This window comes from Actinotalea subterranea (assembly GCF_008364845.1).
In the GTDB taxonomy this organism is placed as follows: domain Bacteria; phylum Actinomycetota; class Actinomycetes; order Actinomycetales; family Cellulomonadaceae; genus Actinotalea; species Actinotalea subterranea.
In genome coordinates, this window is the sequence record NZ_VTTP01000002.1 from 115,077 (window position 1) to 576,449 (window position 461,373).

General features: G+C 73.5%; 402 protein-coding genes, 6 tRNA genes, 1 other RNA gene, 2 pseudogenes and 1 riboswitch (2 of these 412 running past the window's edge). Of the genes and pseudogenes, 255 read left to right on the top strand and 156 right to left on the bottom strand.

What is annotated here, in order from left to right; translation table 11 throughout:
* The 18 genes from FZ988_RS03575 to yicI form a co-directional block, all read left to right on the top strand.
* Positions 1-422: the 3' portion of a Cg1360 family ATP-synthase-associated protein gene (locus FZ988_RS03575; protein ID WP_246169180.1), read on the top strand. It extends 55 nt beyond the left edge of the window; only the last 422 of its 477 coding nucleotides appear in the window; its start codon lies off the left edge, out of view; the stop codon is at positions 420-422.
* A 192-nt stretch (positions 423-614) separates the two neighbouring features.
* On the top strand, positions 615-1,403 hold the full coding sequence (atpB, locus tag FZ988_RS03580) for a F0F1 ATP synthase subunit A (protein ID WP_149202647.1): 789 nt from the start codon (positions 615-617) through the stop codon (positions 1,401-1,403).
* 87 nt (positions 1,404-1,490) lie between these two features.
* Positions 1,491-1,721 (top strand): F0F1 ATP synthase subunit C, encoded by a 231-nt coding sequence (gene atpE, locus FZ988_RS03585; protein WP_149202648.1) that lies wholly within the window; start codon positions 1,491-1,493, stop codon positions 1,719-1,721.
* Between the two features lie 2 nt (positions 1,722-1,723).
* Positions 1,724-2,317 (top strand): F0F1 ATP synthase subunit B, encoded by a 594-nt coding sequence (locus FZ988_RS03590; protein WP_149202649.1) that lies wholly within the window; start codon positions 1,724-1,726, stop codon positions 2,315-2,317.
* The gene (locus FZ988_RS03595) at positions 2,317-3,132 is read left to right on the top strand and encodes a F0F1 ATP synthase subunit delta (protein ID WP_149202650.1); all 816 of its coding nucleotides are present in this window, start codon (positions 2,317-2,319) and stop codon (positions 3,130-3,132) included. The genes FZ988_RS03590 and FZ988_RS03595 overlap by 1 nt, the downstream gene beginning before the upstream one ends.
* Before the next feature lie 97 nt (positions 3,133-3,229).
* On the top strand, positions 3,230-4,861 hold the full coding sequence (atpA, locus tag FZ988_RS03600; RefSeq protein ID WP_149202651.1) for a F0F1 ATP synthase subunit alpha: 1,632 nt from the start codon (positions 3,230-3,232) through the stop codon (positions 4,859-4,861).
* Positions 4,862-4,863: 2 nt separating this feature from the next.
* Positions 4,864-5,757, top strand: coding sequence for a F0F1 ATP synthase subunit gamma (locus tag FZ988_RS03605; RefSeq protein WP_149202652.1), 894 nt, complete (start codon positions 4,864-4,866; stop codon positions 5,755-5,757).
* Positions 5,758-5,825: 68 nt separating this feature from the next.
* Entirely contained in the window at positions 5,826-7,307 is a 1,482-nt protein-coding gene (gene atpD, locus FZ988_RS03610; protein ID WP_149202653.1) for a F0F1 ATP synthase subunit beta, read from the top strand.
* A gap of 11 nt (positions 7,308-7,318) precedes the next feature.
* Entirely contained in the window at positions 7,319-7,603 is a 285-nt protein-coding gene (locus FZ988_RS03615; RefSeq protein WP_149202654.1) for a F0F1 ATP synthase subunit epsilon, read from the top strand.
* Between the two features lie 12 nt (positions 7,604-7,615).
* On the top strand, positions 7,616-8,047 hold the full coding sequence (locus FZ988_RS03620; protein ID WP_149202655.1) for a DUF2550 domain-containing protein: 432 nt from the start codon (positions 7,616-7,618) through the stop codon (positions 8,045-8,047).
* Entirely contained in the window at positions 8,047-8,742 is a 696-nt protein-coding gene (nucS, locus tag FZ988_RS03625) for an endonuclease NucS (RefSeq protein ID WP_149202656.1), read from the top strand. Before FZ988_RS03620 ends, nucS begins: the two co-directional genes overlap by 1 nt.
* 47 nt (positions 8,743-8,789) lie before the next feature.
* Positions 8,790-9,476, top strand: coding sequence for a pyridoxamine 5'-phosphate oxidase (pdxH, locus tag FZ988_RS03630; RefSeq protein ID WP_246169182.1), 687 nt, complete (start codon positions 8,790-8,792; stop codon positions 9,474-9,476).
* Between the two features lie 110 nt (positions 9,477-9,586).
* A complete protein-coding gene (locus FZ988_RS03635; protein WP_149202657.1) occupies positions 9,587-10,816 on the top strand; it encodes an N-acetylglucosamine-6-phosphate deacetylase in 1,230 nt (409 codons plus the stop codon).
* A 332-nt stretch (positions 10,817-11,148) separates the two neighbouring features.
* Positions 11,149-12,165: a LacI family DNA-binding transcriptional regulator gene (locus FZ988_RS03640; protein ID WP_149202658.1), complete on the top strand. Its 1,017-nt coding sequence runs from the start codon at positions 11,149-11,151 to the stop codon at positions 12,163-12,165.
* Between the two features lie 191 nt (positions 12,166-12,356).
* On the top strand, positions 12,357-13,667 hold the full coding sequence (locus FZ988_RS03645; RefSeq protein ID WP_149202659.1) for an ABC transporter substrate-binding protein: 1,311 nt from the start codon (positions 12,357-12,359) through the stop codon (positions 13,665-13,667).
* Between the two features lie 166 nt (positions 13,668-13,833).
* Positions 13,834-14,835 (top strand): carbohydrate ABC transporter permease, encoded by a 1,002-nt coding sequence (locus FZ988_RS03650; protein WP_149202660.1) that lies wholly within the window; start codon positions 13,834-13,836, stop codon positions 14,833-14,835.
* Positions 14,832-15,758 carry a carbohydrate ABC transporter permease gene (locus tag FZ988_RS03655; RefSeq protein WP_149202661.1) on the top strand — a complete coding sequence of 309 codons (927 nt, stop codon included), beginning with the start codon at positions 14,832-14,834 and terminating at the stop codon, positions 15,756-15,758. The genes FZ988_RS03650 and FZ988_RS03655 overlap by 4 nt, the downstream gene beginning before the upstream one ends.
* A gap of 42 nt (positions 15,759-15,800) precedes the next feature.
* Positions 15,801-18,101 (top strand): alpha-xylosidase, encoded by a 2,301-nt coding sequence (gene yicI, locus FZ988_RS03660; RefSeq protein ID WP_149202662.1) that lies wholly within the window; start codon positions 15,801-15,803, stop codon positions 18,099-18,101.
* 38 nt (positions 18,102-18,139) lie between these two features.
* Here yicI and FZ988_RS03665 read toward each other — a convergent pair whose 3' ends face one another.
* Positions 18,140-19,258, bottom strand: a complete 1,119-nt coding sequence (locus FZ988_RS03665) for a LacI family DNA-binding transcriptional regulator (protein ID WP_149202663.1) — start codon at positions 19,256-19,258, stop codon at positions 18,140-18,142.
* Positions 19,259-19,463: 205 nt separating this feature from the next.
* Here FZ988_RS03665 and FZ988_RS03670 point away from each other — a divergent pair, with 205 nt between their 5' ends.
* From FZ988_RS03670 to FZ988_RS03690, 5 genes are all read left to right on the top strand, one after another.
* Positions 19,464-20,906, top strand: a complete 1,443-nt coding sequence (locus FZ988_RS03670) for a GH1 family beta-glucosidase (protein ID WP_149202664.1) — start codon at positions 19,464-19,466, stop codon at positions 20,904-20,906.
* Between the two features lie 93 nt (positions 20,907-20,999).
* Positions 21,000-21,299 carry a hypothetical protein gene (locus FZ988_RS03675; RefSeq protein ID WP_149202665.1) on the top strand — a complete coding sequence of 100 codons (300 nt, stop codon included), beginning with the start codon at positions 21,000-21,002 and terminating at the stop codon, positions 21,297-21,299.
* 2 nt (positions 21,300-21,301) lie between these two features.
* Positions 21,302-22,114: an HAD family hydrolase gene (locus FZ988_RS03680; protein ID WP_246169183.1), complete on the top strand. Its 813-nt coding sequence runs from the start codon at positions 21,302-21,304 to the stop codon at positions 22,112-22,114.
* Positions 22,115-22,125: 11 nt separating this feature from the next.
* Positions 22,126-22,950, top strand: coding sequence for an alpha/beta hydrolase (locus FZ988_RS03685; protein ID WP_246169185.1), 825 nt, complete (start codon positions 22,126-22,128; stop codon positions 22,948-22,950).
* 73 nt (positions 22,951-23,023) lie between these two features.
* Positions 23,024-23,851 (top strand): alpha/beta fold hydrolase, encoded by an 828-nt coding sequence (locus FZ988_RS03690; protein WP_149202666.1) that lies wholly within the window; start codon positions 23,024-23,026, stop codon positions 23,849-23,851.
* Between the two features lie 53 nt (positions 23,852-23,904).
* Here FZ988_RS03690 and FZ988_RS03695 read toward each other — a convergent pair whose 3' ends face one another.
* On the bottom strand, positions 23,905-24,333 hold the full coding sequence (locus FZ988_RS03695; protein ID WP_149202667.1) for a hypothetical protein: 429 nt from the start codon (positions 24,331-24,333) through the stop codon (positions 23,905-23,907).
* Complete coding sequence (locus tag FZ988_RS03700; protein ID WP_188078961.1) at positions 24,326-26,725, bottom strand: coiled-coil domain-containing protein; 2,400 nt, start codon at positions 26,723-26,725, stop codon at positions 24,326-24,328. The genes FZ988_RS03695 and FZ988_RS03700 overlap by 8 nt, the downstream gene beginning before the upstream one ends.
* 289 nt (positions 26,726-27,014) lie before the next feature.
* Between FZ988_RS03700 and FZ988_RS03705 the strand changes: the two genes are divergently transcribed.
* From FZ988_RS03705 to FZ988_RS03715, 3 genes are read left to right on the top strand one after another with little or no spacing between them, the layout of a single operon-like run.
* Positions 27,015-28,667 carry a hypothetical protein gene (locus tag FZ988_RS03705; RefSeq protein WP_149202668.1) on the top strand — a complete coding sequence of 551 codons (1,653 nt, stop codon included), beginning with the start codon at positions 27,015-27,017 and terminating at the stop codon, positions 28,665-28,667.
* A complete protein-coding gene (locus tag FZ988_RS03710) occupies positions 28,664-29,647 on the top strand; it encodes a DUF8094 domain-containing protein (protein ID WP_149202669.1) in 984 nt (327 codons plus the stop codon). The genes FZ988_RS03705 and FZ988_RS03710 overlap by 4 nt, the downstream gene beginning before the upstream one ends.
* Positions 29,648-29,704: 57 nt before the next feature.
* Entirely contained in the window at positions 29,705-30,655 is a 951-nt protein-coding gene (locus tag FZ988_RS03715; protein ID WP_149202670.1) for a tetratricopeptide repeat protein, read from the top strand.
* Positions 30,656-30,724: 69 nt separating this feature from the next.
* Here the strand turns inward: FZ988_RS03715 and glgB are convergent, their stop codons facing one another.
* From glgB to FZ988_RS03735, 4 genes are all read right to left on the bottom strand, one after another.
* On the bottom strand, positions 30,725-32,941 hold the full coding sequence (gene glgB / locus FZ988_RS03720) for a 1,4-alpha-glucan branching protein GlgB (protein ID WP_149202671.1): 2,217 nt from the start codon (positions 32,939-32,941) through the stop codon (positions 30,725-30,727).
* Between the two features lie 53 nt (positions 32,942-32,994).
* Entirely contained in the window at positions 32,995-34,512 is a 1,518-nt protein-coding gene (locus tag FZ988_RS03725) for a maltokinase N-terminal cap-like domain-containing protein (protein WP_149202672.1), read from the bottom strand.
* A 74-nt stretch (positions 34,513-34,586) separates the two neighbouring features.
* A complete protein-coding gene (treS, locus tag FZ988_RS03730; RefSeq protein WP_246169248.1) occupies positions 34,587-36,269 on the bottom strand; it encodes a maltose alpha-D-glucosyltransferase in 1,683 nt (560 codons plus the stop codon).
* A gap of 101 nt (positions 36,270-36,370) precedes the next feature.
* Positions 36,371-38,368, bottom strand: a complete 1,998-nt coding sequence (locus FZ988_RS03735; protein WP_223145037.1) for an alpha-1,4-glucan--maltose-1-phosphate maltosyltransferase — start codon at positions 38,366-38,368, stop codon at positions 36,371-36,373.
* 395 nt (positions 38,369-38,763) lie between these two features.
* Between FZ988_RS03735 and glgP the strand changes: the two genes are divergently transcribed.
* Positions 38,764-41,349: an alpha-glucan family phosphorylase gene (gene glgP / locus FZ988_RS03740; protein ID WP_149202675.1), complete on the top strand. Its 2,586-nt coding sequence runs from the start codon at positions 38,764-38,766 to the stop codon at positions 41,347-41,349.
* Positions 41,350-41,359: 10 nt separating this feature from the next.
* Here the strand turns inward: glgP and FZ988_RS03745 are convergent, their stop codons facing one another.
* Both FZ988_RS03745 and glgX (FZ988_RS03750) read right to left on the bottom strand, forming a co-directional pair.
* Positions 41,360-43,141, bottom strand: a complete 1,782-nt coding sequence (locus FZ988_RS03745; RefSeq protein ID WP_149202676.1) for an FAD-binding dehydrogenase — start codon at positions 43,139-43,141, stop codon at positions 41,360-41,362.
* Between the two features lie 108 nt (positions 43,142-43,249).
* Positions 43,250-45,451 (bottom strand): glycogen debranching protein GlgX, encoded by a 2,202-nt coding sequence (gene glgX / locus FZ988_RS03750; RefSeq protein WP_149202677.1) that lies wholly within the window; start codon positions 45,449-45,451, stop codon positions 43,250-43,252.
* A gap of 230 nt (positions 45,452-45,681) precedes the next feature.
* Here glgX (FZ988_RS03750) and FZ988_RS03755 point away from each other — a divergent pair, with 230 nt between their 5' ends.
* Both FZ988_RS03755 and FZ988_RS03760 read left to right on the top strand, forming a co-directional pair.
* Positions 45,682-46,476: an electron transfer flavoprotein subunit beta/FixA family protein gene (locus FZ988_RS03755; protein WP_149202678.1), complete on the top strand. Its 795-nt coding sequence runs from the start codon at positions 45,682-45,684 to the stop codon at positions 46,474-46,476.
* Positions 46,477-46,516: 40 nt separating this feature from the next.
* Positions 46,517-47,521: an electron transfer flavoprotein subunit alpha/FixB family protein gene (locus tag FZ988_RS03760; protein ID WP_149202679.1), complete on the top strand. Its 1,005-nt coding sequence runs from the start codon at positions 46,517-46,519 to the stop codon at positions 47,519-47,521.
* Positions 47,522-47,619: 98 nt separating this feature from the next.
* Here the strand turns inward: FZ988_RS03760 and FZ988_RS03765 are convergent, their stop codons facing one another.
* Positions 47,620-48,597, bottom strand: coding sequence for a phosphotransferase family protein (locus FZ988_RS03765; RefSeq protein ID WP_149202680.1), 978 nt, complete (start codon positions 48,595-48,597; stop codon positions 47,620-47,622).
* A 107-nt stretch (positions 48,598-48,704) separates the two neighbouring features.
* Between FZ988_RS03765 and FZ988_RS03770 the strand changes: the two genes are divergently transcribed.
* From FZ988_RS03770 to FZ988_RS03795, 6 genes are all read left to right on the top strand, one after another.
* A complete protein-coding gene (locus FZ988_RS03770) occupies positions 48,705-49,877 on the top strand; it encodes a cysteine desulfurase family protein (RefSeq protein ID WP_246169249.1) in 1,173 nt (390 codons plus the stop codon).
* 42 nt (positions 49,878-49,919) lie between these two features.
* A complete protein-coding gene (mnmA, locus tag FZ988_RS03775) occupies positions 49,920-51,053 on the top strand; it encodes a tRNA 2-thiouridine(34) synthase MnmA (RefSeq protein ID WP_149202682.1) in 1,134 nt (377 codons plus the stop codon).
* Positions 51,054-51,126: 73 nt separating this feature from the next.
* Entirely contained in the window at positions 51,127-52,170 is a 1,044-nt protein-coding gene (locus FZ988_RS03780) for a uroporphyrinogen decarboxylase/cobalamine-independent methonine synthase family protein (protein WP_149202683.1), read from the top strand.
* Between the two features lie 117 nt (positions 52,171-52,287).
* A complete protein-coding gene (gene ligA / locus FZ988_RS03785) occupies positions 52,288-54,744 on the top strand; it encodes an NAD-dependent DNA ligase LigA (RefSeq protein WP_246169186.1) in 2,457 nt (818 codons plus the stop codon).
* Positions 54,741-55,523: a GNAT family N-acetyltransferase gene (locus tag FZ988_RS03790; RefSeq protein ID WP_149202684.1), complete on the top strand. Its 783-nt coding sequence runs from the start codon at positions 54,741-54,743 to the stop codon at positions 55,521-55,523. Before ligA ends, FZ988_RS03790 begins: the two co-directional genes overlap by 4 nt.
* Before the next feature lie 57 nt (positions 55,524-55,580).
* A complete protein-coding gene (locus FZ988_RS03795; RefSeq protein ID WP_149202685.1) occupies positions 55,581-56,084 on the top strand; it encodes a pilus assembly protein CpaE in 504 nt (167 codons plus the stop codon).
* Positions 56,085-56,108: 24 nt separating this feature from the next.
* Here FZ988_RS03795 and FZ988_RS03800 read toward each other — a convergent pair whose 3' ends face one another.
* A complete protein-coding gene (locus tag FZ988_RS03800) occupies positions 56,109-56,762 on the bottom strand; it encodes a response regulator (RefSeq protein ID WP_149202686.1) in 654 nt (217 codons plus the stop codon).
* Between the two features lie 147 nt (positions 56,763-56,909).
* A complete protein-coding gene (locus tag FZ988_RS03805; RefSeq protein WP_149202687.1) occupies positions 56,910-58,346 on the bottom strand; it encodes a sensor histidine kinase in 1,437 nt (478 codons plus the stop codon).
* Between the two features lie 123 nt (positions 58,347-58,469).
* On the opposite strand from FZ988_RS03805, the gene gatC reads away from it, so the two are divergent.
* The 6 genes from gatC to FZ988_RS03835 all read left to right on the top strand — a co-directional run bounded on the left by gatC (position 58,470) and on the right by FZ988_RS03835 (position 65,162).
* Complete coding sequence (gatC, locus tag FZ988_RS03810) at positions 58,470-58,766, top strand: Asp-tRNA(Asn)/Glu-tRNA(Gln) amidotransferase subunit GatC (RefSeq protein ID WP_149202688.1); 297 nt, start codon at positions 58,470-58,472, stop codon at positions 58,764-58,766.
* A gap of 95 nt (positions 58,767-58,861) precedes the next feature.
* Positions 58,862-60,379, top strand: a complete 1,518-nt coding sequence (gene gatA / locus FZ988_RS03815; protein WP_149203066.1) for an Asp-tRNA(Asn)/Glu-tRNA(Gln) amidotransferase subunit GatA — start codon at positions 58,862-58,864, stop codon at positions 60,377-60,379.
* On the top strand, positions 60,376-61,881 hold the full coding sequence (gene gatB, locus FZ988_RS03820; protein ID WP_149202689.1) for an Asp-tRNA(Asn)/Glu-tRNA(Gln) amidotransferase subunit GatB: 1,506 nt from the start codon (positions 60,376-60,378) through the stop codon (positions 61,879-61,881). The genes gatA and gatB overlap by 4 nt, the downstream gene beginning before the upstream one ends.
* Before the next feature lie 54 nt (positions 61,882-61,935).
* Positions 61,936-62,505 carry a GNAT family N-acetyltransferase gene (locus FZ988_RS03825; protein ID WP_149202690.1) on the top strand — a complete coding sequence of 190 codons (570 nt, stop codon included), beginning with the start codon at positions 61,936-61,938 and terminating at the stop codon, positions 62,503-62,505.
* 107 nt (positions 62,506-62,612) lie between these two features.
* Positions 62,613-63,560 (top strand): 2-hydroxyacid dehydrogenase, encoded by a 948-nt coding sequence (locus FZ988_RS03830; RefSeq protein ID WP_149202691.1) that lies wholly within the window; start codon positions 62,613-62,615, stop codon positions 63,558-63,560.
* An 84-nt stretch (positions 63,561-63,644) separates the two neighbouring features.
* A complete protein-coding gene (locus FZ988_RS03835; protein WP_149202692.1) occupies positions 63,645-65,162 on the top strand; it encodes a peptide MFS transporter in 1,518 nt (505 codons plus the stop codon).
* Positions 65,163-65,234: 72 nt separating this feature from the next.
* Here the strand turns inward: FZ988_RS03835 and FZ988_RS03840 are convergent, their stop codons facing one another.
* Positions 65,235-66,242: a LacI family DNA-binding transcriptional regulator gene (locus tag FZ988_RS03840; RefSeq protein WP_149202693.1), complete on the bottom strand. Its 1,008-nt coding sequence runs from the start codon at positions 66,240-66,242 to the stop codon at positions 65,235-65,237.
* 266 nt (positions 66,243-66,508) lie between these two features.
* On the opposite strand from FZ988_RS03840, the gene FZ988_RS03845 reads away from it, so the two are divergent.
* The 21 genes from FZ988_RS03845 to FZ988_RS03945 all read left to right on the top strand — a co-directional run bounded on the left by FZ988_RS03845 (position 66,509) and on the right by FZ988_RS03945 (position 94,669).
* On the top strand, positions 66,509-67,807 hold the full coding sequence (locus FZ988_RS03845; protein ID WP_149202694.1) for an extracellular solute-binding protein: 1,299 nt from the start codon (positions 66,509-66,511) through the stop codon (positions 67,805-67,807).
* A gap of 5 nt (positions 67,808-67,812) precedes the next feature.
* Entirely contained in the window at positions 67,813-68,835 is a 1,023-nt protein-coding gene (locus tag FZ988_RS03850; RefSeq protein ID WP_149202695.1) for a carbohydrate ABC transporter permease, read from the top strand.
* Positions 68,832-69,722, top strand: a complete 891-nt coding sequence (locus FZ988_RS03855) for a carbohydrate ABC transporter permease (protein WP_246169188.1) — start codon at positions 68,832-68,834, stop codon at positions 69,720-69,722. The genes FZ988_RS03850 and FZ988_RS03855 overlap by 4 nt, the downstream gene beginning before the upstream one ends.
* A 56-nt stretch (positions 69,723-69,778) precedes the next feature.
* Entirely contained in the window at positions 69,779-72,202 is a 2,424-nt protein-coding gene (locus FZ988_RS03860; protein WP_149203067.1) for a beta-xylosidase/alpha-l-arabinosidase, read from the top strand.
* The gene (locus FZ988_RS03865) at positions 72,199-73,767 is read left to right on the top strand and encodes a glycoside hydrolase family 43 protein (RefSeq protein ID WP_149202697.1); all 1,569 of its coding nucleotides are present in this window, start codon (positions 72,199-72,201) and stop codon (positions 73,765-73,767) included. Before FZ988_RS03860 ends, FZ988_RS03865 begins: the two co-directional genes overlap by 4 nt.
* A gap of 136 nt (positions 73,768-73,903) precedes the next feature.
* A complete protein-coding gene (locus tag FZ988_RS03870; protein WP_149202698.1) occupies positions 73,904-74,572 on the top strand; it encodes a VOC family protein in 669 nt (222 codons plus the stop codon).
* Between the two features lie 90 nt (positions 74,573-74,662).
* On the top strand, positions 74,663-76,381 hold the full coding sequence (gene ilvD / locus FZ988_RS03875) for a dihydroxy-acid dehydratase (protein WP_149202699.1): 1,719 nt from the start codon (positions 74,663-74,665) through the stop codon (positions 76,379-76,381).
* A gap of 31 nt (positions 76,382-76,412) precedes the next feature.
* Entirely contained in the window at positions 76,413-76,961 is a 549-nt protein-coding gene (locus tag FZ988_RS03880) for a pyridoxamine 5'-phosphate oxidase family protein (RefSeq protein ID WP_149202700.1), read from the top strand.
* 178 nt (positions 76,962-77,139) lie between these two features.
* Positions 77,140-78,399, top strand: coding sequence for an ABC transporter substrate-binding protein (locus tag FZ988_RS03885; RefSeq protein ID WP_149202701.1), 1,260 nt, complete (start codon positions 77,140-77,142; stop codon positions 78,397-78,399).
* Complete coding sequence (locus tag FZ988_RS03890) at positions 78,396-79,322, top strand: carbohydrate ABC transporter permease (protein WP_246169190.1); 927 nt, start codon at positions 78,396-78,398, stop codon at positions 79,320-79,322. The genes FZ988_RS03885 and FZ988_RS03890 overlap by 4 nt, the downstream gene beginning before the upstream one ends.
* A gap of 62 nt (positions 79,323-79,384) precedes the next feature.
* Positions 79,385-80,245 carry a carbohydrate ABC transporter permease gene (locus FZ988_RS03895; RefSeq protein ID WP_149203069.1) on the top strand — a complete coding sequence of 287 codons (861 nt, stop codon included), beginning with the start codon at positions 79,385-79,387 and terminating at the stop codon, positions 80,243-80,245.
* 135 nt (positions 80,246-80,380) lie between these two features.
* Positions 80,381-82,630: a carbon starvation CstA family protein gene (locus FZ988_RS03900; RefSeq protein WP_149203070.1), complete on the top strand. Its 2,250-nt coding sequence runs from the start codon at positions 80,381-80,383 to the stop codon at positions 82,628-82,630.
* Positions 82,627-82,872 (top strand): CstA-like transporter-associated (seleno)protein, encoded by a 246-nt coding sequence (locus FZ988_RS03905; protein WP_246169191.1) that lies wholly within the window; start codon positions 82,627-82,629, stop codon positions 82,870-82,872. The genes FZ988_RS03900 and FZ988_RS03905 overlap by 4 nt, the downstream gene beginning before the upstream one ends.
* A 306-nt stretch (positions 82,873-83,178) precedes the next feature.
* Positions 83,179-85,056, top strand: coding sequence for an acetolactate synthase large subunit (locus FZ988_RS03910; protein ID WP_149202702.1), 1,878 nt, complete (start codon positions 83,179-83,181; stop codon positions 85,054-85,056).
* An 85-nt stretch (positions 85,057-85,141) separates the two neighbouring features.
* On the top strand, positions 85,142-85,666 hold the full coding sequence (ilvN, locus tag FZ988_RS03915) for an acetolactate synthase small subunit (RefSeq protein ID WP_149202703.1): 525 nt from the start codon (positions 85,142-85,144) through the stop codon (positions 85,664-85,666).
* A gap of 46 nt (positions 85,667-85,712) precedes the next feature.
* Positions 85,713-86,741 carry a ketol-acid reductoisomerase gene (gene ilvC, locus FZ988_RS03920; protein ID WP_149202704.1) on the top strand — a complete coding sequence of 343 codons (1,029 nt, stop codon included), beginning with the start codon at positions 85,713-85,715 and terminating at the stop codon, positions 86,739-86,741.
* Positions 86,742-86,882: 141 nt separating this feature from the next.
* Positions 86,883-87,926: a 3-isopropylmalate dehydrogenase gene (locus FZ988_RS03925; protein ID WP_149202705.1), complete on the top strand. Its 1,044-nt coding sequence runs from the start codon at positions 86,883-86,885 to the stop codon at positions 87,924-87,926.
* Between the two features lie 81 nt (positions 87,927-88,007).
* Entirely contained in the window at positions 88,008-89,123 is a 1,116-nt protein-coding gene (locus FZ988_RS03930) for a branched-chain amino acid aminotransferase (protein WP_149202706.1), read from the top strand.
* Positions 89,124-89,543: 420 nt separating this feature from the next.
* On the top strand, positions 89,544-91,178 hold the full coding sequence (gene cimA / locus FZ988_RS03935; RefSeq protein WP_149202707.1) for a citramalate synthase: 1,635 nt from the start codon (positions 89,544-89,546) through the stop codon (positions 91,176-91,178).
* A 43-nt stretch (positions 91,179-91,221) separates the two neighbouring features.
* On the top strand, positions 91,222-93,072 hold the full coding sequence (gene ilvD, locus FZ988_RS03940; protein ID WP_149202708.1) for a dihydroxy-acid dehydratase: 1,851 nt from the start codon (positions 91,222-91,224) through the stop codon (positions 93,070-93,072).
* Between the two features lie 79 nt (positions 93,073-93,151).
* Entirely contained in the window at positions 93,152-94,669 is a 1,518-nt protein-coding gene (locus FZ988_RS03945; protein ID WP_149202709.1) for a hypothetical protein, read from the top strand.
* 28 nt (positions 94,670-94,697) lie between these two features.
* Here FZ988_RS03945 and FZ988_RS03950 read toward each other — a convergent pair whose 3' ends face one another.
* Together FZ988_RS03950 and FZ988_RS03955 are read right to left on the bottom strand one after the other, a co-directional pair.
* Positions 94,698-95,327 (bottom strand): class I SAM-dependent methyltransferase, encoded by a 630-nt coding sequence (locus FZ988_RS03950; RefSeq protein ID WP_149202710.1) that lies wholly within the window; start codon positions 95,325-95,327, stop codon positions 94,698-94,700.
* A 66-nt stretch (positions 95,328-95,393) separates the two neighbouring features.
* A complete protein-coding gene (locus FZ988_RS03955) occupies positions 95,394-96,452 on the bottom strand; it encodes a glutathione S-transferase family protein (protein WP_246169192.1) in 1,059 nt (352 codons plus the stop codon).
* A 108-nt stretch (positions 96,453-96,560) separates the two neighbouring features.
* Between FZ988_RS03955 and lplAB the strand changes: the two genes are divergently transcribed.
* Both lplAB and FZ988_RS03965 read left to right on the top strand, forming a co-directional pair.
* A complete protein-coding gene (lplAB, locus tag FZ988_RS03960; RefSeq protein ID WP_149202712.1) occupies positions 96,561-97,610 on the top strand; it encodes a lipoate-protein ligase LplAB in 1,050 nt (349 codons plus the stop codon).
* Between the two features lie 132 nt (positions 97,611-97,742).
* On the top strand, positions 97,743-99,062 hold the full coding sequence (locus FZ988_RS03965; RefSeq protein ID WP_149202713.1) for an LCP family protein: 1,320 nt from the start codon (positions 97,743-97,745) through the stop codon (positions 99,060-99,062).
* 48 nt (positions 99,063-99,110) lie between these two features.
* On the opposite strand, the gene FZ988_RS03970 is transcribed toward FZ988_RS03965, so the two are convergent.
* On the bottom strand, positions 99,111-99,854 hold the full coding sequence (locus tag FZ988_RS03970) for a YggS family pyridoxal phosphate-dependent enzyme (RefSeq protein WP_149202714.1): 744 nt from the start codon (positions 99,852-99,854) through the stop codon (positions 99,111-99,113).
* A gap of 84 nt (positions 99,855-99,938) precedes the next feature.
* Here FZ988_RS03970 and FZ988_RS03975 point away from each other — a divergent pair, with 84 nt between their 5' ends.
* Complete coding sequence (locus tag FZ988_RS03975) at positions 99,939-100,337, top strand: YccF domain-containing protein (protein WP_149202715.1); 399 nt, start codon at positions 99,939-99,941, stop codon at positions 100,335-100,337.
* Between the two features lie 38 nt (positions 100,338-100,375).
* On the opposite strand, the gene FZ988_RS03980 is transcribed toward FZ988_RS03975, so the two are convergent.
* The gene (locus tag FZ988_RS03980; protein WP_223145026.1) at positions 100,376-101,044 is read right to left on the bottom strand and encodes a type 1 periplasmic-binding domain-containing protein; all 669 of its coding nucleotides are present in this window, start codon (positions 101,042-101,044) and stop codon (positions 100,376-100,378) included.
* Positions 101,045-101,239: 195 nt separating this feature from the next.
* Between FZ988_RS03980 and FZ988_RS03985 the strand changes: the two genes are divergently transcribed.
* The 3 genes from FZ988_RS03985 (at position 101,240) to FZ988_RS03995 (ending at position 105,798) form a co-directional block, all read left to right on the top strand.
* Positions 101,240-102,463 carry a HupE/UreJ family protein gene (locus tag FZ988_RS03985; RefSeq protein ID WP_149202716.1) on the top strand — a complete coding sequence of 408 codons (1,224 nt, stop codon included), beginning with the start codon at positions 101,240-101,242 and terminating at the stop codon, positions 102,461-102,463.
* 148 nt (positions 102,464-102,611) lie between these two features.
* Positions 102,612-104,612: a purple acid phosphatase family protein gene (locus FZ988_RS03990; protein WP_149202717.1), complete on the top strand. Its 2,001-nt coding sequence runs from the start codon at positions 102,612-102,614 to the stop codon at positions 104,610-104,612.
* 85 nt (positions 104,613-104,697) lie between these two features.
* Complete coding sequence (locus FZ988_RS03995) at positions 104,698-105,798, top strand: WxL protein peptidoglycan domain-containing protein (protein WP_149202718.1); 1,101 nt, start codon at positions 104,698-104,700, stop codon at positions 105,796-105,798.
* 58 nt (positions 105,799-105,856) lie between these two features.
* On the opposite strand, the gene FZ988_RS04000 is transcribed toward FZ988_RS03995, so the two are convergent.
* The 8 genes from FZ988_RS04000 to FZ988_RS04035 all read right to left on the bottom strand — a co-directional run bounded on the left by FZ988_RS04000 (position 105,857) and on the right by FZ988_RS04035 (position 116,092).
* Positions 105,857-107,044 (bottom strand): Fic family protein, encoded by a 1,188-nt coding sequence (locus FZ988_RS04000; RefSeq protein ID WP_149202719.1) that lies wholly within the window; start codon positions 107,042-107,044, stop codon positions 105,857-105,859.
* Between the two features lie 80 nt (positions 107,045-107,124).
* Positions 107,125-107,619, bottom strand: a complete 495-nt coding sequence (gene ybaK, locus FZ988_RS04005; RefSeq protein WP_149202720.1) for a Cys-tRNA(Pro) deacylase — start codon at positions 107,617-107,619, stop codon at positions 107,125-107,127.
* Between the two features lie 92 nt (positions 107,620-107,711).
* Complete coding sequence (locus FZ988_RS04010) at positions 107,712-108,263, bottom strand: hypothetical protein (protein ID WP_149202721.1); 552 nt, start codon at positions 108,261-108,263, stop codon at positions 107,712-107,714.
* Between the two features lie 549 nt (positions 108,264-108,812).
* Entirely contained in the window at positions 108,813-110,291 is a 1,479-nt protein-coding gene (locus FZ988_RS04015) for a hypothetical protein (protein ID WP_149202722.1), read from the bottom strand.
* 190 nt (positions 110,292-110,481) lie between these two features.
* Complete coding sequence (gene lgt, locus FZ988_RS04020; RefSeq protein WP_149202723.1) at positions 110,482-111,372, bottom strand: prolipoprotein diacylglyceryl transferase; 891 nt, start codon at positions 111,370-111,372, stop codon at positions 110,482-110,484.
* Positions 111,373-111,465: 93 nt separating this feature from the next.
* Positions 111,466-114,111 carry a DEAD/DEAH box helicase gene (locus tag FZ988_RS04025; RefSeq protein WP_149202724.1) on the bottom strand — a complete coding sequence of 882 codons (2,646 nt, stop codon included), beginning with the start codon at positions 114,109-114,111 and terminating at the stop codon, positions 111,466-111,468.
* Positions 114,112-114,135: 24 nt separating this feature from the next.
* Positions 114,136-115,164 carry a S66 family peptidase gene (locus tag FZ988_RS04030; RefSeq protein WP_149202725.1) on the bottom strand — a complete coding sequence of 343 codons (1,029 nt, stop codon included), beginning with the start codon at positions 115,162-115,164 and terminating at the stop codon, positions 114,136-114,138.
* A gap of 25 nt (positions 115,165-115,189) precedes the next feature.
* Positions 115,190-116,092 carry a 3-methyladenine DNA glycosylase gene (locus FZ988_RS04035; RefSeq protein ID WP_149202726.1) on the bottom strand — a complete coding sequence of 301 codons (903 nt, stop codon included), beginning with the start codon at positions 116,090-116,092 and terminating at the stop codon, positions 115,190-115,192.
* Between the two features lie 65 nt (positions 116,093-116,157).
* On the opposite strand from FZ988_RS04035, the gene FZ988_RS04040 reads away from it, so the two are divergent.
* The 3 genes from FZ988_RS04040 to FZ988_RS04050 all read left to right on the top strand — a co-directional run bounded on the left by FZ988_RS04040 (position 116,158) and on the right by FZ988_RS04050 (position 118,437).
* Positions 116,158-116,922: a maleylpyruvate isomerase family mycothiol-dependent enzyme gene (locus tag FZ988_RS04040; RefSeq protein WP_149202727.1), complete on the top strand. Its 765-nt coding sequence runs from the start codon at positions 116,158-116,160 to the stop codon at positions 116,920-116,922.
* Between the two features lie 186 nt (positions 116,923-117,108).
* On the top strand, positions 117,109-117,528 hold the full coding sequence (gene rnhA, locus FZ988_RS04045) for a ribonuclease HI (RefSeq protein WP_223145038.1): 420 nt from the start codon (positions 117,109-117,111) through the stop codon (positions 117,526-117,528).
* Positions 117,529-117,624: 96 nt separating this feature from the next.
* Positions 117,625-118,437 (top strand): class I SAM-dependent methyltransferase, encoded by an 813-nt coding sequence (locus tag FZ988_RS04050; RefSeq protein ID WP_149202728.1) that lies wholly within the window; start codon positions 117,625-117,627, stop codon positions 118,435-118,437.
* Positions 118,438-118,471: 34 nt separating this feature from the next.
* Here the strand turns inward: FZ988_RS04050 and FZ988_RS04055 are convergent, their stop codons facing one another.
* Positions 118,472-119,608: a DUF418 domain-containing protein gene (locus FZ988_RS04055; RefSeq protein WP_149202729.1), complete on the bottom strand. Its 1,137-nt coding sequence runs from the start codon at positions 119,606-119,608 to the stop codon at positions 118,472-118,474.
* A gap of 33 nt (positions 119,609-119,641) precedes the next feature.
* On the opposite strand from FZ988_RS04055, the gene FZ988_RS04060 reads away from it, so the two are divergent.
* From FZ988_RS04060 to FZ988_RS04070, 3 genes are read left to right on the top strand one after another with little or no spacing between them, the layout of a single operon-like run.
* On the top strand, positions 119,642-120,427 hold the full coding sequence (locus FZ988_RS04060; protein WP_149202730.1) for a fumarylacetoacetate hydrolase family protein: 786 nt from the start codon (positions 119,642-119,644) through the stop codon (positions 120,425-120,427).
* 37 nt (positions 120,428-120,464) lie between these two features.
* On the top strand, positions 120,465-122,000 hold the full coding sequence (gltX, locus tag FZ988_RS04065) for a glutamate--tRNA ligase (RefSeq protein WP_149202731.1): 1,536 nt from the start codon (positions 120,465-120,467) through the stop codon (positions 121,998-122,000).
* Positions 121,997-122,767: an HAD family hydrolase gene (locus tag FZ988_RS04070; protein WP_149202732.1), complete on the top strand. Its 771-nt coding sequence runs from the start codon at positions 121,997-121,999 to the stop codon at positions 122,765-122,767. The genes gltX and FZ988_RS04070 overlap by 4 nt, the downstream gene beginning before the upstream one ends.
* Before the next feature lie 259 nt (positions 122,768-123,026).
* Here FZ988_RS04070 and FZ988_RS04075 read toward each other — a convergent pair whose 3' ends face one another.
* Both FZ988_RS04075 and FZ988_RS04080 read right to left on the bottom strand, forming a co-directional pair.
* The gene (locus FZ988_RS04075) at positions 123,027-123,824 is read right to left on the bottom strand and encodes a sulfite exporter TauE/SafE family protein (protein ID WP_149202733.1); all 798 of its coding nucleotides are present in this window, start codon (positions 123,822-123,824) and stop codon (positions 123,027-123,029) included.
* Positions 123,824-125,692, bottom strand: a complete 1,869-nt coding sequence (locus FZ988_RS04080) for a gamma-glutamyltransferase family protein (protein ID WP_149202734.1) — start codon at positions 125,690-125,692, stop codon at positions 123,824-123,826. The genes FZ988_RS04075 and FZ988_RS04080 overlap by 1 nt, the downstream gene beginning before the upstream one ends.
* A gap of 148 nt (positions 125,693-125,840) precedes the next feature.
* Between FZ988_RS04080 and FZ988_RS04085 the strand changes: the two genes are divergently transcribed.
* Positions 125,841-125,912: transfer RNA gene (locus FZ988_RS04085), tRNA-Gln, on the top strand.
* A 94-nt stretch (positions 125,913-126,006) separates the two neighbouring features.
* Positions 126,007-126,079 (top strand) — tRNA-Glu (locus FZ988_RS04090).
* A gap of 49 nt (positions 126,080-126,128) precedes the next feature.
* On the opposite strand, the gene FZ988_RS04095 is transcribed toward FZ988_RS04090, so the two are convergent.
* Positions 126,129-126,848, bottom strand: a complete 720-nt coding sequence (locus FZ988_RS04095) for an IclR family transcriptional regulator (RefSeq protein WP_149202735.1) — start codon at positions 126,846-126,848, stop codon at positions 126,129-126,131.
* 93 nt (positions 126,849-126,941) lie between these two features.
* Here FZ988_RS04095 and leuC point away from each other — a divergent pair, with 93 nt between their 5' ends.
* Positions 126,942-128,408, top strand: coding sequence for a 3-isopropylmalate dehydratase large subunit (leuC, locus tag FZ988_RS04100; RefSeq protein WP_149202736.1), 1,467 nt, complete (start codon positions 126,942-126,944; stop codon positions 128,406-128,408).
* A gap of 27 nt (positions 128,409-128,435) precedes the next feature.
* Positions 128,436-129,107 carry a 3-isopropylmalate dehydratase small subunit gene (gene leuD / locus FZ988_RS04105; protein ID WP_149202737.1) on the top strand — a complete coding sequence of 224 codons (672 nt, stop codon included), beginning with the start codon at positions 128,436-128,438 and terminating at the stop codon, positions 129,105-129,107.
* Positions 129,108-129,149: 42 nt separating this feature from the next.
* Here leuD and FZ988_RS04110 read toward each other — a convergent pair whose 3' ends face one another.
* The gene (locus tag FZ988_RS04110) at positions 129,150-129,992 is read right to left on the bottom strand and encodes an LLM class flavin-dependent oxidoreductase (RefSeq protein WP_149202738.1); all 843 of its coding nucleotides are present in this window, start codon (positions 129,990-129,992) and stop codon (positions 129,150-129,152) included.
* Positions 129,993-130,141: 149 nt separating this feature from the next.
* On the opposite strand from FZ988_RS04110, the gene murA reads away from it, so the two are divergent.
* The 3 genes from murA to FZ988_RS04125 all read left to right on the top strand — a co-directional run bounded on the left by murA (position 130,142) and on the right by FZ988_RS04125 (position 133,279).
* Positions 130,142-131,458 carry a UDP-N-acetylglucosamine 1-carboxyvinyltransferase gene (gene murA, locus FZ988_RS04115; RefSeq protein ID WP_149202739.1) on the top strand — a complete coding sequence of 439 codons (1,317 nt, stop codon included), beginning with the start codon at positions 130,142-130,144 and terminating at the stop codon, positions 131,456-131,458.
* 88 nt (positions 131,459-131,546) lie between these two features.
* Positions 131,547-132,269, top strand: coding sequence for a lysophospholipid acyltransferase family protein (locus tag FZ988_RS04120; protein ID WP_149202740.1), 723 nt, complete (start codon positions 131,547-131,549; stop codon positions 132,267-132,269).
* Complete coding sequence (locus FZ988_RS04125) at positions 132,266-133,279, top strand: NAD(P)H-dependent glycerol-3-phosphate dehydrogenase (protein WP_149202741.1); 1,014 nt, start codon at positions 132,266-132,268, stop codon at positions 133,277-133,279. Before FZ988_RS04120 ends, FZ988_RS04125 begins: the two co-directional genes overlap by 4 nt.
* 7 nt (positions 133,280-133,286) lie before the next feature.
* Here FZ988_RS04125 and FZ988_RS04130 read toward each other — a convergent pair whose 3' ends face one another.
* Positions 133,287-134,486, bottom strand: coding sequence for a trans-sulfuration enzyme family protein (locus FZ988_RS04130; RefSeq protein WP_246169195.1), 1,200 nt, complete (start codon positions 134,484-134,486; stop codon positions 133,287-133,289).
* A gap of 60 nt (positions 134,487-134,546) precedes the next feature.
* Between FZ988_RS04130 and FZ988_RS04135 the strand changes: the two genes are divergently transcribed.
* Genes FZ988_RS04135 through FZ988_RS04145 form a run of 3 tightly spaced genes read left to right on the top strand, consistent with a single transcriptional unit; the run spans position 134,547 to position 138,064 of the window.
* Positions 134,547-135,296, top strand: a complete 750-nt coding sequence (locus tag FZ988_RS04135) for an alpha/beta fold hydrolase (protein ID WP_149202742.1) — start codon at positions 134,547-134,549, stop codon at positions 135,294-135,296.
* Positions 135,293-136,873, top strand: a complete 1,581-nt coding sequence (locus FZ988_RS04140) for a Mur ligase family protein (RefSeq protein WP_149202743.1) — start codon at positions 135,293-135,295, stop codon at positions 136,871-136,873. Before FZ988_RS04135 ends, FZ988_RS04140 begins: the two co-directional genes overlap by 4 nt.
* A gap of 45 nt (positions 136,874-136,918) precedes the next feature.
* A complete protein-coding gene (locus FZ988_RS04145; RefSeq protein ID WP_149202744.1) occupies positions 136,919-138,064 on the top strand; it encodes a D-alanine--D-alanine ligase family protein in 1,146 nt (381 codons plus the stop codon).
* A gap of 116 nt (positions 138,065-138,180) precedes the next feature.
* Here FZ988_RS04145 and FZ988_RS04150 read toward each other — a convergent pair whose 3' ends face one another.
* On the bottom strand, positions 138,181-139,140 hold the full coding sequence (locus FZ988_RS04150; RefSeq protein ID WP_149202745.1) for a D-alanine--D-alanine ligase family protein: 960 nt from the start codon (positions 139,138-139,140) through the stop codon (positions 138,181-138,183).
* A gap of 66 nt (positions 139,141-139,206) precedes the next feature.
* Complete coding sequence (locus FZ988_RS04155) at positions 139,207-139,686, bottom strand: DUF3515 domain-containing protein (RefSeq protein WP_149202746.1); 480 nt, start codon at positions 139,684-139,686, stop codon at positions 139,207-139,209.
* A gap of 110 nt (positions 139,687-139,796) precedes the next feature.
* Between FZ988_RS04155 and FZ988_RS04160 the strand changes: the two genes are divergently transcribed.
* Positions 139,797-140,834, top strand: coding sequence for a thiamine-phosphate kinase (locus FZ988_RS04160; protein ID WP_149202747.1), 1,038 nt, complete (start codon positions 139,797-139,799; stop codon positions 140,832-140,834).
* A gap of 21 nt (positions 140,835-140,855) precedes the next feature.
* Here FZ988_RS04160 and FZ988_RS04165 read toward each other — a convergent pair whose 3' ends face one another.
* Complete coding sequence (locus FZ988_RS04165; RefSeq protein WP_149202748.1) at positions 140,856-141,380, bottom strand: GNAT family N-acetyltransferase; 525 nt, start codon at positions 141,378-141,380, stop codon at positions 140,856-140,858.
* Between the two features lie 139 nt (positions 141,381-141,519).
* Positions 141,520-141,711: a 50S ribosomal protein L28 gene (rpmB, locus tag FZ988_RS04170; protein ID WP_149202749.1), complete on the bottom strand. Its 192-nt coding sequence runs from the start codon at positions 141,709-141,711 to the stop codon at positions 141,520-141,522.
* A gap of 282 nt (positions 141,712-141,993) precedes the next feature.
* Between rpmB and FZ988_RS04175 the strand changes: the two genes are divergently transcribed.
* The 10 genes from FZ988_RS04175 (at position 141,994) to FZ988_RS04220 (ending at position 151,583) form a co-directional block, all read left to right on the top strand.
* Positions 141,994-143,892 (top strand): DAK2 domain-containing protein, encoded by a 1,899-nt coding sequence (locus FZ988_RS04175; RefSeq protein ID WP_149202750.1) that lies wholly within the window; start codon positions 141,994-141,996, stop codon positions 143,890-143,892.
* Between the two features lie 54 nt (positions 143,893-143,946).
* A complete protein-coding gene (locus FZ988_RS04180) occupies positions 143,947-146,361 on the top strand; it encodes an ATP-dependent DNA helicase RecG (protein ID WP_246169197.1) in 2,415 nt (804 codons plus the stop codon).
* Between the two features lie 126 nt (positions 146,362-146,487).
* Complete coding sequence (gene rsmD / locus FZ988_RS04185; RefSeq protein WP_149202751.1) at positions 146,488-147,147, top strand: 16S rRNA (guanine(966)-N(2))-methyltransferase RsmD; 660 nt, start codon at positions 146,488-146,490, stop codon at positions 147,145-147,147.
* A complete protein-coding gene (gene coaD, locus FZ988_RS04190; protein WP_149202752.1) occupies positions 147,144-147,650 on the top strand; it encodes a pantetheine-phosphate adenylyltransferase in 507 nt (168 codons plus the stop codon). The genes rsmD and coaD overlap by 4 nt, the downstream gene beginning before the upstream one ends.
* Positions 147,647-148,150, top strand: coding sequence for an ATP synthase subunit B family protein (locus FZ988_RS04195; protein ID WP_149202753.1), 504 nt, complete (start codon positions 147,647-147,649; stop codon positions 148,148-148,150). Before coaD ends, FZ988_RS04195 begins: the two co-directional genes overlap by 4 nt.
* A 175-nt stretch (positions 148,151-148,325) precedes the next feature.
* A complete protein-coding gene (locus FZ988_RS04200) occupies positions 148,326-148,910 on the top strand; it encodes a YceD family protein (protein ID WP_149202754.1) in 585 nt (194 codons plus the stop codon).
* A 2-nt stretch (positions 148,911-148,912) separates the two neighbouring features.
* Positions 148,913-149,110, top strand: a complete 198-nt coding sequence (gene rpmF, locus FZ988_RS04205; RefSeq protein ID WP_149202755.1) for a 50S ribosomal protein L32 — start codon at positions 148,913-148,915, stop codon at positions 149,108-149,110.
* A gap of 36 nt (positions 149,111-149,146) precedes the next feature.
* Complete coding sequence (rnc, locus tag FZ988_RS04210) at positions 149,147-149,869, top strand: ribonuclease III (RefSeq protein ID WP_149202756.1); 723 nt, start codon at positions 149,147-149,149, stop codon at positions 149,867-149,869.
* A 48-nt stretch (positions 149,870-149,917) separates the two neighbouring features.
* Entirely contained in the window at positions 149,918-150,895 is a 978-nt protein-coding gene (mutM, locus tag FZ988_RS04215) for a bifunctional DNA-formamidopyrimidine glycosylase/DNA-(apurinic or apyrimidinic site) lyase (RefSeq protein WP_149202757.1), read from the top strand.
* Between the two features lie 61 nt (positions 150,896-150,956).
* The gene (locus FZ988_RS04220; protein ID WP_149202758.1) at positions 150,957-151,583 is read left to right on the top strand and encodes a response regulator; all 627 of its coding nucleotides are present in this window, start codon (positions 150,957-150,959) and stop codon (positions 151,581-151,583) included.
* 92 nt (positions 151,584-151,675) lie between these two features.
* On the opposite strand, the gene FZ988_RS04225 is transcribed toward FZ988_RS04220, so the two are convergent.
* Genes FZ988_RS04225 through FZ988_RS04245 form a run of 5 tightly spaced genes read right to left on the bottom strand, consistent with a single transcriptional unit; the run spans position 151,676 to position 159,554 of the window.
* A complete protein-coding gene (locus FZ988_RS04225) occupies positions 151,676-153,382 on the bottom strand; it encodes a GAF domain-containing sensor histidine kinase (protein WP_149202759.1) in 1,707 nt (568 codons plus the stop codon).
* A complete protein-coding gene (gene cydC / locus FZ988_RS04230) occupies positions 153,382-155,280 on the bottom strand; it encodes a thiol reductant ABC exporter subunit CydC (RefSeq protein ID WP_149202760.1) in 1,899 nt (632 codons plus the stop codon). The genes FZ988_RS04225 and cydC overlap by 1 nt, the downstream gene beginning before the upstream one ends.
* On the bottom strand, positions 155,277-157,058 hold the full coding sequence (gene cydD, locus FZ988_RS04235) for a thiol reductant ABC exporter subunit CydD (RefSeq protein ID WP_149202761.1): 1,782 nt from the start codon (positions 157,056-157,058) through the stop codon (positions 155,277-155,279). Before cydD ends, cydC begins: the two co-directional genes overlap by 4 nt.
* Positions 157,055-158,074, bottom strand: a complete 1,020-nt coding sequence (gene cydB, locus FZ988_RS04240; protein ID WP_149202762.1) for a cytochrome d ubiquinol oxidase subunit II — start codon at positions 158,072-158,074, stop codon at positions 157,055-157,057. Before cydB ends, cydD begins: the two co-directional genes overlap by 4 nt.
* Before the next feature lie 13 nt (positions 158,075-158,087).
* Positions 158,088-159,554 carry a cytochrome ubiquinol oxidase subunit I gene (locus tag FZ988_RS04245; RefSeq protein ID WP_149202763.1) on the bottom strand — a complete coding sequence of 489 codons (1,467 nt, stop codon included), beginning with the start codon at positions 159,552-159,554 and terminating at the stop codon, positions 158,088-158,090.
* A 541-nt stretch (positions 159,555-160,095) separates the two neighbouring features.
* Here FZ988_RS04245 and FZ988_RS04250 point away from each other — a divergent pair.
* The 15 genes from FZ988_RS04250 to FZ988_RS04315 all read left to right on the top strand — a co-directional run bounded on the left by FZ988_RS04250 (position 160,096) and on the right by FZ988_RS04315 (position 177,636).
* Positions 160,096-163,443: an Rne/Rng family ribonuclease gene (locus FZ988_RS04250; RefSeq protein WP_246169199.1), complete on the top strand. Its 3,348-nt coding sequence runs from the start codon at positions 160,096-160,098 to the stop codon at positions 163,441-163,443.
* Between the two features lie 366 nt (positions 163,444-163,809).
* Complete coding sequence (rplU, locus tag FZ988_RS04255; protein ID WP_188078988.1) at positions 163,810-164,118, top strand: 50S ribosomal protein L21; 309 nt, start codon at positions 163,810-163,812, stop codon at positions 164,116-164,118.
* Positions 164,119-164,193: 75 nt separating this feature from the next.
* A complete protein-coding gene (gene rpmA, locus FZ988_RS04260) occupies positions 164,194-164,451 on the top strand; it encodes a 50S ribosomal protein L27 (protein ID WP_149202766.1) in 258 nt (85 codons plus the stop codon).
* A 104-nt stretch (positions 164,452-164,555) separates the two neighbouring features.
* Entirely contained in the window at positions 164,556-166,079 is a 1,524-nt protein-coding gene (gene obgE / locus FZ988_RS04265) for a GTPase ObgE (protein WP_149202767.1), read from the top strand.
* On the top strand, positions 166,076-167,194 hold the full coding sequence (gene proB / locus FZ988_RS04270; RefSeq protein ID WP_149202768.1) for a glutamate 5-kinase: 1,119 nt from the start codon (positions 166,076-166,078) through the stop codon (positions 167,192-167,194). The genes obgE and proB overlap by 4 nt, the downstream gene beginning before the upstream one ends.
* 62 nt (positions 167,195-167,256) lie before the next feature.
* Positions 167,257-168,594 carry a glutamate-5-semialdehyde dehydrogenase gene (locus FZ988_RS04275; protein WP_149202769.1) on the top strand — a complete coding sequence of 446 codons (1,338 nt, stop codon included), beginning with the start codon at positions 167,257-167,259 and terminating at the stop codon, positions 168,592-168,594.
* 175 nt (positions 168,595-168,769) lie between these two features.
* Positions 168,770-168,919, top strand: coding sequence for a hypothetical protein (locus FZ988_RS18425; RefSeq protein WP_188078962.1), 150 nt, complete (start codon positions 168,770-168,772; stop codon positions 168,917-168,919).
* A gap of 52 nt (positions 168,920-168,971) precedes the next feature.
* Positions 168,972-169,577, top strand: coding sequence for a nicotinate-nucleotide adenylyltransferase (nadD, locus tag FZ988_RS04280; RefSeq protein ID WP_149202770.1), 606 nt, complete (start codon positions 168,972-168,974; stop codon positions 169,575-169,577).
* Between the two features lie 886 nt (positions 169,578-170,463).
* Positions 170,464-171,999: a hypothetical protein gene (locus FZ988_RS04285; RefSeq protein ID WP_149202771.1), complete on the top strand. Its 1,536-nt coding sequence runs from the start codon at positions 170,464-170,466 to the stop codon at positions 171,997-171,999.
* Positions 172,000-172,116: 117 nt separating this feature from the next.
* Positions 172,117-172,506 carry a ribosome silencing factor gene (gene rsfS, locus FZ988_RS04290; RefSeq protein ID WP_149202772.1) on the top strand — a complete coding sequence of 130 codons (390 nt, stop codon included), beginning with the start codon at positions 172,117-172,119 and terminating at the stop codon, positions 172,504-172,506.
* On the top strand, positions 172,503-173,201 hold the full coding sequence (locus tag FZ988_RS04295) for a histidine phosphatase family protein (protein ID WP_149202773.1): 699 nt from the start codon (positions 172,503-172,505) through the stop codon (positions 173,199-173,201). Before rsfS ends, FZ988_RS04295 begins: the two co-directional genes overlap by 4 nt.
* 103 nt (positions 173,202-173,304) lie before the next feature.
* Positions 173,305-173,377: transfer RNA gene (locus tag FZ988_RS04300), tRNA-Ala, on the top strand.
* Between the two features lie 256 nt (positions 173,378-173,633).
* Complete coding sequence (locus tag FZ988_RS04305; RefSeq protein WP_149202774.1) at positions 173,634-174,515, top strand: ABC transporter ATP-binding protein; 882 nt, start codon at positions 173,634-173,636, stop codon at positions 174,513-174,515.
* Positions 174,512-175,513: an iron-siderophore ABC transporter substrate-binding protein gene (locus FZ988_RS04310; protein ID WP_149202775.1), complete on the top strand. Its 1,002-nt coding sequence runs from the start codon at positions 174,512-174,514 to the stop codon at positions 175,511-175,513. The genes FZ988_RS04305 and FZ988_RS04310 overlap by 4 nt, the downstream gene beginning before the upstream one ends.
* 5 nt (positions 175,514-175,518) lie before the next feature.
* A complete protein-coding gene (locus FZ988_RS04315; RefSeq protein ID WP_246169200.1) occupies positions 175,519-177,636 on the top strand; it encodes an iron ABC transporter permease in 2,118 nt (705 codons plus the stop codon).
* A 48-nt stretch (positions 177,637-177,684) separates the two neighbouring features.
* On the opposite strand, the gene FZ988_RS04320 is transcribed toward FZ988_RS04315, so the two are convergent.
* Entirely contained in the window at positions 177,685-177,978 is a 294-nt protein-coding gene (locus FZ988_RS04320) for a DUF4287 domain-containing protein (protein ID WP_149202776.1), read from the bottom strand.
* A 195-nt stretch (positions 177,979-178,173) separates the two neighbouring features.
* On the opposite strand from FZ988_RS04320, the gene FZ988_RS04325 reads away from it, so the two are divergent.
* The 14 genes from FZ988_RS04325 (at position 178,174) to holA (ending at position 195,874) form a co-directional block, all read left to right on the top strand.
* Positions 178,174-179,847, top strand: coding sequence for a cation:proton antiporter family protein (locus FZ988_RS04325; RefSeq protein ID WP_149202777.1), 1,674 nt, complete (start codon positions 178,174-178,176; stop codon positions 179,845-179,847).
* Positions 179,848-180,009: 162 nt separating this feature from the next.
* Positions 180,010-181,965: a metallophosphoesterase gene (locus FZ988_RS18430; protein WP_246169201.1), complete on the top strand. Its 1,956-nt coding sequence runs from the start codon at positions 180,010-180,012 to the stop codon at positions 181,963-181,965.
* 128 nt (positions 181,966-182,093) lie between these two features.
* Positions 182,094-182,783 carry a copper resistance CopC family protein gene (locus FZ988_RS04335; RefSeq protein ID WP_188078963.1) on the top strand — a complete coding sequence of 230 codons (690 nt, stop codon included), beginning with the start codon at positions 182,094-182,096 and terminating at the stop codon, positions 182,781-182,783.
* Positions 182,780-183,520 carry a YceI family protein gene (locus FZ988_RS04340; RefSeq protein ID WP_149202779.1) on the top strand — a complete coding sequence of 247 codons (741 nt, stop codon included), beginning with the start codon at positions 182,780-182,782 and terminating at the stop codon, positions 183,518-183,520. Before FZ988_RS04335 ends, FZ988_RS04340 begins: the two co-directional genes overlap by 4 nt.
* Positions 183,521-183,562: 42 nt before the next feature.
* Positions 183,563-184,561, top strand: a complete 999-nt coding sequence (locus FZ988_RS04345) for a metal ABC transporter solute-binding protein, Zn/Mn family (protein ID WP_149202780.1) — start codon at positions 183,563-183,565, stop codon at positions 184,559-184,561.
* Entirely contained in the window at positions 184,558-185,292 is a 735-nt protein-coding gene (locus tag FZ988_RS04350) for a metal ABC transporter ATP-binding protein (protein ID WP_149202781.1), read from the top strand. The genes FZ988_RS04345 and FZ988_RS04350 overlap by 4 nt, the downstream gene beginning before the upstream one ends.
* A 13-nt stretch (positions 185,293-185,305) precedes the next feature.
* Positions 185,306-186,133, top strand: a complete 828-nt coding sequence (locus tag FZ988_RS04355) for a metal ABC transporter permease (protein WP_149202782.1) — start codon at positions 185,306-185,308, stop codon at positions 186,131-186,133.
* A complete protein-coding gene (locus FZ988_RS04360) occupies positions 186,130-186,795 on the top strand; it encodes a metal-dependent transcriptional regulator (protein ID WP_149202783.1) in 666 nt (221 codons plus the stop codon). Before FZ988_RS04355 ends, FZ988_RS04360 begins: the two co-directional genes overlap by 4 nt.
* A 104-nt stretch (positions 186,796-186,899) precedes the next feature.
* Positions 186,900-188,018 (top strand): fatty acid desaturase family protein, encoded by a 1,119-nt coding sequence (locus FZ988_RS04365; protein ID WP_149202784.1) that lies wholly within the window; start codon positions 186,900-186,902, stop codon positions 188,016-188,018.
* A 71-nt stretch (positions 188,019-188,089) separates the two neighbouring features.
* The gene (gene leuS, locus FZ988_RS04370) at positions 188,090-191,002 is read left to right on the top strand and encodes a leucine--tRNA ligase (protein WP_149202785.1); all 2,913 of its coding nucleotides are present in this window, start codon (positions 188,090-188,092) and stop codon (positions 191,000-191,002) included.
* Between the two features lie 35 nt (positions 191,003-191,037).
* Complete coding sequence (locus FZ988_RS04375; RefSeq protein ID WP_246169203.1) at positions 191,038-191,880, top strand: DegV family protein; 843 nt, start codon at positions 191,038-191,040, stop codon at positions 191,878-191,880.
* Between the two features lie 94 nt (positions 191,881-191,974).
* Positions 191,975-193,237: a ComEA family DNA-binding protein gene (locus FZ988_RS18910; protein ID WP_246169204.1), complete on the top strand. Its 1,263-nt coding sequence runs from the start codon at positions 191,975-191,977 to the stop codon at positions 193,235-193,237.
* Positions 193,238-193,403: 166 nt separating this feature from the next.
* Positions 193,404-194,846: a ComEC/Rec2 family competence protein gene (locus FZ988_RS04385; RefSeq protein ID WP_149202787.1), complete on the top strand. Its 1,443-nt coding sequence runs from the start codon at positions 193,404-193,406 to the stop codon at positions 194,844-194,846.
* A 26-nt stretch (positions 194,847-194,872) separates the two neighbouring features.
* The gene (gene holA / locus FZ988_RS04390; protein WP_149202788.1) at positions 194,873-195,874 is read left to right on the top strand and encodes a DNA polymerase III subunit delta; all 1,002 of its coding nucleotides are present in this window, start codon (positions 194,873-194,875) and stop codon (positions 195,872-195,874) included.
* On the opposite strand, the gene FZ988_RS04395 is transcribed toward holA, so the two are convergent.
* Positions 195,857-196,615 (bottom strand): EAL domain-containing protein, encoded by a 759-nt coding sequence (locus tag FZ988_RS04395; protein WP_188078964.1) that lies wholly within the window; start codon positions 196,613-196,615, stop codon positions 195,857-195,859. The two genes, holA and FZ988_RS04395, sit on opposite strands and share 18 nt — an antisense overlap.
* A 240-nt stretch (positions 196,616-196,855) precedes the next feature.
* Here FZ988_RS04395 and FZ988_RS19120 point away from each other — a divergent pair, with 240 nt between their 5' ends.
* On the top strand, positions 196,856-196,987 hold the full coding sequence (locus tag FZ988_RS19120) for a hypothetical protein (RefSeq protein ID WP_281287154.1): 132 nt from the start codon (positions 196,856-196,858) through the stop codon (positions 196,985-196,987).
* 305 nt (positions 196,988-197,292) lie between these two features.
* Positions 197,293-198,639, top strand: a complete 1,347-nt coding sequence (locus FZ988_RS04400) for a helix-turn-helix domain-containing protein (protein WP_149202790.1) — start codon at positions 197,293-197,295, stop codon at positions 198,637-198,639.
* A gap of 66 nt (positions 198,640-198,705) precedes the next feature.
* On the opposite strand, the gene FZ988_RS04405 is transcribed toward FZ988_RS04400, so the two are convergent.
* Together FZ988_RS04405 and rpsT are read right to left on the bottom strand one after the other, a co-directional pair.
* A complete protein-coding gene (locus FZ988_RS04405) occupies positions 198,706-199,551 on the bottom strand; it encodes an EAL and HDOD domain-containing protein (RefSeq protein WP_246169206.1) in 846 nt (281 codons plus the stop codon).
* A 25-nt stretch (positions 199,552-199,576) separates the two neighbouring features.
* Positions 199,577-199,837 (bottom strand): 30S ribosomal protein S20, encoded by a 261-nt coding sequence (gene rpsT / locus FZ988_RS04410; protein ID WP_149202791.1) that lies wholly within the window; start codon positions 199,835-199,837, stop codon positions 199,577-199,579.
* Between the two features lie 286 nt (positions 199,838-200,123).
* Between rpsT and lepA the strand changes: the two genes are divergently transcribed.
* Positions 200,124-202,013, top strand: a complete 1,890-nt coding sequence (gene lepA / locus FZ988_RS04415) for a translation elongation factor 4 (protein WP_188078965.1) — start codon at positions 200,124-200,126, stop codon at positions 202,011-202,013.
* Positions 202,014-202,026: 13 nt separating this feature from the next.
* Positions 202,027-203,283 carry a radical SAM family heme chaperone HemW gene (gene hemW, locus FZ988_RS04420; protein WP_149202793.1) on the top strand — a complete coding sequence of 419 codons (1,257 nt, stop codon included), beginning with the start codon at positions 202,027-202,029 and terminating at the stop codon, positions 203,281-203,283.
* 113 nt (positions 203,284-203,396) lie between these two features.
* On the opposite strand, the gene FZ988_RS04425 is transcribed toward hemW, so the two are convergent.
* Together FZ988_RS04425 and FZ988_RS04430 are read right to left on the bottom strand one after the other, a co-directional pair.
* A complete protein-coding gene (locus FZ988_RS04425) occupies positions 203,397-204,011 on the bottom strand; it encodes a magnetosome magnetite crystal formation protein family (protein WP_149202794.1) in 615 nt (204 codons plus the stop codon).
* Positions 204,012-204,121: 110 nt separating this feature from the next.
* The gene (locus FZ988_RS04430) at positions 204,122-205,024 is read right to left on the bottom strand and encodes a DUF3097 domain-containing protein (protein WP_149202795.1); all 903 of its coding nucleotides are present in this window, start codon (positions 205,022-205,024) and stop codon (positions 204,122-204,124) included.
* A 304-nt stretch (positions 205,025-205,328) separates the two neighbouring features.
* Here FZ988_RS04430 and hrcA point away from each other — a divergent pair, with 304 nt between their 5' ends.
* From hrcA to FZ988_RS04445, 3 genes are all read left to right on the top strand, one after another.
* Positions 205,329-206,348 (top strand): heat-inducible transcriptional repressor HrcA, encoded by a 1,020-nt coding sequence (gene hrcA, locus FZ988_RS04435; protein ID WP_149202796.1) that lies wholly within the window; start codon positions 205,329-205,331, stop codon positions 206,346-206,348.
* A gap of 113 nt (positions 206,349-206,461) precedes the next feature.
* Positions 206,462-207,598 carry a molecular chaperone DnaJ gene (gene dnaJ, locus FZ988_RS04440; RefSeq protein WP_149202797.1) on the top strand — a complete coding sequence of 379 codons (1,137 nt, stop codon included), beginning with the start codon at positions 206,462-206,464 and terminating at the stop codon, positions 207,596-207,598.
* A gap of 6 nt (positions 207,599-207,604) precedes the next feature.
* Positions 207,605-208,378: a 16S rRNA (uracil(1498)-N(3))-methyltransferase gene (locus FZ988_RS04445; RefSeq protein WP_149202798.1), complete on the top strand. Its 774-nt coding sequence runs from the start codon at positions 207,605-207,607 to the stop codon at positions 208,376-208,378.
* A 19-nt stretch (positions 208,379-208,397) separates the two neighbouring features.
* Here FZ988_RS04445 and FZ988_RS04450 read toward each other — a convergent pair whose 3' ends face one another.
* Positions 208,398-208,970 carry a Gmad2 immunoglobulin-like domain-containing protein gene (locus FZ988_RS04450; protein ID WP_149202799.1) on the bottom strand — a complete coding sequence of 191 codons (573 nt, stop codon included), beginning with the start codon at positions 208,968-208,970 and terminating at the stop codon, positions 208,398-208,400.
* A gap of 78 nt (positions 208,971-209,048) precedes the next feature.
* On the opposite strand from FZ988_RS04450, the gene FZ988_RS04455 reads away from it, so the two are divergent.
* The 8 genes from FZ988_RS04455 (at position 209,049) to leuA (ending at position 217,914) form a co-directional block, all read left to right on the top strand.
* Positions 209,049-209,417, top strand: coding sequence for an HIT domain-containing protein (locus FZ988_RS04455; RefSeq protein ID WP_188078966.1), 369 nt, complete (start codon positions 209,049-209,051; stop codon positions 209,415-209,417).
* Between the two features lie 91 nt (positions 209,418-209,508).
* Positions 209,509-210,537: a PhoH family protein gene (locus FZ988_RS04460; protein ID WP_149202800.1), complete on the top strand. Its 1,029-nt coding sequence runs from the start codon at positions 209,509-209,511 to the stop codon at positions 210,535-210,537.
* Positions 210,534-210,986, top strand: a complete 453-nt coding sequence (ybeY, locus tag FZ988_RS04465) for an rRNA maturation RNase YbeY (RefSeq protein WP_149202801.1) — start codon at positions 210,534-210,536, stop codon at positions 210,984-210,986. The genes FZ988_RS04460 and ybeY overlap by 4 nt, the downstream gene beginning before the upstream one ends.
* Positions 210,983-212,269 carry a hemolysin family protein gene (locus FZ988_RS04470; protein WP_149202802.1) on the top strand — a complete coding sequence of 429 codons (1,287 nt, stop codon included), beginning with the start codon at positions 210,983-210,985 and terminating at the stop codon, positions 212,267-212,269. The genes ybeY and FZ988_RS04470 overlap by 4 nt, the downstream gene beginning before the upstream one ends.
* Positions 212,266-213,198: a GTPase Era gene (gene era / locus FZ988_RS04475; RefSeq protein WP_149202803.1), complete on the top strand. Its 933-nt coding sequence runs from the start codon at positions 212,266-212,268 to the stop codon at positions 213,196-213,198. The genes FZ988_RS04470 and era overlap by 4 nt, the downstream gene beginning before the upstream one ends.
* 32 nt (positions 213,199-213,230) lie before the next feature.
* A complete protein-coding gene (locus FZ988_RS04480; protein ID WP_246169207.1) occupies positions 213,231-214,721 on the top strand; it encodes an alpha/beta hydrolase family protein in 1,491 nt (496 codons plus the stop codon).
* A gap of 91 nt (positions 214,722-214,812) precedes the next feature.
* On the top strand, positions 214,813-215,907 hold the full coding sequence (locus FZ988_RS04485; RefSeq protein ID WP_149202804.1) for a variant leucine-rich repeat-containing protein: 1,095 nt from the start codon (positions 214,813-214,815) through the stop codon (positions 215,905-215,907).
* A 300-nt stretch (positions 215,908-216,207) separates the two neighbouring features.
* Complete coding sequence (gene leuA, locus FZ988_RS04490; RefSeq protein WP_246169252.1) at positions 216,208-217,914, top strand: 2-isopropylmalate synthase; 1,707 nt, start codon at positions 216,208-216,210, stop codon at positions 217,912-217,914.
* 154 nt (positions 217,915-218,068) lie between these two features.
* Here leuA and rsgA read toward each other — a convergent pair whose 3' ends face one another.
* A complete protein-coding gene (gene rsgA, locus FZ988_RS04495) occupies positions 218,069-219,364 on the bottom strand; it encodes a ribosome small subunit-dependent GTPase A (protein ID WP_188078967.1) in 1,296 nt (431 codons plus the stop codon).
* 313 nt (positions 219,365-219,677) lie between these two features.
* Between rsgA and recO the strand changes: the two genes are divergently transcribed.
* The 3 genes from recO to FZ988_RS04510 all read left to right on the top strand — a co-directional run bounded on the left by recO (position 219,678) and on the right by FZ988_RS04510 (position 221,646).
* Positions 219,678-220,409: a DNA repair protein RecO gene (gene recO, locus FZ988_RS04500; RefSeq protein ID WP_149202807.1), complete on the top strand. Its 732-nt coding sequence runs from the start codon at positions 219,678-219,680 to the stop codon at positions 220,407-220,409.
* Entirely contained in the window at positions 220,406-221,230 is an 825-nt protein-coding gene (locus tag FZ988_RS04505; protein ID WP_149202808.1) for an isoprenyl transferase, read from the top strand. Before recO ends, FZ988_RS04505 begins: the two co-directional genes overlap by 4 nt.
* Positions 221,231-221,295: 65 nt before the next feature.
* Positions 221,296-221,646 (top strand): VOC family protein, encoded by a 351-nt coding sequence (locus FZ988_RS04510; RefSeq protein ID WP_149202809.1) that lies wholly within the window; start codon positions 221,296-221,298, stop codon positions 221,644-221,646.
* A gap of 15 nt (positions 221,647-221,661) precedes the next feature.
* Here the strand turns inward: FZ988_RS04510 and FZ988_RS04515 are convergent, their stop codons facing one another.
* Genes FZ988_RS04515 through FZ988_RS04535 form a run of 5 tightly spaced genes read right to left on the bottom strand, consistent with a single transcriptional unit; the run spans position 221,662 to position 225,331 of the window.
* Complete coding sequence (locus tag FZ988_RS04515) at positions 221,662-222,180, bottom strand: DedA family protein (RefSeq protein ID WP_149202810.1); 519 nt, start codon at positions 222,178-222,180, stop codon at positions 221,662-221,664.
* Positions 222,181-222,199: 19 nt separating this feature from the next.
* Entirely contained in the window at positions 222,200-222,631 is a 432-nt protein-coding gene (locus FZ988_RS04520; RefSeq protein ID WP_223145042.1) for a Fur family transcriptional regulator, read from the bottom strand.
* Positions 222,631-223,563 carry a metal ABC transporter permease gene (locus FZ988_RS04525; RefSeq protein ID WP_149202812.1) on the bottom strand — a complete coding sequence of 311 codons (933 nt, stop codon included), beginning with the start codon at positions 223,561-223,563 and terminating at the stop codon, positions 222,631-222,633. Before FZ988_RS04525 ends, FZ988_RS04520 begins: the two co-directional genes overlap by 1 nt.
* A complete protein-coding gene (locus FZ988_RS04530) occupies positions 223,560-224,345 on the bottom strand; it encodes a metal ABC transporter ATP-binding protein (protein WP_149202813.1) in 786 nt (261 codons plus the stop codon). Before FZ988_RS04530 ends, FZ988_RS04525 begins: the two co-directional genes overlap by 4 nt.
* On the bottom strand, positions 224,342-225,331 hold the full coding sequence (locus FZ988_RS04535) for a metal ABC transporter substrate-binding protein (protein ID WP_223145027.1): 990 nt from the start codon (positions 225,329-225,331) through the stop codon (positions 224,342-224,344). Before FZ988_RS04535 ends, FZ988_RS04530 begins: the two co-directional genes overlap by 4 nt.
* 172 nt (positions 225,332-225,503) lie before the next feature.
* Here FZ988_RS04535 and FZ988_RS04540 point away from each other — a divergent pair, with 172 nt between their 5' ends.
* Complete coding sequence (locus FZ988_RS04540; RefSeq protein WP_149202815.1) at positions 225,504-226,892, top strand: glycine--tRNA ligase; 1,389 nt, start codon at positions 225,504-225,506, stop codon at positions 226,890-226,892.
* A gap of 70 nt (positions 226,893-226,962) precedes the next feature.
* Here FZ988_RS04540 and FZ988_RS04545 read toward each other — a convergent pair whose 3' ends face one another.
* The gene (locus FZ988_RS04545; RefSeq protein ID WP_246169208.1) at positions 226,963-228,306 is read right to left on the bottom strand and encodes a YibE/F family protein; all 1,344 of its coding nucleotides are present in this window, start codon (positions 228,304-228,306) and stop codon (positions 226,963-226,965) included.
* A 90-nt stretch (positions 228,307-228,396) separates the two neighbouring features.
* Here FZ988_RS04545 and dusB point away from each other — a divergent pair, with 90 nt between their 5' ends.
* Both dusB and FZ988_RS04555 read left to right on the top strand, forming a co-directional pair.
* Positions 228,397-229,548, top strand: a complete 1,152-nt coding sequence (gene dusB, locus FZ988_RS04550; RefSeq protein WP_149202816.1) for a tRNA dihydrouridine synthase DusB — start codon at positions 228,397-228,399, stop codon at positions 229,546-229,548.
* 124 nt (positions 229,549-229,672) lie between these two features.
* A complete protein-coding gene (locus tag FZ988_RS04555) occupies positions 229,673-231,283 on the top strand; it encodes an outer membrane protein assembly factor BamB family protein (RefSeq protein ID WP_149202817.1) in 1,611 nt (536 codons plus the stop codon).
* 12 nt (positions 231,284-231,295) lie between these two features.
* Here FZ988_RS04555 and FZ988_RS04560 read toward each other — a convergent pair whose 3' ends face one another.
* Both FZ988_RS04560 and FZ988_RS04565 read right to left on the bottom strand, forming a co-directional pair.
* Positions 231,296-233,074 carry a glycoside hydrolase family 13 protein gene (locus tag FZ988_RS04560; RefSeq protein ID WP_149202818.1) on the bottom strand — a complete coding sequence of 593 codons (1,779 nt, stop codon included), beginning with the start codon at positions 233,072-233,074 and terminating at the stop codon, positions 231,296-231,298.
* Between the two features lie 35 nt (positions 233,075-233,109).
* Positions 233,110-234,147 carry a LacI family DNA-binding transcriptional regulator gene (locus FZ988_RS04565; protein WP_149202819.1) on the bottom strand — a complete coding sequence of 346 codons (1,038 nt, stop codon included), beginning with the start codon at positions 234,145-234,147 and terminating at the stop codon, positions 233,110-233,112.
* Between the two features lie 185 nt (positions 234,148-234,332).
* Between FZ988_RS04565 and FZ988_RS04570 the strand changes: the two genes are divergently transcribed.
* The 7 genes from FZ988_RS04570 (at position 234,333) to dnaG (ending at position 244,403) form a co-directional block, all read left to right on the top strand.
* Entirely contained in the window at positions 234,333-235,568 is a 1,236-nt protein-coding gene (locus FZ988_RS04570; RefSeq protein ID WP_149202820.1) for a sugar ABC transporter substrate-binding protein, read from the top strand.
* A 271-nt stretch (positions 235,569-235,839) separates the two neighbouring features.
* Positions 235,840-237,483, top strand: a complete 1,644-nt coding sequence (locus tag FZ988_RS04575; protein ID WP_149202821.1) for an ABC transporter permease subunit — start codon at positions 235,840-235,842, stop codon at positions 237,481-237,483.
* Between the two features lies 1 nt (position 237,484).
* Complete coding sequence (locus FZ988_RS04580) at positions 237,485-238,402, top strand: sugar ABC transporter permease (RefSeq protein WP_149202822.1); 918 nt, start codon at positions 237,485-237,487, stop codon at positions 238,400-238,402.
* Complete coding sequence (locus FZ988_RS04585; protein WP_188078968.1) at positions 238,399-240,213, top strand: glycoside hydrolase family 13 protein; 1,815 nt, start codon at positions 238,399-238,401, stop codon at positions 240,211-240,213. The genes FZ988_RS04580 and FZ988_RS04585 overlap by 4 nt, the downstream gene beginning before the upstream one ends.
* Complete coding sequence (locus FZ988_RS04590; RefSeq protein ID WP_223145028.1) at positions 240,210-240,980, top strand: AAC(3) family N-acetyltransferase; 771 nt, start codon at positions 240,210-240,212, stop codon at positions 240,978-240,980. The genes FZ988_RS04585 and FZ988_RS04590 overlap by 4 nt, the downstream gene beginning before the upstream one ends.
* 34 nt (positions 240,981-241,014) lie before the next feature.
* Positions 241,015-242,298: a deoxyguanosinetriphosphate triphosphohydrolase gene (locus FZ988_RS04595; RefSeq protein ID WP_149202824.1), complete on the top strand. Its 1,284-nt coding sequence runs from the start codon at positions 241,015-241,017 to the stop codon at positions 242,296-242,298.
* Between the two features lie 77 nt (positions 242,299-242,375).
* The gene (gene dnaG / locus FZ988_RS04600; RefSeq protein WP_149202825.1) at positions 242,376-244,403 is read left to right on the top strand and encodes a DNA primase; all 2,028 of its coding nucleotides are present in this window, start codon (positions 242,376-242,378) and stop codon (positions 244,401-244,403) included.
* Between the two features lie 13 nt (positions 244,404-244,416).
* Here dnaG and FZ988_RS04605 read toward each other — a convergent pair whose 3' ends face one another.
* The gene (locus tag FZ988_RS04605) at positions 244,417-244,833 is read right to left on the bottom strand and encodes a hypothetical protein (protein ID WP_149202826.1); all 417 of its coding nucleotides are present in this window, start codon (positions 244,831-244,833) and stop codon (positions 244,417-244,419) included.
* A gap of 203 nt (positions 244,834-245,036) precedes the next feature.
* Between FZ988_RS04605 and FZ988_RS18435 the strand changes: the two genes are divergently transcribed.
* Positions 245,037-245,351, top strand: a complete 315-nt coding sequence (locus FZ988_RS18435) for a hypothetical protein (RefSeq protein WP_188078969.1) — start codon at positions 245,037-245,039, stop codon at positions 245,349-245,351.
* A gap of 43 nt (positions 245,352-245,394) precedes the next feature.
* On the opposite strand, the gene helR is transcribed toward FZ988_RS18435, so the two are convergent.
* The 7 genes from helR to FZ988_RS04645 form a co-directional block, all read right to left on the bottom strand.
* Entirely contained in the window at positions 245,395-247,617 is a 2,223-nt protein-coding gene (gene helR, locus FZ988_RS04615; protein WP_149202828.1) for an RNA polymerase recycling motor ATPase HelR, read from the bottom strand.
* Between the two features lie 218 nt (positions 247,618-247,835).
* Positions 247,836-248,738 (bottom strand): glycine betaine ABC transporter substrate-binding protein, encoded by a 903-nt coding sequence (locus tag FZ988_RS04620; protein WP_246169209.1) that lies wholly within the window; start codon positions 248,736-248,738, stop codon positions 247,836-247,838.
* 146 nt (positions 248,739-248,884) lie between these two features.
* A complete protein-coding gene (locus tag FZ988_RS04625) occupies positions 248,885-249,757 on the bottom strand; it encodes an ABC transporter permease (protein WP_149202830.1) in 873 nt (290 codons plus the stop codon).
* Positions 249,754-250,986 (bottom strand): quaternary amine ABC transporter ATP-binding protein, encoded by a 1,233-nt coding sequence (locus FZ988_RS04630; protein ID WP_246169210.1) that lies wholly within the window; start codon positions 250,984-250,986, stop codon positions 249,754-249,756. Before FZ988_RS04630 ends, FZ988_RS04625 begins: the two co-directional genes overlap by 4 nt.
* 527 nt (positions 250,987-251,513) lie before the next feature.
* A tRNA-Asn gene (locus tag FZ988_RS04635) sits at positions 251,514-251,586 on the bottom strand.
* Between the two features lie 101 nt (positions 251,587-251,687).
* Positions 251,688-252,197: a hypothetical protein gene (locus FZ988_RS04640; RefSeq protein WP_149202832.1), complete on the bottom strand. Its 510-nt coding sequence runs from the start codon at positions 252,195-252,197 to the stop codon at positions 251,688-251,690.
* A gap of 20 nt (positions 252,198-252,217) precedes the next feature.
* On the bottom strand, positions 252,218-253,096 hold the full coding sequence (locus FZ988_RS04645; protein ID WP_149202833.1) for a carbohydrate kinase family protein: 879 nt from the start codon (positions 253,094-253,096) through the stop codon (positions 252,218-252,220).
* 32 nt (positions 253,097-253,128) lie between these two features.
* On the opposite strand from FZ988_RS04645, the gene FZ988_RS04650 reads away from it, so the two are divergent.
* Together FZ988_RS04650 and FZ988_RS04655 are read left to right on the top strand one after the other, a co-directional pair.
* Positions 253,129-253,205 (top strand) — tRNA-Ile (locus FZ988_RS04650).
* Between the two features lie 495 nt (positions 253,206-253,700).
* Positions 253,701-254,423 (top strand): hypothetical protein, encoded by a 723-nt coding sequence (locus tag FZ988_RS04655; protein WP_149202834.1) that lies wholly within the window; start codon positions 253,701-253,703, stop codon positions 254,421-254,423.
* Between the two features lie 184 nt (positions 254,424-254,607).
* On the opposite strand, the gene FZ988_RS04660 is transcribed toward FZ988_RS04655, so the two are convergent.
* From FZ988_RS04660 to FZ988_RS04670, 3 genes are read right to left on the bottom strand one after another with little or no spacing between them, the layout of a single operon-like run.
* Complete coding sequence (locus FZ988_RS04660; protein WP_149202835.1) at positions 254,608-255,126, bottom strand: hypothetical protein; 519 nt, start codon at positions 255,124-255,126, stop codon at positions 254,608-254,610.
* A 14-nt stretch (positions 255,127-255,140) separates the two neighbouring features.
* Entirely contained in the window at positions 255,141-255,407 is a 267-nt protein-coding gene (locus FZ988_RS04665; protein WP_149202836.1) for a hypothetical protein, read from the bottom strand.
* Positions 255,397-255,933, bottom strand: a complete 537-nt coding sequence (locus FZ988_RS04670; RefSeq protein WP_149202837.1) for a hypothetical protein — start codon at positions 255,931-255,933, stop codon at positions 255,397-255,399. Before FZ988_RS04670 ends, FZ988_RS04665 begins: the two co-directional genes overlap by 11 nt.
* A gap of 223 nt (positions 255,934-256,156) precedes the next feature.
* Between FZ988_RS04670 and FZ988_RS04675 the strand changes: the two genes are divergently transcribed.
* The 3 genes from FZ988_RS04675 to FZ988_RS04685 are packed head-to-tail and all read left to right on the top strand — an operon-like array spanning position 256,157 to position 259,478.
* On the top strand, positions 256,157-256,741 hold the full coding sequence (locus FZ988_RS04675) for a PadR family transcriptional regulator (RefSeq protein WP_149202838.1): 585 nt from the start codon (positions 256,157-256,159) through the stop codon (positions 256,739-256,741).
* The gene (locus FZ988_RS04680; RefSeq protein WP_425457943.1) at positions 256,738-257,499 is read left to right on the top strand and encodes an ABC transporter ATP-binding protein; all 762 of its coding nucleotides are present in this window, start codon (positions 256,738-256,740) and stop codon (positions 257,497-257,499) included. The genes FZ988_RS04675 and FZ988_RS04680 overlap by 4 nt, the downstream gene beginning before the upstream one ends.
* Entirely contained in the window at positions 257,493-259,478 is a 1,986-nt protein-coding gene (locus FZ988_RS04685; protein ID WP_188078970.1) for an ABC transporter permease, read from the top strand. The genes FZ988_RS04680 and FZ988_RS04685 overlap by 7 nt, the downstream gene beginning before the upstream one ends.
* A gap of 315 nt (positions 259,479-259,793) precedes the next feature.
* Here FZ988_RS04685 and FZ988_RS04690 read toward each other — a convergent pair.
* Positions 259,794-259,931 (bottom strand): annotated as a pseudogene (locus tag FZ988_RS04690) (RtcB family protein); the annotation flags it as partial.
* A gap of 197 nt (positions 259,932-260,128) precedes the next feature.
* Here FZ988_RS04690 and FZ988_RS04695 point away from each other — a divergent pair.
* Positions 260,129-261,289, top strand: a complete 1,161-nt coding sequence (locus FZ988_RS04695) for a hypothetical protein (RefSeq protein ID WP_149202840.1) — start codon at positions 260,129-260,131, stop codon at positions 261,287-261,289.
* A 102-nt stretch (positions 261,290-261,391) separates the two neighbouring features.
* Here FZ988_RS04695 and FZ988_RS04700 read toward each other — a convergent pair whose 3' ends face one another.
* The gene (locus tag FZ988_RS04700; protein ID WP_149202841.1) at positions 261,392-262,906 is read right to left on the bottom strand and encodes a helix-turn-helix transcriptional regulator; all 1,515 of its coding nucleotides are present in this window, start codon (positions 262,904-262,906) and stop codon (positions 261,392-261,394) included.
* 149 nt (positions 262,907-263,055) lie between these two features.
* Between FZ988_RS04700 and aceA the strand changes: the two genes are divergently transcribed.
* A complete protein-coding gene (gene aceA, locus FZ988_RS04705; protein ID WP_149202842.1) occupies positions 263,056-264,411 on the top strand; it encodes an isocitrate lyase in 1,356 nt (451 codons plus the stop codon).
* Positions 264,412-264,642: 231 nt separating this feature from the next.
* On the top strand, positions 264,643-266,274 hold the full coding sequence (aceB, locus tag FZ988_RS04710; protein ID WP_149203085.1) for a malate synthase A: 1,632 nt from the start codon (positions 264,643-264,645) through the stop codon (positions 266,272-266,274).
* Positions 266,275-266,395: 121 nt separating this feature from the next.
* Here the strand turns inward: aceB and FZ988_RS04715 are convergent, their stop codons facing one another.
* Entirely contained in the window at positions 266,396-266,584 is a 189-nt protein-coding gene (locus FZ988_RS04715; RefSeq protein ID WP_149202843.1) for a hypothetical protein, read from the bottom strand.
* Positions 266,585-266,644: 60 nt separating this feature from the next.
* The gene (locus FZ988_RS04720; RefSeq protein WP_149202844.1) at positions 266,645-266,941 is read right to left on the bottom strand and encodes a YtxH domain-containing protein; all 297 of its coding nucleotides are present in this window, start codon (positions 266,939-266,941) and stop codon (positions 266,645-266,647) included.
* Between the two features lie 144 nt (positions 266,942-267,085).
* Between FZ988_RS04720 and def the strand changes: the two genes are divergently transcribed.
* Positions 267,086-267,577, top strand: a complete 492-nt coding sequence (gene def, locus FZ988_RS04725; RefSeq protein WP_149202845.1) for a peptide deformylase — start codon at positions 267,086-267,088, stop codon at positions 267,575-267,577.
* Between the two features lie 237 nt (positions 267,578-267,814).
* Positions 267,815-268,315, top strand: coding sequence for a DUF3145 domain-containing protein (locus FZ988_RS04730; protein WP_149202846.1), 501 nt, complete (start codon positions 267,815-267,817; stop codon positions 268,313-268,315).
* Positions 268,316-268,399: 84 nt separating this feature from the next.
* Here FZ988_RS04730 and FZ988_RS04735 read toward each other — a convergent pair whose 3' ends face one another.
* The 5 genes from FZ988_RS04735 to FZ988_RS04755 form a co-directional block, all read right to left on the bottom strand.
* A complete protein-coding gene (locus FZ988_RS04735) occupies positions 268,400-269,644 on the bottom strand; it encodes a beta-ketoacyl-[acyl-carrier-protein] synthase family protein (protein WP_149202847.1) in 1,245 nt (414 codons plus the stop codon).
* A 118-nt stretch (positions 269,645-269,762) separates the two neighbouring features.
* Positions 269,763-270,011: an acyl carrier protein gene (locus tag FZ988_RS04740; protein ID WP_149202848.1), complete on the bottom strand. Its 249-nt coding sequence runs from the start codon at positions 270,009-270,011 to the stop codon at positions 269,763-269,765.
* A gap of 136 nt (positions 270,012-270,147) precedes the next feature.
* Positions 270,148-271,152, bottom strand: coding sequence for a beta-ketoacyl-ACP synthase III (locus FZ988_RS04745; protein ID WP_149202849.1), 1,005 nt, complete (start codon positions 271,150-271,152; stop codon positions 270,148-270,150).
* The gene (locus FZ988_RS04750; protein ID WP_149202850.1) at positions 271,149-272,141 is read right to left on the bottom strand and encodes an ACP S-malonyltransferase; all 993 of its coding nucleotides are present in this window, start codon (positions 272,139-272,141) and stop codon (positions 271,149-271,151) included. Before FZ988_RS04750 ends, FZ988_RS04745 begins: the two co-directional genes overlap by 4 nt.
* A 101-nt stretch (positions 272,142-272,242) precedes the next feature.
* On the bottom strand, positions 272,243-273,421 hold the full coding sequence (locus tag FZ988_RS04755) for a PucR family transcriptional regulator (RefSeq protein WP_149202851.1): 1,179 nt from the start codon (positions 273,419-273,421) through the stop codon (positions 272,243-272,245).
* Positions 273,422-273,725: 304 nt separating this feature from the next.
* On the opposite strand from FZ988_RS04755, the gene FZ988_RS04760 reads away from it, so the two are divergent.
* The gene (locus tag FZ988_RS04760) at positions 273,726-274,283 is read left to right on the top strand and encodes a hypothetical protein (RefSeq protein WP_246169211.1); all 558 of its coding nucleotides are present in this window, start codon (positions 273,726-273,728) and stop codon (positions 274,281-274,283) included.
* A gap of 153 nt (positions 274,284-274,436) precedes the next feature.
* Here FZ988_RS04760 and aceE read toward each other — a convergent pair whose 3' ends face one another.
* Positions 274,437-277,181: a pyruvate dehydrogenase (acetyl-transferring), homodimeric type gene (aceE, locus tag FZ988_RS04765; protein ID WP_149202853.1), complete on the bottom strand. Its 2,745-nt coding sequence runs from the start codon at positions 277,179-277,181 to the stop codon at positions 274,437-274,439.
* A gap of 324 nt (positions 277,182-277,505) precedes the next feature.
* On the opposite strand from aceE, the gene FZ988_RS04770 reads away from it, so the two are divergent.
* From FZ988_RS04770 to FZ988_RS04805, 8 genes are all read left to right on the top strand, one after another.
* The gene (locus FZ988_RS04770) at positions 277,506-277,937 is read left to right on the top strand and encodes a DUF3052 domain-containing protein (protein ID WP_149202854.1); all 432 of its coding nucleotides are present in this window, start codon (positions 277,506-277,508) and stop codon (positions 277,935-277,937) included.
* Between the two features lie 5 nt (positions 277,938-277,942).
* Entirely contained in the window at positions 277,943-278,422 is a 480-nt protein-coding gene (locus FZ988_RS04775; RefSeq protein ID WP_246169212.1) for a peroxiredoxin, read from the top strand.
* A gap of 107 nt (positions 278,423-278,529) precedes the next feature.
* Positions 278,530-278,603 (top strand) — tRNA-Val (locus FZ988_RS04780).
* A gap of 63 nt (positions 278,604-278,666) precedes the next feature.
* A complete protein-coding gene (locus FZ988_RS04785) occupies positions 278,667-279,080 on the top strand; it encodes a hypothetical protein (protein WP_149202855.1) in 414 nt (137 codons plus the stop codon).
* 29 nt (positions 279,081-279,109) lie between these two features.
* Positions 279,110-280,000: an MOSC domain-containing protein gene (locus FZ988_RS04790; protein ID WP_149202856.1), complete on the top strand. Its 891-nt coding sequence runs from the start codon at positions 279,110-279,112 to the stop codon at positions 279,998-280,000.
* Positions 280,001-280,058: 58 nt separating this feature from the next.
* Complete coding sequence (locus FZ988_RS04795) at positions 280,059-281,297, top strand: Nif3-like dinuclear metal center hexameric protein (RefSeq protein WP_149202857.1); 1,239 nt, start codon at positions 280,059-280,061, stop codon at positions 281,295-281,297.
* Complete coding sequence (locus FZ988_RS04800) at positions 281,294-282,055, top strand: zinc ribbon domain-containing protein (protein WP_149202858.1); 762 nt, start codon at positions 281,294-281,296, stop codon at positions 282,053-282,055. Before FZ988_RS04795 ends, FZ988_RS04800 begins: the two co-directional genes overlap by 4 nt.
* Complete coding sequence (locus FZ988_RS04805) at positions 282,052-283,242, top strand: bifunctional RNase H/acid phosphatase (RefSeq protein ID WP_149202859.1); 1,191 nt, start codon at positions 282,052-282,054, stop codon at positions 283,240-283,242. Before FZ988_RS04800 ends, FZ988_RS04805 begins: the two co-directional genes overlap by 4 nt.
* Before the next feature lie 87 nt (positions 283,243-283,329).
* Here the strand turns inward: FZ988_RS04805 and FZ988_RS04810 are convergent, their stop codons facing one another.
* A complete protein-coding gene (locus FZ988_RS04810; RefSeq protein WP_149202860.1) occupies positions 283,330-284,112 on the bottom strand; it encodes a YaaA family protein in 783 nt (260 codons plus the stop codon).
* A gap of 101 nt (positions 284,113-284,213) precedes the next feature.
* On the opposite strand from FZ988_RS04810, the gene rnpB reads away from it, so the two are divergent.
* Positions 284,214-284,604, top strand: an RNA gene (rnpB, locus tag FZ988_RS04815) — RNase P RNA component class A.
* Between the two features lie 240 nt (positions 284,605-284,844).
* Positions 284,845-285,231, top strand: a complete 387-nt coding sequence (locus FZ988_RS04820) for an STAS domain-containing protein (RefSeq protein ID WP_149202861.1) — start codon at positions 284,845-284,847, stop codon at positions 285,229-285,231.
* Positions 285,232-285,329: 98 nt separating this feature from the next.
* Here FZ988_RS04820 and FZ988_RS04825 read toward each other — a convergent pair whose 3' ends face one another.
* From FZ988_RS04825 to map (FZ988_RS04835), 3 genes are read right to left on the bottom strand one after another with little or no spacing between them, the layout of a single operon-like run.
* On the bottom strand, positions 285,330-286,466 hold the full coding sequence (locus FZ988_RS04825; protein ID WP_149202862.1) for an MBL fold metallo-hydrolase: 1,137 nt from the start codon (positions 286,464-286,466) through the stop codon (positions 285,330-285,332).
* An 11-nt stretch (positions 286,467-286,477) separates the two neighbouring features.
* Positions 286,478-287,263: a polyphosphate--glucose phosphotransferase gene (gene ppgK, locus FZ988_RS04830; protein ID WP_149202863.1), complete on the bottom strand. Its 786-nt coding sequence runs from the start codon at positions 287,261-287,263 to the stop codon at positions 286,478-286,480.
* Complete coding sequence (gene map / locus FZ988_RS04835; RefSeq protein WP_149202864.1) at positions 287,260-288,150, bottom strand: type I methionyl aminopeptidase; 891 nt, start codon at positions 288,148-288,150, stop codon at positions 287,260-287,262. The genes ppgK and map (FZ988_RS04835) overlap by 4 nt, the downstream gene beginning before the upstream one ends.
* A gap of 164 nt (positions 288,151-288,314) precedes the next feature.
* Here map (FZ988_RS04835) and FZ988_RS04840 point away from each other — a divergent pair, with 164 nt between their 5' ends.
* On the top strand, positions 288,315-288,533 hold the full coding sequence (locus FZ988_RS04840) for an SPOR domain-containing protein (protein WP_149202865.1): 219 nt from the start codon (positions 288,315-288,317) through the stop codon (positions 288,531-288,533).
* Positions 288,534-288,670: 137 nt separating this feature from the next.
* Here the strand turns inward: FZ988_RS04840 and panB are convergent, their stop codons facing one another.
* Both panB and FZ988_RS04850 read right to left on the bottom strand, forming a co-directional pair.
* On the bottom strand, positions 288,671-289,543 hold the full coding sequence (panB, locus tag FZ988_RS04845; RefSeq protein WP_149203087.1) for a 3-methyl-2-oxobutanoate hydroxymethyltransferase: 873 nt from the start codon (positions 289,541-289,543) through the stop codon (positions 288,671-288,673).
* 13 nt (positions 289,544-289,556) lie between these two features.
* Positions 289,557-291,212 (bottom strand): NAD+ synthase, encoded by a 1,656-nt coding sequence (locus FZ988_RS04850; protein WP_149202866.1) that lies wholly within the window; start codon positions 291,210-291,212, stop codon positions 289,557-289,559.
* 114 nt (positions 291,213-291,326) lie between these two features.
* Here FZ988_RS04850 and glnA (FZ988_RS04855) point away from each other — a divergent pair, with 114 nt between their 5' ends.
* Both glnA (FZ988_RS04855) and FZ988_RS04860 read left to right on the top strand, forming a co-directional pair.
* Positions 291,327-292,664: a type I glutamate--ammonia ligase gene (glnA, locus tag FZ988_RS04855; RefSeq protein ID WP_149202867.1), complete on the top strand. Its 1,338-nt coding sequence runs from the start codon at positions 291,327-291,329 to the stop codon at positions 292,662-292,664.
* Positions 292,661-295,717: a bifunctional [glutamine synthetase] adenylyltransferase/[glutamine synthetase]-adenylyl-L-tyrosine phosphorylase gene (locus FZ988_RS04860; RefSeq protein ID WP_246169214.1), complete on the top strand. Its 3,057-nt coding sequence runs from the start codon at positions 292,661-292,663 to the stop codon at positions 295,715-295,717. The genes glnA (FZ988_RS04855) and FZ988_RS04860 overlap by 4 nt, the downstream gene beginning before the upstream one ends.
* An 18-nt stretch (positions 295,718-295,735) precedes the next feature.
* On the opposite strand, the gene FZ988_RS04865 is transcribed toward FZ988_RS04860, so the two are convergent.
* A complete protein-coding gene (locus tag FZ988_RS04865; protein ID WP_149202868.1) occupies positions 295,736-296,146 on the bottom strand; it encodes a CoA-binding protein in 411 nt (136 codons plus the stop codon).
* 88 nt (positions 296,147-296,234) lie between these two features.
* Positions 296,235-296,450, bottom strand: coding sequence for a non-homologous end-joining DNA ligase LigD (gene ligD / locus FZ988_RS04870; RefSeq protein WP_342781153.1), 216 nt, complete (start codon positions 296,448-296,450; stop codon positions 296,235-296,237).
* 102 nt (positions 296,451-296,552) lie between these two features.
* Here ligD and FZ988_RS04875 point away from each other — a divergent pair, with 102 nt between their 5' ends.
* Positions 296,553-298,166 carry an RNA-directed DNA polymerase gene (locus FZ988_RS04875; RefSeq protein WP_188078971.1) on the top strand — a complete coding sequence of 538 codons (1,614 nt, stop codon included), beginning with the start codon at positions 296,553-296,555 and terminating at the stop codon, positions 298,164-298,166.
* 89 nt (positions 298,167-298,255) lie between these two features.
* Positions 298,256-298,840, top strand: coding sequence for a hypothetical protein (locus tag FZ988_RS04880; RefSeq protein WP_149202870.1), 585 nt, complete (start codon positions 298,256-298,258; stop codon positions 298,838-298,840).
* Between the two features lie 31 nt (positions 298,841-298,871).
* Here FZ988_RS04880 and FZ988_RS04885 read toward each other — a convergent pair whose 3' ends face one another.
* From FZ988_RS04885 to FZ988_RS04895, 3 genes are read right to left on the bottom strand one after another with little or no spacing between them, the layout of a single operon-like run.
* Positions 298,872-299,798, bottom strand: coding sequence for a DNA polymerase domain-containing protein (locus FZ988_RS04885; protein WP_188078972.1), 927 nt, complete (start codon positions 299,796-299,798; stop codon positions 298,872-298,874).
* Positions 299,799-299,856: 58 nt separating this feature from the next.
* A complete protein-coding gene (locus FZ988_RS04890; RefSeq protein ID WP_149202871.1) occupies positions 299,857-300,615 on the bottom strand; it encodes a DNA polymerase domain-containing protein in 759 nt (252 codons plus the stop codon).
* A 21-nt stretch (positions 300,616-300,636) separates the two neighbouring features.
* Positions 300,637-301,596 carry an ATP-dependent DNA ligase gene (locus FZ988_RS04895; protein WP_149202872.1) on the bottom strand — a complete coding sequence of 320 codons (960 nt, stop codon included), beginning with the start codon at positions 301,594-301,596 and terminating at the stop codon, positions 300,637-300,639.
* 134 nt (positions 301,597-301,730) lie between these two features.
* On the opposite strand from FZ988_RS04895, the gene ku reads away from it, so the two are divergent.
* The 14 genes from ku to FZ988_RS04965 all read left to right on the top strand — a co-directional run bounded on the left by ku (position 301,731) and on the right by FZ988_RS04965 (position 319,396).
* The gene (gene ku, locus FZ988_RS04900; protein WP_149202873.1) at positions 301,731-303,050 is read left to right on the top strand and encodes a non-homologous end joining protein Ku; all 1,320 of its coding nucleotides are present in this window, start codon (positions 301,731-301,733) and stop codon (positions 303,048-303,050) included.
* A 3-nt stretch (positions 303,051-303,053) separates the two neighbouring features.
* Positions 303,054-304,112 (top strand): PHP domain-containing protein, encoded by a 1,059-nt coding sequence (locus FZ988_RS04905; RefSeq protein WP_149202874.1) that lies wholly within the window; start codon positions 303,054-303,056, stop codon positions 304,110-304,112.
* Positions 304,113-304,235: 123 nt separating this feature from the next.
* Complete coding sequence (locus FZ988_RS04910; protein ID WP_149202875.1) at positions 304,236-305,270, top strand: LacI family DNA-binding transcriptional regulator; 1,035 nt, start codon at positions 304,236-304,238, stop codon at positions 305,268-305,270.
* Entirely contained in the window at positions 305,267-306,235 is a 969-nt protein-coding gene (locus FZ988_RS04915) for a carbohydrate ABC transporter permease (RefSeq protein ID WP_149202876.1), read from the top strand. The genes FZ988_RS04910 and FZ988_RS04915 overlap by 4 nt, the downstream gene beginning before the upstream one ends.
* Position 306,236: 1 nt before the next feature.
* Entirely contained in the window at positions 306,237-307,064 is an 828-nt protein-coding gene (locus FZ988_RS04920) for a carbohydrate ABC transporter permease (protein ID WP_149202877.1), read from the top strand.
* A 28-nt stretch (positions 307,065-307,092) separates the two neighbouring features.
* Complete coding sequence (locus FZ988_RS04925; RefSeq protein WP_149202878.1) at positions 307,093-308,391, top strand: ABC transporter substrate-binding protein; 1,299 nt, start codon at positions 307,093-307,095, stop codon at positions 308,389-308,391.
* 95 nt (positions 308,392-308,486) lie between these two features.
* On the top strand, positions 308,487-309,653 hold the full coding sequence (locus FZ988_RS04930) for an ADP-ribosylglycohydrolase family protein (RefSeq protein WP_246169217.1): 1,167 nt from the start codon (positions 308,487-308,489) through the stop codon (positions 309,651-309,653).
* On the top strand, positions 309,650-311,140 hold the full coding sequence (locus FZ988_RS04935) for an ADP-ribosylglycohydrolase family protein (RefSeq protein WP_149202880.1): 1,491 nt from the start codon (positions 309,650-309,652) through the stop codon (positions 311,138-311,140). The genes FZ988_RS04930 and FZ988_RS04935 overlap by 4 nt, the downstream gene beginning before the upstream one ends.
* Complete coding sequence (locus tag FZ988_RS04940) at positions 311,137-312,084, top strand: ribokinase (RefSeq protein WP_149202881.1); 948 nt, start codon at positions 311,137-311,139, stop codon at positions 312,082-312,084. Before FZ988_RS04935 ends, FZ988_RS04940 begins: the two co-directional genes overlap by 4 nt.
* The gene (locus tag FZ988_RS04945; protein WP_149202882.1) at positions 312,081-314,111 is read left to right on the top strand and encodes an SUMF1/EgtB/PvdO family nonheme iron enzyme; all 2,031 of its coding nucleotides are present in this window, start codon (positions 312,081-312,083) and stop codon (positions 314,109-314,111) included. The genes FZ988_RS04940 and FZ988_RS04945 overlap by 4 nt, the downstream gene beginning before the upstream one ends.
* Positions 314,108-315,316, top strand: a complete 1,209-nt coding sequence (locus tag FZ988_RS04950; RefSeq protein ID WP_149202883.1) for a CaiB/BaiF CoA transferase family protein — start codon at positions 314,108-314,110, stop codon at positions 315,314-315,316. The genes FZ988_RS04945 and FZ988_RS04950 overlap by 4 nt, the downstream gene beginning before the upstream one ends.
* A complete protein-coding gene (locus FZ988_RS04955; protein ID WP_246169219.1) occupies positions 315,313-316,179 on the top strand; it encodes an HpcH/HpaI aldolase/citrate lyase family protein in 867 nt (288 codons plus the stop codon). Before FZ988_RS04950 ends, FZ988_RS04955 begins: the two co-directional genes overlap by 4 nt.
* 76 nt (positions 316,180-316,255) lie before the next feature.
* A complete protein-coding gene (locus FZ988_RS04960; protein WP_149202884.1) occupies positions 316,256-318,406 on the top strand; it encodes an alpha/beta hydrolase-fold protein in 2,151 nt (716 codons plus the stop codon).
* 150 nt (positions 318,407-318,556) lie between these two features.
* On the top strand, positions 318,557-319,396 hold the full coding sequence (locus FZ988_RS04965; RefSeq protein ID WP_149202885.1) for a hypothetical protein: 840 nt from the start codon (positions 318,557-318,559) through the stop codon (positions 319,394-319,396).
* Between the two features lie 121 nt (positions 319,397-319,517).
* On the opposite strand, the gene glnA (FZ988_RS04970) is transcribed toward FZ988_RS04965, so the two are convergent.
* Positions 319,518-320,942 carry a type I glutamate--ammonia ligase gene (gene glnA, locus FZ988_RS04970; protein ID WP_149202886.1) on the bottom strand — a complete coding sequence of 475 codons (1,425 nt, stop codon included), beginning with the start codon at positions 320,940-320,942 and terminating at the stop codon, positions 319,518-319,520.
* A 149-nt stretch (positions 320,943-321,091) separates the two neighbouring features.
* Here glnA (FZ988_RS04970) and FZ988_RS04975 point away from each other — a divergent pair, with 149 nt between their 5' ends.
* Positions 321,092-321,622 (top strand): RDD family protein, encoded by a 531-nt coding sequence (locus FZ988_RS04975; RefSeq protein WP_149202887.1) that lies wholly within the window; start codon positions 321,092-321,094, stop codon positions 321,620-321,622.
* Positions 321,623-321,637: 15 nt separating this feature from the next.
* On the opposite strand, the gene FZ988_RS04980 is transcribed toward FZ988_RS04975, so the two are convergent.
* From FZ988_RS04980 to FZ988_RS04995, 4 genes are all read right to left on the bottom strand, one after another.
* Positions 321,638-322,378: a DUF4191 domain-containing protein gene (locus FZ988_RS04980; protein WP_149202888.1), complete on the bottom strand. Its 741-nt coding sequence runs from the start codon at positions 322,376-322,378 to the stop codon at positions 321,638-321,640.
* Between the two features lie 106 nt (positions 322,379-322,484).
* Positions 322,485-323,486 (bottom strand): lipoyl synthase, encoded by a 1,002-nt coding sequence (gene lipA, locus FZ988_RS04985; RefSeq protein WP_149202889.1) that lies wholly within the window; start codon positions 323,484-323,486, stop codon positions 322,485-322,487.
* A 9-nt stretch (positions 323,487-323,495) separates the two neighbouring features.
* Positions 323,496-324,224: a lipoyl(octanoyl) transferase LipB gene (lipB, locus tag FZ988_RS04990; RefSeq protein WP_149202890.1), complete on the bottom strand. Its 729-nt coding sequence runs from the start codon at positions 324,222-324,224 to the stop codon at positions 323,496-323,498.
* Between the two features lie 10 nt (positions 324,225-324,234).
* The gene (locus FZ988_RS04995) at positions 324,235-324,825 is read right to left on the bottom strand and encodes a MarR family winged helix-turn-helix transcriptional regulator (protein ID WP_223145031.1); all 591 of its coding nucleotides are present in this window, start codon (positions 324,823-324,825) and stop codon (positions 324,235-324,237) included.
* A gap of 48 nt (positions 324,826-324,873) precedes the next feature.
* Here FZ988_RS04995 and FZ988_RS05000 point away from each other — a divergent pair, with 48 nt between their 5' ends.
* The 3 genes from FZ988_RS05000 (at position 324,874) to FZ988_RS05010 (ending at position 329,767) form a co-directional block, all read left to right on the top strand.
* Positions 324,874-327,093, top strand: coding sequence for an MMPL family transporter (locus FZ988_RS05000; RefSeq protein WP_149202891.1), 2,220 nt, complete (start codon positions 324,874-324,876; stop codon positions 327,091-327,093).
* A complete protein-coding gene (locus FZ988_RS05005) occupies positions 327,069-328,094 on the top strand; it encodes a Gfo/Idh/MocA family protein (protein ID WP_149202892.1) in 1,026 nt (341 codons plus the stop codon). Before FZ988_RS05000 ends, FZ988_RS05005 begins: the two co-directional genes overlap by 25 nt.
* 128 nt (positions 328,095-328,222) lie before the next feature.
* Entirely contained in the window at positions 328,223-329,767 is a 1,545-nt protein-coding gene (locus tag FZ988_RS05010) for a protein kinase family protein (RefSeq protein WP_149202893.1), read from the top strand.
* Here FZ988_RS05010 and FZ988_RS05015 read toward each other — a convergent pair.
* From FZ988_RS05015 to lpdA, 3 genes are all read right to left on the bottom strand, one after another.
* The gene (locus FZ988_RS05015; protein WP_149202894.1) at positions 329,739-330,644 is read right to left on the bottom strand and encodes a TIGR01777 family oxidoreductase; all 906 of its coding nucleotides are present in this window, start codon (positions 330,642-330,644) and stop codon (positions 329,739-329,741) included. The two genes, FZ988_RS05010 and FZ988_RS05015, sit on opposite strands and share 29 nt — an antisense overlap.
* Before the next feature lie 82 nt (positions 330,645-330,726).
* Positions 330,727-332,613, bottom strand: coding sequence for a 2-oxoglutarate dehydrogenase, E2 component, dihydrolipoamide succinyltransferase (sucB, locus tag FZ988_RS05020; protein ID WP_149202895.1), 1,887 nt, complete (start codon positions 332,611-332,613; stop codon positions 330,727-330,729).
* A 25-nt stretch (positions 332,614-332,638) separates the two neighbouring features.
* On the bottom strand, positions 332,639-334,021 hold the full coding sequence (gene lpdA, locus FZ988_RS05025; RefSeq protein WP_149202896.1) for a dihydrolipoyl dehydrogenase: 1,383 nt from the start codon (positions 334,019-334,021) through the stop codon (positions 332,639-332,641).
* A 162-nt stretch (positions 334,022-334,183) separates the two neighbouring features.
* Between lpdA and FZ988_RS05030 the strand changes: the two genes are divergently transcribed.
* Complete coding sequence (locus FZ988_RS05030) at positions 334,184-334,513, top strand: oxidoreductase (RefSeq protein ID WP_149202897.1); 330 nt, start codon at positions 334,184-334,186, stop codon at positions 334,511-334,513.
* A 75-nt stretch (positions 334,514-334,588) separates the two neighbouring features.
* On the opposite strand, the gene FZ988_RS05035 is transcribed toward FZ988_RS05030, so the two are convergent.
* Positions 334,589-336,070 carry a leucyl aminopeptidase gene (locus tag FZ988_RS05035; RefSeq protein ID WP_149202898.1) on the bottom strand — a complete coding sequence of 494 codons (1,482 nt, stop codon included), beginning with the start codon at positions 336,068-336,070 and terminating at the stop codon, positions 334,589-334,591.
* A gap of 71 nt (positions 336,071-336,141) precedes the next feature.
* Between FZ988_RS05035 and FZ988_RS05040 the strand changes: the two genes are divergently transcribed.
* Genes FZ988_RS05040 through FZ988_RS05055 form a run of 4 tightly spaced genes read left to right on the top strand, consistent with a single transcriptional unit; the run spans position 336,142 to position 338,243 of the window.
* Positions 336,142-336,501 carry a hypothetical protein gene (locus FZ988_RS05040; protein WP_149202899.1) on the top strand — a complete coding sequence of 120 codons (360 nt, stop codon included), beginning with the start codon at positions 336,142-336,144 and terminating at the stop codon, positions 336,499-336,501.
* Positions 336,498-336,938: a hypothetical protein gene (locus tag FZ988_RS05045; protein WP_149202900.1), complete on the top strand. Its 441-nt coding sequence runs from the start codon at positions 336,498-336,500 to the stop codon at positions 336,936-336,938. Before FZ988_RS05040 ends, FZ988_RS05045 begins: the two co-directional genes overlap by 4 nt.
* 10 nt (positions 336,939-336,948) lie before the next feature.
* Positions 336,949-338,037 (top strand): quinone-dependent dihydroorotate dehydrogenase, encoded by a 1,089-nt coding sequence (locus FZ988_RS05050; protein ID WP_149202901.1) that lies wholly within the window; start codon positions 336,949-336,951, stop codon positions 338,035-338,037.
* Positions 338,034-338,243: a hypothetical protein gene (locus FZ988_RS05055; protein ID WP_149202902.1), complete on the top strand. Its 210-nt coding sequence runs from the start codon at positions 338,034-338,036 to the stop codon at positions 338,241-338,243. The genes FZ988_RS05050 and FZ988_RS05055 overlap by 4 nt, the downstream gene beginning before the upstream one ends.
* A gap of 5 nt (positions 338,244-338,248) precedes the next feature.
* Here the strand turns inward: FZ988_RS05055 and yczR are convergent, their stop codons facing one another.
* Positions 338,249-339,823: a MocR-like transcription factor YczR gene (gene yczR, locus FZ988_RS05060; RefSeq protein WP_149202903.1), complete on the bottom strand. Its 1,575-nt coding sequence runs from the start codon at positions 339,821-339,823 to the stop codon at positions 338,249-338,251.
* Between the two features lie 61 nt (positions 339,824-339,884).
* Between yczR and FZ988_RS05065 the strand changes: the two genes are divergently transcribed.
* The gene (locus FZ988_RS05065) at positions 339,885-340,064 is read left to right on the top strand and encodes a hypothetical protein (RefSeq protein WP_149202904.1); all 180 of its coding nucleotides are present in this window, start codon (positions 339,885-339,887) and stop codon (positions 340,062-340,064) included.
* 5 nt (positions 340,065-340,069) lie between these two features.
* The gene (gene yczE / locus FZ988_RS05070; RefSeq protein ID WP_188078974.1) at positions 340,070-340,801 is read left to right on the top strand and encodes a membrane protein YczE; all 732 of its coding nucleotides are present in this window, start codon (positions 340,070-340,072) and stop codon (positions 340,799-340,801) included.
* A 75-nt stretch (positions 340,802-340,876) separates the two neighbouring features.
* On the opposite strand, the gene FZ988_RS05075 is transcribed toward yczE, so the two are convergent.
* On the bottom strand, positions 340,877-341,887 hold the full coding sequence (locus FZ988_RS05075) for an aldo/keto reductase family protein (RefSeq protein WP_149202905.1): 1,011 nt from the start codon (positions 341,885-341,887) through the stop codon (positions 340,877-340,879).
* A gap of 89 nt (positions 341,888-341,976) precedes the next feature.
* Positions 341,977-342,570, bottom strand: coding sequence for a DUF3043 domain-containing protein (locus FZ988_RS05080; protein WP_246169220.1), 594 nt, complete (start codon positions 342,568-342,570; stop codon positions 341,977-341,979).
* Positions 342,571-342,610: 40 nt separating this feature from the next.
* Between FZ988_RS05080 and FZ988_RS05085 the strand changes: the two genes are divergently transcribed.
* Complete coding sequence (locus tag FZ988_RS05085) at positions 342,611-344,008, top strand: dipeptidase (RefSeq protein WP_425457945.1); 1,398 nt, start codon at positions 342,611-342,613, stop codon at positions 344,006-344,008.
* A 70-nt stretch (positions 344,009-344,078) separates the two neighbouring features.
* Here the strand turns inward: FZ988_RS05085 and FZ988_RS05090 are convergent, their stop codons facing one another.
* The 3 genes from FZ988_RS05090 to nadA form a co-directional block, all read right to left on the bottom strand.
* Positions 344,079-344,612: an acyl-CoA thioesterase gene (locus FZ988_RS05090; protein WP_149202907.1), complete on the bottom strand. Its 534-nt coding sequence runs from the start codon at positions 344,610-344,612 to the stop codon at positions 344,079-344,081.
* Positions 344,613-344,677: 65 nt separating this feature from the next.
* Positions 344,678-345,277, bottom strand: coding sequence for a DJ-1/PfpI family protein (locus FZ988_RS05095; RefSeq protein WP_149202908.1), 600 nt, complete (start codon positions 345,275-345,277; stop codon positions 344,678-344,680).
* 31 nt (positions 345,278-345,308) lie between these two features.
* Complete coding sequence (gene nadA / locus FZ988_RS05100; RefSeq protein WP_149203092.1) at positions 345,309-346,496, bottom strand: quinolinate synthase NadA; 1,188 nt, start codon at positions 346,494-346,496, stop codon at positions 345,309-345,311.
* Positions 346,497-346,570: 74 nt separating this feature from the next.
* Here nadA and FZ988_RS05105 point away from each other — a divergent pair, with 74 nt between their 5' ends.
* Positions 346,571-347,758 (top strand): glycerate kinase family protein, encoded by a 1,188-nt coding sequence (locus FZ988_RS05105; RefSeq protein ID WP_149202909.1) that lies wholly within the window; start codon positions 346,571-346,573, stop codon positions 347,756-347,758.
* Between the two features lie 91 nt (positions 347,759-347,849).
* A complete protein-coding gene (erpA, locus tag FZ988_RS05110) occupies positions 347,850-348,200 on the top strand; it encodes an iron-sulfur cluster insertion protein ErpA (RefSeq protein WP_149202910.1) in 351 nt (116 codons plus the stop codon).
* Positions 348,201-348,305: 105 nt separating this feature from the next.
* On the opposite strand, the gene FZ988_RS05115 is transcribed toward erpA, so the two are convergent.
* Together FZ988_RS05115 and FZ988_RS05120 are read right to left on the bottom strand one after the other, a co-directional pair.
* Positions 348,306-348,563: a sulfurtransferase TusA family protein gene (locus FZ988_RS05115; protein ID WP_425457946.1), complete on the bottom strand. Its 258-nt coding sequence runs from the start codon at positions 348,561-348,563 to the stop codon at positions 348,306-348,308.
* Positions 348,560-349,708, bottom strand: a complete 1,149-nt coding sequence (locus tag FZ988_RS05120; RefSeq protein WP_149202911.1) for a cysteine desulfurase family protein — start codon at positions 349,706-349,708, stop codon at positions 348,560-348,562. Before FZ988_RS05120 ends, FZ988_RS05115 begins: the two co-directional genes overlap by 4 nt.
* Positions 349,709-349,946: 238 nt before the next feature.
* Here FZ988_RS05120 and ctaC point away from each other — a divergent pair, with 238 nt between their 5' ends.
* From ctaC to FZ988_RS05135, 3 genes are read left to right on the top strand one after another with little or no spacing between them, the layout of a single operon-like run.
* On the top strand, positions 349,947-350,795 hold the full coding sequence (ctaC, locus tag FZ988_RS05125) for an aa3-type cytochrome oxidase subunit II (protein ID WP_149202912.1): 849 nt from the start codon (positions 349,947-349,949) through the stop codon (positions 350,793-350,795).
* Complete coding sequence (ctaD, locus tag FZ988_RS05130; protein ID WP_149202913.1) at positions 350,795-352,642, top strand: aa3-type cytochrome oxidase subunit I; 1,848 nt, start codon at positions 350,795-350,797, stop codon at positions 352,640-352,642. Before ctaC ends, ctaD begins: the two co-directional genes overlap by 1 nt.
* Complete coding sequence (locus tag FZ988_RS05135; RefSeq protein ID WP_149202914.1) at positions 352,639-353,037, top strand: cytochrome c oxidase subunit 4; 399 nt, start codon at positions 352,639-352,641, stop codon at positions 353,035-353,037. Before ctaD ends, FZ988_RS05135 begins: the two co-directional genes overlap by 4 nt.
* 294 nt (positions 353,038-353,331) lie before the next feature.
* On the opposite strand, the gene FZ988_RS05140 is transcribed toward FZ988_RS05135, so the two are convergent.
* The 5 genes from FZ988_RS05140 to ctaE form a co-directional block, all read right to left on the bottom strand.
* A complete protein-coding gene (locus tag FZ988_RS05140) occupies positions 353,332-353,958 on the bottom strand; it encodes a superoxide dismutase (RefSeq protein ID WP_149202915.1) in 627 nt (208 codons plus the stop codon).
* Between the two features lie 112 nt (positions 353,959-354,070).
* Positions 354,071-355,807 (bottom strand): cytochrome bc1 complex cytochrome b subunit, encoded by a 1,737-nt coding sequence (gene qcrB / locus FZ988_RS05145; protein WP_149202916.1) that lies wholly within the window; start codon positions 355,805-355,807, stop codon positions 354,071-354,073.
* Positions 355,804-356,832 (bottom strand): cytochrome bc1 complex Rieske iron-sulfur subunit, encoded by a 1,029-nt coding sequence (qcrA, locus tag FZ988_RS05150; RefSeq protein WP_149202917.1) that lies wholly within the window; start codon positions 356,830-356,832, stop codon positions 355,804-355,806. Before qcrA ends, qcrB begins: the two co-directional genes overlap by 4 nt.
* Entirely contained in the window at positions 356,829-357,608 is a 780-nt protein-coding gene (gene qcrC / locus FZ988_RS05155; protein WP_149202918.1) for a cytochrome bc1 complex diheme cytochrome c subunit, read from the bottom strand. Before qcrC ends, qcrA begins: the two co-directional genes overlap by 4 nt.
* Positions 357,609-357,762: 154 nt before the next feature.
* Positions 357,763-358,401: an aa3-type cytochrome oxidase subunit III gene (ctaE, locus tag FZ988_RS05160; RefSeq protein ID WP_149202919.1), complete on the bottom strand. Its 639-nt coding sequence runs from the start codon at positions 358,399-358,401 to the stop codon at positions 357,763-357,765.
* A 234-nt stretch (positions 358,402-358,635) separates the two neighbouring features.
* On the opposite strand from ctaE, the gene FZ988_RS05165 reads away from it, so the two are divergent.
* Together FZ988_RS05165 and trpD are read left to right on the top strand one after the other, a co-directional pair.
* The gene (locus FZ988_RS05165) at positions 358,636-359,082 is read left to right on the top strand and encodes a hypothetical protein (RefSeq protein WP_246169223.1); all 447 of its coding nucleotides are present in this window, start codon (positions 358,636-358,638) and stop codon (positions 359,080-359,082) included.
* Positions 359,082-360,137, top strand: coding sequence for an anthranilate phosphoribosyltransferase (gene trpD, locus FZ988_RS05170; RefSeq protein ID WP_149202920.1), 1,056 nt, complete (start codon positions 359,082-359,084; stop codon positions 360,135-360,137). Before FZ988_RS05165 ends, trpD begins: the two co-directional genes overlap by 1 nt.
* A gap of 104 nt (positions 360,138-360,241) precedes the next feature.
* Here the strand turns inward: trpD and FZ988_RS05175 are convergent, their stop codons facing one another.
* Positions 360,242-360,523, bottom strand: coding sequence for an Lrp/AsnC family transcriptional regulator (locus FZ988_RS05175; protein ID WP_149202921.1), 282 nt, complete (start codon positions 360,521-360,523; stop codon positions 360,242-360,244).
* 31 nt (positions 360,524-360,554) lie between these two features.
* Complete coding sequence (locus tag FZ988_RS05180) at positions 360,555-362,612, bottom strand: DEDD exonuclease domain-containing protein (RefSeq protein WP_149202922.1); 2,058 nt, start codon at positions 362,610-362,612, stop codon at positions 360,555-360,557.
* Between the two features lie 110 nt (positions 362,613-362,722).
* Between FZ988_RS05180 and FZ988_RS05185 the strand changes: the two genes are divergently transcribed.
* Positions 362,723-363,097, top strand: coding sequence for a hypothetical protein (locus FZ988_RS05185; protein ID WP_149202923.1), 375 nt, complete (start codon positions 362,723-362,725; stop codon positions 363,095-363,097).
* A 181-nt stretch (positions 363,098-363,278) separates the two neighbouring features.
* On the opposite strand, the pseudogene FZ988_RS05190 reads toward FZ988_RS05185, so the two are convergent.
* Positions 363,279-365,102: pseudogene (locus FZ988_RS05190) on the bottom strand (AMP-dependent synthetase/ligase).
* Positions 365,103-365,240: 138 nt separating this feature from the next.
* Here FZ988_RS05190 and FZ988_RS05195 point away from each other — a divergent pair.
* Entirely contained in the window at positions 365,241-366,188 is a 948-nt protein-coding gene (locus FZ988_RS05195) for an ROK family glucokinase (RefSeq protein WP_149202924.1), read from the top strand.
* 22 nt (positions 366,189-366,210) lie between these two features.
* Here FZ988_RS05195 and FZ988_RS05200 read toward each other — a convergent pair whose 3' ends face one another.
* Positions 366,211-367,065: a hypothetical protein gene (locus FZ988_RS05200; RefSeq protein ID WP_149202925.1), complete on the bottom strand. Its 855-nt coding sequence runs from the start codon at positions 367,063-367,065 to the stop codon at positions 366,211-366,213.
* A 68-nt stretch (positions 367,066-367,133) separates the two neighbouring features.
* Between FZ988_RS05200 and FZ988_RS05205 the strand changes: the two genes are divergently transcribed.
* The 3 genes from FZ988_RS05205 to FZ988_RS05215 all read left to right on the top strand — a co-directional run bounded on the left by FZ988_RS05205 (position 367,134) and on the right by FZ988_RS05215 (position 370,612).
* On the top strand, positions 367,134-367,934 hold the full coding sequence (locus tag FZ988_RS05205; RefSeq protein WP_149202926.1) for a lysophospholipid acyltransferase family protein: 801 nt from the start codon (positions 367,134-367,136) through the stop codon (positions 367,932-367,934).
* 108 nt (positions 367,935-368,042) lie between these two features.
* Positions 368,043-369,263, top strand: a complete 1,221-nt coding sequence (locus tag FZ988_RS05210; RefSeq protein WP_149202927.1) for a pyrophosphate--fructose-6-phosphate 1-phosphotransferase — start codon at positions 368,043-368,045, stop codon at positions 369,261-369,263.
* Positions 369,260-370,612 (top strand): class II 3-deoxy-7-phosphoheptulonate synthase, encoded by a 1,353-nt coding sequence (locus FZ988_RS05215; protein WP_149202928.1) that lies wholly within the window; start codon positions 369,260-369,262, stop codon positions 370,610-370,612. The genes FZ988_RS05210 and FZ988_RS05215 overlap by 4 nt, the downstream gene beginning before the upstream one ends.
* A 155-nt stretch (positions 370,613-370,767) precedes the next feature.
* Here FZ988_RS05215 and FZ988_RS05220 read toward each other — a convergent pair whose 3' ends face one another.
* Complete coding sequence (locus FZ988_RS05220; protein ID WP_149203095.1) at positions 370,768-371,067, bottom strand: helix-turn-helix transcriptional regulator; 300 nt, start codon at positions 371,065-371,067, stop codon at positions 370,768-370,770.
* A 67-nt stretch (positions 371,068-371,134) separates the two neighbouring features.
* Here FZ988_RS05220 and map (FZ988_RS05225) point away from each other — a divergent pair, with 67 nt between their 5' ends.
* On the top strand, positions 371,135-371,911 hold the full coding sequence (map, locus tag FZ988_RS05225) for a type I methionyl aminopeptidase (RefSeq protein ID WP_149202929.1): 777 nt from the start codon (positions 371,135-371,137) through the stop codon (positions 371,909-371,911).
* Between the two features lie 65 nt (positions 371,912-371,976).
* On the opposite strand, the gene FZ988_RS05230 is transcribed toward map (FZ988_RS05225), so the two are convergent.
* Positions 371,977-374,124: a Stk1 family PASTA domain-containing Ser/Thr kinase gene (locus FZ988_RS05230; protein WP_149202930.1), complete on the bottom strand. Its 2,148-nt coding sequence runs from the start codon at positions 374,122-374,124 to the stop codon at positions 371,977-371,979.
* Positions 374,125-374,159: 35 nt separating this feature from the next.
* The gene (locus FZ988_RS05235; RefSeq protein WP_149202931.1) at positions 374,160-375,374 is read right to left on the bottom strand and encodes a LysM peptidoglycan-binding domain-containing protein; all 1,215 of its coding nucleotides are present in this window, start codon (positions 375,372-375,374) and stop codon (positions 374,160-374,162) included.
* A gap of 131 nt (positions 375,375-375,505) precedes the next feature.
* On the opposite strand from FZ988_RS05235, the gene FZ988_RS05240 reads away from it, so the two are divergent.
* Positions 375,506-375,919, top strand: coding sequence for an Rv2175c family DNA-binding protein (locus FZ988_RS05240; protein ID WP_149202932.1), 414 nt, complete (start codon positions 375,506-375,508; stop codon positions 375,917-375,919).
* Positions 375,920-375,949: 30 nt separating this feature from the next.
* Here FZ988_RS05240 and FZ988_RS05245 read toward each other — a convergent pair whose 3' ends face one another.
* The gene (locus FZ988_RS05245) at positions 375,950-377,062 is read right to left on the bottom strand and encodes a polyprenyl synthetase family protein (RefSeq protein WP_149202933.1); all 1,113 of its coding nucleotides are present in this window, start codon (positions 377,060-377,062) and stop codon (positions 375,950-375,952) included.
* 19 nt (positions 377,063-377,081) lie between these two features.
* Positions 377,082-377,684, bottom strand: coding sequence for a hypothetical protein (locus FZ988_RS05250; RefSeq protein ID WP_149202934.1), 603 nt, complete (start codon positions 377,682-377,684; stop codon positions 377,082-377,084).
* A 113-nt stretch (positions 377,685-377,797) separates the two neighbouring features.
* On the opposite strand from FZ988_RS05250, the gene FZ988_RS05255 reads away from it, so the two are divergent.
* The 4 genes from FZ988_RS05255 (at position 377,798) to FZ988_RS05270 (ending at position 381,584) form a co-directional block, all read left to right on the top strand.
* On the top strand, positions 377,798-379,000 hold the full coding sequence (locus FZ988_RS05255) for a DUF4192 domain-containing protein (protein WP_149202935.1): 1,203 nt from the start codon (positions 377,798-377,800) through the stop codon (positions 378,998-379,000).
* A gap of 116 nt (positions 379,001-379,116) precedes the next feature.
* Positions 379,117-379,515 carry a universal stress protein gene (locus FZ988_RS05260; RefSeq protein WP_149202936.1) on the top strand — a complete coding sequence of 133 codons (399 nt, stop codon included), beginning with the start codon at positions 379,117-379,119 and terminating at the stop codon, positions 379,513-379,515.
* Between the two features lie 217 nt (positions 379,516-379,732).
* A complete protein-coding gene (locus FZ988_RS18915) occupies positions 379,733-381,307 on the top strand; it encodes an RNA polymerase sigma factor (RefSeq protein ID WP_149202937.1) in 1,575 nt (524 codons plus the stop codon).
* Positions 381,308-381,320: 13 nt separating this feature from the next.
* Complete coding sequence (locus FZ988_RS05270; protein ID WP_149202938.1) at positions 381,321-381,584, top strand: hypothetical protein; 264 nt, start codon at positions 381,321-381,323, stop codon at positions 381,582-381,584.
* A 78-nt stretch (positions 381,585-381,662) separates the two neighbouring features.
* On the opposite strand, the gene FZ988_RS05275 is transcribed toward FZ988_RS05270, so the two are convergent.
* Both FZ988_RS05275 and FZ988_RS05280 read right to left on the bottom strand, forming a co-directional pair.
* Positions 381,663-382,151, bottom strand: a complete 489-nt coding sequence (locus tag FZ988_RS05275; protein ID WP_149202939.1) for a DUF456 domain-containing protein — start codon at positions 382,149-382,151, stop codon at positions 381,663-381,665.
* A 118-nt stretch (positions 382,152-382,269) separates the two neighbouring features.
* The gene (locus FZ988_RS05280; RefSeq protein ID WP_149202940.1) at positions 382,270-382,482 is read right to left on the bottom strand and encodes a DUF7455 domain-containing protein; all 213 of its coding nucleotides are present in this window, start codon (positions 382,480-382,482) and stop codon (positions 382,270-382,272) included.
* Between the two features lie 131 nt (positions 382,483-382,613).
* On the opposite strand from FZ988_RS05280, the gene FZ988_RS05285 reads away from it, so the two are divergent.
* Positions 382,614-384,740 carry a DNA gyrase/topoisomerase IV subunit B gene (locus tag FZ988_RS05285; RefSeq protein ID WP_149202941.1) on the top strand — a complete coding sequence of 709 codons (2,127 nt, stop codon included), beginning with the start codon at positions 382,614-382,616 and terminating at the stop codon, positions 384,738-384,740.
* A gap of 93 nt (positions 384,741-384,833) precedes the next feature.
* Positions 384,834-385,856, top strand: a complete 1,023-nt coding sequence (locus FZ988_RS05290; RefSeq protein WP_149203096.1) for a GNAT family N-acetyltransferase — start codon at positions 384,834-384,836, stop codon at positions 385,854-385,856.
* A 66-nt stretch (positions 385,857-385,922) separates the two neighbouring features.
* Here the strand turns inward: FZ988_RS05290 and FZ988_RS05295 are convergent, their stop codons facing one another.
* On the bottom strand, positions 385,923-388,406 hold the full coding sequence (locus FZ988_RS05295) for a DNA gyrase/topoisomerase IV subunit A (protein ID WP_149202942.1): 2,484 nt from the start codon (positions 388,404-388,406) through the stop codon (positions 385,923-385,925).
* Positions 388,407-388,727: 321 nt separating this feature from the next.
* Here FZ988_RS05295 and FZ988_RS05300 point away from each other — a divergent pair, with 321 nt between their 5' ends.
* The 4 genes from FZ988_RS05300 to FZ988_RS05315 are packed head-to-tail and all read left to right on the top strand — an operon-like array spanning position 388,728 to position 394,147.
* Entirely contained in the window at positions 388,728-391,664 is a 2,937-nt protein-coding gene (locus tag FZ988_RS05300) for a bifunctional acetate--CoA ligase family protein/GNAT family N-acetyltransferase (protein WP_246169256.1), read from the top strand.
* Between the two features lie 45 nt (positions 391,665-391,709).
* On the top strand, positions 391,710-392,285 hold the full coding sequence (locus FZ988_RS05305; RefSeq protein WP_149202943.1) for a DUF5998 family protein: 576 nt from the start codon (positions 391,710-391,712) through the stop codon (positions 392,283-392,285).
* Positions 392,282-393,472 (top strand): alkaline phosphatase family protein, encoded by a 1,191-nt coding sequence (locus FZ988_RS05310; RefSeq protein WP_149202944.1) that lies wholly within the window; start codon positions 392,282-392,284, stop codon positions 393,470-393,472. The genes FZ988_RS05305 and FZ988_RS05310 overlap by 4 nt, the downstream gene beginning before the upstream one ends.
* 9 nt (positions 393,473-393,481) lie before the next feature.
* Positions 393,482-394,147 carry a thymidine kinase gene (locus tag FZ988_RS05315; RefSeq protein WP_149202945.1) on the top strand — a complete coding sequence of 222 codons (666 nt, stop codon included), beginning with the start codon at positions 393,482-393,484 and terminating at the stop codon, positions 394,145-394,147.
* A gap of 76 nt (positions 394,148-394,223) precedes the next feature.
* On the opposite strand, the gene sepH is transcribed toward FZ988_RS05315, so the two are convergent.
* Entirely contained in the window at positions 394,224-395,465 is a 1,242-nt protein-coding gene (sepH, locus tag FZ988_RS05320) for a septation protein SepH (RefSeq protein WP_149202946.1), read from the bottom strand.
* 234 nt (positions 395,466-395,699) lie between these two features.
* Here sepH and FZ988_RS05325 point away from each other — a divergent pair, with 234 nt between their 5' ends.
* A complete protein-coding gene (locus FZ988_RS05325; RefSeq protein ID WP_149203098.1) occupies positions 395,700-396,518 on the top strand; it encodes an inositol monophosphatase family protein in 819 nt (272 codons plus the stop codon).
* 214 nt (positions 396,519-396,732) lie between these two features.
* The gene (locus FZ988_RS05330) at positions 396,733-397,032 is read left to right on the top strand and encodes a DUF4193 domain-containing protein (RefSeq protein ID WP_149202947.1); all 300 of its coding nucleotides are present in this window, start codon (positions 396,733-396,735) and stop codon (positions 397,030-397,032) included.
* On the opposite strand, the gene FZ988_RS05335 is transcribed toward FZ988_RS05330, so the two are convergent.
* A complete protein-coding gene (locus tag FZ988_RS05335) occupies positions 397,002-397,562 on the bottom strand; it encodes a DUF3093 domain-containing protein (protein WP_246169226.1) in 561 nt (186 codons plus the stop codon). The two genes, FZ988_RS05330 and FZ988_RS05335, sit on opposite strands and share 31 nt — an antisense overlap.
* A 132-nt stretch (positions 397,563-397,694) precedes the next feature.
* Between FZ988_RS05335 and dut the strand changes: the two genes are divergently transcribed.
* The 4 genes from dut (at position 397,695) to FZ988_RS05360 (ending at position 400,147) form a co-directional block, all read left to right on the top strand.
* A complete protein-coding gene (dut, locus tag FZ988_RS05340) occupies positions 397,695-398,180 on the top strand; it encodes a dUTP diphosphatase (protein WP_281287157.1) in 486 nt (161 codons plus the stop codon).
* A gap of 77 nt (positions 398,181-398,257) precedes the next feature.
* On the top strand, positions 398,258-398,977 hold the full coding sequence (locus FZ988_RS05345; protein WP_149202950.1) for a DUF3710 domain-containing protein: 720 nt from the start codon (positions 398,258-398,260) through the stop codon (positions 398,975-398,977).
* Positions 398,977-399,378, top strand: a complete 402-nt coding sequence (locus tag FZ988_RS05350; protein WP_188078975.1) for an OB-fold nucleic acid binding domain-containing protein — start codon at positions 398,977-398,979, stop codon at positions 399,376-399,378. The genes FZ988_RS05345 and FZ988_RS05350 overlap by 1 nt, the downstream gene beginning before the upstream one ends.
* Positions 399,371-400,147, top strand: a complete 777-nt coding sequence (locus tag FZ988_RS05360; RefSeq protein WP_246169228.1) for a DUF3159 domain-containing protein — start codon at positions 399,371-399,373, stop codon at positions 400,145-400,147. Before FZ988_RS05350 ends, FZ988_RS05360 begins: the two co-directional genes overlap by 8 nt.
* On the opposite strand, the gene FZ988_RS05365 is transcribed toward FZ988_RS05360, so the two are convergent.
* Positions 400,074-400,748 (bottom strand): potassium channel family protein, encoded by a 675-nt coding sequence (locus FZ988_RS05365; protein WP_149202951.1) that lies wholly within the window; start codon positions 400,746-400,748, stop codon positions 400,074-400,076. The two genes, FZ988_RS05360 and FZ988_RS05365, sit on opposite strands and share 74 nt — an antisense overlap.
* Positions 400,748-401,398 carry a potassium channel family protein gene (locus FZ988_RS05370; protein ID WP_149203101.1) on the bottom strand — a complete coding sequence of 217 codons (651 nt, stop codon included), beginning with the start codon at positions 401,396-401,398 and terminating at the stop codon, positions 400,748-400,750. The genes FZ988_RS05365 and FZ988_RS05370 overlap by 1 nt, the downstream gene beginning before the upstream one ends.
* Before the next feature lie 177 nt (positions 401,399-401,575).
* Here FZ988_RS05370 and FZ988_RS05375 point away from each other — a divergent pair, with 177 nt between their 5' ends.
* The 4 genes from FZ988_RS05375 (at position 401,576) to FZ988_RS05390 (ending at position 408,344) form a co-directional block, all read left to right on the top strand.
* Positions 401,576-403,561 carry an APC family permease gene (locus tag FZ988_RS05375; protein WP_149202952.1) on the top strand — a complete coding sequence of 662 codons (1,986 nt, stop codon included), beginning with the start codon at positions 401,576-401,578 and terminating at the stop codon, positions 403,559-403,561.
* On the top strand, positions 403,558-404,805 hold the full coding sequence (locus tag FZ988_RS05380; protein ID WP_149202953.1) for a class I SAM-dependent RNA methyltransferase: 1,248 nt from the start codon (positions 403,558-403,560) through the stop codon (positions 404,803-404,805). The genes FZ988_RS05375 and FZ988_RS05380 overlap by 4 nt, the downstream gene beginning before the upstream one ends.
* A 198-nt stretch (positions 404,806-405,003) precedes the next feature.
* Positions 405,004-407,826, top strand: coding sequence for an aconitate hydratase (locus FZ988_RS05385; RefSeq protein WP_149202954.1), 2,823 nt, complete (start codon positions 405,004-405,006; stop codon positions 407,824-407,826).
* A 56-nt stretch (positions 407,827-407,882) separates the two neighbouring features.
* Positions 407,883-408,344, top strand: coding sequence for a DUF1801 domain-containing protein (locus FZ988_RS05390; RefSeq protein WP_149202955.1), 462 nt, complete (start codon positions 407,883-407,885; stop codon positions 408,342-408,344).
* 27 nt (positions 408,345-408,371) lie between these two features.
* Here the strand turns inward: FZ988_RS05390 and FZ988_RS05395 are convergent, their stop codons facing one another.
* The 3 genes from FZ988_RS05395 to FZ988_RS05405 form a co-directional block, all read right to left on the bottom strand.
* Positions 408,372-409,121 carry a type 1 glutamine amidotransferase gene (locus tag FZ988_RS05395; RefSeq protein WP_149202956.1) on the bottom strand — a complete coding sequence of 250 codons (750 nt, stop codon included), beginning with the start codon at positions 409,119-409,121 and terminating at the stop codon, positions 408,372-408,374.
* A gap of 100 nt (positions 409,122-409,221) precedes the next feature.
* The gene (locus FZ988_RS05400) at positions 409,222-409,839 is read right to left on the bottom strand and encodes an NUDIX hydrolase (RefSeq protein WP_149203102.1); all 618 of its coding nucleotides are present in this window, start codon (positions 409,837-409,839) and stop codon (positions 409,222-409,224) included.
* A 58-nt stretch (positions 409,840-409,897) separates the two neighbouring features.
* Entirely contained in the window at positions 409,898-411,349 is a 1,452-nt protein-coding gene (locus tag FZ988_RS05405; protein ID WP_149202957.1) for a GuaB1 family IMP dehydrogenase-related protein, read from the bottom strand.
* Between the two features lie 78 nt (positions 411,350-411,427).
* Between FZ988_RS05405 and dxs the strand changes: the two genes are divergently transcribed.
* From dxs to pflA, 3 genes are all read left to right on the top strand, one after another.
* Positions 411,428-413,317, top strand: a complete 1,890-nt coding sequence (gene dxs, locus FZ988_RS05410) for a 1-deoxy-D-xylulose-5-phosphate synthase (RefSeq protein ID WP_149202958.1) — start codon at positions 411,428-411,430, stop codon at positions 413,315-413,317.
* A gap of 201 nt (positions 413,318-413,518) precedes the next feature.
* Positions 413,519-415,780, top strand: coding sequence for a formate C-acetyltransferase (gene pflB / locus FZ988_RS05415; RefSeq protein ID WP_149203103.1), 2,262 nt, complete (start codon positions 413,519-413,521; stop codon positions 415,778-415,780).
* A 204-nt stretch (positions 415,781-415,984) separates the two neighbouring features.
* The gene (gene pflA, locus FZ988_RS05420; RefSeq protein WP_149202959.1) at positions 415,985-416,884 is read left to right on the top strand and encodes a pyruvate formate-lyase-activating protein; all 900 of its coding nucleotides are present in this window, start codon (positions 415,985-415,987) and stop codon (positions 416,882-416,884) included.
* A 106-nt stretch (positions 416,885-416,990) separates the two neighbouring features.
* Here the strand turns inward: pflA and FZ988_RS05425 are convergent, their stop codons facing one another.
* From FZ988_RS05425 to FZ988_RS05445, 5 genes are all read right to left on the bottom strand, one after another.
* Positions 416,991-419,159 carry a 3-hydroxyacyl-CoA dehydrogenase NAD-binding domain-containing protein gene (locus tag FZ988_RS05425; RefSeq protein WP_149202960.1) on the bottom strand — a complete coding sequence of 723 codons (2,169 nt, stop codon included), beginning with the start codon at positions 419,157-419,159 and terminating at the stop codon, positions 416,991-416,993.
* Positions 419,156-420,421, bottom strand: coding sequence for a thiolase family protein (locus FZ988_RS05430; protein ID WP_149202961.1), 1,266 nt, complete (start codon positions 420,419-420,421; stop codon positions 419,156-419,158). The genes FZ988_RS05425 and FZ988_RS05430 overlap by 4 nt, the downstream gene beginning before the upstream one ends.
* Before the next feature lie 39 nt (positions 420,422-420,460).
* On the bottom strand, positions 420,461-421,771 hold the full coding sequence (locus tag FZ988_RS05435; RefSeq protein ID WP_425457949.1) for an HRDC domain-containing protein: 1,311 nt from the start codon (positions 421,769-421,771) through the stop codon (positions 420,461-420,463).
* Positions 421,772-421,942: 171 nt separating this feature from the next.
* Positions 421,943-422,482 carry a helix-turn-helix transcriptional regulator gene (locus FZ988_RS19125; RefSeq protein WP_281287155.1) on the bottom strand — a complete coding sequence of 180 codons (540 nt, stop codon included), beginning with the start codon at positions 422,480-422,482 and terminating at the stop codon, positions 421,943-421,945.
* A 124-nt stretch (positions 422,483-422,606) separates the two neighbouring features.
* A complete protein-coding gene (locus tag FZ988_RS05445; RefSeq protein WP_425457950.1) occupies positions 422,607-423,188 on the bottom strand; it encodes a DUF3000 domain-containing protein in 582 nt (193 codons plus the stop codon).
* 120 nt (positions 423,189-423,308) lie between these two features.
* On the opposite strand from FZ988_RS05445, the gene gndA reads away from it, so the two are divergent.
* Both gndA and FZ988_RS05455 read left to right on the top strand, forming a co-directional pair.
* On the top strand, positions 423,309-424,745 hold the full coding sequence (gene gndA, locus FZ988_RS05450) for an NADP-dependent phosphogluconate dehydrogenase (protein WP_149202964.1): 1,437 nt from the start codon (positions 423,309-423,311) through the stop codon (positions 424,743-424,745).
* Positions 424,742-426,040 carry a carboxylate--amine ligase gene (locus tag FZ988_RS05455; RefSeq protein ID WP_246169229.1) on the top strand — a complete coding sequence of 433 codons (1,299 nt, stop codon included), beginning with the start codon at positions 424,742-424,744 and terminating at the stop codon, positions 426,038-426,040. Before gndA ends, FZ988_RS05455 begins: the two co-directional genes overlap by 4 nt.
* Before the next feature lie 80 nt (positions 426,041-426,120).
* Here the strand turns inward: FZ988_RS05455 and FZ988_RS05460 are convergent, their stop codons facing one another.
* Positions 426,121-426,606 carry a hypothetical protein gene (locus FZ988_RS05460; protein WP_149202965.1) on the bottom strand — a complete coding sequence of 162 codons (486 nt, stop codon included), beginning with the start codon at positions 426,604-426,606 and terminating at the stop codon, positions 426,121-426,123.
* 110 nt (positions 426,607-426,716) lie between these two features.
* Between FZ988_RS05460 and FZ988_RS05465 the strand changes: the two genes are divergently transcribed.
* Positions 426,717-427,526, top strand: coding sequence for an SDR family NAD(P)-dependent oxidoreductase (locus FZ988_RS05465; RefSeq protein ID WP_149202966.1), 810 nt, complete (start codon positions 426,717-426,719; stop codon positions 427,524-427,526).
* 6 nt (positions 427,527-427,532) lie between these two features.
* Positions 427,533-428,639 (top strand): cell division protein ZapE, encoded by a 1,107-nt coding sequence (gene zapE, locus FZ988_RS05470; RefSeq protein WP_149202967.1) that lies wholly within the window; start codon positions 427,533-427,535, stop codon positions 428,637-428,639.
* Between the two features lie 20 nt (positions 428,640-428,659).
* On the opposite strand, the gene treZ is transcribed toward zapE, so the two are convergent.
* The 6 genes from treZ to sqr all read right to left on the bottom strand — a co-directional run bounded on the left by treZ (position 428,660) and on the right by sqr (position 437,554).
* Positions 428,660-430,468 (bottom strand): malto-oligosyltrehalose trehalohydrolase, encoded by a 1,809-nt coding sequence (treZ, locus tag FZ988_RS05475; protein WP_149202968.1) that lies wholly within the window; start codon positions 430,466-430,468, stop codon positions 428,660-428,662.
* Positions 430,469-430,567: 99 nt separating this feature from the next.
* Positions 430,568-433,135, bottom strand: a complete 2,568-nt coding sequence (treY, locus tag FZ988_RS05480) for a malto-oligosyltrehalose synthase (RefSeq protein ID WP_425457951.1) — start codon at positions 433,133-433,135, stop codon at positions 430,568-430,570.
* The gene (gene glgX / locus FZ988_RS05485) at positions 433,132-435,249 is read right to left on the bottom strand and encodes a glycogen debranching protein GlgX (RefSeq protein ID WP_149202969.1); all 2,118 of its coding nucleotides are present in this window, start codon (positions 435,247-435,249) and stop codon (positions 433,132-433,134) included. The genes treY and glgX (FZ988_RS05485) overlap by 4 nt, the downstream gene beginning before the upstream one ends.
* A gap of 139 nt (positions 435,250-435,388) precedes the next feature.
* Positions 435,389-435,895: a DsrE/DsrF/DrsH-like family protein gene (locus tag FZ988_RS05490; protein ID WP_149202970.1), complete on the bottom strand. Its 507-nt coding sequence runs from the start codon at positions 435,893-435,895 to the stop codon at positions 435,389-435,391.
* A 30-nt stretch (positions 435,896-435,925) separates the two neighbouring features.
* Positions 435,926-436,240: a TusE/DsrC/DsvC family sulfur relay protein gene (locus FZ988_RS05495; RefSeq protein WP_149202971.1), complete on the bottom strand. Its 315-nt coding sequence runs from the start codon at positions 436,238-436,240 to the stop codon at positions 435,926-435,928.
* Positions 436,241-436,270: 30 nt separating this feature from the next.
* Positions 436,271-437,554, bottom strand: a complete 1,284-nt coding sequence (gene sqr / locus FZ988_RS05500) for a type III sulfide quinone reductase, selenoprotein subtype (RefSeq protein ID WP_149202972.1) — start codon at positions 437,552-437,554, stop codon at positions 436,271-436,273.
* A 266-nt stretch (positions 437,555-437,820) separates the two neighbouring features.
* On the opposite strand from sqr, the gene FZ988_RS05505 reads away from it, so the two are divergent.
* Together FZ988_RS05505 and FZ988_RS05510 are read left to right on the top strand one after the other, a co-directional pair.
* Complete coding sequence (locus tag FZ988_RS05505; RefSeq protein WP_149202973.1) at positions 437,821-438,006, top strand: hypothetical protein; 186 nt, start codon at positions 437,821-437,823, stop codon at positions 438,004-438,006.
* Positions 438,007-438,020: 14 nt separating this feature from the next.
* Positions 438,021-439,094: an NAD-dependent epimerase/dehydratase family protein gene (locus FZ988_RS05510; RefSeq protein WP_149202974.1), complete on the top strand. Its 1,074-nt coding sequence runs from the start codon at positions 438,021-438,023 to the stop codon at positions 439,092-439,094.
* A gap of 94 nt (positions 439,095-439,188) precedes the next feature.
* Here the strand turns inward: FZ988_RS05510 and FZ988_RS05515 are convergent, their stop codons facing one another.
* Genes FZ988_RS05515 through FZ988_RS05530 form a run of 4 tightly spaced genes read right to left on the bottom strand, consistent with a single transcriptional unit; the run spans position 439,189 to position 443,389 of the window.
* Entirely contained in the window at positions 439,189-440,565 is a 1,377-nt protein-coding gene (locus tag FZ988_RS05515; protein ID WP_149202975.1) for an APC family permease, read from the bottom strand.
* A 46-nt stretch (positions 440,566-440,611) separates the two neighbouring features.
* Entirely contained in the window at positions 440,612-441,673 is a 1,062-nt protein-coding gene (locus FZ988_RS05520; protein WP_188078976.1) for an NAD(P)/FAD-dependent oxidoreductase, read from the bottom strand.
* A 7-nt stretch (positions 441,674-441,680) separates the two neighbouring features.
* Positions 441,681-442,259, bottom strand: a complete 579-nt coding sequence (locus FZ988_RS05525) for an isoprenylcysteine carboxyl methyltransferase family protein (RefSeq protein ID WP_246169260.1) — start codon at positions 442,257-442,259, stop codon at positions 441,681-441,683.
* Positions 442,260-442,261: 2 nt separating this feature from the next.
* Positions 442,262-443,389 (bottom strand): type III polyketide synthase, encoded by a 1,128-nt coding sequence (locus FZ988_RS05530; protein WP_149202976.1) that lies wholly within the window; start codon positions 443,387-443,389, stop codon positions 442,262-442,264.
* 76 nt (positions 443,390-443,465) lie between these two features.
* Here FZ988_RS05530 and FZ988_RS05535 point away from each other — a divergent pair, with 76 nt between their 5' ends.
* Entirely contained in the window at positions 443,466-444,368 is a 903-nt protein-coding gene (locus tag FZ988_RS05535; RefSeq protein WP_149202977.1) for a UbiA family prenyltransferase, read from the top strand.
* Here the strand turns inward: FZ988_RS05535 and FZ988_RS05540 are convergent.
* From FZ988_RS05540 to FZ988_RS05550, 3 genes are all read right to left on the bottom strand, one after another.
* The gene (locus FZ988_RS05540; RefSeq protein ID WP_149202978.1) at positions 444,355-445,374 is read right to left on the bottom strand and encodes an alpha/beta hydrolase; all 1,020 of its coding nucleotides are present in this window, start codon (positions 445,372-445,374) and stop codon (positions 444,355-444,357) included. The two genes, FZ988_RS05535 and FZ988_RS05540, sit on opposite strands and share 14 nt — an antisense overlap.
* Entirely contained in the window at positions 445,371-446,783 is a 1,413-nt protein-coding gene (locus tag FZ988_RS05545; protein WP_149202979.1) for an MFS transporter, read from the bottom strand. The genes FZ988_RS05540 and FZ988_RS05545 overlap by 4 nt, the downstream gene beginning before the upstream one ends.
* Before the next feature lie 112 nt (positions 446,784-446,895).
* Entirely contained in the window at positions 446,896-448,584 is a 1,689-nt protein-coding gene (locus FZ988_RS05550) for a molybdopterin-dependent oxidoreductase (RefSeq protein WP_149202980.1), read from the bottom strand.
* A 92-nt stretch (positions 448,585-448,676) separates the two neighbouring features.
* Here FZ988_RS05550 and FZ988_RS05555 point away from each other — a divergent pair, with 92 nt between their 5' ends.
* The gene (locus tag FZ988_RS05555; protein WP_149202981.1) at positions 448,677-449,141 is read left to right on the top strand and encodes a hypothetical protein; all 465 of its coding nucleotides are present in this window, start codon (positions 448,677-448,679) and stop codon (positions 449,139-449,141) included.
* Positions 449,142-449,154: 13 nt separating this feature from the next.
* On the opposite strand, the gene FZ988_RS05560 is transcribed toward FZ988_RS05555, so the two are convergent.
* Positions 449,155-450,063: a D-hexose-6-phosphate mutarotase gene (locus FZ988_RS05560; protein ID WP_149202982.1), complete on the bottom strand. Its 909-nt coding sequence runs from the start codon at positions 450,061-450,063 to the stop codon at positions 449,155-449,157.
* Between the two features lie 195 nt (positions 450,064-450,258).
* On the opposite strand from FZ988_RS05560, the gene FZ988_RS05565 reads away from it, so the two are divergent.
* Positions 450,259-450,432 (top strand): CsbD family protein, encoded by a 174-nt coding sequence (locus tag FZ988_RS05565; RefSeq protein WP_149202983.1) that lies wholly within the window; start codon positions 450,259-450,261, stop codon positions 450,430-450,432.
* Between the two features lie 64 nt (positions 450,433-450,496).
* Here the strand turns inward: FZ988_RS05565 and FZ988_RS05570 are convergent, their stop codons facing one another.
* Positions 450,497-450,769, bottom strand: coding sequence for a KTSC domain-containing protein (locus tag FZ988_RS05570; protein WP_149202984.1), 273 nt, complete (start codon positions 450,767-450,769; stop codon positions 450,497-450,499).
* Between the two features lie 157 nt (positions 450,770-450,926).
* Here FZ988_RS05570 and FZ988_RS05575 point away from each other — a divergent pair, with 157 nt between their 5' ends.
* The 4 genes from FZ988_RS05575 (at position 450,927) to FZ988_RS05590 (ending at position 455,571) form a co-directional block, all read left to right on the top strand.
* Entirely contained in the window at positions 450,927-451,592 is a 666-nt protein-coding gene (locus tag FZ988_RS05575) for a LiaF transmembrane domain-containing protein (RefSeq protein WP_149202985.1), read from the top strand.
* 151 nt (positions 451,593-451,743) lie between these two features.
* On the top strand, positions 451,744-453,063 hold the full coding sequence (nhaA, locus tag FZ988_RS05580; protein ID WP_149202986.1) for a Na+/H+ antiporter NhaA: 1,320 nt from the start codon (positions 451,744-451,746) through the stop codon (positions 453,061-453,063).
* A 198-nt stretch (positions 453,064-453,261) separates the two neighbouring features.
* Complete coding sequence (locus FZ988_RS05585; RefSeq protein WP_149202987.1) at positions 453,262-453,669, top strand: ATP-binding protein; 408 nt, start codon at positions 453,262-453,264, stop codon at positions 453,667-453,669.
* Between the two features lie 213 nt (positions 453,670-453,882).
* Complete coding sequence (locus FZ988_RS05590) at positions 453,883-455,571, top strand: ribonuclease J (RefSeq protein ID WP_149202988.1); 1,689 nt, start codon at positions 453,883-453,885, stop codon at positions 455,569-455,571.
* 85 nt (positions 455,572-455,656) lie between these two features.
* Here FZ988_RS05590 and FZ988_RS05595 read toward each other — a convergent pair whose 3' ends face one another.
* The 6 genes from FZ988_RS05595 to FZ988_RS05620 form a co-directional block, all read right to left on the bottom strand.
* A complete protein-coding gene (locus FZ988_RS05595; protein WP_149202989.1) occupies positions 455,657-455,887 on the bottom strand; it encodes a BldC family transcriptional regulator in 231 nt (76 codons plus the stop codon).
* Between the two features lie 13 nt (positions 455,888-455,900).
* A riboswitch (cyclic di-GMP riboswitch) is annotated at positions 455,901-455,980 on the bottom strand.
* 79 nt (positions 455,981-456,059) lie between these two features.
* Positions 456,060-457,175: an ABC transporter permease gene (locus FZ988_RS05600; RefSeq protein ID WP_149202990.1), complete on the bottom strand. Its 1,116-nt coding sequence runs from the start codon at positions 457,173-457,175 to the stop codon at positions 456,060-456,062.
* Entirely contained in the window at positions 457,172-458,128 is a 957-nt protein-coding gene (locus FZ988_RS05605; RefSeq protein ID WP_149203109.1) for an ABC transporter ATP-binding protein, read from the bottom strand. Before FZ988_RS05605 ends, FZ988_RS05600 begins: the two co-directional genes overlap by 4 nt.
* Before the next feature lie 253 nt (positions 458,129-458,381).
* Positions 458,382-459,131 carry a response regulator gene (locus FZ988_RS05610; RefSeq protein WP_246169231.1) on the bottom strand — a complete coding sequence of 250 codons (750 nt, stop codon included), beginning with the start codon at positions 459,129-459,131 and terminating at the stop codon, positions 458,382-458,384.
* On the bottom strand, positions 459,128-460,594 hold the full coding sequence (locus tag FZ988_RS05615; protein ID WP_246169232.1) for a sensor histidine kinase: 1,467 nt from the start codon (positions 460,592-460,594) through the stop codon (positions 459,128-459,130). The genes FZ988_RS05610 and FZ988_RS05615 overlap by 4 nt, the downstream gene beginning before the upstream one ends.
* Before the next feature lie 103 nt (positions 460,595-460,697).
* A protein-coding gene (locus FZ988_RS05620; RefSeq protein WP_149202991.1) for an FAD-binding and (Fe-S)-binding domain-containing protein crosses the window boundary here: on the bottom strand, positions 460,698-461,373 show its 3' portion. 2,195 nt of this gene lie beyond the right edge of the window; only the last 676 of its 2,871 coding nucleotides appear in the window; its start codon lies beyond the right edge, outside the window — the gene reads right to left on this strand; its stop codon occupies positions 460,698-460,700.

The window sequence follows — 461,373 nt, forward strand, 5'->3', positions numbered from 1 at the left end:
AGGGCGCCCCTGCCGCGGACCCCGTGCGCGACGTCCTCCAGCAGGCCCTGCGGGGGATGCTGGTCCTCGTCGCGGTCGTGACGGTCGTCGGCGTGGTCGTGGGTGGCATCGTCGCCGGGCTCCCCGGTGTCTGGGGCGCCCTCATCGGCGCTGCCGTGGCGCTCCTGTTCAGCGGGACGACGGTGGTCTCGATGATGCGGACGACGACGGCGTCCGTCACCACGACCGGGGCAGTGATCCTCGGCGCCTGGCTCGTCAAGATGATGGTGCTCGTGGCGCTCTTCGCCGTGCTCGACGGCATGGACTTCTACGACCGACGAGTGCTGGTGGGGGTCGTCCTGGTCGGCGTCGTGGGCTCGGCCTACCTCGACTACCGGGCCGTGAGCCGGGGCCGCGTGCCCTACACCGAGCCGTCGGCCTGAGGAAGGACGAAGGTCCGTGGCGAGGGTTGTGAGCGGATGCACAAGTGCGGACACGCGGTCGGACGAAGGTCCCCGATGGGTTAGGATTTCGGCGATCCAACATGACCTGGTCCGACGGCGCGCCTGCACGGCGGTTCCCGTTGCACCAACGACCCGGGGGAGTGCGCTCTGTCCACCGTCGCGACGAACCTCATGATCGCCGCCTCCGGTGAGGGCGGCGGGTTCCACCCGCCGTCGATCGCCGAGTTCTTCCCCGCGGCCTTCGCCTTCGAGGGCACCCCGTTCGAGATGAACCGGATCATCCTGGTCCGGCTCGTCGCCACCGCGGTCCTCGTCGCGCTCTTCGTGGTCGCCGCGCGCCGTGCCCAGCTCGTGCCGGGCCGCGGCCAGAACGTCGCCGAGATGGCGCTCGACTTCGTCCGGGTCAACATCGCCCAGGAGACGATGGGCCACAACGCCAAGCGGTTCCTGCCGATGCTCACCACGATCTTCTTCGCGGTGCTCGCCATGAACCTCACCGGCGTGGTGCCGCTGCTCAACATCGCGAGCACCTCGCTCATCGGCATGCCGCTCGTGCTGGCCGCCTGGGTGTACGTCATGTACCTCGCCGTGGGCATCAAGAAGTTCGGGCTCGGCGGCTACCTCAAGAACAACCTGCTGCCGCCCGGCCTCCCGCCGGTGCTGTACGTCCTCGTGACGCCGATCGAGGCGCTCCAGGTGTTCGTCTTCCGGCCCGCGACCCTCGCCCTGCGACTCACGGCCAACATGATCGCCGGCCACCTCATCCTCGTCCTGTGCTTCGGCGCGACCCACTTCTTCCTCTTCGAGGCGGGAGGCGCCCTCAAGGCCGCGGCGGCGCTGTCGCTCACGGCCGGCGTGGCCTTCACACTCTTCGAGGTGCTGGTCGCCGGGCTGCAGGCGTACATCTTCACCCTCCTGGCCGCCGTGTACCTGAACATGGCGGTCGAGGAGGAGCACTGATCCTCGTCCGACCTGCTCGCGCCACCAGCGCGTCGAGCGCCGACACGACGTCCGGGTCCCCGGACGCCTCATGAAGGGAAACCCCTAGTGGACAGCACCACGCTCGCCGCGGTCAGCGGGAACATCGCGACCATCGGCTACGGCCTCGGCACGCTCGGCCCGGGCATCGGCCTCGGCATCCTCATCGGCAAGGCGCTCGAGGGCATCGCGCGTCAGCCTGAGGTCGCGGGCCAGCTGCGCACCACCATGTTCATCGGTGTCGCCTTCGTCGAGGTGCTCGCGCTGCTCGGCCTGGTCACCGGCTTCCTCTTCTCGTGACCATGCGCATCCTGGACGCAGCGGCGCTCCTCGCCGCCGAGCCGGGCGAGGAGGTGAAGGGCGTCAACCTCCTCATCCCGGCGGACTACGACATCCTCTGGTCGATCGTCGTGGCCGTGATCATCGGCTTCGCGTTCTACCGGCTCGTGCTGCCCAAGTTCACCGCGGTCCTGGACGAGCGCACCGAGAAGATCGAGGGTGGCATCGCCAAGGCGGAGAACGCCCAGGCCGAGGCCGCCGCGGCCCTCGCCGAGTACCACAGCCAGCTCGCGGAGGCGCGGGCCGAGGCCGCGCGCATCCGCGAGGACGCGCGCGCCGAGGGCGGCGCCATCGTGGCCGAGCTGCGCTCCAAGGCGTCGGACGACGCCGCGCGCATCCTCGAGAACGCCCAGCGGCAGATCGAGGCCGAGCGCCAGCAGGCGTCGGTCGCGCTCCGCGCCGAGGTCGGTGCGCTCGCGACGGAGCTCGCGTCGCGCATCGTCGGTGAGGCCCTCGCCGACTCCGCACGGCAGTCGCGGGTGATCGACCGGTTCCTCGACGAGCTCGAGGCGACCACGGTCGAGTCCGGTGCCGCGTCCGCGAGCCGGGAGAGCTGATGCGGGGAACCAGTGCGGCGTCGCTCGAGCAGGTGGCACGGGCCTTCGAGCCCGTGCTGCAGGCCGCGGGTGACGACGCCTCGACGCTCGGCGCCCAGCTGTTCGCCGTCGTCGACGCGCTCGACTCCTCCGGATCCCTGCGCCGGGCGCTGAGCGACCCGTCACGGGACGGGGACGCGAAGGCCGGGCTGGCGAGCGGGCTGCTCGCCGGGCGGGTCGACCCGCGGGTCGTCGACATCGTCTCGGCGTTCGCCCGGGCGCGCTGGTCGGCCGAGGCGGACCTGACCGAGGCCGTCGAGCAGGTCGCGGCGGACGCGGTGCTCGCGGGCGCCCAGTCCGCGGGCCTGCTCGCGCAGGTCGAGGACGAGCTGTTCCGGCTCGACCGGACCCTCGTGGGGCAGCGCGAGCTGCGCCGCGCGCTCACCGACCGCTCGGCGACGTCCGAGAACCGGACGGCGCTCGTGCGTCGGCTCATCGAGGGCAAGGTCACGGCACCCACGCAGCAGCTCGTCGAGCGCGCCGCAGCCACCCCCCGGGGCCGGACCATGGCCACGACCCTCGCGCTCCTGGGACGGCTCGCCGCCCGCCGGCGCCAGCGGCTGCTCGCCGCGGTGTCGACGGCGTCGCCGCTGACCGAAGCGCAGGTCACCAGGCTGCGCTCGCTCCTCGAGAACGCCTACGGGCGGCAGATCCAGCTGAACATCGCCCTGGACCCCCAGGTCCTCGGCGGGCTGCGGATCCAGGTCGGGGCCGAGGTGGTCGACTCGACCGTGCTGGCCCGGCTCGACGACGCACGACGCCGGCTCGCGGGCTGACGCGGGCATCACGACGCACCGAGCCGCCCACCGTGCGCGGCTCGCACAGGATGTGGACGACAGCACCGGACGGTGCGGTCACGACAGGAGAGAGACCATGGCTGAGCTGACGATCAGGCCCGAGGAGATCCGGGCTGCGCTGGACAGCTTCGTGAAGTCCTACGAGCCGCAGGGCGCCGTTCGCGAAGAGGTCGGTCGCGTCACGCTGGCCGGCGACGGCATCGCGCAGGTCGAGGGCCTTCCCGGCGCGATGGCCAACGAGCTGCTCGAGTTCGAGGACGGGACGCTCGGCCTGGCGCTGAACCTCGACGTCCGCGAGATCGGTGTCGTCGTCCTCGGCGAGTTCACCGGCATCGAGGAGGGCCAGGTCGTCCGACGCACGGGCGAGGTGCTCTCGGTGCCCGTCGGCGACGGCTACCTCGGCCGCGTGGTCGACCCGCTGGGCAACCCGATCGACGGCCTCGGTGACGTCGCGACCGAGGGCCGCCGCGCCCTCGAGCTCCAGGCGCCCGGCGTCATGTCACGCAAGAGCGTGCACGAGCCGCTCCAGACGGGCCTCAAGGCCATCGACGCGATGATCCCGATCGGCCGCGGCCAGCGGCAGCTCATCATCGGCGACCGCCAGACCGGCAAGACGGCCATCGCGATCGACACGATCATCAACCAGAAGGCCAACTGGGAGACGGGCGACCCCACGAAGCAGGTCCGCTGCATCTACGTGGCGATCGGCCAGAAGGGCTCGACGATCGCGTCCGTGCGTGGCGCGCTCGAGGAGGCCGGTGCGCTCGAGTACACGACGATCGTCGCGGCCCCGGCGTCCGACCCCGCGGGCTTCAAGTACCTCGCGCCGTACACGGGCTCCGCGATCGGCCAGCACTGGATGTACGACGGCAAGCACGTCCTGATCATCTTCGACGACCTGTCGAAGCAGGCCGAGGCCTACCGTGCCGTCTCGCTCCTCCTGCGCCGCCCGCCGGGCCGCGAGGCCTACCCCGGTGACGTGTTCTACCTGCACTCCCGCCTGCTCGAGCGCTGCGCGAAGCTCAGCGACGAGCTGGGCGCCGGCTCCATGACCGGTCTCCCGATGATCGAGACCAAGGCGAACGACGTCTCGGCGTACATCCCGACCAACGTCATCTCGATCACCGACGGGCAGATCTTCCTGCAGTCCGACCTGTTCAACGCGGACCAGCGGCCCGCCGTCGACGTCGGCATCTCGGTCTCCCGTGTCGGTGGGTCCGCGCAGGTCAAGGCCATGAAGAAGGTCTCCGGCACGCTGAAGATCGACCTCGCGCAGTTCCGCTCCCTCGAGGCCTTCGCGATGTTCGCGTCCGACCTCGACGCGGCCTCGCGCCAGCAGCTGACCCGTGGCGCGCGCCTCATGGAGCTGCTCAAGCAGCCCCAGTACTCGCCGTACCCCGTCGAGGACCAGGTCGCGTCGATCTGGGCCGGCACCAAGGGCAAGCTCGACAAGGTCGCGCTCGCGGACGTGCGCCGTTTCGAGACCGAGATGCTCGACCACCTGCGCCGGCACACCTCGGTGCTCGACACGATCCGTGAGACGGGCCAGCTGTCCGACGAGACCGAGGCCGAGCTCGCCGCCGCCGTCGACGAGTTCGCCCAGGGCTTCCTCGCGGGCTCCGACGTGGTCGCCGCCGAGGTCCCCCAGGAGGGCGACCTCGAGGCCGAGGTCGAGCAGGAGCAGATCGTCAAGCAGAAGCGGGGCTGAGCGTGGCGGGCCAGCAGCGCGTCTACCGGCAGCGGATCCGGTCGACACAGTCGCTGAAGAAGATCTTCCGCGCGATGGAGCTCATCGCTGCCTCGCGCATCGGCAAGGCCCGGGACCGGGTCACTGCGGCGGCACCCTACGCGCGTGCGCTCACGCGTGCGGTGTCGGCTGTCGCGACGCACGCCGGGGTCGACCACCCGCTCACGACGGAGCGTCCCGACGCCCGGCGTGTGGCGATCCTCCTCGTGACGTCGGACCGCGGCATGGCCGGCGCGTACTCGGCGTCGGTGCTGCGCGAGGGCGAGCGGCTCATCCAGCAGGTCACGGACGAGGGCAAGGAGGTCGCGCTCTACGTGACCGGTCGGCGCGCCGTCTCGTTCTACTCGTTCCGCCACCGCGAGGTCGCGGGCCAGTGGACGGGATCGTCCGACGCACCCTCGGCCGAGACGGCGCAGGAGATCGCCGACACGCTGCTCCAGGCGTTCCTCGCGGCGCCGGAGGACGGCGGCGTCGGTGAGCTGCACGTCGTGTACACGCAGTTCGTCAACATGGTCACGCAGACGCCCCGCGTGATCCGCATGCTGCCGCTCGAGGTCGTCGAGGGGGTCGCGGCCCCGGGGGAGGACCCGCTCCCGCTCTACGAGTTCGAGCCGTCGCCCGAGGTCGTCCTGGACGCCCTCCTGCCGCGGTACATCCAGAGCCGGATCCACAGCTGCCTGCTCCAGGCCGCCGCGTCCGAGCTGGCCGCACGCCAGCGCGCGATGCACACGGCGACGGAGAACGCCGAGGACCTCATCAGGATGTACACCCGGCTGGCCAACCAGGCCCGCCAGTCCGAGATCACCCAGGAGATCAGCGAGATCGTGTCCGGCGCCGACGCGCTGGCCGCCTCCTGACCCCGCGCACCACCTGGACCACGCACCAACCACCGGGGCACGCTCCGGTCGAGCGAAGCGAGAGAGACATGACTGCCACCACCACCGACACCGCGGCCAAGGCCACGGGCGGCGCCGGCACGGGCCGCGTCGCCCGGGTGATCGGCCCGGTCGTCGACATCGAGTTCCCGACCGACGCGATCCCCGAGATCTACAACGCGCTCGAGGTCGACATCGACCTCGGCCAGCAGGACGGCGGCACCGCGACCTCGTTCACCCTCAAGCTCGAGGTCGCCCAGCACCTCGGCGACTCGATGGTGCGCGCGATCGCGCTCAAGCCGACCGACGGCCTCGTGCGCGGTGCGGTCGTCACGGACACGGGCCAGCCCATCAGCGTGCCCGTCGGCGACGTGACCAAGGGCCACGTCTTCGACGTGACCGGCGAGGTCCTGAACCTCAAGGAGGGCGAGAAGCTCGAGATCACCGAGCGCTGGCCCATCCACCGCAAGCCCCCGGCCTTCGACCAGCTCGAGTCGAAGACCCAGATGTTCGAGACCGGGATCAAGGTCATCGACCTGCTGACCCCGTACGTCCAGGGCGGCAAGATCGGCCTCTTCGGTGGTGCGGGCGTCGGCAAGACGGTCCTGATCCAGGAGATGATCTACCGCGTCGCCAACAACCACAACGGCGTGTCCGTGTTCGCGGGCGTCGGCGAGCGCACCCGTGAGGGCAACGACCTCATCGACGAGATGACCGAGTCCGGCGTCATCAAGCAGACCGCCCTCGTGTTCGGCCAGATGGACGAGCCGCCGGGCACGCGTCTGCGGGTCGCACTGTCCGCGCTGACGATGGCGGAGTACTTCCGCGACGTGCAGAAGCAGGACGTTCTCCTGTTCATCGACAACATCTTCCGCTTCACGCAGGCCGGCTCCGAGGTCTCGACGCTGCTCGGCCGCATGCCCTCCGCCGTCGGCTACCAGCCGAACCTCGCGGACGAGATGGGCCAGCTCCAGGAGCGCATCACCTCGACGCGCGGCCACTCCATCACGTCGCTCCAGGCGATCTACGTGCCCGCGGACGACTACACGGACCCGGCCCCGGCGACGACCTTCGCGCACCTCGACGCGACGACCGAGCTCTCCCGTGAGATCGCGTCGCGCGGCCTGTACCCGGCCGTCGACCCGCTGACGTCCACGTCGCGCATCCTCGACCCGCGGTACGTCGGGCAGGACCACTACACGGCGGCCGTCCGCGTCAAGCAGATCCTGCAGCGCAACAAGGAGCTCCAGGACATCATCGCGATCCTCGGCGTCGACGAGCTGTCCGAGGAGGACAAGATCGTCGTCTCGCGTGCGCGTCGCATCCAGCAGTTCCTGTCGCAGAACACCTACATGGCGACCCAGTTCACGAACGTGCCCGGCTCGACCGTCCCCCTGACGGAGACGATCGAGGCCTTCACGAAGATCGCCGACGGCGAGTTCGACCACATCGCCGAGCAGGCCTTCTTCAACATCGGCGGTCTCGAGGACCTCGAGCGCAACTGGGCCCGGATCCAGTCCGAGATCGGCTGAGGAGCGCACAGGTGGCGAACCTCGAGGTCGACCTCGTCGCTGCGGACCGCAAGGTCTGGTCGGGCGAGGCCAGCATGATCAGCGCACCGGCCGCGGACGGCGACATCGGCATCCTGCCCGGGCACGCGCCCGTGCTGGCGGTGCTGCGCGCCGGCACGGTCCGGATCACCGCGGTCGACGGGGGGTCGCACGTCGTCCAGGTCGACGCGGGCTTCCTGTCCGTCGACGACAACCAGGTCACCGTCGTGGTCGACACCGCCCGGGACGCGGTGCCCGGCACGACCGGCAGGCACTGAGGCGCGCCGACCGTGGAGGTGCTGGCCGCGCTGCTGGGGGTCGGGGCGCTGCTGCTCGCCCTGGCCGTGCCGCTCGGCCTGTACCTCTCACGGCAGAGCACCCTCTCCCGCCGCGTCGGCTCGTTCACGTGCCAGCTGCGCGACGAGCTGCCTGACGAGGACACGGGCTGGGTCGCCGGCATCGCCCAGTACGGCACCGCGCGGATCGTCTGGTGGCGCACGCTCTCGCTCGCGCCCCGCCCGGCCCGCACCTGGTCCCGCAACGACCTGGTGCTGCTCGAGCGGGTCCCGCTCGACGAGGTCGACGACGCCGGCAGGGCGATGATGCTCGTCCATTGCCGCCACCACGAGGAGAGGTTCCAGCTGACGATGTCCGTCGCCGCCTGCGCAGGGCTCGTGTCCTGGCTCGAGTCCGGTCCGCGGCCCGTCGGGAGGGTGCTCTAGTGCGGCTCGTCGTCGCGCAGTGCTCGGCGCGCTACACGGGCCGCCTCTCGGCCCACCTCCCGCTCGCGACGCGCCTCCTCGTGGTCAAGGCCGACGGCAGCGTGCTGCTCCACTCGGACGGCGGGTCGTACAAGCCCCTCAACTGGATGAGCCCGCCGTGCTCGCTCGCCGTCCTGGACCCGGCGCCTGACGCCGCCGATCGGGGCGTGACCCAGGTGTGGCACGTCCAGCACACCAAGTCCGACGACCGGCTCGAGATCGAGCTGCACGACGTGCTGCACGACTCGGCCCACGACCTGGGCGTGGACCCCGGGCTCGTCAAGGACGGCGTCGAGGCGCACCTCCAGGCGCTCCTCGCCGAGCAGATCCAGCTCCTCGGCCACGGGCACGTGCTCGTGCGACGCGAGTACCCGACCGCCATCGGCCCCGTCGACATCCTCGCGCGGGACGCCTCGGGCGGCTCGGTCGCCGTGGAGATCAAGCGCCGCGGCGACATCGACGGCGTCGAGCAGCTCACGCGGTACCTCGAGCTGCTCAACCGTGACCCGCACCTGGCCCCCGTGCGCGGAATCTTCGCCGCGCAGGAGATCAAGCCGCAGGCCCGCGTCCTCGCGCAGGACCGCGGGATCAGCTGCCTCGTCCTCGACTACGAGGCGATGCGCGGCGTCGACGACGTCGACTCACGGCTCTTCTGACCGGACGGGGACGCCGTGCCGACGAGGACGCGCTGCCGGGGCCGCTCGTGAACGACGCGGGTGGTGCCGCCGAGCGGGCCGCGGCCGCGCGTCGGGAGCGGCTCGCGGCGCTGCGACGCAGCTACGAGCGCTCGACGCTGGCCGAGGCCGACCTCGCGCAGGACCCGTTCGTCCAGTTCCACCGGTGGTTCGACGACGCGCTCGCCGCCGGCCTGACCGAGCCCAACGCGATGGTCCTCGCCACGGCGGGACCGGACGGGACACCGTCGGCCAGGGTCGTGCTGCTCAAGGGCCTCGACGAGCGTGGGTTCGTCCTCTTCACCCACCACGGCTCCCGCAAGGGCCGCGAGATGCTCGCGAACCCGCGTGCGTCGCTCGTGTTCCCGTGGTTCGAGATCGACAGGCAGGTCGTGGTCGTCGGCGACGTCGAGCAGGTGGATCGCGCGACGACGCGCGAGTACTTCCGGACCCGCCCGCGCGACTCGCAGATCGCCGCGTGGGCGAGCACCCAGTCGAGCGTCCTGGCGTCCCGCCGGGAGCTCGACGACCGGTTCGCGCAGGAGTCCGCGCGCCGTGTCGACGACGCCGAGGTCCCCGTGCCCGACCACTGGGGCGGGTTCCGCGTGGTGCCGCAGACGATCGAGCTGTGGCAGGGGCGCGTCTCGCGGCTGCACGATCGGCTGCGCTACCGCCGCGACGGCCACGGCTGGGTCGTCGAGCGCCTCGCGCCCTGACGCGTCCCTGGCCCAGTGCCCTGGCCTCTCCCGGGACCGACGGACCGGCACGTCCGGGCCCGGGTCCCTCGGCCCAGCGCCCGGGACGGGCAGGGGGCCACAATGGGAGCATGATCGCCTCGCAGACGCCGTCCGGAGCCCTGACCTACCGCGGACGCGTGGTGACCCCTGGCGGCGTCCTCGACGACGGGCTCGTCGTGCTCGAGGGCGAGCGGATCGCCTGGGTCGGCGCCGCCGAGGCGGCACCGCAGGGCATCGACGTGCCGCCCGCCGCCCCCGGCCCGCGGGCCACGATCGTGCCCGGCCTGGTGGACATCCACTGCCACGGGGGTGGGGGAGCGGGCTTCCCCGACGTGGCCGACGCCCAGGCCGCCCGCACGGCGGTCGCCGAGCACCTCGCGCACGGCACCACGAGCCTCGTCGCGTCGCTCGTCACCGCCGATGCCGAGACGCTGGTGCGGCGCACGGCGATGCTCGCCGAGCTCGCCGCGGCGGGGGAGATCGTCGGCATCCACCTCGAGGGGCCCTTCCTCTCCCGCGCGCGCTGCGGGGCGCAGGACCCCGCCCTCATGCAGGCCGGCAGCGCCGCGCTCGTGCGTGAGGTCGCGCGTGTGGGCGGCGGCTGGTTCGCGACCATGACGATCGCACCCGAGGTCCCGGGCGTGCTCGGTGCCGGCGGCGCGCTCGAGGCGCTCGCCGAGGTGGGTGCGGTCCCGTCCATCGGGCACACCGACGGCTCGGCCGAGCTGACCGAGGAGGCGCTGGTCGCGGCCCGGCGGGCCCTGGGCGCCGAGGGGACCCGCTCCGGGCGGCCGACGGCGACCCACCTGTTCAACGGCATGCGCGCGCTCCACCACCGCGACCCGGGCCCGGTGGCCGCGTGCCTCGCGGCTGCCGCCCGCGGCGAGGCGGTCGTCGAGCTCGTGGCCGACGGCGTCCACCTCTCACCGGCGACGGTCCGCACCGTGTTCGACCTCGTCGGGCCCGGTTCCGTCGCACTCGTCACTGACGCGATGGCGGCGGCGGGGATGCCCGACGGACGCTACGACCTCGGGTCGATGCAGGTCAGGGTCGTGGACGGCGTCGCGCGCCTGGCGGACGGCGACGCGATCGCCGGCGGGACGGCCCACCTCCTCGACGTCGTGCGCAGCACGGTCGCCGCGGGTGTCCCGGTCGCGCACGCGATCGAGGCCGCGACGGCGACACCCGCGTCGGTGCTCGGCCGCACCGACATCGGTGCGCTCGCGGCGGGGCTGCGTGCGGACGTGCTCGTGCTCGACGACGACCTGCGGCCCCTCGAGGTCGTGCGCGGCGGTCGCGTCGTGGTGCCCTCCGCCTGAGACGACTCCCGCCGCTGGGGCGGCCGACGGCCACCCCAGGGGTCGCGTGCGCCCGGATGAGTCCGGGCCATCCCGTGAGTCGTCGGCGCGCAGGGTTCCACGCCACGCCGCGAGTCGTGCGTACGCCGGGAGCAGCGGCGCGCCACGCCATGAGTCGCCTGCGCCTTCGGCTGTCGAAGCGCTTCGTTGCGCATTCGTGACCTGGCGCCCTTGACCGGATCCTCTGCTGCCTGTTTACTCCTGTCGAAGCGCTTCGACGAAGCGCTTCGACACAGGGACCCGGCGCCTCGCGCGCCGCGGCGCGACGGAGCACCGAGCCGAGGGAGGCGGGCATGTCGACGATGCAGGACGTCGCCCGTCGGGCCGGGGTCTCGGTCAGCACCGTCTCCTACGCCCTGAGCGGCGCCCGGCCCGTCTCGGCGCCGACGAAGGCGCGGGTCGAGCAGGCGATGAGCGAGCTCGGCTTCCGGCCGAACGCGTTCGCGCGTGGACTCGCGAGCCGCCGGAGCCGGACCATCGCGTTGATCTTCCCCGCGACCGAGGCGGGCATCAGCGGGACCGTCGCGGAGTTCGTCTCGAGCGCTGCCGGCACTGCGCGGAGCCACGGCTACCACCTGGTCCTCTGGCCGTTCGCGGCCCACGAGGCCGAGGAGATCCGTGACCTCGTCCACCAGGGGATGGCGGACGGCGTGCTCCTCATGGAGGTCTGCCTGCAGGACGACCGCGTCGAGGCCCTGCACGCCGCGGGCGTCCCGTTCACGATGATCGGCCGTACCGAGCACGTCGAAGGCCTCACGTTCGTGGACATCGACTTCGACGCGACGGTGCGGCAGGCCGTCGCGCACCTCGTGGACCTCGGGCACCGGCGGATCGGGTTCCTCAACCACTCCGCGACGAGCCACGCGGCCGGGTACGCGCCCACCCTGCGGGCCGAGCGCGCCTTCGGCGAGGCGATGCGCGAGCGGGGCCTGGAGGCCCACGCGGTGCTGTGCGACGAGAACCCGGCGGCGGGCCGCCGTGCCATGACCGAGCTCCTCGAGCGTGACCCCGCGATGACGGCCGTGCTCACGATGAACGAGATGGCCACCTTCGGAGCCGCCGTCGAGCTCCAGGCCCGCGGGCTCCGGGTCCCGGCCGACGTGTCCGTGCTCTCGATCGCGACGTCGCCCGGTGTCGGCGCCCTCAGCAACCCGCCGCTGACCACGATGCACGCGCCCGGCTCAGAGCTCGGTCGCCTCGCGGTGCTCAGCCTCATCCACCTGATCGAGGAGCCGGACGGGCACCCGCCCGAGCCCAGCCTCCTCGTGTGCGACCTCGAGCCGGGCGGGACCACCGCGCCGCCCCCGTGACTCGACCACCTGACGGGTCCGAGGACCAGCCTCCAGGTCGAGCAGCGAGCCACCCACCAGACCCCCGCTCGTCGGGACGCACGACAGCCGGACCGGGCCTCATCCAGCACCACGCGAGCAGCACCTGGCAGCACCTGGCAGCACCGAAGCACGACCGAGCAGCAACCAGATCACTCAACGAGGAGAACGACATGGGTAAGCGCAAGTACGGCCGGCTGGTCGCCGGCCTCATCGTGGTCCCGCTCGCCCTGGCGGCGTGCGCCAGCGGCGGCGACGAGGGGGGCACGGACGGCGGGGGCACCGAGGACCAGACCCTCAAGCTCTGGCACTACGAGAGCGAGAACGGCGCCATGGGGATCGCCTGGGACGAGGCGATCAAGATCTTCGAGGAGGAGACGGGCGCGACCGTCGAGTTCGAGCGCAAGGCGTTCGAGCAGATCCAGCAGACGGCGGGCATGGTCCTGAGCTCGGACGAGGGCCCGGACCTCATGGAGTACAACAAGGGCAACGCGACCGCGGGCCTCCTGGCCTCGCAGGGCCTCCTGACGGACCTCACGGACGTCGCGGACGAGCGCGGCTGGTCCGACGCGCTCCCCGAGAGCATCCAGACGACGGCCCGCTACGACGAGCGCGGCGTCATGGGCTCCGGCGCCTGGTACGGGGTGCCCAACTACGGCGAGTTCGTGACCGTGTACTACAACAAGGCCCTCTTCGAGGAGCACGGGGTCGAGGTGCCGACCACGCTCGCGGAGATGGAGGCGGCGATGGACACCTTCGTCGACGCCGGCGTCACGCCGCTGGGCATGGCCGGCGCCGAGTACCCGGCGGGCCAGCTCTTCTACCAGCTCGCGCTCAGCCAGGCGGACCGTGACTTCGTGACGGCCTACCAGACGTACACCGAGGAGGTCGACTTCCAGGCCGACCCGCTCAAGTACGGCGCCGAGACCTTCGACGCGTGGGTCAAGGCGGGCTACGTCGCCCCGGACTCCGCGAGCCTCAAGGCCGAGGACATGGGCGTGGCCTTTATCAACGGCACGACGCCGATGATCGTCTCGGGCTCCTGGTGGTACGGGCGCTTCGTGTCCGAGATCGAGGGCTTCGACTGGGGGGTCTTCAACTTCCCCGGCAACACGCTCAACGCCGGCTCGAGCGGGAACCTGTGGGTCGTCCCCGAGAACTCGGAGAACAAGGAGCTCGCGTACGAGTTCATCGACATCACGATGCGCCCCGAGATCCAGGCCCTGCTCGGCAACAACGGTGGCCTGCCGCTCGCGGCCGACCCGGCCGACGTGACCGACGAGAAGAGCCAGGAGCTCATCACGGCGTTCAACGAGGTGCTCGAGAACGACGGCCTCGCGTTCTACCCGGACTGGCCGGTCCCCGGCTACTACGACGTCCTCGTCGCAGGGTTCCAGTCCCTGATCAACCAGTCGCAGTCGCCGCAGGAGGTGCTCGACACGATCGGGACCTCGTACGCGGACGGCGTCGCGAACATCCAGTGAGGCCCCGGGCCGGGACCGGTGCTCGCCACCGGTCCCGGCCCGCACCGGCCGCCCTCCGGCTGCCACCGGCCGCCCTCCGGCTGCCTCCGGCCGCCACCGGCCACCCCTGCGACCAGCGGGTCACGCACCCGCAGTCGCCGTCCGTGGAGCACCGACAGGAGTCCCCATGACCACCACGACCGAGCCGGACGCCAGCCTGACCGTCGCCGCGTCGCCCCGGCGACCACGCGGGTCCGGTCCGGGCCGCACACGAGCCGGCGGGCACCGGCCGGGCGGCGTCGGCCGCGTGTACTGGCTCTACCTCATCCCCGGCTCCCTGCTCTTCCTGGGCGTCATCGTGGTGCCGTTCTTCATGAACCTGTACTACTCGATGACGCGCTGGGCGGGGATCGGCGAGCCCCGCTGGACCGGGCTCGACAACTACACGCGGCTCTTCGCCGACGAGACGTTCTGGCTGTCGTTCCGGAACTCGATCGCGATGATCGTCGCGATGGTCGTGGTCCCGACGCTGCTGGGCCTGCTCCTGGCCGCCGTGCTCTTCGACTACCTCGGCAAGCGGTTCTCCGGCCGGGTCGCGAGCATCCTGCGCGCGACCTACTACCTCCCGCAGATCCTTCCCGTCGCGGTCGCCGGCATCCTGTGGGGCTGGATCCTCAACCCGCAGACGGGCGCCCTCAACGGCCTCCTGACCCGGATCGGCCTCGGCTCCTGGGCGCTCAACTGGCTCGGTGACACGACGACGGCGCTGCCCACGGTGATGATGGTCATGATCTGGGTGCAGATCGGGTACCCCGTGGTCATCTTCATGGCCGCGCTCCAGCGGGTGGACCCCGAGCTCTACGAGGCGGCGGAGCTCGACGGCGCCGGCTGGTTCCGGCGGTTCAGGGCGATCACGCTGCCGCAGATCAAGCCCGAGACGTTCGTGGTGACACTGACGTGCACCATCGCGGCGCTCAAGGTGTTCGGGCCCATCTACGTGCTGACCAAGGGCGGCCCGGAGAACACGACCAACGTGCCCTCGTACTTCGCGTACCAGAACTTCTTCCCCAAGTCCCAGGTGGGCTACGGCGCCGCGATCGCGACCGTGCTGACGCTGATCGTCATCGTCGTGTCGATCGTCTTCATGCGCGTCCAGGCGGCCAGCGAGCGCAAGGAAGGCCTCTCATGAGCAGCATCGCCCCGACCACCACGGCCGACGGTGCGCGCGTGCCGCCGTCGGGCCCCGCCGCCTCGCGTGCCGGCGTCGTGCGCCCCGCACGTGACCGCCTGCACCGCGGGCCGCTGCGGTGGGTCGTGCTCGCGCTGACCGTCCTGGTCGCGCTCCTCATGATGGCGCCGTTCGCGATCATGCTGCTCAACGCCTTCAAGTCGCCGGGGGAGTACTCCGCGAACGGGCCGCTGAGCCTGCCCACGAGCCTGTACACCGACGGCCTCGTGAACTTCTGGAACCGCGTCGAGTACCCGGGCAAGCTGCTCAACTCGGTCGTGATCAGCGGCTCGGTCGCGATCCTCGCGACGGTGGTCTCGCTGTTCAACGCCTTCGCGCTCGGCATCGGGCGGGTCAAGGGCCGCATGTGGATCGTGACGCTGTTCCTGCTCGCGAACATGCTGCCGCAGGAGGCGCTGATCTACCCCCTGTACTACCTCGCGAAGGAGACCGGGCTCTACAACACCCAGCTCTCGGTGATCATCATCTTCACGGTCATCCAGAGCGCGTTCGGCACCTACCTGCTCGCCTCGGTGCTCTCGACGTTCCCGCCCTCGGTCCTCGAGGCCGCGGCGCTCGACGGGGCGAACAGCTGGCAGGTCCTGTGGCGGGTCGTCTACCCGATCTCGCGGCCGACGCTCGCGGTCCTGCTGATCTTCTTCTTCATCTGGACCTGGAACGAGTTCTTCATCCCGCTGGTCATGCTCATCGACAACGCGACGCAGACGATCCCGGTCGCGCTCGCCTCGCTCCAGGGCGATCGACTCATGGACGCGCCGACGATCAACGCGGGCTCCCTCGTGAGCCTGCTGCCCGCGGTCCTCTTCTTCTTCATCTTCCAGCGCACGCTGACCCGTGGGATCACCGCGGGCGCCGTGAAGTAGCCAGACATCCACCCGAGCCTCCGAGAGAGCTGAGAGCGACCCATGAAGTTCACCGACGGCTACTGGATGGTCCGTGAGGGGATGCACCCCCTGCACCCGGCCGAGGCCTACGACATCTGGTCGGCCGACGACGCGATGACCGTCTACGCGCCCACGTCCCGCATCACGAAGCGCGGGGACACCCTCAACCGCCCCGTCATCACCGTGACCTACAGCTCGCCGATGCCGGACGTGATCCGGGTGCGCATCGAGCACCACCAGGGTGGGCTGGACGCCGGGCCGTCGTTCGAGCTGCTGGGTGAGGACCGGGTACCGGTCGAGATCGCGCTCGAGGACGCGCGCGGCGTCCTCACCTCGGGTGGACTCTCGGTCCACGTCCACCGTGGGCCGGCGTGGCGCGTGGACTTCGTGGCCGACGGGCGGGTCCTGACGTCGAGCCTGCACAAGGGCATCGGCGTCGTGGACGCGGACGACGGCACGCACTACGTGCACGAGCAGCTGAGCCTCGGCGTCGGCGAGCTGGTGTACGGCCTCGGCGAGCGGTTCGGCGCGTTCGTCAAGAACGGGCAGAGCGTCGACGTGTGGAACGCCGACGGCGGCACGTCGAGCGAGCAGGCCTACAAGAACGTGCCCTTCTACCTGACGACGGGCGGCTACGGCGTCTTCGTGAACCAGCCCGAGCTGGTGTCGTTCGAGGTGGGCTCCGAGCTCACGTCACGCACGCAGTTCAGCGTCGAGGGGCAGTCGCTCGAGTACTTCGTGATCCACGGGCCCGACCCGAAGGAGATCCTGCGCCGGTACACGGCCCTGACGGGACGTCCGGCGCGCGTGCCGCGCTGGTCGCACGGGCTGTGGATGTCCACGTCGTTCACGACCGACTACGACGAGAAGACGGTCAACGACTTCGTGCAGGGGATGGAGGACCGCGAGGTCCCCCTGAGCGTCGTGCACTTCGACTGCTTCTGGATGCGTGAGCTCAACTGGGTCGACTTCGAGTGGGACCCCCGCACGTTCCCCGACCCCGACGGCATGCTCGAGCGCCTCAAGGAGCGCGGGCTGCGGGTGTGCGTGTGGATCAACCCCTACGTGGCGCAGCGCTCGCCGCTGTTCGCCGAGGGCGCCGAGCGCGGCTACCTCGTCAAGCGCGCCGACGGGTCCGTGTGGCAGTGGGACCGCTGGCAGGCGGGGATGGGCCTCGTGGACTTCACGAACCCCGAGGCCACCGCCTGGTTCACGGGCCACCTGGACCGCCTGCTCGGCATGGGCGTCGACGCGTTCAAGACCGACTTCGGGGAGCGCATCCCCACCGACGTCGTCTGGCACGACGGGTCCGACCCGGCGCGCATGCACAACTACTACGCGTACCTCTACAACAAGGCCGTCTTCGACCTGCTCGTCGAGCGGCGCGGCGAGGGGGAAGCGGTCGTGTTCGCGCGGTCGGCGACGGCGGGCGGTCAGCAGTTCCCGGTGCACTGGGGAGGCGACTGCTGGTCCACGTACGAGGCGATGGCGGAGTCGCTGCGCGGCGGGCTCTCGCTGTCCATGTCCGGGTTCGGCTACTGGAGCCACGACATCGGCGGGTTCGAGGGCACGCCCGACCCGACCGTGTTCAAGCGGTGGACGGCGTTCGGGCTCCTGTCCTCCCACTCGCGGCTCCACGGGTCGGACTCGTACCGCGTGCCGTGGGCGTTCGACACCGAGGCCGTGGACCTCATGCGCAAGTTCACGCGTCTGAAGCTCGCGCTCATGCCGTACCTGGCGCGCGTCGCCGACGAGGCGCACACGGACGGGCTGCCGATGATGCGGCCGATGGTGCTCGAGTTCCCGGGGGACCGGGGCGCCGCGACCGTCGACACGCAGTACATGCTCGGCGACGCGCTCCTCGTCGCACCCGTGTTCTCGCCCGACGGGACGGCGGAGTACTACGTGCCCGAGGGCACCTGGACGCACCTGGAGACGGGCGCCCAGGTCACCGGGCCGCGGTGGGTCCGCGAGCAGCACGCCGTCGACTCGCTGCCGCTCATGGTGCGCCCCGGGAGCGTCGTGCCGATGGGCGCGCGCGACGACGTGCCGGACTACGACTACGCCGACGGGGTGCTGCTCCGGGTGGTCGAGCCCGCGGACGGCACCTCGACGGACGTCCTCGTCCCGCGCGGCGGGGACAGCGCGGGGGAGCCGCCTGCCCGCTTCACGGTGCGACGGTCCGGCGGGTCCGTCGAGGTCGTCGCCGACGGCGCCCCCGGTCGCTGGGGCGTCGCGGTCGTCGCCGACGGTGCGCCGTGGCCCGTGGTCTGGGTCGGGGACGGCGCGCGGTCGGTCACGGCGCTGCCCGACCTGCCCTGACGGGCGGGACGTGCCCGCGGTCCTGACCTGCCGGGTGCCTAGGCCGGGGTGCGCCGCGGCGGCGCCGTCGTCTCCCTGACCGTGACGTGCGGCGGGAAGAGGTGCGGCGCCACCGTGGCGCGCGTGGGCCCGGTGCCCGTCGGGCTCCCGGTCGGGTCGGTGCCTTCGACGGGTGCGGCGGCGGCCGTCGCAGGAGCGGCGGCCCCACCCGGGCGTGGGGGCGGCGTCGGGGTCAGCAGGTCCATGACGAGGTCGACCGCCGCTCCGCCGATCTCCTGCGCGGGGATGTCGATGGCGGTGAGCGCGATGGACTGGCTCAGGGCCACCTCCGCGGGGCAGACGGCGACGAGCGAGACGTCGTCCGGCACGCGCCGGCCCTCGCGTCGCAGGGTGCTGAGCACCGTGGGCAGCGCCGACTCGTTGTGCACGACCACGCCTGTCAGGTCGGGCATCGCCTCGAGCACGGCGAGCGTCGCGGCGCGCGCCCCCACGGCCGTGCCCTCGCAGGGCTGGACGAGCACCTCGAGGCCGGCGGCCTCGGCCTGCGCGCGGTAGCCCCGCAGCATGCGCTCGGCGTACGAGGTGTGCCGCTCGAGGACGGACGGCGGGGGACCGATCAGCGCGACCCGGCGGTGCCCGAGGTCGGTGAGGTGCCGCAGCGCGAGGCGGCCCACCTCCTCGAAGTCGAGGTCGACGCACGTGAGACCTCGCTCGTCGCCCGGGAGCCCGATGAGCACGGCGGGCTGCTTGAGCCCGCGCAGGGCCGGCAGCCGCTCGTCGTCGGCCTCGACGTCCATGACGATGACCGCGTCGACCATCGAGCCGTGCGAGACGCGCTCGATGCCCGCCATGTCGTCCTGGGTGAGCAGCAGCACGTCGTGGTCGAACTCGCGTGCGCGGCGCACCACGCCGGTGACGAACTGCATGATGACGTTGACGTCCACGCCCGCCCGCAGCGGTGCCATGAGCGCGATCACGCTCGTCCGGGCCGAGGCGAGGGCCCGGGCACCCGCGTGCGGACGGAAGCCGAGGTCCGCGATGGCCTGGCGGACGCGCTCCTGCGTGGGCCCGGAGATCGTGCGCTTGCCGGAGAGCACGTACGACACCGTGGACGCCGAGACGCCTGCGGCCCGGGCGACGTCGTCGATCGTCGGCATGGGGCTCCTTCCCTGAGCTGGCTCCATGGTCGTCCCTGCGGACCGGTCCGCGTGCGAGGCGCGCGCGGTCGCGGGGCACCCGGACGCCGGACGGGTGAACGCGCGGCGGCCTCCTCGACGGCGCCCGCCCGCCCTGCGATGGCCACGCTCCCAGCACCTGGGACGCGGAGGCCGAATCGGTTCGACCACGGCATGATGTCGGCCCATGACGACGTCACCGACAGGCCGCCGCTTCCCCGCCGAGTTCGAGTGGGGCGCGGCCACCGCGAGCTACCAGATCGAGGGTGCCGCTGACGAGGGCGGCCGTGGTCCGTCCATCTGGGACACCTTCTCCGCGACACCGGGCAAGGTCGTCGACGGCCACTCCGGCAAGGTCGCCGCCGACCACTACCACCGCACCGCGCAGGACGTCGCGATGATGAAGGACCTGGGGCTGCACGCGTACCGGTTCTCGCTCGCGTGGCCGCGGATCCAGCCGACCGGCTCGGGCGCCTTCAACCCCGAGGGCCTCGACTTCTACTCGAGGCTCATCGACGACCTCCTCGCGGCCGGGATCGACCCCGTCGTCACCATGTACCACTGGGACCTCCCGCAGGCGCTCGAGGACGCGGGCGGCTGGCCGGTGCGTGACACGGCCCTGCGCTTCGCCGACTACGCGCGCAAGGTCGTCGAGACCTACGCCGACCGCGTGACCGTGTGGACGACGCTCAACGAGCCCTGGTGCTCGGCGTACCTGGGGTACGGCTCAGGCGTCCACGCGCCGGGGCGCACGGACGGCGCCGAGGCGCTCGCGGCGGTGCACCACCTGAACCTCGCGCACGGTCTCGCCGGCAGGGCGGTCCGTGAGGCTCTGGGCGACGCGTCGACGCTGTCCCTGACCCTCAACCTGCACGTCGCACGCCCGGACGACCCGGAGTCGCCGGCCGACCTCAACGCCGTGCGCAAGATCGACGCGCTCGCCAACCGCGCCTTCCTCAACCCGGTGCTCGACGGCTACTACCCGGCCGACCTGCTCGAGGACACAGCCGCGGTGACCGACTGGTCCTTCGTCGAGGACGGCGACCTCGAGATCACGCACACCGGGCTCGACGTCCTCGGCGTGAACTACTACGCGACGCAGCGCGTGCGCACGTTCACGTTCGACCACGAGCGTGCGATGGCCGACGGCCACGGCGCCTCGGCCGCGTCGCCCTGGATCGCGGCGGACGACGTCGAGTTCCTCGCGCAGCCCGGCCCGACGACCGCGATGGGCTGGAACATCGACCCGTCCGGGATGACCGAGCTGCTCGTCGGCCTCTCGCGGACGTACCCCGGCCTCCCGCTCATGATCACCGAGAACGGTGCGGCGTTCGCCGACACGGTCACGCCCGACGGGCGTGTGCACGACGAGGAGCGCGTGCGGTACCTGCACGACCACGTCGAGGCCGTCGGCGCCGCGATGGACGCCGGTGCCGACGTGCGCGGGTACTTCGTGTGGTCCCTCATGGACAACTTCGAGTGGGCCTACGGCTACCACCGCCGGTTCGGCATCGTCCGGATCGACTACGACACCCTCGAGCGCACGTGGAAGGACTCGGCGTACTGGTACCGCGAGCTCCTGCGCACCAGCACCGTGCCGCCCGTCGAGGGCGCGTCCGAGCTGGCCTGACCCCGTGCCGGGGCCGGCCGGCGCTGGTCGGCCCAGCCGGGTCCAGCCCGGCCGGGGCGGGCCGGGGGCCCGCGTCTGCGAGAGGATGGAGCCATGCCGTCCGGACGTAGGTCGAGCCGGCGCCCCTGGGCGCAGGCGCACCCCGAGCTCGACGCCGAGCGTGCGCGCGGCGGACGCCGGTCCGAGTCGGCGGGCGACGGCGAGTGGACCGTGCAGACCGTGCGCAGCGCGGACAAGGTCTACACGTGCCCGGGGTGCCGTCAGGACGTGACGCCCGGCACCACGCACGTCGTCGCGTGGGCCACCGACGACCTCCTCGGCGCCGAGGCGGGCCTCGCCGGACGCCGGCACTGGCACTCGTCGTGCTGGGCGCACCGCGGCCGGCGGCGATGACCGTGGGCCGACGCCTGGTCGCGACCGACCTCGACGGGACCCTGCTACGGGGTGACGGGTCGATCTCGCCCCGCACGGCCCGGGCGCTGCGGGCGGCGCACGAGGCGGACATCGACGTCGTCTTCGTCACGGCCCGTCCGCCGCGCTGGATCGACGCCGTCGCGCACGCGGTCGCCGGCCACGGGGTGGTGATCTGCCTCAACGGCGCACTGGTCTACGAGCCCGGCACCGGGACCGTCCTCCAGGCGGACCTGATGCCCGACCCGCTCGTCGCGACCCTCGCCACCGACCTGCGCCGCGCGTTCCGCGGTGTGGCGCTCGCAGCCGAACGCCCGACGGGCTTCGCTGCTGAGAGCGGCTTCACGTCGTCCCACCCTGTGCCGGACGGGTCGCCCGTCGCGCCGCGCATCGAGGACGTCCTGGACGGGCGCACGGGCAAGCTCCTGGCGCGGTGCGCCGCGGTGCAGGACGAGGCGTTCGTCGCTGCGGTCGCCGAGACGCTCGGCGACCGCGCCGTGGTCGCGGACTCGGGAGCCGCGGGGCTCGCGGAGATCTCCGCGCCCGGCGTGACCAAGGGGATGGCGCTCGCGCGCTGGGCCGCGGCACGCGGGGTCGCTGCGCAGGACGTGTGGGCGTTCGGCGACATGCCCAACGACCTCCCGATGCTCGCATGGGCGGGCCGGGCGGTCGCGGTGGCCAACGCGCACGAGTCCGTGCTGGCGGCCGTGGACGAGATCTGCCCGAGCAACGAGGACGACGGCGTGGCGCACGTCCTCGAGGGCCTCGTGCGGGCGGCGCCGCCCGGCCGTCGATAGGCTCTGGGGTGATGAGCACCGAGAGCGCCGCCCCCAGCTCCAGCACCCCCGACGGACCCGTCGGCCCTGACGGGACCGACGAGGGCGGGACCGAGATCCGGGCCCTGACCGTCCTGCCCGCTCGCCGCGAGGACATCGAGCTCCGCACCGCGGACGGCCTCACCCTCGTGGGTGAGCTCGCGGTCCCCGCCGACCGGCCGCCCCTCGCGACGCTCGTCACGCTCCACCCGCTGCCGACCCACGGCGGGTTCATGGACTCGCACGTGCTGCGCAAGGCCGCCTGGCGGCTGCCCGCGCTCGCGGACCTCGCGGTCCTGCGGTTCAACACCCGCGGCACCTCGAGCCCCCGGGGACGCAGCGAGGGCGAGTTCGACGGGGGAGCGGGCGAGCACTACGACGTCGTCGCGGCGATCGAGTACGCCGAGTTCCACGACCTGCCGCGCCGCTGGCTCGTCGGCTGGTCCTTCGGCACCGAGCTGGCCCTGATGCACGGCGCCGACCCCTCGGTCGAGGGCGCCATCCTCCTGTCGCCACCCCTGCACCGGGCCGGCCCCGAGGACCTCGCCGCGTGGGACGCCTTCGGCAAGCCGCTCGTCGTCCTCGTCCCGGAGCTCGACGACTACCTGCGCCCGGACGAGGCGCGCGAGCGCTTCGCGGCGGTGCGCCAGGCCGAGGTCATCGGCGTCGAGGGCGCCAAGCACCTGTGGGTCGGCGAGGCAGCGGTGCGCCGCGTGCTCGACGAGATCGTCGCGCACGTCCTGCCCGGCCACCCGCCCCTGCCCACGCGGTGGTCCGGCGCGGCGGAGACCGCGACGGCCGACGACGAGACGCGCTGACGGCATCGCCACGGCGCACGAGGACAGCACGACGCACCGACGTACGAGCAGACGAGGACACGGAGGGTCTCTGATGACGACCGACGGCATGCTGCAGCTCCACACCCTGCGACGGGGTGCGCCCGGCAGGCTGCCCCTCGTGCTGCTCCACGGGTTCCCGCTGGACCACCGGATGTGGCTCGACGTGACGGACCTCCTCGCGGGGGACCCCACCGTCCTGGCGCCCGACCTGCCGGGCTTCGGGACGTCGCCCACGGGCCCTGACGTCGCCGAGGCCCTGGGCGCCGACACCGCCGTGCCGTCGGTCGACGTGATGGCCGACGGCGTCGCGTCAGCGCTGCGCGCGGCCGGTGTCGAGCGAGCCGTCGTGGCGGGCCTCTCGATGGGTGGCTACGTGGCGATGGCCCTCGTCGAGCGGCACCCGGGGCTCGTCGCGGGGCTCGGGCTCGTCGACACCAAGTCCACGGCCGACCCTGACGAGGCGCGGGCCAAGCGCCTGCAGGTCGCGGACACGGTCACCGCCGAGATGCGCGTCGACGCCGTCCTCGGGATGCGCACCTCGCTGCTCGGGGCGACGAACCGCGTCACGCGGCCCGACCTCGCGGAGCGCATCGAGCGGTGGATCCGCGACCAGGGCCCGCACGCCGTGGCCTGGGCCCAGCGAGCCATGGCCGCGCGCCCGGACCGGACGGCCGTCCTCGCGGGCTTCACCGGGCCCGCGGTCGTCGTGGTGGGTGGCGAGGACGAGCTCGCGCCCGTCCCGGCCGCGCAGCACATGGCCGACGCGCTGCCCGACGCCGAGCTCGTCGTGGTGCCCGCGGCCGGCCACATGACGAGCAACGAGAGCCCCGAGCCCGTCGCGGCAGCGCTCCAGGGGCTCCTGCGCCGCGCCGGGGACTGAACCTGACGTCGCTGACCTGACGTCGCCTGACGCCAGGCACGGGCTTCAGGCGCTCAGGAGTCGGCGCGCTCCAGGACGAGTCGCAGCGCATCCACGAGGTCGATCGACTCGCCGTCCCGAGCGCCCTTGCCCAGCACGAGCGGGGGGTCGCTGGGCTCGACGGTCGCGCCCGTCAGCCGACCGCGCAGCGTAGGCGGGACCGAGAGGATGTAGAACTCGCCGTCCGTGCCGACGGCGACGCTCTCGTTGCGGCGCAGGTACCAGCCGGTCAGCGGCGTCCGGTAGCGCGCGCGGCCGTCGTAGGTCCGCGCGCGCAGCGGCACGGGTGCGAGCCCCTGCTCCTGCGCGTCGCGGATGAACTGCGCGAGCAGGGCACGGGCCTGCGCGGCCTCGCCCGACCGGCGGCGTTCGAGCGCGGCCGCGTGCGCGGTCGCCGCCTCGCTGCGGCGCTCGCGCCAGTCCTGGTCCGAGCCGTCAGGCACCCTTGCGGTTCCCCGCCCCTCGCGGCGCACGCCCCGGACCCGCTGCGGCGGGCTCGGCGTCGTCGTCGGCCCCGGCCTCGGCGTCTCCGGGCGTCCCGGGGGCAGCCTGAACCTCGGTGCCTGCCCCGGCCTCGCTGTCTGCCACGGTCTCGGCGTCGGGCTCGGCCTCGGTGGCGGTCTGTGCCCCGGCCTCGGCATCGTTGCCGGGCGCGGTCTCGTGGTCGGCACCGTGCGCGTCGTCGGCCGTGACCTCGCCGGTCGTGACCTCGCTGGGCTCGTCGGCCACGGGCACCTCGGTGACGGCCTCGGGGGCGGCGTCCGCCGGGGCCTCGGCGTCGGTCGGCGGGACGGCTCCGTCCGCTGCCGGGGCGCCGGTCGCGTCCTCGTCAGCCGGTGCGTGATCCCCGGCCTCGTCGACCGAGGCCACGCCGTCGTCGTCCGGGCGGGCGTCGCCGGCTGCGGCGACGGCGTCCCGGACGTCACCGTCGGCCGCGGCGTCGGTGCCGGCGCTCGCCGCGCGGGCCGCCGCGAACCGGGCCTCGGCGTGCTCGGCGCGCTCGAGCGTGAGGCGCGAGGGCGTCGGGTCGTGGCCCAGGAGGTTGCGCAGCTCGTCGAGGTAGCTGGTGATGGACTCGCGCTGGCGGTTGAGGTCCTCGACCTGGCGCTGCGCGCTCGTGCGCTCGCGCTCCGCCTCCGTCATGGCCTCCGACAGGGTCTTCTCGGCGTGCTCGCGTGCCTCGGCGACGACGCGGTCGGCGTTGCGCCGTGCGTTCGAGAGCAGGTCCTTCGCGTGCACGTCGGCGTCGCGGCGGATCTTCTCGGCCTGCTCGAGCGCGTTCGCGACGCGCTGCTCGGCCTCTGCGGCATGTGCCTCGGCGTCGGCCACGAGACGTTCGGTCGCCACGCGTGCGGCCTCGTGCCGCTCGGCGTCGGCCCGCTCCGCTGCCTCGCGGCGGGTGGCGATGTCGACCTCGGCGTCGGCCAGGGCGTTGCGCACCTCCTCGCGCATGGCCGCGGCCTCGGCCGTCGCCGCCGCGGTCAGCTCAGCGGCGGTCCGGCGGGCCTCCGTCAGCTGCCGCTCGACCTCGAGGCGCGTGCGCTCACGCAGCTCGGTGGTCTCGCGCTCCGTGGTCTCGCGCAGCTCGGTGGTCTCGCGCTCCGTCGTGCCGCGCAGCTCGGTGGTCTCACGCTCGGTCGTCGATCGCAGGTGGGTGGTCTCGCGCTGGGTGGTCTCGCGCAGCTCGGTCGTCTCGCGCTCCGCGGTGGCCCGCAGCTCGGCGGCGTACTGCTCGGAGTCCGCGCGCACCGTCGCGAGCTCCTCGGCCATCGCGTTGCGGACGGCGGTGAGCTCGTCGGCGACCGCGGACCGCTGCTCCGCGACCTCACGGTCGGCGGTAGCCCGGACGAACGCGGCGTACTGGTCGGCCTCGGTCCGCAGCGCCGTGGCCTCGGTCTCGGCGCGCTGGAGGACGCCCCGCGCCTCGCGCTCGGCTGCCGCACGGACGCCGTCGGCGTACTGCTGCGCCTCGGCGCGCAGGGCACCGACCTGGGCGTCCGTCTGCTGACGCAGCTCGGCGGTCTCCGTCTGTGCGGTGGCCCGCAGGCGTGCGGCGTACTGCTCCGCGTCGGTGCGCAGGGCCGCGGTCTCGGCCTCCGTGCGCTGGCGCAGCTCGGTCGTGTCGGCGTCGGCCGAGGCCCGCAGGTCCTGCGCGTAGCGCTCGGCCTCGTCCCGGAGCTGGGCCGTCTCGGCCTGGGTCGAGCTGCGCAGCTCGGACGTGGCGCGCTCGGTCGAGACGCGCAGCTCGGTCGTCTCCCGCTCGACCGTCGCGCGCAGCGTGCCGAGCTCGCGCTCGAGGCCCGTGCGTCGCTCGTTCTCCTCGGTCGTGATGGCGCTCGAGATGCGCGCGGCCTCGCGCTCGGCGGAACCCACCAGCTCCTCGGCGCGGCGCTGGGCGTTCGTGAGCGTGCTCTCCGCCTCGGAGGAGGCCGAGCTGCGGACCTCCTCGGCCTCGCGGCGTGCGGTCGCGAGCATCTCGGCGACCTCGTTCTCGGCACGTGCGCGGAGCTGACCCGCCGCGAGCTTCGCGCGGGCGAGCGCGTCGGCGGCCTGGGCGTTGGCCTGCGCGACGACGTCGGAGGACTGCTCCTCGGCGGACCGCAGGAGCTGCTCGATGCGCGACCCGAGGCCCGAGTAGGTGGGGCGCTCGGCCTCGCGCAGCTGGCGGTGCGCCTCGGACAGCTCGCCGGAGACCTGCATCGCCTTGGCGTCGAGCTGCTCGACCTGCGTCCGCGCGTCGGCCAGCTGCTGCTCGAGCTGGCGCAGACGCTGGTCGACCTGGGTCTTCTCGTAGCCACGCATGACCACGGGGAACAGCGTTCGCTCGTCGGGCACAGCAACCTCCTGGGAAGGACAGCACTCACGTCCGCCGACCGCGTCGGCCGGCGCACCGGGCCCGCCACAGGGCTCCGCGGTCCGTCGCAGCAGCCAGGGCGCAGCATGCGTGGCCCGCCTCGCAGCCGACCAGGACGTCAGCGTATCGGTCCTCGCAGCCGCGCCCCACCCCGGCGCAGGGGTCCGTCGGACGCACCCCGTGGCGCTCGTGGCGGGCACCGGGGCGGACCTCGTCGCGAACCGACCGGCTGTCTCGCCTATGGTGGATCGTCACGTGGAAGGACGATCTGTGCTCCAACGCGCTCTCGCGTCGCTGCTGTGCCTGCTCGGCGCCGCCGCCATCGGCCTCGGTTTCGCCTCGGCGACCCTGTGGCGCGCCTCCGACACCCTCGAGGCGTCCGCCACCGCCGCCGACGGCTCGACGCTCCTGATGACCGACCCCGGCGTGCTCGACATGGCGGCCGACGAGGTGACCGTCCGGGCGAGCGCCGGCTCCGGTGACACCGTCGTGCTCGCGCTCGGCCGCACCGCGGACGTCGAGGCGTGGATCGGGACCGACGCCCACACGCGCGTCACAGGTCTCGCCGACCTGCGCACGCTCAGCACGGACGACGTCGCCGCGACCGCGCCCGAGGCCACGGAGGAGACGCCCGCCGAGGGCGAGGTCCCCGCCGAGGGTGAGGCCCCGGTGGAGGGTGAGGCGCCGGCTGAGGGTGAGGCAGCGACGACCGGCGACGACGCCGCGGCGGCCACGCCGGCCCCGAACCCCAGCGGCTCCGACCTGTGGCTCGTCGAGGCCTCGGGCGACGGCGAGGCCGAGCTCGAGTGGCAGGCGCAGGACGGCCGCTGGAGCCTTCTCGTCGCCACGACCGGCGAGTCCGCCGGGGCGCCGACGGTGACCCTGGTGTGGCCCCAGGTCGTGACCACGCCGTGGCTGGTCCCCGGGGTCGCGGGCGGTGCGGCCCTGCTGCTCGCCGGGCTCGTGTGGTGGGCCGTGCTGCTGCTCCGGTCGCGCCGTGCCGGTCACGCCGGGCGTACGCGCGACGATGCCCGCCCGGTGTCCGTGCCCCTCGGCGCCCAGGGCGTGGCCGTGCCGACGACGGCCCCCGTGTCGGCGCCGTCCCTGGGCTGGGCGAACGACACGCCCACGGTGGCGCCCGGGACCGCCACGACGAGCCTGCCCGCCCCGGGCGGGGTGGGCACGACGGCGGACCCTGCCGTCCCCATGACCCGGCGTCAGCTGCGCGAGCTCGACCAGCAGCGCGAGCGCGACCGTCATCGGCGGCGCGACTCGGGCGCGGTCCCGCAGGTGCCGGCGCCCGGCTCACCGTCGTCGGCCCCCGCGCCCGCGCCCGGCGTTCCGGCCCCCGTGCCGGCCGAGCACGTGGCGCCGGAGCAGGCGGCCGTCAGAGCGCGGTTCCCCCTCGCGGTGCAGGGCCCCGGCGCCTCGCCCGCCGTCGCGGCGGGCACGGCTCCGGCCGCCCCGTCCGGCGCCGCGCCCACGGCGCCGTCGGCCCCGATGAGCGGTCCGGGCCGGCAGGGCGTCCCCGCACCCGGTCTCCGGTCCACGCCCGGCGTGCCCGCGGGACCTGTGGTCCAGCCCGTGCCCGTGCCGACGTCGCAGGCGCCGGTGACGACGCCGGACGCCGAGCCCCAGGACCGTCGCGGGGGCCTGCTCGGCCGCCTGCGGCGTCGGGGGCCGGCGACGCCCGTGTCGGAGCCGGACGTCGAGCGCACGCCGGCCGCAGCGTCGGCACCGGCCGTCGTCGCCCCGGACACCGTCCCGGGCCGCCCTGGTGCACCCGCGCCGTCGGCGGACGCCTGGCGGCGCGCCTGGGGGTTCTCCGGCGTCGCCACCCCGCCCGGCGAGGAGCCCGCCGGGTGGACCCCGGTCGAGCCGGAGGAGAACGCCGGCGGACGACACGACGGAGGAGCCCGATGAACCGCCTCGCACGGACGTCGGCCGGTGCGGTGGCGGCGTGCGCCCTGCTCGCCGCGTGCAGCGCGCCCCTCCCTGTTCCCGAGCCGGACGCCGTGCCCGCCGCGCTGCCGCCCGCGGTCTCGACGACGCAGGTCGAGGACGTCCTGGGCGAGGTCTCCGCGGTCCTCGCGGAGGCGGACGCCGCGACGCAGCTCGAGCTCCTCACACCGCGCGTCACCGGTCCGGCCATGACGGTCCGCAACGCCGAGTACGTCCTGACGCAGGCAGGGGACACCACGGCGATCACTCCGGTGCCCGCCGCCGCGCAGACGGTCATCGCGCCCACCACGGACGCGTGGCCGCGCACCCTCATGGTCGTGACCGAGCCCCCGGCCGACCTCCAGCCGCCGCTCCTGCTCACGTTCGTCCAGAACAGCCCGCGCGAGCAGTACCAGCTGTGGTCCTGGTCGAGGCTCTTCCCCGGCGCGCAGATGCCCGCGACGGCGCAGCCGGAGGTCGGCAGCGCACTGCTGCCGGTCGACGCGGACACGCTCGCGGTCCCTCCGGCCGACGTGCTCGCGCGCTACGCGGACGTCCTGACCAACGGGGCGGCCTCTCCCCACGTCGCGGAGTTCGCCGAGGACCCGCTCACCACGGGCATCCGCAGCACGCGCGAGGCCTACGGGGGCCTCGTCGGCGAGAACGGCACGCTCGCCGAGACGTACCAGCCGACCGGCGGCGGCCCCTACGCCGTCCAGACCGCCGACGGCGGCGCGATCGTCGTGGGCGCGATCCAGACGGTCACCACGATCACGCTCGCGGACAGCACCCTGAAGATCGGTGACCAGACTGCCGGGCTCCTGGGCAAGGACACCGTCGCGTCCAACCTGGGGATCACCTGGATCAGCATGGTGGCATTCGCCGTGCCGCCCGCGGGCTCGACGGAGCCGATCCGGATGATCGGCGCGGAGCACTCCCGTGTCCAGGTGACGGGCGAGTAGCCTGCGCCCGTCGACGAGCCACGCACGACCCCCGCACACGACCAGCGAGAGCAGAAGATGACGCAGCCCACCGGACCCCGCCCCCGTCTCGACGTCCGCGGAGCCGTCGACCTCTCGGGACTCGGCCGGCCCGCGGCCCCGGCGCCCGGTGGGCCGGCAGGCGCACCGGCCGGTGCCCCGGCGGGCGTCGTCGTCGACGTGACCGACGAGGGTCTGTTCGGCCAGATCGTCCAGCAGTCCGTCCAGGTCCCGGTCGTCTTCGTGCTCTGGGCGTCCTGGAGCGAGGCGAGCCGCACGGTCACCACCGACCTCGTCCGGCTCGCGGGGGAGTACGGCGGCAGGTTCGTCCTCGCCCGGGTCGACGCCGAGGCGTACCCGCAGATCGCGCAGGCGTTCGGCGCCCAGGGCGTGCCCGCCGTCGTCGCGGTGCTGCGTGGTCAGCCCGTGCCGCTCTTCCAGGGCGCCGCCGCGGCCGAGGACATCCAGGCGATCCTCGACCAGCTGCTGCAGGCAGCCGCCGCGAACGGAGTGACCGGGACCGTGACGCCGCTGCCCGCGGCCGAGGCGGAGCCGGCCGAGCCCGAGGAGCCGCCGCTCCCGCCGCTGCACCAGGCCGCGTACGACGCCATCGAGCGCGACGACCTCGACGCGGCCGCCGAGGCGTACGGCCAGGCGCTGCGTGAGGACCCGCGTGACGAGATGGCCCGTGTCGGTCTGGCCCAGGTCGAGCTGCTCAGGCGCACGTCGGGCGTCGACCCCGCCGGCGCCCGGGCGGCCGCGGCAGCCGACGCGCAGGACGTCGACGCGCATCTCGTGGTCGCTGACCTCGACGTCCTGGGCGGCAACGTCGAGGACGCCTTCGCCCGGCTCGTCGACCTCGTCCGGGCCACTGCGGGGCCCGACCGCGAACGCGCTCGGCTGCGCCTCGTCGAGCTCTTCGGCGTCGTCGGCGACGCCGACCCCCGCGTGATGGCGGCGCGCAGGGCCCTCGCCAGCGCGCTCTACTGACGCAGGCCCGCTCGGCCCTACGGCGGGACGGGGAGCGTCGAGCACCTCGACGCTCCCCGTCCGGGGTCCCTAGCGGGTGAGCGGCTCCTGGCCCTCCGGGACGAGGTACAGCGCACCCAGCGGCGGGACGCGGAGCGTGACCGACGCGGGCTGTGCGTGGAGCGGCTGGTCGAGGGCCTGGACGCGGCCCAGGTTGCCGACCCCGGAGCCCCCGTACACCTCCGCGTCGGTGTTCAGCGCCTCGACCCAGGCCCCGCCCTGCGGCAGGCCGACCCGGTAGCCCTCGTGGGGCGTCCCGGCGAAGTTCACGACCACGACGACCGTCCGCCCGGTCCCGTCCCGTCGGATGTAGGACAGCACGTTGTGGTCCGCGTCCTGGGAGTCGATCCACTCGAACCCGGCCGGGTCGCCGTCGAGCGTCCACAGCGCGGGCTCGGCGCGGTAGAAGCGGTTCAGGTCGGTCACGAGGCGTGAGATCCCGGAGTGCTCGGGGTACTCGAGCAGGTGCCAGTCGAGGCTGCGGCCCTCGGCCCACTCGCCGGACTGGCCGAACTCGCAGCCCATGAACAGGAGCTGCTTGCCCGGGTGGGACCACTGGTACGCGAAGAGCCCGCGCACCCCGGCCGCCTGCTGCCAGTGGTCACCGGGCATCTTGCGCAGGAGGGAGCCCTTGCCGTGCACGACCTCGTCGTGGCTGATCGGCAGCACGAAGTGCTCGGAGAACGCGTAGACCAGGGAGAACGTGGCCTCGTGGTGGTGGTACCGACGGTTGATCGGCTCCTCCGCGAGGTAGCGGAGGGTGTCGTTCATCCAGCCCATGTTCCACTTGAGGCCGAACCCCAGGCCGCCGGCGTCCGTTGGCGCGGTCACACCCGGCCAGGCGGTCGACTCCTCGGCGATCATCATGATGCCGGGCGTGCGCCGGTAGGCCGTCGCGTTGGCCTCCTGGATGAAGCGGATCGCCTCGAGGTTCTCGCGGCCGCCGTGGATGTTCGGCCGCCACTGCCCGTGGCTGCGCGAGTAGTCGAGGTAGAGCATCGACGCGACGGCGTCGACCCGCAGGCCGTCGACGTGGAACTCCTCGAGCCAGTAGGTCGCGTTGGCGACGAGGAAGTTCCGCACCTCGTTGCGGCCGAAGTTGAACACGAACGTGCCCCAGTCGGGCTGCTCGCCGAGCAGGGGGTCCGGGTGCTCGTACAGCGGGCTGCCGTCGAAGCGGCCGAGCGCCCACTCGTCCTTGGGGAAGTGGGCGGGCACCCAGTCGAGCAGCACGCCGATGCCCGCCTGGTGCAGGCGGTCGACGAGGTAGCGGAAGTCGTCGGGGTGGCCGAACCGGGCCGTCGGGGCGTAGTACGAGCTCACCTGGTAGCCCCAGGAGCCACCGAAGGGGTGCTCGGCGACCGGGAGCAGCTCGACGTGGGTGAACCCGAGGCCGAGCACGTACTCGGTCAGCTGGTCCGCGAGCGCCCGGTAGCCCAGCCCGGGTCGCCATGACCCGAGGTGCACCTCGTACACGCTCATGGGGCCGCCGTGCGGGTCGCTCGCCGCGCGACGCTCGAGCCACGCCGCGTCGTCCCAGGTGTACTCCGAGCGGACGACGACGGACGCGGTCGCCGGAGGCGTCTCGGTGCCCTGGGCGAGGGGGTCGGCCTTCTGGCGCCACGAGCCCTCCCGCGTGAGGATCTCGTACTTGTAGCGCGCGCCGGCGCCGACACCGGGGATGAAGAGCTCCCACACGCCGCTGCTGCCCAGCGCCCGCATGGCGTGGGCGGCACCCTGCCAGTGGTTGAAGTCCCCGACGACGCGCACGGCCTGCGCGTTGGGTGCCCACACGGCGAACGACGTGCCGTGCACCTCGCCCAGGACGCTCGGGTAGGAGCGCAGGTTGGCGCCGAGCACCGTCCACAGCTCCTCGTGGCGCCCCTCGGCGATGAGGTGCAGGTCGACCTCGCCGAGCGTGGGCAGGAAGCGGTAGGGGTCGTCCGTCAGGGTGGTCTCGTCGCCGTACGTGACGCGCAGCCGGTAGTCGGGGAACGCCTCGGCGTGGAACGCGCACACCCAGACGCCGCCGTGCTCGTGGCTTGCGGGGTGCTCGCCGTCGGCGGTGACGACCACCACGGCGTCCGCGAGCGGACGGAGCACCCGCACGGTGACGACGTCGCCGTCGACGTGCGCGCCCAGCACCCGGTGCGGGTCCTGGTGGGTGCCGGCGACGATCGCGTCGAGCTCCGGGGTGACGATGTCGCGAGGGGTCGGTCCGGTCTTCGGGCTGGGCGGCACGGTCATGTCCTCACCCTGCCACGGGCCCGCGTGGCGTGCACAGGAGAGCGGTGCGGCGTTCAGTCGCCGTCGGCCACGAGGCGGTCCACGGCGCGCAGGGGGATCGGCAGCCACGCCGGCCGGTTCCGGGACTCGTAGACGACCTCGTAGAGCGCCTTGTCGAGCTCGAGGGCCCGCAGCAGGACGTCGGTGACCTCGGCGTCGTGCGCCGCGTCGGCGCCGGGCGCGCGCTGCGTCGCGACCTCCTCGCGGTAGCCGGTCACGAGCCCGGTGCGGGCCTCCTGGGACCAGCGCGGCGACGGTGCGGCGCCCACGGCCGCGGCGTAGTCGATCGAGCGGAGCATCCCCGCGAGGTCGCGGAGCGCGAGGTCGGGGCGGGTGCGCTCGTCGGCGCTCGCCTGGGGCTCGCCCTCGAAGTCCAGGACGGCCCACCCCCGCGTGGGTGAGCGGAGCACCTGGCCGAGGTGGAAGTCGCCGTGGACGCGCTGGAGCGCCGGCAGGTCGGCGAGCTGGCCGACGGCCGCCAGCACGCGGTCGATCGCGGCCGACCGCGCGGCCAGGACGGGCGCGGCCTCGATCGCACCCGCGGCCCGTGCGCGCAGGGTGTCCACGACGGTGCGCGCGACGGCGGTCCGGTCGGCGTCGAGGTCCTCGGCGGACCCCGCGCGCTGCTCCGCTGCCCCGGGGCCCTGCCCCGCGTCGTCGACGGGCAGCGCCTCGCGCAGCGCGTGGTGCATCTGGGCGGTCGTGCGGCCGAGGTCGTGCGCGAGGTCGCCGAAGTCCTCGCCCTGGCGCGCGTGGCGGCACGCGAGCTCGAACCCGTCCTCGGCCCCCACGACGAGCTCGCTGAGCACGCCGAGGTGACCCACGTGGTGATCGTCGTCCGCATGCGGTCCTGCGGGCCACGCACCCGTGAGCCAGGCGAGCGGGCGGGGGACGCCGCGCCAGCCCGCACGGCTGAGCGCGAGGGGCACCTCGACGTCGGGGTTGGCGCCCGGGTTGACGGTGCGGAAGACCTTGAGGATCGCGGGCGGCACCGCGGCGGGGAGCAGGACCGAGGTGTTGGACTGCTCACCCGTGAGCACGCGCATGCCCATGAGCTGGTCCGCGAGCGGTGGAGCGGCCGACGGGGAGACGGCGTCCACGCCCGACGCGGCGTCCCCACCTGCGCGGTGCCCGGTCGCCGAGGCCTCGTGCTCCGCGGCGCTGAGCCAGGCGCGCAGGAAGGCGGCGTCGTGGCACCCGTCAACGACGAGCACCGCCGGTCGGTCCGCCGACGCGGGCAGGCGTCCGACGAGGCCGGCGACCTCGGGACCGTCGGCCCGCTCCTGGCCGTGCTCGTCCGAGGAGGGCGTGGCGTCGTCGGTGCGCAGCACGAGGGGCACCTGGAGCGCGCCGCCCCAGGGGAGGCGCAGGAGCTCGACGCGGACCTCCGCCTGCCCCGCGGGGTCGGTGAGCTCGAGCACCGCGATGCGCTCGACGGGCTCCGCGCTGCCCTTGGCGGGGAACCAGCGCTGCCGCTCGAGCCACGGACGGATGAGGTCGAGCACCGCGTCCGGCGGGGTCGTTCGCGCCATGACGGGGTGTCCGGTCGTGCTGCCGCGATCCTCGTGCGCCATGTCCGTGCCGCCTCCCCTGCCGTCGCCGTCGATCAGCCGGTGGCTGCCGGCGGCGAGACCGTCAGCCAGAAGAAGTCCCGTGAGCCGAGCGTCACGGTGACCTCGCCGTGCGCGTTGACGGGCGCGAAGCGCGCGCCGCCGAACACGTCGTGGAGCTCGTGCCCGGCGTTGTCCGGGAGCCGCACGACCGCCGAGCGCGGCGTCGACGCGAGGTTGGCGACGCACAGCACGGTCTCCGTGGCCGAGCGGCGCAGGAACGCGAGCACCGAGTCGTTGTCGCTCGTCAGCGTGACGAACTCGCCGTTGCCGAACACGGGGTGCTGCCGCCGGATCGTGAGCATGCCGTGCACCCAGTGCAGGAGCGAGGTGGGTGACGCGAGCTGCGCCTCGACGTTGACCGTCGTGAAGTGGTGCACGAGCGACTGGATGACCGGCAGGTAGAGCTTGCCGGGGTCCGACGTCGAGAAGCCGGCGTTGCGGTCCGGCGTCCACTGCATGGGCGTGCGCACGGCGTCGCGGTCGGGCAGCCAGATGTTGTCGCCCATCCCGATCTCGTCGCCGTAGTAGAGGCACGGGCTGCCGGGCAGGGAGAGCAGGAGCGCGTGGGCCAGCTCGATCTCGGCCCGCGAGTTGTCGAGGAGCGGCGCCAGCCGACGGCGGATGCCGACGTTCGCGCGCATGCGCGGGTCCGGCGCGTACCAGCCGTACATGGACGCGCGTTCCTCGGTGGAGACCATCTCGAGCGTCAGCTCGTCGTGGTTGCGCAGGAAGGTGCTCCACTGGCCGCCCGTGGCGGGGATGCGGGGCGTGTCGGCGAGGATGTCGACGATCTGGTTCGCGCGCTGGTCCTTGATCGAGTAGAAGATCCGCGGCATGACCGGGAAGTGGAAGCACATGTGGCACTCCGGGGCCTCCGGCGTGCCGTAGTACGGGATCACGTCCTCGGGCCACTGGTTCGCCTCGGCGAGCATGATGCGGCCCGGGAACTCCTCGTCGACCATCGCGCGCATCTCCGCGAGGTAGGCGTGGGTCTGCGGCAGGTTCTCGCAGTTGGTGCCCTCCTCCTCGAAGAGGTAGGGCACGGCGTCGAGCCGGAAGCCGTCGACGCCGAGCCGCAACCAGAAGCGTGCGACGTCCTTCATGGCGTCGCGCACGTACGGGTTCTCGAAGTTGAGGTCGGGCTGGTGGCTGAAGAACCGGTGCCAGAAGTACTGCCGTCGCACGGGGTCGAACGTCCAGTTGGACGTCTCCGTGTCGACGAAGATGATGCGCGCGTCCTCGTAGCGCGTGTTGTCGTCGCTCCACACGTAGAAGTCGCCGTAGGGCCCCTCGGGGTCCGAGCGGGAGGCCTGGAACCACGGGTGCGCGTCGCTCGTGTGGTTCATGACGAGGTCGATGACGATGCGCATGCCGCGCGCGTGGGCGGCCTCGATCAGCTCCGCGAAGTCGTTGAGCGTGCCGTACTGCGGTGCGATCGCCGTGTAGTCGGCGACGTCGTACCCGCCGTCGCGCAGCGGTGAGGGGTAGAACGGCGGGAGCCACAGGCAGTCGATGCCGAGCCACTGGAGGTAGTCCAGCCGGTTGATCAGGCCGCGGAGGTCGCCCGACCCGGCACCCGTCGAGTCGGAGAAGCAGCGGAGCATGACCTCGTAGAAGACGGCGGTCTTGTACCACTCGGGGTCGTCGCTCAGGCCCTGCGGCGCGATCGCCGGCAGCGCGTGCGTCGGCGCGGGGCGCGGCGGCAGCGCGTGGGTGGGGTCGACGACGCGCAGCGCACCGGTGTCCACGGGCGCGGGGGACTGGGGGCGGTCAGGGGTCACAGGGTCCTCACACCGATGATGTGGGCGCACTGGCTCCAGGGGTCGAGCCGCACGTAGGGGTGGGCGCCCCAGGCGTAGACGGCACCCGAGAGGAGGTCGTGCGCCGCGAAGGTCGGGGCGTCGGGGTCGACGGGCGGCTGGATGCCGAGGGCGGCGAGGTCGAGCTCCAGGACGGCCTCGCGCGTCGTGTGCGGGTCGGTGTTGACGACGACGATGACGGTGTCCTCGCGCCCGTGCGGCGACTGCGCGGCGGTGACGCGCCGCGAGAAGCACAGGATCGCGTCGTCGGACGTCCGGTGGACCGTGAGGCCGCGCAGGCGCTGGAGCGCGGGGTGCTCGCGGCGGATCGCGTTGAGCCGCGTCAGCAGGTCGCCGATGCCCGTCTCGCGCGCCGCGACCCAGTCCCGGGGCTTGAACTCGTACTTCTCGTTGTCGATCTGCTCCTCGACGCCCGGGCGCGGCACGCTCTCGACGAGCTCGTAGCCCGAGTAGATGCCCCACGTGGGCGAGCCGGTGGCGGCGAGCACGGCACGGATTGCGAACGCTGGCGGCCCGCCGTGCTGCATGTACGGCGTCAGGATGTCGTGCGTCGTCGGCCAGAAGCTCGGCCGCATGTAGGCGGCCGCGTCGCCCGAGACCTCGCGCAGGTAGGTCGCGAGCTCCTTCTTCGTGTTGCGCCACGTGAAGTACGTGTACGACTGGTGGAACCCGATCCGGGCGAGCGTGTGCATCATCGCCGGGCGCGTGAACGCCTCGGCCAGGAAGATCACGTCGGGGTGCGCCGCGTTGACGTCCGCGATGATCCGCTCCCAGAACGTCAGCGGCTTGGTGTGCGGGTTGTCGACCCGGAACGCCGTGACGCCGTGGTCGATCCACACCTGCAGCACGCGCCGGACCTCGGCGTAGATCCCCTCGGGGTCGTTGTCGAAGTTCAGGGGGTAGATGTCCTGGTACTTCTTGGGCGGGTTCTCCGCGTACGCGATGGTCCCGTCGATGCGGGTCGTGAACCACTCGGGGTGCTCGGTGACCCACGGGTGGTCGGGCGAGCACTGCAGCGCGAGGTCGAGCGCGACCTCCATGCCGAGCGCCCGCGCGTCGGACACGAACGCGTCGAAGTCCGCGAACGTGCCGAGCTCGGGGTGGATCGCGTCGTGGCCGCCCTCGGCCGAGCCGATGGCGTAGGGCGAGCCCGGGTCGCCCGGCTCGGTGTCGAGCGAGTTGTTGCGCCCCTTGCGATGGGTCGAGCCGATCGGGTGGACGGGCGTCAGGTACACGACGTCGAAGCCCATCTCGGCGATGTCCGGCAGCCGCTGCGCCGCGGTCCGCAGCGTGCCCGAGCGCCACGTCCCCGTCGCCCGGTCGAGGACGGCGCCCTCGGAGCGCGGGAACATCTCGTACCAGGAGCCGACGAGCGCGCGCTCGCGCTGGACCACGAGGGGGTACGTGGGCGAGGCGGACACGTGCTCGCGCAGCGGGTGCGCTGCGAGGGCCTCGACGACCTCGGGCGAGGTGCCCGCCGCGAGCCGTGCGGCCGGGGGACGGCTCGTGTCACGAAGGCCGCTCGCGGCGTCGTGCAGCGTGGTCGCGACGCTCGCCGGCAGCTCCGGGCGCTGGGCCGCGCGCGTGAGGAGGGCAGCGCCCTCGGCGAGCATGAGCTCGACGTCGACGCCCGCATCCACCTTGATCGTCGCGTCGTGGTTCCACGTGCCGTACGGGTCCGACCAGCCCTCGACGCGGAAGGCCCACCGGCCCGTCCGGTCGGGGACGAGGTCGGCGCGGTAGGTGTCCAGGCCCTTGTTGACGACGTCCATCGGCACGGCGGCGCGGTCCGTGCCGTCCGGCCCGACGAGCACGGCGGTCGCGGCGACGGCGTCGTGGCCCTCGCGGAACACGGTCGCGGTGACCTCGACGGCCTCGCCGACGACGGCCTTGGCCGGCCAGCGTCCGCACTCGACGACGGGGCCGACGTCGACCACGGGGATGCGGCCGATCACGGGCGCGGGGACCGCCGGGGCCGACGGCGTCGAGGGGGTGGGCGTCGAGGCGGACGGTGCCGCGGGCGGTGCGGGCGGCGCGGCGGGTGCGGCGGGTGCTGCGGGTGCCCGGTCGGGGACGACGGCACCCCGCGTCGGTGAGGTCGACGGGGTGCTCGACGACGCCGGGGAGGCCGGGGAGGACGGGGAGGAGGGCTGCGGCGCGCGGCGCGAGGGCGGCGGGGTCGTCGTCACCCCACGAACCTACCCAGGCGGGGGCCGGGACGGCATCTGGACACGGCCCGCCGCGCAGCCTCCACAGGCTCTGCACCGTTCCGCTGCAAGCATTTCCTCCGTTTGCAGCAATGCGGACACCCCCTGGAGCGAAGATCGACCCCGCGCGTAGGCTCGCCCGGGTGAGAGCGATCCGCAGGTTCACTGTCCGCACCGTCCTGCCCGCCGAGCTCGCCGACCTGGACGAGCTCGCCCACAACCTGAGGTGGTCCTGGCACCCACCGACCCGCGACCTGTTCGCGGGCATCGAACCCGACCTGTGGGGCGAGGTGCGCGGGGACCCCGTCGCACTCCTCGGCGCGCTGAGCCCGGAGCGCCTCGAGGCCCTCGCTGCCGACCAGGGCTTCGTGGGCCGCGTCCGTGAGGCCGCCGAGGACCTGGCGGCCTACCTCGCCGAGCCCCGTTGGTACCAGGGCGAGGCCGCCGCCGGGGCGACCGAGCCGCTCCCGCGGGCCATCGCGTACTTCTCGCCCGAGTTCGGCATCACCTCGGTGCTGCCGCAGTACTCGGGCGGCCTGGGCATCCTCGCGGGCGACCACCTCAAGAGCGCGTCCGACCTCGGCGTCCCGATCGTCGGCGTCGGGCTCCTATACGGCGCCGGCTACTTCAAGCAGGCGCTGACGCGCGACGGCTGGCAGGTCGAGAGCTACCCCGTCATCGACCCCGACGGCCTGCCCCTGACCCTCCTGCGCGAGGCCGACGGCGCGCCGTCACGCGTGTCGCTGGGCCTGCCGGGCGGCCGGACGCTCCACGCCCACGTGTGGCGTGCCGCCGTCGGGCGCGTCCCGCTGCTGCTCCTCGACTCGAACGTCCCCGAGAACGACGAGCTCGCACGCAAGGTCACGGACCGGCTGTACGGCGGGGGCGGCGAGCACCGGCTCCAGCAGGAGCTGCTCCTGGGCGTCGGCGGGGTGCGGGCGCTGCGCGTCTGGTCACGCCTCACGGGGGCGCCGGAGCCGGAGGTCTACCACACCAACGAGGGCCATGCCGGGTTCCTCGGCATCGAGCGCATCCGCGAGCTCGTGGGGGACGGCGGCCTGACCTTCGACGAGGCGCTCGAGGCGGTGCGGGCGGCGACCGTGTTCACGACGCACACGCCCGTCCCGGCCGGCATCGACCGGTTCGAGGCGTCGCTCGTCGCCCAGCACTTCGGTGGTGACAACGCGATCCCCGGCGTCCCGGTCGAGCGCGTCCTCGCGCTCGGCGCCGAGGACTACGAGGGCGGTGACCCGACGCTGTTCAACATGGCCGTGATGGGCCTGCGGCTCGGTGGGCGCGCGAACGGCGTCTCGGTGCTGCACGGCGAGGTGTCGCGCGGCATGTTCAGCGGGCTCTGGGCCGGGTTCGACCAGGACGAGGTGCCCATCACGTCCGTCACGAACGGCGTGCACTCGCCCACGTGGGTCGACCGCAAGCTCGTCGACCTCGCCGCGCGGCGGCTGTCCGAGGCCGAGCGCGCCGACGGGACGGGCTGGCTCCGGCCGGACGGCGTGCCCGACGAGGACCTCTGGGCGATGCGCCGCACCCTGCGCCACCAGCTCGTGCTCGACGCGCGCGAACGCGTCCGGGTCTCCTGGCAGCGGCGGGGCGCGAGCCCGGCCGAGCTCGGGTGGGTCGACGACGTGCTCGACCCGGACGTCCTGACGATCGGCTTCGCCCGCCGGGTGCCGACCTACAAGCGCCTGACGCTCATGCTGAGCGACCCGGAGCGTCTCACCGCGCTGCTGCTCGACCCCGAGCGGCCCGTCCAGCTAGTGATCGCGGGCAAGTCGCACCCGGCCGACGAGCAGGGCAAGCGGCTCATCCAGGAGCTCGTGCGCTTCGCCGACGACCCGCGCGTGCGCCACCGCATCGTGTTCCTGCCGAACTACGACATCGCGATGGCGAAGGCCCTGTACCCGGGGTGCGACGTCTGGCTCAACAACCCGCTGCGCCCGCTCGAGGCGTGCGGGACGTCGGGCATGAAGGCCGCGCTCAACGGCGGGCTCAACCTCTCGATCCTCGACGGCTGGTGGGACGAGTGGTTCGACCCCGAGTACGGGTGGGCGATCCCGACCGCCGACGGCGTCGACGACCCGGACCGCCGGGACGAGCTCGAGGCGGCCGCGCTGTACGACCTCATCGAGAACCAGGTCACCGCCCGGTTCTACGACCGCGACCGCAACGGCCTGCCGCTGCGGTGGCTCGAGATGGTGCGGCACACGCTCGCGGGCCTCGGTCCCAAGGTCCAGGCGACGCGGATGGTCGGCGAGTACGTCCAGCGTCTCTACGTCCCCGCGGCCGCGGCCGGTCGCGCGCTCGACGGGCCCGGTTACGCGGGTGCGCAGGAGCTCGCCGCATGGAAGGGACGCGTACGGGAGGCGTGGTCGCACGTGCGCGTCGACCACGTGGAGTCCGTGGGCGTCGAGGAGGTCGCGCAGGTCGGCGACCTGCTCCAGGTCCGGGCCTACGTCTCGCTCGGCTCCCTGCGCCCCGAGGACGTCGCGGTCGAGGTCGTGCACGGGCGCGTCTCGGAGGCCGACGAGCTGAGCGGCGTCGAGCACCAGGAGCTCGCCTGGGCCGACGGCTACGAGGCGGGGCGCCACGCGTTCGCGGGCGACGTCCGCCTCACGGCGTCCGGGCCGTTCGGGTACACCGTCCGCGTGGTGCCCAAGCACCGGTTCCTCGCCTCGGCGGCGCAGATGGGTCTGGTCGCGAACGCGGGCTGAGGGCGCCGGGTCAGCCGGCCAGGGCGGCAGCGGCCGCCCTGCCGGCGACCCGGCCCGAGAACAGGCACCCGCCGAGGAACGTGCCCTCGAGCGCACGGTGCCCGTGCATGCCGCCGCCGCCGAAGCCCGACGCCTCCCCGGCCGCCCACACGCCGGCGAGCGGGGAGCCGTCGGGCCGCAGCACGCGTCCCGACAGGTCCGTGTGCAGCCCGCCGAGCGTCTTGCGGGTCAGCACGGACAGGCGCACGGCGAGCAGCGGTCCGTCCTTCGGCTCGAGGATCGGGGCGGGCGGGGCGACACGGATCAGCCGGTCGACGACGTAGCGACGTGCCATGGCGGCGGCGACGACCTGCGGGTCCTTGCCCAGGCCCGTCGCGACCTGGGCGTCGCGCGCCCGGATGGTCTCCTCGAGCGCGCGACCGTCGATGCGCGGCGTCCCGGTGAGCGCGTTCATGCGGCCGGCGAGCTCCCGCGGGGTGCTCGCCCAGCAGAACTCGGGCGACCGCTGCGCGAACCGCTCGACGGGTGCGACGGCGCCGGGCAGGGCGCGCTGGAGCACTCCGCGCACGTCCTTGCCGGTCAGGTCCGGGTTCTGCTCGGAGCCCGAGAGCGCGAACTCCGTCCCCATGATCGTCTTGTTGAGCACGAACCACGAGTGGTCGTCCCCGCGCCCGACGACGTGGCGCAGCGCCCCGAGCGCGTCGAACCCGGGAAACAGGGGAGCGGGCAGGCGCCCGCCGTCGGCGTCGAGCCACAGCGAGCTCGGGCCGGGCAGGATGCGGATGCCGTGCCGGTTCCACACGGGCGAGTGGTTCGCGACCCCCTCGGGGTAGTGCCACATGCGCCCCGCGTGCACGAGGTGCCCGCCGGCGGCGACCGCGGTCGCGATCATCGCCCCGTCGACATGGTCGGGCACGCCCGAGAGCATGCGGTCGGGCAGCAGGCCGTGCTCGGCGGGCCAGCTCGCGCGCACGAGGTCGTGGTTGGCGCCGATGCCGCCCGACGTGACGAGGACGGCGTCCGCCTCGACCTCGAACGCACCGACGACCTCGCGTGAGGACGGCGCGCCGCGCTCGGCGGCGTCGGGTGCGAGCACGTCTCCCGTGACGCCGGTGACCCGACCGCCCGTCGTCGTCAGGCCGGTCACGCGGTGCCGCGTGCGGACCGACAGCAGACCCGCCGCGTGCGCGTCGCGCAGCGCCGCGACGAACGGTGCGCAGATCGCGGGACCCGTGCCCCACACGATGTGGAAGCGGGGCACGGAGTTGCCGTGCCCGCCCGGCAGGTGGCCCCCGCGCTCCGCCCACTGGACCGCCGGGAAGAACCGCACCCCGCGTGCGTGCAGCCACGGCCGCATCTCGCCCGCCGCGAAGTCGACGAAGGCCTGCGCCCACGCACGGGGATGGGCGTCCCAGGGGTCGTCGGGGTCGAAGGCCGCCGACCCGAGCCAGTCGGCCATCGCCAGCTCGGCGCTGTCGCGCACGCCGAGGCGGCGCTGCTCGGGTGAGTCGACGAGGAAGAGGCCCCCGAACGACCACCAGGCCTGGCCACCGAGGCTCGCGACCGGCTCCTGGTCCAGGAGGACCACGCTGCGGCCGGCTGCCGTGAGCTCCGCCGCCGCGACGAGGCCCGCGAGGCCTGCGCCGACGACGACGGCGTCGGCGCGTGCGCGCTCCTGCCTGCCGCCCGGGGCGCCGGCGTGCACGGTGGACGCGTGCGCGGCGGGGCGGGGCGTGCCCGGGGTGGTCGGTCCAGGGGCGGTCGGTCCAGGGGTGACGACGCTGTCAGCCATGCGCGCAGCCTAGGCGGACGGCACCCGCCTGCGGGAGGGGGCGGCCGTCACGCAGCCGCCGCCCTCACGTCGTCCCGGCCGTCGCACGCCCTCAGCACGGTCCCGTCGTCACGGTGCGACGTAGACGCGCATCGCGAGCGGCTCGAGCGTGAGCTCGTCACCCGGCACCGCGTGCAGGCCGCCGTTGGTCTCGGCGGCGACCCGGACCTCGCCGGGGTGCTCCCAGGTCGAGTCCCACGCGAGCTCCCAGTGCTCGCGCGTGCCGTCGGCGAGGGTGATGTCGACGGGGTCGAGGGCGCCGTTGAGCACGAGGAGCACCGAGGACCCGTCGTCCGCGGTGCGCGTCATCTGCAGCGTCCGCACCGCGGGGTCGAGCCAGTGGTGGTGCGCGAACGGTGTCCCGTCGGCCAGACGCCAGTCGAGGTCCGGCCGCGGGTCCGCCGCGCTGCGCGGCTGGCCACGGTAGAAGTGCATCGACCGCAGGGCCGCGTTCTCGTGCCGCAGCCGCAGCAGGTGCCGGGTCGTCGCGAGCAGGTTCTCGCGCCACTCGGTGAGCTCCCAGTCGACCCACGACGTCTCGTCGTCGAGGCAGTACGCGTTGTTGTTGCCGCGCTGCGTGCGACCGATCTCGTCGCCGGCCGTGATCATCGGGGTCCCGGCCGCGAGCACCAGCGTGCCGAGCAGGTTGCGGATCGACCGGCGGCGCAGGGGCAGGATCTCGAGGCCGACGCCCTTGTCACGCACCGGGCCCTCGATGCCGTGGTTCCAGGACCGGTTGTCGTCGCTGCCGTCGCGGTTGCCCTCGCCGTTCGCGTGGTTGTGCTTGTGCTCGTAGGCGACGAGGTCGGCGAGCGTGAACCCGTCGTGCGCGGTCACGTAGTTGATCGAGGCGACGACGCCGCGCATGAGCGGCGGGTCGGTGTACCCGAACAGGTCGGCCGAGCCCGCGAGGCGGGTCGCGAGGTCGCGCACCCCGTGGCCCGGACGGCCGTGCGCGGCCTGGGCCGGGTCGCCGAGCCAGAACGTGCGCACGGCGTTGCGGAAGCGGTCGTTCCACTCGGCCATCGGTGCCGGGAACGCGCCCGTGCGCCACCCGCCGGGGCCCACGTCCCACGGCTCGGCGATGAGCTTGAGCCCGCTCAGCACCGGGTCGGTCTGGAGCGCGACGAGGAACGGGTGGTCCTGCTCGAAGCCGATCGCGGAGCGCCCGAGCGTCACCGCGAGGTCGAACCGGAACCCGTCGACGCCCACGACGTCGGCCCAGTACCGCAGGGAGTCGAGCGTCATCTGCACGACGCGTGGGCGTCGGAAGTCGAGCGAGTTGCCGCACCCGGTGACGTCGGCGAACCGCGCGGGCCGCCCGCCGTCGTGCAGGTAGTAGAGGGTGGGGTCCAGGCCGCGCCAGCTCAGCTGCGGCCCGTCGGTCCCGCCCTCGCAGGTGTGGTTGTAGACGACGTCGAGGACGACCTCGAGGCCGGCGCGGTGCAGCAGCTGGACCATGCCCTTGACCTCGGAGAGGACGGCCTGCGAGCCCGCGGCCCGAGCGCCCTGCGTCGCGTAGGCGGGGTTGGGTGCGAAGAACCCGAGGGTGTTGTAGCCCCAGTAGTTGGTCAGGCCGCGCGCGACGAGGTGCGGCTCGTCCGCCACCGCGTGGATGGGCAGCAGCTCGACGGTCGTGACGCCGAGCGAGAGCAGGTGCTCGATCGTCGCGGGGTGCGCGAGGCCCGCGTACGTGCCGCGCAGCTCCGCGGGGACCCCGGGCAGCCGCTGCGTCAGGCCGCGCACGTGCGCCTCGTAGATCACGGTGTCCGTCCACGGGACGTGCGGACGGGGCGTGGGCTCGCCGTCGAACCGGTCGTCCACGACGACGGCGTGCGGCACGTGGGCGCGCGAGTCGGTGGGGTCGAGCTCCGGGCCCGGTCCCAGGGTGCGGCCCTCGGCGTCGACCCGGTGCCCGTACACCGCGGGGCCGAGCGCGACCTCGCCCTCGAGAGCGCGCGCGTAGGGGTCGACGAGCAGCTTCGCGGGGTTGTAGCGCGTCCCGGCTGCCGGGTCCCACGCCCCGTGCGCGCGGAAGCCGTAGTGCTGGCCCACCCGGACACCGGGGACGTGCCCGTGCCAGACGCCGTACGCGGGGCCGTCGAGCGGGATGCGGCGTTCGGTCCAGCCGTCGGCGCTCGCGGGGTCACGGTCGAGCAGGCAGAGGTCGACGGCCTCGGCGTGGGAGGCGAGGACGGCGACGTCCACGCCGTCGCCGGTCAGGTGGACGCCGAGGCGGGGGGGACGCCCACGTGGCGGCTGCACGTTCATCACCTCAATTCTGGACCAGGTCGGGTGCAGCTCCGGACACCGGCCGCGCGTCGAGCGGTCGGTCCGTGCCGACGGGTGGGGGCGGGGCGGCGGGACGCCTGACCCATCGGCCGTGCGCCGGGGCCCATGAGGACCGTGGGCGGGTGGTCCGGGGCGAACGGGGAACCGTCGGTGCGGGGTACCCTTCCGGGGGTCGAGAGCCGAGCCCGACGAGCGGAGAGCTGAGCCGGATGAAGATCGTGGTCTGCGTCAAGCACGTCCCTGACCTGCAGGCCGAGCGCCGCTTCACCGACGACGGCCGCGTCGACCGCGGGCAGGGTGACGGAACCCTCAACGAGCTCGACGAGAACGCGGTCGAGGCCGCGGTGGCCCTCGTCGAGGCGCACGGCGGCGAGGTCGTGGTCCTGACCATGGGACCCGAGGACGCCGAGGACGCCGTGCGCCGGGGGCTCCAGATGGGTGCCGACACCGCTGTCCACGTGCTGGACGCGGCCATCGAGGGGTCCGACGCCTTCGGGACCGCCGAGGTGCTGGCCGCAGCGGTCCGGGCGATCGGGGCCGAGGGTCCCGTCGACCTGGTGGTGACGGGCATGGCCTCGCTCGACGGCCTGATGTCGGTCGTGCCGAGCCTCCTGTCCGCGCACCTCGGGCTCCCGCAGGCCACCCTCGCGGCCGAGCTGACCGTCGACCCCGAGGCGCGGACGGTACGGGTCCGCCGTGAGCTCGACCACGCCACCGAGGTGCTCGAGGCGTCGCTGCCCGCCGTGGTGAGCGTGACCGACCAGGCCAACGAGCCGCGCTACCCGTCCTTCAAGGGGATCATGGCCGCGCGCAAGAAGCCCGTGGTCACCTGGACGCTCGCCGACCTGGGCGTCGACCCCTCCGACGTGGGCGAGGCTGGCGCGCGCACGCGCGTGCTCGAGGCCACCCCGCGGCCCCCGCGCGAGGATCGCGTGCTCATCACCGACGACGGCGACGCAGGCCTGCGCCTGGCCGCCTACCTCGTCGAGAACCGCCTCGTCTGACCGACGCCCGGCCCGAACCGCGTCCGCACCTGGAGCACCCATGATCGAGACCGCAGCCGCAGGATCCGCGCCCGCCGACGCGCCCGTCCTCGTCCTCGTCGACCACCACGACGCGGGCGTGCGGGCACCCGTGCTCGAGCTCCTCACGGTCGCGCGGGGCCTCGGCGTCGTGCACGCCGTGTGGTTCGGCGACGGCGTCGAGGGTGCGCTCGAGCAGCTCGGCGCCTACGGGGTCGCGACCGTGCACCAGGTGACCGTCGGTGACGGCACCGCGCCCCTGCCGCCGTCGGCCGCCGAGGCGCTCGCGGAGGTGCTCGTCGCCAGCGGTGCGACCACCGTGCTGGTGTCCTCGACGTTCGAGAACAAGGAGGTCGCCGCGCGCCTCGCCCTCGTGGCCGACGCGGGCCTCGTCGTCGACGCCTCGGGCGTGGAGCGCGAGGCGGACGGCCGCGTCGTCACGGTCCAGCAGGCCTTCGCCTCGACCTGGACCGTGCGGGCCGAGGTCCGCGCCGGGCGGGCGGTCGTCGCGCTCAAGGCCAACGCCGCTCCGGCGGAGCCCGTCGAGGCACCCCGCACGCCCCACGTGCTGCGCCACGAGGTCACCCTCGCGAGCGACCACGGCGTGCGCGTCGTCGAGCGGACGCCGCGTGCGGCCTCGGACCGACCGGAGCTCGGGGAGGCCCAGGTCGTCGTCGTCGGCGGGCGCGGGACCGAGGGCGACTTCAGCGTGGTCGAGGAGCTCGCGGACGCCCTCGGCGGCGCCGTGGGTGCGACACGCGTCGCGACCGACGAGGGGTGGATCGGCCACGAGGCGCAGATCGGGCAGACCGGCGTGACCATCTCGCCCCGCCTGTACATCGGTGCGGGCGTCTCAGGGGCGGTCCACCACCGGGGCGGCATGCAGGCGTCCGGCACGATCGTGGCCGTCAACAACGACCCCGAGGCGCCCATCTTCGAGATCGCCGACCTCGGAATCGTCGGTGACCTGTTCACGGTCCTCCCGCAGGCGACGGCCGAGATCCGGCGCCTGGCCGCCGAGCGCTGACGCAGGGCTCGCCGACGCGCGGGACGCGCTGGTGCGTCGACCCGCGGGACCCGCCGGGTGCGGTGACGAGCAGCGCGCCTGCGCGCCCGTGCCGCGGCTCAGAAGCGGCGCAGCCACTCGAGCGCGGTGTGCCCCTGCGCGATCTGGAAGGCCCGCAGGTTGGCGATCCCCGGCGGGGCCGGCTGGACGGACCCGTGGACGAAGAACCCGGCCAGGCCGGCGAGCACGGCGCGCACCGCGTCCGGGTCCGCGCCCTGGGCGTTGGGGTGCGACCAGAAGTGGTCCGCCGAGTCCCCGCCGCCCTGCATCGCGACGCTCGGGAGCATGGCCAGGAGGTCGTACCAGCGCGCGCCCGCGGTCGCGGCGTGCGGCCAGTCGATCAGCCACACGTGCTCGGGGCTCAGCATGACGTTGTCGGCACGGAGGTCGCCGTGGACGAGCGAGTCGCCCGTCGCGGCCGCCGGCCCGTCACCGGCCCAGGCGACGAGGTCGTCCAGGTGGGCGACCATCCACTCCCGGTGCGGGCCGACGGCGTCGGCCGCCCGGTCGAGCGCGGGTCCGTCGGCGGCGAGGCGCGCCCAGCCGGTCATCATCGGCGCGACGGCGTCCGCGAGGCGCTGCAGACCGGTCGGGCCGGGCGTGCCGGCCTCGGCGAGCGTGGTCAGTGCCCCGAGCACGCGCGTGAGCTCCTCCGGGCGCCACGGGTACTCGGGTGCCGAGCCCTCGACCGCCGCGAAGCCGAGCATCACCCAGGCCCCGTCGTCGTGCGACCAGAGCAGGGGAGGCGCGTCGACGCCGGCCGGGACGAGGGACGCCGCACGGATCTCGGCGCGCGCGAGGTCGGGCGAGTCGGGGTTCTGCTCGGGCGAGACGGCCTTGACGAAGACCTCGGTGCCGTCGCCCATGCCCAGCAGCGCGGCGTAGCCCGGGCTGAAGCCGCTCGTCGCGGCGGACTCGGTGACGACCTCCGCGCCGTGCAGCTCGGCGATGCGTGCCCGGACCGAGCGGGGCAGGTCGGCCCAGCTCAGCCGCGAACCGCTGAAGGCCAGGGGAGCCGTGCTCCGGTGCGAGGTCACGGATGGATTGTGCCAGCCGCTCCCTAGACTCGGGGGTCGTGACCACCGTCCCGCGTCCCGCCAGACCCGCGCGTGAGGTCTACCTCGACCACGCCGCGACGACGCCGATGCACCCGGACGCCCTCGAGGCGATGGTCGAGGTCCTTCGACGGACCGGCAACCCGTCGTCCCTGCACGGCCCCGGCCGCGCCGCGCGGCGTGTCGTCGAGGAGTCCCGCGAGCAGCTCGGCGCCCTGCTGGACGCTCGGCCGAGCGAGGTCGTGCTCACGGGTGGCGGGACCGAGGCCGACAACCTCGCGGTCAAGGGGATCTTCTGGTCCCGGACGGCGCAGGACCCGGCCCGGCGGCGCGTCCTCGTCTCCGCGGTCGAGCACCACGCCGTCCTCGACCCGGCGGCGTGGCTCGCCGAGGCCGAGGGCGCCGAGGTCGTGCTCCTGCCCGTCGACGCCGCGGGACGGCTCCGCCTGGACGCGCTCGAGGCGGAGCTCGCCGAGCACGGTGCGACGACGGCTCTGGTGAGCGTGATGTGGGCGAACAACGAGATCGGGACGGTTCAGCCGATCACGGAGGTCGTCGAGCTCGCGCACCGCTACGGCGTCCCGGTGCACGCGGACGCCGTCCAGGCCGTCGGGCACCTGCCGGTGAGCTTCGCGTCGAGCGGGCTCGACGCCATGACGTTCTCGGGGCACAAGCTGGGCGGGCCGGTGGGCGTCGGTGCGCTCGTCGCGCGCCGGGACCTGGGGCTCGTGCCCGTGCTGCACGGCGGCGGCCAGGAGCGGTCCGTGCGCTCCGGCACCGTCGACACGGCGGCGGCCCGGGCGCTGACCGTCGCGCTCGACCGCGCGCTCGCGGAGCTGCCCGCGGAGGCGGTGCGCCTGGCGGGCCTGCGCGACGCGCTGGTCGCGGGGGCCCGTGCGGCCGTGGAGGGCGCGGTGCTGCGTGGACCGGAGCCGGGCGGGTCCGGCGACGCGCACGACCTCGACGGGGCCGTGCGTCTGCCGGGCAACGCGCACCTCACGTTCGCTGGCTGCGAGGGCGACTCCCTGCTCTACCTCCTCGACAGCCGCGGCATCGCGTGCTCGACGGGGTCCGCGTGCCAGGCGGGCGTGCCGCAGGCCTCGCACGTGCTGCTCGCGTGCGGGGTGGACCCGGACGAGGCGCGGGGGGCGTTGCGGTTCTCGTTCGGTCGCACGTCGACGGATGCCGATGTCGCGGCGGTGCTCTCGGCGCTCCCCGAGGTCGTCGAGCGTGCGCGAGCCGCGGGGCCAGCCTCGCGGTAGGGCCTGCGGGGGCGTGCCGGGGGTCGACGTACCCTTGCCGTCATGCGTGTCCTGGCTGCCCTCTCCGGAGGTGTCGACTCCGCGGTCGCCGCGGCGCGGGCGGTCGACGCGGGGCACGACGTCGTCGGCGTCCACATGGCGCTCTCCCGCAACCGCGACCAGTTCCGCACCGGCTCGCGCGGCTGCTGCTCGATCGAGGACGCGGGCGACGCGCGTCGGGCCGCCGACGTGCTGGGCATCCCGTACTACGTGTGGGACCTGTCCGAGCGGTTCGAGCAGACGGTGGTCGCGGACTTCGTCGCCGAGTACGAGGCGGGCCGCACGCCCAACCCGTGCGTGCGCTGCAACGAGCACATCAAGTTCGAGGCGCTCCTCGACAAGGGCGTCGCGCTGGGCTTCGACGCCGTGTGCACGGGCCACTACGCCCGCATCGAGACCGGTGCCGACGGCCGACGCGAGCTGCACCGCGCGCGCGACGCCGCGAAGGACCAGTCGTACGTGCTCGCCGTGATGGGTCCGGAGCGGCTCGCGCGGGCGATGTTCCCGCTGGGCGACGCGGCATCCAAGGACGACGTCCGGGCCGAGGCCGCCGCCCGCGGGCTGGGCGTGAGCGCGAAGCCGGACTCGTACGACATCTGCTTCGTGGCCGACGGTGACACCCAGGGGTTCCTGCGCGAGCGGCTCGGGTCGCGGCCGGGGGACGTGGTCGACGTCGACGGCGTCGTCGTCGGCGCGCACGACGGGGCGTACGCCTTCACCGTCGGCCAGCGCAAGGGCCTGGGCATCGACCGGCCGGCCGCCGACGGGCGCCCCCGCTACGTGCTCGACGTGCGCCCGTCGAGCAACACCGTCGTCGTCGGTGCGGCCGAGCTGCTCACCGTCCGGGGGCTGCGGGGGGAGCGTGCGGTCTGGTTCGGGTCGCTCGGCCGGGACGAGGGGGCCGGTGACGCGCGGGACGAGGACCACGCGTGGACCGCGTGCCGTGTGCAGGTGCGTGCTCACGGGGCGCCGGTCGCGGCGCGGGCACGCGTCGTCGCCGGCCCGGACGGTCCGGGCAGCGGCGTCGAGGTCGCGCTCGACGAGCCGCTGCGGGGCGTCGCCCCCGGCCAGTCGGTCGTCCTCTACGACGGCACCCGGGTGCTCGGCCAGGCGACGGTCGCGGCCTCCGTCCGCTGACGGGCCCGCGCGCGCGGACGACGGTCGGCGGGACCTCCGCGACGGTGCAGACTTCTCCCGTGGAGAACCCGCGATGACAGGTGTGACCGCCCTGGGACCGTGGCCGGGGAAGCGGGTGCTCGAGGCCCAGCGGACCGTGCTCGGCGACCTGACCGACGTGCCGGACGGGGTCGAGGGCCTGCCCGTGGCCCTCCAGCTCTCGGCGCGTGGCCCGGAGGCCTCGTCGGTCGCGCGCACCGCGGCGCTGCTCACCGACATGCCGATCGAGCTCGGGACGCACGGCTGGAAGCTCGCGGACCGGCCCGGGGCGGACCTCGGGCGCGTGCGTGCCCTGATGCGCGAGGACCTCGACGCCCTCGCGGTCGCGGGGCACGACTACTCGGGACCGCTCGTCGTCTCGGTCCGTGGCCCGTGGACGCTCGCGGCGATCCTGTACCTCGCGCGGGGCGACCGCGTGCTGAGCGACACGGGCGCGTCACGGGACCTGGCGGCGTCGCTCGCGGACGGCATCGGCGGGCTCCTCGGCGCCTTGCGGACCGCGGTGCCAGGGGCGCAGCCGGTCGTGGTGCTGCGCGAGCCGATGCTGCCCGACGTGCTGGCCGGGACGGTCGCGACGTTCTCGGGGCACTCGCGCATCCCGGCCCGCACGCGCGAGGAGGCGACCGCGGGCCTCGCGACCGTCGTGGACGCGGCCCGGTCCGCCGGCGCCGCGCGCGTCGTGGCGCACGGCGGGGTCCGGTTCGCGTCGCGGTCCGTGAAGGCGCTCGTGGGGAGCGGGGCCGACGGCGTGGGCCTGGCCGCTGCGTCGCTGAGCGACGTCCAGTGGGAGCAGGTCGCCGCGATGGTCGAGGCCGGGCGCCAGATGTGGTTCGGGCTGCCCCAGGAGAAGCACGGCCGCCGGACGGACGCGGCGCAGGTCGCCAGGCTCGTGGCGGCCCCGTGGCGTCGCGTGGGGCTGCCCGCACGTGGCCTCGCCGACGTCGTCGTCCACTCCGAGACCTCGGGCAGCGTGACCGGCAGCGAGGTCGTGCACTACAAGGCCGTGGACGTGCGGGCGCGGCTCGCGACGGCGATCCACGTCGCGGCGGAGCTCGCGGAGCGCGCGACGGACGACTGACGGCGTGCCCGTGCGTGCCCGTGCGGGTCCGTGCCGCTGCCGGAGCGGGGTCCTCGCACGGGGGCCGAGGCACCTCGCCGGGCGTGCGGTGTCGGTGGGACGCGCCATGATGTGCGGGTGAGCGAGCAGCCCCTGGAACCCGCCCCGGAGCACCCCGTCGACACCGCCGGGCGCGGAGACCCGGCGGCGACCGCGCCGCTCGAGCCGGCCGACGAGGGGCTCGACGAGGCCGCGGCGCGGCACCGCTGGACCGAGGTCGCGGAGGCGATCCGGTCCCACCAGTTCGCCTACTACGTGCGGGACGCGCCCACGGTGAGCGACGCGGAGTACGACGCGCTGCTGCGCCGCCTCACCGCCCTCGAGGACCACTACGCCGAGTACGGCCTGCGCACGCCCGCGTCGCCGACGCAGATGGTCGGCGGCACGTTCTCGACCGACTTCGAGACCGTCGACCACGTCGAGCGCATGCTCAGCCTCGACAACGCCTTCTCCCTCGAGGACGTCGGCGCCTGGGTCGAGCGCACGCAGCGGGACCTCGAGGGCGCCGCGCGCGGCCTGCACTACCTGTGCGAGCTCAAGATCGACGGCCTCGCGATCGCGCTGCTTTACGAGGACGGCCGCCTCACCCGTGCCGCGACCCGCGGCGACGGACGCACGGGTGAGAACGTCACCCTCAACGTGCGGACGATCGAGGGGATCCCGCACGTGCTCGAGGGCACGGACCACCCGGAGCTCATCGAGGTCCGCGGCGAGGTCTTCCTGCCCGTCGCGGGCTTCGCCGAGCTCAACGCCGCACAGGTGGCCGCGGGCAAGGCCCCGTTCGCGAACCCCCGCAACTCGGCCGCCGGGTCGCTGCGGCAGAAGGACCCGCGCGTGACCGCGTCACGTCCGCTGCGCATGCTGTGCCACGGGATCGGGGCCCTGCGGTGGGAGGGCCACCAGGAGGCGACCGCCCGCCAGTCGGAGACGTACGAGCTGCTCGCGTCCTGGGGACTGCCGGTCTCGCCGCGCACCCGGGTCGTCGAGGGCGTCGACGGCATCCGGGAGATGATCGAGTACTACGGCGAGCACCGGCACGACGTCGAGCACGAGATCGACGGCATCGTGATCAAGGTCGATGAGACCGCGCTGCAGCGCCGCCTCGGGGCGACGAGCCGCGCGCCCCGCTGGGCGATCGCCTACAAGTACCCGCCCGAGGAGGTCAACACGCGCCTCCTGGCCATCGAGGTCAACGTCGGCCGGACGGGCCGCGTGACCCCGTTTGCCGTGATGGAGCCCGTGCGCGTCGCCGGCTCGACCGTCGCGATGGCGACCCTCCACAACCAGGACGTGGTGCGGGCCAAGGGCGTCCGCATCGGTGACATGGTCGTGCTGCGCAAGGCGGGCGACGTCATCCCGGAGATCGTCGGCCCGGCGCCGCGTGCCGCGGACGACGACGTGCCGCGGACGGAGTTCGTGATGCCGACGCGGTGCCCGGAGTGCGGCACGCCTCTGCGTGCGCTGCGCGAGGGCGAGATCGACCTGCGCTGCCCCAATGCACGGACCTGCCCGGCGCAGGTGCGCGGCCGCGTCGAGCACATCGGGTCACGTGGTGCGCTCGACATCGAGGCCCTCGGCGAGGTGACCGCTGCTGCGCTCACCCAGCCCGAGGTGCCGGACGTGCCGCCCGTGGTCAACGAGGCGGTGCTGTTCGACCTCGTCGGCTACGACGCCGACGCGCCACCGGCACGGCGCGACGAGGTCCGTCGGGCCAGCCTCGCGCGCCTCGCCGAGGTCGAGGTCGTGGTCCGCGACCCCGAGACGGGTGAGCCGCGCGCCGACGACGACGGTGTCGTGCGCCGCCGCGCGCCCTTCCGCAAGGCTCTTCGGCACACCCGTGCGCAGCTCGCAGCCGCGCAGGCCGAGGGTCGGACCCTGCCGGCGTGGGAACCGTCCTCGAGCGCGCTCACGCTCCTGGACGAGCTGGAGGCGGCCAAGACCAAGCCGCTGTGGCGCGTCCTGGTGGCGCTCTCGATCCGCAACGTCGGGCCCACCGCGGCCCGCGCCCTCGCGGCACGGTTCGGCGCCATGACCGCCCTGCGTGAGGTCCTCGACGGCGACCCGGCGACGGCGGTGGCGCTCCTCTCCGAGGTCGACGGCGTCGGCCCTGTCATCGCCCAGTCGCTGATCGACTGGTACGCCGAGGACTGGCACCGTGACGTCCTCGACCGCTGGGCCGCGGCGGGCGTCCTCATGCGGGACCAGGCGGACGAGGCGGTCGAGCGCACCCTGGACGGGCTCACCGTCGTGGTCACCGGCTCGCTCGACGGCTTCTCGCGCGACGGGGCGAAGGAGGCGATCATCGCGCGCGGCGGCAAGGCCTCGGGCAGCGTCTCGAAGAAGACGGACTTCGTCGTCGTGGGGGAGAACGCGGGGTCGAAGGAGGCCAAGGCGATCGAGCTCGGTCTGACGATCCTCGACGAGGACGGCTTCGAACGGCTGCTCGCGGGCGGCCCGGCGGCCGTCCGGCCGGCCGAGCCGGGCGAGCCGGGCGAGCCGGGCGAGTCGGGCGAGCCGGCCGACGAGGAGGGGTGACCGGCGCGCCGCCCGCGCCCGGCGTCCGCGTCGAGGTCGCGACCTGGCCGGCCGTGACGGTCCACGACGTCGACGGCTGGCGCGTCGGGCTCTCGGGCGGGTTCACGCGCCGGGCCAACAGCGTCGTGCCCCTCGGGGAACCCGCGGACGTGCCGGGCGCGATCGGCAGGGTCGAGGCGCTCTACGCCACGCACGGTCAGCCCGCGGTCTTCCGCGTCTGCGCCGCCGCGCGCCCGCACGACCTCGCTGAGCGGCTCGCGGCGCGCGGCTACCGTCCGGTCGCGGTGACCCAGGTCCTCGTCGCCGACGTCCCGGTGGACGCCGCCGGCACGCCGGCGCCAGCCGGGCTCGGCGTGCCTGCCGGGACGACCCTCGACGTGCGGCCCGAGCCGGACCAGGCCTGGCTCGACGCCTGGCTGGGTGTGAAGGCGACACGCGCCGTCGACGTCACGGCCGCCCGCGCGGTCCTCACCGGGACGCACGCGGACTACCTGAGGCTCACGGGCGAGCGACGCACGGGGCGCGACGCGCAGGTGCTGGGGGCGGTCCGCGCGGCGTACGCCGAGGACTGGGTGGGCCTGTCCTCGCTCGTCGTCGTGCCCGAGGCCCGACGCAGGGGCCTGGCACGAGCCCTCACGGCGGCCGCCCTGACGGTCGCCGGCCGGCGCGGTGCCCGCAGGGCGTTCCTCCAGGTCGAACGGACCAACGAGCCCGCGCGTCGGCTCTACCGCTCCCTGGGGTTCCGGGAGGCGGACGAGTACGCGTACCACGAGCGCTGAAGGCCCGAGCGGCGGTCGCGATGTGCCACGGTGCCCGGTTCGGGTGAGACTGTGCACATGATCTCTGAGCACCTCGCCGCCGAGCTCCGTGACGCGGGCCTGCGGTGGAAGCCCGCCGCCGGCGACCGCTTCGTCATCCCGCAGCCCGGCCTCGAGGGTGAGGTCTTCACCCTGAGCGAGATGACCATCGAGGCGCGGCAGTACCCGAGCGGGACGATCCTGGGCTTCAACGGCACCACGGAGTGGGCGCTCGACTCCGTCGCCCAGGACGACGCCCTCTGGATGCCTCGCGAGGACCAGCTCAGGGAGCTGCTGGGCGGGACGTTCGTGTCCCTGCTCCACGTCGGCGAGCTCGAGCCGGACACACCCGTCGTCACGCCGACACCGGTCGGCACCGCGCACATCGCCTCGCCCATGCCGCGGCCCGCGGGCACCTGGGTCGTCACGACCCGGACGCCCTCGGGTGAGGAGGCCGACTTCGGGGCGACCAACCCGGCCGACGCCTACGGCCTCGCCGTCCTCGCGCTCGTCCGCCACGCCCTGGAGGACGTGCGCGCCTGACGCCCACGCGCCGCCGCGTGAGGGTCAGGTGCGCGTGCCGTCGAGCCAGGCGAGGACCGCGAGCACGCGCCGGTGGTCCTCGGTCGAGGGCGTGAGGTCGAGCTTCATGAGCAGGTTGCCGACGTGCTTCTCGACGGCGCCGTCGCTGACCACGAGGCGCTGCGCGATCGCCGTGTTCGAGCGTCCCTCCGCCATCAGGGCGAGCACCTCGCGCTCCCGCGCGGTGAGCGAGCCCAGGGGGTCGGTGACCCGCCGGGGGACGAGGAGCTGCGCCACGACGTCCGGGTCGAGCACGGTGCCGCCCTCGGCGACCCGCACCACCGCGTCGGCCAGCGCGTCGAGGTCCTGGACCCGGTCCTTGAGGAGGTAGCCGACGCCCCCGCGGCCGTCGGCGAGGAGGTCCCGCGCGTACGACTCCTCGACGTACTGCGACAGCACGAGCACCGCCAGGCCGGGCACCGCCTCGCGGGCGCGCACGGCGGCCCGCAGGCCGTCGTCGGTGAACGTGGGCGGCATCCGCACGTCGAGGATCGCGACATCGGGCCGGTGCTCGAGGACTGCGGGGACGATCGCGTCCGCGTGCTCGACCGCGGCGACGACGGTGTGCCCCGCCTCGTCGAGGAGCCGGACGAGTCCCTCACGGAGCAGGACGGAGTCCTCCGCCAGCACGATGCGCATGGGCACCACTATGGCGTGCCGCCGACACGGCCCGGTGCACCGGTCCAGGACCGGTGCACCGGGCCGCGCCATCCGCCCCGCTCGTCATCCGCGGGTCAGCCGCTGCGTGAGGGCGTGGCTGCGGCACCAGAGAGCACCCGCGGGCGGTCAGCTCCAGGGGAGGTTGGCGGTGATGGTCGTCGGCCCGCCCTGCGGGCTGTGGACCGTCAGCACGCCGCCCAGGCCCTCGATGCGGCCGGCGAGCCCGGCGAGCCCGTGCCCCTTGCCGAGCGCGGCCCCGCCGACGCCGTCGTCCTGGACCTCGATGACCAGGCGTGCGCCTGCGCCAGGGCCCGCGGGCCGGATGCGAACCCACGCGGCGCTCGCCTGCGCGTGCTTCATCGTGTTCGCGAGGGCCTCGCAGACCATGAAGTAGGCCGCGTTCTCGACCGCCGGCGACGGACGGTCCGCTGACGGGAGCTCGACCTCGACGCTCGTGGGGAGCGTCGCGCGGGCCGCCACCGCGGTGATGGCCGCGGCGAGGCCGCGGTCGGCGAGCACGGGCGGTGCGATGCCGCGGGAGAGCGCCCTGAGCTCCGCGAGCGTCTCGGCTGCCTGCGCCCGCGCCGCGGCGAGGAGCTCGCGGGCGGCCTCGGGGTCGTCGTCGAGGCGACGCTCGGCGACCGAGAGGTCCATCGCGAGGCGGACGAGCCGCTGCTGCGGGCCGTCGTGGATGTCCCGCTCGAGGCGACGCAACGAGTGCGTCTCCGCGGCGGCGGCCGCGGCGCGGCGCTCGGTGAGGTCCTGGACCTGGGCGGCGAGGGCCCGGCGGGACGCGCCGGTCAGGAGCGCCTTCGCGGCGAGCTCGTGCAGGCCGACGCACCAGCGGAGCACGGGCATGAGGGTCGCGGCGAACCCGAGGCCGATGATCGCGTTGAGCAGGGACTCGCTGAGCGGGAGGTGCAGGAGCTCCGCGAGGCCGATGTTGTCCTCCTGCCGTGGGATCAGGTTCGCCCAGAACCAGTAGGTGAGCCCGGCGAGCGCACCGGCCCACCACGTGACCGCGACCGACCACGTGAGCACGGACATCGGCAGGGCCAGCAGCGCGTGCAGGGCCGTCGCCCACCGGCGCGGGTCGGTGAGCGTGCTGAACATCGCGCGCAGGCCGGTGCCGCGCGGTGGTGCGTAGACGATCGGCTCGAGGACCGTCCCGCGCAGGGCGAGGCGGCGGCGCTCGAGACGCCCGAGGCCCTGGGTCGCGGCGAGGGTCCCCACGGCGACGGGGATGCCGAGGACCGTCACGAGGAGGCCCGCCGCGAGCGACAGGCCGGACACCGCGACGGTGAAGGACAGGATCGCGAGGGGCAGGGTCGCCAGGAGGTAGGCGGTGTCCCGACCGAGCTGGGCGAGGGGAGACGGCTGCTCCTGGGGCGCCCAGGCCGCCGGCTGGGGCGTCCAGGCCACCTCCTCGGGCGTCCCGGCGTCGTGCCCCTCGGGCTCGGGTGACGTGTGCATGTCTCCACTCGGGACGTCGGCGGGCTCGGGCCGTGCCGGGACGGGCTCGGGCTCCGCCGGTGCGGGTGCTGCGGTCGGCTGCGTGGTCATGACTCGATCCTGGTGGCGCGCCGGGGCGCACCACGATCCTGCTGCCCGGCGGACCCAGGGTAGGGGCAGCCCTACCGGCGGACGGCTCCGGGCGGCGGGCCGGCGCCCACTAGACTCGCCGCCATGTCCACCATCTCCCGCGAGGAGGTCGCGCGTCTGGCGGGCCTCGCCAGGATCGACCTGACCGAGCCCGAGCTGAACCGACTGGCGGGGGAGCTCGACGTGATCGTCGAGTCCGTCGCCCGGGTCAGCGAGGTCGCGACCTCCGACGTCCCGGCCACGAGCCACCCGCTGCCGCTGACCAACGTCTTCCGTGAGGACGTCGTGGAGGCGGCCCTGCCGGTCGAGGACGCCCTCGCGGGCGCACCGTCCGCCGAGGGAGGACGGTTCGCCGTCCCCCAGATCCTGGAGGAGGACTGATGGCCGGCCGTCACGTCGCAGGTTCCGAGGACCCGCCCGGCGGGTCCACCACGCCGGCCGCCGAGGCGGCCACCGCCACGCGCGACCTGACCCGCATGAGCGCTGACGAGCTGTCGCGCGCGCTGCGGGCGGGCGAGGTCACGAGCGTCATGGTCACGCAGGCCCACCTGGACCGGATCGCCGCGGTCGACGGGGCGGTGCACGCGTTCCTGCACGTCGCAGCCGAGGAGGCGCTCGCGACCGCGCGGGACGTCGACGCGCGACGCGCGGCGGGCGAGGAGCTGCACCCGCTCGCGGGGGTGCCGATCGCCGTCAAGGACGTCGTCGTGACGAAGGGCCTCCCGACGACGGCGGGCTCCCGCATCCTCGAGGGCTGGGTCCCGCCCTACGACGCGACGCTGGTGGAGCGGCTCAAGGCCGCAGGCATGCCGATCCTCGGCAAGACGAACATGGACGAGTTCGCGATGGGCTCCTCGACGGAGCACTCCGCGTACGGCAACACCCACAACCCGTGGGACCTGGACCGGATCCCGGGCGGCTCGGGCGGCGGGAGCGCTGCGGCGGTCGCCGCGTACGAGGCCCCGCTCGCGATCGGCACGGACACGGGCGGCTCCATCCGTCAGCCGGGAGCCGTCACGGGCACCGTCGGCGTCAAGCCCACGTACGGCGGCGTCTCCCGCTACGGCCTGATCGCGCTCGCCTCGAGCCTCGACCAGGCGGGCCCGGTGACCCGCACGGTGCTGGACTCGGCGCTCCTGCACGAGGTCATCGGCGGCCACGACCGCCGCGACTCGACATCGCTGCCCGAGCCCCTGCCCGACCTCGTCGGTGCGGCGCGCCTCGGCAGCAGCGGCGACCTCACGGGTGTGCGCGTCGGCGTGGTGCACGAGCTGAACGGCGACGGCTACCAGCCCGGTGTGCGCGCACGGTTCGAGGAGTCGCTCGAGCTCCTGCGCGGCGCTGGCGCCGAGGTCGTCGAGGTCTCCTGCCCGCACTTCGAGTACGCCCTCGCGGCGTACTACCTCATCCTGCCGAGCGAGGCGTCGAGCAACCTCGCGAAGTTCGACGGCATGCGGTTCGGCCTGCGGGTCGTCCCGACGGACGGCCCGGCGACGGCCGAGCGTGTCATGGGCGCGACGCGTGGCGCGGGCTTCGGCGACGAGGTCAAGCGGCGCATCATCCTGGGCACGTACGCCCTGTCCGCGGGCTACTACGACGCGTACTACGGGAGCGCGCAGAAGGTGCGCACCCTGATCCAGCGCGACTTCGAGGCGGCGTTCGAGCAGGCGGACGTCCTCGTCTCGCCGACGGCGCCGACCACGGCGTTCAAGCTCGGGGAGAAGCTCGACGACCCGCTGGCGATGTACCTCAACGACGTCGCGACGATCCCGGCGAACCTCGCGGGCGTCCCCGGCATGTCCGTGCCCAACGGCGTGTCCGACGACGGCCTGCCCGTGGGCTTCCAGATCCTCGCCCCGGCGCGTGCCGACGACCGCCTGTACCGGGTCGGCGCCGCGCTCGAGGCACTGCTCGAGCGCGGCTGGGGAGCGCCGCTCCTGAGCCGGGCACCCGAGCTGCCCACGGCACCGCTGACGGAGGGGACCGCCCGATGAGCACCACCGACCTCGTGGACTACGACGAGGCTGTCGCGCGGTTCGACCCGGTCATCGGGATCGAGGTGCACGTCGAGCTCGGCACGGCCAGCAAGATGTTCGACGGTGCGCCGACGGAGTTCGGCGCCGAGCCGAACACGCAGGTCACGCCCGTGTCCCTGGGCCTGCCGGGGTCCTTGCCCGTGCTCAACCGGACGGCCGTCGAGTCGGCCATCAAGATCGGCCTCGCGCTCAACTGCGAGATCGCCGAGCTGTGCCGGTTCGCGCGGAAGAACTACTTCTACCCGGACGTCCCCAAGAACTTCCAGACGTCGCAGTACGACGAGCCCATCGCGCACGACGGCTGGATCGACATCGAGCTCGAGGACGGCACGGTCGTCCGCGTCGAGATCGAGCGAGCGCACATGGAGGAGGACGCGGGCAAGAACACGCACGTGGGAGGCGCCACCGGCCGCATCCACGGGGCCGAGTACTCGCTCGTCGACTACAACCGTGCCGGCATCCCGCTCGTGGAGATCGTCACGCGACCCATCACGGGGGTCGGCGACCGTGCCCCGGAGGTCGCGCGCGCCTACGTCCAGACGCTGCGCGACATCTTCCGGGGGCTCGGCGTCTCCGAGGCCCGGATGGAACGCGGCAACGTCCGCGCGGACGTCAACGTCTCGCTCCGCCCGACGCCCGAGTCGCCCCTGGGCACCCGGACCGAGACCAAGAACGTCAACAGCTTCCGGTCCGTCGAGCGCGCGGTCCGCTACGAGATCTCCCGGCAGGCGGCGATCCTCGACGCGGGTCGCACGGTCACCCAGGAGACGCGCCACTGGCACGAGGACACGGGCATCACGACCGCCGGGCGCGTCAAGTCCGACGCCGAGGACTACCGCTACTTCCCGGAGCCGGACCTCGTGCCCGTCGCCCCGAGCCGTGCCTGGGTCGAGGAGATCCGCGCGACGCTGCCCGAGGCTCCCGTCGCGCGGCGCCGCCGCCTCCAGGGTGAGTGGGGCTACGCCGACGCCGAGATGCGCGACGTGGTCAACGCCGGCGCGATCGAGCTCATCGAGGCGACGGTCGCTGCGGGCGCCGTACCCGCGGCGGCCCGCAAGTGGTGGATGGGCGAGCTCGCCCGGACGTCCAACACGGAGGGCGTCGAGCTCGCCGACCTGCCGGTCACCCCCGAGCAGATCGCGCAGCTTCAGGGCCTCGTCGACTCGGGCCGTATCAACGACAAGCTCGCGCGTCAGGTCCTGGCGGGCGTGCTCGCGGGGGAGGGGAGCCCCGAGGAGGTCGTCGCGTCCCGCGGGCTCGAGGTCGTCTCGGACGACGGCGCGCTCCTCGCCGCGGTCGACGAGGCGCTCGCCGCCCAGCCCGACATCGCGGCGAAGGTCCGTGCGGGCAACCTCGGACCGGTCGGCGCGATCATCGGGGCCGTCATGAAGGCGACACGGGGGCAGGCCGACGCCGGCCGCGTGCGCGAGCTCGTCCTGGAACGCATCAACCAGGGCTGAGCGCCCTGGTCGCCGATCCGCGTGCCCCCGGGCGCTGCGGGGCAAGGAGGACCGATGGACACGCCCGTGCTGCAGGGGGAGCTGGTGCGCCTGCGGCCCATCCAGCCGCAGGACGCGGACGGCATGTGGGAGCTCGTCGCGAACGACCCCGAGGGGAACCGGATGACGGGGACCACGGCGACGTTCACGCGTGAGGAGATCGACGAGTGGTGCCGCTCGGTCGGCGCCCGGGCGGGGCGTCACGACTGGGCGATCACGCACGGCTCGGACGAGTACCTGGGCGAGATCGTGCTGAACGAGATCGACGACCACTCGGCGAGCGCGAACCTCCGGCTCGCGCTGCGGCCCGGTCAGCGTGGCCGCGGGTTCGGTGGCGACGCGATCAGCCTCGTCCTCGCCTTCGCGTTCGCCGAGCAGCCCGAGGGCCTGGGCCTGCACCGTGTGTCGCTCGACGTGCTCAGCATCAACCCGCGCGCACGCATGCTCTACGAGAGCCTCGGGTTCGTGACCGAGGGACGCCTGCGGGAGAGCCACCGCGACGGCGAGTTCTGGTGCGACGCCATCGTCATGGCGATCCTCGAGGACGACTACCGCGCGAGCCAGCTCCCGGCCGGGCAGGTCTGAGCGGTACGGCGTGGTCGCCCGACGGACGACCACGCCCGATCGCCGCCGCGGCCGGCGGCCAGCGGCCGGCAGTCGACGGACCGACGGACCCTGAGGAGGACCACCGCATGGTGACCATGACCATCGCCCACTCCGACGTGCTCGACGCCGTCCGCGCCGACCTGCCGCCGGGCGTCGCGTCCGAGGTCCGGCTCGTCGAGTGGGGCGTCCGGGGGCCGCTGCCCGTCGGCGTGGACCCGGCCGAGGTGGACGTCGTCGTCGTCCCGAACTTCGCCGTCGGTGCGGCGATGTTCGCGCGTGTCACCGAGCTCCCCGCGCTGCGCGCGATCCAGCTCCCGAGCGCCGGGTTCGAGCACGCGCTCGGGCACGTGCCGCCCGGGGTCGTGCTCTGCAACGGGCGGGGTGTCCACGACGCGGGTACGGCCGAGCTCGCGCTCGCGCTGACCCTCGCGTCCCAGCGGGGTGTCGTCGACGCGGTCCGGGCGATGCCCGAGGGGCGGTGGGAGCCCGAGGTGCGTGCGTCGCTCGCCGACCGCCGGGTCCTCGTCCTGGGGGCCGGCGCGATCGGCTCCGCGATCGCGCGCCGGCTCGACGCCTTCGAGGCCGAGGTGGTGCGTGTCGCGCGCACGGCCCGCGACGAGCAGGGCGTCCACGTGCACGGCGTCGACGAGCTGGACGCGCTGCTGCCGACCGTCGACATCGTCATCGCCGTGCTCCCGCTCTCGGACGCCACGCACCGGCTGGTCGACGCCGGGTTCCTGGCCCGCATGCGTGACGGTGCGCTCCTCGTCAACGTCGGCCGGGGCGCCGTCGTCGACACGGATGCGCTGCTCGCTGAGACCTCGAGCGGTCGGCTGCGCGCCGCGCTCGACGTGACGGACCCGGAGCCGCTGCCCGCGGACCACCCGTTGTGGCAGGTCCCGGGGGTCCTGATCACGCCCCACCTGGGCGGCAACACGAACGCGACCACCCCGCGGCTCGCCGCGCTCCTGCGTCGCCAGCTCGGGCACCTCGTGGCCGGTGAGGACCTGGAGAACGTGGTCGCGCGCGGCTGACGGACCTTCGCTAGCGGATGTCCCGGGCGGCCGAGTGGGTCCTTGCGCCCTGCGGGTCCGGCCGGTCCGGGTCAGGATGAACCAATGACGTCGAGCCTCGATGCCCCCGACCGGCGCGGTGTCCCGCGCGACCGCGCGTTCTTCGGACACCCGCTCGGGCTGATGACCCTCTTCACGACCGAGCTGTGGGAGCGGTTCAGCTACTACGGGATGCGCGCCATCCTGCTGTACTACCTGACCGACGCGGTCGCGGACGGCGGGCTGGGCATCGCGAGCGCGACGGGCGCCGCCCTCGTCGCGATCTACGGGACGTCGGTGTACCTCCTGTCCGTCGTCGGCGGCTGGCTCGCGGACCGCGTCCTCGGGGCGCGTCGCTCGACGCTCTACGGCGGCATCGTCATCGCCGCGGGACACGTCGCGCTCACCGTCCCGAACGTGCAGGCCTCCTACCTGGGCATCGCCCTGGTCGCCATCGGCACGGGTCTGCTCAAGCCCAACGTGTCGACGATGGTGGGCGAGCTGTACCGGCGCGGGGACGTGCGCCGGGACTCGGCGTTCTCGATCTTCTACATGGGCATCAACATCGGCTCGCTCGCTGCGCCGCTCCTCGTCGGGGCGGCACGTGCCTGGGGCGGGTACCACGCGGGCTTCGCCGTCGCTGCGGTGGGCATGGGGGTCGCGCTCGCGTTCTTCGTGGCCGGTCGACGGCTCCTGGGAGGCGCGGGCGACGACGTGCCGCACCCCCTGCAGCCGCAGGACCGGCCGGCCCTGCTCCGCACGGGTCTCGCCGTGATCGGCGGCATCGCGCTCGCGGTCGCCGTCGCGTGGTGGCGGTCCGGGGAGATGGGTGTCACGACGTTCATCGACACGATGTCGCTCCTCGCGTTCGCCGCACCGGTCGCGTACTTCGTGGTCATGTTCCGCTCGCCGCACGTGACGGACCGTGAGCGGTCGCGGCTCAAGGCCTACGTCCCGCTGTTCGTCGGCGCGATGCTGTTCTGGATGATCTTCGAGCAGGCGGCGAGCACGATGGCGGCCTACGCGGCCGACCGCACCGAGCTGTCGGTCTTCGGCATGACGATCTCGCCCGAGCTCTTCCAGTCGGTGAACCCGGCGTCGATCGTCCTGCTCGCGCCGGTGTTCGCGTGGCTGTGGGTGCGGCTCGACGACCGGCCACCGACGGCCGTGAAGTTCGCGATCGGCCTCTCGCTCGCGGGCGTGAGCTTCCTCGTCCTCGCCGGGGCGGCCGCGGCGGCCGGGGACGGTCGCTCGCCCGCGTGGGTGCTCGCGCTCGTCTACGTGATCCAGACCGTCGGCGAGCTGTTCCTGTCGCCCGTCGGCCTCGCCGCGACGACGCTCCTCGCCCCGGCGGCGTTCCGCAGCCAGGCGATGGCGCTGTGGTTCCTCGCGCCGGCCGCGGGCAACGCGATCACGGCACAGCTCATCACGGCGACCGAGGGGGTCGACGAGGCGGCGTTCTTCGGTGGGACCGGCGCGGTCGCCGTCGTCGCGGGCCTCGCCCTGCTCGGGCTCGCCCCGTGGGTCACGCGCCACATCCGGGAGGGTGCCGAGGACGTCGACGAGGTCGAGCTCACGCACTGAGGCGGGCCCGGGGGGCTCGCACCTGGACGCAGGCGTCGCGGCGGCAGCGCTGCTACGACGCCTGCGGCGCGCTCAGTGCAGGGGCCGGCACGTGCCGCGCTCGACCAGCTCGGTCGGCAGCGTGATGTGCGTGCTCTCGGGCGGCGAGCCGTCCATGAGGCCGATGAGCAGCGCGATCGCCTCGGACCCCATGCGGCGGATCGGCTGGTTGATCGTCGTGAGCGGGGGAGTGGTCATCGCGGACTCGGGCACGTTGTCGAACCCGATGATGGAGACGTCGTCGGGCACCGAGAGCCCCAGGGTGTGCGCGACGTCCATCGTGCGGATCGCCGAGAGGTCGTTGGCCGCGAAGATCGCCGTCGGGCGGTCGGGCATGGTCAGCAGCTCGTGCGCGGGCTGGTCGGCGGTCTCGGTCCGGTACCCGCCGACGCGCATGAGCGCGGGGTCGACCGGGATGCCTGCGGCGGCGAGCGCCGTCCGGTAGCCCTCCTCGCGCAGCCGAGCCGACTCGAGGTCCGGGCGGCCGCCCAGGAACCCGATCCGCCGGTGGCCCAGGCCCAGGAGGTACTCGGTCGCGAGCACGGCGCCGCGCAGGTTGTCCGAGTCGACCGTCGGCAGGCCCGACGGGCCGGTGTGCGGGTCGACGGCGACGACCGGGATGCCGGGCCGTGCGTCGACGACGGTGGGGGTCACGAGGATCGCGCCGTCGATGAGCGTCCCGCTCAGGCGGGAGAGGTACCGGCGCTCCCAGCCGACGTTGCCGCCGTGACGGCCGCCGCCCGAGTAGGCGAGCAGCTCGTAGCCGGTCGAGCCGATGGCGCTCGAGGTGCCCTTGAGGAGCTCGGTGCTGAACGGCTCGAACTCCGCGACCAGGATCCCGATGACGTTCGTGCGCGTGCTGCGCAGGCTGCGGGCGACCAGGCTCGACTCGTAGCCGAGCTCGTCGATGACCTCCTGGACCTTCGCGGACGTGCTGACCGCCACGCCGTACCGGCCGTTGATGACCTTCGAGACTGTCGCGACCGAGACGCCGGCACTGCGCGCGACGTCGTTGATGGTCACTCGACCCGGATGATCCATGTCGGGAGCATAGCGTTTCGATAACGTTATCGATATCGGTTGACACGGCCTCGCGGAAGTTGAGAGGCTGCGAATCGCCAGCCTGTCGACGACGAGAGGAACGCATCGGTGAAGACATCGGCCCAGCCGTCCGTGAGGGTCCCCTCCGGCCGGGGAGGCCGTGCGGTCGCTGTCGGCGCCGCCATTCATCCCCCGGTTCGACACCGCTGACACCAGGTCCACCAGCGGGCCTGCCAAGCAGGGCAACTCAACGAAGAGGACGACTCATGAACACACGAAGGCTTCTGGTGCCGACGGCGCTGCTGATGGCCACCGCCCTACTCGCTGCCTGTAGCAGCGGCGGTGACACCGGCGGCGGCTCCGAGGGCGAGGGTGGCGACGTCACGCTGACGTTCTGGCACAACTCGACCACCGGACCGGGCAAGGAGTACTGGGACGAGACGGCGACCCAGTTCGAGGACGCCAACCCCGGCGTCACGGTCGAGATCCAGTCCATCCAGAACGAGGACATGGACGGAAAGCTCCAGACGGCGCTGAACTCCGGCGACGCACCTGACATCTTCATGGCGCGCGGCGGCGGCAAGCTCGCCGACATCGTCGAGGCGGGCCAGGCGCTCGACCTCACCGACCTGATCGCCGACGACGTCGAGGCGGCGGTCGGCGGCACGCTGAACGCGTTCAGCATCGACGGCAAGGTCTACGGCATGCCGACGTCCGTGCTGCCCGGCGGCATCTACTACAACAAGGCGATGTTCGAGCAGGCCGGCATCGAGGGCACGCCCGAGACCATGGCCGAGCTCGAGGACGCGGTCGCCAAGATCAAGGCGATCGGCGTCGAGCCCATCGCGCTCGGCGGCAAGGCCGCCTGGCCGGCAGCCCACTGGTACTACTTCTTCGCGCTGCGCACCTGCTCGCAGGAGGCCATGGAGACCGACGGCGCGGCCGTGAAGTTCGAGGACCCGTGCTGGACCAAGGCTGCGGAGGAGCTCCAGGCGTTCGCCGCCGTCGAGCCGTTCCACGAGGGCTTCCTGACGACCGACGCCCAGGGCAGCGCTGCCTCGTCCGCCGGCATGATCGCCAACGAGCAGGCCGCCATGGAGCTCATGGGCGCCTGGAACCCGGGCGTCATCGCCGACCTCACGCCGGACAAGAAGCCCATGGAGGACCTGGGCTGGTTCCCGTTCCCGGCCGTCGAGGACGGCGAGGGTGACCCGAGCGCGATGATGGGTGGGGTCGACGGCTACGCCTGCTCGGCCGACGCTCCCGCCGAGGAGTGCGCCGCCTTCCTCAACTTCTTCATGTCGAAGGAGCGCCAGGAGGCCTACGCCGAGGCGTTCGTGACGCTGCCCGCGAGCCAGGAGGCTCAGGGCGTCGTGACCGACCCCGCACTGCTCGACGTGCTCGCTGCGTACAACGACGCGGCGTACGTCCAGGTCTGGCTCGACACCCAGTTCGGCCAGAACGTCGGCAACGCGCTCAACGCGGGTGTCGTCGAGATGCTCGCTGGCAGCGGAACGCCTGAGGGCATCGTGACCGCGGTCAACGACGCGGCGGCCAAGGGCTAGATCTCATGAGCGACTCCCTGGGCGAGAACACGCTCACCAAGACGTCGCCCGAGGGTCGCTCCCGGTCCGGGGGTGGTGCCGTCACGGCACCGCCCCCGGTTCGCCGGGGACGGCGTAAGGGGCCCGACTGGCGCAAGCACGCCGAGATCGCGCTCCTCTCCGGGCCTGCCGTCCTCATGTTCCTCGCGTTCGTCATCTTCCCGGTGATCATGGCGGCGTACTACGGGTTCTACCGGTGGAAGGGCTTCGGCCCGCCGACCGAGTTCGTCGGGTTCGACAACTACCTGGCGATCTTCCGGGACAGCACGTTCCACGACGCCCTGCTGCACAACGGCTTCATCGTCGTGATGTCGCTGGTGCTGCAGGGGCCCGCGGCCATCGCGCTGGCGCTGCTCCTCAACCAGCGCATGCGCGGGCGTTCCCTGGTCCGGGTGCTCATCTTCGTGCCGTATGTCGTGTCCGAGGTGATCGTCGGGACCGGCTGGAGCCTCATGCTCCGCACGACCGGCGCGTTCAACGCGCTCCTGGAGAACATCGGCCTCGAGTCGCTCCAGGTCGACTGGCTCGCCAACCCGGACGTCGCCCTGTGGTCCCTGATGATGATCATCACCTGGAAGTACATCGGGTTCGCGGTCATCCTGTTCCTCGCCGGGCTGCAGAGCATCCCCGAGGAGCTGTTCGAGGCGGCCGCCATCGACGGCGCGTCGTACTGGCAGATCCAGCGGCGCATCACGCTGCCGCTGCTCGGCCCGACGATCCGCATCTGGGCGTTCCTGTCGATCATCGGCTCGATGCAGCTGTTCGACCTCGTCTACATCATCTGGGGTCAGTACGTGGCCGCGACCGCGGGCACGTCGACGATGGCCACCTACATGGTCGTGAACGGCCGCAACGCAGGGAACTACGGCTTCGGCAACGCTGTCGCGGTCGTACTGTTCCTGATCTCGTTGGTCGTCGCCCTGGTCTACCAGCGCTACGTGCTGCGCCGTGACACCGAGGGCGCGCTCACGGAAGGAAAGAAGAAGTGACCGCGAGCGCAGTAGCTGCACCACCACTCCCGGCGGAGCGGTCCGCCCGGCCCAAGCGCGGCGGAGGTCGCCTCGGGCGCAGCGGACCGATGACCTACCTGATCGCGTTCTTCTTCGTCGGCATCTGCATCGGGCCGGTGGCGTACATCGTCATCGGCGGCTTCCGGAGCAACTCGCAGATCATCCGCGACCCGGCGGGCTTCCCGAGCCCGTGGGAGGGCACCAACTACCTGAGCGTGCTCCAGAGCGAGATCTTCTGGCGCCAGATGGGCAACTCGGCCATCAGCGCGCTCGCCACGACCGCGGGCGTCGTCGTCCTGGGAGTCATGGCCAGCTACGTGCTCGCGCGCTACGAGTTCAAGGGCCGCACGGCGCTGTACTCGCTCTTCGCGGCAGGGCTGATGTTCCCGATGACGGTGGCGATCACGCCGCTGTACATCCTCGTCCGCGAGCTGGGCCTGATGAACAGCCTCCCGGGGATCATCCTCCCGCAGATCGCCTTCGCGCTGCCGACGACGATCATCATCCTCGTACCGTTCCTGCGGGCCATCCCGAAGGAGCTCGAGGAGGCGGCGGCCATCGACGGCGCGAGCCGGCTCGGCTTCTTCTTCCGGATGGTCGTCCCGCTGTCCCTGCCGGGCGTCATCACCACGGGGATCCTCGCGTTCATCGCGAGCTGGAACAGCTACATGCTTCCCCTGTTCATCCTCAACGACGAGACGGCGTACACGTTGCCGCTCGGCGTCCAGGCGTTCGCCGCGCAGTACTCCGTCGACACGGCGCGCGTGCTGGCCTTCACGTCCCTGTCCATGATCCCGGCGCTCATCTTCTTCTCGCTGTTCGAGCGGCGGATCGTCGGCGGTCTCACCGGGGCGGTCAAGGGCTGATGCACGAGGTCGTGGCGGTGGGTTCACCCGAGAAGGAGAACGGTTCGGTGTCTCAGATGCTCACCGTGCAGCCCGAGGTGTCGGAGCGCGTCCGCGCGCTCGTGACGAGCATGACCCTCGAGGAGAAGCTCGCCCAGCTGGTGGGCTACTGGCTCGACCAGAACGGCACGGTCGCCCCGATGCAGTCCGAGATGGCTGCGGGCCAGGGCGACCCGGGCACACTGCCCGCGATCACGACCCACGGGATCGGCCACTACACGCGGGTGTACGGCACCCGCCCGGTCGACCCGGTCGAGCGGGCCGCCTGGCTCTGGGCGGAGCAGCGTCGCCTGAAGCGGGAGACCCGGCTGGGCATCCCCGCGCTGGTCCACGAGGAGTGCCTCACGGGTCTCGCGGCGTGGCGCGCGGCGACCTTCCCGACGCCGCTGGCGTGGGGGGCCTCGTTCGACCCCGAACTGGTCCGCGAGATGGCCGTGGCGATCGGTGACTCGATGCGTGCCCTCGGCGTGCACCAGGGACTCGCACCGGTCCTCGACGTCGTGCGCGACCCGCGCTGGGGCCGTGTCGACGAGTGCATCGGCGAGGACCCGTACCTGGTCGGGACCGTCGGGACGTCGTTCGTCCGGGGGCTCCAGGACGCGGGGGTCCACGCGACCCTCAAGCACTTCGTCGGCTACTCGGGCTCGCGCGGCGGACGCAACCACGCGCCCGTGAGCGCGGGGCCGCGTGAGGTCGCGGACGTGTTCCTGCCCCCGTTCGAGATGGCCGTGCTCGACGGCGGCGCCCGTTCGGTCATGAACGCGTACACCGAGATCGACGGCATCCCCGTGGCGGCGACCCCGCAGTACCTCACGGATGTGCTGCGCGGTCGCTGGGGCTTCGACGGGGTCGTGGTCGCGGACTACTTCGCGGTCGCCTTCCTCGAGGTCATGCACCGCGTCGCGGCCGACCGCGGCGAGGCCGCGGCGCAGGCCCTCGTGGCCGGCATCGACGTCGAGCTGCCGTCGGGCGACGCGTACCTCGAGCCGCTCGCGGAGCGGGTGCGCTCGGGTGCGCTCGACGAGGCGTACGTCGACCGGGCCGTGCTGCGCGCCCTGAGCCAGAAGGAGGCCCTGGGCCTCCTCGAGCCGGGTGCGTTCGAGGACGACCCGCCCTCGGCGGTCGACCTCGACTCGCCGCGCCACCGCGACCTCGCCCGCCGCCTCGCGGACGAGTCGCTCGTCCTGCTGGCCAACGACGGGGTCCTCCCGCTGAACCGCTGGGAGACGCCGCCGGCGCAGGTCGCGGTCATCGGGCCCAACGCGGACCGGGGCGAGGCCCTCATGGGCTGCTACTCGTTCGTCAACCACGTCCTGGCCCACCACCCGGACGTGCCGACGGGCCTGGAGATCCCGACGGTGGCAGACGCGCTGCGGGCGACCTTCGGGGACGCGGGCATGCCGGACGCGGACGTCGTCGTGGCCGAGGGCTGCCAGGTCGAGGGCGACGACACGTCGGGCTTCGACGAGGCCGTCGCGGCGGCTGCTGCCGCGGACGTCGCGGTCGTGGTCGTCGGTGACCAGGCCGGGCTGTTCGGCCGGGGCACCGTGGGCGAGGGGAACGACGTGGAGTCGCTCGAGCTGCCCGGTCGGCAGCGCGAGCTCGTCGAGGCCGTGCTCGCCACGGGTACGCCCGTGGTGATGGTGCTGCTCACGGGCCGTCCGTACGCGATCGGGTGGGCCCTCGACGGCGAGGGCCCGCGCCCTGGTGCCGTGCTGCAGGCGTTCTTCCCGGGCGAGGCGGGCGGTCTCGCGATCGCTGACGTCCTGACCGGTCGGGTCAACCCCTCGGGACGCCTGCCCGTGTCGCTGCCCCGCACGTCGGGGTCGCAGCCCTACTCCTACCTCCAGCCGGTGCTCGGCGGGCCGTCCGACGTGACGGCCGCGGACCCGACCCCGGTGCGTGCCTTCGGCTTCGGCCTCTCCTACACCACGTTCGGGTACTCCGACCTGGTGGTCGACGCGCAGGTGCAGGCCGGCGAGGAGCTCGCGGCAGCCGTCACGGTGACGAACACGGGCGCGGTCGCTGGCACGGAGGTCGTGCAGCTCTACGGGCACGACGCGGTCGCGTCGGTGACCCGGCCGGTGGCGCAGCTGCTGGGCTACACGCGGGTCACGCTCGGCCCCGGCGAGTCGGCACGCGTGAGGTTCGCGGTCCCGACGACGCGCTTCGCGTTCTCCGACCGGAGGATGGTGCGCATCGTGGAGCCGGGCGACGTCGAGGTCTGGGTCGGGTCGGACGCCGCGGCGTCGGCCGTGTCCTCAGGCCCCGTGTCGACGGGGGGCACCACGGGTGGCGCGATCCCGAGCGCTGCGAAGGGCGCCGCGACCGGCGCACCGGGCTCGGCCACGCACCGCGCCGTCGTGGCGATCACCGGCCCGGTCCACGAGGTCACGACCGCGGACGCGCGCTGGGTGCAGGCGTCGGTCGACGGCGCATGACGGCCGTCCGCAACCCGATCCTGCCCGGGTGCTACCCGGACCCGTCGATCTGCCGGGTGGGTGACGACTTCTACCTGGTCACGTCCACGTTCGAGTACCTGCCGGGGCTCCCGGTCTTCCGGAGCCGGGACCTGGCCACGTGGGAGCAGATCGGGCACGTCGTCGACCGCCCGGGGCAGCTCGACTACGCGGGCATCGCCTCGTCCGGGGGCCTGTACGCGCCGACGCTGCGGTACCATCGCGGGGTCTTCTGGGTCGTGTGCACGCTCGTGGACCAGGCCGACCCGAGCCGCGGCGGCAACTTCGTGATGACCGCGACGGACCCCGCGGGCCCGTGGTCGGACCCCACGTGGCTCGGTGTCGCGGGCATCGACCCGTCGCTGTTCTTCGACGACGACGACCGCGCGTGGGTGCACGGCACGCGTCTCGTGGACGAGCCCGAGTGGCACGACCAGACCGAGGTCTGGGTCCGTGAGCTCGACCTCGAGACCCGGCAGCTCGTCGGGCCCGAGCACGTGCTGTGGAGCGGCGCGGTGCGTGGTGCGGTCTGGGCCGAGGGCCCGCACCTGTACAAGGTCGACGGCACGTACTACCTGCTCGCGGCCGAGGGCGGGACGGACTTCCACCACGCGGTCTCGGTGGCGCGCGCGTCGGCCGTCACGGGCCCCTACGAGGGCTGCCGCGGGAACCCCGTGCTCACGCACCGGCACCTCGGCCGCGGGGCCGACCTGGTCGGCGTCGGGCACGCCGACCTGGCGCAGGCGCCCGACGGCTCCTGGTGGGCCGTGCTGCTCGGCATGCGCACCTACGGCGGCTACCACTACCCGCTGGGCCGCGAGACGTTTCTCGTCCCTGTCACGTGGGAGGACGGCTGGCCGGTCTTCGCGCCCGGCGAGGGGCGCGTCCCCGAGGTCGTCGACGTCCCCTTCGCCGGGGCCCCGGCGCCCGCGCCCAGCGGCCTCGTCCCGCCGCACGACGGGCGCTGGACCGCCGTGCGGGGCCTCCCGTCCCAGGTCGCCGCGCCGCGCGGGGACGGCTGGGACCTGCCGTTGCGGCCGAGCACGCTCGCCGACGTCGACGTGCCCGCGTTCCTGGGCCTGCGCCAGGCGCACCGGCAGCTCGTGGTGCGGGCCACCGTCCGGGCCGCCCTGGCCCCCGGCGAGGAGGTCGGGCTCGCGATCCGGCAGTCCGAGCGCGACCACGTGCGCCTCACGGTCCGTGCCGACGACGACGGCCGCACGGGTCGCCGGGTGGTCGCCACCCACGTGCGAGGCGGCGTGGAGACGGTGATCGGCGAGGCCGTCCTCGCCACGCCCGGCGAGCGCGGTGCGTCCGACGACGCCGTGACGCTCGCCGTCGACGTCCATGACCAGGACTACCGGCTCGTCCTCGACCAGCCCGGGTCCGGGCCCGTGACGGTGGCGGTCGCGGACGGGCGGACGCTCGACAGCGCCGCGGCCGGCGGGTTCCTCGGCCTGTGGATCGGGGTCGTGGCGTCGAGCAACGGCCGCCCGACGACGACCGTCGCCCACGTCGACCAGGTCGAGTACGTCCCCGCCAGCTGACCGCCGCGGCTGACGGCCGCGTCCGACCGTCGGCCCGTCCGACCCGCGCAGGCCCACGTCGACGTGCGTGCGGCATCGAGCCTGCAGTCCGAGGCGCAGGCTCGACGCGCGGCGGATCCGGTGCGACAGTGACGCGATGGGCCAGAGGCTGACGGACTCCGAGGTCACCGAGCGCATCGACGCGAGGCACTGGCGGGTCGTCCTGGGCCGCGTGCACGGGACGTTCCGCACGGGCAGCTTCGTGCGCGGGGCGGCGCTCGTCGGACGCGTGACCGAGGTCGCCGAGGAGCTCGGCCACCATCCCGACGTGGACCTGCGCTACCCCGCCGTGCACGTCTCGACGTGGTCGCATGACGTCGGCGCGCTCACCGAGCGTGACGTCGCCCTCGCGGCGGCGATCAGCGGCGTCGTCGACGACCTCGGGATCGAGGCCGTGACCGCGCAGCCCCAGGGCTTCGAGGTCGCGGTCGACGCCCTCGACATCCCCGCGGTCGTGCCCTTCTGGCGTGCGGTCCTGGGGTACGAGGACGAGCGCGTCGCCGCGGACGACGCGTCCCCGGCGCTCGTCGACCCGCTGGGCGTCGGCCCGTCAGTGTGGTTCCAGCAGATGGACGCGCCGCGACCTCAACGCAACCGGATCCACCTCGACGTCTCGGTGCCGCACGACGTCGCGGAGCAGCGCGTCGCGGCCGCGGTCGCCGCCGGGGGCCACCTGGTGAGCGACCGCCGTGCCCCGGCCTTCTGGGTCCTCGCCGACGCGGAGGGCAACGAGGTGTGCGTGTGCACGTGGCAGGCACGCGGATGACCCGCGGGCGCGCCGCGGAGGGGTCCGGCGCGCCGTCCCGCCCTGACCCTCCACTGTGGCGCGTGACGTGGTCGACCTAGACTCCGCGTCATGAGCGACACCACCCCGGCCCCGGACGCAGCAGTCGACATCAAGCCGCGCAGCCGGCAGGTGACCGACGGGATCGAGGCGACGGCGTCGCGCGGCATGCTGCGGGCCGTCGGGATGGGCGACGAGGACTTCGCCAAGCCGCAGATCGGTGTCGCGTCGTCCTGGAACGAGATCACGCCGTGCAACCTCTCGCTCGACCGCCTCGCGAAGGCCGTGAAGAACGGTGTGCACGCGGGTGGCGGGTTCCCGCTCGAGTTCGGCACCATCTCGGTGTCGGACGGCATCTCCATGGGGCACGAGGGCATGCACTTCTCGCTCGTCTCGCGCGACATCATCGCGGACAGCGTCGAGGCCGTGATGATGGCCGAGCGGCTCGACGGGTCGGTCCTCCTCGCGGGCTGCGACAAGTCGCTCCCCGGCATGCTCATGGCCGCGGCACGACTGGACCTCGCGTCGGTCTTCCTCTACGCGGGCTCGATCGCGCCGGGCTTCGTCAAGCTGAGCGACGGCACCGAGAAGGACGTCACGATCATCGACGCGTTCGAGGCCGTCGGGGCGTGCGCGCGCGGGCTGATGAGCCGCGAGGACCTCGGCCGCATCGAGCGCGCGATCTGCCCCGGCGAGGGCGCGTGCGGCGGCATGTACACGGCAAACACGATGGCGTCCGTGGCCGAGGCCATGGGGATGTCGCTGCCCGGGTCCGCGGCGCCGCCGTCGGCGGACCGCCGCCGCGACGTCTTCGCGCAGCGTTCGGGGGAGGCCGTCGTCGAGCTGCTGCGCCGGGGCATCACGGCGCGCCAGATCATGACCAAGGAGGCGTTCGAGAACGCGATCGCCGTCGTCATGGCGTTCGGCGGGTCGACGAACGCGGTGCTCCACCTCCTCGCGATCGCGCACGAGGCCGAGGTCGAGCTGACCCTCGACGACTTCTCCCGGGTCGCGGCGAAGGTCCCGCACCTGGGTGACCTCAAGCCGTTCGGCCGCTACGTGATGAACGACGTCGACCGCATCGGCGGCGTCCCGGTGATCATGAAGGCCCTGCTCGACGCGGGCCTGCTCCACGGCGACTGCCTCACGGTGACGGGCCGGACGGTCGCCGAGAACCTCGCCGACATCGCACCGCCCGACCCGGACGGCAAGATCCTGAGGGCGCTCGACAACCCGATCCACCGCACGGGTGGCATCACGATCCTGCACGGGTCGCTCGCACCCGAGGGGGCCGTCGTCAAGAGCGCCGGATTCGACTCCGACGTGTTCGAGGGCACCGCGCGCGTCTTCGAGCGGGAGCGGGCCGCGATGGACGCCCTGGAGGACGGCACGATCGTCGCGGGCGACGTCGTCGTGATCCGGTACGAGGGCCCCAAGGGCGGGCCGGGCATGCGCGAGATGCTCGCCATCACCGGTGCGATCAAGGGTGCCGGCCTGGGCAAGGACGTGCTGCTCCTCACCGACGGCCGGTTCTCGGGCGGGACAACGGGCCTGTGCGTCGGGCACGTCGCTCCCGAGGCGGTCGACGCCGGCCCGATCGCCTTCGTGCGCGACGGTGACCGGATCCGCCTCGACGTGGCGAACGGCCTGCTCGACCTGCTCGTCGACCCGGCGGTGCTCGCGGAGCGTGCGGTGGGCTGGGAGCCGTTGCCGCCCACGTACACGCGCGGCGTGCTCGCGAAGTACGCGAAGCTCGTCCAGTCCGCGAGCAAGGGCGCCGTCCTCATCTGACGGCCCGGCCCGACGGCAGGAAGGTGCGTGGGTGGGCAAGGTCCACGAGTCGATCGGTGAGCGGCTGGCGACGTTCATCGAGTCCCAGCCCGTGTTCTTCGTCGCGACGGCACCCCTGGCCGCCGACGGACGCGTCAACGTGTCGCCCAAGGGCGGGAGGGGGACCCTGCGGGTGATCGACCCGCACACGGTCGCCTACCTCGACCTGACCGCCTCCGGGGCGGAGACCATCGCGCACCTGAGGGAGAACGGCCGCATCACCGTGATGCTGTGCGCGTTCACCGGCCCGCCGAACGTCGTCCGCCTCCACGGCCGGGGCCGGGTGGTGGCATCGGTCGACCCCGAGTTCGCGACGTGGGAAGGACGGTTCCCCGTGCACCCGGGCCCGCGGGCCGTGGTCGTGGTGGACGTCGAGCGCGTCTCGGACTCCTGCGGGTTCGCGGTGCCGCTCATGGAGCACGTCGCGGACCGTGACCTGCTGGACCGGGCGAACGGCCGCAGGTCCGCCGACGACCTCGTGCGCTACCGCGCGACCAAGAACGCCCAGAGCCTGGACGGTCTGCCCGCCGTCGACTGGTAGCCCGCACGCACCGGGCCCGGACGGGGCCGCGCCGGCGTGGGTCGGCGGCTCCCGAGCGCTCGAGGTGCCGACCGCGCGGACCGGGCCGACACTGGACCACGTCGTACCCGGGCAGCGTGGCTCGGGCGGCAGCGACTTGGGCCCGAGGGCTCGGTCGCGACGGACCCAGGGGGTGGGTATGAGACCGTCCGGCACCCGGCTCGCAGGGCTGGCGGCCTGCGCCGCGCTCGTGCTGCCGCTCGGTGCGTGCTCCGGGGAGGCCGGGCGCACGACCCTCACGTTCTTCCAGTTCAAGGGCGAGGCGGTCGCGTACTTCGAGGAGCTCGCCGAGCGCTTCGAGGCGGAGAACCCGGACATCGACGTGCTGGTGCAGAACGTGCCCGACGCCGAGACGGCCCTGCGCACGCGCCTGGTCAAGAACGACGTGCCGGACGTCCTGACCCTCAACGGCAACGGGACGTTCGGCGAGCTCGCCTCGGCGGGGGTCTTCGCGGACTTCGCCGACGACCCCGTGCTGGACGGGGTCAAGGAGAGCTACGTCGACGTCGTCCGTGAGCTCGGCGCGGGGTCGCCCGGCGAGGTCAACGGCGTCCCGTTCGCCGCCAACGCGTCGGGGGTGCTCTACAACGTCGAGCTCTTCGCGGAGCACGGTGTGGAGCCTCCCGAGACGTTCGAGGAGCTGGTCACGGCCGCGCGGACGTTCGAGGACGCGGGCGTCGTGCCGTTCTACGGCATGCTCGCCGACGCGTGGACCGCGCAGTCGCCCATGGCACCCCTGACGGCCCAGGGCGCTCCCGAGGACTTCTTCGAGGCCCGCTTCGCCGGCGAGACCACGTTCGCCGAGGGGTGGCGCGAGCCGATCGAACGGCTCGGCACCCTCTTCGAGCACACGCAGCCGGACGCCGGTGCCGTCGGCTACCAGGACGGCACGCGCGCGTTCGCCGAGGGGGAGTCGGCGATGCTGCTCATCGGCAGCTACGCCGTGCCGCAGATCCGCTCGTTCGAGCCGACGTTCACGGTCGGCTCCTTCGCGCTGCCCGGCACCGACGACCCGGCCGAGACGACGCTCGTCTCGGGCGTCGACGTGCTCGTGACCGCGGGCGCCGACGCCCCCCACCCGGAGGAGGCGCAACGGTTCATCGAGTTCCTCATGCAGCCCGAGGTCATCCAGGAGTACGCGGAGGCGCAGGTCGCGATCCCCGTGCTCGAGGGCTCGGTCAACGAGGACCCTGCGCTCGCCGGCATCCAGCCGTTCATCGAGGAGGAAAGGCTCGTGGGCTTCACCGACCACCAGTTCATCCCGGCCATCCCGCTCGCACCGCTGCTGCAGCAGTACCTCACCGACGGTGACCTCGACGCGTTCCTGGCTGAGCTCGACGCGAGCTGGGACCGCGTCGCGCTGCGGCGCACGTGGGGTCTCGGGGCGGCGGCGTCGTGACCTCCGTCCAGCCGGTCGACCGGCCGACCGACTCCGCCCCGCCCCGTCGCACGCTCGTGGCGGCGCGGCTCCCGCGGGCGTTCGTGTGGATGGTCGTCCCGGCCTTCGTGCTCTTCTTCGTGTTCCACACGGTGCCAGTGCTCCAGGGCGTGTTCTTCAGCTTCACCGACTCGCCCGGGTACGGGGCGTGGGAGGCAGTCGGCCTCGCGAACTACGTCGCCCTGCTGAGCGACCCGCGAGTCCGCGACGCGTACCTGTTCACGGCGCAGTTCGCGGTGGTCGCCACGATCCTGACGAACGTCGTCGCCCTTGCGCTCGCGGTCGCGCTCAACGGCAAGATCCGGTTCAAGACCGCCCTGCGCGGGGTGTACTTCATCCCCAACGTGCTGGCGATCCTCGTCGTCGGCTACGTGTTCCAGTACCTGTTCACGTTCTCCCTGCCCGCGATCGGGGAGGCGCTCGGCAGCGCACGCCTGTCGTCGTCGATCCTGGCGGACCCGGACCTGGCGTGGATCGGCATCGTGGTGCTCGCGGTCTGGCAGGGAACGGCGTTCAACATCGTGCTCTACCTCGCCGGTCTCCAGACGGTCCCGCCGGAGCTCTACGAGGCCGCGTCCCTGGACGGCGCGAGCGCGTGGCGACGCTTCCGCAGCATCACGTTCCCGATGATCGCGGCGTTCTTCACCATCAACATGGTCCTCGCGCTCAAGGGGTACCTCCAGGTGTTCGACCACATCATGGCGATGACCGCGGGCGGTCCCGGGACCGCGACGGAGTCCGTCGGGGTGCTCATCTACAAGGGGGGCTTCCAGGGTGGGGAGTACGGGTACCAGCTCGCGAACGCCGTCGTCTTCATGGTCGTCATCGTCGTGCTCGCGGTCTTCCAGCTCCGCGTGCTGCAGCGCCGGGAGGTGTCGGCGTGACCGGGCCGAGCGTCGCGGCCCCGCCGCGGGCCGGGTCGGGGCTCCCGCCCGACCGCCCGGACGTGCCCGGGGTGCCGTCGCGCCGCCGCTCGCGTCGGGCCGGCCCCGAGGGCCGGGTGAACTGGTGGCTCACGGGCCTCCTGGTGTTCCTGGCCCTCACGATCGCGGTGCCGCTGTACTTCGCCGTGGTCACGGCCCTCAAGACGCCGGACCAGCTCACGGGCGCCGGCTTCGGGCTGCCGACCGAGGTGCGCTGGGCGAACTTCGCGGACGCGTGGACGCTCACGGACTTCCCGCGCTCGGCCCTCAACAGCGCCGTCGTGACGGTCGGGGCCGTCGTGCTCACGCTGCTGACCAACTCGATGGTCGCGTACGCGATCGCGCGGAACATGCACCGCCGGGTGTTCAAGGGCCTGTTCTTCTACTTCGTGTCCGCGCTCTTCGTCCCGTTCCCGATCCTCATGCTGCCCGTCGCCAAGGAGACCGCGATCCTCGGCCTCGACAACCAGGTGGGACTCATCCTCCTGTACACGGTCTACGGCCTGTCGTTCAACGTGTTCGTGTTCGTCGCGTACATCAACTCGATCCCGCGGGAGCTCGAGGAGGCCGCGACGATGGACGGGGCGAGCACGTGGACCACGTTCTGGCGCGTGATCTTCCCCCTGCTCGCGCCGATGAACGCGACGGTCGGCATCCTCACGTGCCTGTGGGCGTGGAACGACTTCCTCCTGCCGCTCGTGATCGTCTCCGACCCGCGTGCCGCGACCCTGCCGCTCCAGCAGTACGTGTTCCAGAGCCAGTTCAGCACCAACTACCCGGTGGCCTTCGCGTCCTACCTCATGGCCATGGTGCCGCTGCTGCTCGTCTACCTGGTCGCCCAGCGCTGGGTCATCTCGGGGGTCACGCGAGGCGCCATCAAGTGACCTGACCGTCCGGCGGACGCAGGACGCGCGCGCGGGCACGGCGAGTCTGGGCGTATGCTGACCCGCGTCACGTCGCTGATGACGCTGGCCGCACGGTGCGGGGCGCGGGCGTGGCATGACGTCGAGGAGGACGTGATGGCCGACCAGGGCACGGTCGAACTGCTGCGCACCGATCCCCAGGACCCACCCGTGGGTGTCGTCGACCGGACTCCCGCGTCGCCCGTCGCGCGCCTGGTGCTCGTCGCGGTCGCCGTCCTCGGAGCCGTGGCCTGGACCATGATCGCGACCGCGCGGGGCGAGACGGTCAACGCGGTCTGGTTCGTGTTCGCGGCCGTCGCGACGTACGTCATCGGCTACCGCTTCTACGCACGCCTCGTCGAGCAGAAGATCGTGCGGCCGCGCGACGACCGGGCGACACCGGCCGAGGTCCACGAGAACGGCCACGACTTCCTGCCGACCGATCGCCGCGTGCTCTTCGGGCACCACTTCGCGGCCATCGCGGGCGCAGGTCCGCTCGTCGGCCCGGTCCTCGCGGCCCAGATGGGCTACCTGCCGGGCACGATCTGGATCATCATCGGCGCGGTCCTGGGCGGTGCGGTCCAGGACTACCTCGTGCTCGCGATCTCGTCGCGTCGCCGGGGCCGCAGCCTGGGCCAGATGGTCCGTGACGAGATGGGCCGGTTCGGCGGCGTCGCGGGCCTGCTGGGCGTCTTCGCCATCATGATCATCATCATCGCCGTGCTCGGCCTCGTCGTCGTCAACGCGCTCGCCGAGAGCCCCTGGGGCGTCTTCTCGATCGCGATGACCATCCCGATCGCGCTGTTCATGGGCCTCTACCTGCGGCTGTGGCGACCGGGCAAGGTGAGCGAGGTCTCCGTCATCGGCGTGGTGCTGCTCCTCGCGGCGATCGTCGCGGGCGGCTGGGTCGCCGAGACGGACTGGGGTCAGGACTGGTTCACGCTCAGCAAGGTCGCGCTCGCCTGGTGGCTCGTCGCGTACGGGTTCGCGGCGTCGGTGCTTCCCGTGTGGCTCCTCCTGGCGCCGCGCGACTACCTGTCGACGTTCATGAAGGTCGGCACGATCGTGCTGCTCGCGGTCGGGATCCTCCTGGTGCGGCCCGAGGTCCAGGCACCCGCGCTCTCGCCGTTCGCGCTCGAGGGGACGGGGCCGGTGTTCGCCGGCTCGCTCTTCCCCTTCCTGTTCATCACGATCGCGTGCGGGGCGCTGTCCGGCTTCCACTCGCTCATCGCGTCGGGCACGACGCCGAAGCTGCTCGAGAAGGAGAGCCAGGCGCGCCTCATCGGGTACGGCGGCATGCTGACGGAGTCGTTCGTCGCGATCATGGCGCTCATCACGGCGGTCGTCATCGACCAGAACCTCTACTTCGTGATGAACGCACCGGGGACGCTCACGGGTGGCACCGCCGAGGCCGCCGCGCAGTACGTCAACGGGCTGGGTCTGACGGGTGCGGGCATCACGCCCGAGCAGATCACGGCTGCGGCCGAGAACGTGGGGGAGGAGTCGATCATCTCCCGCACGGGTGGGGCCCCCACCCTGGCCTTCGGCATGGCGCAGGTGCTCGCGAGCGCGATCGGCGGATCCACGATGGCGTCGTTCTGGTACCACTTCGCGATCATGTTCGAGGCGCTCTTCATCCTCACGACCGTCGACGCCGGAACCCGTGTCGCGCGCTTCATGCTCTCGGACACCCTCGGCAACCTCCCCGGTGGTGCCCGGCGGTTCAAGGACCCGTCGTGGCGCGTCGGCGCCTGGGTGTGCTCCGCGCTCGTGGTCGCGGGGTGGGGCGCGATCCTGCTCATGGGCGTCACGGACCCGCTCGGCGGGATCAACACGCTGTTCCCGCTGTTCGGCATCGCGAACCAGCTCCTGGCGGCGATCGCGCTGACCCTCGTCATGGTGGTCGTGGTCAAGAGGGGGCTGCTGCGGTGGGCCTGGATCCCCGGCCTGCCGCTCGCGTGGGACCTCGTGGTCACGATGACGGCCTCGTACCAGAAGATCTTCTCGAGCGACCCGCGGCTCGGGTACTGGGCGCAGCACAACGCCTTCCGGCAGGCCCAGGCCGACGGCGCCGAGACGTTCGGCTCCGCGCAGTCGCCCGAGGCGATCGCCGCGGTCGTGCGCAACACGTTCGTCCAGGGGACGCTCTCGGTCGTCTTCGCGGTGCTCGTCCTCGCGGTCGTCCTGGCGGGGATCCGCGTCATGGTCCGTGCGGTCCGGGCGGGCGGTCTGCCGACGTCGGAGGAGCCCGACGTGCCGTCGCACATCTTCGCGCCGCGTGGCCTCGTCCCGAGCGCGGCCGAGCGAGAGGTCGAGGCGCAGTGGCGCGAGCACGTCACCGCCGGGGCCACGGCGGACCGCCAGTGAGCGGCGGGAGCTCCGGGAGCGTCGGGAGCCCCGTCTGGGCCGGCGGCGCGATGCGTCGAGCCGTGCGGGCCGCGCGAGCCGTGCGCTGGTACGCAGCGTCGGTCCTGGGGGAGCGGGACTACGAGCGCTACGTGGCGCACCTCGCCCGCACGCACCCGGGCGAGGTGCCCGTGCCGGTCGCGCAGTACTGGCGTGAGCGGCACGCGGCCGCGGACCGGCAGCCGGGGGCGCGGTGCTGCTGAGGTGAGCGGGACGGCGGGACGAGGCGGGGCCGGTGCGGGCAGGCCGGCCCCGCCCCGCACGGCGTCTCGTTCTGCGATCGCGTGAGCCACGATGTGAGACGGGCGGGAGTCTGCGTGACACGGCCGCCTACGGAGGCGTAGGCTGCCCACGTGCAGACCACCCTCGTAGTACTTACCTAGGCGCCGGCCGACAGCCCAGCCAGGTCTCGTCCGCGCGCACCCCTCACCAGCCCACCTGACGGGCCGAGGGGTTTTTTCATGTCAGGACCCAGCATCACCCTTCAGCACCGAGCAGGGAGAGCAACGATGGTCCAGGGTCCCCACCCGGCAGCCCCCGCTGGAACCGGTCGTGCGTCGACGGCGCCCCGCCCGCAGGCCGTCGCGGCCTCGCCGGCCGACGTCGTACGGCCCGCGCCGGCGCTCGTCGGGCAGGGCGAGGAGGTCACGGGCGCGCAGTCGATCGTGCGTTCCCTCGAGGCCGCGGGGGTCGACACCGTCTTCGGGATCCCCGGCGGCGCGATCCTGCCGACGTACGACCCGCTCATGGACTCGAAGGTCCTGCGCCACATCCTCGTGCGGCACGAGCAGGGCGCCGGCCACGCGGCCGAGGGGTACGCCTACACGAGCGGCAAGGTCGGCGTGTGCATGGCGACCTCGGGCCCCGGGGCGACGAACCTCGTCACCGCGATCGCCGACGCGAACATGGACTCCGTGCCGATGGTCGCGATCACGGGCCAGGTCGGTGCGTCGATGATCGGCACCGACGCCTTCCAGGAGGCCGACATCGTCGGCATCACCCTGCCGATCACCAAGCACAACTACCTGGTCACGGACGCCGACGAGATCCCCAAGATCATCGCCCAGGCGTTCCACATCGCGCAGTCGGGCCGGCCCGGGCCCGTGCTCGTGGACATCGCCAAGTCCGCGATGCAGGCGCGGACGACGTTCACGTGGCCCGAGTCGGTCGACCTCCCGGGCTACCACCCGGTGACCAAGCCTCACGCGAAGCAGATCCGCGAGGCCGCCCGGCTGCTGGCGACCGCGCGTCGGCCCGTCCTGTACGTGGGCGGCGGCGCGGTGCGTGCCGGCGCGAGCGCAGAGCTCAGGCGGCTCACGGACGCCTCGGGCGCCCCCGTCGTGACGACGCTCATGGCCCGCGGCGCGCTGCCCGACTCCCACCCGCAGAACCTCGGGATGCCCGGCATGCACGGCACCGTGCCGGCCGTCGCCGCGCTGCAGAAGGCCGACCTCGTGGTCGCGCTCGGTGCACGCTTCGACGACCGGGTGACGGGCAAGCTGTCCTCGTTCGCGCCGCACGCGACGATCGTGCACGCGGACATCGACCCGGCCGAGATCGGCAAGAACCGCCGGGTCGACGTGCCCATCGTCGGCGACCTCAAGGAGGTCATCGCGGACCTGCTCCCCGAGCTGGCCCGTGAGCACATGCAGCACGGCAAGCCCGACCTGGGCGCGTGGTGGCGGCAGATCGACGACTGGCGCGAGACGTTCCCGCTGGGGTTCACCGAGCCCGAGGACGGGCACCTCGCGCCCCAGCACGTCATCCGACGCATCGGCGAGATCGCCGGCCCCGAGGCCGTGTACGTCGCGGGCGTGGGTCAGCACCAGATGTGGGCGGCGCAGTTCATCCGGTACGAGCGTCCCAACGCCTGGCTCAACTCCGGGGGGCTCGGCACCATGGGCTACTCGGTGCCCGCCGCGATGGGCGCGAAGGTCGGTGACCCCTCGCGCACCGTCTGGTCGATCGACGGCGACGGCTGCTTCCAGATGACCAACCAGGAGCTCGCGACCTGCGCGATCAACAACATCCCGATCAAGGTCGCCGTCATCAACAACTCCTCGCTCGGCATGGTCCGCCAGTGGCAGACCCTGTTCTACGAGTCGCGGTACTCGAACACCGACCTGCACACGGGCCACGGCACCGTGCGCATCCCGGACTTCGTCAAGCTCGCGGACGCGTACGGGTGCGTCGGTCTGCGCTGCGAGACGGCGGCCGACGTCGACGCCACGATCCAGCGTGCGATGGAGATCGACGACCAGCCCGTCGTCGTGGACTTCACGGTCTCGCGCGACGCGATGGTGTGGCCCATGGTCGCCGCCGGTGTCAGCAACGACGAGATCCAGTACGCGCGGGGCATCAGCCCGGCGTGGGACCGGGAGGAGTAGTGCGCGCCACGAACCCCGCGGTCGGTCCGGCCCTGCTCGACGCGGCACCGCAGCCGCGCTCCACGTCCTCGGAAGAAGGTGCAGCATGACCAGGCACACGCTGTCGGTGCTCGTCGAGAACAAGCCGGGCGTGCTGACGCGGGTCGCGGGCCTCTTCGCCCGCCGCGCGTTCAACATCCACTCGCTCGCGGTGGGCCCGACGGAGCACGACGAGATCTCGCGGATCACCGTCGTCGTCGACGTCGACGAGCTGCCCCTCGAGCAGGTGACCAAGCAGCTCAACAAGCTCATCAACATCATCAAGATCGTCGAGCTCGAGCCCGACGCCTCGGTCCAGCGCGAGCTGCTGCTGGTCAAGGTCCGCGCCGAGCCCGCGATCCGCTCGCACGTCCTCGAGGTCGTGCAGCTGTTCCGCGCGCACGTCGTCGACGTGGTCCCCGACGCCGTGACGATCGAGGCCACGGGCGGCCCGGGCAAGCTCGAGGCGCTGCTCGCGGCGCTCGAGCCGTTCGGCATCCGCGAGATCGTGCAGTCCGGCACCGTCGCGATCGGGCGGGGCTCCCGCTCCATCACCGACCGAGCGCTGGAACGCGCGAGCCGGTCCGCCTGACATCCAGCAGACTTCCCAGATCACCGAGAACAAGGAGACAACCGACGTGGCTGAGCTGTTCTACGACGACGACGCCGACCTGTCCATCATCGCCGGCCGCAAGGTCGCCGTCATCGGCTACGGCAGCCAGGGGCACGCGCACGCGCTCAACCTCCGTGACTCGGGCGTCGACGTCCGCGTCGGCCTGCGTGAGGGCTCGCCCTCCCGTGCGAAGGCCGAGGAGCAGGGCCTGCGCGTGGTGACCGTTGCCGAGGCCGTCCAGGAGGCCGACGTCGTCGTCGTCCTGGCGCCCGACCAGGTGCAGCGGCACGTCTACCGCGACGAGATCGCCCCGAACCTGCGCGAGGGCGCCACCCTCGTGTTCGGCCACGGGTTCAACATCCGGTTCGGCTACATCACGCCGGCGGACGGCGTCGACGTGGTCATGGTCGCCCCGAAGGGCCCCGGTCACCTCGTGCGCCGCGAGTACGAGCAGGGCCGTGGGGTCCCGGTCATCGTCGCCGTCGAGCAGGACGCGACGGGTGGTGCGTGGCAGCTCGCGCTCTCCTACGCCCGGGCGATCGGTGGCCTGCGCGCCGGCGGCATCAAGACGACGTTCACCGAGGAGACGGAGACGGACCTCTTCGGCGAGCAGGCCGTGCTGTGCGGTGGCGCGTCCCAGCTGGTCCAGTACGGGTTCGAGGTGCTGACCGAGGCGGGCTACCAGCCCGAGGTCGCGTACTTCGAGGTGCTGCACGAGCTCAAGCTCATCGTCGACCTCATGGTCGAGGGCGGCATCGCGAAGCAGCGCTGGAGCGTCTCGGACACCGCGGAGTACGGCGACTACGTCTCCGGCCCGCGCGTCATCTCGCCGGTCGTCAAGGAGAACATGAAGGCCGTGCTCGCGGACATCCAGTCCGGGGCGTTCGCGGAGCGCTTCATCGCGGACCAGGACGCGGGTGCGCCCGAGTTCAAGGAGCTCCGCGCCAAGGGCGAGGCGCACCCGATCGAGGCGACGGGCCGCGAGCTGCGCAAGATGTTCTCGTGGATCAAGCCGGCCGACTCGGACTACGTCGAGGGCCACGCCGGCCGCTGACGCGGTCACGGACGTGCGGTGCGGGCGGGGGGACGGTCGTCCTCCCGCCCGCGCTGGCGTCCGGGCTCCGTCGGGCGCCCACGGCGGTCAAGGAGTGAGACGCCCGTCCCGCCTGATGGGATCGGGAGTAGGGTCGCGATCATGACTCGCAGCATCAGGCTCGCCGTCGTCGCAGGTGACGGGATCGGTACCGAGGTCGTCGAGCAGGGCCTCCGCGTCCTCGACGCCGCCCTTGCCGGCTCGGACGTCGCCGTGGCCACCACCGAGCTCGACCTCGGGGCGCGCCGCTGGCACGCGACCGGGGAGACCCTCACGGACGCCGACCTCGCCACGGTGCGCGAGCACGACGCGATCCTCCTGGGCGCCATCGGCGACCCGGGGGTGCCCTCGGGCGTCCTCGAGCGCGGCCTCCTGCTGCGCCTGCGCTTCGAGCTCGACCACTACGTGAACCTGCGACCGGCGCGGCTCTACCCCGGGGTGCGGTCACCGCTCGCCGAGCCCGGCGAGGTGGACTTCGTCGTCGTGCGCGAGGGCACCGAAGGGCCGTACGTCGGCAACGGCGGGTCGATCCGCACGGGCACGCCCCACGAGGTCGCCAACGAGGTCAGCGTGAACACGGCGTTCGGCGTCGAGCGCGTGGTGCGTGACGCGTTCGCCCGCGCGCAGGCCCGGCCGCGCAAGCACCTCACGCTCGTCCACAAGCACAACGTGCTGGTGCACGCGGGTCACCTGTGGCGCCGCACGGTCGAGGCCGTCAACGCGGACTTCCCGGACGTGACCACCGACTACCTGCACGTCGACGCCGCGACCATCTTCATGACGACCAAGCCGTCGCGCTTCGACGTGATCGTCACGGACAACCTCTTCGGCGACATCCTCACGGACCAGGCCGCCGCCATCACGGGCGGCATCGGCCTCGCCGCGTCGGGGAACATCAACCCCGACCGCACCACGCCGTCGATGTTCGAGCCCGTGCACGGCTCCGCGCCCGACATCGCGGGCCAGGGCAAGGCGGACCCGACGGCGACGGTGCTCAGCGTCAGCATGCTGCTCGCGCACCTCGGCCTCGACGAGGCCGGCGCCCGCGTCGAGGCGGCCGTCGGGGCCGACCTGGCCGAGCGGGGCGACCGAGTACGGTCGACGGCCGAGGTCGGGACCGAGCTCGCGGCGCGCGTCGCCGGCTGAGCCGCGTTCCTCGTCGGCCGTCACCACCGGTACCGTCAGACCGAGCGCCTCGGTCGCCGCCTGGTGAAAGGACCCCCCGACATGAGCACCACCGCAACCGACCTCAGCCCCGCAGCCGCGGCGTTCGACGTGCGCCCCACGGACGTGCCGCTCGCCGATGCAGAGCGTGAGGCCCTCATGGCCTCCCCGACGTTCGGCACCGTCTTCACCGACCACATGGCGCGCGTCACCTGGACGGCCGACGCAGGCTGGCACGACCGTCGCGTCGAGAAGCACGGGCCGCTCCTGCTGAGCCCCGCCTCGGCCGTGCTGCACTACGGCCAGGAGGTCTTCGAGGGACTCAAGGGCTACCGGCACGCGGACGGCTCGGTGTGGACGTTCAGGCCGCAGGCCAACGCCGCACGCTTCCAGGCCTCGGCGCGCCGCCTCGCGCTGCCCGAGCTCCCCGTCGAGGACTTCCTGGGCTCGATCGAGGCGCTCGTCCGCGCCGACCGCGCGTGGGTCCCGTCGGGCGAGGAGACGAGCCTGTACCTGCGCCCGTTCATGTACGCGTCCGAGACGTTCCTCGGGGTGAGGCCCTCGCGCGAGGCCGAGTACGTCGTGATCGCGTCGCCGGTCGGGCCGTACTTCTCGGGTGGTGTGAAGCCCGTGTCGATCTGGGTCGCCCAGGACTACCACCGTGCGGGTCCCGGGGGCACGGGGGCAGCCAAGTGCGGGGGCAACTACGCCGCGAGCCTGCTCCCGCAGCAGGCGGCCTACGCGCAGGGGTGCGAGCAGGTGTGCTTCCTCGACGCGGCGACGAACACCTTCCTCGAGGAGCTCGGGGGCATGAACGTGTTCGTCGTGCTCGCCTCGGGCGAGGTCGTCACGCCGGGCCTGAACGGGTCCATCCTCGAGGGCGTCACGCGCTCCTCGATCCTCACGCTCCTGCAGGAGGCGGGCCACGCGGTCACCGAGCGCCCGGTCCCGCTCGCCGAGCTGCTCGACGGCCTCGCGGACGGGACGGTCACCGAGGTGTTCGCCTGCGGCACAGCGGCCGTGGTCACGCCGATCGGGCGTCTCGCGGGCGACGGGTTCGACCTGACGGTCGCCGGCGGAGCCACCGGCGCGGTCACCTCCGCGGTGCGCACGCGCCTGACGGACATCCAGTACGGGCGCACGCCGGACTCCCACGGCTGGATGCACCGGCTCGTCTGAGCCGCATCCCGAGGGACGTGCGACGAGGGCCTGGCGCCACGGCGTCGGGCCCTCGCCCGTGCCGGCCGGATGCCGGCCCCGGGGGCGGCCGTCTGAGGGGTGGACGGGTTCTTCTCGCCGGTCGGACCGTGTGGCATGATGCCCGCGTGACCCAGCTCACCCTCATTATCGAGTAGCGCGTTCGGCCCACCACCGCCGAACGCGCAGACCTCCCGATCCTCGGGGGGTCTTTTTGTTGGTCCGGGCACCACCCCCGCCCGTCCCGACACCGTCGCCCACCCGGCGCCACCCCTGCCGGAGCCCTCAGCCGCACCGAGCGTGGGCGACGCATGCTTCGATGAAGACGCTGCACCTCGACGACGCTGCACCTCGAACCCGACGCCGGCCCACGCCGCCGTCGGCACGACGAAGAGAGCCACCGTGGACACCACGTCCTTCGACGTCTACGACACCACCCTGCGCGACGGCGCGCAGCAGGAGGGCATGAACCTGTCCGTCGCGGACAAGCTCCTCATCGCGCCGCTGCTCGACGAGCTGGGTGTCGGGTTCATCGAGGGCGGCTGGCCCGGTGCGATCCCCAAGGACACCGAGTTCTTCAAGCGTGCCGCGAAGGAGCTGGACCTGCGCAACGCGGAGCTCGCCGCGTTCGGCGCGACACGCAAGGCCGGCGCGAAGACGCACGAGGACGCCCAGGTGCGCGCGCTGCTCGACTCCGAGGCGCCGGTGGTCACGCTCGTCGCGAAGTCGGACGTCCGGCACGTGGAGCGCGCGCTGAGGACGACGCCGCAGGAGAACCTCGCGATGATCCGCGACACCGTCTCCTACCTGCGCGGCGAGGGTCGGCGCGTGATCCTCGACGCCGAGCACTTCTTCGACGGCTTCCGGTACGACCCCGGGTACGCGCTGAGCGCCGTCGTGACGGCCTTCGAGGCCGGCGCCGAGACGGTCTGCCTGTGCGACACCAACGGCGGGATGCTCCCGGACTGGGTCCACGAGGTCGTCGGGCGGGTCGGTGCCGAGACCGACGGCCGCCTGGGCATGCACGCGCACAACGACTCCGGCTGCGCTGTCGCGAACACCCTCGCGGCGGTCGCCGCCGGCGCTGCGCACGTGCAGGGCTGCGTCAACGGCTACGGGGAGCGCACGGGCAACGCCGACCTCGGTGCGGTCGTGGCCAACCTCCAGCTCAAGCTCGGCCGTGACGTCCTGACCGGCCGCGGCCTGCGGGAGCTCACACGCATCTCGCACGCCATCTCCGAGATCACCAACATCGCGCCGTTCGCGCGCCAGCCGTACGTGGGCGCGAGCGCGTTCGCGCACAAGGCAGGCCTGCACGCGTCCGCCATCAAGGTGGACCCGGACATGTACCAGCACGCCGACCCGGTCGCCGTGGGCAACGACATGCGGATGCTCATCTCCGACATGGCCGGGCGCGCGTCCATCGAGCTCAAGGGCCGCGAGCTGGGCTTCGACCTCGCGGGCCAGGGCGACCTGCTCACCCGTGTGACCAACCGCGTCAAGGACGCCGAGGCCCAGGGCTACACGTACGACGCCGCCGACGCGTCGTTCGAGCTCATGCTGCGTGAGGAGCTCGACGGGCGGCGCCCCGCGTACTTCTGCACGGAGTCGTGGCGCGTGTTCGTCGAGACGACGCCCGGCAAGCCGACGGAGACCAACGCCGAGGCGACGGTCAAGATGCACGTCGGCGGGTCCCGCATGCTCGCGACGGCCGAGGGGAACGGCCCGGTCAACGCGCTGGACGCCGCGCTCCGCAAGGCCGTCGCGCCGACCTACCCCGAGATCGACCGGTTCGAGCTCATCGACTTCAAGGTCCGCATCCTCGACACCGAGCAGGGCACCGACGCGGTCACGCGCGTGCTCGTCGAGACGATGGACAGCGGCGCCGAGGCCACGTGGATGACCGTCGGCGTCGGGCCCAACATCATCGAGGCGTCGTGGGAGGCCCTCGTCGACTCGATCGTGTACGGCCTGCTGCGCGCCGGCACGCCGAACCGTTCCGAGACGCCCGACGGCGTCACCACCGACTGCGACTAGCGTCGCCCCCGCGTCACCGTCGCGTCACCGAGGAGGCACCCCCATGCCCGAGCTCCGCTCCAGGACCGTCACCCACGGCCGCAACATGGCCGGAGCGCGCGCCCTGCTGCGCGCGGCAGGCGTCGCGGACGCGGACATCGGCAAGCCGATCGTCGCCGTGGCCAACTCGTTCACGGAGTTCGTCCCCGGGCACACCCACCTGGCGCCCGTCGGCCGCATCGTGAGCGAGGCGGTCCACGCCGCCGGGGGCGTGGCGCGCGAGTTCAACACGATCGCGGTCGACGACGGCATCGCGATGGGGCACGGCGGGATGCTGTACTCCCTGCCGAGCCGCGACCTGATCGCCGACTCCGTCGAGTACATGGTCAACGCGCACCGCGCGGACGCGCTCGTGTGCATCTCCAACTGCGACAAGATCACGCCGGGGATGCTCATGGCGGCCCTGCGCCTAAACATCCCTGCCGTGTTCGTCTCCGGCGGGCCGATGGAGGGCGGCCGCACCGTCCTCGTCGACGGGACGGTCCGCACCCGCATGCACCTGATCGACGCGATGGTCGACGGCGTCTCGGAGTCGGTGAGCGACGAGGACCTCGCGCGCGTCGAGGCCAACGCCTGCCCGACGTGCGGCTCCTGCTCCGGGATGTTCACCGCGAACTCGATGAACTGCCTGCTCGAGGCGCTGGGCCTCGCGCTGCCCGGCAACGGCTCGGTCCTCGCGACGCACACCGCCCGGCGTGCCCTGTACGAGCGCGCCGGGGCGAGGGCCGTCGAGCTCGCGGAGCGGTGGTACGCGCGGGACGACGCCTCGGTGCTGCCGCGCAACGTGGCCACGCGGGCGGCCTTCGAGAACGCGATGGCGCTGGACGTGGCCATGGGCGGCTCCACGAACACGGTGCTGCACATCCTCGCGGCGGCGCGCGAGGCCGAGCTGGACTTCACGATGGCGGACATCGACGCGATCTCGCGGCGGGTCCCGTGCGTCTCCAAGATCGCGCCCAACGGGAGCTTTCTGATGGAGGACGTGCACCGCGCCGGCGGCATCCCCGCGATCCTCGGCGAGCTGCACCGCGCGGGCCTGCTCCGCGAGGACGTGCACGCCGTCCACGCCCCGTCGCTCGACGTGTGGCTCAAGGACTGGGACATCAGGGGCGGGTCGCCGTCGGCGGAGGCGGTCGAGCTGTTCCATGCCGCGCCGGGCGGGGTGCGGTCGTCGTCGGCGTTCTCCCAGTCGGAGCGGTGGGAGTCGCTCGACGAGGACGCGGCGCGCGGCTGCATCCGGGACGTCGCCCACGCGTACTCCGCGGACGGCGGCCTCGCGGTCCTCTCCGGGAACCTCGCCGTCGACGGGTGCGTCGTCAAGACGGCCGGCGTCGCCGAGTCGGCGCTGACGTTCACCGGCCCCGCTGTCGTCGTCGAGTCCCAGGAGGAGGCGGTCGAGGCGATCCTCACCGACCGGGTGCGGGCGGGCGACGTCGTGGTCGTGCGGTACGAGGGGCCCGCGGGCGGGCCCGGCATGCAGGAGATGCTCTACCCGACCACGTACATCAAGGCCAAGGGCCTCGGCGCCGTCTGCGCGCTGATCACGGACGGGCGCTTCTCCGGCGGCACGAGCGGCCTGTCGATCGGTCACGTGTCGCCCGAGGCCGCGTCGGGCGGCGTGATCGCGCTCGTCGAGGACGGCGACGTCGTCGAGATCGACATCCCGGCCCGGCGGATCGAGCTGCGTGTGGCCGACGACGTGCTCGCCGCGCGCCGCGCCGCGCTCGAGGCCGCCGGCGGGTACCGGCCGCGTGCTCGGGAGCGCGAGGTCTCACCTGCGCTGCGCGCCTACGCGGCCCTCGCGACGTCGGCCGACAAGGGTGCGGTGCGCGACGTCGAACGGCTCACGCGCTGAGCAGCCGTCGCCTGACCTGCGGTGCGATCCGGTAGGGTCGCGCCGCCCAGACGACCGTCCTTGCCCCGGGGGGAGCGCTGTGACCGTAGGTGACCATGAGAGCGCGCCGTCCCGGCGTCCCGACCTGTCGGTGCTGCGGCCGTGGCTCGTGGCGGGTCTCGGCGTGGTGGGCGTGGTCTGGGGCTGGCGGGCCGGCCTGACCTGGCCGTACGTGGTCGGGCTGGTCGTGGCCGTGATCGGCGCCCTGAGGATCCTGCGGGACCGGCGGGACCTGCGGCCCCTGGCACTCGCCGGGCTGGTCGGGCTCGTCGCGCTCCTCGGCGTGGGCGGCCCGTGGCTCGGTGCCCGCCTGGCGTACGCGCCCGTGGGGGTCGAGGCACCGGCGTCGGTCGAGTCGTTCTCGCACTACGTCACCACCGTCGACGGCGGGCCCGTGCTCCTGTGGGACGACGCGCTCGTCGCGCTGGACGAGGACGGCGCCGAGGCGTGGACGTCCGTGGCCGACGGCGTGCGGCGCCTCTGGTCCGTCTCCGAGGACCGGCTCGTCACGCTGGGCTACGAGGCGCTGTCCGCCACCGGTACGGACGGTGCGGACCTCTGGTCCCGTCCGCTCGACGCCGACGCCGAGGTCGAGTACGACGTCGTCGCCATGGGGGAGCGCGTGGTCGTGCTGCGCTCCTGCACGACGTCGCAGGAGGGGTCACCCGCCCAGTGCACGTGGGCTGGAGTCGACGTCGACTCCGGCGACACCGTGTGGCAGACGTCGGGGACCTGGGCCGCGGGGTGGTCCGCGGTCGGGCGCCCGCTCTGGGACGACTACGTCTCGGCGGTCCCGTCGTCGCTCGTCGTGGTCCGCGGTGCCTCCGGGACGCTCGACGTCCACGACGCGACCACGGGCGACGTGGTCCAGACCCTGCCCGACGACGGCCGCGCACCGGTTCTCGTGGGCGGTGAGCTCCTCCTGGTGCAACAGAGCGGCGACTGCTCCGTCTCCCTGATGCGCGACGGTGAGCCCGTGTGGGCCACCGAGCTCGACTGCGCGCGGTGGCCCGAGCTCGAGCACGAGCTCACGACGCCGGGCGTGGTGGTCTCCGGCGAGCTCTGGACGCGGCCCGCCGAGGAGACGGGTACGGTCGTCGTCGACCTCGCGGACGGCACGGTGCGCTACGAGGGCTTCAGCTACTGGGCGCAGTGGTTCCCCTACGGAGAGTTCGACGCCGACCGAGAGCCCGTCCACGTGCTCGGTGCCGGCGTCCAGGTCGACGTCGACCCCGGTGGGCTGACCGTGCGCGACCCGGGCAGCGATGAGCGCCTGTGGTCCCTCGCGACACGTGGCGACGACATCCGGTCGCTCCAGCTGGACGGCGAGGTGCTGGTCCTGACCCGCTACACCCGCCCCCTCCTGCTGCACGAGTGGCTTGCGCCGCAGGACCCTGACCACGTCGCGGTCGACGTGTACGACGTCCGCACGGGTGAGCGGCGTGCGAGCGCGCGCCCGGAGGCCTACCCGTGGTCGCCGCTGCTCGCGGGCGACCGCGTCGTGCTCGACGTCGCGGACCTCGACGGACGCGTGACGCTGCGCATCATCGGCGGCTGAGAGGCCGGTCGGCCGCTCGACGGACGGCTCAGGCGTGGGGGCGCCGCGCGACGACGTGGAAGACGTGCCAGTGCTTGGGGCCCGTGTAGGCGCTGCCGTCGGCGTCCTCCTCGGTCCAGCTCACGACCTCCAGGCCGTTCAGGAGCTCCCGCGCCTCGTCGGCCGTGTGGAACGTCATCTCCGGATCGCCGTACGCGTCGTCGTGCGGGCCGAACAGCTGGCACGCGAGCACGGCGCCGGGCCGCAGGGCCGCGCGCACGGCCGCCCACACGCGGTCGAAGTGCGCGGGCCCGCAGTACGGCAGGGAGTACGAGGCGTGGACGAGGTCGGCGTCGGGCAGCGCGTCGAGCTCGCCGTAGTCCACGCGGCGGACGTGCAGGCGCTGACGTGCCCCGGTCGGCGTGCGAGCGACGAGGCGATCCAGCGCGGCGCCCTCGCCGTCCAGGGCGTGCACCGTCCACCCCTGCTCGAGCAGCGCGGTCACCTCGACCCCTTCGCCGCAGCCGACGTCCACGGCGACACGCCCGCTTCCCGGGACCTCCTCGACGGGCCGGTCGGCCCGGCCCGCGACCGCGTCCAGGGCCGCGCCGAGCGAGGCCCTCGGCGGCCGGCCGGCCTGCGCTGCGTTGTACTCGTCCCAGCTGATGTCGTGCGGCACGGCGCGACCCTAGCGCGAGCGTGGCCCTGCGAGCGCGCAGGTCAGAGGCTGATCGCACCGCCGACGTCAGCCCAGCGGGGTGTGCCCGGGGTCGACCCGCTCGCCGTCGGGCACCGGCCCGGGTGGTGTGCCGTCGCCGAAGGGCCGGCCGCCGAGCCGTTCCCGGCCGTGCGCGGCGACCCATCCGGACAGGTCCGGCCCGAGCGGAACGATGCCCGTCGGGTTGATGTCCCGGTGCACCACGTAGTAGTGCTCCTTGATCTGGGCGAAGTCGACGGTGTCGCCGAAGCCGGGGGTCTGGAAGAGGTCGCGCGCGTAGGCCCAGAGCGCCGGCATCTCGGTGAGCCTGTTCCGGTTGCACTTGAAGTGCCCGTGGTAGACGGCGTCGAACCGGACCAGGGTCGTGAAGAGCCGCACGTCCGCCTCGGTGATCGTCTCGCCGACGAGGTACCGCTGCCCGCTCAGCCGCTCCTCGAGCCAGTCCAGCCCGTCCCAGAGGCTGCGGTACGCGGCCTCGTACGCACCCTGGTCGCCCGCGAACCCGCACCGGTACACGCCGTTGTTGACCTTGGCGTAGACCCGGCGGTTGACCTGGTCGATCTCCGTGCGCAGGTGCTCGGGGTACAGGTCGGGCGCGCCGGGCCGGTGGTGGGCCGTCCACTCGAGCTCGAGGTCGAGGGTGATCTGCGCGAAGTCGTTGGTCACGACGGCGCCGGAGGTGACGTCGACGACGGCCGGGACGGTGATGCCGCGCGGGTAGTGGGGGTCGCGTGCGAGGTAGGCGTCCCGGAGGCGCTCGATGCCCAGCACGGGGTCGCGGCCGCCGGGGTCGAGGTCGAACGTCCACGACCGCTCGTCGTGGGTCGGGCCGGCGAGGCCCATCGACAGGACGCCCTCGAGCCCGAGGAGCCGCCGCACGATGATGGCGCGGTTGGCCCACGGGCAGGCACGCGCGGCGACGAGGCGGTACCGGCCCGGCTCTACGGGGTAGCCGTCGCGGCCGTCGGCCGTGATGCGCGTCGTGAGGTAGCGGCTGTCCCGCGAGTACTCCTGGCCGGGGACCGTGTACGTGCCCTGCTCGGTGTGCTCGGTGTGCTCGGTGTGCTCGGGTCGGTCGGCGTCCACGTCGTCTCCCTCGCCTGGTGCCCGCGTGCGCCCGCCTGGTGGTGGGTCCGCACCCCATGTGATCATGCGACTGCCCTGCTTCGCCCGACGAGGTCATAGGATGATTTCATGCGCGGTGAGTACAAGGTCCCCGGTGGCAAGCTGGTCGCGGTCGACGTCGAGGTCGCCGACGGCAGGATCAGCCGGGCCGCCGTCAGCGGCGACTTCTTCCTGGAGCCCGACGACGCCCTCGAGAGCATCGACGGCGCGCTGCTGGGGATGCCTGAGACGGCGACGGTCGCGCAGCTGACCCAGGTGATCACGAGCGTCCTGTCGGACGACGTCACGATGGTCGGCTTCAGCCCGGAGGCCGTCGCGGTCGCCGTCCGTCGCGCGCTCGGTCACGCGTCCCGGTGGGAGGACCACGAGTTCGAGGTCGTGCACGAGGGGCCGCAGTCGCCCGCGATGCACATGGCGCTCGACCAGGTGCTCGCGGAGGAGGTCGGCGAGGGCCACCGCCGGCCCACGCTGCGCATCTGGGAGTGGGGGGCGCCGGCCGTCGTCATCGGCTCGTTCCAGTCGCTGCGCAACGAGGTCGACCCGGAGGGGGCCGAGCGCCACGGGATCACCGTGGTGCGCCGCATCTCCGGGGGCGGTGCCATGTTCATCGAGCCCGGGAACACAATCACCTACTCGCTGACCGTGCCGGCGTCCCTGGTCGAGGGGCTCAGCTTCGAGCGTTCGTACGCGTTCCTCGACGACTGGGTTCTTGGTGCGCTCGGGGGCCTGGGCATCGACGCCACCTACGTGCCGCTCAACGACATCGCGTCGCCCGCCGGCAAGATCGCCGGCGCCGCGCAGAAGCGCATGGCCAACGGCGCGGTGCTGCACCACGTGACGATGGCGTACGACATCGACGCCACGAAGATGCTCGAGGTGCTGCGCATCGGCCGCGAGAAGATGTCGGACAAGGGCACCAAGAGCGCGAACAAGCGGGTCGACCCCCTGCGCTCGCAGACGGGCATGCCGCGGGCCGACGTCATCGAGGCGTTCAAGGAGCACTTCCGCTCGCGCTACCGGACGGTCGAGGGCGCGGTCACCGACGACGAGCGGCGTCGGGCCGAGGCGCTCGTCGCCGAGAAGTTCGCGACGGCGGAGTGGACCGCGCGGGTGCCATGACCTGCACTGATGCATTCGGGTGACGTGACGGTGAAGGTCCACACGACCTTCACGACGCGCGCACAGGAGTGCGCCCAGGGGTGGGCCTGCCCCTCGTAGAGTGCGCACGTCCCGCCGAGAAGGAGCGCTCTCATGCCCGTCGACCAGGCTGCGCGGCATGCACGCACCCGCAACCGTCGCCCGCGTCACCTGCGCGAGGTCGCGCTCACGCTGACCGCCGTCCTCGCCTTCGGTGGCTCGGCGGCGGCGTTCACGGTCGCACGCTGGCACGGGAACGTGACGTCCGTCGGCTCGATCGACGACCTGGTGGTCCCGGCGTCCGCGCCGGGGTCGTCGGCCAGCCCGACGCCCGTGACCGCCGATGACGCCCTTGCGGGCCGTGCCGTCACGATCCTCCTGCTCGGCTCCGACGACCGGTCCGGGGAGAACGGCGAGATCGGCGGGACCGTGGACGGCATGCGCGCGGACACCACGATGATCGTGCACGTCTCGGCCGACCGGACCCGGGTCGAGGTCGCGTCGATCCCGCGCGACAGCAAGGCGAGCATCCCCGCGTGCCACCTCGACTGGGACCCGGAGGGTCGCATGTCCCGGCCGCAGACCGCCAAGTTCAACGCGGCCTTCGCGACGGGCGCGGGTGGCGGCGACGTGGGGCTCGGTGCGGCCTGCGCGATCTCGACGGTGCAGACGATGACCGGCCTCACGGTCGACGCGTTCGCGCTCGTGGACTTCGCCGGCTTCCAGGGCATGGTCGACGCGATCGGCGGTGTGCGCGTGTGTGTCCCCGAGCCGCTCAAGGACGGGCGCTACACGGCGCTGAACCTCTCCGCAGGCTGGCACGACCTCCAGGGTGCCGAGGCGCTCGACTACGTCCGCGCCAGGCACGTCCAGGGCACCGACGGGACGGACCCGAGCCGCATCGAGCGGCAGCAGCGCTTCGTCGGCGCCGTCGTCCGCAAGGTCACGTCGTCGGACGTCCTGACCAGCCCCCTGGCCCTCGGCGGCTTCCTCGACGCGGCCACGAGCGCGCTCACGGTCTCCGAGGAGCTTTCCTCGCCCGCGACGCTCCTCGGCCTCATCTGGAGCGTCCGTGACCTGCGCCCGGCCGACGTGACGTTCGTGACCGTCCCGTGGGCGTACGGCGCCAACGGGTACGTGACGTGGACGTCCGACGCCGACCTGCTGTGGCAGCGCCTCGCCGCCGACGAGCCGGTCAACGGCACACCCCCGCCGCCCGCCGACCCTGTGGCCGACCCGACCGCCGGGGCCGGTCAGACGACGCCGCCCGCGACGGGGACGGCGCCGCCGGCGACCGGGACCACGCCGCCCGCGACGGGCACCCCGGACGCGGGTACGCCGGCGACCGGAACCGAGGGCGCGCCGGTCACGCCGCCCGAGCCGGACTTCGTGGTCCAGACGGGCGAGGACCCGGACGAGGTGCTCTGCGGCTGAGCCGTTGGTGCAGCCGAACCGCAGGCGCGGCCGCACCACCGCGTCACCTCAGGGCCGCGGGCGGGCCCCGAACACGGCCGTCCCGAGGCGGACGACGGTCGCGCCCTCCGCGACGGCGGCCTCGAGGTCCCCGCTCATGCCCATGGACAGCTCGCACGCGTGCTCGGTGCCGTCCGCACCGCTCGCGAGGACCGCGTCCCGCACCTGACGCAGCAGGGCGTAGCCGGCCCGGACGACCCCGAGGTCCGGCGAGTTCGCCCCGACCGTCATGAACCCGGTGAGCCGTAGGCCGTCGAGCCCAGCCACCTGGAGCGCGAGCGGCACGGCGTCGTCGGGCGCGGCGCCCGCCTTGGTCGTCTCGCCGGAGACGTTGACCTGCAGCATGACCTCGAGCGTGCGCCCTGAGGCGACGGCCCGCTCCGCGAGGCGCCGGGCGAGGTCGAGCGAGGCGACGGTCTGGACGCACGCCGCGTGGCGCAGCACCGCGTTGACCTTGTTGGACTGCAGGGGACCGATGAAGTGCCAGGTGGGCGCCAGGTCGGCGAGCGCGGGCGCCTTGGCGACGAGCTCCTGCGCGCGGTTCTCGCCGAGGATCGCGCTCCGGGCGCCCGTCGTCGCGCAGGCCTGGGCGTCCGCCTGCACGGCCTCACGCACGACGTCGGCAGGCAGAGTCTTGGTCGCGAGGAGCAGCCGCACGCTGCCGGGCTCACGCAGGGCTGCGACCTCGGCGCGGCGGAGGCGTTCGCGGGCCTCGGCGAGCGCGGGCCCGACCCCGCGACCCTGGTGCTCCATGGTCCGTCACCCTAGTGCGGCTCAGGGACGAGTCAGGACTCTCCCTGATACCGCTCGCGGCGGGGGAGCGGCAGAGTCGTTGACGTGAACACGCTGCTCAACGTCATCTGGCTCGTCTTCGCCGGCTTCTGGCTCGCGGTCGGGTATGTGCTCGCCGGGATCCTGTGCTGCGTGCTCATCGTGACCATCCCGTTCGGCATCGCGTCGTTCCGCATCGCGGGCTACGTGCTGTGGCCGTTCGGCCGGACGGTCGTGGACCGGCCCGACGCGGGCGCCTGGTCGACGATCGGCAACGTCATCTGGCTCCTGGTGGCCGGGTTCTGGCTGGCCATCGGGCACGTCCTGACCGCGATCCCGCTGTTCATCTCGATCATCGGGATCCCGATGGGCATCGCGAACCTCAAGCTCGTCCCCGTCTCGCTCATGCCGCTGGGCAAGGAGATCGTTACGACGGACCGGTGGATGGCCGCCTACGGCCGCTGACCGCCGCCTACGGCCGCTGACGAGCGTCGTCGCGGCGGTCAGTCGATCCACAGGACGATGCCGGTGAGGTCGTGCAGCACCGCTGCGGCGCCGGCGCGCACGGCGGCGGCGCAGCGCTCCGGGGTGAACGACCCGGCGTCGTACTCCGAGGCGGCACCGTTGCCCGTGCCCCGGAACGACGCCCCCGTCCAGGACACCGCCGTCACGTTGTAGGTCGGCTCGCCCACCTCGGCACCGACCACGAGGAAGTCCTGGTCGAGGTGGTTGGCGCTGACGACCGCGAGCGGGTCGACGAGCGCGTTGCCCGCGGTCACGACCAGGTCGGGCGCGAGCTCGAGCGCACGGACGATCCCGGCCACCAGGTCGCCGTCCTCGTCCGCGTCGACCGTGCGCAGGTCGACGTCCTCGTCCTGGGCCCACTGCTCGACGGCTGCGGTGACGGTCGACGTGGCCGGGTCGTCGCCCGCGTGCAGGAGCACGACGCGGTAGCCGCGCGACGGACGGACGTCGTCCCAGGAGCCGGCCTCAGGCACGACAGTCGCCTCGGGCGTGGGCGTCGTCGACGGCTCAAGGAACCCGCTGCCGAGCGCCCCGACCGCCGACGGCTCGGGGTTCGGCGCGTCCCACGGGTCGCCGGCGCAGCCGGTCAGCAGGGCCGTCGTGAGGACCCCCACGCCGAGCAGGGTCGAGTGCTGTCGCGCGCGCACGTGGGTCCGTCCTTCGTCTGGCCGCCGGGTCGGTGGTGCGGCCCTTTCCTACCTCACGGGGCCGGCCGGTCGACATGCCGGACGGGGGAGCGGGCCATCCCTTCCGCGAGCGTTCTCCCGGGGGACTCGTGGCGTTCACCGGTGCGGTGCAGCGTGCGGTCGCCGGCACCTGGGCCGGCCCGTCGAGGGAGCCGCATGTCACGCACGAGGCGCAGAGCCGCCCTGACCACCCTGGTGTGCGCAGCCGCTGCGGCCGCAGTGCCGGTCGTGGTGCTCGGCGCCGGGCCCGCGGGCGCGCACGGGTTCACGTCGACCGTCTACGCGGACGTCACGTCCGCCGGCGCGGGCGCCGTGCGCACGGAGCTTGACCTCGAGTACGACCTGCTGGTCGTCTCCGCTGCCGACGCGCAGGACGACGACGCGCTGTTCCAGGACGGCACTGCGGCGTTCGAGGCGGCGGACCTGACCTGGCAGGCGGAGGCGCTCGCGGGGCACCCGGAGACGGTGCTCGCGTACGTCACGGAGCGCTTCACGGTCGCGGCCGGCGGCGCGGACTGCGTGGCGGAGCAGGTGGGCGACGTCACGGTGGCGGTGCGTGACGGGGTGCCGTATGCGGCCCTCGTGCTCGAGCACACGTGCGCAGCGTCGGACGGCGCGCACGAGATCGGCAGCACATTGTTCGCCGACTCCGAGGGCTACGTGACGGGGACGGAGACGATCCTCACGTACGTGCTGGACGGCCAGGAGGGCAGCACGGCGCTCGACGGCGCGAACCCCTCGTTCTCGACGGCGCAGTCCACGGGGGAGCGGTTCTGGACGTTCTTCCACCTGGGCGCCGAGCACCTCCTGCTCGGGCTCGACCACGTGCTGTTCCTGCTCGCGCTCGTCGCGGGCTCCCGGCGCCTGCGGGAGGTCGTGCTCGCGGCGACGGCCTTCACGGTCGCCCACTCGGTCACGTTCGTGCTCGCCGCGGCGGGCGCGGTCGAGGTGCCGGGGCGCGTCGTCGAGCCGCTCATCGCGTTGTCCATCGCGGTCGTCGCGGGCTGGCACCTGTGGCGGCTCCCGGGCGATCGTGACGGTGGTGACGGGCTGGACTCGGGCGGGGGGCACCTGAGCCTGGACCGCGCCGGGTGGCTGCGCGTCGGCGTGGTGTTCGGCTTCGGCCTCGTGCACGGGCTCGGCTTCGCGGGTGCGCTCGGCATCGACGAGGCGTGGTCGTGGACCCTCCTCTGGTCGCTCCTCGTGTTCAACCTGGGCATCGAGACGGTGCAGCTCGCGCTCATCGCGCTGACGTTCCCGCTGCTCGCCCTGCTGCGTCGGCGTGCGCCACGGGCCGCGCGTGCCGTGACGGGCGTGACAGCCGTCGGGGTCGCGGCGGCCGGGCTGGTGTGGTTCGCGCAGCGCCTGTTCGGAGGGTGACGCCTGCGTGTTCGGGCACCTGCCGTCGGACGGCCCGCTCGCGTTCGTCCGGGGTTCACGCGCGGTGGGCACGGTGACGACGTTGGGCACATCGGGCAGAACGGTCGCGTTCCGCCCATTCCGCACCTCCCAAGAGAACGGACGACGCATGTCCTCCTCCACCGTGGCTCACGCCCGTGGGCCTGCCGCCCACCGGCTGTCCCGAAGGCTCGCCGCCATCGCACTCGGCACGTCGGTCGTGATCGGCGGGTTCGCGGGCCTGCCCGCGTCCGCCGCCGACCCCGTGACCGACCCCACCACGATGACCGGCATCGTCCTGGGCGTCGGCGCCGACGAGTCGCAGCGCGTGGTGTCCTGGTACACCTCGACGGACACCGCGCAGCAGGTCCAGGTCGCCCCGACGTCGTCCCTCGTCGACGGTGCCTTTCCCGCCGGCGCCGTGACCTACTCCGCGGTCGGCGGCGCGAACATCGCCACGAGCGGCGGCTTCAACCGTCACGCGACGCTCACGGGCCTGACGGACAGCACCGAGTACTCCTACCGGGTGGGCGCCGAGGGCGCATGGTCGGCGACCTACTCGTTCAAGACGCAGGAGTTCGACGGCGAGTACGACTTCCTGTTCTTCGGGGACCCGCAGATCGGTGCCTCGGGCAACATCGCCAAGGACCAGGCGGGCTGGCAGGACACACTGGACGTCGCGCTCGCGGCGAACCCGGACACCGAGCTCCTCGTCTCGGGCGGGGACCAGGTCGAGACCGCGAACACCGAGCCGCAGTGGGACGCGTTCCTCGCACCCGACCAGCTGCGCCAGTACCCGTGGGTCGCGACCATCGGCAACCACGACGTGGGCGGCAAGGCCTACGAGCAGCACTTCTTCACGCCCAACACGGACCGCTCCTCCGCGTACTACGCGAACGGCAACCCGGCGTCGAACACCTCGGGCGGCGACTACTGGTTCATCTACAAGGACGTGCTGTTCATCGACCTGAACAGCAACAGCTACGCGACCCGGCAGGGCGGCGGCGGTGACGAGGCGCACCTGCAGTACGTGACGGACATCGTCGAGCAGCACGGCGACGAGGCCAAGTACACCGTCCTCGTCTACCACCACGCGATCTACTCGGCCGCGGCTCACGCGAAGGACGGCGACGCCAAGGTGCGTCGCACGGACTTCCCGACGGCGTTCTCCGACCTCGGCGTCGACGTCGTCCTCCAGGGCCACGACCACGTCTACACACGCAGCTACCTGATCAAGAACGGCGAGAAGGCGGACCCGGCCGAGCAGCCCGGCGCCGCCGACGTGTACGCCGGCCCCGGCGGTGTCCTGTACGTGACGGCCAACACGGCGTCGGGCTCGAAGTACTACGACATCACGTCGCCCGACGGCACGGGGACGAGCGGCGCGGGCAACGGCGCCGACCCCCTGGACCCGAGCAGCTACTGGTACAACTCGGTGCAGGACCAGGAGCACGTGCGCACCTACGTCCGCGTGAAGGTCCGCAACGACCAGCTCGTCGTCGAGAACATCCGCAGCGGCACGTGCGAGGCCCCGAACGCTGCGGTCGAGCTTGGCAAGGTCGCGTGGTGCGGCCCCGACAGCGGTGCGAGCGCCGCGCAGCCGGTCGGCTCGATCGTCGACTCGGTGACGGTGCACCCGTACCACGGCGACGGTGGCCAGGAGATCCAGGTGGCCGTCCCCGAGGCGTTGCCCGGCGAGTTCGGCTGGACCATCGACGGGCACAACGGCCTGGTCGACCTGGGCACGGCCGTCGAGCACGAGGACTACTTCGAGGCGACCGGGTCGATCAACCCGATCACCGTCTCCGACTCGCGGCGCTCGCTGGCGTCGTGGTCCATCTCGGCGTCCGTCGGCGACTTCCGCGACGGCGACCGGACGTTCTCCGGTGCGCACCTCGGCTGGGCCCCGACCCTCGTCGAGGCCGGGGCCGGCGCGCAGCCGGGTGCCCCGGTCGGCTCCGGGTACGACGGCGGCAACGGCCTGTCCGTCGCACGCACCCTGGGCTGGGCGGAGGACGGGCACCCGCGGGGGACCGCGAAGCTCGGCGCGGACCTGGACCTGAAGGTCCCGGCGAGCATCGAGCAGGGCAGCTACCGCACGACCCTGACGATCACCGCGCTGAGCAGCTGAGCGCACCCGCGTGACCCCGGGGTGGGGCGTCAACAGGCGCCCCACCCCGGGCCTTCCCGTTCCACCCGACGACCCGAGGACCCTCATGACTGCGTCCGCCGTGCACACGCCCTCTCGCGCCGATGCCGTGCCACGCCACCTGCGTGCGGTGCGGGCGGTCCTCCTGGCGGCGGTCGCCGTCGCGGCCGGCCTCGTCGCGTCCCCCGCGGGTGGTGCCACCGCGGCGGAGGGCGACGTGACGTGGACCGTGCGGACCGCCTCCAACGACCTGGGCGCGGACCGGACGAGCTACGAGTACGCGGTGAACCCGGGGACGGCCGTCGAGGATGCCCTCGTCGTCGCGAACGGCGGGACCGCGCCGCTGGACCTCGCGGTGTACGCGGCCGACGGCTTCACGACCGAGGCCGGCCAGTTCGACCTGGTGCTGGGCGGTGAGGAGTCGGTCGGCGTGGGCGCCTGGGTCACGGGCGCCACGGACCACATCACCGTCGAGCCCGGCACCTCCGTCGAGGTCCCCTTCACCGTGAGCGTCCCGGCGGACGCGACGCCCGGAGACTACGCGGGCGGCATCGTCACGTCCCTCGCCCAGCCGGGCGACACCGAGGGGATCACCGTCGACCGCCGCCTGGGCGTGCGCATCGCGCTCCGCGTGGGCGGGGAGCTCGCGCCCGCGCTCGCGGTCGAGGACGTGCGACTGAGCTACGGCGGCGGGCTCAACCCGTTCGCGGGGGGCGACGCGACCGTCAGCTACACGGTTCACAACACGGGCAACGCGGTGCTCTCCGCCCAGCAGGCCGCGACCGTCGAGGGCCCGTTCGGGTGGTTCGACACGGCGGCAGGCGAGGTCGACGCGCCGCCGCAGCTGCTCCCGGGCGAGAGCTGGGAGGTCACCGTCCCGGTCGACGACGTCGCCGCGGCGGTCCGCCTTGCCGCGACCGTGAGCGTCACACCCGTCCTGACGGATCCCTCGGGCTCGACGACGGCGCTCGAGCCGGTCGTCGCGACCGCGGGCGCGTGGGCCGTGCCGTGGGCGCTCGTCGGGCTGGTCGTCCTGCTGGTCGCCGCCGCGCTCGTGGCCCGCCGTGTCCGGGCGCAGCGTCGCGCGCAGCGGGCGGCCCGCGAGGAGGCGCGCGTGCGTGAGGCAGTCGAGGAGGCGCTGAGCAAGGTCGACGCCGGGGTGCGCTGAGGGAAGGCGGGCCGGCGGGGTCCGGTGGGCAGTGCCGTTCCCACCGGGAACGGCGTTCCTACCAGATCCGGCGATGAGCACGGTCGGCGAACGCGTCCATCGCCGCGAGCACCTCAGGTGCCTGCCACACCCGGTCACGGGTGCCGTTGCCGATCTGCTCGAGGACGCCGTCCTGGACGAGCCGGTCGATGGCCAGCTGCGCATTGGCCGTGGTGACGCCGAGCTTCTCGGCGGCGAGGCGGGCGTCGATCACCGGCCGCGTCATCACGAGGTCCGCCAGAGACCAGGCGGCAGCGCCCCGGCGCGCCTGGATCTGCTCGTCCCACGCTGCGCGCGCGGACGTGACGTCTGCGATGAGCTGACGGGAGTTCGCCAGCGAGGGGAAGACCGCCTGGGCGACCTCCGTGATGATCGCCTCCATGTCGCCGTCCCGGTACACGGACAACGCGTGGAAGTACCTGTTCGTGTCGGCGAGCAGCCCGGCGGAGACCGGCACGATGGCCCGTCTGATGAGACCGCCGTGCCGGAGCTGGGCGTGCAGCAGCGCACGGCCGGTGCGTCCGTTGCCGTCCGGGAACGGGTGGATGGACTCGAACTGTGCGTGGGTGAGCGCGGCCTGTGCGAGCAGCGGGATGTCATCTCGGCTGAGGAACGCTGCCAGGTCGTCGATCGCGGCCGGCACCCGTTCGTGGACCGGTGCCACGTAGGAGGCGCCGTGCGGGCTGCGGCTGCTGCCGCCGATCCAGACCGGCTCCGTGCGCCAGCGTCCGGCGATCACCGCGGAGTGCGGTGCCATCAGGGCGTCGTGCATGTGCAGGATCGCCGCGACATCCAGGTGGTCGAAGCCGTGCATGGCCTCGGTCATGGCAGCGACGTTCGCCACGATCTCGTCGGCGTTGGTGCGGCCCTTGCGGCGGAGCTCGGCGAGGGCGATCGCCTTGGCCGAGGACGTCAGGTTCTCGATCTGCGAGGAGCTGGCCGCTTCGGTGCGCAGAAGGAGCGCCGCGAACGACGTCGTCGCCCCCAGCGTCTCCCCGTCGAACCGGGCGATCTCGGCGGACGCCTCGGTGACGAGAGTCATCGTCTGGGCTGGCAGGTGCACGACGGCGTCGGCGATCGGGGGTGGCACGGCGGCTTCGTAGGGGCCACGGTGCAGGGACCGTGCCGCGCGAGGACCGTAGGCGCTGTCGGCGGCGTGCCACTCGACGCTCTCCGTGGTGAACACGGGCCAGGTATCCGTTGCCACGATCTCACCCTAACATTGGATATCGCGATATCCGATGCTACTGGATGGCCCTGTCCTCGGTTCTCGCTGCCCCGGTAACGTCAGCCGCGGGCGATGTCGGCGACGACGGCGCCGGTCAGGCGGATGAGGTCCGCCGGGGCGAGGCCGATGTCGAGGCCGCGGCGACCGCCCGAGACGTAGACGGTGTCGAACAGCTCGACGCTCTCGTCGACCACGGTGGGGTGCGTCGTCTTCTGGCCGAGCGGGGAGATGCCGCCCGCGACGTAGCCGGTCGCGCGCTCGGCGGCCGGGCGCTCGGCCATCGCGGCCCGCTTGCCGCCGACGGCGTGCGCGAGGGCCTTGAGGTCGAGCTTCCCGGTGACGGGCACGACGGCGACAGTCAGGCGGCCGTCGACCGCGGCCATCAGCGTCTTGAACACCTGCTCCGCGGGGATGCCGAGCACGTGCGCCGCCTCGAGTCCGTAGCCGAGCGTCGTGCCGGCGTCGTGCTCGTACGGGTGGACGGTGTGCGGCACGCCTGCCGTCTCGAGTGCCACGAGCGCGGGTGTGCCGCCGTGCTGAACCCTCTTCGCCACGCGGGCCAGGGTATGCGGGTGGCGTCCTCGTCGGCGGCACCGCTCACCGGCGCCGCGGCGCGCGACGTGCCGTGCCCCGGTGGTGCGTGGCGTCAGGGGACCACCATGAGGATGTACTCGGCGCGGTCGAGGATGCGTCCGTCAACAGCGGCGCCGGCGATCGCGGCATCGGCGCTGGCCAGCGGTGCGCCGAGGTTGTTCTCGAGGTCGCGGAACGAGCCGTGCCGGCTCATGCCGAACACCTTCCAGATCCAGCCGCCGCTCTCCTCGCTGGAGAACACGTAGAGGATGTACTTGTCGTTGTCCGTGGCGAGGGGCTCGGCGTTGAGCGACCGTCCCTCCGCGTCGATCACGAGCTGCGCTTCCACCACCGGGGGTTGCCCGGGGACGTCGGTGCCGATCCGGACGGGCGCCTTCTCGGTGCCCTGGAAGAGGACCCCGTTGACGACCTGGCTGAACTCGTCCGCGACGGGCTCGGGAGCGGGCTCAGGTGTCGGGGTGGGGGCGGGGCTCGCCTCGACGGCGGGTGCCTGCTGGGTGGTGGTCTCGCTCGGGGGCGCCGAGTCGTCGGCGACGGCCGAGCATCCGGTGAGAGTCGCCGCGATGACCAGTGCCGCGAGGACCGTCGTGGAGGTTCGGGGCATAGCGGTCCTTCGGTCGGTGCGAGGGGGTCACGCACCTATCGGTCGCGTGTGACCGGTTGTGATGGGACTGGCACCCCGGCCGCGTCGTCTCGGGGTACGGGGTCACGGGTGGCCGCACCTGTCGCGCCGAGCCGGCCACTGCGATCCTTGGCGTCAGCGGTGCGCTACACGCCGTACTCGACGTAGAGCGCCCCTCGGACAGCAGCACGGACTCCACGGGAAGGCCACCGCTCAATCTGGTCGAGACAATCCACCCCAGGCGTCCCGGATCGGCGGCTGGGGCAGGTACTGCCGAGCGAAGTGCCCGTGCAACGCGTGGCCGCTCTTGTGCCACCTTGGCACCCGCGTAGGGGAAAGCGTCACTGCCCGAGCCCTCGCGCAGGTCACGGAGGAACGTCGCCAGGTCGTCTCGGACCTGCAGCTGGTCGTGGCAGCCTTCGCCCGGCGCAGTCCCGAGACGACTGAGGCGGTTGGCCCAGCAGCACCGGCGCAGCGATGCCGAGTCCGACGCCCGCCTCGTCAGTAGACTCCCCGAGTTACGTAGCTGAATTAAGTCAAGTCGGTCGCGCCCTCTGCGCGCATGGCGTGGCAGCACCGTGCGGGCCGGGCGCCCGCTGCGACCGCCTGCTCCTCAGGTACTGAGAAGGCACGCGGTCCCGCCCGTGTGCAACTTCGGCGGTGGTAGACACCGCTGCCCGGGGTCATCGCTGCTCCAGCGAACTCGCGTTCGACGGATGAGCGGATAGTGTCTTGCAGGTCTTTGAACCGCTCGTCCGCCCGAAGGTCATTGAGAAGTGGCCACTCAAACAAGTCAATCCCGGAGATGTCGCCACTAGCCAAGAGGCCCGGGATAAGAGCGAACGCTTCATCGGCTTCGCCGAGCAGCGCGGCCTTTGCCAGCTTGAAACGATCGCTTGAAGCGGACACGTCCCATGCCTCTACCTCAGGGCGAATGGTGTCCAAGTCTTCGAGGCGTTTCCGCGCGAGCCACAGGTTCACCTTAAAGACCTCTGACGTAGCGGAGTCAGCAGGAATGGTTAGGCCGTGTGACGACACTCGCGAAACGAGTCGCCACTTCCCGGCGAGCATCATGCGGTACTCGATGCCGTGCAGTTCATCGCAGGCGGCCCGATCTTCCCCGCCGACCTTTCGGAACAGCTCTACCGCCGCGAGAGCACCCAGAGCAAAGAGTTCGTCAAAGCACGCTTCTACGTAGTCGGGAGTGCAGTCAAGAGGTTGGCCGAGTTCGACAGGAGCGCCGGTCTCCGTCATGTATCGCTTCGTAGCGCGAGCGCCGTTATGCACGATCGTGTGTCGCCGCTGGAAGACCTCCTGGACAGCCGCCCAGTCGATGGAGAGTGTCTCAAAGTCGATCTTGATCCCATCGCGGTAGAACTTTCGCCAACCGGCAAAGCTCCCAAATAGCAACCCGTCAATCCGTCGGGAAACGGCGACATCCACGGCGTCTTCAATGGAGCCGAGTGCCTTTAGTTCTGGAAGCGAGAACTCCTTTTCCTTCGAAGCGGCATCGAGGGCCTGTGGGATGCACTCGTAATAGACCCGCGTCAGTTCGGCGAGATGTAGCTCGAATGCGCTAACTGCGTTCGTTAGGAGAGAGTTCAGCAGAATGGGTGACCTTGGCGGCTGTGTGAACGAGCGGCGCACGGCGGCGACGAGACGAGGCCCCCATTCTTCGTGCAAGAACCTGTCTACGAGCACCAGTATTGTGTCGCGGGCCCATGTGGGCGAGTCGGGAATTCTCATTGCATCAAGGACTTCACGCCGTTTGTCGCGCGGAATGAGAGCCAGGATGACGCTTATGTGCTTTAAGCGGTTCTCAACGGAATCGAGTTCTCTGGCGTGTTGCAGCGTCGCGTCCAAGAGTTCCCGGAGGGCGTCCACTCGGTTCTCATACTCGTCGACTATTGCCAGCACCTCAATGGCCCTCTCAGCCTCTTCGCTAAGGCCGCTGGGAACCTCCTCGAGTGCCCGCCGCGTTGAGGGGCCGTGTGTCTCTTCAGACTCCATGGCTATCAGACTGCCACAGTCGCTTGCGAAAACGAATCACGCGCCAACCGATCTCTCATGCAGCGTCCGCTCGCGTATGTGAGGCTTCGCTACGAGGATTCTGTTGGCAGGGTGGTTTGGCGAGTAGTCGCGTCGCCGCCTCCCGTCGCACCCGAGCACGGGAGCGGCACTGCCCCCGCGCACGGTTTGCTCACGCGCCGGAGTCGTCATCCGTCGCGTGAGCGTGGGCTTCCGCTGGCTCACGCCCAGGCGAGTACACCGACTCCTCACCCTCGGGATGCCGCCTCCGCTGGACGACGATGATCGCCACCCCGACGGCGATCGCCGCCAAGGCGCCCCACACGTTGGCAGGCAGGCCGAGCGGGGTCGAGCTCGTCGGGTCGATCCGCAGCAGCTCGAGCCACACCCGGGCGGAGCCGTACCAGATGAGGTAGACGCCGAAGGCGGCGCCCCAGCGCAGGGAGAGGCGCTTCTCGAGCAGGAGGATGACGGCGACGCCCAGCAGGTTCCACAGCATCTCGTAGAGGAACAGGGGATGGAACAGCGTGTCTGCGGGCAACCCCTCCGGGAAGGCTCGGTTGCTCGCGGGGATCTCAAGCCCCCACGGCAGGGTGGTCGGGCTGCCGAACAGCTCGTGGTTGAACCAGTTTCCGAGGCGGCCGATCGCCTGGGCCAGGAGCATCGCCGGGGCCAGTGCGTCCGCGAAGGACCAGAACCGGATCCCGGCGCGCCTGCACCCGATGTACGCACCGACGGCGCCACCGAGGAGCGACCCCAGGATGGCGATGCCGCCCTCCCAGATGTACAGGACCACCAGGGGGTCCTGACCTGCGCCGAAGTAGTCGCCCCAGTGGGTGACCACGTGGTAGATCCGGGCCCCGACGATGCCGAACGGCACCGCCCACATGACGATGTCGAGCACCGCGTCGGGATGACCGCCACGTGCCGTGAGGCGCCGCGACGTCAGCCACACCGCAGCCGCGATGCCCGCGAGGATGAACAGCGCGTACAGGTGGATCGTCAGCGGGCCCACGGAGAACGTGGCCCAGTCCAGGTCCGGGCTCGGGATGCCGAGGCGCATGCGGGTTCCCTCCTGTCGTCCGTCAACCTATCGTCGGCCCCGCGCGCGACCCAGGCGCCGCGGCGGCCCCGCGCAGATCCTGACGGCGGCGCCCTACAGCCGCCCCGCCGCCACGATCGTCATCACTGGCTCGCCGCTCTCGGCGCTCGCCATCACGTCCACCACGGCGTCGATGCGCCAGTCGCGGTCCCCGGCGGGGTCGTCGACGACCTGCCGGACCTCCCAGCGCTCGCCGGCGCCACCCGCGACGGCGGGGCGCTCGGTGACCAGCAGCATCGCGGGTCCGCGTGCCTCCGAGCCCACGCCGACGTCGTCGTGCTCGTCGAAGTACGGGTCCAGCGCGTCGCGCCACCGGTCCGTGGTCCACGCACCGCCGTCGGGATCCGTGTCGCCCAGCGCACCGAGCTCGCCCCAGCGTTCGCGCGCGAACAGCTCGACGCGACGGAACAGCGCGTTGCGGACCATGACGCGCAGCGCCCGCACGTTGACGGCCGGGCCTGACGGCCGGGCCTCCGGCGCGGCGCCCGTCGGGTCGTCGGGGTGCGCGAGGCGCTCCCACTCGTCGAGGAGGCTCGAGTCGGTGCCGCGCACCACGGCGCCGAGCCACTCGACGACGTCCTCGAGGGCCTCGTCGCGCCGCTCCGGCGGGACCGTCTGGCGCAGGGCCCGGTACGCGTCGGCGAGGTAGCGCAGCAGCACGCCCTCGGTCCGCTCGATGCCGTAGTACCCCACGTACTCGGTGAACGTCATGGCGCGCTCGTGCAGGTCACGCACCACGGACTTGGGGGAGAGCGTGTGGTCCGCGACCCACGGGTTGGTGCGGCGGTAGATCGTGAACGTCGCCTCGAGCAGCTCCGCGAGCGGCTTGGGGTACGTGACCTCCTCGAGCGCCGCCATGCGCTCCTCGTAGTCGTACCCCTCGGCCTTCATCGCGGCGACCGCCTCGCCGCGGGCCTTCTTCTCCTGCGCGACGAGCACCTGGCGGGGGTCGTCGAGCGTCGACTCGATGACGGACACGACGTCGAGCGCGTACGACGGCGCCTCCCGGTCCAGCACGTCCAGCGCGGCGTACGCGAAGGGGGACAGGGCCTGGTTGAGGGCGAACTGCGCGGGCAGGTCGACCGTGAGCTGCACGGTCTTCCCGCGCCCGTCGGCCCGCGGGACGCGCTCGAGCACCCCGGCGGTGCGCAGCGACCGGTACACGTTGACGGCCTGGCGCACGTGCCGTCCGCGGGCCGCCTCCGGCTCGTGGTTGTCCGTCAGGAGGCGGGTCATCGCCTCGACCGGGTCACCCGTCGGGCGTGCCAGGACGTTGAGCACCATCGCGTGGCTCACCGCGAAGCTCGAGGTCAGCGGCTCGGGCGGCGCGTCGCGCAGGCGCTCGAACGTCTTGTCGGTCCAGTTGACCGCGCCCTCGGGAGCCTTCTTGCGGACGATCTTCTTGAGCTTCTTCGGGTCGTCGCCGGCCCGGGCGAGCATCGCGCGGTTCTCGATGACGTGGTCGGGTGCCATGACCACGACCTCGCCGATCGTGTCGTAGCCGGCCCGCCCCGCGCGGCCCGCGATCTGGTGGAACTCGCGCGCCGAGAGGTGCCGCATGCGCACGCCGTCGTACTTCACGAGTGACGTGAGTACCACGGTGCGGATCGGCACGTTGATGCCGACACCCAGGGTGTCCGTGCCGCACACGACCGTGAGCAGCCCGCGCTGCGTCAGGCGCTCGACGACGCGCCGGTAGCGGGGCAGCATGCCCGCGTGGTGCACGCCCACGCCGTGCCGCAGCAGGCGGGACAGCGTCTTGCCGAACCCGGCGCCGAACCGGAAGTCGCCGAGCTCGACGGCGATCGCGTCACGCTGCTCACGGGACGCGACCGTGCTCGACATGAGCGCCTGCGCGCGCTCGACCGCCGCGGCCTGCGTGAAGTGCACGAGGTACACGGGGGAGCGGCGCGTGTGGACCAGGTCCTCGACGACCTCGTGCAGCGGCTCGACGACGTAGGAGAACGTCAGCGGCACCGGCCGGTCGGCGTTGCTCACGTCCGCGACGGGTCGGCCCGTGCGGCGCGTCAGGTCGTCGACGAAGAACGACACGTCGCCGAGCGTCGCGGACATGAGGAGGAACTGGGTGCGCGGCAGCTCGAGCAGCGGCACCTGCCACGCCCAGCCCCGCTGCGGGTCCGCGTAGAAGTGGAACTCGTCCATGACGACCTGCCCGACGGCGTCGTCCCCCGGCACCGCCGGGTCGTCCTCGTGGCCTGGGGCTTCAGCCACGCCCTCACCGGTGCGCAGCGCGATGTTCGCGAGGATCTCGGCCGTGCAGCAGATGATCGGCGCGCCCGGGTTGACGCTCGAGTCGCCAGTCATCATGCCGACGTTCGCCGACCCGAACGCCGCCACGAGGGAGAAGAACTTCTCGCTGACCAGCGCCTTGAGCGGCGCCGTGTAGTACGTGCGCCGGCCCTGGGCGAGGGCGACGAAGTGCGCGGCCATCGCGACGAGCGACTTCCCCGAGCCGGTGGGCGTCGAGAGGATCACGTGCGAGCCCGTGACCAGCTCGAGCAGCGCCTCCTGCTGGGCCGGGTAGAGGTTGAAGCCCTGCTCGCCGGCCCACGTCACGAACGCGTCGTACAGCGCGTCGGGGTCGGTCGGGTCGGCCGGGATGCGGTCCACGAGGAGACCCGTGGGGTGGGTGGCCGACGGGCCGGTGTCGTCGGACGGGGCAACGCTGGGCAGGCTCATCACGGCCATCCTCCCAGAGCCGCGTCAGACGAGCGTCTGCGTGAGCACCGCCGAGCTCGTTGACCAGGCCACCTCGGCCCGTGCGCCGTTGACCAGGGCCAGGTAGGGGGCGACGTGCCCGCAGTCGACGTCGCCCAGGATCGGGACACCGAGGCCGCCGAGGGCGTCCAGCACCGCGTCCCGCTGCGTGTAGCCGGGGGAGTCCGGCGCCTGCGTGCGGCCGACCAGCACCGCGTTGACGGCGTCGAACCAGCCCGCGTCACGCAGGCCGTGCAGACGGCGCCCGACGTCGAACGCCGGCACCTCCGCGGCCTCCAGGTACAGGACGAGACCCTCCGGCGCGTGCTCGGTGGCGAACGCGGTCGGGTCGAGGTGCAGCGTCCCGGCGAGCGAGGACAGCGTCTCGATGCAGCCACCGAGGAGCCGGCCGGTCGCGGTGAACGCGTCGGTCGAGTCCAGGCGCTCCCACCGGCCGGGCGTGTCCAGGGCGTACCGCGACACCGCGGGGTCCGCGACCCAGTCGTCGAACCCGGCCAACCGGTGCATGCGCGACGGCCCCTGGCTGATGACGGCGCCCGCGGGCGCCGTCACGACGTCGAGCCACGAGGCGAGCGGTGCCGGCACCTCGTAGGGCGCGTCCATGAGGTTCTGTCCGTGCAGGCTCGCCACACCCGTGCGCGCGGTCAGCGGCGCGAGGAGCGTCGAGATGTCGGAGAAGCCGACGAGCCATGTGGGCTCGGCAGCCGCGATCGCGTCCCAGTCGAGCACGCTGAGCAGGTCGATCGCGAGCTCGCCGCCCCACGGCGGCACGACCGCGCGGATGGTCGGGTCCGTGAGCATCGCGGTGAGCTCGGCGGCACGATCGTAGGCCGGTGCGCTCACGGGTCCCGCGCCGTCCATGCAGTCGCCCACCACGACCTGGAATCCGCGACCCTCGAGGTGTCGCACGGCGACGTCGAGCCGCGGCCTCAGCACCTCGGCGACGCCCGACGAGGGCGACGTGACCCCGATGCGGTCGCCGGGACGCAGGGGACGGGGGTAGCGGATCGGCACGGTCGCAGTCTGGCAGCCGCCACCGTCACGCGTGGCTGTCGAGGCCCTCGCACACCTCCAGGAGCCGCACCCGCAACCCGGCGGAGCGCTCCGCGAACGCGCGCTGCCGGGCGACGTACTCGGCCCGGCCCTCGGGAGTCTCGATCGCGACGGCCGGCTCGCCGAGCGACGACAGGTCGTACGGCGACGCCTGCATGTCCAGCAGCCGGATCTCGGCCGCGAGCGCGAACGCGTCGAGCAGCAGGTCGCCAGGGACGGCAGGCCCGAGCTTGAGCGACCACTTGAGCAGGTCCATGTTGGCGTGCAGGCAGCCGGGCTGCTCGAGATCCACCTGGGTCTCACGCGTGGGCTGCAGGCGGTTGAGCGGCACGGCGTCGGGCGTGAAGAAGCGGAACGCGTCGATGTGGGAGCAGCGCACCGGGTGGGCGTCGACCACGGCGTCCGTGCCCTCGCGGCCGAGGCGCAGCGGCAGCGAGTGGCGGCGTCGGGCGTCGTCCTGCCGGTAGACCATCGCCCACTCGTGCAGCCCGAGGCAGCCCAGGGCCGCCGGGCGTGACGCCGTCGCATCGAGCAGCCGTCGCACGTACGCCACGGTCTCGCCGCGGTCCGCCAGGAACGCCTCGACGTCCAGCCCGACCGACCCGTCGTCGTGCACCCCGTACCAGCGCCACGCGGCGTGCTCGGCCGGGCCCTGCGCCGTCGGCCCGAGCGTGACTCCCACGCCCGGGTGCCAGCGCCGCAGGAGCGACGGCTTGACGCCGTAGTACTCGTAGAGGAAGTCCTCGACCGGGTGCCGCTCGCCCGTGCCCCGGCGTTCCCGGTGGGCGGCGGTCAGTGCGTCCGCACGGTCCGCATGCGCGCGCGCCACAGGGAGCCAGGCCTCCGCGGCTACCACGCGGGCCCGGTCCGCCGTCGCTCGCGTCCCCACCGCGTCAGGGTAGGGCGAGGGCTGCCGTGTTGCGCGACCCGCGCCCTTGGCCCTGGGATGGTGCCATGACGACCACCACGTACCCGACCAGCCGGCTCGACGACATCCACCGGCTGGAGCAGGAGCTCCTGGTGGCGCTCGCGGGCCTCACCGACGACCAGGTCCGCGGCCCCTCGTCGCTGCCCGGCTGGACACGTGGGCACCTGCTCGCGCACCTCGGCGGCGTCGCCTCGGCAGTCGCGCGTCAGCTCGAGAACGCGGTGAAGGACGCCGAGCGCGTCGACTTCTACGACGGCGGGCGTGCGGGGCGTGACGCCGCGATCGAGCTCGCCGCGCCCGCACCCGCCGCCGACCACCTCGCCACGCTCCGCACGGCGATCGACCGGGTCGGCGCCGCCCTGGCCCGGATGACACCAGAGACGCTCGCCCGGCGGACCGGTCACCGCGACCGTCCGGCGTCCGCGCTCATCGACGCGTGGTGGCGCGAGCTCGCGATCCACCTCACCGACCTTGAGCTGGGCCACGACGCCACGACGTGGACCCGCGAGCTGCGCGAGCACCTCGTCCACCACCTCGCGGACCGTGCTCCCGCGGGCGTCCGGCTGCATCTCGCCGCGACCGACTCCGACGACCGGTGGGTGCTCAGCGACGGCGCGGCGACCGCCGTCGGGCTGGACGACACGGCCGCTGCCGCCGACGGGACGGTCACCGTGCGGGGGTCCGCGAACGACCTCGTCGCGTGGCTCGCGGGCCGGCGTCCGCTCAGCCCCGTCGTCGCGGAACGGGCGGGTGCCCCGGTGGCGCTGCCGGAGCTCGCGCCCTGGCCGTGAGCGGCCGAGTGCGGCCGTAGGGTGGCGGCCATGCTCTTCGACGCCCTGGATGCCGCCGCCACGTCGGTCCGCCCGCAGCCGGGGCCCGACGTCGCGCCGTCCGAGCCGGACGCCGACGTCACTGGCGCCACCGGCGTCGACCGCATGGACCCGGCGACGGGCGCCGCGGCACTGACCGTCGTCGAGATGTGGACCGACGGCGCGTGCAAGGGCAACCCCGGGCTCGGTGGCTGGGGCGCCTGGATGCGCGCGGGCGGGCACGAGCGCGAGCTGTTCGGCGGCGAGGTCCTCACGACCAACAACCGCATGGAGCTCACGGCGGTCATCGAGGGGTTGCGGGCGCTCAAGCGGCCGTGTGCCGTGACGCTGCACGTCGACTCGACGTACGTGATGAACGGAATGGGTCGCTGGCTCGCGGGCTGGAAGCGCAACGGGTGGGTCACGGGGGACAAGAAGCCCGTGAAGAACCGTGAGCTCTGGCAGGAGCTCGACGTCGAGGTCGCGCGGCACACGGTCGCGTGGGTGTGGGTCAAGGGCCACTCCGGTGACCCGGGCAACGAGCGCGCCGACCAGCTCGCGAACCGCGGCGTCGACTCCGTGCGCTGAGCAGGGCCCCATCTCCCGCGGCCGCCATCCGTCCACGCCGCGAGACGTCATGTCTTGGAACTTGATACACGAGCGCGGGTGCGGGTTACTGGCCAGGTGACCACCCAGGACGTCTACACGCACGGGCACCACGCGAGCGTTCTGCGCGCGCACAGCCGACGCACCGTCGAGAACTCCGCCGCCTACCTCGTCCCCGCGCTCGAGGTCGGTCAGCGCGTGCTCGACGTCGGCTGCGGCCCCGGCTCCATCACCGTCGACCTCGCCGCGCGCATCGCCCCCGGGGAGGTCGTTGGCGTCGACACGTCCGCCGCCGTGCTCCACGTCGCGCGTCAGGCCGCGCAGGACGCGGGCCTGGCCAACGTGCGGCTCCAGGTCGCCGACGCCGCCGCGCTCCCGTTCGAGGACTCCTCGTTCGACGTCGTGCACGCCCACCAGGTGCTCCAGCACCTCACCGACCCGGTCGCCGCGCTGCGGGAGATGCGCCGTGTGACCCGGCCCGGCGGTGTCGTCGCCGTGCGGGACGCCGACTACGCCGCGATGACCTGGTACCCCGCGTCGCCCGGCCTCGACGAGTGGCTCGCGCTCTACCACGAGGTCACGCTCGCGAACGGCGCTGAGGCCGACGCCGGGCGCCGCCTCGTCGCGTGGGCCCAGGAGGCGGGTTTCGACCCCGAGCTCCTGACCGCCGGCGCCGGGGTGTGGTGCTACGCGTCCCCCGAGGAACGCGCGTGGTGGTCGCAGACGTGGGCCGAGCGCGTGACGTCGTCCGCGTTCGCCCAACAGGCGATCGGGTACGGCCTCGCGGACGACGTCGCGCTCGAGCTCCTCGCCGACGCCTGGCGCGCCTGGGGCGAGGCGCCCGACGGCTGGTTCGCGGTGCTGCACGGGGAGCTGCTCGCCCGCGTGTGAGCACGTGCCGACCGGGCCCGCGCTCCGGGCTACGTCACGGGGGCGGCGGGGGCCAGGCTGAGCGCGGTCCCGCGAGCCCGCCGTGGTACGGGCCTGTCGGGGTTCCCGCGTAGGGCACAGGCGGCACCCATCCGCGGCGTCCCGTGGGAGCGAGGTGGTCGGCGACCGTCGTCGACAGGCTGTGGAGGCCGCGCTCGAGCGGCCCGCGTCCGAGCAGCGCTCGCCACACGGTCGCGAACGCCACGCCGGTGACGACGAACGCGAGCAGGCGCGCGTTGCTCGGGTCCCACACGACCATCGGGCCCATCATGGCGATCACCAGGATGTGGCCCACGTACAGGGTCAGCGCGAGCGACCCCGTCGCCGCGAGCGGCGCCACGACCCGTCCGGCGTAGCGGGCCAGCAGCAGGCACAGTGCGAGCACGCAGAGCACGACGCCGACGTTCCCGGTGATCTCCGTCACCGTGTCCGCGTGGGGCTCGGCCGTCAGCAGCGCGCGGCGAAGCGTCTGGTCGGGCGCGATGCTCCGGACCGCCACGGCACCCACGCCATACCCCAGGACGGCCGTAGGGAAGCCGACGCCGAGCAGCACCAGCGGGGTGCGCGGGGCGAGCAGGTCCGTGCGCCCGACGGCCAGCCCCACGAGCAGGTACGCCATCCACGCGCCGGCGGGGTAGTGCTCACCGACCAGGAGGTCGAGCCCAGGCGGGACACCGCCGAAAGGCCCTGAGGTGAACGCGTCCCGCACCACGACCACGACGGCGGAGCCCACGCTCGCGAACCCCGCGGCCGCGAGCAGCAGTGTGCGCGTCCTCCAGGTCAGCGCGACCGTGACCAGCGAGAACATGACCGCGTAGCCGGGCAGGATCACGGCGACGGGCGTCCCGAGCAACGAGAGCACGACGCCGAGCGGCAGCAGCGCGAGGGCCCGGACGACGATGCGCACGCGGGCGTGGTCGAGGGCCGCCCCGGACACGACTCGCGGGCCGCCGCTGAGGAACGCGGCGGACACACCGGCCAGCAGGGCGAAGCCCGCCGCCGACCGCCCGTCGGCCACCTGGAGCCAGCCTGTGCGCGTCCAGTCGCCGCCGGAGTCGTCGCCCAGGTGCGCCGCGAACATGCCGAGGACGGCGAGGCCCCGGGCCACGTCGACGCCCGCCACACGCTGCACCGGGGCAGCGTACGACGCGGATACGCTGCGCAGATGCGCATCGCGAGGTTCACGACGGGGGACGACCCCCGCTACGCCCTGGTCGACGGCGAGCCCGGCTCCGAGCAGCTGGTCGTCCTCACCGGTGACCCCATCTACATGCCCGTGCAGCCGACCGGCGAGCAGGTCCCGCTCGACCGGGACGACGTGCGGCTCCTCGCCCCGGTCATCCCGCGATCCAAGATCATCGGCGTCGGGCGCAACTACGCCGAGCACGCCGCGGAGCTGGGCAACGAGGTCCCCGCCCAGCCGCTGCTGTTCCTCAAGCCCAACACGAGCGTGATCGGCCCGGACGACCCCATCGTGCTGCCCGCCTGGTCGCAGGAGGTCCACCACGAGGCCGAGCTCGCCGTCGTCATCGGCAAGGTCACGCGCGACGTCTCGCCCGAGAAGGCGCTCGCGCAGGTGTTCGGGTTCACGGTCGCGAACGACGTGACGGCCAGGGACGTGCAGCGCACCGACGGCCAGTGGGCGCGGGCCAAGGGCTTCGACTCCTCCTGCCCGCTGGGCCCCTGGGTCGTGCCCGGGCTCGACGTGGACGACCTCGGGGTCAGCGCACGCGTCAACGGTGAGGTCCGGCAGGACGGCCGCACCTCGCAGATGATCTTCGACGTCGCGCACCTCGTCTCCTACGTGAGCGAGGCGTTCACGCTCCTGCCCGGCGACGTCATCCTCACCGGGACGCCCGCGGGCGTCGGCCCAGTGGTGCACGGCGACGTCGTCGAGATCGAGGTCGAGGACATCGGCGTGCTGCGGAACCCGGTCATCCGGCGCGACTGACGGGCCGTGCGGGCGCCGCCGCTAGGCTGGGAGGACCATGCCTGAGAACCTCGCGACCCCGTCCAGCCACCCCACGACGGCCGAGGGCTCGGCCGTCCGCGTGCGCTTCTGCCCCTCACCGACCGGCACGCCCCACGTCGGCCTCATCCGCACGGCCCTGTTCAACTGGGCCTACGCGCGGCACGTCGGCGGCACGTTCGTCTTCCGCATCGAGGACACCGACGCCGCGCGTGACAGCGAGGAGAGCTACCAGCAGCTCCTCGAGGCGCTGCGGTGGCTCGGCCTGGACTGGGACGAGGGCGTCGAGGTCGGCGGCCCGCACGAGCCGTACCGCCAGTCGCAGCGCCTGGACGTCTACGCCGACGTCGCGCGGCGCCTCCTCGAGGCCGGCTTCGCGTACGAGTCGTTCTCGACGCCCGAGGAGGTCGAGGCCCGGCACCGTGCCGCCGGCCGCGACCCCAAGCTCGGCTACGACGGCTTCGACCGGGACCTGAGCGAGGAGCAGAAGGCCGCCTACCGCGCGGAGGGCCGCGAGGCGACCCTGCGCATCCGGATGCCCGACGACGACGTGGTCTTCACCGACATGATCCGCGGCGAGCTGACCTTCAAGGCCGGCTCGGTGCCCGACTTCGTGATCGTCCGCGGCAACGGCCAGCCGTTGTACACGCTGACCAACCCGGTCGACGACGCCCTCATGGGCATCACCCACGTGCTGCGCGGCGAGGACCTGCTCTCCTCGACCCCGCGTCAGACGGTGCTGTACCGCGCGCTCATGGCGATCGGCGTCGCGACCGTCGAGCCCGTGTACGGCCACCTGCCGTACGTCATGGGGGAGGGCAACAAGAAGCTCTCCAAGCGGGACCCCGAGTCCAACGTGTTCCTCCACCGCGACCGGGGCTTCACCCCCGAGGGGCTGCTCAACTACCTGGCCCTGCTCGGCTGGGGCTTCTCCGCGGACCGCGACATCTTCAGCGTCGCCGAGATGATCGCCGCGTTCGACGTCGCCGACGTCAACCCCAACCCCGCGCGGTTCGACCTCAAGAAGGCCGAGGCCATCAACGCGGCGCACGTGCGGCTCCTCGCCCCCGAGGTGTTCCGTGAGCGCCTCGTCCCGTACCTGCACGGTGCGGGTCTCGTCTCCGCGGCGACGTACGCCGACCTGACGGCGCACGAACGCGGGATCCTCGACGTCGCGGCGCCCCTCGTCCAGGAGCGCATGAACCTGCTCGGCGAGGTCGTCGGCATGCTCGGCTTCCTCTTCGTCACCGACGACGCCCTCGTGGTCGAGGACGAGGCCCGTGCGGGGCTGCGCGAGGGTGCCGCCGAGGTGCTCGACGCCGCGACCGCCGCGCTCGAGCCGATCCCGGCGGACGCCTTCACGACGGCCGCGACCCAGGAGGCCCTGACCGGCGCCCTCGTCGACGGCCTCGGCATCAAGCCGCGCCTCGCGTTCACGCCGCTGCGCACCGCCGTCTCGGGTCGCCGGGTGTCCCCGCCGCTGTTCGAGTCGATGGAGATCCTCGGCAAGGAGTCCACGCTCACACGCGTCGCCGCGCTGCGCGCCTCCCTGTGACGGCTGCCGGCCCGTCCTGGGCAGGCGCCGTCGACGGCGTCCTCTTCGACATCGACGACACGCTCGTCGACACGCGCGGGGCCTTCGGCGCGGCCCTCGCCGACGTCGCCCGGACGTACCTGCCGCACCTCGGCCCGGAGCGCCTCGCCGACGTCGTGGCCGCGTGGCGGGCCGACCCTGCGCGGCACTACGAGCGGTACACGCGCGGCGAGGTCACGTACCGCGACCAGCGCCTCGCCCGCGCGAACTCCCTGCACGACCAGTTCGGCGGCGTCGTGCTCGACGACGCGTCGTTCGACGCCTGGAACGAGGTCTTCGAGCGCGGGTTCAGCGCGGCGTGGGCCGCGCACCCGGAGGCGCACGACGTCGTCGACCGGCTCATCGGCGCAGGCCTCGCGGTCGGCGCGCTGACGAACGCCGCGGTGGCCTACCAGACCGGCAAGCTCGCCCGCGCGGGCCTGGACCACCGGGTCCCGGTGCTCGTGGGCGTCGACACCCTCGGCGTCGGCAAACCCGACCCCCGGGTGTTCGTGGAGGCGTGCCGGCGGCTCGGCACCGACCCCGCGCGCACCGTCTACGTGGGCGACGAGCTCGACGTCGACGCCCGCGCGGCGGTCGCCGCAGGCCTCCGGGGTGTCTGGGTCGACAGGCCCGGCCCCCGCCGGGTCACGATTCCCGACGACCACATCCGCGCGGCCCGCGACGCCGGCGTCCGGGTCGTCCCGAGCCTCACGGAGCTCCCCGAGCTCCTAGCCCTGCCGACCTGACCTCGAAGCCTGACCCCCGCGCCCCGGCCCACCACCGCTGAGGTCGGCCCTTCGCGCCGAGGTCGCCCGTTGGGCGGGCCGACCTCGACGCGGAGGACCGAACTCGGCGCAGGGACCGACGTGCTCGCGGGGGGCCGGTCAACCACCGCTGAGGTCGGCCTCTCGTGCCGAGGTCGCCCGTTGGGCGGGCCGACCTCGACGCGGCGGGCCGACCTCGACGCACTGGATCGTGGTCGGGGCGAGCGGGTAGGGGTGCGCGTCAGAGGTCGAGGCCGATGACGACCGCGGCGCTCAGTGCGACGACGACGATGACCGTGCGCAGCACGGGCGCCGGGATGCGTCGGCCCAGGCGGGCGCCGAGGATGCCGCCGACGGCTGACCCGATCGCGATGAGGACGGCGACCTGCCAGTCGACCGCGCCACCCACGACGAAGACGACCGCGGAGACGAGGTTCGCGACCCCGGCGAGCACGTTCTTGGCGCCGTTGGCCCGCTGCAGGTCGGTCGTCCACGCGATGCCGAGCAGGGCGAGGAGCACGACGCCTTGCGCGGCCCCGAAGTAGCCGCCGTACACGCCCGTCGCGCCGACGCCGAGCATGAGCCCGACGGTCAGCGGCCGGGTCGAGATGTCGGTGTGCTGCGCCGGGCCGGCTGCCGGGTCGGGAGCTGCGGAGCGCCGTCGCAGCCAGGCGGCGACCCGGGGTTGCACCGCTGCGAGGACGGCGGCCAGGACCAGCAACCACGGCACGACCGACGTGAAGGTCTCGGCCGGCGCGACGAGGAGCAGGAGCCCGCCGAGGACCCCGCCGACGGCCGAGAGCACGGCCATGGTCGCCACGGTCCGCCAGCGGCCGGCGAGCTCCCTGCGGTAGCCCCACGCCCCTGTCACGGCGGCGGGCACGAGGCCGACGGTGTTGGACACGTTGGCGGTGAGCGGCGGGATGCCGAGCCACACGAGCAGCGGGAAGGTGATGAGCGTCCCCGCCCCGACGATCGTGTTGATCGTGCCGGCGAGGACGCCCGCGAGCAGGACGAGGACGAGCTCGACGGGGGCCATCAGCGGCCCACCGCGTAGGCCTGCATGCCGCGAGGCGTCGCGGCGGCGTGGAGCATCCCGTCGGCTCCCCGCGCGGCCGCCGTGAGGCGTCCGAGGGACCACGGGCCCGTGACCGTGAGCGCGTGCCCCCGGCGTCGGAGGTCGTCGAGCACGTCCCTGCCGAGGCGCTCCTCGGCGTGCAGGCCGCGCAGCTCGATCTCCCGCGGGTCGAAGGAGGAGACGAGGTGCGTCGTGTGCCAGGTCGGGGCGTCGATCGCCTCCTGCAGCCCCATGCCGAACACGAGGTGGTTGAGCAGGAACGGCAGCTGCCACTGGTCCTGCTGGTCCCCGCCCGGTGTCCCGCACGCGATCTCCGGCGCGCCGTCCCGGAGCACGAGCGTCGGGCTCAGGGTGGTGCGCGGGCGTCGGCCGGGGCCGAGCGAGCCGGGCAGCCCCTGCTCGACCCAGAACATCTGCGCGCGCGTCGGCAGCTGGAAGCCCAGCGACCCGATCACGGGTGAGCTCTGCAGCCAGCCGCCGCTGGGCGTGACGGACACGACGTTGCCGTGCCGGTCGACGACGTCGAGGTGGCACGTGTCGCCGCGGACCGTCCCGTCACGTCCCACGGCGGGGTCCGTCCCGGTGTCGCTCGGGGCGAACGTCGGCTCGCCCGCGCCCGCGACCGCGTGGCGGCTCCCGGACGTGGAGCCCGACGCGCGGCGTGCGCGCTCGACCTCGGCGTGCACGCGTGCGGGGAGGCGTGGCTCGACGCCGTCCGGGCTGCCGGGTCGCAGCTCGTCGGACGCGTCGGCGTCGATGAGCTCGCGGCGCCGGGCGGCGTAGCCGGGGGAGAGGAGTGCGTCGATCGGGACGTCGGTGTGGTCCGGGTCCCCGTACCAGGCGTCGCGGTCGGCGAACGCGAGCTTCGCGCCCTCGACCACGGCGTGCACGAGCTCGGCGGAACCGGGCCGGGTGTCCGCGAGGTCCGTGCCGTCGAGGAGGGCGAGCTGTTGGAGCAGCACCGGGCCCTGACCCCAGGGGCCGGTCTTGGCGATGGTCCGGCCGGCGAAGTCGAGAGTCGCGGGGCGCTCCTCGCGGACGCGCCAGCCGGCGAGGTCGGCGCGGCTCAGCAGCCCCCGGTGCGCGCGCCCGGTCGAGTCGACGACGCTGCGGGAGGAGGACGCCGCGATCGCGTCGGCGACGAAGCCCTCGTAGAACGCACTGCGGGCGGCCTCGATCTGCGCGTCGCGGTCCGGCCCGGCGGCCTCGGCCTCGTGCACCAGCCGCTCGAGCGTGCGTGCCAGGTCGGGGTTGCTGAAGCGGCTCATGGGGGCGGGGACTCGCCCGCCGGGGAGGTAGACCTCTGCCGAGGTGGGCCAGTGCTCGCTGAACATGTCGGCGACGCGCGCGATCGTCGCCGACGCCTGCGCCAGGAGCGGGTACCCGTGCCTGGCGTAGCCGATCGCCGGTGCGAGGACGTCCGCGACCCGCCAGGTGCCGTACCTGGCGAGCAGGTCCATCCAGGTGCCGAAGGCGCCGGGGACGACGGCGGCGAGCAGCCCGGTGCCGGGCACGTGGTCGAGGCCGAGGTCGGCGAAGGCCTGCGCGGTGGCGGCGGCGGGCGCAGGCCCCTGCCCGGCAAGGACGAACGGCTCGCCCGACGGCGCCAGGCAGCCGATGACGGGCACGTCGCCGCCGAGACCGTTGAGGTGCGGCTCGACGACGTGGAGGACCATGCCCGTGGTCACGGCAGCGTCGAACGCGTTGCCACCCTGCTCGAGCACGGCCATGCCGCTCTGCGACGCGAGCCAGTGGGTCGACGCCACCATGCCGTGCGTCCCGACGATCTCGGGTCGGGTGGTGAAGGCGGGAGAGGTCACGCCCGGCATGGTCGCACCTCGCGCGCCGGAGCGCCGACGGCGCGCGGCTCCGCTGCTCGTTTTGGTGGGACCGGTGCACTCGGGTAGAGTTCCCCGCCGGTACGAGGTCCGGATCTGGGACGTGCGTGAGCACGGACGGATCGGGCCGGATACCCCATGGGGTATGGTGTAATTGGCAGCACGAGTGATTCTGGTTCACTTAGTCTAGGTTCGAGTCCTGGTACCCCAGCGTTCATCGCGCGCTGCGACAGTGGTCATCGGCCCGGTGAACATGCTGTAAGGTTTCCGAGTCCCGATCCCTTCCGGGGGTCAGGAATCGCTAGGCCCCCATCGTCTAGTGGCCTAGGACGCCGCCCTCTCACGGCGGTAACAGGGGTTCGAATCCCCTTGGGGGTACGGAAGAGGCCCGGTCACCACTGGTGACCGGGCCTCCGTCATGTCCGGGCTACTCCGCGGTGCGGCGCAGGACCTCGGTGAGGCGGTTGGCGGCCGCGACGACGGCGCCCGCGTGCAGGCGGCCGGGCTGGCGGCTCAGCCGCTCGACCGGGCCGGAGATCGACACGGCGGCGACGACGCGTCCCGACGGCCCGCGCACCGGGGCGGACACGGAGGCCACGCCGGCCTCGCGCTCGGAGACCGACTGGGCCCAGCCGCGACGTCGGACGCCCGAGAGGATCGTCGCCGTGAACTTGGCGCCCTGCAGACCGCGGTGCAGACGGTCCGGCTCCTCCCAGGCCAGGAGGATCTGGGCGGCGGAGCCCGCCTGCATGGTCAGCGTGGCGCCGACCGGGATCGAGTCGCGCAGGCCGATCGGCCGCTCGGCAGCCGCGACGCAGATGCGCTGGTCGCCCTGACGGCGGTACAGCTGCGCGCTCTCGTTGCAGTGGTCGCGCAGCGCGGCGAGCACGGGGTTGGCCGCGGCCAGCAGGCGGTCCTCGCCCGCTGCCGTGCTCAGCTCGGACAGGCGTGGGCCGAGCACGAACCGGCCCTGCATGTCCCGTGCGACGAGGCGGTGGTGCTCGAGGGCGACGGCCAGTCGGTGCGCGGTCGGTCGGGCAAGATGGGTGGCGGCGACGAGCTGCGCGAGCGTCGCAGGTCCGGCCTCCAGGGCACTGAGTACCGAGGCGGCCTTGTCCAGGACGCCGACTCCGCTAGAGTTGTCCATAGGTCGATATTGGCGTCTCGCGCACTGAGACGCAAGTGACGCGGCCGAATTGACCTCGGGGACCACCCGGGTGGACGACTGGAAGGAACGCTCATGGCCGGCACGCTGGCGGAGAAGGTCTGGGACGCGCACATCGTGCGCCGCGGCACCGAGGGCGCACCCGACCTCCTCTACATCGACCTGCACCTGGTGCACGAGGTGACCAGTCCGCAGGCCTTCGAGGGGCTCCGGCTCGCCGGGCGCCCGGTCCGCCGGCCCGACCTGACGATCGCGACCGAGGACCACAACACCCCGACGCTCGACATCGACCGGCCGATCGCCGACCTCACGAGCCGCACGCAGATCCAGACGCTGCGCAACAACGCCGCCGAGTTCGGCGTCCGCCTCCACTCGCTCGGCGACGCCGACCAGGGGATCGTCCACCAGGTCGGCCCTCAGCTCGGCCTGACCATGCCCGGCCTCACCGTGGTCTGCGGCGACTCGCACACCTCCACCCACGGCGCGTTCGGCGCGCTCGCGTTCGGCATCGGCACGAGCGAGGTCGAGCACGTCCTGGCCACGCAGACCCTGCCGCTCGCGCCCTTCAAGACGATGGCGATCACGGTCGACGGCACGCTGCCGCCCGGCACGACGTCGAAGGACATCATCCTCGCGATCATCGCCAAGATCGGCACCGGTGGCGGCCAGGGCTACGTGCTCGAGTACCGCGGCGAGGCGATCCGTGCGCTGTCGATGGAGGCGCGCATGACCATCTGCAACATGTCGATCGAGGCGGGCGCACGCGCCGGCATGATCGCGCCCGACGAGACGACCTTCGAGTACCTCAAGGGCCGTCCCCACGCGCCCGAGGGCGCCGACTGGGACGCGGCCGTCGACTACTGGCGCACGCTGCGCTCCGACGACGACGCGGTGTTCGACGCCGAGGTGGTCCTCGAGGCGTCCGACCTCGAGCCGTTCGTGACGTGGGGCACCAACCCGGGCCAGGGCCTGCCGCTCTCCGCGAGCGTCCCGGTGCCCGCCGAGATCGCCGACGAGAACGAGCGCGTGGCCGCCGAGCGCGCGCTCGAGTACATGGGCCTGACGCCCGGCACGCCGCTGCGGCAGATCCCGGTCGACACCGTCTTCATCGGCTCGTGCACCAACGGGCGGATCGAGGACCTGCGCTCCGTCGCCAAGGTGGTCCGCGGGCGCAAGAAGGCCGACTCGGTGCGCGTGCTCGTCGTGCCGTCGTCCGCCCGGGTGCGCCTGCAGGCCGAGGCCGAGGGGCTCGACCAGATCTTCCTCGACTTCGGTGCGGAGTGGCGCAACGCCGGCTGCTCGATGTGCCTCGGCATGAACCCCGACCAGCTCGCGCCCGGTGAGCGCAGCGCGTCGACGTCGAACCGCAACTTCGAGGGCCGGCAGGGCAAGGGCGGGCGCACCCACCTCGTGTCCCCCCTCGTCGCCGCCGCGACAGCGATCCGGGGGACCCTGTCCTCGATCGCCGACCTCGGCCCGGACGTCGTCGCGCCCGACGGGAGCCCGCTCACGGACTCCCACGCCGACATGCAGCCGGCCTGACCCGACGCCCCGGAGGAGAGAACCACCATGGAGAAGTTCGCCCAGCACACCGGCGTCGGGGTCCCGCTGCGACGCAGCAACGTCGACACGGACCAGATCATCCCGGCCGTCTACCTCAAGCGCGTGACCCGCACGGGCTTCGAGGACGCGCTCTTCGCGGCGTGGCGCGGCGACCCCGAGTTCGTGCTCAACCAGGACGCCTACCGCCCGGGCTCCGTCCTCGTCGCAGGCCCCGACTTCGGCACCGGCTCGTCCCGTGAGCACGCCGTGTGGGCGCTCAAGGACTACGGCTTCCGCGCCGTCCTCTCGCCTCGCTTCGCCGACATCTTCCGGGGCAACTCCGGGAAGCAGGGGCTCCTCGCCGCCCAGGTCGCGCAGGAGGACATCGAGCTCATCTGGAAGGTCCTCGAGACGCACCCCGGCACCGAGGTGACCGTCGACCTCGTCGCGAAGCAGGCGCGCTGCGCCGACGTCGTGGTGCCCATCCACGTCGACGACTACACGCGCTGGCGGCTCATGGAGGGCCTCGACGACATCGGCCTGACCTTGCAGCACGAGGCCGAGATCACCGAGTTCGAGTCCCGGCGCGAGCCGTGGCGTCCCCTGACCCTGCCGGCCAAGCACCTGCCGCCGGTCGAGATCGTGGCCGCGCGCCCCGTCGTGCCGACCCTGCCCACGGGTGACGACGCGCTCGTCTGACCACGCAGGACCGAGGACCGCCCGCGCCCGAGGCTCCCGCACTCAGGCGTCGGGCGGCCCCTGACGGATGCGCGCCAGCAAGGCTTCGGGTGTGGCCCGAGCCGGGTCCCACCGGGCCTCGATCCACCAGGTCACCCCGGCGGACGCCCGGGCGGCGACGTGATCGCGTGCAGCCGCCGGGTCCTCGGGCAGCACGCCCTCGAGGACGACCTCGAAGCCCTCGACGCCGTCAAGGCCGGCGGCGGTCCGCCGCTCGCGCAGCCACGCGACCGCGTCCTCGACCTCACGGGCCTCGAGGGGCTCGTCCCCGCCGATGCGCTGGAGCACCGCGCCGTCCCAGCGCGCGGCACGCCCCATCGAGCGCTCCGACCCGACGCCCGCCACGGGCCACACCGGGATGCGTGGCGTCTGCACCGGCCGCGGGGCGATCAGCACGTCCTCGACCGTGTGGTGGCGCCCCGCGTACGAGAAGGGCTCGCCGGTCCAGGCGAGCTCGAGGATGGCGAGCGCGTCGTCGAGGCGCTCAGCACGTTCGCGCGCACCGAGCGCCTCGCCGCTCACGCGCGAGAAGCCCGCGTCGTCCAGGACGCCGAGCCCGACGGGGAGCACCAGCCGCCCGCCCGAGAGGTGGTCGACGGTCAGCGCCTCGCGCGCGACCTTCCAGGGCCGCCGGCGGGCGAGCGCGAACACGAGCGCGCCGAGCCGGATGCGTTCCGTGACCCCCGCGGCCGCGCCGAGCAGGACCCACGGGTCCCAGGTGTCCGCGGGCGCGATGCTGATGCCGTCCCAGGTGAAGAACCCGTCCCACCCGTGCTCCTCGGCCTCGCGGGCCATCTCGAGCTGCTGCGCGACGGTGCCGAAGCTGCCGACGAAGCCGAACCTCATGGTGCCTCCCGTGTCGTGCCCGTTCCCGGTGGGTGCCACCGGCGCCGCTCGTGACCGCCTCACGCTAGGACGGACCCCTGACACGAGGGCGCGCCGGGCCCCTCACCAGGCGACATGACGTACCCCCTCGGGTAGGCGACGATAGGGGGATGCGAGACGTCCTCCAGATCCACGGTGGCACCCCCCTCGAGGGTGAGATCACCGTCCGCGGTGCCAAGAACTTCGTCTCGAAGGCGATGGTCGCGGCCCTGCTCGGCGACGGGCCGAGCGAGCTCCGCAACGTCCCGGTGATCCGCGACGTCGCCGTGGTGACCGGGCTCCTCGAGCTGCACGGCGTGACCGTGACGGCCGACCAGGCGGCTGGCGTCCTCACCCTCGACCCGCGCAACGTCGAGTCGGCGCACGTCGCGGACATCGACGCGCACGCCGGCTCGAGCCGCATCCCGATCCTCTTCTGCGGCCCGCTCCTGCACCGGCTGGGGGAGGCGTTCATCCCCGACCTCGGCGGGTGCCGCATCGGCGACCGGCCGATCAACTACCACCTCGACATCCTGCGCCAGTTCGGTGCGGTGGTGGAGAAGCGCGAGCAGGGCATCCACATCCGGGCCCCGCGCGGGCTCCAGGGCACCAAGATCGAGCTGCCCTACCCGAGCGTCGGTGCCACGGAGCAGCTCCTCCTGACGGCCGTGCGGGCGGACGGTCTCACCGAGCTCTCGAACGCCGCCATCGAGCCGGAGATCCTCGACCTGATCAACGTGCTCCAGAAGATGGGCGCGATCATCTCGGTCGACACGGACCGCGTGATCCGCATCGAGGGCGTGCCGCGGCTCAGCGGCTACCGGCACACCGCGCTCTCGGACCGGATCGAGGCCGCCTCGTGGGCGTCGGCGGCGCTCGCCACCCGCGGCGACATCATGGTGCGGGGCGCGACCCAGCCCGAGATGACGACGTTCCTCAACACCTTCCGCAAGGTCGGTGGCGAGTTCGAGGTGGACGACGCCGGCATCCGGTTCTTCCACCCGGGAGGCGACCTCCGCTCGATCGTCCTGGAGACGGACGTGCACCCGGGGTTCATGACGGACTGGCAGCAGCCGCTCGTCGTCGCCCTGACGCAGGCCAAGGGCCTGTCGATCGTCCACGAGACGGTCTACGAGAACCGCTTCGGCTTCACCGACGCGCTCGTGGGCATGGGCGCGACCATCCAGGTGTACCGGGAGTGCCTCGGCGGGCACGCGTGCCGGTTCGGCCAGCGCAACTTCTACCACTCGGCCGTCATCTCGGGCCCGACGCCCCTGGCGGCCGCGGACATCGAGGTCCCCGACCTGCGGGGCGGCTTCAGCCACCTGATCGCCGCCCTGGCGGCCAAGGGCACGTCGGCCGTGAGCGGCATCGGCCTGATCGACCGCGGCTACGAGCACTTCACCGAGAAGCTCGCGGCGCTCGGCGCCGAGTTCAGCAGGGACTGACGGCCCGACCCGATCGGCGGGGCGGGCGGGCGACCGGGCGCGGCGCCCCGCCCGCCCTCCTGCCGGGCGGCCGGTAGCATCGGCTCCCGTGCCAGCCCCTGTGCGTTCGAACCGTGCCTACCGCAACGTCGCGAGGATCGTGCGCCCGTTCCTCTTCGCGGTCACGCGGCGGGACTGGCGCGGTGGCGAGAACATGCCGAAGGACCGCGGGTTCATCGCGGCCGGCAACCACATGACGAACATCGACCCCCTGACGTTCGCGCACTACCTGTACGACCACGGGTTTGCCCCGAAGATCCTCGCGAAGTCGTCGCTGTTCCCCATCCCGATCCTCGGGCCGACGCTGCGTGCGACGGGCCAGATCCCCGTGTACCGGAACACTGCCGAGGCCGGGAAGTCCCTCCAGGCCGCCGTCGCGGCGCTCGAGGCCGGCGAGTGCGTCGCCGTCTTCCCGGAGGGGACGCTGACCCGCGAGCCCGACCTGTGGCCGATGGCCGGCAAGACCGGGGTCGCACGCCTCGCCCTGACCACGCGTGCGCCGGTGATCCCGATCGCCCAGTGGGGGCCCCAGGACCTGCTCGGCCGGTACAAGAAGCTCTTCAAGCCGTTCCCCCGCAAGAAGGTCACCGTCGTCGCCGGCCCGCCCGTCGACCTCTCCGACCTCTACGACCGCCCGCAGGACACCGTCGTGCTGCGTGAGGCGACCGAGCGGGTCATGGCTGCGATCACCGCCCTCCTCGAGGACATCCGCGGTGAGAAGGCGCCGACGGAGCGCTTCGTGTGGCGGAGCACCGACGGCGGCGCCAGATGACCGTCCAGCCCGGCCGTGCGGCGGTGCTCGGCACCGGCAGCTGGGGGACGACGTTCGCTGCGGTCCTGGCCGACGCAGGGCGCGACGTGACGCTGTGGGGTCGGCGCCCCGAGGTGTGCGAGCAGATCACGACGCTGCACCGCAACGACGCCTACCTGCCCGGCGTGCAGCTCCCCGACGCCGTGCGCGCCACGACCGACACGGCGCAGGCCTTGCGCGGCGCCGAGATCGTCGCCGTCGCGATCCCCGCGCAGAGCGTGCGGGCGACCCTGGAGCCCCTCGCGGGGCTGATCGAGCCCGACGCGCTCGTCGTCTCGCTCATGAAGGGCGTCGAGCTGAGCTCTGACCGGCGCATGAGCGAGGTCGTCGCGCAGGCCCTCGACGTGCCCGCCGAGCGCATCGCAGTCGTCTCGGGGCCGAACCTTGCGCGGGAGATCGCCGAGCGGCAGCCCACCGCGACGGTCGTGGCCTCGACGAGCGAGGAGACGGCCCGTCGCGTCGCTGCCGCGTGCGCCTCGTCGTACTTCCGCCCCTACACGAACGACGACGTCGTGGGCGTCGAGCTGTGCGGCGCGGTCAAGAACGTCATCGCCGTCGCCGTCGGCATCGCGCAGGGGAGCGGGTTCGGCCACAACACGATGGCGACGGTCATCACGCGCGGGCTCGTGGAGATCACGCGCCTCGGCCTCGCGCTCGGTGCGGACGCCGAGACGTTCTCGGGGCTCGCCGGCATGGGTGACCTGGTCGCGACGTGCGCGTCGCCCCTGTCCCGCAACCACACGCTCGGCGTCCACATCGGCCAGGGCATGTCGCTGGCCGAGGCCGTCGCGGCCACGGGCGGCACCGCCGAGGGCGTGAAGTCCTCGACGTCGGTGCTCGAGCTCGCCGGGACGGTCGGCGTCGAGATGCCCATCACCGCGGCAGTCGTCGCGGTCCTGCACCACGGCCTGCCCGTCTCCGAGATGGCGCAGCTCCTCCTCGCGCGGCCCCACAAGGCCGAGGGCGTCTGACCGCAGGTCAGCGCTGCGCGAGCCCGTCCAAAGCCGCGCGCAGGTCGGCCCACAGGTCCTCGACGTCCTCGACGCCCACGGACAGGCGCAGCAGGTCGTCGGGCACGGTCGGGGACTCGGTGGGGAAGCGGCGGCGGCGCTCGAGGCTCGACTCGACGCCACCCAGGCTCGTCGCGGGCAGCCACAGCCGCACGGCCTCGACGACGGCGTCCGCGCCCTCGGCCCCGCCGCTCGGGCGCAGGCCGATGATCGAGCCGTACCCGTCCAGCAGACGGGTCGCACGCTCGTGGCCAGGGTCGCCCGGGAGGCTCGGGTGCCGCACCTCGAGGACCGCGGGGTGGGCGGCGAGGCGCTCGGCCAGCACGCGCGCGTTGTGCTGGGACCGCTCGACCCGCAGGGCGAGCGTGCGCAGGCCACGCAGCGCGAGCCACACCTCCCAGGGGCCGGCGACCGCGCCGTGCACGGTCCGGTAGCCGTGCAGGCGGCCCCGCAGGGCGGCGTCCGCGGTGACCACGGCGCCGAGCACGACGTCCGAGTGCCCCGCGAGGTACTTGGTGACCGAGTGCACGACGACGTCCGCCCCGTGCTCGAGGGGACGCTGCCCGAGCGGCGTCGCGAACGTGTTGTCGACGACCACGAGCGCACCGGCGGCGTGCGCGCCCGCGACGAGGGCGGGGAGGTCGGCGACCTCGAGCATCGGGTTGGTGGGCGACTCGACCCACAGCATCGCGGCCACGTCGCCGCCGTGCCCGGCTGCGTCGCCCCGCACGGCCGCGAGCACGGCGTCGGTGTCCGCGATGTCGACGGCCTCCACGCGCAGACCCGTGCGCTCGCCGAGGTCCGCGGCGAGCGCCGCGGTCATCTGATAGGCGTGCCGCGGCATGACCAGGCGCCCGCCGGCCGGGACCAGCGACAGCGCGGCGGCGATCGCCGCCATGCCCGAGCCGAGGACGAGCGCCGGCAGGGGGCTCCGTTCGAGCAGCCCGAGCGCCTCCTCGAACGGCTCCCACGTCTCCGTGCCGTTGCGCGCGTAGAACTTCTCACCAGGCCCAGGGGTGCCCGTCGAGACGTACGTCGAGGACAGCACGACGGCCGGGTTGACGGGGTCGCCAGGGGTCCGCGCGGGCCGGCCGGCGGTCACGGCGAGCGTCGCGGGGGACACCTCGGGGGTGTCGTCGGGGCCTGTGCGGGGACGGTGGTCGGTCACCTCTGGAGCCTAACGGCGGCCGGCAGGTGAGCCCGGCGGCCGGGTGCTAGCCTCGTCCGCGTGCTGACGGTCTTGGCGGGGGACGTGCTCGCCGACCGGGTCGGCGGCTCCGAGCCGCGCGTGCTCGCCCTCCACGGCTGGGCCCGCTCGGGGGCCGACTTCGCGCGGATCCTCGAGGGCACCGACGGCCTCGCCGTGCACCTCGCGGGCTTCGGCACCACGGCCGAGCCGCCCGAGGTCTGGGGGAGCGTCGACTACGCGGAGCAGCTCGCCGCAGCGCTTGCCGGCACCGGGCCGTACGTCGTCGTCGGTCACTCGTTCGGCGGCCGCGTGGCCGTCCGGCTCGCCGCGCGGCACCCGGAGCTCGTGGCCTCCCTCGTGCTCACGGGCGTCCCGCTCGTGCGTGCGACGCCGCCGCCACGCCCGCGGCTGAGCCTCCGGCTCGCGAAGCGCCTGCACGCGGCCCACCTGCTGCCCTCCGGCGTCGTCGACCGGCTGCGCCGCTCGGGCGGCTCGGCGGACTACCAGGCGGCGCACGGCGTGATGCGCGGGGTCCTCGTGCGTGTCGTCGGGGAGGACTACCGCGACGACCTCGCGCGCGTCACCGTCCCGGTGCACATGGTCTGGGGCGAGCTCGACGACGCCGCCCCGGTCGCGGGGGCGAGGCTCGCAGCCGAGCTGCTGCCCGACGCCGCGCTGACCGTCGTCCCTGGTGCCGGCCACCTGCTCGAGGGTCGCCTCGAGGCGGACGTGCGCACGACGCTGCTCGAGGCGCTCGCGCACACCCCTGCTCCCGGGGGCGACGCGTGAGCGACACCCTGACGGGCCTGCTCGTCGCGCTCCTGTGCGTCGCCGCGCTCGCCGCGACCGGCCTGAGGTGGCTGCGCGTCGCGCAGCGCGAGCACTACATCGGCGGTCGCGCACGCCGCATCGCCGGCCTCTGGCTCTCCCGCTCCCGTGCCGACCTCGCGCTGGCCACCGCCGCCGCCGTGCTCGCGCTCGTCGCGTGCGTGCGCCCCCTCGGGTGGGGCGCCACCGCGGCGGGCCTCGCCGGCGCGGCGCTCGCCGTCGTGCTCCCGCGTGGCCTCGGGATCCGCGGACGCACCTCGCGCCTGAGCTGGACCAGCCGGCTGCGGCGGCTCGCGATCGCCTGGGCCCTGCTGAACGTCGCCCTGGGGACGCTGCTGGCCTGGCTCCTCGGCCCGGCGTCGCTCGCCGTGCTCGTCGTGGGCGCTCCGCTGACCCTCGACGTCGCGCTCGCCGTGATGGAGGTCGTCGAGAAGCGGCTCTCGGCCCCCTTCGTCGCGCAGGCGCAGCGGCGGCTCGCCCGCATCCGACCGCAGGTCGTCGCCGTCACAGGCTCGTACGGCAAGACGTCGACCAAGGGGTACATCGCGCACCTCCTGAGCGCGAGCACGGCCGTCGTCGCGTCGCCCGCGAGCTTCAACAACCGGCTCGGGCTCTCCCGCGCGGTCAACGACGGGCTCGTCGAGGGCACCGAGGTGTTCGTCGCCGAGATGGGCACGTACGGCCCGGGCGAGATCCGCGAGCTGTGCACGCTGTTCCCGCCCGACGTCGCGGTCATCACGACGATCGGCGAGGCGCACCTCGAACGCATGCGCACCACGCAGACGATCCTCGCGGCGAAGTCGGAGATCACGGAGCGCGCGCGCACCGTGGTGCTGCCGATCGACACCCCGGAGCTCGCCGGTCTCGCGGACCGCTGCCGTGACGCGGGCAAGCGGGTCGTGACCGTCTCGGTCCGTGAGGCGGCCGAGCCCGCCCCAGCGGTCGCCGACGCCGACGTCGTCGTGGACCTGGCAGCGGGGACCGTCGACGTCCGCGGGCCCGAGGGCCCGGTCACCCTGACGGTCGGCGAGGGCGTCGCGCACGGCGTCAACCTCGGGGTCGCCCTCGGCGTCGCGCTCGCGGTCGGCGCCGACCTCGCACCCGTGGGCGCCCGCCTGCGTGCCCTTCCCCGGGCTGCCCACCGGGCCGAGGTCCAGGACCCGGGCACCGGCCTGCTCGTCGTGGACGACACGTACAACGCGAACCCCATCGGCGCGCGGGCCGCACTCGACGAGGCCGCCGCGCTCGCCCAGGCACGCGGCGGCAGGCTCGTCGTCGTGACGCCCGGCATCGTCGAGCTCGGGCCCGTCCAGCACGTCCGGAACGCTGACTTCGCACGCGCAGCGGCGGACGCCGGCGCCCACCTCGTGGTCGTGGGGCGGACCAACCGTGCGGCCCTGCTCGAGGGTGCGCTCGCGGGCGGGGCGAGCGTCGACGTCGTGGACCAGCGGTCCCAGGCGGTCCCCGTCGCGACGTCGGCGGCGGGTGAGCAGGGCGTCATACTCTACGAGAACGATCTTCCGGACCACTACCCCTGATCGGTGGCCCGCACTCCGCAACGACCCATGAGGTGATGGTTGGCGATGTCCGAACGCTCGAGCTGGGCCGTCGTGTTCGGGGGACCCTCCCCTGAGCACGAGATCTCGATCCTGACCGGTCTGCAGAGCGAGCGGGTCCTGACCCGTGCGGGTGAGCACGTGATCCCGCTGTACTGGGCGCCCACCGGCGGATGGTTCCAGGTGCCGCTCGGCACCGAGGCCCGCGACTACCTCGAGGGCGTCCCGTCGGGTGCCAAGCCCGTGGAGATCCGCCTCGGCGCGGACCCGGGGCTCTTCGTCAAGGGGCGCCTGCGCTCCGAGCGTCTCGAGGTCGACGCCGCGCTGAGCTCGCTGCACGGCGGCCTGGGCGAGGGCGGCGGCTTCGCGGGGCTCTTCGCGCTCCTCGGCGTCCCCGCCACCGGGTCGAGCGTGTACGCGTCCGCCCTGGGCATGGACAAGCTCGCGTTCGGCGGGGTCATGGCCGTCGCGGGGATCCCGTCGCTCCCGCGCGTCGGCCTCGAGGCCGACGTCGAGCCCCCGTTCGCCGGGCCGTACATCGTCAAGCCCCGGTTCGGCGGGTCGTCGATCGGCATCGAGATCGTCGACGACGTCGCGGCCGCGCGTGCCGTGGCCCGCAGCAGCACGCACCTGCGCGCCGGCGCGGTCCTCGAGCCGTTCCGGCGCGACCTCGTCGACCTCAACATCTCCTTCCGCACCGCGCCCTCGCTCGAGGTGTCGGACCTCGAGCGGCCGCTCCGCGCGGCCGACGGCGGCGTCTACTCGTATGCGGAGAAGTACCTGGCCGGCCAGGCCGGCGAAGGCGCGGGGCTGTCGACCGCGCCCCGCGAGATGCCCGCCCAGGTGCCCGACCAGGTCACGGCCCTCGCCGGGGACCTGGCGCGGCGCGTGGCCGTCGCGACCGGCCTGACCGGCGTGGTCCGGGTCGACTTCCTCTACGACCCGCAGACCCACGACCTGTACGTCAACGAGGTCAACTCGGTGCCGGGGGCGATGGCCCTGTACCTGTGGGCCTCCAAGCACCCTGCCGCCGAGGTGCTCCGCGACGCCCTCGTCGAGGCCCGGGACGCGGGCGTCGCATCCGTGGCGAGCGGCTTCGGCTCCGGGGCGGCGCTGCGTGCGGCCGGTGGGATCTCCGGCAAGCTCGTCGGCCTCGAGGGCCCCCGCGCCTGATCATCGGCAGCGACGTCGGGCGCCTCGACGGTGCCCGACGTCGTCGTGCCAGGTCGTGGGTCAGGCCCGTTCGCGCGTCAGGGCCCCGCGCGCCGGTCCGGCGCGCAGACCGCCGGTCAGGCCTGGGCGCGCAGGTGGGCCTTGAGCAGCAGGTCGGCGAGCAGACGACCCAGGGGCCGGCCCACCTCGGCCGCGGCGAGCGGCAGCACCGACGTCTCCGTGAGCCCGGGTGAGATCGCCGCCTCGAGGAACCAGGGGGTTCCCGCCTCGTCGACGATGAGGTCGGTGCGGGAGATGTCACGCAGGCCCAGGACCTCGTGGGTGAGCTCCGCGGCCCGGGCGGCCGCCGCGAGCGCCTCGGCCGGCAGGGGAGCGGGCAGCGCGATCGTGATGAGGTCCGCGCTGTAGCGCGCCTCGAAGGAGAACGGCGACACGTCGGGGTTCTGGAACTCGGCCGGCGGCAGCGCCGTCGGGTGCTCGTCCTCGACGACGACCGTCTCGATCGTCTGACCCGCGACGTACTTCTCGATGAGCGCGACGCCGCCGAACGTGAAGCACCGCACGAGTGCGGCGGGAAGGTCGGCCGCGTCCTCGACGAGGCTCATCCCGAGCGTCGACCCGCTGGTCGCGGGCTTCACGACGACGGGCAGGCCGAGGTGCTGCGTGACGTTGCGCACGATCTGGGTCGGCGAGAGCTCACGGAACGAGCGTGCGGACACGGCCACCCACGGCGGCGTCGCGAGGCCCGCGCGCGACATGAGCACCTTCGCGACGACCTTGTCCCAGGCGAGGTGGCACGACGACGGCGGCGACCCGACGTACGGGAGGCCGATGAGCTCGAGCGCCGTCTGGAGGGAGCCGTCCTCGCCGCTCGCACCGTGCACCGCGATGTACGCCGCGTCGATGTGGTCGGCCGCGAGGCGGTCCAGGAGGGACTCGTCGGCGTCGTACAGCGCCGCGTCGACACCCGCCTGCCCGAGGGCGTAGAGGGCGCGCCGGCCCGAGCGCATCGAGACCTCACGCTCGTTCGACAGCCCCCCGGCGATCACTGCGACACGTTCGAGCTCGGTCTTCACCGGGGCGGTCCCTTCGTCGTCGTCCGTTCCATGATCCTACGGGCCCACGCGTGGGCGCTGCCGGGGCTACAGGCAGGTCCGCGTCTGCTCGACCTGCGCGATCGCGGGCCCGAGGTCGAGCAGGAAGGAGGTGGACCTCGTGGACGTGACCGAGGCCGGCACCTGCACCTCGACGGCGGGGGAGCGGCCGTAGGTCGTGAACGTCCACGGCGCGGACCCGTCCTCGTCGGCCTCCCCGGGGACGGCCACCCAGTCGACCGACGCGCGCTCGTCCTCGGCCGTGACGCAGTGGTCGGTCGTCGGCGCCGGGGGCTCGACGCCGCACCGCAAGGTCACCGGGTCGGCCCTGTCACCCCACGCCACGGTGGCCTGGCTGCCGGTCTCCAGCCGCTCGAGGTCGCCGAGGTCCACGGGGAGCGCGAGCACGACGTCCGCGCAGAGCGGCTCCGCGGCATGGGGCGCGACCGGGACGACCACGGGCTGCGAGCACCCCGCGAGGGCCGCGGCGGCGAGCAGGGAACCCACCAGCGACGTCGCAGGACGCACGGCACGACGCCGTGACGGGGGTGGCGGGGAGGCCGGCAGCACGCGCTCCACGGTAGCCGCCGTGGCACGGCCGCCGGACCACGGTGCCGCGCCTCGGTAGCGTTGCGCGCGTGGACAGCACCGAGACCGACGACGTCCGTCCGACGCCCGGCACGGCCGCCGGGCCCACGGTCGCGGACCTGGGTGAGGACGCCCTGCTCGCCCAGGTGTTCCCGCTGCTCCCTGCGGGCGCCGGCACGTCCGTCGGCCCCGGCGACGACGCCGCCGTGCTCGCCGCCCCGGACGGCCGTGTCGCGATCTCGACCGACGTGCTCGTGGAGGGGCGCCACTTCCGCCGCGACTGGTCGTCCGGCGTGGACCTCGGACGGCGGGCAGCCGTCCAGAACCTCGCCGACATCGCGGCGATGGGCGCGCGTCCGACCGCGATCGTCGTGGGCCTCGTCATCCCGGGTGACCTGCCGGCCAGGTGGGTCCTCGACCTCGCGCGGGGCCTTGCGCAGGTGTGCGGCCCGCACGGCGTGGGTGTCGTGGGCGGGGACCTCTCCGGCGGCAACGAGATCGTCGTGTCGATCACCGTGCTGGGCGACCTCGACGGCCGTGCGCCCGTCCTGCGCAGCGGCGCCCGCCCGGGCGACGTCGTGGCGCACGCCGGGGTGCGGGGCAGGTCGGCCGCCGGGCTCGCGCTCCTGACGGCCGGGGCGCACGACGCCGCGTGGGAACCTCTCGTCGCGCGCTACCTGCGGCCGGTCTCACCGCTCGCGGCGGGAGTCGAGGCCGCTCTCGCGGGCGCGTCAGCCATGCTCGACGTCTCCGACGGCCTCGTGCGCGACGCGGGACGCCTCGCCCGTGCGAGCGGTGTCGTGCTCGACCTCGACCGCCCGGAGTCGGTCTTCGCCCAGGACCTCGCGGCACTCGGGCCCGCCGCGGCGCACCTGGGCCTCGACGCCGTGGGCTGGGTGCTCACGGGAGGGGAGGACCACGGCCTGCTCGCGACGTTCCCGGCGGGAGCGGTCCTGCCCGAGCCGTTCGACCGCATCGGCACGGTGCACGCGCCCGGTGGGCGCGGGTCCGGGGGCGACGTCCTGATCTCCGGGCAGCCGTTCACCGCGGCCTCGCCCGGGTGGGACCACTTCAGGCGCGACGCCTGACACGCGTGCAGCGGGCCCGGCTCAGCCCCGGCGGTAGCGGACCGACCGGTACTCCTCGCCACCGAGCTCCTCGAGGCGCTCGACGCCGTCCGGCGAGAAGCCGCTGCGGCGGTAGAAGTGCCGGGCGCGCTCGTTCGCGGCGAGCACCCACAGGGTGACCGCGGCGCCGGGCGGCACGTCGCTCAGGAGGGTCCGCATGAGCTCGCGCGCGATGCCGTGCCCCCATGACCGCGGCTCGAGGTAGATCGTGTGGATCTGGAGCGTCGTGCGCTCGGCGTCCTCGTCGAGGCTCGGCCCCACCGAGGCGAACCCGACGACGCTGCCCTCCGACTCGGCGACCCACACCTGGGTCCCGGTCGCAGCCGCCCGCTCGAGGAGCTCGTGCCATCGTGCGGCACGGGTCTGGACGTCGAGGCCCGCAAGGTAGTCCTCGGCCACCACGCCCGTGTAGGCCTGGCGCCAGGACGCCACGTGCACGCCGGCGATCTGATCGGCGTCGTCGGCCGTCGCCGGCCGGATCACCACGTCGTCAAGGTCGTCAACCATGCGGCCACCCTGCCATCCCGATGGGCGTGAGGCCAGGGCGTTGCCCGGCTCGTGGTCCGCCGTCCGGACGCGACGAAGCCCGCGGAGACATCTCCGCGGGCTTCGTCGACGAGAGGTGCCACCGCGAGGTGGCGACGCCTCAGGCGGCGCGCTGGACCTTGCCGGCCTTGAGGCACGAGGTGCACACGTGCAGGCGCTTCGGCGAACCGGCGACGACCGCGCGCACACGCTGGATGTTCGGGTTCCAACGACGCTTGGTGCGGCGGTGGGAGTGCGAGATGCTGTGCCCGAAGCCCGGGCCCTTGCCGCAGACGTCGCAGTTGGCAGCCACGTTCTCTCTCCTGATCGTCGTGCACGCCGCGCGCTCGGGGAGAGGGCGACGAGGTGATGAGTGTCTCGGATGCGAGGTGCTCGTCGCTGCCAGAACGGGCCGGCGGGGACGAACGCTCGGGTGCCCGGGCGTGACCAGGCAACCTCGATAGGGTAGCCGATCGACGGGCTGGCCCCAAACGGGAGCGCCCGTGGACCGTCGCGAGGGCCCGACGCCCCCGCGACGGGCCCGGTGGCCCGGTGGGCCCGGTCGCACGGCCGGTCGAGGCGAGGGAGGTGGCTGGTGCACGGTCCTGTGCCCGGTGCGGTGACCGTCGACGCCGCCGTCCTGCGCACCTGGGTCCGTCTGGCCGCGGGACGCCTCGACGAGCACCGTGCGGCGCTCGACCGCCTCAACGTGTTCCCCGTCGCGGACGCAGACACGGGGACCAACCTCTACCTCACGCTCGCCGAGGCGTCCGCGGCGGTGGGGACGCCCGCAGACGGCGCCACGGTCGCGCGCACGGCCCGCGACCTGGCGCGGGGAGCCCTCGTCGGTGCCCGCGGCAACTCCGGGGTCATCGTGAGCCAGTACGTCGGCGCGCTCCTGCGGGCCGTCGCGCGGGGTCTGCCGGCCGCCATCGGCCCGGGCTCCGGGGACCCCATCAGCGTCGACATCACGCCCGGGGCGCTCGCGAACGGCCTGAGGGAGGCCACCGCAGCCGCCTACGGCGCCGTCACGCAGCCCGTCGAGGGCACCGTGCTCACGGTGGCCGCCGCGGTGGACGGCGCCGTCGGACGAGCAGTGGAGCCGTACGAGGCCGGGGAGCCCCACGAGGCTGGGGCGCGCCCGGTGGCGTCGGTGGCCGAGGTCCTGCGCGCGGGCCTCGACGCGGGTTACGTCGCGCTCGAGCGCACGCCCGACCAGCTCCCCGCGCTGCACGCGGCGGGCGTCCTCGACGCGGGCGGTCTGGGGCTCCTCATCGTCCTCGAGGCGCTGGCCGAGGCGCTCGACAGGGAGCCCGAGCGCGGCGAGCGGCGCGGGCCCGACCGGACGCGAGGGCTCGAGAGCCGTGCGGGTGGCCGCACGGTGCGTGCGCTGCGCACCCGACCCGGTGCGCCGTGCCCCGAGGCGCACGCCGCTCCGGGCACGGGGCCCGGCGAGGCGCACGCCGCATCGTGCGAGCACCCTGGGCCGGGCACCGGGACGCCGGCCGCCCGCGGCGTCGGGCCCGGGGAGTTCGAGGTCATGTACGTCGTCGAGGGGCCGACGGGACCGGCATCCCCTGGGACCGCCGCCACCGAGCACGGCACGTCGCCCGAGGCCCCGTCGAAGGACTCCTCCGCGGACGGCGTCGCGAGCGCCCTGCGGCGCGGGCTCGCGCTGGTCGGCGAGTCCGTGGCGGTGGTCGGCGGCGACGACCTGTGGCAGGCGCACGTCCACACCGACCGACCTCTCGACGCGCTGCGTGTACCCGGCGTCGTCGGGGCGCGGGCCTCGCAGATCCGGGTCCGCCACCTCGCCGAGCAGGCGGGGGTCCACGTGGGCACCCCGCCCGGGCTGGGGCTCGTGGTGGTCACCACGGCGCCGGGCCTCGTGGCCGACCTGGCGCGCGCCGGAGCCGTCGTGGTCCTCGCGCCCGAGGGCGGCGCCGGCGTCGGTGCGGAGGTGGGCCGTGCCGTCGACGACACGGGTGCCGCGCGCGTCCTGGTGCTCGCCGCCGTCGACGTCCCGACGTCGCGCACCGGCCTGGGCCCGGGTGCGCGCCTCGGGGGCCGCGCGCTGACGGTCGAGGTCCTCGACGGGCTGTCCGAGATCCAGGTCGTGGCGGGCACCGCGACCTTCGCGGAGCTCGGCGCGCGACCGACGGGCCCGCACGACGGTGCGCTCGAGGTCGTGCGTGAGGCCGTGCGTCGCGTCCGGACGACGGCCGTGGACGCGGGGCCGGACGCCGCCACGCTCGCGGACCGGGTGGCCGAGGTCGTCCTCGCCCACCTCGGAACGGGTGCACCGCTCGTGACGGTGCTCACGTCCGAGGCGACGCCGCCGTCGGTCGTCGCCGGGCTCGCCGCCGTCGGCCGCGCGCATCCTGGCGCCGACCTCGTCGTGCTGCCCGCCGGGACCCCGGGCTCGGGCGTGGTCGTCGGCGTCGAGGAGCTCCGTGCGGGCGTCGCGGCCGGCACCGTCGGACGGGTCGGCTAGCGTGCGGCTGCGGTGCCCGGCACGGGCCGGCGGGCGCACGGTGAGGAGAAGGTCGTGACGGGGCTGGGTGAGGTCGACGCGGACGCGGTCCTCGCGGGGCGCGACCGCCTGCGGGACCCGCTGACGCGTCTGCTGGGCCCCCGCACGGCCGCGCCGCTCGCCAAGCTCGGCCTGGAGACTGCGGGTGACCTCCTGCGGCACTACCCGCGCCGGTACTCCGAGCCCGGCCGCATGACGGACCTCACCGGTCTCGTCGTCGGCGAGCACGTCACGGTCATGGCCAGGGTCGTGCAGGCGACGGTGCGCCAGATGCGCTCACGCGGCGGCGCGATGATGCAGGTCAAGGTGACGGACGGGAGCAGGACCCTCTCGCTGACCTTCTTCGCGAAGGGCAGCGGACGGCTCCGCACCCACGAGTCGAGGCTCGTGCCCGGCCGGGTCGGGCTGTTCACCGGCACGGTCGGCTCCTACCGCGGCGAGCTCCAGCTCACGCACCCCGACTACCAGGTGGTGGGTGTCGACGCGGACGACGAGGCGGCCGCCCTGGTCGAGGCGAGCAGGCCCTACCCGATCTACCCCGCCTCGGCAGCGGTCCCGACGTGGCGGATCAGCCGGGCCGTGCGCACTGTGCTCGACCCGCTCCGGCCCGCCGACGTCCCTGACCCCGTGCCCGACGAGGTCCGGCAACGCCGGGACCTGGTCGGGATCCACCAGGCGCTGCACGACGTCCACGAGCCCTACACCGACGCCGACTGGCGGCGTGGCCGCCGGCGGCTGCGGTACGAGGAGGCGTTCGTGCTCCAGGCGGCGCTCGCCCGTCGTCGCGCGCTCGTCGCGGCACGCGGAGCCGTCGCGCGTACCGGTGCCCCCTCGGGCGAGGAGGGCCTCCTCTCGGCGTTCGACGAGCGGCTGCCGTTCACCCTGACCGCGGGACAGCGGGAGGTCGGCGAGCACATCACCGCGGACCTCGCGGCGCCGAGCCCGATGCAGCGTCTGCTCCAGGGGGAGGTCGGCTCCGGCAAGACCGTCGTCGCGCTGCGCGCGATGCTCCAGGTGGTGGACTCCGGAGGGCAGGCCGCGCTCCTCGCGCCGACGGAGGTCCTGGCGGCGCAGCACCTGCGCACGCTGCGCGCGCTGCTCGGACCCCTCGCGGAGGAGGGGATGCTCGGCGGGGCCGACCGGGCGACGCGTGTCGCGCTCCTCACCGGCTCGCAGCCGACCGCCGCGCGTCGCGCCGCACTGCTCGACGCCGCCTCGGGACGCGCCGGGATCGTGGTCGGCACGCACGCGCTCCTCGGTTCGGCCGTGCAGTTCGCGGACCTGGGCCTCGTGGTCGTCGACGAGCAGCACCGCTTCGGCGTCGAGCAGCGCGACGAGCTCCGCAGCCGAGCGGGCACGACGCCCCACCTCCTCGTGATGACCGCGACGCCCATCCCGCGCACGGTCGCGATGACGGTGTTCGGCGACCTGGAGGTCTCGACGCTCACCGAGATCCCTGCCGGAAGGGCAGGCGTCACGACCCACGTGGTCCCCGCCGCCCGGCCGTCCTGGGTCCGGCGGACGTGGCAGCGCGTGCGGGAGGAGATCGACGCGGGGCACCGCGTGTACGTCGTGTGCCCGCGCATCAGCCCGGACGACCCGGGCTCGGCCGAGGGGAGCGACGACGCCGACCTCGTGGCGGAGCGGCCGGCCCGCGGCGCAGGTGCCTCGACGGCGCAGGGCGACGACGACGGGACGCTCGACCCGTTCGGCCTCGCGGGCGCGGGCGGCTCGCCGGTCCCGGGCCCGTCCGGCGACCCGGTGGGCGGTGACGCCGACGCGCCGCGTCCCGACGGCGGTGACCGCGACCGTCGGCCGCTGCGCGCGGTCCTCGAGGTCGCCGAGGAGCTCGCCGCGGAGCCCGCGCTCGCGGGCGTCGCGATCGGCGTCCTGCACGGGCGCCTGTCCGCGGCCGAGAAGGACGAGACGATGAGCCGGTTCACCTCGGGCGACCTCCAGCTGCTCGTGTCCACGACCGTGATCGAGGTCGGTGTCGACGTCCCGGAGGCGACGGTCATGGTCGTGCTCGACGCCGACCGGTTCGGCCTCTCGCAGCTGCACCAGCTGCGCGGTCGGGTGGGTCGAGGCGCGGCGCCGGGCCTGTGCCTCCTGTTCAGCGACGCCCCCGAGGGCACGGACGCCGCGACACGCGTGCAGACGCTCGCGGAGACGACGGACGGCTTCCGGCTCGCGACCGTCGACCTCGAGCTGCGCCGCGAGGGGGACGTGCTCGGTGCCTCGCAGTCCGGGGGCGCGAGCTCGCTGCGGCTGCTCCGGGTCGTCCGTGACGCCGAGCTGATCGCCGAGGCGCGCCAGGACGCCGTCGCCCTCGTCGAGAAGGACCCCGAGCTCACGCCGTGGCCCGCGCTGCGCTCCGCGATCGAGGACTGGCTCGACCCGCAGCGCGAGGAGTTCCTCGACCGCGCCTGACGCGCCGCCCGGCCCCTGGGCGGGCCCGCCCGGGCCGGCCCGCCCCTTGGAGGCCCCGCCGGCCTGGCCGGCCCGCTGGAGCCCACGCCGGGCCGCCCGGCCCGCCCGGCGCTCTAGCCTGGTGGCATGACGCGGATCGTGGCCGGGAGCGCGGGCGGGCGCACGCTGCAGGTGCCGGGCAAGGGCACCCGGCCCACGAGCGACCGGGTCCGTGAGGCGCTCTTCTCCCGTCTGGACCACGCCGACCTTCTCGACGGCGCCCGCGTGCTCGACCTGTACGCGGGCTCAGGTGCGCTCGGGCTCGAGGCCGCGAGCCGGGGAGCGGTGGCTGTCGTGCTCGTCGAGTCCGCGCGCGCGGCCGCCGACGTCTGCCGTCGGAACGCGGCCGCCGTGGGCATCCCGGGGGTCCAGGTGGTCGCCGAGCGCGTGCTCCCGTTCCTGCGGCGGCCGGTCCGCGAACGGTACGACGTGGTGCTCGTGGACCCGCCCTACGAGCTGGACGAGGCGGAGCTCGCCGGGGTGCTGGCGGCCCTGACCGCTCACCTGGCGCCCGAGGCGGTGGTCGTCGTCGAGCGGTCCACCCGCTCGCCCGAGCCGGCGTGGCCCGCCGGCGGCCCGGCCGCCGGCCTCGTGCGGACGGCCGAGAAGCGCTACGGCGAGACCGTGCTGTGGTTCGCGGAGGCGACGGGCGTGGCCCTGGACGACACCGCGGACGACGCGGCCGACGGTGCGGCCGACGTCGAGGGTGAGCCGGCGGGCGGGCCCCGTCCTAAGGTGGCGACGTGAGCATCGCCGTCTGCCCAGGCTCGTTCGACCCGGTGACCCTCGGCCACCTCGACGTGATCCGCCGTGGTGCGGAGCTCTTCGACGAGGTCGTCGTCGCCGTCGCGACCAACGCGACCAAGCAGACCCTCCTGCCCGTCGAGGAGCGCGTCGCTCTCGCACGCGCCGCCGTCGCAGGGATCCCCGGCGTCCGGGTCGAGCCCGTCCCCGGCCTCCTCGTGGACTTCTGCCGCCAGATCGGGGCGAGCGTCCTGCTCAAGGGCCTGCGCGGTGGGGCTGACTACGACGCGGAGCTGCCGATGGCGCTCATGAACCGCCACCTGACGGGCGTCGAGACGCTCTTCATCCCCGCCGACCGCTCGGTCGCCCACATCGCGTCGTCGCTCGTCAAGGACGTCGCGCGGCACGGGGGCCACGTCGACGACCTCGTGCCGCCCGGCGTGGCGGACGCCCTCCGCGCACGTCTCGAGCAGGCGGCGACCCACGACCCCAGGAGGCCGGCATGACGGCACCGGACGGCACGCAGCACGACGACCGGCGGGACCCCGAGGGGCTCACCGGCATCCTCGAGGCGCTCGAGCACGCCGTGAGCCAGGCCCGCGCGATGCCGATGTCCTCGTCCGTCCTGGTCAACCGTGCCGAGCTGCTCGACCTGCTCGACCAGGCGTTCGCGGTGCTGCCGACGCAGCTCACCGAGGCGGACGAGGTGCTCGCCGGCGCCGACGAGGTCCTGGCCGACGCGCGGGCGAGGGCCGAGCAGGTCATCGCGGCCGCGCGCGCCCGGGCGGACGAGCTCGTGGCCACGGAGCAGGTGGTCGTGGCGGCACGCGTGCGCGCCGACGAGATCGTCGCGGAGGCCGAGCGGACGGCCGTCGCGCTGCGGCGCGACGCGGACGACTACTGCGACCGTCAGCTCGCCGACTTCGAGATCGATCTCGGCAAGGTGCTGGCCCAGGTGCAGGCGGGGCGGGCGAAGCTCGCGGACCGTCTCGACCTCGAGCCCTGAGGGCTCGGACCACCCGGCGCGGGCCGGTACCGGCCGGCGGGGACGTCCGGCCGGGCGGCGCGCCGCGCTGTGCGGCCCGGGCGTTTGGGCGGCCCCCTGCGATGCCGTAGCATTGCCGGTTGGTCCTGCCGCTCGTGGCGTGGACCGAGACCCCTCGACACCAGGACCAGACGCCGTGGAGCGCCCGATCACCCCCGATGCCCGTTCGCCGTTCGTGCTCGACACGCACGAGCTGGGTCGGCGACCGGGGACGATGCGGACGATCCAGCGGACGGTCCCTGCGCCGGAGGATCTCGGTACCGCCGTGATCGGCATCCCCACCGGTGACGACCTCGACCTCGACCTGAGGCTCGAGGCCGTGATGGAGGGGATCCTGGTCTCCGGAACGATCCGGGGCCGGGCCGTCGGGGAGTGCGTGCGCTGCCTGGGCGAGGTGGTCGAGGACATCGACGCCGGCGTCCAGGAGCTCTACGTCTACCCCGAGCGTGCCCGCGTCGCGATCGAGGACGGGGACGACGAGGAGGACGTGCGCGAGCTCGAGGGCGATCTGATCGACTTCGAGCCCGCGCTGCGCGACTCGGTGGTGCCTGCGCTACCGTTCCGCCCGGTCTGCTCGCCGGACTGCCCGGGTCTGTGCCCCCAGTGCGGGGCACGCCTGGCCGACCCGGAGAACGCGGACCACACGCACGAGATCCTGGACCCCCGGTGGGCTGAGCTCGACCGGGTGAAGAGCATGTTCGACGACACGAAAGAGAGCTAGCCGTGGCTGTTCCGAAGCGCAAGATGTCGCGCAGCAACACCCGTGCGCGTCGGTCGCAGTGGAAGACGACTGCCGCGACCCTCACCACGTGCCCGCGCTGCAAGGCCGACAAGCTGCCGCACGTCGCGTGCCCGGCCTGTGGCGCCTACAACGGCCGGCAGTACGCCGAGGCGCTGCGCACCGAGCACGAGTCCCGCTGACCTCACGGTCGTGGTACGCGTGCAGGTGACCGGTCGATGACCGTGGCGCCTGCAACCCAGCTCCACGAGAAGCTCGGCGTCCCTCTGGACGCCGAGCTTCTCGTGCTTGCCCTGACGCACCGGTCGTTCGCTCACGAGGCCGGCGGCATCCCGACGAACGAGCGCCTCGAGTTCCTGGGCGACACCGTGCTGGGCCTGGTGGTCACGGAGACGCTCTACCGACGCCACAGCGACCTGTCGGAGGGTGAGCTCGCGAAGATGCGCGCCGCCACCGTCTCCCAGCGCTCGCTGGCGGCGATCGCGCGGGAGCTCGGCCTCGGCGAGTACGTCCTGCTCGGCAAGGGTGAGCTCGCGACAGGCGGGCGGGACAAGGACTCGATCCTCTCCGACACGCTCGAGGCGCTCTTCGGGGCCATCTACCTCACGCACGGCCTCGAGGTCGCACGCGGTGTCGTCGAACGTCTCGTCGAGCCCACCCTGGTGATCGCCGCGGACCTCGGCGCAGGGCTCGACTGGAAGACGTCCGTCCAGGAGCTCGCCGCACGGCTCGAGCTCGGCGCGCCCGAGTACCAGTGCGAGGGCGAGGGGCCCGACCACGCGCGGGTCTTCACCGCGCGCATCGTCATCGGCGGCGAGGTCCGGGGGACCGGCACCGGCACCGCGAAGAAGATCGCGGAGCAGGAGGCCGCCGCGGCCGCGTACCGGGCGCTCCAGGTGCTCGCCGCGAGGACCGGCCCTGCCGGGCCCGCGGCGGACTGACCGGCCCGCACGCCGCACCCCTGACCGCCCGACGAGCCGGGAGGGCACATGCCTGAGCTGCCCGAGGTCGAGACCGTTCGTGACGGGCTGGACCGGCACGTCCTGGGACGCACCGTCACGGGTGCGCAGGTGCTGCGCGGGTCGAGCGTCAGGCGTCACGCGGGTGGTCCGGACGACTTCGTGGACCGGCTCGTGGGCCGCACCCTGTCGGCCGCGGTCCGGCGCGGGAAGTTCCTCTGGCTCCTGCTCGACGACGCGCGCTCCGGAGAGGCCCTGCTCGCGCACCTCGGCATGAGCGGACAGCTCCTCGTGCGCTCGGGCGGGGAGCTCGCCGAGCCGGGCCACCGGCACCTGAGGGCACGGCTCGCCCTCGGGCCCGCGGCGGACCCGGCCCCCGGCGCGTCGGAGGAAGCGGCCGGGCCGCTCGTCCTCGACTTCGTCGACCAGAGGACCTTCGGGCACCTGATGCTCGCCGACCTCGTCCCGACGTCCGACGGCGCGCCCGGTGGGCACGGCTCCGACGTCGCCGCCGTGCCGGGACCCGTCGCGCACATCGCGCGCGACCTGCTCGACCCGCACCTGGACCGGGCCGCGCTCGTCGCGGCCCTGCGGCGTCGGCGCACGGAGGTCAAACGTGCGCTGCTCGACCAGACCCTCGTCTCGGGCGTCGGCAACATCTACGCCGACGAGGCGCTGTGGCGGGCCGAGCTGCACGGTCGACGCCCGACCGACGGGCTGCGGCCCGTCCAGGTCACGCGCCTGCTCGACGCCGCCGCGGAGGTCATGGGTGAGGCGCTCACCGCCGGTGGGACGAGCTTCGACGCGCTGTACGTCAACGTCAACGGTGCTTCGGGGTACTTCGACAGGTCCCTCGCGGTGTATGGGCAGGGTGGCCGACCGTGCCCGCGGTGCGGCACGCCGCTGGTCCGGGAGGCCTTCATGAACCGCTCGTCGTTCAGCTGCCCGCGGTGCCAGCCGCGTCCGCGTGCGGCACGCCTTCAAGCGGCATCGCGCCGAGTTCTCTAGGATGCCGAACGTGGTAGCCAACGTCCCGCCCCCGACAGGGCGCCCCGCTGACATTGCCGTGATGATCGTCGACGACCACGAGGTGGTCCGGCGGGGTATCGCGGAGGTGATCGACCGCTCCGAGGGCATGGGGGTCGTCGCCGAGGCCGGCTCGGTCGCCGAGGGCATCCGGCGCGCGACGCTCGTGCGCCCCCAGGTCATGCTCGTCGACCTGCAGCTGCCCGACGGGACGGGCATCGACCTCATGTCAGCGCTGCGCGAGTCCCTCCCCGAGACCCGGGCCATCGTGCTGACCTCGTTCGACGACGACGACGCGCTCGCCGCGGCCCTCCAGGCGGGTGCCGCCGCGTACGTGCTCAAGAGCGTGCGGGGCGCCGAGATCGCCGACGTCATCCGTTCCGTGGCCGCGGGCCGCACCCTGCTCGACGAGCGGACGGTGACGCGGCGCCGCGCCGACCACGACGACCCGACGGCCGACCTGACTCCGAGCGAGCGCAAGGTCCTCGACCTCATCGGTGAGGGCATGTCCAACCGGGAGATCGCCGAGCGCCTCGGTGTCGCGGAGAAGACGGTCAAGAACCACATCACGTCGCTGCTGTCGAAGATGGGCCTCCAGCGCCGCACGCAGGTCGCGGCGTGGGTCGCGGGCCACAAGCACAGCTCGTGGCGCAGCGAGCCGGGGGAGTAGCCCCCCGCGCCGTCCCCGTAGCCCGGCCCTTCCCAGCGGCCGGGCCGACTGCCTGAACCGGCGGACCCGCTGCCGCGCGGGGAGAGCTCGGCTCAGGCGCTCGCGCGGCCCGAGAAGGGCGCCTGCCAGGTCAGGAGCGTCCCGCGGCCCTCGCTCGTCGCGCCGAGCGTGAACGTGCCGCCGTGGCGGCGAGCGCGCGCGGCGAGGTTGTCCGTCCCCGACTTGCGGTCGCGCTCGGGCGGCAGTCCCGCACCGTCGTCCTCGACCTCGACGGTGATGCGCCCGGTCGGGCCCTCGCCGCCCACGTCGATGCGCACGGCCACCGCCGTCGCACGCGCGTGCCGGGCGGCGTTCGCCAGACCCTCCCGGACGACTGCCACGACGTCGTCGCCCATGTCCTCGCCCACGCGGTCGTCGATCGCCCCCGCGTCCCCGTCGAGGGCCTCCGCCGAGTCGAGCACGCGACCGTCGACGGTGATGACGAGGGACGGGGCGAACCCGAGGCCCGTGCGGGCGAGCGACGCCTCGCGGCGCAGCCGCTCCGCGAGCGGTGCGGACGCGTCCGGGTCGCGCAGGGCGTGCACGATCGACCGGATCTGGCGGACGGTCGAGTCGACGTTGTCGAGGGCGTCCTCGACGATCCCCGTCAGCTCGGAGGGGTCGACGCCGCGCGCGGCGCGTCGTCGGACCGTCTCGAGCTGCATGCCGGTCGCGAAGAGCTGCTGGATGGCCAGGTCGTGGAGGTCGCGGGCGATGCGTTCGCGCTCGTCGAGCAGCGCGGCGACGTCCTGCGCGTGGCGCGCCTCGGCGAGGACGAGCGCGAGCGCCGCCTGCGCGGCGTAGGTCTCCGCGGTCGCCAGGTCGGAGGGCCCGAAGGGGGCCGAGCCGCTGCGGCGCAGCAGGACGAGCACGCCGACCCCGCGACCGTCGGACTGCATGGGCGCGTACAGGGCCGGGCCGAACTGGCGCATCGCGTCGACGCGCATCGCACGCGCCCGTGACAGGGAGTCGACGACGAGCCCGTTGCCGTCACGCAGCACGGTGCGTGCGCGGCCGTCGGGCGGCATGACCGTCCCGATGAGCTCGTCGGCACCGACGCCGTCGACGATCTCCATGACCCACGTGTCGCTGAGCCCGGGGAGCACGAGGGCCGCCGTGTCGGCTCCCGCGACCTCGCGGGACGAGGCGGCGATCTGCGCGAGGACCTCCTCCTCCTCGGCACCCGAGAGCAGCATCGTGGTGATCTGCTGGCCCGCGCGCAGCCAGTGCTCGCGGCGCTCGGACTCGGCGTACATCTGGGCGTTCTGGATGGCCACCGCGGCCGCGGCCGCGAGCGTGATGACGGCCTCGTCGTCCTCGTCGGTGAACCCGCCGGCCTTCTCGGAGAGGTACAGGTAGCCGAACACGCGGTCGCGGACCCGGACCGCGGCGCCGAGGAACGAGCCCATGGGCGGGTGGTTCGGCGGGAACCCCTTGAACGTGGGGTGGTGCATGAGGTCGTCGAGCCGCAGCGTCCCGTGCGAGGGGATCGACCCGAGCACGCCGATCGCGTGCGGCGGCCGGCCCAGCATCGCGGCGAGCCGGTCGTCGATCCCCGTGTGCACGAACGTCGTGGACCGCCCCCGCGCGTCGAGCACGTTGATCGCCGCGTACTTCGCACCCGTGAGGTCCGCGCTCGCGCTGACGAAGCGCTGGAGGACCGTGGGCAGGTCGAGGTCGGACGCGAGGCCCAGCGCGGCCTGGAGCAGGTCGGCGGCCGCGAGCGAGCCGTCGTGGTGGTCGGTGCCCCGGGGGGTCATCAGCTCTCCTGCTCCTGTGCCGTCCAGGCACTGCGGTACGCGGCGCGGACGTCCGAGTCCTCGACCCCGTCCGGGTCCACGCCCAGGAGGTCGCGGTGACGCCCGCGTGCACGCACGCTACCCGTCCGGTCGAGCAGGATCACCTCGTCCGCCGCCTCGAGCCCGGTGACGCGGTGCGTGACCACGACCACGCCGCGTCCGCCGGTGAGCGACCCGTCGAGCAGGCCGGTCATCACGCGCGCGGCGCCCGCGTCGACGTGCTCGGTGGGCTCGTCGAGGAGGAGCACCGGGGCGGGGCCGAGCAGGGCACGGGCGAGCAGCACGCGGCGCCGCTCGCCGCCCGACACGCGCGTCGCGTCGGCGCCGAGGACCGTCTCGAGGCCGTCGGGCAGGGCGTCGAGCCACGCGCGCAGCCCGACGGCGTCGAGGGTGGCCGCGGCCTCCTCGGGCGTGACGTCCCCGCGACCCACCCGCAGGTTCTCCAGGAGGGTCGTGTCGAAGACGTGGGCGTCCTCGGTCGTGAGCGCGACGCGACGCGCGGCCGCAGAGCGGGTCAGGGCGTGGACGGGGTCGCCTCCCGCGCGCACCTCGCCTGCGACGGGTGGCAGCACCCCGGCGAGCGTGAGGAGCAGCGTGGTCTTGCCGACACCACTGGGCCCGACGATGGCGACGCTGCGCCCCGGCCCGACCGTCAGGTCGAGGTCCCTGAGCACGGGGGCGCGTCCCGGCCAGCCGCAGGCGAGCCCGCGCGCGACGAGCGTGCCTGCAGCCGCTCCCGGCCGTGCAGGCCCCGCGTCACGCGCTCCGTCTGCAGCCGGCCGCTCGTCGACCTCGGGCGTCCCGGGGGCCCCGGCGGCCTGCCCGCGCCCTCCGCGTGGCACCGGGCCGCCCGCGGGCGACGGCTCTCCACCGGCCGCGTCGAGCAGCTCGGTGATGCGCCGGGCGGCCTGCCGCGAGCGGAGCAGCTGGACCCCCGCCGCGGGCAGCATCGAGACGGCCTCGAAGGCCGCGAGCGGCGTGAGCACCACGACGGCGAGCTCGACCGGTGCGAGGCGGCCCGCGGTGGTCGCCGGGATGCCGAGCACGAGGGCCGCGAGGACCGCGAGGCCGATCGCGAGGGGCAGGAGGGCCGCGGAGACGGCGGCGGGGCGTGCGGCACGGTCGCTCGCGTCGGCGAGGTCCCGGTCGGCCCGGCGCAGGTGGCCGAGCATCTGGCCGGTGCGACCCGCGACCGCGAGCTCGCCGGCACCGTCGAGCAGCGTCAGCGTCGTCGCCGCCATGTCCGCCCGAGCCTGCGCGGAGCGCGTCTCCGCCTCGCGCGTCGCGCGCACCGACCACCAGGGCGCGACGACGCCGGCGAGGAGCAGGCAGAGCGCGAGCGCGAGCCCGGCCTCGGGCAGGAACGCGCCGACGAGCACGACCGAGCCGACGCCGAGCGTCGCGGCGACCCCGACGGGGAGCAGGCCGCGCACGACGACGTCGCCGACGCTGTCGACATCGGCGCCGACGCGTGCGAGCAGGTCACCGCGCCGCAGGGCGACCAGGGCGCCGGCGTCCCCGGCCGCGAGCCGCTCGTACAGCCGGACGCGCAGGGTCGCCATGCCGCGCAGGGCGACGTCGTGCGAGACGAGGCGCTCGACGTAGCGGAGCACGCCACGCGAGATACCTAGGGCGCGGACCGAGACCGCGGCGATCGTCAGGTACATGACCGGCGGCATCTGGGACGCCCGGGCGATGAGCCAGGCGGACACCGCGGCGAGCCCGACGGCGCTGCCGAGGCCGGCGGTCCCGGCGAGCACGGCGAGGAGCACGCGGCGTCGGTCGACCTCGAGGAGCGCGACGGCTCGGCGCAGCGGGTCGTCGCGCCGGAGCACGTCGCGCGCGGGTCGCGGGCTCACGGACGCACCCCCTCGGACACGGTGGGTGCGTCCGGGGCGGCGTCGAGCCCGCGGGGTTCCGCGACGACGGTGACGACCGTGTCCGCGCACGCGAGGAGCGCCGGCCGGTGCGCGACGAGCAGCACGGTGCGGCCCTGCGCGGCGAGCGCGGCCAGGGTGCGCAGCACGACGGCCTCGCCGTCGGCGTCGAGGTGGGCGGTCGGCTCGTCGAGCACCACGAGCTGGGCGTCCGCGACGAGCGCCCGGCTGAGGGCGACCCGCTGGCGCTGACCGAGGCTCAGGCCCACCCCGCCCTGCCCGATTCGGGTGTCCCAGCCCTGGGGGAGACCGGCGAGGACGGCGTCCAGGCCGGTGGCCTGTGCGGCACGCCCGAGCGCCTCGTCGCCGACGGTGCGACCGTGCGCGACGGCGTCCCGCAGGGTCCCCGGCTCGAGGACCGGCCGCTGGGGCACCCACGCGACCTGGGCCCAGAGGGTCGCCGGGTCGACGTCGGCGAGGGCGAGCGCGCCCCCGTCGGGGCCGCCCGGCTCACCGGGTGCGTCGGGCCTGTCGGCCTCGGCGGCCTCGGCGGCCTCGGAGGTGCCCGCGGGCACGAGCGTCACGGTGCCGTCCGTGGGGGGCAGGAGGCCGAGGAGCACGGAGACCGCGGTCGACTTGCCCGCGCCGTTGGCCCCGGCGAGCGCGACCGTCGTCCCGGGCGCGAGCTCGAGGTCGAGGTGGGCGGGTGCCAGGACGTCCCGGTCCGGTGCAGCGACGCAGACGTCGCGCAGCACCACGGTGGTGCGCCGCAGGTCCGGCGCCGGGCGGGTGCCGTGGCCGGGCGCCGGCGTCTCGAGGAGCGTGAACGCCTGCTCGGCGGCCGCCACGCCGTCGGCGGACGCATGGAAGTGCGCCCCGACCTGACGCAGCGGCAGGTAGACCTCCGGCGCGAGCACGAGGACCGCGAGGCCGGTCTGGAGGTCGAGCGTGCCGCCGACCAGCCGGAACCCGACGCCCACGGCGACGAGCGCGACGGACAGCGTCGTGAGCAGCTCGAGGACCATGCCCGAGAGGAAGGCGACGCGCAGCGTGCCCATGGTGGCGACCCGGTGCGCGTCGCCGAGCTCGCGCACGCGCGCCGCGGGTCCGCGCTCGCGTCCGAGCGTCTGGAGCGTCGGCAGGCCCGCGAGGAGATCCAGCACCTGGTGCCCGAGCCGTGCCATGACCGTCATCCGGCGCTCGGCGTACCCCTGCGTCAGGCGTCCGATGAGGACCATGAAGAGCGGGACCAGCGGGATGGTCGCCGCGATCGTCGCCGCCGCGACCCAGTCGAGCCCGAGCACGACGGCGAGCGCCCCCGGCGTCACGGTGACGGCGAGGAGGAGCTGGGGCAGGTACCGCACGAAGTACGGCTCGAGGGCGTCGAGCCCGCGGGTCGCGAGCGTCGCGACGCCGACGCCCTCCTCCCGGGCGAGCCAGCGGGGCCCCAGGGCCACGGCGTGCGCGACGACCTGCTCCCGCAGCTCCGCCGTGGCACGCGTCGCCGACCGGTGGGCGAAGCGCTCCTGCGCACCGCTCACCAGCGCCCGGACCGCGACGACGGCGGCGAGCAGGGCCACGGTGGGCGCGACGTCGTCCCAGCGCGCGGTACCGGTGACCACCGGGGCGAGCACGGCCGCCAGCAGGAGGGCCTGGGCGATGACGAGCGCCGCCGTGAGGATCCCGAGGCCGGCGGTCAGCAGGACGTAGAGCCGGGCGGCCCGGGCGCGGTGGAGCAGGCGCGGGTCGAGCGGCTTCACACCCGCTCGAGCGGCAGCCCCGTGTGCTCGGGGATCTGCTCGACCGTCAGGCGCTTGCGGAAGACCCAGTACGTCCAGCCCTGGTACAGGAGCACGACGGGCGTGAGCACGACGGCGACCCAGGTCATCACGGTGAGGGTGTAGTCGGTCGACGACGCCTCCGCGACGCTCAGCGAGTTCGCCGGGTCGAGGGCGGGCATGACGTCCGGCCACATCGAGCCGAAGATCAGCACGACGGCGGCGACGATCGCCACCGCGGATGCGAGGAACGCGAGGCCCTCACGGCGCATGCGCGTGGCGCCGACGAGCACGAGGAGCGCGATGGCGGCGGCGGCGGTGGCGGCCCACGTCCAGGTCACGGAGTAGGCGAGCTGCGCCCACACGGCGAACGCACCAGCCACGACGAGGGTCGCGACGGAGAGTCGTGCGGCGAGCGCACCGGCCCGCGCGCGGATCTCGCCGTCGGTCTTGAGCGCGAGGAAGACCGCCCCGTGCGTGAGGAAGATGAGCGCCGTCGTCGCGCCGCCGAGCAGTGCGAACGGGTTGAGCAGGTCGAAGAAGGTGCCCACGTACTGGTGGTCGGCGTCCAGGTGCACGCCGCGCACGAGGTTCGCGAACGCGACGCCCCACAGGACCCCGGGGACCCAGGACCCGACGACGAGCGCGCGGTCGGCCCAGCGCCGCCAGCGGTCGTCGTTGATCTTGCCGCGCCACTCGAAGGCGACGACGCGGACGATGAGCGCGAGCAGGATGAGCAGCAGCGCGAGGTAGAAGCCCGAGAACATCGTGGCGTACCACTCGGGGAAGGCGGCGAAGGTCGCGCCACCGGCGGTCAGCAGCCACACCTCGTTCCCGTCCCAGACGGGCCCGATGGTGTTGATCAGCACGCGGCGGTCGGTGTCCTTGCGGCCCAGGACGGGCAGCAGCATCCCGACACCGAAGTCGAAGCCCTCGAGGACCAGGTACCCGGTCCAGAGCACCGCGATGAGGAGGAACCAGACGGTCGACAGCTCCATGTCTCCTGCTTCCTCAGTAGGCGAAGGACAGGGGGCGGTCGCCGCCCGTGCCCTGGTTGTCGGGCGAGACGTCCGGCTCGGTGTCCGCGACGCCGTGGGCCGCGAAGCGCACCATCAGGCGGAACCAGATCACGGCGAGGAGCGCGTACAGCAGCGTGAAGGCCACCATCGACGCGATGACCATGCCGGGGCTCACGACCGTCGAGACACCCTTCGCGGTCAGCATCCAGACGCCGTCGATGCCGCTCGGGTTGGGGTTGGGCACGACGACCCATGGCTGACGGCCCATCTCGGTGAAGATCCAGCCGAAGGCGGACGCGAGGAACGGCGTCGGGATGGCGACGAGCGCGAGCTTGCCGAACCATGCGTGCGAGACGACCCGGCCCTTGCGCATCAGCCAGAGCACGGCCAGCGCCAGCGCGGCGCTGCCGGCGCCGAGCCCGATCATGAGCCGGAAGCTCCAGTAGGTGACGGCGAGGTTGGGCCGGTAGTCGACGCCCTCGCCGTAGAGCTCCTCGGAGCGCTGCTGGAGCTCCTCGACGCCGGGCAGGTAGGAGTTGAAGTCTCCGGACGCGAGGTAGGAGGTCACGCCGGGGATCGTCAGGATGTGCGTGACGCCGTCGCACGAGTTGGACAGGTCGCCGATGGTCAGCAGGGAGAACGACGCGCCGTTCTCGCCCTCGCACAACGCCTCCGCGGACGACATCTTCATCGGCTGCTGGTCGTACATGAGCTTGGCCTGCCAGTCGCCGGTCGCGCCGATGCCGACGCCGGAGACGAGCATCGTGACGACGCCGAGCACGACCGCCGGGCGGTAGACGTCCCGGGCGAGCTCCTCGCGGCCCTGGCGGATCGACCGGACCATCCACCAGCCGGCGATGCCCGCGACGAACGTGCCGGCCGTGAGGAAGGCGGCGGTGATGGTGTGGGGGAACGCCGCGAGGAGCGTCGGGTTGCTGAGCACGGCGCCGATGTCGACCATCTCGGCGCGGCCGGTCTCCTCGTTGTAGATCGCACCCACGGGGTGCTGCATCCACGAGTTCGCCGCGAGGATGAAGTAGGCGGACAGGTTGGTCGCGAACGCGACGGCCCAGATGCACGCCAGGTGGATCTTCTTGGGCAGGCGGTCCCAGCCGAAGATCCACAGGCCGAGGAACGTGGACTCGACGAAGAACGCGGCGAGCGCCTCCATCGCGAGCGGGGCCCCGAAGACGTCGCCGACGAACCGCGAGTACTCGCTCCAGTTCATGCCGAACTGGAACTCCTGCACGATGCCCGTCGCGACGCCGATCGCGAAGTTGATGAGCAGGAGCTTGCCGAAGAACTTCGTCAGGCGGAGCCACCGCTCGTTGCCGGTGCGCACCCAGAACGTCTGCATGAGCGCGACGAGCGGCGCGAGACCGATCGTCAGGGGCACGAAGATGAAGTGGTAGACGGTCGTGATGCCGAACTGCCACCGGGCCAGGTCGAGTGCTTCCACGGTCTCTCCTCGGGGCGCGTGCGGCAGCGGGCGGGCAGAGCGGCTCGTCCCTCCGACCGTAGAAACCGGGGGAGCGGCCGAACCGGGACCTTGGTCCCTCTTTGGTGACGGGGCGTCACATCCTGCCGGGTGCCACGGGCGACGCGTGGTGCGTGTCCCAGGCGTGGCGCCGCCGTGGCGGACGGCCGTCCCTGTGCGATACTGACGCCGGCTGCACGGGTCGCCACACCGTCCCGAAGGCCGACGACGTTTCCGCTGGACATGGTCCGCGGCACGCCGCGCGCCGCCGTCATCGCCGATGACATGGCAGGCGCCGTCGCCGCCCGCCCGTCCAGCCAGACGACACCGACGACTTCCGTCGCGGGGCGCGATGCGCACGCGACGACCGAACCGCCCGACGGCCGGCGAGTGTGGACAGCCAGCGGGCTTGGAGCACCTCGTGACGAACGAGAACATCTCAGCGGACGACCGTTCGGCAGCACCGGAGCAGGCCCCAGCGGCTCCCGCGCGGCGCACCCGGGCCCGCCGGGCGACGACCGGCGTGACCACTCCGGCGAGCGCCACGCCCGACGCGCCGGTGGAGGTCGAGCCGACCGCCGCCACCAAGCGCCCCGCACGCACCCGGGGCGCCGCGCGCGGCGCCCGGGCAGGTGCGACCGGTGCTCAGACCGACGCCCCCGCCACCGAGGACCTCGCGGCGGCCGCGGCGGCCCCGGTCGAGACCCCCGCGGCGAGCGCGCCCGCCGAGACGCAGCAGACCGTCGCCAAGGCCCCGCGCTCGCGGAGCCGTCGGGCCACGGCGCCCGTGACCGAGCCGGGCTCTGACGCCCCGCGCACGGCCGAGGCCGTCGCCCCCGCCGCGCCCGAGGCGAGCACGCAGGCCACGACCGCGGCGGTGGCGCCCGCGCAGGCGTCGGCAGCGGGCTCTGAGGAGACGACCGCGCGTCCGCGCCGCAGCCGGCGTGCGACCTCGGGCGTCGCGCGCGCCGGGGCGCCCGCCCATGCGGCTCCTGAGGCTCAGGCGACCTCCGAGGTGCAGGCGCCCGCTGAGGCGGCGACGACGCCTCAGGAGGCAGTCGTGACCGGCGAGGCGGCGTCTGCCGCGGCCGGTGACGAGGGCTCGACGCGTCCCTCCCGCAGGCGCGGCACGCGCTCGGGCCGGGGCGCCGCAGCTGCTCCGCTCGAGGTGCCCGCCGCGACGGACGAGCCGTCCGTGGCGGACGCGACGGACGGCGAGGCCGCCGCACCCGTCGAGGCGCCGAGCGAGACCGCCCGTCGCGGGCGTGGTGGTCGGCGCCGTCAGGAGCCCACGCTGGACGTGTTCGCCGCGCTGGGCGCCGACCGTCCTGCGCCCGTCAGCGACCCCGGTGCCGCGGCCGAGGACGACGCCGAGACCGAGGGTGACGCCGAGGACGCGGTCGAGGAGACGCCGCGCCGGCCCGCGACGGCGCTCCTCTTCCAGGCCCCGGAGCCGACGAGCCGTCCCCGCCGGCGCCGCGCGCAGGCCCCGGCCGGACCGCCGCGCCTCGAGGACGAGCACGCGGACGCCGCGGTGCCCGACGAGGAGTCCGTCGAGGACGACGTCCTCGACCTCACGGACGCGACCGCGGAGACCGACGAGACGCCGGGTGCCGACACCGACGCCGACGAGCCGGCGGACGACGACGAGCAGGACGGCGGCCCGCGTCGTCGCCGTCGCCGCGGCGGCCGCGGTCGCCGCAGCCGCTCGGGCGCGGGCGACCGTGCCGATGCGGGCGAGGGCGACGACGCGCACGACGGCGAGGAGGCGCCCGCCGGACGCGGCCGGGGCACCGCCGCGGCGGGCGACGACCAGGGCGAGCAGGACGACCGGGACGACGCGGACGAGGCGGGCGACACCGAGGACGGCGAGGAGGGCGGCAGCGCCTCGAGCCGGCGTCGTCGGCGGCGCCGTCGTGCCACGCGGGGTGACGGCGACACGGCCGACGAGCCCGCCGGCGCTGCGACGTCGGGCCGGACCCGCTCGCGCGCCGGCCGGACCGGCTCCGACGAGGTCACCGCCCTCAAGGGCTCCACGCGCCTCGAGGCCAAGCGCCAGCGCAGGCGCGAGGGCCGCGACGCCGGGCGCCGCCGCACCATCGTGACGGAGGCGGAGTTCCTGGCGCGCCGCGAGGCGGTCGAGCGCTCGATGATCGTGCGCGAGTCGCAGGGACGCGTGCAGATCGCGGTGCTCGAGGACGGGGTCCTCGTCGAGCACTTCGTGTCCCGCTCCGCCCAGAACGGGCAGAGCTCGATGGCGGGGAACGTCTACCTCGGTCGGGTGCAGAACGTGCTGCCGAGCATGGAGGCGGCGTTCGTCGACGTCGGCAAGGGCCGCAACGCCGTGCTCTACGCGGGCGAGGTCAACTGGGACGCCGCCGGCCTCGAGGGGCAGCCGCGTCGCATCGAGCAGGCCCTGAAGTCCGGCGACTCGGTCCTCGTGCAGGTCACGAAGGACCCGATCGGGCACAAGGGTGCGCGGCTCACGTCGCAGATCACGCTCGCCGGCCGGTACCTGGTCTACGTCCCGTCGGGCGGCATGACCGGGATCTCGCGCAAGCTCCCCGAGAACGAGCGTGCGCGCCTGAAGAAGCTGCTCAAGGAGATCGTGCCGGACGCCGCGGGCGTCATCGTGCGGACCGCCGCGGAGGGTGCGTCGGAGGACGAGCTGCGCCGTGACGTCCAGCGCCTCCAGGACCAGTGGGCCGCGATCGAGAAGAAGGTCAAGACCGCGTCCGCGCCGGCGCTGCTCCAGGGCGAGCCGGACATGGCGATCCGCGTGGTCCGGGACATCTTCAACGACGACTTCAGCTCGCTCGTCGTCCAGGGCGACGACGCGTGGTCGATGATCTCGGAGTACGTCTCGGCCATGGCGCCGGACCTCGCCCCCAAGGTCAGCCGGTGGACGGGCAGCGGTGACGTGTTCGGCGCCCACCGCATCGACGAGCAGCTCGCCAAGGGGATGGACCGCAAGGTGTGGCTCCCGTCGGGCGGCTCGCTCGTGATCGACCGCACCGAGGCGATGACCGTCGTCGACGTCAACACCGGCAAGTTCACGGGCTCGGGCGGGACGCTCGAGGAGACGGTCACGCGCAACAACCTCGAGGCCGCCGAGGAGATCGTCCGCCAGCTCCGGCTGCGGGACATCGGCGGCATCATCGTCATCGACTTCATCGACATGGTGCTCGAGTCCAACCGTGACCTGGTGCTGCGACGGCTCGTCGAGTGCCTGGGCCGTGACCGGACCAAGCACCAGGTCGCCGAGGTCACGTCGCTCGGCCTCGTCCAGATGACCCGCAAGCGCGTCGGCCAGGGCCTCGTCGAGGCCTTCAGCGAGACGTGCGAGCACTGCAACGGGCGCGGGTTCATCGTGCACAGCGAACCGGTCGACAAGATCGCCGTCGAGCCCGAGCCCGCCCGGCCGACGGGTGGCGAGGAGCCGAAGCGCTCGCGCCGCAAGAAGGGTGCGGCACCCGTGGCCGCGCCGGTGAGCGTCCCGGTGCTCCCCGAGGCCCGTGAGGCGGTCAAGGCCACCCTCGCGACCATCGCTGCGGCCGCGGCCCACGCCCACGAGCACGCGCACGACGACGCGGACCACGACGACGCCCGGCAGGACGAGGCCGAGCACGGAGATGTCGAGCACAGCGACGCCGGGCAGGGCGACGTCGAGCAGAGCGACGTCGAGCACAGCGACGCCGAGCACAGCGACGTCGAGCACAGCGACGTCGAGCAGAGCGATGCCGAGCAGAGCGACGAGCCCGCGGACGCGGGCGTCGACCTCGTGCTCGGGGAGGTGACCGCAGCCGCGTCGACCGACCCGGCGAACCTCGCGGGCCTCTCCGGTCCGGACGAGGAGACCGAGCAGTCCTGACGCGTGGCGCGCTCGCGCGCCCCACGCGTGTCACGTCCCACGGGCCGGCCGTCGCTGCACCGCGACGGCCGGCCCCTGGCGTGTCGGGCGGGCCTGCGCCCGGGCGTGCCCGGGGCCCGGGTAGGATGGCAACACCTCGGGACATCAGGTACCCGCGGGGGCGGCCGCTCCATTTGACCGTTGGGCGTCGGCTTCCGTACTCTGGAACGTCGGTGCGCCGTGTGCGCGCCGCTTCCACGTGCCCCATTCCCACGTGCCCCGAGACCTGGACCTCAGATCGAGGCCTGTCACGGTGCGCCGAATGCCGGGCCCGTCGCAGGCCCGTCGCAGACGCGAGAAGACGTACGAGTAGAGATGAGCAGCAACGTGGTGTACGCGATCGTCAAGGCTGGTGGCCGCCAGGAGAAGGTGTCGGTCGGCGACGTCGTCGTCGTGGACCGACTGTCCGGTGACACCGGCTCGACCGTCCAGCTGCCCGCCCTCCTGCTCGTCGACGGGGAGAAGGTGACCTCCGACGCCGCGGCGCTCGCGAAGATCACGGTCACCGCGGAGATCGTCCGGGACGAGAAGGGCCCGAAGATCGACATCCTCAAGTACAAGAACAAGACCGGCTACCGCAAGCGCATGGGTCACCGGCAGAAGCTGACCCGCCTGAAGGTCACCGGCATCAAGTGACCCGCCAGGCGGCCGCTCGCGGCCGCCGGTGAGTCCTCCTCCTCTCCTCACGCACCGCACGAAAGCAGGTCTGTCATGGCACACAAGAAGGGCGCCAGCTCCTCGCGGAACGGCCGCGACTCCAACGCGCAGCGCCTCGGCGTCAAGCGCTTCGGCGGTCAGGTCGTCAACGCGGGCGAGATCATCGTGCGCCAGCGCGGGACCCACTTCCACCCCGGCGTCAACGTGGGCCGTGGCGGCGACGACACGCTGTTCGCGCTCGCTGCCGGTGCCGTCCAGTTCGGCGTCCGTCGTGGCCGCAAGGTCATCGACATCGTGACGGCCGACGCCTGATCTCATCCTCCACGAAGGGGCGCACCGGATCGGTGCGCCCCTTCGTCGTCCCGCAGGTCCTGCGGGGCACCCACCTGTCATGAACGCCGAGAGAGGAGCACGCCGTGGCTACGTTCGTCGACCGCGTCGTCCTGCACGCGACCGGCGGTGACGGCGGGAACGGGTGCGCCTCGATCCGCCGCGAGAAGTTCAAGCCGCTCGCCGGGCCCGACGGGGGCAACGGCGGCGACGGCGGCGACGTCGTCCTCGAGGTGGACCACCAGGTGACCACCCTGCTGGAGTTCCACCACTCGCCGCACAAGCACGCGCCGTCGGGGACCCAGGGCATGGGCGACGACCGCCAGGGCGCCACAGGGCACGAGCTCGTGCTCAAGGTGCCCGACGGGACCGTCGTGAAGTCCAGCACCGGAGAGGTCCTCGCGGACCTCGTGGGCGAGGGCTCCCGCTACGTCATCGCCGCAGGCGGCCGCGGCGGCCTCGGCAACGCGGCGATCGCCTCGCCGCGCCGCAAGGCCCCCGGGTTCGCGCTGCTCGGCGAGCCGGGCGAGACGCGGGACGTCGTGCTCGAGCTCAAGACGATCGCCGACGTCGCGCTCGTCGGCTACCCGAGCGCCGGGAAGTCCAGCCTCGTCGCGGCCATCTCCGCCGCGCGGCCCAAGATCGCCGACTACCCCTTCACGACGCTCGTGCCGAACCTGGGCGTCGTCCAGGCCGGGTCCGCGCGCTACACCGTCGCCGACGTCCCCGGGCTCATCCCGGGGGCGAGCGAGGGCAAGGGGCTCGGCCTGGAGTTCCTGCGGCACGTCGAGCGGTGCGCCGTGCTGGTGCACGTCCTGGACTGCGCGACGCTCGAGCCGGACCGGGACCCGATCAGCGACCTCGACGTCATCGAGGCCGAGCTCGCCGCCTACGCGGGCGACCTCGAGATCGCCGGCGGCGAGGTCCCCCTGACCGAGCGCCCCCGCCTCGTCGTGCTCAACAAGGTCGACGTCCCCGAGGCACGTGACCTCGCCGAGCTCGTCCGGCCCGAGCTCGAGGCGCGCGGGCTGCGCGTGTTCGAGATCTCCGCCGCGAGCCACGAGGGCCTCCGGCCGCTCACGTTCGCGCTCGCCGAGCTCGTCGGCCAGGCGCGTGAGGCCGCCCGCTCCGTCGTGCCCGCACGGATCGTCCTGCGCCCCAAGGCCGTCGACGACACCGGCTTCACCGTGACCCGCCGCGAGAACGGCGACCGCGTGTGGTTCGAGGTGCGCGGGCAGAAGCCCGAGCGCTGGGTGCGCCAGACCGAGTTCTCGAACGACGAGGCCGTGGGCTACCTCGCCGACCGCCTCGCGCGGCTCGGCGTCGAGGAGAAGCTGTTCGCCGCGGGTGCGACGCCCGGTGCGGAGGTCGTGATCGGCGCGGGGGACGACGCCGTCGTCTTCGACTGGGAGCCCACCCTGCTCACCGGCTCGGAGCTGCTCGGCGGTCCGCGCGGCACGGACCTGAGGCTCGAGGACTCGGCGCGCCCCACACGCGCGGCCCGTCGTCAGGAGTACAAGGAACGTATGGACGCCAAGGCCGAGGCGCGGTCCGAGCTGTGGACCGAGCGGGAGGCCGGGCACTGGACCGACCCCGAGAAGGACGTGTGACCGATCGCTCGCTGATCTCCTCGGCGGCGCGGGTCGTCGTCAAGGTCGGGTCCTCGTCCCTCACGGGCGACGACGGCCACCTCGACGTGCCCGCGCTCCAACGCCTCGTGGGCGTCCTCGCCGAGCGCCGTGCGTCCGGCGGCCAGGTGGTGCTCGTGACGTCGGGCGCGATCGCCGCAGGGCTCGCCCCGCTCGGGCTCACGAGCCGGCCTCGTGACCTGGCGACCGCGCAGGCGACCGCCTCGGTCGGCCAGGGCCTGCTCGTCGCCCGCTACACGCAGGCCTTCGCGGCGCACGGCATCCGCGTCGGACAGGTCCTCCTGACGGCCGAGGACACCGTGCGGCGCGGGCACTACCGGAACGCCCAGCGCGCCCTCGAGCGGCTGCTGGGGCTCGGCGTCGTGCCGATCGTCAACGAGAACGACACGGTCGCGACCGACGAGATCCGGTTCGGTGACAACGACAGGCTCGCTGCGCTCGTCTCGCACCTCGTCCGGGCCGACGCGATGGTCCTCCTGACCGACGTCGACGCGCTCTACGACGGTCCGCCCTCGCGCCCCGGAGCCCGCCGGATCAGCGAGGTGCGCAGCCCCGCGGACCTCGACGGCATCGACGTAAGCGTGCGGGGGAGCGCCGTCGGGACGGGCGGCATGGTCACGAAGCTCGCGTCCGTCGCCATCGCGACCGGGTCGGGCATCCCCGTCGTGCTGACGTCTGCCCAGCAGGCCGCGGAGGCGCTCGCCGGGGAACCCGTCGGTACGTGGTTCGCGGCGACCGGCCGGCGCCGGTCCACCCGCATGCTCTGGCTCGCGCACGCCGCGACGACCCAGGGACGGCTCGTGCTGGACGACGGCGCCGTGCGGGCCGTCGTCGACCGCCGCATGTCGCTCCTGCCCGCGGGCATCACGGCGGTCGAGGGCGCGTTCGAGGCCGGTGACCCGGTCGAGCTCGTGACGTCGGCCGGTGGTGTCGTCGGCCGGGGCCTCGTGGCCTTCTCGGCCGGAGAGCTGCCCGGCCTGCTCGGACGCTCGACCCACGACCTGCGCGAGGAGCTCGGCGAGGGGTACGACCGGGAGGTCGTCCACCGCGACGACCTCGTGCTCGCGCGCCGCTGAGCGTCTGACCGGGGCGGCGGACGCCCGCGGGGGGTGTCCGCGCCCGGAGCTATCCTGCGGCCATGAGCACGGCGACCCCCCTGCACCCCGCACCCGAGCCCGCCGAGCACGCGGAGCCCGCCGACGCCGCTCCGCCCGGCGTCGAGGACGCGGTGCGCGCCGTCGCGCGACGCGCCCGGGTCGCCGCACGGGTCCTCGCGGGTGCGACCCGGGCCACCAAGGACGCCGCCCTGCACGCCATGGCCGACGCGCTCGTGGCCGCGACCCCCGAGATCGTCAGCGCGAACGCGGTCGACCTCGAGCGCGGACAGGCCGACGGCGTCTCGGCCGGTCTCCTGGACCGGCTCGCGCTCGACCCCCAGCGGATCGGGGCCATCGCGCAGGCGCTCCGTGACCTCGCGGCGCTGCCCGACCCGGTCGGCGAGGTCGTGCGCGGCTCGACCCTGCCGAACGGTCTCCGGCTGCGGCAGGTGCGGGTCCCGCTCGGCGTCGTCGGCATGATCTACGAGGCACGGCCGAACGTGACGGTGGACGCCGCAGGGCTGGCCCTCAAGAGCGGGAACGCGGCGATCCTCCGCGGCGGGTCCGCAGCGTCCGGCTCGAACACGGTCATCGTGGGCGTCCTGGCCGCCGCGCTCGAGTCCGTCGGGCTCCCGGCCGACGCCGTGCAGTCGATCGACTCCTACGGCAGGCCCGGGGCCGTCGCGCTCATGCACGCACGCGGGCTCGTCGACCTGCTGGTGCCGCGAGGCGGTGCGGACCTCATCCAGACGGTGGTGCGCGAGGCCACCGTCCCTGTCGTCGAGACGGGCGTCGGGAACTGCCACGTCTACGTCGACGCGAGCGCGGACCCGGCGATGGCCCTGCCGATCCTGCTCAACTCCAAGACGCAGCGCGTCGGCGTGTGCAACGCGGCCGAGACGCTCCTGGTCCACGCCGACGCCGCGCCGGGCTTCCTGCCGTCGGCGCTCGCCGCGCTCTCCGCAGCCGGCGTCGTGATCCACGGCGACGAGCGGACTGCCGCCCTCGCGCCGGCGGACGTGGCAGTGGTGCCCGCGACCGACGTCGACTGGGCGACGGAGTACCTGTCGCTCGACCTCGCGGTGCGCGTCGTCGACGACATCGACCAGGCCGTCGAGCACATCCGCACGTGGTCGTCAGGCCACACCGAGGCGATCGTCACGCGTGACCTCGCCTCGTCCGAGCGGTTCGTCGCGGACGTGGACTCGGCCGCCGTCATCGTCAACGCCTCCACGCGTTTCACGGACGGCGGGCAGTTCGGCCTCGGTGCCGAGATCGGCATCTCGACGCAGAAGATGCACGCGCGCGGGCCCATGGGCCTGCCGGAGCTGACGACGACGCAGTGGGTGGTGCACGGCGAGGGCCAGATCCGCGCCTGAACCCGCGCCGGCCGCGCCCGCGGCCGCGTGAGGGGGTCACGACGGGCCCCGTGGCCGTGGCAACTCACCCGTACGGCCGTCGTGCCGCCGACGGGTCGACCCGCGGGACGTGCGACACTGGAGGACCGCTGTGCCCGCCCGCGCACGCGGTGAGACGAGAGCCCAGGAGGTCGACGTGCACGCTGTCCTGCTCGCCGCCGAGGAGTCCGCCGAGGCCGCGACCCTCGCCATCCCGCCGGTCGGAGTCGGCCTCGCCGCCTTCGGGGCGCTCATGGTCCTGCTGGCCGCGACGTATGCCTTCCGCAGCGTCGGACTGCGCCACTGACCGACGTCCAGGAGGAACGACCCGCCACGTGCAGCCCGGAGGAACGCAGCGGATGACCCAGCAACGGCCCAGGATCGGGGTGATGGGCGGAACGTTCGACCCCATCCACCACGGCCACCTGGTCGCCGCGAGCGAGGCCGCCGCGGAGCTCGGGCTCGACGAGGTCGTGTTCGTACCGACGGGGCGCCCGTCGCTCAAGCAGCACCCCGGCGTCACGGCGCCCGAGCACCGCTACCTCATGACGGTCATCGCGACGGCCTCCAACCCGCGGTTCACGGTGAGCCGCGCCGACATCGACCGGCCCGGCCTCACGTACACCGTGGACACTCTGCGCGACCTGAGGACCGAGCGGCCCGACGCCGACCTGTTCTTCATCACCGGCGCCGACGCCATCCAGCAGATCTTCACCTGGAAGGACGTCGACAGCCTGTGGTCGATGGCCCACTTCGTCGCCGTGACGCGGCCGGGCCACACCCTGTCCATCGAGCGGATCCCCGCCGAGGCCGTCACGCAGCTCGAGGTCCCGGCCCTGGCGATCTCCTCGACGGACATCCGTGCCCGGGCGCGGCACGGTGAGCCCGTCTGGTACCTGGTCCCGGACGGCGTCGTCCAGTACATCGCGAAGCACGGTCTGTATCGAGGTCATCAAGATGTCTGAGCAGTCGCCCACGGAGTGGGGCGAGCGCCGTCGACGCCGCGAGGAGGAGCGCCTCCGAGCGCTCGCGGCCCAGGAGGCGGCCGAGGCGAGGCAGCGCGAGGCCGCCGCGCCGGCGAGTGCACCGCCCTCGCCGGGTCGTCCCGTCCCCGTGAGCCACGCGGCCCCGCCGGCGGCGAGCCCGGCGCCCGCCGCGCGGCAGCCCTCGCGGCGCGAGCTGCGTGAGCAGGCCGAGGCCGCCGCGGCGGCACGGGCCGCGCAGGCGAACGCGCCCGCAGCCCAGCCCGTCGCACCGCACAGTGCCGCACCGCACGCTGCCGCACCGCGCAGGGCCGCCCCCCACGCTGCCGCGCCGCGCAGCGCTGCACCACAGAGCGCTACCGCACCGCACGCTGCCGCACCGCACGCTGCCGCACCGCGCGGTGGGACCGCGCCGGCGCAGACGCCGCCGTCAGTGCCGGCCTCCCCGACGCCGCGCACGCACGCCGCGCGTGAGGCCGCCGCGACGCCCCAGGCGCGCGTCGCCTCGCCGGACGCCGGGGCGACGGACCCGCAGCCGACTCCCCAGCGCCCGCTGTCGCGGCGAGCGCTGCGCGAGGCGAGCGGTGGTGAGCCCGATGGGGCCCAGCGGCGCACGCCGCAGGTGCAGCCGCCGGCCGTGACCGGCGGTGTCCGGCGCGTCGTGGCGGGTGGGCGTCTCTCGGGTGTCGAGCGCACACCTCAGCCGGGGGAGGCCTCCACCCGGACGGCGCCTGCGACGGGATCGCCGACGGCGGGCTCGTCCCCGGCGGTGCCGACCACCGCTCGGTCGACCGCCGCTCGGCCGACCACCGCAGGGCCCGCCGGCGCGAGGCCGTCCACCGCACAGCCGGCCGCGCCGGGGCAGAGCATGCCCGGCGCGCACACAGCGGGAGGCGCGACCACCGGCGCACCTCCGACCGGCGCACCCGGATCGGCCGGGCGGGCCCCGGCGGGTTCACGACCGGCGGTCCGGCCGTCGACGGCCGGTGCCCCGTCAGAGGACGGGCCCTCGCTCCTGTCTCCCCAGGCGCGGGCCGCGGCGGTCCGGGCGCAGGCGGCGCGCGCCCAGGCCGAACGCGAGGAGGCCGCGCGTCTCAACGCGGAGCGGGCGCAGGCGCAGCGCGCGGCGTCGGCGCGCACCGAGCAGGACAGGCCCTCGGGCTCGGACCCCCGGGGAGCCGCCGAGCGCGCGGCGGCCGAGCGTGCCGCGCGTGAGTCCGCCCGACGGCCAGAGCCCGGCACCCCGGCGGCTCGTCCCGCCGGGCCCCGGGAGAACGGCGCGGGACGAGACGCGGGCGGCTACGGCTGGGCGGGCGCAGCCGCGCCCCAGGCGCGGCGCCAGCGTGACCCCGACAGGGACACGTTCGCCGGGCCGAGCCCGGCCGTGCGTGCCGCCGAGGCCCCGCCCGTGCCCGCGGGCGCGGCGTGGCCGTACCCGACCCAGCCCGTCCCCGGCGAGCGTCCGACCGGGCCGGGCCCGACGCCCGGCTCGTACGCGGGGGCCCCGCACGCGTCGGCCCCGGCCTCGCAGACCCAGGCGCCGCGTCCGGACGCGACCTCCGGCGCGCGCGCCGACGCCGCCGGCCCGGGCCAGCACACGTCCCGGCCCGAGGTCGGTGCACCGGGCCGCCCCGTCAGCCAGCAGGGCGGCGCGCGCCCGACGCCGTCGCCGCAGGCCGCCACGCAGGCCATGCCCGCCTGGCAGCAGCCGTCGCAGTCCCGCCCGCAGCAGGTGCCCGCGCCGCGCATCCCGCACGGCGACGACGACGCGGAGGCGCCGCTGGTCCGCCCCTGGGCCGCCGACGCCGTCGCACCCGCGCCGGGCGCGGGCGGAGCCGTCGTCGTCCCGGCGAACCGTGTCCCGCGCGTGGGCCAGACGTTCGGGTCGGTCTCGATGCCCCGCCCGGGCGCCCCGGTGTCCGCGGCGACGGGCGGTGCGGGGTCCGCGCCGTCGGGCTCCGCCCGTGGGACAGCCGTCGCGGAGGGACGAGCCGGCACCGTCACTGCCGACGCACCCGTGCCCACCGAGACGCCCGTGCCCACCGAGACGCCCGTGCCCACCGAGACGCCCGTGCCCACGTGGGGGCACGTCGCCCCGGCCACGACGACGGCCTGGAGCCCGACGCCGCTCGCGACGCCCGAGGCGGCGGCCGACGCGGTGCACGCGGCGGGGGCAGCCGAGGCCGTCGAGGCGGACCCAGGTCAGGACGTCACCGAGGTGCGTCATCCCTACACGTGGCTCCACATGATCGTGCTCGTGCTGGTGGCGTTCGTCCTCGGCATGCTCATCTTCATGGTCGTGACCAACGACCCGCCCGACGAGACGGCGGGTGCTGCGGCGGACGTCCACCCGACGTCGTCCGCCCCGGCGCTCGAGGACGACGACGCCGACGCGGTGACCTGAACCCGCGCCCGGCCCACGGACGTGACCGGGCAGGACCGCCGACCCACGACCTGCCCGGCAGAGCCGGGCGACGCAGAGCACCACCGTGACCACCACCCGAACGACGACAGGGGATCTGTGCCCGCCACCGACCGCGCACTGGACATCGCACTGGCAGCCGCCCGTGCGGCGTCCGGTCTCAAGGCCCAGGAGATCATCGCCCTCGACGTGAGCGAGAGGCTCGTCCTGACGGACGTCTTCCTCATCGCGTCGGCGACCAACGAACGTCAGGTGTCGGCGATCGTCGACGCGGTCGAGGAGGCGCTGCACAAGCAGGGCGTCAAGGCCATCCGCCGGGAAGGTGTCCGCGAGGCCCACTGGGTGCTGCTCGACTTCGGCGACGTCGTGGTGCACGTGCAGCACGCGGACGACCGCGTCTACTACGCGCTCGAGCGCCTCTGGTCGGACTGCCCGGTCATCGAGCTGCCCGAGGACGCGCGGGGCGGCGACGGCCAGGCCGACGCATGACGGCCCGCGCCGTCATCCTGTGGCGGCACGGGCGCACCGAGTACAACGCCGCCGCCCGCCTCCAGGGGCACACGGACATCCCGCTCGACGCCGTCGGTCGGTGGCAGGTCACCGAGGCCGCTCAGCACCTCGCGCAGCGCCACCGGCCCACGCGCATCGTCAGCTCGGACCTGGGGCGCGCCGTCGCGACGGCACAGGCCCTCGCCGACGTCGTCGGCCTCGAGGTGGCTGTCGACCCGCGCCTGCGTGAGCGCAGCTTCGGGGAGTGGGAGGGCCTCACGGCCGACGAGATCGCGGAGCGGTGGCCGGAGGCGTACCGGACGTGGCGTGCGGGCCGCGACCCGGAGCGCGCGGGCGCCGAGACGAGGGCGACGGTGGCCGAGCGCATGGTGACCGCGCTGTCCGAGCAGGCTGCGGCGCTCGGCGAGGACGACACCCTCGTGGTCGTGTCCCACGGTGCGGCGATCACCCTCGGCCTCGTCGCGCTCCTGGGGCTGGACCCGGCGGCCTGGCGGGGGCTGGGTGGCCTGCACAACGCGCACTGGACGCTGCTGCGCGGGAGCTCACGCAACATCGGGTCGGCCTGGTACATCGAGGCGCACAACCTCGGTCCCGCGGTCGCGGTCGAGGACTGGAACGCGGGCGTGCCCGTCGACGCCATGCCGAGCAGCACGGCCGACGCGATGCGCGCCTGAGCCAGGGCGGCACCGGGGTGACCCGTGTGGCGGCGGTCACGGCGACGCGGATTGGCTCTCGGGGCCCGGGTTCGCCTAGACTGCACGAGCCCTTCGGGGTGATGGGGCTGTGGCGCAGCTGGTAGCGCACCTGCATGGCATGCAGGGGGTCAGGGGTTCGAGTCCCCTCAGCTCCACCGGTGAAGAGGCGGGACATCGTCGGTCGATGTCCCGCCTCTTTCGTCTGCCCGGGCAAGGGCGGCGCGGCGCGCCAGGGGGCGTGGGCGGGGGCGGCAGCGCTCGTGGACCGCCGCGCGTGGGCGCTCAGGGCGAGGTCAGCGCGGTCGTGGCGCGCGTCGAGGCGCCGGGGGGAGAGCAGCGCTTGGCCGGAGATGTCTCGACATGCGGACGCCCGCACCAGGTGGTGGTTAGGGAAGCCTTACCTTAAGCACCATGCCCGCCTCTGGAAGCCCACGTCTCATCGCGACGGGTGTCAGCGCCGGCTACGGCTCGACCACAGTCGTCCACGAGGCGGACCTGTCCCTCGTCGACGGGCGCGTCACAGTGCTCATCGGGCCCAACGGCAGCGGCAAGTCGACGCTCCTGCGCACGCTCGCGGCCCTGCACCCGCGCCGGGGCGGCGACGTCGGCGTGGGCGCGGACGGCGCGCGGGCCTCCCTCGACGCCCTGGGCCGGCGAGAGCTCGCACGGCGCCTCACCCTCCTCTCGCAGAGCCGGCCCACGCCGGGCGGCGTCACCGTCGGCGAGCTCGTCGAGTACGGGCGGCACCCGCACCGTGGCCGCTGGCGCACCGACGACCCCGACGGCCCCCGGGCCGTCACCTGGGCGATGGAGCTCACCGGCGTGAGCGACCTCGCGGAACGGCCGGTCGACGGGCTGTCCGGCGGCCAGCTCCAGCGGGTGTGGCTGGCCGCGTGCCTCGCGCAGGACACGCCGCTGCTCCTGCTCGACGAGCCGACCACGTTCCTCGACCTGCGCTACCAGGCCGAGCTGCTCGACATCGTCCGAGACCTCGCGGACGAGCACGGCATCGCCGTCGGGCTCGTGCTGCACGACCTCGACCAGGCGGCCGCGGTCGCCGACGAGGTCCTGCTGCTCGTCGACGGCCGGGTCGTGGCCGCGGGACCGCCGGAGGCGGTGCTCACCGCCGAGCACCTCAGCGCCGCCTACGGGGTCCCGGTCGAGGTGCACCGCGACCCGACCACCGGCCTGCTGCGCACCCGCGCCACGGCACGCCACCACCACCGCTCCCGGCAGGCCCCTGCCACGCCGGTCGCCCCCGCCCCCACCCCTTCCCACGAGGAGACCCGATGAGGATCACGTCCCGCGCAGCCGGCGCCCCGCTCGCCGTCGCGCTCGCCCTGGCGCTCGCCGCCTGCGGCACCACGGAGAGCCCGGCGACGGACGCGTCACCCGCCACGGCCGGGAGCGACGGCGACGCCGGCCCCGTGACCGTGACCGACGCCCGCGGGGTCGAGGTGACGCTGGACGGCCCGGCCGAGCGCGTCGCCGTCACCGAGTGGAACGTCGCCGAGTACCTCGTCTCGCTCGGCGCGCCGCCCGTGGGCGTCGCCGACGTCGAGGGCTTCACCACGTGGGACAGCACCGTCACGCTGCCGGACGACGTGACCGACATCGGCAGCCGCGGAGAGCCGAGCATCGACAGCCTCGCCGCGCTCGACCTCGACGTCCTCTTCGTCACCGACTCCCTGGTCGAGGGCGCGATCGAGCAGATCGAGGCGCAGATCCCGGTCGTCGTCGTGCCCGGCGGCGACGCGTCGGACCCCGTCGGCGCGATGTTCGCCAACCTCGACCTCGTCGCCGAGGTGACCGGCACCCAGGACCGGGCCGCGGAGCTGCGTGCGGAGTACGACGACGCCGTGGCCGCGGCCCGCGAGGAGCTCGGCGACGTCTCCGGCGTCCAGGTGGCCTTCGCAGACGGGTACGACACGGGTGAGGCCGTCGTGATCCGGCCCTACACGGCCGGCTCCCTCGTCGGCGGCGTGCTCGCCGACCTCGGGTTCGCCGACGCCTGGTCCGCGGTGCCCGATCTGGAGAGCGACGAGGACTACGGCCTGGGCCAGGTGGACGTGGAGACGCTGGCCCACCTGCCTGCCGACACCCGCTTCTGGTACCCGGGCACGTCCGAGGCCAGCTCCGACGTCTTCGCCGGGGCCCTCGCCCAGAACGCCGTCTGGACCGCGCTGCCGTTCGCCTCCTCGGCGGTCGCCTTCGACGAGGGCATCTGGATGTTCGGCGGCCCCGAGTCCATGCTGCGGATCGTCGAGGGCGCGGTCGCCGCGGCCGGCTGACCACCGTGGCCGCATCCCTCACCCGGGCGCCTGCGCGCCCGTCCGGCACCCTCGTCGAGGTGCCGGACGGGCGCGCGGGTCGCCCCGGCCTCCGGCTGACGCTGCTGGTCTGCGGCCTCCTGGCCGCGCTGGTCCCGCTGGCGGTGTGGCACCTGACGCAGGGCACCTCCGACGTCGGCGCGGACGACCTGCTCGCCTGGCTGACCGGGGACCTGGACGACGCGAGCCTGGCGACGGCCGTCGTGCTCGAGTCGCGGGTGCCGCGGCTCGCGGCGGCCCTCGTCGCAGGCCTCGCGCTCGGCGCGGCCGGCGCGACCCTTCAGTCGATCACCCGGAACCCGCTCGCGTCGCCCGACACCCTCGCGGTGAACAGCGGTGCGTACCTCGCGCTGAGCGTCGCGTCCGTCGTCGGGCTGCCGATCGCGTTCGCCGGCGACGTCGCGGTCGCGTTCGTCGGCGGCCTGCTCGCGGCGGGTGCCGTGCTCGCCCTCTCCGGCGGGACGCCGACCGCCGCGGGCACCCGCCTCGTCCTCGGCGGGACGGCGCTCGCGATGGCGATGGCGTCCGTCACGACGGCGCTGATCATCCTGCGCCCGATGGAGGCCCGGGGGCTCATCGCGTGGTCGGCCGGGTCGCTCGGTCAGAACGGGATGGGGACGGTGCGCTGGGCGCTGCCGCTCGTCGTCGCCGGCCTGGTGCTCGCCCTGCTCCAGGCGCGCCGCCTCGACCTGCTCGCCCTCGGCGACGACCACGCCGCCACCCTCGGCGTACCCGTGCGTCGAGCGCGCCTGGTCGCGCTGGTCACCGCGGTGCTCCTGGCGGCGACGGCGGTCGCGACGACCGGCCCGCTCGACTTCGTGGGCCTCGCGGCGCCCGCGCTCGTGCGGCTGCTCGTGCCCTGGGTGCCCGGCCTGCACCGGCACCGCGCACTGCTTCCCGCCTCCGGGCTCGCCGCGACGGTCCTCGTGCTCGCCGCCGACGCCGGGCTGCGCGCCCTCATCGGCCCGCAGGCGTCCGTCATGGTGCCCACGGGGACGATCACCGCCCTGCTCGGTGGGGCCGTCGTCGTGGCGGTCGCCCTGCGCCTGCGCTCGCGCAGCCTCGGCGGCGCGGTCGCCTCGCTGCCCGTGACGGGTGTCGGCGTGCGGCATCGCGGGGTGGTCGTCGCCGTCGCGGCGGCGGTCCTCGTGGCCGCGGCCGTCGCGGCCGTCCTGCTCGGCGACCGGGTGCTGCTCCTCGGTGACGTGGCCGTCTGGCTCAGCGGCGACGCCGGGCCGCTGGTCAGCGGGGTGCTCGGCACCCGGGTGCCACGCGTCGTCGCCGCCGTGCTCGCGGGAGCCGCCCTCGCCGTCGCGGGAGCCGCCGTGCAGGCGGCCGCACGCAACCCGCTCGCCGACCCGGGGATCATCGGCGTCGCGGGGGGCGCGTCCGTGGGCGCGGTGCTCGTCGTGACGTTCGTGCCGCTCGCCGGGTTCTGGGCGCTGGCAGGCGCTGCCGGCCTCGGGGCGCTCGCCGCGTCCGCGCTGCTCTTCGCGCTCGTCGCGCGGCGTGGCCTGGCCTCCGACACGTTCGTCCTCGTCGGCCTGGGCATCGGCTACGTCACCACGGCCCTCGTCACGGTGCTCGTCGTGACGACCGACCCGTTCAATGCCGCGAAGGCCCTGACGTGGCTCGCGGGGTCGACCTACGGGCGCACCTACGAGCACCTCGTGCCGCTCGCGCTCGGCTGCCTCGTGCTCGTGCCCCTCGTGTGGGTGCAGCACCGGAGCATGGACCTCGTCTCGCTGGACGAGGACACCCCCCGGGTGCTCGGCCTCGCGCCGGGGCGGGCGCGCGCGACCCTGCTCGGCGCGGCGGTGCTGCTCACCGGCGTCGCCGTCGCGGCCGTCGGGCTCGTCGGGTTCGTGGGGCTGGTCGCCCCGCACGCCGCGCGGGCGCTCGTCGGCAGGCGGCACCGCGTGGCCGTGCCGCTCGCCGCGCTCCTCGGGGCGACGCTCGTGCTCGTCGCCGACACCGTCGGGCGCACGGCCGCGGCCCCCACCCAGCTGCCCGCCGGCCTCGTCACGGCGCTGGTCGGCACGCCCTACTTCCTCTGGCTGCTGGGCCGCGCGGGCCGCCGCTGAGACCCGCGTCCCCGCGCCGGGCTCCCCGGAGCGCCTGGGCGCGCAGGCTCACCAGTCCTTGGGCATCGACGCCTTGCCGTCGAGCCAGAGGCGGTCCGTCGCGTCGGCGTGCGTACCGTCCGAGCCGACGTGCGTGGCGCTGATGCGATCGCCCTTGGTGATGACGTGGACCATGGCCATCGCGTGGCCCCGTCCCAGGTCGTGCTCCTCCTTGAGCCACTCCACGATCGGGCCGGCCTTGGTGCCGGGGCCGAACCCGCGCTCGGTCGCCTGGGCCAGGAGCTGGCGCGGTGTGAGACCCGTCCTGGCCTCGATCGTGTCGAGGTAGGCCTGGAACGACATGTGCGTTCTCCGTCCGGTCGGTGGGCGCGGCGGCCGTCCCGGCCGCGTCGGCGGTGCGGTGCCGCTCGGTGCAGGCGTCAACGGTGTCGAACGCACGCCCTGGATGTCCAGACCGTCGTCGGGCGGCGCACGGCGCGATCCTCGTAGCGGGCAGAATGGGGAGCGGACCACCCGCGCCGACGCGAGAGGAACGCCGTGGCAGCAGTGGCGCTCTACCTCGGGGCCGCGCTGCTGGGCGGCCTCCTGGCGGTCCTGCTGCGCCTGCCGCCGCTCGTCGGGTTCCTCGTCGCCGGGTTCGCGCTGGGAGCCGGGGGAGCGTCGCCCCCGCCGTACCTCGAGCCGGTCGCTGAGCTCGGCGTCGTCCTCCTGCTCTTCGCCATCGGCCTCAAGCTCGACGTGCGCACGCTCCTGCGCCGCGAGGTCTGGCTCACCACCGTCGTGCACATGGCCGTGAGCGTGGCCGTCGCGCTCGGGTTCCTCGGTGTCCTGGCCGTGGTCGGCTTCGGATACGTCGCCGACGAGTCGTTCAGCGCCCTCGCGCTCGTCGGGTTCGCGCTCTCCTTCTCCTCGACGGTCTTCGTCGTCAAGGTGCTCGACGACCGCTCCGACACCACCTCGCTCTACGGCCGCATCGCCGTCGGAGTGCTGGTCATGCAGGACGTCGCGGCCGTCGTGTTCCTGTCCCTGTCCAGCGGCGAGCCGCCGAGCCCCTGGGCGCTGCTGCTGGTCCTGCTCCTCCCGGCGTCCTGGGTGCTGCACCGGGTGTGGGACCGCGTCGGGCACGGCGAGCTCCAGGCGCTGTTCGGCGTGGCCGTGGCCGTGGTGCTCGGGTACGGGCTGTTCGAGCTCGTCGGGATCTCGGGCGACGTCGGGGCCCTCGTCGTCGGCGTGCTGCTCTCGACGCACCCGCAGGCGGGCGAGCTGTCCCGGTCCCTGATGACGTTCAAGGACCTCATGCTCGTGGCGTTCTTCGTGCAGATCGGGCTGCACGGGACACCCCACCTGCTCGAGGTCGGCCTGGCGCTGATCCTCCTGCTCGTCCTGCCGTTCCAGGTCGGCGCCTACGCGCTCGTGCTGTGGCTCATGCGGCTGCGACGGCGGACCTCGTTCCTGGCGGGCCTCGTGCTCTCCAACTACTCCGAGTTCGGCATCATCGTCGCGGCCGTGGGAGCGACCAGCGGTCTGCTCGACGAGCAGTGGGTCGTGGTGATCTCCCTCGCGGTCGCCTTCAGCTTCGTCCTGTCGTCCGTCGTCAACCGGCGCGGCGTCGAGCACGCGACACGGCTGTCCCGGCTCCTGCCCGCGCGGGACAGCGACCGCCTGCACCCCGACGACCGGCTCGTCGACGTGGGAGCCGCCGACGCGCTCGTCCTGGGTCTCGGCCGTGTCGGCGCCTCGACCTACGCGCGCCTGCGGGACGAGTACGGGCTGTCGGTGGTCGGGGTCGAGCACGACCGGACCCGCGTGCAGGCGCTCGAGGACGAGGGGTTCGAGGTCGTGCGGGCCGACGCGACCGACCTCGAGTTCTGGACCCGGGTCCAGCGGGCCGGCCGGGTCCAGGTGGCGGTCCTCGCGATGCCGTTCCACAACGCCAACCTGATCGCCCTGGCGCGTCTCCAGGCCGCGGGGTTCACGGGCCGCGTCGCAGCCGTCGCGCGGTACGACGACGACGTCGCCGAGCTCCAGCGGCACGGCGCCGACGCGGTGTTCCACCTGTACGGATCGGCGGGCTTCGCGCTCGCGGACCACGCCGCGGAGGTCCTGATGCGAGGGCGGACGGGCGCGCCGGCCGAGCCCCACCCGCCGGCGCGGCCCGGGGACGAGCAGGACGTGCTCGAGCCGCTCGACCGGTACACCGAGCCCGCGTAGCGCAGCGTCGGGCCCGCTCGGGCCCGAGCAGAGGGCCCTGCCACGCGGCGTGGGCCGCGAGCGCCGGGCGTTTCGCTCTGGGCGAACGCGGTGCCGCGGAGCCGTGCTGGGCCACGACCTCACCGCTGGTCCCAGGTCCGCGGATGGGCCACGCTGGAGATCATGCCCCCCGACCCGCGCCCCGAGCCTCGCGGGCGGGCCTGGGCCCGGATGGTCCGGCGGTCCGCCGGTGGCCTGCGCGCGTTCCGCGGCCGGACGGCAGCGGGTGGTGGCGGGAGCCGGCCGGAGAGCGTGGCCCGCGCCATCCTCCGACGTGTCGCGCTCGGCCTCGCGATCCTCGTCCCCGCGGCGTGCTGGGGCGTGGCGACAGCGTCCGCGGAGGCGAGCCTCGGTCCCCACGTCGCCCGGTACGACGTCACGCTCGACCACGAGATCACCGTCGACCTCGGCCCCCTGGGGACGCTCGTCATCGACTCGCCGCTCCCGCTGACGCTCGGCGCGCGCGTCGTCGTCCAGGAGATCCCGCGCGAGGTCACCGCCGTCGAGCAGGTCGACACGCTTGCCGCGCTCGGCGAGGACCTCCAGGGGTACGTCCAGTTCTTCAGCGGGCCCGAGGCTGCGCTCGACGTCGCCGTCCGCTCGCTGCTGGCCGACGCCGCCCGGCGCACGCTCCTGGCCGCGGTCCTCCTCGCGCTCGCCGTGTGGGGCAGCCGCGCCCTGCTCGGGGGCGCGCGTCGCGCCGAGCTGAGCGCCGCCGTCGCGCCCTACCGACCGGTCGTCACAGGTTCTCTGGTGGTGGGTCTCGCCCTGGCCAGCACGCTGACCGCGAGCGAGCCCGGTGCGCAGGACCGGTCCGGCGCGACGTCCGCCTCGGCCGTGTTCGACGGGACGCCGCTTGAGGGCGCCCGCATCACCGGACGCCTCGCGGGCGTGATCGACACCTACGGCGGCTACGTCGTCGACGCCTACCGCGAGAACGAGGCCTTCTACGACGGGGCCGTGACCGCGCTCGAGGCGTCGTGGGACGAGCGGGCGCAGGCCGAGGCGGCGCTCGAGGCGTCCCGCACGGCGTCCGCGAGCCCCACGGGTCGCCCGACCGCAGGTGACACGCAGCCGCCGGACCCAGGTGACCCGGGTGACGCGGCTGACGGCGACGACGCGGGGGAGCAGGGCGCGGGTGGGGAGCAGGGCGAGGACGGCGCCGGGACGGGCAGCGACGCCGCGCGTGGGTCCGCGACGGGCGCGCCCACCGGCACGGGCTCGTCCAGCACGCCCGGCACGACCTCCGGCACCGACGCGGAGGACGAGGCGGGGGCTGACGGGAGCGCGGACGAGGAGGCCTCCGAGCCGGTGACCGTCGTGGTGGTGAGCGACCTGCACTGCAACGTGGGCATGGCCAGGGTGATCCGCAGCGTCGTCGGGCTGGCTGGCGCGGACGTGGTGCTCAACGCGGGCGACTCGACCGTCAACGGGACGGCCGTCGAGTCCTACTGCGTGAGCGCCTTCGCCGACGCCGTGCCCTCCGGGGTGCCGCTCGTCATCGCGGACGGCAACCACGACAGCGTCCAGACCGCCGAGCAGGAGCGTGCCGCAGGTGCCCGCGTCCTGGACGGTGGTGTCGTCGAGGTCGCGGGGATCCGGGTCCTCGGCGACTCCGACCCGAACGCGACACGCGTGGGCATCGGCACCCTCCCGGTCGGCGAGGAGACGGTCGCCGACGCGGGCCGCCGCCTCGCCGACGTCGCCTGCGCCGAGGAGGACGGCGTCGACCTCCTGCTCGTGCACAACCCGAACGTCGGCAACGCGACGCTGGACCGCGGGTGCGCACCCGCCCAGATCTCCGGGCACCTGCACCGTCGGGTCGGCCCCGTCCCGGTCGGCGAAGGAGTCCGGTACGTGAGCACGAGCACGGCCGGCGCGGCCCTGGGCCAGGCGACGATCGGGCCGCTCAACGGCGTCGCCGAGATCACGGTGCTCCGCTTCGACCCGGACGCGCGCGAGTTCGTGGACCAGCGGCTCGTGCGCATCCACCCGGACGGCTCGGTCGGCGTCGGCCTCGCGGTCCCGTGGCCGAGCCCGACGCGCGAGGACGTGCCCGGACCCGACGAGCCGCAGTGAACCGCCGTGGTGCCGGTTCCCGGGAACCCGGTCGGGCAGCGTAACGTTGTCCCGCCGTCGCCCCCGACGACGGCGCGACCACGGGCGGGTGGGTGCTCGCCGCGGCCGCGGGACGAGGAAGGAGCGGTGTGCGAGAGCCACGGAGCAGGCGTGCCCGGGCGATCGCGACGCTCGCGCCCGTGCTCGCGACGGCCGTCCTGACGCCGCTGGTCGGCGCGGTCCTCCTCCTCGCGTCGCCGTCGCCCGCCGCCGCTCACGACACGCTCCTCGGTACGGAGCCCGCCGCGTCCGCTGCCCTCGACGCGCCGCCGACGCAGGTCCAGCTCACGTTCTCGGCGGACCAGCTCGCGGTGGGCGCTGTCGTCGAGGTCACGGGAGCGGGTGCTGCGTGGGGTGACGGAACGCCGGTCGTCGCGGGGTCCGTGGTCACGCAGGCGCTCCTGCCGGGCATGCCTGCGGGCGAGTACACGGTCACCTGGCGGTCCGTCTCGGGCGACGGGCACCCCGTCGAAGGGGCGTACACGTTCACGGTCGCGGGCGTCGCCGACGCCGCGGCCGCAGCGGTGAGCGCCGAGCCGAGCACGACGCCCGCCGCGAGCGGGGCGACTGACGAGGCGACGAGCGGCCGCAGCCCCGAGCAGACCGACGGGCAGACCGCCGCGCCCAGCGCTGAGCCGTCGAGCAGCCCGGCGACGGACACGCCCGACGTCGACCTCCCACGCTCCGACGCCGGTGGCTGGCTCGTCGCCGGGATCACCGTCCTCGCCGTCGGCGCGGTCGCCGCCGTCGTGCGCATCCGTCGGACGGCGAGCGGATGAACGACACCGCACGGCACGGCAGCACCCTGCCCCCGGAGCACCGGCGCCGCTGGCTCGTCACGACCCTCGTGGTCGTCGTGGTCGCCGTCGGCGCGGTCGTCGGCGGCCCGTGGCTGTACGCGCGCGTCGTCATGCCCGAGGCGCGTGACCCCCTGGCGCTGAGCAGCCCGACCGCCACGCCGGGTGCGGACAGCGAGGCGCAGAGCGTCCCGGCGTCCACGGACGTCGAGGGCGCCTGGCAGGTCGGCGAGGGGTCGCTCGCCGGCTACCGGCTGGGAGAGGTGCTCTCCGGCGAGCAGGTCACCGTCGCGGGCCGCACCGACGGGGTCACGGGGACCGTCCAGATCGAGAACGGCGCGTTGACCCAGGCGCGCGTCGTGGTGGACGTCGCGTCGATCACGACGGACGAGTCCGCCCGTGACGCGTACTTCCGGCGCGCGCTCGACACGACGACGTACCCCGAGGCGACGTTCGAGCTCACCGCACCCGCAGACGTGTCCGCGGTCGCGACCGCCCTCGGGACGGTCACCGTCACCGCAGAGGGCTCGCTGACGTTCCACGGCGTGACGCAGCCCGTCCAGGTCGCGCTCGAGGTGCAGCGCACCCCGACGGGCGTCGAGGTCGTCGGGCAGGTGCCGGTCACCCTCGAGGACTACGGCCTCGACGCGCCCGACCTGGGGTTCGTCACCGTCGAGCCGTCGGGCGCGATCGAGCTCCTGCTCGTTCTGACCCGCTGACCGACCCGTGGCGCCCGTGAGGCGCTCGGCCTACAGTTCGGTGTGCCGAACTTCTGGCTCCACGTCGCGCCGCCGGGTGCGCGCGCCTGCCGCCGCGCCGGTGCGGCGGTCCTGGCCGCGGCCACAGCCACGTGCGCGGCCTGCGCGACCCCGGCCGCCGCGCGTCCCGACGACGGGCGGCCCGTCGTCCTGACCACGTTCACGGTGCTCGCGGACATGGCCGGCGCCGTCGCGGGCCCGGACGCGCACGTCGAGTCGATCACCGGCGTCGGCATGGAGATCCACGGCTACGAGCCCACCCCGGACGACCTCCGGCGGGCCGCCGGCGCCGACCTGCTCCTGGCGAACGGCCTCGGGCTCGAGGCATGGCTCGAGGCCCTCGTCGAGCCGCTCGACCTGCCGACGGTCGAGCTCGCCGACGAGGTCGACGTGGATCACCTGCCGACGCAGGGCACGCGAGCCGGCGCCTCGGGGACCGGCTCGCCCGGGACCGACCACGCCCCGCTGAACCCGCACCTGTGGATGTCGCCCGACCTCGGGGTCCGGTACGTCGGTGCCATCGCCGACGCGCTCGCGGACCTGGACCCGGCCCACGCAGCCGCCTACGAGGAGCGGGCCACCGCCTACGCGGCGCAGATCGAGGCCATCCGGACCGACCTGACCGAACGGCTCGAGGGGCTGCCCGAGGCCCACCGCCTGCTGGTCACGTGCGAGGGCGCCTTCTCCTACCTCGCGCGGGACGCCGGCCTCGCCGAGGCGTACCTGTGGCCCGTCAACGCCGAGCGGCAGGGGACGCCCCGGCAGGTCGCCGACGTCATCCGGGCCGTGCGCGCCGCACAGGTCCCGGCAGTGTTCTGCGAGTCGACCGTGTCGGCGACGGCGCAGCGGCAGGTCGCACGCGAGACGGGTGCGCGGTTCGCCGGCGTGCTCTACGTCGACTCGCTGTCCGAGCCGGACGGCCCCGTGCCGACCTACCTCGACCTCCTGCGCCACGACGCGGACGTCGTCGTCGCCGGGCTGACGGGCGAGGAGGCGTCGTGAGCGAGCCCGCCCTGGACGTCCGGGGCCTGACCGTCCGCTACCGCGACGTCGTCGCGCTCGAGGACGTGACGGTGCAGGTCGCGCAGGGGCAGGCGTGCGGCCTCGTCGGCATGAACGGCTCGGGCAAGTCGACGCTGCTCAAGGCGGTCGTCGGGCTGGTCCGGCCCGACGCGGGGTCCGTCGCCGTCCTCGGCGGGACGCCTGACGCCGCTCGCGCGGGCGGCCTGGTCGGCTACGTGCCGCAGGTCGACGACGTGGACCGGGACTTCCCGGTCACGGTCGACGACGTCGTCCTCATGGGGCGCTACCACCGTATGGGCCGTCGGCGGCGCACGCGTCCGGTGGACCGCGCGGCCGTCGACGAGGCGCTCACCCGCGTCGGCCTCGCGGATCTCGCCGGCCGGCAGATCGGTCGCCTGTCCGGCGGTCAGCGCCAGCGCGTGCTCCTGGCGCGCGCCCTGGCCCAGGAGGCGCGCGTCCTCCTCCTCGACGAGCCGTTCACCGGCCTCGACGTGGTCTCCGAGGCCGCGATCACCGCCGTGCTGCGCGGGCTCGTCGACGACGGCTGCACGGTGCTGCTCTCGACGCACGACCTCGCGACGCTCCCGGAGCTGTGCGAGACGTCGGTGCTGCTGCACCGCCGGGTCCTCGCCCAGGGTCCGACGGCGGACGTCGTCACACCCGAGAACCTCGCACGGACCTTCGGGCTCGACGCGCGGGCCGAGGCATGACCCGGGAGGCGCCATGACCTGGTGGGAGGTCCTCGTCGAGCCGTGGCAGTTCGAGTTCATGCAGCGCGCCCTGCTCGTGACGGTGCTCGCCGGGGTGGTCGCGGCGGTCCTCAGCTGCTGGCTCGTCCTCATCGGCTGGTCGCTCATGGGTGACGCGGTCTCGCACGCCGTGCTCCCCGGCGTCGTCCTGTCGTACCTCGTGGGGGCGCCGTTCGCCGTCGGCGCGCTCGTGTTCGGACTCGGCGCCGTCGGGCTGATCGGCGCCGTGCGGGAGACGACGCGGCTCAAGGAGGACACGGCCATCGGCGTCGTCTTCACGACGGCGTTCGCGGTGGGTGTCGTGCTCGTCTCGACGACCCCCAGCCAGGTCGACCTGTCGCACATCCTCTTCGGCAACGTCCTGGGGGTGTCCGACGCCGACATCGTGCAGGTCGTCGTGCTCGCGGCGGTCGCGCTCGCCGTCCTGGTGGCGCGCCGTCGGGACATCACGCTGTACGCGTTCGACCGGGTGCACGCGCACGTCGTCGGGCTGCCCGTGCGGCGCATCGGCGCGATGCTGCTGCTCCTGCTCGCACTCGCGGTCGTCGTCGCCCTGCAGGCCGTGGGTGTGGTCCTCGCGGTCGCGATGCTCATCACGCCGGGGGCGACGGCGTTCCTGCTCACCGACCGCATCGAGCGCATGCTCGTCGTGGCACCGCTGGTCGCGACCGTCTGCGCCGTCGCGGGGATCTGGACGAGCTACCTCCTCGACGCGGCGAGCGCCGGGCTCGTCGTCGTCTTCCAGGGGCTCGCGTTCGCGGTCGCCTACGTCGTGGCCCGCCGCCGGGAGCGGGTGCGATGACCCCCGCGAGGACGCCCGGCGGCCGGCGGGAGCCCGGTCTCACGGCCGTCGCGCAGGACTACCTCAAGCTCGTGTGGACCCTGCAGGAGTGGTCGCCGGGCCCCGTGACCACCTCGGTGCTCGCGGAGCGTCTGGGCGTCGGCGCGCCGACCGTCTCGGAGACCGTCGCCCGCCTCGTGGCGCGCGGCTGGGTCGAGCACGAGCGCTACGGAGGGGTGAGCCTGACGCCGGACGGCCAGGCCCTCGCGCTCGCGACCGTGCGCCGGCACCGGCTCATCGAGACCTGGCTCGTCGAGCACCTCGGGTACGGCTGGGACGAGGTCCACGACGAGGCCGAGGTGCTCGAGCACGCCGTCTCCGACGTGTTCGTCGAGCGCGTCGACGCACGGCTCGGGCGACCGGTGCGCGACCCGCACGGCGACCCGGTCCCGGCCGCGGACGGGACGGTCCGGCGCCCCGACGCGGTGCCCCTGGTCGAGCTGGCGCCGGGCGAGCGGGGGCGGGTCGCGCGCGTGTCCGACGAGGACCCCGAGGTGCTGCGCGAGTGCACCGCCGCGGGCGTGGGGCTCGACACGCTGCTCACCGCGCCCGTGAGCCTCTCGGCGGCGGCCGTCCGGGCGATCCGTGTGGTCCGTGCGGACACGCCGGCCGTCGGTCGGTAGGACCTCTGTCCCTTTCGGCATCCGCAGGTTACGCTTGCGTAGGTAAACCGATCCGATGTGCTGCCGACGGCATCGCGTCGCCCCCCCATCAGACCGGGATGTGCATGAACCCCTCGCCTCGCACGACAGCCCTCACGGCCACCGACGCCGACGTCCAGGCGGCCCCCGCGACCCCGCGCGAGCGGCAGGTCAGCGAGTTCACGGCGCTGACCCGCACCGTCCAGGAGGCTGGGCTCATGCGGCGCCGGTACGGGTACTACTGGACCCGCTTCGTCGTCATCACGGCGATGCTCGTCGGTCTCGGCGTCGCCTTCGTGATGATCGGCCCGTCCTGGTGGCAGATGGGCATCGCGGCGCTCCTCGCGCTCGTGCTCGGTCAGGTCATGTTCCTGGGTCACGACGCGGCGCACCGCCAGATCTTCGCGTCGGGCCGGTGGAACGACTGGGCGAGCCTGGTCATCGCGAACCTGTACGCGGGCATGAGCTACGGCTGGTGGCAGCACAAGCACAGCCGGCACCACGCCAAGCCGAACCAGATCGGTGCGGACCCGGACATCGACACGGGCGCCCTCGTGTTCACGACCGAGGAGCTGCCGAAGCCCCGCACCGGGCTCGTCGGCTGGTTCACGCAGCGGCAGGGGTGGCTCTTCTTCCCCCTGCTCCTCCTCGAGGGCCTGAACCTGCACATCTCGGGTGTCCGGACCATCTTCGGCCGCGGCGAGGTCAAGCGGCGGCCCGTCGAGATGGCCTTCGTGACCCTGCGCCTCGGCGGCTACCTCGCGCTCGTCTTCTGGCTCCTCCCGGTCGGCATGGCGTTCGCCTTCCTGGGCGTCCAGCTCGGGATCTTCGGCGTCTACATGGGTGCCGTCTTCGCGCCCAACCACAAGGGCATGCCGATCGTCCCCAAGGACGCCAAGATCGACTTCCTGCGGCGCCAGGTGCTCATGAGCCGCAACGTCAAGGGCGGCCGGGTGATCGACGAGTTCATGGGCGGCCTGAACTACCAGATCGAGCACCACCTCTTCCCGAACATGGCCAGGCCGCACCTGCGCAAGGTGCAGCCGATCGTCCGCGAGTTCTGCGCGAGCCGCGGCATCCACTACACCGAGACCACCCTCGCCCGGTCGTACGGCATCGTGATCCGGTACCTCAACACCGTCGGCCTCGCGGCCCGGGACCCGTTCCAGTGCCCCCTGACGCTGGAGTACCGCTCCGCGCGCTGACGGGCGCACCGCCCGACCCGCGGCGTCGACGACGTGCGGGTCGGTGCCGCGCGCGACGGTAGCCTGAGCGGGTGCACAACGAGCCCACGACAGCCACGTCCACCCCGGTCGGCGGAACCCCGCCGGAAGCCCCCCTGCGCTACACCGCCGCGCTCGCCGCGGACATCGAGAAGCGCTGGCAGGACCGGTGGGCCGAGCTCGGCACGTTCCACACGCCCAACCCCGACGGACCGCTCACCGACGGTGCGGGTCACCACGTCGCGGAGCAGACGCCCGCCTTCTTCATCATGGACATGTTCCCGTACCCCTCGGGGGACGGCCTGCACGTCGGCCACCCCCTCGGGTACATCGCGACCGACGTCGTGGGCCGCTACCGCCGGATGTGCGGGGACAACGTGCTCCACGCGCTCGGCTACGACGCGTTCGGCCTGCCCGCCGAGCAGTACGCGGTCCAGACGGGCCAGCACCCGCGGGTCACGACCGAGGCCAACATCGCCACGATGCGCCGGCAGCTGCGCCGGCTCGGCCTCGCGCACGACGAGCGCCGCTCGTTCGCGACGACCGACAGCGACTACGTGCGCTGGACCCAGTGGATCTTCCTCCAGGTCTTCAGCTCCTGGTACGACGCCGACGCCGTGCGCCCCGACGGCGGGCGCGGCAGGGCGCGGCCCATCGCGGAGCTCGAGGCCGAGTACGCCGCGGGCGAGCGTGCGACGCCCGACGGCCGCTCGTGGGCGGACCTGGACGTCGTCGAGCGACGCCGCGTGCTGGACGCCTCGCGCCTCGCGTACGTCTCCGAGACGCCCGTCAACTGGTGCCCCGGGCTGGGCACCGTGCTGGCGAACGAGGAGGTCACGGTCGACGGCCGCTCCGAGCGCGGCAACTACCCCGTGTTCAAGCGCAACCTGCGCCAGTGGAACATGCGCATCACGGCGTACGCCGACCGCCTGGCCGACGACCTCGACCTGATCGACTGGCCCGAGAAGGTGCGCTCGATGCAGCGCAACTGGATCGGGCGCTCCGAGGGCGCCCAGGTGACGTTCGAGGTCATCGGCGGCACCGAGGTCGAGGTCTTCACCACCCGTCCCGACACGCTGTTCGGCGCGACGTTCATGGTCGTGGCGCCCGAGCACCCGCTGCTCGACGAGGTGCCGGCCGAGTGGCCGGACGGCACGCACAAGACGTGGACGGGCGGTCACCGCACGCCCGTCGCGGCCGTGGCCGAGTACCGGACGGCGTCGGCCGCCAAGACGGCCGTCGAGCGTCAGGCCGACGCGGGCCGCAAGACGGGCGTGTTCACCGGGCACCTGGCGATCAACCCGGTCAACGGCGAGCCGATCCCGGTCTTCACCGCCGACTACGTGCTCATGGGCTACGGCACCGGCGCGATCATGGCCGTCCCCGCGCAGGACGAGCGCGACTGGCAGTTCGCCGAGGCGTTCGAGCTGCCCGTCGTCCGCACCGTCGCGCCGCCCGAGGGCTGGGAGGGCGGTGCCTACACGGGTGACGGGCCCGCGATCAACTCGTCGAACGAGGAGATCAGCCTCGACGGGATGGAGGTCGCGGACGCGAAGGCCACGATCACCGCGTGGCTGGCCGACAAGGGCCTGGGCACCGGGACCGTCACGTACCGGCTGCGCGACTGGCTGTTCAGCCGGCAGCGCTACTGGGGCGAGCCCTTTCCGATCGTGTACGACGAGCACGACCTGCCGATCGCCCTGCCCGAGAGCATGCTGCCGGTGGACCTGCCCGAGGTCCCCGACTACTCGCCGCGGACCTTCGAGCCGGACGACGTGCACTCGACCCCGGAGCCGCCGCTGGGCCGCAACGAGGAGTGGGTGCACGTCACCCTGGACCTGGGGGACGGGCCCCGCACGTACCGCCGTGACACGAACACGATGCCCAACTGGGCGGGGTCCTGCTGGTACTACCTGAACTACCTGGACCCCGGTCGCCGGGACGTGCTCGTCGACCCGGCGCTCGAGCGCTACTGGATGGGCCCGCAGCACAACGCGGCGACGGGCTCCTCGGGTGGTGTCGACCTGTACGTGGGCGGCGTCGAGCACGCGGTGCTGCACCTGCTCTACGCGCGCTTCTGGCACAAGGTCCTCTTCGACCTCGGGCACGTCTCGAGCGTCGAGCCGTTCCGCACCCTGTTCAACCAGGGCTACATCCAGGCGTACGCCTACAAGGACGCGCGCGGCCAGTACGTGCCGGCCAGCGAGGTCGTGGAGGACGAGGCGGCGTCGACGGGCTTCACGTGGGAGGGCCAGGAGGTCCACCGCGAGTACGGCAAGATCGGCAAGTCGCTCAAGAACAGCGTCACGCCCGACGAGATGTACGAGGCCTACGGTGCGGACACGTTCCGGGTCTACGAGATGTCCATGGGCCCGCTCGACCTGTCACGCCCCTGGGAGACGCGCGCCGTCGTCGGCTCGCAGCGGTTCCTCCAGCGGCTGTGGCGCAACGTCGTCGACGAGCACACGGGCGAGCTGACGGTCGTGGACGAGGAGCCCGCGCCCGAGACGCTGCGGCTGCTGCACCGGACGATCGACGACGTGCGCACCGAGATGGGCGCGATGCGCTTCAACACCGCGATCGCCAAGCTCATCGTGCTCAACAACCACATGACGGGCCTGGCACGTGTCCCGCGCGTGGTGGCCGAGGCCGTCGTGCTCATGGTCGCGCCCATCGCCCCGCACATCAGCGAGGAGCTGTGGTCCCGCCTGGGCCACCCGGACAGCCTGATCCGGGAGCCGTACCCCGTGGCGGACCCGGCGTTCCTCGTCGAGGACACCGTCACCTGCGTCGTGCAGGTGCAGGGCAAGGTGCGCGACCGGCTCGAGGTGCCCGCGTCGATCGGTGAGGACGAGCTGCGTGAGCTCGCGCTCGCGACGGCCGGCGTCCGGCGGGCCCTCGACGGGCGTGAGGTCCGGACGGTCGTCGTGCGGGCGCCGCGCCTGGTCAACGTCGTGCCGGCCTGAGCATGCCGCCTGCCGCCGGGCACCGGGTCGCCGTGGTGACCGACTCCACGGCGTCGGTCCCGGCGGCGCTGCTCGACGCCGCTGACATCACGGTGGTCCCGCTCCAGGTCGTGATCGACGGGGTGCCCCACCGCGAGGGCGTCGACCTGTGCCCCAGCGCGCTCGCTGACGCGATGCGCGCGGGCGCCACGGTGTCGACGTCCCAGCCCGGGCCGGACGCGTTCGCACGCGTGTACGCGCGGCTGGCGGCCCGCGGAGCGCGCGAGATCGTCTCGGTGCACCTGTCCTCCGAGCTCTCCGGGACGGTCACGTCCGCCCAGATCGCCGCGCAGACGTGCGGGGTCCCCGTGCACGTGGTCGACTCGCGCACGGTCGGCATGGGGCTCGGGTTCGCCGTGCTCGCCGCGGCCCGCGCCGGCGCGCAGACGGACGCGTCCGGCGGGTCGGGTGACGCCGCCGCGCGGGCGGCTCTGCGCTGCGCCGCGTCGTCGGAGGTGCTCTTCGCCGTCGACACCCTCGACCACCTGCGGCGCGGGGGGCGCCTCGGTCCGGTGGCCGCCGCCGTGGGGGCCGTGCTCGGTCTGCGACCCGTCCTGGGGGTGCGCGACGGCCGCATCGAGGTCGTCGAGAAGGTCCGGACGAGCGTGCGTGCGCGTGAGCGCGTGATCGATGCGTCCGTCGAGGCGGTGCGACGCCGGTCCACGGCGGTCGCGGCCGTCCACCACTTCGACGACCCGGCTCTCGGCGAGGAGGTCGCGCGGGTGATCCGTGACCGGTGCGGCGCCGGCCTGGACGACGTCCACGTGGCCCAGATCAGTGCCGTGGTCGGTGCGCACGTGGGCCCGGGCCTCGTCGCCGTGGTGGTCGCCGAGCGCTGACCCGCGGGTCCACAGGTCCAGGCGCGCCACGAGCGCGCACAGGCCCATCGCCCCCGCGCCCGGTGCGCCCGGGCCGACCCCTAGCGTCGCTCCGGTGGCAGCCGAGGAGAACCTGGACGAGGCGACGCGGGCACGCCTCCTGCGCATCGCGCAGGGCGCCCGCCGCACCTCGGCACCCGGCACCGCGGCGACGGCCGAGGCGCTGGGGGAGCAGCGAGCCTGGCAGCCGTCAGGTGCGACGACCGGTGCGGGAGCCGTCCGCGGACGCGCCCACCGCCACGTCCCCGCAGGCGACCGTGCCCTCCCGACGGAGCCGACCTCGGCCTCGGGGACGGGTGCCCAGGAGGAGCGGTGGGTCCCCGCCCGTCCCGCCGCACCCCGGGCGTCCCACGGGACGCCGACCGCGGAGCCGTCGCCGGACGTCCCCTGGCCGGCAGCCGGAGGGCAGTCCCCGGGGGGCGCGTGGCTGCCGCGCGATCGTTGGCCGGTTGACGCGGCGGACGGCGCCGCCCCGGTGGCACCGGCCGGCCGCGAGCTGCGCGAGCGCGCCATCGGGTCCGCCGTCCGCGCCTACACGGCAGCGCACGGCCACCCCCTCGAGCACGAGTCGGACGACGGCGCGCGTCCGGGCACCGAGCGGCGGCGCTGGGCGCTCTCGCCACGGGTCACGATCGCCGGGCTCGTGGCGCTGACCGCCATCACCCTCGTCGTCGTGCTGCGGGGCGGCCTCGTCACGGCGGCCCCGATCGTCGAGGTCGTGGGCGTGGGTGACGCCGGGGTCGGCACCTCGGCGGCGGCGGACGGCGGTGCAGGAGCGGCGGCGGACGGCGGCGTGCCTGCCGGTGCGGACGAGGGCGGGACGACGGGCGGGACGACAGGCGGCACCGCGGCGGACCCGGGTGCACCGGCAGCCGAGGACGTGGTGGTCCACGTGGTCGGGCAGGTCGCGGCGCCCGGTGTCGTCACGCTCGCCGCCGGCGCGCGCGTGACGGACGCCATCACCGCGGCCGGCGGCCCGACGGCTGAGGCCGACCTCTCGGCGCTCAACCTCGCACGTGAGCTCGTCGACGGGGAGCAGGTCGCCGTCCCCCGCCCGGGCGAGGTGCTCGCCGGCGCCTCACCCGCCGAGACGGGGGACGCGGCGGGTGCGCCGCCCACCCCGTCGGACGTCCTGGACCTCAACACCGCCGACGCGACGGCGCTCGACGCCCTCCCCGGCATCGGCCCGGTCCTCGCCCAGCGGATCGTGGACTGGCGCTCCGAGCACGGACGCTTCACCTCGGTCGACGAGCTGGGCGAGGTCAGCGGGATCGGGCCGTCCGTCCTCGAGGGCCTGCGTGAGCTCGTCGGGGTGTGAGCGCACGTCCGGGCCGGTGAGCGCAGGCGCGCCCGGGACGGAGCTGCGTCCTGGTGCGCGCGGGGCTCCCGACCTGCGGCCCGCCCCCGACCTGCGGCCGACGACGGACCTCCGGCTCGTGCCCGCGGCTCTCGCCGCCTGGGTGACGAGCGCGGCAGGGGTCGGCATGAGCACAGCCACCGTCGCGCTCACGGGGTGCCTCGCCCTGGCCGTCGCCGCTCTCGTCACCCTGGTCACCCGCCGGGCGCGGCGCCCCCGGTCCCGAGCCCCCGGGCGTGGCGCGGACGTCCTGTCCTCGTGCTGGTTCCTCGCCTGCGTCGTCGCCCTCGTGTGCGTCAGCGCCGCCGCGCAGCTGCACGTGCGCGGTACGGGGCCGCTGACACGGCTCGCGGCCGACGGTGCGACGGTCGTGGTCGTCGGGGTGGTGCGGGCCGAGCCGGAGGCCGTGGGCACCGGGTCCGGAGGCGGCGCTCCGCGACGCACGACGGTCGTGGCCGTCGAGGCGGTGACCGGCCGCGGCGCCACGGTGCGGGTGTCCGCGCTCGTCCTCGTGCGGGGCGGGGCGGAGCTCGTCGTGCCGTACGGTGCCCGCGTCGAGCTGCGCGGGCGGCTCGGTCCTGGGCAGCCGGGCGCTCGGGAGAGCGCGGTGCTGGCGGTCGACGGCGCACCGCGCGTCCTGGGACCGCCCGGCATGGTCGACCGCGAGCTCGGCAGGCTCCGCAGCACGCTGCTCGAGGTCACCGACGGCTTCCCGGCGGACGCCCGCGGGCTCGTCCCCGGTGCCGCGGTGGGTGACACGAGCCGGCTGCCGGCGGACCTCGACGAGGCGATGCGCGTGGCCGGCCTCACGCACGTGACGGCCGTCTCCGGTGGCCACTTCGCGGTGCTCTCCTCGACGGTGCTCGGGCTCGCCGCGCTGCTCGGCCTGCCGCGCTGGGCACGCGCCCTCGCCGTCGGAGCCGTCATGACCTGGTTCGTGCTCCTCGTGCACCCGGAGCCCAGCGTGCTCCGGGCGGCAGCGATGGGCCTCGCGGGCGTCGTCGGTCTCCTGGTGGGCCGCCCGTCGCGCGCCGTGCCGGCCCTCGCCGCGACGGTCGTGGTGCTCCTGGTGGTCGACCCGTGGCTCGCACGGTCCTACGGGTTCGTGCTCTCGGTGGCGGCGACGGGCGCGATCGTGCTCCTCGCACCTCGCCTCGCCGCACGGGTGCGCGGCCTGGTCCCGCACTGGCTGGCCCTGGCCATCGCGGTCCCGGTGGCCGCGCAGGCCGCGTGCGGACCGGTCCTCCTCATGCTCCAGCCCACCCTCTCGCCCTATGCCGTCCCGGCGAACGTGCTCGCGGCGCCCGCACTCGTCCCGGCCACCCTCCTGGGCGTCGGTGCGACGGTCACCGGCCCCTGGGCGCCGGAGGTCGCCGGGCTGCTCGCACGCGGCGCCGCCGGCGCGACGTGGTGGATCGCGACCGTCGCCCGGACGTTCGCCGGGCTGCCCGGGGCGAGCGTCGCGTGGCCCGGGGGAGCAGTGGGCGCCGCGCTCCTCGCCGGCCTGACCGCCGCGGTGCTCGGGATCCTCGTGCGTGGCGGGCGCTCCCGCTCCGAGGAGCGTGCGTGACAGCGGTACGTGGCAGGCTGTGCGGCATGCCCCCAGCAAGTCGCCGACCGGCGAGCGCCTCCGTCACGTGGGACCAGGTCGAGATCGCACCCCTCGTCCTCGTGACAGGTGGTGAGGCGCTCCTGGCGGAGAGAGCGGTCGAGCGGGTCCTCGGCCAGGCGCGCGAGCAGGACCCGTCCGTCGAGGTCACTCGCCTCGAGGGTCCCTCCTACGAGGCCGGGCGGCTCCAGGTCGCGACGAGCCCCTCGCTCTTCGACGAGGCCCGCGTGGTCGTGCTCACCGACCTGCAGGCCGCGACCGAGCAGGCGCTCGCCGACGTCACGGAGTACGTCGCGGCGCCGGCGCCCGACGTCGTCCTGGTGCTCCAGCACGGGGGCGGTGTCCGGGGCAAGCGCACGCTCGACGCGATCCGGGCCGCCGGTGCCCTGACGGTGGCGTGCGACCCGGTCAAGCGGGACGCGGACAAGTCGGCGTTTGCGGTGGCCGAGCTCCGCAGGGCCCGGCGCAAGGCCGAGCCCGCTGCGCTGCGCGCGCTCGTGGAGGCATGCGGCGCGGACCTGCGCGAGCTCGCGGCGGCGTGCCAGCAGCTCGCCGCCGACACGACCGGGACCGTGACCCTCGAGGTCGTGACCCGCTACTACGGGGGCCGCGTCGAGGCGACGGGTTTCCGCGTGGCCGACGCCGCGGTCGAGGGACGGGCCGGGGAGGCCGTCGCGCTCCTGCGCCACGCGGTCGCCACGGGCACGGATCCCGTGCCGCTGGTCGCCGCGCTGGCGGCGAAGCTCCGCACCCTGGCCAAGGTCGGTGCAGCGCGTGGTCGCGGGCTGGACCCTGCGCGGGACCTGGGTCTCGCGTCGTGGCAGGTGGACCGCGCCCGCCGGGACCTGTCCCGATGGACCCCCGAGGCGCTCGCCGACGCGATCGCCGCCGTCGCCCAGGCCGATGCCGAGGTCAAGGGCGCCGGACGCGACCCCGTCTTCGCGATCGAGCGCGCGGTGCTGCGGGTCGCCTCAGCGGTGCGACCCTGAGGACCTGACCCGCCCGACGTCGAGCACGAGGGCGGGCTCCAGGAGGTTCCCCTGGACGAGGTCGAAGCCCAGCGTGCGGCACCACGCGAGGTCGTCCGGCGTCTCGACCCGCTCGGCCACCGTCGTCGCGCCGTAACGCCGCGCCGCGTCCAGGAGTCCCGCGCCGTGCGCGCGAAGGTCCCTCAGGTCGATCTTCACGAGGTCGACGTCCGGCAGGAGGACCAGCTGGTCCGGCAGCCCGCTGAAGTCGTCGATCGCGACCAGGTGACCTGCGTCGCGTAGTGCCCGCACCCCGGCGACGACGTCCGGCTCGGCCCGCACCGACTCGACGACCTCGAGACCCATACCTGCGGGCAGGGGCGGCAGGTCCATCTCGCCCACGAACAAGGTCCGGGTGGCGTTGACGAACACCGGGCCGTGCCCACCGAGCGCCTCGAGCCCGCACCGCAGCGCCGTGAGGACCACGTGCCGCGTGGCGCGGTCCTGCTCGTCGGCGGGCCACTCGTCGACAGGCGTCGTCGCGACGGCCGAGCGGTACAGGAGCTCGCAGCCGTAGCGCGCGCCGCCGACCGTGAACACCGTCTGCCGCCCGAGCAGGACGGGGCGGCGCCTGTCCGCCTCGCCCGCCTGACGGTGCGCCGGTGGCGGGGAGGGCAGGGTGCCGCCCTCGCGCTGACGTGGGACCTCACCGCCGCGCTGCCGTGGGACCCGCGGGGCCCGGTGCGAGCCGTCGGCTCGCACCGCACGGGGTGCAGCGCTCAGAAGCGGAGTCACATCAGATGTGACTGCCAGGGCACGTTCGGATGACGTGGCAACAGGTGTGATGAACATCACACCGAAATGGCGGGTGGATCCCTCCGGCTTTGTCAGCAAACGTCGGGCAGATGTGCCCCCGAGGTCCTTGATCGCCGGTGCAAATCAGGAGGAACCCTGTCATAGTCGTCATGACAGCCCCCCCGCTGCAGACGAAGGAGAAGGACCATGAACCGCTCGCTCAAGACCCTCGCGGCGACCGCCATCACGCTCAGCCTCGCGGTCGTCGGCCTCCCGCTGACGTCCGGCGACGGCGGCATGACCATCAGCACCGGGACCTCGGGCTGCTGCCGCCAGTGACCGGTGCCGCGTCGCACGACGAGGGGTTCCCGGCAGACCGGGAGCCCCTCGCCGCTGGCCGGGCCGGAGACCCGCGCGTCTGACAGGACCACCGACCCGCCCGCCTGACCGTCCCGCCGACCCGCGCGCCTGACCTGCCTTTGCCGACCTGCCCACCGGCCCGCGCGCCTGACCGTCCCTGTCGACCATGCGAGCCGACCTGCGCGGCTGACCTGCCCGGACGGTCGCGGCACGCGCGTTTTTCACCCCGACGAGTGTGGACAGCCCCTCCCGTCGAGGCCGTGTCATGGGTACAGTTACGGCTTGTGACTGACCTTTCGGAACGGCTGCGTGCGGAGCGGACCCGTGCTGGGCTCTCGCAGACCGCCCTTGCAGGGGACGACTTCTCGCCGAGCTACATCTCGCTCATCGAGGCGGGGCGGAGGACGCCGACCGAGGCGGCACTCAAGGTCCTCGCCGGCCGGCTGGGCACCTCGGCGGACTACCTCCGGTTCGGCGACAAGGCGCCGAGCGAGGAGAAGGCCCGCATGGAGATCGGCTTCGCACGGCTCGCGCTCGCGAACGGAGAGCCTGCGGAGGCCCGTGACCGCCTTCTGGCGCTCGACCTCTCGACGATCGCGCCGCGGCACCACCAGGAGGCGCTCCACGCCCTCGCTCTCGCCCACGAGGCGCTCGGCGACCTTGACGAGTCCGTCGCCGTGCTGGAGCCCCTGCTCAACGACGCCCGGGCGCACCGGCGCTCCCTCGAGTCCGCGCGTCTGGCGACCGACCTCGTCGCCTCCTACCACGAGGCCGGCGACCTCGGGCACAGCATCGAGCTCGGCGAGGACGTCCTGCGGGAGATCGAGGCGGACGGGATCGCCGGTACCGACGAGCACCTGCGGCTCGCCTCGACGGTGCTGTGGTCGTACTACGACCGCGGCGACATGCTCTACGCGACGCACCGTGCCGGCGAGCTGATCTCGCTCGCCGACGGGCAGGGCTCCATGCGTGGCCGGGGGAGCATCTACTGGAACGCCTCGCTCGTGGCGGAGGGCCGCGGCGACTTCGCCGAGGCGCGCCGGCTCGCCGAGCGTGCCCTCGCGTACCTGAGCGAGGGCGCCGCGAGCCGTGACGTCCCGCGGCTGCGCCAGCACTACGGCTGGCTCCTGCTCCGGACGGACCCGCCCGAGCCCGAGACCGCGCTGGAGCACCTCGAGCAGGCGGCGGTCGACCTGGCTCTCATCGGCTCCGAGGTCGAGCTCGCGCGCTGCGCGTTCGAGTCGGCGCGTGCCCACCTCATGCTCGGACGCACGGACGTCGCGGACACGCTCGTCCAGGAGGGCCTGGCACGACTCGACGACAAGGCCGTGTTCGAGGCGTGCGACGGCCACATCGTCCTCGGTGACGTGCGGGCCGCGCTCGGAGACCGCGACGGCGCCCAGGAGGCGTACCGCTGGGCGGCCGACAGGCTCGCGATGATGTCGGCAGGGCGCCAGTCGGCGACCGTGTGGCGTTCGCTGGCCGACCGCATGCTCGAGTACGGGGACGAGGCGGGCGCCGTGCGCGCCTACGAGATGGCGCTGCGCGAGGCCGGGATCCGGCCGACGACGTTCCCGCTCGTCACGCCGCGCGCCCTCGCCGCTGGGTTCGGTCAGGCCGCAGAGGTCTGACCTGCGTCATCGGGGCTGGCGGGCAGGGGGAGCCAGCGCCGTGCTCTCACCACGCGTCGAGCGCCCTCAGGCAGGGCGCGGAGCGGGCACGTGGGTGGGACTGTGGGGCGCCGTACCTCGCGGCGGCGCCCCGGGGCGGTCCACCGGCTGTCGCGGCTGCGGGACCGTCATCGGGTCGGCAGCGAGCACGCGGGCGGGCTCGAGCAGGTTGCCCTGGAACAGGTCGAACCCCAGGGCCACGCAGTCGTCCCACTGGGCGGCGGTCTCGATCCGCTCGGCGACGAGCAGCGCGCCATGGCTGCGGGCGAGGTCCAGGAGCCGTGGGCCCCGTGTCGCAAGGTCGCGCAGGTCGACCTTCACGTACGAGGCGTGGGGCAGGATGAGCAGCTGGCTGTCCAGGCCCACGAAGTCGTCGATCGCGAGCGCGTAGCCCGCGTCGCGCAGGCGACGGACGCCCGCGAGCACCGCGGCGTCGACACGCACCGTCTCGACGGCCTCGACCACGAGGTGCTCGGGGCTGGGCGGGAGCGGCAGGCGCCCCGTGAGGTACGAGCGCGTGCAGTTGACGAAGGCCGGCCGACCACCGAGCAGCGGCCCCGGGCCGTTGCGGGTGAACGTCGCGCCGAGCACACGCATGGTCGCCCGGTCCTGGGCCGCGGGTGACCAGCGGTCGACCTTGAGCGCGTGGTCCTGACCCGTGCGGTAGAGGAACTCGTGGCCGTGGACCGCGCCGTCGGCCGTGAAGATGCCCTGGCGCCCCACGACCCGGGGTCGGGGTCGGGGTGCCGTGTCGAGCTCGGGGGTCACCAGGCTGAGCAGCGGTTCAGGGGCGACCAGGGGCGCGGCGTTCGGCACACCTGGTGAGACGCCGACGGCGTCACCCCATGACGCGGGTGACGCCGTCGATCTCACGGACGTCGTCCGTGAGAGGTGTGGCTCAGAGGCTCGCGACCTGCTTGGCGAGCGACGACTTGCGGTTCGCTGCCTGGTTGGCGTGGATGACGCCCTTGCTCACAGCCTTGTCGAGCTTGGTCGAGGCCGTGCGCAGCGCGGTCGCGGCCGCGTCCTTGTCACCGGCGGCGATGGCCTCGCGCACACGACGCACATGCGTCTTGAGCTCGGACTTCACCGCCTTGTTGCGGAGGCGCGCGATCTCGTTGGTACGGATGCGCTTGATCTGGGACTTGATGTTCGCCACGTAGGTTGACTCTCTTGTGCGTTCGCCGAAGCGATCTGACAGGTCGTAGAGGGCGCGTCCAGCGCCGGGACTGGGGCGTGGGGACACCCTCGGAGAGGAGCTGGACCAGTGCCCGCCGACCTGGGCGGACACGCGAACGCCGATGATATCAGCCGGGGTCCTGCACGAGCGACCGTGCGGCATCGGCACCGGCTCGTGGGACCATGGTGGCACCCGTCGGACGACGGCACGGGTGACCGCAGCCGTCGTCGACCGTCCACCCCACGAGTCCCGGAGCGCGTCCTTAGTGTCCCCGATCCCCAGCGCAGCGCTGAGCGAGCACATCCAGCCCGCCGCCACGGCACCGGAGCTCCTCCGCAACTTCTGCATCATCGCCCACATCGACCACGGCAAGTCGACGCTCGCCGACCGGATGCTCCAGCAGACGGGCGTCGTCTCCGACCGCGCCATGCGGGCGCAGTACCTCGACCGCATGGACATCGAGCGCGAGCGCGGCATCACGATCAAGTCGCAGGCCGTCCGCATGCCGTGGGCCGTCGAGGCGGGCGGGACGACGACGGCGTACGCGCTCAACATGATCGACACGCCGGGCCACGTCGACTTCACGTACGAGGTCTCGCGGTCGCTCGCGGCGTGCGAGGGAGCGGTGCTGCTGGTGGACGCGGCGCAGGGGATCGAGGCGCAGACGCTCGCCAACCTCTACCTCGCGATGGAGAACGACCTCGCGATCATCCCCGTGCTGAACAAGATCGACCTGCCGGCCGCGCAGCCCGAGAAGTACGCGGAGGAGCTCGCCGGGCTCGTCGGCGTCGACCCGGCCGACGTGCTCAAGGTCTCGGGCAAGACCGGCGTGGGCGTCACCGAGCTCCTCGACCGGATCGTCGAGCGCGTACCCGCCCCGCAGGGCTCGGCCGACGCGCCGGCGCGCGCGATGATCTTCGACTCGGTGTACGACACGTACCGGGGCGTCGTCACGTACGTCCGGGTGGTCGACGGCCACCTGAGCCCGCGCGAGAAGATCGTGATGATGTCCACCCGGGCGCACCACGAGCTCCTCGAGATCGGTGTGATCTCGCCCGAGCCCATCCCGACCAAGGGTCTGGGCGTCGGCGAGGTCGGCTACCTCATCACGGGCGTCAAGGACGTGCGCCAGTCCAAGGTCGGCGACACCGTCACGAACCAGAGCAAGCCTGCGAGCGAGGCGCTCGCCGAGTACCACGACCCGCGTCCCATGGTCTTCTCGGGCCTGTACCCGATCGACGGCTCGGACTACCCGGTGCTGCGCGACGCGCTCGACCGCCTCAAGCTCAACGACGCCGCGCTCGTCTACGAGCCCGAGACGTCGGTCGCCCTCGGCTTCGGGTTCCGGGTCGGCTTCCTCGGCCTGCTCCACCTCGAGATCGTCCGGGAGCGGCTCGAGCGCGAGTTCGACCTCGACCTGATCTCGACCGCGCCGAACGTCGTCTACGAGGTGACCCTCGAGGACCGGTCCGTGGTCACGGTCACCAACCCGAGCGAGTTCCCGGGCGGCAAGATCGGCGAGGTCCGTGAGCCGGTCGTCAAGGCCACGATCCTCGCGCCGAGCGAGTTCATCGGCGCCGTCATGGAGCTGTGCCAGTCCCGCCGCGGCGACCTGCTGGGCATGGACTACCTCTCCGCCGAGCGCGTCGAGATGCGGTACACGCTGCCGCTCGCCGAGATCGTCTTCGACTTCTTCGACCAGCTGAAGTCCAAGACGCGCGGCTACGCGTCGCTCGACTACGAGCCCGCGGGCGAGGCCGCGGCCGACCTGGTCAAGGTGGACATCCTGCTGCAGGGCGAGCAGGTCGACGCGTTCAGCGCGATCGTCCACAAGGACAAGGCGTACGCGTACGGCGTCATGATGGCCGGCAAGCTCAAGGAGCTCATCCCGCGCCAGCAGTTCGAGGTGCCCATCCAGGCCGCCGTCGGAGCGCGCGTCATCGCGCGCGAGACCGTCCGCGCGATGCGCAAGGACGTCCTCGCCAAGTGCTACGGCGGCGACATCACCCGTAAGCGCAAGCTCCTGGAGAAGCAGAAGGAGGGCAAGAAGCGCATGAAGACCATCGGACGGGTCGACGTCCCGCAGGAGGCCTTCATCGCCGCCCTGTCGACGGAGTCGGGCGGCAAGGACGCCAAGGACAAGTCCAAGAAGTGACGGTGGGCACGCCATGACCCCGGCGCTGCCCGACGGCGAGCCGGTCCCGGACGACGGCGCCCTTCCCGCCTGGGTGCGTCAGGCCCGGACCGCGCCGGCGGGAGTCGAGGAGCGCGCCTTCGGCGTGTACCTGCACGTGCCGTTCTGCACGGTGCGGTGCGGGTACTGCGACTTCAACACGTACACGGCGAGCGAGCTCGGCGGGGGCGCGAGCCAGGCGTCCTACGCGCAGACGGCCGTCCAGGAGATCGCCCTCGCCGCCCGGGTCCTCGACGACGCCGGGGTCGGTGGACGCGCGGTCTCGACCGTGTTCGTCGGCGGCGGGACGCCCACCGTGCTGCCCGTGGCGGACCTGAGCCTCATGCTCGCGGCTGTCCGGCGGACCTGGGGCCTGGCCCCGGGCGCCGAGGTGACGACCGAGGCCAACCCGGACTCCGTGACCCCCGAGTCGCTCGAGCGCCTCGCCGCTGCCGGGTTCACCCGCGTGTCCTTCGGGATGCAGTCGGCCGTCACGCGCGTGCTCGCGACGCTCGAGCGGACCCACGACCCGGCGCGCGTGCCCCAGGTGGTCGCGTGGGCGCGCGCCGCGGGGCTCGACGTCTCGCTGGACCTCATCTACGGGACGCCGGGGGAGACCCTCGCAGACTGGCGGGAGTCCGTCGAGGCGGCCCTCGCCTGCGGCGTCGACCACGTGTCGGCCTACGCGCTCGTCGTCGAGCAGGGCACACGCATGGCGGCGCAGGTGCGCCGCGGCCTCCTGACGCTCCCCGACGAGGACGACCAGGCCGCGAAGTACGAGCTCGCCGACGACCTGCTCGCGTCGGCCGGGCTGCACTGGTACGAGGTGAGCAACTGGTCGCGCGGACCCGAGCACGCGAGCCGTCACAACCTGGCCTACTGGCGGGGCGACGACTGGTGGGGGGTCGGTCCCGGTGCGCACTCGCACGTGGGTGCCGGCGACCGGGCCGTGCGCTGGTGGAACGTCAAGCACCCCCGCGCGTACGCGGACCGGCTCGCCGGTGCACGGAGCCCGGCTGCCGGCCGTGAGCTCCTGGAGCCGGAGGACGTCGCGCTCGAGCGCGTCCTGCTCGGCGTGCGGCTCGCCGAGGGCATGGACCTCGGTCTCCTCGCCCCGGGCGCCCGGACCGCCGTCGCGGGTCTCGTGGCGGACGGCCTGCTCGACGGGGTCGCCGCGGTGCGTGGTCGCGTGCTGCTCACGCGGCGCGGGCGGCTGCTCGCCGATGCGGTGGTCCGCGCGCTGACGGACTGAGCTGCTCCCGCGCCCGACGCACCACCGCCGCGGACCTCGCGGCCCGTGCCTCTGAGACGCACGAGGGGCCGGCGACCTCGCGGTCACCGGCCCCTCGTCGTGCGCCTAGCGGCTCACTTGATGAAGCGGATGTTCACCGGGTAGCGGTACGCCTCGCCCTTGTTGGCGGCGACCGCGGCCATGATCATAAAGACCAGCGGTGCGATCATCACGACCCACAGGATCGAGCCGAGGCCGAAGGTGACCACGGTGATCACGGTGAGCGCGATGCTCGCGATCACGACGGTGATCTGGAAGTTGAGGGCCTCCTTGGCCTGCTCCTCGACGAAGCGGCCACGGTCCTTGTACATCAGCCAGATCACGAGCGGGGCGATGAAGCTGAGGATCAGGCCACCGATGTGCGCGAGGGTCGCCCAGAGGCGCTGGTCGGCGTCGGTCATCGGTGCACCCATCGGCGCGCCGTACCCGGGCGCCTGCGGCGCGGCGCCGTACCCGGGCGGCGGGGTCGCGCCGTACGCGGGCGGCGGCGTGCTGCCGTAGGCCGGCGGGGGCGTCGTGCCGTAGGCGGGCGGGGGCGTGCTGCCGTACGCGGGCGGCGGAACCGCACCGGGCGGGGGCGGGACGGCGCCGGCCGGCGGCGTCGCGGGTGCCTCGTACGCGGGCGGCGGCGGAGGTGCCGGCTGGTCGCTGCCCGGCACGTTGGGCTCGTCGGACGGGTTGGTCGTCATGATCAGTTCACCGGCTCTGTCGAGAAGGGTCGCCTGCCCGGCGCGGGAGGGCGCCGGTCGAGCTCGCGGAGCGATCGCTCCCAGTTCAGTGGAAACAGTAGCGAAAGGGGTCAGGGAGTGGGGGGAGCGTCCGCCGTGACGAAGTCGATGAGCTCCTCCATCCGCCCCAGGAGAGCGGGCTCGAGGTCCCGGTAGTCGCGTACCGACGCCAGGATCCGCTGCCAGCCCCGGGCGACGTCGGCCTGGTCCGCGCAGGGCCAGCCGAGCTGGTCGAGGATGCCGTGCTTCCACTCGGTCCGGCGGTCGACGGTCGGCCAGCGGTCGAGGCCGAGGCGGGCGGGCCGCACCGCCTGCCAGACGTCGACGTAGGGGTGGCCGAGCACGAGCACGGTGCCGGGGCGGGTGCCCCGCACCGCCTCGGCGGCGATGCGCGACTCCTTGCTCCCGGGCACCAGGTGGTCCACGAGGACGCCCACCCGCCGGTCGGCCGAGGGGGCGAAGTCCGCCAGCGCGTCGGCGAGGTTGTCGACGCCGTCGAGCATCTCGACGACGACGCCCTCGATCCGCAGGTCGTCACCCCAGACCTTCTCGACGAGCTCGGCGTCGTGGCGGCCCTCGACCCAGATCCGCGCGCCGCGCGCGACGCGAGCACGGACGCCCGGGACGGCGCGTGACCCCGACGCCGTCCGGGTGGGCGCCGCGGGCGCCGACGGTCCGGCGGGCGGGGTGAGCTCGACGGGCTCCCCGTCGACCCAGAAGCCCGGGCCGAGCGGGAACGTCCGCGTGCGCCCGTGCCGGTCCTCGAGGACGACCACCCGCATGCCGCCGGAGCGCTCGACGCGCACCACGGCGCCCACCCAGCCCGTCGTGACCTCCTCGACGACGAGGCCGGTCTCGGCGACCTGCGGGCGCGACGTCCGCATGCCGCGCGTCCGCGCCGCGCTGCCGCGGGGTGCGCCCGGAGCCGGGTCCGGGGCTCGGAGCACGTCGCGCCCGTACCGGTCCGTGGTCATGCGTGGTCCCTGCTCACCGGTTCCCTCGTCCTCCTGTGCGGTCCGGTCGATGATGCCAGGGGGACGTCCGGGTGCCCCGCAGGCGGGCGGCAGCGTGTCACCGGGCACCCACGCGGGCGCGGGCACCTGCGACGGCCGCGTGCCGGCGCTCGCACCCGACGCGAGGCGCCCGGGACGCCTCGCGTCGCACGGGCGTCGTAGGATTGGCACTCGGAGGGGTCGAGTGCCACCGGTCGGCGGCGCGCCGGGTGCGGCGCCGCAGCGGCGGACCGGCCCCGCGGTGTCCGTGGCGGGAGGAGGTTCCATGGTCGAGGACCGCAGGCTCGGTGTGCTCCGCGCGATCGTGGAGGACTACGTGCAGACGCACGAGCCCGTCGGCTCGCGCGTGCTCGTGGAGCGCCACAACCTCGGTGTCTCGCCGGCGACGATCCGCAACGACATGGCGGCGCTCGAGGACGCGGGGTACATCGCCCAGCCCCACACGTCGGCGGGGCGGGTGCCGACCGACAAGGGCTACCGGCTCTTCGTGGACCGCCTCTCGACCATCAAGCCTCTCTCGTCGCCCGAGCGTCGGGCGATCCAGCACTTCCTCGAGGACGCCGTCGACCTCGACGACGTCGTGGACCGGTCGGTGCGGCTGCTCGCGCAGCTCACGCACCAGGTCGCCGTCGTGCAGTACCCGTCGCTGCGCCGGTCAGCCCTGCGCCACCTCGAGCTCGTGCCGGTGGGGGACAGCCGGCTGCTCGTCGTCATCATCACGGACAACGGAAGGGTCGAGCAGCGCATGCTCGACCTCGAGGACGCGCTCGCCGAGCACGTGGTCCCGGAGCTGCGGGCGCGCCTGAACGCGACGGTCGCGGGCAGGCGGCTCGTCGACCTCCCGGAGCCGCTCGAGCAGATGGTGAGCGCGTTCCCCGTGGCGGACCAGGCCCTCGTGCGACGCGTGATCCGCGTGGTCGAGGACACGCTCGCGGAGGCCACCGAGGAGCGCATCGTCATGGCCGGCACCGCGAACCTCGCGCGCAGCGGGACCGACTTCACCCAGACCATCCGGCCCGTGCTCGAGGCGCTCGAGGAGCAGGTCGTCCTGCTGCGCCTGCTCACGGAGATGGCCGAGGACTCCGAGGGCGTGGCCGTCCGCATCGGCCGGGAGACCCGTCACGCAGGCCTGGCCGAGACGTCGATCGTGGCGACGGGCTACGGTGCGGAGGGCGACCCGGTCGCACGCATCGGCTCGCTCGGACCGACCCGCATGGACTACGCGGGGACGATCGCCTCGGTCCGGGCCGTCGCCCGGTACCTGTCCCGGATCCTGGCGGGCTGAGGCGTGCCCGACAGACCGCCTCCGCCCGCACCTGCCCGCACGAGCCACCGACCGTTCCCGCACCACCGTCACGTCCGGGCGAGCCGCCAGGCGGCCCCGGCAGAGAGCGACACGTGAGCAGCAACTACTACGAGATCCTCGGCGTCAGCCCCGACGCGACGCAGGACCAGATCAAGAAGGCGTACCGCCGGCTCGCACGCGAGCTGCACCCGGACGTCGCGAGCGGGGACGGCTCGGAGGAGCGGTTCAAGGACGTCTCGCGCGCCTACGAGGTGCTGTCCAACCCCGAGAAGCGCCAGATGTACGACCGCGGGGTCGACCCGACGGCGCCCGGTGGGGGATCCGCGGGGTTCGGGCCGGGGTTCGGCTTCCAGGACATCTTCGAGACGTTCTTCGGTGCGCCCCAGGGGGCCTCGGCCCAGCGTGGCCCGGTGCCGCGCGCGCGGCGTGGGCAGGACGCGCTCGTGCACGTCGAGATCGACCTCTCGGAGGCGGCGTTCGGCGTGCACCGCGACGTCCCCGTCGACACGGCCGTCCTCTGCTCCACGTGCCAGGGCAGCTGCTGCCGTCCGGGCACGTCGCCGCGCACGTGCGACGTGTGCGGCGGGCGCGGCGTCGTGCAGCGCGTCGCGCGGTCCTTCCTCGGCCAGGTCATGACGTCGAGCCCGTGCGCCGCGTGCCACGGGTTCGGCACCGTCATCCCCGAGCCGTGCCCGGAGTGCTCGGGCGAGGGCCGGGTGCGCAGCCGCCGGACGCTGTCGGTGGACATCCCCGCAGGCGTCGACACCGGCACACGCATCAAGCTCACGGGCCAGGGCGAGGTCGGCCCCGCGGGTGGTCCCCCCGGCGACGTGTACCTCGAGGTGCGTGAGCGCCGGCACGAGATCTTCCTGCGCCGCGGCGACGACCTGCACTGCACGCTCGAGATCCCGATGACCGCCGCCGCGCTCGGCACGAGGGTCGAGCTCGAGACCCTCGACGGCCCACGGCAGATCGACGTCAGGCCCGGGACGCAGCCGGACGAGGTCATCGTCGAGCGCGGGCTGGGCATCGGCCACCTGCACGTCGGCGGACGTGGGGACCTGCACGTCCACGTCGACGTCCAGGTGCCGACGAGCCTCGACCCGGAGCAGGAGCGGCTCCTGCGCGAGCTCGCCGTGCTGCGCGGCGAGGAGCGTCCCCCGTCACGCCTCGCCCCCGCCCACCCCGGGGTCTTCGCGAAGCTCCGCGACAAGCTCGCGGGTCGCTGAACCGACGTGACCGCCCCCGTCTTCCTCACCGAGCCCGGCCTGCTCGGCGGCTGCGCGGCCGGCTCGCGCTACGAGCTCTCCGGCGCCGAGGCGCGCCACGCTGGCGTCGTCCAGCGCCGTCGGGCGGGGGAGCGCGTCGACGTGGTCGACGGCGCAGGGGTCCGGATCCGCTGCACGATCGCGCAGGTCGAGCCCGGGCGCCTCGTGCTGGAGGTCCTCGAGCGCGAGGACGAGCCGGCGCCGACCGTCCGCCTCGTCCTCGCGCAGGCCCTGGCCAAGGGGGACCGCGACGAGCTCGCCATCGAGGCCGCGACCGAGGTCGGGGTCGACGCCGTGCTGCCCTGGCAGGCAGCCCGGTCGATCGTCGTGTGGCGGGGCGACCGGGCCGCGAAGAGCCGCGCCAAGTGGTGCGCGACCGTGCGCGAGGCCGCGAAGCAGTCCCGCCGGGCGTTCGTCCCGCACGTCCACGAGGCGGTCGACACGCGCGGTCTGGTCGCGCGGGTCCGGGACCTCACGGGAGCGGGCGGGGTCGCGCTCGTCCTCCACGAGTCGGCGGAGCTGCCCCTGTGGGACACCGACCTGCCTGAGCCCGCGCCGGACGGCTCGACCGATGTGCTGGTCGTCGTCGGGCCCGAGGGCGGGATCGCGGACGAGGAGCTGGCGGTGCTGGCCGACGCCGGCGCGCGGCCCGTGCTCCTCGGGCCGCACGTGCTGCGGACGTCGACGGCCGGCCCGGTCGCCCTCGCGCTCCTGGCGCGCCGCCTCGGTCGGTGGGCCTGAGCGAGCCGTCAGGCCACGGTCACTCGACGGTGAACGTGACCTCGACCGGGTTGGTGCCGAGGCCGTCCGTGCCCTCAGCGCCCTCGCCGCCCTCGCCGTCGGACATGTCCGGCTCCCACACCTGGAGCGTGTACTGGCCGGGCTCGAGCGCGAGGTCGATCGTCCACGGGCCGACCTCGCCGTTGGCGCCGGCCATGGTGTAGTCCGGCCCGACGACGACGTCGCCCGACGCCGCGTCGACCACCTGGTAGCTGAGGGTCGCCTCGAACGCGGTGCCCTCGCCGGTGGCCGTGACCTGCGGGCCGGCGAGCGTGTCGCCCGCGACGGGGCTCGTGATCGTGTTGGGGCCGTTCGTCGCGGCGCCCGCGTCCGGTGCCGTCGAGGGGCTCGGCTCATCGGTCGGTGTGGGCTCAGCGGTCGCCGTCGGCGTGGGCGTCCCGGTCGACGGCTCGTCGGCCGGCTCCTGACCGGTCTGGCAGCCCGCGAGCACGAGCAGCGCGACAGCCGCCGCGGCAGCGCGGGGGCCGAGCCGCGACGCGGTGCGCCGGGTGCTCCTGGTGACGGTCGTGCCCCGCCTCGTCGTGGTTCGCATGTCCTTCTCCGTCCGCAAGGTCGTGCCGTCCGGTCATCCTCCCAGGGATCCGGCTCGACGCGGCACTACTCTGGCGGCATGTCGACGTCCTCCGAGGGCCACCTGACCGTGCCGGACTGCCTGTTCTGCCGCGTCGTGAGCGGCGAGGTGCCCGCCACGGTCGTCGCGACGACCGAACGGGCGGTCGCGTTCGCGGACATCAACCCGCAGGCGCCGCTCCACGTGCTCGTCGTGCCCCGCGACCACCACGCCGACGTCGCCCAGCTCGCTGCGGTGGACCCCGCGCTCCTCGCCGAGGTCGTGGGCCTCGCGGACGAGGTCGCGCAGACGGAGGCGAACGGCCAGTTCCGGCTCGTGTTCAACACCGGCGCCGAGGCCGGCCAGTCCGTGTTCCACGTCCACGCCCACGTCATCGGTGGCACGCAGCTCGGCTGGTCTCCCGCCTGACGCGACCCCGGGTGCGCGTGGCGCACCTCGGTAGGATGGGTGGGCACGCTCGACCACACCCCGAGGAGACCCAGGCCCGTCGGCCGTTCCCATGGCAGAGACACCCGCACGCCGCAGCCCCGGTGCTGGCGACGTCGAGCACCGCATCGTGGTCCCCGCGCACCTCCCCGTCGTGGCCCTCCTGGGGCCCGGCGACGAGGTCCTGCGTGCCGTCGAGGCCGGGTTCCCGACGGTCCGCATCCACGCCCGCGGTGACGAGATCACGCTGCACGGCGCCCCGGGCGAGGTCGAGCTCGTCGCGCGCCTCATCGACGAGCTGCTCGAGGTCGCGCTGAGCGGGACCCCGCTCAGCGCGGACGTCGTCGGGCGCTCGGTGCAGATGCTCACCGCGGCGACGGTGAGCCGGCCCGCCGAGGTGCTCACGCAGAACATCCTGTCGAGCCGTGGGCGCACCATCCGTCCCAAGACGGTCGGGCAGAAGGCGTACGTCGACGCGATCGACCGGCACACGATCACGTTCGGCATCGGGCCCGCGGGCACCGGCAAGACCTACCTCGCGATGGCGAAGGCCGTCCAGGCCCTCCAGGCCAAGCAGGTCAACCGCATCGTGCTGACGCGTCCCGCCGTCGAGGCCGGCGAGCGCCTCGGGTTCCTGCCGGGGACGCTCAGCGAGAAGATCGACCCCTACCTGCGTCCGCTGTACGACGCGCTCCACGACATGGTGGACCCCGACTCGATCCCGCGGCTCATGGAGGCGGGGACCGTCGAGGTCGCCCCTCTGGCGTACATGCGCGGGCGCACGCTCAACGACGCGTTCATCATCCTCGACGAGGCGCAGAACACCTCGACCGAGCAGATGAAGATGTTCCTGACCCGGCTGGGGTTCGGCTCACGCATCGTCGTGACCGGCGACGTCACGCAGGTCGACCTGCCGGGCGGCACCACGTCGGGCCTGCGGGTGGTCGAGGAGATCCTCGGCGGCGTCGACGACGTCGAGTTCTGCCGCCTGACCTCGGAGGACGTCGTGCGTCACAGGCTCGTCGGCGACATCATCGACGCCTACGCGAGCTGGGACGTGCGGCGTGAGGCCGGCCGCGACACGCGTGGAGGTGTGCGATGAGCATCGAGGTCAACAACGAGTCCGGCTACGCCGTCGACGAGGCCGAGTTCGCGGCGCTCGGGCGGCACGTGCTCGACGCGATGCACGTGCACCCGCAGACCGAGCTGTCGATCCTGCTCGTCGGCACCGACGTGATGAGCGAGCTCCACGTGCAGTGGATGGACGAGCCCGGCCCGACGGACGTGCTGTCGTTCCCCATGGACGAGCTGCGCCCCGGCTCCGACGCCGAGCCGACGCCGGCGGGCCTCCTCGGCGACGTCGTCCTGTGCCCCGAGGTCGCGGCGCGTCAGGCGCGTGAGGCGGGACACTCGACCGAGGAGGAGCTCCTGCTCCTGACCACGCACGGGATCCTGCACCTGCTCGGCTTCGACCACGCCGAGCCCGAGGAGGAGAAGGAGATGTTCGCCCTCCAGCGTCAGCTCCTCCTGACCTTCCTCGCGCGTCGATGAACGGTGTGCCCGACGGCGCCCTGGTCGCTCTTGCCCTCGCTGCGGCCCTCGGAGCCGCCCTCCTGTCGGCCGGTGAGACCGCGACCCGGCGCGTGAGCCGTACGGCGCTGGCCGAGCTCGGCTCGTCGTCCCTGCCCGGTGCCGTGCGCGTGCGCCGGGCGATGGCCGACCCGCGTGGCACGGCCGCCGCTGCCGCCGCTGCCGCGACGGTGCTCGAGGTGGTCGCCGCCGTCTGCCTGATGGTCGTGGTGGGGGGCGCCGCGTCGACGTGGTGGGAGGCGCTCGGCGTCGGTCTCGCCGTCGTCGGCTCCTTGGCGCTCCTCGTCGTGCGATGGCTGCCCCGACGCCTCGCGCGTCGCCACCCGCTGGGCGCGCTCCTGATGAGCTCGGTGCTGCTGGCCGCTGCCCGCGCCTGCACGGCTCCCGTGCGCAGGCTCGGGCGATCCGACGAGGCGGCGCTGACCGACGAGGAGATCCGCGACATGGTCGACCGCGTCAGCGAGTCGGACCACATCGAGGACGACGAGCGCGAGATGTTCCGGTCGGTCCTCGAGCTCGGCGAGACGATCACGCGGGCCGTCATGGTCCCCCGCACGGAGATGATCACGCTCCCGGGCGGGACGCCCCTGCGCAAGGCCCTCTCGCTGTTCCTGCGCTCGGGCTACTCGCGTGTCCCGGTCGTCGGGGAGTCGGTCGACGACCTCGTGGGGGTCCTGTACCTCAAGGACGTGGTCCGGCACCGGCACCTGCACCCGGAGACCGACCAGGAGCCCGTCGACGCCCTCGTGCGGCCCCCGGTCTTCGTGCCGGAGTCCAAGCCCGTCGACGACCTGCTGCGGGAGATGCAGCAGGGTGCGTTCCACATGGCGATGGTGGTCGACGAGTTCGGCGGCATCGCGGGCCTCGTGACCATCGAGGACGCGCTCGAGGAGATCGTCGGCGAGCTGACCGACGAGCACGACCACTCGGCCCCGGAGGTCGAGGACCTCGGTGACGGGACCTTCCGGGTGCCCGCGCGCCTGCCCGTGGACGAGCTCGGCGAGCTCTTCGGCCTCGACCTCGAGGACGACGACGTCGACACCGCCGGCGGGCTGCTCGCCAAGGCGCTGGGCAAGGTACCCCTGGCGGGCTCGAGCGCCGAGGTGGGCAGCCTCCGGCTGACCGCCGACCGCGTCGAGGGCCGCCGCAAGCAGGTCGCGACCCTCGTCGTCGGCCGCGCGCAGCACGAGCACGACACCGAGCCGTCCGACGGCGCACCACCTCACCAGGGAGCCACCCGATGACCACCCCGACGCCGTTCCGATCGGGCTTCGTCTGCATCGTGGGCCGGCCCAACGCCGGCAAGTCGACGCTGACCAACGCGATCGTCGGCCAGAAGGTCGCGATCACGTCCGGTCGGCCGCAGACCACGCGCCACGTCATCCGCGGCATCGTGCACCGGCCCGCCGCCCAGGTGGTCCTCGTCGACACGCCGGGTCTGCACCGGCCGCGGACCCTCCTCGGGGAGCGCCTCAACGACCTCGTGCGCAACACCCTGACCGAGGTCGACGTGGTCGTGTTCTGCCTGCCGAGCGACCAGCGGGTGGGGCCGGGTGACCGCTTCATCGCGCAGCAGCTGACCGAGCTCGCGCAGGGGCCGCAGCGCACCCCCGTCGTCGCCGTCGCCACCAAGGCGGACCTCGTGCCGAAGGGCCGCCTGGCCGAGCACCTCATGGCCGTGGCGGAGCTCGGCGAGTGGGCCGACGTCGTGCCCGTGAGCGCGACCGAGGGCTACCAGGTCGACACGCTCGTCGACGTCCTGGTCAGCCACCTCCAGCCCGGCCCCGCCCTGTACCCGGACGGGGAGCTCACCGACGAGCCCGAGGCGGTCATGGTCGCCGAGCTGGTCCGCGAGGCGGCGCTCGAGGGCGTCCGGGACGAGCTGCCCCACTCCCTGGCCGTCGTGGTCGACGAGATCACGCCGCGCGAGGGCCGCGACGGCAGCGACGGCAACCCGCCGTTCCTCGACGTGCGGGTCCAGCTCTTCGTCGAGCGCGACAGCCAGAAGGCGATCATCATCGGGCGCGGCGGTGAGCGCCTGCGCGACGTCGGCTCGACCGCTCGCCGGGGCATCGAGGCGCTCCTCGGCGCCCGCGTCTACCTGGACCTCCACGTGAAGGTCGCGAAGGACTGGCAGCGCGACCCGAAGCAGCTGCACCGGCTCGGGTTCTGAAGCCCGTCACCAGGCGTGGCTAGACTCCCCGCGTGCGGTACCGGATAGCGCTGACCAGCGCAGTGGTGGTGGTGGCGCTCGGAGTGGTCGGCGCGGTGTCCGGACCGGGCTGGGACCCCGTGCCGATGACCGAGACGATCGACGTCGAGACGTCCGACACCTCGGTCGGCGGGACCGAGGGCACAGACCCCGTCGGGACCTACGAGGTCGAGACGCAGGTCGTGACCGTCGACCTCGCCGGCGCGCAGGTCGAGGCGCGCATCAGCACCCCTGTCGGCGCCGACGGCGCCCGGCCCGGCGTCGTCTTCGTCCATGGGGCCGGCACGGGCCGGTTCGCGGACGCGTTCGTCGCGCAGGCCGAGGCCCTGGCGAGCGCGGGCGTCGTCGCGATGGTGCCGAACAAGCGCCTCGACACGTACTCGACGCGCGACCGGGACTACATCGCCATGGCCAACGACTACCTGCGCAGCGTCCAGCTCCTGCGCGAGCTCCCGGGCGTCGACGCGGACCGGGTCGGCGTGTACGGCGAGAGCGAGGGCGCATGGATCGTCCCGGTCATGGCCGCGGACAACCCCGCCGTCGCGTTCGTCGTGCTCGTCGCCGCCCCGGTCGTGCCGCCGCGCCAGCAGGCGGCGTTCGCGGTGGACTCGTACCTGCGCAACACCGGTGTGCCGGACGAGGTGCTGCGCGCGATCCCGCGGTTCGTCGGCATGGAGTTCCCGGGCGGAGGGTTCGACTACGGACGGTTCGACGTGCGGCCGTTCCAGCAGCGCATGCGTCAGCCGCTCCTGCTCGTGTACGGCACCGGCGACGCCGCGATGCCGACGGTGCAGGGCGCGCTCCAGGTCATCGAGGACCTCGAGGTCGCGGGCAACCCCGACCACACGGTGCGCTACTACGAGGGCGCGAACCACGGCATCAAGGTCGACCGGGTGCTTGTCCCCGCGTTCGCCCGCGACCTGTCGGGCTGGATCCAGGCCCTTCCGACGTCCGCGCACGCCGAGCCGCGGATCGCCGGAGCCGAGCCGTACCAGCGCTTCCTGGCCGCGCCCGTCGAGCGACCCCGCTGGTTCGCGGAGGGCGACCTGATCGTGGCGGGCATGGCCGCGGCCTTCCTCGCGCTGCTCGTGGGTCCCGTGCTGTGGATGGTCCGTCGCGTGCGAGGGAACCGCGGTCGTGCGCTCGGTGACGGGGTCCTCGCACCCCTCGCCACGGTGACGGCCGGGTCCGTCGCGACGCTGCTCAGCCTGGTGGTGTACCTGCTGACGGTCGCGAACCTCGCGCAGAACTACCGCCAGAGCGCCGTCGTCGTGCAGGGAGGCTGGCTCGTGATCCGCATGCTCGGGATCGCGTGCGTCGTGGCCGGCGTCGTGCTGCTCTACCGGGTGCTGGACGGCCGTCGTCGGGGCCGGGAGTCGGCCGCTCGGACGCTTGCGGGCGCGTGGACCGTCGCGTGCGGGGTGGGCGGCTCCTCGGCGCTCCTGGTGATGCTCGCGTACTGGGGCGTGTTCCCGACGTTCTGACGGTGGGAGGACTACCCACGGCACCCCCGACCAGCGCTAACGTTCGCCCTGAAGCCGCCGCACGTCGCGGCACGGAGAGGGCAGCAGGTACATGAGCCAGGAAGACAGCTACACCAGCGCGCAGGCGTCGGACCCCACCACGAGCCCCCAGGTGCTCGCCGACATCGCCGCCCTTCGTCCGGACCTCCGTGCGGCCGTGGCGGCGAACCCGTCCGCGTACCCGGGTCTCCTCGAGTGGCTCGGCGGCCTCGGCGAGCCCGCCGTCGACGCGGCCATCGCCGCGCGGCCCGAGGCCCCTTCGGCCCCCCAGGCTCCCGACGCCCCGCAGACCGCCGAGACGCCGCAGTGGCAGTCGGAGCCGACCGCCCCGCAGGCACCCCAGTGGCAGGCGCCGACGGCGCAGCAGCCTGCCTGGCAGGGGCAGCAGCCTGCCTGGCAGGGGCAGCAGCCGGCCTGGCAGGGGCAGCAGCCCCAGCAGGCCGCCCCGGGCTTCGGCACCCCGCCGCCCGGGCCCCAGGGCTTCGCGGGCGGCGCGCCGGCCTACCAGGCCCCCGGTCAGGCTCCGGCCGGCCCCGGCCAGCCCTATGCGGGTCAGCCGTACGGCTACCAGGGTGGCCCGGGCGCCCCCGCTCCCAAGAAGAGCAGCAAGACGGCCCTCTGGATCGTCCTGGGCGTCGTCGGCCTCGTGGTCGTGCTCGGCGTCGCCGGCATCTTCGTGGTCCGCGGCCTGCTCGACAAGGTGGGCTCCTACGGGTCGGACGCCGCGCTGGACGAGCTCTACGACGCGTGCGCCGACGAGGACTGGGCCGCCTGCGACGACCTGTACAACCAGTCCCCGCTCGACTCCGAGTACGAGGAGTTCGGCTTCTCGTGCGGCGGGCGCAGCGACCAGGACATCCTGTGCACCGAGCAGTTCGGCGCGGCCGGGACCGACGAGGGCACGACCGACACGGGCGACACCGGTGAGGACACGGGCGAGGACACCGGCACCGACACCGGGGCGTCCGAGGGCACCTACGGCAGCGACCCCGAGCTCGACGCCCTGTACGACGCGTGCGCCGACGGGGACAACCAGGCGTGCGACGACCTCTACATGGAGTCCGGCTTCGGCACGGAGTACGAGGAGTTCGGCGACACCTGCGGCGGTCGCGGTCGCGACGCCGGGCAGCTCTTCTGCAACGAGTGACGTGCACCGGCGTGGGGACGCCCTTGGCCCGCCAGGTGGTCGGGTCTGGGACGTCCCCACGTCCGGGGGTATGGTGTCGACCGTGCGCGTGACAAGGCATGGACTCCTTCTTCGTCGCCGCGGTGAGGTCTGACAGACCGGTCCCTCGCCGCGGTGGTCGTCGTGCCGGTCGTCGCTGACAAGCCCGACACCGAGGAACACGCCATGAACCCCAGCACGCAGAGCACGCCGACCACCGTCCAGAACGGTGCGTCGCCCCAGCGGACGTACGAGGAGCGGACGGCCCAGAAGCCGTCGCCCATGCCGGTCCACCGCTACCGGCCCTTCCACGAGCAGATCACCGTCGACCTGCCCGACCGCACCTGGCCGTCGCGTCGCATGGACCGGGCACCCCGCTGGTGCGCGGTGGACCTGCGCGACGGCAACCAGGCGCTCATCGAGCCGATGAACCCCGAGCGCAAGCTGCGGATGTTCGAGCTGCTCGTCGACATGGGCTACAAGGAGATCGAGGTCGGCTTCCCCTCGGCGTCCCAGACCGACTTCGACTTCGTCCGGATGCTCATCGACGAGGACCGCATCCCCGACGACGTGGTCATCCAGGTCCTCACCCAGTCGCGTGAGCACCTCATCGAGCGCACGTACGAGGCGATCGCCGGCGCCAAGCAGGCGATCGTCCACCTCTACAACTCCACCTCGGTGCTCCAGCGCGAGGTCGTCTTCCGCGCCGACCAGGACGGGATCCTCGACATCGCGACGTCGGGCGCCCACCTGTGCAAGAAGTACGAGGAGACGGTCCCGGGCACGGACGTCTACTACGAGTACTCGCCCGAGTCGTACACCGGGACGGAGCTCGAGTACGCGGTGCGCGTGTGCAACGCGGTCCTGGACGTGCTCCAGCCGACGCCAGAGCGCAAGGTCATCATCAACCTGCCGGCGACCGTCGAGATGGCGACGCCGAACGTCTACGCGGACTCGATCGAGTGGATGTCCCGCCACCTGCACCACCGCGAGAACGTGGTGCTCTCGCTGCACCCGCACAACGACCGCGGCACGGCGGTCGCGGCGGCCGAGCTCGGGTACCTGGCCGGGGCCGACCGCATCGAGGGCTGCCTCTTCGGCAACGGCGAGCGCACGGGCAACGTGTGCCTCGTGACCCTCGGGATGAACCTGGCGAGCCAGGGGATCGACCCGCAGATCGACTTCTCGGACATCGACCGCGTGCGACGGACCGTCGAGCACTGCACGCAGCTCCCGGTCCACGAGCGGCACCCCTACGGCGGCGACCTCGTCTTCACGGCGTTCTCCGGGTCCCACCAGGACGCGATCAAGAAGGGCTTCGACTCGATGGCCGCCCGGGCCGCCGCGGCCGGAGCCGAGGTCGACGACATCGTGTGGGCCGTGCCCTACCTGCCGATCGACCCGCGCGACGTGGGCCGCTCGTACGAGGCGGTCATCCGCGTCAACTCGCAGTCCGGCAAGGGCGGCATGGCGTACCTCATGAAGAGCGAGCGTCACCTGGACCTGCCGCGCAGGCTCCAGATCGAGTTCTCGCGGGCCGTCCAGGCGTACACGGACGCGCAGGGTCAGGAGGTCACGGCCGACGACCTCTGGCGCATCTTCACCGACGAGTACCTTCCGGTCGAGCCCGGCAGCGACCTCGCCCCGTGGGGCCGGTTCTCGCTGCGGGGGAGCCGCAGTGCGAGCGTCGAGGACGGTCCGGACCGGCTCTCGGTCGACCTCGTCGACTCCGGCGCCGAGCGCACGGTCGAGGGCGTCGGGAACGGCCCGATCGACGCGTTCGTGGATGCGCTCGGCTCGATGGGCCAGCGTGTCGAGGTGCTCGACTACGCCGAGCACGCCCTCTCGACCGGTGGCGACGCGACCGCAGCGGCGTACGTCGAGTGCGCCGTCGGTGACGAGGTCCTGTGGGGCGTCGGGATCGACCCGTCGATCACGACGGCCTCCTTCAAGGCCATCATCTCGGCGGTCAACCGCGCGCAGCGCTGACCCGGGCTGCACGCAGCCTGATCCGGGCTGCGACGCAGTCTGATCCGGGGTGCGACGCAGCCTGATCCGGGGTGCGCCCGTCCTCGCGGGCGGGCGCGCCCCGGGCCGGCTCGTGCCCACCGCCGGAGCGTCCTGGGCTCGAGGCCCTGGTGCTTCAGCGCCGCTTGGGGTGTGCCCGGGCGGCGCGCGCATGCTCCTTCCACGGCCGGACGAGCTCGGCGCGCAGGCGGGCATCGGTGCGCGACGCCTGCCACGCCGCCTCCCGCAGGAGCTTGCGGAAGCTGAGCAGACGGCGCAGCGGCAGGTCACCGGCGTCGACGGCCGCGAGCACGGCGCAACCCGGCTCGGTGCGGTGCTCGCAGTCCCGGAACCGGCACGCGGCGGCGAGCTCCTCGATCTCCGGGAACACCGTCTCGACGTCCGTGTGCCCCGAGAGGCCGATCGTGCGCATCCCCGGGGTGTCCAGCACGGCGCCCGCCACCGGACCGAGATGGAGCTCCCGGGTGACGGTTGTGTGCCTGCCCTTGCCCTCCGCCCCGAGGGACCGCGTGGCCATCGGCCCGGTGCCAACGTCGCCCGCGACGAGCGCGTTGAGGAGCGTCGACTTGCCGACACCCGACGCGCCCAGCAGGGCGATCGTCGCGCCGGCCGCCAGGTGGGCGTGCAACGCCTCGAGGCCGTCACCCGAGGGCGTGGAGACGGCGAGGACGTCGGCACCGGGGGCCAGCAGCGCGACCTCGTCCCGGACCGCGCCCGGGTCCCGTGCGAGGTCGGCCTTCGTCAGGACGACGACGGGCCGGGCGCCCGAGGACCACGCGAGCGCGAGGAGGCGCTCGATCCGCGCCTCGTCGAGGTCCGGCACCATGCCCTCGACGACGGCCACGACGTCGGCGTTGGCCGCGAGCACCTGGCCGTGGGACGAGCCGTCCGCCTGCGCCCGGACGACGGCCGTGCGGCGCGGGAGGACAGCCGTCAGGACGAGCCTGGCCTCGGCCCGGGAGCCGTCCACCGGCTCGGCGACGACCCAGTCCCCGGCGGCGGGGACCCGGGTCGGGTCGTGGGACACGGCGCGTTCGAGCGCCGGGCCCCACGCGGCGGTCAGCGTGACGAGCTCGGCGCCGCGGGTCCCGCCGACCTGGGGCGCGAGCACCTCGCACGAGCCACGGTCGGCACGCGCGACCCGGCCGACCACGCGCCCGGCCGACCTCGGGCCGCCGGGCCGGGCCTCGTCGAGGTCGCGCAGGGCTGCGGACCAGGTGGTGTCCCAGCCGAGCCGCAGGAGCGCGTCGTCGGGCGTGGGGACGGAGCCCGGCGCGGTGGGTCCTGGAACCGCGGATGCTGCGGCTGCGGGAACCCGGGCTGCGGGAACGCGGGCTGCGGGAACGCGGGCTGCGGACCCTGGTGCTGAGGGAACGGGGGCTGCGGAGCCGGGCACTGCGGGTGCTGGCACTGCGGGTACTGACGGCACGGTCTGGACCTCTCGGGGAGACCCGCGCGGCCTCAGTGCTGCGCGGGGCGGAAGGGGGTGGGCACGACGACGAGCACATCGGCAGTCATGGTCCGCACCTCCCCGTCCGTTCCGGCGCGTCCGGGTCCCGCCCGGCCGTCGTCCCGCACGTTAGCCCCGGTGCCGCGCGCTCGTCACGTGCATTCCTGGGGCCGGCCGGGCGGCCAAGCCTCGCGCCCGGTCGGATCGAGGATCGTCGGACGACGGCGGGCGCGCCGGGCACGCGGTCGTGGGGCCGACGGGGGACAATGGGCGGGTGAGTCTCTACCGTGACGAGGCGATCGTGCTGCGCGCCCAGAAGCTGGGGGAGGCCGATCGGATCGTCACGCTGCTCACCCGTCAGAACGGCAAGGTGCGCGCGGTCGGCAAGGGGGTCCGCCGCACGTCGTCGCGCTTCGGCTCACGCCTCGAGCCCTTCATGCTCATCGACGTCCAGCTCTACACGGGGCGCAGCCTCGACGTCGTGACCCAGGTCGAGACCCTCGGCCCGTACGGCCGCGCGGTGTGCGCGGACTACGCGCTGTACACGGCCGGGACGGCGATGCTCGAGACCGCGGAGCGGCTCGTCGAGGCCGAGCGGGAGCCGTCGACGCAGCAGTTCCTGCTCCTCGTCGGCGCCGTCCGTTCGCTCGCCGAGCGCGCCCACGCCCCGGGCCTGGTGCTCGACTCCTACCTCCTGCGGGCGCTGTCCGTCGCGGGGTGGGCGCCGTCGTTCGCGGACTGCGCGCGGTGCGGCGCGCCCGGCCCGCACCGCGCGTTCGCCGTCGGGTCGGGCGGGGCGGTCTGCTCCGCGTGCCGACCGCCCGGTGCGGCCTCCCCGGCGCCCGAGACCTTCGAGCTGCTCGCCGCGCTGCTCTCCGGCGAGTGGGGCACCGCGGACGCGAGCCACGAGCGCCACCGCCGTGAGGCGAGCGGTCTCGTCGCGGCCTTCCTGCAGTTCCACCTCGAGCGGAGCCTGCGCTCGCTGCGCATGGTCGAGCGCGTATGACGCCGCGCGCCGGGGGCTGGGGCAGGTCGGCCGCACCCGCGTCCCACGTGGTCGTCCCGCCGCCACCGCACCCGTCGGGCGAGACCGCCCCGCGCATCCCGGCCGAGTTCGTGCCGCGGCACGTGGCGATCGTCATGGACGGCAACGGCCGGTGGGCCAACGAACGTGGCCTCCCGCGGACCGCCGGGCACGCGGCGGGCGAGGCGGCGCTGCTGGAGGTGGTCGCCGGCGCGATCGAGATCGGCGTCAAGCACGTGTCCGCCTACGCGTTCTCGACCGAGAACTGGAAGCGCTCGCCCGAGGAGGTGCGCTTCCTCATGGGCTTCAACCGGGACGTGCTGCGGCGGCGGCGCGACACGATGCACGACTGGGGCGTCCGCGTCCGCTGGGCGGGGCGTCGGCCACGGCTCTGGCAGTCGGTGATCCACGAGCTCGAGACGGCCGAGGAGCTCACGCGCCGCAACGACGTGTGCACCCTGACGATGTGCGTCAACTACGGAGGGCGCGCCGAGGTCGCCGACGCGGCCCGCGCGATCGCTCGTGAGGTCGCGGCCGGGCGCATCAACCCGGACCGGGTCGACGAGCGCACTGTCGCGCGCTTCCTCGACGAGCCGGAGCTGCCCGACGTCGACCTCTTCGTGCGGACATCGGGGGAGCAGCGCACCTCCAACTTCATGATCTGGCAGGCGGCCTACGCGGAGCTCGTCTTCCTCGACGAGTACTGGCCCGACGTCGACCGGCGGCACCTGTGGCGTGCCGTCGAGACCTACGCGCGCCGTGACCGCAGGTACGGCGGCGCCGTCGACGCGACGCAGGCCTGAGCGCTCCCGCCCGCGGTTCGCCCCGTCGCATGTCGGGTGTGGGTGCCCGGCGCTAGCGTCGTGCCATGACGATGAACGTGGCGATGGTGACCTTCGACGCGCGAGACGCCCGGGCGCTCGCGACCTGGTGGGCGCGGCAGGTCGGCGGTGAGGTCGTGGCGGACCACGACGGGTGGTTCCTCATGGTGTCGGCCGGGCCGGACCGGCCGGTCCTGGGGTTCCAGCAGGTCGCAGACCCCACGCCCGGGAAGAACAAGGTCCACCTCGACCTCGAGGCGCCCGATCGTGAGCTCGAGGTCGAGCGGCTGCTCGCCGACGGCGCCCTCCAGGTCGCACGTCACGAGAGCGCGGGGTTCGCCTGGGTCGTGCTCGCGGACCCCGAGGGCAACCAGTTCTGCGTGTCGCAGCGGCACTGACGGCACGCGCCCGGCTCACGGCCTGGCGTCGGCGCCCTCGGCGGCGAGGTCCTCGATGCGGTCACGCTGCTCACGTCGGCGACGGCTGCGCACCACGAGGACCGTGACGAGAGCGACCGCGACCGTGACGGCCCCCGCGAGCGCCCACGGCGAGCGGGCCGCGAGGGCGATCGCGCCCGCCACGGCCGCCATCCCGCCGCCACCCCACACCGCGGCCCACACGAGGCACCCGGGCAGCGCCCACAGCGTGTAGCGGAGCCAGCCGATCCGCAGCAGACCCGCGGCGGCGTTCACGGCCGTCTGGAAGCCCACCGTGAGGAACGACAGCGGCACGATGGGCATGCCCCACCGCTCGATCGCCCGCACGCCGCGGTGGACACGCGGGGAGTCGAGCCGGTCCTTCCAGCGTGACCTCAGCACGCGGACGGCCACGCCCCGTCCCGCCCAGTACGTCGCCTGCGACCGCATGAGCGCGCCGGAGAGGAAGAACAGGTAGATGCCCAGGACCGGCCAGTCCGAGGTCCAGGCGGGCATCAGGGGGCCTGCGTGGGCGTCATGACGCGCCCTCGTGCGGGCCCGGGCCCCGGTCGGTGGGTGCGTCGTGGGCGGCGCACGCCGCGCAGGTGCCGTAGAGCTCCATCGTGTGGTCGATGTCGATGAACCCGTGGCTCGCACCGACCTGGGCGGCCCAGGCCTCGACGCTCGGACCGTCGATCTCGACGGTCCGACCGCAGGTCCGGCACATGAGGTGGTGGTGGTGCTCACGCCGGGCGCACCGGCGGTACACGGCCTCGCCGTCGGTGCTGCGGAGCACGTCGACCTCGCCACCGTCCGCGAGCGACTGCAGGGTCCGGTAGACCGTGGCGAGCCCGATGCCCTCGCCACGGTCACGCAGGAGCTCGTGGAGCTGCTGGGCGGAGCGGAACTCCTCGACCTCGGTGAGCGCGTCCGCCACCGCGGAGCGCTGGCGGGTCATGCGCTGCATCATCGACCTCCCGGGGTGGCCAGCTCGACGTCGTCGGCGACCTGCGGGTGCGGGTCCACACCTTCGCGGCGCCGCCGCCTCGCGAAGCCTAGGACACCGCGGACCAGGGTCGTGACCGCGTACAGGCCGATCGCGAGGACCACGATCATGGCCCCGGGCGACACGTCCTGCCAGTAGGTGATGGACAGGCCGGTGACGCACACGACGACCCCCACGACCATGGCGGTCGCCATGGTGCGTCGGAACGAGGACGTGACGAGCTGTGCGACGGCGACGGGCACGATCATCAGGGCGCTCACGAGCAGCAGGCCGACGACGCGCATCGCCACCGTGACCGTGAGCGCCGCGATGACGGCGATCGCGAGGTTGAGGGCGCGCACCGGCAGACCGCTGGCCCGCGCGAACTCCTCGTCGTGGCTCACCGCGAAGAGCGCCGTGCGCAGCCCGACGCCGACCACGAGCACGCCGAGCGCGAGGAGCACCGTCAGGGTGAGGTCACCGGTCGTGACCGTGGAGATCGACCCGAAGAGGTAGCCCATGAGGTTGGCGTTCGTGCCGCCGGCCTGCGAGATGAGCAGCACGCCGCCGGCGATGCCGCCGTAGAAGAGCAGCGCGAGGGCGACGTCACCGCTGGTCTGCCCGCGCTCACGCACGAGCTCGATCGCGAGGGCGCCGAGCACCGCGGCCACGACGGCGCCCGGGACGGCGAGCGCGTCGTCGGGCGCCAGGCCGAGCGCGTTGCCGATGAGCCATCCGAGCGCGACGCCCGTGAGTGCCACGTGGCCGATCCCGTCGCCCAGCAGCGACAGCTTGCGCTGCACGAGGTAGGTGCCGATCACGGGCGCCGCGAGGCCCACGAGCAGCGCCGCGACCAGCGCACGCTGCATGAGGGGGTCCGACAGCATCGCGCCGAGCTCGTCCAGGGCGTTCATGCCTGCCACCTGATGGTCGGTGCGAGGGCGGGCTGCCCCTCGGACGCCGGGCCGCGGTCGCCGTCGTGCGGGTGCAGGTGCACGTGGTCCGGGCCGGCGTGCTCCGCGGACGGCGCGGGCGGGGTGCCGTCGTGCGCGACGCAGCCGTGCCGCAGCACGACCGCACGGCGGATCAGCGGCTCGAGCGCGCCCAGCTCGTGCAGCACGACGAGCACGGTGGTGCCCCGGTGCGTGAGCCGGGTCAACGCATCGGCGAAGACCTGCTGGCTGGGCAGGTCGACGCCGGCGACGGGCTCGTCGAGCACGAGCAGGTCGGGGGAGCGGACGAGCGCGCGCGCGATGAGCACGCGCTGCTGCTGCCCTCCGGACAGCTCCCGGACCGGGCGGTCGGCCTCTGCCCCGAGACCCACCTCCTCGAGCGCGGCGCACGCACGCCGGCGCGCGTCGCGCGGGGGGAGCAGGCGGCGCGCGTGGAGCGTGCCGGAGACGACGACCTCGCACGCCGTGGCGGGCACGCCGGACGCCGCGCTCACGCGTTGCGGCACGTAGCCGACGCGCTCCCACGGGACGGCACGGCCGAGGGGTGTGCCGAAGAGCTCGACCGTGCCCGACTCGGCGGGCACGGCACCGACGAGCGCGCGGACCAGGGTCGACTTGCCCGACCCGTTGGCGCCGAGCAGGGCCACGACCTCGCCGTCGTCGACGGCGAGGTCGATGTGGTGAAGGATGACGGACCCGCCGAGACTGACCCGCAGTCCCGCGGCGCGGACGACCGGTGTCATCGGCAGCCGAGCGCGGCGCGCAGCGCCGAGAGGTTCTGCTCCATGACTCCACGGTAGTCCGTGGCGTCGTCCGTCTGGCTCTCGACCGGGTCGAGCACGGCGGTCGTGATCCCCAGGTCGTCCGCGAGGGTCTCCGCGACCTTGGGGTTGACGAGGGTCTCCGTGAAGACGGTCGTGACCCCGTGCTCGGTGACGACCTCGCGGATCTCGCGCAGGCGCGCCGGCGACGGCTCGGACTCGGGGTCGAGCCCGGAGATCCCGACCTGCTCGAGCCCGTAGCGCTCGGTCAGGTAGCCGAAGGCGGCGTGGGAGGTGACGATCACGTCGCGCTCGCAGTCGGCGAGGCCGTCGGTGAGCTCGGTGTCGAGCGCCGCGAGGTCGGTTCCCAGTGCCTCGGCGGCGGTGGTGTAGTCGTCGGCGTGGTCCGGGTCGGCCTCGCTCAGTGTGTCGGCGACGTCGAGCGCGACGGCCGCGAGCAGGGTCGGGTCGAGCCAGAAGTGCGGGTCCTGCCCGTCGTGCCCGTGGCCGTCGTCGGCCTCGGCCGTCTCCTCCTCGGACGCGTGCTCGTCGGCCTCGTCCTCCTCGGCGTGCTCCTCGGTCGCCTCGCCCATGTGCTCGGCGACGGCGGGCGTGGCGGCGGCGTCGACCAGATGGGCCGGCTCGCGTGCCTCGACGGCCGTGTCGACGGCGGGCTGGAAGCCTGCGAGGTAGACGACCACCTCGGCCTCGCCGACCTCACGGACCTGCCGCGGCGAGAGCTCGACGTCGTGGGGCTCGGCGCCGGGCGGGGTCAGGGAGGTGACGTCGACGAGGTCGCCGCCGACCTGGTCGACGACGTACTGGAGCGGGTAGAACGACGCGAGGACCTGGAGGCGACCCGAGTCGTCCGCGCCGGCCTCGGTCGCGCAGCCGCCGAGGGTCAGTGCCGCGGCGGCGGTCAGTGCGACGGAGGTGGCGGCCGCGCGGCGGCGACGGGGGGATGTCATGAGGATCATTCTCAGTAGTGGTGAGAACGATTGTCAAACCGGCCCCGGCGCGGTCGCGCGTGCGGCGTGCGGTCCGCCGGTAGCCTTGGCCGACGACGTGCCCCGCCTGCGCCGGCGCGTCCCGTCCGCGCGAGCCACGTGCGGACCCGCACGAGCTCTGGAGTGATCACCTGTGGCCGCAACGCCGTCCCGCCTCGACGCCGTCACCAACCTGGCCAAGCGCCGGGGGTTCGTGTTCCCCTCGGGCGAGATCTACGGCGGTACGCGGTCCGCGTGGGACTACGGCCCCCTCGGTGTCGAGCTCAAGGAGAACATCAAGCGCCAGTGGTGGCGGGCGATGGTCACGAGCCGTGACGACATCGTCGGGCTCGACTCGTCCGTCATCCTGCCTCGGCAGGTCTGGGTGGCCTCCGGTCACGTCGGCGTGTTCACGGACCCGCTCACCGAGTGCCTGAGCTGCCACAAGCGGTTCCGTGAGGACCAGATGCTCGAGGAGTTCGAGGAGAAGAAGGGCCGTGCGCCCGAGGGGGGCCTCGCCGAGGTCGCCTGCCCCAACTGCGGCACGCGGGGCCGCTGGACCGAGCCGCGCGACTTCAACATGATGCTCAAGACGTACCTCGGCCCCGTCGAGGACGAGTCGGGCCTGCACTACCTGCGCCCCGAGACGGCCCAGGGCATCTTCGTCAACTTCGCGAACGTCATGACGACGTCGCGACGCAAGCCGCCGTTCGGCATCGGGCAGATCGGCAAGTCCTTCCGCAACGAGATCACGCCCGGCAACTTCATCTTCCGCACACGCGAGTTCGAGCAGATGGAGATGGAGTTCTTCGTCGAGCCCGGCACCGATGCCGAGTGGCACCAGTACTGGATCGACACCCGGACGGACTGGTACGTCGGTCTCGGGCTGTCGCGGGACAACCTGCGCCTGTACGAGCACCCGCAGGAGAAGCTGTCCCACTACTCGACGCGCACGGTCGACATCGAGTACCGGTTCGGCTTCCAGGGCAGCGAGTGGGGCGAGCTCGAGGGCATCGCGAACCGCACGGACTTCGACCTGAAGACGCACAGCGAGCACTCGGGCCAGGACCTGTCGTACTTCGACCAGGCCAAGAACGAGCGGTGGGTGCCCTACGTCATCGAGCCCGCGGCCGGTCTGACGCGCTCGCTCATGGCGTTCCTCGTCGAGGCGTACGCCGAGGACGAGGCGCCCAACGCCAAGGGCGGCGTCGACAAGCGGACCGTGCTGAGGCTCGACCCGCGGCTGTCGCCCGTCAAGGCCGCGGTGCTGCCGCTCTCGCGGCACGAGGACCTGTCGCCGGTGGCGCGGGACCTCGCCGCCGAGCTCCGCAAGGCGTGGAACGTCGACTTCGACGACGCCGGCGCGATCGGTCGGCGGTATCGCCGGCAGGACGAGATCGGCACGCCCTTCTGCATCACCGTGGACTTCGACTCGCTCGAGGACCAGGCCGTCACCATCCGGTCGCGCGACACGATGGCGCAGGAGCGGGTCTCGCTCGACCAGGTGACGGGCTACCTCGCCGCACGCCTCGTCGGCTGCTGAGCCCCGGTCCACGCTCAGGTCTGCTCGGCGCCGGCCCCGCTGCACCCACGGGTGCGGCGGGGTCGCGTCGTCAGTCGGTCTGCGCGCCCCGAGCGGGTGGTTCCGTCGCGCCCGGTCCGCCGTCCGGGCCGGACGGGGCAGAGCCGGACGGGGCAGAGCCGGACGACGGCGCCACCGCCGTGGCTGCGTGGGCGTGCAGGTGGCCGCCGGCCTGCGGCGAGCGGTGCCGGCTCGCCGGTGACGCCGTGACGACGGCCGCGGCGATCGCCGTCGTCAAGGGGATCGCCAGCACGAGGCCGATCGAGCCCACCAGGGTGCGGGCGACCTCCTCGGCGAACTCGCCGCTGCTCAGCGTCTGGAGCAGGGGCAGCTGGTACACCTGGAGGAGGAGCAGCACGGGCAGCGCCGCGCCCGCGTAGGCGAACGCGATCGTGTACACGGTCGACGCGATGTGGTCCCGGCCGATCCGCATCCCACGTGAGAACAGGGTCCGGCGGGACGCGTCGGGGTCGGAGCTGCGCAGCTCCCACACGGCGGACGCCTGCGTGATGGTCACGTCGTTCAGCACGCCCAGCCCGGCGAGCACCACCCCGCACAGGAACAGGCCGCGCAGCGCCGACCCGTCGAGCTGGCCGGTGAGCTGGGCGAGCCGGTAGTCCTCCTCGGTCGCGATGCCGGTCAGGTGCGCGGCGCGCGCCGCGAGGACCCCGAGGCCCGCCGTCACGCCGAGCCCGGCGAGGGTTCCGACGAGAGCCGTCGTCGTGCGCCTCGAGAACCCGTGCGCGAGGTAGAGGACGACGAACATGATGGCCGACGAGCCCACGAGGCCCACCGTGAGCGCGTCGGCGCCCTCGAGGAGCGCGGGGAGCATGAAGGCCCCGATCACGGCGAAGGCGATGACGAGGCCGACGAGCGCACGCAGGCCGCGCAGGCCGGCCACGGCGACCACGACGATCGCGAACGCCACGGCCAGCGCGCCGAGGGGCGTCGTCCGCGCGAAGTCGTACCAGGCCCACACCTCCGGCTCCGTGTCGGTCTGGAGGTAGCGGACGAGCACGATCGAGGTCCCCGCGGGGAGGTCGCGGTCACGCACGTTGGCGGGTGCCCAGACCTCTACCTGCTCCCCGGCCGCGTCGGACGACGTGACCTCCGCGGTCACGAGCGTGCACGCCACCGACTCCGGGATCGTGCCGTCGGGCAGGCGGTCCTCGTTCTCGCCGCCGCAGGACTCGCTCGTGGCCGTCAGGACGCGAGCCGACGGGTACTCCGCGTCCATCGCGACGATGCCCGTGGTCGGGCCCTCGCCGGTGGGCCACAGGGCGACCAGGCCCGCGACCGTGGCGAGCGCGAGGGGCACGAGGACCGCGAGGAGCGCGGTGGTGGTCCGGTCGAGGCGGCGGGACGGGCGTGGCACCCGCAGATCATCCCTCACGCCGGGCGGCCTCACCGGGCGGCGCCGCGGCCTGGTCACGGGGCCGGGCCGACGGGATGGGAGAATCGGCGGATGACCGCTGTGCTGCCACCCCTGCGGATCGGCCCGCTCACGGTCGAGACCCCCGTCGTGCTCGCCCCGATGGCGGGCGTGACGAACCGCGCGTTCCGGCGCCTGTGCCGCGAGCACGGCGCGGGTCTGTACGTCGCCGAGATGGTCACGTCGCGCGCGCTCGTCGAGCGGACGCCGGAGTCCATGCGCATCATCCGGCACGACGCCGACGAGCGGCCGCGGTCCGTCCAGGTGTACGGCGTCGACCCGACGACCGTCGGTGCCGCCGTCCACGTCCTCGCGTCCGAGGACAGGGCCGACCACGTCGACCTCAACTTCGGGTGCCCCGTGCCCAAGGTCACGCGCCGCGGCGGGGGAGCGGTGCTCCCGTGGAAGCGGGACCTGTTCGCGTCGATCGTGCGTGCCGCCGTCGACGCCGCGGCGCCGTACGGCGTGCCCGTCACGATCAAGATGCGCAAGGGGATCGACGAGGACCACCTGACGTACCTCGAGGCGGGCCTCGTGGCGCAGGACGCCGGGGTCGCGGCCGTCGCCCTGCACGCCCGCACCGCCGCCGACTACTACTCGGGCACCGCGGACTGGGACTCGATCGCCCTCCTCAAGCAGACGGTGACCGACATCCCGGTGCTCGGGAACGGGGACATCTGGTCCGCGGAGGACGCGCTCGAGATGGTCGCGCGCACGGGCTGCGACGGCGTCGTGGTCGGCCGGGGGTGCCAGGGCCGGCCGTGGCTCTTCGCGGACCTGGCGGCCGCGTTCCACGGCTCGGACGTGCGTGTGCGCCCCGGGCTGCGCGAGGTCGCGGACGTGATCCGGCGGCACGCGGAGCTCATGGTCGAGGAGTTCGGCGACGAGCTCAAGGCGCTGCGGGAGATGCGCAAGCACATGGCCTGGTACCTGAAGGGGTACGTCGTCGGCGGCGCCCTGCGTGCCGAGCTCGGCCTCGTCGAGACGCTCGAGCACCTCGACGCGCTGCTGTCGACGCTCGACCTCGACCAGCCGTACCCCGGTGCGGGTGCTGAGGGGCAGCGTGGTCGGTCCGGGTCGCCCAAGCGGCCCATCCTGCCCGAGGGCTGGCTCGACTCGCGGGACCTGAGCCCCGCCTTCCGCTCGGCCCTCGCGGAGGCCGAGCTGAGCGTCTCGGGCGGCTGAGCCCAGCGTCTCGGGCGGTTAGGGTGCGCCTGCCTGGAGGCTGAGCCCCGACCAGCACGGCGGCCGAGCAGCGCGCGCCCCCGACCGGGTGCCCCGGTGCGCGTCGGTTGGTTACGCTCGCGTCATGCGCGGCCGACGTGGGCGACGCTCGGGCCATGACACGGAGCTCATGGAGGTCGAGCTCGTCGACGCGAGCCCGTGGGACGACGTGGTCGAGGACCTCCTGGTCTCGCGCGGGTTCTCGATCGACGACGACGCCGCGGAACAGGCGGAGGACCCCGACCCGGCTGAGGGCGGACGGCGCGGTGCGGCGGTCGTGCGGCGCCTGCGTCGCGCGCGGCCCCAGGTCCTCGTGGCCGCGGGACTCGCGCTCGCCGTCGTCGTCGGCGCCAACGTCGTCGAGGGGCGGGCCGCGGCGGAGCGCCGCGAGACGCTCGCCGCCGCGCTGGGGCCCGTGCCGTCGCTCGCCGAGCCCCTCGAGGAGCTGTGGCGTGCACCCGGCTGGTACTCGGGCGACGCCGGGGAGGTGCTGCTCGTGCGGTCGGACACGGGCATCTCCGGCCTGGACCCGGCGACCGGAGCGGTCGTCTGGTCCCGGACGGACGCCGCAGGCGACCCGGAGCTCGGCGAGACCCAGGAGTACTGCGCCCCGGTCGGCGAACGCGCCCGGGACCTCGGGCTGACGGTCGACGCGACGGGGCGTCAGTCGGTGGCAGCGCAGGGGGCCGAGGCGGACGACCGCCCGGTGCTGCTCGCATGCTTCGCGTCCGGCGCATACGGCTACAGCAGCGGCTCCGACGCGCGGGAGGTCGCGCCCGCGCCGTGGACCCTGACCGTCGTGGACGGCGCGACGGGCCGCTCGCTGCGGACGCGGACGGTCGAGGGTGCCCTCATCAACGCGCTGAGCACCGAGGACGACGTGATCCTCGGCACCGCGACCGCGGACGGGTTCCTGCGCGTGACGCGTTGGGACCCCGACTCCGGCGAGCTCGCGTGGGAGTGGACGAGCCCGGAGCCGATCGCCCCCGGCGGGACCGTCCAGGGCTGGGAGCTGCGCGACGGCTTCCTCGTGATCACCGGGACCATGCGGGTGAGCGTCTCGGTCGAGACCGGGGAGCCCGGGGAGCGCGGCGAGGCCGTCTCGGCGACGGACAACACGGCGTGGATGACGCGCACCGACCTGGGCGGTGGGCGGGAGGCCGTCTGGCGCGAGGGCTCGGTCCACCTCGCCAGCGAGGGTGAGGTCCTCGGCCCGGACGGGCAGGTCCTGTTCGCGCTGCCCGGCCAGGTCCTTCGCCCCCACCACTACGACGGCTCGTTCCCCGAGGTGCTCGTGGTCGGCGCCGGCGCGGGCATCGCGGCGCTCGACCTGGCCGACGGCGAGCGGCGGTGGCGCTCGGACGAGATCGTGGGGTCGAGCGTCCCGTTGCTCCAGGTCGACGGCGTGCTCGTCCTCCAGGACGGCAACGCGGTGCACGCGGTGGACGTCCGTGACGGCGCCGTCCGGTGGTCGACCCCGGACGGGGCGATGGGCTACGGGTCGTCGCTCACGGACGGCGAGCTGATCGTCACCTCGGAGATGACCGGCACGCAGACCATGCTCGTCGCGCGGGACGTGCAGGACGGCACGGTCCGCTGGCGCGCGCCCGTGCCCGAGGGGTTCATGTTCCTTCAGACGACGGGCAGCGGCGCCGTGCTCGCCGCGACCCAGGACGGTGTCGTCGCCCTCGGGTGAGGGCGCCTGGGCTCAGGCGGTCAGCCGTGCCCACACGGTCGTGTCCGGCGGCACGAGCACGGCGTCGTCGTCCGCGACGGGCAGGTCGTCCGACGCGTGGACGAGCGTCAGGTCGGCGGGCAGTCGCAGGGCGTCGGGGCCGAAGTTCGTGATGACCAGCAGCTCGCGGTTCACGAAGGCCAGCACCGTGCAGTGCGCACCCGCGGGCAGGCCGTCGACCCACGCGAGGGAGCCCGAGCCGAGCCGGAACTCCCGGCGCAGCCGCAGGGCCGATCGGTACACCTCGTAGGTCGACCCGGCCGTGCCGCGCTGCGCGTCGAGGGCGTAGCGGCGGTAGGACTCCGGCTGCGTCAGCCAGGCGGCGCCCGTCGGCGAGAACCCGAACGCGGGCTCGTCCGCGGCCCACGGCAGCGGGACGCGGCACCCGTCACGGCCGCGCTCGGTGTGCTCGGAGCGCCACCACGTCGGGTCCTGGCGCTCGTCGTCGTCGAGGCTCGTGTGCTCGGGGAGGCCGAGCTCCTCACCCTGGTAGAGGTACGCGGAGCCGGGGAGCGCGAGCATCATGAGCGTCGCCGCCCGTGCGCGGCGCAGGCCCAGGGCCTCGTCAGGCTGCGGGTCGCCGGCTCCGATGCCGTTCGGCTTGGACCCGGGCACCTCGAGGCCGAGGCGCGACGTGTGCCGCACGACGTCGTGGTTCGAGAGCACCCACGTCGTCGGGGCGCCGACCGCGTCGTTGGCCTCGAGGGACGCGGTGACGACCTCGCGGAGCACCGGCGCGGACCACAGCGCCGTGAGGAAGGAGAAGTTGAACGCCTGCTGCATCTCGTCCGGGCGGACGTACCGGGCGAGCCTGCTCAGGGGCTCGACCCAGGCCTCGGCGACGAGCGCGCGGTCGCCGTCGTACTCGGCGAGGACGGCGTGCCACGAGCGGTAGATGTCGTGCACGCCGTCCTGGTCCCACATGGGCCCCTGGTTCCCGGCGCCCGTCGAGCCGTCCTCGGAGCCGGTGGTCCCCTCGTGCGCGCCCTCGATCATCGAGGAGCTGCCGGCCCAGTCGGGCAGTCCGGGCTCCTTGACCATGCCGTGCGCGACGTCGACGCGGAACCCGTCCACGCCGCGGTCGAGCCAGAAGCGCAGGACGGACTCGAACTCCGCGCGCACCTCGGGGTTGGTCCAGTCCAGGTCGGGCTGGGTGGTGTCGAAGAGGTGCAGGTACCACTGGCCGGGCGTGCCGTCCGGTTCCGTCACGCGTGTCCATGCGGTGCCGCCGAAGACGGAGGTCCAGTTGTTCGGGGGCGCGGCGCCGTCGGGCCCCCGGCCGTCACGGAAGACGTAGCGCGCCCGCTCGGGGCTGCCGGGGGCTGCCGTGAGAGCGGCGCGGAACCACGCGTGCTCGTTCGAGGTGTGGTTGGGGACGAGGTCCACGATCACGCGGATGCGGTACCGGTGCGCCGCGGCGAGCATCGTGTCGAAGTCGTCGAGCGTCCCAAACAGGGGGTCGACGTCGCGGTAGTCGGCCACGTCGTACCCGGCGTCGTGCTGGGGCGAGCGGTAGAAGGGTGAGAGCCACACCGCGTCGACGCCGAGGCGTGCGAGGTGCGGCAGCCGCGACGTGATCCCTGCCAGGTCGCCGATGCCGTCGCCGCTCGCGTCCGCGAACGAGCGTGGGTAGACCTGGTAGATCACCGCTGTGCGCCACCACTCGGCCGCCCCCGTCGCGGGCGTGTGCACGAGGGTCGTGGTGGTGGTCGGCGCGGGCGCCGTCGTGGCGGTGGGCGTGTCTGAGCGCACGGTGTTCCCGTCGGGATCGGGGGCGAGGGCAGTTTTCAGCGTACGGCGGGTGCGGGTCCCGTCGAGCCACGGACGATGAGCTCCGGGTGGAAGAGCAGCTCGGTGCGGGGCACGCGCGCGCCGGAGACCTCCGAGAGCAGTGCGCTCACGGCGGCCTTGCCCATGCCGCTGACGGGCTGGCGGACGGTCGTCAGCGGGGGGTCGGTGAAGGCGATGAGCGGGGAGTCGTCGTAGCCGAGGACCGAGATGTCCTCGGGGACGCGCAGCCCGCGTGCGCGAGCCGCGCGGATGGCGCCGAGCGCCATGAGGTCCGAGCCGCAGATGATCGCGGTGTGCCCGCTGTCGATGAGCTCGCCGCCTGCGGCCTGCCCGCCCTCGACGGTGAAGAGCGTGGTGACGATGTGCTCGGCGGGGTCGATGTCGGGCGTCTGCCGCCGCAGGCCCTCGCTGAAGGCCGCGACCTTGCGGCGTGCGGGGATGTACCGGTCGGGGCCGATCGCGAGGCCGATCTCCCGGTGCCCGAGGGAGCGCAGGTGCCGCAGCGACAGGTCGATCGCGACGGCGTCGTCGGTGGAGACGGTCGGGGCGTCGACACCCTCGGCGTAGCCGTTGACCAGGACGACGGGGAGCCCGCGGCTGATCAGGCGGTGGTAGCGGTCCCGGCTCGCGGTCGTGTCGGCGTGCCGCCCGGAGACGAAGACGATGCCGTCGACGCCGTGCTCGAGGAGCATCTCGACGTACTCGTCCTCGGTGGTGCCGCCGGGGGACTGGGTGCACAGGAGCGGCGTGTAGCCGCGGTCGGAGAGGGTGGTCTCGATCGCCTGCGCGAGCGCCGGGAAGACAGGGTTGTCGAGCTCGGGCACGATGAGCCCGATGAGGCCCTCGGACCGGGTGCGCAGCTTCTCGGGACGGTCGTAGCCCAGCACGTCGAGGGCTGCGAGGACGGCCTTGCGCGTCTCCCCGGCGACACCCGCCTTGCCGTTGAGGACCCGTGAGACGGTCGCCGTGCTGACGCCGGCCTGGTCGGCAAGGTCCTTGAGGCGTGTACGCACGTGGGGCAGCGTAGAGGACACCAGCACCTCCTCGTGGTGGACGCCCCGGCCTCTGCGCCGGGTCTCTCGTAAGCGTTGCCTGAAAGTTACCGCAACGGCTTGCAGGATCGCCAGTCGCCGGGTTAGCGTCCCGTCATCAGGGCCGGCGTCGGCGGTGAGACCGGCGACGGACGGCCGGTTTCACGACCCGTTTGGAGACAACCCCGATGCGACGGAGCATCCCCCTGGTAGCGGTGGCCCTGGGCGCCGCACTGACCCTGACCGCGTGCGCCGGATCGGACCCCGAGCCCGAGGAGTCCGCAGCCGCGGAGGAGACCGAGGCGGCCGACGGCGGCGCGCTGACCGTCTGGGTCGACGAGACCCGCCAGGCCGCGGTCGAGGCCGCAGCCGCCGACTTCGAGGCCGAGACCGGCGCCGATGTCGAGCTCGTGCTCAAGAACTTCGACGACATCCGCGCCGACTTCCTCGCGCAGGTGCCGACGGGCGAGGGCCCCGACATCACCGTGGGCGCGCACGACTGGCTCGGCGAGATGACCGCCAACGGCGTCGTCGCGCCCATCGAGCTCGGCGACCTCGCAGGAGACTTCGCCGACGTGGCCGTCGAGGCGTTCACCTACGACGGCCAGGTCTACGGCCTGCCCTACGCGATCGAGAACATCGCGATCATCCGCAACACCGCGCTCGCGGACTCCACGCCCGCGACCTGGGACGAGATGATCGCGAAGGGCCGCGCGGCCGGCACGACCTACCCGTTCCTCGTCCAGGTTGACGAGAAGGGCGACCCGTACACGATGTACCCGCTCCAGACGTCGTTCGGTGCGCCCGTGTTCGCGCAGGCCGAGGACGGCTCCTACACGTCCGACCTCGCGCTCGGCGGCGAGACGGGCAACGCGTTCGCCACGTGGCTCAAGGCCCAGGCCGACGCCGGCGTGCTCTCGACGTCGATGACGTACGACATCGCCGTCCAGGCGTTCGCCGACGGCGAGTCGCCGTACATCCTCGGTGGCCCGTGGATGCTCGAGCAGTTCGCGGACCTCGACCTCGCGATCGACCCGATCCCGAGCGCCGGTGGCCAGCCCGCCCAGCCGTTCACGGGCGTCGCCGGCTTCTACGTCAACGCGCAGTCCGAGAACCAGGTGCTCGCGACCGACTTCCTCACCAACTTCATGGCCACAGAGGAGGCGCAGATCGCGATCTACGAGGCGGGCAACCGTCCGCCGGCCCTCACGGCCGCTGCCGAGACCGTCTCCGAGGACCCGATCACGGCGGGCTTCCTGGCCGTCGGCGAGGGCGCCCTGCCCATGCCGTCGATCCCCGAGATGGGCTCCGTCTGGTCGTTCTGGGGCGTGACCGAGGCCGGCATCATCTCGGGCTCGATCGAGCCCGTCGCCGGCTGGGAGAAGATGGTCACGGACATCCAGGCCGCGATCGACGCGTCCTGACGCGACGCAGCGTGACCGCCGTGGCGCGCAGCCGGAGCACCTGCCGGCTGCGCGCCACGCGCACGACCCGCGCCCCGGGCGTCGCCCGGCGCGCGACCCCCACCGCACTGATGATCCGCACGGCCCGCCGGACCGGCAGGTCGGCGGCCCCCCACCCCTGACGCGCGCGCGGACCGCGACCAGCGCCCGCACGCCCCGAGGGTCGCGACGACGCGGCCCACGTCCCGAGGGTCGCGGCGACGCGACCCGGCCCGCAGCCACGGAGGACCCGATGAGCTCGCCCCACGTCCCACAGGCCACGCCGACGGACGGTGCACCGCAGTCCGACGAGGCGGGGCGCGACGTGCGGGTCGTGCCGCCGCGCGGCGGCGCCTCCCATGCACGCACGTGGTCGCGAGGGTTCCTCGCCAAGCTCGTGCTCCTCGCGGTGGTCGACGCGCTCGGCGTCTACGTCGCGATGGCCGCCCTCGCCCAGGAGTCCTACGGGATCCTCTGGGTCATGGTGGCGCTCCTCGTCGTCACCAACTGGGTCTACTTCTCCCGCCGGGCCGTGCCGCTGAAGTACTTCCTGCCCGGCCTCGCGTTCCTGCTCGTCTACCAGGTGTTCGTGGTCGGCTACACGGGCTACGTGGCGTTCACGAACTACGGGGACGGTCACAACTCCACCAAGGCCCACGCGGTCGACGCGCTCCTGATCCAGAACGAGCAGCGGCTCGAGGACAGCGCGACCTACCCGCTCGCCGTCGTCGAGGGCGGCGGGGGACTGGGCTTCGCGGTGCTCGACGGGGACGAGGTCCGGGTCGGTACGGCCGACGAGCCCCTCGCCGACGCGCCGGACGCCGTGGTCGTCGACGGCGACATCACGGAGGTCCCCGGGTACGAGGTGCTGAGCCGCGCCCAGGTGCTCGAGCGGCAGACGGAGGTCACGGCGCTCCGGGTCCCGTACTCGGACGAGGCCGACGCCGGGTCGGTGCGCACCCAGGACGCGCGCAACGGCTACCTGTACCGCTCGACGCTCGTCTACGACGAGGCCGCGGACACGATGACCGACACCGAGACGGGCACGGTGTACGAGCCCAACCGTGACGGGCAGTTCGAGGCGGCGGACGGCTCGACGCTCGCGGTCGGCTGGCGGGTCCCCGTCGGGTTCGACAACTTCACCACCGCGTTCGGCGACCCGCGGTACTCGACGCCGTTCTTCAAGGTGCTCGTCTGGACCGTGGTGTTCGCGCTGCTCTCGGTCGCGCTCACGTTCTTCGTGGGGCTCTTCTTCGCCGTCGTGCTCAACGACGACCGCATCCGGTTCCGGCGCGTGCTGCGGTCCTTCCTGATCCTGCCGTACGCGTTCCCGGCGTTCATGTCCTACCTGCTGTGGCGGGGGATGCTGAACAAGGACTACGGGTTCGTCAACACCGTGCTGCTCGGCGGCGCGGACCTGAACTGGCTGAGCGACCCGTGGCTCGCCAAGATCGCGATCCTCGGGGTGCAGGTCTGGGTGGGCTTCCCCTACATGTTCCTCATCTGCACGGGCGCCCTGCAGTCGATCCCGGGGGACCTCGTCGAGGCGGCCAAGATCGACGGGGCGGGCCGTCTGCGCCTGTGGCGGTCGATCACGCTCCCGCTGGTCCTCGTCGCGACCGCGCCCCTGCTCATCTCGTCGTTCGCGTTCAACTTCAACAACTTCAACATCATCGAGATGATCACCGAGGGCAACCCGCGGTTCCCGGACGCGTCGGTCCCCGTCGGCTCGACGGACATCCTCATCACGATGGTCTACTCCGTGTCCGGCCTCGACGGCGGCGCGGCGAAGAACTACGGCCTGGCCAGCGCGCTCTCCATCGTGATCTTCGTCATCGTGGCGACGATCTCGGTGATCAGCTTCAAGCGCACCCGCTCGCTCGAGGAGATCAACTGACATGGCCACGCACACCGTGAGCGCCCCCGCGGCACGCCGTGGCCGGCGGCCCGCCGACCAGCACACCGCGGTCACCGGCCGCCGCTGGTGGAGCGAGCTCGGCTGGCGCTACGTCGTCGCCGGCCTCGCGATCGTCTACGCCGGGTTCCCGATCCTGTACGTCATCTCCGCCTCGTTCGCCTCCGGGGGCACCCTCACGGGTTCCAACCAGCTCTTCGGGACGATCACGGGCGACAACTACGCGGCGCTCAACGACACGCGCTTCTGGTCCTGGGTCAGCAACACCCTGGTGATCGCGACGGTCACCGCCCTGGGCACCGTGCTCATGGGGGCTGCGGCCGCGTACGCGTTCTCCCGCTTCAGGTTCACGGGCCGGCGCGTCGGGCTCACGACGCTGCTCGTGATCCAGATGTTCCCGCAGCTCCTCGCGTTCGTCGCGGTCTTCCTGCTGCTGCTCGCGCTCGGCGACGTCGTGCCCGCTCTCGGCCTCAACTCCCGCCTCGCTCTGATCATGGTGTACCTCGGCGGCGCGCTCGGCGTGAACACGTTCCTCATGTACGGGTTCTTCAACACCGTGCCCAAGGAGCTCGACGAGGCCGCCAAGATCGACGGGGCGACCCACGCGCAGGTCTACTGGACGATCATCCTGCGGCTCGTCTCGCCGATCCTCGCGGTCGTCGGCCTGCTGTCCTTCATCAGCTCGTTCTCCGACTTCCTGCTGGCCAAGCTCATCCTGCAGTCCGAGGAGAACTGGACCCTCGCGGTCGGGCTCTACCAGTGGGTCGCGGACCGCCTCTCGGCCAACTGGGGGCTCTTCGCCGCCGGTGCCGTGATCAGCGCGGTGCCCGTGGTCCTCCTGTTCATCTTCCTGCAGAAGTACATCGTCGGCGGGCTCACGGCGGGGTCCGTCAAGGGATGAGCCGGATCGACCTGGGCCCGCACCACGACGGCAGCGGGCTCTACGTCCCGGCGGGCACCCCGGCGCTCGGCGACGTCGTACCCGTGCGCGTCCGCGTCCCCGCGTCGGCCGGGGAGCGCGGCGTCCACGTGCGCGTGGTGCGCGACGGCGAGCCCATGGTCACGCCCGCCCGCCTCGACCGCAGCACGCCCGACGAGCGCTGGTACGTCGCGGAGGTCCAGGTCCACAACCCGGTCACGTCCTACCGGTTCCTGCTCGACGAGCCGGGCGGCTACCGGTGGCTCAACGGACGTGGCCTGCACGCGCGCGACGTCCCCGACGCCGCCGACTTCCGGCTCACCGTCCACGAGCCCGCACCCGCGTGGGCCCGCGACGCCGTCGTCTACCAGGTGTTCCCCGACCGGTTCGCGCGCTCACGCGACGCCGGGCGACGCGACCTGCCGTCGTGGGCGGAGCGCGCCGTGTGGGACGACGAGCCCGTGGGCGCGGGGCCCAGCACGCCGCGTCAGCTCTACGGCGGCGACCTCGCGGGCATCGAGGAACGGCTCGACCACCTCGTCGCGCTCGGCGTCGACGTCCTGTACCTCACACCGTTCTTCCCGGCCCGCTCGAACCACCGCTACGACGCCAGCTCGTTCGACCACGTCGACCCGCTGCTGGGGGGCGACGAGGCCCTGGCGTCCCTGTCGAGGGCGCTGCACGCCCGCGGGATGCGCCTCATGGGGGACCTCACCACGAACCACACGGGCGACGGGCACGAGTGGTTCGCGCGCGCGCAGGCGGACGCGTCGAGCGACGAGGCGTCGTTCTACCACTGGACCGACGACGGGGGGTACGTCGGGTGGCTCGGCCACGCGAGCCTGCCCAAGCTCGACCACGGGGCCCCGGCGCTCGCGGCGAGGATGGTCGACGGGCCGGACTCGGTCATCGCACGCTGGCTCCGTGAGCCGTACGCGCTCGACGGCTGGCGCATCGACGTCGCGAACATGACGGGCAGGTACGCGGACGTCGACCGCACGCACGCCGTCGCCCGGACGATCCGCCGCACGATGCGCGCCGTCGCGCCCGAGACCCTCCTGATCAGCGAGCACTTCCACGACGCGACCGGCGACCTGGTCGGCGACGGCTGGCACGGCAACATGAACTACACGGGCTTCACGCGCCCCGTGTGGACCTGGCTGATACCCCGGGGTGCTGACGAGGCCATGTTCGGGCTGCCGGTGCCGCGACCCCGGCGGCCCGGCCCGGCCATGGTCGCCACGATGCGCGACTTCGACTCCGCCGTGCCGTGGCAGGTCACGTCCCAGCAGTGGAACATGCTCGGCTCGCACGACACGCCACGGATCCGCACGCTCCTGGGCGCCCCGGGTCTGGTCGAGGCCGCCGTGGGGCTCCTCATGACCTACCCCGGCACGCCCGTCCTGTTCGCGGGCGACGAGATCGGTGCGACGGGCCGCAACGGGGAGCACGCGAGGGTCACCATGCCCTGGGACCGCCCCGAGCGCTGGGACGCCGGGACGCTCGCCACGTACCGCACCCTCATCGCCGTCCGACGCTCGTCGCGCGCGCTGACCCACGGCGGGCTGCGCTGGGTGCTCGTCGAGGACGACGCCGTCGCATACCTGCGCGAGACGTCCGACGAGCGGGTTCTCGTCCTGGTCGCACGCGCCCCGTGGGCAGGCGCGACGCTTCCCGGCCACCTCCTGGCGGGCGGCCGGGTCGAGACCCTGCACGGCCCGGACCTGCGCGCGGACGCCGACGGCCTGCACCTGCCCGGCGACGGGCCCGGCGTGGGGGTGTGGCGCCTGTGATCACCCGGACGAGCCTCGCGGCCGACCTCGAACGCCTCGGCGTGCGCCCCGGCGGCGTGCTCCTCGCCCATGTGTCGCTCTCGCGGCTCGGCTGGGTGGTCGGCGGCGAGCAGGCCGTCGTGCTCGCCCTCGAGGACGCGCTCGGCCCGCGGGGGACCCTCGTGATGCCCAGCCAGTCGTGGCAGCTGTGCGACCCGGCGTACCTGCAGGACCGGCCGGCCCACGAGTGGGACGCGGTGCGGGACGCGCTGCCCGCGTACGACCCCACGTGGACCCCGACGCGGACGATGGGCGCCGTCGCGGAGGCGCTGCGGACCCAGCCGGGGACCGTGCGCAGCGGCCACCCGCACCGCTCGTTCGCCGCCCACGGTCCCCGCGCCGCCGAGGTCGTGCGGCGTCACGACCTGGCGGACCCCGTCGGCGAGGGCTCGCCCCTCGCAGCGGTCCACCGCCTCGACGGGCAGGTGCTCCTGCTGGGCGTGGGGCACGACAAGAACACCTCGCTGCACCTGGCGGAGGCCCGGTCCGGCCTGCCGGTGCGCACGGTCCCGAACGGTGCGCCCCTGCTGGTCGCAGGCGTGCGGCGCTGGGTCGCCTTCGAGGAGCCCGTCGTCGACGACGCCGACTTCGCCGAGGTCGGCACCCACTTCGCGGCGGCGGGGGGTGTGCGCTCGACCCAGGTCGGCGCGACGCTCGCCCAGCTCATGGACCAGCGTGCGCTCGTCGCGCACGCTGCGGCCTGGTTCGCCAGGCACCGCGCGTCCTGACCGGGTGCGGCGTCCACTCGTTAAGGTCGTCCCTGTGCCACCCACCGCGCAGCGACCCGTCGGCGAGTACACGACGGACGACCGTGAGCGGTGGGCCGCCGAGGCGCCCAAGTCCCAGGAGCGCACCCCGTTCGAGCGCGACCGCGCACGCATCCTGCACTCCTCGGCCTTGCGCCGGCTCGGGGCCAAGACCCAGGTCCTGGGCCCGGCGAGCGACGACTTCGTGCGGACGCGGCTGACGCACACGCTCGAGGTCGCGCAGGTCGGGCGCGAGCTCGGCAAGGCGCTCGGCTGCGACCCGGACGTCGTCGACACGGCGTGCCTCGCGCACGACCTGGGCCACCCGCCCTTCGGCCACAACGGCGAGCGCGCGCTCGCCGAGGTCAGCGCCGGCATCGGCGGGTTCGAGGGCAACGCCCAGACCCTGCGCCTCCTGACCCGGCTCGAGCCCAAGGTCGCCGACCCCGCCACCGGCCGGCCGGTCGGCCTGAACCTGACCCGCGCGAGCCTCGACGCGTCGACCAAGTACCCCTGGTCGGCCCTCGACGCCCCGCTGCGCCCCGACGGGACGCCGTCGGCCAAGTTCGGTGTGTACGCCGACGACGCCGAGGTGTTCGCCTGGCTGCGCGTGGGGGCGCCGGAGCGGGTCCGATGCCTCGAGGCCCAGGTGATGGACCTCGCGGACGACATCTCCTACTCGGTCCACGACGTCGAGGACGCCGTCGTCGGCGGGCGGCTCGAGCTCGACGTCCTCGCCGACCCGGCGGCGCGTGACCGGGTCGTCGCGCAGGTCATGGACTGGTACGGCAGCGTCGTCGACGAGGACGGCCTCCAGGCGGCCATGCGGCGCCTGCCCGCGACGGACACGTGGGTCTCGGGCTTCGACGGCTCGCGTCGGGCGCTCGCCGCGCTCAAGGACATGACGAGCCAGCTCATCGGCCGGTTCTGCGACGCGGCGATCGACGCGACCCGGGAGGTCTACGGGTCCGGGCCGCTCACGCGCTACGCGGCGGAGCTCGTCGTGCCGGCGCCGACGCTCGCGGAGATCCTCGTGCTCAAGGGCCTCGCGGTCACCTACGTCATGGCGCCGCGTGAGCAGGAGCCCCTCTACCGTCGCCAGCGCGAGCTGATCGCCGACCTCGTCGCGGTGCTGAGCGACCGGGCGCCCGTCGCGCTCGAGCCCCCGTTCGCGGCCGACTGGCTGGCGGCGGGCGACGACTCCGGGCGCCTGCGCGTCGTCGTCGACCAGGTCGCGTCCCTGACCGACGTGAGCGCCGCCGAGTGGCACGCCCGGCTGGTCCGCCCGTCGCGCCTCTGAGGTCGCCCGGCCCCCGCCGCAGGCCCGGGTCGGTCCGCGCGTCGGGCCGGTGCGCCACCAGCACCTAGACTCGCGCCGTGGCAGGACGGATCCGACGCGAGGACGTGGCGGCCGTCCGCGAGCGTGTGCGGATCGAGGACGTCGTCGGCGAGCACGTCACGCTCAAGACCGCGGGCGTCGGCTCGATGAAGGGCCTGTGCCCGTTCCACGACGAGCGGTCCCCGTCCTTCCACGTGCGGCCCCAGGTGGGTCTGTGGCACTGCTTCGGGTGCGGCGAGGGCGGCGACGTCATCTCGTTCGTGCAGAAGATCGACGGGCTCGGCTTCACCGAGGCCGTCGAGCACCTCGCCGGTCGGGTCGGCATCCAGCTCCGCTACGAGGACGGCGGGGCGATGCGTCCCGGCGAGGAGCCCGGGCGCCGGCAGCGGCTCCTCGAGGCGCACCGCGTCGCGGCCGCGTACTACGCCGAGCAGATGCTGACGCCCGCCGCCGCGGTCGGCAGGACGTTCCTCGCGGAGCGCGGCTTCGACCGGGCCGCGGCGGAGCACTTCGGTGTGGGCTTCGCGCCCGCCGGGTGGGACCACCTCCTGCGTCACCTGCGCTCCAAGGGGTTCACGGAGGCCGAGCTCACGGCCACGGGCCTCATGAGCCAGGGCAACCGGGGCCTCTACGACCGGTTCCGGGGCCGCCTCGTGTGGCCGATCCGCGACGTCACGGGCGACGTCGTCGGGTTCGGTGCCCGGCGGCTCCTCGAGGAGGACCAGGGGCCCAAGTACCTGAACAGCCCGGAGACGGCGCTCTACAAGAAGGCCCAGGTGCTGTACGGCATCGACCTCGCCAAGCGGGAGATCGCCAAGGCGAAGCAGGTCGTGGTCGTGGAGGGCTACACCGACGTCATGGCGGCGCACCTGTCCGGTGTGCCCACGGCGGTTGCGACGTGCGGCACGGCCTTCGGCTCCGACCACGCGCGCGTCGTGCGGCGCCTCGTGGGGGACACCGCGTCGGGCGCGGGCGTGCAGCTCTCCTCCGGAGCGTCCGTCGGCGGGGAGATCATCTTCACCTTCGACGGCGACGCCGCCGGTCAGAAGGCCGCGCTGCGGGCGTTCGGGGAGGACCAGCGCTTCTACGCGCAGACGTTCGTCGCCGTCGAGCCGGGGGGCATGGACCCGTGCGACCTGCGGCTGGCCAAGGGGCCGGAGGCCGTGCGTGCGCTCGTGGCCGGGCGCCAGCCGTTGTTCGAGTTCGTCATCCGCTCGACGCTCCGCGCGCACGACCTCGACACGGCCGAGGGCCGCGTGGCCGCGCTGCGGGCGTCGGCCCCGATCGTCGCGGGGATCCGGGACACGGCGCTGCGGCCGGAGTACACGCGCATGCTCGCCGGCTGGCTCGGCATGGAGGGTGACGCGGTGCAGCGCGCGGTCCACGACGCGTCACGGCAGGCGCCGGTGACCGCGGGCGACCGGCGCAGGCCCGACCCGACGATGCCGGGCCCGGGGGAGCGACCCGACGGCGGCTCACGCCGGCAGGGCAGTGACACGACGCGTGACGCGCGGCCGCGGCCGATCGCGCCGGACCGGGCGGACCCGGTCGCGAAGCTGGAGCGCAACGCGCTCGAGGCCGTCCTGCAGCACCCGGAGGTCGTCGACGCGTCGGCGTTCGACGCGCTCCCGCACGACGCGTTCTCGGTCCCCGCGTTCCGCGCCGTGCACGAGGCCATCCGCGCGGCCGGGGGCCTGAGCGCCTCGCGCGGGCTGCCGGCTGGTGAGCCCGACGCCTCCGAGCACGGCGCAGGGACGGCCGGGCAGCCCCTGGGCGTCGAGCGCTGGGTCGAGCGCGTGCGCGACGAGGCCGCAGCACCCGTCGCGGGGCTCGTGACGGAGCTTGCCGTGACACCCCTGCCCGAGGACCGGCCCGACGCGGTCGACGACTACGTGCGCGGGGTGGTCGAGGCGCTCGTCGACCTCGGCCTGACGCGTCAGATCGCCGACGCGCGGGGACGGCTCCAGCGCATGGACCCGGTGGTGGAGGCACAGGCGTACCAGGCGGCGTTCGCCGACCTCGTGGGGCTCGAGGGGCGTCGGCGCGCGCTGCGCGACCGGGAGTGAGCCGCGGGCGAGGTCAGGACCCCGCGACCGCGAGCACAGCGACGTGCTTGTCCTCGAGGTCCGTCAGGTAGCCGTCGAGCCCCTCGGGCCCCGGCGGGCGAGTGCCGATGATGACGATGGCCCAGCCGCGTCGCCGCGCGACGTCGCACCATCCCGGGTCGTCGCACCGCGTCGAGACGAGCACCTGCTCGCCGTCGACGAGCTGCACGAGACCCGCCGTGAGGTCGACGGTGCCGTTCCTCGGGTCGACTCGGCTCACGTGCTCACCCGAGCCGAGCGGGATCCGCAGGGTCCTGGTGAGGGTCCCCGTGGCGTCGAGGTCGCCGCCGCGGACGGGGTGGATGACCCAGCAGGCGATGGGCTGATGGTCTCGGGGATGCAGGGTGACCTTGAGGGTCGAGGTCACGGCACCGGGGGTGTGCTCGTCCATGCCGTGACGTTACGAGGTGAATGTCCGGTTCGCCTCCCAGGACCCTTCGCCTGTGGACGAGGAGCGGGGTGGGCAGGACGACGGGTGCGTCGGGGGCAGGTCGGGCCGTAGGTCCCGCGCCCGCACGGGGGGCAGGCCTGCGAGGATCGGGGACAAGAACGTGCGCGACGGCGCGCACGGTCGACCCAGGAGGTGGGCCGCACATGTCCGAGACGACGGAGACTCTGTGCCACTGGGAGAGGGTCCAGCGCCAGTGGAAGTGGGAGTGGGCGAGCTACAACTGCCACACCACCGGCGTGTTCTGGACCGACCACGACCCGCGCGGCACCACCGAGCTGCTGGACGACGCGACGCTCGCGCCGCGGGAGCCCGAGGCCCGGGTCGACATGAACTTCTCCAGCCGGTGGCAGCCCGTCTCGGGCACGGGGACGAACGTCGTCGTCGAGACCGCCGACCTCCCGCCCGACGCGGCGCCGGTCGGCGACGGGTGGCGCACCGCCACCCCCGTCGGGGGCTGACCGGGGCGGCCGCGGCCCGCCTCGGCACGTCAGGCCCTGAGCCTCAGCTCGTGAGGACCACGAGCTGCTGCGTCGCGCGCGTCATCGCGACGTAGCGGTCGACGGCGCGCACGACGCGGCCGGTCTCGTCCGGGCCGGGCGCCCGGTCGACGAGCACCACGAGGTCGAACTCGAGCCCCTTGGTGAGCTCGGCGGGCAGGGAGCGGACCCGGTCCGTCGCGCCGAACCCCGGGTGGTCGACGACGCACGCGATCCCGTCCGCGTGCTCGGCGAGCCACGCGGCGACGACGGCCTCGAGGTCGGCGATCCTCCCGTGCGCGACGGGCACGCCGCCGCTGCGCACCGACGTCGGCACGTTGGCGTCCGGCAGCACCGCCCTGATGACCGGCTCGGCCACCGCCATGACCTCCTGGGGCGTGCGGTAGTTGATGCTCAGGCTCGCCACCGCTGCCTCGCCGAGCCCGACCCGCAGGAGCCGCTCCTGCCACGACTCGGGGAAGCCGTGGCGCGCCTGCGCGCGGTCACCCACGACCGTGAAGCTCCGGGACGGGCACCGGTGCAGCAGCATCTGCCACTCCGCGTCGGTGAGCTCCTGGGCCTCGTCCACGACCACGTGGGCGAACGGCCCGCCGAGCAGGTCCGGGTCGGCCCGGTCCACGCCCGCACCGTCCTCGAGCGCCGCCTGGAGGTCCTCACCACGCAGCATCGACATGACGAGCAGCTCGGAGTCGTCCGACTCGATGAGGTCGCTGACGACGTCGGCCATGCGGGCGCGCTCGGCGGTCACCGCGGCCTCGTGCCGCCGTCGTCGTCGGGAGGCCTCGGGGTCGCCGAGGCGTCTGCGCGCCGCGTCCAGCAGCGGAAGGTCGGCTACCGTCCACGCCTGGGCGTCGGCGCGCTGCAACGCCGCGACCTCGTCGGAGGACAACCAGGGGGCGCACAGGCGCAGGTAGGCGGGCACGGTCCACAGGTCCCCGACGAGGTCGGTCGCCTCGAGCACCGGCCAGGCCCTGCCGAACGCCCTGAGCAGGTCGCGGTTCTGCGCGAGCGATCGGCGCAGGAGGTCCGCGGGCACCTCCTCGTCGTCGTGCTTGTCGACGAGGATGGCGAGCAGCGCCTCCCAGATCTCGTCGCGCGCCTCGTTGTGCGGGGTGCCGGGGTCGACCGCCTCGAACGCCTCCGCCCAGTCCGCCGTGCTGAGCCACACGTCGGCCCACGGCGTCTCGACCGTCATCCCCGCCTGGGGCGGCCGCTCGTAGAACGCCACGGCGGGCTCGACGGCGCCGACCATGGCAGCGGCGCCCTTGAGGCGCGCGACCTCCGGGTGCGGCTCGGGCCCCGCCGACGCCCCTTCGGGCACGAGGTCGCGCAGGGTGCACGTCTGAACGCCCTCCTCCCCGAGGCTGGGCAGGACGTCCGACACGTACGCGAGGTAGGGCTCGTGCGGCCCGACGAACAGGACGCCACCCCGCCGGTGGCCGAGCCGTGGGTCCGAGTACAGGAGGTACGCGGTCCGGTGCAGCGCGACGACGGTCTTGCCCGTGCCCGGGCCGCCGTCGACGACCAGCGGGCCGTGGGCGCCCGCACGGATGATCGCGTCCTGGTCGGCCTGGATCGTCGCCAGCACGTCGCGCATCCGGGGCGTGCGGCTGCCCGCCAGGCTCGCGACGAACGCGGACTGGTCGTCCAGGGCGGGGTGGTGCGCGAGGTCGGGAGCGCCGTCGGTGGCGCCGTTGCCGCTGGTGGCGTCGGTGATGTCCATGCCGGTGCTGTCCTGGGTGCTGAAGACCTCGTCCCAGTAGTCGCTGACGCGGCCGCCGCTCCAGCGGAACCGCCGGCGGCTCGCCAGGCCCATCGGGTTCCGGTGAGTCGCGCCGAAGAACGGCTCGGCGGCGGGGGAGCGCCAGTCGACCAGCAGACGACGGTCGGCGCCGTCCGTGAGGCCGAGGCGGCCGACGTACACGGGCTCCGTGGGCTGCGCGGCGGGGACCATCCGGCCGAGGCACAGGTCGAGCCCGAAGCGACGCAGCGTGCGCAGGCGTGCGGTCAACCGGTGGATCTCCTGGTCCCTCTCGAGCGCGGCCTGGCCGCTGCGCCCGGGTGCCCTGCGGGCGGCGTCGAGCCGCTCGGAGAGCTCGGCGAGCGTGTGCTCGAGGCTCTCGGTGATGGCGGCGAAGTGGCGCTCGTCGGCGGCGACGAGCGCCGGGTCGCCCTTGCGCGCGAGGTGGTCAGGAAGCGCGAACGCGCTGGTCCGGGTGAGGTCCACGTCATCAGCTCCAGGGGTGTCGGTCGCAGCCGCTGGTGCCCGCCCCGGGCACCGGCCGACGAGTCTGCGGCACGACGGGGGCCTTGCCGCAAGACCCCCCGTGAGCTATACGTTGAGAACGGAGAAGCCCCCGGCTCGCGACCGCATGCGTCGCGAGCCGGGGGCGTCCTCACGTGGGGCACCCGAACGGTGCCGTGACGATCGGGTGCCGATCCGGCTCAGGCCTCGCCGGCGGCGTCCTTGATGGACTCGAAGAACTCCTGGTTCTCCTCGAGCCACTGCTCGACGGAGGCCTCGTTGTCCTCGCCCTGGTTCTCGTTGAACATGATGTTCTCGAGGGAGAACAGCTGCTCGTCGGTCAGCGTGAACTCCGCGAGCCAGCCGGCGAGCTGCGGGAAGTCCTCGCCGAATCCGGTGCGGCCGACCATCTCGATGCGCTCGGCCTCGCCCAGGGCGAGCTCGGGGTCCTCGAGATCCCGGATGGGGTACGCGTCGTAGGCCCAGTGCGGGCGCCACAGCGTCACGACGACGTCGCGCTCGGCGTCGACGGCGCCGGTCAGCTCGGCCAGCATGGCGGGCGTGGAGGACTCGATGAACTCCATCCCCTCGAGGCCGTACGTCGGGATGACCGACTCCTTGGTGATGCGGGTCAGGCCCGCACCGGGCTCGATGCCGACGAGGCGGTTGTCGAAGGCCTCCGCCGCGTCGCCCAGCTCGCTCAGCGAGGTGATCGACGAGTCCTCGTTCACGGCGATGGTGAGCTTGGCGTCGTCGTACCAGGAGCCGAGCTGCTCCATGTCGTCGCCGTACTTCTCGAGGTAGTCCTCGTGGGTGATGGGCAGCCACATGTCGAAGTTCACGTCGAACTGGCCGCCCGCGATGCCCGTGTACACGGGGCCGGGGTCGGCCATCTCGAGCTCGACCGAGTAGCCCTCGGACTCGAGGAGGTTCGCCCACAGGTAGGAGACGGCGATGCCCTCGTCCCAGCCGTTGTGGATGGCGATCGTGATGTCCTCCTGGTCGCCGGACGTACCGGCGCCCTGCGCCTCGTCGTCGGACGAGCCGCCGGCGCAGGCGGTCAGCGCGAGCGCGACGGCCACGCCGGAGGCAGCTGCGGTCATGGTGTGACGGGTGCGATGAGTCATCGCTTCCTTTCGTGGCGGCGGACCGCCGGGGTTGGCGGCCCCTCGACGGGGCCGGGGGTGTGCCGTGGTCGGGCCGGGTGGCTCGAGCCGGGGGATCGGGCGGGGTGACCCTGGGCTGTGGATCAGGCGGCGGTGACCCTCATGGCTCGCGCCACCGGGGAACGGTCGGCCAGCGCCGACGTGAGCCGGTCGAGGTAGATCGCGAGGATCACCACGGACAGACCCGCCTCGAACCCGAGCGAGACGTTGACGCGTGAGAGGGCAGAGACGACGTCGCGGCCGAGACCGTCCGCACCGACCATGCCCGCGATGACCACCATCGACAGGGCGAGCATGATCACCTGGTTGACGCCGGCCATGATCGTCGGCAGCGCGAGAGGGATCTGGATCTGCCGCAGGATCCGGCCCGGCGTCGAGCCGAAGGCGTGGCCGGCCTCGACGACCTCCTTGTCCACCCCGCGGATGCCGAGCTCGGTGAAACGGACACCGGGTGCGAGGGCGAACACGATGGTCGCCACGATGCCGGGCACCGCGCCGGTGAGGAAGATGATCACCACCGGGATGAGGTACACGAACGCCGGCATGGTCTGCATGAAGTCGAGCACCGGTCGCACGGCCCTCGACACGCGATCGTCCCGCGCCGCCCAGATCCCGAGCGGGATGCCGATGGCGAGTGCGATGACGCTCGCCACGAGCACGAGGGCGAGGGTCGCCATGGCGTTGTCCCACTGGTCGACGCCCTGCACGACGACGAAGCCGACGAGCGCGCCGACGGCGAGCTTCCAGCCCTTCGCCGCGAAGGCCATCGCGGCGAGGACGAGGGCGACGAGCCACATGGGCGGCGTCGCCAGGACCAGCTCAAGGCTGTCGAAGCAGGCGACGAGCACGGTCTTGACCAGGTCGAAGAAGCCGCCGAACGTCGCGATGAGGCCGTCCACGCCGGCCTCGACCCAGTCGCCGAGGGGGAGTCGGAGCTCGAGGTCGGTGGCGCTCATGCGGGCACCGCCGCGGACTCGTCGGCCGGTGCCGGGTCGGGTGACGACGGCTCGACCACCGGTGGGGACATCGCCTCGAGGAGGGTGACCCGCGGGATCACGCCCACCAGGCGGCCCCGGTCGTCGATGACGGGGACGGGCAGCGGGGTCTCTGCCGAGGGTGCGAAGACGTCTGCCAGGAGAGCGTCGACGTGCACGGGGGTGACCTCGTCGCACGTGAGGTCGACGAGCGACTCCGTGCCGGCGCGCTGTGCCGCGACGACGTCCTGGTCGCGCAGCACGCCGCGCAGGGTGCGGTCGCGGTCGACGAGGTAGGCGGCGGTCGCCTGCGCCGCGCGCATCTCGTGGAGCGCGACCCGGGGGCCGGCGCCGGTCGTGACGACGGCTGCGGGGCGGACCATCACGGACCGAGCCGTGAGGACGCGCGTGCGGTCGACGTCGGCGACGAACTGCGCGACGTAGTCGTTCGCGGGGTCGGACAGGATCTGCTCGGAGGTACCGATCTGCACGATGCGCCCGTCACGCATGACGGCGATGCGGTCGCCGAGGTGCATGGCCTCGTTCAGGTCGTGCGTGATGAACACGATGGTCTTGCCGAGGGTCTGCTGGAGCTCGAGCAGCTGCTCCTGCATCTCGCGACGGATCAGCGGGTCGAGCGCGGAGAACGCCTCGTCCATGAGGAGCACGTCGGTGCCTGCCGCCAGGGCGCGCGCCAGGCCGACCCGCTGGCGCATGCCGCCGGACAGCTCGGACGGCAGGTGGTCCTCCCAACCCGCCAGACCGACCATCTCAAGCGCCTCGCCTGCGCGTCGCCGCCGTTCGGTGCGGTCGACGTCCTGGAGGGCGAGGGGGTAGGCGGCGTTGTCGATGATCGTCCGGTGGGGGAGCAGCGCGAAGTGCTGGAACACCATGGAGACGCGTCGTTGGCGCAGCGCGCGCAGGTCCCGCGGCGTGATCGTCGACAGGTCTGCGTCGCCGAGGAGGATGCGGCCGGCGGTCGGCCGCCACAGCCCGTTGAGCATCCGGATGAGGGTGGACTTGCCCGAGCCGGAGAGGCCCATGACCACGAAGGTCTCGCCGTCGGCGACCTCGAAGCTCGCGTCGATGACGGCTGCGGTGCCGTGGTCCTTGACCTCGTCACGGGTCTGGCCTGCCTGGAGCCGCCGGACGGCCTCGGCCGGTCGGCGGCCGAAGACCTTGTACACGCCTTCGGCGCGGAGTGCGGTCACGTGGCTCTCGTCTCGCTCGTGTCGGTCCTCGGCAGCGCGGGGGACCGCGCGCGGCACGCTCTCCCGAGGTGCGAGCGCCCACGGGGTCGTGGGCGGCCGAGGTGGATCGTCCGGCGGGCGCCTGGGGGAGCGTCCACGTCCGGGCCACGGGCGCGCCTCGGGGCGTCCTGCCGAAGAGGGTCTCGGCGGGGACGCGACACGCCCTCGAGGGGCGTCGGACGCAGTGCCTGGGCACCGGATCATGCCGACCGATCGCTGATCAGGTCGGGCCCCACCATGTCGCGGATCGGGTCCGAGGTCCAGCGTCGATCGGCCCGATCGGGGCTCGATCGACGGGTCTGAAGGTCGGCGAGTGGCGTCTGACCTGCGGTTTTACCAGATCTTGATTGTTACTGATCTGTGACCTTGTGTTTACCCGTTCGAGGGGCGGCGGCGGCGCGATCGGTATCCGACCGGGGGCGTGACGCAGCGCGTGAACGCAGGAAGGCCCCGCCGAGGCGGGGCCTTGATGTGCGTCTCGTCCTGTGCTCCCGCGACTGGACTCGAACCAGTAACCGTCCGATTAACAGTCGGATGCTCTGCCAATTGAGCTACGCGGGATCGCGGTTCGCAATGCTACCCGATGTGCGCGGGTGTCCAGACATCGGTCGCGGCCGGGCGGGTCGTCTACGGCCGGCCTGCCTGTGGGCCGGCCCGATGCCTCAGGTGAGGCCCGCCGCCTCGCGCACCCGGGCCTCCGCGGCGTCCACGAGCTCCGCGGTCGCGGGGTCCGTGAGGTCGACGTCCCCGGTCCCCAGCACCTGGGTCAGGAGGTTCTGGTCGGGGTCGCGGCGTAGTGCCACGCGCACCACCGCCCCCGAGGGCAGCGTGACCTTCTCGGTGTGGACCACGGACGCCTGCACGCGCTCGTGGACGGTCCGTGCGAGCGCGGGGGAGCGGTCGTCGGCAAGGTGGAGCGTCGTCGGCTGCGCACCGTCGACCCAGGTGAGCGTGAGCTCGGCCTCGGCGGCGTTGAGGCGTGCGCCGTCCACGTCCGACCACGCGCGGTGGGTCACCGGCTGGTCGGTCAGTGCGATGTAGAGGCCCCGGAGGGTGGCGGCCGCCCACCCCTGCGTCAGCTCGCCGATCGCGACGACGCGCTCGCCGCGCCGGAGGTCGAGCCGGGACCGGACGTCGTCGGGCAGGTGGGGTCCTCGCCGCAGCAGTGCCATGCGCCCAACCTAACCCGGCGTCAGTCCAGCCCGGCGAGCGCGCGCACCTGTGCGAGCCCGACGTCGGCCACGAGGCCGGCCGAGGCGACCGCGAGCGCACCCGCCGCGGCTCCCAGGCGCAGGCACGCCTCGAGCGGGAGGCCGTCCAGGTGGCCGCGCAGCATCCCGGCCACGAACGCGTCGCCGGCGCCGTTCGTGTCGACCACCTGCACGGCGGGGACCGCGGGGACCTCGAGCCAGCCCTCGTCACGGCCCAGGGCGAGGGCACCGCGCGCTCCTGCCGTGCACACGACCCAGCGTGTCCCCGCCGCGACGCGCTCGGCGAGGTACGCCCGGGGGTCCGGCAGGCGCTCGGTGGACACCACCAGGACGTCCGCGGCCTCCACGAACGGAGCCTGGAACTCCGCGACGCCGTCGTGGTCGTGCACGTCGCACCAGACCTCCCGCGCGCGGGAGCGGATGGTGGGCAGCAGGTCGCGCACGTGACCCGCGAGGTCTGCGACGACCACGTCCGCGGTGCCGAGCAGCGTGTCGACCTCCCGCGACGGCGGTCCGGGGTCCGGCGGGAGGTCGAGGTAGATCGACAGCCGCCCGCCGTCGGGCGTCATCAGGTTGAGGTGCTGCTCGCTCGCCCCGGGCCTGCGTTCGCCCGCGAGCGTGAGCAGCGGATGACCGAGGGCGACGACGATCTGCTCGGCGGCGTCGTCGTCACCCAGCGCGGTGCGCAGCGTGACCGGGACGTCGAGGCGGGCCAGAGTGAGCGCCTTGCCGGCCGACGTCCCGCCGAGCGACCGACGGTGCCCGCGGGCCATGGCGGTGTGGGACCGCGGGGCGGGGAGCGCGTCCACGTCGACGAGCGTGTTCCACGACGCCGGACCGGCGACCAGGACGTGCGGCACCCGACGACCGTAGTCCCGTAGCCTTGCCGCGCGGGCCAGTAGCTCAGCCGGTCAGAGCAGCGGACTCATAATCCGTCGGTCGTGGGTTCAAGCCCCACCTGGCCCACCACTACTGAACTGGGACTATGCGTCTTGGTCAATGCAGGCCCTGTACCCAGGACTGCATCCAAGGCGCATCCGGCGGATCCTCCCGAGGGGGTCCGCGACGAACGCGCCGTCCACCATCGCTCGCGCCCGCGCTGCGTTGCTCCGGCTCTTCTACGGCCCACGGAGGACGCAACAACGATGCGCGCGTCGGGCCGGTCCTGCAGGTGCCATACCGGGGTCCACTTGGTGGTGAGGGTGGACTTGCCCTCCTGTGGGGGCATGGACACGATCAGGCGCCCGTCGAGGGTGTCGAGGGTCTCGGTGATGGCCTGGTTGATGTGGTCGAGGGGGGGCGGCGGAACCTGGGGTCGAGCTCGGCGGCCATGTCCGCGGGGGTTGGCCAGCGGGGTGCGGGCGGGGGTCCGAAGGCCCGCGCGGCGTGCTCGAGCCAGGTGAGCGACACCGGGCCCTCCCGGGGACGTAGACGCCGCCATCCGGCCACGGCAGGGTGTGCTGCGTGGAGCATGACGACAGCCGGGCGCTACAGCTTGCGATCGACGCGTCCGTAGGCCTGCTGGCGGCTGGCGCCGCAGTCGCCGATCCCGCGCTCGGTGTCCTCGCTGCGGGTGCAGCTCCGGCTGCGTCGGCGGGGGCGAAAGCGGCAGCGCATCGGATGCAGCAGCGTGCGGCCGCGACGGTCGGTGTGGCAGCAGCGACAGCTGGAGTGTCGCCTGAGGAGCTGGTTGATGCGCTGATCCGAGATGAGCGGCGCACACAGCTCCTCGCCGTAGCGATTCAGGGCGCCTACCGAAGTGCATGGGAGAGGCGCATCCGGGTTCTCGGTCATTCTCTGGCCACGGGTGCGCTCGTTGATGACGACGCGCTTGTCGACGAGGAGATCTACTGGGTCGGCATCCTCAGCGAGCTCGAGGCGCCACACCTACGCATGATCGAGTACCTGCTCCGAAGCGACTCGGAACGCCCTGGGCACATGATCATCGTGTCACCTGATCGGTTGGGCCAGGTCTCCGGGTTTCGTCAGCTCCGGCGTCCGGCAATCGCCACGCTAGAGCGGCACGCACTCACGCAGCGGCGCTTGGGAAGCGATCTTGCCGTGTCGGACCGCCATCGCTGGTCGCTGAACGAGAACAGCGAGGTGTATGTCAGGGGCCCGCTTACCAAAGCGTGTTTCGACCGCTTCCTCGAGGCTGGCGTCGCGGCTCCGCGGGTGGACGACTGACGTGGTTCCCGCCCTTCCGCGGTGCGCGCGGCGGGCCGCTCGTGGCGGCTGGTTGGGGTGTCGGCTCCTGGCGGGGCTGAGGAAGGCCCGGGAGCGGTTGGTGCTCGCCGGGCCTTGGGCGCGAGATATCCACGCAACGGTGTCAGCTTTCCACAGACCACGCGGTCTGGGCAACGAGGTGCCGTCAGTCCCTTACGACGATGCCGAGCTGGTCGAAGTACCGCTCGAAGTCTCTGTCCCCATCGAGTAGGCGCGCGAGGCCCGTCTCCCAGCCGCTGGCCGAGTACTCCCACTCGATGTCCTGGGGGCGCGGCGCATCCGGGTCGAGGTTCAGCGCCTTCCGGTCGCCGAGCGGCAAGATCGCGCGGCCACCGTCGACGTGGACCACGTACACCCGATCGATGAGTGAGCCTGCCCAGAACACGTCTGCGTGCACGACCGAGACCGACGGGTCAGGGAACGCGCCCCGGCGTTCCCACAGGCTCTTGGCGTCGGTGACCTTGCTCAGGTGCTGTCGGGCGCGCATGCCCCACTGGATGGTGAGGTCGACATCGGGCTTGTAGACGATGAGCGAGCCGTGCCACTCGAACGTGTCCTCGTCGACGTCTGGCACGTCCTTGAAGTACGAGCCAACGGCTACGTCGTGCCAGTCGCGCTCGCGGTCGCTGTTGATGATGAGGTCACGGATCTCGTCAAGCCTCACGGAGCTTCCTTCCCTTAGGTGACCTGCGTCGCGACGGTGCGAAGCAGGTGGAGCGGCTCCCCGCGCTCGTTGCGGATGAGCGACCCGTTGCCATCACGGGCCACTGGCAGGCTCCCACGCCGCACTGACGTGTCGAGCGAGCGCGCCGCGCGGGTGCCCTTGGACATGTCCTTCGCCTCGGTGATCGTCACAAGGGCGTCGGGGTGGGTCGTGGGGAGCTCGTGGACGGTGTGGAGGTTCGCGTACTGCAGCCATGACCGGTCCCGCCAGTCAGGCCGCACCCGGCGCCGGAGCTGGTCGCGAGGCCCGGGCGGTCCACTCCTGGACGATGCGGCCACCGCAGTGCACGCACGGTGCGGCCTGGCGTTCGGGGTTGATGCTGAGCAGCCGGCGGACCGTGGTACGGCCCCGGCGTGCCTCACCGAGGTAGTCGAACCACCCGGACACGTCGGGGTTCTGCGCGGCCCACACGGTGTGCTCGAGGAGGCACCCCGACCAGCCGCCGTTGTAGGGCTTCCCGAGGACGTCGGCCCAGGTGCAGGCCCACCCGACGAGGACGTCGATCGCGGACCCTGGTCGCTTCGCGGCTTCGATGCGGTGGCCCTCGGGGGCTTCGACGACGCGGTCGAGGCCGAAAGGCAGGCGGGAGTCGTCGTCGCTGGTGGTGACGCGGACGCCGTCGTAGCGGACGGCGCGTAGGCCCATGAACTCGGCGACGTGGAAGGGCACGGTCTCGGCTTCGTGGACGATGTCCTCGAGGATGCGCCTGGCGCGCTGGATGCAGCGTTCGCAGGTGGCCATGGACATCGTGAGGACCTCGTCGCAGGTGTTGCAGCCCCGCACCTGCTCGGCGCAGTTCCGGCAGACGTACGTGGAGACGGGGTCGGCGAGCTGGCGCTCCTGGATCCACTCGTGCTGCCGGGAGCGTGCTGAGTCGCTACGCCGCGCGACACGCCAGGCACGACAACTCCGCGGTGCACGCGCGGTTACGCAGTAACCTCCTGGTTACCCGATAACCGGAGGTGAATCCGTGTCCGTCCGACATGCTCTTCTCGCCCTCCTCGGCACCGCGCCTGTGGGCGCCTTCGCGCTCCGTCAGGAGTTCGAGCGCCGGACCGGCCGCACCTGGCCGCTCAACATGGGCCAAGTCTCCACGACCCTCGACCGCTTGGAGCGTGATGGCCTGGTTGCGGAAGTTCCGAGCGACGGCGACGTCCCGCACTACGCGCTCACAGACGGTGGCCGGGCGGAGCTCGAATCGTGGTGGGCGGCACCGGTCGAACGAGGCGTCCCAGCACGCGATGAGCTGGCGATGAAGCTGGCGCTCGCGGTCACGCTGCCTGGGGTGGAGGTCCAGGCGATCGTCCGCGCACAGCGCACGGAGACGATGCGGTGGCTGCAGGCGCTGACGCGGTTGCGGGGGGAGCCGCAAGCCGACGACGTGGCGTGGCAGCTGCTGCTCGACCACTACGTGTTCGCCGCCGAGTCAGAGATGCGCTGGCTCGATCACGTCCAGGCGCGACTGACCCGGGCGGGCGCGGCGCACCCCGCGGATGCGGCCGCCAGCACTCTCGCTTCGGAGCGTGAGCGTGTCGTCGCTCGTGGTGACAGGTGAGCGAGCTCGGGGGCGCGGCCGCTTCCCGTGGCCCTGTGGTGCTGAGCGCACGGGGCCTCACCCGCGTGCACACCGGCGGGCCAGTACCGGTAACGGCCCTCGGCGGCGTCGACCTTGATCTGCGGCTCGGCGAGCTCGTGGCGGTCATGGGCCCCTCCGGTTCGGGCAAGTCAACGCTCCTGCACCTCCTCGGGGGCCTTGACGCGCCCACGAGCGGCTCGGTCATGTTGGCCGGAGACGACCTAGCAGCGATGGACCGCGCAGGCAGGGCCCGCGTGCGGCGCCGTCGCGTCGGGTATGTCTTCCAGGATCTCAACCTCATGCCGCTGCTCACGGCGCTCGAGAACGTCGCGCTTCCGCTCGAGCTCGACGGGGTGCCCCCGAAGACAGCGCGCCGAGAGGCGGTCGAGGCGCTCGCGCAGCTCGACGTCGCGAACCTAGCCAGCCGCTTCCCCGGACAGCTGTCCGGCGGCCAGCAGCAGCGGGTCGCCATCGCCCGATCGCTCGTCGGTCCAAGGCGTGTCGTCCTCGCCGACGAGCCGACGGGCGCCCTCGACTCGGTCATGGGCGAAGAGGTGATGCGGGTGCTCCGTGGTCGGGTGGACGCCGGCGCGGCCGCTGTCGTGGTGACGCACGACGCCCGGCTCGCGGCTTGGGCGGACCGCACGATCTTCCTCGTGGATGGCACCGTGGTGGACGAGGCGATCGCGATGGGACCAGGCGCTCTGCTCGCCGAAGGCGGTGGTCGACCGTGGTGACCGTTGACGCCCGGCCCGTGCAACTGCAAGGCGACGCGTCGCCCACGTCGGTGTCTCGGGTCCTGGCTCGCTGGCGGCTCGCGGTCCTCTTGGGCCGGCGGGACGTGCGGGCCCACCGCGTCCGGACCGCACTCGTCGTCCTGTCAGTCGCGATCGCGACCGCAGTCGTTGGGTTCACGGCCTCGACGGTGGCCCGGGTCACCACGCCTGGCGGCTCAGTGACTCTGACGAGCGCTGCCGACCTCAACACGCAGGTGTCCGTCGACGACGCGACGGTCGCGATCCTCACAGCGGTCGGCGCGCTCGCGCTGCTGCAGACTCTCGTCCTGGTCGCTCCCGCGTTCCTGATCAGCCTGCGCCGCCGGACGCGAGAGCTTGGTGTGCTTGCGGCGACCGGCGCGCGCCCCGCTGACATCCGTCGAATCGTGCTTGGGCCGGCTGTGGTGACTGCGACTTTCGGGGCCGGGATCGGCGGCGTCGCGGCTCTGACACTCGGACTGCTGATGGCTCCGCCGACCTTGCAAGAGATCGCTGCGGTCGTGCCCACCGTGGGCGCGGTCGTGGCACTCAACGTTCTGCTGTGCGCGCTGGTCGCGTGGGTACCCGCCCGACGCGTGCTGCGCGAGTCGCCCACAGCGGCGCTTCGCGCCGCACCGGCGACGGCCGCGCCCGCGCCCGGCCGGCTGCTGGTGTGGGCCACGCTTGGAGTGACCCTGCTCGCAGGTGGCGTGCCGTTGGCGTTCGCAGGCGCCCGCAGCCAGACGGTGAGTGCGATGGTCACCGGTGTCGTCCTGGCCGAGGCAGGGCTGCTCGGGCTCGTCGGGGCGGCCCTGGGCGCGCTGGGCCGGGTCCCGCTCCGGAACGTGGTGACCGCGTACGTCCTTCGCGACGCCGCGCGCAGCCGCACGCGCGTTCTCCCGGCCGTGGCCGCAGCGGCGGTCATGATCGCGGGGGCAGTCGCGGCCCTGACCTACTCCGCGACCCAGCACGCCGACGAAGCCGCACGGCACAGGCTTGTCGCGCCGATCGGATCAGCGCTCGTCCTGTTCGATGACACCGTCGAGTCGGTCGACGACCTTCGCACCGCAGCGCAGGCGCTCAGGGACATCCGCGACGTTGTCCCGCTCACGGTGGCGATCGGAGCGGAGGACTTCACACACATCGAGGTCGGCCCCTCCGGACCGGCCTTCGTCGATGCGGATGGTTCTGCCCTGACCATGTACGGGCCTCTCGTAGGCACGCCGGAACTGGTCACCGCGCTGGGACTGGGCGCGGGCGCCGTAGACGCGGTCGGTGACGGTTCAGCGCTCGTACCCTCCCGGCGTGTCCTCGGTGCAGATGGCACGGTGGCGCTGCGGTCGCAGGGCCGGTCGACCACCGTCTCCGCGACGGTTGTCCCAGCCCTCTGGCGGTACGCGCCAGTCGTGCTGCCCCAATCGGTCGCTGAGGACCTGGGGCTGACGGCGACGACCGTTGGCGCCCTCGTCATCCCCGAACAGCGCTTCGGAGCAGGAGACGTCGCGCAGGTCCAGGAGGCCCTCAACGGGCAGGTCGAGCTCGGCGGTCCGCGGTTCGCCGATGACGGGACGGACTACGCGCTCATCGCCGCGGGTGCTTTGGCGGTGCTACTCGTGACCTGGGCCATGACCGCCCTCGCGGCCCACGAGGCGCAATCCGACCTTGCCACCCTCGAAGCGGTCGGTGCGTCCCCGCGAACTCGCCGCCGACTCGCCGGCAGCCAAGCGGGCCTCGTCGCGGCAGCAGGCTCACTGTGCGGCGTCCCAGCCGGCCTTGCCCTTGGCTGGCTCTTCCTGACCGCACAGCGGAACCAGGCGTATCTGGAGTCCAATCCACTCACGGCCCTCGCTGTGCCGCCTGGCCCGATCATCGCGGTACTCGTCGGACTGCCGATCGTCGTGGGCGTCGCGGGTGCCCTTACGGCGCGTACCACAACGACACTCACCCGCCGCGCGGAGTAGCGCGCTCGTCATCGGCCACAGAAGGGCTTCGTGTTGACCGCCGAATGGCGGGCGGCTGCGCGCTTTTGGGTGGGCAACCTACGCGCGTTGATCGGCGGCGCGGCCGCCCTTCGCTCAAGCCATTCGTGCGCGCGAAAAGGCGCCCCATCCCCGGGGCGCTCGCTCAGGGGATCGGTGGGCCGGGACGCGGGAGGCTTGTCCCTTCCAGGTCCAAGGTCGAGCGGCACGCGGCACCTCACCTGGACGCCGGGGGCCCATCCAGCGCGCACATGAAGAGGGTCACGCAACGCCTTGGTGAGTCGTCCAGACAACATCTAGGTGGGCGTCCGGCATGAGCGCGAGGTGAGGGTGGATGAACGGCATGGTGGACGTGCGGACGGCCTGCTCGCGCGTGCTGGGCTCGAGGATGGACGCCCAGCTGATCAGGCGGTCGGACAGGTGCTCTCGCGTCATGGTCAGCATCCTGCCGTGACACGCGAGCGCGGGTCACGGCGATTGTGGACAACCGCTCGGAAGCGGCCGCACGCTGCGTCAACCGGGTCATATCCGGACGAAACCCTTCTCGCGGCACGGGGCCCGGCGCTACCTTGACGAGATCCCGGAGCGACTCCGTCGGCCGACGCCCGGGTACGGGGGAGGCTGGGAGCGACATGGCTGCGTCGACCGTGGTGCTGGGCGCGGAGCACCGCACGCCGGACCGCTCGCGTGGGGCGTGGGCCTTCGTCGGGCCCGCACTGCTCTTCCACCTGCTCACCCGCGCGTTGACGGTCACGGCGCTCGTCGTCGGGGCGCTGCGGGACGGTCGCTCCTACGCCGAGGTCGTCACCGGGTGGGACGGCAAGTGGTTCGGCCAGATCGTGGCGGGCGGCTACCCGACCGAGCTGCCCGTGAACGAGGCCGGCCATGTCGTGACGAACCCCGCGGCCATGTTCCCGCTGTTCCCGATGCTCCTGCGCCCGCTCACCGCGCTCGGGATCCCGTACTGGCTCGCCGCGCAGGTCGAGGTGCTCGCGTGCTCGACGGGCGCCGCCGTCGTCATCGCGCTCGTGTGCCGGCACTACGTGGGGGACCGGGTGGCGATCCTCGTGTCCTGCTGCTGGTCGGTGTTCCCGACGGCCTCCGTGCTGTCCGTCGCGTACAGCGAGGCGCTGTTCACGCTCACAGCCGCCGGCACGCTCCTGCTGCTCCTGCGGCGGCAGTGGGTCTGGGCGGGCGTCGTCGCGGCCCTCGCGGGCGCGGCACGGCCGACCGGCATCGTGGTCGTCGCGGCCGTCGGGGTTGCGGTGCTCGAGGCGATCGCCCGACGGCGGGAGTGGCGCAGCCTCGTGGCCCTCGCGATCGCCCCGCTCGGCACGCTCGGCTCGCTCGCGCTGATCGGGCTCTCGGCGGGCCGCCTCGACGCCTGGTTCATCACGCAGTCGGAGGGCTGGCGCGTGCGGTACGACGGCGGGGCGACGTTCGCGCGGTGGGTCTGGACGACCATGACGGAGGCCTCGAACCCGACCAAGATGGTGTTCGCGGTCGCCGTCCTGGCGGCGGTGGCGCTCGCGGTCCTCGCGGCGCTGCGCCGCCCGCCCCTGCCGGTCCTCACGTTCCTGGTGCTCGGCACCCTGCTCGCGATCGGCCAGGGCGGGGCGTTCTACCTCTCGCCCCTGCGGTTCATGCTGCCGCTCTTCCCGCTCCTGGTCCCGGTCGCGGCGTGGCTCGCGGGCCGGCCACGATGGTTCATCGTTGCCTCGCTGGGGGGCGCCGCGCTCGTCTCGGCCGCGATCGGCGTCTACTACTTCACCATCTCGGGTGGCGCGCCCTGAGACCCGCCAGGTAGGGGGCCTGCGGCTTGCTCCGAGGCCTGAGCCAGGGCTGCTGGGGTCGGCAGGCCCCACGGTCGGTCGGCCACGGCGCTACGGCGGGCGTCAGGCGTCGCCGGGCGCGTGCCGCTCGAGGAACGTGAACACCTCGGTCTGGTCGACGCCGGGGAACACGCCCGTCGGGAGGGCCGCGAGCATGCTCGCGTGCGGCCGCGCGCTGGGCCACGAGTGGCCGGACCACCGCTGGGCGAGCGCCGCGGGCGGCTGGCGGCAGCAGCTCGGCTCGGGGCACCGCGACCGCGACCGCTCGGTGGTCTCCCGGCCCTGGAACCACCGCACGTGCCCGAACGGGACGCCCACGCTCACCGAGAACTCGCCGTCGGGCGAGCCCTGCACGCGCGACGTGCACCAGTAGGTGCCCGAAGGGGTGTCCGTGTACTGGTAGTAGGGGCTGAACCGGTCCGGGATGGCGAACACCACGCGGGCCGTCCAGCGCCGGCACACGGGCTGGCCTTCGATCGCGCCCAACGGGTCGCTCGGGAAGTCGACGCCGTCGTTCTCGTACGCCTTGTGCAGGGTGCCACTCTCGTGGACCTTCATGAAGTGCACGGGGATGTCCAGGTGCCGAGTAGCGAGGTTCGTGAAGCGGTGCGCGGCTGTCTCGTACGTGACGGCGAACGCGTCGCGGAGGTCCTCGACCGACAGCCGGCGCGCGGCCTTGGCCTCGCGCAGCATGTCGACAGTGCCCTCCTCGGGCAGCATCAGCGCGGCGGCGAGGTAGTTGGTCTCGACGCGCTGGCGCAGGAAGTCCCCGTAGCCGCGCGGCTCCGTGTGCCCGAGCACGTGGCTCGCGATGGCCTGGAGCAGCGGTGAGCGCGGGTCGCTCGACGTGGTCAGCGCGTGCGGCAGGTAGATGCGGTGGTGCTCGAGGTCCGTGACGGAGCGGGTCGAGTGCGGCAGGTCGTGCACGTAGTGCAGCGTGAACCCCAGGTGCGCCGCGATCTCGGCCGTGCCGCGCTGCGAGAGCGGCCCGCCGGGGTGGCCGACAGCCGCGAGGAGGTCGCGTGCGTGCGCCTCGAGGTCGGGGAAGTAGTTGTCCTGGGCGCGCATGGTCGCGCGCAGCTCGGCGTTGGCCCGGCGGGCCTCCTCGGGCGTCGCGGCGTTCTCGGTGAGGAGTCGCTGGACCTCCTCCTGGAGCCGCACGATCGTCTCGAGCGCGTCCGTCGGCAGCGACTTGCCGACCTTGACCTGGGGGAGGCCGAGCGAGGCGAAGAGCGGGCCGCGCTGCGCGCGCTCGAGCGCGACCTCCAGCGCCGCGCGCGGGCTGGGGGCCTCGGCGTCGAGCAGCTCGCTCAGGGGGACGTCCAGCGCGGCCGCGACGCGGTGGAGCACCGAGATCTTGGCCTCGCGGTGCCCGTTCTCCAGGACGGAGATCTGCGACGCCGCGCGTCCGACGGCGGCGCCCAGGTCCTCGAGGGTCATCCCACGCGCGGTGCGCAGGTGGCGGACCCTGCGCCCGATCACGAGCGGGTCCGCGACCGCGGCGTGGTCCGCGGCTGCGGCACCGGCAGCCGGTCCGGGGGCGACGGGTGCCGGGAACCTCTGGTCGACGAGTGCCATGACCTCACGGTCGCAGACGGCCCGCGCGCCCACCACCTTCTACGGACGTGAAATTTCCCGATTCTTTTCGATGATCGGGTGGTGAAGACCGGTTGACCTTCCGTCACGGTGGTGACAAGAGCCCGACGACGAGCAGAAGGAGCATCATCGTGAGCACCGCGACGACCACGACCCGACCGTCCACGGAGCAGGGGACGGCCACCCGGCGGCCGGCCGTACGCCCTGGCGACCAGGTCCAGACCGCCGCCGAGCTCGCCGCGCAGTGGGAGACGGACCCCCGCTGGAGGGGCATCCGCCGCGACTACTCCGCACAGGACGTGATCGCCCTGCGTGGCTCCGTGCGTGAGGAGCCGACCCTGGCGCGGCGCGGTGCGGAGCGCCTGTGGGAGCTGCTCCACACCGAGGAGTGGGTGCCCGCGCTCGGCGCCCTCACGGGCAACCAGGCGGTGCAGCAGGTGCGCGCCGGCCTCAAGGCGATCTACCTGTCCGGCTGGCAGGTCGCCGCGGACGCGAACCTCTCGGGCCAGACGTACCCGGACCAGAGCCTGTACCCCGCGAACTCGGTCCCCGCCGTCGTGCGCCGCATCAACAACGCGCTGCTGCGCGCCGACCAGCTCGAGACGGCCGAGAGCGGCGCACCGACCCGTGACTGGCTCGCCCCGATCGTCGCCGACGCGGAGGCGGGCTTCGGCGGCCCGCTCAACGCCTACGAGCTCATGGCGTCGATGATCGCCGCGGGTGCCGCGGGCGTGCACTGGGAGGACCAGCTCGCGGCCGAGAAGAAGTGCGGGCACCTGGGCGGCAAGGTGCTCGTGCCCACCTCGCAGCACGTCCGGACCCTCAGCGCGGCCCGGCTCGCGGCCGACGTCGCGGGCGTCCCGACCGTCGTCGTCGCGCGGACCGACGCGCTCGCGGCGGACCTCCTGACGTCCGACGCCGACCCGCGCGACCACGAGTTCCTCACGGGGGAGCGGACGAGCGAGGGCTACTTCCGGGTCACACCCGGTCTCGACACGGTCGTGGCGCGGGCCAAGGCGTACGCGCCGTACGCCGACCTCATCTGGGTCGAGACCTCCGAGCCGGACCTCGTGCTGGCACGCGAGTTCGCCGAGCGGCTGCACGCCGAGTTCCCGGGCAAGCTGCTCGCCTACAACTGCTCGCCGTCGTTCAACTGGCGCGCGCACCTCGACGACCCGACGATCGCGCGCTTCCAGAAGGAGCTCGCGTCCTACGGCTACGCCTTCCAGTTCATCACCCTGGCCGGCTTCCACGCGCTCAACCACTCGATGTTCTCCCTCGCCCGGGGCTACGCCGAGCGCGGCATGAGCGCGTACGTCGAGCTCCAGGAGGCCGAGTTCGCGTCGGAGGCCGACGGCTACACGGCGACGCGCCACCAGCGCGAGGTCGGGACCGGGTACTTCGACCGCGTGGCCACCACGCTCAACCCGCTGAGCGCGACGACGGCGATGGCGGGCTCGACCGAGACGGCCCAGTTCACGCACTGACCCGTCCAGCGCGCCCGACGCGGGGCGGCCGGCACCACCGTGCCGGCCGCACCCGCGGATCCCGGCGCACCCGCCGCCGCACCCGCCCGGCGAGCACACGGGCCCGACGACGGCCCGCACCACCGACCTTCACGGCACCGCCCGGACCATCCGGGACCACGATCGGAGACGACCATGAGCACGACGACGACCGAGCGAGGCTCGACCGGCCGGTCGAGCAGCACGCCCACCATGACCCCGCAGATCGAGGTGCTCGGGCACGACGTCCCGGGTACGGCACAGGTCCTGACACCCGGCGCGATCGACTTCCTCACGGAGCTGCACGTGCGGTTCCTCGGCCCGCGCCACGACCTGCTCCTGGAGCGCCAGCGGCGCCGCGAGCGCTTCACGAACGGCGTCGACCCGGACTTCCTGCCCGAGACGGCGCACATCCGCACCGACCCCACGTGGCGCGTCGCCGGCGCCGGCCCCGGACTCGAGGACCGCCGGGTCGAGATCACGGGACCCACCGACCGCAAGATGACGATCAACGCGCTCAACTCGGGCGCCCGGGTGTGGCTCGCCGACCAGGAGGACGCGACGTCGCCGACGTGGCACAACGTCGTCGGCGGCCAGCACAGCCTGTACGACGCGATCCGCGGCCAGATCGACTTCACGAGCGAGGAGGGCAAGGAGTACCGAGTCGGCCCGACGACGCCGACCATCGTCATGCGCCCCCGCGGCTGGCACCTCGCCGAGAAGCACCTGCGCTTCACGGACCGCGCCGGGCAGCGGTGCAGCGCGTCGGCGAGCCTCGTCGACTTCGGGCTGTACTTCTTCCACAACGCGCAGCGGCTCATCAACTCGGGGCGCGGGCCGTACTTCTACCTACCCAAGCTCGAGTCGCACCTCGAGGCGCGACTGTGGAACGACGTCTTCGTCTTCGCCCAGGACTACCTCGGCATCCCGCAGGGCACCATCCGCGCGACCGTCCTCGTCGAGACCATCACCGCGGCGTTCGAGATGGAGGAGATCCTCTACGAGCTGCGCGACCACTGCGCGGGGCTCAACGCCGGGCGCTGGGACTACATCTTCAGCGTCATCAAGAACTTCCGTGACCGCGGGCCCCGGTTCGTCCTGCCCGACCGCTCGCAGGTGACGATGACCGTGCCGTTCATGCGGGCGTACACCGAGCTGCTGGTGGCCACGTGCCACCGCCGGGGCGCGCACGCGATCGGCGGGATGTCGGCGTTCATCCCCAACCGCCGTGACCCGGAGGTCACGGGGCGCGCGCTCGAGCAGGTGCGGGCCGACAAGGAGCGGGAGGCGGGTGCGGGCTACGACGGCACGTGGGTCGCCCACCCCGACCTGGTGCCCGTCGCGCGGGAGGTGTTCGACCGCGTGCTCGGCGACCGGCCGAACCAGCTCGAGCGGCAGCGCGACGACGTCCGGGTGACGGCCGCGGACCTGCTCGACATCCAGTCGGCTGGGGGCAGCGTCACCGAGGCCGGCGTGCGCGGCAACGTCTCCGTGGCCCTGCGGTACCTCGAGTCCTGGCTGCGCGGCGTCGGTGCCGCGGCGATCGACAACCTCATGGAGGACGCCGCGACGGCCGAGATCTCGCGCTCGCAGATCTGGCAGTGGATCCACCAGGGAACCGTCACCGCCGAGGGCGCGACCATCACGGCGGAGTACGTCGAGCGCCTGCTCGCGGCGGTCCGTACGGACCTCACGCGGTCGCCCGGCGACAGGTTCGACGACGCCGAGGAGGTGCTGCGTCAGGTCGCGCTCACGGACGACTACCCGACGTTCCTGACGCTCGTGGCGTACCCGCAGCACCTCGTCCAGCGGACCGACGACGGGGCGGGGGACCGCGCCGCCTGAGTCCGTCCCCAGGCTCCCGCGGCCAACGACGTCCGCGGGTGTGACGCGTGGCCGCCGTGGCTCGTCCCACGGTGGCCACGCGTCGTCGTTCGCCGGCGGCAGCGCCCGTCGGGCGTGCGCGTCACGCGCCCGAGAGCACGACCGTCGCGAGCAGCGCGAGCGAGCCCGCGGCGAGGCCGGCGACGGCGAGCCGGAACGTACGACGCTCGGCGTCCGTCCGACCGGCCTGACCGTGGCGGAACGCCACGACCAGGAGCCCGGCCCCGCCGAGGGTCAGGACGGCGCCGAGCGCCAGCAGAACAGGGTTCACGGGACACAGTGTGCCCGTGCCGGCCGAGGAGGGCAGCCGCCCCGCCCGGCCGCGCGGCGGTCAGGTGCCGGAGGTCCCCGACGTCGTCCCGTAGGGGGTGCCGGAGTCGTCCCCGCCACCGGTCTTCGACCGGACGGCGTCGCTCGCCGACTTCACCGCACCGCCCACCTTGTCCTTGACCTCGGGGGCCCGGTCCTTCACGAAGTCGGTGGCCTCGGACACCGTGTCCTGGACCCGCGGGTCCTCCCACAGGGACTTGGCCGAGGACCGGATCTTCTCGAACTGCTCCCGGCCCGCGCGGGTGCCGAGCACGTAGCCCACCGCACCGCCGATCAGGAATGCTGCCTTCGTCCGCATGAACGTCCCTCCGTCCGTTGGTGCGCGCAGTGGCGCCTCGCACCCTGCCGAGCGTAGGCGCGCCGTCGACGGGCCGCGCGGTCAACCGACGGGCTGCGTGTGCCGGTCCGTCGGCTCCGCCGTGATCGTGGGAGCATGGGACCCATGGCCATGAGAGACATCCGCGTCGTCGGCGACCCCGTCCTGCGCACCCCGTGCGAGCCGATCACGGTGATCGACGAGCGCGTGCGGTCGCTGGTCGCGGACCTGCTGGAGACCGTCGACCACGAGGGTCGCGCGGGCCTCGCCGCCAACCAGATCGGCGTCGGGCTGCGCGCGTTCTCCTGGAACATCGACGACGAGCTGGGCTACGTGCTCAACCCGCGCATCGTCGAGCTGTCCGAGGACGAGTACCAGGACGGTGACGAGGGCTGCCTGTCCGTCCCGGGCCTGTGGTACCCGACCAAGCGTGCCTGGTACGCGCGCGTGGTCGGTGAGGACCTGGACGGCAAGGAGGTCGTGGTCGAGGGCACCGAGCTCATGGCCCGCTGCCTCCAGCACGAGGTGGACCACCTCGACGGGATGCTCTACCTCGATCGGCTCGAGCGCTCGGTCCGCAAGAAGGCCATGCGGACGATGCGGGAGCAGCTCGCCTGACGGCGACGGCCGTTCGCGCTGCGACGGCCTCCCGCTGCGACTGCGGCTCGCGCTGCGACTGCGGCTCGCGCTGCGACGGCGGCTCGAGACTGCTCGGGCGGCTCCGGCGGTTCCTGCTGGCGCCGAGGCGCCGTCATCGGGCATGCTGGGCACAGCACGCCGCGTGACCGTGTGCCCTCCCGTCACGGGACTGAGGTCGTTGGGGAAGACGAACCTCGACCCGTCAGGAGGGACGACATGGCTGGTGCCATCACCCGCGGTGTACTTTTCGTGCACTCTGCGCCTCGCGCCCTGTGCCCTCACATCGAGTGGGCGGCAGGGGGCGTCCTCAACGCACGCCTGTCGCTGGACTGGACCGAGCAGCCGGCGGCCCCGGGCATGTTCCGTGCCGAGCTCTCCTGGCAGGGCGTCCAGGGCACGGGCGCACGGCTGACGTCCGCCCTGCGCGGCTGGACGCACCTGCGCTACGAGGTGACCGAGGAGGCCAGCCACGGCGCCGACGGCGCCCGGTGGAGCCACACGCCCGACCTCGGCATCTTCCACGCCGCGACGGACGTGCACGGCAACACCATGGTCCCCGAGGACCGTGTGCGGGCCGCGCTCGAGCACGCGCACGACGCCGGTCGCATGCGCCGCGAGCTCGACCTGGCGCTCGGTCAGGCGTGGGACGACGAGCTCGAGCCGTTCCGCTACGCCGGCGCCGGTGCACCCGTCCGCTGGCTGCACCGCGTGGGCTGACGGAGCCCCGGGCGACGACGGCGGTCCGGCGGACGCCCGGCGGTCAACCGTCCGGTCGGGCGGCCCACCGGACGACCGGACGGGTCAGACGGACGCGACCACGAGTGCGACGTTGTGCCCGCCGAACCCGAAGGAGTTGTTCACGGCCGCGATCTGCCCGTCGGGCAGCGCGCGGGGCGTGTCCCGCACCAGGTCGAGAACCAGCTCGGGGTCCGGCTGGGACACGTTGATGGTCGGCGGGGCCAGGCGGTCGTGCAGGGCCAGGACCGTGAAGATCGTCTCGAGCGCGCCGGCACCGCCGAGCAGGTGCCCGGTCATCGACTTCGTGGCGGACAGCGCGACCCGGTCGGCGTCGGCGCCGAGGACCTCGCGGACGCCGCGCGCCTCGATGAGGTCGCCCACGACCGTCGAGGTGGCGTGCGCGTTGACGTGGACGATGTCGGAGGCCGAGACGTGCGCGTCGGACAGGGCGGCCCGCATCGCCGAGATCTGCCCGCGGCCGCCCGGCTCGGGGGACGTGATGTGGTAGCCGTCCGAGCTGAGCCCGACGCCGGCGATGCGTGCGTACACCCGGGCGCCCCGGGCGGCGGCGTGCTGGGCGCTCTCGAGGACCACGATGCCGGCACCCTCGCCGAGGACGAACCCGTCGCGATCGGCGTCGTAGGGCCGGGACGCCCCGGCGGGGTCGTCGTTGCGGGTGGACAGCGTGCGCGACGCCGCGAACGCGGCCAGGGGCATCGGGTGGATCGCGGCCTCGGTGCCACCGGCGACGACGACGTCGGCGCGGCCCGAGCGGATCATCTCCACGCCGTAGCCGATCGCCTCGGCACCGGACGCGCACGCCGAGACGAGGGCGTGCGCTCCTGCGCGCGCGCCGAGCTCGAGCTCGACGTAGGCGGCGGGGGAGTTGGGCATGAGCATCGGGACCGTCATGGGAAGGACCCGACGGGCACCCTTCTCACGCAGCGTGTCCCAGGCGTCGAGCGTCGTCCAGATCCCGCCGATGCCGGACGAGACGACGGCACCCAGGCGCTCCGGGTCGACGTCGGGCGTGCCCGCGTCCGCCCACGCCTCGCGCGTCGCGATGATCGCGTACTGCGCGGACGGGTCCATGCGCTTCATCTCGGGCCGGCTGAGGACGTCCTCGGGCCGGACCCGCAGCTGGGCCGCGAAGCTCACCGGGATCTCGTAGGTGGCCGCCCAGTCGTTGTCCATGGTGCGTGCGCCGGACTCGCCGGCGAGCGCCGCGCGCCACGTGCTCGGGACGTCGCCCCCCAGGGGCGTCGTCGCGCCGAGACCGGTGATGACGACGTCGGGTGTGGTGCTCACATGTCCTCCAGGGCGGGTGATCGGTCACGGGCGCTGGCCACGGTGCGGGGCCACGGGGGGATGGGGCGGCTCGCCGGGGCCCGGTGCTGCCGGGCCCCGGCGCGGGGCGTGCGGACGATCAGGCCTGGGCGCCGTTGATGTAGCTCACGGCGTCGCCGACGGTCGCGAGGTTCTTGACCTCCTCGTCGGGGATGCGCACGGAGAACTTCTCCTCGGCGAGCGTCACGATCGTCATCATCGACAGCGAGTCGATGTCCAGGTCGTCGGTGAAGGACTTCTCGGGCGAGACGGAGTCCGTCGGCAGGCCGGTCTCCTCGCTGACGATCTCGGCCAGACCGGTCAAGATCTCCTGCTCGCTGTACGCCATGGGTGTCTCCTTGGTGGTGGTGGTGGCCGGTCCCCGGTCGGGTCCCGCCCGTTCGCGAAGTCGTGCTGTCGTGCGGTCTTGTGGTTCTCGTCGCCGTCACGCCCGTCCGGGCGCCGCCCAGGGCAGGGCCGGCGCCTCAGGGCAGGACGACCACCTGTGCGGCGTAGACGAGCCCCGCGCCGAACCCGATCTGCAGCGCGAGCGCGCCGCTCGCGACCTGGCCCTCACGGAGCAGCCGCTCCGTCGCGAGGGGGATCGAGGCGGCCGACGTGTTGCCGGTGTCGGCGATGTCGCGGCCGACGACGACCTGCTCGGGCAGCTTGAGCTGCTTGATGAGCTGGTCGATGATCCGCATGTTGGCCTGGTGGGGCACGAACGCCTCGATGTCCTGGGCGCTCACTCCGGCCGCGGCCATCGCCTTCTCGGCGATCGGGGCCATCTGCCACACGGCCCACTTGAAGACGCTCGCGCCCTCCTGGCGCAGCGTCGGCCAGCCGCGGTCCTCCTGGACGGCCTGCTGCCACGAGTGCGTCTGGCCGATGAGGCCGGCCTGACCGCCGTCCGAGCCCCAGATCGTGGGCCCGATGCCGGGGACGTCCGACGGCCCGACGACGACCGCGCCGGCCCCGTCGCCGAGCAGGAACGAGATCGACCGGTCCGTCGGGTCGATGAAGTCGCTCATCTTCTCGGCGCCGATCACCAGGACGTGGCGCGCGTTGCCCGACCGGACGAGCGCGTCGGCCTGGCCGATCCCGTAGCTGTACCCGGCGCACGCCGCGGAGATGTCGTAGGCGGCCGCGGGCGTCGCGCCGATGCGGTCGGCGACGATCGCCGCCGCTGCGGGCGTCTGGTGGAAGTAGGTGACGGTCGAGAGGATCACGACGTCGATGTCCGCGCCCGTGAGGCCGGCGTCGGCGATCGCGGCACGTGCGGCGCCCTCGGCGAGGTCGACGACGTCGGTCCCGGCACCCGCGCGGCGCCGGGTGATGATCCCGGTGCGCTGGCGGATCCACTCGTCGGAGGAGTCGATCGGCCCGGCGACGTCGTCGTTGGTCACGACGTTCTCGCCGCGTACGGCGCCGAGGCCGAGGATCCTCGAGTGGGCCGGTCCGGTGGCTTGCGTCAGGGTGGGTCGGGTCACGCCGGGGTCTCCTCGGTGGTCGGGCGGGTTCCGGAGTGCCGGTGGACGAGCGCACGCGCGGCATCCAGGTCGGCGGGGGTCTTGACCGCGACCGTCTCCACCCCGGGCAGGGTACGCCGCGCGAGTCCCGTGAGGACACCCGCAGGGGCGAGCTCGACGAGGCCGGTGACACCCATCGCGGCGAGGGTCTCCTGGCACAGGTCCCAGCGCACCGGGGCGACGACCTGGGCGGCCAGGCGGGCCAGCACGTCGCGGCCCCGGCCGTGCGCGGGGACGCCGTCCGCCGGCGTGCCCGGTCCGTACGCGGCGCCGTCGGCGTCGGAGAGGAGGGGCAGGCGCGGGTCGGCAGCCGGCCACGCGGCCGCGACCGGGGCGAACGCGTCGAGCGCGGGCCGCATGAAGTCGCTGTGGAAGGCGCCGGCGACCTGGAGCGGGATGACGCGGGCCTTGGCCGGCGGGTCCTCGGCGAGCCGGGCGAGCCCCGGGAGGGAGCCGGCCGCGACGACCTGACCGCCGCCGTTGACGTTCGCGGGCACGAGGCCGCACGCCTCGATCGCCGTGAGGACCTCCTGCGGGTCACCGCCGACGACGGCGCTCATGCCGGACGGCTCGAGCGCGGCCGCGTCCGCCATCGCCCGCGCGCGCCGTGCCACGAGCCCGACCGCGCCCGCGTCGTCGAGCACTCCCGCGACGGCGGCCGCTGCGAGCTCCCCGACCGAGTGACCGGCGGTGACGTCCACCAGACCGGAAGGGTCGGCGTCGCCCACGAGCGCACGGAAGGCCACGAGCGAGGCGGAGACGATCAGCGGCTGGGCCACGGCCGTGTCGCGGATCGTGTCCGCGTCAGACGTCGTCCCGTGGGTGCGCAGGTCCGTGCCGGACGCCTCGGCGAATGCCGCGACGCGGTCCTCGACGCCGGGCAGGTCCAGCCAGGGGGAGAGGAATCCGGGCGTCTGGGAGCCCTGGCCCGGGCACACGATGGCTAGCACGGGGACCACTGTGCCGAACGCGGGGGCCGTCCCCGGGCCACGACGCCCACCAACCTGGGGCGGACCCCTTGTGCGGAACCTACAAGCGCCTGCCGGGCACCTCAGGCACCGCCGCCCTGCGCGGAGCCGAGCCGGCCGAGGGCCAGCGCCGTCTGCAGCACGTAGGCCTCGCGCGCGTCGAGCGGGTCCCAGCCGGTGATCTCCGCGACCTTGCGGAGGCGGTAGCGGACGGTGTTGGGGTGCACGTACAGCACACGGGCGGCAGCCTCGAGCGATCGTCCGTGCTCGACGTGCGCGGCGAGCGTGTCGAGCAGCGAGCCGCCGGCCGCGACGAGCGGGCGGTAGGCCTGCTCCACGAGCGTGCGCCGCGCCACGCGGTCGCCCACGAGCACCCGCTCGGGCAGCAGGTCGTCGGCCGGCACGGGGCGCGGTGCCGTGGGCCACGCGGGTGCCGCGGCGAGGCCCGCGAGGGCCGCGGCTGCGGACCGGCCCGCCTCGTCGAGGCTCGGCACGGACGGGCCGATGACGACGGGGCCCGGGCCGAAGCGGGGCAGGAGCGTCGTCGCCGCGGCACGCAGGTCGCCCTCGCCGCCCAGGACGACGACGAGCCGGTCGCCCTGGATGCCGACCAGGGCGTCGTCGGCCGCACGCCGGGTCGCCCGGCGCAGGTCCGCGACCCGGACGTCGTCGAGCGGCTGGGACGTGGTCCCGACGAGGACGAGCGCGCTGCCGTGGCCCGTCCAGCCGAGCGCCGCGACGCGCGAGCGCAGGGCGTCGTCGGCGTCGCCGCGGATCAGCGCGTCGACCACGAGAGCCTCGAGCCGGGCGTCCCAGGCGCCACGGACCTCGGCCGCGCGTGCGTAGACCTCGGCCGCGGAGAAGGCGACCTCGCGCGAGTAGCGAAGGACGGCCTCGCGCAGGTCGCGCTCTGTCCCTGGTGCGGCGAGACGGTCGCTGTGGTCCTCGACGACCTCGACGAGCAGCTTGACGAGCTGGAGCGTGTGCTGGAGCGAGATCGACCGGGTCAGCTCGGGGGGCGCGGCCGCGAAGATCTCGTTCGCGCCGCTCGGGGGCGTGCTGGGGTCCGAGAACCAGGTGATGAAGCTCGAGATGCCGGCCTGCGCCACGAGGTTGAGCGACGAGCGGTCCTCGGCCGGCAGCTCGCGGTACCAGGGCAGGCTCTCGTCGAGCTTGCGCATCGCCGCGGCGGCCAGCAGACCGCTCCCGTCGTGCAGCCTGCGCAGGGTGTGCGCCTGGTCGCGCTGCACCGGTGGAACCATGCGCAGAGCATAGGGTCTCCGAGACCGTGACGAGGGCCGCGCGGCGCCTTCCGCTTGTAGGGAGCGCACAACGGGGGATCGCGGGGCCGGGGGTGCGCGACGCCGTCGCGGCGGCCGCGGAGGGGTCGAACGGTGTCAGGCCGACCGGTGCGAAAAGTCATGTGCGGCTATGGTCGGAGTCATGGCCTTTCTCCCACGACTCCGCCGTCTCCTCCGTCGACCGGTGTCCGCGTCGCGGGTCGGGGTGCGTCGCCCGACGTCGGCCCGGCGCGGTGACACCATCCACGAGGACACGCTCAGGACGATGCTGGGCGAGGACCCCAACGACGCGCGCGCGTTCCAGGCGCTCGCCGAGATCGTTCGTCGGCGCGCGGCCGAGGTCGGGCCCGACGGGGACCCGCTGACCGGGCCGGACGACGTGGAGCGCCAGAAGGCCGCGGATCTCGCCGTCTGGTCGCTCGGCGAGGAGCTCGCGGGCCACCCTCGCGCCTGGTACCCGCTCATCGAGCTGGCCCGGCTCTCCGTCAACGAGGACCACGAGGGTGCCATGCGCCGCCTCACCACGGCCTCCGAGCGTGACCAGACCGGCGCTGCGCTCGTCGAGGGCCTCCAGGTGCTGCGTGACGCGGGCCTGCCCGGCGACGCGCTGAACCTGGGCGTGGGGCACTGGCGGGTGCGGGAGCAGACGCCCGAGGTCGCGCGTCAGCTCGTCCTCGCGGCGATCGAGGCCGACCGTCCGCTCGAGGCCCGTCACCACCTCGACGCGCTCGACCTGCACCCGGACAAGGACGCGGTCGCCGTGCTCAAGCCGCAGCTCCTGCGCGCGATCGCACAGGCCGAGCAGAGCATCCCCGGGACCTGACCCAGGCGCTGCCCCGACCCACCCGGACTGCTCGGCGGATCCCGCCCGGTCCGGCCTGAGCACGACGAAGCCCCCGCCGAGAACGGCGGGGGCTTCGTCGTACGTCCGTTGGTCGGGTCCTCGAGGACCCGACCCACGGCGCTCACGTGTGGCTCAGGAGTCGCCGCCCGCCATGCCCGAGGCGCCGGCCCGCACGTCGTGGATCTGGTAGCGCTCGATCGCCTGAGCCGGCGCGTCGGCGGCGACCTCTCCCCGCCGGGCGAGGAGCTGGAGCACCTTGACGACCGTGGACGGTCCGTCGATCTTGAAGTGCCGACGGGCTGCCTGACGGGTGTCGGAGAAGCCGAACCCGTCGGCACCGAGCGTCGCGTACTCGCCCGGGACCCACTGGCGGATCTGGTCGGGCACGAGGTGGTCGTAGTCGCTCGTCGCGACGAACGGCCCCTGCGCGTCCTTGAGCTTCTCGGTCAGGTACGCCGTGCGCGGCTCCTGCGTGGGGTGCAGGAAGTTGTGCTCGTCGGCAGCCAGGCCGTCACGTCGCAGCTCGTTCCAGCTCGTCACGGACCAGACGTCGGCCCGCACGCCCCAGTCCTCGGCGAGGATCTGCTGCGCCTCGAGCGCCCACGGCACGCCGACCCCCGACGCGAGGATCTGCGCCCGCGGGCCCTCGCCCTCGGCCACGGACACGCGGTGGATGCCCCTGAGGATCCCCTCGACGTCCACGTCCTCCGGCTCGGCCGGCTGGATCATGGGCTCGTTGTAGACCGTGAGGTAGTACATGACGTTCGGGTCGCGCCCGTCACCGTCGCCGTACATGCGGTCGATCCCGTCACGGACGATGTGCCGGATCTCGTACCCGTAAGCAGGGTCGTAGTGCACGACCGCGCTGTTCGTCGCCGCGAGGATCGGGGAGTGCCCGTCGGCGTGCTGGAGGCCCTCGCCGGTCAGCGTCGTGCGGCCCGCGGTCGCACCGATGATGAAGCCACGGGTCATCTGGTCGCCCGCGGCCCAGAACTGGTCGCCCGTCCGCTGGAACCCGAACATCGAGTAGAAGATGTAGACGGGCAGCAGGGCCTCGCCCTGGGTCGCGTACGAGGTGCCGACCGCCTGGAACGCCGACGCCGAGCCCGCCTCGTTGATGCCGGTGTGCAGGATCTGCCCCTGCTCGGACTCCTTGTAGGAGAGCATCAGGTCGCGGTCGACGGCGAGGTAGTTCTGGCCCTGCGTGTTGAAGATCTTGGCGCTCGGGAAGATCGCGTCGAGCCCGAACGTCCGGGCCTCGTCGGGGATGATCGGGACGATCCGCTGCCCGAACTCCTTGTCCTTCATGAGGTCCTTGAGCAGGCGGACGAACGCCATGGTGCTCGCGACGTGCTGGTGGCCGGAGCCCTTCGCGAGGCCGTCGTAGGCCGCAGCGGGGGGCACGGTCACGGGCGTGAACGTCGAGCGCCGCTCGGGCACGAACCCGCCGAGCGCCTTGCGCCGCTCGATCATGTAGCGGATCTCGGGAGCGTCCTCACCGGGGTGGAAGTACGGGGGCGCGTACGGGTCCGCCTCGATCTGCTCGTCCGTGATCGGGATGCGCAGGGAGTCGCGCAGCAGCTTGAGGTCGTCGACCTTGAGCTTCTTCATCTGGTGCGTCGAGTTGCGCCCCGCGAAGCCCGAGCCGAGGCCGTAGCCCTTGATCGTGTGGGCGAGGATGACGGTGGGCTGGCCCGTGTGGGCGACCGCTGCGGAGTACGCGGCGTAGAGCTTGCGGTAGTCGTGGCCGCCGCGCTTGAGCTCCCAGATCTCGTCGTCGGTCATCTTCTCGACGAGCGCCTTGGTCCGGGGGTCCCGGCCGAAGAAGTGCTCGCGGACGAACGCGCCGTCGTTGGCCTTGTAGGTCTGGAAGTCGCCGTCGGGCGTGATGTTCATGAGGTTGACGAGCGCGCGGTCCTTGTCCGCGTTGAGCAGGGCGTCCCACTCGCGGCCCCAGACGACCTTGATGACGTTCCAGCCCGCTCCGCGGAAGAACGCCTCGAGCTCCTGGATGATCTTGCCGTTGCCGCGCACGGGCCCGTCGAGGCGCTGCAGGTTGCAGTTGACCACGAAGTTGAGGTTGTCGAGGCCCTGCTGGGCGGCGAGCTGGAGCATGCCGCGGCTCTCGGGCTCGTCCATCTCGCCGTCGCCGAGGAAGGCCCAGACGTTCTGCTGGCTCGTGTCCTTGATCCCGCGGTTGTGCATGTAGCGGTTGACCCAGGCCTGGTAGATGGCCGACGCCGGGCCGAGGCCCATCGAGACCGTCGGGAACTCCCAGAAGTCAGGCATGAGGCGCGGGTGCGGGTAGGAGGACAGGCCGCCCTGGGGTGCCGAGACCTCCTGGCGGAACCCGTCGAGCTGCTCGGCGCTCAGCCGGCCTTCGAGGAAGGCGCGCGCGTACACGCCCGGGGCCGCGTGGCCCTGGAAGTAGATCTGGTCGCCGCCGCCGGGGTGGTCCTTGCCGCGGAAGAAGTGGTTGAGGCCCACCTCGTAGAGCGTCGCGACGGACGCGTAGGAGGAGATGTGGCCGCCCACGCTGATCTCGGGCCGCTGGGCGCGGGTCACCATCACCGCGGCGTTCCAGCGCAGCCAGCTGCGGTAGCGGCGCTCGACGACCTCGTCGCCGGGGAAGTAGGGCTCCTCGTGAACCCCGATGGTGTTCACGTACGGGGTGTTGATCGACGTCGGGACGGCGACGTTGCGTTCGCGTGCCCGCTTGAGGAGGTTGAGCAGGACGTACCGCGCGCGGGGGCCGCCGCGCTCGTCGACGAGGCCGTCGAAGGACTCGATCCACTCGTCGGTCTCGTCCGGGTCGATGTCCGGGACCTGGCTGAGCAGTCCGTTGATCAGCGGGCCCGTCGTGTCGCGTGCAGCCACCAGCAACCTCACCTCTCGTCCGCACCGCTGGGCCGGTCGGCCACGATGCTCGGGTCGGCCCGTGGGCGGCGCGGTCAGCGCCGGACGCCCCCGGTCGTAGGACCATTGTCCGGCCTTCCGGGCCAGAAAGTCACACCGGCACCACGGTGACGTCCATAACATCCCATGTTTCGCCCTGGATCGGTCCATGCCGGCACCGGGGACTCGCGGTGTGGCGCTTGCCACACAGGAGGGGGATGCTGTGGGCTACCGTGTGGGCGCCGCACACCAGTGCGCACCAGCGGTGGACAGGCCACGGCGCAGGACGAAGGGAACGGCACACCAGTGGGAGCGACCGCGCAGCCTGAGGGCGGCCAGGGCGGAGCGGGGGCGGGCCGGCTCGGCTTCGCAGCCGGGCAGGTGGTCCAGGAGTTCGGCTACGCAGACGACGTCGACGACGCGCTGCGCTCCGGGATCGAGGAGATCATCGGGACCGAGCTCGTCGACGAGGACTACGACGACGTCACGGACGGCGTCATCCTGTGGTGGCGTGACGACGACGGCGACCTCACGGACGCGCTCGTCGACGTGCGCACCGCACTCGACGACGGCGGCCTCATCTGGCTCTTCACGCTGAAGCCGGGGCGTGACGGCCACGTGGACCACGGTGACATCGAGGAGGCCGCGACGACCGCGGGCCTCCACGCGACGAGCACGCTCGCGATCGCGTCGGACTGGTCCGCCACGCGCCTGGGCACCCGCGGCCGGGGGAAGTGACCTCGGTGGCCGGCGCGCTGCCCGACGTGGTGCCGCCCGGCCCCGGCGACGTCGCGCCGGACCTCGAGCTGCCCGACGCGCACGGGACGCCCGTGTCGCTCGTCGGCATGCGTGGCATGCCCGTGGCCCTGGTGTTCTTCCCGTTCGCCTTCTCGGGCACGTGCACGGGCGAGCTGTGCGAGCTCCGCGACAGCATCGAGGACTTCGAGTCCGCGGGCGTCCGGCTCCTCGGCGTGTCCTGCGACCCCATGTTCACGCTGCGCGCCTGGGGCGAGCAGCAGGCCTTCGGTTTCGACCTGCTCTCGGACTTCTGGCCGCACGGGGCGGCGTCGCGGGCCTACGGCGTGTTCGACGCCGACCAGGGCATCGCGGTGCGGGGGAGCTTCCTGATCGACGCCGACGGGATCGTGCGCTGGAGCGTCGTCAACCCCCGGGGCCAGGCGCGCGACATCGGCGCCTACCGGGCCGCCCTCGCCGCCCTGTAGACGCTCGCGTCGAGGTACGGAGCACCCTCGCGGCGAGGTGCGCACGGCCTGTTCGCACCGGCCGACCGCCCCGCGACGCGCCGGGTAGGCTGTGCCCCCGTCATCAGGGGCCTGTAGCTCAGTTGGTCAGAGCGCCGCGCTTACACCGCGGAGGTCGTCGGTTCGAGACCGGCCGGGCCCACCGCACGCACCTGCGGGGACCTCCGTCCGGGGTCCCGGACGCGACGGGCCGCCACGCTGAGGCATGGCCGACACCGCTCTCGCGTTCGCCCCCGGTCCTGTCCGCGTCGTCGTCATCGTCCTCGCCCTGCTCACCTCCGTGGGCGCGGTCGGCGGGGGCTGGATGCTCATGAGCGTGGGCCTCGGGGACCAGGACGTCACGAGCACGCGGCTCGGCCAGCTCGGGTTCACGAGCTGGGTGCCGGGTGGCCTCTTCCTGATCGCCGGGGTCGCGGTACCGATGGCGGTGGCGGCGGTGCTGCTGTGGGCCGGTCACCCGTGGGGACCGCTCGTCGCGCTCCTCGCCGGCCTGGCGCAGGTCGCGTGGATCGTCGTCCAGGTGACGCTGATCGGCTTCGGCAGCTGGCTCCAGCCGCTCTTCCTGCTCGTCGGCGCGGCCGTGGCCCTCGGCGCGATGCTGCTGATCCGCTCGACCTGACCGCGTGACGCGCTGCTAGCGTCCTGCGGGTGCAGGTCAGCGCGCTCCACGTGTTCCCCGTGAAGTCGCTGCGTGGGTTCGCGGCCCAGGTCGGGGACGTCGAGCGGCTCGGGCTCCGTGACGACCGGCGCTGGATGGTCGTCGACGACCACGGCGAGGTGCTGACGGCGCGCGCGCTGCCGGCGATGCTCTCCGTCACCGCGACGACCGAGACCGACGGGACGCTCACGCTGCACGCGCGAGGACGTGAACCGCTCCGGGTGCCGGTCCCCGTCGCAGGAGCTGCGGTCGCCGTTGGTCTGAGCCGGGTCGGCACCGCTGTTGCGGCCGGTCCGCGGGCAGATGCCTGGCTCGCCGGGGCGCTGGGGGTTCCCGCGCACCTCGTGTGGCTCGACGACCCGACGCGCCGCACCGTCTCGCCCCGGCACGGCGGCGAGCTGGGTGACGTCCTCAGCCTCGCCGACACGGGCCCGCTGCTCCTGACGTCGCAGGTCTCGTTGCGCCAGGTCGACCGGTGGTCCGTGCACGCCCACGCCGAGCGCGTGGCGCGGTGCGGGGCGTCCGCGGGCACGCGACCGGCGCCCCTGGCGATGGAGCGGTTCCGGCCCAACGTCGTCGTCGACGGCGACCTCGAGCCCTTCGCCGAGGACGGGTGGCAGCGCGTGCGCATCGGCGACGTCGACTTCCGCGTCACCGAGCTGTGCGACAGGTGCGTCCTGACGACGCTCGACCCGCACACGCAGGTGCGCGGCCAGGAGCCGTTGCGGACCCTGGCCAAGCACCGACGCTGGGACGGCATGGTGTGGTTCGGCATCCGCCTCGTGCCCGTCACCACGGGCCGCATCCGGGTGGGGGACCGGGTCGAGGCATGGACGTCGCCGGCCGCGCAGGGTGCGGTGAAACCGACCCTCGGCCTCTGACGGCCCCGGCCGCGCGCCAGGGGCCGCACGCGTGCCGCTGGCCGGTAGGTTTCGGGACGTGCCCAGCGACGCCTCACGACCGCCCACGCTCGCCGACGTCGTCGCCGTCCTCGACCGCCGCTACCCGCCCGCGACCGCAGAGTCGTGGGACGCGGTCGGCACGGTCTGCGGTGACCCCGACCAGCCCGTCCGCAAGGTCCTGCTCGCGGTCGACCCCGTTGCCGACGTCGTCGACGAGGCCCTCGCGTGGGGCGCCGACCTGCTCCTGACGCACCACCCGCTCCTGCTGCGGCCCGTGCACTCCGTCGCGGCGACCACCTACAAGGGCGCTCTGGTCCAGCGGCTCATCCGAGGCGGGTGCGCGCTGCACAACGCCCACACCAACGCCGACGCCGCGAGCGGCGGGGTCGCCGAGGCGCTCGCACGCGCCGTCGGCCTCGTCGACCTCCGACCCCTGACGCCGCTGCCGACGCCCGCGCTCGACAAGCACGTCGTCTTCGTCCCCGTGGAGGCCGCGGACGACCTCGTCGACGCGATGTCCGCCGCCGGGGCCGGCGAGCTGGGCGCGTACAGCCGGTGCGCCTGGACGACCACCGGCCGAGGGACGTTCCGGCCGGGTCAGGACGCGAACCCCGCCGTGGGCACCCCCGGCGTCGTCGAGCAGGTCCACGAGGCTCGCGTCGAGATGGTCGCGCCGCGCGGCCTGCGCGACCGCGTCGTGGCCGCGATGCGGCGGGCACACCCGTACGAGGAGCCCGCGTTCGACGTCCTCGAGCTCGCGACGAGCGCCGGGAGCACCGGCATCGGCCGGGTCGGTGCGCTCGCCGAGCCGACGACGCTGCGGACCTTCGGCGAACGGGTCGCCGCGGCCGTCCCGGCGACCGAGCAGGGCGTGCGCCTCGCCGGTGACCTCGACGCGCTCGTGCGGACCGTCGCCGTCGTCGGCGGCTCAGGCGACTCGCTGTTCGACGCCGTGCGGGCCAGCGGCGCCGACGCGTACGTGACCGCAGACCTGCGGCACCACCCCGCGTCCGAGCTGCGCGAGCGTGCGGCGTTCGAGGCGGAGCGCGCCGGCCGCCCGCGCGGGGACGGTCGCCCCTTCCTCGTCGACGTCGCCCACTCCGCCAGCGAGTGGCTGTGGCTGCCCCAGGCCGCCACCGACCTCATGGCCGACCTGGCGGCGACCCACCCGGGCACTACGGTGGAGACCCGTGTGAGCACCCTGCGCACCGACCCCTGGACGGCCCGCGTCGCGTCGCCGGCCGCCCACCCCGCATCCGGAGGACCGCTCTCGTGACTACCGCCCCCGTGGCCGACCAGCTCCGTCTCCTCGAGGTCCAAGCCCTGGACACGCGCGCGTCGCAGATCGCGCACCAGCGGCGCACGCACCCGGCGCACGCCGCGGCGACCGAGCTCGCGTCCCAGCTCGCGGACCTCGAGTCCGCCCTCGTCACCTCGCGGACTGCCGCGGGCGACCTGCGCCGCGAGCTCGCCAAGGCGGAGGCCGACGTCGAGCAGGTCCGCACGCGTGCCCAGCGGGACCGGGCGCGCCTCGACTCCGCAGCGGTCAGCGCCAAGGACGCCCAGGCCCTGACGAGCGAGCTCGAGGCGCTCGCACGCCGCCAGGCAGCCCTCGAGGAGATCGAGCTCGAGGTCATGGAGCGGCTCGAGGCGCACGAGTCCGCGCTCGCCGACGTCACCCGCGCGCGTGACGAGATGCTCGAGAAGCAGCAGTGGGCCGCCCGCCAGCTCGAGGAGGCCCTCGCCGAGCTCGACGCCCAGGCCGCGGAGCTCGCGGTCGAGCGCGAGAAGCGCGCGGTCGGCCTCGACGCGGGCCTCGTCGCGCTCTACGACCGGTTGCGCGGGCAGCTCGGCGGGCTCGGTGTCGCGGCGCTGCGTGGCCGGCGCTGCGAGGGCTGCCGGCTCGAGCTCAACCCGAGCGACGTCGCCCAGCTCAACGCCGCCGCCCCCGAGCAGGTGGTGCGCTGCGAGGAGTGCGGGCGCATCCTCGTGCGCAACGCCGAGGCGGTGCGACCCGCCGACGCCGCCCGATGACGGACCTCGTCGTCGAGGCGGACGGCGGCTCCCGCGGCAACCCCGGGCCGGCCGGCTGGGGAGCCGTGGTGCGTGACGCCGCCACGGGTGCGCTCCTGGCCGAGCGTGCCGGGTATCTCGGCGTGGCGTCCAACAACGTCGCCGAGTACTCGGGCCTCGTCGCGGGGCTCGAGGCCGCGCGCGCGATCGACCCGGAGGCGCGCGTCGAGGTCCGCATGGACTCCAAGCTCGTCGTCGAGCAGATGAGCGGCCGCTGGCAGATCAAGCACGCGGACATGAAGCGGCTCGCCGCGGTGGCCGCGGCCGTGCTGCCCGCCGACCGCGTGACGTACACGTGGGTACCCCGCGCGCAGAACGGTGCCGCGGACGCCCTCGCGAACGAGGCGATGTCGTCGCGCGGCGGCGTCGTGCGTGACCACGACGTCCCGGCGCCTGGGGACGTCACCGGCCCCGGGGACGCGGTGCAGCCGGCGGGTGGCACCGACGTGACGCGTGCCTCGCACCGGGCGCGCCGGCCGTCGGGCGCCGCCATGCGGTTCGACGACGAGGAGCCGCTCACGGTGGTCCTCGTGCGGCACGGCGAGACGCCGATGACGACGAGCAAGGCGTACTCGGGGTCCTCCGTGCCCGGGCCGCCCCTGACGTCGACGGGCCGCATCCAGGCGGCGCAGGCCGCCGACCTCGCCTTCCGCATCGGTCGCGACCTGTGGCCCGACGTCCCGCACCCGAGCGAGCTCGTCGCGTCACCGATGGTCCGGACCCAGGAGACCGCAGGTGCGGTCGGACGGCGCCTCGGGCTACCCGTCCACGTCGACGAGGCGTTCGCCGAGTGCGACTTCGGTGCGTGGGAAGGTCTCGTCGCGGACGAGATCGAGGAGCGGTGGCCGGGGGACCTCAAGCGCTGGCACGTCGACGCCGCGTTCCCTGCACCGGGCGGCGAGTCCATCGAGGACGTCGGTGCCCGGGTGCGCGCCGGCCTCGAGCGGCTGCTCGTGGGTGGGGTCGACCGCACGGTGGTCGTGGTGTGCCACTCCGTCGTGATCCGGGCCGCGATCGGCGTGGTGCTCGGGGCGCCCTCCTCGGTGTGGGCGTCCGTGCGCGTGGGCCCGGCGTCGGTGAGCATCGTGCGGCTCTGGGCTGACGGCGAGCGCGAGGTGGCCGTCGTCGGGATGCCGACCGACCTCTGACGCGGGCGATGCTCGAGGCGCGCTCGGAGGTCCGGTGACCGCCCGCGTGCCGTGCCACCGCTCGTACGGCCGGTGACAGCCCGCGGCTCAGGCGACGACGAGGCCCAGCACCGTCGACCCGCGTGGGCCCGTGGCCAGGGTCGCCTCGAGCAGCTCCGTACCGACGAGCTCCCGGGCGGCGTCGAGCAGCTCCTGCGCCGTCGCGGGCTCGGGGCCGTCACGCGTCACGAGGTGGCGGGTCAGGACCCCGCGCGTGTGCTTGGCCCAGTGCGACACGACCGTCCGACGTCCTTCGGCCTCGCGCAGGACCGAGACCGTCACGTGCCCGGGGCCTCCCGGCGGCACGCGCCACGCCGCCGAGTACGCGGCAGACCGGCAGTCGACGACCAGCTCGCGCGCGGCGACGGCGTCGAGCTCGCGGGACAGCGGGCCCCGCCACGACGGCGCGAGGGGGCCGACGCCGGGCAGGTCGGTCGCCATCGACAGCCGGTACGCGGGGATCCGGTCGGCCGGCGAGACGACGCCCCAGAGCGCGGAGACCGTGCGGACCATGCGGTCGGCGCGCTCGCGCGCCGCGGCGTCGGGCAGCGCCTCCAGCCGTGCCGCCGCGTACAGGACACCCGTGTACACCTCGCGTGCGGGTGCGGCCGGGGCCGCGCGCAGGTGCACGTTGCGGTCCACCTCCGCGGCGAGCGACGGGCCGGCGCCGAGAACCGTGAGCGCGTCACGCCTGCGGCTCGCCCGCACGAGGGCCGTCATCACCCGCCTGCGGTGCGCCGTGAGCCGGGGGCTGCCGAGGGAGCCCAGGTCGAGCGGTGCGCCCGACGGCGGGGCGGCCTTGCCCTCGGACGGGGGGAGGAGGACGAGCACCGTCGCAGGCTAGTGGCCCGTCCCGACGGCCGGCGGACCCGCAGCCCGAGCCCGTGGGTGACGTCGGTCACCCCAGCCGGGCGCGGTAGCCTGGCGGTGGATGAGTCGGCCAGGCGGTCGCGTCGAGGGTTCGCCCTCGCCGAGGAACGTCCGGGCTCCGCAGAGCACGGTGGTGGGTAACACCCACCCGGGGTGACCCGCGGGAAAGTGCCACAGAGAACAGACCGCCACCGCTGCACGGCCACGGCCGGGCGGCGGGGGTAAGGGTGAAACGGTGGTGTAAGAGACCACCAGCGTGCCGGGTGACCGGTGCGGCTAGGTAAACCCCACCTGGAGCAAGGCCAGACAGGGAGCGTTCGAGGGCTGCTCGCCCGAGCTCCCGGGTAGGCCGCTGGAGGCGTGCGGCAACGTACGTCGTAGATGGATGGCCGCCACCCGCGCGTGGGCAACCGCGCACGGGGACAGAACCCGGCGTACCGGCCGACTCATCCGCCCCCGGGCCGCTGGCCGGCAGGGACGCGCGTCACCCCGCTCGTGGGCTTCGGCGGCTACGAGTGATCTCCCGTCGCCCCCAGGCGGGTCCCGGGTGCACAGCCACCCTGTGACGGGTAGATTGGGCGACGTCTGCTCCAGCGCCCGGACCCCGCTCTGGTGAAGCACCCAGGAAGCGATGAACCCGCCCATCGGCAACCCCGGTCCGCGGAAGCGCTCGGACACCAAAGGCGGAAGCCCATGCACGGAATCAACGGCGGACCGGTCGGCGGCATCACCGTCACCGAGACCCCGGAGTCGACCGTCGCCCACCTGTGGGGCGAGATCGACGAGGCGCTGCGCGACCAGGCCAGCAGCGCCCTGACGCGCGCGCTGAGCCGCGACCTGCCCGTCGTCCTCGACGCCGGCGAGGTCACGTTCATCGACTCGACCGGCGTGGCTTTTCTCATCCAGTTCCTGCGGATCGGGGGCGAGGAGGGCATCGAGGTGCGGCTCCTCAACGCGCCGGCGATCGTCACCGACGTCCTGACGATGCTGGGGCTCGGCCACATGTTCGAGGGCGGTCAGGTGCAGTCGACCGCCCGCGTCACCGGCAGCGACGAGGAGCCCCCGCTCGTGCGGAGCTGACGGCTCGCAGACGTGGCCCGGCCGGGCAGGGGGCGGCCGGAGCCGCGGTCACCGAGCGCGAGGCGCCCCGTCGGAGGGATCCGTCGGGGCGCGCCGCGTCAACCGCCGTGCCGGCGCAGGAGGGCGCGCTGCTCGCGATGCTGGGCGGCCTGCTCGGGGTCGGCCAGGCGTGGGTCGCTGACCTCCGCAGCCGTCGTCAGGGCGTCGAGGTACGCGCGGTCCGCAGCGAGCCTCGTACGCAGCCCCGCACCGTCGGTCGGCGCCCCGTGGCCCGGGACGAGGACGCAGACGTCCCACCGCTCGATCACGGCCTCGAGCGTGTCGAGCGTGGCCGCGTAGGTGCCCGCCGGGTCGGGGCCGGACAGGTCGAGGAGGGGCACCTCGCGGTCCGAGAGGAGGTCACCAGCCACGACGACGCCGACGTCCGGCACGACGAGCGCGGCGCTACCGGCGCAGTGACCTGCGTACGGGACCACGACCACCCGCCGCGCGCCTGCCCAGGCCAGCTCCGCCGCGCCGTCGGGCAGCGCGGTCAGCCGGCCGACGAGCGCAGGGTCGTGCCCGGGGGCATCGGCGTCGGCCTGAGCGAGCAGCGCGACCCGTCGGGCGGACGCGGTGCGCACGGCTGCGGGCGTCGCCCAGCGCGGAACGCCCGCCCACGACGCGTGCCACAGCACGTGGTCCCAGTGCGGGTGGGTCGAGAAGCCCGCCACGACCTCCCACCCGCGTGCCCGGATGTCGCGGGCGACGGCGTCGAGCTCGGCGACCGTCAGGCCCGGGTCCACGAGCAGGCACCGACCGTCGGGGTCGACGACCGCCGTCGTGGTCGTGCTCCAGCGGACGGCCGTCCACGTCCACACGCCCGGCGCGACCTCGGTCGGTCCGTGCCCGCCCGCGCGGGGCAGCCCCGGTGCTCCGCCGCCGCGGGCGTCACCCGCGGCGCGCGACGATGCGGCGGGCAGCTCGACGGTGCCCGCGTCGAGGTCGAGCCCCCAGGGCTTGTCCGCGTCGCCGGGCAGCACCAGGTCGTGGCGTTGCCGCTCCTGCTCGGCCTGGAGGTGGCGGACGCCGGGCTGGAACCCCGCGACGAGCTCGCCGAACGCGCCCGCGCCGCCACCGCCCGGACGTCGTTCGCGCGTACGGGTGCGCTGCGGCAGGCGCGCGACGACGCGGTCGGCGACCACGGCGACGACGACGGCTCCCGCGGCCACCGCGAGCCAGGACACCGCGTCCACGCCGGTGCCGCTCAGTCCAGGTGCGTCCCGCGGGCGGCCAGCGCTGCCGCCCCGACGATCCCGGCCGCGTTGCGCAGGGTCGCGGGCACGATCGGGGTCCGCAGGTCGAGGAGCGGGAGGAAGTGGTCGTGCTTCTTGCTCACGCCGCCGCCGACGACGATCAGGTCGGGCCACAGGAGGTCCTCGACCACCCGGAAGTAGCGCTGGAGACGCTCCGCCCACTGCTCCCAGTCGAGGTCCTCACGCTCGCGCGCGCTGTCGGCGGCGCGGCTCTCGGCGTCGTGCCCGTCGACCTCGAGGTGCCCGAGCTCGGTGTTCGGGACGAGCGTCCCGTCGACCACGAGGCACGAGCCGATCCCGGTGCCGAGGGTGACCACGAGCACGACCCCGTCGTGCCCGCGTGCCGCGCCGTAGAGGGTCTCGGCGTAGCCGGCAGCATCCGCGTCGTTGACGGCCAGCACGCGCCGTCCGGTCGCCTCCGCGATCACGCGGCTCACGTCCGTGCCGATCCACGAGTCGTCGACGTTCGCTGCGGACCGGGCGATGCCGTGCTGGATGACCGCCGGGAACGTGACGCCGATCGGCAGGTCGTGCGAGAGGTCGAACGAGTCGACGAGGCGCGCGACGGTCGCGGCGACCGCGTCAGGTGTCGCCGGCTGAGGGGTCGGGATGCGCACGCGGTCGGCGCTGAACTCGCCGACGACGAGGTCCACGGGCGCACCCTTGATGCCGCTGCCGCCGATGTCGATGCCGAAGGCGCCGGTCTCGGCCGCCGGGGGATAGGTCGCGTGGGTCATGGCAGTGTCAGGATCTCCGCTCCGGTCTCGGTCACCACGAGGGTGTGCTCGAACTGCGCGCTGCGGCGCCTGTCCTTGGTCACGACCGTCCAGCCGTCGTCCCACATCTCCCACTCGTGCGTGCCGAGGTTGAGCATCGGCTCGATCGTGAAGACCATGCCGGCCTCGATCGTCGTCGCGTACCCCGGTGCGGCGTCGTAGTGGGGCACGATGAGGCCCGAGTGGAAGCTCTCGCCGACGCCGTGACCCGTGAAGTCCCGGACGACGCCGTAGCCGAACCGCTGCGCGTACTTCTCGATCACGCGGCCGATGACGTTGATCTCGCGCCCCGGGACGACGGCCTTGATCCCGCGCATCATCGCCTCGTGCGTGCGCTCGACGAGCAGCCGTGACTCCTCGTCGACGTCGCCGACCAGGAACGTCGCGTCCGTGTCGCCGTGGACCCCGTCGAGGTACGCGGTCACGTCCACGTTGACGATGTCCCCGTCCGCCAGCACCGTCGAGTCCGGGATGCCGTGGCAGATCACCTCGTTGACGGAGGTGCACAGGGACTTGAGGAAGGGGACCTGGCGGGGGTGCGGCTGGTACCGGAGCGTCGAGGGGTAGGCGCCGTGGTCGCAGAGGAACTCGTGGCCGACCCGGTCGAGCTCGTCGGTCGTCACACCGGGGGTGACGTGCCGCCCGACCTCCTGCAACGCCTGGGCGGCGAGGCGGGAGGCGACGCGGATCCGCTCGATCGTCTCGGGGTCCTTGACCTCCGACCCCGTGAACGGCAGCTCACGGTCCTTGCCGACGTACTCCGGCCGTTCGATGTGCGCGGGCACCTGACGCAGGGGGCTGATGGTTCCGGGGACCAGGGTCCCCGTCGGCGCGTGCGCGGTGGGCATGCGTGGCAGTCTACGGATGCGGGCACCGGTGCGCGCCGCGGGGGTGTGGGCCTCCCGCGGGACTGGCCGGGTCGGTCATGTGACCGGCGTCGGGCGGCGCGGGTGTCTCGGTGGCCGGGGAGAGCGGCGGTGCCCACCTGCGACGAGCGACGGGGGATGCGGCGATGGGTGAGACCGAGCGGACGAGCGGCGGCGCGGCGCCGACGGGGGACTTCTGGTTCAACCCCGGCACGGGTGAGGTCGAGGAGGGTCGCGTCAGCCCCTGGACGGAGCGGATGGGCCCCTACCCCACCCGTGCCGCGGCGCAGGACGCGCTGCTCCGGGCCCGCGCACGCAGCGACGCCTGGGACGAGGACGACCGTCGCTGGAGCGAGGGCCGCTGACCCACGGGCGCTGACCGGCTGGCGCTGACCCGCGGACGTAGACCGGCTGGCGCTGACCCGTGCCGACGCGGACCCGCTCGACGCGCGGACGCGGACCGGCTCGAAGCGCGGACCGGTCCGCCAGCGAGCGGCGGGGCTCACTCGGAGAAGCTGTGCTCCGCGGTGGGGAACGCACCCGTGCGCACCTCGTCGTTGTAGGCGCGGGCCGCCTCGACGAGTGCCTCGCGCACGCGTCCGTAGCGCTTCGCGAAGCGCGGCGACCACGTGCTCAGGCCTGCCATGTCCGGCCAGACGAGCACCTGGCCGTCGCACGCGGGGCCGGCGCCGATGCCGATCGTGGGGATCGCGAGGATCTCGGTGATGCGCTCGGCGAGGGGCGCCGGGACCATCTCGAGCACGACGGCGAACGCGCCCGCCTCCTGGAGCGCGAGGGCGTCCTCCGACAGGCGCTCGGCGGCGTCGTCCCCGCGGCCCTGCACGCGCTTGCCGCCCAGCGCGTTCTCCGACTGGGGCGTGAAGCCCAGGTGCCCCATGACGGGGATGCCCGACGAGACGAGCAGGCGCACGTGCTCGGCGACGCGTCGGCCGCCCTCGAACTTCACGGCGTGGGCGCCGGCCTCCTTCATCAGGCGCACGGCCGTCGCGTGGGCCTGCTGCGGTGAGGCCTCGTAGGAGCCGAACGGCAGGTCCGCGACCACGAGCGAGCGCCGCACCGCGCCGGTCACGGCGCGCGTGTGGTGGATCATCTCGTCCACGGTGATGGGCAGCGTGCTGGTGTGGCCGTAGAAGTTGTCCGCGACCGAGTCCCCGACCAGCAGCACGTCCGTGCCGACCTCGTCGAAGATCTGCGCCGTCGGCGCGTCGTAGGCGGTGAGCATCGTGATCCGCTCGCCACGCTCCTTGGCCTCGCGCAGGTGGTGCACGCGCACGCGCTTGACGCGGGGTGCCTCGGGCGACGTCGGCGCACCTGGGCCGTCCCCGCTCGTGGTTCCGGTCGGCGCGGCGGTCATGCCGGACGTGGGCTCACTCATCGATCGTTCCCTTCGGCTCACGCCAGCGGCTCGTCACGGGCAGCCTACGGTCCCTGCCGAAGGCGAGGGCCGAGACCTTGGGACCCGGCGGGTACTGCCGACGCTTCCACTCGGCGCGGTCGACGAGCGAGAGGACCTTGTCGACGACCTCGGCGTCGAACCCGCGCGCGAGCAGCTCGTCACGACCCTCGGCGTGCTCCACGTACGCGTCGAGCACCTCGTCGAGGAGGTGGTACGGGGGCAGGGAGTCGGTGTCCATCTGGCCCGGGCTCAGCTCGGCCGACGGCGGCTTCGTGATCGAGCTCTCGGGGATGGGTGGGACCGCGCCGGCGTCGAGGGCAACCTGGTTGCGCCACCGGGCGAGGGCCCACACGCGCGACTTGTCGACGTCCTTGAGCGGGGCGTACCCGCCGACGGCGTCGCCGTAGATCGTCGAGTAGCCGACGGCGAGCTCCGACTTGTTGCCCGTGGCGAGCACGAGGTGGCCCTCGACGTTCGAGACGCCCATGAGGATCACGCCCCGGACGCGCGCCTGGAGGTTCTCGCCGGCGATGCCGGGCAGCTCCATCTGGCTGTGGAAGACGTCGACCATCGGCGCGATCGGCTGGACGCGGTAGTCGGCGCCGATACGCCGGGCGAGGTCCGCCGCGTCGTCGCGCGAGTGCTCGGACGAGTGCCCCGACGGCATCGAGATTCCGACGACGTTCTCCCCGCCCAGGGCGTCCGCCGCGATCGCGGCGACGAGGGCGGAGTCGATGCCGCCGGAGAGCCCCAGGACGACGGAGCGGAACCCGTTCTTCTCGACGTAGCCCCGCAGACCGGTCACGACGGCCGTGTAGACCTCCGCGTCCGGGTCCATCGGTTCCGCGAGGAGGCCGGGCCGGGGCGCCTGACCGCGCTCGGGCAGGTCCCACACGAGGAGGTGCTCGACGAACTGGGGTGAGCCGGCGAGCGGGGTGCCGTCCGCGGCGACGACGAACGACCCGCCGTCGAACACGAGGTCGTCCTGGCCGCCGACCATGTTCACGTAGGCGACGGGCGCCTTGACCTCGCGGGCCCGTCGGACGGCGAGGTCGGAGCGCACGTGGCCCTTGCCCTCCTCGTAGGGCGAGCCGTTGACGACGAGGAGCAGGTCGACGTCGGCCTCGTCCATCTGCGAGACCGGACCGCCGTCCTGCCAGATGTCCTCGCACACCACGAGGCCCACCCGTCGGCCGTCCACCTCGAGCACGCACGGCTCGGAGCCCGGCGCGAAGATGCGGTACTCGTCGAACACGCCGTAGTTGGGCAGGTGGTGCTTGTCGTACGTCGCGACGACCTCGCCCCGGCGCAGGGCGACGGCGCGGTTGGTCGCGCGTCCCGTGGCGGTGCGGCCGAGCGTGCCGACGACGACGGTGACCTCGCCGAGCCCGCGGTCCACGAGCTGCGCCGCGAGCTCGGTGAGCGTGCGGTCCGCGGCGCGGGCGAACGAGTCACGCAGCGCGAGGTCCTCGATGGGGTACCCCGTGAGCGTCATCTCCGGGAAGGCGACCAGCGTGGCCCCCTCCGCGGCCGCCGCCACGGTCCACTCGAGGACCGTTGCGGCGTTCTGCTCGAGGTCCCCCACACAGGTGTCCACCTGGGCCAGTGCGATCGTCAGCGGAGCCATGGCGGCAACCCTATCGAGGGTGTCGGACGCTGCACGCGGGCCGCGACGCGCACCCTCGGGGGCCCGCGTCGGACCGTTCACCGACCAGACACATGCGTACGGCAGGATGGCCCCATGGACAGGCAGCAGGAGTTCGTGCTCCGCACGGTCGAGGAGCGGGACATCCGCTTCATCCGTCTCTGGTTCACCGACGTCCTCGGGATCCTCAAGTCGGTCGCGGTCGCACCGGCCGAGCTCGAGTCCGCGTTCGCGGAGGGCATCGGCTTCGACGGCAGCGCCATCGAGGGGCTGACGCGCGTCTACGAGGCGGACATGCTCGCCAAGCCGGACCCGTCGACCTTCCAGGTGCTCCCGTGGCGAGGTGAGACGCACGGGACCGCGCGCATGTTCTGCGACATCCAGACGCCCGACGGCGAGCCCTCGCTCGCGGACTCCAGGTACGTGCTCAAGCGGGCGCTCGAGCGCGCGAGCGACAAGGGCTTCACGTTCTACACGCACCCCGAGGTCGAGTTCTACCTCTTCGAGAACCCGGCGGAGCCGGACCAGCCGCTCGTCCCGGTCGACTCGGGCGGGTACTTCGACCACGTGCCGCGCGGGACGGGCCACGACTTCCGCCGGGCCGCGATCACGATGCTCGAGTCCATGGGCATCTCGGTCGAGTTCTCCCACCACGAGGCCGGGCCCGGCCAGAACGAGATCGACCTGCGGTACGCCGACGCGCTGACGACGGCCGACAACATCATGACGTTCCGCACGGTCGTCAAGGAGGTCGCGCTCGAGCAGGGCATCTACGCCTCGTTCATGCCCAAGCCGCTCGCGGACCACCCCGGCTCGGGCATGCACACCCACCTGTCGCTGTTCGAGGGGGACCGCAACGCGTTCCACGAGCCGGGTGCGCCCCTCGAGCTCTCGGCCACGGCGCGCAAGTTCATCGCCGGCCTGCTGCACCACGCGGCGGAGATCACGGCGATCACCAACCAGTACGTCAACTCGTACAAGCGCATGTGGGGCGGGGCCGAGGCACCGAGCTACATCTGCTGGGGCCACAACAACCGCTCAGCGCTCGTCCGGGTCCCGATGTACAAGCCGGGCAAGGGCAACTCGAGCCGCGTCGAGTACCGGGGCGTCGACTCCGCGACCAATCCGTACCTCGCGTACGCGCTGCTGCTCGCCGCCGGCCTCAAGGGCATCGAGGAGGGCTACGAGCTGCCCGACGGCGCGGAGGACGACGTCTGGGAGCTGACCGACGCCGAGCGCCGGGCGCTGGGCATCCAGCCGCTGCCGTCCTCGCTCGAGCAGGCCATCGCGATCATGGAGAAGTCCGAGCTCGTGGCCGAGACGCTGGGTGAGCACGTGTTCGACTTCGTCCTGCGCAACAAGCGCGAGGAGTGGAACGCGTACCGGCAGCAGGTCACCCCGTTCGAGCTGAAGCGGTTCCTCTCGGTCCTGTGACCGCCGACGGGGACCCGGGGCGGCGCACGGGAGGCCTGCGCACGCAGCTGACCCGGCTCGGCTTCACCGACCCGGGCCGGGCGGCGAGCCTGCTGGAGGACCCTGACCTGCGCGCGCTCGCCGGCCCGCTCGAGGGGGCGACGCTGGTCGAGGAGATCGCGACGGCGGCGTCGCCCGACGACGCGCTGCTGGCCCTGACGCGGCTCGCCACGGCGGCGATCGGTGCGGGGGAGGCCCGCCGCGCCGAGCTGCGTGCGCTCCTGCTCGAGCCCGGCCGAGCCGGTGCCCGCGCGCGGCTCGTCGCCGTCCTCGGTGCGTCGACCGCGCTCGCCGACCACCTCGTGCGGCACCCGGAGGACGTCGACGTGCTCGCCGAGCCGAGCCCGATCGGCGCGGACGTGCGCACCGTCCGGGCGGAGATCCTCGCGGCGGTGGGGGCGTCGGGGGACGACGCCGCGCCGGTCGCGACGCGTGGCGGGCAGGACGGGACGGACGCGATGCGCCGTGCCTACCGGCGGCGGCTGCTCATGATCGCTGCCGCCGACCTCGTCTCGTCGGAGCCGCTGACCCTGCTCCCCGCCGTCGCGGCCGCGCTCGCCGACCTCGCGGGCGCGGCGCTCGAGGCCGCGCTCGCGCTGGCCCGGGCCGAGCAGGACGACCACGGCCGGTGCGTGCACCTGGCGGTCATCGGCATGGGCAAGTGCGGCGGACGCGAGCTCAACTACGTGTCCGACGTAGACGTCGTGTACGTCGCCGAGCCGGCGCCGGGGCACGACGAGCAGGAGGCCCTCGCGTGCGCGACACGGCTGGCCACGACGCTCGCGAAGGCGTGCTCGTCCGCGTCCGCCGAGCCCGCGCTGTGGCCCGTGGACGCGGCGCTGCGGCCCGAGGGCAAGAACGGGCCGCTCGTGCGCACCGTCGCGAGCCACGTCACGTACTACGAGCGGTGGGCCAAGACGTGGGAGTTCCAGGCGCTCCTCAAGGCACGCGTCGTCGCCGGCGACACGGAGGTCGGCCGCGCGTACACGGACGCGCTCGCGCCCATGGTGTGGAGCGCCGTCGAGCGTGAGAACTTCGTCGAGGACTCGCAGGCGATGCGTCGTCGCGTCGAGGACCACGTCCCCGCGGCGGAGGCGGACCGCCAGCTCAAGCTCGGGGTCGGCGGCCTGCGCGACGTCGAGTTCACCGTCCAGCTCCTGCAGCTCGTGCACGGGCGCTCCGACGAGTCGATCCGCAGCCCCAACACGTTGACCGCGCTCGCCGCCCTGTCCGCAGGCGGGTACGTCGGTCGCGACCACGCGGCACGCCTGGCCGTCTGCTACCGGTTGCTCCGCGCCCTCGAGCACCGCATCCAGCTGCACCGCCTGCGGCGCACGCACCTGATGCCCACGGCCGAGGCGGACCTGCGCCGGCTCGCGCGGTCGGTCGGGATCCGCACCGGTGGGGCGGACGCGGTCGTGGAGCGCTGGCGGACCGTGCGACGCGACGTGCGCCACCTGCACGAGGAGCTCTTCTACCGCCCGCTGCTCCCGGCGACGGCGAGCCTGTCCGCCGAGGACGTGAGCCTCGCGCCCGAGGCCGCGCGCGCTCGGCTGGCGGCGATCGGGTACCGGGACCCGGCGGGTGCGCTGCGCCACATCGCGGCGCTCACCGAGGGGCTGAGCCGCCGCGCCGCGATCCAGCGGCAGCTCCTGCCCGTGCTGCTCGGCTGGTTCGCGGAGGGGGCGGACGCCGACGCCGGTCTCCTCGCGTTCAGGCGGCTCTCCGACGAGCTCGGCACCACCCACTGGTACCTCAAGCTCCTGCGGGACTCCGGGGTCGCGGCGCACCGGCTCGCGCAGCTCCTGTCCACCTCGCGGTACGTCGCCGACGCGCTCGCGCGCTCGCCCGAGTCCGTCGCGTGGCTCGACGACGACGCCGAGCTCGCCCCGCGCGACCACGCGCGCCTCGCGGCGGAGGCGGACGCCGTCCTGACGCGGCAGGACGACCCGGTCGGTGCAGCGACGCTCCTGCGCGCGCTGCGTCGTCGCGAGCTCGCGCGCACGGCCGCGGCCGAGGTGCTCGGACGCAGCTCCGTGACCACCGCGGCGGCCTCGCTCACGGCTGCCGCCGACGTGGTGCTCGCGGGGGCTCTGCGCATCGCCGAGTACGAGGTCCGTCACGGCCCCGACGGCCTGCTGACCCGCAACGCCGTGATCGCGATGGGGCGTCTCGGTGGCCGTGAGCTCGGCTACGGCTCGGACGCCGACGTCCTGTTCGTCCACGACCCGCTGCCGGGCGTGGACGAGCCGGCGGCGCAGGCTCAGGCCGTGGCGATCGCGATGCGCGTCCGGTCCCTGCTCGGGGACGTCGGCCCGGAGCCGACTCTCGAGGTCGACGCCGACCTGCGCCCCGAGGGCCGCAACGGGCCGCTCGTGCGGTCGCTCGCCGCGTACGGCGAGTACTACCAGCGGTGGTCGTCGCCCTGGGAGAGCCAGGCGCTGCTGCGGGCGCGACCCGTCGCGGGCGACACGGGGCTGGGCGAGCGGTTCGTCGCGCTCGTCGACCCGCTGCGCTACCCGCCGGGCGGTGCCGACGCGCACGTGCTCAAGGAGGTGCGTCGCCTCAAGGCGCGCATGGAGGCCGAGCGGCTGCCCCGCGGCGTGGACCCCGCGCGTCACCTCAAGCTCGGCCGGGGCGGGCTGAGCGACGTGGAGTGGACGGTGCAGCTGCTCCAGCTGCGGCACGGGCACGACCACGCGGGCCTGCGGAGCCCGTCGACCCTCGAGGCGCTCGACGCGGCGGCCGCCGCGGGGCTCGTCTCCGCCGAGGACGCGGCGACCCTGCGTGAGGCGTGGGTGCTGTCGTCGCGCCTGCGTGACGCCGTGGTCCTGTGGACCGGTCGGGTGGGTGGCGCGGCCGCCGACGTGCTTCCCCACGACCGGCGCGCACTCGGGGGCCTCGCGCGGCTGCTCGGCCTCCCGCCCGGGAGCGGTGGCGACGTCGAGGAGACCTACCTGCGCACGGGTCGGCGCGCGCGCGCCGTCGTCGAGCGGGTGTTCTACGGCGACTGAGCGGGGACGCGGCGCTCGCTAGAGGCCGCGCCGGGAGCCCTCGATCTTGGGGCACGTGTCGGCGACGACGACGAGGCCCGCCGCGCGTGCGCGCTCCTCGGCGGCCTCGTCGCGCACGCCGAGCTGGAGCCACACCGCGCTGGCGCCGATCGCGACCGCCTGGTCGACGACCTCGCCCGCGCGTGCGGAGTTCACGAAGACGTCGACGACGTCCACCGGGCCCGGGACGTCGGCGAGGCGCGCGTACCCCTGCGCGCCGTGGACGGTCTCGGCGCGCGGGTGCACGGGCACGATCTCGTGGCCGAGGCGTTGCAGGTAGGCCGCGACGCCGTGGGCCGCGCGGGACGTGTTGGTCGAGAGGCCCACCACGGCCCAGCGCGCGGGCTGCTCGAGCAGGTGGGTGATCGCGTCGGCGTCGTTCGGGGTCACCGCTCCAGCCAAGCACACGTCGCGGGTCGAGCCGTGCCGGGCGCCCCGGGGCGGGGAGACGGCCCCGCCGGCCGGGAGCCGGTCCGCCTCACCGGTCGAGGAGGTCGCCGTCCTCCTCGAGCCTGCGCAGCACCTCGTCCGGCGCGAGCTGGGTCATCCCCGGCCCCACCTCGTCCCAGTGCCGTGGCGCCGCGACGGCGGGACGCTCGCGTCCGCGCAGCGAGTAGGGCGTCACAGTCGTCTTCGCCGGGTGGTTCTGCGACCAGTCGAACCCGCGGGAGATAGGAACGACCGCCGGAGAGATGAGAGGCGAGACCCGGCCCCACTGACCGTGCTAGCGGGCGTGCCGGCGGTAGGGTCCATCCCATACGTCGCGTCGGACCTCGACCCTGAGATGAATCCCAAAATGCCCCTCGTTTCGAAGAGCACCTTCTCCAAGGCGCTGCTGAATATCGCCGAATGGGGCGATACCGACATCTTTCCATTCCCGATCGACAATCATTTCATGTTTGACTCCACTTCGGACATCGCGCAACTCTTGGAGTCGTCGGTGTCTGATCAGGATCTTGCGCTGTCGCAAGTTGAGCTTCGCCACCATTCGACGCTTTCGCCGGTTGGTTACGTCGGCTTCCGTTGGGCAACCCAGATAGAGCCCTACTGGAACGCGTATCTGCTGGGGCTTGTTCTACACCTGGGTGACAGAATCGAGGGTGCGAGAGTTCCTCGTGACCAGGAGGCGGTCTACTCATATAGACTCGACCCAGATTCTGCTGGCCTCTTCTGGGCGGAGGGGTGGAGAGCGTTCCAGGACCGCGGCCGCGTGCAGGCTGCGGCACACCGCTACGTGATCACGGCAGACGTCTCAGACTTCTATCAACGAATTTACCATCATCGAGTCGAGAACGCACTTCACGGCGTTGACCCGGGGCACAATGTGACGCGTCAGGTAATGGAGATCCTGAAGCGCCTCTCCGAGAACACGTCGTATGGCCTTCCGGTCGGAGGGCCAGCGTCACGGATTTTATCGGAACTCACCATTGACCAGATCGACCGTCTCATGATGAGCGAACTTCCGTCGGGCACGTACCTACGATACGCAGACGACTTCCGAATATTCGTAGATGACTTGCCGGCTGCATACCGCGTGATCGGCTCGCTCTCCGAGAAGCTCTTCAGGAACCAAGGGCTTTCCCTTCAGAAGAGCAAGACGCGGATCTTCACCGGCGAAGAGTATCTGAGCATCCTCGACCCTGTGGATCCACCGGAAGGGAGTGCCGCGCGCTTTCAGAAACTTCATCTCCACTTCGATCCATACTCTGACACGCCGGAAGCAGACTATCTCGAACTCAAGCAGCAAATGGAGGAGTTCGACATCCTCGATCTCCTACGAGCGGAACTCGCGAAAGGACAGGTACATGCTGGCCTAGTGAAGAGGCTGGTCCGTGCGCTGAAGTTCTTGGATGCAGAACCGCAGGAGCGCGCGATCCTCTCGCTGGTCGATGAAGGCAACTTCGCAAAGCTCGCTCCCGTGCTGCCGAACGTACTGGCCGCCATTCGTGACTGCCTGCGGGACCTACCGCCGGCCTTCCGTGCTTTGATCCATCAAACCCTTCGCGCCCGAGTCGAAGCTGGGCACCCTCTAACGACAATTGAACTCAATCTGCACTACGTAGTACGAGTCCTCGGGGAGGACCACACCCCAGAGAACGAGCGCTTTCTCGCATCGCTCTGGGATCGGCCGCACGGGTTCTCGGGCCGGCCCTCGCCTGGGATCCAGCGTGACATCACCTTGACATTCGCCCGTTGGGGGCTTCGCTACTGGCTGAGCAATCTGAAGCCGGTGTACGCAGAGCAGCATCCTTGGGTGAAGCGCGCCTTCATCCTGGCTTCCTACGAACTTGGCGATGAAGGCAGGCACTGGCGAGAGAGTCGAAAACATGCCTTCTCGCCTTATGACCGCTTGTTTTCACAATGGGTCGCAGAGAAGAAGCAGTTGCGCGCCTGGGTGATCCCAATATGATCTCCGCCAGAACATTCGCTCGAACTTCGAGCATCTGGAATTCACTGACCCCTACGATGGATTCGGTTACGCATTGGCTCAATGCGCGAGTGGAGCCCGTGGGTGCGCCGGTCCCTACGGTGGGTGGTGAGCCTGCGAACAACTCGTTGATAGCGGAGATTGCATTCGGCCTTGTCGCGGCCGACTGCGCCTTGCTCGTACCGATCGAAGCAAGTGTCGAGGCGAGAGTACGCGAATACCTTAATCGCTTCCGTTCGCACCCGCCCGGTGACGTCGACCTCGACGACGACGAGCAGCAGGAGTGTGTTGCGCTGGCGAAGAGTCTCAGATCCCTGTTGGACGGATTGGGGCCAGTGGAGTTCTACCCTCTCGTCCCAGGTTGTGGAGTGGTCGACGCAGCTCGTGCCGACGTCACTTTCGGCTCGGCGCTCGGAGAAGTGAAGTCGGTATCGAGACCGTTCCGGGCATCCGACCTCAAACAACTCTTGACCTACTGCGCCATGGCCCACGCGGCTGGAGGAGGATACGACGAGGTGGTCCTCCTAAATCCTCGGCGCGGAACCCGCGTTGCCGTGTCGACGGAGTTCTTGTGCAGGGCTACCAGCGGCTTAACGAGTACGGAGTTGTTCGACGAGATCCAGCGCGCGATGGTCGGTCTTCAAACCTCGGGTTAGGCTTGAGGCCCTTCGTGGTGCTAGCGAGAGTTCACCTCACCGGCGGTAGTGGCTGGGGCTGGAGTACGGACGCGAAGAGGTCCCCGTGCTCGTCCAGGCGCCGCGCGAGGCCGCGAATGGTGATTGCGTCCGGGCGGAGCGCGGGGTCATCCAGCTCATCCCAGGTGATCGGCGCAGACACCGGAGCGCCGGGGGTTGCGCGCGGGCTGTACGGGGCGACGAGGGTCTTGTTGACGGCGTTCTGCGTGTAGTCGAGGCGAGCCAAGCCGTCACGGCCGCGCACCTCCCAGCGCCAGCTCACCAACTCCGGGACGACCGCGCCGATGGCGCGCGAGACGGCCTCCGCCCAGGCACGCGTCTCGTCGAAGGTCGGCCCCGGCTCGATGGGAACCCAGATCTGGATACCCCGCTTGCCCGTGACCTTTGGGCTTGCTGTGACGTTGAGGTGGGCCAGGGCGTCGCGGTGCAGCTTCGCCAGGAGGAGGACATCTGGCCACGCAGTCGCCGTTCCGGGGTCGACGTCGAAGAGCACGTAGGTGGGCAAGTCCGGGGCGCTGGCCAGTGACGTCCACGCGTGCCACTCAAGCGCCCCGAAGTTGGCTGCCCACACCAGCGTTGCCGGCTCGTTGACCAGGAGATGGGTTCGGGGCGCCTCTCCGTCCCTGGGCTCCACCCACCGGGAGACCCAGTCGGGTGCGTGTGCCGGGACCTCCTTGTGCCAGAAGCCGGCGCGCGCCGCACCGTCTGGGAAGCGGTGCATGTTGAGGGCACGTCCCCGTAGGTAGGGCATCAGAGTCGGTGCGATGGCCGCCGCGTAGTCGAGCAACTCCCGCTTCGTGACGGGTGCCTCGTCCCCCCTACCGGGGAAGAGGATCTTGTCTAGGTTGGAGACGCGGAGGTCGCGGCCATGCACCCGCCACGTTCCGCCGGCACGCAGTTCGGTGAGTGCCTCGTCCACTGCATATCCCTCCGTTCGGTGCATCGCTGCAGGTCAGGCCCGGTTCCTTCCCCACGCTCTAGTGCTCTCTGGTAGCCTTTTGCGACCAGTCGAGGAGCACCTTGCCGGGCCGCAGGGCGCGCTTCATGTTCGCGAGGACCCGGTCCGGGTGCGCCTGGGCGAGCTCGTACGCGACGGTGCGTGCGTACTCGCGGATCTCGACCGCCGTGCGGCGCCCGTCGAGCGGCGCGTAGAGCTGCATGCCCTTGCTGCCGCTCGTGACCGGGTAGGTCGTGGTGAGACCGTCGTCGGCCAGCCGGTCGGCCACGACATGCGCGAGGTGGGCGCACTCGTCGAGGCCTGCGGGCGGCCCGGGGTCGAGGTCGATCACGAGCCGGTCAGGCTTGCGCAGCCCGCCGCGCGGGCCCACGCGCCACTGCGGGGTGTGCAGCTCGACGGCCCCCTGGTTCGCCGCCCAGACGAGCCCTGCGAGGTCGTCGATGAACGGGAAGTCGACGACGGTGCCCTCGTCGTCGGTCCCCGGGCTCGCGTGGAGCCGCTGGTGCCGGACCCACGGGGGCGCGCCGCGCGGGATGTTCTTCTCGAAGAACTTCTCGCCGTCGACCCCGCCCGTGAAGCGGATGCGCGTCACCGGTCGGTCCTCGAGCTGGCGCAGGATCGCCGGCGCGACCCGCGAGTAGTAGTCGACCATCTCGGCCTTGGTGAAGCCGGTCGACGGGTAGAGCACCCGGTCGAGGTGCGTGAGCTTGAGCCGTCGGCCGTCGACCTCGACCCACTGGGGGCCTCGTCGGGGCTCACGGGCGCACCGACGGGGCATCGGCGGCTGTCGGTCGGGGCGTCACGGGACCTCCCAGGGGTCGACGGCTGCGTCGGTGCGCAGCGCGAGCACGACGGGCTGGCGAAGGCGTCCGCCGTTCATCCGGTGCAGGTAGCGGACGTCGACGCCGACGCGCGGCTCGCACCAGGTCACGCCTCGCGCGTCCTGCGCGGGCACCTCGTCCTCGAGCGGCGGGCCGGGGCGTTCGAGGCCCGTGAGCTCGCGCACGAGGTCGGCACCGCGCCGTCCGGCGAGACCGCTGCCCGCCTTGCCGAGGTAGCGCCAGCGCCCCTGCTCGTCCGGGGCGCCGAGCAGCACGGCACCGAGCCGTCCACCCGGGTCGGCGACCCCGCGCGCGCCGCCGGACCGGCCGAGGCCCTCGGCGCGCCACCCGACGACCGCGGCCGTCCGGGTCGCGCGGTGCGCCGCCTTGACCCAGTCCGACGAGCGTCGGCCCGGCTGGTACGTGGACGTGCGGCGCTTCGCGACGACGCCCTCGAGCCCGTGCTCGAGCGTCACCGCCCACAGGTCGTCGCCGTCGGGGTAGACCGGGGAGAGCAGCGCGCGGTCCGGCAGCGTGACCCGCTCGAGGATCGCGCGCCGCTCGTCGTACGTGCTCCGGTGGACGTCCACCCCGTAGAGGGTCAGCACGTCGAACACGACGTACGTCGCCGGGGTGCGCGCCGCGAGCCGTGCGGCGCGGGCGGGGTCACGCACGTTCATGCGCTCGGCGAGGGCCTCGAACGACGGGGTCCCGCCCGCCATGACGACCACCTCGCCGTCGAGCACGGCGCCCTGCACGTCGGCCAGCGCGGCCAGGTCGGGGTAGGTCACCGTCACGTCCCGGCCGGAGCGCGCCCGCAGGCGCAGGGTCCCGCTCGTGGTGTCCGCGAGGACCCGGACGCCGTCCCACTTGACCTCGTAGGACCACTCCGGACCGCGCGGGAGCGCAGATCCGACGGGCGCTCGGGTAGCGAGCATGGGCTGCACGGGTCCATCCTGCCCAGGAAGGTGCCGACCGGCACCCAGACCGCGCGCGTCGTCCTCCAGGTGCGCGAGCACGTCCGGGGACCCGGCCGACCCCGCCCCGGGGCCCGGCACACGGAGGTGGGCGAGTGCGCGCAATCTGGAAGGGCGCGGTGGCGTTCGGTCTGGTCAACGTGCCGGTCAAGCTCTACGCGGCCACGGGTGAGCACAGCGTCCCGCTGCACCAGGTCCACCGCGACGACGGCGGGCGGATCCGGTACCGCAAGGTCTGCTCGGTGTGCGGCGAGGAGGTCGGCATCGACGCGATGGCCAAGGGCTACCAGACGGACGACGGCGGGATGGTCGTCCTCACCGACGAGGACCTCGACGAGCTCCCCCTGGCGACCGAGCGCGAGATCGCGGTCGAGGAGTTCGTCCCCGCGGAGCAGGTCGACCCGATCATGCTGGCCAAGACGTACTACCTGGAGCCGGAGAAGACCGCCGCCAAGCCGTACGCCCTGCTGCGCGAGGCGCTCAAGACGACCGACCGCATGGCCGTCGTCAAGGTCGCGCTCCGGCAGCGCGAGTCGATGGCCGTGCTGCGGGTACGGGACGACGTGATCTGCCTGCAGACCCTCCTGTGGCCCGACGAGGTGCGCGAGGCCGACTTCCCGATCCTCGACACCGACGTCCAGGTGCGGCCCCAGGAGCTCCAGATGGCGTCCTCGCTCGTCGAGTCGCTCGCCGCGGACTTCGACCCGTCCGCGTTCGAGGACTCCTACCAGGCGGCGCTCGAGTCGCTCATCGAGGCGAAGGTGACGTCCGGGCGGACCGTCCAGGTGGCCCAGGCGACCGAGGACGAGGGGGAGCAGGGGGGCGAGGTCGTCGACCTCCTGTCGGCCCTGCAGCGCAGCGTCGAGAAGGCGCGCGGTGCGCGGGCCGGGGGAGCGGCGTCGCGTCCGGCCGGGGCCGACGGGAGCCCGGCCGCTGCGGCGTCGGGCGGCTCGTCGCGTCCGAGGAAGAGCGGGGGCGCGGCGTCGGCTGGGGGTGCGAAGGCCTCGCGGACGAGCACGCGGTCGGCCGGCACGAGCACCGACGAGGCGGGCACCGACGAGGCGAGCACGGCCAAGACGAGCACGGCCAGGACGAGCACGGCCAGGACGAGCACGGCCAAGGACAGCACGGCCAAGGCGAGCACCGGCAGGTCGAGCACGACCCGGGCCGGCGCCAAGGCGACGACGGCCGAGGCCGCGCGCGGGTCGGCCGGCTCGACGGCGTCAGGTTCCCGGAGCGCGGGCGGCTCGGCCAAGGAGCCCGCCGCGAAGGCGTCGACGGCACGCTCCACGGGCACCCGCGGGTCGGCGGCGTCGTCGACGCCCGCGAAAGCCAAGGCGTCAGGTGGCCGGGCGAGCAAGGCAGCGGATGCGGAGCCCGCGAAGAAGGCGACCGCGCGCCGTCGGGCCTCCTGACCCGTGGCACGAGGCGCGGGGGACGGCCGACGCGCGGAGGTCGTCGACACCCTGCACCGGATCGCGTTCCTCCTCGAGCGGCAGCAGGCCTCCGAGTACCGCTCGCGTGCGTACCGGTCCGCGGGTGACGTGGTCGCCGGGCTCGAGGACGTCGAGTGGGCCACGCACGTCCGGGACGGGGCGTGGCAGCAGCTCGCGGGCGTCGGGGCGAAGACGGCCGACGTGATCGCGACGGTCCTGCGCGGGGGCACCCCGGAGGTCCTGGCCGAGCTCGAGCGGGACCTCGGCGCCCGCCTCGACGCGGCGACCGCGCCCGGGCGCGCGCTGCGGGAGGCGGTCAGGGGCGACCTGCACGCCCACACCGACGCGAGCGACGGCGGAGCGCCGGCTCAGGACATGGCCCTCGCGGCCGTGGAGATCGGCCACGAGTACCTCGCGCTCACCGACCACTCCCCGCGGCTGACGGTCGCGAACGGCCTGTCGGCCGCGCGCCTGCGTGCCCAGGTCGAGCGCATCGGAGCCATGAACGGGGTCCTGGCACCGTTCCGGCTCCTGACCGGCATCGAGGTCGACATCCTCGACGACGGGCGGCTCGACCAGGAGGCGGACCTCCTGGCGTCGCTCGACGTGGTGGTCGCCTCCGTGCACTCGAAGCTGCGCATGGAGCGCTCCGCGATGACCCGTCGCATGGTCGCGGCCGTGCACGACCCCGCGACCGACGTCCTCGGTCACTGCACGGGGCGGCGCGTGCGCGGACGCGAGCGCCCGCAGAGCGAGTTCGACGCGGCCGAGGTGTTCGCGGCGTGCGCCCGACGGGGCGTCGCGGTCGAGGTCAACAGCCGGCCGGACCGCCAGGACCCGCCCGACGACCTCATCGCGCTCGCGGCGGACGCGGGCTGCCTGTTCGCGGTCGACTCGGACGCGCACGCACCGGGCCAGCTCGACTGGCTCGTCGACGGCTGCGACAGGCTGGCCGCCCACGGGGTCGAGGCCGAGCGCGTCGTGACGACGTGGCCCGTCGAGCGGCTGCTCGAGTGGACGGGCCGGCACCGACGGGCCTGAGCCCGACGGCGCCGAGGCGGCGTTGACACGGTTGCACCTCGCGTGCCACTGTGGAGGCCGTCGGTTGGAAACGTTTCCAGCCGATCGACCCGCAGACCCGACCTCACCGCCGAGGGGACTGACATGGCATCCGCCCGCGTCACGCTTCCGCAGGTCGCGGCGCGCGCCGGCGTATCGCTCGGCTCCGCGTCCAGGGCCCTGAACGGGAACGGGGCGAGCCCCGCGATGGTCGCCCGGGTCCAGGCCGCGGCCCGCGAGCTCGGGTACCAGCCCGACGCGACCGGCCGGTCGCTGCGCCTGCGCCGCACCTTCCAGATCGCCTTCGCCGTCGCGGACATCGGCAACCCGGTGTACGTCGAGATGCTCACCGCCATCCAGGAGGTGGTCGCCGAGCGCGGCTACCGCCTCGTCGTCGCGACCACCGGGAGCACCACGGGCTCCACGATCGAGATGGTCCAGGGCCTGTCCTCGGGCCTCGTCGACGGCCTCGTCATCAGCCCCCTACGCGTCGATGCCGCGCTCGTGACCGAGCTCCGGGCCGCGTCGATGCCCGTCGTCGTCATCGGTCGCACGCTCGCGGGCGAGGCGTTCGACGCCGTCTCGACGGACTCGGCGCGCGGCATCGGCCAGGCCGTGGCCCATGTGCTCGGCCTGGGGCGTCGGCGCCTCGGGTTCCTCAACGGCCCCCTGGACACCACCCCCGGTGAGGCCCGTCAGCGCGGGTTCGACCTCGCCGTGGGCCGCGAGGACTACCCGGGAGACTCCGTCGACTCCGAGGTCGCCGAGGACTTCACGGTCACCGCCGGGCTCGTCGGCGCACGCGCGCTGCTCGCACGCAACCTCGCGCGCGGTGCGGGCCTCGACGCGATCGTCGCGGCGAACGACCTGCTCGCCATCGGCGCGATCAAGGCGGCCCGCGAGCTCGGGCTGCGTGTGCCGCAGGACGTCGCTGTCACCGGCATGGACGACACGGAGATCGGCAAGGTGTTCGCGCCCACCCTCACGAGCGTGTCCCTGCGCTCGAGCGAACGCGGCCGCGCGGCGGCGGAGCTGCTGCTCTCGCGCCTCGAGGAGCCGGGCAGAGATGCGCGGCGGGTCTTCGTCGAACCCGCGCTCGAGGTCCGTGAGTCGACGCTCGACGCCGGAGGTGCCGCATGACCGCCACGAGCCTGACCAGGCCTGCCAGCACCGGCGGTGGCCGCGGGAGACGGCCCGGCCGGAGCGGTGCGCGCAGCATGGGCGGGGTCGGCCGCGCCAAGCGTCGCGAGGCGATCGCCCTCGTCGTGCCGTCCCTCCTGCCCGTGCTGCTGCTCAGCGTCGCCCCGCTGCTCGTCGGCGTCCTGCTCGCGTTCACCGACGCCCGCCTGGTCCGTCGGCCCGAGTACGAGGTCGTCGGCCTGGAGAACTTCCAGCGTCTGCTGGACAACGGCTTCTTCTGGGACTCGTTCCGCATCGGGATGGTCTGGGCCGTGTCCGTGACGGTGCTCCAGCTGCTGGCGGGCATGGGGCTCGCGCTCCTTCTCAACGCCGACCTGCGGCTCCAGGGGCTGACCCGTGTCCTCGCGCTCATCCCGTGGGCGATGCCGCCCGTGGTCGTGGCGATCATGTGGCGGATGATCTACTCGCCCAACGCCGGGCCCCTCAACGCGGCGCTGGGCGGGCTCGGGCTGCCCGACGACATCAACTGGCTCGCCGACTTCTCGACCGCGTTACCGGCCGTCGTCGTCGTGGGCGTCTGGGTCGGGATGCCGCAGACGACCGTGACACTCCTCGCAGGCCTCCAGCAGATCCCTGGCGAGCTCAACGAGGCGGCGTCCGTGGACGGCGCGAACGCGTGGCGCCGCTTCACCGCGGTCACGCTCCCGTCGCTGCGCCCCATCGTCACGTCGATCACGTCGCTCAACTTCATCTGGAACTTCAACTCGTTCAGCCTCGTGTACGTCCTGACCGAGGGCGGCCCGGGCGGCAAGACGATGCTGCCGATGCTGTTCACATACCTCGAGGCGTTCAAGAACCGCAACATCGGGTACGCCGCGGCGATGGGCGTCGTCCTCGTCGTCGTCGTCGTCCTGCTGCTCTCGGCCTACCTCTGGTCGCAGTTCCGTGCCGAGAAGGAGCGCTGACGTGCGAGTCCTCGTCAAGCCGGCCCAGTACCTCGCCCTGGCGGCCTACATCGTGTTCCTCGGCTTCCCGCTCCTGTGGCTGGTGTCCGCCTCGTTCAAGTCGTCCGCCGAGCTGAACTCGCTCACGGTCAACCTGATCCCGCAGGACTGGCGGTGGGAGAACTTCAGCGAGGCGCTCGAGCGGCAGGGCCTGGTGCGGTCGGCCGCGAACTCGATCGTCGTCGCGCTCGTCTCGACCGCCCTCGTCATCCTCATCGCACTGCCCGCCGCCTACGCGCTCGCGCGGTTCCGGGGCCTGCTGCGCACCGTGGGGACGGGCTGGATCCTCGTCAGCCAGGTGTTCCCGGTCATCCTGATCATCCTGCCGCTCTTCCTCATCCTGCGGACGATCGGCCTGACGGACAGCCTCGTGGGCCTCACCCTCGTGCACGCCACGTACACGCTGCCCTTCGCGCTCTGGATGCTCCAGGGGTACGTCACGGCGATCCCGACCGAGCTCGAGGAGGCCGGGGCGATGGACGGCGCCGGGCGCACCCGGGTGCTGCGCGAGATCGTCTTCCCCCTGCTCATGCCCGGGATCGTCGCGACCGCGATGTTCTCGTTCGTGTCCTCCTGGAACGAGTTCTTCTTCGCCCTCGTGCTCCTCCAGTCGCCCGACAACTACACCCTGCCCATCACGCTCAAGATGTTCATCGGCGGTGAGGGCAAGGTCGCCCTCGGGCCCCTCGCCGCGGGCTCCGTGCTCGCAGCCATCCCCAGCATCGTCTTCTTCTCCTTCATGCAGAAGAAGCTCACCGGCGGCCTCCTCTCCGGCGCCGTCAAAGGTTGAACCGATCCCCTCGAAAGGCAGCCGAATCATGCACAAGCGTGGCGCTTCCATCGCTGCAAGCCTCACGGCCGGCATCCTCCTGCTCACCGCATGCAGCGGGAGCGGCCAGGACGAGGGCGGGGAGGCGGTCGACGAGACCGCCGAGCCCGTCGAGCTGACCTTCCAGTCCCTCTCCGACCAGCCTGCGGCGATCGAGGCCACCGAGTCCATCGTCGCCGCCTGGAACGAGGCGAACCCCGACGTGCAGGTCGAGATCGTCCCGGCCGGCTGGGACGGCATCTACGACAAGCTCATCACCCAGTTCAACGGCGGAGCGGCGCCGGACATCATCCACTACGAGGCCGCGAGCATCGTCCCCTTCGCCGTCGACGGCTACCTCGCAGACCTGTCCGAGCACATGTCCGAGGACTTCGTGGCCGACGTGCCCGAGGGGATCATGGAGAGCGTGACCGTCGACGGCGAGGTCATCGCGTACCCGACCGAGCTCCAGTCCTACATGGTCTTCGCGAACAAGACGCTGCTGGACCAGGCAGGTGTCGAGATCCCGAGCGGCGAGACCATGACGTGGGAGGAGCTGCGCGAGATCGCCCTGGCGACGACGACGGGCGGCACCTACGGCCTCGGCTGGGGCCTCAAGAGCCCGACCGCCGCGTTCATGACGATGGCCCCCGCCTTCGGTGGCACCTTCTTCGAGGGCACGGGCGCCGACGCCGAGCTCACCGTGGGCGAGGGCGAGCTCGCGATCCCCGAGCTCGTGCGCGCGATGAGCACCGAGGACTCCTCGATCCTGCCCGTGAGCCTCACGCAGTCGGGCTCCGAGGTCCTCGCGTCCTTCTACGCCGGTGCGATCGCGATGACCATCCAGGGCTCGTTCCAGGCCGCGAACATCGCGGCCGACGCGCCCGAGGGCTTCGACTGGGTCGTGCTCCCGCCGCTCGAGGGCCCGGACGGGGCCGGCCAGGCCGCGAACCCCCAGACGCTCTCGGTCAACATCGACTCCGAGCACGTGGAGGAGTCCGCGGAGTTCCTCAACTTCTTCACGCAGGCCGAGAACCTGGCCGCGCTCAACGAGGCCGACGCACTCATCCCCGCGTCGAGCTCGGCCCAGGAGCTCATGGCGAAGAACCTCGAGGGCGAGCCCGGCTGGGACGTCGTGCTCTCCTCAGGCCAGCACATGACGGACGCGCCGTACCTCTTCGTCGACGCGTACGCGCAGTGGAAGGACACCGTGGCGACGCCCGCGTTCCAGCGGTTCCTCGCCGGTGAGATCGACGCCGACGGGCTCGCCGAGGCGCTGCAGAGCGGTTGGGACGAGATCACCGCCTGACCCGCCGCGCGGGCCGGCCGAGCATGCCGGCCCGCGCGGTCGCAGCAGGTGAGCAGGGATCTGGGACGAGCAGGACACGAGGCAGGGAGCGGGACGTGAGCTGGTTGGCGGACAGGGCTGTCGCGGTCATCACGGGTGCGGCCGTGGGCGACGCCCTCGGGGGCGCCACCGAGGGCTGGACGCCCGAGCAGATCGAGGAGCGGCACGGCGGCCGGGTGACCGGAATCGTGGGGCCGTTCCACGAGAACTGGCGCGATGCGCGACCGATCGCGCCGTACCACAAGGGCGACGGGCACATCACCGACGACACCCTCATGACGCGCGCGCTGGTCGAGGTCTACGCGGCGCGCCGCGCGCACCTCGACGCGTACGCGGTCGCCGAGGAGCTCGTGCCGCGGATGATCGGGGAGCCTCGGTGGATCCCCGAGCTCGAGGCGGACGCGCTCATCCTGCAACGCGTCTTCCTCGCCGAGAAGTGGCTCGTCGCCCGCCTGCACTACGGCCACGTCGACCCGCGCGAGGCCGGTGTCGGCAACATCGTCAACTGCGGCGCCGCGATGTACATGGCGCCCGTCGGGCTCGCCAACGCGGGTGACCCCTCAGCGGCGTACGCGGAGGCGATCGACGTCGCGGGGGCGCACCAGTCGAGCTACGGCCGGGAGGCTGCGGGCGTGTTCGCCGCGGCCGTCGCGGCCTGCGTCACCCCGGGCGCCGACGTCGCGTCCGTCCTGACGGCGGCGACCGACGTCGCGCACGACGGCACGGCCGACGCGATCGCCGCCGTCGTCGCCGCCGTGCATGGCTGGGCTGCGCCTACGACCGACGAGCAGGAGCGCGAGCTCGCGCGGGCCGTCCGCGCGGCCGTCGCACCCTACGACTCGGTCGGGCCGGAGTACCGCAACATGTCGCGCGACGCCCGGCGCCCCTCGCGGACCAAGGCGATCGAGGAGCTGCCCGTGGCGCTCGGCCTCCTCGCGGGCCACGGAGGTGACTTCCGCGGTGCCGTCCTCGCAGCCGTCAACTACGGCCGGGACGCCGACTCGATCGCCGTCATGGCGGGCGCGCTCGCGGCGGGCATCGGCGGGGTCGACGTCGTGCCCACCGAGTGGCTCGACCCGATCGAGGCCGCGAGCCGGATGGACGTCCGGGCGACCGGGCGGCTCATGGGTGAGGTCGCGGGCGAGATCCTCGCCGACGACCGACGCCGGGCGCAGGCCCGGGCAGCGGCGCTCGCCGACCTCCTGGGAGGGGAGCAGGCGTGAGGCTCACGTGGGCCCAGCCCGAGGACCTCGTCGCGCACGAGCTCGTCCAGTCAGCCGCCGAGGGGCGTGACGTCGCCGACGTCGCAGCCCGGTGGGAGGCTGCCGGGGGAGACCTCGTCCCCGCCGTGAGCGGCGCCAGCACGACGCCTGCGACGGCCGACCTGCGCGCGCTCGCACGTGAGCTCCTCGTCGAGCTCGACGGGCTCGCGCGCCCGGTGGACGCCGCAGAGCCCGACGAGTGGGACGCGATCGTCGCGCTCCTGCCTCCCGAGCCGGCACTGCCTCGCCCCGCGGCCGACACCGGCGCACCCGCAGCGCGCGCGGAGCTCGAGGGGCGCGTGCGCGGCGCGTGGACGGGCCGCGCGGCGGGCTGCCTGCTCGGCAAGCCGGTCGAGAAGATCCCCAGGGCCGGGATCGAGGAGATCCTGCGCGCCGCGGGCCGCTGGCCGCTCGACCGCTACTTCACGGCCGTCGGCCTGCCCGACGACGTCGCCGCGCGGTGGCCGTGGAACCGGCGGAGCGCACCGACGTCGCTCGAGGAGAACATCGACGGGATGCCCGAGGACGACGACCTCAACTACCCGCTGCTCGCGCTCGACCTGCTCGAGCGGCACGGCGCGTCGTTCACGTCCGACGACGTCGCGCAGCTGTGGATCGACGCACTGCCCGCGGGCCGCGTGTTCACGGCGGAGCGCGCCGCGTACCGGAACGTCCTCGACGCGCGGCCGGTCCCGCAGACCGCGACCTACCTCAACCCGTTCCGCGAGTGGATCGGTGCGCTCATCCGCGCGGACGTGCACGGCTGGGTCAGGCCCGGCGACGTGCGTGGCGCGGCCCGGCTCGCGTACACCGACGCGCGCCTGAGCCACACGCGCAACGGCGTCTACGGTGCCATGTGGGCCGCGGCGCTCTGCTCGGCGTCGCTCGTCTGCGACGACGTGGACGAGGTGCTCGACGCCGCCCACGCCGTGGTTCCGCCCGGCAGCCGCCTGGATGTGGCGATCCGCCTCGGACGCTCCGCGGCCCTCCAGGGCGACCTCACGCAGGGCCTCGACCTCCTCCATGCCGAGCTCGGTCACCTGCACTGGGTGCACGTGCTCAACAACGCCGCCGTGATCGCGTACGCGCTCGCACGCAGCGGCGGCGACCTCGGCACCGGCATCACCACCGCCGTGACCGCAGGGTGGGACACGGACTCCGCCGGCGCGACCGTCGGCTCGGTCCTCGGCGGGCTCGCCGGTGCGGACGGTGTGCCGGCGCGCTGGGCGGACCCCATCCGCGGGCGCATCGCGACGACCCTGCCGGGCGGCGCGCAGCGCTCGATCGACGACCTCGTGCACCGCACGCTCGCCCTCCAGGCGGCGCTCCCGGCCGGGTCGGGCGCCCGCGGTGCGTCACCGGGCGTGCGTGCCGGGAGCGGGGCGGCCACGCAGGACCAGGCGGGCGCGGACCACGCCGCCGCGACGAGGACGGGGGGCGGGCGATGAGCGGCGAGGTCGTCGTGGTGGGCAGCGCCAACGTGGACCTCGTCGTCCCCGTCGAGCGCCACCCCGGTGCGGGTGAGACCGTCCTCGGGGGTGACCTCGTCCGCAGCCCGGGTGGCAAGGGCGCCAACCAGGCCGTCGCCGCCGCGCGTGCCGGCGGTGCGGGCACCACGTTCCTGGGCGCCGTCGGGCGGGACGACGCGGCGGCGCTGCTGCTCGCGTCGCTCGACGGTGCGGGCGTGCGCACGGACCTGGTCGCACGCGTGGGCGCCGCGACGGGAACCGCGCTCATCAGCGTCACGCCGGACGGGGAGAACGCGATCGTCGTCGCCCCGGGGGCGAACGCCCGGGCGACGCTCGACGCGGCCGGGGCCCGCGCCGTCGGGCAGGCCGACGTCGTGCTCGCCCAGCTCGAGATCCCGCTGCCGACGGTCGTCGCCGCGGCTCGCGCGCGCCGCCCGGGCGCCCGGTTCGTGCTCAACGCCGCACCGTCGCGCACCCTGCCCGCGGAGCTGTGGTCCCAGGTCGACCTCCTCGTCGTCAACGAGCACGAGGCGCGGGACGTCGCCGAGACCGAGGGCACGCCCGCGGAGCTCGCGACCGCCCTGCTCGAGCGGGTGCCCGCGGTCGTCGTGACCCTCGGCTCCCACGGGTGCCTCGTCGCCGAACGCGGCCAGCCGCGGGTCGAGGTACCGGCCCTGCGCGTGACGGCCGTCGACACGACAGGTGCGGGTGACACGTTCTGCGGCGTCCTGGCGGCCTCGCTCGCGCGCGGGGAGAGCCTCGTCGACGCGGTGCGGCTCGCGAGCGCCGCGGGTGCGCTCGCGGTGACGACGCCGGGTGCGCAGGCAGCCGTCCCGTCGGCCGCGGCCACGCGTGAGCTGGCCCGCGCGATGGCGGGCGCCCCGCACGACCCGTCCGCCCGTGGCATGGGGGAGGGCGCGTGAGCTACGTGTTCGACCCCCTGGTGCCGCGGCCGATCGACCTGCCGACGGTCGTCCACCTCGGTGCGCCGACGGACGTCGAGGGGCTCCGTGACCTCGACGACGCGAAGATCTTCGCCGCGCCGGACAACCCCGTGCAGTGGTCGGCGTGGCGCGAGCGCCTCCACACGTGGCGCTCCGACGCCCGCGTGCGCCACGCGTACAGCGACGCCGCGTACCGGCGCGAGGGTGCGGCGTGGGCCGCGACCTGCCACGCGGTCGCGCAGGTGTGGCTGTGGGACGAGCTCCTCTACTCGTTCGAGGAGCACCGGTTCACGCCCGAGCGGCTCCTCGCGGACGCCGAGCGCTTCGGTGGCCTGGACGCCGTCGTGCTGTGGCACGCGTACCCCGTCATCGGCATCGACGACCGCAACCAGTGGGACTTCTACCGGGACGTCCCCGGCATCCACGGGCTCGTCGCGGACCTGCACGCCGCGGGGCTGCGGGTGTTCGTCGACTACAACCCGTGGGACGTCGGCACCCGGCGGGGCCGCGACGACGTGACCGAGCTCGCCGAGCTCGTCGCCGACCTCGGGGCGGACGGGGTGTTCCTCGACACCCTCAAGAAGGCCGAGCCGGAGCTCGTCGAACGGCTCGAGCGCGCGCGGCCGGGCGTCGTGCTCGAGGGCGAGTCCAAGCTTCCGGTCGCGCGGGTCGCCGACCACGCGCTCTCGTGGGCCCAGTTCTTCGCCGACAGCCCCGTCCCCGGCGTGCTGCGCGCGCACTGGTACGAGCGTCGCCACATGCAGCACCACGTGCGGCGGTGGCACCGGGACCACGGCGAGGAGCTGCGCTCGGCGTGGCTCAACGGTGTGGGCGTCATGGTCTGGGAGGTCGTCTTCGGCGTCTGGGTCGGCTGGAACCCGCGCGACGCGTCGACGCTGGCACGCATGCTCACGGTCCAGCGCGCAGCGGCGGACCTGCTCCTCGACGGCGAGTGGACGCCGCTCGCCCCGCTCGCCCCGGGAGCGTTCGAGGCCGGTGTGGTCGCGTCGGCGTTCGCACGTGACGGCGTGACGTTGTGGACCCTCGCGAACCGCGGCTCGTCCGACGCCGTCGGGCCATGGGTCGAGGTGGGCGAGGGGCGTGTGGTGGACCTCCTCGGGCCGGACACGCCCGACGGCGTCGTCGTCCCCGCCGGGAGCGTCGCCGCGGTGCTGCACCTCGCGCCCGGTGTCGCGGAGCCGGGGTGGGTCGCCCAGGTACGCGCGACGGCCGCCGCCCGGCCGCACGACGCCGACGCCTCGTTCCCGCACCGGGTCGCCCGACGCGTGGGCCCGCCGTCGCCGGTGGCCGTCGCCCACGCGGACGTCCCGGGCGACGCGGTCGTGGTGCCTGCAGGGGAGTACGTGCTCACGGTGCGCTACCGGGCGCGCGAGACCGGGATGTACCAGGGGGCGCCGTACGTCGACGAGTGGAAGCCCCTGCCCCCGCGGCTGCACGACGCGCGGACCCTTCAGCGTGACGGCGCCCTCGAGCGTCCCGTCGCCGTCGCGTCCCGCGACGTCACGAACGCCGAGTTCGCCGCGTTCCTGACCGCCACCGGCTACCGACCCGCCGTCGGGCACCGGTTCCTGGCGGGCTGGGACGACGGACGCCCGCCCGTGGGCCGCGAGCACGAGCCCGTGACCCACGTGGACCTGGGGGACGCCCGCGCGTACTGCGCGTGGCGGGGCGGTCGGCTGCCGACGGAGGACGAGTGGCAGCTCGCGGCGCAGGCCCTGGCGACCGGCCGCGCGACGTCCGGGCCATCCGTACCGCCCGGCCCGCGGGTGTGGAGCTGGACCGAGAGCGAGCACAGCGACGGACGCAGCCGCTTCGTGATGCTCAAGGGCGGTGCGGACCACGTGTCGCAGGGCTCGGAGTGGTACGTCGACGGCGGTCCGCAGGACCCGTCGTTCGCGCTCAAGCTCCTGCTGCCCGGCCTGGGCGTCGCACGCAGCGCGAGCATCGGCTTCCGGTGCGCCTGGACGCTGGAGGAGGCACCGTGAGCGTCTCGCGCGACCCGGCCGACGGCCCGCTCGCGGGTCTGCGCGTCCTCGACGTCTCCACGCTGTTCGCGGGGCCCATGGCGGCGATGCACCTCGGCGACATGGGCGCCGACGTGGTCAAGGTCGAGCACCCGCGCCGCCCCGACCCGTCGCGCGGCCACGGCGCCACGAAGGACGGCGTGAACCTGTGGTGGAAGACGCTGGGCCGCAACAAGCGCGCGGTGACGGCCGATCTGAGCTCGCCGGGTGGCCGCGAGGTCCTCGAGCGGCTCGCCGCGCGCGCCGACGTCATGATCGAGAACTTCCGCCCCGGGACCCTCGAACGCTGGGGCCTGGGCTACGACGTGCTCTCGGCGGCGAACCCCGGGCTCGTCCTCGCACGCGTGAGCGGGTTCGGGCAGGTGGGCCCGTACCGGTCGCGGCCGGGCTTCGGGACGCTTGCGGAGGCCATGAGCGGGTTCGCGGCGATGACGGGCGAGCCCGACGGCCCACCGACCCTCCCGCCCTTCGGGCTCGGCGACGGCATCGCGTCCCTCGCGACGGCGTACGCGGTCATGGTCGCTCTGCACGCGCGTGCCGCGTCGGGGCGCGGGCAGGTCGTGGACATCGCGATCATCGAGCCGATCCTCGCGATGCTCGGGCCGCAGATCACCCGGTGGGACCAGCTCGGCACCGTCCAGCCCCGCACCGGCAACCGGTCCGCGAACAACGCGCCCCGCAACACGTACCGCACGAGCGACGGCCACTGGCTCGCGGTCTCGACGTCCGCGCAGTCCATCGCGGAGCGCGTCATGACCCTCGTGGGGCGGCCCGACCTCGCGGCCGAGCCCTGGTTCGCGACGGGTGCGACGCGGGCGTTGCACGCGGACGAGCTCGACGCGGCCGTCGGCGGGTGGATCGCCGGGCGTTCACGGGACGAGGTGGTCGCGGCGTTCGAGGCCGCGCAGGCGGCGGTCGCGCCCGTCTACGACGCCTCGGACATCGTCGCGGACCCCCAGTTCCAGGCGCTCGGCACCATCCACGAGATCGACGACCCGGAGCTGGGCCCGATGCGGATGCAGGGCCCGCTCTTCAGGCTCTCGGACGACGACGCCGTCCTCTCCTTCACGGGACGGGCGCACGGCGCCGATACCGACGCCGTGCTCGCCGAGCTCGGCTACACGTCCGAGCAGGTCACGGCCCTGCGCGAGGCCGGTGCGGTGTGAGCGCCGTGCCCGCGCCGGGCTCGGCGCCCGGACCCCGCCCCGTCCTGACGCTCCTCTACGCGCCCGCGGACCGGCCCGACCGCGCCGCCAAGGCCCTCGCGAGCGACGCCGACGTGGCTGTCCTCGACCTCGAGGACGCCGTGGCGCCCGCCCACAAGGATGCGGCGCGGGAGTCACTGGTCCCGCTCCTGGGCGCGATCGACCCGGCCGTGCGCCGCGTCCAGGTCCGGGTCAACGGCCGTGGCACACCGTGGCACGACGCCGACGTGCTCGCCGTCGCCGCGCTGCCGCCCGACGTCGGTGCCCGGGTCCCGAAGGTCGAGGACCCGGACACCGTGCGCGCGCTCGCCGCGACGCTGCCCGGCCGCGCGCTGCACCTGATCGTCGAGTCCGCGCTCGGCGTGGAGCGCGCGTTCGAGCTCGCGTCGGCGTCGGGCCAGGTCGCGACGCTCGGCCTGGGGGAGGCCGACCTGCGCGCCGACCTGGGGGTGAGCGACGACGCCGGGCTCGCGTGGGCGCGGAGCCGCGTCGTCGTCGCTGCCCGGGCCGCCGGTCTGCCCGCACCGACGATGTCGGTCCACCCCCATGTCCGCGACGTCGACGGCCTGGTCGCGTCCTGCCGTGCCGGGCGTGCGCTCGGCTTCCTGGGCCGGGCGGCCATCCACCCCGCCCAGCTCGCACCGATACGTGCCGCCTTCCGCCCGACGGACGCCGAGGTCGAGCGCGCGCAGGAGGTCCTGGACCGGGTCGCGCAGGCCCACAGCGCCGGCGTGGGCGCGTTCGTGCTCGCCGACGGCACGTTCCTCGACGCCGCGATGGTCGCGCAGGCCCGCACCGTCGTCGCGCTCGCGCACCTCCCGTAGCCGACCTGCCGCACGCACGTCAGCCCACCCGCCGCACGCACGTCAGCCCAGTCCCAGGTTCTCGAAGGAGAGACACATGGCACGGACCCGACCACGCCTCGTCGCAGCGCTCGCCGCCACCGCGGTGGCCGCCGCAGGCGTCCTCCTCGCCGTCCCGGCGCTCGCCGTCGAGAAGGGCACGGTGCTCACCGCCCAGGCGACCTCGACCGCGGTGGGCACGATCGACTACACGGTCTACCTCCCACCCGGCTACGACGACGACGAGCGGGAGTACCCGACGCTCTACCTGCTGCACGGCCGCGGCGACACGCAGGCGGCGTGGCAGCGCGTCACGACCGACCTCGACGAGCTCATCGCTGGCGGCTCGGTGCAGCCGATGGTCGTCGTCATGCCGGACGCCCCGTGGAACGAGCGTGGCCACTGGTACACCGACTCGAAGTACCGCCCGGGCCGGTCGGGTGGCGAACCGGGTGTCGCCGTCGAGACGGCCTTCACGCGGGACCTCGTCGACCACGTCGACGCGACCTACCGCACCGCCGACGACCGCGCCGCGCGTGCCGTGGGCGGGTACTCGATGGGTGGCGCCGGAGCGCTGCGCTTCGTCCTGGCCCACCAGGACACGTTCTCCGCGGCGATCGTCCTCTCCGCCGCCGTCTACGTGCCGCAGCCGCCCCGCGACTCCTCGGTGCGCGACTACGGGGCGTACGGCGAGGGGCGCCGGCTGTTCTCGTCGCACCGCTACCGCGAGCTCGCGTACCCCGCGGCGATGGACGACCTCGACCCCGCGCTGCCCGTCCACCTCTTCATCGCCGTGGGTGACGACGAGTGGGCCAACCCGGACCCGCGCGACGCGGAGCACGACCTCGACCTGGAGTCCGCCCAGCTCTACAACGCGGCCAGGCGCGTCCCGGGCATCACGGCCGAGCTGCGGGTGCTCAACGGGGGTCACGACTGGGACGTGTGGCAGCCGGCATTCCGTGAAGGTCTCGTCGACGTGTCTGCGCGCCTGCGCACCGCCGAGCCCGAGCCGTGGGAGGCCTCGCTCACGGGGAGCGCTGCGGACGACCGCACGGGTGGCCTCGTCGTCGACGCCGACGCGCAGACCCTCGTCATGAACGCCGGGGCGTCGCTCGACGGGCGCCCGCACGCAGGCGGCCTCGACGTCACCGTCACACGCCGCGACGCTGCCGGCGAGGTCGCCTGGCAGCAGAGCGTCGCGACGTCCGCCAACGACCGCGCCTACGGCGCCGTGCCCGGCGCGCACGGGTCCGTCCTCGTCGCCGGCTACACCCGCGGGAACCTGGACGGCGCCCATCCCTCGGGCGCGACCGACGACGGGTTCGTGGCGGCGCTCGACGCCGACGGGCAGCGCACCTGGACCCTTCAGACGGGTGACGGCTCGGCGGCCGACCGCTTCTACGCGGTGGCCTCCGACGGCGCGGGCGGCGCGTACGTCGCCGGCTACACGGGCGGCAGCTTCGCCGGGACACCCGGCGCGGGGGACAAGGACGCCGTCGTCGCGCGCGTCTCGGCCACCGGCGAGCTCCTCTGGTCGCGCCAGCTCGGGGGAGCAGGCGAGGACAAGGGCCTCGCGGTCACTGCGACCGCCGACGGCGTGTGGGTCGCCGGCAGCACGAGCGGCGCGATGCCCGAGCAGGCGCACGCGGGTGGCCTCGACGGCTGGGCCGCGCTCCTGACGGACGCCGGGGAGCTCACCTGGCTCGACCAGGTCGGCACGTCGTCGACTGACCAGGTCACCGGGTTGGTCGCGCGTCCCGACGGCTCCGTGGTCGCCGTCGGTCACACCGCGGGCGACCTCGGGACGCCCTCACGCGGCGAGAACGACGTCCTGGCGCGGGCATACGGCGCCGGTGGCGACGTGCTGTGGACCCGCCAGGTGGGCACCGCGCAGGACGACCGCGGCGTCACGGGCGTGGCCGGGGAGGACGGGACGCTCTCGCTCGTCGCCACGACCTACGGCGCGCTGGGCGTGCAGGCCGGCGGCCTGGACGTCGCGATCGTGCCGCTGGGCGCGGACGGAACCCCGGGTGCGGCCCGTCAGGTCGGCTCCACCGAGCGCGACGGCGCGGACGAGTGGGACGAGGCCAACCTGATGGCGGTCCGGGGCGCCGACGGCTCGGTGTGGCTCACCGGGGTGACGTTCGGTGCGCCGGCGGGTGCGACGAACGCGGGCGCGGGCGACGTCTTCACGATGCGCGTGGGCTGACCCGGCACGCGTCACGTGGCGTCCGGGCGAGACGCCGCGACGGCCCGGTCACCTGAGGGTGGCCGGCCGTCGCGGCCTCGGCCCAGGACGGGCGCCCGCTAGCATGCGAGGTCGTCGCTGGCTCCGCGACGCTCCGAGGAGGTCGTGGCGGTGACAGGTCCCACGTCGGCGATGTCGGCCGAGCTCTACCAGACCATCGGTTCGCAGGTCGCGTCCGTCGCCCCGAGTGGGTGGACGGAGATCGTCGTCAACTACGCCCAGGTCGGGTGGATACTGCACGTGTCGGCGGTGTCCGGCCTAGCCAGCGGTGAGCGGGCGCCCGTGCAGGAGGTGCCGATGGGGGCGCTCATGGCGCTCGCCGACCTGCGCGATGCCTCGTACCAGCCGGGTGCCGGTACGTGGTTCGAGGCGAGGGTCGTCGTCCGCGCAGACCACACGATCACCGCTGAGTTCAACTACGACCGGCGTCCCCAGGCGGAGTTCGACACGAGCGCCTACGCGGCCGACCTCGAGAAGTTCCCACGCTCGCCCGCGGCGACCCCGGCCTGGTTGGCGGACGCGCTGGCGGCGCCTCCGACGTGGTACGGCATGCGGTGGCAGATCGACCTCACGCCCGGCGGGGCACCGCGACCGGAACCGATCGACGGGACGACGACCGACGAGGCCCGCGCGTGGTCTCGCGAGATCCTCCAGCGACTCATGTCGGCGGGACTGCACGTCACACCGGAGACGGACGAGGGCGAGGACGGTGCCGGGAACGTCACTGTCTACGACCAGCTCACGCTCGACATCGGTACCGGCTACATGGCGCTGAGCTTCTTCCGCGACCTGATCTTCTGGACCACCGAGGTCTTCGCTCACGACTGCGACGCGGCGACCTTCGAGTCCGTCGCACGGACCGTGCTCGCTGCCGTCGCAGGGGTCAGCGGGTACGTCCCGGAGCCCGACCACCTGTCGACCGACGAGAAGCGCCTCCTCGGGCTCGAGTAGCCGTCTCGACGACTTGCACGCCGACCGACGCCGGACGCACGACGCCCCGGCCACCACGAGGGTGGCCGGGGCGTCGTCCCAGCTGGCGCGGCTGCGGTCCTGACCCGCGAGCCGCTAGCAGTCAGCAGTCGTAGTACATCTCGAACTCGTGCGGGTGCGGACGCAGGCGGATCGGGTCGATCTCGTTGGCGCGCTTGTACTCGACCCACGTCTCGATGAGGTCGGGCGTGAACACGCCGCCCTCGGTGAGGTAGTCGTGGTCGGCCTCGAGCGCGTCGAGGACCTCACCGAGCGAGCCGGGGACCTGCTGGATCGAGGCGTGCTCCTCGGGGGGCAGCTCGTACAGGTCCTTGTCGACCGGCTCCGGCGGCTCGATCTTGTTCTTGATGCCGTCGAGGCCCGCCATGAGCATGGCCGCGAACGCGAGGTAAGGGTTCGACGACGGGTCCGGCACCCGGAACTCGATGCGCTTGGCCTTCGGGTTGGAGCCCGTGACGGGGACCCGGATGCAGGCGGAGCGGTTGCGCGCCGAGTAGACGAGGTTGACCGGCGCCTCGAAGCCCGGGACCAGGCGGTGGTAGCTGTTCACCGTCGGGTTCGTGAAGGCGAGCAGCGAGGGCGCGTGCTTGAGCAGGCCACCGATGTACCAGCGAGCCATGTCGGACAGACCGCCGTAGCCCTTCTCGTCGTAGAAGAGCGGCGAGCCGTCCTTCCACAGCGACTGGTGCACGTGCATGCCCGAGCCGTTGTCACCGAAGAGGGGCTTCGGCATGAACGTCGCGGTGCGGCCCGCGGCGTGCACCACGTTCTTCACGACGTACTTGAAGAGCATCACCTTGTCGGCGGACTTGGCGAGCGTGTCGAAGCGGTAGTTGATCTCCGCCTGGCCCGCGGTGCCGACCTCGTGGTGCGAGCGCTCGACCTGGAGGCCGAGCTTGTCGAGCTCGAGGCAGATCTGGTCGCGCAGGTCGGCGAAGTGGTCGACCGGCGGCACGGGGAAGTACCCGCCCTTGTACGGCGTCTTGTGACCCAGGTTGCCGCCGTCCTCCTTGCGCCCGGTGTTCCACGCCGCCTCGATGGAGTCGATGTGGTAGTAGCTCTCGGACTGGCTCGTGTGGAACCGGATGTCGTCGAAGATGTAGAACTCGGCCTCGGGGGCGAAGAACGCGGTGTCCGCGATGCCCGTCGACTTGAGGTACGCCTCGGCCTTCGCGGCGATCTGGCGCGGGTCGCGGCTGTACGGCTCGTCCGTGTAGGGGTCGACGATCGACATGTTGACGTTGAGCGTCTTCTCCGTGCGGAACGGGTCGACGTACGCGGTCGAGATGTCGGCGAGGAGCTTCATGTCCGACTCGTGGATGGCCTGGAAGCCGCGGATCGAGGACCCGTCGAACATCTGGCCCTCGGTGAAGAACGTCGCGTCCACCGTGGAGGCGGGGACGTTGAAGTGCTGCATCACGCCAGGCAGGTCGCAGAACCGGACGTCGACGAACTTGACGCCCTCTTCCTTGATGAAGGCCATGACGTCATCGGCGGAACTGAACATCCAGTGCTCTCCTTGATCTCGCGATGCGCGGGTGCGGCGTCGGCTCCGACCGTAAGGGGTCGGGGTTTCTCGACCGTGTACCTCGTGTTTCCGCCGCGTTACCGGGCGCCCCACGCGGCGGCCTGAGCCGCCGTCGATAGGCTGGTCCGATGGCATCACGGCGACAGGACCTGGGGTCCTGGCTGGAGGGTACTCCCGACGGTCAGGGGCACGACGGCGTGTCCCGGCTGGGCCTTCCTGCCGCCGGTCGGGGCTCGCTGGGCTCCGCGCCGCGACGCGTCGGCGCCCTCGGGATCGACTGGCTGCTGAGCATGGCGGTGAGCGCGGCGTTCGCACCCGTGCCCGGTGGCGCCGGCGGGATCTTCGCCGGCGCGCCTGAGGTGACGCTGGCGGTGTTCGCCGGGTCCACGGCCGTGCTCGTCGGCCTGCTCGGCCACACGATCGGGCACCGGCTCCTGGGTCTGCAGGTCGTGCGTCTGCGTGATCTCGGCGCGAAGTCCGGTGACGCTCACGCAGCGGCTGGCAACGAGCCGGTCACGGCGACCGTCCGCCCGCCCGGCCTCTTCGCCGGCGTCGTGCGTACGGTCCTGCTCTGTCTTGTGATCCCCGCCGCGATCTGGGACCGGGACCGCAGGGGCATGCACGACGCCGCTGCCGGGACCGCCATCGTCCGGCGCTGAGCCGGTCGCGGCAGGTCAGCGGCCGCGCATGCCCTTGCGGTCGGGACGCACGCGGTACGGGTCGATGCCCTTGGGGACGGGCAGCCGGGCGCCACCCAGAGCACGCAGCCGCTTGGTGATCTCCGCGACCTCCTGCTTGGTGAGGGTCGGCTTGAGCTTCTGCACGGTGCGCGCGAGCTTCGGCAGCGGCACCTGTCCCTCGCCGGTCCCCGCCTGGATGAGGGTCACGGGCACGTTCGGCAGGATGCGCGTGATCTTGCGGCGTTCCGCGTCGAGCAGCTTGGCCGAGCGACTGCCCGGGCCCTCGGCGACGAGCACGATGCCCGCGCGACCGATGCCGCGGAACACCAGGTCCTGCGAGCGCGGGTCGACGGCGACGGGCTCCTCGGGGAAGTCCCAGCCGCGGCGGATCGTGCGCAGCGCCGACAGGGACGCGCCGGGCTGTCCCTCGATCTGGCGGTACGCGGCCTTCTCCGTGCGTCGCGCGAGGATGAACAGCGCCGCCATCGCCGCGAAGGGGATGCCGACGACGAGCAGGTACACGACTTGGTTGACGAGGACGCCGATGAGCAGGGCGAGCGCGAGGGTCCCGACGAACGCCGCGAGGATCCACCAGGTGACGGCGGGTTCGACGCGCCGGGTCATCTGGTACGCCTGCCAGACCTGGTGGTACCACCGGGTCTTCTTCACCTTGGCGGCCTTGGGCGCCGAGCCCTCGGAGGCAGGGGTCGGTGCGGAGGAGCGCTGTCGGGCCATGGGCCAGAAGTCTAGTGGTGCCGGGGTGCCGGTCCGACCCGCAGGTCCCGGGACCCGCAGGGGGCCGGTGCGCCGACGCGTCGACGGCCCGGGGGAGCGGCTCGCCTCAGCGGGCGAGCAGGCTCGAGGCCTCCTGGCGCGCGGTGCGCGCCTCGGCGAGGTGCGCGAGCTGGGCGGGGATCTCCTGGCCGCGGCGGCTCATGGCCTGCCCCCACAGGCGGCCGGCGCGGTACGACGAGCGCACCAGCGGCCCGGACATGACGCCGAGGAAGCCGATGCGCTCGGCCTCCTCGGAGAGGGCGACGAACTCCTCGGGCTTGACCCAGCGGTCGACGGGGTGGTGGCGCACCGAGGGGCGCAGGTACTGGGTGATGGTCAGCAGGTCGCAGCCGGCGTCGTGCAGGTCGACGAGGGCCGCGGCGGCCTCCTCGTACGTCTCGCCCATGCCGAGGATGAGGTTGGACTTCGTGACCAGGCCCGCCTCACGCGCGGCGGTCAGGACGGAGAGCGACCTGTCGTAACGGAAGCCCGGCCGGATCTGCTTGAAGATCCGTGGCACGGTCTCGAGGTTGTGCGCCAGGACCTCGGGGCGGGACGAGAAGACCTCGGCGAGCAGCTCGGGGATCGCGTTGAAGTCCGGGATGAGGAGCTCGACACCGGTGCCGGGGTTCATCGCGTGGATCTGGCGGACCGTCTCGGCGTAGAGCCAGGCGCCGCCGTCGGGCAGGTCGTCGCGCGCGACCCCGGTCACGGTCGAGTAGCGCAGGCCCATGGCCTGGACGGACTCCGCGACCCGTCGGGGCTCGTCGGCGTCGAACGCCGCGGGCTTGCCCGTGTCGATCTGGCAGAAGTCGCAGCGGCGCGTGCACTGGTCGCCGCCGATGAGGAACGTGGCCTCGCGGTCCTCCCAGCACTCGAAGATGTTGGGGCAGCCCGCCTCCTCGCACACCGTGTGCAGGCCCTCGCGCTTCACGAGGCCCTTGAGCTCGGTGTACTCGGGGCCCATCGTGGCGCGGGTCTTGATCCACTCGGGCTTCTTCTCGATGGGCGTCTCGGCGTTGCGGGCCTCGACGCGCAGCATCCGGCGTCCCTCGGGAGCGATCGTCACCGGACCACCCTACGTCAGTCGTCCGACGACCTCGCCCTGGTGGCTCGCGGCCAGGAGCGGTGCGAGCGCGGACCCGAGGTGCCCGGTCAGGAGCGGCTCGACCTCGGCGATCGTGACGTCCCGGGCGAGCTCTGCGGAGAGCGACGTGACGTCGGCGTCCGCGATGCCGCAGGGGACGATGCGCCCGAACGCCCCGAGGTCCGGCGTGCAGTTGAGCGCGAGGCCGTGCATCGTGACACCGCGCGCGACCCGGACGCCGATGGCGGCGACCTTGCGCTCGCGACGAGGGGCGCGGGCCGGGGCCGACGTCCGGGGACCGCCCGCGTCGGGGGCCGTCGCGTCGTCCGCGGGCAGCCAGACGCCGGAGCGGCCCTCGACGCGGGTCGTGGTCAGGCCCACGGCGGCGCAGGTGTCCATGACCGCCTGTTCGAGCGTGCGGACGTACGCGACGACGTCGACGGGCTCGGCGAGCCGGACGATGGGGTAGGCGACGAGCTGGCCGGGGCCGTGCCAGGTGATCTTGCCGCCCCGGTCCACGTCGACGACGGGCGTCCCGTCGAGGGGGCGGTCCCACGTCGCGGTGCGACGTCCGGCCGTGTAGACGTCCTCGTGCTCGACGAGGACGAGCGTGTCCGGCCTGGTGCCCTCCGCGACGTCGGCGTGGATCTCGCGCTGGAGGGCCCACGCCTGCGTGTACTCGACGAGGTGTTCTCCCAGGCCGAGGCGCACGACGTCCATGCCCGGCAGGCTACCTCGGCGCGTCGAGGTCGCCCTCGTCCGGGTCGGTCGCGCGCGGGCGCTCGTGCATCATGACCGCGAGGATCTCGCGTAGCTGGACCACCTGCTCGTCCGTCAGGCCACGGATGCTCATCTGCTCGGCGACGCGTGGATCACCCGCCTCGGCGAGCGCCTCGCGTCCGGCGTCGGTGACGACGACCGCGTGCCGACGGCGGTCGGTCTCGTGGGTGTGCCGCTCGATGTAGCCCGTGCGCTCGAGGCGCGCGAGGATCCGGCTCATGGTCTGCTCCGTCACGCCCGAGGCGATCGCGAGCTGACGCTGCGAGCGTGGGCCGCCCATGAGGAGGTAGAGGACGGGCAGCGACGCGTGGTTGAGGTCCCAGTGGGCGAGGTGCGCGTTCCAGTCCCGCTCGATGCGTCGCGCGACCGCGGAGACGAGCCGGCCCGTGGGCCACTGACCGGTGGGACGCGGCTGCCCGGGCTGCGGGACCGACGGGTCAGGGCGGGCGGGCGCCTGCGGGGCGTCCCGGCCGCCGGCCGACGCGGACGCGGACCCGGGCGCCGGGGGGACGGCCGTCCGATCCGTCGTACGGGCTGACACGGGGCGACCTTTCGCTCGAGGAGTTGTGCGAACAGGCTAGTTGGGCTCATGATACTCAGCATGCTGAGTAAATCGAGATCCGGCCGTGGTGCGCTGCGCGGACTCGCCATCGTGGCACTCCTGCTCGTGTGGCTCACGCTCGCGGGCCTCGGCGGATCGTCCATCGGACGGCTCTCCGAGGTGCAGGAGAACGACACCGCCTCGTTCCTGCCCCAGGGCGCGGAGTCGACCCGCGCGGGTGAGCTCGCACGCGAGTTCAGCGACGACGAGGTCCTGCCCGCCCTGCTCGTCGTCGAGGCCGACGGCGAGCTCGCGCCCGATCAGGTCGGACGGGTGCAGGCGTTCGCCGAGCGCATCGGTCAGATCGAGATCGGCGAGGGCACGACCATCGGGGACCTGCTGCTCGGCCCACCCGTCGCCATCCCGTCGCAGGACGGCCAGGCGATGCTCGTCACGCTGTCGCTCGACGCCGTCCAGGCGAACGAGCAGCTCGGCGAGGAGCGCGTGCTCAACCTCGTCGTCACCGAGCTCCGGACCGCCGCTGCCGACGAGCTCGCCGGCGACGGCCTCTCGGTGTGGGTCACCGGCCCCGCCGGAGCGATCGCCGACCTCGTCGAGGCGTTCGGCGGCATCGACAGCCTGCTGCTGCTCGTCGCGCTCGCCGTCGTCTTCGTGATCCTCGTCCTCGTCTACCGCTCGCCGAGCCTGCCGTTCACCGTCCTGTTCACGTCGCTGTTCGCGCTCGCGGCGGCGGCCCTCGCGGTCTACGAGCTCGCGAAGGCGGGCGCGCTCGTCCTCAACGGGCAGAGCCAGGGCATCCTGTTCATCCTCGTGGTGGGCGCCGCGACCGACTACTCGCTGCTCATCGTCGCCAGGTACCGCGAAGAGCTGAGGCGTGCGGAGTCCCCGTACACCGCCATGGGCCGTGCGCTGCGTGCCTCGGTCGAGCCCGTCGCGGCGAGCGCCGGCACGGTGATCGCGGGCCTCCTGTGCCTCCTGCTCTCCGACCTCAGCTCGAACTCGAGCCTCGGACCCGTCGCCGCCATCGGGATCGCCGCCGCCTTCCTCGCATCCATGACGCTGCTGCCGGCGCTCCTGCTCATCGGCGGACGCTTCGCCCGGTACGTCTTCTGGCCGCGCGTCCCGCGCCCCGTGGACGCCGGGCTCGACACGGCCGGTGGCACCGGTGACGAGACCCTCGAGCACCTCGAGGCGCGGTCCGGTCTCTGGGGGCGCGTGTCCCGGCTGATCGGACGCCACCCACGGCGGGTCTGGCTCGTCACCGCCGGCGTGCTGCTCCTCGCGACCGTCTGGGTACCCACCCTCCAGGCCGACGGGACGAGCGAGACCGACATCTTCCTGACCGAGGTCGAGTCCGTCGCGGGCGAGGAGGTGCTCGCCCAGCACTTCGACGCCGGCCAGGTCCAGCCGATCACGGTCGTCGCGGACGAGGCCGACCTGGACACCGTGGTCGACGCCGCCGCCGGGGTCGACGGCGTCCTGTCCGCCCAGGCCACGACCGAGGCGTCCGCCGCGGGCGGGCCACCCGTCCCGGACGCCCCGCCCCTGGTCGTCGACGGCCGCGTCCTCGTCGAGGTCGTGACCGAGGCGAGCTCGGACAGCCAGGAGGCGACGGTCGTCGTCGAGGACCTGCGGGAGGCCGTGCACGCCGCGGCAGACGGCGCCCTCGTCGGAGGTCCCGCGGCCGAGCGGCTCGACACGCAGATCACGAGCGCCCGAGACCTGCGGGTCATCGTCCCGACGGTGCTCGCCGTGATCCTGATCGTGCTCGTCTTCCTCCTGCGGTCGATCGTGGCGCCCGTCCTCATCGTGATGGCGAACCTGCTCTCGTTCGGCGCGACGCTGGGCATCGGCGCGCTCGTGTTCAACCACGTGCTCGGCTTCCCCGGGGCCGACGCGTCCGTGCCGCTCTACGCGTTCGTGTTCCTCGTCGCGCTCGGCATCGACTACTCGATCTTCCTCATGACACGGGTCCGGGAGGAGTCGTTGCGCCACGGGACGCGTGAGGGGGTGCGCCGAGGCCTGTCCGTGACCGGCGGCGTCATCACGAGCGCCGGCGTGGTCCTCGCCGCGACGTTCGGCGCGCTCGCCGTCCTGCCGCTGCTGTTCCTGGTCCAGCTCGCGTTCCTCGTGGCGCTCGGCGTGCTCATCGACACCCTCGTGGTCCGGACGCTGCTCGTGCCTGGGCTCGTCCACGAGCTGGGTCGGGCATCCTGGTGGCCATGGGCATCGAAGATCGAGGACTGACCCTCCGCGCCGGCGTCGTCGGGTACGGCGACGCCGGGCGCGGGATCCACGCGCGGCTGCTCCGGGAGGTCGGGGCGACCGTGACCGACGTGGTCACGCGCGACCCCGCACGGCGAACGCTCGCCGAGACGGACTGGCCGGGCATCCGGGTCCACGACGACCTCGCCGGGATGCTCGACCACGGTGGGTTCGACGTCGTGGTCGTCGCGTCCCCGACCGGCCGGCACCTCGAGAACGTCCTGACGGCCGTGCCTGCCGGCATCCCCCTCGTCGTGGACAAGCCGCTCGCGCTCGACGAGCCCGGCGCCCGCGCCGCCGTCCTCGCGGCCCAGGAGCACGGGACCCCGCTCACCGTGTTCCAGAACCGTCGCTGGGACACGGAGCAGCTCACGCTCGCGGCCCTGCTCGCGACGGGTGCGCTGGGTGACGTGCACCGCTTCGAGCGACGGTGGGAGCGGTGGCGGCCCGTGCCGAAGGCCCGGTGGCGCGAGAACGCCGTGGGCGACGGCGGCGGGCTGCTCCTCGACCTCGGCTCGCACCTCGTGGACTCCGCCGTCCAGCTCTTCGGCCCCGTCGACAGCGTGCACGCCGAGCTCCGGGCGCTGACCACCCCCACCGAGGACGACGTGTTCCTCGCGCTGCGCCACGCGGGCGGCACCATCAGCCACCTGTGGGCCGGCGGCCTCGTCGGCGCGCCCGGTCCACGCACACGCGTCCTCGGGTCGCGCGGTGCGTTCCTCGTGACCGAGTTCGAGGGGGAGCCCACGCCGTTCGCACCGCTCGCCCCCGGCACCGGGACGGCAGGGTGGCTCGTGCACGGCGACGAGCGTGAGGCGGTGCCGAGCGCAGCCGGCGGGCACGCGGACTTCTACCGCGCGGTCGCCGCATGGGTCACCGGTGGCCCCGTGCCCGTCGACCCGTGGGACGCGGTCCGTACGGCGGCCGTGCTGGACGCGGCGAGGCGCAGCGCGGCGAGCGGGAGCAGCGAGCCCGTCGGCTGACACCGCACCACCTGAGCGATGACCGAGCGCTGCCGGTGCGGCGCGAGGGGCGGCGCGTGCCTGCGCGCGCACGCATCGCCTCCTGTGGACAAGTCCCGGCGCGACGCCCGGGCTGGTGACATGGAGCGGTGGACGAGACGACCGCCCCCGAAGGCCTCGCCGAAGCGCTCGCGGACTCGGGCGTGGTGCTCGCCGGGCCCGTCGGCGCCGGTGCGGGCGGCCCGAGGTGGACCGCGCGGGGCGTGGACGGCAGCCGCTGGACGGTCACCGTCGTCGTGCCCAGGTCGCCGGCGCACTCCGCTGACGTCTCCGCGCGGGCACGCCGGCTCGCGGACGTCGAGCACGCGCACCTGCCTGCGGCCGGTCCCGTGCTCGACCTGTCGGGCGGACGCGTCGTCATGCTCCACGCGCACGTGGACGGCGCGGACCTCCTGGCGCTGAGCGCGGCGCGCGGCCCGTGGCGGCCCGGCGAGGTGGTCACGGTGCTGGTGCCCCTGGCCGACGCCCTCGCGGCGCTCCACGGTGCGGGGCTGACGCACGGTGACGTGTCGCCCGCCAACGTCGTGGTGGCCCCGGACGGCCGTCCCTTCCTCGTCGACCTCCTCTGCGGTGTCGACCCGTACGAGGCGGGCACACCGGGGTTCGCTGCTCCCGAGCGACCACGCGGGGCGCTCCCCGCGGCAGACGTGCACGCGCTCGGCAGGCTCGGCCTGGTGCTCCTCGGCGAGGCCGGGCCCGGGGTCGCCCGCGACCTCGACGACGCCCAGCGGAGCGCGGTGCGGGAGGTGCTCGCCGGCGCGGTCGACCGTGACCCGAGCCGTCGTCCCGACGCGGCGTCCTTCGCGGCGCAGCTCTACGCGGCGTGCCCGCCGGTGCCCGTCGAGATGCCCGAGCCCGGTGCGCTCGCGCGGTGCGCCCTGCGCCGGCTCGCCGACGCGGGCGCCGCGGGCCGGACCGAGCCCCGTGCGTCGCGGACCGCCCGTGCGCGGGGCAGACGGGCGCGACGGCGCCGCGCCCGCCTGCTCACGGCCGCGGCAGCCGGTGCGGTGGGGCTCCTGGGTGTGAGCATCAGCGCGGTCGTCGCTGCCGGGCCCGCGTCGCAGGGCTCGTCGTCGCCCTCCGACGGCGCCGTGGGGCCCGCGCCAGGGGGCGCAGGGGCATCGGGCGGCGTGCTCGTCCTCGCGCCCCTCGACGTGGCTCCGCAGGCCGCCGCGGTCCGCCTCACCTACCGCCACGCGCAGGCTGTGGCGCGCGGCGACGCCGCCCTGCTGCGGGCGGTGACGGAGGCCGGCTCACCTGCGGCGCTGGCCGATGCCCGTCGGATGCCGGAGCTCGCCCGGACCGGGCCGGGCAGCGCGGCCACGGACGGCGGGTCGATGACCGTTCCCGCTCCCGGCGTCACGATCTCCGTCGGTCACGTCGCCCTGCTCCCCGGCCCGGCCCGGGCGCGGCACCGTGTCTCGTCGCCCGCCCTGCCGGGGACCTGCGCGCGCGTACAGCTGTCCGCGGCGCTCGGTCTCAACGTGGCCACCGGCGACGCGGACGTGGCCCCGCCCGCGCCCGATGCCGGTGGCGAGGCTGCTGCGGCGCCGGACGCCGCACCCGTCGTGCTCACGCTGTGCCCGACGCCGACGGGCTGGCGGGTCAGAGAGGTCGCGTCCGCCGGGACGTGACCCAGGCGGCGGCCGACTCCAGGTCCGGGTGCTGGAAGGTGAACCCGGACGAGGTGAGGACCGTCGGCAGCGCGCGCTGCGACGACAGCACGTCGTCGGCGAACTCGCCCAGGACGAGCCTGAGCGCGAACCGGGGCACGTGGACGACGGCGGGGCGGTGCAGCGCACGCGCCACGGCGCCGACCACCTCACCCTGCCGCGCAGGCGCCGGCGCCGTGAGGTTCACCGGCCCCTGGACCTCGGCCGACAGGAGGTGCTCGACGGCGCGCACGTGGTCGCTGAGCGTGATCCAGCTCCACGCGTTGCGCCCGTTGCCGAGGGGCCCGCCGATGCCGAGCCGGAGGAGCGGCAGAAGCCGGCCGAACGAACCTCCGGAGCGGGACATGACGATGCCGGTGCGCAGGTGGGCGACGCGGACACCCGCCTCGGTCGCGGCCTGCGTCGCGCCCTCCCAGACACGGACGACGTCGGCCAGGAAGCCGTCCCCGGGCTCCGACGTCTCGGTGAGGATCTCCTCGCCGCGGTCGCCGTAGTAGCCGATCGCCGACCCCTGGAGGAGGACGCGCGGCCCGTCCTCGACATCGGCGAGGGCGCGGGCCAGGAGCGCCGTCGGGCCGGTGCGTGACCGCAGGATCGTCTCCCGGTAGGCGGCGTCCCAGCGGCGGTCGCCGAGGCCCGCCCCGCCGAGGTTCACGACGGCGTCGACGCCGCGCAGGCTCGCGGGGTCCAGGACGCCCGCGGCCGGGTCCCAGCCGATCTCGCGGGACGAGGACGCGGTTCCGCGGACGAGCCGCCGCACCCGGTGCCCCTGGCGCGCCAGGTGCTCGACGAGCGCCTGCCCGAGGAGGCCGTGCGACCCTGCGACGACGACATGCATGGGGCTCACCGTAGGCCAGGGACGGGACGGGCGAGGCCCGGACCGCGGTGCGGTCCGGGCCTCGCCCCCGTGCGGTACCGGATCAGAGACCGACCTCGGCCTCGAAGTCCGCCTCCTCGATGCGCTTCTTCACCGCCATGAGGTAGCGCGACGCGTCGGCGCCGTCGACGAGGCGGTGGTCGTAGGACAGCGCGAGGTAGCACATGGAGCGGATCGCGATGTACTCGCCGCCGTCCTCGTCCGTGGCGACGACGGGGCGCTTGACGATGGCCCCCGTGCCGAGGATCGCCGATGTCCCACCGGGCACGATGGGCGTGTCGAAGAGCGCACCGCCGGAGCCCGTGTTGGTCACGGTGAACGTGCCGCCGCTGAGCTCGTCGGGTGTGACCTTGTTGTCCCGCGTGCGGGCGGCGAGGTCCGCGATCTTCTTGGCGATCCCGGCGAGGTTCAGGTCTCCGGCGCCGCGGATGACCGGGACCACGAGCCCGCGGTCCGTGTCGACGGCGATGCCGACGTTCTCCTCGCCGTGGTAGGTGATCTGGTTGCCTTCGAGGATCCCGTTGACCTTCGGATGCGCCTTGAGCGCCTCGGTGGCCGCGAGGACGAAGAACGGCAGGAACGTGAGGTTGACGCCCTCGCGCGCCTTGAAGTCGTTCTTCGCCCGGGCCCGGAGGCGGGCGACCTTCGTGACGTCGACCTCGACGACCGTGGTGAGCTGCGCCATCGACTGGAGCGACTCGACCATGCGGGAGGCGATGACCTGCCGCAGGCGGCTGGCCTTCTCGGTGGTGCCACGCAGCGGGGAGACGCTCGCGGCAGCGGGCGCCGCCGGGGTCGAACGCGGGGCGGCGGGTGCGGGGGCAGCCGGGGCCGCCTGCGTGGCGCGGTCGCGCTCGGCCTGCTCGCGGGCCGCCCGCTCCTGCTCCGCCTTGGCCGCGGCCTCGAGGACGTCCTCCTTGCGGATGCGACCGCCCACACCGGTGCCGGTCAGCGCCGAGAGGTCGACGCCCTTCTCGCCCGCGAGCTTGCGGACGAGCGGCGTGAGGTAGCCGCTGCCACCTGCGGCGGGGCCGGCGGCAGGCGCGGGGCTCGCCGCGGGCGTCGGCGCGGGCTGTGCCGGAGCGGACGCCGTCGAGGCGGGCTCCGGCTGCTGCGGCGCGGCGCTCTGCTGCTGGGCCGGTGCGGGTGCCTCCTGGGCCGGCGCTGCCGCCTCCTGGGCGGGGGCGGGCGGCGCCTGCTGCTCGGCGGCCGCCGGTGCGGCCTGTGCGGAGGAGCCGGCGGCGCCGATGCGTGCGAGTGCGGTGCCGACCTCGACGGTCTCGTCCTCCTGGACGAGGATCTCGGTCAGCGTCCCCGCGAACGGGGAGGGGATCTCGGTGTCGACCTTGTCGGTGGACACCTCGAGGAGCGGCTCGTCGACCGCCACGTCGTCGCCCACCTGCTTGAGCCACCGGGTCACGGTGCCCTCGGTCACGCTCTCGCCGAGCGCCGGCATGGTCACGTCCTGCGTCGCACCACCGCCGGCCGCCGACCCGCCTCCCGACGGTGCGGGTGCCGGGGCTTCCGTCGCCTCGGGGGCTGCGGGCGCCTCGGTGACCTCCTCGGGCACCTGTGCGGCCTGCGGCTCGGCGGCGGGCGCGGCGCCGTCGGACGGCTGCTCGGGCTCGGGGGCCTGCGTGGCCTCCTCGGCCGGCACGGCCTGGCCGGCACCGTCTGGCTGGGGGGCCTCGCCTGCGGCGCCGATGCGCGCCAGGGCGGTGCCGACCTCGACGGTCTCGTCCTCCTGGACGAGGATCTCGGTCAGCGTCCCCGCGAACGGGGAGGGGATCTCGGTGTCGACCTTGTCGGTGGACACCTCGAGGAGCGGCTCGTCGACCGCCACCTCGTCGCCCACCTGCTTGAGCCACCGGGTCACGGTGCCCTCGGTCACGCTCTCGCCGAGGGCGGGCATCAGCACGGAGTCAGACATGACCTCGCGTCTCCTTCGATGGGGGTCAGTTGTGGGCGTGCAGCGGCTTGCCGGCGAGGGCCATGAAGGCCTCTCCGAGAGCCTCGTTCTGGGTGGGGTGCGCGTGGACGAGCGAGGCGACGTCCTCCGGGTACGCCTCCCAGTTCACGATGAGCTGCCCCTCGGCGATGAGCTCGCCGACACGGGCACCGATCATGTGGACGCCCACGACGGGGCCGTCCTTCTGCCGGACGAGCTTGACGAACCCGGTGGTCGCCAGGATCTTGCTCTTGCCGTTGCCCGCGAGGTTGTACTCGAGGGTCTCGACGCCGTCCGCCCCGTGGATCTCCTTGGCCTTCGCCTCGGTGAGCCCGACGGACGCGACCTCGGGCTCCGAGTAGGTCACCCGGGGGATGCCCGACTCGATGATCGGCGCGGGCTCGAGCCCGGCGATCTGCTCGGCGACGAAGACGCCCTGGGCGAACCCGCGGTGGGCGAGCTGGAGGCCGGGGACGATGTCACCGACCGCGTAGATCGAGCCGACGCCGGTGCGCAGGCGCTCGTCGGTCAGCACGAACCCGCGCTCCATGCGCAGGCCCTGCTCCTCGTAGCCGAGGCCCTCCGTGCGGGGGCCGCGGCCGACGGCGACGAGCAGCAGGTCGGCGTCGAACGTCTTGCCGTTCTCCAGCGTGACGTGCACGCCGGCGTCGTCCTGCGTCGCGCCCTGGAAGCGGACACCCGTCGAGAACGCGATGCCGCGCTTGCGGTACGCGCGCTCGAACGCCTTGCTCAGGGCCTCGTCCTCGTTGGGGACGAGGTGGGGGAGCGCCTCGATGATCGTGACGTCCACGCCGAACGACTTCCACACGCTCGCGAACTCGGAGCCGATGACGCCGCCGCCGAGCACGATCGCGGACGAGGGCACGTGGTCCAGGGTCAGTGCCTGGTCCGACGTCATGATCCGGCCGCCGATCTCGAGGCCGGGCAGGGACCGCGCGTAGGAGCCGGTCGCCAGGACGACGTTGCGGCCGGTGTACCGCTGGCCGTCGACCTCGACGGTGTCGGCGGACACGAGGCGGCCGTAGCCCTCGACGTACGTGATGCCGTGGGCCTTGATGAGGCCCTGCAGGCCCTTGTAGAGGCCCGAGATCACGCCGTCCTTGTAGGAGTGGACGCCCGCCATGTCGATGCCCTCGAGCGAGGCCTTGACGCCGAACCGCTCGCTCTCGCGCGCCGAGTCGGCGAGCTCGGCGGCGTGCAGCAGCGCCTTGGTGGGGATGCACCCGTAGTGCAGGCACGTCCCGCCGACCTTGTCGGCCTCGATGAGCGCGACGCTCAGCCCCAGCTCGGTGGCGCGCAGGGCGGTGGCGTAGCCGCCGCTCCCTCCGCCCAGGACCACGATGTCGAAGACGGTGGGGCTGTCAGCCACGATCAGACTCTCCTCGGACGCAGACGGCGGGTCTCGATGTCCCGGCCATCTTGTCACCACCTGCGCGCAAGGGTGAACCGGAGGAACCGGGGTCGCGAACCGGTGCGGGACGCATGCACGACATAGTCATCCTATGTCTTGCGGTCACCTTACTCTTTCTCCATGGCACTGTTCAGGCGGAGACGGGTGGCCGACGGCGCGCCCGTCCCGACGAGCCGCGAGGCCGCCGCAGCGACCATGGCGCACCTGACCGACTTCGCGCGGACCCGGGTCGGCGTCGAGGCCTACGTCGAGCCGGTGACCAACGTGACGCAGACGACGATGGTCCTCATCGCGACCACGGGGGAGTGGACCCGCCGGCGGGTGCCCGACGCGCGCGCGGCCCGCCGCATCGCGCAGGAGCTCGCGATCCCGGTCTACGACGTGCAGCTCACGGGCTACCCGCAGCGCATGCGGGACTGGAACAGCCGGCAGCGGCGCGGCCGCGCCTGAGACGTCGGGCGAGGCCGCGACCGAGAGGTCGCCGCGGCCACGCCCGAGAGGTCGGGCGTGGCCGCGCCGGACGCGTCAGCGCGTCGCGTACGACTCGAGGAGCTGAAGGAGCGTCCGGACGCCGACGCCGGTGCCACCCACCGGCGTGTAGTCGTGCGCGCCGCCCTCGTTGAACGACGGCCCGGCGATGTCGAGGTGCGCCCACGGCGTGCTGCCGACGAACTCCTGGAGGAAGAGGCCCGCGACGAGCATGCCGCCGAACCGGTCGCCGATGTTCGCCAGGTCCGCGACCTGCGACTTGAGGCTCGCGCGCAGCTCGGTCGGCAGGGGCATGGGCCAGAACTGCTCGCCCGAGCGGCCCGCCGCCTCCACGACCGCACCGCGCACGTCCTCGGAGCCCATCACGGCCGACACGCGCGACCCGAGCGCGACCATCTGGGCGCCCGTGAGCGTCGCGATGTCCACCACGGCGTCGGGCTTCTCCTCGCACGCGGCGACGAGCCCGTCGGCGAGTACGAGGCGGCCCTCCGCGTCGGTGTTGAGCACCTCGACGGTCGTCCCGCCGCGCTGCGTGATCACGTCCGACGGGCGCTGCGCCGTGCCCGACGGCATGTTCTCGGCGAGGCACAGCCAGCCGGTGACCTTGACCGGCAGCTCGAGCGCGGCGGCGGCGACGACGGTGTGCAGCACGGCCGCGGCACCCGCCATGTCCGACTTCATCGTCTCCATGCCCTTCGCGGGCTTGATCGACAGACCGCCCGAGTCGAACGTGATGCCCTTGCCGACGAGCGCGACGGACTGCACGGGGCGCGACGGCGCCCAGGTCAGCTTCACGAGGCGGGGCGGCCGGGACGACCCCTGCCCGACGGCGACCAGGCCGCCGTAGCCGCCGGCGGCCAGCGCCTTCTCGTCGAGCACGTTGACCTTGACCTTGGTGCCCTTGACCGCAGCTCGCGCGGCGTCGGCGAACGCCGCGGGGAACAGGTCGAGCGGCGAGGCGTTGACCAGGTCGCGCACGCGGTGGACGGCGTCGGCGAGAACCGTCGCGCGGGCGACCGCGCGCTTGGCGGCGTTGTCGCGCGCACGGGCCGTGACGAGCTCGATCGTCTCGGCCGGGCGGTCGGTCTCGGGCGTCTCGCGGTAGCGCGTGTACTCGTAGGCGCCGAGGAGGGCGCCCTCCGCGACGGCGGCGACCTGCTCGGCGTCCTTTGCGGGCAGCGCCAGGCCGATCGACCGCACGCCCGTCAGCTGGCGTGTCGCGGAGCCCGCGGCGCGGCGGAGCGTCTCGTGGTCCAGGGCACCCGACTGCTCGCCGACGCCCACGAGGGCGATCACGGGGGCGGCCACGTGGCCCGCCGAGGGCACGCGGTGCACGGTGCCGGTCTCGCCCGTGATGCCCAGGCCCCGCGCACCGCGCGCCAGGAGGGAGCGGAGCTCGCTGGGCAGTGCGTCGTCGTCGAGCAGCCGGGGGCCGCCCGTCCCGGGGGCGACAGCGACGACGAGCACGTCGACGGCGATGCGGGCAGGGTCCTTGAGCGTCAGGGTCAGCGTGGCCATCCGTCGATGCTATCGGCGCCCGCTGGTGCTCCTGTCCGTGCGGTCCCGTCGTCGGCCGTATCCTCGACGCCGTGTGGACGCCCCTCGCTGCCGTGGTCGCGCTGCTCGGCGTCGGCCTCGCGGGATGGGCCGGGTGGCGTGCGGCCACGGACCGGCCCGTCATCCTCAAGCAGCTCCTCGCGGGTGGCGTGGTCGAGGCCGTCCTCCTCGTCGAGCTCGTGGTCGCGGCCGTCTCGAGCCTGCGGGGCGACGGCCCGGCGGACGCCGCGACGTTCTGGGGGTACGCCGCCACGACCCTGTTCGTCCTGCCCGTCGCCGCCGCGTGGGCGTTCGCCGAACGCTCCCGGTGGAGCTCGGTGGTGCTGGTCGTCGCCGCGCTGACCGTGTCGTTCCTCCAGCTCCGCATGGTCCAGGTCTGGACGGGCGTGTGAGCGGGCCCCCGGCCGGTGCCGCGACGACCGCGACGGGACCCGGTCGGGTCCTGGTGGCCGTGTACGGCGTCCTCGCGGTGGCCGCGACGTTCCGGTCGGCCGTGCAGATCCTGCGTGACCTCGACGACGCCCCGCTGGCCTACCTGCTCTCGGGTGTCGCGGCGCTCGTCTACCTCGTGGCGACGGTGGCGCTCGCGCGCGGCACGGGCACCTGGCGTCCCGTGGCGTGGGTCGCGGTGTCGCTCGAGGCGGTGGGTGTCCTCGCCGTCGGCACGCTGTCGGTCGCCGCGCCCGCGTTGTTCGCCGACGCGACCGTGTGGTCGGGCTACGGCTCGGGGTACGGCTACGTCCCGCTCGTCCTGCCCTTCCTCGGGCTCGCGTGGCTGCGCCGGACGGGGCGTGGACGGACCCCCACGGGCCCGACGCCGCAGCGATAGGTTGGCGGGCGTGTACCGGCTGCTCTTCAACCAGGTCTTCCGCCGCCTCGACCCGGAGCTGGCCCACGCGATCGCGTTCCGCGGGATCCGCATCGCCGCGGCGACGCCGGCGCTGGGCGCTGCGATCCGTCGGGTGCTCGCACCCCGGGGGCGCCCACCGGTGCGCGTCCTCGGCCTGACGTTCCCCGCGCCGTTCGGCCTCGCGGCGGGGTTCGACAAGCACGCGGTGGGCATCCGGGGGCTGACGATGCTCGGGTTCGGCTTCGTCGAGATCGGCACGATCACGGCGCGCCCCCAGCCGGGCAACGAGCGGCCGAGGCTGTGGCGTGTCCTGGACCTGCGCGCGGTGCGCAACAGGATGGGCTTCAACAACGAGGGCGCGGAGGCGGTCGCGGCGCGTCTGCGGCGCGTCCGGGCGACGGCGTGGGGCAGGTCGGCCGTCGTCGGCGTGAACATCGGCAAGACGAAGACGACGCCGGCGGACGAGGCGGCGCAGGACTACGCGTTCAGCGCCCGGCACCTCGCCCCGTACGCCGACTACCTCGTCGTCAACGTGTCGTCCCCGAACACCCCGGGGCTCCGTTCCCTGCAGGACGTCGAGCTGCTGCGGCCGATCCTCGTCGCCGTCCGTGAGGCCGCCGACGCCGTGACGGTCGACGCCGGCCGGGGGGGACCGGGTCACCCGGGCGGGCCCGTCGTCTCCCGCGCCCGCGTCCCGCTGCTGGTCAAGATCGCACCGGACCTGGCGGACGACGACGTCGACGCGGTCGCGGACCTGGTGACCGAGCTCGGCCTCGAGGGCGTGGTCGCGGTGAACACGACGATCGCGCACGACTTCGGCGAGGGCGGGCTGTCCGGCCCGCCGCTGCTGGGCCGGGGTCTCGAGGTGGTCCGGCGCCTGCGCGCACGGCTCCCGCAGGACGCCGTGATCATGGGCGTCGGGGGCATCACCACCGTCGCGGACGCGCTCGCCTACCGCGACGCCGGCGCCGACCTGGTCCAGGGCTACACGGGCTTCATCTACGAGGGACCGTTCTGGGCGTCGCGTCTCAACCGCGCCCTGGCCGGCAGCGTGTGGCAGCGCGAGGTCGTCGCATGAGCCGCGTGCAGTGGGCATGGCAGTTCACGGACGCCGAGGACGAGGTGCTCGACCGGCCTCTGAGCCCTGCGTTCACCAACCGGTTCGACGCCGAGTCCTGGATCGGCGAGCAGTGGCGACATCTCGCGGAGCAGGGCGTCGCCGCAGCCCAGCTCACGCAGCAGGGCACGCCCGTCGGCCCGCCCCTGCCGCTGCGCGCGGCCTGACGCGCTCAGACGACCGCGCCCGCGCCGACGAACGGTGGTGCCGGGACGGTGAGCTCCGTGGGGTCGTCCGCTGCCGCCGGCATGCCGGCGTCGGCCGTCGGCCCGCTCTCGCCGTGACGCGTCCCGCGCGCTCCACCCGCCGCGGGGGCGTCGTCGGGCGCGACCGCTGCCCACGCCGTCGCGAGCCGGCTCACGCCCTGCTCGAGGTCCTCGACCGGGAGGCAGAACGGCAGGCGCAGGCGCGACTCGAACGAGCCGTCGACGCCGAAGATCGGGCCGGGGACGGTGCGGACCCCGTACCTGGGTGCGACCGCGGCGAGCGCTGACGAGACGGGCGCGCCGAGGTCGACCCACAGGCAGAGGCCGCCGGCGGGCACCGTCACGCGCCACGGGACCTCGCGCGTGAGCGCCGCGACGAGCGCGTCGCGGCGCTCACGGAGCTCGGCCCGCCTGGTCGCCAGCACCTGGTCCTCGACCTCGAGCAGCTCGACGAGCACGAGTTGGTCGAGCAGCGCCGTGCTGATGTCGTGGTGGGCGCGCTCGGCCGCGAGCCGCGCGACCAGGTCACGGTGGCCGCGGATCCAGCCGACGCGCAGCCCGCCCCAGAAGGTCTTCGACGCCGATCCGACGGTGACCAGCGTCGCGCGGGTGACGGGGCCGGTGAAGCTGCTCGGTGCCGGGCCGTCGAGGGTCAGATCGGTCAGCGTCTCGTCGCCGACCACGAGCGTCCGGTGCTTCTCGGCCAGCCGTCGCACGCGCTCCCGGGCGTCCTCGTCGAGGCTCGTCCCCGTCGGGTTGTGGTGGTCCGGGGTCAGGTGCACGAGGCGTGGCGCGGTCTGCCGCACGGCGGACTCGAGCAGGTCGACGTCGACTCCGTGGGCTCCCACGGGCACCGGGACGGGACGCGCGCTCACGGCGCGGACGGCGCCGATGGTGTTGGGGTAGGTGGGGTGCTCGAGCACGATCCGGTCGCCCGGGCCGGCGAGCGTGCCTGTCAGGAGGCTGAGCGCAGGCTGGGCGCCGCTCGTGACGAGGATCTCGTCGGGCCGTGTCGGGGTCCCTCGGCGCGTGTAGCGCTCGGCGAGGGCGGCGCGCAGCGCCGGCAGGCCCAGGTAGGTGTACCCCGTCCCGGACAGGTGCCGGGGGAGGGCCTCGAGCGCGCGCACCGAGGCGTGGTGCAGCTCGGTCGGGGCCGACGGCGCGGCCATGGTCAGGTCGACGAGGCGGCCCGGGCCGCCCGCGTCGTCGTCTGACTCGTCCGCGACGAGGGCGCCGACCTGGTGCCGGCGCCCGCCCGGGAGGGTGGTGACGCTCCCGGAGCCGCGGCGGGTGACGAGGAAGCCGAGCTCACGCAGCCGCTGGTAGGCGGCCGACGTGGTGGTGCGGGAGACGCCGAGGGCGGCGGCGAGGTCGCGCTCGCTCGGCATACGGCTCCACAGGGGCAGGGTCCCGTCCAGCACGCACCTGCGCAGACCGTCGGCGAGGGCGACGTAGCCGGGGCCGGGGAGAGACCAACGGCCGAGGATCCGGGCGACGGTGGCCGCGCCGACGTGGCGTTCGGCGGGGGAGGCGCTGGGCATCGGGCCACTCTCCCGGGATTGGCTATGGATCGCAAGGCCACTTCCGGCCAGGGTGCGTGTCATGGATCTCTTGGTGGTTCTCGCCCTGGTCGGCCTCGTCCACCTCGTGCGGTGCACGGTGCGCACCGTCCGGGCCGACGGGCTGGGTGAGCGCCCCGCAGTGCGCGCCGGTCGAGGAGCCCTGGCACCTGTCGAGGGTGCGGACTGGGCGCTCGGCACCGTCCTGGAGCCCGTACGGTGAGCCGGATGGGCCGGATGGGCGAGGTGACCGAGGGCGCCGGACGCCGCGCGCCCGCTCGGCCGCTGCGGCGGGGCGTGCAGCTCATGGCCGGGCTCGTGCTCTACGCGGCGTCCATCGCGGCGCTCGTCCACGCGGGACTCGGGAACATGCCGTGGGACGTGCTCAGCCAGGGCCTGTCCCACCGGCTGGGCTGGTCGTTCGGCACCGTGACGATCGTGCTGAGCGTCCTCGTGCTCGGGTGCTGGATCCCGCTACGACAGCGCCCCGGCGTCGGCACCGTGCTGAACGTCCTGGTGATCGGGCTCCTCGTCGACCCGTTCCTCGCGCTGCTCGGCAGGCTCGGGACGCCGCCGCTCGGCGTGGCCGTCGCGCTCACCGCCGCCGGCATCGTCCTCAACGGTCTCGCGACCGCCCTCTACATCGGCACGCGGCTCGGCCCGGGCCCGCGTGACGGCCTGATGACAGGGCTCGTGTCCCGCACCGGGTGGTCGGTGCGGCTCGTGCGGTCCGGGATCGAGGTCGTGGTCGTGGCCGTCGGCTGGGTCCTCGGCGGGACCGTGGGCCTCGGGACGCTCGCGTACGCCGTCGGGATCGGCCCGCTCGTGCACGTCCTGCTGCCGCGCTTCACCGTCCCGCTCGAGCGCACGACGACCGGCGCGGGCGCCGGCACGGACGGGCCCGGCGGCGATCGCACCGGTGAGCACGTCGCGGAGCGCCGGGCGGTCGAGGCAGGCTGAGCCTGCGCTGAGACGACGCCGGCCGGGTCCCCGTGCAGGGACCCGGCCGGCGCGGACGTCAGGCGCGCCCGTCGGTCAGACGGCGCGCTTCTGGGGTGCCGTCTGAGCCGTGCGTGCGGGGTCGCGCTCGACGACGCCGCCGAGGACCTCGTCGATCCGCGCCATGAGCTCGGCCGGGATCTCGACGCCGGACGCCTTGACGTTCTCGGCGACCTGCTCGGGGCGAGAGGCGCCGATGATCGCCGCGGCGACGTTGTCGTTCTGGAGCACCCAGGCGACGGCGAGCTGCGCCATCGAGAGCCCCAGCTCCTCGGCGACCGGGGCGAGGCCCTGGACGGCCGTGAGCACGTCATCGTTCATGAAGCGCCCGATCATCTGGGCGCCGCCCTTCTCGTCCGTCGCGCGCGAGCCGGCCGGGGGCTGCTCGCCGGGCCGGTACTTGCCGGTCAGGACGCCCTGGGCGACGGGGGACCAGACGATCTGCGACAGGCCCAGCTCGGCCGACGTCGGGACGACCTCGCCCTCGATGACCCGCCACAGCATCGAGTACTGGGGCTGGTTCGAGATGAGCTGGAAGCCGAGCTCCTTGGACAGTGCGTGCCCCGCCCGGATCTGGTCCGCGGTCCACTCGGAGACGCCGATGTACAGCGCCTTGCCCTGCCGCACGACGTCGGCGAACGCCTGCATCGTCTCCTCGAGAGGCGTCTCGGTGTCGAACCGGTGGGCCTGGTAGAGGTCGACGTAGTCGGTCTTCAGGCGCCCGAGCGAGGCGTTGATCGACTCCATGATGTGCTTGCGCGACAGGCCGGTGTCGTTCGGGCCCTTGGGGCCGGTGGGCCAGTACACCTTGGTGAAGATCTCGAGGGACTCGCGTCGTCGGCCCACCAGGGCCTCGCCGAGGACGGACTCGGCGACGGTGTTCGCGTACACGTCGGCCGTGTCGAAGGTGGTGATGCCCTGGTCGAGCGCGGCGTGGACGCACGCCGTGGCGGCGTCGTTCTCGACCTGGGAGCCGTGGGTGAGCCAGTTGCCGTAGGCGATCTCGGAGATCTTCAGACCGCTGTTGCCGAGGTATCGGTGCTTCATGAGTCGAGCCTATCCCCGCCGGACGAATCGGTTCGACCCAGGGGTGGGCGCGCTTCGGCCACCGCCGCAGCGCCCGCGGAGGCGCTGGCTCAGGAAGGGAACTGGCCTCGCGTGACCTGCGGGCGGGGCAGGCGCGAGCGGCGAATCTGGTAGGCCCGGAGCACGCCGTACATGAGCACCCCGCGGGGCACCGTGCCGAACTTCGCAGTCACGCCCTTCTTGATCCTGCGGGCGAGGAGGAACCCGTCGACGACCGTGACGAGCACCACCGTGTAGAGGATCCCGATGACGACCAGGCCGGCCTGGAGGTTGCCCTGCGTCAGGAACGTCGCGAGGACCAGGGCGATCGAGATCGGCAGGAAGTACTCGCCGAGGTTCCGCCGCGCGTCGACGAGGTCGCGAACCCAGCGCCGGACCGGCCCCTTGTCGCGTGCGGGCAGGTAGCGCTCGTCGCCCGTCTGCATCGCCTGGAACTCGCGGTCGCGGGCCTCTTTGGCGGCCGCGCGCTGGGAGCGGGCCGCGACCTTGCGGTCGGCCGGGACGAGGGGGCGCTTGCGTGCAGCCTCGGCCTCGCTGCGCTTGGGCGTCGGCCGGCCCTTGCCACCGGGGTGCGTCGAGCCCTGCGGCGGGGCAGCAGGGGTGCCCGACGTGGGCTCGGACGTCGACCGGTTGCGGGAGAACACGTGCTCAGGGTAGTCGAGCGCACGAGTAGGTTGGACTGCCGTGAGCGACCTCCACGAGAACCTGACCAGCGACCCCACCGACGCAGACGTGGTGACGCGTCTGCGCGACCGCGTGTCCGCGGCCTTCCCGGGCCTGCGCGCCGACCTGGAGGCGCTCGTGCGCATCCCCAGCGTGTCGAGCCCCGCGTACGACCAGGCGCACGTCGCTGCGAGCGCCGACGCGGTGGCCGCGCTGCTGCGGGGCGCGGGCATGCCCGACGTCCAGGTGCTCACGGTGTCCAGGCCCGACGGCGTCGTCGGCCGGCCCGCCGTCGTCGCCCGCAGGCCCGCGCCGCAGGGTGCGCCGACGGTCCTGCTCTACGCGCACCACGACGTCCAGCCCCCGGGGGCCGACGCGACCTGGAGCACCCCGCCCTTCGAGCCCACCGAGCGCGACGGTCGCCTGTACGGGCGCGGCGCGGCCGACGACAAGGCGGGCGTCGTGGCGCACGTCGGCGCCCTGCGTGTGCTGGGTGACGAGCTCGGCGTCGGCGTCACCGTGTTCGTCGAGGGCGAGGAGGAGATCGGGTCCCCGACCTTCGTCGACTTCCTGACCCGGTACCGGGACCTGCTGGCCGCGGACGTCATCGTCGTCGCCGACTCCTCGAACTGGCGGGTCGGCGTGCCGGCCCTCACCACGAGCCTGCGGGGTCTCGTCGACTGCGAGGTCGAGGTGGCCGTGCTCGACCACGCGGTGCACTCGGGCATGTTCGGCGGCCCCATCCTCGACGCCCCGACGCTGCTCGCACGCCTGATCGCCACGCTGCACGACGACGCGGGGGACGTCGCGGTCGCCGGGCTCGTGACGGTCGACGAGCCGGCCGTCGACTACGACGAGGCCGACCTCAGGGCTGACGCCTCCGTCCTGCCCGGTGTCCGGCTCGCGGGGACCGGGACCCTCACGGGACGCCTGTGGACCAAGCCCGCCCTGTCGGTGATCGGGTTCGACGCCACGTCCGTCGAGCACTCGTCCAACACGATCGCGCCGTCGGCCCGCGCGAAGCTCTCCCTGCGCATCCCGCCCGGGCAGGACCCGGCGGAGGCCGCGCTCGCCCTGCGCGCGCACCTCGAGGGGAACGCGCCCTTCGGTGCGCGCGTGACCGTGACGGACGGCGAGCTCGGCAAGCCGTTCCAGGCGCCGGTCGACTCGGCTGCGATGCGGACCGCCCGCCGCGCGTTCGCCGACGCGTGGGGCACGGAGCCGGTGGACATCGGTGTCGGCGGGTCGATCCCGTTCATCGCCGACCTGCTCGACGTGTTCCCCGACGCGGCGATCCTCGTGACCGGCGTCGAGGACCCTGACTCGCGCGCGCACAGCGGCGACGAGTCGGTCCACCTGGCCGAGCTCGAGAAGGTCGTGCTCGCGGAGGCCCTGCTCCTGGCGCGCCTCGGCGGCTAGGTCGGCTCGGCGCTCGACGCTCGACGGGTGGTGCGCGGCGCGCTGCGGTGATGGGCGGTGGTCGGACTCCTCAGTCCGGGTCGCGGTGGGCGACGTCGAGCGCCGCCGCCCACGCGGCGACGTCGGGCGGGAGGTCCGGGCTGGGCTCGCCGTGGCCGAGCAGCGCAGCCACGCGCGGTGCGGCGATGCGGTCGCCCGAGCGGGACAGGAACCGCCCGGCGACGATCGCGCGCGCGACCAGGTGGCCCCCGCGCGTGAACACCTGCTCGAGGTACACGACGCGCTCGTCCCAGCCGAGCACCCGGCTCGCGATCTCGAACCTCTCGCCGAGGCGCAGGGAGCGTCGGTACTTGACGGTCGAGGCGGCGACCACGGGGTACCACCGCTCGGTGCGCAGCGTGGGCAGCGCCCCGAGGTCCGCGAGGAGGTTGGTGCGGGCCACGTCCATCATCTGCAGGTAGACGCCGTTGTTGACGTGCAGGTAGAGGTCGAGGTCCGCGGGTGTGACGCGCAGCGCGGTCACGGACACGTCGAGCAGGCCACGGCCCGGCACGGGGCGTCGCGGGAACGTCGCGGCCAGGGCGAGCTGGATCTGGCGGGTCACGCTCGGAGGCTACCCGTGCCCCCGCGGTGACCGCGCGATGCCGGGCACCGGGCTGCCGCGCCCGGTCAGACGGGCGGAGCGGGGTCGTACTGCACGGCGCGCCGCACGTCCCGCGCCGCCTGCGGCGACTCGAGCCGGGCGACGAGGTGCAGTGCCATGTCGATGCCGGCCGAGACGCCGGCGGATGTGACGACGTCGCCGTCGTCGACGAACCGGGCCTCGGTGTCCGCCAGGATGCTCGGGTCCAGGGCGGCGAGCTCGTCGAACGCGCCCCAGTGGGTCGTCGCGGGTCGCCCGGCGAGCAGGCCCGCCGCGGCGTACACGAGCGCACCCGTGCACACGCTCGTCATGAGGGGCACCTGGTGGCGCATGGTGCGCACCCAGGCGAGGTGCTCGGGGTCCTTGGACAGGGTGCGGGTGCCACGCCCTCCGGGGTAGACGAGCACGTGCAGCGGCCCGACGTCGTCGGCCGAGCGGTCGGGGACGACCCGCAGGCCCTTGGCCAGCCGCACGCCCGCGCCGTCCGCGGAGAAGGTCAGGACCTCGGGGTGCAGGGCCGAGAGCGCCGCCCAGGCGGTGAGGATCTCCCACGGACCGACGACGTCGAGCTCCTCCGCGTCGTCGAACACGTACACGCCCAGACGCAGGGGGCTTGCGGTGGCCATGGGTGAACCGTCCTCTCGGGACCCGGCTCCGTCAGAGACCGGGCAGGGCCAGCATCTGGTCGAGCGCGACGCGCGCCCAGTGGGCGTCGTCGGCGTCGACGACGATGCGGTTGGGCACGCGACCGTCGAGCAGCGACTCGAGGGTCCACACCAGGTGGGGCAGGTCGATCCGGTTCATCGTCGAGCAGAAGCAGACCGTCGAGTCGAGGTAGTGCACGGACAGCTCCGGGTGCGTCGCCGCGAGCCGCCGCACGAGGTTGAGCTCGGTGCCGATCGCCCACGACGAGCCCGGCTCCGCGGCGTCGAGCGCACGGATGATGAACTCCGTCGAGCCGACGAGGTCCGCCGCCGTCACGACCTCGTGCCTGCACTCGGGATGGACGAGCACGTTGACGCCCGGCACGGCCGCACGCACGTCGGCGACGTTCTGGGCGGAGAACCGGCCGTGGACCGAGCAGTGGCCGCGCCACAGGATCATGCGGGCGTCGGCGAGCTGCGCCGCGCTCAGGCCGCCGCCGGGCTTGCGCGGGTCGTAGACGACGCAGTCGTCGAGGCTCAGGCCGAGCTGCTGCACCGCGGTGTTGCGGCCCAGGTGCTGGTCCGGCATGAAGAGCACCTTGCCGTCGCCGTCGGCGCCCCCGACACGGTCGAACGCCCACCGGAGCGCGACCTGCGCGTTCGACGACGTGCACACGGTGCCGCCGTGCCGGCCTGTGAACGCCTTGATCGCCGCTGTCGAGTTCATGTACGTCACGGGGACGGTGCGGTCCGCGACCCCGGCGTCCGTCAGCACGTCCCACGCCTCCTCGACCTGGCCGATGGCGGCCATGTCCGCCATGGAGCAGCCGGCGGCGAGGTCGGGCAGGACGACGGCCTGGGCGTCGGACGTCAGGATGTCCGCCGACTCGGCCATGAAGTGCACGCCGCAGAAGACGACGAACTCCGCGTCAGGCCGGGCGGCGGCCTCGCGCGCGAGCTTGAACGAGTCGCCCGTCACGTCCGCGAACGCGATGACCTCGTCGCGCTGGTAGTGGTGCCCGAGGACGAAGACCCGGTCGCCGAGCGCCTCGCGTGCGGCGCGGGCCCGGGCGACGAGGTCCGGGTCGCTCGCCGCGGGCAGGGCGCCGACGCACTCGACGCCGCGCTCCGACTGCAGGTCCGAGCCCTGGCCCAGCAGGAGCAGAGCCCCGGAGGGCGCCGGCTCGCTGAACGTCGGCATGGCGGGGGTCGCGGTGCTCACAGGCCAGATCTTCCCACAGCGGCCCGACGAGAGACCTGCGGCAGGATGGCCCGGTGCGCATCCTCGTGGCCCCCGACTGCTTCACCGGAACGCTGAGCGCTGGGCAGGCCGCGCAGGCGCTCGCGGACGGGTGGCGGACCGGTGCACCGCACGACGACGTCCGGGTGCTCCCGCTCGCCGACGGCGGGCCCGGGTTCGTCGACGCCGTCCACGCGGGGCTCGGCGGGGATCTGGTCCCGGTCACGGTCACGGGGCCGCTGGGGGAGCCGGTCCCCGCCGTCATGCTCGTGGTGCATGGCTCCGCGGGCCCGGTCGTCTACCTCGAGGCCGCCCAGGCGCTGGGGCTGCACCTCGTCCCGCCCGAGCGGAGGGACCCGACGCGCACCTCCTCGGTCGGTCTCGGCGAGCTCCTGCGTGCCGCGCTCACGGTGACGCCGCACCGGGTGGTCGTGGGGCTGGGGGGCTCGGCGACCAACGACGGCGGGGCGGGCATGCTCGCCGGCCTGGGGCTGGACCCCGTCCTCGCGCGCGGGGGCGGGGCTCTCGCGTCCGCGCGCCCCGCTGACCTCGCCGGGCTCCCGGAGCTGCGGGCCGAGCTCGCCGGCGTCGACCTCGTGGCGGCGTGCGACGTCGACGTGCCGCTGCTCGGGCTGCACGGCGCGAGCGCGGGCTTCGCCGCCCAGAAGGGCGCCGACCCGCAGCAGGCGCAGGACCTGGAGCGGGCCCTCGGGCAGCTCGCGCACGTGGCCGGCGAGGTCCTCGCGGCGCAGGTGCCGGCGCGGCCCTCGCTCCTCGCCGGTGCGCCGGCGGGCGGAGCACGGGTCGACGTCCGTGAGCTCGCCCAGCTGCCCGGGGCGGGCGCGGCCGGCGGGACGGGGTTCGGGCTCGCGCTCCTGGGCGGGCGCGTGCTCTCGGGCGCGCAGGTCGTGGCGGACGCCGTCGGCCTGGCCGACGCCGTCGCGGCGGCCGAGCTCGTGGTGACCGGGGAGGGGACGCTGGACTGGCAGTCGCTGCACGGGAAGGTCGTGGCGGCGGTCGCCCGGCAGGGCATGGCGCTGGGGGTTCCGGTCGTCGCGATCGCAGGCCAGGCGTTCCTGGGCCGGCGTGAGTGGGCCGCGGCCGGCCTCGCGGGCGTGTACGCCGTCGCCGAGCGACCGGACGAGGTCGAGGCGGCGCTCGCGGACCCGGGCGGGACCCTGGCCGCACGCGCCGCGCGCGTGGCGCGGACGTGGTCCCGGTGACGACGTACCCTGGACGGGAACACCGGCCTGCCGCACGCTGTTGTCATCCGAGACAGCGCACTGCATGCCCCCGGATCCCTGCGGAGACACCATGAGCGAGACCACCCAGACCGCGACGCACGGCGTCGAGCTGACCGACGTCGCGGCCGGCAAGGTCCGTGCCCTGCTGGAGCAGGAGGGCCGCGACGACCTGCGCCTGCGCGTCGCCGTCCAGCCCGGCGGCTGCTCGGGCCTCATCTACCAGCTCTACTTCGACGAGCGGGTCCTCGACGGCGACGCGATCCGTGACTACGACGGCGTCGAGGTCGTCGTGGACCGTATGAGCGTCCCGTACCTCGAGGGCGCGACCATCGACTTCGCGGACACGATCGAGAAGCAGGGCTTCACGATCGACAACCCCAACGCGGGCTCCTCCTGCGCATGCGGCGGCTCGTTCGCCTGAGCCCACCGGCGCCGCGGCGCCGCAGCACCGACCCGTCACGAGGCCGGCACCCGAGAGGGGGCCGGCCTCGTGCGTACCCGGACGACGCGGGCGCATGGGGTGCGGTCAGCCCGCGGTCCGGACCGTGGTCGCGAAGGCGTCGGGCCCGTCAGGTCCGGGTGCGGCGTCGGGCGGGGCGAGCGGCGCGGTGGCCCGGACCTCGTGACCGCGCATGCGTGCCCACGCCGGGATGTCGTGCCGCGCGGCGGGATCGGTCCAGATCACGGTGATGTCCGTGCCCGGCGCGGCGTCCCGAGCGGCAGCCGCGAGCCTGATGACCGGCAGTGGGCAGCGCAGGCCCCGCGCGTCCACGACCACGCTCACAGGCCCACCGCGCCCGCCATGCGCCGCACGCTCGCCACGACGTCGGGCAGCTCGTCGCAGAACCGCTCGACGTCGGCCTCCAGCACGTCCCGCGGGAGCGCGAGGCGCACGTTGCCGTGCGTGAGGGCGCCCATGGCGGCCAGGACGTGGCTCGGCTCGAGCGTGCGGGACGTGCACGCGGAGCCGGAGCCGACGGCGAAGCCGCGCCGGTCGAGCTCGGTGACGAGCGCCTCCCCGTCGACGTACAGGCACGAGAAGGTCAGCACGTGGGGGAGGCGGTCGCCCGGGTCGCCCACGACGTCGACGTCGGGCACCTCACGCGCGACCCGCTCCCGCAGCCGCGCGACGAGCGCGCTCTGACGTGGCGCCGTCGCCTGACGGTCCGCGAGCACCGCGCGCAGGGCCGCGGCCGCACCGAACGCCGCCGGGACGCTCACGCCCCCCGGGAACCACGGGTCCTCGTCCTCGGGCCACGGCGCGCTCGCCCGGACGCGGCTGCGGACGGCGAGCACACCGACGCCGGCGGGCCCGCCCCAGTCCCGCGGGTCCGCGGCGAGGGCGTCCCACGCCGAGGGGACGGGGTGGTGGCCGACGCTCGCCCCGGCGTCGACGAGCAGGGGCACGCCTGCCGCGGCGGCGGCCTCGTGCGCGGCGTCGAGGGGCTGGACCGTGCCCACCTCGCCGTTGGCGTGCTGGAGGGCGGCGAGCGCGACACCGGGGACGCCGACGGCCGCGCTCCAGGCACCCAGGTCGACGCGTCCGACGCGGTCCACGGGCACGACGACGGGTGCCGCGTGCGTGTCGGTCACGTGCGCCGCGACCGCGTGCAGCGCCGCCCGCTCGACGGCGGACAGCACCACGCCCGCCCCGGCGCGTCGGCGCCCGCGGTGCAGCGCGACCACGGCGGTGTGCAGCGCGGCCGTGTGGCTCGGCGCGAGGTGCACCTCCTCGGTGCGGCAGCCGAGGGCCGAGGCGAGGGCCTCACGGGCGCCGTCCAGCAGGAGCCGGGCACGGCGGCCCTCGGTGTGCAGGCGACGGGGGTCGGCCCAGCCCTCCGCGAGGGCCGCGTCGTACGCCTCGCGCGCCGCCGGGTGCAGGGGCGCGCCGGACCCGGCGTCGAGGAAGACGCGGTGGGTGGGGTTCACGGCCTCACGCTAGCCGCCGCCGCGGGTCAGGCGGTTCCGGGTAGGTCGGCGCGGGGCGGCGCGGGACCAACGACCCACGGCCGATCAGCGCTCGGAACGGGCTGCGGAGCAGCGCGCGCACGGTAGGCTGCCCCACGTCGAGGACGAAAGTCCCGGGTGCGGCGGCTCTGGCGGCCGGGTGACCGGGACGCCGGACAGAGAGGCTCACGTGGACGTGCAACACACCCGCCGACGCGGCGTGGCGAGGGCTTCGGCGCTCGCGCTGCTCACGGCCGTGGCACTGAGCGGGTGCTCCGCCGAGGCGCGCCGCGGCTGGCTGCCGGGGTACGACGACGGCGAGCAGGTCACCAACATGACCGAGCGCATCACGAGCCTGTGGACCGGCTCGTGGATCGCGGCCCTCATCGTCGGCGTGATCACGTGGGGCCTGATCCTCTGGTCGGTCACGGTGTACCGCAAGCGCAAGGACGACGACACCCTGCCGGTGCAGCTGCGCTACCACGTGCCGCTCGAGGTCATGTACGTCATCCTGCCGATCCTCATGATCGGGGTCCTGTACTTCTACACCGAGCGCGACATGTCGGCGATCCAGGACACCAGCGCCGAGCCCGACGTCACGGTGCAGGTCATCGGCAAGCAGTGGAGCTGGGACTTCAACTACGTCGACGACGACGTGTACTCCTCGGGTCAGCACGTGCAGGCCCCGGGCGAGCCCGGCAACCCCGAGAACCTGCCGACCCTGTACCTGCCCGTCGACGAGCGCGTGGAGTTCCACCTCGACGCGCGCGACGTCATCCACTCGTTCTGGGTGCCGGCGTTCCTCTACAAGCAGGACATGATCCCCGGCCGGACCAACACGTTCCAGGTCGTGCCGACGCGCGAGGGCGTCTACACGGGCAAGTGCGCCGAGCTCTGCGGCGAGTTCCACTCGGGGATGCTCTTCCAGGTCGCCGTCGTCTCCCGCGAGGAGTACGACGCCCAGATGGAGGCCCTGCGTGACGCCGGGCAGACGGGCCAGCTCGGCTCGGACCTGGACCGCATGCAGAACCGCGGCGACGACAACGCGATCCCGACCGGAGAAGGCTGATGACTGCGCACGTCGAGTCCGTCCACGCCGTCGTGCCGCGGCGCCGCACGCGCGGCAGCGCGGTCGTGCGCTGGATCACGTCGACCGACCACAAGACGATCGGGTACATGTACCTGATCACGTCGTTCATCTTCTTCGGCATCGCCGGGCTGATGGCGCTCGTGATCCGTGCCGAGCTGTTCGAGCCGGGCATCCAGTTCGTGCAGAGCCTCGAGCAGTACAACCAGCTCTTCACGATGCACGGCACGATCATGCTGCTGCTGTTCGCGACGCCGCTCTTCGCCGGTTTCGCCAACGTGATCATGCCCCTGCAGATCGGGGCGCCCGACGTCGCTTTCCCGCGGCTCAACATGCTCGCGTACTGGTTCTACCTCTTCGGCGGGCTCATCGCGGTCGGCGGCTTCTTCACGCCCCAGGGCGCGGCGTCCTTCGGCTGGTTCGCGTACGCGCCGCTGTCGAGCAGCTCGTACTCGCCCGGGCTCGGCGGCGACCTGTGGGTCTTCGGGCTGGCGCTCGGTGGCTTCGGCACCATCCTCGGCGCCGTCAACTTCATCACCACGATCCTGACGATGCGCGCGCCCGGCATGACGATGTTCCGGATGCCGATCTTCACGTGGAACACGCTGATCACGAGCCTCCTGGTGCTCATGGCGTTCCCACCGCTGGCCGCCGCGCTCTTCGCGCTCGGTGCGGACCGCCGCCTCGGCGCGCAGGTGTTCAACCCCGAGAACGGGGGAGCGATCCTGTGGCAGCACCTCTTCTGGTTCTTCGGGCACCCCGAGGTCTACATCATCGCGCTGCCGTTCTTCGGCATCGTCTCCGAGATCCTGCCGGTCTTCAGCCGCAAGCCGATCTTCGGGTACAAGGGCCTCGTGTACGCGACGATCGCGATCGCGGCCCTCTCGGTGACGGTCTGGGCCCACCACATGTACGCGACGGGCGCCGTGCTGCTCCCGTTCTTCGCGCTCATGACGATGCTCATCGCGGTGCCGACAGGCGTGAAGTTCTTCAACTGGATCGGCACGATGTGGCGAGGGAAGCTGACCTTCGAGACGCCGATGCTCTGGACCATCGGCTTCATGGTTACGTTCCTCTTCGGCGGCCTGACGGGCGTGATCCTTGCCTCGCCCCCGCTCGACTTCCACGTGACCGACACCTACTTCGTCGTCGCGCACTTCCACTACGTCGTGTTCGGAACAGTGGTGTTCGCGATGTTCGCGGGCTTCTACTTCTGGTGGCCCAAGTTCACGGGCCGCATGCTCGACGAGCGCCTGGGCAAGATCCACTTCTGGATGCTCTTCTTCGGCTTCCACGCGACGTTCCTCATCCAGCACTGGCTCGGCGTCATCGGCATGCCGCGGCGCTACCCGGACTACATGCCCGAGGACGGGTTCACCTGGATGAACCAGGTGTCCACGGTCGGTTCGGTGCTCCTCGCCGCCTCGACGTTGCCGTTCCTGTGGAACGTGTACGTGAGCCGCCGGTCGCCGCTGGTGACCGTCGACGACCCGTGGGGCTACGGGGCCTCGCTCGAGTGGGCGACGTCCTGCCCGCCGCCGCGGCACAACTTCACGTCGCTGCCGCGCATCCGCTCCGAGCGTCCCGCCTTCGACCTGCACCACCCCGAGGTGGCGGCGATGGACCATGTCGAGCCGGACGCCGACGGGGTGCTCGACTGGGAGGGCGACCGCCGCGGGCAGGTGTCCTCCGCGCAGGAGCGTCTCGCGCGAGGTGACGCCGAGCCCGAGCAGTCCTCCGCGACGGTCGTCGACGACCGGCCGAGGCCGGCGGCCGACGGCGCAGACGTGGACACCGACCCGGACACGAAGGGCGGTGAGCCGCGATGAAGTTCGAGAGCAGGCTGTTCATCTGGCTCACACCGTTCTTCCTCCTCGTGACAGGGGTCTACGGCTGGTGGAGCGGCTGGGAGGCCGTCGGCACCGGCGCGCTGCTCCTGACCGCGGCGCTCGTCGCGATGATCGGCTTCTACCTGGCGCTGGTCGCGCGGCGGATCGACGCCCGGCCCGAGGACGACCCGTTCGCCGAGGTCGAGCAGGGCGCGGGCGACCAAGGTGTGTACAGCCCCTGGAGCTGGTGGCCGCTCGTGCTCGCCTCGGCGGCCGCGGTCTGCTTCGCCGCCCTCGCGATCGGGTGGTGGCTCTTCTTCATCGGCGCGGCGGTGGGCGTCATCGGCCTCGTCGGCTGGGTCTTCGAGTTCTCCCGCGGGCAGCACGCTCACTGAGCGGTCCGCGACAGGCGTCCTGGGCAGGTACGAAGGCCCGCACCCCAAGGTGCGGGCCTTCGTGCTGTCCGCCCCCGCAGGAGCCGCCGCGGCCGGGGCCGCCGCAGAGCTCGGGCCGGCGGGGCCTCCCGGTCGGCGCGGCCTCGCACGTCGACGGCTTACGGCGCCTGGGACGCGGAAGGGGCGTGAGCGGGCTCGTGGGCCTGCTCACGCCCCTTCTGGGCGTCTCGCCGGCTCAGGCCGGCGCGGACGGGGACTGGGGGACGCCTCGTCGAGGCACCCTCCGCGCCGGGGTCAGGACGGGACGATGAGGCCCGCGGTCTGGGTGCGTGCGCGCGTGAAGCGCTCGGCGGCGTCCGCCCAGCTCACGATGTTCCACCAGGCCTTGATGTAGTCCGCCTTGACGTTGACGTAGTCGAGGTAGAAGGCGTGCTCCCACATGTCCAGGAGGACGATCGGGACGACACCGAGCGGGATGTTGCCCTGCTGGTCGTAGAGCTGGAAGAGCACGAGCTTCTCGCCGAGGGAGTCCCACGCGAGGATGGCCCAGCCGGAGCCCTGGATGCCCGCGGCGGTGGCGGCGAAGTGCTTCTGGAACCCGTCGAACGAGCCGAAGAACTCGTCGATCGCGGCGGCCAGCTCGCCGGTCGGGCGGTCGCCGCCGTCGGGCGACAGGTTCTGCCAGAACGCCGTGTGGTTGACGTGACCGCCGAGGTTGAAGGCGAGGTTCTTCTCGTACAGGTTCACGGCGTCGAACGAGCCGGACTCCCGGGCCTCCGCGAGCTTCTCGAGCGCCGCGTTGGCGCCCGTGACGTACGCCGCGTGGTGCTTGTCGTGGTGCAGCTCCATGATCCGGCCCGAGATGTGGGGCTCCAGGGCTGCGTAGTCGTAGGGAAGGTCGGGAAGGGTGTAGTCAGCCATGAAGGCACCTCCGGTCAGGTCGCGTGAGCGACAGCGGTTGTGACGTACGGGCCGACGGCGCCCACCGCGGGGTGCCGTCGATCATCACTCTGGTCGTTCCGCGGCGATCTGGCTAACCGTGGACGACGTCGATACGGGTGGAGTCGGTGGTCTCGGGCTCGTCGTCCGGGCCGCGGTGGGCGCCGTCGGACCCGATCTGGGCCGGCGCGCTGCCCTCGGTGGGCAGCGAGTCGTGCGCGCCGTGGGAGTGCGCGGCGGCGAGCTCGCGGGGGGTCACGGGCTCGACCCGGTCCTCGTAGAAGAACCGCGAGACGCGCTGGCGCAGGAGGTCCCTGCGGTAGCCCTTGCGGCGCACGCCGCGCTCGTCCTCGGCGGGGAGGATCTCGATGGGCCGTCGGGGCTCGTGCTGCACGCGCAGCCACCGCTCGTAGTCGTCGAGCGGCTTGTGCACCTCGACGTACTCACCGTGCGCGAACCGCACGATGCGACCGGTCTCGTGACCGTGCAGGACGAGCTCGCGGTCCTTGCGCTGCAGCCCGAGGGCGATGCGCTTGGTGGCCCAGAACGCGACGACGGGGGCGACGAAGAGCAGCGCCCGGAACACGTTGGTGATGTCGTTGATCGCGAGGTCGAAGTGGGTTGCGAGCAGGTCGTTGGACCCCGCGAGGATGAGCACGAAGAACGCGGTGAGGATCGCGACGCCGGACGCGGTGCGCACCGGGGCGTTGCGCGGGCGGTCGAGCACGTGGTGCTCCCGCTTGTCGCCCGTCGCGAAGGCCTCGATGAACGGGTAGAGGGCGAGCGCCGTGAACAGCAGCCCCGGCACCACGACGGCGGGGACGAGGACGTTGAGCGAGAGCGTGAACCCGCCGATCACCCACTCCGTGCCCTGGCCCGGCATGAGGCGTAGCGCCCCCTCCAGGAACAGCATGTACCAGTCGGGTTGTGCGCCCGCGGAGACGGGCGACGGGTCGTACGGCCCGTAGTTCCAGACCGGGTTGATGGTCATCGTGGCGCCCATGAGGGCGAGAACGCCGAAGACGACGAAGAAGAAGCCGCCGGCCTTCGCGACGTACACCGGGAAGAGGGGGTAGCCCACGACGTTGCGGTCGGTGCGGCCGGGTCCCGGGTACTGGGTGTGCTTGTGGAGCACGACGAAGAACAGGTGGAGGCCGACGAGCGCGAGGATCAGCGCAGGCACGAGCAGGATGTGCACGGTGAAGAGCCGGGGGATGATGTGCTCGCCCGGGAACTCGCCGCCGAAGATGAAGTACGACAGGTAGCTGCCGATGATCGGGATGGACTTGACGACCCCGTCGGTGATGCGCAGGCCGTTGCCGGACAGCACGTCGTCGGGCAGCGAGTAGCCCGTGAACCCGGCCGCGAGGCCAAGGATCATGAGCACGAACCCGACGAGCCAGTTGACCTCGCGCGGCGTGCGGAACGCACCCGTGAAGAACACACGCATCATGTGCGTGATGATCGACGCCATGAACAGCAGCGCCGCCCAGTGGTGGATCTGCCGCATGAGCAGCCCGCCCGTGACCTCGAAGGACAGGTGCAGGGTGGAGGCGAACGCCTCGGACATCTCCTGGCCGCGCATCGTGGCGAGCGGTCCGTCGTAGGTGACGACACCCATGCTGGGCACGAAGAAGAGGGTCAGGAAGACGCCCGTGATGAGCAGGACGACGAACGAGTAGAGCGCGATCTCGCCGAGCAGGAACGACCAGTGGTCGGGGAAGATCTTGCGGGCGAAGCTCTTGACCGCGAGGCCGATGCCGGTCCGCTGGTCGAGGTAGTCGGCGGTGCCGCCGGCGGCGCGTGCGCCTGTGGTTGCTCGCGGGCTCACTTCAGGCGCTCCCAGTAGCTCGGGCCGATCGGTTCGTGGAAGTCGCTCTGCGCGACGAGGTAGCCCTCGTCGTCGACCGTGATGGGCAGCTGGGGGAGCGCGCGGTTCGCCGGGCCGAAGACGACCTTGGCCCCGTCGGCCATGTCGAAGGTCGACTGGTGGCACGGGCAGAGCAGGTGGTGGGTCTGCTGCTCGTAGAGCGCGACCGGGCAGCCGACGTGCGTGCAGATCTTCGAGTACGCGACGATGCCCTCGTAGGACCAGTCCTTGCGCTCCGGGGCCTCCTTGAGGACCGCCGGGTCGAGCCGGACCATGAGGACGACAGCCTTGGCCTTCTCCTCGATCCAGTGCTCCTCCTCCTCGAGGCCCTCGGGGATGACGTGGAACACGGAGCCGACCGTGACCTCGGAGGCCTTGATGGGCGTCCCGTTGGGGTCGCGGGCGAGCTTGCGGCCCTTGGTCCACACGGTGTGCCGGAACTTCGACACGTTCCAGTCGCCGCCGACCTCGCCGATGAGCGGCACGGCGATGCTGAGCGGGGCGAGGGCGACGGCGGACACGACGGCGCCCTTGAGCACCCCACGGCGGCCGATGCCCGAGTCCTTGGCGCCCTCCTGGAGGACCGCGACGGCCGCCTCCCGGGTCGCCGCGTCGCTGCGCTGCGGGTGGCGCGCCTCGACGCGCTCGTGGTCGGACATCAGGGTCTTCGCCCAGTGGACGGCCGCGATGCCGATGCTGAACATGGCCAGGAAGAGGCCCAGGCCGAGGAGGAGGTTGGACAGCCGCACGCCCTCGACGGTCCCGTCGGCCGGGACGACGAAGTACGCCACGAGGAACCCGACGGTGCCGAGCACGGACAGGCCGAACATCGCGACGACCTGGCGCTCGGAACGCTTGGCCGCGGCCGGGTCCGTGTCGCCCACACGTGCGACGTGCGGGCCGAGGCCCGGGTCCTCGAACCGCTCGGGCAGCGCGTGCTCCCCGTCGTGGACGGTGAGGTCCGCGGAGGTGGGCTCGTTGCTCATGAGGACTTCGCTCCGATCCAGACGCTCAGGCCGATCAGCAGGCCGATGCCGACGACCCACACCCACAGGCCCTCAGCCACGGGGCCGACGGCGCCGAGGTCCGTGCCGCCCGGTGAGCCGGCCTGCTGCTCCTCGAGGAACGCGATGACGTCGCGCTTGTCCTCGGGCGACAGGTTCGCCTCGTTGAACACAGGCATCGACTGGGGGCCCGTGAGCATGGCCTCGTAGACCTGGGTGGGCGTGGAGCCCGAGAGGTCGGGTGCGAACTTGCCCTCGGACAGGGCGCCGCCCTTGCCGATCGCCCCGTGGCACATCGCGCAGTTGGTCCGGAAGACGGCCATGCCGTTCGCGGGGTCGGCGTCGGTCGTGTCGACCTGCTCAGCGGTGGGGATCGCGGGCCCCGGGGCGAGAGAGGCGACGTATGCCGCGAGCTGGCGGGTCTGCTCCTCGTCGAGCTGCGGGGGCTTCGCCATGGCCTGGGGCCCGTTCATCTGCATGGGCATCCGGCCCGTGCTGACCTGGAAGTCGACGGCCGCGGCACCGACACCGATGAGGGACGGCACGCCGTCACGGCCCTCCGCGCTCGGCCCGTGGCACGTCGCGCAGTTCGCCTGGAACAGGGCCTCGCCGGCCTCGATGTCGGACTCGCTGGGTGCGGCGGCGCTGGCGGCGCTCGGGGCCAGGGCCGCGTAGACGGCCCCGGTGAGGAGGAGCGCCAGCGCGAGCAGCACGGCCGGCGCGAACCGGTGGTGCCTGCGGGCGGCGATTGCCTTCACGAAGCGGACCTCTTCTCCTGGGTGCGTCCGCTCCGGTGCGGACGTGCGGTGCGTGCGGTGCGGGTGGTGCTCGTGGTGCGTGGGCGTGCGTCGCTCGGGGTCGCGTGACCGTCCGGCGCCCCCGTCTGGTGCCGGCGGGCCGCGCGCGCGTCCGTCATCGGATCAGGTAGATCGCGCCGAAGAGGGCGATCCAGACGACGTCGACGAAGTGCCAGTAGTAGGACGTCACGATGGCCGTCGTCGCCTCGTGGTGGCCGAACCTCTTCGCGGTGAACGAGCGCCCCAACAGGAAGAGGAAGGCGATGAGGCCGCCGATGACGTGCAGGCCGTGGAAGCCCGTGGTCAGGTAGAACACCGACCCGTACGGGCTCGAGGAGATCGTCAGCCCCTCGTGCACCAGCTCCGCGTACTCGAAGGCCTGGCCGCCGATGAAGATCGAGCCCATGACGTACGTGAGGGTCATCCACTCGTTCATGCCCCAGCGGTTGACCTGCAGCAGGCTGCCGGTGCGCCGCGGCTGGAACCGCTCGGCGGCCCACACTCCCATCTGGCACGTGATGGAGCTGAGCACCAGGACGATGGTGTTGGCGGTCGCGAACGTCAGGTTGAGCTTCGCCGTCTCCTCGGGCCACACCTCCGGGACCGTCGAGCGGATGGTGAAGTACATCGCGAACAGGCCCGCGAAGAACATGAGCTCGCTGGCGAGCCAGACGATCGTGCCGACCGACACCGGATTGGGTCGGTTGACACTCAGGTGCGGGTGCGTGGCGGGGGCAGCCGTGGCGGTGGACACCCGCACATTATGGCCGAAGGACGCGCCGCGTGGGTCCAAAGGCCTAGGCGCGTTGGGTCCAAGGGCCCAGATGTGACCCGATCGGACCGGTTTCCCGCCTCCGAGGCGGTGGTCTCACGGCACGGACGCGCTGCGCGTGCCCGGTGCCCGCACCCGGGCGCGTCCGTGCCAAGATGCTTCTGCGCCGCGTGACACCTGCCGCGGCACGGACAGCCGAGGACTGGTGAGGCGACGATGGCCACGACGGACGAGCACGACGAGTGGGAGGTCGCGGAGGCGCACGACGCCCCCACGACCCTGCGGGTCCTCCTCTACAGCGACCACGTCGAGACGCGCGACGCCGTCATGCTCGCGGTCGGTCGGCGCATCGCCAAGGACCTCCCGCCGGTCGAGTGGCTCCAGGTCGCCACGGCCGCCGCTGCCGAGTCGGCCGTCCGCGAGGGCGGGCTGGACCTCCTCGTGCTCGACGGCGAGGCGGGCAAGACGGGTGGGCTCGGGCTGTGCCGCCAGCTCAAGGACGAGATCTTCCGCTGCCCGCCGGTCCTGGTGCTCATCGCACGGCCCGCCGACGCGTGGCTCGCCTCCTGGTCGGCCGCGGACGAGGTCGTCCAGCGCCCGCTCGACCCGATGGTCCTCCAGCAGGCCGTCGCCGGCCTGCTCCGGCGCGCCTCCGTCGCCTGATGTCGGGTACGGCCACCACGACCTGGCCGGGGATCCTCCGGGCGCTGCTCGCCGGGCGTGACCTGTCGACGCAGGACACCCGCTGGGTCATGCGCCAGGTCATGGCCGGCGAGGCGAGCCCCGTGCAGCTCGCCGGCTTCCTGGTGGCCCTGCGCGCCAAGGGCGAGACGGTCCAGGAGCTCACCGGTCTGACCGAGGAGATGCTCGCGCACGCGCACCGCATCACGGTTCCCGGCCGCAGCGTCGACATCGTCGGCACGGGCGGTGACATGCAGAACACCGTCAACATCTCGACGATGGCGGCGCTCGTCGCCGCCGGCGCCGGTCTGCGCGTCGTCAAGCACGGCGGCCGGGCTGCGTCGTCGTCGAGCGGCACGGCGGACGTGCTCGAGGCGCTCGGGCTCCGGCTCGACCACGCGCCGCAGCGCGTCGCGGAGCTTGCGGGCGAGGTCGGCATCACGTTCTGCTTCGCGCAGGTGTTCCACCCGGCGATGAGGCACGCGGCACCCGCCCGACGCGACCTCGGTGTGCCGACGGCGTTCAACCTGCTCGGTCCGCTCACCAACCCGGCGCAGCCGGCCGCAGCGGCCATCGGCGTCGCGGACGAGAGGATGGCGCCGCTGATGGCCGGGGTCCTCGCGGGCCGCGGCACGTCCGCGCTCGTCTTCCGCGGCCACGGGGGGCTCGACGAGCTGGCCGCGACCGGGCCGGCCCAGGTGTGGTGGGTGCGGGACGGTGCCGTGGCCGAGCACACGCTCGACCCCGTGGGCGAGCTGGGCATGGCCCCCGTGACGATCGAGGAGCTGCGTGGTGGCTCGCCGGCTGAGAACGCCGACGTGGTGCGCCGTCTCCTGGCAGGTGAGCCCGGACCGGTGCGGCAGACGGTGCTGCTCAACGCGGCCGCCGCGATCGTCGCGGACGGCACAGCGCCCGGAGCGGGCGAGGGGACCCTGGCGGAGCGCTGTGCGGCGGGCCTGCGTGTCGCCGCGGCAGCCGTGGACGACGGGCGTGCGGCGGCGGTGCTCGACCGCTGGATAGCGGCGTCCCAGGCCTGACGCCGGGCGTCAGGCCTGGGTTGATGCCGCGCGTCGGACCTTGGCTGATGCCGCGCGTCAGGCCTGGGCTCGACCCTGCGGCCTGAGCCGGGCGGCCGCGGCCGTCAGCCCTCGAGGCCGAGGTCGAAGGCCTGGTCGAGGTCGCGCGAGGAGTACGCGCGGAACGCGATGTACGTCTGGGTGCGGAGCACGCCGTCGACCTTGCTGATGTGGTCGGCGATCACGTCGGCAAGCTGCTCGTGCTCGCGCACGCGCACCATGGCGATGAGGTCGACCTCGCCCGTCACGGAGTAGACCTCGGTCACGCCGGGGACCTCTGCCACCGCCGCCGCGATCTCGGGGATCTGCGCCGGGTCGGTGTCGATGTGGACGATGGCAGTGATCATGGCGGTCCTTCGGTCGGTGCGGGTGTGGCCATCATGCCGCGCTCTCGTGCGCGGTGCCGTCGGCCGGGGCCGAGGCGGCGTCGGACGAGGGATCGGTTCCGTAGGCCGCGGGAGCGGTGCCGTGGGCCGCGGGAGCGGTGCCGTCGGCCGGGGGAGCGGTGCCGTCGGCCGGGGCCCGCGGGGTCGCGGTGAGCGCGTTGAGCGCGTTCACGACGGCGGCCGTCGCGCCGGGCTGGCGGTACGCCTCGGCGCCCCGCACGGGGCACGCCCAGCCCTCGGCGGCTTCCACGAGTCGCACGCCCGGCTGCTCGAGCCAGGCGAGCACGAGGTCCGTCTCCTCCGGGTGCGCGCTCGTCGCGGGCGCGCACGGCGGCTCGACGTGCTCGGCTGTCGCGAGGAGCGAGGCGATCACGGGGCGAGGGTCTGTGCCGGGCGGCGTGGAGGTGGTCGCGCAGAGGCGCCCGTGGCGCACGACGACGAGCTCCCACCCGCCGCCGTCGCGCGGGCGGGCTGCGACGAGCTGGGCGTGCTCGGCCGCGCGTCGTGAGCGCTGGGCGCGGGCGGACGCCCGCAGGAAGGCGGCGAGCTGGTCCCGCCACGCGGCGGCCTCCTCGAACCGCTCCGCGGCCGTCAGGGCCGCGATGCGGCTCGCGTGCGCCTCGAGCACAGGCCCGGGGTCCTCGGTCATCGCGCGCCGCACCTGGTCGACGACGGCCCCGTAGGCGTGGGTGTCCTGCCCGCCGACGCACGGCGCGCCGCACCGCCCCATGCCGGCGAGCGCGCACGGGCTGGCGCCCGGTGCCGCGACCTTGGGCAGCCGTCCGCTGCACTGCCGCAGCGCGAACGCCGCGTGCAGGGCGTCGACCGCCTGCTGCGCGGCCGCCCTGCTCCCGAACGGGCCGATGTGCGCCTCCGTGCTCCCCCCGCTGGCCCCGTCCGGTCGGACCTCCCGCACCACGGACAGCCGGGGGAAGGCCTCCGCGGTCAGGCGCACCCAGGGGAGCCGCTCAGGGAAGCGGGAGCGGCGGTTGTACCGCGGTGAGTGCTCGGCGATGAGACGCAGCTCGCGGACCTGTGCCTCGAGGACGGTGCCGCACACGATGGGCACGACCTCCTCGGCCAGGCCGACCATCTCGTTCATCCGACGCCGGTGCTCGGCCGCCGTGAAGTAGCTCCGCACGCGCGTGCGGATCGAGGTCGCGGTGCCGACGTAGAGGATCTCGCCGCGGGCGTCGCGGAACTGGTAGACGCCGGGCGCGTCCGGCAGGCCGTCGGCCAGGTGACGCTTGCGCCGGCGCGCAGCGGGCACCGGGTCGGCCGCGGTGGCGAGGTCCTCGAGGTGGGTGACGCCCAGGGGGCCGAGCCTGGCTAGGATCGCGTGGAGCACGTCGACGGTCGCGCGCGCGTCGGACAGCGCCCGGTGGTCGGGGGTCACGGTCGCCCGGAAGTAGGCGGCGAGCGTGCCGAGCTTGTGGTTGGGCACCTCGTCCCGCGTCACCGCACGGCGGGCGAGGGCCACCGTGTCGACGACCTGCTGGCCGGGCCATTCGTAGCCGTGGGCGGCGGCCGCTGCCTTGAGGAACCCGATGTCGAACCCCGCGTTGTGCGCGACCAGGACGGCGCCGCGCGCGAACTCGAGGAAGCTGGGCAGCACCTGCTCGATGCGCGGCGCGCCCCGGACCATGGACGTGGTGATGCCCGTGAGCGTCGCGATGAAGGCCGGCACGGGGACTCCGGGGTCGACGAGGGTCTGGAACTCGCCGATCACCTGGCCGCCCCGGACCTTGACCGCGCCGATCTCGGTGATGCCCGACGTCGCGGGCGTCCCCCCGGTCGTCTCGAGGTCGACGACGACGAACGTGACCTGGGAGAGCGGCGTCCCCACGTCGTCGAGCGTGAGCTGGACGCCTGTGCCGCCGGGGCCGGGCAACGGGTGGCGAGGCTGGTCCGGGACCTGGGGGGAGTGCGGCTGCGGCTGCGCGGCACGTGGGGCGGGCTGGCGCGGCACTGGGCGCTCGAGGTGCTGCGGGTGCTGGAGGTGCGGCGGCGGGTCGAGGACCGCACCGCCGGCGGGGCCGGCGTCGAGCATGTCAGCGACGGTAGGCCAGGGCGCCGACACGGGCCGCGCACCCGGGCCGCGTGTCGCGGCGGGGACCGGGGGACGGGGCCGTGTCGGTGGTGGCGCCTAGCGTGCGAGGCATGATCATCGACTGCGGGACCTGCACGGTGCGCGGCGACGCGTGCACCGACTGCGTGGTGACCTTCCTGACGATCCCCGTGCTGAGCTCCGTCCCCGAGGCCAGTGCGCCGCCGGGCGCGTCGCACATCGCGCCGCCGGGCGCGTCGCGGGCGGCGGCCGGTCGGCACCTCACGGAGCAGCCGACCGGTGCGTCCGGTAGCGGTGTCCCCGTGCGGGCCGGCGGCGTCCCCGTGCGCGCCGGCGGTGTGGCCGCGGCCCAGGGGGCGTGGGGCGCGTCCGGCGAGGTGGACCTCGACGAGGCCGAGCGGCGCGCGATCGACGTGCTGGCACGCTCGGGCCTCGTCCCGCCGCTCCGCCTCGAGCGCGCGGTCTGACGACAGCGCGCGTCCGGCGCGTCCGGCAGCCGCGCTGGGGACCGCCGGCAGGGCCCTTCGTGCGACCGGCCGGCGCCGGGGACCCGTGGTCCCGGCACCGGCCGGCCGGACGTGAGCTGGAGGGGCGTGGCACCCCGCCGACGGGCGCCTCAGCGGGAAGCGACCTCCTGCGGAGGGCGCCTCAGCGGGAGGCGACCTCCTGCGGCGAGCCCGACGTGTAGAGCTCCTCGATCGTCTGCGCGAAGTCCGCGATGACGCGGGCACGCTTCACCTTGAGCGACGGCGTCAGGTAGTCGTTGTCGACCGTGAAGTCCGTGGTCAGCACGGTGTACTTGCGGATCGACTCCGCGCGCGAGACGGCCTTGTTGGTCCGCTCGACAGCGCGGTCGAGCGCCGCGCGCACGTCCGGGTGGTTCGCGGCCGACGCGACGTCCATCTCGGGCAGCCCGTGGGTCGACAGCCACCCCGGCAGGGCCTCCGCGTCGAGCGTCAGGAGCGCGCCGATGAAGGGCTTCTGGTCACCGACGACGACGACCTGGCTCACCAAGGGGTGGCCGCGGAGCCGGTCCTCGAGCACTGCCGGCGCGACGTTCTTGCCGCCGGCCGTGACGATGATCTCCTTCTTGCGGCCCGTGATCCGGACGAACCCGTCCTCGTCCATCGAGCCCAGGTCGCCCGTGCGGAACCAGCCGTCGACGAAGGCGTCGGCGGTCGCCTGGGCGTTGTTGTGGTAGCCGACGAACACCCCGTCGCCCTGGGCGAGGACCTCGCCGTCCTCCGCGATCCGCAGCGCGAGGCCCGGCAGCGGCGGGCCGACGGTCCCGATCTTGGTCGCGTCCGGCAGGTTGACCGAGACGGGCGCCGTCGTCTCCGTGAGGCCGTAGCCCTCGAGCACGTGCAGGCCCACGCCGCGGTAGAAGTGCCCGAGGCGCTCGCCCAGCGGGGCGCCACCGGAGATCGCCTACTCCGCGTGACCGCCGAGCGCTTTGCGCAGCTTCGACAGGACGAGCACGTCCGCGACCCGGTGCTGAAGGCGCAGCCACGGGCTCGGGCCCGACGGCGTGTCGAGGGCCCGCGAGTAGACGATCGCCGTCTTCGCGGCACGCTGGAAGATCGCTCGCTTGCCGCCTGCAGCCGCCTTCTGCTCCGAGGAGTTGTAGACCTTCTCGAAGACCCGCGGGACGGACAGGATGAACGTCGGCTGGAACGTCGCGAGGTCCGCGAGGAGGTTCTTGGTGTCGGGGGCGTGGCCGAGGATCGCGCCGGCGGGGATGACGAGCACCTCGATGAACCGCGCGAACACGTGCGCGAGGGGCATGAACAGCAACGTGCGGGAGCCGGGCGGGCACACGACCCCGAGCCGCGCGACCGCGTTCCGGGTCAGGGACACGAAGTTGCCGTGCGTGAGCTCGGCACCCTTGGGACGTCCGGTCGTGCCCGACGTGTAGATGATCGTCGCGACGTCCGAGGTCGTGGCGATCGCACGCCGTCGGGCGATCTCCTCGTCCGGGACGTCGCGGCCCGCGGTCACGAGCGACTCGATCGCGCCGTCGTCGAGCACGAGCACGTCCTCGAGCGCGGGGGCCTGCGCCCGGACCTCGGCGACGGTCTCTGCGTGGTGCCGGGTCTCGACGACGAGGAGGCGCGCCGCTGAGTCGGTGAGGATCCACTGGACCTGCTCGGCCGACGACGTCTCGTACAGCGGGACGGGCACTGCGCCCGCGGCCCAGGCCGCGAAGTCGAGCAGCGTCCACTCGTACCGGGTGCGGCTCATGATGCCGACGTGGTCGCCGGGCTGGATGCCGTGCGCGACGAGACCCTTCGCGACGGCCACGACCTCGGCGTCGAACGCACGGGCCGACAGGGGGATCCACGGCCCGTCGGGCGTGGTCTTGTGCTCCACGAGGGTCGCGTCCGGCATCGCTGCGACCCGGGCGGCGAGCAGGGTGTTGAGGTTCTCGGCGGGGGGTATGTCGACGAGGAGCGGGGTGCGGAACTCGTCCATGCTGACTCCTTTGGCAGACGGATGGGTTGACCGAACGATACAGAGTCCGATCGTCCCGGCCCTACAGCGCCCCGGATGGGTAGCCTGCGGTGCACGCTTTCGCCTCGGCGATCCCTGACCAACGCAGCTAGGACGGACATGTACGCGATCGGTGTGGACATCGGCGGGACCAAGATCGCCGCTGGTGTGGTCGACGAGAACGGCGTCATCGTCGCCAAGACGCGCCGTCGCACGGCGGCCGAGGACTCCGACAGCGTGGACAGCGCCGTCGTCGAGGTGTGCCAGGAGCTCATCGCCGATCACGAGATCGGGGCGATCGGGCTCGCGGCGCCGGGCTTCATCAGCTCGGACCAGGCGACCGTCCTGCTCACGCCCAACCTGCCGTGGCGCGACCACCCGCTCCGGGACAAGGTCGCCGCCCAGCTCGGCCAGGACGTCAAGATCGTCGTGGAGAACGACGCGAACGCCGCGGGCTGGGCCGAGTTCCAGTTCGGCGCGGGCCGTGACGTGGAGGACATGCTGCTGCTCACGGTCGGCACGGGGCTGGGCGGCGCGCTCGTCGTCGGCGGCCGGCTCGTACGCGGCGCCTGGGGCGTGGCGGCGGAGGTCGGTCACATGCGCGTCGTCCCCGGCGGGCACCCCTGCGGCTGCGGTCTGCGCGGCTGCTGGGAGCAGTACAGCTCGGGCAACGCGCTCGTGCGTGAGGCGCGCGCGGCCGCCGAGGCGGACCCCGCCCGCGCGGCCCGCCTGCTGGAGCTCGCCGGCGGGAAGGCGAAGAAGATCACCGGCCCCTCCGTCACCGCGGCGGCGACCGAGGGCGACCCTCTCGCGATCGAGCTGCTCGCGGAGCTGGGCCGCTGGATCGGTGAGGGCTCCGCGTCGGTCGCGGCGCTGCTCGACCCGGCGCTCGTCGTCATCGGCGGCGGCGTGTGCGCCGCGGGGGACCTGCTCCTCGAGCCTGCCCGCGCCGGTTTCCTCTCGCAGCTCTCGGCCCGCGGGTTCCGTCCCGAGGCGCACCTCGCGCTCGCCTCGATGGGCAACGACGCCGGCATCGTCGGCGCAGCGGACCTCGCACGTCACCTCTGACGGCGCGCGCACCGGAAGGACGTCAGACGACGGCCCCCGGGCCGTCGTCGTCGTCGCCCCGGCGGTGCGGCATGCGCCACACGAGGAGCGCCAGGGACGCCGCGAACGCGACGCCGGCCGCCTGGAGGACCGCGGCGGGCATGTCCTGCCAGAGCACGACGGCCACGAGCAGCAGGATCGGTACACCCACGACGGCGGACCACGCCATGGTCAGCAGGGGGTCTCCGCCGAGCACGGGGCCGGGGTCCGGCGGCACGAAGTGCTCCTCGGCCTCCTCGACGGCGGGATCCGGGCTCCACGAGCGCGGCACGTCCACGGGGCCGGCGGGCCGGACGGTCCGGGCACCGGGGCCGGGGCGGTCCGAGGCGGCACCGGCGTCGGAGCCCGGGTCCTCGGGCACCGTCCGGTGGGGAGCCTGGCCCGGCTCGGCGGGCGTCGGCAGGTCCGACGCGCGGCGGCGGGGGTTCTGCGGCGCCTCCCGCGTCGGGGCCGTCGGCTCCCCGAGCGGCCCGAGCTCCGCGACGATCTGCTGCCACCGCGCCTCGATGTCGTCCGGCCCGTCACCCTCCTGGGTGCCGTCGTGCCCGTCATGCCGGTCGTGCCCGTCGTTCCCGTCACCGTCCCGGGCGCCGTCGTCCTGCGGGTCGTCCTGCGCGTCGTCCGCGGGCGCCTCGAACCGCGCCGGTGCGTCGTCGGCGCGCCCTGCACGCGCGGCGGCACCGGGCGTGCCAGCATCGGCGGGCTCCGCGGGTGGGCCGGCCTCGGCGCCGTCGGGGGCTCCGGCGGGGCTCGCGGCGGGATCGTCCGCGGGTCCCGGTGCGGGGCGCTCGGCGTGCTCGTCGAGGGGCTCGTCTGCGCCGTGCGGAGCTGCAGCCATGCAGAGCACTCTAGAGTCGGAGGGACGCTGCGCGCGGATCGCGTGGGCGCCGCAGCGGAGGTGACGGGTTGTTCTACTGGTTGATGAAGCGGGTCCTCGGTGGCCCGCTGCTGCGCGGGATGTTCCGACCATGGGTCCGGGGGATCGAGCACGTCCCCACCGAGGGCGGTGCCATCCTCGCGAGCAACCACCTCGCGGTGATCGACTCGTTCGTGCTCCCGATCATGCTCTCGCGCAAGATCCGGTTCATCGGCAAGGCCGAGTACTTCACGGGCACGGGGATCAAGGGCCGGCTCAAGGCCGGGTTCTTCCGCGGCGTCGGGACCATCCCCGTGGACCGCGGGGGCGGCAAGGCGAGCGAGGCGGCCCTGCGCACGGGCCTCGGCGTGCTCGAGTCGGGGAACCTCTTCGGCATCTACCCCGAGGGCACCCGCAGCCCGGACGGGCGGCTGTACCGCGGCAAGACGGGGGTCGCGCGCCTCGCGCTCGAGGCGGGCGTGCCGGTGATCCCGGTGGCGATGATCGGCACCAACGTCGCGCAGCCCATCGGCAAGGTCATGCCCAAGCCCATGCGCATCGGGATCGTCATCGGCGAGCCGCTCGACTTCAGCCGCTACCGCGGCATGGAGAACGACCGCTTCATCCTGCGCTCGGTCACGGACGAGATCATGTACGCGCTCATGAGCCTGTCCGGCCAGGAGTACGTGGACATCTACGCCGCGACCGCCAAGGCACGCATCGCCGCCGGTCACGCGTCCGACGCCGCCGCGCCGGCCGAGGCCGTGCCCCACGCCCCGGGAGGGCGTCCGGTGCCGGACGTCCAGGTTCCGGTCCCTCCGCAGGAGGACGACGCGCCCTCAGTAGGATGAGGCGCGTCGCCCCGGCGGCGTCCAGCAGGACCAACGACCCGATGCCTCGCACCGGGTCGTGCCCCATGCTCTGGGGGTTTGCGTGCTGATCAACGAGAGGTGTGTCTGATGTCGGTTCGTCGTGTCGCCCTGCTCACCGCGGGTGGTTTCGCCCCGTGCCTGTCCTCCGCCGTCGGGGGGCTGATCGAGCGGTACACCGAGCTCGCACCCGAGATCGAGATCATCGCGTACCAGCACGGCTACCACGGCCTGCTGACGGGCACCAAGGTCGTCGTCGACGACGAGGCGCGCGCCAAGGCGGGCCTCCTGCACCGGTTCGGCGGCAGCCCCATCGGCAACTCCCGCGTGAAGCTCACCAACGCGAAGGACTGCGTCAAGCGCGGTCTCGTCAAGGAGGGCCAGGACCCGCTGCAGGTCGCGGCGGAGCAGCTCAAGGCCGACGGCGTCGACGTGCTGCACACGATCGGTGGCGACGACACCAACACGACGGCCGCTGACCTGGCCGCCTACCTCCACGAGAACGACTACGAGCTGACCGTCGTGGGCCTGCCCAAGACGATCGACAACGACGTCATCCCGATCCGCCAGTCGCTGGGCGCGTGGACCGCCGCCGAGGAGGCCGCCGGCTTCGCGCGCAACGTCATCGGCGAGCACCGCTCGGGCAACCGCATGCTCATCGTGCACGAGGTCATGGGCCGGCACTGCGGGTGGCTGACGGCCGCTGCGGCCGCGGAGTACCGCCGCTGGCTCGACACGCAGGAGTGGGTGCCTAGCATCGGGCTCAGCCGTGAGCGCTGGGACATCCACGCCGTCTTCGTCCCCGAGCTGCCGCTGGACATCGAGGCCGAGGCCGCGCGTCTGCGCACCGTGATGGACGAGGTCGGCAACGTCAACATCTTCCTGTCCGAGGGTGCGGGCATGCACGAGATCGTGGCGCAGATCGAGGCCGCGGGGGAGACGGTCGAGCGGGACCCGTTCGGTCACGTGAAGCTCGACACCGTCAACCCCGGCCAGTGGTTCGCGAAGCAGTTCGCGGCCAAGCTCGGCGCCGAGAAGACCATGGTGCAGAAGTCCGGCTACTTCTCGCGCGCCGCCGCCGCGAACGCCGAGGACCTGCGGCTCATCAAGTCGATGACCGACTTCGCGGTCGAGTCGGCGCTGCGTGGCGAGTCGGGCGTCGTGGGCCACGACGAGGAGGACGGCGGCCGTCTCAAGGCCATCGCGTTCCCCCGTATCGCGGGCGGCAAGGCGTTCGACGTCACGCAGGAGTGGTTCACGGGCCTCATGGCCGACATCGGCCAGCCGGTGACGCAGGCGAGCTCGTCGTGAGCGTCGAGCCGGACCCGGCGCTCGTCGCGGGTCTGGACGCGTGGCGGGCCATGGCGGCGCAGCAGCAGCCGCTGTGGCCCGACGCGGGTGCCGTGGAGGCCGTGTCCGCCGAGATCGCGTCGTTGCCCCCGCTCGTGTTCGCGGGCGAGGCCGACGTGCTGACGGCGCGCATGGCGGCCGCGGGGCGCGGTGAGGCGTTCGTGCTCCAGGGCGGCGACTGCGCCGAGACCTTCGCCGAGGCGACGGCCGACAACATCCGGAACAAGATCAAGACCATCCTCCAGATGGCCGTGATCCTCACCTATGGTGCGAGCGTCCCCGTCGTGAAGATGGGCCGGATGGCCGGGCAGTACGCGAAGCCGCGGAGCTCCGACGACGAGACGCGCGACGGTGTCACGCTGCCGGCGTACCGGGGCGACGCCGTCAACGGGCACCCGTTCACGCCCGAGGCGCGCATCCCCGACCCCCGTCGGCTGCTCGACGCCTACCACCGCTCGTCGGCGACCCTCAACCTCGTCCGGGCGTTCACGACCGGCGGGTTCGCGGACCTGCGCCGCGTGCACGAGTGGAACCGGGGCTTCACCGCGAACCCCGCGTACGCGCGCTACGAGGTCGTCGCGGCGGAGATCGACCGGGCGATCCGGTTCATGGCCGCCGCCGGTGCCGACTTCGACGCGCTGCGCACGGTCGAGTTCTTCTCGAGCCACGAGGCGCTGCTGCTCGACTACGAGCGCCCGCTCACGCGCATCGACTCGCGCACGGGCACGGCCTACGACTGCTCGGCCCACTTCGTGTGGATCGGGGAGCGCACCCGCCAGCTCGACGGTGCGCACGTGGACTTCCTGTCGCGGGTCCGCAACCCGATCGGCGTGAAGCTGGGGCCGACGACGTCGCCCGACGACGCGCTCGCGCTCATGGACAAGCTCAACCCGTCCGACCAGCCGGGACGCCTGACGTTCATCACGCGGATGGGCGCCGGTCGGATCCGCTCCGCGCTCCCCGCGCTCGTCGAGAAGGTCGCGGCGTCGGGCCGTCCCGTGACGTGGGTGTGCGACCCGATGCACGGCAACACGATCACGTCCGGGAGCGGCTACAAGACGCGCCGGCTCGAGGACGTGCTCGACGAGGTCAGGGGCTTCTTCGAGGTGCACCGCGGGGCGGGCACCATCCCCGGCGGCCTGCACGTCGAGCTCACGGGCGACGACGTGACGGAGGTGCTGGGCGGCAGCGAGGAGATCGACGACGCCGGGCTGTCGCGGCGCTACGAGACCCTCGTGGACCCCCGGCTCAACCACCAGCAGTCGCTCGAGATGGCGTTCCAGGTCGCGGAGATGATCCGCCAGGGCTGATCACGCCTGCGCCCGGCTCCGGGCGGTCGCGCTGGTCGCGGCCGCCCCGGAGCCCGGTCGGCGTCCGGTCCGGAGCCTGGTCGGCAACCGAGCCGGAGCCCGGTCGGCGTCCGCTCCGGTCGACGTCCGGGCAGCGTCGGGGGACTGACCGAGCCCTACGAGGCGATCCGTTCGGCCCCGTCGGTGCCGTGCGGACGCCCGGCGTCGGTGCCGGACGGGTTGATCTCCGACCAGACGGCGTCGAGGGAGAGGCCGAGGACGTCGGCGATCGCCGCGATCGTCGGGAAGGCCGGGGTCGCGACGCGGCCCGTCTCGATCTTGCGCAGGGTCTCGGGCGAGACGCCCGCGTCCAGCGCGGTGCTGAGCATCGACCGCTCGCCGCGGGCGCGGCGCAGGAGGGCGCCGAGGCGTTGACCGCGCTCGACATCGGCCGGGGTGAGCGGGAGTCTGACCATGCCGACGATTCTAGTACCGGCAATAGAATTGCCGGGATACTTATCGGAGCCCTGCGGAAGGCGTCGCATGATCGAGATCCTGAGCCCCACCCAGCTGCTGCGGGCGAGGGACACCGGCGCGCTCGTCGCGGACATCCTGCAGACCATGCGGAGCCGGGCGGGTGTCGGGACGAACCTCCTGGAGATCGACGAGTGGGTGCACCGGATGATCACCGAGGCCGGGGCCGAGTCCTGCTACGTCGACTACGCGCCGTCGTTCGGGCGCGGGCCGTTCGGCCACTACATCTGCACCTCGGTCAACGACGCCGTGCTCCATGGCCTGCCGCACGACTACGCGCTCGTCGACGGCGACCTCCTCACGCTCGACCTCGCCGTCTCGCTCGGTGGTGTGGTCGCCGACTCGGCCATCAGCTTCCTGGTGGGGGAGTCCCGCCCGGCCGAGAGCGTCGCGATGATCGAGGCGACGGAGCGTGCCCTCGCCGCGGGGATCGCTGCTGCCGTACCGGGCGCCCGAGTCGGGGACCTGTCGCACGCCATGGGCTCCGTGCTCGCTGCGGCGGGGTACCCGATCAACACGGAGTTCGGCGGCCACGGCCTGGGGTCGACGATGCACCAGGACCCGCACGTGGCGAACACCGGGCGGCAGGGCCGCGGCTACCGGCTGCGCCCCGGCCTGCTCCTGGCGCTCGAGCCGTGGATCATGGCCGACACCGAGGAGCTCGTGACCGACGCCGACGGCTGGACGCTCCGCAGCGTGACGGGCAGCCGGACGGCCCACAGCGAGCACACGATCGCCATCACCCACGACGGGGCGGAGATCATGACCGTGCCGACGACCAGGTAGTCAGGGTCAGGTCACGGGCAAGATCGCGAATCGCTCACAGGTGCCGACGGCTGTCGTCGGAGCTACTAGAACACCCGAAGGGTGATCGTCGTGCCCTTGGGCACGATCTCGCCCTTCGGGATGCTCTGCTCAAGGACGAAGCCACCCGGAGCTCCTAGGTAGTTGTCGCGCTCCACCACGAGGCCCAGCGCCTCAAGCGTCTGCGTCGCTGCGGCAATCCCACTGCCAACGACGCCCGGCACCTCGACCAGCGGGGGCCCCTGGCTGATCGTGATGGTCACGGTGTCCATCCGGTGCCCGTCCGCGCCCGGCTCGGGGCTCTGGGCCATGACGGTCCCCGCGGCGTGCTGCTCGCTGTAGTCCTGCTGCTCGGCGACCTTCAGGCCTTGGTCGGTGAGCTGCTGGACGGCGACGTCGCGCGTCGTGCCCACCACCGAGATGACCTTCAACGGCTCGGGGCCGTCGGACACCGTCAGGTGCACCGGGGTGTCCTTCGGAAGCTCCTCGCCGCCCGCGAGGGGCGTGCCGTTCGCCGCCACGGCGATGACGTGGTCCAGCGGGACGGTGTCGCTGTGGGCGCGGTCGGGCTCCGGGACGGCGAATCCCGACCCCTCGAGCGCGGCGCTGACGTCGGCGAGCGGCCTGCCCGGCAGGTTCGCGGGTACGAGGCGCATGTCCGGGCCCTTCGACACCTCCAGGGCGACGGAGCCCTCCTTGAGGATGCGTTCGCCCTCGCCCGGCACGACGCTCACGACGTCGCCCGCGGGCACCGCCGGGTCGTACACCTCGGTCGCCTCGGAGGTCAGGCCCGCGTCGCTCAGCAGCCCCTCGGCCACCGAGCGCTCGGCGCCGACGACGCCGCCGGGCACCGCCGTGTACGCGCCGGGACCGCTCGTCATGTACCACCAGCCGAGGCCGCCGAGAAGCCCGGCGACCGCGACGACCACGACGAGCAGCACGGCGAGCCGGCGTCCGCGTGAGCGTCCGCCCGTGCCGTCCGCGCCGTCCGCGCCCGTGGCGTCCTCGTCGGTCGTCTCGTCGGGCGCGTCGAGGCCCGTGCCGATGCGCAGCGCCACGGTCCGGCTCAGGCCGCGCTCGTCGTCGTCCTCGTCGTGCCGGCCCGCCGTGGCGCGCGGGCGCGGACGGTAGAGCTGGAGCGCCTCGGTCGCGTCGCCGTCCGGCTCCGGCCTCGACGCGTCCGGCTCCGCCCCGGTGAGGTCGGACGGTGCGTCGTCGTCGTCACCGTCGTCGCTCCGGTCGGCCCCCGACTGGGGACCGTCGCCGGGGTCGATCTCGTTGCTGTCACTCGTCGGTGGGGTCGTGGGGCGCACGTCGGCCGCGCGGTCCAGGGTCTCGTCGTCGAGCGCCCGGCGGGTCCGGCGCAGCAGGTCGAGCGCCCCGCGCGCGTCGAGGGGCCGGTCGGCGGGATCACGTGCGGCGAGCGCGCCGACGAGCTCGTCGATCTCGGCGGGGAACCAGTCCACGCGCTCGGACGGCGCCGGCACGTCGGAGTTGACGTGCTGGTACGCGACCTGGATCGGGGTGGCCCCCGTGAAAGGCTGACGCCCGGTGAGCATCTCGAACAGCAGGATGCCGACCGCGTACACGTCGGTGCGTGCGTCACTGGTCCCGTGCGCGACGAGCTCGGGTGCGAGGTACGCGACGGTGCCCAGCACGGTCCCCGTCGTCGTCGCCGTCACCTCGGTCACGGCCCGGGCGAGGCCGAAGTCTGCGACCTTGATACGACCGTCCGCGGCGAGGAGCACGTTCTCGGGCTTGACGTCGCGGTGCACGAGGCCCGCGCGGTGCGCGGCGGCGAGGGCCTCGAGGATGCACTCCGCGGTGTCGAACGCCTCGCGGACCGTGAGCGCGCCGACCTCACCGAGCCGCCGCCGCAGGTTCGTCCCGTCGATGTACTCCATCGTCAGGTAGCTCGTCTCGCCGTCGACCCCCTGGTCGAAGACGCCGACGAGGCCGGGGTGCGTCAGCCGTGCGGCGGCGCGGGCCTCGCGACGGAAGCGGGCGACGAACTCCGAGCCCGCACCGCCCTCGGCGAGGTGCGGGTGCATGACCTTCAGCGCGACCTCGCGGTCGAGCCGACGGTCCACGGCGAGGTAGACGGTCGCCATGCCGCCCCGTGCGATCCGGGACAGCACCTCGTAGCGCCCGTCGATCAGATGACCGAGGAGCGGGTCGGTGAGAGTTGCTGCCACGGCGGCAGTCTACGTTCGGGCTCGCGCAGAACCCGTCAGGCGTACCGCGACATGTGCGTCTGGACGTTGGCGACGTACACGCGCGTGTCGGCGTACATGCCGTACTTCCGGACGCCCGCCTGCCCCTGGTAGTAGCTCGCGATGGCCGTCGGGAGGTCGGGGCTCGTCGCGACGAGCTGGCGCAGGATCGCGACGCCCGCGACCACGTTGTCCACGGGGTCCAGCAGGTTCAGGTGGCGCCCGACCAGCTCGGAGGCCCACTCGCCGGAGCTGGGGATGACCTGCATGGTGCCGATCGCGTTGGCGGGGGAGACCGCGCTCTGGTTGAACCCGGACTCCTGGTAGGCGATGGCCTGGGCGAGCGACGTCGACACGCCCATCTCGCGCGCCGTCGCCGTGACGAGCGCCTGCATGTCCGCCTTGCTCGGGACGCCCATCGCGAGGAGCGTCGCCTTGTTCTCGTTGGCCGACGCGACCGTCGCCTCCGGGTACGTGCGGCCCGCGAACGTGCTCGGCACGAGGCCGGACGTCGGTGCTGCGGTGCTCGTCGCGACCGTGGCCGCGCCGCCCGCGCCGGGGATGGTCAGCACCTGGCCGATGCGGATCATGGCGTCCGCGGAGAGGCCGTTGGCGGCGACGATCGCGGCCGTGGTGGTGCCGTAGCGGGTGGCGAGGCCCGAGACCGTGTCCCCGCGACCGACGGTGTGCGCGCCGGCTGCGGGCGCCGCCGGGGCTGCCGGCGCGGCTACGGGGGCCGGGGCGCCGGCCGTGGGGATGGTCAGCACCTGGCCGATGCGGATCATGGCGTCCGCGCCCAGCCCGTTGCCGGCGACGATCGCGGCCGTCGTCGTGCCGTAGCGCTTGGCGAGCGCCGAGACGTTCTCGCCCGCAGCGACGGTGTGGCTCGTGGAGGTGGGCGCGGGGGCGGCGACCGGGGCCACCGGGACCGCGGCACCGGCCACGGGGATCGTGAGGTGCTGACCGGCGCGGATGCTCGCCCGCGCGTCGAGCCCGTTCGCGGCGACGATCTGCGCGACGGTCGTCGACGTGCGTCGCGCGATGTGGCTGACGGTGTCGCCCTCCTGGACCGTGTAGTCCTCGGCCTGGGCGGCCGTGGCGCTCCCCGCGACCGAGGCCACCGCGAGGGCGAGGCCGACGCCGGTGCCGCCGGCGAGCCGGCGCCGGCCTGCGGCCCCGGGTCGTGCCGAGGGGGACGCCGTGGGCAGCGCGCGCTGAGCGGCGTAGGTCATGAGATCCGTCCCTGGTTCTGTGACTGGTGGTACTCGTGTGACTCAAGTGACAGAAGTGAACGTAACCCAGGTGCGACACCCAGGGGAAGCGATGTCCCTGGTCCGCACGGGTGAAGCCCTACCCTGGGGCCGTGACCGATCTCGACGCCCTCGTGGGCGAATGGCTGCCCCTCCCCGACGTCGCCGACCGTCTGCGCACGGACGTCGGCCGTGTGCGCCGGCTGCTGCAGGAGCACAAGCTCCTCGCCGTCCGGCGCGGCGAGCGGAACATCCTCAGCGTGCCCGCCCAGTTCCTCACCCCGGTCGTCGGCCGCGGCACCGACGGCGACGAGGCGTGGGAGGTCGTGCCCTCCCTGCAGGGCACCCTCGTGCTCCTCGAGGACGCGGGCTTCTCCGACGAGGAGGCCGTGGCGTGGCTGTTCACGAAGGACGCCTCGCTCGAGTCCCTCGGCACGGGCCCCGACCGCCCGACGACGCCGATCGCGGCGCTCGCCGCGGGGCACAAGACCGAGATCCGCCGGCGCGCCCAGGCCCTCGCCCTGTAGCTCGGCCGGCGCGCGGCCCCGCGGGACCGGTCAGGTCGTGCGGTCGACCACCGCGTGACCGAGCGAGAGCAGCATCGTGCGGCCGGGCTCCGCCAGGTCGCTCGAGGCGAGCCGCGCGAGCGCCGGGCTCGAGAGCTCGCCGATCAGCTGCTCGACCTGCGCGACGGCACCGCTGCGCTCGACGAGCAGACGCAGCTCGGCGACGTCGGTGTCCGTGAGGTCGCGCCGACCCAGCTGCTCCTCCAGGCGCGCGCGGTCCTGCGCGTCGGAGCCCGCGAGGGCTCGCGCCACGAGGACCGTCCGCTTGCCCTCGCGCAGGTCGTCGCCCGCGGGCTTGCCCGTGGAGGCCGGGTCGCCGAAGACGCCCAGGAGGTCGTCCCTCAGCTGGAACGCCTCACCGAGGGGCAGGCCCACCTCGCGCGTCCGCGCGACGGCGTCGGCCGCAGCGTCCGCGAGCAGGGCCCCGAGGACCATGGGGTGCTCGACGCTGTACCGCGCGCTCTTCGCGCGGATCACCTCCCGCGCCCGCCGCTCGTCGTCGGCCGGGTCGTGGCCCCACGGCAGCGCCTGCGCCAGGACGTCGAGGTACTGGCCGACGGTGACCTCGGTGCGCATCGTGTCGAAGACGCCGCGCGCCGCGCCGCGGGTCCCGAGCGGGAGGCCCTCGACGGCGAGCGCGAACTCACGCTCGCTCGCGATGAGCGCGAGGTCGCCGAGCAGGATCGCGCTCGACTCGCCGAACCGGACGGAGGGCCCCGACCACGCAGCCTCCGCGTGCCGGCTCGCGAAGACGCGGTGCGCGGCGGGCCGGCCGCGGCGGGTGTCGGAGTCGTCCATCACGTCGTCGTGGAACAGCGCGGCCGCCTGGAAGAGCTCGAGAGCGGCGCCCACGCGCAGTGCGCGCCGACGGCCCACCTCGTCGGCCGGGTCGCCCCCGTGCGCGCGCCACGACCAGTAGCACAGGGCCGCGCGGAGCCGCTTGCCGCCCCACAGCATGTCGCGCAGCGCGTCGACGAGCGCACCGCTGTCGCCCCCGATCCCGGCGAGCTCCGCGCGCAGGGCCTCGGAGTGCTCGGCAAGGATCGCGTCGACGCCCGCCCGGACGTCCTCGACGTCGACCAGGCGCGGGGATGAGGACGTCACCCGACCACCCTAGGGGCCGTCATCGCGTCGTGTGGACCCGCCCGCCGATCGTCACGGTCCGCACGCCGTCCTCGTCGAGCACGCCGATCGAGACCAGCTCGTCGCCGCCCGAGCGCGTGAACGTCGAGTCGACCGCGAGGTCCGTCGTCGCCGTCAGCGGTGCGACCTCCGTGAACCCGGCGCCGGTCAGCGCGTCGCGGTAGAGGGTCAGCAGCTCCTCGGCGGTCGCGGACGTCGTCAGGTTCAGCGAGACCTCCTGCACCTCCGCGTCGCCGACGGGGACCGCCGACGTCACGAGGATCACCGCGTCCGTCGGGACGGGCAGCAGGTCGATGGGGAAGCCCTCGACGAGGTCGCCGACCTCCGAGTGCTCGTCGGGGGACGCCGTCACGAGGGGCTCGGGGGAGTCCTTGGTCTCCGGGGCCGCGAGCGTCGCCTCGCCGCGCGCGTCGGCCGTGGACGGGTGAGCTGCCGTGGTCCCGGGGTCCTCGTCCGCCGCGGACATGGTGCCGGCGCAGCCAGCGGCCGACACGAGGAGGCCCAGGGCGAGCGCGCCCGCGGTGACCCAGGCTCCTGCGGGACGCGTGCTGCGTCCTGCGGGGGATCTCCTGGCCGTGGCCATGGGTCAACCGTAGCCCCGCACCACCCGGTCCACAGACCCGCCACCCTGGGTGAAATCCACAGGGAGGGGGTACCGCGACGGCCGTCGCGGGTCCGGAGCGGTCGGATGGCGCCATGCCGACGACGATCCGCACCCGCGAACCCCGTGAGCTCCTCGCACTCATCCCCTTCCAGCTCGGCTTCCGTCCGGTCGAGAGCCTGGTCCTGGTCAGCATCCGGGGCGACCGGGCCCGGGTCGGCCTCGTGGCCCGCGTCGACCTCGCGGACGTGGCGCACCCCGAGCACGGGCCGCAGGTCGCCCGCTCGCTCGTCTCGCACATGGTCGCCGACGGCGCGCGCAGGTGCGTCGCGGTCGTCTACACCGACCAGGCCACCGGTGGAGCAGCCGTCGGGCACCCGACCCGCGCCGTGGCTCATGTCCGGGAGGCCGGGGAGCACTTCCTGGACGACATGGCGGCGTGGGTCGTCTCGTCGTCGGGCTACTTCGCGCTCGGCTGCGAGGACACCGCGTGCTGCCCACCCGGCGGTCGACCGCTGAGCGAGCTCGAGTCGACGGAGGTCGGCGCCCACATGGTGCTCACCGGTGCGCGCGTGGTCGAGACACGGGCCGAGCTCGGCAGGATCGCGCTCGCCCCGGCCGAGGCGCGACGCTCCGCACGTCGCGCCGCCCACCGCTGGACGACACGCCTGGAGCGCGCCGGGAGCGGCTCCGAGCTCCACGCGTGGCGGCGGGAGGGCCTCGCGCTCTGGCGTGACGAGGTCGCTCACGCCCGCGAGGCGCTCGAGGCGGTGCCCGGCGCGCGTGAGGGTGGCGGGACGGCCGTGGGGGAGGGCGCGTCGCGCGGGCCGCTGCGCCGCCCGGTGCCTCCCGTGCATCTGGGACGCCTGCAGGCGTCCCTCCAGGACGTGCTCGTGCGCGACGCGGTCATGCTCAGCTTCATCCCGGGGACGGACCGCGTCGGCGACCGCGTGGTCGCGGGCGACGCGTCCGCCGACGTCGGCACCGCACTGCGCGCGATCGTCGACCCCGTCGACGGCGCACCCCCGGACCCGCTGGCCTCGCAGGCGGCGACGGGCGTCCTCGAGGCCGTCGTCGGCCACAGCCCGCGGCGTGCGCAGGCGCCCGGCCTGACCCTGCTCGGTGTGCTCGCCTGGTGGGCCGGCGACGGTGCGCGAGCCGGGGCGCTGATCGAGCGCGCGCTCACGATCGACCCGCGCTACCGCCTCGCCGTCCTCATGGAGGAGACGCTCGCGGCGGGCATGCCTCCGGGCTGGCTGCGCGGCGGGGCGACCGCTGGGCCGGGCACGGCGGGCTGACGCGCCGTCGGTCGGGCCGCCCGTGGCGGCCGCCATGGGACCTGTGGGGGAGTCGAGTGCTCGCGCATCCGGTAGCGTCGAGCCGGGTTCTGCGTCGCACTCGCCTGGGAGGCTCGATGAGCGTGGTTGTCGGCTATGTCGCGACTGCGGAAGGGCAGGCCGCCCTCGAGGCGGCCATGGCCGAGGCCGCGTCCCGGGAGGTCCCGCTCGTCGTGATCCTCAGCGAGCGCGGCCACCGCTTCGGCACCGAGGCGAGCGAGGTCGAGGCCCAGGCGGACGAGGTGCGCCGTCGGCTCGAGGAGACGGGCCTCGCCTTCCAGGTGCGGCAGACCACCCGCGGCAAGGACGTCGCGGACGACATCATCGGGGCCGCACAGAGCGAGGACGCCGACCTCATCGTCATCGGCCTGCGCCGGCGGAGCCCCGTCGGCAAGCTCCTTCTGGGCTCCAACGCGCAGCGCATCCTCCTCGATGCGCCGTGCCCGGTGCTCGCGGTCAAGCCGCCGCAGTCATGAACGCCTGACACCGAGCGACCAGCCGCGCCCCACGGGCGCGTCGCCGCTGGTCAGCCGCCTGATCCGAGTCAACGCCGCCGGCGGTCGGCCGTGGCGCGAGACGATCAGCGAGGGCCGTTCGGGGTATCACGGGGCATCAAACCGGGGCCCCGGACGTTACAATGTAGGTCTACCCCCGCACCATGTCTGTGAGCCTGGCGCTGCCGAAAGGTTCTCTGTGTCATCCCTTCCCACATCTTCCTCCCTCCCGCGCGAGTTCGAGCACCCTGCCCTGCAGGAGCTCGTGATGCGTGGACGCACCCACGGGTCCGTCGACGGCGAGGCCATCCGCAACGCGTGCGACGCCGCACAGGTCAGCCCCAAGAGGCTGCGCAGCGTGCTGCGCGGCCTTGCTGACGCCGGCGTCACCGTGACCGAGCCCACCGCCCGCCCTGCAGTCGCCGCGGCCGCCGCGCGACGCTCGAGCACCACCACGGCCGTCGCCCCTGCCCCCGTCGTCGCGTCCGCTGACGGCGCCAAGGCGACCGCCAAGCCCGCCACCAAGGCCGCCGCCGCGCCCGCCAAGAAGGCCGCTGCGAAGAAGGCTGCACCCGCGAAGGCGTCGGCCAAGTCGACGGCGCCCGCCGAGTCGGACGAGGTCGACGACGTCGAGGACGTCGAGCCCGCGGAGGACGAGGTCGCCGCCGAGGTCGAGGTCGACACCGAGGACGTCGAGGTCGTCGCCGACCCGGACGTCGAGGTCGAGGCCACCGACGACACGGAGACCGAGACCGAGGTCGCGAAGGCCCCCGCCGCAGCGGAGGAGGAGACCGAGGACGCGGGCTTCACGTACTCCGACGCGGACGACGACGACGCACCTGCCCAGCAGGTCGTCACCGCCGGCGCCACGGCCGACCCGGTCAAGGACTACCTCAAGCAGATCGGCAAGGTCGCGCTCCTCAACGCCGAGCAGGAGGTCGAGCTCGCCAAGCGCATCGAGGCCGGCCTGTTCGCCGACGAGAAGCTCGCCGCGAACCCGAAGCTCGAGCCCAAGCTGCGCCGCGAGCTCGAGTGGATCGCGTCGGACGGCCGTCGGGCGAAGAACCACCTGCTCGAGGCCAACCTGCGCCTCGTCGTCTCGCTCGCCAAGCGGTACACGGGTCGCGGCATGCTGTTCCTGGACCTCATCCAGGAGGGGAACCTCGGCCTCATCCGTGCGGTCGAGAAGTTCGACTACACCAAGGGCTACAAGTTCTCGACGTACGCCACGTGGTGGATCCGCCAGGCGATCACCCGTGCCATGGCCGACCAGGCGCGCACCATCCGCATCCCGGTGCACATGGTCGAGGTCATCAACAAGCTCGCCCGCGTCCAGCGGCAGATGCTCCAGGACCTGGGCCGCGAGCCCACGCCGGAAGAGCTCGCCAAGGAGCTCGACATGACGCCCGAGAAGGTCGTCGAGGTCCAGAAGTACGGCCGTGAGCCCATCTCGCTCCACACGCCGCTCGGCGAGGACGGCGACAGCGAGTTCGGTGACCTCATCGAGGACTCCGAGGCCGTGGTGCCCGCTGACGCGGTGAGCTTCACGCTCCTCCAGGAGCAGCTGCACCAGGTGCTGGACACGCTCTCCGAGCGGGAGGCCGGTGTCGTCTCGATGCGGTTCGGCCTCACGGACGGCCAGCCGAAGACCCTCGACGAGATCGGCAAGGTCTACGGCGTCACGCGCGAGCGCATCCGTCAGATCGAGTCGAAGACGATGTCGAAGCTGCGCCACCCGAGCCGGTCGCAGGTCCTGCGCGACTACCTCGACTGATCGGGACCTCCGCATGACCGCACGCACGGCGGGGTGGGCTCTGCTCACCGCCGCCGTGCTCGGCGCGCTCGGCGTCTGGGCGCTCGGCCTGCGCAACGGGTTCGACCCGTGGCTCACTGCTGTCGCCGTGCTCGCCGTCGTCGTCGCGACCCTCCTGGTCGTCGGCGACGCCAGGCGCGCCCGGCGCGGCCCCGAGGACCTCGAGCCGCCGCAGCGGCCCGCCGGCAGCGACCGCCCGGCCGGCAGCCAGAGGCGGTCCGCCTCCACCGGTCACTGAGCCGCGGGGACGATCACCGCAGCGTCAGCCGCGGGGACGATGACCGCAGCGTCAGCAGCCGGGCGGGCCGCAGGCGTGTCAGCTGCCGACGCCGGCCAGGACCGCGACCAGCCACGTCGCGGCCGCGACGCACGCCAGGCCCAGCTCGATGAGCATGCCCAGAGCCGTCGCCTTGATCGCGAGCCAGGCCGACGCCCACGCACGGCTCGTGTCCTTCAGGCGCAGGTACTCCATGCCGAACAGCCCGAGCGGGAAGAAGATCAGCAGCCCGACGAGCGGGACGACGAAGAAGCCGACGATGCCCGCGAGCCCCGCGACGACCAGGGACCGCTTGGGCACCCCGGAGCTCGCGACGCGCTTGCCCGCGACCACGTAGGTCGCGGCCCAGCCGATCGCCAGGAGCACCGCGACCGCCGCGAACACGCCCCAGCCCGCACCGGACTCGGCGTCGATGGCCCACACCAGCACAGCCGCGGCGATGAGCAGCGACCCCGGCAGGACCGGCACGACGATGCCCACCAGGCCGACGAGCACCGCCAGGCCGACGAACAGGTTCACGAGGTCCACGGTGCTCCGTCCTGAGGGGGCTGCGTCCGGCACGCCGCGAGGCCCGGGATGCTGGTGCACCCCGGGCCTCGCGTCATGCGCTCAGTGTGTCAGCGCGCGCACGCGGCGCGCGCCATGGTCATCGGGCGGGCGCGCCGTGCTCCTCGAGCAGGCGGTCGGTCTCGTCCTGGACGTGCAGGGCGACGTCGGCGAACGCGGCGGCGTGACGACGTGCGTGGTGGGAGCAGAACAGCAGCTCGCCGGACGGCAGCACCACACGCACGTAGGCCTGCGCGCCACAGCGGTCGCAGCGGTCTGCTGCGGTCAACGGGGTCGTGGTCGTGGAGGTCACGCGTCCATAGAACCATCCGCACGACGCGGGGGCCTCCTCCCAGGGCCCGGGTTCGCTCACCGCGTAGTCCCCGGGCCCCCGTGCGGCACGCCTCCTCGGGCCCGGGCGCGCCAGCGTCTAGGCTCGTGCGCGTGACCAGCACGTTGTCGGAGTCCAGCTACACCGCTCGCCACCTGTCCGTCCTCGAGGGCCTCGAGGCGGTCCGCAAGCGACCCGGGATGTACATCGGGACCACCGACTCGCGCGGCCTGATGCACTGCCTATGGGAGATCATCGACAACTCCGTCGACGAGGCGCTGGGCGGGCACTGCGACCGCATCGACGTCGTGCTGCACGCCGACTCGTCCGTCGAGGTCCGCGACAACGGGCGGGGCATCCCGGTCGACGTCGAGCCGAAGACGGGCCTCACGGGCGTCGAGGTCGTGTTCACCAAGCTCCACGCCGGCGGCAAGTTCGGCGGCGGGTCGTACGCGGCGTCGGGCGGCCTGCACGGTGTGGGTGCGAGCGTCGTCAACGCGCTCTCGTCACGGCTCGACGTCGAGGTCGACCGCGGGTCGAAGACGTACCGCATGACGTTCCACCGGGGTGAGCCGGGGCGGTTCGAGGACAGCGGCACGCGCGGCCCCGAGGCGCCGTTCACGCCGTTCGTCGACGCCTCCGAGCTCGACGTCGTCGGCAAGGTCGCCCGCGGCCGCACCGGCACCCGGGTGCGCTACTGGGCGGACCGGCAGGTGTTCCCGTCGACCGCCGTCTTCTCCTACGACGAGCTCGTCTCCCGCGTGCGCCAGACGACGTTCCTCGTCCCCGGCCTCACCGTCACCGTGCGCGACGAGCGCCGCATGCCGGGGACCCCCGGTGCCGACGGGCCCCACGAGGAGACGTTCGTCCACCACGGCGGGACGGTGGACTTCGTCGAGTTCCTCGCGCCCGACGCCGCGGTCACCGACACGTGGCGGCTCGCGGGCACGGGCAGCTTCACCGAGACCGTGCCCGTCCTCGACGGCCGCGGGCACCTCACGTCGCAGGAGGTCACCCGCGAGTGCGAGGTGGACGTCGCGCTGCGCTGGGGCACGGGCTACGAGACCGAGGTGCGGAGCTTCGTCAACATCATCTCGACGCCGAAGGGAGGCACGCACCTCGCGGGCCTCGAGCAGGCGCTCATGAAGACGATCCGCAAGCAGGTCGAGCTCAACGCGCGCCGCCTCAAGGTGTCGACCAAGGACACGACCGAGCGGATCGAGAAGGACGACATCATGGCCGGCCTCACGGCCGTGCTGACGGTGCGCCTCGCCGAGCCGCAGTTCGAGGGGCAGACCAAGGAGGTGCTCGGCACCGGCCCGGTGCGGGGCATCGTCGCCAAGGTCGTCGAGAGCGAGCTGACGGCCCTGCTCACGTCCCCCAAGCGTGACCACAAGACCCAGGCGACCCTCGTCCTGGACAAGATCGTCTCCGAGATGCGCGCCCGCCTGTCCGCGCGCAAGCAGAAGGAGATCTCGCGTCGCAAGAACGCGCTCGAGACCTCGGCCCTGCCGACGAAGCTCGCCGACTGCCGCACCGACGACGTGGACCGCAGCGAGCTGCTCATCGTCGAGGGCGACAGCGCGCTCGGCACGGCCAAGCTCGCACGGAACTCGGACTTCCAGGCGTTGCTGCCCATCCGCGGCAAGATCCTCAACGTCCAGAAGGCCTCGATCTCGGACATGCTCAAGAACGCCGAGTGCGCCGCCATCATCCAGGTCATCGGTGCCGGCTCCGGCCGCAGCTTCGACCTCGAGGCTGCGCGCTACGGGAAGATCGTGATGATGACCGACGCCGACGTCGACGGCGCGCACATCCGCACCCTGCTGCTCACGCTCTTCTTCCGGTACATGCGACCGCTCGTCGACGCGGGGCGGGTCTACGCCGCCGTGCCGCCGCTGCACCGCGTCGAGGTCATCGGCAACGGGAGCAAGAAGAACGAGTACGTCTACACATACTCGGAGGCCGAGCTCGCCGCGACCCTGCGCCGCCTCGAGAAGAGCGGCCGGCGGTACAAGGAGGACATCCAGCGGTACAAGGGCCTCGGTGAGATGGACGCCGACCAGCTCGCCGAGACGACCATGGACCCGCGCCACCGCACCCTGCGCCGCGTCACCGCGCAGGACGCCGCCGCGGCCGACGCCGTGTTCGAGCTCCTCATGGGCTCCGAGGTGGCACCGCGTCGCGACTTCATCGTCGCGGGCGCCTCCCAGCTGGACCGTGCGCGCATCGATGCCTGACCGTCAGTGCTGCCCGGCCACCCGGTGGACCTCACCCCGGTGGACGGTACCTACCCGCACCGCCGCATCACCTAGGTTGGTCCCGTGAGCACGATGGAGCCGATCGCCGAGCGCGCCGACGCACCCGGGGTCCTCGACCTTCCGCCGGCGCACCTCGAGCTCGCGTGGCGCGCCCTCCAGATCGCCGACGCGCCGGCGATCTTCGGCCTCATCCAGGCCATCGAGGCGGCCGACAACCCGCCCCAGCGCGAGTCCTACGAGGAGGTCGTCGAGCTCTTCGAGGGCAGCTGGAAGGACCTCGAACGGGACAGCCTCGGCGGGTTCGACGTCCACGGGACCCTGCGCGCGTACGCCGTCGTCGAGGTCCGCCCCGGGGACACGCGGACCGTGCGCGCCTTCCTGCGCGGAGCGGTGCACCCCGACTGGCGCGGCCGTGGCCTCGGCCGCGCCGTCCTGACGTGGATGGAGGGGCGCGGACGCCAGAAGCTCGCGGAGTCCGGCAAGGACCTCCCGGCAAGGCTCGCGACCTTCGTGGAGGAGCGCGCGCGCGACCAGCGCCGGCTCTACGCAGCCGCGGGCTTCAGCCCCATCCGCTGGTACACGCAGATGCGGCGCGACCTGAGCAGGCCGCTGCCCGAGGTCGACGCGCCCCAGGGCGTGCGGGTCGTGCCCTGGTCGGTCGAGCTCGACGAGCAGGTGCGCCTCGCGCACAACGAGACCTTCGCCGACCACTGGGGCTCCGAGCCGCAGACCCCCGAGACGTGGAAGCAGCACGGCAGCCACTTCGTGCCCCGGTGGAGCTTCGTCGCGCTCGACAGCTCCGAGGGCCAGGACGAGGTGGCGGGCTACCTCCTGTCCGGCCGGTACGAGCAGGACTGGCCGGTGCTCGGCTACACGTGCGGGTACACGGACCTGCTGGGCGTGCGCCAGGCGTGGCGGGGCAAGAGCGTCGCCGTCGCGCTGCTCGCGAGCGCCATGTCCGCCTACCGCGCGGACGGCATGGAGTACGCGTGCCTCAGCGTCGACACCGCGAACCCGACGGGCGCGTACGGCCTCTACGAGAAGCTCGGCTACGAGGCCACGCACGGCGAGGTCCTCTACAGCGTCGAGATCTAGGCACGACGGGCCGACCCCGGCGGCGGGCCCGGCCGGGGCTGCGCCCACCGGCGCCAGGTCGGGGCGTCAGCCCACCGCGTGCAGCGGCGCCGGCAACGTGGTGCCCGAGCCGTCCCGACGAGGGTCGAGCGCGGGCAGCTCGACGGCCTGCCCCGCCGATCCCGTGGCACGGGCCGGTGCGGGCCCCACCCACGCGAGGATCAGCGTGTCCTCGCCCCGCAGGAACCGCTGCGCCCGGACGCCGCCCGTGGCGCGTCCCTTGGCGGGGTACAGCTCGAACGCGGTCACCTTGGCGGCGCCCGCCTGCGTCCCCGGCAGCGCGGCCGAGGTCCCCGCGACGGTGACGACGACGGCACCCGGGTTCTCGGGGTCGCCCACGGCCGAGGCAGGGACGGCCCCGAAGAAGACGACGCGCTCGCCGGCGGCGAGCTTGATCCCCGCCATGCCGCCGGCGGCCCGGCCCTGCGGACGCACGTTGCCCGCCACGAACCGCAGGAGCTGAGCGTCCGAGGTCACGAAGACGAGGTCGTCGTCGTCGGTCACCGCGGCCGCGCCGACCACCTCGTCGCCGTCCTTGAGCCCGATGACGTCCCACGTGTCGCGGCTCGGCGCCGCCTCGGACGCCACGCGCTTGACCACGCCAGCGGCCGTGCCGAGGGCCAGGGTCGGGGCGTCGGCGCCCAGCGCCGTCAGCGCGAGGACGCGCTCGCCGGGCCCGAGGTCGAGGACCTCGCTCACGGGAACGCCGCCGGACAGGGACGGAGGGCCGTCGGTGGGAGGCATCCCGGGCAGGTCGAGCACGGGCAGGCGCAGCACGCGGCCCTTCGACGTGACGGCGCCCACGTCGCCGCGCGTCGTCGTCGCGACGCTCGAGACCACCACGTCGTGCGACGAGCGGCGGCCCTCGCGTGCCGGCTCGGCCTCGTCCGCGGTGCGGGCGAGGAGGCCCGTCCCGGACAGCAGGGCCCAGCACGGTGCGTCGACGATCTCCAGCGGGGTCGCCGAGCGTGCGGCGGCGGGTGCGCCGACGACGCCCGCCCCGCCCGCGTGCTCGAGCAGGATCGTGCGGCGGGGCGTGCCGAAGGTCCGGGCGACGTCGGCCATCTCGTCGCTCACGACGGTCCGCAGCAGGGCGTCGTCGGCGAGCACCGCCTCGAGCTCCGCGATCTCCTCGCGCAGCGTCGTCGCCTCCTTCTCGAGCTCGATCCGCGAGAACTTGGTGAGCCTGCGCAGGCGGAGCTCGAGGATGTACTCGGACTGCACCTCCGAGAGGTCGAAGACGCTCATGAGCCGCTCGCGTGCGACCTCGGCCGTGTCGGACGCGCGGATCACCTGGATGACCTCGTCGATGTCCAGGATCGCGACGAGCAGGCCCTCGACCAGGTGGAGACGCTCGCGCCTGCGGCGCAGGCGGTGGTGGGAGCGGCGCCGCACCACGGTGATCCGGTGGCTGACCCACACCTCGAGCATGTCCCGCAGGCCCAGCGTGCGGGGCTGCCCGTCGACGAGCGCGACGTTGTTGATGCCGAAGGAGTCCTCCATCGGCGTGTAGCGGTAGAGCTGCTCGAGGACGCCCTCCGGGTTGAACCCCGTCTTGATCTCGATGACCAGCCGCAGCCCGTTGCTGCGGTCCGTGAGGTCGGTGACGTTCGTGATCCCGGTGAGCTTCTTGGCCTGGACGCCCTCCTTGATCTTCTCGATCACCTTCTCGGGGCCCACGAGGTACGGCAGCTCCGTCACGACGATGCCCTTGCGCTTGGGCGTGACGTTCTCGATGCGCGTCGTCGCGCGCGTGCGGAAGCTGCCCCGGCCCGTCAGGTACGCGTCGCGCACCCCGTCGAGCCCCACGATCTTGCCGCCCGTGGGGAGGTCGGGGCCGGGCACGAACCGCATGAGGTCCTCGAGCGTCGCATGGGGGTTCGCGACGAGGTGCCGGGCCGCCGCGACGACCTCGACGAGGTTGTGGGGCGCCATGTTGGTCGCCATGCCGACCGCGATGCCCGACGCGCCGTTGACCAGGAGGTTCGGGATCGCCGACGGCAGCACCTCGGGCTGGGTCAGCTTGTTGTCGTAGTTCGGCACGAAGTCGACGACGTCCTCGTCGAGGCCCGTGACCATCGCCATCGCCGGCGCGGCCAGACGCGCCTCCGTGTAGCGGGGCGCGGCGGGTCCGTCGTCGAGCGAGCCGAAGTTGCCGTGCCCGTCGACGAGCGGCAGGCGCAGGGAGAAGGGCTGGGCCATCCGGACCAGGGCGTCGTAGATGGCCGAGTCACCGTGCGGGTGGAGCTTGCCCATGACCTCGCCGACGACGCGCGCCGACTTGACGTGCCCGCGGTCGGGTCGCAGCCCCATGTCGGACATCTGGAACAGGATGCGCCGCTGGACGGGCTTGAGGCCGTCGCGCGCGTCGGGCAGCGCCCGGGCGTAGATGACGGAGTAGGCGTACTCGAGGAACGAGCCCTCCATCTCGGCGGCGACGTCGATGTCGACGATCTTCTCCTCGACGGGACCAGCGTCCGCGTCGGCGGGTCCGGAGGGTCGGCGGGCCATCGGTGAAGGTGCTCCTCGGTGCTCACGTGTGCGTGCCGCCGGCGTGCTGACCGCCGCGGCCTGGGCGCCGCAGGGTCTGCGCCGCCGGCACCATTGTCGCTGCTCCGCGCACGTGCCGGCCCGCACGACGCGCGGGCGGCGGGGGACGGGGGCGCGGGCGCGCACGGCCCGCACGACGCGCGGGCGGCGGCGCCGCGGTCGAGGCGCGTGGCGGGCCGCGACGCCCCGCGTGCGGGCCGTCCCAACTAGCCTGGGCGGGTGGCAGCACACGACGACGACGGCGTCGCCCCCCGTTCCGGGTCCCAGGGCGCGCCGTACCCCATGCACTGGGAGGCCGACGTCGTGCTGCGGGACGGCGGGACGGCGCGCGTGCGCCCCATCCGGCCCGACGACGCCGAGGCGCTCCAGGCCTTCCACGTGCGGCAGTCGGAACGCTCGACGTACCTGCGGTTCTTCGCGCCCCTCGAGCGCCTGCCGGAGCGCGACCTCGTGCGGTTCACCCAGGTCGACCACCACGACCGGGTCGCGCTCGTCGCCGTGACCGAGGAGGACGGGCGCGACCGGATCATCGCTGTCGCACGGTTCGACCGGACGGGGCCGACGGAGGCCGAGGTCGCGTTCAACGTCGCCGACGACCACCACGGGCGGGGACTCGGGTCCGTCCTCCTCGAGCACCTCGCGGCCGCCGCGCGTGAACGGGCCATCGAGCGCTTCACCGCCGAGGTGCTGCCGCAGAACGGCGCGATGCTCGCGATCTTCCGCGAGGCGGGCTACGTCGTGCGCCAGCACCTGGAGGACGGCATCGTCTCGGTGTCGTTCGACATCGACCCCACGGAGCGGCTCCTGGCCGTCATGGCCGGCCGCGAGCAGCGTGCCGAGGCCCGCAGCGTCGAGGGCATGCTCACGCCCCGGTCGGTGCTCGTCGTGGCCGCCGTCGGTCAGGGGGCGCACGGTGGGCAGGGTGAGTGGGGTGAGCACGGAGACCACCGAGAGCACCGAGGCCACGGAGACCACGGCGAGCAGCGGCAGCACGGCGAGCGTCGTGCTCACGGCGAGACGGACGGTCGCGTCGCTGCGGGGCCCGACGCCGAGGTGGAGGCGGTCGACATCGCCCTCGCGCGCGCCGTCCTGGCCAACCTTGCCGGTGCCGGTGCCGGTGCCGGTGCCGGTGCCGGCACCAGCGCGGCTGGGCGAGGGGCGACCGCCGAGGGCGCCGTGCCCGAGCACGTGCTCCCCGGGGACGCGGTCCCCGGGATCGTGCGCCCCGTGGTGCACGCGGCGGGTCCCGTCGGTCCCGTGCCGGGCGTCCAGGTCTGGGCGGACGTGGCGGACGTGCCCGGTCCTGTCGACCTCCTCGTGCTCGCCGTGCCCGCGGCGCAGGCCGCTGCCGCCGTGCGCAGGTGCGCGCACCTGAGGGCGCACGCCGTCGTCGTCCTCAGCAGCGGCTTCGCCGAGACGGGGCCCCAGGGCCTCGCGCACCAGCGCGACCTGCTGCGGGCCGCCCACGGAGCGGGCATGCGCGTCCTCGGACCGGCGTCGTACGGATTCTTCAGGCACGGGTCCGAGGCGGCGCCGACGGTCAACGCGTCCCTCGCGTCCGTCGTCCCGCAGCCGGGGCGCATCGCGCTGTTCTGCCAGTCCGCGCCCATGGCCGTCGGCCTGCTCGCGTCGGCCAGGCGGCGGGGCCTCGGGCTGTCGACCTTCGTCTCGTCGGGCAACCGTGCGGACGTCTCCGGCAACGACCTCATGCAGTTCTGGAGCGGCGACGAGCAGACCGACGTCGTGGGCCTCTACCTGGAGTCCATCGGCAACCCCCGCAAGTTCGCGCGTGTGGCCCGTCGGCTCGCGGCGACGACCCCGCTCGTGGTCCTGACGGCGGGCCGGTCCGGCCACGTGATCCCCGCGGGCCACGCCGTGCGGCTGACGCGCGTGCCGCGCCGCGCCCTCGAGGAGATGCTGCGCCAGTGCGGCGCCATCCGGGTGGAGAGCCAGCACCAGCTGCTCGACGTCACGCAGCTCCTCGCGCACCAGCCGCTGCCCACCGGCCGCCGGGTGACGGTCCTGGCCGGGTCCGAGCCGCTCGCCGCGATCGTCGCCGAGGCGTCGGCCTCCGCCGGGCTGACGGTCGGTGACCAGCAGACCCTGGTCACCGCCACGGCCACGCCCGAGGGGCGCGCCGCGCTCGAGGCCCAGCTCGCGCAGGTGTACGCCGACCCCGCGTGCGACGCCGTCGTCGTCGTGCACGTGCCGACGCTCGCCGAGCCCGACGAGAACGTCGCGAGGGTGCTCGCCGCCGCGGCCGCGCGCAGCGGGCGGACGACCGTCGCGTGCATCCTCGGCCTGAGCGGGGCGGCCGAGGAGCTCACCGCCCCGGACGCGGACGGCCGGGCCCGGACGGTCCCCGCGTACGCGACGCCCGAGGACGGTGTGCTCGCCCTCGCGGCCGCCGTGCGCTACTCCGCGTGGCGTGCGGCCGACCACGGTCAGCTCCTCGCGCCCGACGGGATCGACCGGCACCGTGCACGCACCATCGTCGACGCGGCCCTGGCGGCGGGCCGTGACACGGGCGCTCCCGTGGCGCTCGCACCCGACCAGGCCGCGGCGCTCCTGGGCTGCTACGGCGTGGACGTGTGGCGCACGCTCCAGGTGCACGACGCCGAGGAGGCCGTCCGTGCGGCCGAGGAGCTCGGCTGGCCCGTCGCGCTCAAGAGCACCGCGGCGCACCTGAGGCACCGGATCGACCTCGGTGGTGTCCGCCTGGACCTGACCGGGCCCGCCGCGGTGGTCGAGGCGTACCAGCAGATGCGTGCCCAGCTCGCGGGCCGCGGCGTCGACGACGGCGCCTTCGAGGTGCAGCGCATGGCCCCCGCAGGAGCGGCGTGCGTGATCCGGTCCAGCGAGGACCCGCGGTTCGGCCCCGTCGTGTCGTTCGGCCTCGCGGGCGACGCCGTCGACCTCCTCGGCGACGTGAGCCACGGCGTCGCGCCCCTGACCGACGTGGACGTCGCCGAGATGGTCCGGTCGGTGCGCGCCTCGCCGCGTCTCTTCGGCTACCGCGGCCTCGCGCCCCTCGACGTCGCCGCCGTCGAGGACGTCCTCGGCAGGGTGTCCGTGCTCGCGGACGACCTGCCCGAGGTGCACGGCCTCGAGCTCCACCCCGTCGTCGTCGGCGAGACGGGGGCTGCCGTGCTCGCGGCCCGTGTCGAGCTCGCGGAGGCCGGCCGGGCCGACGGCGTGCGCCGCGCGCTGCCGCAGTAGGACCGCGTAGCGCAGGGACGCCCCGATCGGTGGAAAGATGTCCCGGTGCCTGGAGCGACGACTGACCTTCACGAGAGCCTGCACCACGCGGGCTACTACCCCGAGCTCGTCGGCGACGTCCTCGACGTCGCCCTCGCCGGCGAGGAGGTCATCGGGCACCTCGTGCACCCGGAGACGACGTTCGACGCGTCGGAGGTGCGCAGGCACGTCACCGTGCTCGTCCTGACGCCGACGCGACTCGTGATGGCGCACGTCGACGACCACCCGGCCGACTCCGAGCACCCGTCGGCGAGCGCGTCGGCCACGACCGAGTCCGTGCCCCTCGCGCACCTGCACTCCGTCGCGCTGACCCACGTGGTCCCCGTCCCGGAGCAGCACGTGCCCGGCGCGGTGCCCGCCGAGCTCACCCTCGCGCTCGGCTGGGGCGCCGTGCGTCGGATCGACCTCGAGCCCGCGGCCTGCGGCGACCCGGCGTGCGAGGCCGACCACGGGCTGACCGGCACGAGCTCGCCGGACGACGTCGTCGTCCGGGTGTCCGCGCAGGCCGAGGGGTCCGAGGCCGTCCGGGCCGCTGTCGCCTTCGCCCGGGTGCTCTCGGCCGCGAGCGCAGGGGCACGGTGAGCGTCACCACGGCCCTGCAGGACGCGTTCACCGCGGCGGGCTTCGTCGCACCCGACTACGGCGGCCAGTGCCTCGACGGCGTCCTCGTCGCCGCGGCCGACTCCCTCGCCGCCTCCCTCGGCGCCGACCTCGGCCCACGGGCCGCCGAGGCGCGCTCGGCGCGCGAGCGGCTGGCCGTCCCGGCGGCGACGCGCGTGTGCGTCGTGCTCGTCGACGGCCTGGGGTACCAGATGCTGTCCGAGCGCTCCGGTCACGCCCCGTTCCTGCGCGGGGCGCTGTCCGCCGGGCGTCGTCTGACCGTCGGCTACCCGTCCACGACGGCGGCCTCGATGGGCCTCTTCGGCACTGGTCGTCCGCCCGGGCGCACGGCCCTGGCCGGGTACACGGTGCGCAACCCCGAGCACGGTGGGCTCGCGAACCTCGTGTCCTGGGAGGGTGTGGGCCCGGCCGCGACGTGGCAGCGCGAGCAGACCGTGTTCACGCTGCTCTCGGACGCGGGCGTGCCCGTGACGTCGGTGGGTCCGGCCAAGTTCGCGGGCTCGGGCCTGACCCAGGCCGCGCTCGACGGCGGCCGCTACGTCAAGGCCGAGCGCCTCGCGGACAGGGTCGACGCCGCGACGTTCGAGCTGTCCGCCCCCGGCCTCGTCTACCTCTACTGGGGCGACGTCGACAAGACCGGCCACCAGTACGGGTGGCAGTCGCGGGAGTGGGCGGACGCCCTGACCGAGGCCGACCGGGAGCTCGCGCGCCTCGCGCGCGGCCTGCCCGCGGGCACCGTGCTGCTCGTCACCGCCGACCACGGCATGGTCGACGTCGACCACGCCCAGCTCGTCGACGTCGCCCGTGCGCCGGAGCTCGCCGCGGGTGTGTCACTGGTCGCCGGGGAGCCGCGGGCGACACACGTGCACGTGCGGGAGGGCGAGTCCGCGGCCGTCGCCGAGCGGTGGCGCCGCGTCCTCGGCGAGGCGGCGCTCGTCGCGACGCGGGACGAGGCGGTCGACGCCGGCTGGTTCGGGCCCGTCGCCGAGCACGTCATGCCGATCCTCGGCGACGTCGTCGTGGCCGCGACGGGGCGTGCCGGCGTCGTCGACTCGCGCACCCAGACGCCGCACTCCTTGCAGCTGCGGGGCATGCATGGTTCGTTCACGCCGGGGGAGATGTACGTCCCGCTCCTCGTCGTCGCCTAGGGAGACCTCATGGCCGAGCTGGTGTTCTTCAGCGGAACGATGGACTGCGGCAAGTCGACGCTCGCGCTGCAGCTCGACCACAACCACTCGGCGCGCGGCCGGGGTGGTGTGATCTTCACGCGCAACGACCGGGCGGGCACGGACGTCCTGTCCTCCCGGCTGGGCCTGCGCCACCCCGCCGTCGAGGTCACGGACACGACCGACTTCTGGGACGACGTCGTCGTGCGGCGCACGCACGGCGAGCGCGTCGACTACCTGGTGTGCGACGAGGCGCAGTTCTACACGACCCGCCAGGTCGAGCAGCTCGCCCAGCTCGTCGACGAGATGGGCGTCGACGTCTACGCGTTCGGCATCACGGCCGACTTCCGCACCCGCCTCTTCCCCGGGTCGGCGAGGCTCATCGAGCTCGCCGACCGTGTCGAGGTGCTCCAGGTGCAGAGCCTGTGCTGGTGCGGGGCCCGCGCGACGCACAACGCCCGCACGGTCGACGGCGTGATGGTCGTGGAGGGCGAGCAGGTGGTCGTCGGGGACACGGACGCGTCGGTCGACGTCGGCTACGAGGTGCTGTGCCGCCGCCACCACATGCGCCGCATGACCGTGGCTGTCGCGCGGGCCGTGGCGAGCACGCCCCAGACGCTCCCGTTCGAGCTCAGCGGCCCCCGCGCCCACCAGTAGACCCCGGCGACGCACGACGCCCGGCAGCCCCCAGACCGCTCGGGAGCACGCAGACCGCTCAGGGGACCGCGCCGGGCTACTCCGGGCGCGCGCCGAACACGATCTCGTCCCAGCTCGGGACGCTCGCACGACCCTTGCGGCCCCTGGCACGGTTCGCCAGCGGCGGCGGCACGTCCGGCTCGCCGCCGTGCTCACCGGCCTGCTCACCGGCCTGCTCGGCGACCTTCTCGGGCGCACCAGGTCCGTCGGACGGCCGCGCCCCGGACGCGTCGCGGCCGGGAAGCCCGCCATCGGCACCGGGGGAGTCGGGGGAGTCGTCGTGCTCCGAGGCGCCACGGGCCTGCGGACGGTCGGGGACGGCCTGAAGCCGCTCCCGGAACGGCGCCGGCATCTCGAGCACCTGCGCGTCGACCGCCTCGTCGGGCCGCGAGTGCGGCGGGTGCGCCGCGGGGACGTCGCCGGTGAACGGTCGCACGACGTCCGGGTGCTCGAAGTCGAAGGCGTGCTGCGGTCCGAACCCCTCGAACGCATCGGCGTCGTCGTCCTCGTCGAGGTCGACCTGCTGACGCACGCCGCGGCGCCCCTCGAGGTCGTCGAGCAGAGCATGTGTCGCCTCGTGCGGGTCCTCGACGTGCTCGGGCTCCGCGGGGACGTCGACGGACGCGAGCAGCGGACGCACCGCGTCGGCGGCCTCGACGTCGAAGACGCCGCCGCGCACCGCCGCGAGGTGCCGCCGCGGGATGGGCTCGTCGACGATCTCGGTCTCCGACAGCCAGCGGGCCTCGTCGTCGACGGCGCGCAGGGTCCGCGTCGAGGCCTCGTACGTCCAGCGCGCCGAGCGCGTGGCGTCGGCGACCTCGAAGGTGACCTCGACCGTCCACGGCGCGGAGCCGCTGCGGAACGCGTCCCACCGGATGCTCGCGGAGCCGACGCCGCGCGTCGCGAGGCGGTCCGTGACCAGGTCGCCGAGCACCGGTGCGCCCGCGTCGCGCCCGATGCGGCTCGCCTGCGCCTGCGCCGCCACGAACTCCCGCTCGGCCAGGACGGGGCCCTCGTACCGGCGCACCATCTCCACGGGGATGCCGGCGGACTCGGCCAGGTCCTCGGCCGTCGCCCCGGCACGGATCCGGGCCTGGATCTCCCGGGGCGGCACGACCCCCGTGAGCTCCGCGCGCACCTGCTCGAGCTGTGGTCGGTCCCGACGGACCGCAGCGCGCAGGGCGTCATCGATCGGCAGCCTGAAGCGCTGACCGTCGGCGGCCTCCAGGACGACGTGCTCGCCGTCGTCGTGCAGCCCGACCAGTCTCAGCTCGCTCATGGCACCTCCTCACGGCCTGAGGAGAGCGTGCCATCTGGCCGCGCCGGAGGCGGGGAGGTGGGCCGGTGTGCCGCCCGTCGGCCGGGTGGCCGGGGCCCGGTCCGGCAGGATGGGCACGTGAACCACGACACCCACGACACCCACGGCGCGGACACCGAGCACGAGGCACGTACCGGACACGCCGGGCCGGGCGGAGCGTCCGGGGTCGACGCCGGCGCCGACCCCCGGGCACTCATGGCGCTCGCGGAGCGCGTGGCGCGGGAGGCCGGGACGCTCGTGCGGGAGGGGCGACCGCGCCGGGTCGACGTCGCAGCGACCAAGTCGAGCCCGATCGACGTCGTCACCGCGATGGACCTCGCCTCGGAGGCGCTCATCCGGCGCAGCCTCGCGAGCGAGCGCCCGCAGGACGGCATCCTCGGCGAGGAGGAGGGCCTCGTCGCCGGGACCAGCGGGGTGACCTGGGTCGTGGACCCCATCGACGGGACCGTCAACTACCTGTACGGCATCCCCGCGTACGCGGTGAGCATCGCCGCCGTCACCGGCACGCCTGACCCGGCGACGTGGACGGTCCTCGCGGGCTGCGTGCACGCCGTCGAGGACGGGCGCACCTGGACGGCGGCGCTCGGGCACGGCGCGTTCCTCGACGGCGCTCCCATCCGCGTCAACGACGCGCGCCCGCTCGCCGAGTCCCTCGTCGGCACCGGGTTCGGCTACACGGAGCGACGGCGTGTTGCGCAGGCGCGTGTCGTCGCCGACCTGCTCCCGCGCGTCCGCGACATCCGGCGCATCGGCTCGGCGGCCATGGACCTGTGCACGCTCGCCGGCGGGGGGCTGGACGCGTACTACGAGCGCGGTCTGTCCCCGTGGGACCTCGCCGCCGCCGCGATCGTCGCGACGGAGGCCGGGGCGACGGTGACGGGCCTGCGCGGTGCGCCGGCCGGTCAGGCCATGACGGTCGCGGGACCGGCCGAGACGGTCGGGCGTCTCGTCGCCCTGCTCGAGGGGCTGGACGCGGACGACGACGCGCCCGCGGAGCAGGACGCGGTCGGCTGAGGGGCGCGAGCCCGGACATCACGGGCACGACGGGCGCGACGGCTGGGCCGCCCGGGTGGGGAAGGTGCGCTCCGGCGCGGGATAGGGCACAATCCCCTCCGCCGAGCGGGCGCGGGAACAACCGACGTGCGTCGTGCATTGAGTACGTACCGATGTCCTCGCACCCCGTCCGGGGAGCGATCGGCCCACAACGACACGGAGTGTGGATCGCCTGATGGCAACCGACTACGACGCCCCTCGCAAGACCGAGGAAGACCTGAGCGAGGACTCCCTCCAGGAGCTCCAGGCTCGCCGGTCCGACAAGAACTCCGGGGTTGTCGACGAGGACGAGACCGAAGCAGCGGAAGGGTTCGAGCTCCCGGGCGCGGACCTCTCCGGTGAAGAGCTCTCGGTCCGCGTCCTGCCCCGGCAGGCTGACGAGTTCACCTGCTCGAGCTGTTTCCTCGTCCACCACCGCAGCCAGCTGGCCGGTGAGAAGAACGGTCAGCCGATCTGCTCGGAGTGCGCGGCCTGACCCTCGCGTCGCGCATCCTCCACGGCCGTCAGGAGCGCTGACGGGCGACGGGAGGACACGATCCAGGCCGGCGTCGGGTCGGCCGGGTCGACGACCGTGACCACGACGGCGCCGGGGAGCCACGCCCGCACGCACACGAAGGTGCGGGCGTCGGACCCCGGCCCCAGGGCCGCGCGCACCCCCGCGCGGTCGAGCACGCGGCCCTCGCCGAGGAGCCCGACGGGGATGTGGGCGCCGCCGGCGCGCAGCTCGCCGTCCCGCACAGCAACGACGGTGCTCGTCCCGACGGCGACGACGACACCTGCCACGAGCGCCACCGCGCCACCGACGTACGCGGCGACCCGTCCCACGGGGAAGAGCGCGATGAGCACGAACAGGGCGAAGCCGGCGACGAACGACCAGCCGAGCAGGCCCGGCCAGAGGCGCTCGCTGTGACCGTCCACCCGACCGTGCGCCTTCGCCACGGCGCTGCGCGCGTCCCCGCCCGACGCGTGGCCCCGTGCGGTGCTCATGTCCCCGGCGTCGCTCATGTCCCCAGCATCCCAGGTCGGCAACTAGAGTCGGGCGTCGTGGACCAGCCGAGCTCACCCGTTGCATCCCCCGGGGACGGGCCCCGGCCCGACCGCCCGACGTGGCGCGGGCACCGCGCAGGCGACGTCGAGGTGCTCCTCGTGATGCTGGACCCGGACCTCCCCGAGCCCACCTACGCCCACCCGGGCGACGCCGGCGCTGACCTCGTCGCACGGGTCGACGTCGAGCTCGCGCCCCTCGCGCGCGCGACGGTGCCGACAGGTGTGAGCATCGCCCTGCCCGACGGCTACGCGGCCTTCGTGCACCCGCGGTCCGGTCTCGCCGCGCGTCACGGCCTGACCATCGTCAACGCACCGGGGACGGTCGACGCCGGCTACCGCGGCGAGATCAAGGTGACGCTGCTCAACACCGACGCGCAGGAGCGTGTGCACCTGCGCCGGGGCGACCGGATCGCGCAGCTCGTGGTCCAGCGCGTCGAGCGCGCCCGGTTCGTCCGCGCCGAGCGCCTGCCGGGGTCGCACCGGGGTGACGCAGGCTTCGGATCCACCGGAGGGTGGGTTCCGGGCGCGGGCGGCGCAGGCCGGAGCGGTGCTGCCGCACCGCTGGAGCAGCCGTAGCCCTGGGGTGGTAGGCCCGCGCCCCCGGGACGTCTAGGGTCGTGGATGAATCACAGGTCGATCAGGAGGCAGTTCGCGTGGGTCTGTTCGGACGAGGCAAGCGGTCGCAGGACCAGGCCGAGGACGTCGCCGAGGTCGGCACGGACGAGGTCGACGCACCCGAGGGTGCGCCCCTGACCGGTGCACGTGAGCGGGGCCCCTGGGACGTCGACGAGGTGCCGGAGCGCGGCCAGCGCGTCGACCTCGGTGCGCTGTGGCTCCCCGGGCGGGACGGCATGGAGCTCCGCATGGAGATCGAGAAGGTCTCCAAGGTCGTGAGCGCCGCAGCCGTCTCGCTGCACGGCTCCTCGCTCCAGCTCCAGGTGTTCGCCGCGCCGCGGACAGAGGGCATCTGGGACGACATCCGCGCCGAGATCGCCGAGTCCGTGACCAAGCAGGGCGGGTCCGTCGACGACCTCCCGGGCCCGTTCGGTCGCGAGCTCCTCGCCCGGCTGCCCGTCCGGACGAGCGAGGGACGCACGGGTCACCGGCCGGCGCGGTTCATCGGCCACGACGGCCCCCGGTGGTTCCTGCGCGGCGTCCTGACGGGACGCGCCGCGATCGAGCCGGCCGAGGCCGCAGAGCTCGAGGCCGTCTTCGCCGACGTCGTCGTCGTCCGTGGCTCCGAGCCCCGCGCACCGCGCGACCTCCTCCCGCTGGCCATGCCCGGCCAGCGTCCCGCCGTCGCGCCCGCCGAGCCGGTCGCAGCGCCCGTCGACCCCCTCACGCGGGGTCCCGAGATCACCGAGATCCACTGATGGCCAGCGACGTCCAGCGCCCGGTGGAAGGTCGCAAGGGGTTCCGGGCCCGCCTGCACGACCTCGTGAGCACGCAGGCCGAGTTCGACGCGACGCAGGAGCGGCGCGAGACGGTGCGCCGCGGGTGCACCGCCGTCGCCGAGGTCGAGAACCGGCACCGCGCCCAGGTCTCGGGCATCCTGCGCAGCGTCACGCTGCGCCCGCGCCAGACCGTGCCTGCGCTCGAGGCAGAGCTCTACGACGGCAGCGGGAGCCTGAGCCTCGTGTGGCTCGGCCGGCGGCAGATCTCCGGCATCGAGCCGGGTCGCCGCGCCCGGGTCGAGGGTCTCGTCTGCATCCAGGACGGGCGCCGCACGATGTACAACCCGCGCTACGAGCTCAGCCCGCGGCCCGGTGAGTGACACCACCGCCTCGGGCGGGGAGCGGTCGCCTGGGGACGGCGCGGCCGGTCCCGCCGAGCAGCCGGAGGCGTCGGGTACCGCGCCGGGCGCGGGCGACGCGCCCCTGCGCGGCGTGCGCGTGCTGGCGGCCGACGAGTTCTCCGTCGCGGACGCGATAGGCGGCGTGCGCGGGCTCGTCGAGTCGGTGCTGCCCGGGCTCGTCTTCGTCGTCGTGTACGTCGCGACGCGCGAGCTCACCCCCGCACTCGTGTCCTCGATCGCGGTCGCCCTCGCGGCCGTCGTCGTGCGGCTCGCGCAGCGCACCCCGGTGACGCAGGCGTTCTCCGGTCTGCTCGGCATCGGCATCGGGGTCTTCTGGGCGTGGCGCACCGGCGACGCCGAGGACTACTTCGCCTGGGGGCTGTGGGTCAACGTCGCCTGGTCCCTCGGCGCACTCGTCTCGATCCTCGTGCGGTGGCCCGCCGTGGGTGTCGTCGCGAGCCTGGTCCGCGGTCAGGACATGTCGTGGCGCACCGCGCCGGACGCGGCGCACCTGAGGTCTCGGTACGTGTGGGCGACGTGGCTGTGGGTCGCCGTCTTCGGCGGACGGCTCGCGGTCCAGGTCCCGCTCTACCTGCAGGGAGACGCGGCCGTGGCGTGGCTCGGGACGGCGAAGCTCGTCATGGGAGTCCCGCTCTTCGCCCTGGGCCTGTGGATCACGTGGTTGCTCGTGGCCGCACCAGGAGCTCGTGCAGAGCGTCGAGATCGGCGTCCGACCCCGCCACGATGAGGAGCTCGTCGCCCGCCTCGAGCGTGTCGTCGATGCTCGGCGCGATGGGCCGGGTACCGCGCACGACCGCGGCGAGCACCGTGTCGGGCGGCCAGATCACCTGACCGATGCGCACGCCCACGAGGGGTGACTCCGCGGGCAGGGTCACCTCGAGGATGTCCGCACCCGACTGGTGGAACGTGAAGATCTTGACGAGGTCGCCGACGGCGACGGCCTCCTCGACCATGGCGGTCATGATGCGCGGCGTCGACACGGCGACGTCGACGCCCCACGCCTCGTCGAACATCCACTCGTTCTTCGGGTTGTTCACGCGTGCGACCGTGCGGGGGACCCCGTACTCGGTCTTGGCGAGCAGCGAGACGACCAGGTTGACCTTGTCGTCTCCCGTCGCCGCGACGATGACGTCGCACTCGTCGGCCTTCGCCTGGGTCAGGGTGGACAGCTCGCAGGCGTCCGCGAGCAGCCACTCCGCGTCGGCCACCGAGGCGACGCGCATGGCGGACGGCTGCTTGTCGATGAGCGTGACCTCGTGGTCCGCGGCCAGCAGCTCGTTCGCGATCGAGCGGCCGACGGAGCCCGCTCCGGCGATGACGACGCGCATCACTCCACCTCCGGGGGAACTCGGGTCAGCACGCGCTCGACCTTGGGCAGGTCGGTCGCGACGAGCAGCATGTGGACCAGGTCGTTCTCCTGGAGCACCGTGGCCGGGTCGGGGAGCACGCCGTCGCCGTACCGCGTGAGGTAGGCCACCCGCGCGCCCGTCGCCGCCTCGATGTGGTGCAGCGGCCGGCCGACCCACCCGGGATGGACGTCCATCTGCGCCATGACGATCTGCCCGGAGGCGTCGCGGTACTCGTCGGTCGCACCCATCGGGAGCATGCGGCGCAGCACCTGGTCCGCGGTCCACCGGACCGTCGCGACCGTCGGGATCCCCAGGCGCTGGTAGATCTCCGCGCGGTGGGGGTCGTAGATCCGTGCGACGACGTTGCCGACCCCGTAGGTCTCACGCACGACGCGCGCGGCGAGGATGTTGGAGTTGTCGCCGTCCGACACAGCGGCGAACGCGTACGCGTCCTCGACGCCTGCCTGGACGAGGGTCTGGCGGTCGAAGCCGAGCCCCGTCACGCGCTTGCCGGTGAACTCGGAGTCCAGCCGACGGAACGCCTCGGGGTTCTGGTCGATGACCGCCACGGAGTGGCCGCGGCTCTCGAGCGACTGGGCGAGGGTCGCGCCGACCCGGCCGCAGCCCATGATGACGAAGTGCACAACGGCTGACGCTATACCGTCGGCGGCCCAGGCTGCGGGCCGTGGGGCCCGGACGGGTGGTCGGTGCCTGTCGCCGGTCGGGGAGGGAGCCCCGGACGTCCGCGGCACGTACCAGCGGGCCGCGGCAGCGGGTGTCGCCGGGCGGGCCTACCATTGCTCCTCGTGTCGGACATCGCGGATGCCGCAAAACGTCTGCTGCTCGGCCGGCCGGTCAGCAGCGAGCGACTCGGTCACACCCTCCTCCCGAAGCGCATCGCGCTCCCCGTCTTCGCCTCGGACGCGCTGTCGTCGGTTGCGTACGCGCCTGACGAGATCCTCCTCACCCTGTCGCTCGCGGGCCTGAGCGCCGCGCTCATCTCGCCGTGGGTCGGGCTCGCCGTCGCATTCGTCCTGCTCGTCGTGGTCGCCTCCTACCGGCAGAACGTGCACGCCTACCCGTCCGGCGGGGGCGACTACGAGGTCGCCACGGAGAACCTCGGGCCGCGCGCCGGGGTGTCGGTCGCCAGTGCGCTGCTCGTCGACTACGTCCTGACCGTCGCGGTGTCGATCTCCTCGGGCGCCCAGTACGCGGCCACGGCGATCCCTGCCCTGCGCGGCCACGAGGTGCCGTTCGCGATCGGCCTCGTGCTGCTGCTCACGCTCATGAACCTGCGCGGCGTCAAGGAGTCGGGGACGTTCTTCGCCATCCCCACGTACCTGTTCATGCTGGGTGTCGGCCTCACGGCCGTCGTCGGGTTCGTCCGCTACGTCGGCGGGAACCTGCCCCTGGCCGAGAGCGCCGAGCTCACGATCATCCCGGAGGCGGGGTTCGACCAGGGCCTGACCGGCCTCGCGGGCGCGTTCCTCGTGCTCCGGGCCTTCGCATCCGGCTGCGCGGCGCTCACGGGTGTCGAGGCGATCAGCAACGGCGTGCCCGCCTTCCGCAAGCCGAAGAGCCGGAACGCGGCGACGACGCTCGCGATGCTCGGCGGCCTCTCGATCACCTTCATCCTCTCGATCCTGTTCCTGGCGCGGGCGATCAAGGTCCACTACGCCGAGGTCCCGGCGGAGCAGCTCCTGCGGGACGGCGTCCCCGTGGGCGAGGAGTACGTGCAGCACCCCGTGCTGAGCCAGCTCGCGGAGTCGGTGTTCCAGGGCTTCCCGGTCGCCTTCTTCGTGCTCTCCGCCGTCACGGGGCTGATCCTCGTGCTCGCGGCGAACACGGCGTTCAACGGCTTCCCGGTGCTCGGCTCGATCCTCGCGCGCGACGGGTTCCTGCCCCGCCAGCTGCACACCCGGGGGGACCGGCTCGCGTTCTCGAACGGCATCATCTCGCTCGCCGCCGGTGCGATCGTCCTCATCTGGGCGTTCGACGCCCAGGTCACGCGCCTCATCCAGCTCTACATCGTGGGCGTCTTCGTCTCCTTCACGCTGAGCCAGCTCGGCATGGTCAAGCACTGGAACCGGGCGCTGCGCACCGAGCACGACCGCGCCGCCCGGCAGCGCATGCTGCGCTCGCGCACCATCAACGCGATCGGCCTGGGCCTGACCGGGACCGTCCTGGTGGTCGTGCTCATCACGAAGTTCACGCGCGGCGCGTGGATCGCGATCCTCGCGATGGCCGTGGTCTTCGTCACGATGCAGGCGATCCGCCGTCACTACGACGCCGTGCACGAGGAGCTCGCGCTCGGGCCCGACCCGGCCCAGGCCCGTGCGCTGCCCAGCCGCGTGCACGCCATCGTCCTCGTCTCACGCCTGCACAAGCCCACGATGCGCGCGATCTCCTACGCGCGGGCGTCCCGGCCCTCGGTCCTCGAGGCCGTCACCGTGAGCGTCGACCCCGAGGACGTGGCCGCGCTGCGTGAGCAGTTCGAGCAGCTCGACCTGCCCGTCGCGCTCAAGGTCCTCGACTCGCCGTTCCGCGAGATCACCCGGCCGATCCTCGGCTACGTCAAGTCCATCCGTCGTGAGAGCCCCCGGGACCTCGTCGTCGTCTACATCCCCGAGTACGTCGTCGGGCACTGGTGGGAGCACCTCTTGCACAACCAGAGCGCACTGCGGCTCAAGAGCCGCCTGCTCTTCACCCCGGGCGTCGTCGTGGCCTCGGTCCCGTGGCAGCTCGAGTCCTCGGTCGCGCAGGCGTCCCCGCGACCCGGTGAGCGCCCGTGAGCGCCCCGGGCGCCGACGCCGCCGGCGAGGGAGCCCTCGTCGAGCTCGAGGTCGGTCCTGTCGCGCACGGCGGCCACTGCGTCGCGCGTCACGAGGGTCGTGTGGTGTTCGTGCGGCACACCCTCCCGGGCGAGCGGGTGCGTGCCCACCTGACGGACGCGGCCGAGGGGGCGAGCTTCTGGCGCGCCGACGCGGTCGAGATCCTCGAGGAGAGCCCGGACCGGGTGCCCTCGGCGTGGCCCGAGGCGGGGCCCGGCGGGGTCGGCGGGGGCGAGCTCGCGCACGTGGCGCTGCCGGCGCAGCGCGCCTGGAAGGCGACCGTCGTGGCCGAGCAGCTGCGCCGGCTCGCCCACGACGACCGCACCGTCGAGGTCGAGGCGGCGCCCGGGGAGACCGACGGCCTGGGCTGGCGCACGCGCATCGAGCTGGTCGCCGACCAGAACGGGCGTGCCGGCATGCACGGGTTCCGCTCGCACGACGTGCTCGCGCTCACCGGCATGCCGCTCGCCGGGCCCTCGATCGCGGAGCTCGGGCTCTTCGCCCGCCGTTGGTCGCCCGGCGCCCGGATCACCGCCGTCGGGCCTGTCGGTGGTGACCGACCGCTGGTCCTCGTCGACGGCCAGCCCTGGGGCGAGCGCGGCCCGGACCGTCGCCCGAACGCACGGACGTCGGTGCGCGAGGCGGCGGAGGTCGGCGGACGCGCGTACACCTGGCGCGTCGCCGCCGACGGGTTCTGGCAGGTGCACCGCGCGGCGCCCGGCGTGCTCGCGCAGGCGGTCGTCGACGCCGTCGGGGACCGGAACGGCGCGACCGTCGTGGACCTCTACGCGGGCTCGGGCCTCCTGACGGTGCCCCTGGCCGACGCCGTCGGTGAGCGAGGGAGGGTCGTCGCCGTCGAGGGTGACGCGCGCGCGATCCGGGATGCCCGTCGCAACGTGCACACGCGGCCGCACGTCGAGCTGCACCAGGGTGGCGTCCGTGAGGTGCTCGCCGCGGACGTCGTGCCGCGGGCCGACGTCGTCGTGCTCGACCCGCCGCGGGTGGGCGCCGGACGTCAGGTGATCGAGCAGGTCGTGCGCACGGGTGCCGACCGCGTCGTGTACGTCGCGTGCGACCCGGCGGCGCTGGCCCGCGACGTCTCCTACCTCGCGGGGCACGGCTACGACCTGTCGAGCATCCGCGGGTTCGACCTGTTCCCGATGACGCACCACGTCGAGTGCGTCGCGGTCCTCGACCGGGTCTGACGGGTCTTGCTCGTCCGCCGGTCGGCGGCGGCGCGCGGAACCGCCTGTCGTCCGTCGCGCCGGGGCTGTAGCATGTATCTTGATATCGAGATATCTCCGCGGCGTCGAGGTCGATAGCCTGCGAGAGGACCCGGGGCCGGCGGCTGCACGCACGCCGTCACCCCGCGAGAAACCAGGTCTGACAGCGAAGGAGCAGCCGTGAGCAGCGTCGACACGTTCGGGTCGAAGGCCACCCTGGAGGTCGGCGGGACCTCCTACGAGATCTACCGCCTGAGCGCGGTGCCCGGTCTCGACCGCCTCCCGTACAGCCTCAAGGTCCTCGCCGAGAACCTCCTGCGCACCGAGGACGGCGCGAACATCACCGCCGACCACGTCCGCGCGCTCGCAGGTTGGGACCCGGCCGCCGAGCCCAGCGTCGAGATCCAGTTCACCCCGGCGCGCGTCGTCATGCAGGACTTCACGGGCGTGCCGTGCGTCGTGGACCTCGCCACGATGCGCGAGGCCGTGGCCGACCTCGGTGGCGACCCCGACCGCATCAACCCGCTCGCGCCCGCCGAGCTCGTGATCGACCACTCCGTCCAGATCGACGTCGCGGGCCGCCGGGACGCGTTCGAGCGCAACGTCGAGCTCGAGTACCAGCGCAACTTCGAGCGCTACCAGTTCCTGCGCTGGGGCCAGACCGCGTTCGACGACTTCAAGGTCGTCCCCCCGGGCACCGGCATCGTGCACCAGGTCAACATCGAGTACCTCGCACGGGCTGTCATGACCCGCACGGTCGACGGCGTCCTGCGCGCCTACCCGGACACGTGCGTCGGGACCGACTCCCACACCACGATGGTCAACGGCCTGGGCGTCCTCGGCTGGGGCGTCGGCGGCATCGAGGCCGAGGCCGCGATGCTCGGCCAGCCCGTGTCGATGCTCATCCCGCGCGTCGTCGGGTTCCGCCTCACCGGCGCGATCCCGCCGGGCGTGACCGCGACCGACGTCGTCCTGACCATCACGCAGCAGCTGCGGCAGCACGGCGTCGTCGGCAAGTTCGTCGAGTTCTACGGGGACGGCGTCGCCCAGGTCCCGCTCGCCAACCGCGCGACCATCGGGAACATGAGCCCCGAGTTCGGCTCCACGTGCGCGATCTTCCCGGTCGACGGCGTCACGATGGACTACCTGCGCCTGACCGGCCGGTCGCAGGAGCAGCTCGCGCTGGTCGAGGCCTACGCACGCACGCAGGGCCTGTGGCACGACCCGTCGTCGGCCGAGTACGTCGAGCCCGTCTTCTCGGAGTACCTCGAGCTCGACCTGTCGACCGTCGTCCCGTCCATCGCGGGTCCCAAGCGCCCCCAGGACCGCATCGAGCTCACCGCGGCCAAGGGGTCCTTCGCGACCTCGATCCTCGACTACGTCGACTCGGTCGAGGCCGCCGCCTTCACGGGCCTCGACGAGTCCGTCGACGAGACGTTCCCGGCGTCCGACCCCATCGCCGCGGGGGAGCACACCGACAGCTCCGACGCGCCCCACCACGTCACCGGCGGCGACAGCGCCCGGCGCCCGCACCGCCGCGTCCCCATGACGCTCGCCGACGGCACCCGGACCGAGCTCGACCACGGGGCCGTGGTCATCGCCTCGATCACGTCGTGCACCAACACGTCGAACCCGTCGGTCATGCTCGCCGCCGGGCTCCTCGCGAAGAACGCGGTCGCGAAGGGCTTGACCGCGAAGCCGTGGGTCAAGACGTCCATGGCCCCGGGCTCGAAGGTCGTGACCGACTACTACGAGAAGGCCGGCCTGTGGCCGTACCTCGAGAAGCTCGGGTTCCACCTCGTCGGGTACGGCTGCGCGACCTGCATCGGCAACTCGGGCCCGCTGCCCGAGGAGGTCTCGGCCGTCGTCAACGAGCACGACCTCGCCGTGGTCTCCGTCCTGTCCGGCAACCGGAACTTCGAGGGCCGGATCAACCCCGACGTGAAGATGAACTACCTCGCGTCGCCGCCGCTCGTGATCGCGTACGCGCTCGCGGGGACGATGGACTTCGACTTCGAGAACGAGCCGCTGGGCACCACCGAGGCCGGGGAGCCCGTCTTCCTGCGGGACATCTGGCCCGCGCCCGCCGAGGTCCAGGCGACCATCGACACCTCGATCGACCGCGCCATGTTCACCAAGGACTACGCCGACGTCTTCGCGGGCGACGACCGCTGGCGCGCGCTCCCCACGCCCGAGGGAGCGACCTTCGCGTGGGCTCCCGACTCCACGTACGTGCGCAAGCCCCCGTACTTCGACGGCATGGGTGCGACGCCGGAGCCCGTGACCGACATCGCCGGCGCGCGCGTCCTCGCGAAGCTCGGTGACTCCGTCACGACCGACCACATCAGCCCGGCCGGCTCGATCAAGGCCGACAGCCCCGCCGGCGTCTACCTCGCCGAGCACGGCGTCGACCGGCGGGACTTCAACTCCTACGGCTCGCGCCGCGGCAACCACGAGGTCATGATCCGCGGCACGTTCGCCAACATCCGCCTGCGCAACCAGCTCGTGCCGGGGGTCGAGGGCGGCGTCACCGTCAACCACCTCACGGGCGAGCAGACCACGATCTACGACGCCGCCCAGGCGTACGCCGCTGCCGGGGTGCCGCTCGTCATCCTCGGCGGCAAGGAGTACGGCTCGGGCTCGTCGCGCGACTGGGCCGCGAAGGGCACGAGCCTTCTGGGCGTCCGCGCGGTCATCACCGAGAGCTTCGAGCGGATCCACCGGTCCAACCTCATCGGGATGGGCGTGCTCCCGCTCCAGTTCCCGGCGGGGGAGTCCGCGGACTCGCTCGGCCTCGACGGCACCGAGACCTTCGACGTCTCGGGCGTCACGGCGCTCAACGAGGGGACGACGCCGCGGACCGTGGCCGTGCGTGCGACCAGGGCCGACGGCACGACGGTCGAGTTCGACGCCGTGGTGCGCATCGACACCCCCGGTGAGGCCGACTACTACCGCAACGGCGGGATCCTCCAGTACGTCCTGCGGTCGCTCGTCGGCGCCTGACACGAGGCGGTGGCGCGAGGCGGGCGCGGACGGAGACCGGCAGCCATACTCGGCGGATGGGCGACGGACGAGCGGCGAACCTGACGCAGGAGAACGACGGTGACGTGGCGGCCTTCGTCGCGGCGGTGACCGACGACGTCCGGCGTCAGGACGCCGAGGCGCTCGTCGAGCTCATGCGACGCGTGACGGGCGAGCCACCGCGCCTGTGGGGCACGTCCATCGTCGGCTTCGGCCGGTACCACTACGCGTACGCGTCCGGCCGCGAGGGCGACGCCCCCGCGGCGGGCTTCTCACCCCGCGCGTCGGCCACGACGGTCTACCTCATGGACGGCGTCGACGAGCACGCCGAGCTGCTGACCTCCTTGGGCCGGCACCGCGTCGGCAAGGGCTGCCTGTACGTCAGGCGGCTGTCCGACGTGGACGTCGGGGTGCTCGAGGAGATCGTGCGGCGCTCCTACGCGACGCTCACGCGGGGAGAGCCGTTCGGTCGGCGCCTGAGCGGCCCCGGGGCCGGCTGAGCACGGGCTGCGAGGTACCCGGCCGGGTCAGCGGCGGGCGCGCGCGGCGTCGGCGAACGCCTCGAGGCCCTCGAGGGCGCGGGGGACGAGTGCAGGCATCGCCGCATCCGCCTGCGCGGTGAGGTCGCGGATGCCGTGGGTCGCCAGGTCGGCGACCATCTCGGGGACCCGCAGCCACTCGTGGAGCGTCGCGCCGTCGACCTCGAGGTGGAACTGGAGACCGAGCGCGCTGCCGGCGCGGAACGCCTGGACGGGTGTGACGGCCGAGGTCGCGAGCAGTGTCGCGCCGGCCGGCAGCTCGGCGTGGTCCCCGTGCCAGTGCAGGACCGTCGGGCGCTCGCCCAGCGGCGAGAGCACGGGGTCCGGCGCGACGACGTCGACGGGCGCGAACCCGAGCTCCCAGCCGGCACCCGGGTGCACCCTCGCCCCGAGGGCGCGTGCGAGGAGCTGCATCCCCAGGCAGACCCCGAGCACGGGCACGCCCGCGTCCACCGCGTCGGCGAGCAGCCGACGTTCGGCGGCCAGACCGGGGTAGCGCGGGTCGTCGACGTTCATGGGACCGCCCATGGCGACCACGGCGGCGACGTCGCGCGGGTCCGGCAGGTCGGGGGAGGCCTCATCGAGGACGATGCGGGTCACGCGTGGGATGCCGCGGAGCGCGCGGGCGATGAGTGCCGGCCCCTCCGCGGGGGCGTGCTGGAGCACGAGGACGGGGCGACCGTCCGCAGCGCCACGGCCGACGTCCGCTCCGGCCGCGATCCCCCCTGGTGCTCCCATGGGACGACCCTAGCCAGGTCGGTGGGCCGGGGGATCCCCCGGACGGGGTACGACTGGCGCCCAGGCGCCCAGGCGCCCAGACGCCCAGACGCCCAGGCGCTCAGATGCGCACGGTCACGCTGCGCGACCGGTCCCAGGGCTCGCTCCACCCCAGGACGTCGAAGAGCCGGTCGAGCACGAGGGCCGTGAATCCCCACACGACGTGGGGGCCGACGACGAAGGCGGGGCCGGGCCGAGCGGGTGGCCGGCGCAGGCTGGTGATGGCCGCGGTGCCGCGGTTGGCCGGGTCGAGCAGGTCGGCGACGGGTGCCCGGAACACGTGCGCGGACTCCTGGTGGTCGACCACGCCGACCGGCGAGGGGCGCGCCCACCAGGCCAGGACGGGCGTCACGCGGTGGTCGCTCACGGGCACGGGGAGCTCCCCGAGGGTCCCGAGCACCTCGACGCCCGCGGCGTCCAGCCCGGTCTCCTCCACGGCCTCGCGCAGGGCGGCGCCGACCGGTCCGTCGTCGTCCGGGTCCACGCGCCCACCCGGGAAGGACACCTGGCCGGCGTGGTGCCTCAGCGAGGCCGCGCGCCCCACGAGCAGCACGTCGAGGTCGGCCGGGACGGACGCGGAGCGGTGCCGCGCCGGGACGCGGTCGAGGGCTCCGAGCAGCACGAGCACGGCCGCCGGCCTGGCGGTGGGCGAGGGCGCGGGCCAGCCGGGCCACGCCATGCCCTGGGCGGCGAGCGCGGTGAGCTGCTCCCGTGCCGGGCGGGCGGTCACGCGGGGGTCACCACCCGTCGGGCAGCGGCCGGCCCTCGTCGTACCCGGCGGCGGACTGGATGCCGACGACGGCGCGCTCCGCGAGCTCCTCGAGCGTGGTCGCGCCCGCGTACGTGCACGCGCTGCGCAGGCCGGAGGTGATCTGGTCGAGGAGGTCCTCGACGCCGGGGCGCGCGGGGTCGAGGTACATGCGTGAGGAGGAGATGCCCTCCTCGTAGAGGGCCTTGCGGGCGCGGTCGAAGGCGGACCCACCGGCCGTGCGCGCGGCGACGGCCCGCGCCGACGCCATGCCGAAGCTCTCCTTGTACAGGCGGCCGTCGCTCGTGCTGTGCAGGTCGCCCGGGCTCTCGTGCGTCCCGGCGAACCAGGAGCCGATCATGACCTGGGACGCGCCCGCGGCGAGGGCGAGGGCGACGTCACGGGGGTGGCGCACGCCGCCGTCGGCCCACACGTGGGCACCGAGCCGGCGTGCCTCGGCCGCGCAGTCGAGGACCGCGGAGAGCTGCGGGCGACCGACGGCGGTCATCATGCGCGTGGTGCACATGGCGCCCGGGCCGACCCCGACCTTGACGATGTCCGCGCCCGCCTCGACGAGGTCGCGCGTGCCCTCGGCGGTCACGACGTTCCCGGCGACGACGGGGACGCCGGGGTCGAGGCTGCGCACCGCCGCGAGGGCGTCGAGCATCTTGCGCTGGTGGCCGTGAGCGGTGTCGACGACCAGGACGTCGACGCCCGCCTCGAGGAGAGCGGCTGCCTTGGCGCGGACGTCCCCGTTGATGCCGACGGCCGCCCCGACGCGCAGGCGGCCGGCAGCGTCGAGCGCGGGCGTGTAGATCGAGCTCCGCAGGGCGCCGGTCCGGGTCAGGACGCCGACGAGGGCGCCGTCGCGCACCACGGGGACGAAGCGCCTGCGGTTCGCGTGCAGGCGCTCGAACGCGGCCTCGAGGCCGCCAGGGCCTGCCACGACGTCGGCCTCGACGACCGTCGGCTCGGGCGTCATGACCTCGGAGACCTGCGTGAAGCGGTCGACGCCCAGGCAGTCCGCCTCGGTCACGACGCCGACCGGACGGCCGCGGTCACCGACGACGACGGCGGCGCCGTGCGAACGCTTGCCGATGAGGGTCAGGGCCGTGTGCACCGTGTCCGACGGGCCGACGACGACCGCGCTCTCGACGACCGTGTCCCGCTGCTTCACCGTGCGGACGACGTCGGCCACGACGTCCGTCGGGATGTCCTGGGGGATCACGGCGACGCCGCCGCGGCGCGCGACGGTCTCGGCCATGCGGCGTCCCGAGACGGCGGTCATGTTGGCGACGACGACCGGGATGGTCGTGCCCGTCCCGTCCGTGGTCGACAGGTCCACGTCGAAGCGGGAGGTGACCTCGGAGCGTGACGGCACGAGGAACACGTCGCCGTAGGTCAGGTCGTTCGTCGGCTGGTGGCCGGGCAGGAAGCGCATGGGACAAGGGTACGGTCGCGTGCCGACGGGCCCGGCCCAGGGCCCGCGTCCGCGGGCCTCGCGTCGTACGATGGCCGGATGGCCTTCCTGCCCCGGATCACCTCGCCCGCGGACGTCCGCGCGCTGCGCCCCGGCCAGCTCACGGCACTCGCGCTCGAGATCCGGCAGTTCCTCATCCAGGCGGTCTCCCGCACGGGCGGGCACCTGGGTCCGAACCTCGGGGTCGTCGAGCTGACGCTCGCGCTGCACCGCGTGTTCGAGTCGCCGCGGGACACGATCGTGTTCGACACCGGCCACCAGTCGTACGTGCACAAGCTGATCACGGGACGCACGGACTTCTCCGAGCTCCGCCAGCGCGGCGGCCTGTCGGGCTACCCCAGCCGGGCCGAGTCGGAGCACGACGTGGTCGAGAACTCCCACGCGTCCACGGCCCTGTCCTGGGCCGACGGCATCGCCAAGGCGTACGCCCTGCGGGGCAACGTGGACCGGCACGTGGTCGCGGTCATCGGCGACGGCGCCCTGACCGGCGGCATGGCCTGGGAGGCGCTCAACAACATCGCGGCCGGGCACGACCGTCGTCTGGTCGTCGTCGTCAACGACAACGGGCGCTCGTACGACCCGACGATCGGGGGGCTCGCGCACCACCTCGACATGCTGCGCACGGCCCGCGGCTACGAGCACGTGCTCGCCTGGGGCAAGCGCACGCTGCGGCGCTCCGGCCCGCCCGGCAGGCTCGCGTACGACGCGCTGCACGGGCTCAAGAAGGGCATCAAGGACGTCGTCGCGCCGCAGGGCATGTTCGAGGACCTGGGGATCAAGTACATCGGACCCGTGGACGGGCACGACGTCGCGGCGGTCGAGCACTCGCTGCGGCTCGCGAAGGCGTTCGGCGGCCCGGTGATCGTGCACGTCATCACGGAGAAGGGCCGCGGGTACGTCCCGGCCGAGCAGGACGTGGCCGACCGTTTCCACGCCGTCGGGCAGATCCACCCGGAGACGGGCCTGCCCGTCGCGCCGTCGCGCTTCGGCTGGACGTCGGTGTTCGCCGACGAGATGGTCCGGATCGGCCGTCGTCGCCCCGACGTCGTCGCGATCAGCGCGGCGATGCTCCAGCCCGTGGGTCTCGCGCCGTTCGCCGCCGAGTTCCCGGCGCGCACGTTCGACGTCGGCATCGCGGAGCAGCACGCGGTGACGTCAGCCGCCGGCATGGCGTTCGCGGGGCTCCATCCGGTCGTGGCCGTGTACGCGACGTTCCTCAACCGGGCGTTCGACCAGGTCCTCATGGACGTCGCGCTGCACCGCGCGGGCGTGACCTTCGTGCTCGACCGCGCCGGCCTGACGGGTGACGACGGCGCGAGCCACAACGGCATGTGGGACATGGCGCTCCTGCGGGTGGTGCCGCGCCTGCAGCTCGCCGCCCCCCGGGACGAGCCGACCCTGCGTTCCGCGCTGCGCACGGCGATGGACGTCGACGACGCGCCCACCGTCGTCCGGTACCCCAAGGGGCCGCTGCCCGACCCGCTCGAGGCGGTCGAGGACGTGGACGGCGTGGACGTGCTGGCACGGCACGACGGCGCCGCGGAGCCCGTGGGTCGCGTGCTCGTCGTCGGCGTGGGGCCCATGGCGCACACCGCCGTCGAGGTCGGCGCGCTTCTGGCCGCCGAGGGCTACGCGGTCACGGTCGTCGACCCGTGCTGGGTCCTGCCGATGCCCGCCGCCCTCGTGAAGATGGTGGGTGAGCACGGGCACGTCGTCGTGCTCGAAGACGGTCTCGTCGAGGGTGGTGTCGGCGCGGCCCTGGCGCAGCGCGCGGCAGAGGCCGGGCTCAGCGTCCCCGTGCAGCCCGTGGGCATCCCGCTGGGCTTCCTGGACCACGCGACGCGTACCCAGCTCGTCGAGGCCCTGCGCCTGCGGGCGGCGGACGTCACGCAGGACGTGCTCGGCCAGCTGCGCCACCGCGCCGGCTGAGCCGTCGCCGCCCTGGTCGCGGTGGTCCGGCGTGATCCGACCCCGTGGGTCGCCGCCGGGAAAGTGACGCACGTCACGGCGCCCGCGGAAGGCTGGACCCGAAGGTCCCAGGTCATCCCATGTCTTGGCCCGTAGCGTCGTAGACACCGGAGCCCGACCACGAGGGAGAGAAGTTCCATGGCCATCACGGCAGACCACGGCATGGCGGTCACCCCGCAGCCGAGCGAGAACGACCAGTCGCAGGCATGGCGCGGTTTCGTCGCCGGTCCGTGGCAGGACGCGGTGGACGTGCGCGACTTCATCCAGCGCAACTACACCCCGTACACCGGTGACGCCGAGTTCCTCGCGGGCGCCACGGAGCGCACGACGGGCGTCTGGGGCAAGCTGCTCGCGATGTTCCCGGAGGAGCGCGCCAAGGGCATCTACGACGTCGACGCCTCGACGCCCTCCAGCATCACGGCGCACGCGCCCGGCTACATCGACCGCGACAACGAGCTCATCGTGGGCCTCCAGACCGACGCGCCGCTCAAGCGCGCGATCATGCCCTACGGCGGCTGGCGCATGGTCGAGGGCGCCCTCAAGACCTACGGCTACGAGGCCGACCCGCTCATCGCGAAGACCTTCACCGAGTACCGCAAGACGCACAACGCCGGCGTCTTCGACGTGTACCCCCCGGACGTCCGCGCGGCCCGCAGCTCGCACCTCATCACGGGCCTGCCCGACGCGTACGGCCGCGGCCGCATCATCGGCGACTACCGCCGCGTCGCGCTCTACGGCGTCGACGCCCTGATCGCCCAGAAGAAGCTCGAGCGCGTCGAGCTCGACATGGAGCGCAGCACCGAGGACGTCATCCGCGAGCGCGAGGAGAACGCGGAGCAGATCCGCGCCCTCGGCGAGCTCAAGCAGATGGCCGCGTCCTACGGCTACGACATCTCCGCGCCGGCGAGCAACGCCCGCGAGGCCGTCCAGTGGCTGTACTTCGCCTACCTGGCCGCCGTGAAGGAGCAGAACGGCGCGGCCATGTCGCTGGGCCGCACCTCGACCTTCATCGACGTGTACATCGAGCGCGACATCGCGGCCGGCGTCCTCACCGAGGAGCAGGCGCAGGAGATCATCGACGACTTCGTGATCAAGCTGCGCATCGTCCGGTTCCTGCGGACGCCCGAGTACGACGCCCTCTTCTCGGGCGACCCGACGTGGGTCACCGAGTCGCTCGGCGGCGTGGGTGACGACGGTCGCCCGCTCGTCACGCGCACCTCGTTCCGCTACCTCCAGACGCTCTACAACCTGGGCCCGGCCCCCGAGCCCAACCTGACGGTCTTCTGGAGCCACAAGCTGCCCGACGGCTTCAAGCGCTTCTGCGCCCAGGTCTCGATCGACACCTCGGCGATCCAGTACGAGTCCGACGAGCTGATCCGCTCGCAGTGCGGCGACGACGCGGCCATCGCGTGCTGCGTGTCCGCGATGACGGTCGGCAAGCAGATGCAGTTCTTCGGCGCTCGCGTCAACATCGCCAAGGCGCTCCTGTACGCCATCAACGGCGGTCGCGACGAGGTCAGCGGAAAGCAGATCGGCCCCGTCACGATGCCGATCAGCGGCGACGTGCTGCGGTACGACGAGGTCTACGCGGCCTACGACGGGCTCCTCGAGTGGCTCGCGCAGACGTACGTGGACGCGCTCAACTGCATCCACTGGTCGCACGACAAGTACGCCTACGAGCGCATCGAGATGGCGCTGCACGACCGCGCCATCCTGCGGACCCTCGCGTGCGGCATCGCGGGCCTCTCGGTCGCGACCGACTCGCTCTCCGCGATCAAGTACGCCACGGTCAAGCCGGTCCGCGACGAGAGCGGCCTCGTGGTCGACTACGTCGTCGAGGGTGACTACCCGACGTACGGCAACGACGACGACCGCGCCGACGACATCGCGGTCGAGCTCGTGCGGAGCTTCATGGAGAAGATCCGCCGTCAGCCCACCTACCGCAACGCCAAGCACACGCAGTCCGTGCTGACGATCACGTCCAACGTGGTCTACGGCAAGCACACCGGCAACACGCCCGACGGGCGCCGCGCCGGCGAGCCGTTCGCCCCGGGGGCCAACCCGATGAACGGGCGCGACACGCACGGCATGCTCGCGTCGGCGCTGTCGGTGGCGAAGCTTCCCTACGACGAGTCCCAGGACGGCATCTCGCTCACGTCGACGGTCGTGCCCTCGGGCCTCGGCCGGGACCGCACCGAGCAGATCACCAACCTGGTCGGCCTGCTCGACGGCTACAACGTCTCGCAGGGCTTCCACGTCAACATCAACGTGCTCAACCGCGAGACCCTCGAGGACGCGATGGAGCACCCGGAGAACTACCCGCAGCTGACCATCCGGGTGTCCGGGTACGCGGTCAACTTCGTCCGCCTCACGCGTGAGCAGCAGCTCGACGTGCTGTCGCGGACGTTCCACGGCGGGCTCTGACCCGGCCACAGCCGACCGTTCCGGTCGGTCGGCAGCAGTGACCGCAGCGGCGGGGCAGGTGTCCACGGGCACCTGCCCCGCCGCTGCGTCGTCGGTGGGCGGACCTCGGGTGGCGGCGTCGGCGGCGTCTGTGGCGTCGGTCACATCCGCCCCACGCGGACATTCGTCCTATGAATTTGGGCCGATCCTCGACAGACTGAGGACATGACAACGGTCACGCAGACGCAGACCCGGACGGCGACCCCGTCCGGAGCGCCCATCGTCTCGCTCGAGGCTCCCGTCGTCGCCGGCTCGTCCGTCCGCGCGACGAGCGGCACCGCGGGCCTGGACCTGACGGACGTCGACCGTTCCGAGCGCTTCAGCCAGATGCGTGCCGGTGAGCTGGGCTCGGTGCACTCCTGGGAGCTCGTCACCGCCGTCGACGGGCCCGGGACCCGCCTCACGACCTTCCTGTCGGGCTGCCCGCTGCGGTGCCTCTACTGCCACAACCCCGACACGATGGAGATGCGGCGCGGCGAGCCCGTCACGGCCGGCGAGCTGCTCGCCCGCATCACGCGCTACCGGGGGATCTTCGGCGTCACCGGCGGCGGCATCACCATCTCGGGCGGAGAGCCCCTCATGCAGCCCGCCTTCGTGGCACGCATCCTGCGCGGCGCCAAGGAGATGGGGATCCACACGGCCCTCGACACCTCGGGCTTCCTCGGTGCGGCGTGCACGGACGAGATGCTCGACGACCTCGACCTCGTCCTGCTCGACGTCAAGTCGGGGATCCCGGAGACCTACAAGCGCGTGACGGGCCGCGAGCTCGCCCCGACGCTCGAGTTCGGCCGCCGCCTCGCGGCGCGCGGGACCGAGATCTGGATCCGGTTCGTCCTCGTCCCCGGCCTGACGGACGCGCCCGAGAACGTCGAGGCTGTCGCCCGGTACGTCGCGTCCCTGTCCACGGTCACCCGGGTCGAGGTGCTCCCGTTCCACCAGATGGGGCGGGACAAGTGGGAGTCGCTCGGCATGCGCTACGAGCTGGACGACGTGAGCGCACCCGAGCCGGAGCTCGTCGAGCGCGTGCGTGACCAGTTCCGCTCGCACGGGCTGAAGGTCTACTGACCGTCCCGGTCCCGACGAGGCCCGTGGGGCGTCGCGACCTCCCGGCGCTGAGCGATCGGGTGCGGGGCGACCGACGTCGAGCGGCCGCCCCGCACCCGTCAGCTCGTCAGCCCGTCTGCACGGCGGGCGCGACGCTGGCGACGCCGAGGGGCAGGAGGCGACGTCCCAGGACCCGTTCGCTGTAGCCGGTGCGGTCCAGGTAGGGCGTGATGCCGCCAAGGTGGATGGGCCACCCCGCCCCGAGGATCATGCACAGGTCGATCTGCTCCGGGCCGGCGACGACCCCCTCCTCGAGCATGAGGCCGATCTCCTGGGTGAGTCCCGCGAGGACCGCGTCGAGCACGCCTGCCTCGTCGAGCGCACCCGGCCCGCCTGGCGCGCCGAACGCCTCCTGGATCGCGGGGTCCACCTCGAGCTCGCTGCCACGGCCGTCGGCCTCCGGGACCACCCGGCGGCCCTGCTCGGCGATCCGCTCGAGCCCTGGCGACAGCGGGTAGCGCTCGCCCAGGTCGGCGTGCAGCGAACGCAGCACGTGCAGCGCGACGGGGAGCCCGACGAGCTGGATCAGCGGGAACGAGCCCATCGGCAGCCCGAGCGGGCGCAGCGCGACGTCCGCGGTGCGCACGGGCGTGCCCCCCTCGGCGGCCGCGGCGACCTCAGCGAGCATCCGCAGCAGGAGCCGGTTGACGACGAAGCCGGGACGGTCCGCGACGCCCACCGCCGTCTTGCCGAGCTTCTTGGCGATCGCGAACGCGGTCGCCGCCGCCGCGTCGTCCGTCGCCGCGGTGCGGACGACCTCGACGAGAGGCATCTGGGCGACAGGGTTGAAGAAGTGCAGGCCGACGACCCGCTCCGGGTGCCGCAGGTGCGCCGACATGGCCGTCACGGAGAGCGCCGAGGTGTTGGTCGCGAGGACCGCCTCGGGCGAGACGACGTCCTCGAGCTGCGCGAACACGCGCTGCTTGAGCTCGAGCACCTCCGTGACTGCCTCGATGACGAGGTCCGCGCCCGCGAGCGTGCCGAGGTCGGTGCTCACGGTGACCGACGCGAGGATACGGTTCGCCTCGTCGGGCGAGATGCGGCCCTTCGCGGCCATCTGCTCGACGAGCCCACGGATGCCGGCGAGCCCCGCGGCCACCCGGTCGTCGTCGACCTCCCGCATGAGGACGGGGACGCGCAGCCGGCGCGCGATGAGCACCGCGAGCTGCCCCGCCATGAGACCCGCCCCGACGATGCCGACGCTCCGCAGGGGCCGCGCGAGCTCCTCGGCCGGCGCGCCGGCGGGCGTGCGGGCCCGCCGCGTCACGAGGTCGAACGCGTAGAGGCCCGCGCGCAGCTGCTCGGACATGATGAGCTCGGTCAGGGCGTCGTCCTCCGCCGCGAACGCGACGTCGCGGTCCGCAGTCCGGGCCGCCGCGACGAGGTCGAGCGCGCGGTACGGCGCGTCCTTGGCGCCGTGCAGGCGGCGGTCGAGCTGGTCGCGCGCCGCACGCACGACGGCGTCCCACTCCTCCTGGCTCTCGGGCTCCCGGCGTGCCACCTCGACCCGCCCGGCGAGCACGTCGGCCGTCCAGGCGATCGACCGCTCGAGGAAGTCGGCGGGGTGCAGGACCACGTCGAGGACACCGAGCTCGAGGGCCCCGGCCGCATCCGTCATCCGGTTGTTGGCGAGCGGCCGCGTGAGGATCACCTCGAGCGCGTTCCGCACCCCGACGAGGCGCGGCAGGTGGTAGCAGCCGCCCCAGCCGGGCACGAGGCCCAGGTACGCCTCGGGGAGCGCGAGCGCGCCGACGTCGGCCGCACCCGTCCGGTAGTCGCACGCGAGCGCGAGCTCGAGGCCGCCGCCCAGCGCGACGCCGTTGACGTACGCGAACGTGGGGACGCCCATCTCGCCGAGCAGGCGGTAGGTGGCGTGCCCGAGCTCGGCGATCCCGCGCGCCTCCTCGCGGCGCGTGATCCTGGAGACCGCGGTCAGGTCGGCACCGGCCGCGAGGAAGTACGGCTTGCCCGTGACGGCGACCGCGACGATCTCGCCTGCGGTGGCACGCCGCTGCTGCGCGAGCAGCGCCTCACGCAGCTCGGTGAGCCCTGCGTGGCCGAGGGTCGTGGGCTTCGTGTGGTCCAGGCCGTTGTCGAGCGTCACGAGCGCGAGCGTCCCGGCGTGTGCCGGGAGCTGGACGTCACGGACGAGCGCGTGCGCGACGCGCTCGGGGCGGGCGGCACGGTCGGTGTGGTCCTGCGGGCGGGTCGTCTCCGCCGAGGTCGTCTGGCTCATGCGTCCTCCCCGTCGTGCGCGGTCGTCGTGGTGGCGGGCCGGGCGCCCGCGTAGTCCCGGTGGTTCGGGTTCTCCCAGATCACGGTGCCGCCCTGGCCGAGGCCCACGCACATCGTCGTGAGGCCGTACCGCACCTCCGGGTGCTCGGCGAACTGCCGCGCGAGCTGGGTCATCAGGCGCACGCCCGACGACGCGAGCGGGTGCCCGACGGCGATCGCGCCGCCGTAGGGGTTGACGCGGGGGTCGTCGTCGGCGATGCCGAACGCGTCGAGGAAAGCCAGGACCTGCACGGCAAAGGCCTCGTTGATCTCGAAGAGCCCGATGTCGTCGATGGTCAGCCCCGCACGGTCGAGCGCCCGGTGGGTCGCGGGCACCGGGCCGAGCCCCATGACCGCGGGGTCGACGCCGGCGTACGCGAAGGAGACGAGGCGCATGCGTGCCGTCAGGCCCAGCTCGGCAGCCGTGTCCTCGGCGGCCAGCGCGCACATGGCCGCACCGTCGGTCAGCGGGGCCGAGGTCGCCGCCGTGACCCGGCCACCGGCGCGGAACGGTGTCGGGAGGCCCTGGACCTGCTCGACCGTCGTCCCCGGCCGGGGCGGCTCGTCGGCGGTGGCCAGGCCCCACCCGCGCTCGGGGTCACGCACGGCGACGGGGACGAGGTCGGGCTCGATGCGGCCCGAGGCGAGCGCCGCGGCGTAGCGCGCCTGGCTGGCGACCCCGAACGCGTCGGCGCGCTCGCGCGTCAGCGTGGGGTAGCGGTCGTGCAGGTTCTCGGCCGTGCTGCCCATGTTCAGGGCTTCCGCGCTCACGAGGCGCTCGGACAGGAAGCGCGGGTTGGGGTCCGCGCCGTCGCCCATCGGGTGGTGCCCCATGTGCTCGACGCCGCCGGCGACGGCGACGTCCAGGGCGCCGAAGCCGATCGACGACGCGGTGGTCGTGACGGCTGTCATGGCGCCCGCGCACATGCGGTCGATCGCGTAGCCGGGGACCGAGCGGGGGAGGCCCGCGAGGACGCCGACGGTGCGGCCGAGCGTCAGGCCCTGGTCGCCGGTCTGCGTGGTCGCCGCGACGGCGACCTCGTCGATGCGCTCGGGCGGGAGGGTGGGGTTGCGCCGCAGGAGCTCGCGCAGCGCCTTGACGGCGAGGTCGTCGGCTCGGGTGTGCGCGTAGAGCCCGTCGGGCCGGGCCCGTCCGAACGGGGTCCGGACGCCGTCGACGAAGACGACGCCCCGGACGGAGCGGGGCAGGGGAGCATGCGACATCGGATCTCCTTGGTGGACGACGTTGTCCAGGCGAGCAAGTTACCGGAGAGTAACAAACGCCGCCGCAAGGGAAGAAGCCACCATCTCGACCTGCCACGGGCGGGCGCCGCCCGTCGTGAGGAACTCCGCCACCGCATCCTCGCTCAGGTCGCCGGGCGGGGTCCAGCACAGCCGACGCAGGAGATCGGGCTGCAGGAGGTTCTCGACGGGGACCGAGTGGCGCTGCGCGAGGTCGCCGACCACGGTGCGGGCGGCAGCGAGCCGTGCCGCCGCGGCCGGGTCGCGATCCGCCCACGCGCGGGGCGGAGGAGGGGCGTCCGTGCGCGGGCCGCGCGTCGTGGGCAGCTCTGCGTCCGGGACGTCGAGGCCCTCACGGACCGCGGCGAACCACTGCTCGGCCCGGCGACGCGTCCCCTTGCCGGAGAACGGGCGCAGCGCCGTGAGCGCGGCGACGGTGCGCGGCAGCTCGGTGGCCGCTGCGACGATGGCGGCGTCGGGCAGAACCCTGCCGGGCGACACGTCCCGCCGCCGGGCGTCCGCCTCACGGGCCTCCCACAGCGCGCGGACCACGGCGAGGCGCCGCGGGTCACGGATCGCGTGCAGGCCGGACGTGCGACGCCACGGCTCGACGCGCGGCGCGGCCGGGGGAGCGAGCCGGACCGCCTCGAACTCCTGGCGGGCCCACTCCTCCTTGCCCGCGGTGCGCAGGCGCTCGCCGAGCTCGACCCGCAGGTCAACGAGGACCTCGACGTCGAGTGCGGCGTACCGCAGCCACTCGGGCGGGAGCGGACGCGTCGACCAGTCGACCGCGGAGTGCTCCTTCGCGAGGCCCAGGCCCAGGATCTCCGCGACGACGGCCGCGAGCCCGACCCGCTCCATGCCCAGCAGCCGGGCCGCGAGCTCGGTGTCGAAGACCGCGTCCGGGCGCAGGTTCTGCTCGGTGAGCCCCGGCAGGTCCTGGGAGGCGGCGTGCAGCACCCACTCGACCCCCCGGAGCGCGGCGGAGAGCTCGGAGAGGTCGGGCAGCGCCACCGGGTCGACCAGCGCGGTGCCCGCGCCCTCGCGGCGGAGCTGGACGAGGTAGGTGCGCTGGCCGTAGCGGTAGCCGGAGGCGCGCTCCGCGTCGACGGCGACAGGGCCGGTCCCGGCTGCGAAGGCCGCGACCGCCTCCGCGAGGGCCGCGGGCGTGTCGATCACCGGCGGGACCCCGTCGGCCGGCTCGAGGAGTGGGACGACCACGGGTGCGGTGGGGTCCGCCTCGGCCGGGGGGCCCTGCTCGGGCGGCCCGTCAGGCCCGTCGCCCCCGGTCGGGGCGGTCGATGCTGTGCTGCTCGTCGCTGTCTGAGTCACCGCTGTCCCTGATCTCACGTCATGGTCGGCGGCCGAGGTGGTGGACCCCTCGGCGTCGAGCGCATGCGGCATGCCTCAACCGTACGGCGTCCCAGGGACACGGTCCGTCAGGCGTGGCCGCGGCCGGCCGACGAGGTCCGCCGGTGCTCCCGCTCAAGCGCCCGAGGCCGCTCAGCCCAGGAGGTCGTTCCGGATCGCGTACGCGACCATCTCGGCACGGTCACCCGTGCCGACCTTGCGCGAGATCCGCGCGAGGTGGCTCTTGACCGTCAGCGCGGAGAGGTCCAGACGCTCGCCGATCTGCCGGTTCGACCGCCCGTCGGCCACCAGGCGCAGCACGCCGAGCTCGCGAGCCGTCAGCTCGGGCCCGGGGCGCGCCTCCGGCGCGGCGGGCCGGCCGGGGGCACGGGCGGCACCCGGCGTCTCCGCGGCGACCGCGCCGCGCACCCCGCCACCGAGGAGCACGACGAGCTCGCGGCGCCCGGCCTTGCGCGTCAGGAGGACCGCACGGGTCGACTCGCGACGGCGCAGCGTGCGGACGAGGACGGAGCCGTCGCCGTCGCCGATCTCAGGGACGACGAGGCACAGGGGCCCGCGGTCTCCGGGTGCGGGACGCGGCGCGGTCCGCTGGCCGGGCGCGGTCTCGGCGCGGGCCGGGGTCCGGACGGGCACCCGGCGCACCGGGCTGGTCCGGACGTGCTCGACGGTCAACGGGGGCTCCACACGGACGACAACGGTTGCGTGCTGGACATATCGGCACGCCGTCACGCGGCCTTGAGCCCGCCCCCGTGACTTTTCTCACGGCCGTCCCGTCGTCGGGTGGCGCGCAGCAGGTCTAGCGGCGTCGGCCGAGCGCCGTCACGCCGTCGGGCAGCGGGGGGAGACCCGCCGCGGTGCACAGCAGCGTCGCCCAGGCGCCCAGGTGTGCGCCCGCGTCGCCGCGTGGCGACCACGAGGCCCGGATCTCGACCTCGACCTCGGCGGGACGCTCCTCGAGCGCCCCGAACGACTGCGACATGACGCGAGTGACGGTGCCACCCACGGCGTGGGCGTCGACGCCCGGTGCGGCGAGCGCGTCCTCGACCCACGTCCACGCGGCCTCGCACAGCAGCGGGTCCGCACCGGCCTCGGGGTCGAGCGTCGCCCGCACGAGCGAGACGACGCGGAAGGTGCCGTCCCAGGCCTCCTGGCCCGCCGGGTCGTGCAGGAGGACGAACCGGCCCGTCGTCGGCTCCTCGTGGCCGGGCCCCGCGTCCTCGTCACCGTGCACCTCGGCCGTGAGCGCGACGGCGTACGGCGCGATGCGGGCGGGCGCCGGGATCTCCGTCAGGCGGACCTCCGGACGCAGGCGCCTGTCGCGCAGCTGCTCGAGGGCCCGGACGAACTCCGCCGGGACGTCGGCGTCGGCTGTGATCACGCGTCGCAGCGTACGACCGGGGTGCGACGCGGTGGTGGACCGCCGCGCGGACACGACGGGTCTCACCCGGCGGGCCGCACTACGCTGGCCGGACACCACCGGCGAAGGGAAACCTCGAGCATGTCCGCACGCGCGCAGATCGGTGTGACCGGTCTTGCTGTCATGGGACGGAACCTCGCGCGGAACTTCGCGCGGCACGGCTACACCGTGGCGGTCCACAACAGGTCGTTCGCCAAGACCGAGTCCCTGGTGGCCGAGCACGGCGACGAGGGCGAGCTCGTGCCGAGCGAGTCGATGGCGGACTTCGTGGCGTCGCTCGAACGGCCGCGCAAGGTCGTGATCATGGTCAAGGCCGGTGCGCCGACGGACGCCGTCATCGCCGAGCTGGTCCCGCTGCTCGAGGCCGGCGACATCGTCATCGACGCGGGCAACGCGCACTTCCCGGACACCATCAGGCGCGAGGCGGAGCTCCGCGAGCACGGCCTGCACTTCGTCGGCAGCGGCGTCTCGGGCGGTGAGGAGGGTGCGCTGAACGGGCCCTCGATCATGCCGGGCGGGTCACGCGAGTCCTACGAGGTGCTGGGCCCGATCCTCGAGTCGATCGCGGCGCGCGTGGACGGCGTCCCGTGCTGCACCTACGTGGGCCCCGACGGCGCCGGCCACTTCGTCAAGATGGTGCACAACGGCATCGAGTACGCGGACATGCAGCTCATCGCCGAGGCCTACGACCTGCTCCGGCTCGGCCTGGGTGCGTCGGCGCGCGAGATCGGCGAGATCTTCGCGGAGTGGAACACGGGCGACCTCGAGTCGTTCCTGATCGAGATCACCGCCGACGTCCTGGCGCACACGGACGCGGTCACGGGTGCGGCCTTCGTCGACGTGGTCGCGGACCGGGCCGAGCAGAAGGGCACCGGGCGCTGGACCGTGCAGAACGCCCTGGACCTGGGCGTCCCGATCACGGGCATCGCCGAGGCGACCTTCGCCCGCGCGCTGTCGGGGTCCACCCCCCAGCGCGAGGCGGCCCGTGGGGTCCTCGTCGCGGGGACCAGCGACGTGCCGGTGACCGACCGAGCGGCGTTCGTCGAGGACGTGCGGCTCGCCCTGTACGCGTCGAAGGTCGTCGCGTACTCGCAGGGCTTCGACCAGATCGCGGCCGCGTCGGCCGAGCGCGGGTGGGGCATCGACCGCGGCGCCATGGCCCGGATCTGGCGTGGTGGCTGCATCATCCGCGCGCGCTTCCTGGACCGGATCACCGAGGCCTACGAGCGCACGCCCGAGCTGCCCCTGCTGCTCGCCGACGAGTACTTCGCCGACGCGGTGGGCCGAGGCGTGCCCGCGTGGCGTCGCATCGTCGCCCGGGCCGCGGCGACGGGCGTCCCGACGCCCGCGTTCTCCTCCTCGCTGGCGTACTACGACGGCGTGCGCGCCGAGCGGCTGCCCGCCAACCTCATCCAGGCCCAGCGCGACTTCTTCGGTGCACACACCTACCAGCGCACCGACCGGGCCGGGACGTTCCACACCGACTGGACCGGCGACCGCACCGAGCACGACGCATGACCGCTGAGCAGGCCCTTGTCCGCACGGCCGAGGGGCGCTCACCCGGCGGCCGGGCGTTCCAGCCCGTGATCCTCGGTGCCGACATCGGCGTCTACGCGCTGGCGCGGGCGTTCCACGAGCAGTACGGCGTGCGCACGATCGTCGTGAGCCTGAGCGTGCTGGGGCCCGTCGCGGACTCGACGATCCTCGAGAACGTGGCGCTCGGTGTCGACGCGTCGCCCGAGGCGATCCTCGAGGCCGTGCGGGGCGTCGCGGAGCGGTTCGCCGCCGACCCTGCCCACCCCGAGCTGCTGCTGCTGGCGAACACCGACTGGCTCGTCCGGTTCCTCGTGCGCAACCGCACCGAGCTCGAGCAGTGGTACACCGTGCCCTTCCTCGGCTCGGACCTGCTGGACCGGCTCGCCGACAAGGCCCGGTTCGCCGAGCTGTGCACGGAGCTCGGCATCAGCACGCCGCGCACGGTCGTCCAGGACTTCGCGGGTGCCGGCTCCCCGGGCTGGCGCGCGGAGCCCGTCGAGCTGACCTACCCGCTCATCGCCAAGGCGGCCAACAGCGCCGACTACGAGCGGCTGAGCTTCCCGGGCAAGCGCAAGGTCTACCAGGTCGACACCCCGGCGGAGCTGGACGCGCTATGGGCGCGGCTCGCCGAGGCGGGCTTCGCCGGGCGCTTCGTCGTGCAGGAGATGATCCCGGGCGACGACACGCAGATGCGCAGCATCACGTGCTACGTCGACACCCGGGGAGTGGTGACGCTCTCCTGCTGCGCGCACGTGCTGCTCGAGGAGCACACGCCGAGCGGGCTCGGGAACCCGGCCGCGATGATCACGGGCCGATGGGACGAGATGCTCGAGCAGGCGCACCGCCTGCTGCTGAGCACCGGCTACGTCGGGTTCGCCAACTTCGACGTCAAGGTCGACCCCCGTGACGGCTCGGCACAGTTCTTCGAGGTCAACCCGCGGATCGGGCGCAACAACTACTACGTCACCGCGGCGGGGGCCAACCCGACGCGGTTCCTCGTCGAGGACCGCGTCGACCACGCAGCGGTCGAGCCCGTCGTCGTCGAGCGGGAGATCCTGTACTCGATCGTCCCGCACCGCCTGCTGCGCCGGTACGTCCTCGACCCTGCGCTGCGCGCGAAGGTCGACGACCTCGTGCGGCGTCGGGCAACCGCCCACCCGCTCCGCTACCGCGCGGAGCGGCGCCTCAAGCGGCGGCTGTACGTCCGGCTCGCGACCCTCAACCAGGTACGCAAGTTCCGTCGCTACTACCCCGAGGTCACCGGCACCGGGCTCTGACCGTCACCGGCGCGGTGCTCCGGGCGATACGAGCGCGGCGCCTGTGCCGTGCCCCCGCGGGCGCGGTCAGGGCGCGGCGTTCAGCCGAGCTGGCTCGTGCCGCTGTAGAGGTGGAGCACGGGGACCTTGAGCTCGTCGCGCGCACGTGACGCCCAGTCCGTGTGGAAGGTGTCCTCGAGCGCGTGCGGCACCGTGACGACGACGACCTCGCGGACGTCATGGTCGGCGACCGCTGCGCGCAGGGCCGGCAGCGGGTCGTCGGAGACCACGACGCCGTCGACCGGGGTGCCCGCGAGCGTGAAGGCCGCGATGCTCGCCTCGAGCTGGTCCGCGGCGGTCGAGTGCGCGCGCTGCGGGGCGGGCTCGCGGCGGAGCACGGCGTCGAGCGCCTCCCGGAGCTCGCCGAGGCTCAGGTGGTCCACGAGCGAGACCAGGAGGTTGTGCTCCGTGTCCGCCGGGACCAGGACGTGGTACCGCACGTCGTCGTCCGGGTGCAGCGCCGTGATGTGCTCGACGTCGGCGGACGTCAGGGTGTCCTCGGTCAGGACCAGGATGATCTCGCTCACGGCACGAGCCTATCGGCCGTCCGGTGAGGCGGGCACACCGGGCGCGACGCGCCCCCGCAGCGCCCGCAGCCACGGCGCCGGGGCCGGACGGTCCGGCCTAGCATGGCCGCGTGGACCTGGCCCGGCGCGTCGAGCTCGAGGACCGGCTCGTCGTCGTCGCGGGCGGCACCGGCCTGGTCGGCGGGTTCGTGGTCCGTGCGCTCCTGGCCGCAGGCGCGCGGGTGCTGGTGCCGACGCGGCGCGCTGAGTCCCCGGGCGCGCGGCCTTCCCCCGGGACGCAGGACGCCCGCGTGACGCAGGACGCCCGGCTCACCCACGTGCACGTGCGCACCTGGGACGACCCCGTCGAGATCGCGGTCGCCGCGCGGGCGGCGGGCGGCCCACCCGACGCGGTGGTGGCGGCGATCGGCGGCTGGTGGATCGGGACCGAGCTCGTGGACCTGGCGCCCGATGCGTGGCGCGAGCTGATCACGAGCCACCTCACGGCGCACTTCCTCGTCGCGCGGGCCCTCGTGCCCGGCCTGGCGGCGGCGACCGACGGTGTCTACGTCGCGCTCAACGGGGCGGCTGCCCGCGAGCCGATGGCGGGTTCGGGTCCGGTGAGCGTCGCGGGAGCCGGTCAGGCCATGCTGCTCGACGTGCTGCGAGCCGAGACGATCGGCCGTTCCGTGCGCTTCCACGAGGTGTCGGTCCTCGCCGCGGTGGCCGGCGACGAGCGCAACCGCACGCCCGTGGCGACGGTCGGCGGTGACGCCGTCGCGCGCGCCGTGCTGGGCGTCCTCGCGGACCCCGGCTCGCCGCGGGACGTCCGCGTGGACGGCGCGCCCGGCATCGACGGCGTCGCCGGACCGTCGGCGGCGGACGATGCGGGCGGTGCAAACGGCGCGGGGGGCCGACCGGCACCCGTCGACCTAGGCTGACCCGTCATGGGACGAGCCGACAGCCTGACCGACCGCCGACCGCAGGTCGCGGCCGACCAGCTCCTCGCAGGCTTCGTGCCGCCGCGCCACTTCGCGGACGCGACGTTCGACTCGTACGTCCCCGACCCGGAGCACCCGAGCCAGGCCGCCGCGCGCGCCAGGCTGCAGGAGGTCGCCGGGGCCACGACCCGGCGCCCGAGCGGGTGGGCGAGGCGCCTCGGCCGGCGGACCGCGGCACCCGCGGTGTACCTCGACGGAGGGTTCGGGGTCGGCAAGACGCACCTCCTCGCCGCCCTCGCGCACGTCACGCGGGCGCACCTGGGCGACGACGCGGTCGCCTACGGGACGTTCGTCGAGTACACGCACCTCGTGGGTGCTCTCGGCTTCGGCCCGGCATCGCATGCCCTTCGCCACCGACGCCTGGTGTGCATCGACGAGTTCGAGCTCGACGACCCGGGCGACACGGTCCTCATGTCCCGTCTGCTGCGGGAGCTGGCCGACGCGGGCGTCACGCTCGCGGCGACGTCGAACACGCTGCCGGAGTCCCTGGGCGAGGGGCGGTTCGCCGCCGAGGACTTCCTGCGTGAGATCCAGGCGCTGTCGGCCCGCTTCGAGGTACTGCGGATCGACGGTCCCGACTACCGCCACCGCGGCGCCGCCCATCCCGAACGGGGGCTGCCCGACGACGCGGTCGCCGCGCTCGCGGCACGCACCGACGGCGCGACGTGCGACCCCTTCGAGGCGGTCCTCGCGCACCTGCGCACCATCCACCCGAGCCGCTACGCGGCCCTCGTCGACGGGGTGCGGCTGGTCGCGCTCACCGACGTGGGTCCCGTGGCCGACCAGGCGGACGCCCTGCGCCTCGTGGTGCTCGTGGACCGGCTCTACGACCGTGACGTCCCGGTGGCGCTGGGCGGCCGCGGCACGGACGGGCTCTTCAGCGAGGCGATGCTGCGCGGCGGCTACCGGAAGAAGTACCTCCGGGCCCTGTCACGGCTCGGGGCGCTCGCCGAGCAGGTGCCCGGGGCCGAGGCGACGCCCGGCTCGGCCGTCGGCGAGGCACCACGGCCTCGCGGCACCGTCGGTGACGAGGTCTCGAACCGGTCGTCCTGACCGCCCGCGAGGTCGTTGCGTCAGGCCGAGGGCGCCTCGGCCGCGTCGAGGCGGGCGTCAGGCCCGACGCGCAGCACGGCGACCGACCGCCCGGGAAGCGTGAGGGTCGTGGTGCCCACGGTGCCTACAGAGCCCACAGAGCCCGCTGGGTCCCACGCGAGCAGCACCGTGGGCGTCCGACCGACCGGGACCTCCACGGGGTGCTGCGCGAGGTTCACCGCGACACGCACGTCCCTGCGGCGGACCACGAGCCAGGTGTCGTCGTCTGCGTGGGTGACGCTCGTCGCGGCGAGGTCGCCCGACGCGAGCGCGGGCTCGTCCCGGCGCAGCGCGACCAGGTCGCGGTACCAGGCCAGGAGTCGTGCGTGCTCGGGCCCTCCGTCGTCCTCGAGCTCCGACCAGTCCAGTCGGCTGCGCTCGACCGTCGCCGGGGCCTGCGGGTCGGGGACCTCGACCTCCCGGCCGTAGATCGCGGTCCAGCCGTGCCCGGCGAACTCGGCTGCCCGGCCGGCACGGATCGCCTCGACCAGCTCGGGCTCGGCGTGGTCGGTGAAGAACTGCCACGGCGTCCGGGCCCCCCACTCCTCACCCATGAAGATCATCGGGGTGAAGGGGGACGTGAGCACGAGGGCGGCGGCGATGGCCAGGCCGCCCTGGTCCAGGCTCTGCGACGGCCGGTCACCGAGCGCGCGGTTGCCCACCTGGTCGTGGTCCGACGCGAAGACGACGAAGCGGTGGCCGTCGGTCGACGGGTCGACGGGTCGTCCCCACGGCTTGTCCCGGAAGGTCGACCAGCCGCCGTCGTGCACGAACGCGCGCGTGAGTGCCTTCGCGAGCACCTCGGCGGGGCCGAAGTCGACGTAGTAGCCGTGCCGCTCGCCCGTGAGGCTCGCGTGGACCGCGTGGTGCACGTCGTCGGCCCACTGCGCCGTCATGCCGAGCCCGCCCTGGGCCGTCGGGGTGATCATGGTCGTGTCGTTCAGGTCGGACTCGGCGACGAGCGACAGAGGGCGCCCGAGCTCGGCGGAGAGCGCGGCCACGGCGTCCGCGAGCTCGGCGATCAGGTGCTGCGGCGAGTCGTCGACGAGGGCGTGCACGGCGTCGAGGCGCAGCGCGTCGACGTGGAAGTCGCGCAGCCAGCGCAGGGCGTTGTCGACGACGTAGGCGCGCACGCCGCCAGAGTCCGGGCCGTCGAGGTTCACGGCCATGCCCCACGGCGTGTGGTGCCGGTCCGTGAAGTACGGGCCGAACACCCCGAGGTAGTTCCCTGACGGGCCGAGGTGGTTGTAGACGACGTCGAGGCACACGGCCAGGCCGCGTGCGTGCGCCGCGTCGACGAAGCGCTGCAGGGCGGCGGGTCCGCCGTAGGGCTCGTGCACCGCGTAGAGCGCGACGCCGTCGTAGCCCCACCCGTGCACACCCGGGAAGGCCGCGACGGGCATGAGCTCGACGACGTCGACGCCGAGCTCGACGAGGTGGTCGAGGCGGTCGACGGCCGCGTCGAGCGTGCCCTCGGCCGTGAACGTGCCCACGTGGAGCTCGTAGACGACCCGGCCGCGCACGTCGACGCCCGCCCACCCGGCGTCGCCCCACGCGTGCCGCGTCACGTCGAACGTGCGGCTCGGAGCGTGCACGCCGTGGGGCTGCCACGGGCTGCGCGGGTCGGGGCGCGGGTCCGCGCCGTCGACGGCGAACGCGTAGTCGGTCCCGTCGGGGAGCGGCTCGGTCGAGCGCCACCACCCGTCGGTCCCGCGGTGCATCGCGGCCACACGGGCCTCGCCGGGCAGGTGCAGGTCCACGCGCCCCGCGGTCGGGGCCCAGACACCCACCGCGGACGCGCCTGGCGTGGCCGGGGCAGGGGACGGGCCATCGGGCGCGGCGGGGGCGGGCGGCGATCCGGGCAGGTCAGCGGCGGGGGTCGTCACCCCTCAAGCCTGCCCCGCCGGGGTCAGGAGGGCCACCGGGAGGACGTCGAGGAGGTCCGCGACGCGCACGACGCCACCGTCGACCTCACGGCCCGTGAAGGCGTCACGCCAGCGCCCCTCCGGCAGGGCGACCGTGTGCTCGCCCCACCCGCCGAGGCGCTCGAGGGCGAGCGCGAGGCGGGTGACGACCGTGACCGCTCGGGGTGCGCCGGCGTCCGTCCGCGCGAAGGCCATCGCGTTGCCCGACGAGCAGGGGAGCGGCAGGTACCCGGCGCCCGTCCCGGTGAAGGCCGCAGCCTCGTCGCGCCGGACGCGCAGCGCGCGCGACGTGACGAGCAGCTTCTCGTCCGCGAGCGACCGCGCGGGCTCGCCCTCCAGGCGGTCGAGACGCGCGGCGAGACCCGCGAAGTCGACGGGGCGCCGGTTGTCGGGGTCGACGAGCGCGACCGCCGGCACCTCGGTGCCCTGGTAGACGTCGGCGACGCCCGGCAGCGTGAGCTGGACGAGCTTGGTCCCCAGCGTCGTCGCGCGCGTCCCGGGCGCCGTTCGACGGACCCAGTCCGTGAACGCTGCTGCGACGTCGTCGGACGCCAGGGCGTGGCGCGCGTACTCGAGCACGGCCTGCTCGTACGCCTCGTCGGGCGCCGTCCAGCTCGTGTGCGACTTCGCCTCGCGTATCGCCTTCGTGAGGTACTCCTCGAGGCGCTCGGCGGCGATCGGCCCCTGGGCGTCCCAGGTGCCCGCGAGCGTCTGCCACAGGAGGTTCTCGGTGCGCCCGTCGAGGAGCACCGGGCGGGCCTCCGCGGTGGCCGCCCGCACCGTGTCGAGGAGCGCCGACCACTCCGCGGGGAGCTCGGAGAGCACCGCGAGGCGGGCGCGCACGTCCTCGCTGCGCTTCGTGTCGTGGGTGGACAGGCCCGTCATCGCGACGGGCGCATGGTCCTGGGCCCGCGCGGCCCACGCGTGCAGCTCGTCCGGGCTGATCGCGAAGCGCTCCGGGGCGCCGCCGACCTCGCAGAGCGCGACGAGGTGGGTCCACCGGTAGAACGCGGTGTCCTCGACGCCCTTGGCCATGATCGCGCCGCAGGTCTGCTGGAAGCGGACGAGCAGCTCGTCGCGACGAGCCTCCCGGGTGCGGCCGGCAGACCCGATCTCCTTGCCCATGAGCATCTCGGCGAGCAGGTCGAGCGTCTCGAGCCGGTCCTCGTCCAGGCGCGTGCGCGCGACGGCGACGCACTCCTCGAACGCGGCCTGCGCGTCGGGGTGGACCTGGAGGCCGGGTCGCACGTAGTAGCGGTAGCGGTCCGCGGCGACGACGAGCTCGACCAGGCAGTCGTGCAGCGACCGCCACGTGTGGTCGCGCAGACGCACGTCGTCCCGGCAGATCTCCGCGGCGAGGTCCGCCAGGCGGTTGACCTCGGCGTAGAGCGGGCCGGCGACGATCTGCCGCTTCGCGCTCTCGACGAGCGCGGGCAGTGCGTCGGCGGTGTCGCCCGTCAGGCGGTGCATGACCGCGCCGAGCTCGCCGCCGCCGCTCGGGTCGACGAAGGTCGCCACGACGCGCCACATGGCCTCGTACCCCGTGGTGCCCGCGGTGGCCCAGTCCTCGGGCAGCTCCTCGGCGGGGGCGAGGATCTTCTCGACGACGACCCACGCGTCGTCCGTCGCGGCCGCGAGCCGGTCGAGGTAGCCCTGCGGGTCCGCGAGCCCGTCCGGGTGGTCGATGCGCAGCCCATCGACGACGCCCTCGTGGACGAGGGAGGTGACGAGCTCGTGCGTCGCGTCGAAGACGGCCGGGTCCTCGACGCGCACGGCGGCGAGCGTCCCCACGTCGAAGAAGCGCCGGTAGTTGAGCTCCTCGTCCGCGACGCGCCAGTAGGCGAGCCGGTAGTGCTGACGTTCGACGAGCTCGCCCATCGGCAGGTTCTCGGTGCCCGGGCGTACCGGGAACACGTGGTCGTAGTAGCGGAGCACCGGCTGCGCCTCGTCCGTCCCGGTGCCCGGCACGACCTCGTGGCCGAGCACGAGCTCGTCCGACGCGAGGACGGCGCCGATGCGTCGCCCCAGCACGGGCATGAGCAGCGCGCCGTCGCCCGCGGACCAGTCGACGTCGAACCACGACGCGTACGGCGACTCGGGGCCCTGGGCGAGCACCGACCACAGCGCACGGTTGTGCCACACCGGAGTGGGCACCGCCATGTGGTTGGGCACGATGTCGACGACGAGACCGAGCCCGTGCTCGTGCGCGACCTCGGCGAGACGGCGCAGCGCCGGCGCACCGCCGAGGACGGGCGAGATCTCGTCGTGGTCCACGACGTCGTAGCCGTGCGTCGAGCCGGGCGCTGCCGTGAGCACGGGGGACAGGTAGAGGTGCGTCACACCCAGCCGCGCGAGGTACGGGACCTGCGCGACGGCGTCGTCGAGCGTGTAGCCGGCGTTCAGCTGGAGCCGGTACGTCGAGACGGGGACGGGCCTGCCCAGGGGCGGTCGACGACGGGCCGGCCCGGGACGGTCCGCGGCGCGCTCGGTCGGGCCGTCGGCAGGCTCGACCGAGCGCTCGGGTGCGCTCACTCGTCACCGACCGGTCGCATGAGCACCAGGGTGCTGCGCCCGGTGATCTCGACGGTTGCGCCCGCACCGACCTCGGCGCCGGGCTCGAGCGTGTGGTCGGTGTCGACGACGCACGTCCAGGTCGTGCCGAACTCCGCCGGCGGGAGCGTGAAGGTCTCCGGCTCGGGCGCGGCGTTGTACATGATCAGGAAGCTGTCGTCGACCACACGTTCGCCGCGCGCGTCCGGCTCGGCGATCGCCTCGCCGTTGAGGAAGACCATCACGGCGCGTGCCAGGCCGTCCTGCCAGTCGGCGTCCGACATGTGCTCGCCCGAGGTCGTGAGCCAGGCGATGTCGCCCAGCTCCGACTCGCCGCCGTGGTCCGCGCTGCCGAAGAAGAAGCGCCGACGCCGCAGCACCGGGTGCTCGCGCCGCAGTCGCACGACCCTCCTGGCGAACTCGAGGTGCTTCTCCTGAGCCTCGTCGAGGTCCCAGTCGACCCAGGTCAGCTCGTTGTCCTGGCAGTAGCCGTTGTTGTTGCCCGCCTGCGTGCGGCCCAGCTCGTCACCGTGCGCGATCATCGGCACGCCCTGGGACAGCAGGAGCGTCGTGAGGAAGTTGCGCTGCTGGCGCCACCGGAGCTCGAGCACGGCCGCGTCGTCCGTCGGGCCCTCGACGCCTCCGTTCCAGGAGCGGTTGTGGCTCTCGCCGTCGTTGTTGCCCTCGCCGTTGGCCTCGTTGTGCTTCTCGTTGTAGGAGACCAGGTCGGTGAGCGTGAACCCGTCGTGCGCCGTGACGAAGTTGATCGACGCGATGGGCTTGCGGCCCGAGTGCTCGTACAGGTCCGACGACCCCGACAGGCGGCTCGCGAACTCGGCGAGGGTCGCGGGCTCGCCCCGCCAGAAGTCGCGCACGGTGTCGCGGTACTTGCCGTTCCACTCGCTCCACAGGGGCGGGAACCCGCCGACCTGGTACCCGCCGTCGCCGACGTCCCAGGGCTCGGCGATGAGCTTGACCTGGCTGATGACCGGGTCCTGCTGGACGAGGTCGAAGAACGCCGACAGCCGGTCGACCTCGTGGAACTGGCGGGCCAGGGTCGAGGCGAGGTCGAACCGGAATCCGTCGACGTGCATCTCGTTGACCCAGTAGCGCAGGGAGTCCATGAGCAGCTGGAGCACGTGGGGGTGCCGCATGAGCAGCGAGTTCCCCGTGCCGGTCGTGTCGTAGTAGTGGCGCTTGTCCTCGTCCACGAGGCGGTAGTAGGCAGCGTTGTCGATGCCCCGGAACGAGAGCGTCGGGCCCAGGTGGTTCCCCTCGGCCGTGTGGTTGTAGACGACGTCGAGGATGACCTCGATGCCCGCCTCGTGCAGCGCCTTGACCATCTGCTTGAACTCCTGGACCTGCTGGCCGGGGTTCGAGGAGAAGGCGTACCCGTTGTGCGGCGCGAAGAAGCCGATCGTGTTGTAGCCCCAGTAGTTCGACAAGCCCTTCTCCTGGAGCGTCGGGTCGTTGACGAACTGGTGCACGGGCATGAGCTCGATCGCGGTCACGCCGAGCTCGACGAGGTGCTCGATGATCGCCGGGTGCGCCATCGCGGCGTACGTCCCACGGAGCTCCTCGGGGATGCCCGGGTGCTGCATCGTCAGGCCCTTGACGTGGCCCTCGTAGATGACGCTCTCGTGGTAGTCGCGCAGCGGGGGGCGGTCGTGGCCCCAGTCGAAGAACGGGTTGATCACGACCGACGTCATGGTGTGGCCGAGCGAGTCGTCGGTGTTGTGGCTGTCCGGGTCGCCGAAGGTGTAGGAGAAGAGCGACTGGTGCCCGTCGATCTGGCCGTCGATCGCCTTGGCGTACGGGTCCAGGAGGAGCTTGGCGGGGTTGCAGCGGTGGCCGTTGGCCGGGTCGTACGGCCCGTGCACCCGGAAGCCGTACCGCTGACCGGGCTGGACGGTCGGCAGGTACGCGTGCCACACGAACGCGTCCACCTCGGGCAGGTCGATCCGCTCCTCGGTCCCGTCCTCGCCGATCAAGCAGAGCTCGACCCGCTCGGCGACCTCCGAGAACAGCGCGAAGTTGGTGCCGGAGCCATCGAACGTGGCACCGAGGGGGTAGGGCTTGCCCGGCCAGATCTGCATGGGCCCCAGCCTGCCAGGCCGTGCCGCTGCGCGCGCACCGGCCACCGGTGTCCGGTCTGTGGGCATTGTCACCGGACGCGGTGGGCGTCCCGACGGGCGTCCCGGCGCGCGTCCGGTGACCATGCGTGTGCGAGGGCGGTCAGATGAACAGGAGCTGAGCCCCCTGCGTGAGCTCGATGAAGTCGCTCGCGCTGATGATCCCCTCGACGTCGTCGTAGAGGTCCGCCTCCGTGAGCTTGTTCATGTCGGCGCTCAGCCGGCAGGCCCAGAGGTGGCCCCCCGCCGCGACGATCTGGTCGAGGAACTCGGGGACGGGCGGGATGTCGAGGTCCTCGAGCGACTTCCGCATCTGCTTCGTGGCCATGCCCGTCATGCCGGGCAGCGGGGTCAGCCCCATGGGCATGTGCGTCGCGGTGTTGCCGACGGGCGTGAACTTGAGGTCCGCCATGCGTGACTTCGTGATCATGTCGAAGCCCCAGAACGTGAAGAACAGGTGCGTCTCGACCCCTTCGCCGAGGGCGGCGTTGCCGAGGATGAGCCCCGGGTAGGCCATGTCGAGGTTGCCCTTGGAGCAGATGATGGCGAGCTTGCGACCCTCGTTCGCGTCGTCGTCGAAGCTCGGGACCAGGCTGTCGGGCGTGCTCATGATGCGTCCTCTCGTCGGCGTGCGTGGGGGTCAGACACAGCCCTTGGGCTTGGGCAGGCCGGCGACGTACGCCATCTTCTTGGCCGGCTTCTTGGGGAAGAGCGCGAACTGCTCCTTGGTGGGGAACCCGCCGACCGTCTGGACGCGTCGCGTCGTCGCGGTCTCGCCCTGGCCCTCGTAGTCCTTGCGAAGGAAGCGCAGGACCTCCCAGTGGCGTTCGGTGAGCTCGACGCCGATGGCGCGGGCGAGCGCCGCCCCGAGCGCCTCGTCCCACTCGGTCGGGTCGGTGAGGAAGCCCTCGGCATCGACGTGGACCTCACGTCCGTCGATCGTGGTCACGGTCATCTCTCGTCCTCTCGTGGGTCGGGCGTGGTGTCAGTCGAGGCCGGCCGGGACCCGTGGGCCGGGCGTGCTGGGCGTCGCGGCCGGGGCGGGCACCCGCTTGCCGGTCATGGACATGTGAGCCGGGACGGGCATGCGCCGCCCGGGCAGGAGGACGTTCCAGTAGAGCCAGCGGAACGCGAGCTTTCCCCAGTGGTTGGGCCGGGTCTCCCGCAGCAGCTGCATCGGCCCGACGTAGGGCAGCGGGTAGGTCCCCGGCAGGGGCTCGGTGTCGTAGCTGAAGTCGATCAGCAGCGCCTTGCCTGCCCCGGACTCGATGAAGCAGTTGGCGTGGCCGTCGAACGACTCGGGCATCGGCCGGCCCTCGACGTGCGCCAGGAAGTTGGGCACGAAGCTGTCGGCCTGGAAGTGGGCGACCGAGCCGGCCTTGGAGGCGGGTGCGTCGCTCGCGTCGCCGATCGCGAAGATCGTGTCGTGGGCCGTCGACAGGAGGGTGTGCTTGTCGACCGGGACGTAGTTGAGCTCGTCACCCAGGCCCGACCGGCCCACGAAGTCGGCGCCCATGTTCACCGGGATGGTGACGAGCAGGTCGAAGGGCAGGACGCGCTCGTCGTAGGAGCTGATCGTCCCCGCCTCGGCGTCCACGGACTCGACGACGAAGTCGGGCTCCACCGTGATGCCACGCTGCTCGAGCATCCCGCCCAGGTACGCCGAGGAGATGGGCTTGGTGAACGCGCCCGGCAGCGGGGTGACGTACGTGATCTCGACCGCGCCCCTGAGCCCGTGCTCGGTGAAGAACGCGTCCGCGAGGAAGGCGAACTCGAGCGGCGCCACGGGGCACTTGATCGGCATCTCGGCGACGTGGACGACGAGGCGTCCTCCGGGCCATGCGGCGAGCTTCGCGGCCAGGGCCATGGCGCCTGCGTAGGTGAAGAACTCGTGGACGTTGTGCCCGAGGCCCTCGGCCAGGCCGGGAGTCTCGTCGGGGCGGGGCGTGGTGCCCGTCGCGATGACCAGGTAGTCGTACGGGAGCTCGCTGCCGTCCTCGAGGTGGACGCGGCGGGCGTCGGGGTCCACCCGGTCGACGGCCCGCGGCACCAGGGTGATGCCTCGCCGCAGCTGCCGGCGCAGCGGACGGACGACGTCCTTCGCGCGGTACGTGCCGAACGGGAGGAAGAGGAAGCCCGGCTGGTAGTAGTGGGCCGGGGAGGGGTCCACGACCGTGACCGACCAGGCCTGGGTGGGGAGCGCACGCCGCAGCTTGTTGGCGACCATCGTCCCGGCGGTCCCGCCGCCGAGCACCACGAGTCTTCTCATGTCCTGTCCCAGGTCGGAGCGACCCACCGGGGACCGGGTGCGGCCGACGGTGGCCGACGGCGAGAACGCCGCCTGACTCCCACGCTAGGGACGACGGACGGACGACCGACAGGGACGAAGGTCATACCCATGGGGGTATGGCGGGTGAGGTTCTCCGCCCGGCCTCGTCGACGTCGCCAGGCAGGCGTCCGGACCGCGTGGGACGCGAGCCGCCAGGCCCGACCGCTCGACGTGCGAACCCCTCGGACCGGTGCGACCGTGGGCCGATGAGCGAGCAGACACCTGACAGCGGCGCGGCGTACGACCCCGCCACCGACCCCGACTCCGACCCCGAGGCGCTCAACCCGCGTGAGGGAGGCGAGGCGACCGGGCCCAGCACCGGGGATCCCGACGCGGACCCTGACATGCTCAACCCCCGCGGCGGTCGGCCGGCCGACCCGGACCCGGCCTGACGGGGGACCCGCCCATGCGGATCGTCGTCGTGGGCGGGAGCGGCAACGTCGGGAGCGCACTCCTCGCGGTGCTGCGCGAGGACGCGGACGCCTCGGTGGTCGCCGTCGCGCGGCGCACCCCGTCCACGCGCCCGCCCAAGCCGTACGACAGGGCGCAATGGGAGCCCGTCGACCTCGCCGTGCCCGGACCGGACGAGCCGGTCGTCGAGCGCCTCGCCGGCGTCTTCGCGGGCGCCGACGCCGTCGTGCACCTCGCCTGGGCGCTGCAGCCCACCCACAGGCGCGACGTCCTGCGGCGCACGAACGTCGACGGCACCCGACGCGTCCTCGCCGCCGTCGCGCGCGCACGCGTGCCCCACCTCGTCGTCGCGTCCTCCGTGGGCGCGTACTCGCCGGTCGACGACGACGTGCCGCGCGCCGAGAGCTGGCGGACCGACGGCGTGCGGAGCAGCGCGTACAGCGTCGACAAGGTCGCCGTCGAGCGCCTGCTCGACGAGGCCGAGCAACGCGCCACCGGGCTCCTGGTCGCCCGCGTCCGCCCCGCGCTCATCTTCCAGGGCCGGGCGGGTTCCGCGATCGAGCGCTACTTCCTCGGACCCCTCGCGCCCGCCGCCGTGCTCCGGCACCCGTTGCCGCTGCTCCCGTGGCCACGCGGGGTGCGGGTGCAGGCCGTGCACGCGCACGACGTCGCGCGGCTCTACCGCGAGATCCTCGTACGCGGCGCCGCAGGTGCCTTCAACGTCGCCGCAGCCGACGTGCTCCGCGCCCAGGACGTCGCCGACGTCGTCGCGGAGGGCCGCTGGGCACCGGTACCGGTCTCCGCGGTGCGAGGCGCCGTGGCCGCGGCGTGGCACGCACGGGCCGTGGCCGTGAGCCCGGGGTGGGTCGACCTGGCGCGAGGCGTTCCGCTGCTCGACACGACGCGCGCGGCTGCCGAGCTCGGCTGGTCGCCGCGCTGGTCGGGCCAGGCGGCCCTGGCCGAGCTCGTCGAGGGCATGGCCCGTGGTCGAGGGACGGCCAGCCCCGTGCTGCGCCCGCGACGGCGCGCGCGTCGCTCAGTGGTCGGCGGCCAGACCGACCTCCGCTGAGCCGGCGCCCGGGTGACGCCCCCGGCCCTCGGCCGGCGCGGCGCTCGCGGCCCGCCGTCTCGCGGCCCGCCCGGCCCGCGGCCGGACCCCGCGCTCAGCCCTCGGGTCGCGCGAGCGGCGCGGCCTCGCCGGCCGTGCGGCGCACGACGACGTGCAGGACCGCCCCGGCGGCGAGCAGGCCACCCGCGAGCAGCCAGTGCTGCGGCTCCTGCTGCGTGAGCAGCACGAGGCAGGACGCGATCGCCAGGTACGGCATCACCGCCGGTGCCCGGAAGTGGTCGTGCTCCACGCGGTCCCGGCGCAGGACGAGGACCGCGACGTTGGTGCTGAGGAAGACGAAGAGGAGCAGCAGGACGACCGTGGACGCGAGGTCGACCAGCTCGCCCGTGAGCGCGAGCACGACGGCGACGGCGGTGGTGACCGCGATGGCGACACCGGGCGTGCGCCGGCCCGGCAGGACGCGCGCCAGGGGAGCGGGCAGCAGCCGGCGCGTCGCCATCCCGTACGCGAGTCGGCTCGCCATGATCATCGTGAGGAGGGCGCCGTTGGCGACGGCGACCAGCGCGATGACGGCGAAGACGCCGAGCGGGAGGTCGCCGAACGCGCGCACGACCTCGAGGAGCGGTCCGCTCGACGCAGCCAGGTCCTGAGGGGCGACGACCGCCGGGGCGACTGCGCCGACAGCCACGTACACGACGCCGGCGGCGAGGAGCGAGCCGAAGAGCGCGCGGGGGTACACCCGGCTCACGTCGCGCACCTCCTCCGCGAGGTTGGCCGACGTCTCGAACCCCACGAACGAGTAGAACGCCACGAGTGCGCTGGCGAGGACCGCGGCACCGACGCCCGTGCCCTCGGGGGCCTCGAGGAGCCGTGCCGGGTCTCCACCGCCCCGACCCAGCACGACGGCGCCCAGCACCACGACGAGCACGAGGCCGGACACCTCGACGACCGTCATGGCGAGGTTGGCCCGCAGCGACTCCTTGACGCCCCGCGCGTTGAGCGCCGCGACGAGGAGCAGGAAGACCACCGCGGCGGCCTGCGGCGGGACGGACAGGAACTCGCCCAGGTAGTCGCCGGCGAACGCCAGCGCCAGGCCTGCCGCGCTGACGACGCCCGCCGAGAGCATCGCGAACCCCACGAGGAAGGAGACGACGGGGCGACCGAAGGCGCGCTCCGCGAACACCGCCGACCCGCCCGCGTGCGGGTACTTGGTCACGAGCTCGGCGTAGGAGAACGCGGTGAGCAACGCCATCGCGAGGGCGAGGGCGAACGCGAGCCACGCGAAGCCGCCCGCCGACCCGGTCATCTCCCCGACGAGCGCGTAGACGCCCGCTCCCAGCACGTCGCCGAGGATGAACGCGAAGAGCATGGCGGGGGAGACGGCGCGACGCAGCGTGGGGCGCCCGGGGGAGCCCGTCGCGGCGTCCTGTGTCACGTGGCCGGAGCCTGCGGGCGGGGGAGTCGTCGCCATGCGCCGAGTATCGGTGCGTCAGCGGCCTGCCGCCCGTCGAACGGGGTCAGCGGGCGAGGCGCTCGACGACCGCTCCGAAGAGCCCGGGCAGGGCGCGCGAGACCGGCACGACGGCGCGTCGGGCCGGTGACCGCGCCCACGCGACGAGCCCCGTGGTCAGGACCCGGTAGTCACGCGTGTGACGCGCCCACGCGCGCTCGTACGCTCCGGCGTCCTCGAGGTGCACGATCGCGGCGTGCGCCTGGGCCAGACCCACCCGCAGGCCCTCGCCCGTCAGCGCGTCCACGTAGCCCGAGGCGTCGCCGACCAGGCGGATGCGCCCTCCGGTGCGACGCCGCGTGCGCTGGACGAGCGGCCCCGCCCCGCGCACGGGACCGGCTGCCTCACCGCCGGCGAGCCGACGGCTCAGCTCCGCGAAGCGCGCGAGGGTGCTCTCGTAGTCCATGCCGCGCGGACCGAGCAGGGCGATGCCGACGAGGTCGGGCCCGACGGGCGTCACGTAGGCCTCCGCGTCGGGCCCCCAGTGCACCTCCACGAGATCGGTCCACGGGGCGACCCGCACGTGACGGCGCAGGCCGTAGCGGCGGCGGTCCGGCCCCCCGGCGGCAGCGGGCGTCGTGCGTCCCGTCACGTCCAGGCCGGCGAGGCGCCGCACCGTCGAGTGCAGGCCGTCGCAGCCCAGCAGCCAGGTCGCCCGCACGCCGCCCGCCTCGACCGAGCCTGCGTCCTGCCGCAGGCTCGTCACGTGCGTGCGCACCGTCGTCGCGCCGAGCGCCGCCGCCCGCTCGCGCAGGGCCTCGTGCAGGACGGTGCGACGCACCCCGCGGCCGATGCCGGTCGCGAACCGGTGGTCGACGTGCCCGTTGACGTCACGGTAGGAGATGCCGGACAGGACGTGGCCCTGCGGGTCGACGCCGAGCCGGTGCAGAGCCGCGAGCGTGCCCGGCATGAGCCCCTCGCCGCAGGCCTTGTCGATGGTTCCGGCCCGCTGCTCGAGCACGACGACGGACAGGCCGGCCATGCGCGCCTCGATCGCTGCGGCCAGCCCGACCGGCCCGCCGCCGACGACGAGCACGTCGGCGTCGGGCGGACCGTGCGTCGCGGTCACCGGGCGGTCAGCGTCGCTCGTCGGTGCCGCTGGGGCTCGCGTCGGCGTCGACCGGTCCGGGGCTCGCCGCCGTCGCGTCCGCGAGCGCACGCTCCTCCGCGGGGATGCGGAAGGCGAGGAGCAGCACCGCGTTGAGGACCGTGAAGGTCAGCGCGGTGACCCACGCGGTGTGCACGAGCGGAAGGGCCAGCCCCTCGAGCGCGACGGCCACGTAGTTCGGGTGCCGCAGCCGCCCGTAGGGGCCGCGCGCGACCAGGGGCAGCCCGGGCACGACGATGACACGCGTGTTCCAGCGCGGCCCGAGGGAGGCGATGCACCACCAGCGCAGCGCCTGGCTCGCCAGGACCGCGGCGAGGGCCGGCCAGGCGAGGGCGGGGACGAACGGGCGCCCGGCGAGATGGACCTCCGCGACGCACGCGACGAGGAGGCCCGTGTGCAGCGCGACCATCGGGGGGAAGTGGCCACGGCCCGACTCGACGCCGCCGCGCGCGAACGACCACCGCGCGTTGCGGGCCGAGACGACGAGCTCGGCGAGGCGTTCGAGCGCCGTCGCGGCGACGAGAAGGTCGAAGAGCAGCAAGGACAGGTTCACGACGCCTCCCCGGTGCCGCCCGGCCACCGCAGGAGCACGAGCTCGGCGCTCACACCGGGCCCGAACGCCATGAGGACGCCGTCCCCGCCCGGCGCGGGCCCCTGCGCGATCGTCTGCGCGAGCACGTGGAGCACCGACGCCGACGACAGGTTCCCCACGGCGGCGAGCGACCGGCGGGACACGTCGAGCGCGGGCGCGTCGAGGTCCAGGCTCGCGGCGACGGCGTCCAGGATGCGTGGCCCGCCCGCGTGCACGACCCATGTGGCGACGTCGCGCGGCTTCAGGTCGTACGGCTCGAGGAGCGCGGCGACGTCGTCCGCCAGGTAGCGGGCGATGACGTCCGGCAGGCCGGCGGACAGGACGATCCGGAAGCCCGACGCCTCGACCTGCCAGCCCAGGTCCCCCTCCGTCCCCGGGTAGAGGTGGCTGCGCGTCGCGCGCACCTCGGGACCGGCCGGCGACGGGCCGTCCGGGTGCGGTGTGCCGGGCGTGCCGTGGCGGGGATGGGCCGCACCGACCATGACGACGGCCGCCGCGCCGTCGCCGAAGAGGCCGGTCGAGACCGCGTTCGCCATCGAGTCGTCGCCGCGCTGGAGCGTGAGGGAGCACAGCTCGACGGACACCAGGAGCGCGACGTCCGTGGGGTGGCCCACGAGGTAGTCGTGCACGCGCGCGATGCCCGCGGCGCCGCCGACGCACCCGAGCCCGAACGACGGCAGGCGCCGCACGTCGCGGCGCAGCCCGAGCCGACCGACGAGCAGCGCGTCGATCGACGGCGCGCTCACGCCCGTGACGGACGTGAACAGCACGAAGTCCACGTCGGCGGGCGCGAGACCCGCGGCGTGGAGCGCGTCGGTGCACGCCTGCGCGGCGAGGTCCGTGCCCAGCCGGACGAACAGGTCGTTGACCCGGCCGAACTCCCCGAGGCCCGCGTACTCGTCGAGGGGCAGGACGAGATGGCGCGTCTCGACCCCGCTCGCGCGGTGCAGCCGGTCCATGGCGGCCACGCGCGCGGCCGCGCGTGGACCGTCGCCGGCCAGGAGCGGGCCGAGGGCCGCGGTGATCTCGCGCTGGGAGTGCACGTGGGGCGGCAGTGCGGGGGCGACGGCCAGCACACGCGACACTGACGCATCGTGCCACGGTCGCGTCCCGGCGGCCCCCGATGGGACGCCGGCGCGGTCCGCGCTAGCGTGTCGCCGCATGGCCCCGGCGACCGCGCGACCCGGCACGTCGCACCCGCCTGCGCCCGGCCGTGCGTCCGTCGGGCCCGTCGCGCGGGGGCTCGTCCGCGCGTGCCACCCGGGCCCCACCGCGGTCGTCACAGCACTCGCCACCGCCCTCGCGGCCGGCCTCGGCGCCCCCGTCACCACGGTGCTCGCGGTCGCGGGCGCGGTCCTCGCGGGCCAGCTCTCCATCGGGTGGTCCAACGACTGGCTCGACGCGGAGCGGGACGCGCTCGTCGAGCGCGTCGGCAAGCCCGTCGTCCAGGGCCTCGTCAGCGCGGCAGGCCTGCGCCTGGCCGCGGGCCTCGCCCTCGCGGTGTGCACCGTGCTCTCCCTCGCGACGGGCGTGGTCCCCGGCGTCGTGCACGTGCTTGCCGTCCTGAGCGGGTGGTCGTACAACGTCGCGCTCAAGCGGACGGCCCTGTCGTGGCTGCCGTACGCCGTCTCGTTCGGGCTCCTCCCGGCCTTCGTCGTGCTCGCGCTCCCCGGGCGGCCCGCGCCCGCCGCCTGGGCCCTCGTCGCAGGTGCCCTGCTGGGCACCGGTGCGCACGTCGCCAACGTGCTGCCCGACCTCGAGGACGACCACCGCACGGGGGTGCACGGCCTGCCCCACCGGCTCGGCCGGCGCGGATCGAGCGTCGTCGCGCCCGTGGTGCTCGTGTCCGCGGTGGCCGTCGTGCTCCTCGGCGCGGCCGACGGCGGGGGACCGAGCCCGTGGGCCGTCGCGGTCGGCGTCGGTGCCGGGGCGCTCGCGGCCGGCGCCGGCGTGGTGGGCGTCGTCCGGCCGAGCAGCAGGCTGCCGTTCCGGCTCAGCATGGCCGTCGCGGCCCTGTGCGTCGGTCTGCTCGTCGCCTCGGCTGACCGGCTCACCCCGCGCTGACCCTGCCCGCCCGGTGCCTGGCGACCCGCTCGTCCGCCCAGGTGACGACGGTCTCAAGGAACAGGTGCCGCGGGACGTCGTCGGACAGCGAGAGGTCGTGGATGCCGTCGGGCACACGCACGAGCGTCACGTCGGTGCCCAGAAGCGGCGCGCGGGCCGCGATCTGCCGTACGTCGAGCACGGTGTCCTGCCGGTCGAGCCGCGGGTTGTCCAGGTGGTTCGGGCCGCTCTCCTGCGCCGCGCACACGAGCACGGGCGCCGTGATGCCGAGCCCGCGGGCGAGGCGGGCCTGCCCTCGCCGGACCGCCCTGAGCCAGCCCGCGCGCACCGGGAAGCCCTCCGGCGGCTTCAGGCTCAGGTCGTAGGACCAGCGCCCCCCGTGGTCCACGTGCAGGTGGTGGGAGTAGGCGGAGGCGCCGTCGGCCACGACCCGCATCGGGTCGAGCGGACCGACCGCGTCGAGCACGCGGGTCGAGACCACGCGCTGGAACCATCGCGCGTTGAGGTCGAACCAGGGACTGTTCAGGACGAGCCCGTCGACGACGCCCGCGGCCCGCAGGGAGTGCGCCCACAGGCTCGCCGTGAGTCCGCCTGTCGAGTGGGCCATCACGACGAGCGTCCGATGCCCCAGGCCGACCCGGACGAGCCGGGCCGCCGCGTTCAGGTCCGGTGCGTACTCGCTCAGCTCGGTCACGTAGTGCGGCACTTGGCCGGGACGCAGCGAACGCCCGCACCGGCGCAGGTCCACGGCGTGGAACCGGTAGCCGGCCGCCTCCCACGCCGCCGCCAGGTGCGTCTGGAAGAAGTAGTCGTTGAAGCCGTGCACGTACAGCACGGCCGGTGCGTCCGGGTCCAGGGCGGCCGGTGCGTCACGGCGTACGGCGCTCGTCGTCCGTCGCGCGACCGTCGCGACGAGCGGACCGCCGTCGTCGTCGCGGCCGAGGTCGAGCGTGAGCTGCTCCCAGTCGTGACCCAGCAGGTCCGGGCCCCAGGCGGCGGCGCTCATGCCCGGACGGCGGGCCGTCCGCCGGCACGGATCGGGACGAGGAGCCCCAGGCCCACGGCGAGCACCCCCAGGATGCCGAGGATGCCCCAGTGCTGGGAGCCGCCGACGGCGATCGAGGTCGAGAACGCGAAGGGCGCCAGGAAGCTCGCGGCCCGGCCGGTCGTCGCGTACAGGCCGAAGATCTCGCTCTCGCGCCCGGCGGGGATGACGCGCGCGAGCAGCGTCCTGCTCGCCGACTGCGCGGGGCCGACGAAGAGGCACAGGAGGAGGCCGAACACCCAGAAGGCCGTGGCCCCCGCGTCGTGCAGCACGAAGACGGCGACACCGGCGACGAGCAGCCCGACGAGCGACACCACGATGATCGCCTTGGGCCCGACCCGGTCGTCGACGTGGCCCGCCACGATCGTCGCGACGCCCGCGACGACGTTCGCGGCGATGGCGAACACGATGACCTCGCTCGCCGAGAACCCGAACGTCCCCGAGGCGATCACGGCGCCGAACGTGAAGATGCCCGCGAGGCCGTCGCGGTAGACCGCGCTCGCGACGAGGAACGTCAGGATGCTGCGCCCGTCGCGCCACAGCGTGGCGACGTCGCGGAACAGCTGGCGGTAGGACGCGAGCACGCCGAGCCGGGCCCGGGCAGCGCTCGCGGGCACCTCGGGCACGGCGACGAGCACCGGGATCGCGAACACCGCGAACCAGACCGCCGAGACGAGCACGGCGGCCCGGACGTCGAGGCCGTCGGCGTCGCTCACGCCGAACCAGCCGACCTCCGGGTTGATGAACCCGACGAAGAGGATGAGGAGCAGCACGATTCCGCCGAGGTACCCGGCGCCCCACCCGAGCCCGCTGATGCGGCCGACGTTGTGCGGGGTCGAGACCTGCGCGAGCGTCGCGTTGTAGTTCACGGCCGCGAGCTCGAAGAAGATGTTGCCCGCGGAGAGCAGGAAGATGCCCAGGAGCAGGTTCTGCGTGAGGTTCGCGGGGTCGGGCGTGACGAAGAACATGGCCGCGCTGATCAGGACGGTGATCGCGGTGTGCACGCCGAGCCACCGGCGGCGCCTGCCGTGGTCGTCCGAGCGTGCGCCCGCGACGGGTGCGAGGAGCGCGATCAGCAGGCCCGCGGCCGTGAGGCCCCAGCCGAGCCACGCCGAGTGGTCGGCGACCACCGCGTCGAGCAGGCGGGTCGCCTGGCCACCCGCGTCACCCTCGGCCTCGGCCGCGGCCACGACCGACGGGTCGATGAACGCCTCGGAGGTGAGCCACCGCGTGAAGACGAACGTCGTGATGACCGCGTTGAAGGCCGCCGACCCCCAGTCCCACAAGGCCCACGAGACGACCTGGGTGCGTGTGATGGGGCGCTGCGGCCGGGCGCTCTCCTGGAGCGCGACGGCGTCGTCGTGTGTCACGCGCGCATCGTAGGCCTGCCCGGTCGTCGTCCGGTGAAGCGCGGGTTAACGCACGGCGCCGTGCCGGACGGCGCCGGTGGTGCCGCGGCAGCCCGTCCCCGCTATCGGGGGATCAGCCGCGCACCGTGACGCGGATCTCGTGCCACCCCGTGGCCCCGTCGGGCACGACGGGCGCCTCGTCGCCGGTCTGGCTGCCCTCGGGGTCGGCCGCGCGGACGCGGATCACGTGCTCGCCCGGCTCCGCGTCCCACGTCCAGGACCACTGCCGCCACGTGTCGACGCTGATCTCGTCCGCCAGGGTCGCGGCGACCCACGGGCCGGTGTCGACCTGGACCTCGACGCCGACCACGCCGCGGTGCTGCGCCCATGCCGTGCCGCCGACAGCGACCTCACCCGCGGGCAGCGTCGCGCCGGTGCGCGGTACCTCGATGCGCGAGGACGTCTTGACCGGGCCCTGCGGGGACCACCCCCGCACGGTCCAGTACGCGTCCTGGTCGGCGAACCGGGTCACCTCGAGATCGGTCACCCACTTGGTCGCCGAGACGTAGCCGTAGAGACCCGGCACGACCATCCGCACGGGGAAGCCGTGCTCGAGCGGCAGGGGGGCGCCGTTCATCCCGACGGCGAGCAGGGCGTCGCGGTCGTCGGTCAGGACCTCGAGCGGGGTCGACGCCGTGAACCCGTCGACGCTCGTGGAGAGCACCATGTCCGCGTCCGGGCGGGGCACGGCCCGGGCCAGGAGCTCGCGCACCGGCAGGCCCAGCCAGAGGGCGTTCCCGACGAGGTCGCCGCCGACGGGGTTGGACACGCAGGCGAGCGTGACGTGCGCCTCGACGAGGTCCGAGGCGAGCAGCTCGTCGAACGTCAGCGTGACCTCGCGCTCGACGAGCCCGTGCACGCGGAGCTCCCACGTGGCGGGGTCCACGCGCGGAACCGTGAGCGCGGTGTCGATCCGGTAGAAGTCGTCGTTGCGCGTCACGACGTCGACGACGCCGTCGACCGGGGCCTGCGCGCCCGCGGGCACGGGCGCGGCGGAGCGCCTCGGCCGGGGGAGCAGGATCCGGTCGCGTGCAGCGACCGCGACGCGTCCCACGCCGTTCACGGTGGCCGCCGCCACGCCGCCGACCGCCGCCAGGACCGTGACGAGCGTCGCCGCGCGGAGGAACGCACGGCGGTCGGGCAGGGCAGACGCGGGGGAGCGCGTGAGGTCGGCCTCGTGCTCGTCAGCGCCTGTCTGCCCGCCGGCGTCGCCGGCCTCGTCACGGTGGGCGTGCTCCGGGGCGACCGGGCCGGGGCCGGCGCGCGCGACGAGCCGGTTGAGGGCCACGGCGCCTGCCGCCGCCCCGACGAGGCTGGGGAGCGCTGCGAGGGCTGGCGCGTCCGCGCGGGTGGCCGCCGCGACCGCGCCGACGGCCCCGAGCGCCAGGACGAGCGCCGTGCCGAGGGGGCCGCTGCGCCGGGCCGCCAGGCCGGTGGCCGCCGCCACGACCGCGAGCACGAGGAGGATGCCCACGACGAGCGCGGTCTTGTCGTGCACGCCGAACGCGGCGATCGCGGCGTCCTTGAGCCACGCCGGCGTGGCGTCGACGAAGGCCGAGCCCACGGCGTTCACGGGTGACGAGCCGGGCCCGACGACGGCTGCCGCGAGCTCGGCGACGGCGAGCGTGAGGGCGGCGCTGACCCCGCCCGCGGCAGCCGCCCAGGACCGCGGCCCGGCGCCCGTCGCCCCGGCGGCCGGGTGCCGGGCAGCGGGACCCTGGCGGTCGCTCACCGGCGCGGGCGTCGGGGGTGTCGGCTCCATCGACCGAGCCTGACGTGTGCGCGCTCTCCTGTCACCCCCCCCGAGGTGCACCGGCCACGGGTGGTGTCGGTGGTCGGGTGCACGATGCCGGGGTGGAGGACTGGACGGGTGACAGGGCGGCACGGCGGTTCCTGCCCGCGGACCGCGTCCCCGCGCGTTCCCCCCGCGGTGGCGAGCGCCGGGTGGGGTTCGTGCGGGACGTGGCGCTTCGGGGCTGGGCGGGCGCGACGTGGGGGTACGACGCCGTGCTGGAGTGCTACTGGGTCGAGCTCAAGCACGGACCCGGGGACGTCGGGACGACCGGCAGCGATCGGACGACGGGCAGGGACCGGACGCCGGGCAGGGACCGGACGCCGGAGGTCGCCGGGCCGACCGGGCGCGCCGGGGCCACGGAGTCGCGGTGGACGGGTGGGGAGGGGTCTCACGTGGGGCAGGAGGGGGCCGTCGTCCGGATCGGGCCCGAGCACCTCATCACCACGGTGACGGGGCTCGCACGTGCGCTCGCGGAGGCGGCAGGGCTGGATGACGTGGAGGCGTACCTGGCACTCACCGCCTGACCTGGCGGTGGGCTCAGGGGGTGAGCGGGCCTGCCGGGAGGACGCGGAGCACGGCAGCCATCGTGTGCTCCTGGCCGGGCTCGAGCCGGACGGCGTCGGCGCCGACGTTGCAGGTCTCGACGCAGACCATGCGCGTCCACTCGTCGTCAGCGAGGTCAGCGAGCGCTGCCGCCCGCTCGGACCAGGGGTTCCACACGACGGTGCTGCGCGAGCCCTCCTTCGCCACGCTCACGGTGTGCGGGACACCCTCGCCGGTCACCGCGGTGGTCGCCGTGGTCCCGCCGTAGATGCGGTCGGTCTCCGCGGTGAACTCGATCGGTGCGCCCTGGCCGGGGTGCGCGCCGGTGCCCCGGTCGACGTACGGCTGGTCCTCGAGCCCCTCGACCCTGACCGCGCGCACGTCCGTCACGGCGAGGTAGGTGTGCAGAGCGGCCTCGACCGACACCGGGACGTCGTCCGTGTTCACCACGGAGAGTGCCAGGCGGAGCTCACGCCCGACGGTGACGGTGTACGTGGCCGAGAACCGGTGCGGCCACGCCGAGGACCGGGTCGTCTCGTCGTCCGTGAGCCGGAACGTGAGCACCACGTCGTCCGCCGGGTGCTGTGCGTCGACGAGCCGCCACGGCACCCGCCGCGCGAACCCGTGGGCCGGTGCGCCCTCGACGGCGGGGTGCGCGCCGAACCACGGGAAGCAGATCGGCACACCGCCCCGGATCGGCACGCCGGGCAGGAACGCGCTGCGCTCGCTCATGAACAGGACGGGCTCACGGCCCGCGGGCGTCCACCGCGTCACGTGCGCGCCCTGCAGGTGGACCTCTGCCGTCGCGACAGGGCTCTCGACCCGCAGGACCTCGAGGCCACCCGGCCCGGTCTCGAGGCGGACCGCGCCGGGCAGCGCCGGGCTGTCGGGGCGAACAGGCATCGTGCGGTCCTCTCGTCATGGCTCGTCGTCACGGCTCGCTGAGGGCGGGACGGCCGCCGGGAGCGCGGGAACCCTCGCGGCGGGCGGGGTGCGGCACCCGACGCTACCGGGCCGCGCGGCTGCGGTGCTGAGGGCCCGCCGCGCGCTCCCGGCGGGCCGGACGTACGGTCGAGGACGACACGAAGGGAGACCACCATGGGTGCGGACGACAAGGCGAAGAACATGGCCGAGGACCTCGGGGGCAAGGTCAAGGAGGCCGCCGGCGAGGTGACCGGTGACCGTGACCTCGCGGCCGAGGGCAAGGCGGACCAGTCGAAGGCCGACCTGAAGCAGGCCGGCGAGAAGGTCAAGGACGCGTTCCGCGGCTGACCGGAGCGGACGGGGGCTCGGTGCCGGGACGTCTCGGCGTCGGCCCCCGTCGTCGCGCCTGGCGCTAGACGGCTCGGCCCGGAGCCTGGACGTGGGAGTCGCGGCTGCGCGGCGCGTCCCACGACGTCTGCCCGACCCGGCGCACCGCGTGGAAGGGCGCGATCTCGGTGTCGAGCACGTGCTGGGCGTGCGGCTGCGCCGCCTCGAGGCGCGCGACGACGGCGGGGGCCACGTCGCGGTACTCGTACGCGGCCCAGGCGCTCCCGCTGGGTGAGCGGAAGCGGACGGTCAGCTGGTGGCTGACCGCGTCGTACGAGGTCGATCGGAGGAAGAGCACACCGTCACGATCGGCCACGGGCCCGACGAGGTCATAGGACCTCTGGCACGGATGCGGGTGAACAACGTGCGCTTGTGCGGTGCCGCCTCCCGGGCCGGGGAGCCTGCCGCTCGGCGACCGCCGACAGACGTGGGCCCGCGCCGCTACCGTCGGCACCATGAACGGTCGTCCTCTGCCCCAGGTCTTCCTCGGCATCCTCATCGTCGCCGCCGGCGTGGTCGCGCTGCTCGGCCAGCTCGGGCTCGTGGAGGTGAGCCTCGGCGAGATCATCTCGGACTGGTGGCCCATGGTGATCGTCGCGGTCGGGCTCGCAGCGCTGATCTCCGTCCCGCGGGCCTGGCTCGGCCCGACGCTCGTCCTCCTCGTCGGCGCGCTCCTGCAGCTCTCCGAGCTGGACCTCGTCGACATCGACCTGTGGGGCTTCATCTGGCCGATCGCGATCATCCTCGTCGGCCTGTCCCTCCTCACGCGCATGGGGACGCGCGGCGAGGACGACGAGGTCGTGAACTCCGCGGTGGTCTGGTGGGGCTCGCAACGCCGAACGACGTCGCAGCGCTTCCGCGGCGGCAGCCTCACGGCGATCATGGGCGGCATCGAGGTGGACCTGCGCGGTGCGGGCATCGTCGATCGCGCGGAGGTCGCCGTCTTCACGTGGTGGGGCGGGGTGGAGATCAAGGTGCCACCGACCTGGCGCGTGGAGGTCTCGGGGCTGCCGGTGCTCGGTGGCTGGGACGACAAGACGGCCCACACGGCCGGGCCGGACGCGCCGGTCCTCGTCGTGCACGTCACGGCGATCATGGGTGGCCTCGAGATCAAGAACTGACCCGTCGGGGTGTGCGCGTCGCCCCCCGGCGCGCGGACCGAGGGCTGGGCCCCCGCGGCGGCACCCGCCGGGCGTCGCTAGGCTCGTCCCAGGTGCGCCGGGAAGTCTGGTCGGCAACGTCGTCGCCGTACCCGGAACCGGAGCCGCCCTCATGTCAGCACCCGCACCGCACACGCACCAGCCTCGCGCCCGGCGTCTCTTCCGGCCCTCGTGGGCGGAGGCCGGCCGTGTCGCGGACATCCTGCGCAAGGAGACCATCGGCGGTGCGCTGCTCATGGCCGGCGCGGTCGTCGCGCTCGTGTGGGCCAACTCGCCCTGGGGGGAGAGCTACGAGGCGCTCCGCGCGTTCACCGTCGGGCCCGAGGCGCTGCACCTCGACCTGAGCCTGGCCACGTGGGCCGCCGACGGCCTCCTGGCGATCTTCTTCTTCGTCGCCGGCCTCGAGCTCAAGCGGGAGTTCGTCGCAGGCGACCTCCGTGACGTGCGCCGCGCCGCCGTGCCGATCAGTGCGGCGGCGGGTGGCGTCCTCGTCCCGGCCCTGCTCTTCGTGCTCGTCAACCGGGGGACGGGCGACGGTGCGCTCGCCGGCTGGGCGATCCCCACGGCGACCGACATCGCCTTCGCGCTCGCCGTGCTCGCCGTGATCGGCCGTCACCTGCCCACGGCGCTGCGGACGTTCCTGCTCACGCTCGCCGTCGTCGACGACCTCATGGCCATCGTGATCATCGCGCTGTTCTACACGGACCACCTCGCGGCGCAGTGGCTTGCGCTCGCGCTCGTCCCGCTCGCGGCCTTCACGGTGCTCGTGCAGCGTCGTGTGCGGTCCTGGTGGCTCCTGCTCCCGCTGGCCGCGACGGTGTGGGCGCTCGTCCACGCGTCCGGAGTGCACGCGACCGTCGCGGGTGTGCTCCTTGCGTTCGCGGTCCCCGTGGTGCGCAGCGAGGGCGCGGGCGGCCCTGCGGCGGGTCCGGGCCTCGCGGAGCACTTCGAGCACCGGTTCCGGCCGCTCTCCGCCGGGGTCGCGGTCCCCGTCTTCGCACTCATGTCCGCCGGGGTCGCGGTAGGCGGGGCGGGCGGGCTGGTGGACGCGCTGACCGACCCCGTCGCCGTCGGGATCCTCGTCGGCCTGGTGCTCGGCAAGCCCCTCGGGATCTTCGGTGCGACGTGGCTCGTCGCACGCTTCACCCGCGCCAGGCTCGACGAGGGGCTCGCCTGGGTCGACGTGCTCGGCCTCGCGATCCTCGCGGGCATCGGGTTCACGGTCTCGCTGCTCATCGGCGAGCTCGCGTTCGGCCTCGGCAGCGAGCGCGACGACCACGTCAAGGTGGCCGTGCTCGCGGGCTCCCTGACGGCGGCGGTCCTCGCGACGATCGTGCTCCGGGTGCGGGACCGGGCGTACCGGCGGCTCCAGGAGGCCGAGGCGGTCGACAGCGACCGTGACGGCGTCCCGGACGTGTACCAGACGGACTGACGCGAGGCGCGGCACGATGCCGCCGCAGGCGGAGACCCGCGAGGGCGCCGACCAGGGGAAGGCGCTCCTCGCCGGTCGCCTCACGGCCCCGCGCGGCGCACCCTGCGCCGGCGCGGGCGCGCCCCGGGCTGCAGGATCCGCGTCCGGGACGCACCCTGGTGGGGTGCAGCAACGGCGACCAGGGCCTGAGGGGGCGCAGTGAGGCAAGTCCAGATCCGCTTCCGGGCCGACGCCGGGCACCTGCGACGCAGCCGCCGGTGGGTCGTCGAGGAGGCCGCGCGCCGGGGAGCCACGCCCGCGACGCAGCGGGTGCTCGAGCTCCTGACGAGCGAGGTCGTGACCAACGCGGTCAAGTACGGGCCGCCCGGTGGCGAGGTCGTGGTGTCGGTCCAGCGCGTCGAGGACGACGTGCTGGTCGTCGTGAGGGACGAGTGCCCCGACCCGCCCGTCGTACGCCGGGCGAGCGCGCGGCGTGCCGGTGGGCACGGCGTCCGGCTCGTCGACCAGCTCTCCCGCGAGTGGGGGGTCCACAGGCACCCGAGCGACGGCAAGTCCGTGTGGTTCCGGCTGCCGCTGAGGCCCGTTCCGACATCCGTCCCCGCCTGACACGCGTTCCGCGCGGCCCCGCGCACGCCGCACGGGTAGGGTGTTGTCGCCTGGCCGACCTGTGCGCCGCCCAGCGCGCCCGTCCTGAGCCCCTCGGTTCCGCTGACGCCGGCCGCGGGCAGCCCATCCGTCGGCGGGCGGTAGGCGTCGCCCGACAGGACGCCAGAGCTCGTGCCGCGCATCGCGGCACCTCCGAACCGGAAGCGTGGACCCATGCCCGCAGCACGACCCAAGACCCTGTCCGCCCCGCCGGCCCTCGCACGTGGCGCCATGCGCATCACGCCGCTGGGCGGCCTGGGCGAGATCGGCCGCAACATGACCGTCTTCGAGCAGGACGGGAAGCTGCTCGTCGTCGACTGCGGCGTCCTGTTCCCCGAGGACCACCAGCCGGGGATCGACGTGATCCTCCCCGACTTCACCTCGATCAGGGACCGCCTGGCGGACGTCGTCGGCATCGTGCTCACGCACGGCCACGAGGACCACATCGGTGGGGTCCCCTACCTGCTGCGCGAGCGCGCCGACATCCCCGTGATCGGCTCGCAGCTCACGCTCGCGTTCATCGAGGCGAAGCTCAAGGAGCACCGCATCACTCCCGTGACGGTGCACGTCGAGGCCGGGGACGTCCACCGGGCCGGCCCGTTCGGGCTCGAGTTCGCGGCCGTCAACCACTCGATCCCCGACGGCCTCGCGGTGGCGATCCGGACGACTGCGGGACTCGTGCTCAACACGGGCGACTTCAAGATGGACCAGTTCCCGCTCGACGACCGCATCACCGACCTGCGCGCGTTCGCGCGCTTCGGTGAGGAGGGCGTCGACCTGTTCATGACGGACTCGACGAACGCCGAGGTCCCGGGCTTCACGACGTCGGAGCGCGAGCTCGCGCCGGCGATCGACCAGGTCTTCGCGACGTCGCCCCGCCGCATCATCGTGTCGAGCTTCGCGAGCCACGTGCACCGCATCCAGCAGGTGCTCGACGCCGCGCACGCGCACGGGCGCAAGGTCGCGTTCGTCGGTCGCTCGATGGTCCGGAACATGGGGATCGCACGGGACCTGGGCTACCTGACCATCCCGCGCGGCCTCGTGGTCGACTTCAAGAAGCTCGAGTCGATGCCGGACGACAAGGTCACGCTGATCTGCACGGGGTCGCAGGGCGAGCCGCTCGCAGCGCTCGCGCGCATGGCCAACGGCGACCACCAGATCCAGGTCGGCGACGGGGACACCGTCCTCCTCGCGAGCTCGCTCATCCCCGGCAACGAGAGCGCGATCTACGGGATCATCAACAAGCTCACGGACCTGGGCGCCAACGTCGTGCACAAGGGCAACGCCAAGGTCCACGTCTCCGGTCACGCGAGCGCGGGCGAGCTCGTCTACTGCTACAACATCGTGCGGCCGCGCAACGTGCTCCCGATCCACGGCGAGTCGAAGCACCTGCGTGCCAACGCGGCGCTGGCGATCCGCACGGGCGTCGACCCGGCGGGCGTCGTCCTCGCGAAGGACGGCTACACGATCGACCTCGTCAACGGGCGGGCCACGATCAGCGGCAGGGTCCCGGCGGCCATGGTGTACGTCGACGGGCAGACCGTGGGCCGCGCCACCGAGGAGACCCTCGAGGAGCGTGTGCGGCTCCGCGAGAGCGGCGTCGTGACGGTGCTCGCCCTCATCGACCCGGCGACCAACGCGCTCGCCGAGCCGCTCGAGTTCGTCACCCGCGGGTTCGTCCGCGACGACCGGACGTTCGACGGCGCCGCGGCCGAGGTCGAGAAGGCCCTCGCGGCCGCCACCCCGGCGCAGGTCGCTGACCTCGAAGCCGTCGAGGGGCTCATCGCGGGCGCGGTCAGCCGCTACCTGCGGCGCGTGCTCCGGCGTGAGCCCGTCGTGATCGCCGTGGTCGTCGACGCCTGAGAGCCGCGATGCTCGGCACCTGAGGGTGCAGCGACCTGACGAGTGAGGCCCGGCGCATCAGCGCCGGGCCTCACTCGTCAGGGTGTCAGCCCTCGGTCTCGCGTGGAGCCGGGACGCCCGTGAGCAGGCCACGGACCTCGGTCTCGCTGTAGCGGCGGTGGCCGCCGAGGGTGCGAACCGCCGAGAGCTTGCCGGCCTGCGCCCAGCGGGTGACCGTCTTCGGGTCGACCCGGAAGAGGTTCGCGACCTCGGCGGGGGTGAGGAGCTGTTCGGTCGGCTCCAGGTGATGGGGCCGAGCGGGGAGGCGAGTCGCCATGATGCATCCGTCCTTCGGTGAGCCCGGCAGACCCCCCCAGGGGTCCCGGTGCCTTTGCGCCCCCACCTCGCGATGGGTTTGCCCTTGTCGATGACTCTCGTAGTTTCACCCGGATTGACCGTTTTAGCCAGGGGACTTCCGTCCTATATGCCCCAGGTCGCGCCTCGCCGGCTCAGGCGGAGCGCAACGCCTCGGTCACCCGCACGCGGCCACCCATGCGCAGGAGGGACCGCTCGTAGATGCGGGCGCCGAGCGCGATGACCAGGACCGTGGAGACGGCCAGGACGCCCAGGGCGAGCAGCGGCTCCCACCACGCCGCCTCGCCCAGGAAGAGCCGCACGGGCATCGCCACGGGCGCGCTGAACGGCACGTACGACGCGATGGTCAGCACGAGCGGGTTGTCGTTGAAGAACACGACGAGGAAGTACGGCGCCATCGTGACCATCATCACGGGCGTGAGCACCGGGCCCGTGTCCTCGATCCTCGAGACGAGCGACGCGCTGGAGGCGAAGATCGCGGCGAGCAGGACGAACCCGACGAGGAAGAACAGCACGAACCACACCACGGGCATGCTCAGCATCCCGAGCAGCTCGTCCTGACCGGTCACCACCATGCCGACGACCGCCACCGCGGCGATCGCCGCCGTCTGCCCGAGGGCGAGCACGCTGTTGCCGAGGATCTTCCCGGCGAGCAGCCCCCGGGCGGGCACGGCCGACAGGAGGATCTCGACGATGCGCGACTGCTTCTCCTGGACGGTGTTCTGCGCGATCGTCGAGCCGAACGTCATCGCCGACATCATGAAGATGAGGCCGAACCCGAGCGAGACCAGGTAGCGCACCTCGAACGGCGTCTCCGGCTCCTCGAGCAGCTCGACCGGTGGCGTCACGGAGAGCGCCCCGAGCACGTCGGACGGGGCGCTCGTGCGCCCGACGACCGTGAACCCGAGCACGTTGTCGGGGTCGTCGTCGGGCAGGATCGCCGCCTCGACCTCCTCGGACCGCACGAGCTCGCGCGCGGCCTCGGCGTCGGCGGCGTCCACGGGGTCGAGCGCGTCGACGCCGTCGACGACCTCGGCGCTCGCCGCGACCACGGCGACCTTGGTGCCGGCGTCGTCCTGGCCCGGCAGGACCCCGCCGAGGATGATCGCGATCAGCACGGCGAGCAGCAGGACGCCCGACGAGATGAGGAAGGACTTGCTGCGGACCTGCGCGAGGATCTCGCGCTCCGCGACCATGAGGACGGTGGCGGCCTGGCTCGGGGTGGCCGGCCGGTCGGTCGTGGTGCTCATCGCACGGGCTCCTTCTCGAGGTCTGCGGGGCGGGTGCGCTCGTCGGCCGTGTCCTGCTCGGAGGGGACCTCGTCGCGGACGATGTCGCGGAAGATCTCGGCGAGCGTGGGGCGCACCGGGCCGAACGCGCTCACGTCGGCGTGGTCGAGCGCGGTGCGCAGCACGCGCTGCGCGGTCGCGGCGTCGGCGTCGAAGAGCGCGTACCCGCCGTCGAAGGCCACGACGCTCACGTCGGGCTCGGACCGCAGCCAGCCCATGTCCCCGGCCGAGGTGATCTCGTAACGCGGCTCCGCGAACTGGTCGCGCAGCTGCTCACGCGGCCCGGCCGCGCGGATGCGTCCCTCCGCGATCACGACGACGTCGTCGCACAGACGCTCGACGACGTCCAGCTGGTGCGAGGAGAACAGGACCGGGACGCCTCGGGCGGCACGCTCGGCGAGGACGCCCACCACCACGTCGACGGCCATCGGGTCGAGGCCCGAGAACGGCTCGTCGAGGATCAGCACCTCGGGGTCGTGCACGAGCGCGGCGGCGATCTGCGCGCGCTGCTGGTTGCCGAGCGAGAGCTCCTCGACCGCGTCGTTCGCGCGCTGGGCGAGACCGAGCCGCTCGAGCAGGTCGTCGGCACGGGCCGCCGCGGCACCGCGGTCGTACCCGTGCAGCCGCGCGAGGTACGCGAGCTGCTCGCGCACCCGCATCTTGGGGTAGAGGCCGCGCTCCTCGGGCATGTAGCCGAACCGGCGGCGGCCCTCGTCGCCCAGCGGTGCCCCGTCGAGGGTGACCGTGCCGCTGTCGGCGGCGAGCACCCCGAGGACGATCCGCATGGTCGTGGTCTTGCCCGCGCCGTTCCCGCCGACGAACCCGGTGAGCCGGCCGCGCTGGACCGTGAACCCGACGTCGTCGAGCACGAGTCGGTCCCCGAAGGAACGATGGACGCCTTCGAGCTGAAGCATGTGTCTCCCGTCGTCGATGCTGACGACGTCCACGCTAGGGAGGGGAGCACCCGCTCCACCTCCCGCGCGGGGCTGAACGTGGGCCTCCACCCCGGGGTGGAGACGCGCGTGGTCAGTCCCGGGTCAGCCTGGGGGGGAAGCCGGGGTCAGCCCCAGGCCAGCGCCGGGTCAACCCCGGGCTGGCGCCGGGTCAACCCCGGGCTGGCGCCGGTCAACCCCGGGCTGGCGCCGGTCAACCCCGGGCTGGCGCCGGTCAACCCCGCCCGACCAGGCCGTGCTCGAACGCGTACACGACGGCCTGGACGCGGTCGCGCAGCGCGAGCTTCATCAGCAGGTTGGACACGTGCGTCTTGACGGTCGCGCGCCCGAGCACGAGCTCCGCCGCGATCTCGTCGTTCGACAGCCCGCGCGCCACGAGGCGGAGCACCTCCAGCTCGCGCTCCGTCAGGAGGCTGAGACCCAGCGGCCCGGGGGCGCCCGACGGGTCCGGTGGGCCCGCGGGACCCCGGCCGGCGCCCGGGGCCCCGACGGCGGCCGGCCCTCCCGCGGCCCCCACGGCCCGGGCGATGACGGCACGCGTGACCTCCGGGGCGAGGAGCGCGTCACCCGCGGCCAACGAGAGCACCGCGTCGATGAGCTGCTCGGGCCGCGAGTTCTTGAGCAGGAAGCCTGCGGCACCCGCGAGCAGCGCCTGGACGAGGTAGTCCTCGCGGTTGAACGTCGTGAGGATGAGGACGGCGGCCCGCACCGTCGGGTCGGCGACGACCAGGCGCGTGGCCTCGAGCCCGTCCATGTCCGGCATCTGCACGTCCATGCAGATGACGTCCGGCTGCAGCGTCCTGGCCAGCTCGACGGCCTCCCGCCCCGTCCCCGCCTCGCCGACGACCGTGATCTCGCGCCTGCTGTCGAGGATGGTCCCGATGCCGGCCCGCAGCAGCGCCTGGTCGTCCACGAGGAGGACGCGCACGGGCGCCTCCTGCGTCGTCGGCACGACGGCGCTCACGACCGTGCCCCGGCGTGCGCGAGCGGGACGGTCGCGCGCACGAGGAACCCGCCGCGGCTGCGGGGCCCGACCTCGAGGGAGCCGCCGTCCGCCGCGACACGCTCACGCATCCCGACGAGGCCGAGCCCACCCGAGCCGGGCTGCCGGGAGCGCAGCGGGCCCACGCCGTCGTCCGCGATCTCGAGCTCGACGGCCCCGGGGACGTAGCGCAGGCGGACGTCGGCGCGTGCGTCGGGCCCACCGTGCTTGCGCGTGTTCGTGAGCGCCTCCTGGGTGATCCGGTACATGTTGAGCGACACCAGCGGGGGGAGCCGCACCGGCTCGCCCACCACCTGGAACGTCGCCGCCTGACCCGTCTCGGCGCAGCGCGCCACGAGGGCCGGGATCTGGTCGACCGTCAGGGAGCCCACGGGGTCGCCCGGCGCGGCCGGCTGGCCCGCCCCGCCCGCGGTCCTGGCCGCGGAGACCGCGTACGCCCCGCCGTCGGGCAGGTCCCACGACTCGACGTCCCGCAGGGTCCCGAGCACCCCGTGGAGCTCGTGCACGGCCTCCCGCGCCGACTCCTCGACGCCCTCGAGGGCGGCGGCCGCACGGGCGGGGTCCATGCCCAGCACCGTGCGGGCCGCGGCGGCCTGCACGCCCATCATCGACACGTGGTGCGCGACGGCGTCGTGCAGCTCGCGCGCGAGTCTGAGCCTCTCGATCGCGACCGCCTGCCGCTCGACGAGCTGGCGCTCGAGCTGGAGCTGCCGGCCACGCCAGGCGGTGCGTGCACGCTCGCGCGCCGACGCCCACGAGTGGTCACCGAAGTAGTAGGCGCCCGCGAAGTACAGGATGTTGGTGAGCACCTGGATGAGCAGGAACGCGACGAGGGGCGAGAACGCGCCGGCACGGGAGATGCCCGGCATCGAGTCCGGGTCCGTCACGGCGATGAAGACGGTCGCGAGCAGCCACACGAACATGCCGACGACGACGACCAGGCGCACCCAGGTCGCGCGGCGCCGGTCGGGGTCCCACGCACCCACCGTGTAGAGCGCCACGAAGAGCGCGATGTTGGCGAAGAGCGTCTCGGGGACCTGGAGGACGCCCGAGGCGACGAAGGCGACCGACGTGAGCAGCACGACGGCGCTGGGCCACCGGCGGCGCCAGGCCAGCGGGGCCGTGACCGCGAGGAGGCACAGGACCGACGCCCAGGGGGCCGCGGGGTCGTCGTAGATCCCCGCGGTCGTCGTGAGCACGAGGCTCAGCAGGGCCCCGACGAGCAGACCACCGGCAAGCAGGGCGTCGGCACGGCGCTCGTCCGGGCCGAGCGGTGCGCGTCGCCACCCGGGGGCGTCCGGGTCGGCGACGGGCGCCACCGCCGTCACGGCGGGCTCGGTGGGCGGCGTCGACGCGGGCTCCGCCGCGCGGCCGTCACGGTCGCCCGTGCGTCCGGCGTCAGAAGGGTTCGGCGTGCGTTCCACGGCCACACCGTAACGGCCCGCGCACCGCGCACGGGTCGAGGCGTCGCCCGACGGGGGAGCATGCGCCGGCAACGCGCCGCCGGGCCGTCGCGCCTGGCGCGCGTCAGCCGGGGGCCACCTCGCCGGGACCGCGGGTGCACTCCTCGACGAGCTCGAGCACGTGCCGGTAGGGCATCCCCGTCGCGCGCGCCATGCCGATCTCGCACGGCCGGTTGTGCGACGCGCACGCGTCGAAGGCCCCACCCGCGAGCTCGGCGGCCTGCTGCGCCGTCGCGCCCGCGGTGAGCTCGGGGTGGAGCATGCCCCGGTCGCCCGCGAACCCGCAGCACGACCAGGACGACGGGACCGTCACGGCGTCCGCGACCTCCCCGGCGAGCGCGAGCAGGTCCGCGGTCGCACCCAGGTGCTCACCCGAGCAGGTGGGGTGCACCGCGAGCGACCCGAGCCTGTCGTGCACGGTCAGCCGCGGCATGACGCTCTCCCGGACGAACGTCACGGCGTCCACGACGCGCAGGCTCCGGTGGCGACGCAGCTCCTCGCCCGTGAGCACGGCACCGATCTCGACCAGCCCGAGGCTGCACGAGGCAGCCTCCGACACGACGGGCAGACGCCCCTCGTCCGAGGCCGCCCACAGCGCGGCTGCGGTGCGGCGGGCCATCGAGACGAAGCCGTCCTCGAGCCCCTTCGACCGCCACGGCGTCCCGCAGCACAGCCCCGCGATGCCGTCGGGCACCGCGACGGGCACCCCGGCGCGACGGCACAGGGTCAGGAAGGCGGCG

Excerpts from the sequence above, each read along its gene's own strand:
- atpB (WP_149202647.1), top strand. The coding sequence starts at position 615 with ATGATCGCCGCCTCCGGTGAGGGCGGCGGGTTCCACCCGCCGTCGATC.
- FZ988_RS03590 (WP_149202649.1), top strand. The coding sequence starts at position 1,724 with ATGCGCATCCTGGACGCAGCGGCGCTCCTCGCCGCCGAGCCGGGCGAG.
- FZ988_RS03595 (WP_149202650.1), top strand. The coding sequence starts at position 2,317 with ATGCGGGGAACCAGTGCGGCGTCGCTCGAGCAGGTGGCACGGGCCTTC.
- atpA (WP_149202651.1), top strand. The coding sequence starts at position 3,230 with ATGGCTGAGCTGACGATCAGGCCCGAGGAGATCCGGGCTGCGCTGGAC.
- atpD (WP_149202653.1), top strand. The coding sequence starts at position 5,826 with ATGACTGCCACCACCACCGACACCGCGGCCAAGGCCACGGGCGGCGCC.
- FZ988_RS03635 (WP_149202657.1), top strand. The coding sequence starts at position 9,587 with ATGATCGCCTCGCAGACGCCGTCCGGAGCCCTGACCTACCGCGGACGC.
- FZ988_RS03640 (WP_149202658.1), top strand. The coding sequence starts at position 11,149 with ATGTCGACGATGCAGGACGTCGCCCGTCGGGCCGGGGTCTCGGTCAGC.
- FZ988_RS03645 (WP_149202659.1), top strand. The coding sequence starts at position 12,357 with ATGGGTAAGCGCAAGTACGGCCGGCTGGTCGCCGGCCTCATCGTGGTC.
- FZ988_RS03650 (WP_149202660.1), top strand. The coding sequence starts at position 13,834 with ATGACCACCACGACCGAGCCGGACGCCAGCCTGACCGTCGCCGCGTCG.
- FZ988_RS03655 (WP_149202661.1), top strand. The coding sequence starts at position 14,832 with ATGAGCAGCATCGCCCCGACCACCACGGCCGACGGTGCGCGCGTGCCG.
- yicI (WP_149202662.1), top strand. The coding sequence starts at position 15,801 with ATGAAGTTCACCGACGGCTACTGGATGGTCCGTGAGGGGATGCACCCC.
- FZ988_RS03665 (WP_149202663.1), bottom strand. The coding sequence starts at position 19,258 with ATGCCGACGATCGACGACGTCGCCCGGGCCGCAGGCGTCTCGGCGTCC.
- FZ988_RS03670 (WP_149202664.1), top strand. The coding sequence starts at position 19,464 with ATGACGACGTCACCGACAGGCCGCCGCTTCCCCGCCGAGTTCGAGTGG.
- FZ988_RS03675 (WP_149202665.1), top strand. The coding sequence starts at position 21,000 with ATGCCGTCCGGACGTAGGTCGAGCCGGCGCCCCTGGGCGCAGGCGCAC.
- FZ988_RS03685 (WP_246169185.1), top strand. The coding sequence starts at position 22,126 with ATGAGCACCGAGAGCGCCGCCCCCAGCTCCAGCACCCCCGACGGACCC.
- FZ988_RS03690 (WP_149202666.1), top strand. The coding sequence starts at position 23,024 with ATGACGACCGACGGCATGCTGCAGCTCCACACCCTGCGACGGGGTGCG.
- FZ988_RS03710 (WP_149202669.1), top strand. The coding sequence starts at position 28,664 with ATGAACCGCCTCGCACGGACGTCGGCCGGTGCGGTGGCGGCGTGCGCC.
- FZ988_RS03715 (WP_149202670.1), top strand. The coding sequence starts at position 29,705 with ATGACGCAGCCCACCGGACCCCGCCCCCGTCTCGACGTCCGCGGAGCC.
- glgB (WP_149202671.1), bottom strand. The coding sequence starts at position 32,941 with ATGACCGTGCCGCCCAGCCCGAAGACCGGACCGACCCCTCGCGACATC.
- FZ988_RS03725 (WP_149202672.1), bottom strand. The coding sequence starts at position 34,512 with ATGGCGCGAACGACCCCGCCGGACGCGGTGCTCGACCTCATCCGTCCG.
- FZ988_RS03745 (WP_149202676.1), bottom strand. The coding sequence starts at position 43,141 with ATGGCTGACAGCGTCGTCACCCCTGGACCGACCGCCCCTGGACCGACC.
- glgX (WP_149202677.1), bottom strand. The coding sequence starts at position 45,451 with ATGAACGTGCAGCCGCCACGTGGGCGTCCCCCCCGCCTCGGCGTCCAC.
- FZ988_RS03755 (WP_149202678.1), top strand. The coding sequence starts at position 45,682 with ATGAAGATCGTGGTCTGCGTCAAGCACGTCCCTGACCTGCAGGCCGAG.
- FZ988_RS03760 (WP_149202679.1), top strand. The coding sequence starts at position 46,517 with ATGATCGAGACCGCAGCCGCAGGATCCGCGCCCGCCGACGCGCCCGTC.
- FZ988_RS03770 (WP_246169249.1), top strand. The coding sequence starts at position 48,705 with ATGCACCCGGACGCCCTCGAGGCGATGGTCGAGGTCCTTCGACGGACC.
- mnmA (WP_149202682.1), top strand. The coding sequence starts at position 49,920 with ATGCGTGTCCTGGCTGCCCTCTCCGGAGGTGTCGACTCCGCGGTCGCC.
- FZ988_RS03780 (WP_149202683.1), top strand. The coding sequence starts at position 51,127 with ATGACAGGTGTGACCGCCCTGGGACCGTGGCCGGGGAAGCGGGTGCTC.
- FZ988_RS03795 (WP_149202685.1), top strand. The coding sequence starts at position 55,581 with ATGATCTCTGAGCACCTCGCCGCCGAGCTCCGTGACGCGGGCCTGCGG.
- FZ988_RS03800 (WP_149202686.1), bottom strand. The coding sequence starts at position 56,762 with ATGCGCATCGTGCTGGCGGAGGACTCCGTCCTGCTCCGTGAGGGACTC.
- FZ988_RS03805 (WP_149202687.1), bottom strand. The coding sequence starts at position 58,346 with ATGACCACGCAGCCGACCGCAGCACCCGCACCGGCGGAGCCCGAGCCC.
- gatC (WP_149202688.1), top strand. The coding sequence starts at position 58,470 with ATGTCCACCATCTCCCGCGAGGAGGTCGCGCGTCTGGCGGGCCTCGCC.
- gatA (WP_149203066.1), top strand. The coding sequence starts at position 58,862 with ATGAGCGCTGACGAGCTGTCGCGCGCGCTGCGGGCGGGCGAGGTCACG.
- gatB (WP_149202689.1), top strand. The coding sequence starts at position 60,376 with ATGAGCACCACCGACCTCGTGGACTACGACGAGGCTGTCGCGCGGTTC.
- FZ988_RS03825 (WP_149202690.1), top strand. The coding sequence starts at position 61,936 with ATGGACACGCCCGTGCTGCAGGGGGAGCTGGTGCGCCTGCGGCCCATC.
- FZ988_RS03830 (WP_149202691.1), top strand. The coding sequence starts at position 62,613 with ATGGTGACCATGACCATCGCCCACTCCGACGTGCTCGACGCCGTCCGC.
- FZ988_RS03835 (WP_149202692.1), top strand. The coding sequence starts at position 63,645 with ATGACGTCGAGCCTCGATGCCCCCGACCGGCGCGGTGTCCCGCGCGAC.
- FZ988_RS03840 (WP_149202693.1), bottom strand. The coding sequence starts at position 66,242 with ATGGATCATCCGGGTCGAGTGACCATCAACGACGTCGCGCGCAGTGCC.
- FZ988_RS03845 (WP_149202694.1), top strand. The coding sequence starts at position 66,509 with ATGAACACACGAAGGCTTCTGGTGCCGACGGCGCTGCTGATGGCCACC.
- FZ988_RS03850 (WP_149202695.1), top strand. The coding sequence starts at position 67,813 with ATGAGCGACTCCCTGGGCGAGAACACGCTCACCAAGACGTCGCCCGAG.
- FZ988_RS03860 (WP_149203067.1), top strand. The coding sequence starts at position 69,779 with ATGCTCACCGTGCAGCCCGAGGTGTCGGAGCGCGTCCGCGCGCTCGTG.
- FZ988_RS03865 (WP_149202697.1), top strand. The coding sequence starts at position 72,199 with ATGACGGCCGTCCGCAACCCGATCCTGCCCGGGTGCTACCCGGACCCG.
- FZ988_RS03870 (WP_149202698.1), top strand. The coding sequence starts at position 73,904 with ATGGGCCAGAGGCTGACGGACTCCGAGGTCACCGAGCGCATCGACGCG.
- ilvD (WP_149202699.1), top strand. The coding sequence starts at position 74,663 with ATGAGCGACACCACCCCGGCCCCGGACGCAGCAGTCGACATCAAGCCG.
- FZ988_RS03885 (WP_149202701.1), top strand. The coding sequence starts at position 77,140 with ATGAGACCGTCCGGCACCCGGCTCGCAGGGCTGGCGGCCTGCGCCGCG.
- FZ988_RS03900 (WP_149203070.1), top strand. The coding sequence starts at position 80,381 with ATGGCCGACCAGGGCACGGTCGAACTGCTGCGCACCGATCCCCAGGAC.
- FZ988_RS03910 (WP_149202702.1), top strand. The coding sequence starts at position 83,179 with ATGGTCCAGGGTCCCCACCCGGCAGCCCCCGCTGGAACCGGTCGTGCG.
- ilvN (WP_149202703.1), top strand. The coding sequence starts at position 85,142 with ATGACCAGGCACACGCTGTCGGTGCTCGTCGAGAACAAGCCGGGCGTG.
- FZ988_RS03925 (WP_149202705.1), top strand. The coding sequence starts at position 86,883 with ATGACTCGCAGCATCAGGCTCGCCGTCGTCGCAGGTGACGGGATCGGT.
- FZ988_RS03930 (WP_149202706.1), top strand. The coding sequence starts at position 88,008 with ATGAGCACCACCGCAACCGACCTCAGCCCCGCAGCCGCGGCGTTCGAC.
- ilvD (WP_149202708.1), top strand. The coding sequence starts at position 91,222 with ATGCCCGAGCTCCGCTCCAGGACCGTCACCCACGGCCGCAACATGGCC.
- lplAB (WP_149202712.1), top strand. The coding sequence starts at position 96,561 with ATGCGCGGTGAGTACAAGGTCCCCGGTGGCAAGCTGGTCGCGGTCGAC.
- FZ988_RS03965 (WP_149202713.1), top strand. The coding sequence starts at position 97,743 with ATGCCCGTCGACCAGGCTGCGCGGCATGCACGCACCCGCAACCGTCGC.
- FZ988_RS03970 (WP_149202714.1), bottom strand. The coding sequence starts at position 99,854 with ATGGAGCACCAGGGTCGCGGGGTCGGGCCCGCGCTCGCCGAGGCCCGC.
- FZ988_RS03985 (WP_149202716.1), top strand. The coding sequence starts at position 101,240 with ATGTCACGCACGAGGCGCAGAGCCGCCCTGACCACCCTGGTGTGCGCA.
- FZ988_RS03990 (WP_149202717.1), top strand. The coding sequence starts at position 102,612 with ATGTCCTCCTCCACCGTGGCTCACGCCCGTGGGCCTGCCGCCCACCGG.
- FZ988_RS03995 (WP_149202718.1), top strand. The coding sequence starts at position 104,698 with ATGACTGCGTCCGCCGTGCACACGCCCTCTCGCGCCGATGCCGTGCCA.
- FZ988_RS04010 (WP_149202721.1), bottom strand. The coding sequence starts at position 108,263 with ATGCCCCGAACCTCCACGACGGTCCTCGCGGCACTGGTCATCGCGGCG.
- FZ988_RS04015 (WP_149202722.1), bottom strand. The coding sequence starts at position 110,291 with ATGGAGTCTGAAGAGACACACGGCCCCTCAACGCGGCGGGCACTCGAG.
- lgt (WP_149202723.1), bottom strand. The coding sequence starts at position 111,372 with ATGCGCCTCGGCATCCCGAGCCCGGACCTGGACTGGGCCACGTTCTCC.
- FZ988_RS04025 (WP_149202724.1), bottom strand. The coding sequence starts at position 114,111 with ATGAGCCTGCCCAGCGTTGCCCCGTCCGACGACACCGGCCCGTCGGCC.
- FZ988_RS04040 (WP_149202727.1), top strand. The coding sequence starts at position 116,158 with ATGACGACCACCACGTACCCGACCAGCCGGCTCGACGACATCCACCGG.
- rnhA (WP_223145038.1), top strand. The coding sequence starts at position 117,109 with ATGTGGACCGACGGCGCGTGCAAGGGCAACCCCGGGCTCGGTGGCTGG.
- FZ988_RS04060 (WP_149202730.1), top strand. The coding sequence starts at position 119,642 with ATGCGCATCGCGAGGTTCACGACGGGGGACGACCCCCGCTACGCCCTG.
- gltX (WP_149202731.1), top strand. The coding sequence starts at position 120,465 with ATGCCTGAGAACCTCGCGACCCCGTCCAGCCACCCCACGACGGCCGAG.
- FZ988_RS04075 (WP_149202733.1), bottom strand. The coding sequence starts at position 123,824 with ATGGCCCCCGTCGAGCTCGTCCTCGTCCTGCTCGCGGGCGTCCTCGCC.
- FZ988_RS04080 (WP_149202734.1), bottom strand. The coding sequence starts at position 125,692 with ATGCCGGGCGTGACCTCTCCCGCCTTCACCACCCGACCCGAGATCGTC.
- FZ988_RS04095 (WP_149202735.1), bottom strand. The coding sequence starts at position 126,848 with ATGGACAACTCTAGCGGAGTCGGCGTCCTGGACAAGGCCGCCTCGGTA.
- leuC (WP_149202736.1), top strand. The coding sequence starts at position 126,942 with ATGGCCGGCACGCTGGCGGAGAAGGTCTGGGACGCGCACATCGTGCGC.
- leuD (WP_149202737.1), top strand. The coding sequence starts at position 128,436 with ATGGAGAAGTTCGCCCAGCACACCGGCGTCGGGGTCCCGCTGCGACGC.
- FZ988_RS04110 (WP_149202738.1), bottom strand. The coding sequence starts at position 129,992 with ATGAGGTTCGGCTTCGTCGGCAGCTTCGGCACCGTCGCGCAGCAGCTC.
- murA (WP_149202739.1), top strand. The coding sequence starts at position 130,142 with ATGCGAGACGTCCTCCAGATCCACGGTGGCACCCCCCTCGAGGGTGAG.
- FZ988_RS04125 (WP_149202741.1), top strand. The coding sequence starts at position 132,266 with ATGACCGTCCAGCCCGGCCGTGCGGCGGTGCTCGGCACCGGCAGCTGG.
- FZ988_RS04145 (WP_149202744.1), top strand. The coding sequence starts at position 136,919 with ATGTCCGAACGCTCGAGCTGGGCCGTCGTGTTCGGGGGACCCTCCCCT.
- FZ988_RS04165 (WP_149202748.1), bottom strand. The coding sequence starts at position 141,380 with ATGGTTGACGACCTTGACGACGTGGTGATCCGGCCGGCGACGGCCGAC.
- rsmD (WP_149202751.1), top strand. The coding sequence starts at position 146,488 with ATGACGCGGATCGTGGCCGGGAGCGCGGGCGGGCGCACGCTGCAGGTG.
- FZ988_RS04195 (WP_149202753.1), top strand. The coding sequence starts at position 147,647 with ATGACGGCACCGGACGGCACGCAGCACGACGACCGGCGGGACCCCGAG.
- rnc (WP_149202756.1), top strand. The coding sequence starts at position 149,147 with ATGACCGTGGCGCCTGCAACCCAGCTCCACGAGAAGCTCGGCGTCCCT.
- mutM (WP_149202757.1), top strand. The coding sequence starts at position 149,918 with ATGCCTGAGCTGCCCGAGGTCGAGACCGTTCGTGACGGGCTGGACCGG.
- FZ988_RS04220 (WP_149202758.1), top strand. The coding sequence starts at position 150,957 with ATGATCGTCGACGACCACGAGGTGGTCCGGCGGGGTATCGCGGAGGTG.
- FZ988_RS04225 (WP_149202759.1), bottom strand. The coding sequence starts at position 153,382 with ATGACCCCCCGGGGCACCGACCACCACGACGGCTCGCTCGCGGCCGCC.
- cydB (WP_149202762.1), bottom strand. The coding sequence starts at position 158,074 with ATGGAGCTGTCGACCGTCTGGTTCCTCCTCATCGCGGTGCTCTGGACC.
- rpmA (WP_149202766.1), top strand. The coding sequence starts at position 164,194 with ATGGCACACAAGAAGGGCGCCAGCTCCTCGCGGAACGGCCGCGACTCC.
- FZ988_RS04275 (WP_149202769.1), top strand. The coding sequence starts at position 167,257 with ATGAGCACGGCGACCCCCCTGCACCCCGCACCCGAGCCCGCCGAGCAC.
- nadD (WP_149202770.1), top strand. The coding sequence starts at position 168,972 with ATGACCCAGCAACGGCCCAGGATCGGGGTGATGGGCGGAACGTTCGAC.
- FZ988_RS04285 (WP_149202771.1), top strand. The coding sequence starts at position 170,464 with ATGCCCGGCGCGCACACAGCGGGAGGCGCGACCACCGGCGCACCTCCG.
- FZ988_RS04295 (WP_149202773.1), top strand. The coding sequence starts at position 172,503 with ATGACGGCCCGCGCCGTCATCCTGTGGCGGCACGGGCGCACCGAGTAC.
- FZ988_RS04305 (WP_149202774.1), top strand. The coding sequence starts at position 173,634 with ATGCCCGCCTCTGGAAGCCCACGTCTCATCGCGACGGGTGTCAGCGCC.
- FZ988_RS04310 (WP_149202775.1), top strand. The coding sequence starts at position 174,512 with ATGAGGATCACGTCCCGCGCAGCCGGCGCCCCGCTCGCCGTCGCGCTC.
- FZ988_RS04320 (WP_149202776.1), bottom strand. The coding sequence starts at position 177,978 with ATGTCGTTCCAGGCCTACCTCGACACGATCGAGGCCAGGACGGGTCTC.
- FZ988_RS18430 (WP_246169201.1), top strand. The coding sequence starts at position 180,010 with ATGCCCCCCGACCCGCGCCCCGAGCCTCGCGGGCGGGCCTGGGCCCGG.
- FZ988_RS04340 (WP_149202779.1), top strand. The coding sequence starts at position 182,780 with ATGAACGACACCGCACGGCACGGCAGCACCCTGCCCCCGGAGCACCGG.
- FZ988_RS04355 (WP_149202782.1), top strand. The coding sequence starts at position 185,306 with ATGACCTGGTGGGAGGTCCTCGTCGAGCCGTGGCAGTTCGAGTTCATG.
- FZ988_RS04360 (WP_149202783.1), top strand. The coding sequence starts at position 186,130 with ATGACCCCCGCGAGGACGCCCGGCGGCCGGCGGGAGCCCGGTCTCACG.
- FZ988_RS04365 (WP_149202784.1), top strand. The coding sequence starts at position 186,900 with ATGAACCCCTCGCCTCGCACGACAGCCCTCACGGCCACCGACGCCGAC.
- FZ988_RS04385 (WP_149202787.1), top strand. The coding sequence starts at position 193,404 with ATGAGCACAGCCACCGTCGCGCTCACGGGGTGCCTCGCCCTGGCCGTC.
- holA (WP_149202788.1), top strand. The coding sequence starts at position 194,873 with ATGCCCCCAGCAAGTCGCCGACCGGCGAGCGCCTCCGTCACGTGGGAC.
- FZ988_RS19120 (WP_281287154.1), top strand. The coding sequence starts at position 196,856 with ATGAACCGCTCGCTCAAGACCCTCGCGGCGACCGCCATCACGCTCAGC.
- hemW (WP_149202793.1), top strand. The coding sequence starts at position 202,027 with ATGACCCCGGCGCTGCCCGACGGCGAGCCGGTCCCGGACGACGGCGCC.
- FZ988_RS04425 (WP_149202794.1), bottom strand. The coding sequence starts at position 204,011 with ATGACGACCAACCCGTCCGACGAGCCCAACGTGCCGGGCAGCGACCAG.
- FZ988_RS04430 (WP_149202795.1), bottom strand. The coding sequence starts at position 205,024 with ATGACCACGGACCGGTACGGGCGCGACGTGCTCCGAGCCCCGGACCCG.
- hrcA (WP_149202796.1), top strand. The coding sequence starts at position 205,329 with ATGGTCGAGGACCGCAGGCTCGGTGTGCTCCGCGCGATCGTGGAGGAC.
- FZ988_RS04450 (WP_149202799.1), bottom strand. The coding sequence starts at position 208,970 with ATGCGAACCACGACGAGGCGGGGCACGACCGTCACCAGGAGCACCCGG.
- FZ988_RS04455 (WP_188078966.1), top strand. The coding sequence starts at position 209,049 with ATGTCGACGTCCTCCGAGGGCCACCTGACCGTGCCGGACTGCCTGTTC.
- FZ988_RS04460 (WP_149202800.1), top strand. The coding sequence starts at position 209,509 with ATGGCAGAGACACCCGCACGCCGCAGCCCCGGTGCTGGCGACGTCGAG.
- ybeY (WP_149202801.1), top strand. The coding sequence starts at position 210,534 with ATGAGCATCGAGGTCAACAACGAGTCCGGCTACGCCGTCGACGAGGCC.
- FZ988_RS04470 (WP_149202802.1), top strand. The coding sequence starts at position 210,983 with ATGAACGGTGTGCCCGACGGCGCCCTGGTCGCTCTTGCCCTCGCTGCG.
- era (WP_149202803.1), top strand. The coding sequence starts at position 212,266 with ATGACCACCCCGACGCCGTTCCGATCGGGCTTCGTCTGCATCGTGGGC.
- FZ988_RS04485 (WP_149202804.1), top strand. The coding sequence starts at position 214,813 with ATGAGCCAGGAAGACAGCTACACCAGCGCGCAGGCGTCGGACCCCACC.
- leuA (WP_246169252.1), top strand. The coding sequence starts at position 216,208 with ATGCCGGTCCACCGCTACCGGCCCTTCCACGAGCAGATCACCGTCGAC.
- FZ988_RS04505 (WP_149202808.1), top strand. The coding sequence starts at position 220,406 with ATGACGCCGCGCGCCGGGGGCTGGGGCAGGTCGGCCGCACCCGCGTCC.
- FZ988_RS04510 (WP_149202809.1), top strand. The coding sequence starts at position 221,296 with ATGACGATGAACGTGGCGATGGTGACCTTCGACGCGCGAGACGCCCGG.
- FZ988_RS04515 (WP_149202810.1), bottom strand. The coding sequence starts at position 222,180 with ATGCCCGCCTGGACCTCGGACTGGCCGGTCCTGGGCATCTACCTGTTC.
- FZ988_RS04520 (WP_223145042.1), bottom strand. The coding sequence starts at position 222,631 with ATGCAGCGCATGACCCGCCAGCGCTCCGCGGTGGCGGACGCGCTCACC.
- FZ988_RS04525 (WP_149202812.1), bottom strand. The coding sequence starts at position 223,563 with ATGAACGCCCTGGACGAGCTCGGCGCGATGCTGTCGGACCCCCTCATG.
- FZ988_RS04530 (WP_149202813.1), bottom strand. The coding sequence starts at position 224,345 with ATGACACCGGTCGTCCGCGCCGCGGGACTGCGGGTCAGTCTCGGCGGG.
- FZ988_RS04535 (WP_223145027.1), bottom strand. The coding sequence starts at position 225,331 with ATGACATCCCCCCGTCGCCGCCGCGCGGCCGCCACCTCCGTCGCACTG.
- dusB (WP_149202816.1), top strand. The coding sequence starts at position 228,397 with ATGACCGCTGTGCTGCCACCCCTGCGGATCGGCCCGCTCACGGTCGAG.
- FZ988_RS04555 (WP_149202817.1), top strand. The coding sequence starts at position 229,673 with ATGCGCGGCCGACGTGGGCGACGCTCGGGCCATGACACGGAGCTCATG.
- FZ988_RS04570 (WP_149202820.1), top strand. The coding sequence starts at position 234,333 with ATGCGACGGAGCATCCCCCTGGTAGCGGTGGCCCTGGGCGCCGCACTG.
- FZ988_RS04575 (WP_149202821.1), top strand. The coding sequence starts at position 235,840 with ATGAGCTCGCCCCACGTCCCACAGGCCACGCCGACGGACGGTGCACCG.
- FZ988_RS04580 (WP_149202822.1), top strand. The coding sequence starts at position 237,485 with ATGGCCACGCACACCGTGAGCGCCCCCGCGGCACGCCGTGGCCGGCGG.
- FZ988_RS04585 (WP_188078968.1), top strand. The coding sequence starts at position 238,399 with ATGAGCCGGATCGACCTGGGCCCGCACCACGACGGCAGCGGGCTCTAC.
- FZ988_RS04605 (WP_149202826.1), bottom strand. The coding sequence starts at position 244,833 with ATGGACGAGCACACCCCCGGTGCCGTGACCTCGACCCTCAAGGTCACC.
- FZ988_RS18435 (WP_188078969.1), top strand. The coding sequence starts at position 245,037 with ATGTCCGAGACGACGGAGACTCTGTGCCACTGGGAGAGGGTCCAGCGC.
- FZ988_RS04620 (WP_246169209.1), bottom strand. The coding sequence starts at position 248,738 with ATGACCGCAGCTGCCTCCGGCGTGGCCGTCGCGCTCGCGCTGACCGCC.
- FZ988_RS04625 (WP_149202830.1), bottom strand. The coding sequence starts at position 249,757 with ATGAGCGCCACCGACCTCGAGCTCCGACTCCCCCTCGGCGACTGGGTC.
- FZ988_RS04640 (WP_149202832.1), bottom strand. The coding sequence starts at position 252,197 with ATGGCACTGCTGCGGCGAGGACCCCACCTGCCCGACGACGTCCGGTCC.
- FZ988_RS04670 (WP_149202837.1), bottom strand. The coding sequence starts at position 255,933 with ATGTCCATGGCCACCTGCGAACGCTGCATCCAGCGCGCCAGGCGCATC.
- FZ988_RS04695 (WP_149202840.1), top strand. The coding sequence starts at position 260,129 with ATGGCTGCGTCGACCGTGGTGCTGGGCGCGGAGCACCGCACGCCGGAC.
- FZ988_RS04700 (WP_149202841.1), bottom strand. The coding sequence starts at position 262,906 with ATGGCACTCGTCGACCAGAGGTTCCCGGCACCCGTCGCCCCCGGACCG.
- aceB (WP_149203085.1), top strand. The coding sequence starts at position 264,643 with ATGACCCCGCAGATCGAGGTGCTCGGGCACGACGTCCCGGGTACGGCA.
- FZ988_RS04720 (WP_149202844.1), bottom strand. The coding sequence starts at position 266,941 with ATGCGGACGAAGGCAGCATTCCTGATCGGCGGTGCGGTGGGCTACGTG.
- def (WP_149202845.1), top strand. The coding sequence starts at position 267,086 with ATGGCCATGAGAGACATCCGCGTCGTCGGCGACCCCGTCCTGCGCACC.
- FZ988_RS04730 (WP_149202846.1), top strand. The coding sequence starts at position 267,815 with ATGGCTGGTGCCATCACCCGCGGTGTACTTTTCGTGCACTCTGCGCCT.
- FZ988_RS04740 (WP_149202848.1), bottom strand. The coding sequence starts at position 270,011 with ATGGCGTACAGCGAGCAGGAGATCTTGACCGGTCTGGCCGAGATCGTC.
- FZ988_RS04755 (WP_149202851.1), bottom strand. The coding sequence starts at position 273,421 with ATGGTTCCACCGGTGCAGCGCGACCAGGCGCACACCCTGCGCAGGCTG.
- FZ988_RS04760 (WP_246169211.1), top strand. The coding sequence starts at position 273,726 with ATGCTGGGCGAGGACCCCAACGACGCGCGCGCGTTCCAGGCGCTCGCC.
- FZ988_RS04785 (WP_149202855.1), top strand. The coding sequence starts at position 278,667 with ATGGCCGACACCGCTCTCGCGTTCGCCCCCGGTCCTGTCCGCGTCGTC.
- FZ988_RS04805 (WP_149202859.1), top strand. The coding sequence starts at position 282,052 with ATGACGGACCTCGTCGTCGAGGCGGACGGCGGCTCCCGCGGCAACCCC.
- FZ988_RS04820 (WP_149202861.1), top strand. The coding sequence starts at position 284,845 with ATGCACGGAATCAACGGCGGACCGGTCGGCGGCATCACCGTCACCGAG.
- ppgK (WP_149202863.1), bottom strand. The coding sequence starts at position 287,263 with ATGACCCACGCGACCTATCCCCCGGCGGCCGAGACCGGCGCCTTCGGC.
- map (WP_149202864.1), bottom strand. The coding sequence starts at position 288,150 with ATGCCCACCGCGCACGCGCCGACGGGGACCCTGGTCCCCGGAACCATC.
- FZ988_RS04840 (WP_149202865.1), top strand. The coding sequence starts at position 288,315 with ATGGGTGAGACCGAGCGGACGAGCGGCGGCGCGGCGCCGACGGGGGAC.
- panB (WP_149203087.1), bottom strand. The coding sequence starts at position 289,543 with ATGACCGCCGCGCCGACCGGAACCACGAGCGGGGACGGCCCAGGTGCG.
- FZ988_RS04850 (WP_149202866.1), bottom strand. The coding sequence starts at position 291,212 with ATGGCTCCGCTGACGATCGCACTGGCCCAGGTGGACACCTGTGTGGGG.
- glnA (WP_149202867.1), top strand. The coding sequence starts at position 291,327 with ATGGACAGGCAGCAGGAGTTCGTGCTCCGCACGGTCGAGGAGCGGGAC.
- FZ988_RS04875 (WP_188078971.1), top strand. The coding sequence starts at position 296,553 with ATGCCCCTCGTTTCGAAGAGCACCTTCTCCAAGGCGCTGCTGAATATC.
- FZ988_RS04890 (WP_149202871.1), bottom strand. The coding sequence starts at position 300,615 with ATGCCCCGTCGGTGCGCCCGTGAGCCCCGACGAGGCCCCCAGTGGGTC.
- FZ988_RS04895 (WP_149202872.1), bottom strand. The coding sequence starts at position 301,596 with ATGCTCGCTACCCGAGCGCCCGTCGGATCTGCGCTCCCGCGCGGTCCG.
- FZ988_RS04910 (WP_149202875.1), top strand. The coding sequence starts at position 304,236 with ATGGCATCCGCCCGCGTCACGCTTCCGCAGGTCGCGGCGCGCGCCGGC.
- FZ988_RS04915 (WP_149202876.1), top strand. The coding sequence starts at position 305,267 with ATGACCGCCACGAGCCTGACCAGGCCTGCCAGCACCGGCGGTGGCCGC.
- FZ988_RS04925 (WP_149202878.1), top strand. The coding sequence starts at position 307,093 with ATGCACAAGCGTGGCGCTTCCATCGCTGCAAGCCTCACGGCCGGCATC.
- FZ988_RS04940 (WP_149202881.1), top strand. The coding sequence starts at position 311,137 with ATGAGCGGCGAGGTCGTCGTGGTGGGCAGCGCCAACGTGGACCTCGTC.
- FZ988_RS04960 (WP_149202884.1), top strand. The coding sequence starts at position 316,256 with ATGGCACGGACCCGACCACGCCTCGTCGCAGCGCTCGCCGCCACCGCG.
- glnA (WP_149202886.1), bottom strand. The coding sequence starts at position 320,942 with ATGTTCAGTTCCGCCGATGACGTCATGGCCTTCATCAAGGAAGAGGGC.
- FZ988_RS04975 (WP_149202887.1), top strand. The coding sequence starts at position 321,092 with ATGGCATCACGGCGACAGGACCTGGGGTCCTGGCTGGAGGGTACTCCC.
- FZ988_RS04980 (WP_149202888.1), bottom strand. The coding sequence starts at position 322,378 with ATGGCCCGACAGCGCTCCTCCGCACCGACCCCTGCCTCCGAGGGCTCG.
- lipB (WP_149202890.1), bottom strand. The coding sequence starts at position 324,224 with ATGGACGTCGTGCGCCTCGGCCTGGGAGAACACCTCGTCGAGTACACG.
- FZ988_RS05000 (WP_149202891.1), top strand. The coding sequence starts at position 324,874 with ATGATACTCAGCATGCTGAGTAAATCGAGATCCGGCCGTGGTGCGCTG.
- FZ988_RS05005 (WP_149202892.1), top strand. The coding sequence starts at position 327,069 with ATGGGCATCGAAGATCGAGGACTGACCCTCCGCGCCGGCGTCGTCGGG.
- FZ988_RS05015 (WP_149202894.1), bottom strand. The coding sequence starts at position 330,644 with ATGCATGTCGTCGTCGCAGGGTCGCACGGCCTCCTCGGGCAGGCGCTC.
- sucB (WP_149202895.1), bottom strand. The coding sequence starts at position 332,613 with ATGTCTGACTCCGTGCTGATGCCCGCCCTCGGCGAGAGCGTGACCGAG.
- FZ988_RS05030 (WP_149202897.1), top strand. The coding sequence starts at position 334,184 with ATGGCACTGTTCAGGCGGAGACGGGTGGCCGACGGCGCGCCCGTCCCG.
- FZ988_RS05035 (WP_149202898.1), bottom strand. The coding sequence starts at position 336,070 with ATGGCCACGCTGACCCTGACGCTCAAGGACCCTGCCCGCATCGCCGTC.
- FZ988_RS05055 (WP_149202902.1), top strand. The coding sequence starts at position 338,034 with ATGAGCCGCGTGCAGTGGGCATGGCAGTTCACGGACGCCGAGGACGAG.
- yczR (WP_149202903.1), bottom strand. The coding sequence starts at position 339,823 with ATGCCCAGCGCCTCCCCCGCCGAACGCCACGTCGGCGCGGCCACCGTC.
- FZ988_RS05065 (WP_149202904.1), top strand. The coding sequence starts at position 339,885 with ATGGATCTCTTGGTGGTTCTCGCCCTGGTCGGCCTCGTCCACCTCGTG.
- yczE (WP_188078974.1), top strand. The coding sequence starts at position 340,070 with ATGGGCCGGATGGGCGAGGTGACCGAGGGCGCCGGACGCCGCGCGCCC.
- FZ988_RS05075 (WP_149202905.1), bottom strand. The coding sequence starts at position 341,887 with ATGAAGCACCGATACCTCGGCAACAGCGGTCTGAAGATCTCCGAGATC.
- FZ988_RS05095 (WP_149202908.1), bottom strand. The coding sequence starts at position 345,277 with ATGGCCACCGCAAGCCCCCTGCGTCTGGGCGTGTACGTGTTCGACGAC.
- nadA (WP_149203092.1), bottom strand. The coding sequence starts at position 346,496 with ATGCCGACGTTCAGCGAGCCGGCGCCCTCCGGGGCTCTGCTCCTGCTG.
- erpA (WP_149202910.1), top strand. The coding sequence starts at position 347,850 with ATGAGCGAGACCACCCAGACCGCGACGCACGGCGTCGAGCTGACCGAC.
- ctaD (WP_149202913.1), top strand. The coding sequence starts at position 350,795 with ATGACTGCGCACGTCGAGTCCGTCCACGCCGTCGTGCCGCGGCGCCGC.
- FZ988_RS05135 (WP_149202914.1), top strand. The coding sequence starts at position 352,639 with ATGAAGTTCGAGAGCAGGCTGTTCATCTGGCTCACACCGTTCTTCCTC.
- FZ988_RS05140 (WP_149202915.1), bottom strand. The coding sequence starts at position 353,958 with ATGGCTGACTACACCCTTCCCGACCTTCCCTACGACTACGCAGCCCTG.
- qcrA (WP_149202917.1), bottom strand. The coding sequence starts at position 356,832 with ATGAGCAACGAGCCCACCTCCGCGGACCTCACCGTCCACGACGGGGAG.
- FZ988_RS05165 (WP_246169223.1), top strand. The coding sequence starts at position 358,636 with ATGGCCACGACGGACGAGCACGACGAGTGGGAGGTCGCGGAGGCGCAC.
- trpD (WP_149202920.1), top strand. The coding sequence starts at position 359,082 with ATGTCGGGTACGGCCACCACGACCTGGCCGGGGATCCTCCGGGCGCTG.
- FZ988_RS05175 (WP_149202921.1), bottom strand. The coding sequence starts at position 360,523 with ATGATCACTGCCATCGTCCACATCGACACCGACCCGGCGCAGATCCCC.
- FZ988_RS05180 (WP_149202922.1), bottom strand. The coding sequence starts at position 362,612 with ATGCTCGACGCCGGCCCCGCCGGCGGTGCGGTCCTCGACCCGCCGCCG.
- FZ988_RS05185 (WP_149202923.1), top strand. The coding sequence starts at position 362,723 with ATGATCATCGACTGCGGGACCTGCACGGTGCGCGGCGACGCGTGCACC.
- FZ988_RS05195 (WP_149202924.1), top strand. The coding sequence starts at position 365,241 with ATGTACGCGATCGGTGTGGACATCGGCGGGACCAAGATCGCCGCTGGT.
- FZ988_RS05200 (WP_149202925.1), bottom strand. The coding sequence starts at position 367,065 with ATGGCTGCAGCTCCGCACGGCGCAGACGAGCCCCTCGACGAGCACGCC.
- FZ988_RS05210 (WP_149202927.1), top strand. The coding sequence starts at position 368,043 with ATGTCGGTTCGTCGTGTCGCCCTGCTCACCGCGGGTGGTTTCGCCCCG.
- FZ988_RS05220 (WP_149203095.1), bottom strand. The coding sequence starts at position 371,067 with ATGGTCAGACTCCCGCTCACCCCGGCCGATGTCGAGCGCGGTCAACGC.
- map (WP_149202929.1), top strand. The coding sequence starts at position 371,135 with ATGATCGAGATCCTGAGCCCCACCCAGCTGCTGCGGGCGAGGGACACC.
- FZ988_RS05235 (WP_149202931.1), bottom strand. The coding sequence starts at position 375,374 with ATGACCTACGCCGCTCAGCGCGCGCTGCCCACGGCGTCCCCCTCGGCA.
- FZ988_RS05250 (WP_149202934.1), bottom strand. The coding sequence starts at position 377,684 with ATGGCCACGGCCAGGAGATCCCCCGCAGGACGCAGCACGCGTCCCGCA.
- FZ988_RS05255 (WP_149202935.1), top strand. The coding sequence starts at position 377,798 with ATGCCGACGACGATCCGCACCCGCGAACCCCGTGAGCTCCTCGCACTC.
- FZ988_RS05260 (WP_149202936.1), top strand. The coding sequence starts at position 379,117 with ATGAGCGTGGTTGTCGGCTATGTCGCGACTGCGGAAGGGCAGGCCGCC.
- FZ988_RS05270 (WP_149202938.1), top strand. The coding sequence starts at position 381,321 with ATGACCGCACGCACGGCGGGGTGGGCTCTGCTCACCGCCGCCGTGCTC.
- FZ988_RS05290 (WP_149203096.1), top strand. The coding sequence starts at position 384,834 with ATGGAGCCGATCGCCGAGCGCGCCGACGCACCCGGGGTCCTCGACCTT.
- FZ988_RS05295 (WP_149202942.1), bottom strand. The coding sequence starts at position 388,406 with ATGGCCCGCCGACCCTCCGGACCCGCCGACGCGGACGCTGGTCCCGTC.
- FZ988_RS05300 (WP_246169256.1), top strand. The coding sequence starts at position 388,728 with ATGCACTGGGAGGCCGACGTCGTGCTGCGGGACGGCGGGACGGCGCGC.
- FZ988_RS05315 (WP_149202945.1), top strand. The coding sequence starts at position 393,482 with ATGGCCGAGCTGGTGTTCTTCAGCGGAACGATGGACTGCGGCAAGTCG.
- sepH (WP_149202946.1), bottom strand. The coding sequence starts at position 395,465 with ATGAGCGAGCTGAGACTGGTCGGGCTGCACGACGACGGCGAGCACGTC.
- FZ988_RS05325 (WP_149203098.1), top strand. The coding sequence starts at position 395,700 with ATGGCGCTCGCGGAGCGCGTGGCGCGGGAGGCCGGGACGCTCGTGCGG.
- FZ988_RS05330 (WP_149202947.1), top strand. The coding sequence starts at position 396,733 with ATGGCAACCGACTACGACGCCCCTCGCAAGACCGAGGAAGACCTGAGC.
- FZ988_RS05335 (WP_246169226.1), bottom strand. The coding sequence starts at position 397,562 with ATGAGCGACGCCGGGGACATGAGCACCGCACGGGGCCACGCGTCGGGC.
- FZ988_RS05350 (WP_188078975.1), top strand. The coding sequence starts at position 398,977 with ATGGCCAGCGACGTCCAGCGCCCGGTGGAAGGTCGCAAGGGGTTCCGG.
- FZ988_RS05365 (WP_149202951.1), bottom strand. The coding sequence starts at position 400,748 with ATGCGCGTCGTCATCGCCGGAGCGGGCTCCGTCGGCCGCTCGATCGCG.
- FZ988_RS05370 (WP_149203101.1), bottom strand. The coding sequence starts at position 401,398 with ATGGGCTGCGGCCGGGTCGGCGCGACCCTCGCCCAGTCGCTCGAGAGC.
- FZ988_RS05390 (WP_149202955.1), top strand. The coding sequence starts at position 407,883 with ATGGGCGACGGACGAGCGGCGAACCTGACGCAGGAGAACGACGGTGAC.
- FZ988_RS05395 (WP_149202956.1), bottom strand. The coding sequence starts at position 409,121 with ATGGGAGCACCAGGGGGGATCGCGGCCGGAGCGGACGTCGGCCGTGGC.
- FZ988_RS05400 (WP_149203102.1), bottom strand. The coding sequence starts at position 409,839 with ATGGCGTGGCCCGGCTGGCCCGCGCCCTCGCCCACCGCCAGGCCGGCG.
- FZ988_RS05405 (WP_149202957.1), bottom strand. The coding sequence starts at position 411,349 with ATGCGCTTCCTGCCCGGCCACCAGCCGACGAACGACCTGACCTACGGC.
- dxs (WP_149202958.1), top strand. The coding sequence starts at position 411,428 with ATGGCCTTCCTGCCCCGGATCACCTCGCCCGCGGACGTCCGCGCGCTG.
- pflB (WP_149203103.1), top strand. The coding sequence starts at position 413,519 with ATGGCGGTCACCCCGCAGCCGAGCGAGAACGACCAGTCGCAGGCATGG.
- pflA (WP_149202959.1), top strand. The coding sequence starts at position 415,985 with ATGACAACGGTCACGCAGACGCAGACCCGGACGGCGACCCCGTCCGGA.
- FZ988_RS05425 (WP_149202960.1), bottom strand. The coding sequence starts at position 419,159 with ATGAGCCAGACGACCTCGGCGGAGACGACCCGCCCGCAGGACCACACC.
- FZ988_RS05430 (WP_149202961.1), bottom strand. The coding sequence starts at position 420,421 with ATGTCGCATGCTCCCCTGCCCCGCTCCGTCCGGGGCGTCGTCTTCGTC.
- gndA (WP_149202964.1), top strand. The coding sequence starts at position 423,309 with ATGTCCGCACGCGCGCAGATCGGTGTGACCGGTCTTGCTGTCATGGGA.
- FZ988_RS05455 (WP_246169229.1), top strand. The coding sequence starts at position 424,742 with ATGACCGCTGAGCAGGCCCTTGTCCGCACGGCCGAGGGGCGCTCACCC.
- zapE (WP_149202967.1), top strand. The coding sequence starts at position 427,533 with ATGGGACGAGCCGACAGCCTGACCGACCGCCGACCGCAGGTCGCGGCC.
- glgX (WP_149202969.1), bottom strand. The coding sequence starts at position 435,249 with ATGCAGATCTGGCCGGGCAAGCCCTACCCCCTCGGTGCCACGTTCGAT.
- FZ988_RS05490 (WP_149202970.1), bottom strand. The coding sequence starts at position 435,895 with ATGAGCACGCCCGACAGCCTGGTCCCGAGCTTCGACGACGACGCGAAC.
- FZ988_RS05495 (WP_149202971.1), bottom strand. The coding sequence starts at position 436,240 with ATGACCGTGACCACGATCGACGGACGTGAGGTCCACGTCGATGCCGAG.
- sqr (WP_149202972.1), bottom strand. The coding sequence starts at position 437,554 with ATGAGAAGACTCGTGGTGCTCGGCGGCGGGACCGCCGGGACGATGGTC.
- FZ988_RS05505 (WP_149202973.1), top strand. The coding sequence starts at position 437,821 with ATGAGCGAGCAGACACCTGACAGCGGCGCGGCGTACGACCCCGCCACC.
- FZ988_RS05510 (WP_149202974.1), top strand. The coding sequence starts at position 438,021 with ATGCGGATCGTCGTCGTGGGCGGGAGCGGCAACGTCGGGAGCGCACTC.
- FZ988_RS05515 (WP_149202975.1), bottom strand. The coding sequence starts at position 440,565 with ATGGCGACGACTCCCCCGCCCGCAGGCTCCGGCCACGTGACACAGGAC.
- FZ988_RS05535 (WP_149202977.1), top strand. The coding sequence starts at position 443,466 with ATGGCCCCGGCGACCGCGCGACCCGGCACGTCGCACCCGCCTGCGCCC.
- FZ988_RS05540 (WP_149202978.1), bottom strand. The coding sequence starts at position 445,374 with ATGAGCGCCGCCGCCTGGGGCCCGGACCTGCTGGGTCACGACTGGGAG.
- FZ988_RS05550 (WP_149202980.1), bottom strand. The coding sequence starts at position 448,584 with ATGGAGCCGACACCCCCGACGCCCGCGCCGGTGAGCGACCGCCAGGGT.
- FZ988_RS05560 (WP_149202982.1), bottom strand. The coding sequence starts at position 450,063 with ATGCCTGTTCGCCCCGACAGCCCGGCGCTGCCCGGCGCGGTCCGCCTC.
- FZ988_RS05565 (WP_149202983.1), top strand. The coding sequence starts at position 450,259 with ATGGGTGCGGACGACAAGGCGAAGAACATGGCCGAGGACCTCGGGGGC.
- FZ988_RS05575 (WP_149202985.1), top strand. The coding sequence starts at position 450,927 with ATGAACGGTCGTCCTCTGCCCCAGGTCTTCCTCGGCATCCTCATCGTC.
- nhaA (WP_149202986.1), top strand. The coding sequence starts at position 451,744 with ATGTCAGCACCCGCACCGCACACGCACCAGCCTCGCGCCCGGCGTCTC.
- FZ988_RS05590 (WP_149202988.1), top strand. The coding sequence starts at position 453,883 with ATGCCCGCAGCACGACCCAAGACCCTGTCCGCCCCGCCGGCCCTCGCA.
- FZ988_RS05595 (WP_149202989.1), bottom strand. The coding sequence starts at position 455,887 with ATGGCGACTCGCCTCCCCGCTCGGCCCCATCACCTGGAGCCGACCGAA.
- FZ988_RS05600 (WP_149202990.1), bottom strand. The coding sequence starts at position 457,175 with ATGAGCACCACGACCGACCGGCCGGCCACCCCGAGCCAGGCCGCCACC.
- FZ988_RS05605 (WP_149203109.1), bottom strand. The coding sequence starts at position 458,128 with ATGCTTCAGCTCGAAGGCGTCCATCGTTCCTTCGGGGACCGACTCGTG.